This is a genomic window from Enterobacter sp. BIDMC109, from assembly GCF_001037885.1.
Classification (GTDB): domain Bacteria; phylum Pseudomonadota; class Gammaproteobacteria; order Enterobacterales; family Enterobacteriaceae; genus Enterobacter; species Enterobacter hormaechei_C.
Window position 1 is genome coordinate 374,255 of sequence record NZ_KQ090002.1, and the last position, 457,798, is coordinate 832,052.

At 55.7% G+C, this 457,798-nt stretch carries 422 protein-coding genes, 8 tRNA genes, 2 other RNA genes, 11 pseudogenes and 1 riboswitch (1 of these 444 only partly in view); of the genes and pseudogenes, 228 read left to right on the forward strand and 215 right to left on the reverse strand.

All coding sequences use genetic code 11. The features are described 5' to 3' along the window. Window positions 1-609 (forward strand): IS481 family transposase (locus tag SK62_RS01805; protein ID WP_048249264.1); only part of this gene is annotated, 609 nt, incomplete at its 5' end. Window positions 610-717: 108 nt separating this feature from the next. Here the strand turns inward: SK62_RS01805 and SK62_RS01810 are convergent. The 5 genes from SK62_RS01810 to pepA form a co-directional block, all read right to left on the reverse strand. Continuing rightward, complete coding sequence (locus SK62_RS01810) at window positions 718-1,737, reverse strand: NADPH-dependent aldehyde reductase Ahr (RefSeq protein ID WP_015571992.1); 1,020 nt, start codon at window positions 1,735-1,737, stop codon at window positions 718-720. Between the two features lie 83 nt (window positions 1,738-1,820). Beyond that, window positions 1,821-2,324 carry a GNAT family N-acetyltransferase gene (locus SK62_RS01815; protein ID WP_017693907.1) on the reverse strand — a complete coding sequence of 168 codons (504 nt, stop codon included), beginning with the start codon at window positions 2,322-2,324 and terminating at the stop codon, window positions 1,821-1,823. Between the two features lie 123 nt (window positions 2,325-2,447). After that, window positions 2,448-5,303 (reverse strand): valine--tRNA ligase, encoded by a 2,856-nt coding sequence (locus SK62_RS01820; RefSeq protein ID WP_015571990.1) that lies wholly within the window; start codon window positions 5,301-5,303, stop codon window positions 2,448-2,450. Beyond that, entirely contained in the window at window positions 5,303-5,746 is a 444-nt protein-coding gene (holC, locus tag SK62_RS01825; protein ID WP_003861884.1) for a DNA polymerase III subunit chi, read from the reverse strand. The genes SK62_RS01820 and holC overlap by 1 nt, the downstream gene beginning before the upstream one ends. Window positions 5,747-5,863: 117 nt before the next feature. After that, complete coding sequence (gene pepA, locus SK62_RS01830; protein ID WP_003861882.1) at window positions 5,864-7,375, reverse strand: leucyl aminopeptidase; 1,512 nt, start codon at window positions 7,373-7,375, stop codon at window positions 5,864-5,866. 265 nt (window positions 7,376-7,640) lie between these two features. On the opposite strand from pepA, the gene lptF reads away from it, so the two are divergent. The 5 genes from lptF (at window position 7,641) to mtgA (ending at window position 13,902) form a co-directional block, all read left to right on the forward strand. Further along, window positions 7,641-8,741 carry an LPS export ABC transporter permease LptF gene (lptF, locus tag SK62_RS01835; protein WP_003861881.1) on the forward strand — a complete coding sequence of 367 codons (1,101 nt, stop codon included), beginning with the start codon at window positions 7,641-7,643 and terminating at the stop codon, window positions 8,739-8,741. Continuing rightward, window positions 8,741-9,823: an LPS export ABC transporter permease LptG gene (lptG, locus tag SK62_RS01840; RefSeq protein WP_001147540.1), complete on the forward strand. Its 1,083-nt coding sequence runs from the start codon at window positions 8,741-8,743 to the stop codon at window positions 9,821-9,823. Before lptF ends, lptG begins: the two co-directional genes overlap by 1 nt. A 137-nt stretch (window positions 9,824-9,960) precedes the next feature. Further along, a complete protein-coding gene (gene arcB, locus SK62_RS01845) occupies window positions 9,961-12,294 on the forward strand; it encodes an aerobic respiration two-component sensor histidine kinase ArcB (RefSeq protein WP_017382727.1) in 2,334 nt (777 codons plus the stop codon). A gap of 232 nt (window positions 12,295-12,526) precedes the next feature. Further along, a complete protein-coding gene (gene elbB / locus SK62_RS01850) occupies window positions 12,527-13,180 on the forward strand; it encodes an isoprenoid biosynthesis glyoxalase ElbB (RefSeq protein WP_048249271.1) in 654 nt (217 codons plus the stop codon). Continuing rightward, a complete protein-coding gene (gene mtgA / locus SK62_RS01855; RefSeq protein WP_047719130.1) occupies window positions 13,177-13,902 on the forward strand; it encodes a monofunctional biosynthetic peptidoglycan transglycosylase in 726 nt (241 codons plus the stop codon). Before elbB ends, mtgA begins: the two co-directional genes overlap by 4 nt. A 39-nt stretch (window positions 13,903-13,941) precedes the next feature. Here the strand turns inward: mtgA and npr are convergent, their stop codons facing one another. The 11 genes from npr to SK62_RS01910 all read right to left on the reverse strand — a co-directional run bounded on the left by npr (window position 13,942) and on the right by SK62_RS01910 (window position 21,861). Beyond that, window positions 13,942-14,214 carry a PTS phosphocarrier protein NPr gene (npr, locus tag SK62_RS01860; RefSeq protein WP_003861872.1) on the reverse strand — a complete coding sequence of 91 codons (273 nt, stop codon included), beginning with the start codon at window positions 14,212-14,214 and terminating at the stop codon, window positions 13,942-13,944. Beyond that, window positions 14,211-15,065 carry an RNase adapter RapZ gene (gene rapZ, locus SK62_RS01865; protein ID WP_003861870.1) on the reverse strand — a complete coding sequence of 285 codons (855 nt, stop codon included), beginning with the start codon at window positions 15,063-15,065 and terminating at the stop codon, window positions 14,211-14,213. The genes npr and rapZ overlap by 4 nt, the downstream gene beginning before the upstream one ends. A 45-nt stretch (window positions 15,066-15,110) precedes the next feature. Further along, window positions 15,111-15,602: a PTS IIA-like nitrogen regulatory protein PtsN gene (ptsN, locus tag SK62_RS01870; RefSeq protein ID WP_003861869.1), complete on the reverse strand. Its 492-nt coding sequence runs from the start codon at window positions 15,600-15,602 to the stop codon at window positions 15,111-15,113. Between the two features lie 82 nt (window positions 15,603-15,684). Next, window positions 15,685-15,972, reverse strand: a complete 288-nt coding sequence (gene hpf / locus SK62_RS01875) for a ribosome hibernation promoting factor (RefSeq protein ID WP_003861866.1) — start codon at window positions 15,970-15,972, stop codon at window positions 15,685-15,687. A gap of 22 nt (window positions 15,973-15,994) precedes the next feature. After that, a complete protein-coding gene (rpoN, locus tag SK62_RS01880; protein WP_003861864.1) occupies window positions 15,995-17,428 on the reverse strand; it encodes an RNA polymerase factor sigma-54 in 1,434 nt (477 codons plus the stop codon). Between the two features lie 47 nt (window positions 17,429-17,475). After that, window positions 17,476-18,201 (reverse strand): LPS export ABC transporter ATP-binding protein, encoded by a 726-nt coding sequence (gene lptB / locus SK62_RS01885; protein ID WP_003861862.1) that lies wholly within the window; start codon window positions 18,199-18,201, stop codon window positions 17,476-17,478. Between the two features lie 6 nt (window positions 18,202-18,207). Continuing rightward, window positions 18,208-18,762: a lipopolysaccharide ABC transporter substrate-binding protein LptA gene (gene lptA, locus SK62_RS01890; protein WP_006812136.1), complete on the reverse strand. Its 555-nt coding sequence runs from the start codon at window positions 18,760-18,762 to the stop codon at window positions 18,208-18,210. Next, the gene (lptC, locus tag SK62_RS01895; protein ID WP_015571983.1) at window positions 18,731-19,306 is read right to left on the reverse strand and encodes an LPS export ABC transporter periplasmic protein LptC; all 576 of its coding nucleotides are present in this window, start codon (window positions 19,304-19,306) and stop codon (window positions 18,731-18,733) included. The genes lptA and lptC overlap by 32 nt, the downstream gene beginning before the upstream one ends. After that, window positions 19,303-19,869 carry a 3-deoxy-manno-octulosonate-8-phosphatase KdsC gene (gene kdsC / locus SK62_RS01900; RefSeq protein ID WP_017693909.1) on the reverse strand — a complete coding sequence of 189 codons (567 nt, stop codon included), beginning with the start codon at window positions 19,867-19,869 and terminating at the stop codon, window positions 19,303-19,305. Before kdsC ends, lptC begins: the two co-directional genes overlap by 4 nt. Window positions 19,870-19,883: 14 nt before the next feature. Then, the gene (kdsD, locus tag SK62_RS01905) at window positions 19,884-20,870 is read right to left on the reverse strand and encodes an arabinose-5-phosphate isomerase KdsD (protein ID WP_003861853.1); all 987 of its coding nucleotides are present in this window, start codon (window positions 20,868-20,870) and stop codon (window positions 19,884-19,886) included. 13 nt (window positions 20,871-20,883) lie between these two features. Beyond that, the gene (locus tag SK62_RS01910; RefSeq protein WP_003861852.1) at window positions 20,884-21,861 is read right to left on the reverse strand and encodes a calcium/sodium antiporter; all 978 of its coding nucleotides are present in this window, start codon (window positions 21,859-21,861) and stop codon (window positions 20,884-20,886) included. Between the two features lie 227 nt (window positions 21,862-22,088). On the opposite strand from SK62_RS01910, the gene mlaF reads away from it, so the two are divergent. The 7 genes from mlaF to murA all read left to right on the forward strand — a co-directional run bounded on the left by mlaF (window position 22,089) and on the right by murA (window position 26,882). Further along, the gene (mlaF, locus tag SK62_RS01915; RefSeq protein WP_017382730.1) at window positions 22,089-22,901 is read left to right on the forward strand and encodes a phospholipid ABC transporter ATP-binding protein MlaF; all 813 of its coding nucleotides are present in this window, start codon (window positions 22,089-22,091) and stop codon (window positions 22,899-22,901) included. Window positions 22,902-22,908: 7 nt separating this feature from the next. Then, window positions 22,909-23,691 (forward strand): lipid asymmetry maintenance ABC transporter permease subunit MlaE, encoded by a 783-nt coding sequence (mlaE, locus tag SK62_RS01920; protein ID WP_003861848.1) that lies wholly within the window; start codon window positions 22,909-22,911, stop codon window positions 23,689-23,691. A gap of 4 nt (window positions 23,692-23,695) precedes the next feature. Next, window positions 23,696-24,244, forward strand: coding sequence for an outer membrane lipid asymmetry maintenance protein MlaD (gene mlaD, locus SK62_RS01925; RefSeq protein ID WP_006812131.1), 549 nt, complete (start codon window positions 23,696-23,698; stop codon window positions 24,242-24,244). A gap of 18 nt (window positions 24,245-24,262) precedes the next feature. Beyond that, window positions 24,263-24,898, forward strand: a complete 636-nt coding sequence (gene mlaC, locus SK62_RS01930; protein ID WP_003861845.1) for a phospholipid-binding protein MlaC — start codon at window positions 24,263-24,265, stop codon at window positions 24,896-24,898. Beyond that, entirely contained in the window at window positions 24,898-25,191 is a 294-nt protein-coding gene (gene mlaB / locus SK62_RS01935; RefSeq protein ID WP_003861843.1) for a lipid asymmetry maintenance protein MlaB, read from the forward strand. Before mlaC ends, mlaB begins: the two co-directional genes overlap by 1 nt. 126 nt (window positions 25,192-25,317) lie before the next feature. After that, window positions 25,318-25,572: a BolA family iron metabolism protein IbaG gene (gene ibaG, locus SK62_RS01940; RefSeq protein WP_003861840.1), complete on the forward strand. Its 255-nt coding sequence runs from the start codon at window positions 25,318-25,320 to the stop codon at window positions 25,570-25,572. 50 nt (window positions 25,573-25,622) lie between these two features. After that, window positions 25,623-26,882 (forward strand): UDP-N-acetylglucosamine 1-carboxyvinyltransferase, encoded by a 1,260-nt coding sequence (murA, locus tag SK62_RS01945; RefSeq protein ID WP_006812128.1) that lies wholly within the window; start codon window positions 25,623-25,625, stop codon window positions 26,880-26,882. 63 nt (window positions 26,883-26,945) lie between these two features. Here murA and sfsB read toward each other — a convergent pair whose 3' ends face one another. Together sfsB and ispB are read right to left on the reverse strand one after the other, a co-directional pair. Beyond that, a complete protein-coding gene (gene sfsB, locus SK62_RS01950; protein WP_020480545.1) occupies window positions 26,946-27,233 on the reverse strand; it encodes a DNA-binding transcriptional regulator SfsB in 288 nt (95 codons plus the stop codon). 229 nt (window positions 27,234-27,462) lie between these two features. Then, window positions 27,463-28,434: an octaprenyl diphosphate synthase gene (ispB, locus tag SK62_RS01955; RefSeq protein WP_048249273.1), complete on the reverse strand. Its 972-nt coding sequence runs from the start codon at window positions 28,432-28,434 to the stop codon at window positions 27,463-27,465. 257 nt (window positions 28,435-28,691) lie between these two features. On the opposite strand from ispB, the gene rplU reads away from it, so the two are divergent. The 4 genes from rplU to cgtA all read left to right on the forward strand — a co-directional run bounded on the left by rplU (window position 28,692) and on the right by cgtA (window position 31,532). Then, window positions 28,692-29,003, forward strand: a complete 312-nt coding sequence (gene rplU / locus SK62_RS01960; RefSeq protein WP_003025032.1) for a 50S ribosomal protein L21 — start codon at window positions 28,692-28,694, stop codon at window positions 29,001-29,003. Between the two features lie 19 nt (window positions 29,004-29,022). Then, window positions 29,023-29,280: a 50S ribosomal protein L27 gene (gene rpmA / locus SK62_RS01965; RefSeq protein ID WP_003861831.1), complete on the forward strand. Its 258-nt coding sequence runs from the start codon at window positions 29,023-29,025 to the stop codon at window positions 29,278-29,280. Between the two features lie 95 nt (window positions 29,281-29,375). Beyond that, window positions 29,376-30,341, forward strand: a complete 966-nt coding sequence (locus SK62_RS01970) for a DMT family transporter (protein WP_003861826.1) — start codon at window positions 29,376-29,378, stop codon at window positions 30,339-30,341. Window positions 30,342-30,356: 15 nt separating this feature from the next. Beyond that, entirely contained in the window at window positions 30,357-31,532 is a 1,176-nt protein-coding gene (gene cgtA, locus SK62_RS01975) for an Obg family GTPase CgtA (protein ID WP_017693912.1), read from the forward strand. A 33-nt stretch (window positions 31,533-31,565) separates the two neighbouring features. Here the strand turns inward: cgtA and pmrB are convergent, their stop codons facing one another. The 3 genes from pmrB to dacB are packed head-to-tail and all read right to left on the reverse strand — an operon-like array spanning window position 31,566 to window position 34,704. After that, window positions 31,566-32,609 carry a two-component system sensor histidine kinase PmrB gene (pmrB, locus tag SK62_RS01980; protein WP_017693913.1) on the reverse strand — a complete coding sequence of 348 codons (1,044 nt, stop codon included), beginning with the start codon at window positions 32,607-32,609 and terminating at the stop codon, window positions 31,566-31,568. Next, a complete protein-coding gene (gene pmrA / locus SK62_RS01985; protein WP_015571977.1) occupies window positions 32,606-33,268 on the reverse strand; it encodes a two-component system response regulator PmrA in 663 nt (220 codons plus the stop codon). The genes pmrB and pmrA overlap by 4 nt, the downstream gene beginning before the upstream one ends. Before the next feature lie 2 nt (window positions 33,269-33,270). Further along, window positions 33,271-34,704: a serine-type D-Ala-D-Ala carboxypeptidase gene (gene dacB / locus SK62_RS01990; RefSeq protein WP_015571976.1), complete on the reverse strand. Its 1,434-nt coding sequence runs from the start codon at window positions 34,702-34,704 to the stop codon at window positions 33,271-33,273. A gap of 228 nt (window positions 34,705-34,932) precedes the next feature. Between dacB and greA the strand changes: the two genes are divergently transcribed. Continuing rightward, a complete protein-coding gene (gene greA / locus SK62_RS01995; RefSeq protein WP_006812122.1) occupies window positions 34,933-35,409 on the forward strand; it encodes a transcription elongation factor GreA in 477 nt (158 codons plus the stop codon). Between the two features lie 151 nt (window positions 35,410-35,560). On the opposite strand, the gene yhbY is transcribed toward greA, so the two are convergent. Then, the gene (yhbY, locus tag SK62_RS02000; RefSeq protein ID WP_003861814.1) at window positions 35,561-35,854 is read right to left on the reverse strand and encodes a ribosome assembly RNA-binding protein YhbY; all 294 of its coding nucleotides are present in this window, start codon (window positions 35,852-35,854) and stop codon (window positions 35,561-35,563) included. A gap of 127 nt (window positions 35,855-35,981) precedes the next feature. On the opposite strand from yhbY, the gene rlmE reads away from it, so the two are divergent. From rlmE to SK62_RS02030, 6 genes are all read left to right on the forward strand, one after another. After that, window positions 35,982-36,608, forward strand: coding sequence for a 23S rRNA (uridine(2552)-2'-O)-methyltransferase RlmE (gene rlmE, locus SK62_RS02005; RefSeq protein WP_003861812.1), 627 nt, complete (start codon window positions 35,982-35,984; stop codon window positions 36,606-36,608). A 102-nt stretch (window positions 36,609-36,710) separates the two neighbouring features. Continuing rightward, the gene (ftsH, locus tag SK62_RS02010) at window positions 36,711-38,645 is read left to right on the forward strand and encodes an ATP-dependent zinc metalloprotease FtsH (protein ID WP_003861810.1); all 1,935 of its coding nucleotides are present in this window, start codon (window positions 36,711-36,713) and stop codon (window positions 38,643-38,645) included. Window positions 38,646-38,743: 98 nt separating this feature from the next. Beyond that, entirely contained in the window at window positions 38,744-39,592 is an 849-nt protein-coding gene (gene folP / locus SK62_RS02015) for a dihydropteroate synthase (protein ID WP_032655232.1), read from the forward strand. Beyond that, on the forward strand, window positions 39,585-40,922 hold the full coding sequence (glmM, locus tag SK62_RS02020; protein ID WP_003861804.1) for a phosphoglucosamine mutase: 1,338 nt from the start codon (window positions 39,585-39,587) through the stop codon (window positions 40,920-40,922). Before folP ends, glmM begins: the two co-directional genes overlap by 8 nt. 222 nt (window positions 40,923-41,144) lie before the next feature. Beyond that, complete coding sequence (secG, locus tag SK62_RS02025) at window positions 41,145-41,477, forward strand: preprotein translocase subunit SecG (RefSeq protein WP_003861803.1); 333 nt, start codon at window positions 41,145-41,147, stop codon at window positions 41,475-41,477. 9 nt (window positions 41,478-41,486) lie between these two features. Next, window positions 41,487-41,573: transfer RNA gene (locus SK62_RS02030), tRNA-Leu, on the forward strand. Between the two features lie 187 nt (window positions 41,574-41,760). Here SK62_RS02030 and argG read toward each other — a convergent pair. Continuing rightward, window positions 41,761-43,107 (reverse strand): argininosuccinate synthase, encoded by a 1,347-nt coding sequence (argG, locus tag SK62_RS02035; protein WP_015571974.1) that lies wholly within the window; start codon window positions 43,105-43,107, stop codon window positions 41,761-41,763. A 286-nt stretch (window positions 43,108-43,393) separates the two neighbouring features. On the opposite strand from argG, the gene SK62_RS02040 reads away from it, so the two are divergent. From SK62_RS02040 to mtr, 12 genes are all read left to right on the forward strand, one after another. Beyond that, window positions 43,394-43,470 (forward strand) — tRNA-Met (locus SK62_RS02040). Window positions 43,471-43,677: 207 nt separating this feature from the next. Continuing rightward, window positions 43,678-44,130: a ribosome maturation factor RimP gene (gene rimP, locus SK62_RS02045; RefSeq protein ID WP_014833432.1), complete on the forward strand. Its 453-nt coding sequence runs from the start codon at window positions 43,678-43,680 to the stop codon at window positions 44,128-44,130. Window positions 44,131-44,158: 28 nt separating this feature from the next. Then, window positions 44,159-45,661: a transcription termination factor NusA gene (nusA, locus tag SK62_RS02050; RefSeq protein ID WP_003861798.1), complete on the forward strand. Its 1,503-nt coding sequence runs from the start codon at window positions 44,159-44,161 to the stop codon at window positions 45,659-45,661. A 24-nt stretch (window positions 45,662-45,685) separates the two neighbouring features. After that, window positions 45,686-48,373, forward strand: coding sequence for a translation initiation factor IF-2 (gene infB / locus SK62_RS02055; RefSeq protein WP_006812117.1), 2,688 nt, complete (start codon window positions 45,686-45,688; stop codon window positions 48,371-48,373). A 106-nt stretch (window positions 48,374-48,479) separates the two neighbouring features. Further along, window positions 48,480-48,884, forward strand: a complete 405-nt coding sequence (rbfA, locus tag SK62_RS02060; RefSeq protein ID WP_003861793.1) for a 30S ribosome-binding factor RbfA — start codon at window positions 48,480-48,482, stop codon at window positions 48,882-48,884. Further along, window positions 48,884-49,834, forward strand: coding sequence for a tRNA pseudouridine(55) synthase TruB (gene truB, locus SK62_RS02065; protein ID WP_017693918.1), 951 nt, complete (start codon window positions 48,884-48,886; stop codon window positions 49,832-49,834). The genes rbfA and truB overlap by 1 nt, the downstream gene beginning before the upstream one ends. A gap of 154 nt (window positions 49,835-49,988) precedes the next feature. Next, window positions 49,989-50,258 carry a 30S ribosomal protein S15 gene (rpsO, locus tag SK62_RS02070; RefSeq protein WP_003861789.1) on the forward strand — a complete coding sequence of 90 codons (270 nt, stop codon included), beginning with the start codon at window positions 49,989-49,991 and terminating at the stop codon, window positions 50,256-50,258. Window positions 50,259-50,500: 242 nt separating this feature from the next. After that, window positions 50,501-52,639, forward strand: a complete 2,139-nt coding sequence (pnp, locus tag SK62_RS02075; RefSeq protein ID WP_017693919.1) for a polyribonucleotide nucleotidyltransferase — start codon at window positions 50,501-50,503, stop codon at window positions 52,637-52,639. A 110-nt stretch (window positions 52,640-52,749) separates the two neighbouring features. Continuing rightward, the gene (nlpI, locus tag SK62_RS02080; RefSeq protein WP_003861782.1) at window positions 52,750-53,634 is read left to right on the forward strand and encodes a lipoprotein NlpI; all 885 of its coding nucleotides are present in this window, start codon (window positions 52,750-52,752) and stop codon (window positions 53,632-53,634) included. Window positions 53,635-53,741: 107 nt separating this feature from the next. Beyond that, window positions 53,742-53,822 carry a protein YrbN gene (gene yrbN / locus SK62_RS22760; RefSeq protein ID WP_097397692.1) on the forward strand — a complete coding sequence of 27 codons (81 nt, stop codon included), beginning with the start codon at window positions 53,742-53,744 and terminating at the stop codon, window positions 53,820-53,822. Continuing rightward, window positions 53,815-55,710 carry a DEAD/DEAH family ATP-dependent RNA helicase gene (locus SK62_RS02085; RefSeq protein WP_048249275.1) on the forward strand — a complete coding sequence of 632 codons (1,896 nt, stop codon included), beginning with the start codon at window positions 53,815-53,817 and terminating at the stop codon, window positions 55,708-55,710. The genes yrbN and SK62_RS02085 overlap by 8 nt, the downstream gene beginning before the upstream one ends. A 142-nt stretch (window positions 55,711-55,852) precedes the next feature. Next, window positions 55,853-57,097: a tryptophan permease gene (gene mtr, locus SK62_RS02090; RefSeq protein WP_048249277.1), complete on the forward strand. Its 1,245-nt coding sequence runs from the start codon at window positions 55,853-55,855 to the stop codon at window positions 57,095-57,097. Window positions 57,098-57,195: 98 nt separating this feature from the next. On the opposite strand, the gene SK62_RS02095 is transcribed toward mtr, so the two are convergent. The 3 genes from SK62_RS02095 to SK62_RS02105 form a co-directional block, all read right to left on the reverse strand. After that, complete coding sequence (locus tag SK62_RS02095; RefSeq protein ID WP_047719125.1) at window positions 57,196-58,203, reverse strand: luciferase-like monooxygenase; 1,008 nt, start codon at window positions 58,201-58,203, stop codon at window positions 57,196-57,198. A gap of 78 nt (window positions 58,204-58,281) precedes the next feature. Beyond that, window positions 58,282-59,160 (reverse strand): U32 family peptidase, encoded by an 879-nt coding sequence (locus SK62_RS02100; RefSeq protein ID WP_015571970.1) that lies wholly within the window; start codon window positions 59,158-59,160, stop codon window positions 58,282-58,284. Window positions 59,161-59,167: 7 nt separating this feature from the next. Continuing rightward, window positions 59,168-60,163 carry a ubiquinone anaerobic biosynthesis protein UbiU gene (locus SK62_RS02105; protein WP_003861773.1) on the reverse strand — a complete coding sequence of 332 codons (996 nt, stop codon included), beginning with the start codon at window positions 60,161-60,163 and terminating at the stop codon, window positions 59,168-59,170. A 221-nt stretch (window positions 60,164-60,384) separates the two neighbouring features. Between SK62_RS02105 and SK62_RS02110 the strand changes: the two genes are divergently transcribed. Beyond that, complete coding sequence (locus SK62_RS02110; RefSeq protein ID WP_003861771.1) at window positions 60,385-60,909, forward strand: ubiquinone anaerobic biosynthesis accessory factor UbiT; 525 nt, start codon at window positions 60,385-60,387, stop codon at window positions 60,907-60,909. Beyond that, window positions 60,903-61,406, forward strand: coding sequence for a GNAT family N-acetyltransferase (locus SK62_RS02115; protein ID WP_015571968.1), 504 nt, complete (start codon window positions 60,903-60,905; stop codon window positions 61,404-61,406). Before SK62_RS02110 ends, SK62_RS02115 begins: the two co-directional genes overlap by 7 nt. On the opposite strand, the gene SK62_RS02120 is transcribed toward SK62_RS02115, so the two are convergent. Next, entirely contained in the window at window positions 61,393-61,722 is a 330-nt protein-coding gene (locus SK62_RS02120; RefSeq protein ID WP_003861768.1) for a GIY-YIG nuclease family protein, read from the reverse strand. The genes SK62_RS02115 and SK62_RS02120 overlap by 14 nt on opposite strands. 14 nt (window positions 61,723-61,736) lie before the next feature. On the opposite strand from SK62_RS02120, the gene SK62_RS02125 reads away from it, so the two are divergent. Then, entirely contained in the window at window positions 61,737-62,171 is a 435-nt protein-coding gene (locus SK62_RS02125) for a YhbP family protein (protein ID WP_047365703.1), read from the forward strand. On the opposite strand, the gene SK62_RS02130 is transcribed toward SK62_RS02125, so the two are convergent. Continuing rightward, window positions 62,151-62,669: a type 1 glutamine amidotransferase domain-containing protein gene (locus SK62_RS02130; RefSeq protein ID WP_015571965.1), complete on the reverse strand. Its 519-nt coding sequence runs from the start codon at window positions 62,667-62,669 to the stop codon at window positions 62,151-62,153. The genes SK62_RS02125 and SK62_RS02130 overlap by 21 nt on opposite strands. 128 nt (window positions 62,670-62,797) lie before the next feature. Between SK62_RS02130 and SK62_RS02135 the strand changes: the two genes are divergently transcribed. Both SK62_RS02135 and SK62_RS02140 read left to right on the forward strand, forming a co-directional pair. Further along, window positions 62,798-63,442, forward strand: a complete 645-nt coding sequence (locus tag SK62_RS02135) for an NAD(P)H-binding protein (protein ID WP_023295493.1) — start codon at window positions 62,798-62,800, stop codon at window positions 63,440-63,442. Between the two features lie 40 nt (window positions 63,443-63,482). Then, complete coding sequence (locus SK62_RS02140; protein ID WP_032669103.1) at window positions 63,483-64,520, forward strand: permease; 1,038 nt, start codon at window positions 63,483-63,485, stop codon at window positions 64,518-64,520. A 50-nt stretch (window positions 64,521-64,570) separates the two neighbouring features. Here SK62_RS02140 and dolP read toward each other — a convergent pair whose 3' ends face one another. The 4 genes from dolP to SK62_RS02160 are packed head-to-tail and all read right to left on the reverse strand — an operon-like array spanning window position 64,571 to window position 68,259. Next, complete coding sequence (gene dolP / locus SK62_RS02145) at window positions 64,571-65,146, reverse strand: division/outer membrane stress-associated lipid-binding lipoprotein (protein ID WP_006812102.1); 576 nt, start codon at window positions 65,144-65,146, stop codon at window positions 64,571-64,573. A gap of 9 nt (window positions 65,147-65,155) precedes the next feature. Beyond that, entirely contained in the window at window positions 65,156-65,746 is a 591-nt protein-coding gene (gene diaA, locus SK62_RS22765) for a DnaA initiator-associating protein DiaA (RefSeq protein WP_003861754.1), read from the reverse strand. A gap of 21 nt (window positions 65,747-65,767) precedes the next feature. Beyond that, a complete protein-coding gene (locus SK62_RS22770; RefSeq protein WP_017382447.1) occupies window positions 65,768-66,163 on the reverse strand; it encodes a YraN family protein in 396 nt (131 codons plus the stop codon). Then, complete coding sequence (locus tag SK62_RS02160) at window positions 66,121-68,259, reverse strand: penicillin-binding protein activator (protein WP_047719124.1); 2,139 nt, start codon at window positions 68,257-68,259, stop codon at window positions 66,121-66,123. Before SK62_RS02160 ends, SK62_RS22770 begins: the two co-directional genes overlap by 43 nt. A gap of 61 nt (window positions 68,260-68,320) precedes the next feature. Between SK62_RS02160 and rsmI the strand changes: the two genes are divergently transcribed. Continuing rightward, a complete protein-coding gene (rsmI, locus tag SK62_RS02165) occupies window positions 68,321-69,184 on the forward strand; it encodes a 16S rRNA (cytidine(1402)-2'-O)-methyltransferase (RefSeq protein ID WP_047719122.1) in 864 nt (287 codons plus the stop codon). Between the two features lie 67 nt (window positions 69,185-69,251). Here the strand turns inward: rsmI and SK62_RS02170 are convergent, their stop codons facing one another. The 11 genes from SK62_RS02170 to kbaZ form a co-directional block, all read right to left on the reverse strand. Next, window positions 69,252-71,141: an alpha-galactosidase gene (locus tag SK62_RS02170; protein ID WP_047719120.1), complete on the reverse strand. Its 1,890-nt coding sequence runs from the start codon at window positions 71,139-71,141 to the stop codon at window positions 69,252-69,254. 16 nt (window positions 71,142-71,157) lie between these two features. After that, the gene (locus SK62_RS02175) at window positions 71,158-72,330 is read right to left on the reverse strand and encodes a MalY/PatB family protein (RefSeq protein ID WP_032104417.1); all 1,173 of its coding nucleotides are present in this window, start codon (window positions 72,328-72,330) and stop codon (window positions 71,158-71,160) included. 12 nt (window positions 72,331-72,342) lie between these two features. After that, a complete protein-coding gene (gene malX / locus SK62_RS02180) occupies window positions 72,343-73,914 on the reverse strand; it encodes a maltose/glucose-specific PTS transporter subunit IIBC (protein WP_039269676.1) in 1,572 nt (523 codons plus the stop codon). 117 nt (window positions 73,915-74,031) lie between these two features. Further along, window positions 74,032-74,904 carry a tagatose-bisphosphate aldolase subunit KbaY gene (gene kbaY, locus SK62_RS02185; RefSeq protein ID WP_032672044.1) on the reverse strand — a complete coding sequence of 291 codons (873 nt, stop codon included), beginning with the start codon at window positions 74,902-74,904 and terminating at the stop codon, window positions 74,032-74,034. Between the two features lie 12 nt (window positions 74,905-74,916). Further along, entirely contained in the window at window positions 74,917-76,062 is a 1,146-nt protein-coding gene (locus SK62_RS02190; protein ID WP_015571960.1) for an SIS domain-containing protein, read from the reverse strand. A 246-nt stretch (window positions 76,063-76,308) separates the two neighbouring features. After that, window positions 76,309-77,442 (reverse strand): N-acetylglucosamine-6-phosphate deacetylase, encoded by a 1,134-nt coding sequence (nagA, locus tag SK62_RS02195; protein WP_047719119.1) that lies wholly within the window; start codon window positions 77,440-77,442, stop codon window positions 76,309-76,311. Then, entirely contained in the window at window positions 77,439-77,873 is a 435-nt protein-coding gene (gene agaF / locus SK62_RS02200) for a PTS galactosamine/N-acetylgalactosamine transporter subunit IIA (protein WP_017382441.1), read from the reverse strand. Before agaF ends, nagA begins: the two co-directional genes overlap by 4 nt. A 17-nt stretch (window positions 77,874-77,890) precedes the next feature. Continuing rightward, window positions 77,891-78,769 carry a PTS N-acetylgalactosamine transporter subunit IID gene (agaE, locus tag SK62_RS02205; RefSeq protein WP_017693933.1) on the reverse strand — a complete coding sequence of 293 codons (879 nt, stop codon included), beginning with the start codon at window positions 78,767-78,769 and terminating at the stop codon, window positions 77,891-77,893. Continuing rightward, window positions 78,759-79,538: a PTS N-acetylgalactosamine transporter subunit IIC gene (gene agaW, locus SK62_RS02210; protein WP_003861730.1), complete on the reverse strand. Its 780-nt coding sequence runs from the start codon at window positions 79,536-79,538 to the stop codon at window positions 78,759-78,761. Before agaW ends, agaE begins: the two co-directional genes overlap by 11 nt. 10 nt (window positions 79,539-79,548) lie before the next feature. Next, the gene (gene agaV / locus SK62_RS02215) at window positions 79,549-80,022 is read right to left on the reverse strand and encodes a PTS N-acetylgalactosamine transporter subunit IIB (RefSeq protein WP_003861728.1); all 474 of its coding nucleotides are present in this window, start codon (window positions 80,020-80,022) and stop codon (window positions 79,549-79,551) included. A 19-nt stretch (window positions 80,023-80,041) separates the two neighbouring features. Beyond that, window positions 80,042-81,349, reverse strand: coding sequence for a tagatose-bisphosphate aldolase subunit KbaZ (kbaZ, locus tag SK62_RS02220; RefSeq protein WP_047719116.1), 1,308 nt, complete (start codon window positions 81,347-81,349; stop codon window positions 80,042-80,044). Between the two features lie 239 nt (window positions 81,350-81,588). Between kbaZ and SK62_RS02225 the strand changes: the two genes are divergently transcribed. Beyond that, window positions 81,589-82,392, forward strand: a complete 804-nt coding sequence (locus SK62_RS02225; protein WP_047719114.1) for a DeoR family transcriptional regulator — start codon at window positions 81,589-81,591, stop codon at window positions 82,390-82,392. Between the two features lie 438 nt (window positions 82,393-82,830). On the opposite strand, the gene garD is transcribed toward SK62_RS02225, so the two are convergent. Further along, window positions 82,831-84,402, reverse strand: a complete 1,572-nt coding sequence (gene garD, locus SK62_RS02230; RefSeq protein WP_047719112.1) for a galactarate dehydratase — start codon at window positions 84,400-84,402, stop codon at window positions 82,831-82,833. A 367-nt stretch (window positions 84,403-84,769) separates the two neighbouring features. Here garD and garL point away from each other — a divergent pair, with 367 nt between their 5' ends. The 11 genes from garL to SK62_RS02280 all read left to right on the forward strand — a co-directional run bounded on the left by garL (window position 84,770) and on the right by SK62_RS02280 (window position 98,564). Then, window positions 84,770-85,540, forward strand: coding sequence for a 2-dehydro-3-deoxyglucarate aldolase (gene garL / locus SK62_RS02235; RefSeq protein ID WP_003862676.1), 771 nt, complete (start codon window positions 84,770-84,772; stop codon window positions 85,538-85,540). A 21-nt stretch (window positions 85,541-85,561) separates the two neighbouring features. After that, a complete protein-coding gene (gene garR, locus SK62_RS02240; RefSeq protein ID WP_040118139.1) occupies window positions 85,562-86,452 on the forward strand; it encodes a 2-hydroxy-3-oxopropionate reductase in 891 nt (296 codons plus the stop codon). A 56-nt stretch (window positions 86,453-86,508) separates the two neighbouring features. Beyond that, entirely contained in the window at window positions 86,509-87,654 is a 1,146-nt protein-coding gene (gene garK, locus SK62_RS02245; RefSeq protein WP_047719111.1) for a glycerate 2-kinase, read from the forward strand. 32 nt (window positions 87,655-87,686) lie between these two features. After that, window positions 87,687-88,063: RNase P RNA component class A (gene rnpB, locus SK62_RS21835), an RNA gene on the forward strand. Between the two features lie 672 nt (window positions 88,064-88,735). Beyond that, window positions 88,736-89,656 carry a transcriptional regulator TdcA gene (gene tdcA, locus SK62_RS02250; RefSeq protein ID WP_006812085.1) on the forward strand — a complete coding sequence of 307 codons (921 nt, stop codon included), beginning with the start codon at window positions 88,736-88,738 and terminating at the stop codon, window positions 89,654-89,656. A gap of 96 nt (window positions 89,657-89,752) precedes the next feature. Further along, on the forward strand, window positions 89,753-90,742 hold the full coding sequence (gene tdcB, locus SK62_RS02255) for a bifunctional threonine ammonia-lyase/L-serine ammonia-lyase TdcB (protein WP_023304478.1): 990 nt from the start codon (window positions 89,753-89,755) through the stop codon (window positions 90,740-90,742). Between the two features lie 10 nt (window positions 90,743-90,752). After that, complete coding sequence (tdcC, locus tag SK62_RS02260) at window positions 90,753-92,084, forward strand: threonine/serine transporter TdcC (protein ID WP_006812083.1); 1,332 nt, start codon at window positions 90,753-90,755, stop codon at window positions 92,082-92,084. Window positions 92,085-92,114: 30 nt separating this feature from the next. Beyond that, entirely contained in the window at window positions 92,115-93,323 is a 1,209-nt protein-coding gene (gene tdcD / locus SK62_RS02265) for a propionate kinase (protein WP_045344033.1), read from the forward strand. A 15-nt stretch (window positions 93,324-93,338) separates the two neighbouring features. Then, entirely contained in the window at window positions 93,339-95,633 is a 2,295-nt protein-coding gene (pflB, locus tag SK62_RS02270; RefSeq protein ID WP_017382432.1) for a formate C-acetyltransferase, read from the forward strand. 274 nt (window positions 95,634-95,907) lie between these two features. Next, window positions 95,908-97,239 (forward strand): SLC5/6 family protein, encoded by a 1,332-nt coding sequence (locus tag SK62_RS02275; RefSeq protein ID WP_048249280.1) that lies wholly within the window; start codon window positions 95,908-95,910, stop codon window positions 97,237-97,239. Window positions 97,240-97,259: 20 nt separating this feature from the next. Next, window positions 97,260-98,564, forward strand: a complete 1,305-nt coding sequence (locus SK62_RS02280) for an L-cysteine desulfidase family protein (RefSeq protein WP_015571948.1) — start codon at window positions 97,260-97,262, stop codon at window positions 98,562-98,564. 80 nt (window positions 98,565-98,644) lie between these two features. Here SK62_RS02280 and SK62_RS02285 read toward each other — a convergent pair whose 3' ends face one another. Further along, on the reverse strand, window positions 98,645-99,346 hold the full coding sequence (locus SK62_RS02285) for a pirin family protein (protein WP_017382430.1): 702 nt from the start codon (window positions 99,344-99,346) through the stop codon (window positions 98,645-98,647). 104 nt (window positions 99,347-99,450) lie between these two features. Between SK62_RS02285 and yhaJ the strand changes: the two genes are divergently transcribed. Beyond that, window positions 99,451-100,353, forward strand: a complete 903-nt coding sequence (gene yhaJ, locus SK62_RS02290) for a DNA-binding transcriptional regulator YhaJ (RefSeq protein ID WP_003862655.1) — start codon at window positions 99,451-99,453, stop codon at window positions 100,351-100,353. A gap of 38 nt (window positions 100,354-100,391) precedes the next feature. Here yhaJ and SK62_RS02295 read toward each other — a convergent pair whose 3' ends face one another. The 11 genes from SK62_RS02295 to SK62_RS02345 all read right to left on the reverse strand — a co-directional run bounded on the left by SK62_RS02295 (window position 100,392) and on the right by SK62_RS02345 (window position 107,757). After that, a complete protein-coding gene (locus SK62_RS02295) occupies window positions 100,392-100,757 on the reverse strand; it encodes a DUF805 domain-containing protein (RefSeq protein ID WP_015571946.1) in 366 nt (121 codons plus the stop codon). Window positions 100,758-100,863: 106 nt separating this feature from the next. Beyond that, entirely contained in the window at window positions 100,864-101,850 is a 987-nt protein-coding gene (locus SK62_RS02300; RefSeq protein WP_047719110.1) for a glutathione S-transferase family protein, read from the reverse strand. A gap of 72 nt (window positions 101,851-101,922) precedes the next feature. Beyond that, window positions 101,923-102,315 carry a DoxX family protein gene (locus tag SK62_RS02305; protein ID WP_006812075.1) on the reverse strand — a complete coding sequence of 131 codons (393 nt, stop codon included), beginning with the start codon at window positions 102,313-102,315 and terminating at the stop codon, window positions 101,923-101,925. Window positions 102,316-102,562: 247 nt separating this feature from the next. Then, entirely contained in the window at window positions 102,563-102,859 is a 297-nt protein-coding gene (locus tag SK62_RS02310; protein ID WP_003862649.1) for a YqjK-like family protein, read from the reverse strand. Further along, window positions 102,856-103,254 (reverse strand): phage holin family protein, encoded by a 399-nt coding sequence (locus tag SK62_RS02315; RefSeq protein WP_003862647.1) that lies wholly within the window; start codon window positions 103,252-103,254, stop codon window positions 102,856-102,858. Before SK62_RS02315 ends, SK62_RS02310 begins: the two co-directional genes overlap by 4 nt. A 2-nt stretch (window positions 103,255-103,256) precedes the next feature. Next, window positions 103,257-103,562, reverse strand: coding sequence for an ElaB/YgaM/YqjD family protein (locus tag SK62_RS02320; protein WP_003862645.1), 306 nt, complete (start codon window positions 103,560-103,562; stop codon window positions 103,257-103,259). Window positions 103,563-103,591: 29 nt separating this feature from the next. After that, entirely contained in the window at window positions 103,592-103,960 is a 369-nt protein-coding gene (locus SK62_RS02325; RefSeq protein ID WP_017382428.1) for a DUF1090 domain-containing protein, read from the reverse strand. A 143-nt stretch (window positions 103,961-104,103) separates the two neighbouring features. Then, the gene (gene mzrA, locus SK62_RS02330) at window positions 104,104-104,487 is read right to left on the reverse strand and encodes an EnvZ/OmpR regulon moderator MzrA (RefSeq protein WP_003862640.1); all 384 of its coding nucleotides are present in this window, start codon (window positions 104,485-104,487) and stop codon (window positions 104,104-104,106) included. A 2-nt stretch (window positions 104,488-104,489) separates the two neighbouring features. Beyond that, the gene (yqjA, locus tag SK62_RS02335) at window positions 104,490-105,152 is read right to left on the reverse strand and encodes a DedA family general envelope maintenance protein YqjA (protein ID WP_003862638.1); all 663 of its coding nucleotides are present in this window, start codon (window positions 105,150-105,152) and stop codon (window positions 104,490-104,492) included. Between the two features lie 341 nt (window positions 105,153-105,493). Continuing rightward, on the reverse strand, window positions 105,494-106,270 hold the full coding sequence (gene exuR / locus SK62_RS02340) for a transcriptional regulator ExuR (protein ID WP_003862635.1): 777 nt from the start codon (window positions 106,268-106,270) through the stop codon (window positions 105,494-105,496). 188 nt (window positions 106,271-106,458) lie between these two features. Then, a complete protein-coding gene (locus SK62_RS02345; protein WP_015571942.1) occupies window positions 106,459-107,757 on the reverse strand; it encodes an MFS transporter in 1,299 nt (432 codons plus the stop codon). 475 nt (window positions 107,758-108,232) lie between these two features. On the opposite strand from SK62_RS02345, the gene uxaC reads away from it, so the two are divergent. Next, window positions 108,233-109,645 (forward strand): glucuronate isomerase, encoded by a 1,413-nt coding sequence (gene uxaC, locus SK62_RS02350; RefSeq protein ID WP_017382427.1) that lies wholly within the window; start codon window positions 108,233-108,235, stop codon window positions 109,643-109,645. 17 nt (window positions 109,646-109,662) lie between these two features. Next, window positions 109,663-111,150 carry a UxaA family hydrolase gene (locus tag SK62_RS02355; protein ID WP_047719109.1) on the forward strand — a complete coding sequence of 496 codons (1,488 nt, stop codon included), beginning with the start codon at window positions 109,663-109,665 and terminating at the stop codon, window positions 111,148-111,150. An 86-nt stretch (window positions 111,151-111,236) separates the two neighbouring features. On the opposite strand, the gene sstT is transcribed toward SK62_RS02355, so the two are convergent. The 4 genes from sstT to SK62_RS02375 all read right to left on the reverse strand — a co-directional run bounded on the left by sstT (window position 111,237) and on the right by SK62_RS02375 (window position 115,524). Then, on the reverse strand, window positions 111,237-112,478 hold the full coding sequence (gene sstT / locus SK62_RS02360; protein ID WP_017382425.1) for a serine/threonine transporter SstT: 1,242 nt from the start codon (window positions 112,476-112,478) through the stop codon (window positions 111,237-111,239). Window positions 112,479-112,734: 256 nt separating this feature from the next. Next, complete coding sequence (locus SK62_RS02365) at window positions 112,735-113,700, reverse strand: TerC family protein (RefSeq protein WP_017382424.1); 966 nt, start codon at window positions 113,698-113,700, stop codon at window positions 112,735-112,737. Between the two features lie 251 nt (window positions 113,701-113,951). Next, a complete protein-coding gene (locus SK62_RS02370; RefSeq protein ID WP_003862623.1) occupies window positions 113,952-114,950 on the reverse strand; it encodes a Gfo/Idh/MocA family protein in 999 nt (332 codons plus the stop codon). 70 nt (window positions 114,951-115,020) lie between these two features. Then, window positions 115,021-115,524, reverse strand: coding sequence for a YgjP-like metallopeptidase domain-containing protein (locus SK62_RS02375; RefSeq protein WP_003862622.1), 504 nt, complete (start codon window positions 115,522-115,524; stop codon window positions 115,021-115,023). Between the two features lie 83 nt (window positions 115,525-115,607). Between SK62_RS02375 and rlmG the strand changes: the two genes are divergently transcribed. Continuing rightward, a complete protein-coding gene (gene rlmG / locus SK62_RS02380) occupies window positions 115,608-116,744 on the forward strand; it encodes a 23S rRNA (guanine(1835)-N(2))-methyltransferase RlmG (protein WP_047719106.1) in 1,137 nt (378 codons plus the stop codon). A 103-nt stretch (window positions 116,745-116,847) separates the two neighbouring features. Here rlmG and SK62_RS02385 read toward each other — a convergent pair whose 3' ends face one another. From SK62_RS02385 to lsrR, 3 genes are all read right to left on the reverse strand, one after another. After that, window positions 116,848-118,869: an NADPH-dependent 2,4-dienoyl-CoA reductase gene (locus SK62_RS02385; protein WP_047719105.1), complete on the reverse strand. Its 2,022-nt coding sequence runs from the start codon at window positions 118,867-118,869 to the stop codon at window positions 116,848-116,850. A gap of 184 nt (window positions 118,870-119,053) precedes the next feature. Continuing rightward, on the reverse strand, window positions 119,054-120,634 hold the full coding sequence (gene lsrK, locus SK62_RS02390) for an autoinducer-2 kinase (protein ID WP_045348120.1): 1,581 nt from the start codon (window positions 120,632-120,634) through the stop codon (window positions 119,054-119,056). Between the two features lie 32 nt (window positions 120,635-120,666). Beyond that, entirely contained in the window at window positions 120,667-121,638 is a 972-nt protein-coding gene (gene lsrR / locus SK62_RS02395) for a transcriptional regulator LsrR (protein WP_015571933.1), read from the reverse strand. A 215-nt stretch (window positions 121,639-121,853) separates the two neighbouring features. Here lsrR and lsrA point away from each other — a divergent pair, with 215 nt between their 5' ends. From lsrA to lsrG, 6 genes are read left to right on the forward strand one after another with little or no spacing between them, the layout of a single operon-like run. Beyond that, window positions 121,854-123,341 carry an autoinducer 2 ABC transporter ATP-binding protein LsrA gene (gene lsrA, locus SK62_RS02400; protein ID WP_032655185.1) on the forward strand — a complete coding sequence of 496 codons (1,488 nt, stop codon included), beginning with the start codon at window positions 121,854-121,856 and terminating at the stop codon, window positions 123,339-123,341. Continuing rightward, window positions 123,338-124,369 carry an autoinducer 2 ABC transporter permease LsrC gene (gene lsrC / locus SK62_RS02405; protein WP_032655182.1) on the forward strand — a complete coding sequence of 344 codons (1,032 nt, stop codon included), beginning with the start codon at window positions 123,338-123,340 and terminating at the stop codon, window positions 124,367-124,369. The genes lsrA and lsrC overlap by 4 nt, the downstream gene beginning before the upstream one ends. Then, window positions 124,370-125,347 (forward strand): autoinducer 2 ABC transporter permease LsrD, encoded by a 978-nt coding sequence (gene lsrD, locus SK62_RS02410; RefSeq protein ID WP_032655179.1) that lies wholly within the window; start codon window positions 124,370-124,372, stop codon window positions 125,345-125,347. It abuts the gene before it with no gap. A gap of 1 nt (window position 125,348) precedes the next feature. Next, window positions 125,349-126,350 carry an autoinducer 2 ABC transporter substrate-binding protein LsrB gene (gene lsrB, locus SK62_RS02415; protein WP_015571929.1) on the forward strand — a complete coding sequence of 334 codons (1,002 nt, stop codon included), beginning with the start codon at window positions 125,349-125,351 and terminating at the stop codon, window positions 126,348-126,350. Between the two features lie 11 nt (window positions 126,351-126,361). Beyond that, window positions 126,362-127,249 (forward strand): 3-hydroxy-5-phosphonooxypentane-2,4-dione thiolase, encoded by an 888-nt coding sequence (gene lsrF / locus SK62_RS02420; RefSeq protein ID WP_017694299.1) that lies wholly within the window; start codon window positions 126,362-126,364, stop codon window positions 127,247-127,249. Beyond that, entirely contained in the window at window positions 127,246-127,539 is a 294-nt protein-coding gene (gene lsrG / locus SK62_RS02425; protein WP_023295476.1) for a (4S)-4-hydroxy-5-phosphonooxypentane-2,3-dione isomerase, read from the forward strand. Before lsrF ends, lsrG begins: the two co-directional genes overlap by 4 nt. A gap of 183 nt (window positions 127,540-127,722) precedes the next feature. Here lsrG and SK62_RS02430 read toward each other — a convergent pair whose 3' ends face one another. Then, window positions 127,723-128,412, reverse strand: coding sequence for a B3/B4 domain-containing protein (locus tag SK62_RS02430; RefSeq protein WP_017382414.1), 690 nt, complete (start codon window positions 128,410-128,412; stop codon window positions 127,723-127,725). Between the two features lie 42 nt (window positions 128,413-128,454). On the opposite strand from SK62_RS02430, the gene SK62_RS02435 reads away from it, so the two are divergent. Further along, window positions 128,455-129,057, forward strand: a complete 603-nt coding sequence (locus SK62_RS02435; protein ID WP_023295474.1) for a helix-turn-helix domain-containing protein — start codon at window positions 128,455-128,457, stop codon at window positions 129,055-129,057. 34 nt (window positions 129,058-129,091) lie between these two features. Here SK62_RS02435 and SK62_RS02440 read toward each other — a convergent pair whose 3' ends face one another. The 9 genes and pseudogenes from SK62_RS02440 to ygjG form a co-directional block, all read right to left on the reverse strand. Continuing rightward, window positions 129,092-129,808, reverse strand: a complete 717-nt coding sequence (locus SK62_RS02440; RefSeq protein WP_023295473.1) for a fimbria/pilus periplasmic chaperone — start codon at window positions 129,806-129,808, stop codon at window positions 129,092-129,094. Further along, window positions 129,801-130,322 carry a fimbrial protein gene (locus SK62_RS02445; RefSeq protein WP_017692635.1) on the reverse strand — a complete coding sequence of 174 codons (522 nt, stop codon included), beginning with the start codon at window positions 130,320-130,322 and terminating at the stop codon, window positions 129,801-129,803. The genes SK62_RS02440 and SK62_RS02445 overlap by 8 nt, the downstream gene beginning before the upstream one ends. Before the next feature lie 9 nt (window positions 130,323-130,331). Continuing rightward, window positions 130,332-130,877 (reverse strand): fimbrial protein, encoded by a 546-nt coding sequence (locus SK62_RS02450; RefSeq protein ID WP_015571924.1) that lies wholly within the window; start codon window positions 130,875-130,877, stop codon window positions 130,332-130,334. A 9-nt stretch (window positions 130,878-130,886) separates the two neighbouring features. After that, window positions 130,887-131,895: pseudogene (locus tag SK62_RS02455) on the reverse strand (fimbrial protein). Further along, the gene (locus tag SK62_RS02460) at window positions 131,896-134,520 is read right to left on the reverse strand and encodes a fimbrial biogenesis usher protein (protein WP_047719104.1); all 2,625 of its coding nucleotides are present in this window, start codon (window positions 134,518-134,520) and stop codon (window positions 131,896-131,898) included. It abuts the pseudogene before it with no gap. Between the two features lie 60 nt (window positions 134,521-134,580). Next, window positions 134,581-135,291, reverse strand: a complete 711-nt coding sequence (locus tag SK62_RS02465; protein WP_017382407.1) for a fimbria/pilus periplasmic chaperone — start codon at window positions 135,289-135,291, stop codon at window positions 134,581-134,583. 46 nt (window positions 135,292-135,337) lie between these two features. Then, the gene (locus tag SK62_RS02470; protein WP_017382406.1) at window positions 135,338-135,871 is read right to left on the reverse strand and encodes a fimbrial protein; all 534 of its coding nucleotides are present in this window, start codon (window positions 135,869-135,871) and stop codon (window positions 135,338-135,340) included. A gap of 71 nt (window positions 135,872-135,942) precedes the next feature. Beyond that, entirely contained in the window at window positions 135,943-136,485 is a 543-nt protein-coding gene (locus SK62_RS02475) for a fimbrial protein BcfA (protein WP_017382405.1), read from the reverse strand. A 602-nt stretch (window positions 136,486-137,087) separates the two neighbouring features. Next, window positions 137,088-138,467 (reverse strand): putrescine aminotransferase, encoded by a 1,380-nt coding sequence (ygjG, locus tag SK62_RS02480; protein WP_020480128.1) that lies wholly within the window; start codon window positions 138,465-138,467, stop codon window positions 137,088-137,090. A gap of 422 nt (window positions 138,468-138,889) precedes the next feature. Here ygjG and SK62_RS02485 point away from each other — a divergent pair, with 422 nt between their 5' ends. Together SK62_RS02485 and SK62_RS02490 are read left to right on the forward strand one after the other, a co-directional pair. Continuing rightward, a complete protein-coding gene (locus tag SK62_RS02485; protein WP_047719102.1) occupies window positions 138,890-140,410 on the forward strand; it encodes a methyl-accepting chemotaxis protein in 1,521 nt (506 codons plus the stop codon). Between the two features lie 239 nt (window positions 140,411-140,649). Then, window positions 140,650-142,209, forward strand: coding sequence for a methyl-accepting chemotaxis protein (locus SK62_RS02490; RefSeq protein WP_045141804.1), 1,560 nt, complete (start codon window positions 140,650-140,652; stop codon window positions 142,207-142,209). On the opposite strand, the gene SK62_RS02495 is transcribed toward SK62_RS02490, so the two are convergent. After that, window positions 142,206-142,700, reverse strand: coding sequence for a PadR family transcriptional regulator (locus SK62_RS02495; RefSeq protein ID WP_047719100.1), 495 nt, complete (start codon window positions 142,698-142,700; stop codon window positions 142,206-142,208). The genes SK62_RS02490 and SK62_RS02495 overlap by 4 nt on opposite strands. A gap of 145 nt (window positions 142,701-142,845) precedes the next feature. Between SK62_RS02495 and SK62_RS02500 the strand changes: the two genes are divergently transcribed. After that, on the forward strand, window positions 142,846-143,610 hold the full coding sequence (locus SK62_RS02500; RefSeq protein WP_015571916.1) for a siderophore-interacting protein: 765 nt from the start codon (window positions 142,846-142,848) through the stop codon (window positions 143,608-143,610). Here the strand turns inward: SK62_RS02500 and SK62_RS02505 are convergent, their stop codons facing one another. Further along, a complete protein-coding gene (locus tag SK62_RS02505; RefSeq protein ID WP_023295466.1) occupies window positions 143,611-144,780 on the reverse strand; it encodes a coiled-coil domain-containing protein in 1,170 nt (389 codons plus the stop codon). It lies immediately after the preceding gene. A gap of 218 nt (window positions 144,781-144,998) precedes the next feature. Continuing rightward, window positions 144,999-145,074 (reverse strand) — tRNA-Ile (locus tag SK62_RS02510). A 124-nt stretch (window positions 145,075-145,198) separates the two neighbouring features. On the opposite strand from SK62_RS02510, the gene mug reads away from it, so the two are divergent. Beyond that, a complete protein-coding gene (gene mug, locus SK62_RS02515; RefSeq protein ID WP_017384024.1) occupies window positions 145,199-145,705 on the forward strand; it encodes a G/U mismatch-specific DNA glycosylase in 507 nt (168 codons plus the stop codon). A gap of 102 nt (window positions 145,706-145,807) precedes the next feature. Here mug and rpoD read toward each other — a convergent pair whose 3' ends face one another. From rpoD to rpsU, 3 genes are all read right to left on the reverse strand, one after another. Continuing rightward, window positions 145,808-147,652, reverse strand: a complete 1,845-nt coding sequence (gene rpoD, locus SK62_RS02520; RefSeq protein ID WP_015571912.1) for an RNA polymerase sigma factor RpoD — start codon at window positions 147,650-147,652, stop codon at window positions 145,808-145,810. Between the two features lie 152 nt (window positions 147,653-147,804). Further along, window positions 147,805-149,550 carry a DNA primase gene (dnaG, locus tag SK62_RS02525; RefSeq protein ID WP_003862574.1) on the reverse strand — a complete coding sequence of 582 codons (1,746 nt, stop codon included), beginning with the start codon at window positions 149,548-149,550 and terminating at the stop codon, window positions 147,805-147,807. Window positions 149,551-149,665: 115 nt separating this feature from the next. After that, complete coding sequence (gene rpsU, locus SK62_RS02530; protein ID WP_001144069.1) at window positions 149,666-149,881, reverse strand: 30S ribosomal protein S21; 216 nt, start codon at window positions 149,879-149,881, stop codon at window positions 149,666-149,668. A 236-nt stretch (window positions 149,882-150,117) separates the two neighbouring features. Between rpsU and tsaD the strand changes: the two genes are divergently transcribed. Beyond that, window positions 150,118-151,131, forward strand: coding sequence for a tRNA (adenosine(37)-N6)-threonylcarbamoyltransferase complex transferase subunit TsaD (gene tsaD, locus SK62_RS02535; RefSeq protein WP_015571911.1), 1,014 nt, complete (start codon window positions 150,118-150,120; stop codon window positions 151,129-151,131). 72 nt (window positions 151,132-151,203) lie between these two features. Here tsaD and ureG read toward each other — a convergent pair whose 3' ends face one another. The 10 genes from ureG to plsY form a co-directional block, all read right to left on the reverse strand. After that, window positions 151,204-151,821, reverse strand: coding sequence for an urease accessory protein UreG (ureG, locus tag SK62_RS02540; protein WP_047719099.1), 618 nt, complete (start codon window positions 151,819-151,821; stop codon window positions 151,204-151,206). Between the two features lie 9 nt (window positions 151,822-151,830). Then, the gene (locus tag SK62_RS02545; RefSeq protein ID WP_017692647.1) at window positions 151,831-152,505 is read right to left on the reverse strand and encodes an urease accessory protein UreF; all 675 of its coding nucleotides are present in this window, start codon (window positions 152,503-152,505) and stop codon (window positions 151,831-151,833) included. After that, the gene (locus SK62_RS02550) at window positions 152,505-153,044 is read right to left on the reverse strand and encodes a HupE/UreJ family protein (RefSeq protein WP_015571909.1); all 540 of its coding nucleotides are present in this window, start codon (window positions 153,042-153,044) and stop codon (window positions 152,505-152,507) included. The genes SK62_RS02545 and SK62_RS02550 overlap by 1 nt, the downstream gene beginning before the upstream one ends. 9 nt (window positions 153,045-153,053) lie before the next feature. Next, window positions 153,054-153,518 carry an urease accessory protein UreE gene (ureE, locus tag SK62_RS02555; protein ID WP_017384028.1) on the reverse strand — a complete coding sequence of 155 codons (465 nt, stop codon included), beginning with the start codon at window positions 153,516-153,518 and terminating at the stop codon, window positions 153,054-153,056. 9 nt (window positions 153,519-153,527) lie between these two features. Beyond that, a complete protein-coding gene (gene ureC / locus SK62_RS02560; protein WP_045348134.1) occupies window positions 153,528-155,231 on the reverse strand; it encodes an urease subunit alpha in 1,704 nt (567 codons plus the stop codon). Then, entirely contained in the window at window positions 155,224-155,538 is a 315-nt protein-coding gene (locus SK62_RS02565; protein ID WP_015571906.1) for an urease subunit beta, read from the reverse strand. The genes ureC and SK62_RS02565 overlap by 8 nt, the downstream gene beginning before the upstream one ends. A 10-nt stretch (window positions 155,539-155,548) precedes the next feature. Further along, a complete protein-coding gene (locus SK62_RS02570) occupies window positions 155,549-155,851 on the reverse strand; it encodes an urease subunit gamma (RefSeq protein WP_003862556.1) in 303 nt (100 codons plus the stop codon). Between the two features lie 10 nt (window positions 155,852-155,861). After that, window positions 155,862-156,689 (reverse strand): urease accessory protein UreD, encoded by an 828-nt coding sequence (locus SK62_RS02575; RefSeq protein ID WP_015571905.1) that lies wholly within the window; start codon window positions 156,687-156,689, stop codon window positions 155,862-155,864. A gap of 155 nt (window positions 156,690-156,844) precedes the next feature. Further along, complete coding sequence (locus SK62_RS02580; protein WP_040118127.1) at window positions 156,845-158,311, reverse strand: MFS transporter; 1,467 nt, start codon at window positions 158,309-158,311, stop codon at window positions 156,845-156,847. Between the two features lie 92 nt (window positions 158,312-158,403). Beyond that, window positions 158,404-159,018, reverse strand: coding sequence for a glycerol-3-phosphate 1-O-acyltransferase PlsY (plsY, locus tag SK62_RS02585; protein WP_017384031.1), 615 nt, complete (start codon window positions 159,016-159,018; stop codon window positions 158,404-158,406). Between the two features lie 107 nt (window positions 159,019-159,125). Between plsY and folB the strand changes: the two genes are divergently transcribed. After that, the gene (gene folB / locus SK62_RS02590; protein WP_017384032.1) at window positions 159,126-159,494 is read left to right on the forward strand and encodes a bifunctional dihydroneopterin aldolase/7,8-dihydroneopterin epimerase; all 369 of its coding nucleotides are present in this window, start codon (window positions 159,126-159,128) and stop codon (window positions 159,492-159,494) included. A 106-nt stretch (window positions 159,495-159,600) separates the two neighbouring features. Next, entirely contained in the window at window positions 159,601-160,422 is an 822-nt protein-coding gene (bacA, locus tag SK62_RS02595) for an undecaprenyl-diphosphate phosphatase (RefSeq protein ID WP_003862545.1), read from the forward strand. A 13-nt stretch (window positions 160,423-160,435) separates the two neighbouring features. On the opposite strand, the gene SK62_RS02600 is transcribed toward bacA, so the two are convergent. Together SK62_RS02600 and SK62_RS02605 are read right to left on the reverse strand one after the other, a co-directional pair. Continuing rightward, entirely contained in the window at window positions 160,436-161,677 is a 1,242-nt protein-coding gene (locus tag SK62_RS02600; protein ID WP_023304444.1) for a multifunctional CCA addition/repair protein, read from the reverse strand. 60 nt (window positions 161,678-161,737) lie between these two features. Next, window positions 161,738-162,358 carry a TIGR04211 family SH3 domain-containing protein gene (locus SK62_RS02605; protein ID WP_001303390.1) on the reverse strand — a complete coding sequence of 207 codons (621 nt, stop codon included), beginning with the start codon at window positions 162,356-162,358 and terminating at the stop codon, window positions 161,738-161,740. A gap of 237 nt (window positions 162,359-162,595) precedes the next feature. Here SK62_RS02605 and SK62_RS02610 point away from each other — a divergent pair, with 237 nt between their 5' ends. The 3 genes from SK62_RS02610 to hldE are packed head-to-tail and all read left to right on the forward strand — an operon-like array spanning window position 162,596 to window position 168,245. Beyond that, window positions 162,596-163,897 carry a CYTH domain-containing protein gene (locus SK62_RS02610; RefSeq protein ID WP_017384034.1) on the forward strand — a complete coding sequence of 434 codons (1,302 nt, stop codon included), beginning with the start codon at window positions 162,596-162,598 and terminating at the stop codon, window positions 163,895-163,897. 21 nt (window positions 163,898-163,918) lie between these two features. Continuing rightward, window positions 163,919-166,774, forward strand: a complete 2,856-nt coding sequence (glnE, locus tag SK62_RS02615; protein ID WP_047719098.1) for a bifunctional [glutamate--ammonia ligase]-adenylyl-L-tyrosine phosphorylase/[glutamate--ammonia-ligase] adenylyltransferase — start codon at window positions 163,919-163,921, stop codon at window positions 166,772-166,774. A 40-nt stretch (window positions 166,775-166,814) separates the two neighbouring features. Further along, window positions 166,815-168,245, forward strand: a complete 1,431-nt coding sequence (hldE, locus tag SK62_RS02620; RefSeq protein ID WP_040118125.1) for a bifunctional D-glycero-beta-D-manno-heptose-7-phosphate kinase/D-glycero-beta-D-manno-heptose 1-phosphate adenylyltransferase HldE — start codon at window positions 166,815-166,817, stop codon at window positions 168,243-168,245. 77 nt (window positions 168,246-168,322) lie between these two features. On the opposite strand, the gene ubiK is transcribed toward hldE, so the two are convergent. Then, on the reverse strand, window positions 168,323-168,619 hold the full coding sequence (gene ubiK, locus SK62_RS02625; RefSeq protein ID WP_000566823.1) for a ubiquinone biosynthesis accessory factor UbiK: 297 nt from the start codon (window positions 168,617-168,619) through the stop codon (window positions 168,323-168,325). A gap of 120 nt (window positions 168,620-168,739) precedes the next feature. Beyond that, window positions 168,740-168,890, forward strand: a riboswitch (FMN riboswitch). 105 nt (window positions 168,891-168,995) lie between these two features. On the opposite strand from ubiK, the gene ribB reads away from it, so the two are divergent. Then, complete coding sequence (gene ribB / locus SK62_RS02630) at window positions 168,996-169,649, forward strand: 3,4-dihydroxy-2-butanone-4-phosphate synthase (protein ID WP_015571897.1); 654 nt, start codon at window positions 168,996-168,998, stop codon at window positions 169,647-169,649. A 44-nt stretch (window positions 169,650-169,693) separates the two neighbouring features. Here the strand turns inward: ribB and SK62_RS02635 are convergent, their stop codons facing one another. From SK62_RS02635 to zupT, 5 genes are all read right to left on the reverse strand, one after another. Continuing rightward, entirely contained in the window at window positions 169,694-170,755 is a 1,062-nt protein-coding gene (locus tag SK62_RS02635; RefSeq protein WP_045338189.1) for a fimbrial protein, read from the reverse strand. Further along, complete coding sequence (locus tag SK62_RS02640) at window positions 170,739-171,500, reverse strand: fimbrial biogenesis chaperone (RefSeq protein ID WP_047719097.1); 762 nt, start codon at window positions 171,498-171,500, stop codon at window positions 170,739-170,741. The genes SK62_RS02635 and SK62_RS02640 overlap by 17 nt, the downstream gene beginning before the upstream one ends. A gap of 9 nt (window positions 171,501-171,509) precedes the next feature. Next, window positions 171,510-173,954, reverse strand: coding sequence for a fimbria/pilus outer membrane usher protein (locus SK62_RS02645; RefSeq protein ID WP_039269741.1), 2,445 nt, complete (start codon window positions 173,952-173,954; stop codon window positions 171,510-171,512). 76 nt (window positions 173,955-174,030) lie between these two features. Continuing rightward, a complete protein-coding gene (locus SK62_RS02650) occupies window positions 174,031-174,591 on the reverse strand; it encodes a fimbrial protein (protein ID WP_047719094.1) in 561 nt (186 codons plus the stop codon). Window positions 174,592-174,856: 265 nt separating this feature from the next. Next, complete coding sequence (gene zupT / locus SK62_RS02655) at window positions 174,857-175,630, reverse strand: zinc transporter ZupT (RefSeq protein ID WP_032655057.1); 774 nt, start codon at window positions 175,628-175,630, stop codon at window positions 174,857-174,859. Between the two features lie 130 nt (window positions 175,631-175,760). Between zupT and ygiD the strand changes: the two genes are divergently transcribed. Further along, window positions 175,761-176,549: a 4,5-DOPA-extradiol-dioxygenase gene (gene ygiD / locus SK62_RS02660; RefSeq protein WP_017692656.1), complete on the forward strand. Its 789-nt coding sequence runs from the start codon at window positions 175,761-175,763 to the stop codon at window positions 176,547-176,549. 82 nt (window positions 176,550-176,631) lie between these two features. Here the strand turns inward: ygiD and SK62_RS02665 are convergent, their stop codons facing one another. The 3 genes from SK62_RS02665 to tolC form a co-directional block, all read right to left on the reverse strand. Continuing rightward, a complete protein-coding gene (locus SK62_RS02665; protein WP_045333624.1) occupies window positions 176,632-177,792 on the reverse strand; it encodes a glutathionylspermidine synthase family protein in 1,161 nt (386 codons plus the stop codon). Window positions 177,793-177,794: 2 nt separating this feature from the next. Continuing rightward, window positions 177,795-178,460, reverse strand: coding sequence for a DUF1190 family protein (locus SK62_RS02670; protein WP_047719093.1), 666 nt, complete (start codon window positions 178,458-178,460; stop codon window positions 177,795-177,797). A gap of 194 nt (window positions 178,461-178,654) precedes the next feature. After that, window positions 178,655-180,133: an outer membrane channel protein TolC gene (tolC, locus tag SK62_RS02675; RefSeq protein WP_017384041.1), complete on the reverse strand. Its 1,479-nt coding sequence runs from the start codon at window positions 180,131-180,133 to the stop codon at window positions 178,655-178,657. Window positions 180,134-180,336: 203 nt separating this feature from the next. Between tolC and nudF the strand changes: the two genes are divergently transcribed. The 5 genes and pseudogenes from nudF (at window position 180,337) to parE (ending at window position 184,746) form a co-directional block, all read left to right on the forward strand. Further along, entirely contained in the window at window positions 180,337-180,969 is a 633-nt protein-coding gene (gene nudF / locus SK62_RS02680; protein ID WP_017384042.1) for an ADP-ribose diphosphatase, read from the forward strand. After that, window positions 180,966-181,388: a DUF1249 family protein gene (locus SK62_RS02685; RefSeq protein ID WP_003862516.1), complete on the forward strand. Its 423-nt coding sequence runs from the start codon at window positions 180,966-180,968 to the stop codon at window positions 181,386-181,388. The genes nudF and SK62_RS02685 overlap by 4 nt, the downstream gene beginning before the upstream one ends. 27 nt (window positions 181,389-181,415) lie before the next feature. Further along, entirely contained in the window at window positions 181,416-182,243 is an 828-nt protein-coding gene (gene cpdA, locus SK62_RS02690; RefSeq protein ID WP_017384043.1) for a 3',5'-cyclic-AMP phosphodiesterase, read from the forward strand. Then, window positions 182,243-182,825: pseudogene (gene yqiA / locus SK62_RS02695) on the forward strand (esterase YqiA). Before cpdA ends, yqiA begins: the two are co-directional and overlap by 1 nt. A 28-nt stretch (window positions 182,826-182,853) precedes the next feature. Further along, complete coding sequence (parE, locus tag SK62_RS02700; protein ID WP_017384044.1) at window positions 182,854-184,746, forward strand: DNA topoisomerase IV subunit B; 1,893 nt, start codon at window positions 182,854-182,856, stop codon at window positions 184,744-184,746. An 85-nt stretch (window positions 184,747-184,831) separates the two neighbouring features. Here parE and SK62_RS02705 read toward each other — a convergent pair whose 3' ends face one another. Continuing rightward, window positions 184,832-186,961 (reverse strand): TonB-dependent siderophore receptor, encoded by a 2,130-nt coding sequence (locus tag SK62_RS02705; protein ID WP_015571887.1) that lies wholly within the window; start codon window positions 186,959-186,961, stop codon window positions 184,832-184,834. A gap of 384 nt (window positions 186,962-187,345) precedes the next feature. Between SK62_RS02705 and SK62_RS02710 the strand changes: the two genes are divergently transcribed. From SK62_RS02710 to SK62_RS02730, 5 genes are read left to right on the forward strand one after another with little or no spacing between them, the layout of a single operon-like run. Then, window positions 187,346-188,158, forward strand: coding sequence for an ABC transporter ATP-binding protein (locus SK62_RS02710; RefSeq protein WP_017384046.1), 813 nt, complete (start codon window positions 187,346-187,348; stop codon window positions 188,156-188,158). Beyond that, the gene (locus SK62_RS02715) at window positions 188,155-189,138 is read left to right on the forward strand and encodes a FecCD family ABC transporter permease (RefSeq protein WP_047719091.1); all 984 of its coding nucleotides are present in this window, start codon (window positions 188,155-188,157) and stop codon (window positions 189,136-189,138) included. The genes SK62_RS02710 and SK62_RS02715 overlap by 4 nt, the downstream gene beginning before the upstream one ends. Then, entirely contained in the window at window positions 189,135-190,175 is a 1,041-nt protein-coding gene (locus tag SK62_RS02720) for a FecCD family ABC transporter permease (RefSeq protein WP_017692658.1), read from the forward strand. The genes SK62_RS02715 and SK62_RS02720 overlap by 4 nt, the downstream gene beginning before the upstream one ends. Window positions 190,176-190,184: 9 nt before the next feature. After that, window positions 190,185-191,135: an iron-siderophore ABC transporter substrate-binding protein gene (locus SK62_RS02725; protein WP_039269747.1), complete on the forward strand. Its 951-nt coding sequence runs from the start codon at window positions 190,185-190,187 to the stop codon at window positions 191,133-191,135. Continuing rightward, a complete protein-coding gene (locus SK62_RS02730) occupies window positions 191,132-192,007 on the forward strand; it encodes a MurR/RpiR family transcriptional regulator (protein ID WP_039269749.1) in 876 nt (291 codons plus the stop codon). Before SK62_RS02725 ends, SK62_RS02730 begins: the two co-directional genes overlap by 4 nt. Window positions 192,008-192,048: 41 nt before the next feature. Here SK62_RS02730 and SK62_RS02735 read toward each other — a convergent pair whose 3' ends face one another. Then, on the reverse strand, window positions 192,049-192,888 hold the full coding sequence (locus tag SK62_RS02735) for an AraC family transcriptional regulator (protein WP_047719089.1): 840 nt from the start codon (window positions 192,886-192,888) through the stop codon (window positions 192,049-192,051). A gap of 166 nt (window positions 192,889-193,054) precedes the next feature. On the opposite strand from SK62_RS02735, the gene SK62_RS02740 reads away from it, so the two are divergent. Genes SK62_RS02740 through SK62_RS02750 form a run of 3 tightly spaced genes read left to right on the forward strand, consistent with a single transcriptional unit; the run spans window position 193,055 to window position 197,382 of the window. Next, entirely contained in the window at window positions 193,055-194,869 is a 1,815-nt protein-coding gene (locus SK62_RS02740; protein ID WP_047719087.1) for a DUF2264 domain-containing protein, read from the forward strand. A 31-nt stretch (window positions 194,870-194,900) separates the two neighbouring features. Next, the gene (locus tag SK62_RS02745; RefSeq protein WP_015571880.1) at window positions 194,901-196,166 is read left to right on the forward strand and encodes an oligosaccharide MFS transporter; all 1,266 of its coding nucleotides are present in this window, start codon (window positions 194,901-194,903) and stop codon (window positions 196,164-196,166) included. Window positions 196,167-196,194: 28 nt separating this feature from the next. Further along, window positions 196,195-197,382, forward strand: a complete 1,188-nt coding sequence (locus tag SK62_RS02750; RefSeq protein ID WP_015571879.1) for a glycoside hydrolase family 88 protein — start codon at window positions 196,195-196,197, stop codon at window positions 197,380-197,382. 32 nt (window positions 197,383-197,414) lie between these two features. Here the strand turns inward: SK62_RS02750 and lysM are convergent, their stop codons facing one another. From lysM to qseB, 5 genes are all read right to left on the reverse strand, one after another. Next, a complete protein-coding gene (gene lysM, locus SK62_RS02755; protein ID WP_014885249.1) occupies window positions 197,415-197,855 on the reverse strand; it encodes a peptidoglycan-binding protein LysM in 441 nt (146 codons plus the stop codon). Between the two features lie 153 nt (window positions 197,856-198,008). After that, the gene (locus tag SK62_RS02760) at window positions 198,009-198,323 is read right to left on the reverse strand and encodes a putative quinol monooxygenase (RefSeq protein WP_015571877.1); all 315 of its coding nucleotides are present in this window, start codon (window positions 198,321-198,323) and stop codon (window positions 198,009-198,011) included. Between the two features lie 30 nt (window positions 198,324-198,353). Beyond that, a complete protein-coding gene (locus SK62_RS02765; RefSeq protein WP_015571876.1) occupies window positions 198,354-198,935 on the reverse strand; it encodes an NAD(P)H-dependent oxidoreductase in 582 nt (193 codons plus the stop codon). A gap of 104 nt (window positions 198,936-199,039) precedes the next feature. Continuing rightward, window positions 199,040-200,389 (reverse strand): quorum sensing histidine kinase QseC, encoded by a 1,350-nt coding sequence (qseC, locus tag SK62_RS02770; protein ID WP_047719085.1) that lies wholly within the window; start codon window positions 200,387-200,389, stop codon window positions 199,040-199,042. After that, a complete protein-coding gene (gene qseB / locus SK62_RS02775; protein WP_017692662.1) occupies window positions 200,386-201,045 on the reverse strand; it encodes a quorum sensing response regulator transcription factor QseB in 660 nt (219 codons plus the stop codon). The genes qseC and qseB overlap by 4 nt, the downstream gene beginning before the upstream one ends. Window positions 201,046-201,184: 139 nt before the next feature. Between qseB and SK62_RS02780 the strand changes: the two genes are divergently transcribed. From SK62_RS02780 to ftsP, 4 genes are all read left to right on the forward strand, one after another. Beyond that, window positions 201,185-201,586, forward strand: coding sequence for a YgiW/YdeI family stress tolerance OB fold protein (locus SK62_RS02780; protein WP_023304432.1), 402 nt, complete (start codon window positions 201,185-201,187; stop codon window positions 201,584-201,586). 118 nt (window positions 201,587-201,704) lie between these two features. Beyond that, window positions 201,705-203,963: a DNA topoisomerase IV subunit A gene (parC, locus tag SK62_RS02785; protein WP_015571873.1), complete on the forward strand. Its 2,259-nt coding sequence runs from the start codon at window positions 201,705-201,707 to the stop codon at window positions 203,961-203,963. A 163-nt stretch (window positions 203,964-204,126) separates the two neighbouring features. Further along, window positions 204,127-204,864, forward strand: a complete 738-nt coding sequence (plsC, locus tag SK62_RS02790) for a 1-acylglycerol-3-phosphate O-acyltransferase (protein ID WP_003862497.1) — start codon at window positions 204,127-204,129, stop codon at window positions 204,862-204,864. A 61-nt stretch (window positions 204,865-204,925) separates the two neighbouring features. After that, window positions 204,926-206,338, forward strand: coding sequence for a cell division protein FtsP (gene ftsP / locus SK62_RS02795; protein ID WP_017384056.1), 1,413 nt, complete (start codon window positions 204,926-204,928; stop codon window positions 206,336-206,338). 78 nt (window positions 206,339-206,416) lie between these two features. Here the strand turns inward: ftsP and SK62_RS02800 are convergent, their stop codons facing one another. Then, a complete protein-coding gene (locus tag SK62_RS02800) occupies window positions 206,417-207,571 on the reverse strand; it encodes an IS481 family transposase (RefSeq protein ID WP_082139097.1) in 1,155 nt (384 codons plus the stop codon). Window positions 207,572-207,758: 187 nt separating this feature from the next. Here SK62_RS02800 and SK62_RS02805 point away from each other — a divergent pair. Further along, window positions 207,759-208,934 (forward strand): annotated as a pseudogene (locus SK62_RS02805) (YgiQ family radical SAM protein); the annotation flags it as partial. A 135-nt stretch (window positions 208,935-209,069) separates the two neighbouring features. On the opposite strand, the gene SK62_RS02810 reads toward SK62_RS02805, so the two are convergent. Next, entirely contained in the window at window positions 209,070-209,705 is a 636-nt protein-coding gene (locus SK62_RS02810) for a hypothetical protein (protein WP_023279901.1), read from the reverse strand. 613 nt (window positions 209,706-210,318) lie between these two features. Between SK62_RS02810 and SK62_RS02815 the strand changes: the two genes are divergently transcribed. The 5 genes and pseudogenes from SK62_RS02815 to SK62_RS22625 all read left to right on the forward strand — a co-directional run. Beyond that, the gene (locus SK62_RS02815) at window positions 210,319-211,566 is read left to right on the forward strand and encodes a tyrosine-type recombinase/integrase (protein WP_007897923.1); all 1,248 of its coding nucleotides are present in this window, start codon (window positions 210,319-210,321) and stop codon (window positions 211,564-211,566) included. Further along, a complete protein-coding gene (locus SK62_RS02820; protein WP_007897920.1) occupies window positions 211,553-213,319 on the forward strand; it encodes a hypothetical protein in 1,767 nt (588 codons plus the stop codon). Before SK62_RS02815 ends, SK62_RS02820 begins: the two co-directional genes overlap by 14 nt. Further along, on the forward strand, window positions 213,307-215,424 hold the full coding sequence (locus tag SK62_RS02825) for a hypothetical protein (protein WP_048249285.1): 2,118 nt from the start codon (window positions 213,307-213,309) through the stop codon (window positions 215,422-215,424). The genes SK62_RS02820 and SK62_RS02825 overlap by 13 nt, the downstream gene beginning before the upstream one ends. A 3-nt stretch (window positions 215,425-215,427) precedes the next feature. Continuing rightward, window positions 215,428-215,856, forward strand: coding sequence for a hypothetical protein (locus SK62_RS02830; protein WP_017384060.1), 429 nt, complete (start codon window positions 215,428-215,430; stop codon window positions 215,854-215,856). Between the two features lie 90 nt (window positions 215,857-215,946). Then, window positions 215,947-216,635, forward strand: a pseudogene (locus SK62_RS22625) (IS3 family transposase); the annotation flags it as partial. 546 nt (window positions 216,636-217,181) lie between these two features. On the opposite strand, the gene SK62_RS02845 reads toward SK62_RS22625, so the two are convergent. Both SK62_RS02845 and SK62_RS02850 read right to left on the reverse strand, forming a co-directional pair. Continuing rightward, window positions 217,182-217,490 carry an ArsR/SmtB family transcription factor gene (locus tag SK62_RS02845; protein WP_032415288.1) on the reverse strand — a complete coding sequence of 103 codons (309 nt, stop codon included), beginning with the start codon at window positions 217,488-217,490 and terminating at the stop codon, window positions 217,182-217,184. Window positions 217,491-217,585: 95 nt separating this feature from the next. Continuing rightward, on the reverse strand, window positions 217,586-218,710 hold the full coding sequence (locus tag SK62_RS02850) for an alkene reductase (protein WP_023279877.1): 1,125 nt from the start codon (window positions 218,708-218,710) through the stop codon (window positions 217,586-217,588). 260 nt (window positions 218,711-218,970) lie between these two features. Here SK62_RS02850 and SK62_RS02855 point away from each other — a divergent pair, with 260 nt between their 5' ends. The 5 genes from SK62_RS02855 to SK62_RS02875 all read left to right on the forward strand — a co-directional run bounded on the left by SK62_RS02855 (window position 218,971) and on the right by SK62_RS02875 (window position 223,685). Continuing rightward, the gene (locus SK62_RS02855) at window positions 218,971-219,903 is read left to right on the forward strand and encodes a LysR family transcriptional regulator (RefSeq protein ID WP_158002126.1); all 933 of its coding nucleotides are present in this window, start codon (window positions 218,971-218,973) and stop codon (window positions 219,901-219,903) included. Between the two features lie 82 nt (window positions 219,904-219,985). Then, entirely contained in the window at window positions 219,986-220,861 is an 876-nt protein-coding gene (locus SK62_RS02860; protein ID WP_017384065.1) for an MBL fold metallo-hydrolase, read from the forward strand. Window positions 220,862-220,967: 106 nt separating this feature from the next. Further along, on the forward strand, window positions 220,968-221,819 hold the full coding sequence (locus SK62_RS02865) for a DMT family transporter (protein ID WP_023279882.1): 852 nt from the start codon (window positions 220,968-220,970) through the stop codon (window positions 221,817-221,819). Between the two features lie 75 nt (window positions 221,820-221,894). Continuing rightward, on the forward strand, window positions 221,895-222,731 hold the full coding sequence (locus SK62_RS02870; RefSeq protein WP_023279881.1) for a helix-turn-helix transcriptional regulator: 837 nt from the start codon (window positions 221,895-221,897) through the stop codon (window positions 222,729-222,731). A 294-nt stretch (window positions 222,732-223,025) separates the two neighbouring features. After that, window positions 223,026-223,685, forward strand: a complete 660-nt coding sequence (locus SK62_RS02875) for an SDR family oxidoreductase (protein ID WP_007897903.1) — start codon at window positions 223,026-223,028, stop codon at window positions 223,683-223,685. A gap of 41 nt (window positions 223,686-223,726) precedes the next feature. On the opposite strand, the pseudogene SK62_RS02880 reads toward SK62_RS02875, so the two are convergent. Beyond that, a pseudogene (locus tag SK62_RS02880) lies at window positions 223,727-224,323 on the reverse strand (LysR substrate-binding domain-containing protein); the annotation flags it as partial. Window positions 224,324-224,770: 447 nt separating this feature from the next. Then, entirely contained in the window at window positions 224,771-225,097 is a 327-nt protein-coding gene (locus SK62_RS21930) for a four-helix bundle copper-binding protein (protein WP_022649401.1), read from the reverse strand. Between the two features lie 431 nt (window positions 225,098-225,528). On the opposite strand from SK62_RS21930, the gene SK62_RS02885 reads away from it, so the two are divergent. After that, window positions 225,529-226,662 carry a glutathione-independent formaldehyde dehydrogenase gene (locus SK62_RS02885; RefSeq protein WP_022651297.1) on the forward strand — a complete coding sequence of 378 codons (1,134 nt, stop codon included), beginning with the start codon at window positions 225,529-225,531 and terminating at the stop codon, window positions 226,660-226,662. A gap of 569 nt (window positions 226,663-227,231) precedes the next feature. After that, a pseudogene (locus tag SK62_RS02890) lies at window positions 227,232-227,531 on the forward strand (transposase); the annotation flags it as partial. 71 nt (window positions 227,532-227,602) lie between these two features. Here the strand turns inward: SK62_RS02890 and SK62_RS02895 are convergent. Beyond that, window positions 227,603-230,254 carry an excinuclease ABC subunit UvrA gene (locus tag SK62_RS02895; RefSeq protein WP_012561117.1) on the reverse strand — a complete coding sequence of 884 codons (2,652 nt, stop codon included), beginning with the start codon at window positions 230,252-230,254 and terminating at the stop codon, window positions 227,603-227,605. Between the two features lie 616 nt (window positions 230,255-230,870). Between SK62_RS02895 and SK62_RS02905 the strand changes: the two are divergent. Beyond that, a pseudogene (locus SK62_RS02905) lies at window positions 230,871-232,004 on the forward strand (IS3 family transposase). Between the two features lie 199 nt (window positions 232,005-232,203). Here the strand turns inward: SK62_RS02905 and fghA are convergent. From fghA to SK62_RS02930, 5 genes are all read right to left on the reverse strand, one after another. Next, window positions 232,204-233,040 (reverse strand): S-formylglutathione hydrolase, encoded by an 837-nt coding sequence (fghA, locus tag SK62_RS02910; protein ID WP_012561110.1) that lies wholly within the window; start codon window positions 233,038-233,040, stop codon window positions 232,204-232,206. A 64-nt stretch (window positions 233,041-233,104) separates the two neighbouring features. Continuing rightward, window positions 233,105-233,503, reverse strand: a complete 399-nt coding sequence (locus SK62_RS02915) for a VOC family protein (protein ID WP_012561111.1) — start codon at window positions 233,501-233,503, stop codon at window positions 233,105-233,107. A gap of 43 nt (window positions 233,504-233,546) precedes the next feature. Then, entirely contained in the window at window positions 233,547-234,656 is a 1,110-nt protein-coding gene (frmA, locus tag SK62_RS02920; protein ID WP_017384070.1) for an S-(hydroxymethyl)glutathione dehydrogenase, read from the reverse strand. 34 nt (window positions 234,657-234,690) lie between these two features. Next, window positions 234,691-234,966 (reverse strand): formaldehyde-responsive transcriptional repressor FrmR, encoded by a 276-nt coding sequence (gene frmR / locus SK62_RS02925; protein ID WP_017384071.1) that lies wholly within the window; start codon window positions 234,964-234,966, stop codon window positions 234,691-234,693. A gap of 113 nt (window positions 234,967-235,079) precedes the next feature. Beyond that, a protein-coding gene (locus SK62_RS02930) for an IS1 family transposase (protein ID WP_223195083.1) occupies window positions 235,080-235,777 on the reverse strand; the annotation gives its coding sequence in 2 pieces (ribosomal slippage) (window positions 235,080-235,528 and window positions 235,528-235,777; 699 coding nt in all). 400 nt (window positions 235,778-236,177) lie between these two features. Between SK62_RS02930 and SK62_RS02940 the strand changes: the two genes are divergently transcribed. Continuing rightward, a complete protein-coding gene (locus SK62_RS02940; RefSeq protein WP_023280857.1) occupies window positions 236,178-237,161 on the forward strand; it encodes an acrylyl-CoA reductase (NADPH) in 984 nt (327 codons plus the stop codon). 62 nt (window positions 237,162-237,223) lie between these two features. Here the strand turns inward: SK62_RS02940 and SK62_RS02945 are convergent, their stop codons facing one another. Together SK62_RS02945 and SK62_RS02950 are read right to left on the reverse strand one after the other, a co-directional pair. Then, on the reverse strand, window positions 237,224-237,880 hold the full coding sequence (locus SK62_RS02945) for an acrylate utilization transcriptional regulator AcuR (RefSeq protein ID WP_023280966.1): 657 nt from the start codon (window positions 237,878-237,880) through the stop codon (window positions 237,224-237,226). A 423-nt stretch (window positions 237,881-238,303) separates the two neighbouring features. After that, window positions 238,304-238,600 carry a helix-turn-helix transcriptional regulator gene (locus tag SK62_RS02950; protein ID WP_023314851.1) on the reverse strand — a complete coding sequence of 99 codons (297 nt, stop codon included), beginning with the start codon at window positions 238,598-238,600 and terminating at the stop codon, window positions 238,304-238,306. Between the two features lie 858 nt (window positions 238,601-239,458). On the opposite strand from SK62_RS02950, the gene SK62_RS02955 reads away from it, so the two are divergent. From SK62_RS02955 to SK62_RS02965, 3 genes and pseudogenes are all read left to right on the forward strand, one after another. Further along, window positions 239,459-242,734: a P-loop NTPase fold protein gene (locus SK62_RS02955; protein WP_023314849.1), complete on the forward strand. Its 3,276-nt coding sequence runs from the start codon at window positions 239,459-239,461 to the stop codon at window positions 242,732-242,734. A 204-nt stretch (window positions 242,735-242,938) separates the two neighbouring features. Beyond that, window positions 242,939-243,268 (forward strand): hypothetical protein, encoded by a 330-nt coding sequence (locus SK62_RS02960; RefSeq protein ID WP_000140246.1) that lies wholly within the window; start codon window positions 242,939-242,941, stop codon window positions 243,266-243,268. Between the two features lie 114 nt (window positions 243,269-243,382). Continuing rightward, window positions 243,383-244,393: pseudogene (locus tag SK62_RS02965) on the forward strand (radical SAM protein); the annotation flags it as partial. 86 nt (window positions 244,394-244,479) lie between these two features. Here the strand turns inward: SK62_RS02965 and dkgA are convergent. Then, window positions 244,480-245,307 carry a 2,5-didehydrogluconate reductase DkgA gene (gene dkgA, locus SK62_RS02970; RefSeq protein WP_003862493.1) on the reverse strand — a complete coding sequence of 276 codons (828 nt, stop codon included), beginning with the start codon at window positions 245,305-245,307 and terminating at the stop codon, window positions 244,480-244,482. A gap of 105 nt (window positions 245,308-245,412) precedes the next feature. Further along, complete coding sequence (yqhD, locus tag SK62_RS02975; protein ID WP_003862492.1) at window positions 245,413-246,576, reverse strand: alcohol dehydrogenase; 1,164 nt, start codon at window positions 246,574-246,576, stop codon at window positions 245,413-245,415. Between the two features lie 195 nt (window positions 246,577-246,771). Here yqhD and SK62_RS02980 point away from each other — a divergent pair, with 195 nt between their 5' ends. Next, the gene (locus SK62_RS02980) at window positions 246,772-247,671 is read left to right on the forward strand and encodes an AraC family transcriptional regulator (protein WP_017382749.1); all 900 of its coding nucleotides are present in this window, start codon (window positions 246,772-246,774) and stop codon (window positions 247,669-247,671) included. Between the two features lie 45 nt (window positions 247,672-247,716). Here SK62_RS02980 and yghB read toward each other — a convergent pair whose 3' ends face one another. Then, the gene (gene yghB, locus SK62_RS02985) at window positions 247,717-248,376 is read right to left on the reverse strand and encodes a DedA family general envelope maintenance protein YghB (protein ID WP_015571869.1); all 660 of its coding nucleotides are present in this window, start codon (window positions 248,374-248,376) and stop codon (window positions 247,717-247,719) included. Window positions 248,377-248,518: 142 nt separating this feature from the next. Continuing rightward, a complete protein-coding gene (gene metC, locus SK62_RS02990) occupies window positions 248,519-249,706 on the reverse strand; it encodes a cystathionine beta-lyase (RefSeq protein ID WP_015571868.1) in 1,188 nt (395 codons plus the stop codon). Between the two features lie 251 nt (window positions 249,707-249,957). Between metC and exbB the strand changes: the two genes are divergently transcribed. Further along, window positions 249,958-250,689 (forward strand): tol-pal system-associated acyl-CoA thioesterase, encoded by a 732-nt coding sequence (gene exbB, locus SK62_RS02995; RefSeq protein WP_048249287.1) that lies wholly within the window; start codon window positions 249,958-249,960, stop codon window positions 250,687-250,689. Between the two features lie 4 nt (window positions 250,690-250,693). Beyond that, the gene (gene exbD / locus SK62_RS03000; protein ID WP_001251472.1) at window positions 250,694-251,119 is read left to right on the forward strand and encodes a TonB system transport protein ExbD; all 426 of its coding nucleotides are present in this window, start codon (window positions 250,694-250,696) and stop codon (window positions 251,117-251,119) included. An 80-nt stretch (window positions 251,120-251,199) separates the two neighbouring features. Here the strand turns inward: exbD and SK62_RS03005 are convergent, their stop codons facing one another. Together SK62_RS03005 and SK62_RS03010 are read right to left on the reverse strand one after the other, a co-directional pair. After that, window positions 251,200-251,625 (reverse strand): hypothetical protein, encoded by a 426-nt coding sequence (locus SK62_RS03005; RefSeq protein ID WP_017382748.1) that lies wholly within the window; start codon window positions 251,623-251,625, stop codon window positions 251,200-251,202. Window position 251,626: 1 nt separating this feature from the next. Continuing rightward, entirely contained in the window at window positions 251,627-252,031 is a 405-nt protein-coding gene (locus SK62_RS03010; RefSeq protein WP_032649523.1) for a hypothetical protein, read from the reverse strand. 103 nt (window positions 252,032-252,134) lie between these two features. Here SK62_RS03010 and SK62_RS03015 point away from each other — a divergent pair, with 103 nt between their 5' ends. Both SK62_RS03015 and SK62_RS03020 read left to right on the forward strand, forming a co-directional pair. Continuing rightward, entirely contained in the window at window positions 252,135-252,638 is a 504-nt protein-coding gene (locus SK62_RS03015) for an ESA_00282 family adhesion-associated protein (protein WP_023295431.1), read from the forward strand. A 43-nt stretch (window positions 252,639-252,681) separates the two neighbouring features. Then, window positions 252,682-253,170 carry a TIGR00645 family protein gene (locus SK62_RS03020; protein ID WP_006811956.1) on the forward strand — a complete coding sequence of 163 codons (489 nt, stop codon included), beginning with the start codon at window positions 252,682-252,684 and terminating at the stop codon, window positions 253,168-253,170. Between the two features lie 79 nt (window positions 253,171-253,249). On the opposite strand, the gene SK62_RS03025 is transcribed toward SK62_RS03020, so the two are convergent. Beyond that, window positions 253,250-254,290, reverse strand: a complete 1,041-nt coding sequence (locus SK62_RS03025; RefSeq protein ID WP_047719180.1) for an aldo/keto reductase — start codon at window positions 254,288-254,290, stop codon at window positions 253,250-253,252. 151 nt (window positions 254,291-254,441) lie between these two features. Between SK62_RS03025 and SK62_RS03030 the strand changes: the two genes are divergently transcribed. Beyond that, window positions 254,442-255,989 carry a methyl-accepting chemotaxis protein gene (locus SK62_RS03030; RefSeq protein WP_047719181.1) on the forward strand — a complete coding sequence of 516 codons (1,548 nt, stop codon included), beginning with the start codon at window positions 254,442-254,444 and terminating at the stop codon, window positions 255,987-255,989. Here the strand turns inward: SK62_RS03030 and fucR are convergent. Further along, the gene (gene fucR / locus SK62_RS03035) at window positions 255,979-256,740 is read right to left on the reverse strand and encodes an L-fucose operon activator (RefSeq protein WP_015571863.1); all 762 of its coding nucleotides are present in this window, start codon (window positions 256,738-256,740) and stop codon (window positions 255,979-255,981) included. The two genes, SK62_RS03030 and fucR, sit on opposite strands and share 11 nt — an antisense overlap. A 76-nt stretch (window positions 256,741-256,816) precedes the next feature. Then, window positions 256,817-257,683: a glutathione-dependent disulfide-bond oxidoreductase gene (gene yghU, locus SK62_RS03040; protein ID WP_003862465.1), complete on the reverse strand. Its 867-nt coding sequence runs from the start codon at window positions 257,681-257,683 to the stop codon at window positions 256,817-256,819. A 183-nt stretch (window positions 257,684-257,866) separates the two neighbouring features. Between yghU and gss the strand changes: the two genes are divergently transcribed. Beyond that, on the forward strand, window positions 257,867-259,729 hold the full coding sequence (gss, locus tag SK62_RS03045; protein ID WP_015571862.1) for a bifunctional glutathionylspermidine amidase/synthase: 1,863 nt from the start codon (window positions 257,867-257,869) through the stop codon (window positions 259,727-259,729). Between the two features lie 52 nt (window positions 259,730-259,781). Here gss and pgaD read toward each other — a convergent pair whose 3' ends face one another. The 4 genes and pseudogenes from pgaD to pgaA all read right to left on the reverse strand — a co-directional run bounded on the left by pgaD (window position 259,782) and on the right by pgaA (window position 265,922). Further along, on the reverse strand, window positions 259,782-260,216 hold the full coding sequence (gene pgaD, locus SK62_RS03050; protein ID WP_015571861.1) for a poly-beta-1,6-N-acetyl-D-glucosamine biosynthesis protein PgaD: 435 nt from the start codon (window positions 260,214-260,216) through the stop codon (window positions 259,782-259,784). Beyond that, window positions 260,213-261,544: a poly-beta-1,6-N-acetyl-D-glucosamine synthase gene (gene pgaC, locus SK62_RS03055; protein ID WP_047719183.1), complete on the reverse strand. Its 1,332-nt coding sequence runs from the start codon at window positions 261,542-261,544 to the stop codon at window positions 260,213-260,215. Before pgaC ends, pgaD begins: the two co-directional genes overlap by 4 nt. Then, window positions 261,537-263,474 carry a poly-beta-1,6-N-acetyl-D-glucosamine N-deacetylase PgaB gene (pgaB, locus tag SK62_RS03060; protein ID WP_047719185.1) on the reverse strand — a complete coding sequence of 646 codons (1,938 nt, stop codon included), beginning with the start codon at window positions 263,472-263,474 and terminating at the stop codon, window positions 261,537-261,539. Before pgaB ends, pgaC begins: the two co-directional genes overlap by 8 nt. An 8-nt stretch (window positions 263,475-263,482) precedes the next feature. Beyond that, window positions 263,483-265,922: pseudogene (pgaA, locus tag SK62_RS03065) on the reverse strand (poly-beta-1,6 N-acetyl-D-glucosamine export porin PgaA). 668 nt (window positions 265,923-266,590) lie between these two features. On the opposite strand from pgaA, the gene SK62_RS03070 reads away from it, so the two are divergent. Beyond that, a complete protein-coding gene (locus SK62_RS03070; RefSeq protein ID WP_045324834.1) occupies window positions 266,591-267,118 on the forward strand; it encodes a helix-turn-helix transcriptional regulator in 528 nt (175 codons plus the stop codon). Between the two features lie 61 nt (window positions 267,119-267,179). Here the strand turns inward: SK62_RS03070 and SK62_RS03075 are convergent, their stop codons facing one another. Continuing rightward, a complete protein-coding gene (locus SK62_RS03075) occupies window positions 267,180-270,212 on the reverse strand; it encodes an autotransporter outer membrane beta-barrel domain-containing protein (RefSeq protein WP_047719191.1) in 3,033 nt (1,010 codons plus the stop codon). A 116-nt stretch (window positions 270,213-270,328) separates the two neighbouring features. After that, window positions 270,329-270,643: a lipoprotein gene (locus SK62_RS03080; protein ID WP_017382737.1), complete on the reverse strand. Its 315-nt coding sequence runs from the start codon at window positions 270,641-270,643 to the stop codon at window positions 270,329-270,331. A 175-nt stretch (window positions 270,644-270,818) separates the two neighbouring features. Here SK62_RS03080 and SK62_RS03085 point away from each other — a divergent pair, with 175 nt between their 5' ends. Together SK62_RS03085 and SK62_RS03090 are read left to right on the forward strand one after the other, a co-directional pair. Further along, window positions 270,819-271,451: a LuxR C-terminal-related transcriptional regulator gene (locus SK62_RS03085; RefSeq protein WP_017382736.1), complete on the forward strand. Its 633-nt coding sequence runs from the start codon at window positions 270,819-270,821 to the stop codon at window positions 271,449-271,451. Next, on the forward strand, window positions 271,448-273,232 hold the full coding sequence (locus tag SK62_RS03090) for a hybrid sensor histidine kinase/response regulator (RefSeq protein ID WP_045910777.1): 1,785 nt from the start codon (window positions 271,448-271,450) through the stop codon (window positions 273,230-273,232). The genes SK62_RS03085 and SK62_RS03090 overlap by 4 nt, the downstream gene beginning before the upstream one ends. A 77-nt stretch (window positions 273,233-273,309) precedes the next feature. Here the strand turns inward: SK62_RS03090 and SK62_RS03095 are convergent. Beyond that, window positions 273,310-273,385: transfer RNA gene (locus tag SK62_RS03095), tRNA-Phe, on the reverse strand. A 95-nt stretch (window positions 273,386-273,480) separates the two neighbouring features. After that, a complete protein-coding gene (locus tag SK62_RS03100) occupies window positions 273,481-274,194 on the reverse strand; it encodes a DUF554 domain-containing protein (protein WP_003862452.1) in 714 nt (237 codons plus the stop codon). A gap of 181 nt (window positions 274,195-274,375) precedes the next feature. On the opposite strand from SK62_RS03100, the gene SK62_RS03105 reads away from it, so the two are divergent. Next, window positions 274,376-276,514 (forward strand): ornithine decarboxylase, encoded by a 2,139-nt coding sequence (locus SK62_RS03105; RefSeq protein WP_047719251.1) that lies wholly within the window; start codon window positions 274,376-274,378, stop codon window positions 276,512-276,514. A 76-nt stretch (window positions 276,515-276,590) separates the two neighbouring features. Here the strand turns inward: SK62_RS03105 and SK62_RS03110 are convergent, their stop codons facing one another. Together SK62_RS03110 and SK62_RS03115 are read right to left on the reverse strand one after the other, a co-directional pair. Next, window positions 276,591-277,283: a response regulator gene (locus tag SK62_RS03110; protein WP_015571854.1), complete on the reverse strand. Its 693-nt coding sequence runs from the start codon at window positions 277,281-277,283 to the stop codon at window positions 276,591-276,593. Continuing rightward, on the reverse strand, window positions 277,273-278,910 hold the full coding sequence (locus SK62_RS03115; RefSeq protein WP_017692682.1) for an ATP-binding protein: 1,638 nt from the start codon (window positions 278,908-278,910) through the stop codon (window positions 277,273-277,275). Before SK62_RS03115 ends, SK62_RS03110 begins: the two co-directional genes overlap by 11 nt. Window positions 278,911-279,255: 345 nt before the next feature. On the opposite strand from SK62_RS03115, the gene SK62_RS03120 reads away from it, so the two are divergent. From SK62_RS03120 to citG, 8 genes are read left to right on the forward strand one after another with little or no spacing between them, the layout of a single operon-like run. Next, window positions 279,256-280,617, forward strand: coding sequence for a 2-hydroxycarboxylate transporter family protein (locus SK62_RS03120; protein ID WP_015571852.1), 1,362 nt, complete (start codon window positions 279,256-279,258; stop codon window positions 280,615-280,617). A gap of 17 nt (window positions 280,618-280,634) precedes the next feature. Further along, a complete protein-coding gene (locus tag SK62_RS03125) occupies window positions 280,635-281,498 on the forward strand; it encodes a fumarylacetoacetate hydrolase family protein (RefSeq protein WP_015571851.1) in 864 nt (287 codons plus the stop codon). A 13-nt stretch (window positions 281,499-281,511) separates the two neighbouring features. Next, on the forward strand, window positions 281,512-282,534 hold the full coding sequence (gene citC / locus SK62_RS03130; protein ID WP_047719193.1) for a [citrate (pro-3S)-lyase] ligase: 1,023 nt from the start codon (window positions 281,512-281,514) through the stop codon (window positions 282,532-282,534). A gap of 16 nt (window positions 282,535-282,550) precedes the next feature. Next, the gene (citD, locus tag SK62_RS03135; RefSeq protein WP_017382935.1) at window positions 282,551-282,844 is read left to right on the forward strand and encodes a citrate lyase acyl carrier protein; all 294 of its coding nucleotides are present in this window, start codon (window positions 282,551-282,553) and stop codon (window positions 282,842-282,844) included. Continuing rightward, a complete protein-coding gene (citE, locus tag SK62_RS03140) occupies window positions 282,841-283,716 on the forward strand; it encodes a citrate (pro-3S)-lyase subunit beta (protein ID WP_045349722.1) in 876 nt (291 codons plus the stop codon). The genes citD and citE overlap by 4 nt, the downstream gene beginning before the upstream one ends. A gap of 10 nt (window positions 283,717-283,726) precedes the next feature. Continuing rightward, window positions 283,727-285,250 carry a citrate lyase subunit alpha gene (gene citF / locus SK62_RS03145; RefSeq protein ID WP_047719195.1) on the forward strand — a complete coding sequence of 508 codons (1,524 nt, stop codon included), beginning with the start codon at window positions 283,727-283,729 and terminating at the stop codon, window positions 285,248-285,250. Next, a complete protein-coding gene (gene citX, locus SK62_RS03150) occupies window positions 285,247-285,786 on the forward strand; it encodes a citrate lyase holo-[acyl-carrier protein] synthase (protein WP_045347345.1) in 540 nt (179 codons plus the stop codon). The genes citF and citX overlap by 4 nt, the downstream gene beginning before the upstream one ends. Continuing rightward, window positions 285,764-286,567, forward strand: coding sequence for a triphosphoribosyl-dephospho-CoA synthase CitG (gene citG, locus SK62_RS03155; protein WP_039269791.1), 804 nt, complete (start codon window positions 285,764-285,766; stop codon window positions 286,565-286,567). Before citX ends, citG begins: the two co-directional genes overlap by 23 nt. Before the next feature lie 79 nt (window positions 286,568-286,646). On the opposite strand, the gene SK62_RS03160 is transcribed toward citG, so the two are convergent. The 4 genes from SK62_RS03160 to mutY form a co-directional block, all read right to left on the reverse strand. Then, complete coding sequence (locus tag SK62_RS03160; RefSeq protein WP_015571846.1) at window positions 286,647-287,903, reverse strand: nucleoside permease; 1,257 nt, start codon at window positions 287,901-287,903, stop codon at window positions 286,647-286,649. A 271-nt stretch (window positions 287,904-288,174) separates the two neighbouring features. After that, window positions 288,175-289,251: a membrane-bound lytic murein transglycosylase MltC gene (mltC, locus tag SK62_RS03165; RefSeq protein ID WP_017382930.1), complete on the reverse strand. Its 1,077-nt coding sequence runs from the start codon at window positions 289,249-289,251 to the stop codon at window positions 288,175-288,177. A gap of 124 nt (window positions 289,252-289,375) precedes the next feature. Further along, window positions 289,376-289,648 (reverse strand): oxidative damage protection protein, encoded by a 273-nt coding sequence (locus SK62_RS03170; protein WP_003862425.1) that lies wholly within the window; start codon window positions 289,646-289,648, stop codon window positions 289,376-289,378. A gap of 26 nt (window positions 289,649-289,674) precedes the next feature. Then, on the reverse strand, window positions 289,675-290,727 hold the full coding sequence (gene mutY / locus SK62_RS03175; protein WP_180255539.1) for an A/G-specific adenine glycosylase: 1,053 nt from the start codon (window positions 290,725-290,727) through the stop codon (window positions 289,675-289,677). A gap of 144 nt (window positions 290,728-290,871) precedes the next feature. Here mutY and trmB point away from each other — a divergent pair, with 144 nt between their 5' ends. From trmB to SK62_RS03190, 3 genes are read left to right on the forward strand one after another with little or no spacing between them, the layout of a single operon-like run. Next, window positions 290,872-291,591 carry a tRNA (guanosine(46)-N7)-methyltransferase TrmB gene (gene trmB / locus SK62_RS03180; protein WP_047719198.1) on the forward strand — a complete coding sequence of 240 codons (720 nt, stop codon included), beginning with the start codon at window positions 290,872-290,874 and terminating at the stop codon, window positions 291,589-291,591. After that, on the forward strand, window positions 291,591-291,917 hold the full coding sequence (locus SK62_RS03185) for a YggL family protein (RefSeq protein ID WP_003862421.1): 327 nt from the start codon (window positions 291,591-291,593) through the stop codon (window positions 291,915-291,917). The genes trmB and SK62_RS03185 overlap by 1 nt, the downstream gene beginning before the upstream one ends. Before the next feature lie 56 nt (window positions 291,918-291,973). After that, window positions 291,974-292,690 (forward strand): YggN family protein, encoded by a 717-nt coding sequence (locus SK62_RS03190; RefSeq protein ID WP_003862419.1) that lies wholly within the window; start codon window positions 291,974-291,976, stop codon window positions 292,688-292,690. Between the two features lie 159 nt (window positions 292,691-292,849). On the opposite strand, the gene SK62_RS03195 is transcribed toward SK62_RS03190, so the two are convergent. From SK62_RS03195 to SK62_RS03220, 6 genes are read right to left on the reverse strand one after another with little or no spacing between them, the layout of a single operon-like run. Further along, window positions 292,850-293,212, reverse strand: a complete 363-nt coding sequence (locus SK62_RS03195) for an endonuclease domain-containing protein (protein ID WP_023295414.1) — start codon at window positions 293,210-293,212, stop codon at window positions 292,850-292,852. A 56-nt stretch (window positions 293,213-293,268) separates the two neighbouring features. Further along, a complete protein-coding gene (gene hemW / locus SK62_RS03200; protein WP_032654990.1) occupies window positions 293,269-294,417 on the reverse strand; it encodes a radical SAM family heme chaperone HemW in 1,149 nt (382 codons plus the stop codon). Beyond that, a complete protein-coding gene (locus tag SK62_RS03205; protein WP_015571839.1) occupies window positions 294,410-295,003 on the reverse strand; it encodes an XTP/dITP diphosphatase in 594 nt (197 codons plus the stop codon). Before SK62_RS03205 ends, hemW begins: the two co-directional genes overlap by 8 nt. Before the next feature lie 3 nt (window positions 295,004-295,006). Beyond that, a complete protein-coding gene (gene yggU / locus SK62_RS03210) occupies window positions 295,007-295,303 on the reverse strand; it encodes a DUF167 family protein YggU (protein WP_023304404.1) in 297 nt (98 codons plus the stop codon). Continuing rightward, on the reverse strand, window positions 295,300-295,866 hold the full coding sequence (locus SK62_RS03215; protein WP_015571838.1) for a YggT family protein: 567 nt from the start codon (window positions 295,864-295,866) through the stop codon (window positions 295,300-295,302). Before SK62_RS03215 ends, yggU begins: the two co-directional genes overlap by 4 nt. A 21-nt stretch (window positions 295,867-295,887) precedes the next feature. Further along, entirely contained in the window at window positions 295,888-296,589 is a 702-nt protein-coding gene (locus tag SK62_RS03220; protein WP_017692690.1) for a YggS family pyridoxal phosphate-dependent enzyme, read from the reverse strand. Between the two features lie 17 nt (window positions 296,590-296,606). Here SK62_RS03220 and SK62_RS03225 point away from each other — a divergent pair, with 17 nt between their 5' ends. Next, entirely contained in the window at window positions 296,607-297,587 is a 981-nt protein-coding gene (locus SK62_RS03225) for a type IV pilus twitching motility protein PilT (RefSeq protein WP_017692691.1), read from the forward strand. 9 nt (window positions 297,588-297,596) lie between these two features. Here the strand turns inward: SK62_RS03225 and ruvX are convergent, their stop codons facing one another. From ruvX to metK, 8 genes are all read right to left on the reverse strand, one after another. Further along, window positions 297,597-298,013, reverse strand: coding sequence for a Holliday junction resolvase RuvX (gene ruvX / locus SK62_RS03230; protein WP_006811925.1), 417 nt, complete (start codon window positions 298,011-298,013; stop codon window positions 297,597-297,599). Continuing rightward, a complete protein-coding gene (locus SK62_RS03235) occupies window positions 298,013-298,573 on the reverse strand; it encodes a YqgE/AlgH family protein (protein ID WP_006811924.1) in 561 nt (186 codons plus the stop codon). Before SK62_RS03235 ends, ruvX begins: the two co-directional genes overlap by 1 nt. A 74-nt stretch (window positions 298,574-298,647) precedes the next feature. Further along, window positions 298,648-299,595 carry a glutathione synthase gene (gshB, locus tag SK62_RS03240; protein WP_015571835.1) on the reverse strand — a complete coding sequence of 316 codons (948 nt, stop codon included), beginning with the start codon at window positions 299,593-299,595 and terminating at the stop codon, window positions 298,648-298,650. 31 nt (window positions 299,596-299,626) lie between these two features. Next, window positions 299,627-300,358 (reverse strand): 16S rRNA (uracil(1498)-N(3))-methyltransferase, encoded by a 732-nt coding sequence (gene rsmE / locus SK62_RS03245; protein ID WP_017692692.1) that lies wholly within the window; start codon window positions 300,356-300,358, stop codon window positions 299,627-299,629. Between the two features lie 51 nt (window positions 300,359-300,409). Beyond that, window positions 300,410-301,117, reverse strand: coding sequence for a deoxyribonuclease I (gene endA, locus SK62_RS03250; RefSeq protein ID WP_003860034.1), 708 nt, complete (start codon window positions 301,115-301,117; stop codon window positions 300,410-300,412). Between the two features lie 94 nt (window positions 301,118-301,211). Next, window positions 301,212-301,709 (reverse strand): SprT family zinc-dependent metalloprotease, encoded by a 498-nt coding sequence (locus SK62_RS03255; RefSeq protein WP_017692693.1) that lies wholly within the window; start codon window positions 301,707-301,709, stop codon window positions 301,212-301,214. A gap of 58 nt (window positions 301,710-301,767) precedes the next feature. Then, window positions 301,768-303,165, reverse strand: coding sequence for a galactose/proton symporter (galP, locus tag SK62_RS03260; RefSeq protein WP_047719201.1), 1,398 nt, complete (start codon window positions 303,163-303,165; stop codon window positions 301,768-301,770). Between the two features lie 416 nt (window positions 303,166-303,581). Beyond that, a complete protein-coding gene (gene metK / locus SK62_RS03265) occupies window positions 303,582-304,736 on the reverse strand; it encodes a methionine adenosyltransferase (protein ID WP_003860037.1) in 1,155 nt (384 codons plus the stop codon). Window positions 304,737-305,396: 660 nt separating this feature from the next. Between metK and yqgB the strand changes: the two genes are divergently transcribed. The 3 genes from yqgB (at window position 305,397) to speB (ending at window position 308,721) form a co-directional block, all read left to right on the forward strand. After that, complete coding sequence (gene yqgB, locus SK62_RS21955; RefSeq protein ID WP_057979949.1) at window positions 305,397-305,528, forward strand: acid stress response protein YqgB; 132 nt, start codon at window positions 305,397-305,399, stop codon at window positions 305,526-305,528. An 8-nt stretch (window positions 305,529-305,536) separates the two neighbouring features. Beyond that, window positions 305,537-307,513 carry a biosynthetic arginine decarboxylase gene (speA, locus tag SK62_RS03275; protein ID WP_017382922.1) on the forward strand — a complete coding sequence of 659 codons (1,977 nt, stop codon included), beginning with the start codon at window positions 305,537-305,539 and terminating at the stop codon, window positions 307,511-307,513. A gap of 287 nt (window positions 307,514-307,800) precedes the next feature. After that, window positions 307,801-308,721: an agmatinase gene (gene speB, locus SK62_RS03280; RefSeq protein ID WP_017382921.1), complete on the forward strand. Its 921-nt coding sequence runs from the start codon at window positions 307,801-307,803 to the stop codon at window positions 308,719-308,721. Between the two features lie 3 nt (window positions 308,722-308,724). On the opposite strand, the gene SK62_RS03285 is transcribed toward speB, so the two are convergent. Continuing rightward, entirely contained in the window at window positions 308,725-309,936 is a 1,212-nt protein-coding gene (locus SK62_RS03285; RefSeq protein ID WP_047719252.1) for an MFS transporter, read from the reverse strand. 415 nt (window positions 309,937-310,351) lie between these two features. Between SK62_RS03285 and SK62_RS03290 the strand changes: the two genes are divergently transcribed. The 14 genes from SK62_RS03290 to SK62_RS03355 all read left to right on the forward strand — a co-directional run bounded on the left by SK62_RS03290 (window position 310,352) and on the right by SK62_RS03355 (window position 323,047). Next, entirely contained in the window at window positions 310,352-310,675 is a 324-nt protein-coding gene (locus SK62_RS03290; RefSeq protein ID WP_003860044.1) for a Rieske (2Fe-2S) protein, read from the forward strand. After that, the gene (locus SK62_RS03295) at window positions 310,672-310,980 is read left to right on the forward strand and encodes a recombinase-like helix-turn-helix domain-containing protein (protein WP_003860045.1); all 309 of its coding nucleotides are present in this window, start codon (window positions 310,672-310,674) and stop codon (window positions 310,978-310,980) included. Before SK62_RS03290 ends, SK62_RS03295 begins: the two co-directional genes overlap by 4 nt. 10 nt (window positions 310,981-310,990) lie before the next feature. Next, on the forward strand, window positions 310,991-312,013 hold the full coding sequence (locus SK62_RS03300) for an aromatic ring-hydroxylating oxygenase subunit alpha (RefSeq protein ID WP_048249289.1): 1,023 nt from the start codon (window positions 310,991-310,993) through the stop codon (window positions 312,011-312,013). After that, window positions 312,013-312,762, forward strand: a complete 750-nt coding sequence (locus SK62_RS03305; RefSeq protein WP_017382918.1) for an SDR family oxidoreductase — start codon at window positions 312,013-312,015, stop codon at window positions 312,760-312,762. Before SK62_RS03300 ends, SK62_RS03305 begins: the two co-directional genes overlap by 1 nt. A 12-nt stretch (window positions 312,763-312,774) precedes the next feature. Next, the gene (locus tag SK62_RS03310) at window positions 312,775-313,563 is read left to right on the forward strand and encodes an IclR family transcriptional regulator (protein WP_003860053.1); all 789 of its coding nucleotides are present in this window, start codon (window positions 312,775-312,777) and stop codon (window positions 313,561-313,563) included. 78 nt (window positions 313,564-313,641) lie between these two features. Next, window positions 313,642-314,568, forward strand: coding sequence for a VOC family protein (locus tag SK62_RS03315; protein WP_015571827.1), 927 nt, complete (start codon window positions 313,642-313,644; stop codon window positions 314,566-314,568). Further along, complete coding sequence (locus SK62_RS03320; RefSeq protein WP_015571826.1) at window positions 314,565-315,752, forward strand: NAD(P)/FAD-dependent oxidoreductase; 1,188 nt, start codon at window positions 314,565-314,567, stop codon at window positions 315,750-315,752. Before SK62_RS03315 ends, SK62_RS03320 begins: the two co-directional genes overlap by 4 nt. A 25-nt stretch (window positions 315,753-315,777) precedes the next feature. Next, window positions 315,778-317,034: an MFS transporter gene (locus tag SK62_RS03325; RefSeq protein ID WP_015571825.1), complete on the forward strand. Its 1,257-nt coding sequence runs from the start codon at window positions 315,778-315,780 to the stop codon at window positions 317,032-317,034. A 10-nt stretch (window positions 317,035-317,044) separates the two neighbouring features. Continuing rightward, complete coding sequence (locus tag SK62_RS03330; protein WP_015571824.1) at window positions 317,045-317,575, forward strand: cupin domain-containing protein; 531 nt, start codon at window positions 317,045-317,047, stop codon at window positions 317,573-317,575. Between the two features lie 10 nt (window positions 317,576-317,585). Next, entirely contained in the window at window positions 317,586-318,356 is a 771-nt protein-coding gene (locus SK62_RS03335; protein ID WP_047719208.1) for an alpha/beta fold hydrolase, read from the forward strand. Then, window positions 318,340-319,134, forward strand: coding sequence for an SDR family oxidoreductase (locus tag SK62_RS03340; RefSeq protein ID WP_015571822.1), 795 nt, complete (start codon window positions 318,340-318,342; stop codon window positions 319,132-319,134). The genes SK62_RS03335 and SK62_RS03340 overlap by 17 nt, the downstream gene beginning before the upstream one ends. Before the next feature lie 9 nt (window positions 319,135-319,143). Beyond that, window positions 319,144-319,914, forward strand: a complete 771-nt coding sequence (locus tag SK62_RS03345) for an aspartate dehydrogenase (RefSeq protein ID WP_015571821.1) — start codon at window positions 319,144-319,146, stop codon at window positions 319,912-319,914. Window positions 319,915-319,923: 9 nt separating this feature from the next. Then, window positions 319,924-321,393 carry an aldehyde dehydrogenase gene (locus SK62_RS03350; protein ID WP_047719210.1) on the forward strand — a complete coding sequence of 490 codons (1,470 nt, stop codon included), beginning with the start codon at window positions 319,924-319,926 and terminating at the stop codon, window positions 321,391-321,393. A gap of 13 nt (window positions 321,394-321,406) precedes the next feature. Beyond that, entirely contained in the window at window positions 321,407-323,047 is a 1,641-nt protein-coding gene (locus tag SK62_RS03355; RefSeq protein ID WP_039269817.1) for a thiamine pyrophosphate-binding protein, read from the forward strand. Between the two features lie 82 nt (window positions 323,048-323,129). Here SK62_RS03355 and SK62_RS03360 read toward each other — a convergent pair whose 3' ends face one another. After that, the gene (locus tag SK62_RS03360; RefSeq protein WP_017382910.1) at window positions 323,130-324,398 is read right to left on the reverse strand and encodes an OprD family outer membrane porin; all 1,269 of its coding nucleotides are present in this window, start codon (window positions 324,396-324,398) and stop codon (window positions 323,130-323,132) included. Between the two features lie 210 nt (window positions 324,399-324,608). After that, window positions 324,609-325,367 carry a metalloprotease LoiP gene (locus tag SK62_RS03365; protein WP_017382909.1) on the reverse strand — a complete coding sequence of 253 codons (759 nt, stop codon included), beginning with the start codon at window positions 325,365-325,367 and terminating at the stop codon, window positions 324,609-324,611. Between the two features lie 272 nt (window positions 325,368-325,639). Here SK62_RS03365 and tkt point away from each other — a divergent pair, with 272 nt between their 5' ends. The 5 genes from tkt to SK62_RS03390 all read left to right on the forward strand — a co-directional run bounded on the left by tkt (window position 325,640) and on the right by SK62_RS03390 (window position 332,434). Then, window positions 325,640-327,631 (forward strand): transketolase, encoded by a 1,992-nt coding sequence (gene tkt / locus SK62_RS03370; RefSeq protein ID WP_017382908.1) that lies wholly within the window; start codon window positions 325,640-325,642, stop codon window positions 327,629-327,631. Window positions 327,632-327,987: 356 nt separating this feature from the next. Continuing rightward, window positions 327,988-329,007, forward strand: coding sequence for an erythrose-4-phosphate dehydrogenase (gene epd / locus SK62_RS03375; protein WP_015571810.1), 1,020 nt, complete (start codon window positions 327,988-327,990; stop codon window positions 329,005-329,007). Window positions 329,008-329,056: 49 nt separating this feature from the next. After that, window positions 329,057-330,220 (forward strand): phosphoglycerate kinase, encoded by a 1,164-nt coding sequence (pgk, locus tag SK62_RS03380; protein ID WP_015571809.1) that lies wholly within the window; start codon window positions 329,057-329,059, stop codon window positions 330,218-330,220. Between the two features lie 92 nt (window positions 330,221-330,312). Next, window positions 330,313-331,392: a class II fructose-bisphosphate aldolase gene (fbaA, locus tag SK62_RS03385; protein ID WP_017692704.1), complete on the forward strand. Its 1,080-nt coding sequence runs from the start codon at window positions 330,313-330,315 to the stop codon at window positions 331,390-331,392. Window positions 331,393-331,579: 187 nt separating this feature from the next. After that, window positions 331,580-332,434, forward strand: coding sequence for a small-conductance mechanosensitive channel MscS (locus SK62_RS03390; protein WP_017382907.1), 855 nt, complete (start codon window positions 331,580-331,582; stop codon window positions 332,432-332,434). A 46-nt stretch (window positions 332,435-332,480) separates the two neighbouring features. On the opposite strand, the gene SK62_RS03395 is transcribed toward SK62_RS03390, so the two are convergent. Further along, entirely contained in the window at window positions 332,481-333,539 is a 1,059-nt protein-coding gene (locus SK62_RS03395; protein WP_017382906.1) for a type 2 periplasmic-binding domain-containing protein, read from the reverse strand. A gap of 200 nt (window positions 333,540-333,739) precedes the next feature. Between SK62_RS03395 and argO the strand changes: the two genes are divergently transcribed. Both argO and SK62_RS03405 read left to right on the forward strand, forming a co-directional pair. Then, the gene (gene argO / locus SK62_RS03400) at window positions 333,740-334,375 is read left to right on the forward strand and encodes an arginine exporter ArgO (protein WP_017382905.1); all 636 of its coding nucleotides are present in this window, start codon (window positions 333,740-333,742) and stop codon (window positions 334,373-334,375) included. A gap of 92 nt (window positions 334,376-334,467) precedes the next feature. Next, window positions 334,468-335,190: an oxidative stress defense protein gene (locus SK62_RS03405; RefSeq protein ID WP_017382904.1), complete on the forward strand. Its 723-nt coding sequence runs from the start codon at window positions 334,468-334,470 to the stop codon at window positions 335,188-335,190. A 42-nt stretch (window positions 335,191-335,232) separates the two neighbouring features. Here the strand turns inward: SK62_RS03405 and argP are convergent, their stop codons facing one another. Then, window positions 335,233-336,126 carry a DNA-binding transcriptional regulator ArgP gene (gene argP, locus SK62_RS03410; protein WP_003860089.1) on the reverse strand — a complete coding sequence of 298 codons (894 nt, stop codon included), beginning with the start codon at window positions 336,124-336,126 and terminating at the stop codon, window positions 335,233-335,235. A gap of 127 nt (window positions 336,127-336,253) precedes the next feature. Between argP and rpiA the strand changes: the two genes are divergently transcribed. Both rpiA and serA read left to right on the forward strand, forming a co-directional pair. Beyond that, window positions 336,254-336,913 (forward strand): ribose-5-phosphate isomerase RpiA, encoded by a 660-nt coding sequence (gene rpiA / locus SK62_RS03415; protein WP_003860091.1) that lies wholly within the window; start codon window positions 336,254-336,256, stop codon window positions 336,911-336,913. A 265-nt stretch (window positions 336,914-337,178) separates the two neighbouring features. Beyond that, window positions 337,179-338,411, forward strand: a complete 1,233-nt coding sequence (gene serA / locus SK62_RS03420; RefSeq protein WP_017692705.1) for a phosphoglycerate dehydrogenase — start codon at window positions 337,179-337,181, stop codon at window positions 338,409-338,411. A gap of 154 nt (window positions 338,412-338,565) precedes the next feature. Here the strand turns inward: serA and SK62_RS03425 are convergent, their stop codons facing one another. The 3 genes from SK62_RS03425 to zapA form a co-directional block, all read right to left on the reverse strand. Then, complete coding sequence (locus SK62_RS03425; RefSeq protein WP_017692706.1) at window positions 338,566-339,162, reverse strand: 5-formyltetrahydrofolate cyclo-ligase; 597 nt, start codon at window positions 339,160-339,162, stop codon at window positions 338,566-338,568. A 24-nt stretch (window positions 339,163-339,186) separates the two neighbouring features. Continuing rightward, window positions 339,187-339,370, reverse strand: a non-coding RNA gene (gene ssrS, locus SK62_RS21965) — 6S RNA. A gap of 41 nt (window positions 339,371-339,411) precedes the next feature. Continuing rightward, a complete protein-coding gene (gene zapA / locus SK62_RS03430; RefSeq protein ID WP_003860096.1) occupies window positions 339,412-339,741 on the reverse strand; it encodes a cell division protein ZapA in 330 nt (109 codons plus the stop codon). A gap of 167 nt (window positions 339,742-339,908) precedes the next feature. Here zapA and SK62_RS03435 point away from each other — a divergent pair, with 167 nt between their 5' ends. From SK62_RS03435 to SK62_RS03470, 8 genes are all read left to right on the forward strand, one after another. Next, the gene (locus SK62_RS03435) at window positions 339,909-340,487 is read left to right on the forward strand and encodes a YecA/YgfB family protein (protein ID WP_003860099.1); all 579 of its coding nucleotides are present in this window, start codon (window positions 339,909-339,911) and stop codon (window positions 340,485-340,487) included. Between the two features lie 31 nt (window positions 340,488-340,518). Further along, window positions 340,519-341,832 (forward strand): Xaa-Pro aminopeptidase, encoded by a 1,314-nt coding sequence (pepP, locus tag SK62_RS03440; protein ID WP_094089638.1) that lies wholly within the window; start codon window positions 340,519-340,521, stop codon window positions 341,830-341,832. Then, window positions 341,829-343,007: a 2-octaprenyl-6-methoxyphenyl hydroxylase gene (gene ubiH / locus SK62_RS03445; protein ID WP_047719211.1), complete on the forward strand. Its 1,179-nt coding sequence runs from the start codon at window positions 341,829-341,831 to the stop codon at window positions 343,005-343,007. Before pepP ends, ubiH begins: the two co-directional genes overlap by 4 nt. A 12-nt stretch (window positions 343,008-343,019) precedes the next feature. Then, window positions 343,020-344,222 carry an FAD-dependent 2-octaprenylphenol hydroxylase gene (ubiI, locus tag SK62_RS03450; RefSeq protein WP_023295388.1) on the forward strand — a complete coding sequence of 401 codons (1,203 nt, stop codon included), beginning with the start codon at window positions 343,020-343,022 and terminating at the stop codon, window positions 344,220-344,222. A 397-nt stretch (window positions 344,223-344,619) separates the two neighbouring features. Continuing rightward, window positions 344,620-345,714: a glycine cleavage system aminomethyltransferase GcvT gene (gcvT, locus tag SK62_RS03455; RefSeq protein ID WP_003860107.1), complete on the forward strand. Its 1,095-nt coding sequence runs from the start codon at window positions 344,620-344,622 to the stop codon at window positions 345,712-345,714. Window positions 345,715-345,737: 23 nt separating this feature from the next. Then, on the forward strand, window positions 345,738-346,127 hold the full coding sequence (gene gcvH, locus SK62_RS03460) for a glycine cleavage system protein GcvH (protein ID WP_006811885.1): 390 nt from the start codon (window positions 345,738-345,740) through the stop codon (window positions 346,125-346,127). A 124-nt stretch (window positions 346,128-346,251) separates the two neighbouring features. Beyond that, window positions 346,252-349,125, forward strand: a complete 2,874-nt coding sequence (gene gcvP / locus SK62_RS03465) for an aminomethyl-transferring glycine dehydrogenase (protein ID WP_017692709.1) — start codon at window positions 346,252-346,254, stop codon at window positions 349,123-349,125. Window positions 349,126-349,195: 70 nt separating this feature from the next. Next, window positions 349,196-349,939 carry an SDR family oxidoreductase gene (locus SK62_RS03470; RefSeq protein WP_045333593.1) on the forward strand — a complete coding sequence of 248 codons (744 nt, stop codon included), beginning with the start codon at window positions 349,196-349,198 and terminating at the stop codon, window positions 349,937-349,939. A gap of 2 nt (window positions 349,940-349,941) precedes the next feature. Here SK62_RS03470 and SK62_RS03475 read toward each other — a convergent pair whose 3' ends face one another. The 6 genes from SK62_RS03475 to SK62_RS03500 all read right to left on the reverse strand — a co-directional run bounded on the left by SK62_RS03475 (window position 349,942) and on the right by SK62_RS03500 (window position 355,859). After that, complete coding sequence (locus SK62_RS03475; protein ID WP_017692710.1) at window positions 349,942-350,442, reverse strand: protein disulfide oxidoreductase; 501 nt, start codon at window positions 350,440-350,442, stop codon at window positions 349,942-349,944. Beyond that, a complete protein-coding gene (locus SK62_RS03480; RefSeq protein ID WP_017692711.1) occupies window positions 350,432-351,034 on the reverse strand; it encodes a DsbA family protein in 603 nt (200 codons plus the stop codon). The genes SK62_RS03475 and SK62_RS03480 overlap by 11 nt, the downstream gene beginning before the upstream one ends. A 1-nt stretch (window position 351,035) precedes the next feature. Continuing rightward, window positions 351,036-353,045: a protein-disulfide reductase DsbD family protein gene (locus SK62_RS03485; protein ID WP_017692712.1), complete on the reverse strand. Its 2,010-nt coding sequence runs from the start codon at window positions 353,043-353,045 to the stop codon at window positions 351,036-351,038. A 48-nt stretch (window positions 353,046-353,093) separates the two neighbouring features. After that, on the reverse strand, window positions 353,094-353,453 hold the full coding sequence (locus SK62_RS03490) for a hypothetical protein (protein WP_003863427.1): 360 nt from the start codon (window positions 353,451-353,453) through the stop codon (window positions 353,094-353,096). Window positions 353,454-353,577: 124 nt separating this feature from the next. Beyond that, window positions 353,578-355,011: a 6-phospho-beta-glucosidase BglA gene (gene bglA / locus SK62_RS03495; RefSeq protein ID WP_017382891.1), complete on the reverse strand. Its 1,434-nt coding sequence runs from the start codon at window positions 355,009-355,011 to the stop codon at window positions 353,578-353,580. A 116-nt stretch (window positions 355,012-355,127) separates the two neighbouring features. Further along, the gene (locus tag SK62_RS03500) at window positions 355,128-355,859 is read right to left on the reverse strand and encodes a MurR/RpiR family transcriptional regulator (RefSeq protein ID WP_015571796.1); all 732 of its coding nucleotides are present in this window, start codon (window positions 355,857-355,859) and stop codon (window positions 355,128-355,130) included. A gap of 266 nt (window positions 355,860-356,125) precedes the next feature. Here SK62_RS03500 and SK62_RS03505 point away from each other — a divergent pair, with 266 nt between their 5' ends. Then, complete coding sequence (locus SK62_RS03505; RefSeq protein WP_003863433.1) at window positions 356,126-356,785, forward strand: PAQR family membrane homeostasis protein TrhA; 660 nt, start codon at window positions 356,126-356,128, stop codon at window positions 356,783-356,785. A gap of 111 nt (window positions 356,786-356,896) precedes the next feature. Here SK62_RS03505 and ygfZ read toward each other — a convergent pair whose 3' ends face one another. After that, the gene (gene ygfZ / locus SK62_RS03510; RefSeq protein WP_022649306.1) at window positions 356,897-357,877 is read right to left on the reverse strand and encodes a tRNA-modifying protein YgfZ; all 981 of its coding nucleotides are present in this window, start codon (window positions 357,875-357,877) and stop codon (window positions 356,897-356,899) included. A gap of 294 nt (window positions 357,878-358,171) precedes the next feature. Between ygfZ and sdhE the strand changes: the two genes are divergently transcribed. Together sdhE and SK62_RS03520 are read left to right on the forward strand one after the other, a co-directional pair. Continuing rightward, complete coding sequence (sdhE, locus tag SK62_RS03515; RefSeq protein ID WP_003863437.1) at window positions 358,172-358,438, forward strand: FAD assembly factor SdhE; 267 nt, start codon at window positions 358,172-358,174, stop codon at window positions 358,436-358,438. Continuing rightward, a complete protein-coding gene (locus tag SK62_RS03520) occupies window positions 358,419-358,829 on the forward strand; it encodes a protein YgfX (protein WP_017382887.1) in 411 nt (136 codons plus the stop codon). The genes sdhE and SK62_RS03520 overlap by 20 nt, the downstream gene beginning before the upstream one ends. A 1-nt stretch (window position 358,830) precedes the next feature. Here the strand turns inward: SK62_RS03520 and fldB are convergent, their stop codons facing one another. Further along, a complete protein-coding gene (gene fldB / locus SK62_RS03525; RefSeq protein ID WP_015571793.1) occupies window positions 358,831-359,352 on the reverse strand; it encodes a flavodoxin FldB in 522 nt (173 codons plus the stop codon). Between the two features lie 101 nt (window positions 359,353-359,453). Here fldB and xerD point away from each other — a divergent pair, with 101 nt between their 5' ends. From xerD to lysS, 5 genes are all read left to right on the forward strand, one after another. After that, complete coding sequence (gene xerD, locus SK62_RS03530) at window positions 359,454-360,350, forward strand: site-specific tyrosine recombinase XerD (RefSeq protein WP_003863442.1); 897 nt, start codon at window positions 359,454-359,456, stop codon at window positions 360,348-360,350. 28 nt (window positions 360,351-360,378) lie between these two features. Then, window positions 360,379-361,092, forward strand: a complete 714-nt coding sequence (gene dsbC / locus SK62_RS03535) for a bifunctional protein-disulfide isomerase/oxidoreductase DsbC (RefSeq protein ID WP_015571792.1) — start codon at window positions 360,379-360,381, stop codon at window positions 361,090-361,092. Between the two features lie 5 nt (window positions 361,093-361,097). Next, on the forward strand, window positions 361,098-362,831 hold the full coding sequence (gene recJ, locus SK62_RS03540; RefSeq protein ID WP_047719217.1) for a single-stranded-DNA-specific exonuclease RecJ: 1,734 nt from the start codon (window positions 361,098-361,100) through the stop codon (window positions 362,829-362,831). Window positions 362,832-362,921: 90 nt separating this feature from the next. Then, window positions 362,922-364,020, forward strand: a protein-coding gene (gene prfB, locus SK62_RS03550; RefSeq protein ID WP_096147815.1) for a peptide chain release factor 2 whose coding sequence is annotated in 2 segments (ribosomal slippage) — window positions 362,922-362,996 and window positions 362,998-364,020 — 1,098 coding nt in all. Because the reading frame shifts where the segments join, the coding sequence is not laid out codon by codon here. Between the two features lie 9 nt (window positions 364,021-364,029). Beyond that, complete coding sequence (gene lysS / locus SK62_RS03555; protein WP_047719219.1) at window positions 364,030-365,547, forward strand: lysine--tRNA ligase; 1,518 nt, start codon at window positions 364,030-364,032, stop codon at window positions 365,545-365,547. A 48-nt stretch (window positions 365,548-365,595) separates the two neighbouring features. Here the strand turns inward: lysS and idi are convergent, their stop codons facing one another. Further along, the gene (gene idi, locus SK62_RS03560) at window positions 365,596-366,138 is read right to left on the reverse strand and encodes an isopentenyl-diphosphate Delta-isomerase (RefSeq protein WP_003863454.1); all 543 of its coding nucleotides are present in this window, start codon (window positions 366,136-366,138) and stop codon (window positions 365,596-365,598) included. A 163-nt stretch (window positions 366,139-366,301) separates the two neighbouring features. Here idi and actS point away from each other — a divergent pair, with 163 nt between their 5' ends. The 3 genes from actS to SK62_RS03575 all read left to right on the forward strand — a co-directional run bounded on the left by actS (window position 366,302) and on the right by SK62_RS03575 (window position 368,568). Further along, complete coding sequence (gene actS, locus SK62_RS03565; RefSeq protein ID WP_022651807.1) at window positions 366,302-367,042, forward strand: amidase activator ActS; 741 nt, start codon at window positions 366,302-366,304, stop codon at window positions 367,040-367,042. 80 nt (window positions 367,043-367,122) lie between these two features. Continuing rightward, window positions 367,123-367,196 (forward strand) — tRNA-Gly (locus SK62_RS03570). Between the two features lie 532 nt (window positions 367,197-367,728). Next, a complete protein-coding gene (locus SK62_RS03575; RefSeq protein ID WP_047719220.1) occupies window positions 367,729-368,568 on the forward strand; it encodes a hypothetical protein in 840 nt (279 codons plus the stop codon). A 72-nt stretch (window positions 368,569-368,640) separates the two neighbouring features. Here the strand turns inward: SK62_RS03575 and SK62_RS03580 are convergent, their stop codons facing one another. The 3 genes from SK62_RS03580 to SK62_RS21980 all read right to left on the reverse strand — a co-directional run bounded on the left by SK62_RS03580 (window position 368,641) and on the right by SK62_RS21980 (window position 370,758). Beyond that, window positions 368,641-368,841: a hypothetical protein gene (locus tag SK62_RS03580; protein WP_047719221.1), complete on the reverse strand. Its 201-nt coding sequence runs from the start codon at window positions 368,839-368,841 to the stop codon at window positions 368,641-368,643. Window positions 368,842-368,900: 59 nt separating this feature from the next. Next, window positions 368,901-369,485 carry a hypothetical protein gene (locus tag SK62_RS03585; RefSeq protein ID WP_229690667.1) on the reverse strand — a complete coding sequence of 195 codons (585 nt, stop codon included), beginning with the start codon at window positions 369,483-369,485 and terminating at the stop codon, window positions 368,901-368,903. Window positions 369,486-370,509: 1,024 nt separating this feature from the next. Next, window positions 370,510-370,758 (reverse strand): hypothetical protein, encoded by a 249-nt coding sequence (locus tag SK62_RS21980; protein ID WP_072059180.1) that lies wholly within the window; start codon window positions 370,756-370,758, stop codon window positions 370,510-370,512. Window positions 370,759-370,993: 235 nt separating this feature from the next. On the opposite strand from SK62_RS21980, the gene SK62_RS03590 reads away from it, so the two are divergent. Next, entirely contained in the window at window positions 370,994-371,173 is a 180-nt protein-coding gene (locus tag SK62_RS03590) for a DUF3606 domain-containing protein (protein WP_047719222.1), read from the forward strand. A gap of 54 nt (window positions 371,174-371,227) precedes the next feature. Beyond that, entirely contained in the window at window positions 371,228-371,506 is a 279-nt protein-coding gene (locus SK62_RS03595; protein ID WP_047719254.1) for a hypothetical protein, read from the forward strand. A gap of 30 nt (window positions 371,507-371,536) precedes the next feature. On the opposite strand, the gene SK62_RS03600 is transcribed toward SK62_RS03595, so the two are convergent. From SK62_RS03600 to SK62_RS22775, 3 genes are all read right to left on the reverse strand, one after another. Continuing rightward, on the reverse strand, window positions 371,537-372,730 hold the full coding sequence (locus SK62_RS03600; RefSeq protein ID WP_047719223.1) for a tyrosine-type recombinase/integrase: 1,194 nt from the start codon (window positions 372,728-372,730) through the stop codon (window positions 371,537-371,539). A 366-nt stretch (window positions 372,731-373,096) separates the two neighbouring features. Continuing rightward, window positions 373,097-373,522 (reverse strand): hypothetical protein, encoded by a 426-nt coding sequence (locus SK62_RS03605; protein WP_017382883.1) that lies wholly within the window; start codon window positions 373,520-373,522, stop codon window positions 373,097-373,099. Continuing rightward, the gene (locus SK62_RS22775) at window positions 373,500-373,682 is read right to left on the reverse strand and encodes a hypothetical protein (protein WP_072134569.1); all 183 of its coding nucleotides are present in this window, start codon (window positions 373,680-373,682) and stop codon (window positions 373,500-373,502) included. Before SK62_RS22775 ends, SK62_RS03605 begins: the two co-directional genes overlap by 23 nt. A gap of 374 nt (window positions 373,683-374,056) precedes the next feature. Here SK62_RS22775 and SK62_RS23010 point away from each other — a divergent pair, with 374 nt between their 5' ends. The 5 genes and pseudogenes from SK62_RS23010 to SK62_RS03630 all read left to right on the forward strand — a co-directional run bounded on the left by SK62_RS23010 (window position 374,057) and on the right by SK62_RS03630 (window position 377,930). Next, window positions 374,057-374,200, forward strand: coding sequence for a hypothetical protein (locus tag SK62_RS23010; protein ID WP_015571788.1), 144 nt, complete (start codon window positions 374,057-374,059; stop codon window positions 374,198-374,200). Window positions 374,201-374,458: 258 nt separating this feature from the next. After that, window positions 374,459-375,127: pseudogene (locus tag SK62_RS03615) on the forward strand (isochorismatase family protein). A gap of 222 nt (window positions 375,128-375,349) precedes the next feature. Next, on the forward strand, window positions 375,350-376,525 hold the full coding sequence (locus SK62_RS03620; protein ID WP_045910758.1) for an OmpP1/FadL family transporter: 1,176 nt from the start codon (window positions 375,350-375,352) through the stop codon (window positions 376,523-376,525). 63 nt (window positions 376,526-376,588) lie between these two features. Then, entirely contained in the window at window positions 376,589-377,218 is a 630-nt protein-coding gene (locus SK62_RS03625) for a winged helix-turn-helix transcriptional regulator (protein WP_017692717.1), read from the forward strand. Window positions 377,219-377,318: 100 nt separating this feature from the next. Continuing rightward, window positions 377,319-377,930: an outer membrane beta-barrel protein gene (locus SK62_RS03630; protein WP_047719224.1), complete on the forward strand. Its 612-nt coding sequence runs from the start codon at window positions 377,319-377,321 to the stop codon at window positions 377,928-377,930. 59 nt (window positions 377,931-377,989) lie between these two features. Here the strand turns inward: SK62_RS03630 and SK62_RS03635 are convergent, their stop codons facing one another. After that, complete coding sequence (locus tag SK62_RS03635) at window positions 377,990-378,388, reverse strand: hypothetical protein (RefSeq protein ID WP_047719225.1); 399 nt, start codon at window positions 378,386-378,388, stop codon at window positions 377,990-377,992. A 171-nt stretch (window positions 378,389-378,559) separates the two neighbouring features. Here SK62_RS03635 and SK62_RS03640 point away from each other — a divergent pair, with 171 nt between their 5' ends. Further along, a complete protein-coding gene (locus SK62_RS03640; protein WP_047719226.1) occupies window positions 378,560-380,542 on the forward strand; it encodes an alkyl/aryl-sulfatase in 1,983 nt (660 codons plus the stop codon). A gap of 100 nt (window positions 380,543-380,642) precedes the next feature. Here SK62_RS03640 and SK62_RS03645 read toward each other — a convergent pair whose 3' ends face one another. After that, a complete protein-coding gene (locus SK62_RS03645; RefSeq protein ID WP_032649406.1) occupies window positions 380,643-381,527 on the reverse strand; it encodes an SDR family oxidoreductase in 885 nt (294 codons plus the stop codon). A 61-nt stretch (window positions 381,528-381,588) separates the two neighbouring features. Beyond that, entirely contained in the window at window positions 381,589-381,978 is a 390-nt protein-coding gene (locus SK62_RS03650) for a YdeI family stress tolerance OB fold protein (protein WP_003862868.1), read from the reverse strand. A 139-nt stretch (window positions 381,979-382,117) separates the two neighbouring features. On the opposite strand from SK62_RS03650, the gene SK62_RS03655 reads away from it, so the two are divergent. From SK62_RS03655 to SK62_RS03670, 4 genes are read left to right on the forward strand one after another with little or no spacing between them, the layout of a single operon-like run. Further along, entirely contained in the window at window positions 382,118-382,621 is a 504-nt protein-coding gene (locus SK62_RS03655) for a hypothetical protein (protein WP_015571782.1), read from the forward strand. Window positions 382,622-382,630: 9 nt separating this feature from the next. After that, the gene (locus SK62_RS03660; protein ID WP_006811854.1) at window positions 382,631-383,077 is read left to right on the forward strand and encodes a DUF421 domain-containing protein; all 447 of its coding nucleotides are present in this window, start codon (window positions 382,631-382,633) and stop codon (window positions 383,075-383,077) included. 11 nt (window positions 383,078-383,088) lie between these two features. Beyond that, a complete protein-coding gene (locus tag SK62_RS03665) occupies window positions 383,089-383,607 on the forward strand; it encodes a 2-oxo-tetronate isomerase (RefSeq protein ID WP_017382875.1) in 519 nt (172 codons plus the stop codon). 16 nt (window positions 383,608-383,623) lie between these two features. Next, window positions 383,624-384,610: an SDR family oxidoreductase gene (locus tag SK62_RS03670; protein ID WP_047719227.1), complete on the forward strand. Its 987-nt coding sequence runs from the start codon at window positions 383,624-383,626 to the stop codon at window positions 384,608-384,610. Here the strand turns inward: SK62_RS03670 and SK62_RS03675 are convergent, their stop codons facing one another. From SK62_RS03675 to SK62_RS03705, 7 genes are all read right to left on the reverse strand, one after another. Next, window positions 384,611-386,236, reverse strand: a complete 1,626-nt coding sequence (locus SK62_RS03675) for an alpha-amylase family protein (protein WP_017382873.1) — start codon at window positions 386,234-386,236, stop codon at window positions 384,611-384,613. An 8-nt stretch (window positions 386,237-386,244) separates the two neighbouring features. Then, a complete protein-coding gene (gene cydB, locus SK62_RS03680) occupies window positions 386,245-387,255 on the reverse strand; it encodes a cytochrome d ubiquinol oxidase subunit II (protein ID WP_015571779.1) in 1,011 nt (336 codons plus the stop codon). Beyond that, a complete protein-coding gene (locus SK62_RS03685) occupies window positions 387,255-388,658 on the reverse strand; it encodes a cytochrome ubiquinol oxidase subunit I (RefSeq protein WP_017382872.1) in 1,404 nt (467 codons plus the stop codon). The genes cydB and SK62_RS03685 overlap by 1 nt, the downstream gene beginning before the upstream one ends. Window positions 388,659-388,728: 70 nt before the next feature. Next, a complete protein-coding gene (locus tag SK62_RS03690; protein WP_015571777.1) occupies window positions 388,729-389,601 on the reverse strand; it encodes a manganese catalase family protein in 873 nt (290 codons plus the stop codon). Window positions 389,602-389,618: 17 nt separating this feature from the next. Continuing rightward, a complete protein-coding gene (locus tag SK62_RS03695; protein WP_047719228.1) occupies window positions 389,619-390,125 on the reverse strand; it encodes a ferritin-like domain-containing protein in 507 nt (168 codons plus the stop codon). Between the two features lie 60 nt (window positions 390,126-390,185). After that, window positions 390,186-390,683, reverse strand: coding sequence for a YciE/YciF ferroxidase family protein (locus SK62_RS03700; RefSeq protein WP_003862851.1), 498 nt, complete (start codon window positions 390,681-390,683; stop codon window positions 390,186-390,188). A 90-nt stretch (window positions 390,684-390,773) separates the two neighbouring features. After that, window positions 390,774-390,962: a con-10 family general stress protein gene (locus SK62_RS03705; protein WP_015571775.1), complete on the reverse strand. Its 189-nt coding sequence runs from the start codon at window positions 390,960-390,962 to the stop codon at window positions 390,774-390,776. 453 nt (window positions 390,963-391,415) lie between these two features. Between SK62_RS03705 and yjdI the strand changes: the two genes are divergently transcribed. Together yjdI and SK62_RS03715 are read left to right on the forward strand one after the other, a co-directional pair. Then, on the forward strand, window positions 391,416-391,646 hold the full coding sequence (gene yjdI, locus SK62_RS03710; protein ID WP_015571774.1) for a 4Fe-4S mono-cluster protein YjdI: 231 nt from the start codon (window positions 391,416-391,418) through the stop codon (window positions 391,644-391,646). A gap of 10 nt (window positions 391,647-391,656) precedes the next feature. Next, entirely contained in the window at window positions 391,657-391,929 is a 273-nt protein-coding gene (locus tag SK62_RS03715) for a GNAT family N-acetyltransferase (protein ID WP_003862848.1), read from the forward strand. 33 nt (window positions 391,930-391,962) lie between these two features. Here SK62_RS03715 and SK62_RS03720 read toward each other — a convergent pair whose 3' ends face one another. After that, a complete protein-coding gene (locus SK62_RS03720) occupies window positions 391,963-393,192 on the reverse strand; it encodes an amino acid permease (RefSeq protein ID WP_003862847.1) in 1,230 nt (409 codons plus the stop codon). A gap of 116 nt (window positions 393,193-393,308) precedes the next feature. After that, the gene (locus SK62_RS03725; protein WP_022651793.1) at window positions 393,309-393,773 is read right to left on the reverse strand and encodes a multidrug/biocide efflux PACE transporter; all 465 of its coding nucleotides are present in this window, start codon (window positions 393,771-393,773) and stop codon (window positions 393,309-393,311) included. Between the two features lie 101 nt (window positions 393,774-393,874). Here SK62_RS03725 and SK62_RS03730 point away from each other — a divergent pair, with 101 nt between their 5' ends. From SK62_RS03730 to SK62_RS03740, 3 genes are all read left to right on the forward strand, one after another. After that, window positions 393,875-394,741 carry a LysR family transcriptional regulator gene (locus SK62_RS03730; protein WP_048249292.1) on the forward strand — a complete coding sequence of 289 codons (867 nt, stop codon included), beginning with the start codon at window positions 393,875-393,877 and terminating at the stop codon, window positions 394,739-394,741. Between the two features lie 92 nt (window positions 394,742-394,833). Beyond that, window positions 394,834-396,012: an acetyl-CoA C-acetyltransferase gene (locus SK62_RS03735; protein WP_017692722.1), complete on the forward strand. Its 1,179-nt coding sequence runs from the start codon at window positions 394,834-394,836 to the stop codon at window positions 396,010-396,012. A gap of 317 nt (window positions 396,013-396,329) precedes the next feature. Then, window positions 396,330-397,013 carry an oligogalacturonate-specific porin KdgM family protein gene (locus SK62_RS03740; protein WP_003862842.1) on the forward strand — a complete coding sequence of 228 codons (684 nt, stop codon included), beginning with the start codon at window positions 396,330-396,332 and terminating at the stop codon, window positions 397,011-397,013. A gap of 153 nt (window positions 397,014-397,166) precedes the next feature. On the opposite strand, the gene SK62_RS03745 is transcribed toward SK62_RS03740, so the two are convergent. Continuing rightward, on the reverse strand, window positions 397,167-398,342 hold the full coding sequence (locus SK62_RS03745; protein WP_033487612.1) for an oligogalacturonate lyase family protein: 1,176 nt from the start codon (window positions 398,340-398,342) through the stop codon (window positions 397,167-397,169). Between the two features lie 300 nt (window positions 398,343-398,642). Between SK62_RS03745 and kduI the strand changes: the two genes are divergently transcribed. From kduI to SK62_RS03760, 3 genes are all read left to right on the forward strand, one after another. Further along, the gene (kduI, locus tag SK62_RS03750) at window positions 398,643-399,479 is read left to right on the forward strand and encodes a 5-dehydro-4-deoxy-D-glucuronate isomerase (RefSeq protein ID WP_047057554.1); all 837 of its coding nucleotides are present in this window, start codon (window positions 398,643-398,645) and stop codon (window positions 399,477-399,479) included. A gap of 63 nt (window positions 399,480-399,542) precedes the next feature. Next, window positions 399,543-400,304 carry a 2-dehydro-3-deoxy-D-gluconate 5-dehydrogenase KduD gene (kduD, locus tag SK62_RS03755; protein WP_003862835.1) on the forward strand — a complete coding sequence of 254 codons (762 nt, stop codon included), beginning with the start codon at window positions 399,543-399,545 and terminating at the stop codon, window positions 400,302-400,304. Window positions 400,305-400,616: 312 nt separating this feature from the next. Beyond that, window positions 400,617-402,032, forward strand: a complete 1,416-nt coding sequence (locus SK62_RS03760; RefSeq protein ID WP_023304357.1) for an arabinose-proton symporter AraE — start codon at window positions 400,617-400,619, stop codon at window positions 402,030-402,032. Window positions 402,033-402,116: 84 nt separating this feature from the next. Here the strand turns inward: SK62_RS03760 and SK62_RS03765 are convergent, their stop codons facing one another. Genes SK62_RS03765 through SK62_RS03780 form a run of 4 tightly spaced genes read right to left on the reverse strand, consistent with a single transcriptional unit; the run spans window position 402,117 to window position 406,342 of the window. Beyond that, window positions 402,117-403,403, reverse strand: coding sequence for an ABC transporter substrate-binding protein (locus SK62_RS03765; protein ID WP_032668596.1), 1,287 nt, complete (start codon window positions 403,401-403,403; stop codon window positions 402,117-402,119). A 13-nt stretch (window positions 403,404-403,416) separates the two neighbouring features. Next, the gene (locus tag SK62_RS03770; RefSeq protein ID WP_017382861.1) at window positions 403,417-404,544 is read right to left on the reverse strand and encodes an ABC transporter ATP-binding protein; all 1,128 of its coding nucleotides are present in this window, start codon (window positions 404,542-404,544) and stop codon (window positions 403,417-403,419) included. Between the two features lie 12 nt (window positions 404,545-404,556). Next, window positions 404,557-405,459: a carbohydrate ABC transporter permease gene (locus tag SK62_RS03775; RefSeq protein ID WP_003862827.1), complete on the reverse strand. Its 903-nt coding sequence runs from the start codon at window positions 405,457-405,459 to the stop codon at window positions 404,557-404,559. Further along, complete coding sequence (locus SK62_RS03780; RefSeq protein WP_003862825.1) at window positions 405,452-406,342, reverse strand: carbohydrate ABC transporter permease; 891 nt, start codon at window positions 406,340-406,342, stop codon at window positions 405,452-405,454. Before SK62_RS03780 ends, SK62_RS03775 begins: the two co-directional genes overlap by 8 nt. Before the next feature lie 544 nt (window positions 406,343-406,886). Between SK62_RS03780 and wzz(fepE) the strand changes: the two genes are divergently transcribed. Further along, a complete protein-coding gene (gene wzz(fepE) / locus SK62_RS03785) occupies window positions 406,887-408,023 on the forward strand; it encodes an LPS O-antigen length regulator Wzz(fepE) (RefSeq protein WP_023314779.1) in 1,137 nt (378 codons plus the stop codon). Between the two features lie 33 nt (window positions 408,024-408,056). Here wzz(fepE) and SK62_RS03790 read toward each other — a convergent pair whose 3' ends face one another. Beyond that, window positions 408,057-408,380 (reverse strand): cupin domain-containing protein, encoded by a 324-nt coding sequence (locus tag SK62_RS03790; protein ID WP_039269867.1) that lies wholly within the window; start codon window positions 408,378-408,380, stop codon window positions 408,057-408,059. Between the two features lie 135 nt (window positions 408,381-408,515). Between SK62_RS03790 and SK62_RS03795 the strand changes: the two genes are divergently transcribed. Then, a complete protein-coding gene (locus SK62_RS03795) occupies window positions 408,516-409,208 on the forward strand; it encodes an aspartate/glutamate racemase (protein ID WP_047719229.1) in 693 nt (230 codons plus the stop codon). Here SK62_RS03795 and SK62_RS03800 read toward each other — a convergent pair. Then, entirely contained in the window at window positions 409,203-410,129 is a 927-nt protein-coding gene (locus tag SK62_RS03800; RefSeq protein ID WP_047719230.1) for a LysR family transcriptional regulator, read from the reverse strand. The two genes, SK62_RS03795 and SK62_RS03800, sit on opposite strands and share 6 nt — an antisense overlap. A gap of 120 nt (window positions 410,130-410,249) precedes the next feature. On the opposite strand from SK62_RS03800, the gene lysA reads away from it, so the two are divergent. Then, complete coding sequence (lysA, locus tag SK62_RS03805) at window positions 410,250-411,512, forward strand: diaminopimelate decarboxylase (RefSeq protein WP_017692727.1); 1,263 nt, start codon at window positions 410,250-410,252, stop codon at window positions 411,510-411,512. Here the strand turns inward: lysA and SK62_RS03810 are convergent. Next, the gene (locus SK62_RS03810; RefSeq protein ID WP_003862814.1) at window positions 411,482-412,519 is read right to left on the reverse strand and encodes a LacI family DNA-binding transcriptional regulator; all 1,038 of its coding nucleotides are present in this window, start codon (window positions 412,517-412,519) and stop codon (window positions 411,482-411,484) included. The genes lysA and SK62_RS03810 overlap by 31 nt on opposite strands. A gap of 299 nt (window positions 412,520-412,818) precedes the next feature. Here SK62_RS03810 and SK62_RS03815 point away from each other — a divergent pair, with 299 nt between their 5' ends. From SK62_RS03815 to SK62_RS03830, 4 genes are all read left to right on the forward strand, one after another. Next, window positions 412,819-414,144, forward strand: coding sequence for a PTS sugar transporter subunit IIC (locus SK62_RS03815; protein WP_047719231.1), 1,326 nt, complete (start codon window positions 412,819-412,821; stop codon window positions 414,142-414,144). Window positions 414,145-414,151: 7 nt separating this feature from the next. Beyond that, window positions 414,152-415,579 carry a glycoside hydrolase family 1 protein gene (locus tag SK62_RS03820; RefSeq protein ID WP_047719232.1) on the forward strand — a complete coding sequence of 476 codons (1,428 nt, stop codon included), beginning with the start codon at window positions 414,152-414,154 and terminating at the stop codon, window positions 415,577-415,579. A gap of 78 nt (window positions 415,580-415,657) precedes the next feature. Further along, window positions 415,658-416,431, forward strand: coding sequence for a GntR family transcriptional regulator (locus tag SK62_RS03825; RefSeq protein ID WP_003862809.1), 774 nt, complete (start codon window positions 415,658-415,660; stop codon window positions 416,429-416,431). Continuing rightward, window positions 416,428-416,904, forward strand: a complete 477-nt coding sequence (locus SK62_RS03830; protein ID WP_048249294.1) for a GNAT family N-acetyltransferase — start codon at window positions 416,428-416,430, stop codon at window positions 416,902-416,904. Before SK62_RS03825 ends, SK62_RS03830 begins: the two co-directional genes overlap by 4 nt. On the opposite strand, the gene galR is transcribed toward SK62_RS03830, so the two are convergent. Beyond that, window positions 416,859-417,881, reverse strand: a complete 1,023-nt coding sequence (gene galR / locus SK62_RS03835; protein ID WP_003862806.1) for an HTH-type transcriptional regulator GalR — start codon at window positions 417,879-417,881, stop codon at window positions 416,859-416,861. The genes SK62_RS03830 and galR overlap by 46 nt on opposite strands. Window positions 417,882-418,498: 617 nt before the next feature. On the opposite strand from galR, the gene aas reads away from it, so the two are divergent. Next, window positions 418,499-420,658, forward strand: coding sequence for a bifunctional acyl-ACP--phospholipid O-acyltransferase/long-chain-fatty-acid--ACP ligase (aas, locus tag SK62_RS03840; protein ID WP_045340078.1), 2,160 nt, complete (start codon window positions 418,499-418,501; stop codon window positions 420,656-420,658). Then, the gene (lplT, locus tag SK62_RS03845) at window positions 420,651-421,844 is read left to right on the forward strand and encodes a lysophospholipid transporter LplT (RefSeq protein WP_003862801.1); all 1,194 of its coding nucleotides are present in this window, start codon (window positions 420,651-420,653) and stop codon (window positions 421,842-421,844) included. Before aas ends, lplT begins: the two co-directional genes overlap by 8 nt. Window positions 421,845-421,937: 93 nt before the next feature. Here the strand turns inward: lplT and SK62_RS03850 are convergent, their stop codons facing one another. The 3 genes from SK62_RS03850 to mutH all read right to left on the reverse strand — a co-directional run bounded on the left by SK62_RS03850 (window position 421,938) and on the right by mutH (window position 424,150). Then, on the reverse strand, window positions 421,938-422,978 hold the full coding sequence (locus tag SK62_RS03850; RefSeq protein WP_023295360.1) for an NADP(H)-dependent aldo-keto reductase: 1,041 nt from the start codon (window positions 422,976-422,978) through the stop codon (window positions 421,938-421,940). 132 nt (window positions 422,979-423,110) lie between these two features. Further along, the gene (locus tag SK62_RS03855; RefSeq protein ID WP_047719233.1) at window positions 423,111-423,329 is read right to left on the reverse strand and encodes a YgdI/YgdR family lipoprotein; all 219 of its coding nucleotides are present in this window, start codon (window positions 423,327-423,329) and stop codon (window positions 423,111-423,113) included. A 128-nt stretch (window positions 423,330-423,457) separates the two neighbouring features. After that, on the reverse strand, window positions 423,458-424,150 hold the full coding sequence (gene mutH, locus SK62_RS03860; protein ID WP_017692735.1) for a DNA mismatch repair endonuclease MutH: 693 nt from the start codon (window positions 424,148-424,150) through the stop codon (window positions 423,458-423,460). Between the two features lie 683 nt (window positions 424,151-424,833). Here mutH and rppH point away from each other — a divergent pair. The 12 genes and pseudogenes from rppH (at window position 424,834) to recD (ending at window position 443,195) form a co-directional block, all read left to right on the forward strand. Further along, window positions 424,834-425,364 carry an RNA pyrophosphohydrolase gene (rppH, locus tag SK62_RS03865; RefSeq protein ID WP_003862791.1) on the forward strand — a complete coding sequence of 177 codons (531 nt, stop codon included), beginning with the start codon at window positions 424,834-424,836 and terminating at the stop codon, window positions 425,362-425,364. Window positions 425,365-425,376: 12 nt separating this feature from the next. Further along, window positions 425,377-427,622 (forward strand): annotated as a pseudogene (gene ptsP / locus SK62_RS03870) (phosphoenolpyruvate--protein phosphotransferase). A gap of 228 nt (window positions 427,623-427,850) precedes the next feature. After that, window positions 427,851-428,726, forward strand: coding sequence for a prolipoprotein diacylglyceryl transferase (gene lgt / locus SK62_RS03875; RefSeq protein ID WP_003862787.1), 876 nt, complete (start codon window positions 427,851-427,853; stop codon window positions 428,724-428,726). 6 nt (window positions 428,727-428,732) lie between these two features. Next, on the forward strand, window positions 428,733-429,527 hold the full coding sequence (thyA, locus tag SK62_RS03880) for a thymidylate synthase (RefSeq protein ID WP_047719235.1): 795 nt from the start codon (window positions 428,733-428,735) through the stop codon (window positions 429,525-429,527). Window positions 429,528-429,711: 184 nt separating this feature from the next. Further along, on the forward strand, window positions 429,712-430,176 hold the full coding sequence (locus tag SK62_RS03885) for a prepilin peptidase-dependent protein (RefSeq protein WP_045344626.1): 465 nt from the start codon (window positions 429,712-429,714) through the stop codon (window positions 430,174-430,176). Next, the gene (locus SK62_RS03890) at window positions 430,167-430,727 is read left to right on the forward strand and encodes a prepilin peptidase-dependent protein (RefSeq protein WP_015571748.1); all 561 of its coding nucleotides are present in this window, start codon (window positions 430,167-430,169) and stop codon (window positions 430,725-430,727) included. Before SK62_RS03885 ends, SK62_RS03890 begins: the two co-directional genes overlap by 10 nt. Next, a complete protein-coding gene (locus tag SK62_RS03895) occupies window positions 430,724-431,122 on the forward strand; it encodes a DUF2509 family protein (RefSeq protein WP_047719236.1) in 399 nt (132 codons plus the stop codon). Before SK62_RS03890 ends, SK62_RS03895 begins: the two co-directional genes overlap by 4 nt. Next, on the forward strand, window positions 431,107-431,430 hold the full coding sequence (locus tag SK62_RS03900) for a prepilin-type N-terminal cleavage/methylation domain-containing protein (protein WP_045344625.1): 324 nt from the start codon (window positions 431,107-431,109) through the stop codon (window positions 431,428-431,430). Before SK62_RS03895 ends, SK62_RS03900 begins: the two co-directional genes overlap by 16 nt. A gap of 12 nt (window positions 431,431-431,442) precedes the next feature. After that, window positions 431,443-434,817, forward strand: coding sequence for an exodeoxyribonuclease V subunit gamma (gene recC, locus SK62_RS03905; RefSeq protein WP_047719237.1), 3,375 nt, complete (start codon window positions 431,443-431,445; stop codon window positions 434,815-434,817). A gap of 139 nt (window positions 434,818-434,956) precedes the next feature. Beyond that, complete coding sequence (gene ptrA, locus SK62_RS03910; RefSeq protein ID WP_047719238.1) at window positions 434,957-437,839, forward strand: pitrilysin; 2,883 nt, start codon at window positions 434,957-434,959, stop codon at window positions 437,837-437,839. Then, window positions 437,836-441,378, forward strand: coding sequence for an exodeoxyribonuclease V subunit beta (gene recB, locus SK62_RS03915; RefSeq protein ID WP_048249295.1), 3,543 nt, complete (start codon window positions 437,836-437,838; stop codon window positions 441,376-441,378). Before ptrA ends, recB begins: the two co-directional genes overlap by 4 nt. Then, complete coding sequence (gene recD / locus SK62_RS03920) at window positions 441,375-443,195, forward strand: exodeoxyribonuclease V subunit alpha (protein WP_047719240.1); 1,821 nt, start codon at window positions 441,375-441,377, stop codon at window positions 443,193-443,195. Before recB ends, recD begins: the two co-directional genes overlap by 4 nt. Window positions 443,196-443,228: 33 nt before the next feature. On the opposite strand, the gene argA is transcribed toward recD, so the two are convergent. Continuing rightward, window positions 443,229-444,560, reverse strand: a complete 1,332-nt coding sequence (argA, locus tag SK62_RS03925; protein WP_015571744.1) for an amino-acid N-acetyltransferase — start codon at window positions 444,558-444,560, stop codon at window positions 443,229-443,231. A gap of 227 nt (window positions 444,561-444,787) precedes the next feature. On the opposite strand from argA, the gene amiC reads away from it, so the two are divergent. Then, window positions 444,788-446,041, forward strand: a complete 1,254-nt coding sequence (amiC, locus tag SK62_RS03930) for an N-acetylmuramoyl-L-alanine amidase AmiC (protein ID WP_017382840.1) — start codon at window positions 444,788-444,790, stop codon at window positions 446,039-446,041. 89 nt (window positions 446,042-446,130) lie between these two features. On the opposite strand, the gene SK62_RS03935 is transcribed toward amiC, so the two are convergent. The 3 genes from SK62_RS03935 to SK62_RS03945 form a co-directional block, all read right to left on the reverse strand. Further along, window positions 446,131-446,207 (reverse strand) — tRNA-Met (locus SK62_RS03935). A gap of 44 nt (window positions 446,208-446,251) precedes the next feature. Further along, window positions 446,252-446,328, reverse strand: a tRNA-Met gene (locus SK62_RS03940). 171 nt (window positions 446,329-446,499) lie between these two features. Then, a tRNA-Met gene (locus tag SK62_RS03945) sits at window positions 446,500-446,576 on the reverse strand. 208 nt (window positions 446,577-446,784) lie between these two features. Between SK62_RS03945 and mltA the strand changes: the two genes are divergently transcribed. Beyond that, window positions 446,785-447,882 carry a murein transglycosylase A gene (gene mltA, locus SK62_RS03950; RefSeq protein WP_015571742.1) on the forward strand — a complete coding sequence of 366 codons (1,098 nt, stop codon included), beginning with the start codon at window positions 446,785-446,787 and terminating at the stop codon, window positions 447,880-447,882. A gap of 75 nt (window positions 447,883-447,957) precedes the next feature. Continuing rightward, complete coding sequence (tcdA, locus tag SK62_RS03955; RefSeq protein WP_047719241.1) at window positions 447,958-448,764, forward strand: tRNA cyclic N6-threonylcarbamoyladenosine(37) synthase TcdA; 807 nt, start codon at window positions 447,958-447,960, stop codon at window positions 448,762-448,764. On the opposite strand, the gene csdE is transcribed toward tcdA, so the two are convergent. Then, window positions 448,755-449,201 (reverse strand): cysteine desulfurase sulfur acceptor subunit CsdE, encoded by a 447-nt coding sequence (gene csdE / locus SK62_RS03960; RefSeq protein WP_047636585.1) that lies wholly within the window; start codon window positions 449,199-449,201, stop codon window positions 448,755-448,757. The genes tcdA and csdE overlap by 10 nt on opposite strands. Continuing rightward, window positions 449,201-450,406: a cysteine desulfurase CsdA gene (gene csdA / locus SK62_RS03965; protein WP_032619123.1), complete on the reverse strand. Its 1,206-nt coding sequence runs from the start codon at window positions 450,404-450,406 to the stop codon at window positions 449,201-449,203. The genes csdE and csdA overlap by 1 nt, the downstream gene beginning before the upstream one ends. A gap of 191 nt (window positions 450,407-450,597) precedes the next feature. Between csdA and SK62_RS03970 the strand changes: the two genes are divergently transcribed. The 4 genes from SK62_RS03970 (at window position 450,598) to rlmM (ending at window position 453,621) form a co-directional block, all read left to right on the forward strand. Further along, entirely contained in the window at window positions 450,598-450,825 is a 228-nt protein-coding gene (locus SK62_RS03970; protein WP_015571738.1) for a YgdI/YgdR family lipoprotein, read from the forward strand. Between the two features lie 350 nt (window positions 450,826-451,175). Further along, window positions 451,176-452,093: a glycine cleavage system transcriptional regulator GcvA gene (gene gcvA, locus SK62_RS03975; RefSeq protein ID WP_003862758.1), complete on the forward strand. Its 918-nt coding sequence runs from the start codon at window positions 451,176-451,178 to the stop codon at window positions 452,091-452,093. A gap of 39 nt (window positions 452,094-452,132) precedes the next feature. Next, a complete protein-coding gene (locus tag SK62_RS03980; RefSeq protein ID WP_003862756.1) occupies window positions 452,133-452,528 on the forward strand; it encodes a DUF423 domain-containing protein in 396 nt (131 codons plus the stop codon). Further along, window positions 452,521-453,621, forward strand: a complete 1,101-nt coding sequence (gene rlmM / locus SK62_RS03985; protein ID WP_003862754.1) for a 23S rRNA (cytidine(2498)-2'-O)-methyltransferase RlmM — start codon at window positions 452,521-452,523, stop codon at window positions 453,619-453,621. Before SK62_RS03980 ends, rlmM begins: the two co-directional genes overlap by 8 nt. A 57-nt stretch (window positions 453,622-453,678) precedes the next feature. Here rlmM and xni read toward each other — a convergent pair whose 3' ends face one another. The 4 genes from xni to ppnN form a co-directional block, all read right to left on the reverse strand. Further along, entirely contained in the window at window positions 453,679-454,434 is a 756-nt protein-coding gene (xni, locus tag SK62_RS03990; RefSeq protein WP_023295348.1) for a flap endonuclease Xni, read from the reverse strand. 112 nt (window positions 454,435-454,546) lie between these two features. Continuing rightward, window positions 454,547-455,914 (reverse strand): L-serine ammonia-lyase, encoded by a 1,368-nt coding sequence (locus tag SK62_RS03995; RefSeq protein ID WP_045911285.1) that lies wholly within the window; start codon window positions 455,912-455,914, stop codon window positions 454,547-454,549. A gap of 62 nt (window positions 455,915-455,976) precedes the next feature. Further along, window positions 455,977-457,266: an HAAAP family serine/threonine permease gene (locus SK62_RS04000; RefSeq protein ID WP_003862749.1), complete on the reverse strand. Its 1,290-nt coding sequence runs from the start codon at window positions 457,264-457,266 to the stop codon at window positions 455,977-455,979. Window positions 457,267-457,770: 504 nt separating this feature from the next. Next, on the reverse strand, window positions 457,771-457,798 hold the end of the coding sequence (gene ppnN, locus SK62_RS04005; RefSeq protein ID WP_003862748.1) for a nucleotide 5'-monophosphate nucleosidase PpnN. 1,337 nt of this gene lie beyond the right edge of the window; only the last 28 of its 1,365 coding nucleotides appear in the window; its start codon lies beyond the right edge, outside the window; it ends in the stop codon at window positions 457,771-457,773.

A 457,798-nucleotide genomic window follows, 5' to 3' on the forward strand; every position in this document is an offset into this window, starting at 1 on the left:
CGGCGCGAGACCGTGCAGCAGCAACTGGTCAGCGTGTTTGAGCGTTACGGCCTGCCGGACCGGATGACGATGGACAACGGCTCGCCGTGGGGTGACACCACCGGCACCTGGACGGCGCTGGAGCTGTGGCTGATGCGCCACGGTATCCGGGTGGGCCATTCCCGGCCTTACCATCCGCAGACGCAGGGCAAGCTGGAGCGTTTTCACCGCAGCCTGAAGGCGGAAGTGCTACAGGAGAGATGGTTCGCGGACAGCGGTGAGTTGCAGCGCGCTTTCGACCACTGGCGGACGGTGTACAACCTTGAACGGCCACATGAAGCGCTGGACATGGCAGTACCGGCCTCGAGATACCAGCCGTCTGCGCGGCAGTACCGCGCCGGCACACCCCCACCGGAGTACGATGAAGGCGTGGTGGTCAGGAAGGTGGATATCAGCGGGAAGCTGAGCATACAGGGTATCAGTCTGAACGCAGGGAAGGCCTTCAGGGGAGAGCGTGTGGGGCTGAGGGAGACACAGGAGGACGGCTGCTATGAAGTATGGTGGTACAGCACGAAAGTGGGGATGATCGACCTGAAGAAAAAGTCGATCATCATGGGTAAAGGATGTTAAAAAGTGTTCACCATGTCCCCGAACACCTGTCTACCATGTCCCCGGACTGTACAGTGGGAGAGGGTTGGGGTGAGGGCATCAGGCCGCACATTCCCCGGCAATCTCACATCAGAAATCCGCTTTCAACACCACGCGGTAGCGGGCTTTGCCGTCGCGCACGTGCTGGATCGCTTCGTTGATTTTTGACATCGGATACAGCTCGGTGGTTGGCGCCACTTTTGTGCGTCCGGCAAACTTCATCAGCTTGCGTAACTCATATGGTGTGCCGGTAGCAGAGCCGGATATGCTGCGATCGCCGCCGATCAGGGTAAACGCCGGAACCGGCAGCGGCTTCATCACCGCACCCACGGTGTGGAAGTTACCGCCGTAGGCCAGGGCTTCAAAGTACGGCTGCCAGTCGAGATCGACGTTGACGGTGTTGATGATCAGGTCAAACTGGCCTGCCAGAGCGGTGAGCGCCTGGGGATCGCGACTGTTCACCACTTTATCCGCACCCATGGCCAGCACTTCCTGCTCTTTCGCCGGGTTAGAGCTGAACGCCGTCACTTCACAGCCCATCGCGTGCAGCAGCTTGATGGCGATATGGCCCAGACCGCCAATCCCGATCACGCCCACGCGGCTGGTGGCGGTGACGTGATGCATCAGCAGCGGTTTAAAGACGGTGATACCGCCACACAGCAGCGGACCGGCGGATTCGATATCAATGCTGTCCGGCAGCGGGATAACCCATTGCCAGTCGGCGCGCAGCTTATCGGCGAAACCGCCCTTGTTCAGGATGGTCGGCGTAGCGCCCTCAAGGCAGTTGATCTGATTGCCGCTGATACAGGCGTCGCAGTGGCCGCAGCTGCGTGCCGTCCAGCCGATACCCACGCGCTGGCCCACTTTCAGCCCTTTGTCCTGCGCGGCGCTGCCGAGCGCCACGACGCGGCCAATGACTTCGTGCCCGGCCACCAGCGGATAGCTGGAGAAGCCCCATTCATTGTCGATCATCGAGAGATCTGAGTGGCAGATCCCGCAGTAATCAACCTGTACTTCGACGTCTTCCGCTTTTAGTTCGCCCGCATCGTACTCGTACAGCTCAAGTTCTGCACCCGCCTGCGGTGCGGCGTAGCTTTTTATCTTCGACATCGCATTTCCCCTGTTTTGGTGTGAATTGTGAGTGTAGAGCATTCAGTTTACAGACGCTTAACAGAAGACGGCAGGAACAAAACTTACAGATTTTTCAGCATCCTGACTTCGCAGTCCACGTGGCCCGTGCAGCCCAGTGGCGCATCGATATGCTCAAAGCCGAGATGTTCATACAGGCCAATGGCCTCTTTAAGGAAAGCGGTGGTTTCAAGGTAGCAACGTTTAAAGCCCTGTGAGCGTGCATGTTCAAGGGCGACCAGCGCTAGCTTTTTCGCCAGGCCTTGTCCGCGTATCGTTGGCAGGAAATACATTTTCTGGAGTTCACAGATATCCGGCTCGCTGCAAAGCAGTGGGGCAATGCCGCCGCCGCCCACTACCTGGCCGTCCTGCTCGATGACCCAGTAGGCATGGCCCGGCTGGCTGTACAGCTGAAAAAGTTCGTCCAGATTTGGGTCGGCCACGGTGTAGCCTTTGTCGGCGGTCAGGCCATATTCGGCAGAAACCGTGCGGATAACGGCGGCGATAGCCGGGTTGTCCTGCTCAGTGATCCGACGCATTGTCGTCGCGACGGGGGTAATCACGCTCATAGCATTACTCATGACAAAAATTGACACACAACTGCTGTTAATAGCACCGCAGAAAGGGGAGTGCAAGCGAGGAGTTTTCAGGAAGGATACCCCTTACGCCCTGAAGCGTAAGGGGTAAAAGCATTACAGCGCCGCGATAACCGCCTGCTGCTCGATCAGTTTGGTCTTCGCATCGGCGAAGGCAACCAGACGCTCACGCTCTTTGGCGATGACCGCTTCCGGCGCGCGGGCCACAAAGCCCTCGTTCGCCAGTTTGCTTTCGATTTTGCCAATTTCCACGTCGACTTTCGCCACTTCTTTCGCCAGACGCGCCAGCTCCGCATCTTTGTCGATCAGGCCCGCCATCGGGATCAGCAGCTCCGCGCCGTCGATGATTTTGGTCACGGAAACCGGACCTTTGTCATCGGCAGGCAGCACGGTGATGCTTTCCAGACGCGCCATGGTTTTCAGGAAGGTGTTGTTCTCGGTGACGCGACGAACGGCAGCTTCGCTGCAACCGCGCAGCAGCAGCTCCAGTGGTTTACCCGGAGCGATGTTCATTTCCGCGCGGATGTTACGTACCGCAACGATCGCCTGTTTCAGCCACTCGGTATCCGCAGATGCGGCTTCATCCACTTTCGCGGCGTCGAATGCCGGGAACGGCTGGAGCATGATGGTATCGGCATTAATACCGGCAATCACCTTCACGCGCTGCCAGATGGTTTCGGTGATGAATGGAATGATCGGGTGCGCAAGGCGCAGCAGACCTTCCAGAACGGTAATCAGCGTATTACGCGTGCCGCGCAGTTCCGCTTCAGAACCGCCGTTCATGACCGGCTTCGCCAGCTCCAGATACCAGTCACAGAACTGGTTCCAGGTGAATTCGTACAGGATGCCTGCCGCGATGTCGAAGCGGTAGCTGTCCAGCGCGTCGCGGAACGCTTTCACCGTCTGGTTAAATTCCGCCAGGATCCAGCGGTCTGCCAGAGACAGGGTCATTTCGCCGCCGTTAAAGCCGCAATCCTGATCTTCGGTGTTCATCAGCACGAAGCGGCTGGCGTTCCACAGCTTGTTACAGAAGTTACGGTAACCTTCCAGACGCTTCATATCCCAGTTGATGTCACGACCGGTGGAGGCCAGCGCCGCCAGGGTGAAGCGCAGGGCGTCGGTACCGTGAGATTCGATCCCGTTCGGGAACTGCTTCTCGGTACGCTTGCGGATTTTCTCCGCCAGCTGCGGCTGCATCATGTTGCCGGTACGTTTTTCCAGCAGCTCTTCCAGAGAGATACCGTCCACCATATCCAGCGGGTCGATAACGTTACCCTTGGATTTGGACATCTTCTGGCCTTCGTCGTCGCGGATCAGGCCGGTCATGTAGACGGTATGGAACGGAACCTGCGGCTTGCCGTCTTCGTCTTTGATGAAGTGCATGGTCATCATGATCATGCGGGCAATCCAGAAGAAGATAATGTCGAAGCCGGAGACCATCACGCTGGTTGGGTGGAACTGACGCAGCGCGTCGGTGTTTTCCGGCCAGCCGAGGGTGGAGAAGGTCCACAGCGCGGAGGAGAACCAGGTATCCAGCACGTCTTCGTCCTGGCGCAGGGCAACATCCGCGCCCAGGTTGTTTTCCTGACGCACTTCCTCTTCGGTGCGGCCAACGTAGACATTGCCTTCGTTGTCGTACCATGCCGGGATACGGTGACCCCACCACAGCTGACGGGAAATACACCAGTCCTGAATATCGCGCATCCAGGAGAAGTACATGTTTTCGTACTGCTTCGGCACGAACTGAATGCTGCCGTTCTCAACCGCTTCCACAGCCGGTTTCGCCAGCACGTCGGCACGCACGTACCACTGGTCGGTCAGCATTGGCTCGATAACCACGCCGCCACGGTCGCCGTACGGCACGGTCAGATCGTGAGGTTTAACCTCTTCCAGCAGGCCGAGTGCGTCAACGGCGGCTACGATGGCTTTACGCGCGGCAAAGCGCTCCAGCTTCTGGAACTCAGCCGGGATGTCGCTGGAATAAACGTCGGATTCGTTGCCTTTGGTGTCATACACTTCTGCGCTTTCGCGGATATCGCCGTCGAAGGTCAGAATGTTGATCATCGGAAGTTGATGACGACGACCGACTTCATAGTCGTTGAAGTCATGCGCCGGGGTGATTTTCACGCAGCCGGTGCCTTTTTCCATGTCGGCGTGTTCGTCGCCCACAATCGGAATACGGCGGTTCACCAGCGGCAGCACCACGAATTTGCCGATCAGATCTTTATAACGCGGATCTTCCGGGTTAACGGCCACGCCGGTATCGCCCAGCAGGGTTTCCGGACGGGTGGTCGCCACCACCAGGTAATCTTTACCGTCGGCGGTTTTTGCGCCGTCGGCCAGCGGATAGCGGATGTGCCACATGGAGCCTTTAGACTCGCGGTTTTCCACTTCCAGGTCAGAGATGGCGGTGCGCAGTTTCGGGTCCCAGTTGACCAGGCGCTTGCCACGATAAATCAGGTCTTCTTTGTACAGGCGCACAAAGACTTCTTTCACGGCGTTGGACAGACCTTCATCCATGGTGAAGCGCTCGCGCTCCCAGTCTACGGAGTTGCCGAGACGGCGCATCTGACGGGTAATGGTGCCGCCGGATTCTGCCTTCCACTGCCAGATTTTGTCGATGAACGCGTCGCGACCGTAGTCGTGGCGGGTTTTACCCTCTTCAGCGGCAATTTTACGCTCAACCACCATCTGGGTCGCGATACCCGCGTGGTCAGTCCCCGCCTGCCACAGGGTATTTTTGCCCTGCATGCGCTGGTAGCGGATCATGGTATCCATGATGGTCTGCTGGAAAGCATGCCCCATATGCAAACTGCCGGTGACGTTCGGCGGCGGGATCATGATGCAGAAGGACTCTTTGCTTTCGTCGCCGTTAGGCTTGAAATAGCCCTGCTGTTCCCAGTGCTCGTAAAGCGGCTGTTCGATATCGCGTGGGTTATATGTCTTTTCCATTATTTCCAGGTTGCCGTATTCAGGTTAAAACCGGCCAGGCGGTACGCTTTGTAGCGTTCGCGCGCCAGTTGTTTCAAGGATTCTTCGTAAGGGACAAAGTCTACCACTTCTGTGAAAGCGGTGGCAAAATCTGCAAAGTCTGTCCGCAGGCTAATGAGAATATCGCGCGCGCTGCTGTTGCGTTTTTGCGGCCAGGCAATCTCCACCGGTGCCCCGCCGCGTGGACCTTCGCCCGACAGGTTATGCGGAACAAAACTCTCCGGCGGGCGCGCCCATAGCGCTTCATCCAGGCGAATCGCCTGCTGCTCATCTTCACAGGCAATCAGGACGCGTTTACCTGCGCGCCAACGTTCTGCGGCAATTTCACACACCAGCTGTTCAACGGCGCTGAGGCCATCCTGATGGGTGTCATTGTCCAGAAGGTAGAACGTTGCATTCTTCATATATGGGGCTTCTTGTCGTGGATTTAAATGCAAAGCCGGGTGGCGCTTCGCTTACCCGGCCTACGGTTGAGTGGCGTGTAGGCCGGGTAAGGCGTAGCCGCCACCCGGCGTTTTACATCACTCGTCGCCGTTAAAACCCGCACGATTGAGCAGGAACTGCGACAGCAGCGCCACCGGACGTCCGGTCGCGCCTTTGGCTTTACCGGAGCGCCATGCAGTCCCCGCGATGTCCAGGTGCGCCCAGTTGTACTTGCGGGTAAAGCGCGCCAGGAAGCAGCCCGCGGTAATTGCTCCGCCAGGACGACCGCCGATGTTCGCCATGTCTGCGAAGTTAGACTCCAGCTGTTCCTGGAACTCGTCCCCCAGCGGCAGACGCCACGCGCGGTCGCCGGCCTGCTCGGACGCGCCGATCAGCTCATGCGCCAGCGGGTTGTGGTTCGACATCAGGCCGGTGATGTGATGGCCCAGCGCGATCACGCAGGCGCCGGTCAGGGTAGCCACGTCGATAACCGCTTCAGGTTCGAAACGCTCAACGTAGGTCAGCACGTCACACAGCACCAGACGGCCTTCGGCGTCGGTGTTCAGCACCTCAACGGTCTGGCCGGACATGGTGGTCAGCACATCACCCGGACGATAAGCGCGGCCGCCAGGCATGTTTTCGCAGCCCGCCAGCACGCCGATCACGTTGATGGGCAACTGAAGTTCCGCGACCATGCGCATGACGCCGTAAACCGCCGCCGCGCCGCACATGTCGTATTTCATCTCATCCATGCCTTCTGAAGGCTTGATGGAAATACCGCCGGAGTCGAAGGTCAGCCCTTTACCGACGAGCACGATGGGTCGCGCATCTTCTGACGGATTGCCCTTGTACTCAATGACCGACATCAGGGATTCGTTCTGGGAACCGTTACCGACCGCCAGATAAGAGTGCATCCCCAGCTCTTTCATCTGCTGTTCGCCGATAACGCGGGTGATGACGTTCTTGCTGTAGGCGTCAGCCAGCTGGCGCGCCTGAGACGCCAGGTACGCGGCGTTACAGATGTTTGGCGGCATATTGCCAAGATCTTTTGCCGCTTTAATACCGGCGGCAATGGCCAGACCGTGCTGAATAGCGCGCTCGCCGCTGGTCAGCTCGCGACGGGTTGGCACGTTAAAGACCATTTTACGCAGCGGGCGACGCGGCTCGCTTTTGGTGGTCTTCAGCTGATCAAAGCTGTAGAGGCTCTCTTTTGCGGTTTCGACGGCCTGACGCACTTTCCAGTACGTGTTGCGGCCCTTAACGTGCAGCTCCGTCAGGAAGCAGACGGCTTCCATCGAACCAGTATCATTCAGTGTATTAATGGTTTTCTGAATAACCTGCTTGTACTGGCGCTCATCAAGCTCACGTTCTTTACCACAGCCAATCAGCAGAATACGCTCGGACAGGACGTTCGGAACATGGTGCAGCAACAAGGTCTGCCCTGGTTTGCCTTCCAGTTCGCCACGGCGCAGCAGGGCGCTGATATAACCGTCGCTGATTTTATCGAGTTGCTCGGCGATCGGGGAGAGTCGGCGTGGTTCAAAGACGCCCACAACGATGCAGGCACTCCGCTGTTTCTCCGGGCTACCGCTTTTTACACTGAACTCCATGCACTACGCTCCTGAATCTTAAAGACAACGGCGGCGGCTACGGATAGAATTGAAACCTTTCGTAACTCATGTCCGCCGTTGTGGTGACTTCGTGTTAATCTTACGTTACTACGGTTTCGACACGTCAATAAATGTCATGAAGCGCGAATCCGCCGGGTTTTTTAATCTTAGCGATGATTTCGACGACTCAAGAGAATAAATGACGTTTAAGCCATGAAACAAGCTAAATTCCTGCATAAGACGAGTTTTAACGGGCGTATTTAAAGTGATAATCATAAGATATCTGGTTCGGGAGACGCTGAAGAGCCAACTGGCGATCCTCTTTATCCTCCTTCTGATCTTTTTCTGTCAGAAGCTGGTCAGGATCCTCGGCGCGGCGGTTGATGGCGAAATCCCAACGAATCTGGTGCTTTCCCTGCTCGGGCTTGGCGTGCCGGAAATGGCGCAGCTTATCCTGCCGTTAAGCCTGTTCCTTGGTCTGCTGATGACCCTGGGTAAGCTCTATACCGAAAGTGAAATCACCGTGATGCATGCCTGCGGCCTTAGTAAAGCCGTACTGGTAAAAGCAGCCATGGTGCTGGCGCTGTTTACGGGCATTGTTGCCGCGGTTAACGTCATGTGGGCGGGGCCGACCTCCTCTCGTCATCAGGATGAGGTGCTGGCGGAAGCAAAAGCTAACCCGGGGCTGGCGGCGCTGGCGCAGGGGCAGTTCCAGCAGGCTACCGACGGTAACTCCGTGCTGTTTATCGAAAGCGTCGATGGCAACCGCTTCAATGACGTGTTTCTTGCTCAACTGCGCCCGAAAGGTAACGCTCGGCCTTCTGTGGTGGTGGCGGACTCCGGTCAGCTGTCGCAGCGTAAAGACGGCTCTCAGGTTGTCACGCTGAACAAAGGAACGCGTTTCGAAGGCACGGCTATGCTGCGCGACTTCCGTATTACCGATTTTCAGAACTACCAGGCCATCATTGGCCATCAGGCCGTCGCGCTCGATCCCACGGATACTGAGCAGATGGATATGCGCACCTTAATGAATACCGATACCGATCGTGCGCGTGCTGAACTGCACTGGCGTATCACGCTGGTCTTCACCGTATTTATGATGGCGCTGATGGTGGTTCCGCTGAGCGTGGTAAACCCGCGCCAGGGCCGCGTGCTGTCGATGCTGCCAGCGATGCTGCTGTATCTGGTGTTCTTCCTGCTGCAAACCTCAATCAAGTCTAACGGCGGGAAAGGAAAAATTGACCCGATGATCTGGACCTGGGTCGTGAATGGTTTGTATCTGCTGCTGGCAGTCGGACTCAACTTGTGGGACACGGTGCCTGTGCGTCGTCTTCGTGCCCGGTTTACGCGTAAAGGAGCCATCTAATGCAGGCGTTTGGCGTACTTGACCGCTATATCGGTAAAACGATTTTCACCACCATCATGATGACCCTGTTCATGCTGGTGTCGCTCTCGGGCATTATCAAATTTGTCGACCAGCTGAAAAAAGCTGGGCAGGGGAGTTACGACGCGTTGGGCGCCGGGATGTATACCCTGCTCAGCGTACCAAAAGATGTGCAGATCTTCTTCCCGATGGCGGCCCTGTTGGGGGCGCTGCTGGGCCTGGGGATGCTGGCTCAGCGTAGCGAGCTGGTGGTGATGCAGGCATCGGGTTTTACCCGTATGCAGGTTGCGCTGTCGGTGATGAAAACCGCGATCCCGCTGGTGCTGTTGACCATGGCGATTGGCGAATGGGTCGCGCCGCAGGGCGAACAGATGGCGCGTAACTACCGTGCTCAGGCTATGTACGGCGGTTCACTGCTCTCCACGCAGCAGGGATTATGGGCGAAAGATGGTCAGAACTTTGTCTATATCGAACGCGTGAAAGGGGACGATGAACTGGGCGGCGTGAGTATCTATGCCTTCAATAACGATCGTCGTTTACAGTCGGTGCGTTATGCCGCCTCCGCTAAATTTGATGCGAACAACAAGCTGTGGCGGTTATCCCAGGTTGATGAATCTGACCTGACGAACCCGAAACAGATCACCGGTTCGCAGACCGTTAGCGGTACCTGGAAAACCAACCTGACGCCGGACAAGCTTGGGGTGGTAGCGCTCGATCCCGATGCGCTCTCCATCAGCGGTCTGCATAATTACGTGAAGTATCTGAAATCGAGCGGACAGGATGCGGGGCGTTACCAGCTCAACATGTGGAGCAAAATCTTCCAGCCGCTGTCCGTGGCCGTGATGATGCTGATGGCGCTATCGTTCATCTTTGGACCGCTGCGTAGCGTGCCGATGGGGGTTCGCGTGGTAACCGGTATCAGCTTTGGTTTTGTGTTCTACGTCCTCGATCAGATTTTCGGTCCGCTGACGCTGGTGTATGGCATTCCGCCAATTATCGGCGCACTGTTGCCGAGCGCCAGTTTCTTCCTGATCAGCCTCTGGATGCTGCTAAAACGCTCCTGATAAACCTTCTTCCTCGCTCCCGGTTGCCCGGGGGCGAGGCTAATCTCCTGTTTCACCCCGCACTTTTTCTCACAACCTTCAACGCCTCGCCGTGAATTTGAGTATTATTGAGCGATAAAGTCGTGAAGGGATCCTCTATGAAGCAAATTCGAATGCTGGCCCAGTACTACGTCGACCTGATGATGAAGCTCGGGCTGGTGCGTTTTTCCATGCTGCTGGCGCTGGCGCTGGTCGTTCTGGCCATCGTCGTGCAAATGGCCGTGACCATGGTTCTGCATGGTCAGGTCGAGAGCATCGACGTGATCCGCTCTATTTTCTTTGGCCTGCTGATTACCCCATGGGCGGTCTATTTTCTCTCCGTGGTGGTTGAGCAACTGGAAGAGTCCCGACAGCGTTTATCGAAACTGGTGGATAAGCTGGAAGAGATGCGCGAGCGCGATCTCAAACTCAACGTCCAGCTCAAGGACAACATTGCCCAGCTGAATCAGGAAATTTCAGACCGTGAGAAGGCGGAAGCCGAGCGTCAGACCACGCTTGAGCAGCTAAAAGTTGAGATGAAAGAGCGTGAAGTGACGCAGATCCAGCTTGAACAGCAATCCTCTTTCCTGCGCTCGTTCCTCGATGCGTCGCCGGATCTGGTGTTCTACCGTAATGAAGATAAAGAGTTCTCCGGCTGTAACCGGGCCATGGAACTGTTGACCGGGAAAAGCGAAAAGCAGCTGATCCACCTGAAACCTCAGGATGTCTATTCCGAAGAGGCGGCAGCAAAAGTGATGGAGACGGATGAAAAGGTCTTCCGCCATAACGTTTCGCTGACCTATGAGCAGTGGCTGGACTATCCTGACGGGCGCAAAGCCTGCTTTGAGATCCGCAAAGTGCCTTATTACGACCGGGTGGGGAAACGTCATGGTCTGATGGGCTTTGGCCGCGATATCACCGAGCGTAAGCGCTATCAGGATGCGCTGGAGCGCGCCAGCCGGGATAAAACCACCTTCATCTCCACCATCAGCCATGAACTGCGCACCCCGCTGAATGGCATTGTGGGGCTGAGCCGCATTCTGCTGGATACCGAGCTGACCAGCGAGCAGGAAAAATACCTGAAAACGATCCACGTCTCGGCGGTCACGCTGGGCAATATCTTCAATGATATTATCGACATGGATAAGATGGAACGCCGTAAAGTTCAGCTCGACAACCAGCCGGTTGATTTTACCGGTTTCCTCGCGGACCTGGAAAACCTGTCAGGTTTACAGGCTCAGCAAAAAGGGTTGAGCTTTGTGATGGAGCCAACGCTGCCGTTGCCGCATAAAGTGGTGACGGACGGCACACGTCTGCGGCAGATCCTGTGGAACCTCATCAGCAACGCCGTGAAGTTTACCCAGAAGGGGCAGGTTGCGGTGCGCATTCGCTATGACGAAGGCGACATGCTGCACTTTGAAGTTGAGGACTCGGGTATCGGCATTCCTCAGGAGGAGCAGGATAAGATCTTCGCCATGTATTATCAGGTTAAAGACAGCCACGGCGGTAAACCGGCGACCGGTACGGGCATTGGACTGGCGGTGTCGAAACGTCTGGCGAAAAGTATGGGCGGGGATATCACCGTTGCCAGCCAGCCGGGTAAAGGCTCCACCTTTACGCTTACCGTCCACGCGCCTGCCGTGGCGGAAGAGGTGGAAGATACGTTTGAGAACGACGATATGCCGCTGCCAGCCCTGCACGTCCTGCTGGTGGAAGATATTGAGCTGAACGTCATTGTCGCCCGGTCGGTACTGGAAAAACTCGGTAACAGCGTGGATGTGGCGATGACCGGGAAAGCCGCGCTGGAGATGTTCACGCCGGGCGAGTATGACCTGGTGCTGCTCGATATTCAGCTACCGGACATGACCGGGCTGGATATCTCCCGCGAGCTGACGCGCAAATATGCTCCTGACGAGCTGCCGCCGCTGGTGGCGTTGACCGCAAACGTGTTGAAAGATAAAAAAGAGTATCTCGAGGCCGGTATGGACGATGTGCTCAGCAAGCCGCTGGCGGTACCCGCCCTGACGGCGATGATCAAGAAGTTCTGGGATACCTGTGATGAAGAGGAGAGCACCATGACGTCTGTTGATAGCGCTAAAGCCCAAACGATACTGGATACCGCCATGCTGGAGCAGTATATCGATCTGGTGGGACCAAAACTGATCACCGATGGCCTCGCCGTGTTCGAAAAAATGATGCCGGGCTATCTGAACGTGCTCGAATCCAACCTGACGGCGCGTGACCAGAAGGGCATCGTCGAAGAGGGGCATAAAATCAAAGGCGCGGCAGGATCTGTCGGGTTACGCCATCTCCAGCAGCTGGGCCAACAGATTCAGTCTCCTGATTTACCTGCCTGGGAAGATAACGTAGGTGATTGGGTCGAAGAGATGAAACAAGAGTGGCAAAACGATGTGGCAGTGCTGAAAGCCTGGGTGGATGCCAGAAAAAAATGACCCCGGCTATACCGGGGTGCGCGAATACTGCGCCAACACCAGGGAAATCGTGGCTGCGCCTGATTTTTATGGGTTGTTTTCGCATGGACGCCGCCTGAAAATTGAGGCCGCACGCAGATAAGATAGCAAATCTTAAACAGTTTGTTACATGAATCAGTGAAATGTGTGAAGCATAGCGTTTTAATCAGAATTTTTAATGTGCTTCAGCGAGTTGCATAGAAGGATCGTCAGAATGAAAAAGATTGGTGTCGTGCTGAGCGGATGTGGTGTTTACGATGGTTCAGAGATACATGAAACCGTATTAACGCTGCTGGCATTATCGCGCCAGGGGGCAGACGTTATCTGCTTCGCCCCGGATAAAACCCAGGCAGACGTGATTAATCATCTCACCGGCGAGCCAATGGCGGAAAGCCGTAACGTGCTGATTGAAGCGGCGCGTATTGTGCGCGGCGATATTCACCCGCTGGCACAGGCCGATGCCGCTGAGCTTGATGCGCTCATCGTGCCGGGCGGTTTTGGCGCGGCGAAAAACCTGAGCACGTTTGCAACGGAAGGCACGGCGTGTCATGTCGATCCCGATTTGAAAGCGCTATCGCTGGCGATGCATGCGGCAGGTAAGCCGCAGGGCTTTATCTGCATTGCGCCGGCCATGCTGCCGAAAATTTTTGATTTCTCGCTGCGGCTCACGATCGGAACCGACATTGATACCGCTGAGATTGTCGAGGATATGGGCGGTGAACACGTGCCATGTCCGGTAGACGACATTGTGGTGGACGAGGACAACAAGATCATCACCACGCCAGCGTATATGCTGGCGCAGAACATCGCCGAGGCTGCCGCAGGCATTGAAAAGCTGGTGGACAGAGTGCTGGTCCTGACCGAATGAGTCGTAAATTCTCCCCCGGCGGGTGGTTAAAACGGATCCTGCTGCGTATTGTGCTGGTCCTGGCTGTGTTCTGGGGCGGCGGTATTGCGCTGTTCAGCATCCTGCCCGTCCCGTTCTCGGCCGTGATGGCAGAGCGGCAGATTAGCGCCTGGCTCTCTGGGGATTTTGGCTATGTTGCCCATTCTGACTGGGTCAGCATGGATGCCATCTCCCCGTGGATGGGGCTGGCGGTCATTGCGGCAGAAGATCAGAAATTCCCGGAGCACTGGGGTTTTGACGTGGCGGCTATCGAGAAGGCGCTGGATCATAATGAACGTCATGAAAACCGCGTCCGCGGCGCGTCAACGCTTTCTCAGCAGACGGTAAAAAACCTGTTCTTATGGGACGGTCGCAGCTGGGTGAGAAAAGGGCTGGAGGCCGGGCTGACGCTGGGGGTCGAGACGGTGTGGAGCAAAAAACGCATTTTAACCGTCTACCTGAATATCGCGAAATTTGGTGACGGCGTATTTGGTGTCGAAGCGGCATCGCAGCGCTATTTTGGCAAGCCCGCCAGCAGGCTGACTATGTCCGAAGCGGCACTGCTTGCCGCCGTGCTGCCGAACCCGCTGCGTTTTAAGGCCAGCGCCCCGTCAGGCTACGTGCGAAGCCGCCAGGCGTGGATTATGCGCCAGATGCGTCAGCTGGGTGGGGAAGGGTTTATGGAGCGAAATAATCTTAGGTAGGGCGGGTAAGCGCAGCGCTACCCGCCGACATGGCGAACGTTAGTCTTCGTCAAACCCGGCGTTGAACAGGGCAATCACTGCCGCCAGCGCTTCTTCTTCCTGCGGGCCGGTGGCTTCAACTTCAATCTGACGGCCTTTGGCAGAATCCAGCATCAGTAGCGCAATCACGCTGTTGGCTTCTGCCTCGGTTCCCTCGTCGTTGCGCAGCAGCACCTCAGCATCAAAACCCTGCATCAGTTCAAACAGCTTCATCGCCGGGCGCGCATGCATGCCCAGCTTGTTGGTGATTTCGACGGTCTGTTTTACGGTCATGTTTTGCGTTTTTCCAGCGTGCGATGGCGGGACTGAACGTTCTTCCCGCGTGAGCGGAAGTAATCGGCCAGCTGTTCGGCAATGTAGACCGAACGATGTTTACCGCCGGTACAGCCAATCGCCACCGTCAGGTAGCTGCGATTGTTTGTTTCCAGCATAGGTAACCATAGCTCAAGGTAGCTTCGCGTCTGGTAGATAAAATTGTGTACTTCTGTGTGTCTGTCGAGGAACGCCGCCACCGGCTTATCCAGACCGGTCATCGGACGCAGTTTCGGATCCCAGTGTGGGTTCGGCAGGAAACGCACATCAAAAACGTAATCCGCATCGATAGGTATGCCGTGCTTAAAGCCGAAGGATTCAAACACCATCGTCAGTTCGCGCTCGCGCTTGCCGAGTAAGCGCGTACGCAGCATTTCCGCCAGCTCGTGGACGGACATTTCGGAGGTGTCGACAATCAGGTCGGCCCGGGAACGCAGCGGCTCAAGCAGATCGCTCTCTTTATCGATGGCGCTTTCCAGCGAAAGATTTTTACTGGAGAGCGGATGCAAACGACGTGTATCGCTGTAGCGACGGATCAGCGTGTTGCGGTCAGCGTCCAGGAACAAGAGCTGAGGCGAGAAGCATTCCGGCAGGCTGTTCATTGCCTGCTCGAAGATTTCCGGCGATTCCGGCATGTTACGCACGTCGATACTGACGGCGGCAGAGATTTGCCTGTCCGCCAGCGTCCGCGCCAGATCGGGTAACAACACTACCGGCAGGTTATCTACACAGTAAAATCCCATGTCTTCCAGCGCGCGCAGGGCCACGGACTTCCCGGACCCCGAACGACCGCTGACGATCATCAGCACCATGTTCCGTTTCTCCTCAGGGCAGCCGTTCTGAAGGCCCTTTCCCGATTATGCCTCATCCTGATTGCCTTCTGCTTCAGTGATAATTTGATAAAGCTCTTCATCACTTTGGGCTGAGCGCAGTCGACGACAAATGGTTTTATCCGCCAGACGTTTGGCAACCAGCGACAGCGTGTGCAGGTGGGTTTTGGTCTGATCGGCAGGAACCAGCAGCGCGAAAAGCAGATCCACAGGCTGGTTATCGATGGCGTCAAAAGCGATAGGCGTTTCCAGTTGCACAAACACCCCCACGGCACGCAGCGTATCTTCTTCCAGCTTGCCATGCGGGATCGCAATGCCATTGCCGATGCCGGTACTGCCCATTTTTTCACGGGTCAGAATGGCTTCAAACACGATCTGCGGCGGCAGACCCAGCTGTTTTGCGGCCAGCTCACTGATGATTTCCAGCGCACGTTTTTTGCTCTGGCAGTGAACGCCACTGCGGGTACAATCCTGGTTAAGGACATTGCTCAGTTGAAGAGCGGAATCGTTGTTTATCATAATTTCACCTAAGCGCTAACTGTACAAATGGCCTGTTGTGTTTCACAACAGGCCGTCCTGCACCCGTTAACTGCCCGGACAATTAGTGTTGTTTCAGTTTATCTTTATGTTTATTGAGCTGTCTCGCAAGCTTATCAATCAAGCCGTCGATAGCCGCGTACATGTCTTGCCCTTCCGCACTGGCATGGAGTTCCCCTCCGTTGACGTGCAGGGTCGCATCCGAGATATGCGTCACTTTCTCCACTTTCAACACAACATAGACCTGGTTGATCCTCTCGAAATACTGCTCGAGTTTCGCAAACTTAGTGTTTACAAAATCGCGTAAAGCCTCAGTAATCTCGACGTTATGTCCGGTGATATTGAGCTGCATAGTGTCTTCCTTATCGGTTGTGTCAAACCAGTTGTTTACGCTGGTTAGACGGCGGAATGGATAAAGACTCTCGATACTTCGCGACAGTACGACGTGCCACCATAATACCCTGATCGGACAGCATGGTGGTTAACTTACTGTCACTGAGTGGCTTCGCGGGGTTCTCCGCGGCGATCAACTTCTTCACCAGTGCGCGAATAGCCGTTGACGAGGCCTCGCCGCCGCCTTCGGTGTTCACGTGGCTGGAGAAGAAATACTTAAGCTCAAAAATACCGCGTGGGCTGTGCAGATATTTCTGCGTGGTCACGCGGGAAATGGTTGATTCATGCATCTCGACGGCCTGGGCGATGTCCGCCAGCACCATCGGTTTCATAAACTCTTCGCCCTGCTCAAAGAACGCCTGCTGCTGTTCGACAATACAGCGGCTGACGCGCAGCAGCGTGTCATTACGGCTCTCCAGGCTCTTGATCAACCAGCGTGCTTCCTGAAGGTTGCTGCGAATGTATTGATTATCAGCGTCGTTACGGGCGCTGGTGCACATGGAGGCGTATTGCTGGTTGATTTGCAGGCGAGGAATGCTGTCGGCGTTCAGTTCAACGACCCACCGGCCATTGTGTTTTCTCACCAGCACATCGGGGATGACATATTCCGGTTCGCTGGTCTGGATCGACTGCCCCGGACGCGGATCGAGCGACTGGATCAGATTCACCGCTTCCTTCAGCACCTCTTCTTTCAGGCGTGTGACGCGCATCAGGGTGCGGAAGTCGTGATTCGCCAGGAGATCCAGATGATCGCTGATGATGAGCCGGGCTTCGTCAATCCACGGTGTCTCTTTGGCAAACTGCGAAAGCTGGATCAGAAGGCAGTCGCGCAGATCTTTCGCGGCGACGCCAATCGGGTCGAAACGCTGAACGCGTTTCAGGACGGCTTCGATCTCTTCCAGTTCAATCTCGTCATCGCCGATGCTTTCCAGAATCTCGTCCAGCGTCACGGTCAAATAGCCCGTGTCGTCAACGGCATCGACAATCGAGGTGGCAATGGCGCGATCGGTATCGGAGAAAGGGGTCAGCTCTACCTGCCACATCAGGTAGTCCTGAAGCGACTGGGTGGTTTCGCCCTGGTAGACCGGGAGTTCATCGTCCTGGTAGTCTGCGCGCGTCCCGGAAGGGGTACCCGCGGTGTAGATTTCGTCCCAGCTGGCATCCAGCGGCAGTTCGTCCGGCATCTCTTTCTGTTCAAGCGCATCTACGGAGTCGAGCGTTTCTGTGTCCTGCGTCTGCTGGGCGTCTACCTCGTCATGAAGATCGGTTTGCTCCAGCAGCGGATTGCTGTCCAGCGCCTGCTGGAGCTCCTGCTGGAGTTCTAACGTGGACAGCTGCAACAGACGGATTGCCTGCTGTAGCTGCGGCGTCATGGCCAGTTGCTGGCTGAGCCGTAATTGCAAACCTTGCTTCATGTTCAGAGCGTTTTTCTCCGGTTCGGCGTGACTTAACCTCTACCCTATCAGAGTCTGAAGTCTTCCCCAAGGTACACGCGCTTAACATGCTCATCTTCGAGGATTTGCTGCGGCGTACCGTGGGCAATCAGATGGCCCTGGCTCACTATGTAGGCGCGCTCACACACGGCCAGCGTTTCACGAACGTTGTGGTCCGTGATCAGTACGCCAAGCCCGCTGTCGCGCAGGTGCTCAATGATACGTTTGATATCGATAACGGAGATGGGGTCAACGCCCGCAAACGGTTCATCCAGCAGGATGAATTTTGGGTTTGCTGCCAGCGCGCGCGCAATCTCAACGCGGCGGCGTTCACCACCGGACAGCGCCTGGCCGAGGCTGTCACGCAGATGTTCGATATGAAACTCTTCCATCAGCTCGTTCGCACGGTCAGTGCGCTGCTCGCTGGTCAGATCGTCACGGATCTGGAGCACGGCCATCAGGTTGTCGAACACGCTTAAGCGGCGGAAAATAGACGCTTCCTGCGGCAAATAGCCGATGCCACGACGCGCGCGGGCATGAAGCGGCAGCAGGCTGATATCTTCATCATCGATGATGATGTTGCCGGCGTCACGCGGGACGATGCCCACCACCATGTAGAAGGTCGTGGTTTTACCCGCCCCGTTAGGGCCAAGCAAACCCACGATTTCGCCGGAGTTGACGGTCAGACTGACATCTTCGACGACGCGGCGGCCCTTATACGCTTTCGCGAGGTTTTTTGCAGTTAAAGTTGCCATAACGAATTAGTTACTCTTTTTCTGTGCCGGAGCCTGACCGTTGTTCTTGTCCTGCAACTGCGAAGGCACAAGCACGGTCGTGACGCGTTTGCCTTTTTCGCTGGAGGCCTGCATTTTCTGCTCTTTCACCAGATAGGTGATCTTGTCGCCTTTGATGTTGCTGTCCAGCTGTTCCAGGTAAGCATTACCGGTCAGGATGACCAGATCCTTCGCCAGTTCATAGTGCATATGCGAGGCATGGCCTTTCACCGGCTTGCCGTTGTCCTGCATCTGGTAGAAGGTGGCCGGGTTGCCATAACCATCGATAATCTCTTTGCCCTGCTCGCCGCCCGGACGGGTAACGACCACTTTGTCGGCGTTGATTTTAATGGTGCCCTGGGTCATGACGACGTTGCCGGTAAAGGTGACGACGTTACCCTGCATATCCAGAGACTGGGTATCGGATTCAATATGAATCGGCTGTTCGGTGTCGCCAGTCACAGCAAGCGCGGGAAGACTGGCCGCCAGCAGCGCGCTGGCGATAACAACTTTAAGGCTGAGTTTGTTTGTTTTGAATTTCATAGGAGGTTCTAACCTTTTCAATCAGCTCGGCGTTTTTGCTGCGTAAGTTCCCGCGCATTCTTAAACCGCTGGAATTAAATGTTGTGCCATACAGGGTGACTAAATCCTGCGACGTGACATCCTGGGTGACCAGGTTGATCTGGGCGTTATCCGTCGTAATTTTTCTCAGTTGCGCGTCAGCGGTCAGGGCGTTGACTTCAACGTGACCATACAGGTAAAGCATACGGTCATTTGTCAGTTTTGCCCGGTCAGACTTGATAGACCACGTCGGCACTTTGTCCGTATCAAAGGTGGTCATGACCGGTTGGGTAAACCACGAGGTACCGTCATCTGAAAAATATTCTACATGCTGAGCAACGAGGCGATAGTTCAGCGCGCCTTCCGGGCTATAGACCACGGTGTCGCTGTGATCGCTTTTATAGGTCGGGTCGCTCGTGTTAACCACTTCCGCTTGCGTATCATCGCGGTCAGCGAGGTTGACGCCAATCAGTACCAGGGCGACAAGCGCAAGCAGAATGATAACCCAACGTCTGGTTTTACTCATATCGATTGCCCTTTCGCCTCATCAAGCTTGCCCTGCGACAGCAGAAGCAGATCGCAGACTTCACGGACGGCGCCGCGGCCACCGTGAATATGGGTAACGTAATCAGCACGCGGGATCAGCAGCGGGTGCGCGTCAGCCACGGCGATGCTCAGACCCACCTCCGCCATCACTGGCCAGTCGATCAAATCATCCCCGACGTATGCCACATTCTCTGGTGCAATGGCCAGTTTTCCCAGCAGATCCCGGAAAGCTACCATCTTATCAGACTGCCCCTGATAGAGATGGGTAATGCCCAGCGTTTCACACCGATCTTCTACCAGTTTAGCTTTCCGCCCGGTGATGATTGCAACTTCAATTCCGGACGTGAGCGCACAGCGGATACCGTAACCGTCGCGAACGTTAAAGGCTTTCAGCTCTTCGCCGTTATTGCCCATATAAATCAGACCGTCGGAGAGCACACCATCCACATCGAGGATCAACAGGCGGATATTTTCCGCCTTTGCCATCATGTGGGCGCTCACCGGGCCATAACAGGTTGCAAGGGATGCACCCGCATTACTCATTGTCTTATCCTTCATTACACTACGCCAGCGCGCAGCAGATCATGCATATGTACCACACCCAGCAGTTGGTCGCCATCGGCAACCATCACTGAGGTAATATGACGGGACTGCATCAGGTTCAGCACATCTACCGCCAGCGTGCCCGGACGGACGCGGATCCCGCCTGGCGTCATCACATCAGCAATGCCCAGCGTTCGGACATCCACACCCATATCGAATACCCGGCGCAGGTCGCCGTCGGTGAAAATGCCCTGAATCTTCATCAGATCGTCGCAGATAACCGTCATGCCCAGGTTTTTACGGGTGATCTCCAGTAACGCGTCGCGCAAAGAGGCCTCTTTGCTCACGTGCGGGATCTCATCTCCGGTGTGCATAATATCGTTAACCCGCAGCAGCAGTTTGCGCCCGAGCGCGCCGCCGGGATGAGACAGGGCAAAATCTTCAGGCGTAAAACCGCGGGCTTCCAGCAGCGCAACGGCAAGGGCATCGCCCATCACCAGCGCGGCGGTTGTGCTGGAGGTCGGCGCCAGCCCCAGCGGACAGGCTTCTTTAGGCACTTTCACGCACAGGTGAATATCCGCCGCACGCGCCATGCTGCTTTCCGGTCGGCTGGTCATGCAAATCAGCGGTACGTGCAGACGCTTCAGTACCGGGATCAACGCCAGGATTTCATTCGATTCCCCGGAGTTGGACAGCGCAATAACCACGTCCTGCGGCGTAACCATGCCGAGGTCACCGTGCGCGGCTTCACCGGGATGAACGAAGAATGACGACGTGCCGGTACTGGCAAAGGTCGCCGCCATTTTGCGTCCGATATGGCCGGATTTGCCCATCCCCATCACCACGACTTTGCCGGCACAGTAGAACATCTTCTCACAGGCCAGACTAAAATCCTGATTAATGTACTGATCTAACTGCGCCAGACCTTCACGTTCAATCTCCAGAACGTCTTTGCCTGCTTTCTGAAAGTCAAAACCCGGCTGCAATTCTATTTGCGACATAATGCGTTTCCGTTTACCCAGAGAGAAGAGGCGAAAGCCAGTACAGCATCGCCAGCCATACGATAAATCCACCCGTCAGCAGCGCGCCTGCGCCTTTGCCGATCTGCTCTTTTCGCCGCCAGCAGAGCAGGGCGAAAATCACGCTGACCAGCAGCATCACACCGTAATCGCGCGTGAAAACCATAGGGTTAAACGGCCCCGGCGAGATTAGCGCCGGCAGCCCCGTCACGATTGCGATATTGAAAATATTCGAGCCGATGATATTGCCGATGGCGATATCATCTTCCCCTTTACGCGCCCCGGCGATGGCGGTGGCCAGCTCTGGCAGGCTGGTGCCGATGGCGATTACCGTCAGACCGATTGTCAGTTCGCTCATCGCAAACGCGTTCGCCAGCACCGTCGCGTTATCGACCACCATCCGCGTGGCCATTGGCATGATGATTAGCGCGACGCCCAACCACAGCAGGGCGACGGGTAAGGTTCCTTCCCGGGGCAGCTCGGCGAGATGCTCACGCGTGAGGCTATCGTTACCCTGTTTTTCCGCCAGACGTGCGATCTTCACGCTGTAAAGCAACCAGATCACGGCCAGGGCGAGCAGGAATATACCGTCACCGACGCTCAGCACCCCGTCATAAAGTACGTAGCCTGCCAGCAGACTGACGACTAACATTAACGGCAATTCCCGGCGCAAAACATCAGAATGCACGCGAAATGGATGCAGTAATGCGGCTAAGCCTAAAATCAGTAAGATATTGACGATGTTAGAGCCAATCGCGGTGCCGATAGCGAGGTCGACCTGCCCATGCAGCGAGGCTGAAACAGAAACGATGATTTCAGGAAGCGATGTGCCTACACTGACCACCGTCATGCCGATAATGATGGGCGGCATGCCAATGAGTCGACAGAGAATGGATGCGGCAAAGACCAAACGGTCAGCACTGTAGACCACCAACAGTAAACCAATTATTAACAGTGCTGTTGCTAAAAGCATCAAAAGTCCTTTCTTCAGGTATACTCGCTGGTCCACTGCGCACGAATGTTGGCGCCAGATGAAGTCTGAGACGTAACGAATTCCTAATTTTGACTTTATGCGCCGGAAAAGTAAAACAAATGCCAGCTTTCGCTAACCCCAATAGTGAATATTCTGTAAAAATGCGGGGTTTAGGGCTGATTTACGCTTCATGCCAGCCGTGAAGCAAGGTAAGTAAGGAACCATAAATGAGCCAAACGATGGCGAATATAGTCGATGTCCGGGGCGTCAGTTTTTCTCGCGGCAACCGGTTAATATTTGATGATATTTCGCTGACCGTGCCGCGCGGTAAAATCACCGCCATCATGGGGCCGTCAGGGATCGGTAAAACCACGTTGCTGCGTCTTATCGGCGGGCAAATCCCCCCTGACAGCGGCGAAATTCTCTTCGACGGCGAAAATGTCCCGGCGATGTCTCGCTCGCGCCTCTACACGGTTCGCAAACGGATGAGCATGCTCTTTCAGTCGGGCGCGCTGTTCACGGATATGAACGTTTTTGACAACGTGGCCTATCCGTTGCGTGAGCACACCCATCTTCCTCCTGAGCTGTTGCACAGTACGGTGATGATGAAGCTTGAAGCCGTGGGGCTGCGGGGGGCTGCGAAACTCATGCCGTCCGAACTCTCGGGTGGGATGGCGCGCCGCGCCGCGCTGGCGCGTGCTATTGCCCTGGAACCCGATTTAATCATGTTCGATGAACCGTTCGTCGGGCAGGACCCCATCACCATGGGCGTGCTGGTGAAGTTAATTTCGGAGCTGAACAGCGCCCTTGGCGTCACCTGCGTGGTGGTTTCCCACGACGTGCCGGAAGTGCTGAGTATCGCTGATTACGCCTATATTGTGGCTGACAAAAAGATCGTCGCCCACGGCAGCGCGCAGGCGTTGCAGGAGAATGGCGATCCGCGCGTGCGGCAGTTCCTGGACGGTATCGCAGATGGGCCGGTGCCTTTCCGCTATCCGGCGGGCGACTATCATGACGATTTACTCGGAATAGGGAGTTAAGCCACTCATGCTGTTAAATGCGTTGGCGGGTCTTGGACACCGTGGCCTAAAAACCATCAGTACGTTCGGGCGTGCCGGATTAATGTTGTTCAACGCGCTGGTCGGCAAACCGGAGTTCCGCAAGCATGCGCCGTTATTGGTACGGCAGCTTTATAACGTCGGCGTGCTGTCGATGCTTATCATCATCGTGTCGGGTCTGTTTATTGGCATGGTGCTGGGGTTGCAGGGGTATCTGGTGCTGACAACCTACAGCGCGGAAACCAGCCTTGGCATGCTGGTGGCGCTCTCGCTGCTGCGTGAACTCGGGCCGGTGGTTGCCGCGCTGCTGTTCGCCGGGCGTGCCGGGTCAGCGTTGACGGCGGAAATTGGCCTGATGCGCGCCACCGAGCAGCTCTCCAGTATGGAGATGATGGCAGTCGATCCGCTGCGCCGGGTAATCTCGCCGCGCTTCTGGGCCGGGGTTATCTCCTTGCCGTTACTGACTATCCTCTTTGTGGCGGTAGGTATCTGGGGAGGCGCGCTGGTTGGCGTTAACTGGAAAGGCATTGATGCCGGATTCTTCTGGTCTGCCATGCAGGACGCCATCGATCTGCGGATGGATCTGGTGAACTGTCTGATCAAGAGCGTGGTTTTCGCTGTGACGGTTACCTGGATTGCGTTGTTTAATGGTTACGATGCCATTCCGACGTCGGCGGGCATTAGCCGTGCAACGACGCGTACTGTCGTACATTCGTCGCTGGCCGTTTTAGGTCTGGATTTTGTGCTCACCGCACTGATGTTTGGGAATTGAGTTCATGCAAACGAGAAAAAATGAAATTTGGGTTGGCGTGTTTCTGCTTCTGGCGCTGCTGGCCGCGCTGTTCATCTGCCTGCGAGCGGCGGACATCACCTCTGTTCGCGCCGAGCCGACGTATCGTGTCTACGCGACTTTCGATAACATCGGCGGCCTGAAAGCGCGCTCACCGGTGCGTATTGGTGGCGTCGTTATCGGACGTGTCGCTGACATTACGCTTGATGAGAAAACCTATCTGCCGCGCGTCGCGATGGATATCGAAGAGCGCTATAACCACATTCCGGACACCAGCTCGCTTTCTATCCGCACCTCTGGCCTGCTGGGGGAGCAATATCTGGCCCTTAACGTTGGTTTTGAAGATCCTGAGCTGGGAACGACTATCCTTAAAGACGGTAGCGTAATCCAGGATACCAAGTCAGCGATGGTGCTGGAAGATATGATTGGTCAGTTCCTTTACAACAGTAAAGGGGATGATAAAAAGTCTGACGATGCCCCTGCGCAGAGTGAAGACCACACCAACGTCGAACCGACGCCAGGCGCGACGAATTAATTTCAGGAGAAGTTATTCATGTTTAAACGACTGTTAATGGTTGCCATGCTGGTCATTGCCCCTCTTACCGCGGCGCACGCTGCGGATCAGAGTAACCCGTACAAACTGATGAATGAGGCCGCGAAGAAAACCTTCGACCGTCTTAAAAACGAACAGCCAAAAATCCGTTCTAACCCGGATTATCTGCGTGATGTGGTGGATCAGGAACTGCTGCCGTATGTGCAGATCAAGTATGCGGGCGCACTGGTGCTGGGCCGTTACTACAAAGACGCGACCCCGGCGCAGCGCGAGGCTTACTTTGCGGCGTTCCGTGAATACCTGAAACAGGCTTACGGCCAGGCGCTGGCGATGTACCACGGGCAGACCTATCAGATTGCCCCTGAACAGCCGCTGGGCGATGCCACTATCATTCCTATTCGCGTGACGATTATCGATCCAAACGGTCGTCCACCGGTTCGTCTGGACTTCCAGTGGCGTAAAAACAGCCAGACCGGAAACTGGCAGGCGTACGACATGATCGCTGAAGGCGTCAGCATGATCACCACTAAACAGAACGAGTGGAGCGATCTGCTGCGCACTAAAGGCATCGATGGCCTGACGGCTCAGCTTCAGTCCATCTCTCGTCAGAAAATTACCCTGGACGAGAAGAAGTAATGTCACAGCAGCTTAGCTGGGCGCGTGACGGCGAGACGTTGACGCTGACGGGAGAGCTGGATCAGGATCTGCTTAACCCGCTGTGGGACGCTCGCCATAACGCGATGCAGGGCGTGACGCTGATTGATCTCCATGGCGTTACGCGGGTAGATACCGCCGGTATCGCCCTGCTGGCGCACCTGGTGGCCACGGGCAAAAAGCAGGGGAGCAGCGTTACCCTGACGGGGGTAAGCGATAACGTGATTACCCTTGCACAGCTTTACAATTTGCCCGAAGACGTATTACCTCGCTAATTTTTTCAGTACGTTACTTCTGAAAGCCCCGACAGTTTACGCGTCGGGGCTTTTTGCTTGTTTAAGACCGCGCCACTTTGCTCTAAGATGTTGAGCTTGTTTTCACTATCAGATGATGTAGACCCCATGGAAAATAATGAAATCCAGACTGTGCTGATGAATGCACTCTCCCTTCAGGAAGCCCACGTCTCTGGCGATGGCAGTCACTTCCAGGTTATTGCTGTGGGTGAGATGTTCGACGGAATGAGTCGCGTGAAGAAACAGCAGGCTGTGTACGCGCCGCTGATGGAATACATTGCGGATAACCGCATCCACGCCCTGTCGATTAAAGCGTTCACCCCACAGGAGTGGGCACGCGATCGCAAACTAAACGGTTTTTGAGCTGAGGGCGGAACGCCCGCAGCACGGTTGAATTTATAAGAGAGCAAACGATGGATAAATTTCGTGTACAGGGACCCACGCGTCTCCAGGGCGAAGTCACAATTTCTGGCGCTAAAAACGCCGCGCTGCCCATTCTTTTCGCTGCGCTGCTCGCAGAAGAGCCGGTAGAGATCCAGAACGTACCGAAGCTGAAAGATATCGACACGACCATGAAGTTGCTCGGCCAGTTGGGCACCAAAGTGGAGCGTAACGGTTCCGTCTGGATCGATGCCAGCAACGTGAACAACTTCTCAGCGCCGTATGAGCTGGTGAAAACCATGCGTGCTTCCATCTGGGCGCTTGGTCCGCTGGTGGCGCGTTTCGGTCAGGGACAGGTTTCACTGCCGGGCGGATGCGCTATCGGCGCGCGTCCCGTTGACCTGCATATCTTCGGCCTGGAAAAACTCGGCGCGGAGATCAAGCTGGAAGAGGGTTACGTTAAAGCGTCCGTCAATGGTCGTCTGAAAGGCGCGCACATTGTCATGGACAAAGTGAGCGTGGGCGCAACAGTCACCATCATGTCGGCTGCTACGCTGGCAGAAGGCACTACCATCATCGAAAACGCCGCCCGTGAGCCGGAGATCGTGGATACCGCGAACTTCCTGGTCGCGCTGGGGGCGAAGATCAGCGGGCAGGGCACAGACCGTATCACCATCGAAGGCGTTGAACGTCTGGGTGGCGGTGTGTACCGCGTTCTGCCGGACCGTATCGAAACCGGTACTTTCCTGGTGGCCGCAGCCATTTCTGGCGGTAAGATTGTCTGCCGTAACGCCCAGCCGGATACCCTGGATGCGGTGCTGGCGAAGCTGCGCGATGCGGGTGCGGACATTGAAATCGGTGAAGACTGGATCAGCCTCGATATGCACGGGCAGCGTCCTAAAGCCGTTAACGTGCGTACTGCGCCACATCCGGCATTCCCGACGGATATGCAGGCACAGTTCACGCTGTTGAACCTGGTGGCCGAAGGCACGGGCTTCATCACGGAAACTATCTTCGAAAACCGTTTCATGCACGTACCGGAACTGATCCGTATGGGTGCGCATGCTGAGATTGAAAGCAACACGGTAATTTGCCACGGCGTTGAAAAACTGTCCGGTGCGCAGGTGATGGCGACCGATCTGCGCGCGTCTGCGAGCCTCGTGCTGGCAGGTTGTATTGCGGAAGGGACTACCGTTGTCGATCGTATCTACCACATCGATCGTGGTTACGAGCGTATTGAGGACAAACTGCGCGCGCTGGGTGCAAATATCGAGCGTGTGAAGGGCGAGTAATCGTTCCGGCACCCCCCTGCCACAACAGGCCGGGGGATTGCTGTTCCTGTCAATCCTGGTGCATCAGTCCTGATGTGCTTTCTTCGTTTTGCCCTGGCGCATCATGCGCGTTCTGTCGATAAATTCATGGGTAATAGGATCGTGGTAGCGTGACGGCCATATCACCCACGGATGCGTATCCAGCGCCGTCGCGATAATCAGTTCCCCCTTCGGCCATGGGCGGGTCAGGGCGTTTGCCAGCGTCGACGAGCTTAGCCCATGACGACGTGATTCGGCAGCCAGCGATGTTCCTTTTTTACGCAGTGCCGCAATAATGTCAGCAGAATGCCAGTCGATGAATTTTGTATCCATAATGCTGTCCTTGTGTTCGTTATCGTCCACGTCGTTTCGTGTGAAAAGACAGCATTACTATACTCACTTCGAACATGTGTTCTAAAAAGTTCATGTTACGAGAAGCAATATTCAGAATAAGGCACGGCTTTATACATGCGGCCTGTAACCCGATGGGCTTACGCGGAAATGTAATTTATTGGTGTGTACTGGAATCTCCCTGCGTGGGCGCAGGGAGATGAGGAGGGGATTATCGGTCGCGCTGGACGGCGATGTGCGCGAGGCCGATTAGCGCATCACGCCATGGGCTGTCGGGAATGACCTGAATGGCGGCGATGGCTTTGTCCGCTTCTTCTTCAGCGCGCTGACGCGTCCATTCCAGGGAGCCGCAGATAGCCATTGTTTCCAGTACCGGTTCCAGAAGATGGCGTCCATTTTCCTGCTCGATAGCCTCCCGGATCATTTTCGCCTGCTCTGGTGTGCCATTGCGCATCGCGTGGAGCAGCGGCAGCGTTGGCTTGCCTTCGTTCAGGTCATCGCCGACGTTTTTACCGAGCGTTTCGCCATCCGCGCTGTAGTCCAGCAAATCATCAATCAGCTGGAACGCGGTGCCGAGGTAACGGCCATAGTCCTGAAGGCCCTTTTCCTGAGCTTCGCTACAGCCTGCCAGAATGCCGGAGCATTGCGCGGCGGCTTCGAACAGACGTGCGGTCTTGCTGTAAATCACCCGCATATAGTTTTCTTCGGTGATGTCCGGGTCGTTGACGTTCATCAGCTGTAGGACTTCACCTTCAGCGATAACGTTCACGGCTTCTGACATCACTTCCAGCACCTTCAGCGAGCCAAGGCTGGTCATCATCTGGAAGGCGCGGGTATAGATAAAATCGCCTACCAGAACGCTTGCCGCATTACCAAACGCGGCGTTGGCGGTGGCTTTACCACGACGCATGTCTGATTCATCCACAACATCGTCGTGAAGCAGGGTGGCGGTGTGGATAAATTCGATCAGCGCCGCGATCGTGACGTGGGCATTTCCCTGATAGCCAACCGCGCGTGCGGCCAGAATGGCAATCATCGGACGAATACGTTTACCGCCCCCGCTGACGATGTAATAGCCCAACTGATTGATCAGCTGAACGTCAGAGTTGAGTTGCTCCAGGATTGCTGCATTCACACCCGCCATATCTTGCGCGGTTAACTCATTGATTTTTTTTAAATTCATCGCAAAAGCCGGGCTTTTTATCCTGTTTATCCCACACGAGATGGGTACACAAAGGGTTTCGGTTTATAAATAGTATTGCTGATTGTACTGAAAAAACGGCTCAGATAAACGTTACCGTACGTGTTGTGTTTTTTTTCTTCATGTATTGATGGTAGCACTTGTCAAAGGCTCGCGTTTTGCGTAATATTCGCGCCCTATTGTGAATATTTATAGCGCACTCTGAATCATACGAGGATGTGCGCGGAAGCGGAGTTTATATGTACGCGGTTTTCCAAAGTGGTGGTAAACAACACCGAGTAAGCGAAGGTCAGACCGTTCGCCTGGAAAAGCTGGACATCGCAACTGGCGAATCTGTTGAGTTCGCTGAAGTTCTGATGATCGCAAACGGTGAAGAAGTCAAAATCGGCGTTCCTTTCGTTGATGGCGGCGTTATCAAAGCTGAAGTTGTTGCTCACGGTCGTGGCGAGAAAGTTAAAATCGTTAAGTTTCGTCGTCGTAAACACTATCGTAAGCAGCAGGGCCACCGTCAGTGGTTCACTGATGTGAAAATTACTGGCATCAGCGCCTAAGACCTGAGGAGAGATTTAAATGGCACATAAAAAGGCTGGCGGCTCCACACGTAACGGTCGCGATTCAGAAGCTAAACGCCTGGGCGTTAAGCGTTTCGGTGGCGAATCCGTTCTGGCGGGTAGCATCATCGTTCGTCAGCGTGGCACCAAGTTCCACGCGGGTACCAACGTAGGTTGCGGTCGTGACCACACTCTGTTTGCTAAAGCAGACGGTAAAGTGAAATTTGAAGTTAAAGGCCCGAACAACCGTAAATACATCAGCATCGTTGCTGAGTAAGGTTTTCTCGGTCCGGTAACGGATTAAAGCCCCGCAACGTGTTGCGGGGCTTTTTACATTGGAAACCCGGAAAATTTTCTGTAGGGAAAACGGGCATGAAGCAGCAGGCCGGCATTGGTATTCTTTTGGCGCTCACTACCGCAATGTGCTGGGGTGCGCTGCCAATTGCAATGAAGCAGGTACTGGAAGTCATGGAGCCACCGACGGTGGTGTTTTATCGCTTCCTGATGGCAAGCATAGGCCTGGGCGCCATTCTGGCCGTCAAAGGTAAGCTGCCACCGCTGCGCATCTTCCGAAAACCGCGTTGGCTGGTGTTACTGGCTATCGCGACGGGCGGTCTGTTCGGTAACTTCATTCTGTTCAGCTCTTCCCTGCAATATCTTAGCCCTACAGCGTCGCAGGTGATTGGTCAGCTTTCACCGGTCGGCATGATGGTCGCCAGCGTATTCATCCTCAAGGAGAAGATGCGCGGCACGCAGATCATCGGGGCAAGCATGCTGCTTTGCGGGCTGGTGATGTTCTTTAATACCAGCCTGATTGAGATTTTTACCCGCCTGACGGATTACACCTGGGGTGTCATTTTTGGGGTGGGTGCAGCAACGGTCTGGGTGAGTTATGGCGTCGCGCAAAAGGTGTTATTGCGCCGTCTTGCCTCACAGCAGATCCTCTTTTTGCTGTACACTTTGTGTACACTGGCATTATTGCCTTTAGCGAAGCCGGGTGTAATTACCCAGCTCAGCGACTGGCAACTGGCGTGCCTCATTTTTTGTGGGCTGAATACGCTGGTCGGTTATGGCGCTCTGGCTGAAGCCATGGCGCGCTGGCAGGCAGCACAGGTGAGCGCCTTAATCACGCTTACCCCGCTGTTTACGCTGTTATTTTCAGATTTGTTATCAATGGCCTGGCCCGATGTCTTCGTCAAGCCGATGCTCAACCTGTTGGGTTATCTCGGTGCGTTTGTCGTGGTTGCGGGCGCGATGTATTCCGCCATTGGTCATCGTCTCTGGGGGCGTTGGCGCAAAAATGAAGCGGTTGTAATAGTCCCCCGCTCAGGCGAATGAGTTACGGAGAGTAAAATGAAGTTTGTTGATGAAGCGACGATTCTGGTCGTGGCAGGTGATGGCGGTAACGGTTGTGTAAGCTTCCGCCGTGAAAAATATATTCCTCGTGGCGGTCCTGACGGCGGTGACGGTGGGGACGGTGGCGACGTGTGGCTGGAGGCGGATGAAAACCTCAACACGCTGATCGACTACCGTTTCGAAAAATCTTTCCGCGCCGAGCGTGGCCAGAACGGCCAGAGCCGCGACTGTACCGGTAAACGCGGTAAAGACGTGACGATCAAAGTGCCGGTGGGTACGCGTGTCATCGATCAGGGCACGGGCGAAACCATGGGTGATATGACCAAACACGGTCAGCGCCTGATGGTGGCGAAAGGCGGCTGGCATGGTCTGGGTAACAGCCGTTTCAAATCTTCCGTTAACCGTACCCCGCGTCAGAAAACCATGGGTACCCCGGGTGATAAGCGCGACCTGCAACTGGAACTGATGCTGCTGGCGGATGTGGGGATGCTGGGTATGCCAAACGCCGGTAAATCGACGTTTATCCGTGCGGTCTCTGCGGCGAAACCCAAAGTAGCGGATTATCCGTTTACGACGCTGGTGCCGAGCCTGGGCGTTGTCCGTATGGATAACGAGAAGAGCTTTGTGGTCGCTGACATCCCGGGTCTGATTGAAGGGGCAGCAGAAGGCGCCGGTCTGGGTATTCGCTTCCTGAAGCACCTTGAGCGTTGTCGCGTACTGTTGCACCTCATCGACATCGATCCAATCGACGGTTCCGATCCGGTTGAAAACGCCCGTATTATTATCGGCGAGCTGGAGAAATACAGTGAAAAACTGGCGCAAAAACCGCGCTGGCTGGTATTTAACAAGATCGACCTGATGAATAAAGCGGAAGCTGAAGCGAAAGCTAAAGCGATTGCCGACGCGATGGGTTGGGAAGATAAGTACTATCTGATCTCTGCCGCCAGCCAGGTTGGCGTGAAAGATCTCTGCTGGGATGTGATGACCTTTATCATCGAGAATCCGGTCGTTCAGGCAGAAGAGGCGAAACAGCCTGAAAAAGTCGAATTCATGTGGGATGACTACCACCGCCAGCAGCTCGAAGAGCTGGAAGCGGAAGAAGATGATGAAGACTGGGACGATGACTGGGATGAAGACGACGAAGAAGGCGTCGAGTTCATCTACAAGCACTAACCCCTGTATAAAGCCCCTTAACGGGGCTTTTTTTTATCCTATTTTCGCCGGTAACCAACAGCTGGCGATGAGGCCGCCCTCAGCGCCGTTCTCCAGCGTTAAATGGCCATGATGGAGCTGTACGATACGCTGTACGATGCTCAGCCCAAGGCCGCTGCCGCCGTAGCGCTGGTCGAGACGTCGGAAAGGTTCGGTGATCGACTGGCGGTGCGCCTCATCAATACCCGGCCCCTGATCGGTAACGCTCACCCGGGTACCGCCCTCCGTCGCTGTTAATGCCACTTCAATGGTTGTGCCTGCCGGGCTGTAGCGGGCGGCATTCTCCAGAAGGTTCCTTAGCATCAGACGTAACAGGACGGCGTCCCCCTGAACCGTCAGCACGCTGTGGGCCGGCCATATTACCGTATGCTCTTTGGCTTCATGCTCCAGGCTGAGCGGAGCAATGATCGTCTCTGTCCAGTTCACGGTATCGTAATGGCCGCTGGCCATCGCCTGCCCGGCACGCGCCAGCATCAGCAGCTGTTCCACCGTGTGCATCAACTGATCGATACGGCTTATCAGTGGCGTGGCCTGCGGGGAACCGGACTGAGCCATCAGTTCCAGATGGAGCCTGATCCCCGCAAGCGGCGTACGTAACTCGTGTGCCGCATCGGCGGTAAACAGGCGTTCCTGTTGAATAGTGTGGTCCAGCCGGGCGAGGAGTTGATTGAGCGACGTGGTCACAGCGCCTATCTCTTCCATATCGGAATACATCGGCAGGGGAGTCAGATTATCCGCCGAACGGTTCGCAAGGCTGGCGCGAAGTTTGTTGAGTGGTCGGGTGATCCAGGTGACTGCCCAGAATGAGAAGAGCAAGGTAAAACCGACCATCACCAGAGAAGGGACCAGCAGGGAGGCAATGGCTTCGCGGATCTCTTTTTCGACATGGTTGTTGCGCGCTTTGGCGGACAATGTTTCGTTCACCAGAAAACCGATTTGCTCGCGGCTCTCATGCCACAGCCAGACTACGCTAATGAGTTGAAAAAATAGCAGAATAACCGCCAGCAACACCATTAATCGCCGGCGCATACTGTTCATTTCTGGCTCTCCAGACGGTAACCCACGCCGCGTACGGTTTTGATGCGATCTTTACCGAGCTTGCGCCGCAGATTATGAATGTGAACTTCAAGCGTGTTTGATCCTGGATCGTCCTGCCAGGAGTAGATGTCCTGTTGCAGCGTTTCACGGTGCACGGTCTGCCCGCTGCGCATGATCAGGCGCGTCAGCAGAGCGAACTCTTTTGGCGTCACTTCCACAGGCTGAGACTGGCGCAGCACCTGCTGAGTTTGCAGATTGAGGGTGATATCTCCGTCCGTCAGCAGGTTGTCGCTGTGGCCCTGATAGCGGCGGATCAACGCCCGTACGCGAGCCTGTAGCTCGGCAAGGGCGAAGGGTTTTACCAGATAATCGTCAGCGCCAGAATCCAGCCCGTTAATTCTGTCTTCAATGGCATCGCGGGCGGTGAGAATCAAGACGGGATTCTCAACCCCGCGACGACGCCACTGGCAGAGCAGCGTCGCGCCGTCTTTATCCGGCAGCCCTAAATCCAGGATCACGAGGCTGTATTCACCGCTCTGGATCAGGGCATCTGCTTCAGCGGCCGTGGTGGCACAATCCAGGGCGTAGCCTTCATTCCCCAGCGCCAGCGCTAACCCTTCCTGCAATAACAGATCGTCTTCAACTATCAGTAGTTTCATCGCTAGTTATTCTGGTAGATGTCCTTATAGAGCCTGCTTTCGAAACGCACCAGTGGAATACGGCGATTGCGCTGGTCAGCCGGTTCGACGGCATAGCCGGAAAGATACTGCACAAATGCCATGCGTTGTCCGCTGGCGGTCGTGATAAAACCGGCAAGGTTGTAAACGCCTTGCAGGGAACCCGTTTTGGCTGACACTTTGCCATCCACGCCCGCAGCGTGAAGGCCCGCGCGGTACTGAAGAGAGCCGTCGTGTCCGGCAAGCGGCAGCATCGTAATAAAGTTTAGCTCAGCGTCATGCTGAGCAATGTACTGCAACACCTGCATCATGGTGGCCGGCGAGATCAGGTTATGACGCGATAAACCGGAACCATCAACGGCGATCGTATTGCCCAGATCGATACCCGCCTGCTGGCGCAGGATCTGACGTACGGCATCAGAACCGGCCCGCCAGGTGCCCGGCACACCAAATCGCGCGTGCCCAATCATGCGGAACACCGTGTCGGCAATCATGTTATCCGACTTTTTCAGCATAATCTTAAGCAAATCATGCAGTGGCGCGGACTGTTTGCTGGCGATCACCGTGCCTGGCTCATTCACCTGCGTCTGGCGCAGCAGCGTTCCGGTGTAGGTTATGCCCGCCTGCTTCAGTTCATCTTTAAAAATGGCACCGGCATAGCCCGCGCCATCCTGAATGGCGAAGGCCAGCGGGAGGGGATCGGACCGCTGGGTCAGGCAGCCGGTGAGCGTATAGCGATTGAGATCGCCCGGTACCACGTCCAGCTCGCAATACTGCGCCTCCGGGGAGCCTTTCGCCAGCGTCCGCACCTGGCTGAACATCGTGACCGGGTAGTATGAGGCCACGCGGATAAAAGCTAAGTCATTTGGTTTTGGCGCGCTGTAAAGCGATACGGAGAAGCAGTTACGGTCAACGATGGCGGCGGCTGGCGGGGCGCTAAAGCACTGCGTCATGTCGTTCCACGGCCAGCCAGGCGCTTTATCGTGGCTGGCGAAAATGGAGGTGTCGATCAGCACGTTGCCATCAATTTTTGTTACGCCGGATTTTTTCAGTACCGCCACCATATTGCGGACATCCTGGCGCTTAAAGGTGGGATCGCCACCAAAACGGGCGATAAGATCGCCTTTCAGTTCGCCACCCTCAACGTTACCTCTGGTTTCAAGGGTGGTAGTAAAACGGAAGTCAGGCCCGAGCTGGAGCAGGGCGGCGAGGGCAGTGATCACCTTCTGGGTACTGGCAGGCAGCGCCATCTGTTGACTGTGATAGTCAATCTCGGGAGCCTGCGCGCCAACCTTCTGCACCATCAGGGCAAGGTTCGCGCCGGCGGGCAGTTGATTAATGTACTCATCAACATTCGCGGCCTGAACGGTGAACGTTATACTGGTAGTCAATCCGATGATAAAACTGGAAAATCGCATAATCTCGCGCTAACAACCCGAAAACAAACCGTCATACTACGGTGCATGGCACTGTAAAGTAAACGATGACCCATAGTGAACTTCGCGGTAAAATGCGTATCAAATTGAAAAATTGCTGCTGACCTGGGGCGTTGCTCCCGGGTCGGTTTTCTTTTTGCTTCTGGCCTGTTCAGGTGGGCTGGAGCAGGGAACACTGCTCCCAACAGGAATGTTTAAGAGGTATAACAAATGCAAGCTATTCCGATGACCTTACGTGGTGCCGAAAAACTGCGCGAAGAGCTGGATTTTCTCAAATCCGTGCGTCGCCCTGAAATCATCGCCGCTATCGCGGAAGCGCGTGAGCATGGCGACCTGAAAGAGAATGCTGAATACCACGCGGCGCGTGAGCAGCAGGGTTTCTGTGAGGGGCGCATTAAAGATATCGAGGCGAAACTGTCTAACGCGCAGGTTATCGATATCACCAAAATGCCAAATAATGGCCGTGTGATCTTCGGCTCTACCGTCAGCGTCCTGAATCTGGACAACGACGAAGAGCAGACCTATCGCATCGTGGGTGATGATGAAGCGGACTTCAAACAGAACCTGATTTCGGTGAACTCGCCGATTGCTCGTGGCCTGATTGGCAAAGAGCAGGACGATGTGGTCACCATCCGCACCCCTGGTGGTGAAGTGGAATACGAAATTATTAAGGTTGAATACCTGTAATTCGCTTCTCTACTAAGATGTTGATACATTGTAAAGAAAAGAAAAAGGCCGCATAGCGGCCTTTTATCAACTCAAGGAGCATGGCATTTTGCTCGCCTGCTGAAAGAAATCCCTCGTTTCACACAGAAAATGTGTTCGATTCAGGATATCCTTAACGTGGCAGCGAGATTTTGCGCTCTTTAGATGGGCGATAGAGCACCAGCGTTTTACCGATGACCTGTACATTACAGGCGCCGGTTTCGCGCACGATGGCTTCCACGATCAGGTTTTTAGTGTCTCTGTCTTCAGAGGCGATTTTCACCTTGATCAGCTCGTGGTGTTCCAGCGCTTGTTCAATCTCGGCAAGCACCCCTTCGGTCAAACCATTGTTGCCAAGCATCACTACAGGCTTGAGCGGATGTGCCAGACCTTTAAGGTGCTGTTTTTGTTTAGTACTCAGATTCATCGTATATTTTTGCTTACGTTGGGATTGAAAACGGTTCATTCTACCGCCATCTCCCTAATATCGCCAAATAGCTGCGTAGAAATTTACGTCACAGGCAAGCAACGATGAACCAGGACGGAAATGTTAAATGACAGGTAAAAAGCGTTCTGCCAGCTCCAGCCGCTGGCTTCAGGAACACTTTAGCGATAAATATGTTCAACAGGCGCAGAAAAAGGGGTTGCGTTCCCGCGCCTGGTTTAAACTTGATGAAATACAGCAAAGTGACAAACTTTTTAAACCGGGAATGACGGTGGTCGACCTCGGTGCGGCACCTGGCGGATGGTCCCAGTATGCGGTTACGCAGATCGGCGGAACGGGCCGAATCATCGCATGCGATCTTTTACCAATGGATCCCATCGTCGGTGTCGACTTCCTTCAGGGCGACTTTCGTGATGAATTAGTGCTTAAAGCACTACTTGATCGTGTAGGTGACAGTAAGGTCCAGGTTGTCATGTCGGATATGGCGCCAAATATGTGTGGAACACCGGCGGTGGATATCCCCCGCGCCATGTATCTGGTGGAACTAGCGTTAGAAATGTGTCGTGATGTACTAGCGCCTGGTGGTAGTTTTGTTGTGAAGGTGTTTCAGGGCGAAGGTTTCGAGGAGTATCTTAAGGAAATTCGCTCCCTGTTTGCGAAGGTCAAAGTTCGTAAGCCGGACTCTTCCCGGGCCCGTTCCCGTGAAGTGTATATTGTAGCGACCGGGCGAAAATGATAACCGGTAGATTTCAGGCGAAAGTTTGAATGAAACTGGATATAGAGTATCCTGACGCTGTTTTTAACACAGTTGTAATATGAGGTTAATCCCTTGAGTGACATGGCGAAAAACCTAATACTCTGGCTGGTCATTGCCGTTGTGCTGATGTCAGTATTCCAGAGCTTTGGGCCCAGCGAGTCGAATGGCCGCAAGGTGGATTATTCTACCTTCCTGCAAGAGGTCAATCAGGACCAGGTTCGCGAAGCGCGTATCAACGGACGTGAGATCAACGTTACCAAGAAAGATAGTAACCGTTACACGACTTACATCCCGGTGAACGATCCTAAGCTGCTTGATAACCTTCTGACCAAAAACGTCAAAGTGGTAGGCGAGCCGCCGGAAGAACCAAGCCTGCTGGCTTCTATCTTCATTTCCTGGTTCCCGATGTTGCTTCTTATCGGCGTCTGGATCTTCTTTATGCGCCAGATGCAGGGCGGTGGTGGCAAAGGTGCCATGTCGTTCGGTAAGAGCAAGGCGCGTATGCTGACGGAAGACCAGATCAAGACCACGTTTGCTGACGTAGCAGGTTGTGACGAAGCAAAAGAAGAGGTGGGTGAACTGGTTGAATACCTGCGCGAGCCGAGCCGTTTCCAGAAACTGGGCGGTAAGATCCCGAAAGGTGTCCTGATGGTCGGCCCTCCGGGTACCGGTAAAACCCTGCTGGCAAAAGCCATCGCGGGTGAAGCGAAGGTGCCGTTCTTTACTATTTCAGGTTCTGACTTCGTTGAAATGTTCGTGGGTGTCGGTGCATCTCGTGTGCGTGACATGTTCGAGCAGGCTAAGAAGGCAGCACCGTGCATCATCTTCATCGATGAAATCGACGCCGTAGGCCGCCAGCGTGGCGCAGGCCTGGGTGGTGGTCACGATGAACGTGAGCAGACGCTGAACCAGATGCTGGTTGAGATGGACGGCTTCGAAGGTAACGAAGGTATCATCGTTATCGCGGCAACTAACCGTCCGGACGTACTCGACCCTGCGCTGCTGCGTCCAGGCCGTTTTGACCGTCAGGTTGTGGTCGGTCTGCCGGATGTTCGCGGTCGTGAACAGATTCTGAAAGTGCATATGCGACGCGTACCGCTGGCGCCAGATATCGACGCGGCAATCATCGCGCGTGGTACTCCAGGCTTCTCCGGTGCGGATCTGGCTAACCTGGTCAACGAAGCAGCACTGTTTGCCGCTCGCGGTAACAAGCGCGTGGTGTCCATGGTGGAATTCGAGAAAGCGAAAGACAAAATCATGATGGGTGCGGAACGTCGCTCCATGGTGATGACGGAAGCGCAGAAAGAGTCCACGGCATATCACGAAGCGGGCCACGCGATTATCGGTCGTCTGGTGCCGGAACACGATCCCGTACACAAGGTGACGATTATTCCGCGCGGTCGTGCGCTGGGTGTGACCTTCTTCCTGCCTGAAGGCGACGCGATCAGCGCCAGCCGTCAGAAGCTGGAAAGCCAGATTTCAACCCTGTACGGCGGTCGTCTGGCTGAAGAGATTATCTACGGTGCGGAACATGTTTCCACCGGTGCGTCGAACGATATTAAAGTGGCGACAAACCTGGCGCGTAACATGGTGACTCAGTGGGGCTTCTCCGACAAACTCGGTCCGCTGCTGTATGCAGAGGAAGAGGGCGAAGTATTCCTGGGCCGCTCCGTGGCAAAAGCGAAACATATGTCCGATGAAACGGCACGTATCATCGACCAGGAAGTGAAAGCGCTGATTGAACGTAACTACGCTCGCGCCCGTCAGATCCTGAACGACAATATGGACATCCTGCATTCGATGAAAGATGCGCTCATGAAATATGAGACCATCGATGCACCGCAGATTGACGACCTGATGGCGCGCCGCGAAGTGCGTCCGCCGGCAGGCTGGGAAGACCCAGGCGCGTCTAACAATTCTGACAACAATGGCACCCCGCGTGCGCCGCGTCCGGTCGATGAACCGCGTACGCCAAACCCGGGCAACACCATGTCAGAGCAGTTGGGCGACAAGTAAGTCACTGCTGTTGAAGCGTTTGTCTGTATCTCAAACCCTGGAGCTTGCTCCGGGGTTTTTCTTATCTGTTTAACCACATTAATTCCAGAGACTTCACCATGAAACTATTCGCCCAGGACTCGCATCTCGACCTTTCACATCCTCATGTGATGGGGATCCTGAATGTCACGCCTGATTCCTTCTCTGACGGCGGCACGCATAATTCGCTTATCGACGCGGTTAAACACGCGAATTTAATGATCAACGCGGGTGCCACCATCATTGACGTTGGAGGGGAGTCAACGCGGCCTGGTGCGGCGGAGGTTTCGGTGGAGGAAGAGCTGGCGCGCGTGGTGCCGGTGGTGGAGGCTATCGCCCGGCGCTTTGAAGTGTGGATCTCCGTTGATACCTCCAAACCCGAAGTGATCCGTGAAGTGGCGAGAGTTGGCGCTCACATTATCAATGATATCCGCTCGCTGACCGAGCCGGGCGCGATTGAAGCCGCCGCAGAAACCGGGCTACCGGTGTGTCTGATGCATATGCAGGGCCAGCCTAAGACAATGCAGGAGGCGCCAAAATATGACGATGTGTTTGCCGACGTCACCCGCTTCTTTATTGAGCATATCGAACGCTGTGAACGTGCGGGTATCGCAAAAGAGAAATTGCTGCTCGACCCGGGCTTCGGTTTCGGTAAAAATCTCTCACACAATTACGCGTTGCTTGCGCGCTTATCAGAGTTTCATCAGTTCGGCCTGCCACTGCTGGTGGGAATGTCGAGAAAATCGATGATTGGTCAGTTGTTGAATGTCGGGCCGAGCGAACGTCTGAGCGGCAGTCTGGCCTGCGCGGTGATTGCCGCGATGCAAGGTGCACACATCATTCGCGTCCATGACGTAAAAGAAACAGTAGAAGCCATGCGTGTGGTGGAAGCCACACTGGCAGCGAAGGAAAACAAACGCTATGAGTAATCGTAAATATTTTGGTACCGATGGCATCCGTGGGCGTGTAGGCGATGCGCCAATTACCCCTGACTTTGTCCTGAAGCTGGGCTGGGCGGCGGGTAAGGTACTGGCGCGTCATGGTTCCCGTAAGATCATTATTGGGAAAGATACCCGTATTTCGGGTTATATGCTGGAATCCGCGCTGGAAGCCGGGCTGGCGGCGGCGGGGCTTTCAGCTTCCTTTACGGGGCCAATGCCGACCCCTGCTGTTGCCTATCTGACCCGCACCTTCCGTGCGGAAGCGGGCATCGTCATTTCCGCTTCCCATAACCCGTTCTATGACAACGGTATCAAATTCTTCTCCATCGACGGCACCAAACTGCCGGATGACGTAGAAGAGGCGATTGAAGCGGAAATGGAAAAAGAGATCACCTGTGTTGACTCCGCTGAGCTGGGTAAAGCAAACCGTATTGTCGATGCCGCAGGCCGCTACATTGAATTCTGCAAAGGCACTTTCCCGAATGAGCTGAGCCTGGCACACCTCAAAATTGTGGTGGACTGTGCCAACGGTGCGACTTACCACATTGCGCCGAATGTGTTCCGCGAGCTGGGTGCGAAAGTGATCACTATCGGCTGCGAGCCGGACGGTCTGAACATCAACGAAGAAGTCGGCGCGACAGACGTGCGTGCCTTGCAGGCGCGTGTCCTGGCTGAAAAGGCCGATCTGGGTATTGCCCTGGATGGCGATGGTGACCGTGTGATCATGGTTGACCACGAAGGTAACAAGGTCGATGGCGATCAGATCCTTTACATCATTGCCCGTGAAGGCCTGCGTCAGGGGCAACTGCGCGGTGGCGCGGTGGGCACGCTGATGAGCAATATGGGCCTGGAACTGGCGTTGAAACAGCTGGGCATCCCGTTTGTTCGTGCGAAAGTGGGGGACCGCTACGTGCTGGAAAAACTCCAGGAGAAAGGCTGGCGTATTGGCGCGGAAAACTCCGGCCACGTGATCCTGCTCGATAAAACCACCACCGGTGACGGTATTGTGGCGGCGCTTCAGGTTGTTGCCGCGATGGCGCGTAACCATATGAGCCTGCACGATCTGTGCAGCGGCATGAAAATGTTCCCGCAGATTCTGGTCAATGTGCGTTTCACCGCGGGTAAAGGCGACCCGCTGGAAAATGATAACGTGAAAGCGGTGATGGCAGAGGTGGAAGCGACTCTTGGCAGCCGTGGGCGCGTCCTGCTGCGTAAGTCGGGTACCGAGCCGCTGATCCGCGTGATGGTGGAAGGCGAAGACGAAGCGCAGGTGACTGAATTTGCGCACCGCATTGCGGATGCAGTCAAAGCTGCATAATCTTTCAGAATAAGTGTTTAAAAAGGCGGCGTTTGCCGCCTTTGTTTTAAGCAATTAATGGCTTTTTGCTGTTTTTTTCCGCAGTTGATACAATGCCTCGAAAATGCCCTTGCGAAGGTGATTCGCTTTGGTTAGTATTCACACCCGCTTCAGTGGGAAACAAAATCCTGCTAATTGGTCGAAGCATTGGTATGCGGCAAATCCGCAAGGAACAGGTTGATTATGTACGAAGCTCTTTTAGTTATTTTCCTTATTGTAGCCATCGCTCTCGTAGCGCTGATTATGCTACAGCAAGGTAAAGGCGCTGATATGGGAGCCTCCTTCGGAGCAGGCGCTTCCGGTACGCTGTTCGGTTCAAGTGGTTCTGCGAACTTCATGACCCGTACGACGGCGATTCTGGCTACGCTGTTCTTCATCATCAGTCTGGTGCTGGGCAATATCAACAGCAACAAGACCAGTAAAGGAAGCGAGTGGGAAAATCTGAGCGCGCCAGCAAAAACTGAGCAAACTCAGCCAGCTGCACCGGCTAAGCCAACCAGCGATATCCCGCAGTAAGTATTCCGTACCGAGGTGGTGGAATTGGTAGACACGCTACCTTGAGGTGGTAGTGCCCTAACGGGCTTGTGGGTTCGAGTCCCATCCTCGGTACCAATATTCCAGAAGAAAGACGTCGCAAGACGTCTTTTTTTTCGTCTGTACATTCTGTGTATCCGATCTTTTGTAGGGCGGGTAAGCGCAGCGCCACCCGCCGTTTTGCCCGGTGGCGCTGCGCTTATCGGGCCTACGAAGACCACAAAAAAGGCGCCCAATGGGCGCCTTTTGCATGTCTTGCTGTCGATTATTTCTTATCGCTGTGTTCCAGGTTCTCAACCTGAGGGAGGCCATTACCGGAACTGGCGGAGAGCAGGCCATTCTCAACATAGTTGAACAGCTTCTCACGGGTATCGGTGATGTCCAGGTTACGCATGGTCAGCTGGCCAATACGATCGTCCGGAGAGAACACTGACTCACCTTTCTCCATGGTCAGACGCTCTGCTTTATAGGTCAGGTTGTCAGACACGGTATTGAGGATGGAGTAATCATTGCCGCGACGCAGTTCCAGCGTCACTTCGCCGGTGATTGCGCTTGCCACCCAACGTTGCAGGGCGTCACGCAGCATCAGCGCCTGTGGATCAAACCAGCGACCCTGATACAGCAGTTTGCCCAGCTGACGGCCATGAGAGTGATACTGCTCGATGGTGTCTTCGTTGTGAATACCGGTCAGCAGACGCTCGTAAGCGATGTGCAGCAGCGCCATCCCCGGCGCTTCGTAAATGCCACGGCTTTTCGCTTCGATGATACGGTTTTCGATCTGATCGCTCATACCCAGACCGTGACGACCGCCGATGCGGTTTGCTTCCAGCATCAGTTCAACATCGTCGGAGAAGGTTTTACCATTCAGGGCAACCGGATGACCACGTTCGAAACGCACGGTCACTTCTTCCGCCGGGATCTTCACGTTCTCATCCCAGAACTTCACGCCCATGATCGGGTTAACAATTTTTACGCTGGAGTTCAGGAATTCCAGGTCTTTCGCTTCGTGCGTCGCACCCAGCATGTTGGAGTCGGTTGAGTAGGCTTTCTCAACGGACATCTTGTAGTCAAAGCCGCAGGCAATCATAAACTCAGACATTTCATGACGGCCACCCAGCTCGTCGATGAAGTCGGTATCCAGCCACGGTTTGTAGATCTGCAACTCGGCGTTGGTCAGCAGGCCATAACGATAGAAACGTTCAATATCGTTGCCTTTATAGGTGCTACCGTCCCCCCAGATGTTCACACCATCTTCTTTCATGGCGGCAACCAGCATAGTGCCGGTGACGGCACGACCCAGCGGGGTGGTATTGAAATAGGTCAGGCCGCCGGTCGTATTATGGAAAGCACCGCACTGGATTGCGGCAATCCCTTCGGCAACCAGCTGCTTACGGCAGTCGATCAGACGTGCGTTCTCTGCGCCATATTCCATGGCACGACGAGGGATCGCGTCATAATCTTCCTCGTCCGGCTGACCCAGGTTCGCAGTATATGCATAAGGAACCGCTCCCTTCTGGCGCATCCACAGCAGTGCAGCGCTGGTATCCAGGCCGCCAGAAAAAGCGATGCCAATACGTTGTCCTACCGGGAGATGCTTGAGAATCGTCGTCATATAATAAAACCCTGCTTGATTGACTGATTAGAGACCGCTTTCGCTCTCGATGCATGTTTATGCAAAATAAGTGAGTATTCATTTAATCATCTTTTATCGACGACCGAAAGAGACGTGTGCGTTTTTTGTAAAAATTTCCCTTTTATTGCCCTGGCTGAAGTTGGGTTGACAGGTGGGGTCAACTATCAATATACTGAACGCCGATTTTACGTCCCGTCTTCGGTACCAAATCCCAGCATTATTTGCAAATTCTGTCCAAAACGCGTAGAATTTGCAACGTTTCAGGCGCGGGGTGGAGCAGCCTGGTAGCTCGTCGGGCTCATAACCCGAAGGTCGTCGGTTCAAATCCGGCCCCCGCAACCACTTTCCCATAAAGTTCTTTTTCAAATATACTGTGAAGACTTAGAGCCTTCGTAGCTGGATTTGAAAAAATGCTTTCGGAGAGTGCTCCAGGCCACAGTTGTGGCTATAGGGTTCAGTTATCTAAAGCCCCGATTTATCGGGGTTTTTTGTTATCTGACTACAGAATAACTGGGCTTTACGCCCTTTTTTTATGTCTTGGGGGTGGGCTTGTCCACATTAGAGCAAAAATTAACAGAGATGATTACTGCGCCGGTCGAAGCACTGGGCTACGAACTGGTCGGCATCGAATTCGTTCGCGGCCGTACATCCACACTGCGCATCTATATTGATAGTGAAGATGGCATCAATGTTGATGATTGTGCTGATGTCAGCCACCAGGTGAGTGCGGTTCTTGATGTTGAAGATCCGATTACCGTTGCGTACAACCTGGAAGTTTCCTCACCTGGCCTCGATCGTCCGATGTTCACGGCCGAGCACTACGTGCGCTTTACCGGTGAAGAAGTGGCTCTCGTTCTGCGTATGGCCGTACAGAACCGCCGTAAATGGCAGGGAATTATCAAAGCCGTTGATGGTGAAATGATTACGGTGACAGTCGAAGGCAAAGATGAAGTGTTCGCGCTGAGTAATATCCAGAAGGCGAACCTGGTTCCCCACTTTTAACAGTCTGGATTGAGGTGAAAAGCCCGCGATGAACAAAGAAATTTTGGCTGTTGTTGAAGCCGTCTCCAACGAGAAATCACTGCCGCGTGAGAAGATTTTCGAAGCGCTGGAAAGTGCACTGGCTACAGCAACCAAGAAAAAATACGAACAAGAGATCGATGTTCGCGTAGAAATCGATCGTAAAAGCGGTGACTTCGATACATTCCGTCGTTGGGTAATCGTAGAAGAAGTGACCCAACCGACCAAAGAGATCACGCTGGAAGCGGCACGTTTTGAAGACGAAAGTCTGAACGTGGGTGACTACGTTGAAGATCAGATTGAATCTGTTACCTTCGACCGTATCACCACCCAGACCGCGAAGCAGGTTATTGTGCAGAAAGTTCGCGAAGCCGAGCGCGCGCTGGTTGTCGATCAGTTCCGCGATCAGGAAGGCGAAATCATCACTGGTGTGGTGAAGAAAGTGAACCGCGACAACATCTCTCTGGAGATCAAATCCGAAGGGCTGCCGGGTAACGCTGAAGCCGTGATCCTGCGCGAAGACATGCTGCCGCGTGAAAACTTCCGCCCAGGCGACCGTATTCGTGGTGTGCTGTATGCCGTACGTCCTGAAGCGCGTGGTGCACAGCTGTTCGTGACGCGTTCTAAACCAGAAATGCTGGTTGAACTGTTCCGTATCGAAGTGCCGGAAATCGGCGAAGAAGTTATCGAAATCAAAGCGGCGGCCCGCGATCCGGGTTCCCGTGCGAAAATTGCGGTGAAAACCAACGACAAGCGTATCGACCCGGTCGGTGCTTGCGTCGGTATGCGTGGCGCACGTGTTCAGGCGGTTTCTACCGAACTGGGCGGCGAGCGCATTGATATCGTTCTGTGGGACGATAACCCGGCGCAGTTCGTGATCAACGCAATGGCACCGGCTGATGTGGCGTCTATCGTTGTTGACGAAGACAAACACACCATGGATATCGCTGTAGAAGCGGGCAACCTGGCGCAGGCGATTGGCCGTAACGGTCAGAACGTACGTCTGGCGTCACAGCTGAGCGGCTGGGAACTCAACGTGATGACCGTTGATGACCTTCAGGCCAAGCATCAGGCTGAAGCCCACGCGGCGATCGATACCTTCACCAAATACCTGGACATTGACGAAGACTTCGCCACTGTGCTGGTTGAAGAAGGTTTCTCTACGCTGGAAGAACTGGCCTACGTGCCAATGAAAGAGCTGCTGGAAATTGACGGTCTGGATGAACCAACCGTTGAAGCCCTGCGTGAACGCGCTAAAAACGCACTGACCACCCTGGCGCTGGCTCAGGAAGAAAGCCTTGGCGATAAGAAGCCGGCTGATGACCTGCTGAATCTGGAAGGTCTTGATCGTGCGATTGCGTTCAAGCTGGCTGCCCGTGGTGTTTGTACGCTGGAAGATCTCGCTGAGCAAGGCGTTGATGACCTGGCCGATATCGAAGGTTTAACCGACGAGAAAGCCGGCGAACTCATCATGGCCGCACGTAATATTTGCTGGTTCGGCGACGAAGCGTAATAAACTGTAGCAGGAAGGAACAGCATGACTGATGTAACTGTAAAATCGCTGGCTGCTGAGATTCAGACCTCCGTGGACCGCCTGGTACAGCAATTTGCTGATGCAGGGATCCCGAAGTCCGCTGATGACTCGGTGACCGCGCAAGAAAAACAAACCTTGTTAGCGCACCTGAACCGTGAACACGGCTCTACGCCTGACAAGTTAACGCTACAGCGTAAAACGCGTAGCACGTTGAACATCCCTGGTACCGGTGGCAAAAGCAAGTCGGTACAAATTGAAGTCCGCAAGACGCGCACCTTTGTAAAACGTGATCCGCAAGAGGCAGAACGCCTTGCCGCGGAAGAGCAGGCACAGCGTGAAGCGGAAGAACAAGCTCAGCGTGAGGCAGAAGCCACTGCCAAACGTGAAGCAGAATTAAAAGCTGAACGTGAGGCCGCAGAAAAAGCGAAACGCGACGCCGGTGAAAAAGCGAAGCGTGACGCTGCGGAAAAAGACAAAGTGAGCAATCAACAGACCGACGAAATGACCAAAACTGCCCAGGCTGAAAAAGCCCGCCGTGAAAATGAAGCTGCCGAGCTGAAGCGTAAAGCGGAAGAAGAAGCCCGCCGCAAGCTTGAAGAAGAAGCTCGCCGCGTCGCCGAAGAAGCGCGTCGCATGGCAGAAGAAAACGAGAAGAACGGTGTGAATACCGCTGAACCAACTGAAGATACCAGCGATTATCACGTCACCACGTCTCAGCATGCGCGTCAGGCAGAAGACGACAACGACCGCGAAGTTGAAGGTGGTCGTGGCCGTACTCGCAGTGCAAAAGCTGCGCGTCCTGCGAAAAAAGGTAACAAACACGCCGAATCAAAAGCTGACCGTGAAGAAGCGCGTGCAGCGGTTCGCGGCGGTAAAGGCGGCAAGCGTAAAGGTTCCGCTCTCCAGCAGGGCTTCCAGAAGCCTGCTCAGGCCGTTAACCGTGACGTTGTGATCGGCGAAACCATCACCGTTGGCGAACTGGCTAACAAGATGGCGGTGAAAGGCTCTCAGGTCATCAAAGCGATGATGAAACTGGGCGCAATGGCCACCATCAACCAGGTCATCGACCAGGAAACCGCACAGCTGGTTGCCGAAGAGATGGGCCACAAAGTTATCCTGCGTCGTGAAAACGAGCTGGAAGAAGCAGTCATGAGCGACCGTGATACGGGCGCAGCGGCTGAACCGCGCGCACCGGTTGTGACCATCATGGGTCACGTTGACCACGGTAAAACCTCTCTGCTTGACTACATTCGTTCTACTAAGGTTGCCTCCGGCGAAGCGGGTGGTATTACCCAGCACATCGGTGCTTACCACGTAGAAACCGAAAACGGCATGATCACCTTCCTGGATACCCCAGGCCACGCAGCGTTTACCTCAATGCGTGCTCGTGGTGCTCAGGCAACGGATATCGTTGTTCTGGTTGTTGCTGCCGACGATGGCGTGATGCCACAGACCATTGAAGCTATCCAGCACGCGAAAGCGGCGCAGGTGCCTCTGGTTGTCGCAGTTAACAAAATCGATAAGCCAGAAGCCGATATGGATCGCGTGAAGAACGAACTGTCCCAGTACGGCGTTATGCCGGAAGAGTGGGGCGGTGAAGCGCAGTTCATCCCTGTATCTGCAAAAGCAGGTACCGGTATCGACGACCTGCTGAACGCTATCCTGCTTCAGGCTGAAGTTCTGGAGCTGAAAGCGGTTCGTAAAGGTATGGCGAGCGGCGCGGTAATCGAATCCTTCCTGGATAAAGGTCGTGGTCCGGTTGCAACCGTTCTGGTTCGCGAAGGTACTCTGCACAAGGGCGACATCGTTCTGTGTGGTTTCGAATACGGTCGCGTTCGTGCGATGCGTAACGAACTGGGTCAGGAAGTGCTGGAAGCGGGGCCGTCCATTCCAGTGGAAATTCTCGGCCTGTCCGGTGTTCCGGCTGCCGGTGACGAAGTCACCGTGGTACGTGACGAGAAGAAAGCGCGTGAAGTCGCTCTGTATCGTCAGGGTAAATTCCGTGAAGTGAAGCTGGCTCGTCAGCAGAAATCCAAACTCGAGAACATGTTCGCCAACATGACCGAAGGCGAAGTTCACGAAGTGAACATCGTTCTGAAAGCGGACGTTCAGGGTTCTGTGGAAGCGATCTCCGACTCCTTGCTGAAACTGTCTACCGACGAAGTGAAAGTGAAGATCATCGGTTCTGGCGTAGGTGGTATCACCGAAACTGACGCAACCCTGGCAGCAGCGTCCAACGCGATCCTGGTTGGCTTCAACGTTCGTGCTGACGCATCTGCGCGTAAAGTGATTGATGCTGAAAGCCTGGATCTGCGTTACTACTCCGTCATCTATAACCTGATTGACGAAGTGAAAGCAGCGATGAGCGGCATGCTGTCTCCTGAGCTGAAACAGCAGATCATCGGTCTGGCTGAAGTACGTGACGTGTTCAAATCACCGAAATTCGGTGCGATCGCGGGCTGTATGGTTACCGAAGGGACCATCAAGCGTCACAACCCAATCCGCGTACTGCGTGACAACGTGGTTATCTACGAAGGTGAGCTGGAATCCCTGCGCCGCTTCAAAGATGACGTTAACGAAGTCCGTAACGGTATGGAATGTGGTATCGGCGTGAAGAACTACAACGACGTTCGCGTTGGCGATATGATCGAAGTGTTCGAGATCATCGAAATTCAGCGTACCATCGCGTAATCTTCGTCAACTGAAGATTAATTAGCGTAGGCCGGGTAAGCGAAGCGCCACCCGGCAGTAATTTTAAAAAGGGGCTTAAGCCCCTTTTTTGTCTGGAGAATTTATTATGGCGAAAGAATTTGGTCGCCCACAGCGCGTCGCGCAGGAGATGCAGAAAGAGATCGCTCTCATTCTGCAACGTGAAATCAAAGATCCACGCGTGGGTATGATGACCACCGTGTCTGGCGTGGAAATGTCCCGCGACCTGGCGTACGCCAAAGTGTTTGTTACTTTCCTGAATGACCAGGATGAAGACGCCGTGAAGAACGGCATTAAAGCGTTGCAGGAAGCCTCTGGTTTCATCCGCTCTCTGCTTGGCAAAGCAATGCGCCTGCGTATCGTGCCAGAGCTGACCTTCTTCTACGACAACTCGCTGGTTGAAGGTATGCGTATGTCCAACCTGGTGACCAGCGTGGTGAAACATGACGATGAGCGTCGTGTTAACCCGGCGGACGACAGCAAGGAGGACTGATGAGTCGTCCTCGTCGTCGCGGTCGTGACGTGCATGGCGTGCTGTTGCTGGATAAACCACAGGGCGCATCCAGCAACGACGTACTGCAAAAAGTGAAGCGTATTTATAACGCCAACCGTGCAGGGCACACTGGCGCGCTGGATCCGCTGGCAACCGGCATGCTGCCGATCTGCCTGGGGGAAGCGACAAAGTTTTCCCAGTACCTGCTGGATTCGGATAAGCGCTACCGCGTGATTGCCAAACTGGGCCAGCGCACGGATACCTCTGATGCAGATGGCCTGGTGGTGGAAGAGCGCCCGGTGACCTTCAGCGCGGAGCAACTTGATGCGGCGCTGGACAGCTTCCGTGGTGATACGCTACAGGTGCCGTCGATGTATTCGGCGCTGAAATATCAGGGCAAAAAGCTCTACGAATATGCGCGTCAGGGCATTGAGGTTCCGCGTGAAGCTCGTCCGATTACCGTGTATGAGTTGCTGTTCATTCGCCACGAAGGTGATGAACTCGAGCTGGAAGTACACTGTTCGAAAGGGACCTATATCCGCACCATCATTGATGACCTCGGTGAAAAGCTGGGCTGCGGCGCGCATGTGATTTATCTGCGTCGTCTGGCGGTCAGCAAATATCCGGTCGAACGCATGGTGACGCTTGAGCATCTGCACGCCCTGGTTGAGCAGGCGCAAGCGCAGGGCGTTGCGCCAGCCGATCTGCTGGACCCGCTGCTGATGCCAATGGACAGTCCGGCAGTGGACTTCCCGGTTGTTAATCTTCCTTTAACATCGTCCGTTTACTTTAAGAACGGAAACCCGGTTCGCACATCGGGGGCGCCGCTTGAGGGCCTGGTACGCGTGACGGAAGGTGACGAAGGGAAATTCATCGGTATGGGCGAAATGGACGGCGAAGGGCGTGTGGCGCCGCGTCGTCTGGTCGTCGAATATCCGGTCGAAGCGTGACGGTGATAACGCCTCACCTTGCGATAAGCAGGGGAGACGAGTAGAATATCGCCGCTTAACGCCTGGTAAATTGTTTAACAATCTGCGGGGCGTACATGGGATAGCTGAATTAGAGATCGGCATCCTTACATTCTTTATACTTTGGAGTTTGAAAATGTCTCTAAGCGTTGAAGCTAAAGCTAAAATCGTTTCTGAGTTTGGTCGTGGTACTAACGACAGCGGTTCTACCGAAGTTCAGGTTGCACTGCTGACTGCACAGATTAACCACCTGCAAGGTCACTTTGCAGAGCACAAAAAAGATCACCACAGCCGTCGTGGTCTGCTGCGTATGGTTTCTCAGCGTCGTAAACTGCTCGACTACCTGAAGCGTAAAGATGTTGCACGCTACACCGCGCTGATCGAGCGTCTGGGCCTGCGTCGCTAATTCTTGCGAGTTTCAGAAAAGGGGGCCTGATGGCCCCTTTTTTCAACCAGACGGCAGCAATTCAATGGAAACTATTGTATTGTTGCTATAAATGATCTTCATTGCAGAGGTTCGCGCGGCTAATGAGAGGCTTCACCCATGGGGGTGTCGGTTGTCATTAGTCGCGAGGATGCGAAGAAGGTCGGGTTAAATCGTCAGCACACCTGAGGTGTGCTTTCAAACATTTAAGAAAGGACAGAATTTTGCTGAATCCGATCGTTCGTAAATTCCAGTATGGTCAGCATACCGTCACGCTGGAAACCGGCATGATGGCGCGTCAGGCTACTGCTGCCGTTATGGTAAGCATGGATGACACTGCTGTATTCGTTACCGTAGTTGGCCAGAAAAAAGCTAAACCAGGTCAGGACTTCTTCCCACTGACCGTTAACTACCAGGAGCGTACCTACGCTGCCGGTAAAATCCCGGGTGGCTTCTTCCGTCGTGAAGGCCGTCCAAGCGAAGGCGAAACCCTGATCGCGCGTCTGATTGACCGCCCGGTTCGTCCGCTGTTCCCGGAAGGCTTCGTAAACGAAGTTCAGGTTATTGCGACCGTTGTTTCCGTTAACCCACAGGTTAACCCGGACATCGTTGCTATGATCGGCGCATCTGCGGCCCTGTCACTGTCTGGTATTCCATTCAATGGCCCAATCGGTTCCGCGCGCGTTGGCTACATCAACGACCAGTACGTACTGAACCCAACTCAGGAAGAGCTGAAAGAGAGTAAGCTGGACCTGGTTGTTGCCGGTACTGAAGCAGCGGTTCTGATGGTTGAATCCGAAGCTGAACTGCTGAGCGAAGATCAGATGCTGGGCGCTGTGGTATTTGGCCACGAGCAGCAGCAGATCGTTATTCAGAACATCAACGACCTGGTGAAAGAAGCCGGTAAACCACGTTGGGACTGGCAGCCAGAAGCGGTGAACGAGGCGCTGAACGCACGCGTTGCTGCACTGGCAGAATCTCGTCTGAGCGACGCATACCGCATCACCGACAAACAGGAGCGCTATGCTCAGGTTGATGTGATCAAATCTGAAGTGACCGCGACCCTGGTTGCCGAAGACGAAACGCTGGACGCTAACGAGATTGGCGAAATCCTGCACGCCATCGAGAAAAACGTTGTTCGTAGCCGCGTCCTGGCAGGCGAGCCGCGTATCGATGGCCGTGAAAAAGACATGATCCGTGGTCTGGACGTGCGTACTGGCGTACTGCCACGTACTCACGGTTCTGCGCTGTTCACCCGTGGTGAAACGCAGGCGCTGGTAACCGCGACCCTGGGTACCGCACGTGACGCACAGATCATCGACGAACTGATGGGCGAGCGTACTGACAGCTTCCTGTTCCACTACAACTTCCCTCCGTACTCTGTGGGCGAAACCGGTATGGTTGGCTCACCGAAGCGTCGTGAAATTGGTCACGGTCGTCTGGCGAAGCGCGGCGTGCTGGCAGTGATGCCAGAAGCAGACAAATTCCCGTACACCGTACGTGTGGTGTCTGAAATCACCGAATCCAACGGTTCCTCTTCTATGGCTTCCGTGTGTGGTGCCTCTCTGGCGCTGATGGATGCAGGCGTGCCAATTAAAGCCGCCGTTGCAGGTATCGCAATGGGTCTGGTGAAAGAGGGCGACAACTACGTTGTTCTGTCTGACATTCTGGGCGACGAAGACCACCTGGGCGATATGGACTTCAAAGTAGCGGGTTCCCGTGACGGTATCTCTGCCTTGCAGATGGATATCAAAATTGAAGGTATCACCAAAGAGATCATGCAGGTTGCTCTGAACCAGGCTAAAGGTGCGCGTCTGCACATCCTGGGCGTGATGGAACAGGCGATTAATGCGCCGCGTGGTGATATTTCTCAGTTCGCTCCACGTATCCACACCATCAAGATCAATCCAGACAAGATCAAAGATGTTATCGGTAAGGGCGGTTCTGTTATCCGTGCACTGACCGAAGAAACGGGCACCACCATCGAAATCGAAGATGACGGTACTGTGAAAATCGCAGCAACCGACGGCGAGAAAGCGAAATACGCTATCCGTCGTATCGAAGAGATCACGGCAGAAATCGAAGTGGGCCGTATCTACAATGGTAAAGTGACCCGTATCGTTGACTTTGGCGCATTCGTTGCCATCGGTGGCGGTAAAGAAGGTCTGGTACACATCTCTCAGATCGCTGACAAGCGCGTTGAGAAAGTGACCGATTACCTGCAAATGGGTCAGGAAGTACCGGTGAAAGTTCTGGAAGTTGACCGCCAGGGCCGTATCCGTCTGAGCATTAAAGAAGCAACCGAGCAGTCTCAGCCTGCTGCGGCGCCGGAAGCTCCGGCTGCTGAACAGCAAGGCGAGTAAGGTTGCCATTTGCCCTCCGCGCAGGTGGAGGGCTTATTATCAGGCAGGACGCCTTGTTAAGCCGCCGGGGGACAGGACGTTCATCCAATAGTTGTCTTCGGGAGTGGGAAATGAAGCCTTTTTTGCGCTGGTGTTTCGTTGCGACAGCTTTAACGCTGGCAGGATGCAGCAACTCTGCCTGGCGTAAGAGCGAAGTCCTCGCAGTGCCATTGCAACCGACTTTGCAGCAGGAAGTCATTCTGGCACGCATGGAACAAATACTTGCCAGTCGGGCTTTAACCGATGACGAACGCGCACAGCTTTTATATGAGCGCGGAGTGTTGTATGATAGTCTCGGTCTGAGGGCACTGGCGCGAAATGATTTTTCACAAGCGCTGGCGATTCGACCTGATATGCCTGAAGTATTCAATTACTTAGGCATTTATTTAACGCAGGCAGGCAATTTTGATGCTGCCTATGAAGCGTTTGATTCTGTACTTGAGCTTGATCCAACTTACAACTACGCGCACTTGAATCGCGGTATCGCATTGTATTACGGCGGTCGTGATAAGTTAGCGCAAGATGATCTGCTGGCGTTTTATCAAGACGATCCTAATGATCCTTTCCGCAGCCTGTGGCTTTACATCGTTGAGCAGAAGCTCGATGAGAAGCAGGCCAAAGAAGCACTGAAACAGCGCTTCGAGAAATCGGACAAGGAACAGTGGGGATGGAACATTGTCGAGTTCTACCTGGGCAACATTAGCGAAGCAACGCTGATGGAACGCCTCAAGGCGGACGCAACGGATAACACCTCGCTCGCTGAGCATCTCAGTGAAACCAACTTCTATTTAGGTAAGTACTACCTAAGTCTGGGGGATATGGACAGCGCTACGGCACTGTTCAAATTAGCGGTTGCTAACAACGTACATAACTTCGTTGAGCACCGTTATGCATTGTTGGAATTATCGCTCTTGGGCCAGGAGCAAGACGACCTGGCAGAATCGGACCAGCAATAGCTGACGACATAAACATCAGCCCGTAATCTTTTGATTGCCATCACCTTCACTGGTGAGGGCGTTGTTGTTCGTCAATACACCTAATTTGAGCCGGTTCACACTTTTCAATGAAAATTGCTAATCATTTTCACGATGAGCTAAGTAGACTGGCCGCCATTAATATCGAGGCACTTGTACTACATGGCTGAATTCGAAACCACTTTTGCAGATCTGGGCCTGAAGGCTCCTATCCTTGAAGCCCTTAACGATCTGGGTTACGAAAAACCATCTCCGATCCAGGCTGAGTGTATCCCACACCTGCTTTCTGGTCGTGACGTGCTGGGCATGGCCCAGACTGGTAGCGGTAAAACCGCAGCATTCTCGCTGCCGCTGCTGAACAACATTGATCCGGACCTGCGCGCGCCGCAGATCCTCGTCCTGGCTCCAACCCGTGAACTGGCTGTTCAGGTTGCTGAAGCCATGACGGAATTCTCTAAACATATGCGCGGCGTAAACGTGGTAGCCCTGTACGGCGGCCAGCGTTATGACGTGCAGTTACGCGCCCTGCGCCAGGGTCCACAGATTGTTGTCGGTACGCCGGGCCGTCTGCTGGATCACCTGAAGCGCGGTACCCTGGACCTCTCTAAACTGAGCGGTCTGGTACTGGACGAAGCCGATGAAATGCTGCGTATGGGCTTCATCGAAGACGTAGAAACCATCATGGCGCAGATCCCGGAAGGTCATCAGACCGCTCTGTTCTCTGCAACTATGCCAGAAGCGATCCGTCGCATTACCCGCCGCTTCATGAAAGAGCCGCAGGAAGTGCGTATTCAGTCCAGCGTGACCACTCGCCCGGACATCAGCCAGAGCTACTGGTCTGTATACGGCATGCGCAAAAACGAAGCGCTGGTGCGTTTCCTGGAAGCGGAAGATTTTGATGCGGCGATTATCTTCGTTCGTACCAAAAACGCGACCCTGGAAGTGGCTGAAGCCCTGGAGCGTAGCGGCTACAACAGCGCTGCGCTGAACGGCGACATGAACCAGGCCCTGCGTGAGCAGACTCTGGAGCGTCTGAAAGACGGTCGTCTGGATATCCTGATTGCAACCGACGTGGCAGCACGTGGCCTGGACGTTGAGCGTATCAGCCTGGTTGTAAACTACGATATCCCAATGGACTCCGAGTCTTACGTTCACCGTATCGGTCGTACCGGTCGTGCGGGTCGTGCAGGCCGTGCGCTGCTGTTCGTTGAGAACCGCGAGCGTCGTCTGCTGCGTAACATTGAACGCACCATGAAGCTGACCATTCCAGAAGCCGAGCTGCCAAATGCAGAACTGCTGGGCAAACGCCGTCTGGAAAAATTCGCCGCGAAAGTACAGCAACAGCTGGAAAGCAGCGATCTGGATCAGTACCGTGCGCTGCTGTCCCAGATCCAGCCTGTCGCTGAAGGCGAAGAGCTGGACATGGAAACCCTGGCCGCAGCACTGCTGAAAATGGCGCAGGGCGAACGTAGCCTGATCGTGCCACCTGATGCGCCGATGCGTCCTAAGCGTGAGTTCCGTGACCGTGACGATCGCTTCGAACGTCGTGGCGATCGTAACGACCGTGGTCCACGCGGTGACCGTCCAGAGCGTGGTGGTGAAGACCGTCCACATCGCGAGCGTCGTGACGCTGGCGAAATGGAACTGTATCGCATTGAAGTGGGCCGTGATGATGGTGTTGAAGTTCGTCACATCGTTGGCGCGATCGCTAACGAAGGCGACATCAGCAGCCGTTACATCGGTAACATCAAGCTGTTCGGTTCCCACTCCACCATCGAGCTGCCAAAAGGCATGCCGGGCGAAGTACTGCAACACTTTACTCGCACCCGCATCCTGAACAAGCCGATGAACATGCAGCTGCTGGGCGATGCACAGCCACGTCCTGACCGTGGCGGCGAACGTCGTGGCGGTGGTCGCGGTTTCGGTGGCGAGCGTCGTGAAGGCGGTCGCAGCGAAGGTCGCGGTGGTGAAGGCCGTCGTTTCTCCGGTGAGCGCCGCGAAAACCGTGGTCCACGCCGTGAAGAAGGCGCCAGCCGTCGTCGTTTCGGTGACGCGTAAGCCTTTCGCTTCTGACGTAAAGTAAAATATACAGCCCCGATAGTTGCTATCGGGGCTTTTTTTATTCCTTTTGTACTCTTGTACTGGTACAGTGCAACACACTAAAATGCAGAACCACATTTTTCACTGGAGATAAGGCCGCATGGCAACACTAACCACCACCCAAACGTCACCTTCGCTGCTTGGCGGCGTGGTGATCATCGGCGGAACCATCATTGGTGCAGGGATGTTTTCCCTGCCTGTGGTCATGTCCGGTGCGTGGTTCTTCTGGTCGCTGGCGGCGCTGGTTTTCACCTGGTTCTGCATGCTCCATTCCGGGCAGATGATCCTTGAAGCAAACCTGAACTACCGCATTGGCTCCAGCTTCGACACCATCACCCGGGATCTGTTGGGCAAAGGCTGGAACCTGGTGAACGGGCTGTCCATCGCGTTTGTACTCTATATCCTGACCTACGCGTACATTTCAGCGAGCGGGTCGATTCTGCATCACACCTTCTCAGAGATGTCGCTGAACGTTCCGGCGCGTCTGGCGGGTCTCTGCTTCGCGCTGGGCGTGGCGTTTATCGTCTGGATGAGCACCAAAGCGGTCAGCCGCATGACGGCAATCGTGCTGGGCGCAAAGGTCATCACCTTCTTCCTGACCTTCGGCAGCCTGCTGGGGCACGTCACGCCGGCCACGCTGTTTAACGTTGCCGAAGTGAACACCTCCTACACGCCGTACCTGCTGATGACGCTGCCATTCTGTCTGGCGTCGTTCGGCTACCACGGCAACGTACCGAGCCTGATGAAGTACTACGGCAAGGATCCGCGCACCATCGTGAAATGCCTGGTTTACGGCACGCTGCTGGCGCTGGGGCTGTATGTTATCTGGCTGCTGGGGACGATGGGTAACATCCCGCGTCCGGAATTTATCGGCATTGCGCAGAAGGGCGGTAACATTGATGTGCTGGTACAGGCGCTGAGCGGCGTGCTGAACAGCCGCAGTCTGGATCTGCTTCTGGTGGTCTTCTCGAACTTTGCGGTGGCGAGCTCATTCCTCGGCGTGACGCTGGGCCTGTTTGACTACCTGGCGGATCTGTTTGGTTTTGATGACTCTGCTATGGGGCGCTTCAAAACCGCGCTGTTGACCTTCCTGCCGCCGATTGTGGGCGGCCTGCTGTGGCCGAACGGTTTCCTGTACGCCATCGGCTATGCGGGACTGGCGGCCACCATCTGGGCGGCGATTGTACCGGCGCTGCTGGCGCGCAAATCACGTAAGCGCTTCGGCAGCCCGAAATTCCGCGTCTGGGGCGGAAAACCGATGATTGCGCTGATTCTGGTATTTGGTATCGGCAACGCGGTGGTCCACGTGCTGTCGAGTTTTAATCTGTTGCCTGTGTATCAGTAAAACGTGCGGTCTGAACCCCTCACCCCGGCCCTCTCCCCATGGGAGAGGGAGAAAAGAATGTAGGCCCGGTAAGCGAAGCCACCGGGCAAAGCAAAAAACTACCCCACCAACTCCTCTTTCACCTGCATCGCTAAATCAAACGAATGCAGACGCGCCTGGTGATCGAAAATCTGGCCGTTAACCATAATCTCATCCGCCTGCGTTTCACGCAGCACCACCTCCAGCCCGTGACGCACTTTCGCCTTATCACCCACCAGCGACATACTCAGAGCCTGCTGCACGCCATACTGCTCGGAGGCTGACCACAGCTGGTGCATATTCTCTACCGGCGGTGGAAGCTGGCCCGTCTCACCGCGACGCAGCTTCACAAACGCCTGCTGCATAGAGGTAAACAGGAATTCCGCGTCGCGGTTGCTGTCGGCGGCAATGATATTGATACACACCATCGCATACGGCTTCTCCAGACGTTCAGACGGTTTGAAGTGCGTACGATAAAGATGCAGTGCCTGATGCAGCATATCCGGTGCGAAGTGGGAAGCGAACGCGAACGGCAGCCCCAGCTGAGCGGCGAGCTGCGCGCTGTACAGGCTTGAGCCTAACAGCCATACCGGGATCTTTTCCCCGTACCCCGGCACAGGTCGCACGTGTGGGTTCGGATCCCGCGCGTCAAACCAGTCCACCAGCTCGGCCACATCGCGTGGGAAGTTATCGATATCGCCGCTCATATGGCGACGCAGGGCGCGCATGGTCGGCTGGTCGCTGCCCGGCGCGCGGCCAAGCCCTAGATCAATACGGCCCGGATAAAGGGTATTCAGCGTCCCGAACTGCTCGGCAATCACCAGCGGGGCGTGGTTCGGCAGCATCACACCGCCGGAGCCCAGGTGCAGAGTGGTGGTATTCGCCGCCAGATAGCCAATCAGCACCGAGGTGGCGGCGCTGGCGATGCCCACCATATTGTGGTGCTCCGCCAGCCAGTAGCGGTGATAGCCGCGCTTTTCGGCAAGCTGAGCAAGATCGAGAGAGTGCGTGAAGGCTTCTCTGGCCGAGGAGCCTTGTGGGATCGGCGCCAGATCCAGCACCGAAAACGGAATGGTTTTGTCAGTCATAACAGCTCACTTTGTCGACGGTCAATCTTTAATACTGCATTAAAAAATGATAACCGTTGTTAACAAAGTGAGCCTTTTTTACGCCTGCAATTCCAGCCCGGCGAGACGTCGCCAGTAACCGTTGCAGTCGCTGTTTGCGGTCAACGGTAGCGGCGAGGCGCCGTTTTCATTGGCGCGGAAGGCGTCCAGCATGGCGAAAACACCGGTATCAAGCGGCGAAAGACGCACCATATCCACCAGCCCGTGCATTGACGCCAGTTCGTTGCCGAGGTTATAGACGTAACCGCTCATGGTCTGAATGCCGTTAAGAACAAACACCTGCTGGTTCTCCTGCGACAGCATACTGCGGCCGTTCGGGTACTTAATGCAGCAGGTTTCGCACTCGTCTTTCGGGCGATCTTCGGAACGTGCGGTGAAGCAGCGGGCAGAGTAGGCCAGCGGCAGATGCCCATAGCTCAGGACTTCCACTTCAAACTTGTTGCGAATGCCCAGCTCTTCGCACTGATTCAGCAGGTTGGCCAGCCAGTCGCGGGAGAGCTCTACTGGCATGCACCAGCGGGTCATCCCCTGTTTGAGCAACAGGCGCAGGGTCACCGCGTTATAGCAGTTCAGCGCATGTCCGGCGACAAACGGCAGCTTACGCTCGGCACACAGGTTTACCACGCCCAGGTCGCTCGCCTCCAGCAGGAACTCACCGTTTTCGACGTAGCGCTTCAGCTCGCCCAGTTCAGAGGACGCCTGCACCAGCGCCAGCGTCGAGAGCACCACCTGCTTGCCGCTGCCGGCCAGGTTTTTCGCCATATCCAGCCAGTCGCCCACTTTGGTGGCGCGGCGCTTGCTGCACACCGCTTCGCCGAGGTAAATCACATCGGCGCTGCTGTTAGCCGCCTGCTGGTAAAAATCTTCCAGCGTCTCTTTTGGCCAGTAGTAAAGCACCGGCCCTAATGAATATTTCATGATTATCTCACTGCCATTTACGGTGGTACGCGCCGAGCGTAGTTTGGGTGCCTTCAGACATCGCGCCGAGCGTCTCCATCCAGGCCGCTTGTGGAGCATAGTTTTGCGGGTCCGCCATGCAGCGGTCGATGGCCTGACGCCACACCTTCGCCACCTGGCTCACGTAGGCCGGGCTGCGCTGGCGGCCTTCGATTTTCACCGAGGCAATATTGGCGGCCAGCAGTTCCGGCAGCAATTCCAGCGTGTTGAGGCTGGTGGGCTCCTCCAGCGCGTGGTAGCGCTCGCCGTCCACCAGATAGCGGCCCTTACACAGTGTCGGATACCCCGCGTTTTCACCGTCCTGATAGCGGTCAATTAACACGTCATTCAGGCGCGACTCCAGTCCCTGCGGCGTTTGCTGCCAGCGAACGAAGCGGGCAGGCGAGCAGGCGCCGACGGTATTTGGCGATTCCCCGGTGAGATAGGAAGAAAGATAGCAGCGGCCTTCGGCCATGATGCACAGGCTGCCGAAGGCAAAAACCTCCAGCGGCACTGGCGTGACGCGCGCCAGTTGCTTAACCTGATGAATAGAAAGCACGCGCGGCAGCACCACGCGGGCTACGTCAAAGTGTCGATGATAAAAACGCACGGCCTCTTCATTGGTGGCCGATGCCTGAACAGAGACGTGGCGCTCAATATGCGGATAACGTTCTGCCGCATACTCAAGCATGGCGAGGTCAGCCAGGATCAGCGCATCTGCGCCCAGCTGGGCCGCCATATCCACGGCGCGCTGCCAGCGGGCATAGCCATCAGGATGGGCAAAGGTATTGATGGCGATGTGCAGTTTGCGCCGGTGCTGGTGAACGAAGTTAACGGCTTCCTGAAGCTTTTTCTCCGTAAAGTTAAGACCCGCAAAATGGCGGGCGTTGGTATCATCTTTCAGCCCGATATAGACCGCATCGGCCCCATTTTCGATGGCCGCCTTAAGCGCCGGAAGGTTTCCGGCAGGGCAGAGCAGCTCCATAATTTATCCCGATGTTGTCGATCGCAGGGATCGTAAAAAATGTTAACGAGCTGGGATTTTAATTAACCCATACGCGACAATTTTTGATTTAAGGCAGCTAATGGCGTATTGATGGCACCAATAATGAGGTATACCGGACAACGGTTTGTTGATTTACGCCGCTATCTTCTTGTCGGGATATGGCAAAATAGCAGGACTATAGCTATCAGGGAGTAAAGCTCGTGCTGGATAAACTGCGTTCACGTCTCGTACAATTTGGTCCATCAATGCTGAGCGTGCCGGTAAAACTGGCGCCGTTCGCGCTTAAACGCCAGGTGCTGGAACAGGTACTGAGCTGGCAGTTCCGCCAGGCGCTACAGGACGGTGAGCTGGAGTTTCTGGAAGGCCGCTGGTTAAAGATTGAAGTGCGCGATATCGGGTTGCGCTGGTTTACTTCCGTTGAGAACGATCGGCTGATCGTCCGTGAAACCGCCGAGGCGGATGTCAGCTTTAGCGCGGATGCCAGCGATCTGCTGATGATCGCCGCGCGCAAACAGGATCCGGACACCCTCTTCTTCCAGCGTCGTCTGGTGATTGAAGGCGACACGGAGCTCGGTCTGTACGTCAAAAATTTAATGGATGCCATTGAGCTGGAGCAGATGCCGAAAGCGCTGCGTATGATGTTGATGCAAATGGCAGATTTCGTTGAGGCCGGGCTAAAAACCCCGCCGGACAGTAAACACACTTCAGTAGGTGAGCCATGCTGATTCGAGTCGAAATTGGGATTGATGCGCCGGGTATCGATGCGTTGTTACGCCGCTCTTTTGCAGGCGACGCCGAAGCCCAACTGGTTCACGATCTTCGCGAAGATGGCCTGATTACGCTGGGCCTGGTTGCCACCGACGATGAAGGGCAGGTGGTCGGCTACGTGGCCTTCAGCCCGGTGATTGTGCAGGGTGAAGAGTTACAGTGGGTCGGCATGGCGCCGCTGGCGGTGGATGAAAACTACCGTGGCCAGGGCCTGGCTCGCCAGCTGGTCTATGAAGGGCTGGATTCACTGAATGAATTTGGCTATGCCGCTGTCGTCGTTCTGGGCGATCCGGCGTTCTACGAACGTTTAGGTTTTAAGCCAGCGTCCAGATACGATCTGCGCTGCCACTGGCCGGGCACGGAAACATCTTTCCTGGTGCATCCTCTGGCGGATGATGCGCTCGACGGCGTTACCGGTCTGGTGGAGTACCACGATCATTTCAATCGTTTTTAAGCAGGCTTTCGCGTAGCGCCTCGAAAGAGCCGTCCCCGTTGACGAGACGCTCTTTCTGGCGCTTCGTCAGCTGCTTGATGCGGTATTCCAGCCTGAGCGCCAGGGATCTGTCGCCCACGGCGGCTGAAAACGCTAACTGAAGTTCACCTTTCCCCCGCAGCGCCTTCGCCCCTTTCCCCGTTTGATGTTGTAAAAAACGCCGTGCCACATCGGTAGTGATCCCGGTGTAGAGTGCGTTATCAGCGGTTCGGACAAGATAGAGAAACCAGCACACGGTAAACAGATTCAGTATGTTAAGGTGAACGCACCATAGCATGAGAGAGAGCGAAAATGGAAACACTGGCCGCCATTAACCGCTGGCTGGCAAAGCAGCATGTCGTGACCTGGTGCGTCTGTAAAGACGAGGAGATGTGGTGCGCAAATGCCTTTTATTACTACGATCCCGGGCGCGTGGCCTTTTACGTGATGAGCGAAGATAAAACGCGGCATGCGCAGATGACGGGCCAGCGGGCAAAAGTGGCGGGCACGGTAAACGGTCAGCCTAAAACCGTTGCGCTGATCCGCGGGGTCCAGTTTAAAGGCGAAATTCGTCGCCTGGAAGGTGAGGAGAGCGACGCGCAACGTAAACGCTATACGCGCCGCTTCCCGGTGGCTGCGGCGCTAAAAGCCCCGGTGTGGGAAATCCGCCTTGATGAGCTGAAATTTACCGACAACACCCTGGGCTTTGGCAAGAAGCTGCACTGGTTACGCGCCGAGCAGGCGTAGCGCTTCACGGTTAAACGCTGGCAGATCGTCCGGTGTACGGCTGGTGATCAGCTGATCGTTATCGTTCACCACTTCCTGATCGTAGAACTCGGCTCCCGCGTTTTTCAGATCGATAACGATCGGCTTCACCGCGGTGAGCTTACGCCCGCGTACCACCTCGGCGCTGATCAGCAGCTGCGGACCGTGGCAAATGGCAAATACCGGTTTACCGGTGCCGACGAAGTCACGGGTAAAGGTGACGAAACGCTCGTCTCCGCGCAGGGAATCCGGTGAATGACCGCCCGGTAACAGCAGGGCGTCGAAATCCGACGGGCTGACGTTATCAATGGATTCGTCAATGGTCACGCTGGCTTCGCCCTTATGGCCCTTCACGGTTTTACCCGCTTCTTTCTCGATGGTGACCACCTCGTGGCCCGCCTTGCGGAATGCCTCTGCTGGCGACGTAAATTCTGAATCTTCAAACTCGTCGGTAATCAAGACTGCGATTTTTTTACCCATGCTTCCTCCGTTGTTTTCGCTTCAGACTGTTTTTTTCCCGTTTGTGGTAAATACTTACCGGTAACAGACTTTTAAGTGTGGTAGAGCAGGCCCAGAACGCAAACGGACAATTCTGTAAAGGGGATAAGATGAGTCAGGTACTGATTACCGGCGCAACCGGGCTGGTGGGTGGACATCTGCTGCGGCTGCTGATCCAGGATCGGCATATCAATTATATCGCCGCCCCGACGCGTCGCCCGCTGTTGGATATCACCGGCGTCTATAACCCGCACGATCCACAGCTCACCGACGCGCTGGCGCAGGTGCAGGATCCCATTGATATCGCCTTTTGCTGCCTTGGCACCACCCGACGGGAAGCGGGCAGTAAAGAAGCCTTTGTCCATGCGGATTACACGCTGGTGGTGGATACCGCCCTGACGGCGAAAAAGCTGGGCGCAAAACATTTCCTGGTGGTCAGCGCGCACGGCGCGAACGCAGGCTCGCCGTTTTTTTACAATCAGGTGAAGGGCAAAATGGAAGAGGCGTTAATCGCTCAGAAATGGGAGCGCCTGACCATCGCGCGGCCTTCCATGCTGATGGGGCACCGTGACGAACGTCGTTTTAACGAGTCTATTTTCGCTCCGCTGTTTCGCATCCTGCCGGGTAACTGGAAGTCCATCGAGGCGCGGGATGTCGCGCTGGCGATGCTAAAAGAGGCGCTGGCTCCGTCGCAGGAGGGGGTTAATATTATCCCTTCGGCAAAACTGCGTGAAATCGCGCAGGGCGAGGCGTAAACTTCCCCGGCTTATTAAATAACACCTTCCGGGGAATGGTATGACTGGTCAGTCTTCATCTCAGGCGGCAACACCTGTTCAGTGGTGGAAGCCCGCACTCTTCTTTCTCGTGGTCATCATTGGCCTCTGGTATGTGAAATGGCTGCCGTACTACGGTAAAGCCTTCACCGCCGCCGACACCCACAGCATCGGTAAATCGATTCTCGCGCAGGCCGATTCCAGCCCGCTACGCGCGGCGTGGGATTACGCCATGGTCTATTTTCTTGCCGTCTGGAAAGCGGCGGTATTGGGCGTATTGCTGGGCTCGCTGATTCAGGTACTTATCCCGCGTAACTGGCTGGTGAAAACCCTGGGACAGCCGCGCTTGCAGGGCACGCTGCTGGGGACGATTTTCTCCCTGCCGGGCATGATGTGCTCCTGCTGCGCCGCACCGGTGGCGGCGGGTATGCGCCGACAGCGCGTGTCGATGGGCGGCGCGCTTGCCTTCTGGATGGGTAACCCCCTGCTGAACCCGGCAACGCTGGTGTTTATGGGCTTCGTTCTCGGCTGGCATTTCGCGTTTATCCGTCTGGCGGCTGGCCTGCTGACGGTGGTGCTTGTCGCTACGCTGGTGCAGCACCTGGTGAAAGACAACGAGGCCGGGCCTGCCTCCGTTGAGCTGGACGTCAGCGAGCCGCAGGGCAGTTTCTTTGCTCGCTGGGGCAAAGCGCTGTGGCAGCTTTTCTGGAGCACCATTCCGGTCTATATCCTGGCCGTACTGGTGCTGGGGGCGGCGCGCGTCTGGCTGTTCCCGCATGCGGATGGCGCTATCGACAACACGCTGATGTGGGTGATTGCGATGGCGGTGGCCGGGTGCCTGTTCGTGATCCCAACCGCGGCGGAGATCCCGATTATTCAGACCATGATGATGGCTGGTATGGGGACCGCACCGGCGCTGGCGCTGCTCATCACGCTGCCGGCGGTGAGCCTGCCGTCGCTTATCATGCTGCGTAAGTCATTCCCGGCGAAAGCGCTGTGGCTGACTGCGGGGCTGGTGGCGTTGAGCGGAGTGATTGTGGGGAGTATGGCGCTTGTGTGAAAAAAAGCCCGGTGGCGCTAGCGCTTACCGGGCCTGTAGTCAGGTGGTAATTACTTAATGTAAGTAAAGGCGGTGGTGACGTGTTTCACGCCGCTCACCCGGCTGGCGATATCCGCCGCCGCTTTCCCTTCACGTTCCGTCACCAGACCCAGCAGGAACACTTCGCCGTTCTCCGTGGTCACTTTCACGTTTGAGGATTTCACCTGGTCGGTACCCAGCAGCTGGGAACGCACTTTGGTGGTGATCCAGGTATCAGATGACGCGGTGCCGAGACCAATCGGCTGGCCCTGGCGGATCTCGTTAAACACTTCCGCCGTACCTTCCACACCCATCGCAATCTGTTTGGCGCGCGAGGCGAGTTCAGGATTTGGCGCCTGGCCTGCCAGCAGCACTTTGCCCTGATAAGCCGTCACGTTGATGCGTGCTTCCTTCTTGATCTGCTCGTCTTTCGACAGCGCACTGTTTACGCGCAGCTCAAGCGTACCATCATCCACCTGCGTCCCAACGGTACGCGGATCGGTCGCTGCTTTGGTGCCGACCGCTGCGGTGCCGACTACAGCGGCAGCGATGCATCCCTGAAGCAGTAATGCAGACATCACGACTGCAAGGGCCGATAAAACCTTCATGAGAACTCCTTAATCATCCTGGTGAGGGAAAAGCGTGTTATCGATCAGATCGCATAAGCAGTTCACCGTGAGCATATGCATCTCCTGGATGCGGGCGCTACGGTGCGAAGGAATGCGGATCTCCACATCCTGCGGCCCCAGCAGGCCAGCCAGCTCTCCGCCGTCGTAACCGGTCAGGGCGACAATCGTCATATCCCGGGTCACGGCCGCTTCAACCGCTTTAACGATATCCCGGCTGTTACCGCGCGTGGAGATCGCCAGCAGCACGTCTCCGGCATGGCCTAAGGCGCGCACCTGCTTGGCGTAGATTTCGTCATGCAGACGATCGTTGGCAATCGCAGTTAAGACCACGTTATCGGTGTTTAGTGCAATGGCAGGTAAACTCGGGCGCTCGGTTTCGAAGCGATTGATCATGCTGGCAGCAAAATGCTGTGCGTTGGCGGCGGACGTGCCATTGCCACAACAGAGGATTTTGTTGCCGTTGAGCAGCGACTGAACCAGCGTCATCGCTGCACGCGAGATCGCGTCCGGAAGGGCTTCCGCCGCGGCAATCTGCGTTTGAATGCTTTCTGTGAAGCACACTTTAATTCGTTCGAGCACGGTATCCCTTTAAAATCTTATTTATGCGTCTTCGCCAAACGCGTTTTTAAGCCAGTCGATCGCATTTCCGGTGAAGGCTACCACATCGAAACGGCAATCCACAGTATCAAAACTCCCATTATGGCGGGCAAGCCACAAGTGGGCAGTCTGTAATAATTTTTGTTGTTTGGCGAGCGTCACGCTGGCGGCAGCACCGCCAAAACGGGACGACTGTCGGAAGCGAACTTCAACAAACACGATGGTCTGACCGTCTTTCATGATCAGGTCAATCTCGCCGCCGCGCCCGCGAACGTTGGCGGCGACAAAGCGCAGTCCTTTGCCTTCAAGCCAGCGACGCGCCTTTAACTCCCACGCGTCGCCGGTCTGTTTACGGCTTAACTGGCCGGGACAATCTGCCCCTGCTGGTATTTGAGCCATGATAACTTCCTGTTAATCACACAATCCTGATCGGCGGTCAGATCGCCGGTATTCCCGTTAAGCTCGAAGCCCGGTACCTGACGCATCTGGGTGAAGTGGTTTGCCAGCGCCCAGGCATCGACGCCCATCGCGTACAGACGCGCCAGGGAATAGTCATTGCGCACCGCGCCCAGCGCCTGCTGCATCAACTGCGGGTTGCTGCCTGCCAGCATGGGGATCTCGCTGTATTGCAGTCCTTCCATTTCCAGACGGAAATCCGGGCCTGCGGTACCCTGTGCGCTGCGTGAGCTGGCGTAGAGCGTTGCACCGCTCTGGCTGCCGTTACGCATGGCGATCATCGGTTTGATAAAGGCGATCTCTTCCGGCGTAGCGACGATGTACGCCGAATCCACTTTACCGCCGCCGCTGATTTGCGCGTCGGTAGGTGGTGCCGGGATCGTCAGACCGCCGATGGTGACGCTCTGCTGCTGCGGCAGGCTGGCGGATACCGGGCTACCGTTGAGGGCAATACCTGCCCCGCCGTTCACGCCCGCTCTCAGTTCGGAAGCTGAGCCAAATTTCTGCTGCAACACCACGCCACCGCCAAGGGTCTGCCACTCTTGCGCAAACGCGTTGGCAACGCGATCGCCCAGCGTGCTGCGTGGGATCAGCAGCAGCGGCGCCTGCTTGCCCTGCTCGTGAATATGGCGGGCCGCATCGCGGGCTTCATCCTCCGGAGAGAGGGCGAAGTAACAGATATTGGCGCGGTTCTGAACCTGCTCAGGCTGGTTAAGCGCCAGCACGTTCAGCGTGGTGTTGCTCTTCATCAGCGCTTCCACGTTGTTTTTCAACAGCGGGCCGACAACGATGCTGGCCCCGTCCTGCTGAACCTGCGCCAGCACCTGGTCAAGCGGCTGGGCGCTGGTGTCGTAGATTTTCAACTCTGCACCAGGGTTAGCGCTGGTGGTGACCACAGCCTGCGGCTGGGCTGCTGGCTGCTGTTCCGGCTGCGCGGTTTGCGGCTGAGGTTGTTCTGCCGTCGCGGGCGCCGGTGTTTCAGCCGGGGCCTGTGTTGCCGCAGGCGCTGGGGTAGCAGGCTGCGTCGTTGGGGCAGTAACCGGATTCTGCATGGTGCCCTGCGCAGGGGTTTGCGCGGTGGTCAGGTCGCTGGTTTCGGCGGCGGACGGGCTGACAACGTCATTCACATTCGCCGCCTGTGCAGCCTGCGCCGGAACCGCGCTGCCGCTGACGGCGGTGGTGCCGTTTTTCGCGGCTTCAAAACCTTGCTGAATGGCGCGACCAAACACCGCAGCCTGACCGTTTAACGGCAGCAGCAGGGCAATTTTGCTGGTGGAGGCGGGCTTAAAGTTTTGCACGTTCACCAGCTGCGTTGGCAGCATTTTCGCTCCCGGGTTTTGCGGGTAACGCTTTTGCCAGTCGGTAATGCCGGCTTTCAGCATGTTCGGATCGCTGCGGTTGTTGAACCACATCTGTTGCAGATCCAGCCAGCCTTGCAGGACATTTTCATCGGCGTTGATTACCAGCGCCTTGGCCTGATCCTGGGTCATGGAGGCGAGCGCCTGCCAGGTTGCGTCAATATTTTTTTGCTTGTCCGCACCCGCGAGCAGAGGCTCCTGGGCAATCAGCGCGCGGAGTAGCGTCAGGGAAGGGCGACCCTGCTCAGCGGTGATACCGGCCTGCCAGAAACGGGCCTGCTGGTTTTTATCCAGCGTGCTGAGATCGATGGTGCCGAGGATCTTCTTCGCGCCGTCGTAATCTTTTTGCGCGACCTTCAGTTCTGCCGACAGCAGCGTCTGCTCATGGCGCTGAGTGTCGTTAAGATCCTGCGGCAGCTGGCTGAACAGCTCGGCGGCCTGCTGGTTTTTCCCTTCTTTCAGCAGTGCACGAATGGCGAGTAATTGCCAGTTGATCCTGGTATCATTTGTACTCTGCGACATTTGTTGCAGATAAAAGCCAGAATCAGCCTGAGCGGATCCCTGCATATGAGCAGTGCTCTGGTCAGGTGCCTGGGTGCCGCAGCCGGTAAAGATCAGGGCTGCCAGCAGGAGGGGCACGCTGTGCGCGGCTTTTTTTCGAAGAAACGTTAACGGTACCATACTGTATCCAGTGATTTTTTTACGCAATGCTCAATATTAAATCGGCAATACGGACGAAACAATGAAACAACACGAAACGGCAGATAATTCTCAAGGCCAGCTTTATATTGTACCTACTCCTATCGGGAATTTGTCTGATATTACCCAACGTGCGCTCACCGTATTGCAAGCTGTTGATTTAATTGCGGCTGAAGACACCCGTCATACCGGTTTACTGCTACAACACTTTGCCATCAACGCCCGTTTGTTTGCCCTGCACGATCACAATGAGCAACAAAAAGCCGAAACGCTGGTGGCGAAGCTTAAAGAAGGGCAGAACATCGCGCTGGTCTCCGATGCGGGAACGCCGCTGATCAACGATCCGGGCTACCATCTGGTACGCACCTGCCGGGAAGCAGGCATCCGCGTTGTGCCGCTGCCGGGGCCGTGCGCGGCGATTGCGGCGTTAAGCGCTGCGGGTCTGCCGTCCGATCGTTTCTGCTACGAAGGCTTCCTGCCTGCTAAATCCAAAGGCCGTCGCGATGTGTTAAAGGATCTGGAAGCTGAACCGCGTACGTTGATCTTCTACGAATCAACCCACCGTCTGCTGGAAAGCCTGGAAGATATGGTGACCGTCTGGGGCGAAGCCCGCTATGTGGTGCTGGCGCGCGAGCTGACCAAAACGTGGGAAACTATTCACGGTGCGCCGATTGGCGAACTGCTGGCGTGGGTGAAAGAGGATGAAAACCGCCGCAAGGGCGAAATGGTGCTGATTGTTGAAGGCCACAAAGCGCAGGAATACGCTCTGCCTGCCGATGCGCTGCGTACGCTGGTCCTGCTACAGGTTGAACTCCCCCTGAAAAAAGCGGCGGCGCTGGCGGCGGAGATCCACGGCGTGAAGAAAAATGCGCTGTATAAATATGCGCTGGAGCAGCAGGGGGAGTAAGACCCTGCCGCCTGTTTTGCCGGGTGGCGGCTTCGCCTTACCCGGCCTACACCGTGTCAAAGCCTCACTATTTCTCCGGCATCGCCTCAAACACCAGCGTTTCCAGCGGTTGCAGCGTAATCACCACAGCGTTTTTATACTCCTCTGGTACGGTCGAATTACTGCCGTACACGGCTTTCAGGGTAAACTGCGAACGCTCTCCTGCCGGGATCTCAAAATCTTTGGTTAAATCCAGGAAGTAACGTTGCGGCTTATCCGATGGGTTGCGTAAGCCAAAAATCGCTTTGTCTTTACTCCATGAGGCCCAGCCGTAAACCTCAAGCGAAGTTGGGTCACCGCCAATCCAGTGAGTATCCACCAGCACGCTGGCATTCTCACGCGACCATTTCGCCGCCTGCGCCAGGGTATCCCACTTCGCCTTATTCAGCATGGACGGCGTGATGTACAGCTCCTGAAGCTGAGTTCCGGTTGCGAAGTAGCTCCAGACCTGATCGGCAAAATCGCTGTCTGTTTGCACTTTCTCGAGTCCATAGTAAGCGTTCTCTGCGCTGACGATCCCGTGGTACATCAGTGAGTTAAGCGGGAACAGCGGACCTTTACGCACGATGGATCGCCAGGTTTCGGCATCGCGGTAGGTCATCCACTGCTGCACTGGCGTGCCGGGGCCGTACAGGTTGATATCATCGCCCTGACGCCAGATTGAATCAGCATAGAACAGCCAGGACGGGCTGGCGTCGGTGCCTGTGGTCAGGTTGATAAACAGGTTCGGATTTGCGCTACGCATGTTGTGCAGCAGGGCAATGGACGCGTCAAAATCCGATGCAAATGGGCTGCCCTTGATGTGCGAATTGGCGTTACCCATTCCGTCGAGTTTGAACGAGGTAATGTGCTCGTTTTTGATCAGCTTGATGATCTGATCGTTGAAGTTTTTAAAGTAGTTCGGCCCCGACAGCGCCAGCTTGCCGTCTACGGTTTCGAAACCATACTCTTTTGCATGCGAGACGCGAATATCGCGCGGCTTGTTGTATCCGCCCCACGGAGAAAGCCACAGCCCAACCGAGCTATGCAGGCTGTCGGCTTTTTCCCTGACTTTGCCAAAACCGTTGCTGAATGCCGGGCCAAACAGCCAGCGTCCGGTGCGATCGTCCCAGCCATCGTCCAGCAGGAACGCGTCCAGCGCCACCCCGCGTCCGGCAATAAATTCTTTATTCCATTCGTCCATCCGCCCAATGACATCCTGCTCGGAGTAAGGGGTAAAGAAGCCGATGTCCATCCAGCTGTTGTAGTGCAGGTAAGGCTTATAAGGCCGCGGACGCACGGCATCGATAAACTGGTTTACGCTGCGGCGCAGCTGATTAGTTTCCGGGAAAGTGCCGAACCAGGTGGTAAAACTAACCGGTGTCTCAGGCAGAATTGGCGTTTTCAGCTCCACGTTGAGGTTCGTGGTGGCTTCATAAGCGTAAGTATTCACAATCGGTTTGTCTGGCAGGATGAAGAACGAGTCGGCCACGATTGGCGAGCTGTTAATCGCCCCGTCAACGTAAGGTGCCTGAGACTGCTTCTTCGTCGGGAAGAAGGTAATTTTCGCTACGTCCCGCGGCTGCCCGACGGCGGCGATGGTGTAGCCGATGCTGGCGTATTTTCCCTTCACCAGGTTCAGTTTCACCGTTACGTTAAAATCCGGATGCGTAAAGTCGATGACTATCGCATTGTCCTGCTTTTCGACGTGCTTGATTTTGAAATCAGCGGTGTGGATTTTTGTTTCATCCGGTAGCGTCAGAAAGAACAACTCCTGGGGCGTGAGCGGATGGTTAGCTTTGCTGTCCGTTACCACTACCGTTGCGTTTGCATCATCAAACGAAAGGGCAATATTGTCGTTACTGAGCGCGTAGTTTGCTGCTGCCGCGCCATGAGAAACACAGAGAGTCAGCAGCGAGAGAGTGAGCATTTTTTTCATCGGGGTAAGATCCTTATCAGTAATGCTTCAGCATTCGGTTGATGGACTGTTCCAGCCAGTAGCGCTGGGTGCCGAAGTTAATACGCAGGTAGTTTTCGCCGTTTTGTACGTAGTGGCTGCCATCTTCAATGACCACGCCAGCCTGTTTTGCGAAATGTTGAGTTAGCGCCGTCGCACTGCGATCGTCCGCACTGACGTCTATCCAGGCGAGATACGACGACTCCGGGTTCATCATCTTCCATGCAGGGAAATGGGTCTGAATGGCATCCGCAAGGTAGCGGGCATTGCCGCGCAGATAACCATTCAGCGCGTCGAGCCATGGCAGACCTTGCTGATAAGCCAGAATAATTCCCCACACGCCGAAGATATTGGGCGAGGTAATGGAGTTCTTCTCCAGCTGCTGGCGGAAACGCTGGCGCAGCGAATCGTCTGGAATCATTGAGTAGGATGTTTTTAGCCCGCCAAGGTTGAAGGCTTTATTGGGGGAGGTCAGCACAATCAGGTTGTCCTGGGCGGCACAGCCCGAAGTCAGACAACTGACGAATGTACCGTCCAGAATGTGCTCGGCGTGAACCTCATCAACCACCAGAATCGTGCCGTAGCGCTTACAGAGATCGGACACCTGACGTATCTCATCCGCGCGCCAGATTCGGCCCGAGGGGTTATGCGGCGAGCAGAAGAACCACAGTTTTGGACGGTGAGTTTTGAGCTGAACTTCAATCAGATTAAAATCCAGCTGATAGCGGTTTTCCTTCACGCTCAGCGGATTTGCAAGCACCCGCACGCCCTGTCGCTGTGTCGCCATCGCAAACGGGTCATACACCGGGGTATTCATCATCACGCAGTCGCCGGGTTTGCAGAACGCCTGAACCGTATAGTGCAGCGTGGAAACGGTGCCGTAGGTCAGGGTGATCCATGACTTATGCACCTCAACCTGATGACGGCTACGCTGGAAGGCGATGACCGCATCGTAGAATTCGTCGAAGCACCAGGTGTAACCGAAGGTGCCATGCTCCACGATGCGCTGGAAGCCTTCAATCACGGCGGGTGGCGAGGTGAAATCCATATCTGCTATCCACAGCGGGATAAATCCCTCCGGGACATCACCGAAACGCGAGCACACAAACGTATGATCCCATTTACGGCATTTATCGCTTTTACGCTCAATGATTCTGTCGAAATCAAACACAACGTCCCCCTGTTAAATTAAGGCTTCAATGCCGGATTTGACGCTCTGCACCTGCGGACCGATGATCACCTGAACGCTGTGGGCATCAAGCACTACTACTGACAAGGCGCCCGCGGCCTTCAGCGCCTGCTGGTCGATAAGCCCCATCTCTTTTACCACAAGACGTAAGCGGGTGATGCAGTTGTCGAGCGACTCAATATTCTCTTTACCGCCAAGCGCGCGAAGAATAAGCCCATGATCGTATTTCGATTTTCCACGTGCCCGGGTATTGGCTTCCACCGCCTGGAGCGCGCCCTGCGCGTCAACCTCACGGCCCGGCGTTTTAATATCGTGCCTGAGGATGTACCAGCGGAAGACGAAGAAGTAGATAGCAAACCAGGCAATACCCACCGGGAACAGCAGATACCATTTGGTCGACATCCCCTGCATGACGCCGAAGATCAGCAGATCCAGAATGCCGCCGTCGGTGTTGCCGATGGTGACGCCGAGCAGCGCCATCACCATCAGCGCCAGGCCAGACATAACGATATGAAACGCGTAAAGCACAGGGGCAATAAACAGGAACAGGAACTCAATCGGCTCTGAAATACCCGTGACAACTGAAACCAGCACGCCTGAAAGCAGCAGCCCTTTAATCACCGGACGGTTTTCCGGGCGCGCGGTGCGGTAGATAGCGTAAGCCACGGCAGGCAGGCCGAAGATAAATGTCGGCATAAACCCTTGCGATAAAAATGCCGTAACGTGCGGGCTAAACGGCAGGCCAGCTTTCAGCTCGGCGTAGAAAATGTTCAGCGCACCGGCCACTTCCTGGCCGTTAACCATCTCAATGCCGCCCGCCGGGGTGAAGCGCACCATCGCCAGCAGGATGTGGTGCAGGCCAAAAGGTTTGAGCAGCAGTACGCCTACGCCATACAGGAACGGCCCAAAGACGCTGGTGCTCTGGATGATATGACCAATCCCGGCAATGCCCATTGCCACATATTCCCACAGCAGGGGGATAAACAAGCCGACCAGCGACAGGGTGAGGGCGGTAATGATGGGCACAAAACGAATGCCGCTAAAGAAGGCAAACGCGTCGTGCAGCACCGTGTCCTGGAAACGTTCGTGCAGGAAGTAGGTGATCACCCCTACCACAATGCCGCCGAGCACGCCCATCTCCAGCGTTTGAATGCCAAGCACAATGGATTGTCCCACCTGTCTCATGGTGGCGGCATCCGCAAGCTGGTGGGTGGCGGTCAGGTAGTAGTTGATGCTCATGTTCATCAGCATGTAGCCAACGAATCCGGCAAAAGCGCCAACCGCTTTATTACGTCTGGCAAGGCCCATCGGGATCGCCATGGCAAACATCAGCGGCAGATAGGTAAAAGCAAAGCCGCCGACCATGGCGATAAAACCAAAGGTGAGCTGCGTTAACTCGCCGCCCAGAAAGGGAAAACTTTTGATGGTGGAAGGGCTGGTGACAGAACTACCGATACCTAACAACAACCCCATAAAGGCCAACAGTGAGACCGGAAACATAAACGTCTTTCCCAGGCTCTGGAAAAACTCCCACGCTTTCGATTTAAACGACTTTTCCTGTGTCATGTAGGGACTCCTCGGATTTTTAGGATAATGGAAGGCGCTGTCCGGCTTAAGGACGCGCCTTCATATTTGCGAGGCTTATAGTTATTTTTTTAGGTACTAACGTTATGCGCGATGGGTTCAGGCTTCAGTCGCAAGCAGCAGCCGGTTCGCCGAGCCGCAAACGGTGATTTTGCTTCTGACCACCTCTTTCATGGCATCCATGCCGACGCGCATGTAGAAGCGCGGATCGTTGCCCTGTGGGTTCTCGGCAAACCAGGCTTTGACTGCGTCAGAGAAGGCGATTTTCAGCTCTGTTGCGACGTTAACTTTGCAGACGCCCAGCTCAATGGTGCGGCGCACATCCTCATCCGGCACATCACTCGCACCGTGCAGCACCAACGGCACTGTCACTACCTCGCGGATCTCGGCCAGCCGCTGGAAGTCGATTTTTGGGCGTTTGGTATAGAGACCGTGCGCGGTACCGATGGCAACGGCGAGGCTGTCCACGCCTGTTAGTTCGACAAAGCGTTTTGCTTCCTGCGGGTCGGTCAGGAACGCGCTTTCGGCGTCGACGCTCATGTCATCTTCCACTCCGCCCAGTCGGCCCAGTTCGGCCTCGACGCTACAGTCGTTGAGGTGGCAGAAATCGACGACCGATTTCACCAGCTTGACGTTTTGTTCGAAGGGGTAATGGCTACCGTCGATCATTGCGCTACGTACGCCGGCATGGACTTTGCGGCGAATGTCGTCCAGCGATTCGTGGTGATCGAGGTGTAGCGCCAGCGGCATGTCATAAGTCAGAGAATATGCGCTGCACAAGGCGTAGATCTCTTCCAGCGCAATATGTTTAAACGTCCCCGGCGTACCCGCGAGGATCACCGGCGATCGCATTTCGCTACAGACTTCGAGGATCGCCTGGATCGTCTCGGCGTTATGGATGTTAAAGGCCGGAACGGCATAGCCCTTCGCCTGTGCGTCCTGCAAAAGATATTTAGTAGAAATAATACTCATGAGCCTGTCCTCTTAAGCCTGCCACGGATGAATAACGACGCCCTGGACCACACGGTTAACCGTACCGCTGGCGGATGGCGTATCCGGCGTATTGCCAACGTGCAGAGACTGGGTCAGTGCGAAGACCTGGGCGTACATCAGGAAGCAGAACGCCTGCTCCATATCGTTAAATGAACGTGAAGGCGGCAGCAGGATATGCGGGCCAGCTTCAATGACCGGATCCGTTTCGGCTGCAATGGCTACCACGCGCATAGCCTGACGATCGCGTCGCAGCTCGGCGAGCAGATCCCGATCGTACTGACGCGTATACGGATGGCTGGAGACAAACACGACGACCAGCGTTTCGTTGTCTACCAGCGACTTAGGCCCGTGACGGAAACCCGTGGGCGAATCGTAGAATGCCGCCAGCTTGCCGGCGGTCAGCTCCAGCACCTTCAGCGCAGACTCCCGTGCGGCGCCCTGTAATCCACCGCTGCCCAGATAAACAATGCGTTTCCACGGTTCGTTACCAAAGACGCCGGGACTGAAATCGCCAAGCGATGTGAGGATCGCCTGACAGCGATCGGACACGTCGCGGAACGTTTTGCTGTTGATCGTTTCCGGTGCGAATACCGCCAGGCAGCTCGCCATCATGGTGGTGATGCTGCTTGTCATCGCGAACCCGCGATCGTGCGTTTCGGCTGGCATGAGCAGAGCGCAGGCGTTATCGCTGTCGACGGCATTCTGGTACAGGCTGCCTGCTTCATTACAGGTGATCGACAGGTGGTAGCACTCCGGTACAAACTGATTCGCCAGCTCAACGGCGGCGACGCTCTCCGGGCTATTGCCAGAACGGGCGAAAGAGACCAGCAGCAGCGGGTGCGAAGGGCTGAAATAATCCATCGGGTTGGTGACCAGATCGGTCGTAGGTATCGCGGTGATGTTTTTCCCCGTGTGGCTGGCAAGCCATGGCGCAATGATGTCGCCGATAAAAGCAGACGTACCCGCGCCGGTTAGAACGATCCGCAGATCGGGCTTGCGCAACAGTGGCGTCAGAAAACTGTCGATCGACGCGCGCAGATTATCAATATTGTTGAGCGAGCGAAGCCAGCTGGCTGGCTGCTGGCGGATCTCTTTTTCGGTCCAGGTGCCGGTGGTGGCGATAGTGGTTTGTGGCATAACTCAGTCCTTAGTCGTGTGAATTCCACATCAGACGCTGGCAAATGTGTCGCTATCTTTCGTTTCGTTTCACTTGTTCACTTTAGCAGTTAAATAAAATTTATAGAAAAGAAATCGAAAGTTCAATGGCGAAAAAGAAATAAAACGAAAATTGTCATCGCGAAAGGAAAGGCGAAAATCAAGGAAAGGAAAAGAAAGGCCTTACGATCGTCTTCCGTAAGGCCAACAGGGCACACTGTGAAGGGGCTACAGGGAAAGAGCCTGACCCTGGATCCAGATCTGCCGGAGGTGTAAACCCGCATCCAGCGCAAGAACATTGGCGCGTTTGCCTGGCGCTAACGTTCCCAGCAGGTGATCCATCCCGAGCAGACGGGCAGGATGCAGCGAGGCCATATGGATTGCGTTTTCTGGGGCGATCCCCGTATGCTCCACCATATTTCGCACGGCGGCATCCAGCGCGAGCGTGCTGCCCGCCAGCCCGCCTGAGGCCGTGCGGACAACGCCGCCCTGCATCTCGACATTTTCACCACACAACGTATAGCGCCCATCAGGCATACCCGCCGCCTGCATGGCATCGGTAATCAGCACCGTACGATCCTTCGCGCAGCAACAACATAGCCGCATGGCTCCAGGATGAACGTGATGCCCGTCGGCAATAAGCTCCAGCCACGCGCGTGGGTCTGTAAGCCCGGCGCCAACCATGCCGGGCTCCCGGTGGTGTAACCCCGTCATGCCGTTGTAGCAGTGCACCAGCCCGGCTGCGCCTGCATCAAATGCGGCCAGGGTTTGCGCGTATGTAGCGGCGCTGTGGCCCAGCATGACGCGTATCCCTTTTTGCTTGAAGTGATGGATCGCCTTCAGGGCATCCACTTTTTCCGGAGCAAGCGCCACCACCCGCAGCGTGTTCTGCGAAACCGCAATCAGCTCATCAAGTTCCGCGAGATCCAGTTCGCGAAACAGTTCTGGCGGGTGCGCCCCTTTGTTCTGCGGTGTAAAGTACGGGCCTTCCAGATAGCTGCCCAGGATCTGCGCGCCGGGGCCACCGGCATGACAGCGCCGGGCAATGCGCCGTAACGCGCCATGGATCGCCTCCAGCGGAGCGGTGACGGTGGTAGGCAGAAACGCCCCCACGCCTTCACGCGCTTTGTGCACGGCTAACCGGTCCAGCACGTCGGGCGCATCATCCATCACATCCACACCCGCGCCGCCGTGGACGTGGATATCAATGTATGCCGGGCAAAGCAGGTCTGCCTCGCGGGTATTAACCCCTGCCGGAATCGGCTCGATGGCGGTGATGACGCCTCTATCCATACGCAGCTGATGGTCATCCAGCCAGCCCTGCCCGGTCAGCAGACGACGCGCGCGCAGCAGCTGGCTCATATCCCTTCCTCGGCGGGCGCTTCCTCGCGACAGCGTGCAAGTTCATCCACAAGGCTGGTCAGGCCGCGATGGCCGCACTCCAGCGCCTGCAAACGAAAGGCTTCACTGCTTAACCCGTCGCGCTCCAGAACCATCTCCAGCAAAAGCTGGAGATTGGTGCCGGTGATCACTTCGCTGCCGGGGCGCTGCATCGCGAGGGTAGAGGCCACACGAAACGGCGTACCGCCGAGAAGATCGGTGAGAAACACAATATCGTGCTCTGCATCCAGTTCATTCACTGCCTGCTCAAGCTGCGCGGTCAGCCGCGCAGTGGTGGAGCTTTCCGGAAAATCGATGGCGATAAACTGCGGCTGTTCGCCGAGGATTTGCTTCATCGCCTGTTCCAGCCCGCTGGCAAAACCGCCGTGACCCGTCAAAATAATGCCTAACATCGCAACCTCTTTGCTTTTTACAGGAAGTGACAGAATTTACCGACAACGCCCAGCACCACGGTGATACCAATCAGGCGCAGCGGGCTCCAGCCACGGCGTACCAGCCAGAACATGGTCAGGGTATAGACCAGCGGCAGAAAGGCGGGCATCAGTTTGTCGATCACATCGGTTTGCAGTTTGACGACCGCATCCCCGGCTTTAATCTCGAGTGTGGTATTCAGGCGCACATAGGTTGCCACCAGCGCACCAATCACTGTCATCCCGACAATGGACGCAGCATGACCAACCTTTTTGGTGTTGGCCTTGATCAGCGGGATCGCGGCGACACCCATTCGGTAGGCATAGTGCGCCAGACCAAAACGCAGGCCGAGATGCACCACGTTAAACAGCACGATAAAGACCACCGCGCCAAGAATGGATCCCTGTAGCGCCAGGCTGGCGCCAATCCCCCCGCAGATGGGCAGCAGGGTCAGCCAGAACATGGCGTCACCAATGCCACCGAGCGGTGCGCCGACGGCAATTTTAGTGCTCTGGATGCTGTTCACATCCTGCTTGGAACGCTCCATTGCCAGAATAATGCCGATGACGAAGGTCACCAGGAACGGGTGGGTGTTGAAGAAGCCCATATGGCCTTTCATGGCGCGCGCCAGGTCCCGCTTATTGGTGTGGATCTTTTTCAGCGCGGGCAGTAGCCCATACAGCCAGCCGGAGGCCTGCATACGCTCGTAGTTAAACGAGGCCTGTAGCAGCATGGAACGCCAGGCGACACGGTTAATATCCTTTTTCGTTAGCTCAGCGCCAATACTCTGGTCTTCGTAGACGTTTTCATTCACGCCGGTCAGCAGTGTCTCTTCACTTTCAGACACGCCCGGCAGGGTGGTGTGATTAGATGCCATCTTCAAATTCCTCTTTCTGGGCCGCAGGCGCCGTGGGTTCAGGCGATTTGCGCAGCAGGTCGATCAGCGCCATCGCCAGCGCAGCCGCGGCAATCGCCAGCACCGGGAGTTTCAGCCAGGCCGCGGCGACAAAGCCGATAATGAAGTAAGGGATGTAAACGTTTTTCATCATGATCTTCAGCAGCACGGCGAAGCCGATCGCTGGCATGATGCCGCCCGCGACGCCGAGACCGTCGATCAGACGTTCCGGCAGCACGTCAATGGCGGTTTTCGCATGTTCAGCCCCGAAGTAGATGGGCAGAAACGCGCACAGGAAGTAGAAGACGCCGAGCGCCAGCAGTGCCAGATAGTTGACCCGTTCAATACCACGGGTGTCTGCGTTAGCCGCCATGCGATCGCAACGGGACATCACGCCGGACATCACCGAGAAGAGGAAGGTGATCCCCATCTGAACCGCCACGGCAAACGGCACGGCGACCCCAACGGCGACATCCGGCTTCACGCCTGTAGTAATGGCAAATGTGGTGCCAACGATGGTGCCGATAATCACGTTTGGCGGCTGCGCGCCCGCCAGCGGCGCGAGTCCCATCCAGACCAGTTCTAACGTACCGCCGGTCAGAATTCCGGTGTGCAAATCGCCCAGAATCAGGCCAACCAGTGGCCCGAGTACCACCGGACGGTGCATGTGTGTTAAGCCGTTAAACATATCCAGGCCCGCTATAAAGGCGAGAAGCCCCAGCGCGAAAGCCTGCAACAGACTGATTTCCATTGTGAATCCCTCAGAGCAGTTTAAAGAGATCCAAAGCAGTCTCTGTTGGAACGCCCTGAACGAAGCATTCCACTCCGGCCGCCTTCAGGCCGTTAAACGCGGCGATATCGTTCGCGTCTACAGATACCGTTTTGGCAATTTGCTGTTTGCCACTGGCGTAATGCATATTTCCGACGTTAATACGGGTGATGGGCACGCCGCCCTCGACCAGCGTTAAAAAATCAGCCGGTGTTTTACAGACCAGCAGAATTTTCTGCCGGTCGGCGGCGCGATGAATGTTGTCGATCACTTTTTGCAGGGACCAGAAACGCACGGCGATGCCTTCCGCCAGCACCATCTCCATCAGGTTTTGCTGAACCGGATCGTCTGCAACCTCGTCATTTGCCACCAGCACCAGGTTCGCCCCCGCAAACCCCACCCACTGTACGCCCACCTGACCGTGGATCAGGCGTTCATCAATGCGGCATAAGACAATGTTTGGCATAGCGTTTTCCTCTTTTTAATTATGCGTGTTGAGTCGTTACGCCTTCGCAGGCGGCATGGTACTGCTGGAGTATGTCCTGAATGTGGTCGAGGATGAGTTCCCGTGGTGTGGACCTGAGAGCTCCATCGCGAACTTTGCTGTACTGCAACGGCAGATACTGGCTGATCAGCGGCAGCGGAATCGGTTCATCCGCCAGGTTGCGTACCAGCCGCTCAAAGGCGTCGTCAATCTGGCTGTCTGGCCAGTAATAGCGCACGCGGTCGGAATAGCTGTAACCGCGCGCCAGGCGACGGGCATTGCCGTCGCCGTGATAGTGGCTTTGCCAGTATTCCGGGCGATCGAGCATCACGTTTTCCAGGACGTGACGCAGCCCTGAGCAGGCTTTTGCCGGCAGCAGCTCTTCTTCAATTGCTGCCAGTGAGAACAGCGCTTCGCGCAGCGCGAAGGTTAGCGCAGGGCCGACTTTCAGAATGGCGAAGTGATCTTTCACCAACTGGCGCAGCGCCTGCGGCGTCTGGTAATCGGTAGAGTGTGCTTCAAATACAAGCGTGTCGTAGGCTTCAACCATCTCGCTCAGCGCGACGGCTTTATGCGGTTGATAGTCACAAACCTGCGCATGGTCGAACTCAACGCCAGGCTGAACCACCAGGCCAATAATGCGCGGCCAGATGTCGCTTAACCCTTCCTTCTCGAATGCGTGGCGGTGTGCCTCAAGCGTGGCGCGTGCCGCCTCTGGCGTGGTGACCTCAAGCTCGGTCAGCGTCTCGTGTGCCCCACCGGGAACCGGAACTTCCGTGCCGATAACGTAGACCAGATCGGCTACGCCAAATTGCTCGAGACAGGTGGTTTCGGCAATTTTAGCCAGCCGAGCGGCACGCCCGGCAACGATTGCATCGGTTAACGGAACCGGGTCGTCTTCGCAGGACATGCTGCAATCGAGGTGAATTTTTTTAAATCCGGCCGCCACGTAGCTTCTGAGCAGATCGTCGGCGTTCGCCATCGCCTGCGAAGCCGGCAGGTTTTGCCAGCGGTTTGGACCTAAATGATCGCCGCCAAGGATCAGCTGCGAGGTGGGGAAACCAAGAGATCCCGCCAGCTTGCAGACAAACCCATAAAAATCGGCGGGCGTCATACCGGTATAACCGCCAAACTGATCCACCTGGTTTGAGGTGGCTTCTATCAGCAGGGGCGTCTGTTGTGAATGGGCGTAACGTAGTGCAGCTTCAAGTACCAGTGGATGTGCGGAACAGACGGCATAAATCCCGTTTGTATTCCCCCGTTTATGTTGTTCCACCATTTCTGTCAGATGTTTCACTTTCCTCTCCATTTCGGATGGTGTTGGTATTCATCTTTCGTTTTGTTTCATTTGATACTGCATTATGGTGAGGTAAAAATAAAACGAAAGATAATAGTTTTCCGATCTGTTTCACAAAAGAAACATAATGAAAGGTTTCAGCGGCGATTAAGCTTGCGTCCGCACACCATACAGGGCTTGCATTCCCTCAAAAGAAAGGCGTTAATAAGCAAAACGAAATGAAACGAAAGTGTATTTACTAAGGAGCTCGTATGAGCAGCACCGATTCATCCGCAGAGAAGCGCATCACCGGCACCAGTGAAAGGCGAGAGCAGATCATTCAGCGGTTGCGGGCGCAGGGAAGCGTGCAGGTTAACGATCTTTCTCTTTTATACGGCGTGTCGACGGTGACGATCCGTAACGATCTGGCCTTTCTGGAAAAGCAGGGGATTGCCGTTCGCGCTTACGGCGGCGCGCTGATTTGCGAAGGCAATGCCCCCGGCGTGGAGCCGTCCGTTGAGGACAAAAGTTCCCTTAATACGTCAGTGAAGCGCAGCATCGCGCAGGCGGCGGCTGAACTGGTGAAGCCGGGTCACCGCATTATTCTGGACTCCGGCACCACAACCTTTGAAATTGCCCGCATGCTGCGCCAGCACACCGATGTCATTGCCATGACCAACGGGATGAACGTGGCAAATGCACTACTGGAAGCGGAGGGCGTAGAGCTGCTGATGACCGGCGGGCACTTGCGCCGTCAGTCGCAGTCCTTCTACGGCGACCAGGCGGAGCAGTCCTTACAGAATTACCATTTTGACCTGCTGTTCCTGGGTGTCGATGCCATCGATCTCGACCGGGGGGTGAGTACGCATAACGAGGATGAAGCCCGTCTGAACCGCAAAATGTGCGAGGTGGCGGAGCGTATTATCGTTGTCACGGACTCCAGCAAGTTTAATCGTTCAAGCCTGCATAAAATCATTGATACTCAGCGGATCGACATGATTATCGTTGATGAAGGCATTCCGGCGGAAAGCCTTGAAGGATTACGCAAAAGCGGGATCGATGTGGTGCTGGTCTAAAGAGGCTTTTCCCCTCACCCTAACCCTCTCCCCATAGGGAGAGGGTTCCCCAGTAATTTGAAAGCAAAAGCGATAACGTTGCCTCAGAATAACTGAGGGCTTTCAGCGATGCCTCGGTCCGGCTGTAAATCGCTGAGGCGTTTCCTGTAGGCCGGGGCGAGGCGCAGGGATGCGCCGAGAGGGCGGGCTTTACAGGGATGTTACCTCCGCCCGTCCCCGATAAGCCGGAAGGAATAAGCCGAAGGCACCGCGAAGCGGCGATTTACCGCCGGAAGCCCGGGTCGCCAGGGTGGTGGCGACTGAGCCACCCTGGCACGTTCACCGGTCATGTCGTGACAGAGTAGCAAGGAACATAAAGTGAACGGAATGACCACCAGAGCCGTATGTTCCCCCTCACCCAGCCCTCTCCCTCAAGGGAGAGGGCTGGGTGAGGGGCCATCACGTCACCGGCGCCGGGTTAAACACCGCCAGCGAGTTATGCAATCCCCATTGATCGGAGAAGGTTTTCTTCCGCCCGCTTGCCACATCCAGAATGAAGTGGAACAGCTTCCAGCCCACCTCTTCAATACTCTCTTCCCCGGTGGCGATGGTGCCCGCGTTGATATCCATTAAGTCATACCAGCGGTTTGCCAGCTCGGTGCGGGTCGCCATTTTGATCACCGGTACCGCCATCAGGCCGTACGGCGTGCCGCGCCCGGTGGTAAAGACCTGTACCGTAATGCCGGACGCCACCTGTTGGGTGCCGCACACGAAATCACTGGCAGGCGTTGCCGCGTAGATCAGGCCGCGTTTGGTTGGGCGCTGGCCAGGTGAGAGCACTTCCACAATCGCGCTCTGGCCGGATTTGGCAATCGATCCGAGGGCCTTTTCCACCACGTTCGCCAGGCCGCCTTTCTTGTTACCCGGAGACGGGTTGGCGCTGCGGTCGGTTTTGCCCATGTCGAGATAGTTATCGTACCAGGCCATCTCCTCCAGCAGGCGTTTGCCCACCTCTTCGTTGACGGCGCGCGGCGTGAGCAGGTGGATAGCATCACGTACTTCGGTGACTTCGGAGAACATCACCGTGGCGCCGCAGCGCACGAACAGATCGGAGGCATAACCTACCGCCGGGTTAGCGGTGACGCCGGAAAACGCATCGCTGCCGCCACACTGTGTCCCAACGACCAGTTCAGAGGCCGGGCAGGTTTCACGCTGGCGTTTGTTCAGCTTCTCCAGATGGCGCTCTGCCACCTGTAAAATGTCGTCGACCATCGATCTGAAGCCGACATGGTGTTCATCCTGAAGTCGCACAACACTGGCATCGTCAACCGGAATGGCTTTCACATCCTCAGTACCCTGCAACAGGCGTTCTGGCTGCAATTTTTCACAGCCGAGACCAATCACCATGACCTCACCGCCAAAGTTTGGGTTAAGGGCGATATTGTGAATCGTGCGGATCGGCACGACCGCTGCGGGCGCGTTGATCGCCATGCCGCAGCCGTACAGGTGGTTAAGACCCACCACGCCGTCAACGTTGGGGTATTTCGGCAACAGATCGCGCTCAATAATTTTCACCACATAATCCACTACGCCCGCCACGCAATGCACGCTGGTGGTGATGCCAAGCAGGTTTTTGGTTCCCACGCTGCCATCCGCGTTGCGGTAACCCTCGAAGGTATAACCCTCCAGCGGAGGCAACGGCTCAGGGACGCGGGTAGCCAGCGGCAACGACTCCAGCGGCGGGGCGGTGGGCAGCTCAACCAGCGACTCCTCAATCCAGCTACCCTGCGGGATAGCGCGCACCGCATAGCCGATGACTTCGCCGTAGCGCACGATTTCGCCCTGCGCCGGGATATCGACCAGTGCGACTTTATGCCCCTGCGGAATGTGCTCAATCAGCTCCAGGCCATCCGGAAAGCGGGTGCCAGCTTTTAAGCCATTGTCGTTGACAATAATCGCCACGTTATCGGTATCGTGCACTTTTATATAGAACGCCGTCGGCGACGCCTGTCGAATTTCAATATCGGCCATTGTTCACTCTTCTCCAGCAAAATATCTGATACTAAATATAGCCAGATGGTTAATTGTTTCTTATTGAGGAAATAAAGAATGCCAGGAGAGGAAAGGTGAGAATGTGATCGCGATCGCTCCCGAACCACTAATCGTTGATTCTGTGCATCAGCGCCCACTGTGTTGGGCATATGCTCAAAATAGCGTGCCACTCCCGTTGGATAATTGAGCATTGAGACAATGTGCTGCCGGGTGGTGACGATTATACTGAATGACGATTTTATAACGCCAAAATTCAGTCAGGAAAATAAATATAACGCTGACGCTGAGTCGGAATAAATAAGAAAAGCTACTGGCTAAAACTGCGGAATTAAAAAAGGTATAAGTAATGAGTAACGACATCTTCCCGAATAAATTTAAAGCGGCCCTCGCGGCGCATCAGATTCAGATTGGCTGCTGGTCTGCGCTGGCCAACCCCATCAGCACCGAAGTGCTGGGCCTGGCCGGGTTCGACTGGCTGGTGCTGGACGGCGAACATGCGCCAAACGATATCAACACGTTTATTCCGCAGCTGATGGCGCTGAAAGGCAGCCACAGCGCGCCGGTGGTGCGTGTACCCACCAACGAGCCGGTGATCATCAAGCGTCTGCTGGATATCGGCTTCTACAACTTCCTGATCCCGTTTGTTGAAACGGAAGAAGAAGCGGTGCTGGCCGTGGCGGCGACCCGCTACCCACCGGAAGGGATCCGCGGCGTGTCCGTCTCGCACCGCGCCAACATGTTTGGCACCGTGCCGGACTATTTCGCCCAGTCCAACAAGAACATCACCATTCTGGTTCAGATCGAGAGCCAGCAGGGGGTCGATAACGTCGACGCCATTGCCGCGACGGAAGGGGTAGACGGCATTTTCGTCGGCCCGAGCGATCTGGCGGCCGCCTTTGGTCATCTGGGCAACGCCAGCCATCCGGACGTGCAGCGCGCAATTCAGCACATTTTTGCCCGTGCCAAAGCGCACGGTAAACCGTGCGGCATTCTGGCGCCAGTGGAAGCCGATGCCCGCCGCTACCTGGAGTGGGGCGCAACGTTTGTTGCCGTGGGCAGCGATCTCGGCGTATTCCGCGCCGCCACGCAGAAATTAGCGGACGCTTTTAAAAAATAACCATCATTGAGGAAACAGATTATGACGCTGAAAGTGGGTTTTATTGGCCTGGGTATCATGGGCAAACCAATGAGCAAAAACCTCATCAAAGCAGGTTACTCACTGGTGGTTTTAGATCGTAATTCAGACGCGGTGGCAGAGGTGATTGCGGCTGGCGCAGAAACGGCGACAACCGCAAAAGCGATTGCTGAGCAGTGCGACGTGATTATCACCATGCTGCCAAACTCCCCGCACGTGAAAGAGGTGGCGCTGGGTGAGAACGGCATTATCGACGGCGCGAAGCCGGGTCTGGTGGTGATCGACATGAGTTCTATCGCACCGCTGGCAAGCCGCGAAATCAGCGAGGCGCTGAAAGCGAAAGGCGTGGCAATGCTGGATGCGCCGGTCAGCGGCGGCGAACCGAAAGCCATCGACGGCACCCTGTCGGTGATGGTGGGGGGGGATAAAGCCGTGTTTGACAAATACTACGACCTGATGAAAGCCATGGCTGGCTCCGTGGTGCACACCGGTGAAATTGGCGCAGGCAACGTCACCAAGCTGGCAAACCAGGTGATTGTGGCGTTGAACATCGCGGCCATGTCCGAAGCGCTGACGCTGGCCACCAAAGCGGGCGTTAATCCGGATCTGGTTTATCAGGCCATTCGCGGTGGTCTGGCGGGCAGCACCGTGCTGGATGCCAAGGCGCCGATGGTGATGGATCGTAACTTCAGGCCGGGTTTCCGCATCGATCTGCACATTAAGGATCTGGCGAATGCGCTGGATACCTCCCACGGCGTGGGCGCGCAGCTGCCGCTGACTGCCGCCGTCATGGAGATGATGCAGGCGCTGCGTGCGGACGGTCTGGGCACCGCCGATCACAGCGCGTTAGCGTGCTATTACGAAAAACTGGCGAAGGTTGAAATTGCTCGCTAATGACGTCCTGCCCGGTGGCGTTACGCTTACCGGGCCTACGGCTCAGGCATACAACTATGAAAATCGTAATCGCGCCAGACTCTTATAAAGAAAGCCTGTCTGCCACCGAGGTGGCGCAGGCGATAGAAAAAGGATTTCGGGAAATTTTCCCCGATGCTCATTACGTGTCTGTTCCCGTTGCTGACGGCGGAGAAGGTACGGTTGAAGCGATGATCGCTGCGACGCAGGGCACCTGGCAGCAGGCTGTCGTCACCGGCCCGTTAGGGGAAAAGGTGAAGGCCAGTTGGGGGATCTCGGGCGACGGTACCACCGCGTTTATCGAGATGGCCGCCGCCAGCGGCCTGGTGCTTGTTCCTCCCGCGCAGCGTAACCCGCTGGTCACGACGTCGCGCGGGACGGGGGAGCTGATCCTCAGCGCGCTGGATAAAGGCGCGCGCAACATCATTATCGGTATCGGCGGGAGCGCAACCAACGATGGGGGCGCGGGTATGATGCAGGCGCTGGGCGCGAAGTTTACGGATGCGAACGGGACGGAGATCGGCTACGGCGGCGGCAGCCTGATGGCGCTTAACCGGATTGATATTTCCGATCTCGATCCGCGTCTTCAGGGATGCGCAATCCGCGTCGCCTGTGACGTGACGAATCCGCTGGTCGGTGAAAGCGGCGCGTCGCGTATCTTTGGCCCGCAAAAAGGCGCCACGGAGGAGATGATCCTCGAACTCGACGCCAATCTTAGCCACTACGCCGGGGTGATCAAAAAATCGCTGCGCATTGACGTCAACCGGGTTCCGGGGGCTGGCGCCGCGGGCGGCATGGGCGCAGCGCTGATGGCCTTCCTGGGCGCTGAGCTGAAAAGCGGCATCGAGATTGTCACTCAGGCGCTCAATCTTGAAGAACATATTCACGACTGCACGTGGGTGCTGACCGGGGAAGGGCGCATCGACAGCCAGAGCATTAATGGCAAAGTGCCCGTCGGTGTGGCGAGCGTCGCCAAAAAATACCATAAGCCGGTGATCGGGATTGCCGGAAGTCTGACGCAGGATGTGGGTGTGGTGCATCAGTACGGCATCGACGCGGTGTTCAGCGTACTGACCCGCATCGGTTCACTGGAAGAGGCGTTCCAGGAAGCGTATGACAACATTTACCGCGCCTCGCGGAATATCGCGGCCACATTGCAGGTAGGCATGCGTAGCCAGGGGTGACAGCGGCGGGCAAACCCTCTATACTGCGCGCCGAAGCTGACCAGACAGTCGCCGCTTCGTCGTCGTCCCTTTCGGGGGAGACGGGCGGAGGGGAGGAAAGTCCGGGCTCCACAGGGCAGGGTGCCAGGTAACGCCTGGGGGGGAAACCCACGACCAGTGCAACAGAGAGCAAACCGCCGATGGCCCGCGCAAGCGGGATCAGGTAAGGGTGAAAGGGTGCGGTAAGAGCGCACCGCGCGGCTGGTAACAGTCCGTGGCACGGTAAACTCCACCCGGAGCAAGGCCAAATAGGGGTTCACATGGTACGGCCCGTACTGAACCCGGGTAGGCTGCTTGAGCCAGTGAGCGATTGCTGGCCTAGATGAATGACTGTCCACGACAGAACCCGGCTTATCGGTCAGCTTCAACTTCTTACGAAACCCCGCTTCGGCGGGGTTTTTGCTTTCAGAAGGTTGCAGGCCGGGTAAGCGAAGCGCCAAACGACATCAATTCTCAATTTTGCGATGCGAAGCACATTTCACTATTTGCCTGACTGTGTGTTCCTCTCATCTGCTGCGCATGATCGTAATCACAAAATTTAACGCTATAAAATTAGAAAATTTTAGTGTTGATAAGATGTTGTAAATGTTTAGTCAGTGATGCCGAATGTTATTCATTTGATAATTTAATATTGAATCTAAAAACATTCTTCTGGTGAATGTGTGATATATCCCACTCTTTAACCGGAAAGTGAATAAATATTCCTGATAAAGTTGATAAACCACAAAAATGTTTTAAAGGAATAATGGTGTTTTATTAACCTTTAATTGCCTGAAAGATAGCCTTTATTAATATTTTTAAGGCAAAAAAATTCACGCTGGTTATTGCCATAAAATAAATTTATTACCGCGTTTTTTATTGATCGATATCAGCGTAAATGCGTATTTTTATTGTAATAAGCATTTGATTTATAAAGACATAAATAGATTTCTGGTGCGATTGAAAACAGAGCGTCCTGGCAAATTGTGAGTAACAGCACATACCCCCTGAAACAATATTGGGTAGAATCCGCTGCGTCATAGGGAAATAAGCGCAGAATATTATGAATACTATTATTCTACCGAAAACACAGCACCTCGTGGTATTTCAGGAAGTCATCAAAAGTGGCTCCATAGGTTCTGCTGCAAGACAACTGGGGCTGACGCAACCTGCCGTCAGCAAAATCATCAGCGACATCGAATCCTACTTTGGGGTGGAAGTGATGGTGCGTAAGAACACCGGCGTAAAACTCACTGCCGCCGGTCAGGTGCTGCTGTCCTACGCTGAGTCGATCACCCGCGAAATGAAAAACATGGTGAGCGAGATTAACAGCCTCAGTTTCAGTACCGTCATGGACGTCTCTTTTGGCTATCCGTCGCTGATTGGCTTCACCTTCCTGTCCGGGATGATCAAAAAATTCAAGGAAGTGTTCCCGAAAGCGCGTGTCTCAATGTATGAAGCGCAGCTCTCTTCATTCCTGCCCGCCATTCGCGATGGCCGGCTGGATTTCGCCATCGGCACGCTGAGCGACGGGATGCAGCTTCAGGATCTTCACGTTGAGCCACTGTTTGAATCCGAGTTTGTGCTGGTGGCGAGTAAATCACGAACGTGCACCGGCCCGACCAGACTGGCATCGCTCACGCACGAGCAGTGGGTGATGCCGCAAACCGATATGGGCTACTACAACGAACTCCTGACCACCCTGCAAGACAACCACATCAGCATTGAAAACATCGTCCAGACCGATTCCGTCGTCACCATCTATAACCTTGTCCTCAATGCCGATTACCTTACGGTGATCCCCCGTGACATGATTGCGCCATTCGGCTCGGACCAGTTTATTGTTCTGCCGGTGGAAGATGAATTACCCGTGGCGCGTTATGCCGCCGTGTGGTCAAAAAATTACAGTATTAAAAAATCGGCGTCAGTATTAGTTGAACTGGCAAAACAATATTCGTCGATGAATATCGAAAAACGACGATAGAAATAATGATGATTTAAAACACCCGGAGCGACGCTTTTTAACGCTCTGATACCCTGACTTTGCCTGAAAACAATGAATTATTATAACGAGGATATTATGCACATTACTTACGATCTCCCGGTGACCATTGAAGATATTCAGGACGCCAGAAAAAGACTGGCGGGAAAGATCTATAAAACCGGTATGCCGCGCTCGAATTATCTGAGCGAACGGTGTAAGGGTGAGATATTCCTGAAATTTGAAAATATGCAGCGTACCGGTTCGTTTAAAATACGTGGGGCGTTTAATAAATTAAGCTCGCTGACCGATGCGGAAAAACGCAAGGGCGTGGTGGCCTGTTCCGCAGGGAACCACGCGCAGGGGGTTTCTCTCTCCTGCGCCATGCTCGGCATCGACGGCAAAGTGGTCATGCCGATGGGCGCGCCGAAATCCAAGGTTGCCGCCACGCGTGACTACTCTGCCGAAGTGGTGCTGCACGGCGAGAACTTTAACGACACCATCGCCAAAGTGAGCGAAATCGTCGAGATGGAAGGGCGCATTTTTATCCCGCCTTACGACGATCCGAAAGTCATTGCCGGCCAGGGCACCATCGGCCTGGAAATCCTCGAAGATTTATATGACGTGGATAACGTGATTGTCCCCATCGGCGGCGGCGGTTTAATTGCCGGTATTGCGACAGCAATTAAATCCATCAACCCAACTATCAATATTATCGGCGTGCAGTCTGAAAATGTGCACGGAATGGCGGCATCGTATCAGGCCGGAGAAATAACCAGTCATCGTGTTACCGGCACATTAGCTGACGGCTGCGACGTGTCTCGCCCAGGTAATTTAACCTTCGAAATTGTTCGTGAATTAGTCGATGACATTGTGCTGGTCAGCGAAGACGAGATTCGCAACAGCATGATCGCGCTTATTCAGCGAAATAAGGTGGTCACGGAAGGTGCCGGTGCGCTGGCGTGCGCGGCGTTATTAAGCGGCAAGCTGGACCACTATATTCAGGGCCGAAAAACCGTCTGCATTATTTCCGGCGGCAATATCGATCTCTCGCGTGTTTCCCAAATTACCGGCTTCGTTGACGCATAAAGGATGACTTATGAGCAACACAGAAAGCATTATCGTTGGCCAGACTAAAACGTCCACCTGGCGTAAATCGGATACCACCTGGACGCTCGGCCTGTTTGGTACCGCCATTGGCGCAGGCGTGCTGTTCTTCCCTATCCGTGCAGGCTTTGGCGGCCTGATCCCTATCCTGCTGATGCTGGTACTCGCGTTCCCGATTGCGTTTTACTGCCACCGCGCGCTGGCGCGTCTGTGTTTGTCCGGCAGTAACGTCTCCGGCAACATCACCGAAACGGTGGAGGAGCATTTTGGTAAGACCGGCGGGGTGGTGATCACCTTCCTCTACTTCTTTGCCATTTGCCCGCTGCTGTGGATTTACGGCGTCACCATTACCAACACCTTTATGACCTTCTGGGAAAACCAGCTCCAGATGCCCGCCCTGAACCGCGGCGTGGTGGCGCTGTTCCTGCTGCTGCTGATGGCCTTTGTTATCTGGTTCGGTAAAGACCTGATGGTGAAAGTGATGAGCTACCTGGTGTTCCCGTTCATCGCCAGCCTGGTGTTAATTTCTCTCTCGCTGATCCCGTACTGGAACTCGGCGGTGATCGACCAGGTTAACCTGAGCGATATCGCCTTCACCGGTCATGACGGCATTCTGGTCACGGTGTGGCTGGGGATCTCCATCATGGTCTTCTCCTTCAACTTCTCGCCTATCGTCTCCTCGTTTGTGGTCTCCAAGCGCGAAGAGTACGAACCAGAGTTCGGGAAAGAGTTTACCGAGCAGAAATGTTCCAAAATCATTGGTCGCGCCAGCCTGCTGATGGTGGCGGTGGTGATGTTCTTCGCCTTTAGCTGCCTGTTTACGCTCTCTCCGCAGAACATGGCGGACGCCAAAGCGCAGAACATTCCGGTGCTCTCTTACCTGGCGAACCACTTCGCGTCGATGTCAGGCAGTAAATCCACGTTCGCCACGGTGCTGGAATACGGCGCCTCCATCATCGCGCTGGTCGCTATCTTTAAATCCTTCTTCGGCCATTATCTGGGCACGCTGGAGGGGCTGAACGGTCTGATCCTCAAGTTCGGTTACAAGGGCGACAAGAAGAAAGTCTCCGTGGGCAAGCTGAACACCATCAGCATGGTCTTCATCATGGGCTCCACCTGGATTGTGGCCTACGCCAACCCGAACATCCTGGACCTTATTGAAGCCATGGGTGCGCCAATTATCGCCTCTCTGCTGTGCCTGCTGCCGATGTACGCCATCCGCAAGGCGCCTGCGCTGGCGAAATACAAAGGCCGGACCGAGAACATCTTCGTAACCGTGGTCGGCCTGCTGACCATTCTGAACATCGTGTACAAACTGTTTTAAACCAAAGCTCAGGAAGAGCGGAGCCATACCATGATTGAGTTTCCGGTAGTACTGGTCATTAACTGCGGATCGTCCTCTGTTAAGTTCTCGGTGCTGGACGCCGCAGGCTGCGATGCCCTGATGACGGGCATTGCGGACGGCATCAACACAGAAAAAGCCTTTATTTCCGTGAATGGGGGGGAGCCGGTCAGACTGGCTCACCAGGACTACGAAGGGGCGCTGGCCGCCATCGCCCTGGAGCTGGAGAAACGCAACCTGATGGGCAGCGTGGCCTTGATTGGCCATCGCATTGCCCACGGCGGCGACCTCTTCAGCGAGTCGACCCTGATCACGGAAGAGGTGATGGCGCAGATCCGCGAGGTCTCCCCGCTGGCGCCGCTGCATAACTACGCCAACCTGAGCGGCGTGGAAGCCGCCGGGCGCCTGTTCCCCGGCGTGCAGCAGGTGGCGGTATTTGATACCAGCTTCCACCAGACCATGGCGCCGCAGGCGTATCTGTACGGCTTGCCGTACCGCTATTTTGAAGAGCTGGGCGTGCGCCGCTACGGTTTCCACGGCACCTCTCACCGCTACGTGTCGGCGCAGGCGCACGCGCTTCTCGGGCTCTCTCCCGATGACAGCGGCCTGGTAATTGCCCATCTCGGCAACGGAGCGTCCATCTGCGCGGTGCGTAACGGCGTAAGCGTGGACACGTCCATGGGGATGACGCCGCTTGAAGGACTGGTGATGGGCACACGCTGCGGCGACGTGGATTTTGGCGCGATGGCGTGGATTGCCCGGCAGACCGGCCAGTCGTTCGAGGATCTGGAGCGCGTGGTCAACAAAGAGTCCGGGCTGCTGGGGATCTCTGGCATCTCCTCCGATTTGCGCGCGCTGGAGAAAGCCTGGCATGACGGCAACGAGCGGGCGCGGCTGGCAATAAAGACCTTTGTCCACCGGATTGCGCGACATATCGCCGGTCATGCCGCGTCCCTGCACCGTCTGGATGGCGTGGTGTTTACCGGCGGGATCGGTGAGAACTCCGTGCTTATCCGCGCGCTGGTGGTGGAGCATCTTAAGGTGTTTGGCATCATCCTCGACGAGTCCAAAAATGCCCTGCCGGGCAGCGCGGGCGAGCGCGTGATCTCCACCGAGTCGTCCCGCGCGGCCTGCGCGGTGATCCCTACCAATGAAGAAAAAATGATCGCGCTGGACGCCCTCCGTCTTGGGAAGGTTACTCCGGCTGCGGCTTACGCCTGATAAAGCGAGAATCTGATGAAAGTAACAATCGATACGGGCGTCGCGCCTTACAGCGACGCATGGGCCGGGTTTCGCGGTGAAGAATGGAAAAACGCCATCAACGTGCGCGATTTTATTCAGCATAACTACACCCCTTATGAAGGCGATGAAGCTTTCCTCGCGCAGGCGACGCCAGCAACGACGGCGCTGTGGCAGAAGGTGATGGTCGGCATTCGTCAGGAGAATGCTACTCACGCTCCGGTGGATTTTGACACCAACATCGCCACTACCATTACCGCGCACGGGCCGGGCTATATTGATCAGGAGCTGGAGACGATCGTTGGCCTGCAAACCGACAAGCCGCTCAAGCGCGCCCTGCATCCGTACGGCGGGATCAACATGATCCGCAGCTCGTTCGAAGCCTACGGTCGCGAGATGGATCCGCAGTTTGAATATCTCTTCACAGACCTGCGCAAAACCCACAACCAGGGCGTGTTTGACGTTTACTCCCCGGAGATGATGCGCTGCCGCAAATCGGGGGTGCTGACCGGTCTGCCGGACGGCTACGGGCGCGGACGCATCATCGGCGACTACCGTCGCGTGGCGCTGTACGGCATCAGCTATCTGGTGCGCGAGCGTGAACTTCAGTTCGCCGATCTCCAGGGGAAACTGGAGCGCGGAGAAGATCTGGAGGCCACGATCCGCCTGCGCGAGGAGCTGGCGGAGCATAAACGTGCGTTGCTCCAGATCCAGCAGATGGCGGCGAACTATGGCTTTGATATTTCACGTCCGGCGATGAATGCGCAGGAAGCGGTGCAGTGGGTCTACTTTGCCTACCTTGCCGCAGTGAAATCCCAGAATGGCGGGGCGATGTCGCTGGGGCGCACGGCCTCGTTCCTTGATATCTACATTGAACGCGACATGCAGGCAGGACGGCTGAATGAGGTGCAGGCCCAGGAGCTGATCGACCACTTCATCATGAAGATCCGCATGGTACGCTTCCTGCGCACGCCGGAGTTCGACACGCTCTTCTCCGGCGATCCGATCTGGGCCACGGAAGTGATTGGCGGCATGGGGCTGGATGGCCGCACGCTGGTGACCAAAAACAGCTTCCGCTACCTGCATACCCTGCACACCATGGGGCCTGCGCCGGAGCCAAACCTGACGATCCTCTGGTCCGAACAACTGCCGATCGCGTTCAAGAAATACGCCGCGCAGGTGTCGATCGTCACCTCCTCGCTGCAATACGAGAACGACGATCTGATGCGCGCCGACTTCAACAGCGACGACTACGCCATTGCCTGCTGCGTCAGCCCGATGGTGATCGGCAAGCAGATGCAGTTCTTCGGCGCACGCGCCAACCTGGCGAAAACGCTGCTGTATGCAATCAACGGCGGGGTGGATGAGAAGCTGAAGATCCAGGTGGGGCCGAAAACCGAGCCGCTGCTGGAGGAGGTACTGGATTACGACACCGTAATGGCGAGCCTCGATCACTTCATGGACTGGCTGGCGGTGCAGTACATCAGCGCGCTGAATCTCATTCACTATATGCATGATAAATACAGCTACGAAGCCTCGCTGATGGCGCTGCACGACCGGGACGTCTACCGCACCATGGCCTGCGGCATTGCCGGGCTGTCGGTGGCGGCGGATTCCCTGTCGGCCATCAAATACGCCACGGTAAAACCGGTGCGCGACCACACCGGTCTGGCGGTGGATTTCGTCATCGAAGGCGACTATCCGCAGTACGGCAACAACGACGATCGCGTGGACAGTATCGCCTGCGATCTGGTTGAGCGCTTTATGAAGAAAATCCAGGCGCTGCCGACGTACCGCAACGCGGTACCGACGCAGTCGATCCTGACCATCACCTCCAACGTGGTTTACGGGCAGAAGACCGGCAACACGCCGGACGGACGTCGCGGCGGCACGCCGTTTGCGCCTGGCGCCAACCCGATGCACGGGCGCGACAGAAAAGGGGCGGTGGCGTCGTTAACCTCGGTCGCCAAGCTGCCGTTCACCTACGCCAAAGACGGGATCTCCTACACCTTCTCCATCGTGCCGCAGGCACTGGGCAAGGACGAGCCGGTGCGCAAAACCAACCTTGTCGGGCTGCTGGACGGATACTTCCACCACGAAGCGACCATTGAGGGCGGGCAACACCTGAACGTCAACGTGATGAACCGGGAGATGCTGCTGGATGCCGTCGCCCATCCGGAGAACTATCCGAACCTGACGATCCGCGTTTCAGGTTATGCGGTGCGGTTTAACGCCCTGACGCGCGAGCAGCAGCAGGACGTGATTTCGAGGACGTTTACGCAGGCGATGTAATACAGGCTTCATCTTCAGCCTCCTCAAATGGGGAGGCTTTTAATTTTGTGAACGTCGTCAATTTTAGAAAACTTACTCTCCTTTCTGCTATCCCGAAGTAATATTATTCTCTCGCTTTAGAAAATCCCTATAAAAGTTGTGACTTTTTTCTCCCGCGCTCCGGATATGATCTTCCCATATCAATAACTCACACCTGCACCCTCTGACTCGCAATCGCTGGCGATCGGAACCTTATAAAAACAACCAGTTACCCTACAAAATAAGCGAGTGCCCAATGAATATGGCAACAAACAGCAGTGTGATTGTGAGTGATTCCCCTGCGGCAAGGCGGGCGGGAATGAGCGAAAGCGAATGGCGAGAGGCGATCAAATTCGACAGCACCGATACGGGCTGGGTCATCATGAGTATCGGGATGGCTATCGGCGCGGGCATCGTTTTTCTTCCTGTGCAGGTCGGGTTAATGGGGCTGTGGGTGTTTTTACTCTCGTCGATAATTGGTTATCCGGCTATGTACCTGTTCCAGCGCCTGTTTATTAATACGCTGGCGGAATCACCGGAATGCAAAGATTACCCGAGCGTCATTAGCGGTTATTTAGGTAAAAACTGGGGCATCCTTTTGGGTGCGCTTTATTTCGTGATGCTGGTGATCTGGATGTTTGTCTATTCCACGGCTATCACCAACGACAGCGCATCCTACCTACACACCTTCGGCGTAACCGACGGTTTGCTGTCGGAAAATCCGTTCTACGGCTTATTCCTGATCTGCATTCTGGTCGCCATTTCGTCGCGCGGTGAAAAACTGCTGTTTAAAGTCTCCAGCCTGATGGTGCTGACCAAATTATTTGTGGTAGCGGCGCTGGGGCTTTCGATGATTGGCCTCTGGCATTTAGCCAACGTCGGTATGCTGCCGCCGATGGGCCTGCTGATTAAAAACGCCATTATTACGCTGCCTTTCACCTTAACCTCCATTCTGTTTATTCAGACATTAAGCCCGATGGTGATTTCCTATCGTTCACGGGAAAAATCCGTTGAGGTGGCGCGTCATAAAGCGCTGCGGGCAATGAATATCGCCTTTGGCGTGCTGTTTTTGACGGTCTTTTTCTACGCGGTCTCCTTTACGCTGGCGATGGGGCACGACGAGGCGGTAAAAGCCTACGAGCAGAATATTTCCGCCCTGGCAATCGCAGCACAGTTCATCAGCGGTGACGGTGCGGGCTGGGTCAAAATCGTCAGCGTGATCCTCAACATTTTTGCCGTGATGACCGCGTTCTTTGGCGTCTATCTCGGCTTTCGTGAGGCGACGCAGGGCATCGTGATGAACATCCTGCGCCGCAAAATGCCGGCGGAGAAAATCAATGAAAGCACCGTCCAGCGCGGGATTATGCTGTTCGCTATCCTGCTGGCCTGGAGCGCGATTGTGTTAAACGCGCCGGTGCTGAGCTTTACCTCCATCTGTAGCCCTATTTTCGGAATGGTGGGTTGCTTAATTCCGGCGTGGCTGGTCTACAAAGTGCCCGCACTTCATAAATATAAAGGCGTATCGCTGGTGATTATTGTGTTTACCGGGCTGCTGCTTTGTGTTTCTCCTTTCCTCGCCTTCTCATGAGGTTAAATAAGGTCGTAACGATGTCTGAGCAAATTAATCCTTTATGGAACCATTTTATTCGCGCTGTGCAGGAAGAGGTAAAGCCTGCGCTGGGCTGTACCGAACCCGTCTCGCTGGCGCTGGCGTGCGCGATGGCTGCCGGACAGCTTGACGGTGAGGTGACGCGTATCGAGGCGTGGGTATCGCCGAACCTGATGAAAAACGGGCTTGGCGTAACGGTGCCCGGCACCGGTATGGTCGGTTTACCCATCGCGGCCGCGCTGGGGGCGACAGGCGGTAATGCACACGCCGGGCTGGAGGTGTTGAAAGACGCGTCGGCCGAGGCGCTAACGCGCGCCAAAGCACTGCTGAACGCGGGTCTGGTGCAGGTGAAATTGCAGGAGCCGTGCGAGGAGATCCTCTATTCACGCGCCTGCGTTTACGTCGGTGAATCCTCGGCGATGGTGACCATCGCTGGCGGGCACACTCGCGTGGTGGAGGTAGTTTGTCAGGGCGAAACGCGCTTCAGGCTTGACGATCGTCAGAGCCAGAACAACGACGATCCGCTGGCGGTACTCTCGACCACCACGCTGTCGCAGATCCTTGAGTTTGTAGAGCAGGTGCCGTTCGACGCGATCCGCTTTATCCTCGATGCGGGGCGGCTGAACGATGCGCTCTCCCGCGAAGGTTTGCGTGGCAACTGGGGGCTGCATATTGGCGCGACGCTCAATAAACAGCGCGCACGCGGCTGGATGGCGCAGGATCTGGGTTCAGACATTATTATCCGCACCAGCGCAGCCTCGGATGCCCGCATGGGAGGCGCGACGCTGCCGGCGATGAGCAACTCGGGTTCCGGGAATCAGGGCATCACCGCCACCATGCCGGTAGTGGTGGTGGCTGAGCACGTTCAGGCCGATGACGAACGGCTGGCGCGGGCGCTGATGCTCTCGCATCTGTCGGCTATCTATATCCATTACCAGCTTCCGCGCTTGTCCGCGTTGTGCGCGGCGACAACGGCCGGAATGGGGGCAGCGGCGGGGATGGCGTGGCTGATGGGCGGATCTTACCAGACCATTGCCATGGCGATCGGCAGTATGATCGGCGACGTGAGCGGGATGATCTGCGATGGGGCCTCTAACAGCTGCGCAATGAAGGTCTCGACCAGCGTCACCAGCGCCTGGAAAGCCGTGATGATGGCGCTGGATGATACTGCGGTGACGGGTAACGAGGGGATTGTGGCGCACGACGTGGAACAGTCTATCTCTAACCTGTGCGCCCTGGCGTGCCGCTCAATGCAGGCGACGGACCGGCAGATCATTGAGATTATGGCGAGTAAGGTGTTGTGATTTAATCCAACCCGTTACCCCTGACCCTAACCCTCTCCCATAGGGAGAGGGAACCGATCGAGCGAGGGGGCGTGTTGATCTTAAACCGGCAAATCAATCAACAGCGCGCGCAGCGGCGTATCGGCAACCAGAGTGATATTCGCTTCGTCACGAATAAACGCCCCGTCACCGCAGGTGAGCGCTTCTTTCTCTTCCGTATGCGTGACCGCATGCACCGTTCCGTGAATGGACTGCAAATAGGCACGCGGGCCATGAAGCTGGAAGCTCGCCTGTTCACCTTTTTTCAGTTCGATATGGTGCAGCCACACCTGCTGGCGCAACTGCAAGCTGCCTTTGCTGCCGTCTGGCGAGGCAATCAGCTGCTGTTTACCGCCCTTCAGATCGATTTTTTGCACCAGCGGATTTTCCCGCTCCGGACAGGCATCCAGCCACAGCTGCATGCGGGTCAGCGTTTTATCTTTGCTGAGGTTATGCTCGCTGTAGCTAATACCTGGCTGCGTGGAAATTAACAGCGCCTCGCCAGCCTTTGCCTGGACATGATTGCCCTCGCTATCGCGGTATTCTGCCTCGCCTTCCAGGATCAGGTTCAGGATATCGACTTTAGGGTACGTGCGCGGCTGGAAGGACGCGCCCGGGGCGAGCACTTCCTGATTCAATACGCGCAGTGAAGCGTAACCGAGGAGTTTAGGGTCAAAGTAGTGTCCAAAGGAAAAGGTGTAGCGGGCCTGCAACCAACCGAAATCGGCTTGTCCGCACTGTTTCGCTGTTCTTGTCGTAATCATAAACTTGACCTCTCTTTACACTAAATCAATGGTAAAGGTATGGACGCTGCATTGTTAGCCAGATATTCTGCCTGGTATGTTCAAATTTCCTGAATGAGAACGAGATGGCTAAAGAGAGAGCATTGACGCTTGAGGCGCTTCGCGTCATGGACGCGATTGACAGGCGCGGCAGTTTTGCCGCGGCGGCAGATGAACTGGGGCGCGTTCCGTCTGCCCTGAGCTACACCATGCAAAAGCTGGAAGAGGAGCTGGATGTTGTGCTCTTTGACCGTTCCGGTCATCGAACAAAATTCACCAACGTTGGGCGGATGCTGCTGGAGCGCGGCCGCGTATTGCTGGAAGCGGCGGATAAGCTCACGACGGATGCCGAAGCGCTGGCCCGCGGCTGGGAAACCCATCTGACGCTGGTGACCGAAGCGCTGGTGCCCACCGAGGCGCTGTTCCCGCTGGTGGACAGACTGGCCGCGAAAGCCAATACCCAGCTGTCGATCATCACTGAGGTGCTGGCCGGGGCGTGGGAGCGTCTTGAGACGGGCAGGGCGGATATCGTGATTGCGCCGGACATGCATTTCCGCTCATCGTCAGAAATCAATTCGCGCAAACTGTACAGCGTGATGAACGTCTACGTCGCCGCCCCGGATCACCCGATCCATCAGGAGCCGGAGCCGCTCTCTGAGGTCACGCGCGTGAAATACCGCGGCGTGGCGGTCGCGGATACCGCCCGAGAGCGCCCGGTGTTAACGGTACAGTTGCTGGATAAACAGCCGCGACTGACGGTAACGTCGCTGGAAGATAAGCGACAGGCGCTCCTGGCGGGGCTGGGCGTGGCGACTATGCCGTATCCGTTTGTCGAAAAGGACATTGCAGAAGGGCGGCTGCGCGTCGTCAGCCCGGAATACACCAGCGAAGTGGATATCATTATGGCGTGGCGTCGCGACAGCATGGGCGAAGCCAAATCGTGGTGTTTGCGTGAAATTCCCAAGCTCTTTGCCCACCACAACAAATAAGCGTAGGCCCGGTAAGCGTATGCGCCACCGGGCAGAATTTACGCGCTTGCCTTAGGATCCGGACCAAAGCGGTTTTCGCCCGGCGTTCCGCTCTGACAGTTGAAAATCAAAATCACGATCCAGCCGATAAGCGGGATCAACAGCAACAGCAGCCACCACGCCGAACGATCTGTGTCGTGGAGACGACGAAACAGTACGGCCCATGAAGGCAGCAGAACTAACACACCATAAATGGTGGTGAGAATGCCTTCACCCCCCTCGCGTTCCCAGCCGAGGATCTTGTCCACAATGCCCAGCACCATAATCAGGACGAAGTTCACCAGAACGAACATCCAGTACTCTTTACGGCGGGCACGGCCACCAAATCCAACGTAGTTGCGCAGTACTTTTAAATACCAGTCCATTTTTCCTTGCCTCTTAATCAGTCAATCACTTGTTTTCTAAGCGATCGAGGTAAGGATAGATGTATGCTGTGAATTAAAAAAGGGAATCAATTGATTCCCTAAATAATTATCCGAAACGCACGTCGCGCCCGTGCGGTTCATCCAGGTCCTGCCACGGGCCAATGGAGATAATGCCCGTTGGGTTGATGGTCTTATGACTGCGGAAATAGTGGGTGCGAATATGGTCAAAATTGACCGTCTCCGCAATCCCCGGCATCTGATAGATGTCGCGCAGGAAACCGTGCAGGTTCAGGTAATCACTGATGCGATGCTTGTCGCACTTGAAGTGGGTGACATATACCGGATCAAAGCGGATCAGCGTCGTCCACAGGCGGATGTCTGCTTCGGTGAGGCGATCGCCCGCTAAATAACGATGCTGGCCGAGGATCTGCTCCAGGCGCTCCAGGGATCCAAACACGTTGCCGACCGCTTCGTCGTACGCTTCCTGACTGGTGGCAAAGCCCGCTTTGTAGACGCCGTTGTTAACGTTGTCGTAGATCCAGCCGTTCAGCTCGTCAATTTTCTCGCGCAGCTCAACCGGGTAGTAATCCCCGGCGCGGGCACCGTGCGCGTCAAACGCGGTATTGAACATGCGAATGATTTCAGCGGATTCATTGCTGACGATCGTCTGGTTTTTCTTGTCCCACAGCACAGGCACCGTTACGCGTCCGGTGTAGTGCGGATCGGCGCGCAGATAGAGCTGATACAGGAAATCGTGATGATAAAGCTCATCACCCGTCGCGGCCGGGAAGCCACTGTCGAACGTCCAGCCGTTTTCCAGCATCAGCGGGTTGACCACCGAAACCGGAATTAACGATTCGAGACCTTTAAGTTTGCGCACAATCAGCGTGCGGTGCGCCCACGGACAGGCGAGAGAAACATACAGATGATAACGATCTTTTTCCGCCGCAAAGCCCCCTTCGCCACTCGGGCCGGGTGCGCCGCCGGCGGTCAGCCAGTTACGGAAGGCCGAAACAGAGCGCTTAAAGCGTCCACCGGTGGATTTGGTGTCATACCAGACATCCTGCCAGACGCCGTCTACGAGTTGTCCCATTTTTTACTCCTCCGTCAGATAGCAAAAGCGAGGAGATGTCTCCTCGCTTTGAATGTAATCAGTATAGCCTGCTTACCACTTCTTATTCAGAAGACGGTCGATGCTGTAGGCGCCCGGACCCGTGATAGCCAGCAGCAGGAAGCCGCCCGCGATGGTCAGGTTTTTCATGAACATCAGGGAGTTCACGCCTTCCGCAAAGTTGCTGTGGAAGATGAACGCGGTCAGCAGGGTAAAGCCTGCGGTGAACAGCGCCGTAGTGCGGGTCAGGAAACCGAACAGCACTGCCAGGCCGCCGCCGAACTCAAGCAGAATGGTCAGTGGCAGCAGGAACCCCGGCACGCCCATCGCTTCCATATACTGCTGAGTGCCCGCATAGCCGGTAATTTTGCCCCAGCCTGCGGTGATGAACAGAACAGGCATCAGAATACGCGCTACCAGTACACCAACATCTTCTAATTTTTTCATTTTACTCTCCAGGAAACCACATCAGCGGCTAAACGTTATTTGCTTGCAAATTCGGGTAGATACCGCGTCTTTGCTGTCGATGGAGAGGAGTGTAAACGGGGCGGATGGCAAATGTTAGCAAGGAAAACTGTTAATCTTCTTCAAAGATATTGAGTAAGGGAGGGGGTTTTGCCGGGTAGCGGCTACGCCTTACCCGGCCTACACGCAATCGTAGGCCGGGTAAGCGCAGCGTCACCCGGCAAGAAGGCTAGCGCAACTGCTGTTGTCGCAGCGTGGTTTTCACCAGACGCCAGGCGCTCCAGGCGCCAAAGCCGCGGCGTGCCCAGCGGATCAGCATGTTAGGATGCCGAACCGACCAGATCGCCATCACGCTGCTGCCGACCAGCGCCCATGAGCGCAGGCTCAGGACCGTGTTCCAGCCGCGGTCAAACCGATGCGTGGCTTCAACCCAGTCTCGACGGCTGGCAGACAAATCCAGCCGCTGCTGCTGGATTTGGCTCAACAGATACGCTTTCCGCTTTTGACGTTCGGCTTTGTCGCTCACGACTTATCATCCTCCAGCAGGGCGCGGTCGTTGGCCAGCTCCTGGCGCGTATGGCGCAGGAAGGTCGACGTGCGCGCTTTATGCAGGGTCCAGATACCGCCTATCAGCGCCGCCACCAGCAGAACCACGGTAGTCGCAATCATCGCGTTCAGACGATACTGTGGGTCGATAGCCCAGATGATTAACACCATCAGGCTCATCAGACCAAACGCGGCAAAGAGCATCGTAAGCCCAAGCATGAGCAGCATCTGGAAGAGGTTGGCTTTCTCCTCTTCCAGCTCCACTACCGCAAGCCGGACGCGCGTTTCGGCAATCCCGACCAGCGTCGTAAGAATACGCTGGCCGATGCCGAGGACGTTTTTAGCAGGCCCTTGTGCGTGACGTGGATCTTCCATAATCAACGACGCGTCAGCAGGACACCCAGCACCACACCCACTGCGGCGCCAATACCTACACCCGTCCATGGATTATCACGTACATATTCGTCTGCGCGCGCTGCCGCTTCGCGGGTCTGTTTCGCCAGCGCATCACCGGTTTCACCCAGACGGTAACGGCTCTCTTTCAGTGCCTGCTCCGCTTTGCTGCGCAGTTTACTTACTTCTTCTTTCGATTTATCCGCAGAAGAGTTCAGCACCTCTTCCAGGGTGTCCGCCAGGGATTTCAGTTCAGCGCGCAGATTTTCTGAAGTTGTATCTTTTGACATGATTCTCTCCTGTTGAGATTTCCGTTAACTCAATAATCGCGAGCTTCCAGCGCTTTCAGTTCGTCCTGCGCCTCTTGCAACTTCCTCTCGCGCTTGGCAATTTTTTCCGCATCACCTTTCTCTTTTGCTTCCTGTAGGTCTTGACGGCGCTCGGCTATCTCGTCCTTCTGTTCAGCGATTTTTTCCTGATGATCGGCACGCAGCTTGCTGTCCGTACAGTTGTCTTTCACTTCGCTCAACGCTTTTTTCAGCCCGTCGATCCGGTGCTGATTGTTATGCTTTTCGGCATAACTGATTTCGCGTTGGATATCCTGTTCTTTCTCCTGACAAAGAGACATAGCGAAGGAAGCTGTGCTTAAAGAAAAAAGGGCCAGAGCCAGAGTGATGCGGTATTTCATTATAGAAACCTTCCATTGTGTTACGGCGTAAGCCGTGTTCCAGAACTATGCAGAGAACATCTGAGGGGTGCTCCGCGTACTTAAGCATAGTAAGTAAACGGGAGTTTCACCAAAGTAGGTGAAAATATTCGGAATCTTAGTCGTTAACCAAATCGATGCGACGTGTCGCGTAACCGTGACATCCAGGAGGCTACGTGGCTGTCATCATCCTGTTGCGCAATGATGTAACCCTGCGGCAGCGTGCGGTCCAGCACGGCTTTCGCCGCGGCGCTTTGCGCACTGGAGTCAAATTTTATCAGCAGCACATCGTCTTGCGGCGTGATGCTCTTAAAGCGGATCCCGTTTGCGTCCAGATGATGCCAGATGGAAAAACCATCCGGCACGCTGGTTCCCTGGCTCACAGGACGGATAGCCAGCGTCGACTCCTGATGCTGTAGCGCAGACCACAGCAGGATAAGAGCGCTGAACATCATCAGCGCGACGATAGCGTAAGAGAAGCGGCGCAGCGCGAGCGGGGAGATAACCATCGTTAACCCCTGGCTCCGTATTTCTTCTTCCACAGTACGACCAGGGACCCGACCAGGCCAAACACCAGCAGAACGACGGGCAGTAGCATCAGGCAAGACATCAGCTGATCTTCATATTTCATAAAGACCGGCGTTTTACCCAGCGCGTAGCCGAGCGTGGTCAGGATCAGCACCCACAGCAAGCCGCTCATCCAGTTAAAGAACTGGAAGCGCGTACTGCTCAGGCCGGACAAGCCCGCAATGGTGGGCAGCAGGGTGCGTACGAATGCGATAAAGCGGCCGATCAGTAAGGCGGAAAGCCCATGCTTATGGAAAAGGTGGTGCGCTCGCTGGTGGTAATGGGCCGGAAGGTGCGAAAGCCAGTTCTGAACGATTCGCGTGTTACCCAGCCATCGCCCCTGAATGTAACTCACCCAGCAGCCCAGGCTGGCGGCAATGGTCAAAAGCAGGACCGTTTGCGGGAAAGCCATCGCCCCTTTTGCACAGAGCACCCCGACCAACACCAGCAGGCTGTCGCCGGGTAAAAAGGCAGCAGGCAGCAGACCGTTCTCAAGGAACAGGATCATAAATAACACAAAGTAGAGCATGCCAATCATGGACGGGTTGGCCAGCGTTTCGAAATCCTGAGCCCAGAGGGCGTTCAGTAGTTGGGTCAAAAGTTCCATTCAGTGTTCCTGGAAATCGGTTAACGTCACGCCTGTCATTCGGGAAAACAGCACGGCGACATTGTTATGATTTCATTATGGTCGCTCGCGGACACATTGATGTGTGGCCAACACTGTTCCCTGTTAATTGGCTGGTTAGCAAGCACTAACTTACAAAATAACGAAGTGAATCCAATTGTAACAAAGCCCGACGTTCTGCGTCACAGAATTTGAGGGGAAACACGATTTTGGCGTAAGCCACGGAGGGGAGCGAGAAATTTTACAAAGGCTGACACTATAGAGGTTTTCTTACCCTGTCTGGCCGGAAGGCGCGGCGGTGCGCCTGCCAGCCGTTCGGGGGATTATTTTGCGAGATTGGTCGCGGTATCGAGGTGAACGACCGGATTATCGGCAAAAAGATAGCGGTCAGCGTTAAATTCAAAGTCATCACTTGTTTCATTAAACAGCATCTGTTTGGTGTTCTCCAGGTGCTGCCACATTGCCAGTTTCGCCGCATGCGGATCTTTACGAATCAGAGCCTTAAGAATCTGGTCGTGGTCGTCACACCAGTTGTCTACCGTGCGGGAATCAATGTGATCGTGTAATTTCTTCCAGTACGGGTTGTGAACGCGCTGAGTCCACATTTTTTCAACGATTGCCGCCAGCGCCGTATTCTGAGTCGCAAGGGCGACCTGGACGTGGAATTGCAGGTCCCATTCGGAATCGCGGAAACATTTTTCTTTACGCGCATGATCCTGGATTTCCATCAGCTTCATGATGTCCTGCTTGGTCACCTGAGTCGCAGCAAATTCCGCAATGTTGCTTTCAATCAGCTGGCGAGCCTGGAGAAGCTCAAACGGACCGTAGCTGGCAAACTCCAGACTTTCGTCCGGGGTGGGGGAGTGTTTCGCCTGGCTGGAAATCACATGAATGCCGGAACCTTTGCGTACCTCAACATACCCTTCCACTTCCAGCATGATGATGGCTTCGCGGACCACCGTACGGCTGACGCTTTTTTCATCCGCAATGAAACGCTCAGCGGGAAGTTTATCACCGACAAGATAGACCCCTTGCTCGATGCGATCTTTCAGCTCGGCGGCAAGTTGTTGATATAAACGACGTGATTCGGTGATTTCCATATGCGCTCCAGGCAGGGTACGGCGAATGATTTGTTATACCACTTTTGCGTGCCACTCTCCAGATTTCGCCATGAAAAAAGCCGCCCGTAGGCGGCTTTTGAGAAGATTTTGCCGGGTGCGCTTCGCTTGCGCGGGCCTATGGGTTTTGTAGGCCGGGTAAGGCGTAGCCGCCACCCGGCACAACAACGCTAACTCTGCGTCGCCGGTCCCCCAAGGGACTCTTTCGCCAGTTCATCGGCGGATTTGCTCTTCAGCACCGTCCAGATAACCACCGCACCCATCAGGTCGAAGATAGCCAGTACCGCGAACAGCGGGCTGAAACCAATCGTATCTGCCAGCGCGCCGACCACCAGCGCAAACAGGGTACTTGCGGTCCAGGCGGCCATACCGGTCAGGCCGTTGGCGGTAGCGACTTCGTTACGACCAAACACGTCGGACGAGAGCGTAATCAGCGCACCGGACAGAGACTGGTGAGCAAAGCCCCCGATACACAGCAGGGCGATAGCCACGTAAGGGCTGGTGAACAGGCCGATCATGCCCGGGCCGATCATCAGCAGGGCGCCCATGGTGACCACCATCTTACGGGACACAATCAGGTTCACGCCAAACCAGCGCTGGAACAGCGGTGGCAGGTAGCCGCCGACGATACAGCCCAGGTCTGCAAACAGCATTGGCATCCAGGCGAACATCGCGATCTCTTTCAGGTTAAAGCCGTAAACTTTAAACATGAACAGCGGGATCCAGGCGTTAAACGTACCCCAGGCCGGTTCTGCCAGGAAGCGTGGCAGGGCGATACCCCAGAACTGACGGGTGCCCAGGATCTGCCAGACGGACATCTTTTTGCCGTTGTCGGTCTGATGCTGAGATTCCTGACCATTGATAATGTAGTCACGTTCTTCGTCAGACAGCTTTTTCTGATCGCGTGGGTGTTTATAGAAGATCAGCCACGCCATGGCCCAGGCAAAGCTCAGCACACCGGAGATGATGAACGCCATCTGCCAGCTGTGCATCACAATCGCCCACACCACCAGTGGCGGAGCAATCATCGCCCCGATGGAGGAGCCCACGTTGAAGTAACCGACAGCGATTGAACGCTCTTTTGCCGGGAACCATTCAGAGCTGGCTTTCAGACCCGCGGGGATCATCGCTGCTTCGGCAGCACCTACCGCACCACGCGCCAGCGCCAGTCCGCCCCAGCTGCCGGCCAGCGCGGTCGCCCCACAGAAGACGGCCCAGGCTACAGCGAAGAAGGCATAACCAATTTTTGTACCCAGAATATCAAGAACATAACCTGCAACAGGCTGCATTACGGTGTAAGCGGCAGAGTAAGCCGCAATGATGTAAGAGTATTGCTGCGTGGAGATATGTAACTCTTCCATCAACGTTGGCGCCGCTGCTGCCACGGTGTTACGTGTCAGGTAGCCCAGCACGGTGCCGAGCGTCACCAGTGCGATCATGTACCAACGTAACCCTTTAATTTTACGCATGTAAAACCTCATCGTTATGTTATTTCCGTGTCGGGACACGGCAACAACTCAACCGTTGTCGGGAGCTGTTCTGTAACGGGAGGGGCGTAACCGGGAACCTGTCCCGGAACGGCCCGAACCTTGCCATAAGTAATCGTGCTAAGTCGGCTTCCGTACCGTTAAATCCGATGTATCAAACACCGGTAATGCATTCCGTCGGCTTATAGTTTGCGACGGCGAAAAGATAACTTGTCATACAACTTTAAAAGGTGAGTGACATCACAAAAGTGTGAATCTTTGTAGGGACATTATGCGGCGCGCGTAAAGCCAGAACTGGCGCGGCCTGCGAGAGGGTTTACCCCTTTGAGGGTAATTTATTTGTCGACGTTTATTGATCTAACTCACGAAAAAAACGTCGGACTCTGGAAATTGGTGTGATAACTTTGCAGCATCTGAACATAAGCTTTCTGACGCTCCCGTAATGAGGAAGACGATAATGACACCGTTTATGACCGACGATTTTCTGCTAGATACCGAATTTGCTCGCCGCCTGTACCACGACTACGCAAAAGACCAGCCAATTTTCGACTACCACTGCCATTTACCGCCGCAGCAGGTTGCCGAAAATTACCGTTTCAAAAACCTGTATGATATCTGGCTGAAGGGTGACCACTATAAGTGGCGCGCAATGCGCACCAACGGCGTGGCCGAGCGCCTGTGTACCGGCGACGCGACCGATCGCGAGAAGTTTGACGCCTGGGCCGCTACCGTTCCTCACACCATCGGTAACCCGTTATACCACTGGACGCACCTCGAACTGCGTCGTCCGTTTGGTATCACCGGCAAGCTGCTCTCTCCCGCCACGGCGGATGAAATCTGGGATCAGTGCAACGAACTGCTGGCGCAGGATAGCTTCTCGGCGCGCGGCATCATGCAGCAGATGAACGTGAAGATGGTGGGCACCACCGACGATCCGGTCGACTCTCTGGAGCATCACGCTGTTGTCGCCAAGGACAGCACGTTTGACATCAAAGTGCTGCCAAGCTGGCGCCCGGATAAAGCCTTCAACATCGAGCTGCCGACCTTTAACGACTACATGGCGAAGCTGGCGGAAGTTTCGGATACCGATATCCGTCGTTTTGGCGATCTGCAAACCGCGCTGACCAAACGTCTGGATCACTTTGCCGCACACGGCTGTAAAGTGTCTGACCACGCGCTGGACGTAGTGCTGTTCGCGGAATCCAGTGAAGCTGAGCTGGACAGTATTCTGGCGCGTCGTCTCTCCGGCGAAGCCCTGAGCGAGCACGAAGTGGCGCAGTTTAAAACCGCGGTGCTGGTGTTCCTCGGTGCGGAATATGCCCGTCGCGGCTGGGTTCAGCAGTATCACATCGGCGCGCTGCGTAATAACAACCAGCGTCAGTTCAAACTGCTGGGCGCGGACGTAGGCTTTGACTCCATCAACGACCGTCCGATGGCGGAAGAGCTGTCAAAACTGCTGAGCAAACAGAACGAGCAAAACCTGCTGCCAAAAACCATTCTGTACTGCCTGAACCCGCGCGATAACGAAGTGCTGGGCACTATGATCGGCAACTTCCAGGGCGAAGGGATGCCGGGCAAGATGCAGTTCGGTTCCGGCTGGTGGTTTAACGATCAGAAAGACGGCATGGAGCGTCAGATGACGCAGCTGGCGCAGCTCGGCCTGCTGAGCCGCTTCGTTGGCATGCTGACCGACAGCCGCAGTTTCCTCTCCTATACCCGCCATGAATATTTCCGCCGCATTCTGTGCCAGATGATTGGCCGCTGGGTGCACGCGGGCGAAGCGCCAGCGGATATCCAGCTGCTGGGCGAAATGGTGAGAAACATCTGCTTTAACAATGCGCGTGACTACTTCGCCATTGAACTGAACTAAGGCCGTTTGAGGTTGATATGCAATACATCAAAATCCATTCGCTGGATAACGTTGCCGTCGCGCTGGCCGATTTAGCCGAAGGGACGGAAGTGACCTTCGACAACCAGTCGGTGACGTTACGCCAGGCCATTGGACGTGGACATAAGTTTGCCCTGATCCCCATCGCGAAAGGGGAGAACGTGGTGAAGTACGGTTTGCCCATCGGTCATGCGCTGGCGGATATTGCGCCGGGTGAATACATTCATTCCCACAATACCCGCACCAATCTCAGCGATCTGGACGAGTACAGCTATCAACCTGACTTCCAGGCAGAAGAAGGACAGGCGGCCGATCGTGAGGTGCAGATCTACCGCCGCGCCAGCGGGGAGGTGGGGATCCGCAATGAACTGTGGATCCTCCCGACCGTCGGCTGCGTGAACGGGATCGCGCGTCAAATTCAGACGCGTTTCCTGAAAGAGACCAACAATGCTGAAAGCACCGACGGCGTGCATCTGTTCAGCCATACCTACGGTTGTTCCCAGCTGGGCGACGACCACATCAATACCCGCACCATGCTGCAAAATATGGTGCGCCACCCGAACGCGGGGGCGGTGCTGGTGATTGGCCTCGGCTGTGAAAACAATCAGGTCGACGCCTTCCGCGACACGCTGGGCGAGTTCGATCCTGAGCGCGTGCACTTTATGGTGTGTCAGCACCAGGACGACGAAGTGGAAGCGGGCGTTGAACAGCTGCACCAGCTGTATGAGGTGATGCGTCACGACAAGCGCGAGCCGGGCAAGCTGAGTGAACTGAAGTTTGGCCTGGAGTGCGGCGGATCTGACGGGCTTTCCGGCATTACCGCTAACCCGATGCTGGGCCGCTTCTCAGATTACGTGATTGCCAACGGCGGCACCACGGTGCTGACCGAAGTGCCGGAGATGTTCGGCGCAGAGCGCATTCTGATGAGCCACTGCCGCGACGAAGAGACCTTTGAGAAGACCGTCACCATGGTCAACGATTTCAAACAGTACTTCATCGCCCATAACCAGCCGATTTATGAGAACCCGTCGCCGGGTAACAAGGCGGGTGGGATCACCACGCTGGAAGAGAAATCCCTGGGCTGCACCCAGAAAGCGGGCGCCAGCCAGGTAGTGGACGTGCTGCGTTACGGTGAACGGCTGAAAACGCACGGTCTGAACCTGCTGAGCGCACCGGGCAACGATGCGGTCGCCACCAGTGCGCTGGCGGGAGCGGGCTGTCACATGGTGCTGTTCAGTACCGGGCGCGGCACGCCGTACGGCGGATTTGTGCCAACGGTGAAAATCGCCACTAACAGCGAGCTGGCGGCGAAGAAAAAACACTGGATCGACTTTGATGCCGGCCAGCTGATTCACGGCAAAGCGATGCCGCAGCTGCTGAGCGAATTCGTGGACACGATTGTGGAATTTGCCAGCGGCAGGCAGACCTGCAACGAGAAGAACGACTTCCGCGAGCTGGCGATCTTTAAGAGTGGTGTGACGCTATAAGTGCTTTGTCGGGTGGCGCTAGCGCTTACCCGACCTACTAAACCCTGTAGGCCCGGTAAGGCGTAGCCGCCACCGGGCTTTTCTTTTTAACTGCGCAGGGCGTTCTTCGCTAAACGCGCGTCTTCCGCCTGACAGGCCGCTGCGGTAAACAGCACGTCGGTAGAGGAATTCAGCGCGGTTTCGCAGGAATCCTGCAATACGCCGATAATGAAGCCGACCGCGACAACCTGCATGGCAATCTCGTTCGGAATACCGAACATGTTACAGGCCAGCGGGATCAGCAGCAGCGAGCCGCCCGCCACGCCGGATGCGCCACAGGCACACAGTGATGCAACGACGCTCAGCAGCAGCGCGGTTGGCAGATCCACCGGAATGCCCAGCGTATGCACCGCCGCCAGCGTCAGCACGGTGATGGTGATCGCCGCACCTGCCATGTTCACGGTTGCACCCAGAGGAATCGACACCGAATAGGTATCGCGATCCAGATTCAGCTTCTCCGCCAGCGCCATGTTGACCGGAATGTTTGCCGCCGAGCTGCGGGTGAAGAAGGCATACACGCCGCTTTCACGCAGGCAGGTCAGCACCAGCGGATACGGGTTGCGGCGGATCTGCCAGAACACCAGCAGCGGGTTGATCACCAGCGCCACCAGCAGCATACAGCCGACCAGGACGACCAGCAGCTGCGCGTAGCCCCACAGTGCATCGAAACCGGTGGTTGCCAGCGTGGAGGAGACCAGACCAAAGATCCCGACTGGCGCAAAGCGAATCACCAGCTTCACCATAAAGGTGACAGCGTTGGACATATCGTTCACCAGGTTTTTCGTGGTCTCGTTACCATGACGCAGCGCGAAGCCCAGACCGATCGCCCAGACCAGGATGCCGATGTAGTTCGCGTTCATCAGCGCGGTGACGGGGTTAGAGACCATGCTCATCAGCAGACCGCGAAGCACTTCCACAATCCCGGACGGCGGGGTGATATCACCGGCCGCGCTGGTCAGGTGCAGCGTGGACGGGAACAGGAAGCTAAACACCACGGCCGTTAAGGCAGCAGAGAAGGTTCCCAGCAGATACAGGAACAGAATAGGGCGAATGTTGGTTTTTTGTCCGTGCTGGTGGTTGGCAATCGACGCCATCACCAGCATCAGCACCAGTACCGGGGCGACGGCCTTAAGTGCGCCAACGAAAAGGGTGCCGAGCAGCCCCGTCGCTTCCGCGGCAGGTTTTGACACCATCGCCAGCAGAATACCCAGTACCAACCCGACCAGAATTTGTTTTACAAGACTGCCCTGCGCCAGGCGCGCGAACAGACCGCGTGATTGTGTGCTCATACGTTATTCCTGAGTGAAATTGCGTTCCATCCTGGATGTGCTCTAAGTCACATTTGTGTCCGGATGTAAGTATTTGTTTGCCTGGTTGAGTATCAGGGAAAGCAGCGAAAGGCGGAAGCGTAAAATGCTGGATTTTACGTGTTGCGTCATGTTTTTTAACTATTGGTTAACGAAAGTGCCGGGTGGCGCTGCGCTTACCCGGCCTACGGGGTGACGTTGTAGGCCCGGTAAGCGTAGCGCCACCGGGCAAAACGCACTAAGCCTGCTGCTTCTTATCGTGCTGGCGGTTAACCCAGGTATTGATAATCAGCGTCACCAGCAGAATGCCAAACACCACGCCGAGCGAAATGGCGATCGGAATATGGTAGAAATCGACGATCAGCATCTTGATACCGATAAACACCAGAATCACCGACAGACCGTACTTCAGCATTGAGAAGCGCTCTGCCGCACCCGCCAGCAGGAAATACATCGCACGCAGGCCGAGGATGGCGAACAGGTTTGAGGTCAGCACGATGAACGGGTCGGTAGTGACCGCGAAGATAGCGGGGATACTGTCCACCGCGAAAATCACGTCGCTCAGTTCGACCAGAATCAGCACCAGCAGCAGCGGGGTGGCGAACAGCAGGCCGTTCTTACGCACGAAGAAATGCTCGCTCTCGATCTTGTCCGTCATGCGCAGATGACCCCGGATCCACTTCACCAGCGGCTTATCACCGATACCGGTATCGTCTTCTTTCGCCAGCGCCATTTTTACCCCGGTGAACAGCAGGAACGCGCCAAACACATACAGCAGCCATTCGAACTGGGTAATCAGCCAGCTACCGGCGAAGATCATGATGGTACGCAGGACAATAGCGCCCAGCACGCCGTACACCAGCACGCGACGTTGCAGAGCCGCAGGCACGGCGAAGTAGCTGAACAGCATCAGCCAGACGAAGACGTTATCAACCGCCAGCGCTTTTTCAATCAGATAGCCGGTGAGGAAGGCGAGTGCCTGAGGATCGGCCACCGCGCGGCCTTCGGTTGAGGCCAGATACCACCAGAAGGCGGCGCAGAAGAGGAGTGAGAGGGTAACCCATACCAGCGACCAGACGGCGGCTTGCTTGACGCTCATGCCGTGCTCGCCGCGACGACCCTGCAAAAAGAGGTCGATTGCCAGCATGATGAGCACGACAACCGCGAATCCGCCCCACAGCATTGGAGTGCCGACAGAATGCATACTATTTTCCTTACACATAAAAAACAAAAACGGCCATGGTCAGAAGACGATAGCCGTTAGCTTTTTATGCATAGACCTCGCCTTCCGGCAAGGTCTCACTTACAACCACGAAGGTTGCCCGGCGACCGGATGCGGTTTTGCACGCATCGTAATGACGATCCACCGGCGAAGAAGTTACTCCCCTTTGCAGGTAACAAATTATGTCAGACCATCGGTTTCGTCAATGGTCTGCACGATTTCATTACACAGTTTTACGCGACGGCTTCCACATTCACGCCGTCTGCGGGGAAGATCACGCCAGTCTGTCGGCGGATCTCCGTTTGCAGCTTCGCCGTGGTGCGGCTGATCGCCAGCCCCGGGTGGTTCACTTCGTTGTCTTCTACCAGACGGGCGAAGACCTCTGCCTCATAGAGCATAGTGTTAATATGCTGAGGCTGCGTCAGCTCCTGCGCTTTGCCGCCGCGGGGAACGATGCTTAGCTTCTGACATTCGGAGATTTTTTCGATCACCAGCGAGCCGTCTTCGCCCTGAATTTCGCTTGGCAGTACGGAGTCACTGACCTTCGAGTGCTGCAACGTCACGCTAAAATCACCGTAGTCCAGCACCACAACGCCGTGTGCATCCACGCCGCTTTCCAGCAGGCTGGCGGTGGCGGTTACGCCGTGCGGTTCACCCCACAGGGCGACCGCAGAGGCCAGGCAGTAAAAACCGATATCCATAATCGAGCCATTCGAGAAGGCCGGGTTAAAGGTGTTCGGGTTTTCGCCGTCCAGGTAGCGCTGGTAGCGCGAGGAATACTGGCAGTAGTTGATAAAGGCTTTACGCACTTTGCCAATTTTCGGCAGCGATTGCTGCAACAGCAGGAAGTTCGGCAGACTGGCGGTTTTGAACGCTTCAAACAGTACCACCTGGTTTTCGCGGGCAAGCGCAATGGCGGCTTCCACTTCCTCAATATTCGAGGCGAGCGGCTTCTCGCAGATCACATGCTTTTTGTGGCTGAGGAACAGCTTCGTTTGCGGGAAGTGCAGAGAATTCGGGCTGGCGATATAGACCGCGTCAATGGCGTCGCTTTGCGCCATCTCATCGAGCGAGGTGAACAGATGTTCAACCAGGTAGTCATTCGCAAAACTCTGCGCCTGCTCAAGGCTGCGGGAATAGACTGCGGTGAGCTTATATTTGCCGGTTTCGTGGGCGGCGTCGACGAACTGGCGCGTGATCCAGTTCGTACCGATGACTGCGAAACGTATCATAAACGTTTACGTACTCCGTAGCAGGGAACCTAAAGCCACTGTAGCACGTCATCATGACATTTCGCGTGCGCTACTGCGCATTACTCTTTAACGATAAATGCGTCAGCCACAAACGGGTATCAAACTCCAGCTGGTGGTACTGCGGCTCCATATGGCAGCACAGTGAGTAGAACGCTTTGTCGTGCTCTTTCTCTTTCAGGTGCGCCAGCTCGTGCACCACGATCATCCGCAGAAAGGCTTCCGGCGCATTGCGAAAGACGGTCGCGACGCGGATCTCCGCTTTGGCCTTCAGCTTGCCGCCCTGTACGCGGGAGATGGCGGTATGCAGGCCGAGCGCGTTTTTCAGCACGTGGATCTTATTGTCGTACATCACCTTGTTGATCGGCGGAGCGCTCTTAAGATACTGGTTTTTCAGATCCTGCGTATACTGCCAGAGGGCTTTGTCAGTCGCGAAATCATGCGTGCCCGGGTAGCGTTTCTCCAGCACCGCACCGAGCTTTCCCGCGGCAATCAGGTCACGAACCTGGGAAAGTAAATGCTCCGGATAGCCCTGGAGATAAGTCAGCTGGTTCATCAAAACCCCAAAATAGTGTGAAAACGGGTATACTCACGCACCCTTTTCAGGGATACGCCAAATTTTACCATTCAGGAGGGCCGATGAGCCACTTAGACAACGGTTTCCGTTCACTCAACCTTAAACGTTTCCCGGAAACGGACGACGTTAACCCGCTTCAGGCGTGGGAAGCGGCGGATGAATATCTGCTGCAACAGTTGGATGGGACTGAAATCAGCGGCCCGGTTCTGATCCTGAATGACGCGTTTGGCGCGCTGGCCTGCGCGCTGGCGGAACATGCGCCTTACAGTATCGGCGATTCTTACTTAAGCGAGCTGGCGACGCGTGAAAACCTGCGTCACAACGATATCGAAGAATCCAGCGTGAAGTTCCTCGACAGCACCGCGGACTACCCGCAGGCGCCGGGCGTGGTGCTGATTAAAGTGCCCAAAACCATGGCGCTGCTGGAGCAGCAGCTTCGCGCGCTGCGTAAGGTCGTGATGCCGGATACGCGTATTATCGCGGGTGCCAAAGCGCGCGATATTCACACCTCGACGCTGGAATTGTTCGAGAAAGTGCTCGGCCCGACCACCACGACGCTTGCCTGGAAAAAAGCGCGCCTGATCAACTGTACCTTCAGCGCACCGGCGCTGGCCGACGCGCCGGAGACGCTGAGCTGGAAGCTGGAAGGCACCGACTGGACCATCCACAACCACGCGAACGTTTTCTCCCGCACCGGTCTGGATATCGGCGCACGCTTCTTTATGGAACACCTGCCGGAAAACCTGGAAGGGGAAATCGTTGATCTCGGCTGCGGTAACGGCGTGATTGGCCTGACGCTGCTGGCGAAGAACCCGGAGGCCAGCGTGGTGTTCAGCGACGAATCGCCAATGGCGGTGGCGTCCAGCCGTCTGAACGTGGAAACCAACCTGCCGGAGGCACTGGATCGCTGCGAGTTTATGATCAATAACGCGCTGTCGGGCGTAGAGCCTTTCCGCTTCAACGCGGTATTCTGTAACCCGCCGTTCCACCAGAAGCACGCCCTGACGGATAACGTCGCGTGGGAGATGTTCCACCACGCGCGCCGCTGCCTGAAAATCAACGGCGAGCTGTATATCGTGGCCAACCGCCACCTGGACTACTTCCACAAGCTGAAGAAGATTTTCGGCAACTGCGTCACCATTGCCACCAATAACAAATTCGTGGTGCTGAAATCGGTGAAGCTGGGGCGTCGTCGGTAAGATTGGGTATGTGCGGCCTGATGCCCGGTGGCGCTTCGCTTACCGGGCCTACAATGGCCTCGAACCCGTAGGCCGGGCAAGCGAAGCGCCGCCCGGCAATGCCCTAGATCGCCAGAGCTAACTTCGTCCCCTGCGCAATTGCCCGCCGCGCATCCAGCTCCATCGCCACATCGCACCCGCCGATCAAATGCACCGTTTTCCCCGCCTCACGCAGCGGATCCGCCAGATCCCGCTTCGGCTCCTGCCCGGCGCACAAAATCACATGATCCACGCGCAGCAGTTGCGGTTCGCCGCCGATCAGCACGTGCAGCCCGTCGTCGTCGATCTTCTGGTAGCTCACCCCCGGGATCATCTTTACCCCGCGCGAGAGCAGGGTGGCGCGGTGGATCCAGCCCGTGGTTTTTCCCAGACCTTCACCCGGCTTGCTGGCTTTACGCTGGAGCATCACAATCTGACGCGGGCTTTTCGGCAGCTGCGGACCTTCCGGGCGTAAACCACCGGACTGACTGAGGCTGGTATCAATGCCCCATTCCACGCAGAACTCAGCGATGTTCTGGCTGGTGGCTTCGCCCGGCTGGCTTAAATACATCGCGGTATCAAAACCGATCCCGCCGCAGCCGATGATCGCCACCTTCTCGCCAACCGGCGCTTTGTCCCTTAATACATCCAGATAGCTCAATACCTTCGGATGATCGATGCCTTCGATCGCAGGCGTGCGCGGGGCGATCCCACTCGCGAGGATCACCTCGTCGAAACCGATCAGATCCGCCGCGCTGACAAACTGTTTAAGCCGCAGATCGACGCCCGTCACCTCGATCATCCGGCGGTAATAGCGCAGCGTTTCGTAGAACTCCTCTTTGCCGGGGATCTGTCTGGCGATAGTAAACTGCCCGCCGATTTCCGCCAGCGCATCAAACAGCGTCACGCTGTGCCCGCGCGAGGCGGCATTGACTGCAAACGCCAGGCCCGCCGGCCCTGCACCCACCACGGCCAGACGCTTCTTGTTGACCGCAGGAACGATCGGCATTTTGGTTTCATGGCAGGCGCGGGGGTTAACGAGGCAGGAGGTGACCTTGCCGACGAAGATCTGATCCAGACACGCCTGGTTGCAGCCGATGCAGGTATTAATCTCGTCCGCACGGCCGCTTTGCGCTTTGGAGAGCAGTTCGGCATCCGCGAGGAACGGGCGCGACATCGATACCATATCGGCATCGCCGCGTGAGATCACATCCTCCGCCACCTGCGGATCGTTAATGCGGTTGGTGGTGACCAGTGGAACGGAGACTATGCCTTTCAGCTTGCGCGTTACCCAGCTGAACGCCGCGCGCGGCACCGGCGTAGCGATGGTCGGGATGCGCGCTTCGTGCCAGCCAATCCCGGTGTTGATGATGGTGGCGCCAGCGGCTTCAATCGCCTGCGCCAGCTGCACGGTTTCGTCGAACGTGCCGCCGCCCTCCACCAGGTCGAGCATCGACAGGCGGAAGATGATAATAAAATCCGCACCCGCACGTTCACGCACCGCGCGCACCACCTCCACGGCAAAACGCATCCGGCGGGCATAGTCGCCACCCCATTCGTCGTCGCGCTGGTTGGTGCGTGCGGCGAGGAATTCGTTGATCAGATAGCCTTCCGAGCCCATCACCTCAACGCCGTCGTAGCCCGCTTCCCGCGCCAGCGCCGCGCAGCGGGCAAAATCGTCTATCAGCGCCAGGATCTCGTCGTGGCTGAGGGCATGGGGAGTAAAGCGGTTAATCGGCGCCTGAATAGCCGAGGGTGCAACCAGGTTCGGCTGATAGCTGTAGCGTCCGGTATGCAGAATTTGCAGGGCGATTTTGCCGCCCTCGCTATGGACCGCGTCGGTCACAATGCGGTGATGCGGCAGCTGTGACGCATCGTTCAACACTGCGCCGCCCTCCATCGTCACCCCGGAAGGGGCAGGGGCTACGCCGCCGGTGACAATCAGCGCCACCCCGTGGCGCGCGCGCTCGGCATAGAAGGCTGCCAGACGTTCAGCCCCGTCCGGACGCTCCTCCAGCCCGGTGTGCATCGAGCCCATCAGCACGCGGTTTTTGAGGGCGGTGAACCCCAGATCGAGAGGGGCGAATAACGACGGGTAGCGGCTCATAGTTTCTTCCAGTGTAAAATTATTGTTATGTGGTCGGATGAGTTACTAATTTAGCCAGCGGCAGCGGAAAGGTAAAAGCGGGATCGAATGATTGTGATAGATCTCAAAGAACTTCCCCGGTGGCGCTGCGCTTACCGGGGCTACAAACCGTAGGCCGGATAAGCGCAGCGCCATCCGGCGTATTTTACGGCGCCGCTGCCCGCACCAGCCCCGGTGCCTGCCACATCGACGTCGTCAGCCCGCTGTCCACCAGCCCAAGCTGGTCGGCATACACCGCCTGCCATTTCTGCATCATGCCGTCGTACAGCTCGCGGTGCTGCGGGTTCGGCGTGAACTCGCGGCTCCACTTCACCAGCCGCTCGCCCGTCGAGGCCATATCCGCAAACAACCCCGCGCCAGCACCTGCCGCAATCGCGCAACCCAGCGCCGTTGCTTCCTTCACTTCCGGCACGCGCACCGGCAGCCCGGTAACGTCGCTTAAAATCTGGCTCCACAGGGCGCCTTTGGCCCCGCCACCCGCAAACACCAGGCTCTCAAACGTCACGCCGGAGAAGCGGGAAATCTGCGCCAGGTTGCAGGCCGAGACGATGGCCGCGTTCTCTTCCAGCGCGCGGAACAGCGTCGCTTTGTTGCACTTTTCCGGGTCGATGGAGAGGTTAATAAACGACGGCGCTGCGTGATACCACTGCTTAAAATGCATCGCGTCGGAGAAGATCGGCATCACGCCGTGGGAGCCCGCCGGGACGCGGCTCGCCATCTCTTCGAGCAGGGAGTAGGTGTCCATTCCCATTCGTTCGGCAATCAGCTTCTCTTCGGCGCAGAAGGCGTCGCGGAACCAGCGCATGGTTAGCCCGGTAAAGAAGCTGATCGACTCCGCCTGCGCCATGCCGGGGATGACGTGCGGGTTTACGCGGATGTTCATCTCAGGGTCGGTGCGCACCTGCGGCAGATTCACCACCTGCTGCCAGAAGGTGCCGCCGAGAACCGCCGTTTGTCCGGCGCGGACCACGCCCAGCCCCAGACAGCCCAGCTGCACGTCGCCGCCGCCCATCACCACCGGTGTGCCTTCGCGCAGGCCGCTCTGCTGCGCGGCCTCTTTGGTGACAGCGCCCAGCACGGTGCCGGTCTCTTTCACCGGGGAGAGGATATCGGCGCGCAGCCCGGCCATGTCGAGCAGCGCCGGACGCCAGTCGCGGGAGAAGAGATCCAGCATGCCGGTGGTGCCCGCATTGGACGGATCGACCGCCAGCTCACCGGAGAGCTTCGCCGCCAGCCAGTCGCTGATCATGGTGATGGTGGCGGCTTTACGATAAATATCCGGACGATGGTGCGCCAGCCACAGCAGGCGCGGCATGGCGCTGAGGGCAAGCGTCTGGCCGGAAACATCATACACTTCGGATTCAAACCGGTAGTCGTGGATCTCTTTGAGTTCAGCCACCTCGCGGCTGGCGCGGGCGTCGACGTTGGCGCAGGCCCAGATAGCCTCGCCGTTGCGGTCGTACAGCACAATCCCTTCGCGCATCGAGCAGCAGGCGACGGACTGAATATCCGCCGCGCTCAGGCGTGCGTGCTCCAGCGCCTGATGAATACACCGGCAGGCCAGCCGCCAGTTGGTGTCGAGGTCGAACTCCATCGAGCCCGGCACGTTCTCCACGCTCAGGTGCTTCCACTCGGCCTGGCCAACGGCAATCTGGTTGCCCTGTAAATCAAAAATCACGGCGCGAACGCTGCCTGTCCCTGCATCTAACGCTAAAAGGTAACTCATGAGCTTGCCTCGTGTCAGGCGCAGGGCTGCTCTTATCCGGCCAGAGCCAGCACCGCGCGGGCTGTCGTCTCTTCCGTCACCAGGCCATTAATACGGCGACCTTTCAGTGCGGCATAAATCGCATCGGCTTTCTCTTCCCCTCCGGCCACGCCTACGATGGTGGGCAGCTGCGCCAGTTCATCGAGCGTGACGCCCAGTAATTCTTTGTGGATCTCCAGCTCCTCAACGCATTCCCCTTCGGCATTAAGGAAATAGCCAAGGATATCGCCCACCGCGCCTTTACGGGCGTACATCAGCTGTTCACCTTCGCTGATATAGCCGGAGCGCAGTATCGTCGCGTCACGGCGCTGGTTTACCGAGCCAATCCCGACCACCGCCACGTCAGCCGCGGTGGCGGCGAGGATCACGTCCCGCACGCTGGTTTCGCGCTTTAAGATCCCGGCGACTTCAGCGGATGACACGCGAAGCGGGGCGGGGATCATGCTGACGCTACAGGCTGCATCCAGCTGGCCGATACCGGTCATATACGGCCCGACGCCGCCGGAGAGCGTCACCAGGCGGATCTGCTGCGAGCTGATAAAACCGCTTAAGTGTTGCAGACTGCTCATGGTGGTTTCACCGAAGCCCACCGCTAACAGCTGGCCGGGTTGCAGTACGCCCATCAGCGACTGTGCCGCGCCAATGCCCAGCCGCACGTTCATCGGCGGCGTATTCAGGGCGGGCATCACGCGCACCAGCTTCAGGCCAAATCGTTGTTGCAGCTCGGTTTCCAGCGCCAGGCAGCCCTCGTAGCGGGAGTTGATCTGCACGCGGATCACCCCGGACTGACGGCCTTTCTCCAGCAGGCGGGAGATCTTCAGACGCGGCAGCCCGAGCCGTTCGCCGATGTCGTTCTGGGTCAGCCCGTCGTGGTAGTAGCACCAGGCCACGCGCGCCACCAGCTCCTCTTCCGCCAGTGCCAGCCCGGCAAACCGTCCTTCTTCCGCAGTGCGTTTATCGCTCATAATTGAACTCTTATAAAAATTTAGATCATATGTTCGTGATGGTGCGACGTGAAAATGTGAGCCACGCGACAAAACGGATCTTTTCGATCGTTTCCGCTTTATCTGAATCTCAATCGATAAAACTGTGATCCCTGCACGGTTGTAAATATAGTTCACCGTCTACGCTTTTGAACATTATTAAATCTAAAAATCATTTGTTCAATAGCGGAGCGATGATGACACCACTTCTCGACGCGCGTGATATCAGCAAGCAGTTTTCAGGCGTACCGGTCTTAAAAGGCATTGATTTCACGCTGCTTGCGGGGCAGGTGCATGCGCTGATGGGCGGTAACGGCGCGGGAAAATCGACGCTGATGAAGATCATCGCCGGGGTAGAAACCCCGGATAGCGGTGAACTTTCGGTGGCGGGTGAGTCTTTTGCACGGCTTACCCCGGCGCAGGCGCACAGGTTAGGCATTTATCTGGTGCCGCAGGAGCCGCTGCTATTTCCCAACCTGACGGTGCGGGAAAACATCCTGTTTCGTCTGCCGCGAGAGCGCGATCGGGAAAAACGCCTGGCGGAAAAACTCCGGCAGCTGCAATGCCAGCTTAACCTCGACGCTACCGCCAGCACCCTCGAGGTGGCGGACCAGCAGATGGTGGAGATCCTGCGCGGGCTGATGCGCAACGCCAGAATTCTGATCCTTGATGAACCCACGGCCTCGCTGACGCCCGGTGAAACCGAACGGCTGTTTCGCCAGATCCGCGCCTTGCAGGATCTTGGCGTCGGGATTGTTTTTATCTCGCATAAGCTGCCGGAGATTCGACAGCTGGCGAGTCACGTCTCAGTGATGCGCGACGGCGCGGTGGTGCTCAGCGGCGAAACTGCGCATTTTGACGATAACGCCCTGATCGCCGCCATGACGCCTGTAAGCCGGGAAGCATCCCTGAGCGATACGCAAAAGCTGTGGCTGGCGCTGCCGGGCAACCGCCGCACCCAGGCGCAGGATTTTCCCGTGCTGCGCGTGGAAGCGCTCACCGGGGAGGGCTTTATCGATCTCAGCCTTGAGATTTACGCCGGGGAGATTGTCGGTCTGGCCGGGCTGGTGGGGTCCGGGCGCACCGAGTTTGCCGAAACGCTCTACGGCCTGCGTCCGGTTCGCGGCGGGCGGGTGTGGCTGGAGAGCCAGGAGATCACCGCCGATCCGGTCAGTTCACGCCTGCAAAAAGGGCTGGTCTATCTGCCGGAAGACAGGCAGGTGTCCGGCCTGTTTCTCGACGCGCCGATCCGCTGGAACACCGTGGCGCTGAACGAGCCGTCGCTCTGGCAGCAGCGAAAGCGGGAGTCTGCGGTAGTGGAACGCTATCACCGGGCGCTGGGGATCAAGCTCAACCATGCGGATCAAACCGTGCGCACGCTCTCCGGTGGTAATCAGCAGAAGGTGCTGCTGGCGCGCTGTCTTGAGGCCAATCCGCTGCTGCTGATCGTCGATGAACCGACGCGCGGCGTGGACGTATCGGCGCGCGCTGATATTTATCAGCTGCTGAAAAGCGTGGCGGCGCAGAACGTGGCGGTGCTGATGATCTCAAGCGATCTCGATGAGTTTCCCGGCCTCGCGGATCGGGTGCTGGTAATGCACCAGGGCGTACTCAGCGGCGAGCTGCCGCGCCAGGCCGTCAGCCTCGACCGGATGATGGCGCTGGCGTTTGGAGGGCAATCATGAAGATCTTACTGAAAAACCGCGAGCTGAGCGCATTTCTCGCCATTCTGGCGCTCTTTGCCGTGCTGGTGGCGCTGAACCCGTCCTACCTGAGCTTACAGACGCTGGGGATGATATTCGCCAGCTCGCAGATCTTGATCCTGCTGGCTATCGGCGCGGCGCTGGTGATGCTGACCCGCAATATTGACGTCTCCGTCGGCTCCACCGTCGGGCTTTCCGCTATTGCCGTCGGCGTGGCGCTGAACGGCGGCTACAGCCTGCCCGTTTCCATTCTCTTCGCGCTGTCGCTCGGCGCGCTGGCGGGGGCGTTCAACGGTTTTCTGGTGGTGGGCCTGCGCATTCCGGCGATTGTCGCCACCCTCGGCACGCTGGGGCTGTATCGTGGGGCGATGCTGCTGTGGACCGGCGGGAAGTGGATAGAAGGGCTGCCGCCGGGGCTGAAATCTCTCTCTGAGCCCGCCGCCGTCGGCATTTCGCCGCTCGGCATACTGGTGTTGATTATCGCGGCCATCGGCGCGTGGACGCTGTCGCGCACCGCCTTTGGACGTGATTTTTACGCCGTGGGGGATAACCTCGCCGCCGCGCGCCAGCTGGGCGTGGCGGTGAACCGCACCCGCATGATCGCCTTTACCCTCAACGGCATGCTGGCGGCCTGCGCCGGGATTGTGTTTGCCTCACAGATTGGCTTCGTGCCGAACCAGACCGGCAGCGGGCTGGAGATGAAGGCCATCGCCGCCTGCGTGCTCGGTGGCATCTCGCTGCTGGGCGGCACCGGCACGCTGGTCGGCGCCTTACTCGGCGCGTTCTTCCTCACCCAAATCGATACCGTGCTGGTGCTGTTCAGGCTCCCGGCGTGGTGGAACGACTTTATCGCCGGGCTGGTGCTGCTGGGTGTGCTGGTGCTCGACGGGCGGCTGCGTCAGGCGCTCTCACGGCATCAGCGGGCGCTGAAATACAGCCGTTTCCAGCCGGGTAACAAAGGGGGAAAGCACGTTACCCCGTTTCCGAAACGCAAAAAAGAGGTGGCGTAAATGAGGCTTAACTGGGAAAGCGCGCTGCTGATTTTACTGGTGCTGGAGATCCTGCTCTTCGGCGCCATCAACCCGCGCATGCTTGATATCAACATGCTGCTGTTCAGCACCAGCGACTTTATCTGCATTGGCATCGTGGCGCTGCCGCTTACGCTTGTGATTATCAGCGGCGGGATCGATATTTCCCTCGGCTCAACCATCGGCCTGTGCGCCATCGCGCTGGGGGTGATGATGCAGGCAGGGTGGCCGATGGCGGTTGCCATCCCTCTGACGCTGCTGCTCGGCCTGCTGTGCGGGCTGGTGAATGCGGCGCTGATCCACTACACCGGCATCAGCCCGTTGGTCATTACCCTCGGCACGCTCTACCTCTACGGCGGCGGGGCGCTGCTGCTCTCCGGCATGGCGGGGGCGACGGGCTACGAGGGGATCGGCGGCTTCCCGGATGGCTTCACGGCGTTCGCTAACCTCACGGTGGTGGGCCTGCCGATCCCGCTGGTGCTGTTCGCGGTGATTACCGCTTTCTTCTGGCTGATTACCCACCGCGGGCGCTTTGGTCGGCATCTGTTTTTGATTGGGCAGAACCCGCGCGCGGCGCGCTATGCGGCGCTGTCGGTGAACGGCATGCCGTATGCGCTGTACGGCCTGGTGGGGGTAGCCTCGGCGGTTGCCGCCCTGGTGATGGTTTCCTATTTCGGTTCCGCGCGCTCGGATCTGGGGCGCGATTTACTCATGCCCGCGCTCACCGCCGCCGTACTCGGCGGGGCCAATATCTACGGCGGGTCAGGTTCGGTTGTCGGTACGGCGCTGGCGGCGTTGCTGGTGGGGTACCTGCAACAGGGTTTACAGATGGTCGGCATCCCCAACCAGGTGTCGAGCGCGCTGTCAGGGGCGCTGCTGGTTGTGGTGGTGATGGGACGTTCGCTGAGTCTGCACCGCGAATGGGTGCGTTCTCTCTTCAGAAAACTATCCGGAGCGTAAGATGAAAACAAAACTATTCGTCCTGGCAATGGCCCTCAGCTTCGCTTCGGCGCAGGCGGCGGACCGCATTGCCTTTATCCCGAAACTGGTAGGCGTGGGATTCTTCACCAGCGGCGGCAACGGCGCGAAAGAGGCGGGGAAAGATCTTGGCGTGGACGTCACCTACGACGGCCCGACCGAGCCGAGCGTCTCCGGCCAGGTGCAGCTCATCAATAACTTCGTCAACCAGGGTTATAACGCCATCATCGTCTCTGCCGTGTCGCCGGACGGTCTCTGCCCGGCGCTGAAGCGCGCGATGCAGCGTGGCGTGAAGGTCCTGACCTGGGACTCCGACACCAAACCGGAATGCCGCAGCATCTATATCAACCAGGGCACGCCGGAACAGCTCGGCGGCCTGCTGGTGGAGATGGCAGGCAAGCAGGTCACCAAACCGAACGCGAAAGTGGCGTTCTTCTACTCCAGCCCGACCGTTACCGACCAGAACCAGTGGGTGAAAGAGGCGAAGGCAAAAATCGAGAAAGATCATCCCCAATGGCAGATCGTCACCACCCAGTTTGGTTATAACGACGCCACCAAATCCCTGCAAACCGCCGAAGGGATCTTAAAAGCCTATCCGGATCTGGATGCGATCATCGCCCCGGACGCCAACGCCCTGCCAGCCGCGGCACAGGCGGCGGAAAACCTGAAACGGGAAGGGGTGGCGATTGTCGGCTTCAGCACGCCGAACGTGATGCGCCCGTACGTTGAGCGCGGCACGGTGAAAGCCTTCGGCCTGTGGGATGTGGTGCAACAGGGCAAAATTGCGGTCAATGTCGCCGATCGTTTACTGAAAAAAGGCGATCTTAACCCTGGCGACAGCGTCGACGTGAAAGATATCGGGACGCTGAAGGTCGAGCCGAACAGCGTGCAGGGCTACCAGTATGAGGCGAAGGGCAACGGCATCGTGCTGCTGCCGGAGCGGGTGGTGTTCACCAAAGAGAACATCAACAAATACGATTTCTGACGGGGGAGCAAATGGCTGATTTAGATGACATCAAAGACGGCAAGGATTTTGGCATCGGCACGCCGCAGCAGAATGTGCCGTACACCCTGAAGGGCTGCGGCTCGCTGGACTGGGGAATGCAGTCGAGGCTTGCGCGCATCTTCAACCCACAGAGCAACCGCACGGTGATGCTGGCCTTTGACCACGGCTACTTTCAGGGGCCGACCACCGGCCTTGAGCGTATCGATCTCTCCATCGCGCCGCTGTTTGGTGAAACCGACGTGCTGATGTGCACCCGCGGCATCCTCAGGAGCCAGGTGCCAGCCGCCACGAACAAACCGGTGGTGCTGCGCGCCTCCGGCGGTAACTCGATTCTGGGCGAGCTGTCCAACGAGTGCGTGGCGGTGGCGATGGAGGACGCGCTGCGCCTGAACGTCTGCGCGGTGGCGGCGCAGGTGTATATCGGAAGCCCGTTTGAGCATCAGTCGATCAACAACATCATCAAGCTGGTGGATGCGGGGGCGCGCTACGGCATGCCGACGCTGGCGGTGACGGGCGTGGGGAAAGAGATGGCGCGTGACGCGCGCTATTTCTCGCTTGCCAGCCGCATCGCCGCCGAAATGGGAGCGCAGTTCGTCAAAACCTACTACGTGGACGAGGGCTTTGAAAAAGTGACCGCCAGCTGCCCGGTGCCGATCGTCATCGCCGGGGGCAAAAAACTGCCAGAGCACGAGGCGCTGGAGATGTGCTGGCGGGCGATTGACCAGGGCGCGTCCGGCGTGGACATGGGACGGAATATCTTCCAGTCCAGCGCGCCACTCGCCATGCTGAAGGCGGTGAAGAAAGTCGTTCACGAGAACATGAGCGCCCGGGAGGCGTTCCAGTTCTGGCAGGAAGAGAAACAGGGAGAAGCAAAATGAACGTGACGCTGGTGGAGATTAATATTAAACCCGAGCGGGTGGACGAGTTTCTGGAGGTATTTCGCGCCAACCACGAGGGGGCCATCAAGGAGCCGGGAAACCTGCGCTTTGATGTCTTGCAGGACCCGCGGGTGAAAACCCGCTTCTTTATCTACGAAGCCTATAAGGACGAAGCGGCGGTGCTGGCGCATAAGCAAACGCCACACTATCTGGCGTGCGTGGATAAGCTTGAAGAGCTGATGTCAGAGCCGCGCAAAAAACGCTGTTTTGTGGGGTTGTTGCCGGAGTAGCGGCTTTGCCCGGTGGCGCTGCGCTTACCGGGCCTACGGGGGATGGTGCGGTGTTTGCCCGGTGGCGCTGCGCTTACCGGGCCTACGGGGGATGGTGCGATGTTTGCCCGGTGGCGCTGCGCTTACCGGGCCTACATATGCAGTATTTGTAGGCCGGGTAAGCGAAGCGCCACCCGGCGTTGTTCACGCCAGCTCCAGCAACTGAATACGCGCCGTCGCGCCCGGCATCAGCTTTTGCAGATTGCTCACCAGCTCATCGCCAGCTTCCTGTAATGCCGCCAGCGGCATCGACGGCAGGCTTTCGAGAATAAACCACATGGATTGCGCCTGGCTGTCCAGACGCGTGCGTACCCCCTGTCGCCAGTTCCAGCGGCGGCAGGTGACGCCGAGATCGTCACGCCAGATAACTTCGCCTGGCTCCGGATTTTCTACAACCGGCTCACCTTCTTTAAAGGTATCAAACGGCTCGCTGCCGTCGGCCAGCGTCAGGCGCGGCGCTCCCGAGTAAGCCGCCAGATTTTCTCCCCCTACCGGAATAGCGTAGCGGATACTGATGGCATTATAGACATCCACCACCGGGTCGAGCGGCGGCAGCGAACCGTCTCTCATCACGCGCTTGCGCAGGGCCGAGGCCGAGCAGGGCGTACGTTTGGGTTTTGCACCAAAGGCTTTAAACACCTCATCCCAGGCGGCGAGATGATTTTCTGCCCAGGGCACATCATCATTGAGCATCTGCTGGCAGGCCTGCGCCAGCGCAGCGGGCGCAACCTCCGGTTGGGTAATCGGGGCAGCTTCAACCAGAATGCTCAGTGCCCGAAAGCCGGGCGCGATCCCGACAAGTCGCGAATCTATTGACGGTGTTAGAAGAGACATAAATAATCCTGTATTGACTGTTTTATACCATGGTAGTGACCAATGACTGATAAAGTCAATATAATGACCGATGCGGGCGCCGATGTTGCCCAGGTAAGCCTGGCCGTGGCGAACCGTATCCGCAGCTGGCGGAAAGAGAAAAAGCTGTCGCTGGACGAGCTTTCCCGCCGCGCCAGCGTCAGCAAAGGCATGCTGGTGGAGATCGAAAAAGGGGCTGCCAACCCCAGCATTGCCATTCTGTGCAAACTGGCCGCCGCGCTTGGCGTCTCGGTGGCAGACATCGTTAACGTCTCCAGCGAGCCGCAGATACACATTATTCAGGAAGAGGCGATCCCGGTTCTGTGGCAGGGCGCACAGGGCGGTTATGCCAGATTGCTGGCAGGCACCGCAGGCCCCGACATGATTGAGCTGTGGCAGTGGGAGATGCATCCGGGAGAGACTTTCACCTCTCCGGGACATCCGGCGGGAACGTTTGAGCTGCTGCACGTGAACGAAGGCGTATTAACCCTGACGGTGGACGAGACGGTGGTACAGGTTAATGCTGGCGCGTCGGCGGTAGCGAAAACGGAAGCGGCGCACGGCTATGCCAATGAGGGAGAAAAAGTGCTGCGCTTTACCATGACGGTAGCGGAGTTTCACCGCTAGTGTCGGTCCGCTGCCAGGATACCCCCGCGAGCAATTATTTCACCGTGCGGGCGATCGAGGGCAATATCCGCCCCTCGTCGCTCAGCGACTGCCAGGTGAGCTGGCACCTGGCAGTCCCTTTACACCAGTCCGTTTGTCGCTGGCTCAGAGGGGCGACAACGCCGGCGTTATCCACCCGCGTTCCGTTAACGGAAAGCTGATACAGCGTGACGTAATAAGGCGACGGGTTTTCAACCGTCAGCCCGTCGGCGGTCAGCTGCCAGCGTAGCTGACGATAGGCCAGCGCCGGTTCGCCCTGAAGCCCCTCCGGGCGATAGATAAACTTCATGCTGGAACGTACCGCCATCTGAACGTTATCGCTGTGACGCTGGCTGGCCGGAATGGAGGCAATGCTTAGCGTGAAAAGCGTTTCGCGATCGGCAGGAAGCGGCGCATCGGCGCGAAACAGACGGATCTTATTCTCACGTCCGGGCTGGAGTGCAAAAAGTGGCGGCGTCGCGGTAAACCACGCGGTGGCCGCTTCGGGGGGCTGCTGCGCCCCCGGCCATCGGCCGCCGCGATAAATTTTTGTGCCAATCAGATACGGCAGCGAGGACTTATTGCGCACGGTGACGCTGATAGCGCGCTGATCCTGAGGATAAACAAACCGCGTGCCGCCAATCACCACCCCGGCCTGAGCAGGCAAGAGCCAGAAAGACGCGGCGGTCAGCAGGGCTATCCCCGCTTTTTTCAGCAGGCTGGCCTCACGCATAGGTCAGCACAAAGGTGGCGGCAGCGTTAGCCACCCCCGGCGTAACGGCGTTCGTCACGGCGAGGTAGCGGGCGTAAAAATGCAGCGCCAGGGTGGTCTGGTCATTGCTTAGCGCGAACGGCAGGCTTTCATCCCCCATGGCGATCAGCGATTTATCAGGATTATAGAGGCCGATAGCCACGCCGGTTGCATAGTCCGGCCCGCCGGTCAGGGCCAGCAGATCGCTATTGTTACCGTCCGGCGTGCCTTCAAAATGGGTGCTGACGGCGGATAACCCGGCGCCGCAGGCTTCAAGGTTAATAGTGAACGGCTCATAGGGCGTTTCGTTTTTTTGCCCGGCCAGCTGGCGGGCCGCCACATCATGCATCTCCACTACCAGCTGTTCCGAGCCGGGGGAGACAATACAGGTTTTGCCTTTCACCACGCCGGTAATATAGACCGTGCCGTCATGGGCGAGCGTCTTGCCTGACAACAGCAGCGCGCAACAGATAAATAACCTGTTCAGGATCGTCATTCTGTCTCCTTACTGGTAAAGCAGATCGAAATACATCACGGCGGTGGCGTTGCCGGTGGTGACCGTCGGCAGCGTAGATTTATAGCGCAGGAAGAAGGTCAGCGTGTTATCGCCCGGCAGCAGGGGATATAGCGGCGACTCGGTATTATTGATCGGGACAGACGCCCGCGCGCTGTCGAGCAGCTCGACTGCCAGTCCGGTCGCCATCATGTGCTGCGTCCCTTTTCCCGTATCTGATAAGGCAAGCAGCGTGGGATCGTTGGCGTCCGCGTCGCCGGTAAACCAGACGGTCGTGCCGCCGATTGCGCGGGTGCAGTTTTTGAGCGTGATGGCAAACTGCTTTTCCGGTGTCGTGGCGCCCACGCGCGGAAATTCCTCTGTCGTAAATTCACCCAGGTCGATCGTTTGCTCTGCGCTGTTAGTATCGACGTTACAGGATTCCCCAACGATGGTGCCGATAAACTGCACGTTAAAGCTTGTGTCGTCAGCCTTCACCAGCGGCGGGTTTAACAGGGCCACGCTCAGCCATACGGTGTTTTTCCATGAAATGGTCATTACGCTTCCTCAGGCGAAATCAATGCGTAACAGCGCCAGCGCCCTGAAGACGCCCAGCTCTGGCGACTGCCCGGTGGTGCTGATGGGGTAGGCTTGCAGCGTCACGTCCGCGCGTCCTGACGTATCCGTGGTAAAGGGGACGCTGCTTGAGAACACGTTTGGCCGCAGGATCTCGCCCTGCGGGCTGGTCACGATGACGGCCACGTCCGGGTTATCCGTCGCCAGCGCGTTGGCGAAACGAGCGTCTGCCGTCCCCTGTACCCGCAGGGTAAGCTGCGCCGGTGAGTTGACATCAGCGTTGCATTCGATCGGCACGGTAAAGGTTTTTGGCGCTACGCTGTCGGGTCGCTGTCCGGCCTGGGTGAAATCGCCGTGGTAGAGTGCCCCAAAATCGACGGTGACGGTTTGCCCGGCGTTAATCACGCAGTTTTGCGGGACGGTTATTACGCCGCTGTAGGTGATCTGATAAACGATTACGGTGGGCCGGTCATTTTCCGTCGTGGTGACATAGACGTTAAACATCAGTTTCGGCGGGATCACGACCGAGCCGATGAACGGCCTGACAATCTGTATTTTGAAGGTCAGATTGCTGTCGTTCACCGGGAAGACGCCGCCCGTATCCACCTCTTCGTGCCCCCCCCATGTGGACATACTCCACCGGCGGATAAAAATCGCCGATGGTGGCATCATGGATTTTCATCGCACCGATAATATAATCCGGATCAAGCTGTAAATATTTCCACTCGCCTTCCGTTTTGACCACGGGGAAAGGTGAGATATAGGTACGATAGGTGCGCTTCTCCCAGTTGCCTGGGGGACAGGTGGCGTTGACGTGGATATCCTGGGTTCGGTTCAGCTCTGTACCGTTGCCCTTGATGTTTTGATCCGTGGTGAGCGTGGTGGTCAGATCGTAATTCACCATGGAAATTCCGCCGTTAGCGTTTTTGCACGTTGCGGCCAGGCTGCTCAGCGAAAAAAGTAGCCCAGCGGCAGAGAGAAGCATCATCCTTAATTTCATTTATGAACACTCCATGGTGATCCGCAGCAGCGGCTGTTTGCTTTCAGGTAAGTGGTAGTTGGCCGTACAGCGCTTATCCGCCCCTTCTCCCCATTGCGCTTTCAACACTCCCTTTTGGCTCAGGCCGGAGAGGTAGGTTTCGCCTTCTTCGCCTACGATGGTGTCGCTGCCGTTATCGTCGCGGGAAACCATGGCGCCAAACGGCACCGGCTTGCCGTGGTAGCGCAGCGTTACCAGCGCGCGTGCGCCCAGGCGGGCGTTAAACGTGGCGCGCACGATGGCGCCGTGGGTCGGCACCACGCTGGTGACGGCATCATCGATATCCATGGCGTCTGAGAGGGAGTTAATGTCCAGCGCCATCCTGTTCAGATGGTAGGCCGAGGCGTAAGGCACCACCGCATAGCCGCGTCCGTCGGTATGGATACCGGGTTCATTCTCGACGCTGACGTCCGCTGCGCCCGGTACGGCAATCAGCACGTTGGTATCACCCAGTGGCTGGCTTAAGGTGATGCCGTTGCGGTGGGCTACCACGCCTCCGCTCAGGCCGTAGGTCACTTCCCGATAATCGCCGTTATCGCTGTAGTTGTAGCCCAGGCTGGCGTTGCCGTAGGCGGCATCGTATTCCAGACTGGCGGAACCTTGCGAGCCAGCCCCCTGGCTGGCATAACCTTCCTGCACGCTGTAGTTAAGGTTGTTCTCCGCCAGCAGCGTGCCGTTAATCCCCGCGTTCTGAGATGTTTCTCCATGTTTATTGGCGCTCATGCCGTAGGTGGCATAGGCGTAGTTCCGCTTCTGACTGACGTCATTGGCAGGTGAAAGCCACTGGCTAAGCGGGAAGGAAAGGTTAATCGCATAAATCTCATCGCTATCCGACATGCCCGGCGATTTGTTGTAGTTGTAGGTCAGGCTGTATGAGATCCCGGCCCAGGTACCGCTGTATCCCACCTGGACGAGCGTGTTTTTGTCGTCCGTGTGCCAGTAGCTCTGCTGGCTTCCGGTCACGAACAGCGAGCCGAGCCCGCCTAGCTGCTGCGAAATATTGAATTGAAGCTTGCCGCGTTTAGTCCAGTTGAGGTTGTAGTAGTCCAGCCAGTTCGTGGCCTCATTCGCGTCATCCTGCTCCGCATCGCCCGTATAGCCCTGCATATGTGTGTAGGTTGTCTCATCCAGGTTATAGAACCCGGACGTGGAGTAGCGGTAGCCCAGCAGCTGGAAGTTCGTACCCATCTTGTTGAGGGATTTGGCATACAGGAAACGAAGAGACTGCCCCGTATGGCTGGTGTCGTCGGCCAGCGTACTGCGCGCGTGGGTAACGTCGAGAGAGATGGCGCCAAAGTTGCCCATATTGAGGCCAGCGCCAAGAGCCAGCGCGTGATAATCGCCGGAAAGCTGTGAGCCGCCATAGACGGTTACGCCCTGCGGTAGCCCCCAAATCAGCGTGCCCTGGGCAAAATTCACCTCGTCCTGCTGACCGTTATTGCTGCGGTACTGTGCCGCCGTCAGGGCATACTTCACCCGCCCTTCGCGCTGGAGGAGCGGTACGGCGGAGTAAGGAACGGAATAGCGGGAGATACTGCCGTCCGTCTCCTTCACTTCTACCGTGAGGTCGCCGCTGGAGGAGGTTGGGAAGAGATCGTTAATGGCGAAGGCGCCGGGCGGAACGTAGCTCTGGTAAAGACTATAGCCGTTCTGCTTGATGGTGACCTGCGCGTTGCTTTTGGCAATTCCGCGAATGGTGGGCGCAAAGCCTTTCATGCTGTCTGGCAGCATGTTGTCGTCCGAGGCGATCTGCGCGCCGCGAAAGGGAAGGCTGTCGAAAATTTCCGACGAGGTATAGCTATCGCCCACCGTCAGTCTGCCCTTTAGCGGAATCACCGTCCGCTCAAGATAGGTGTTGATATGTTCCCATTCGCTATGGCGGTTCTCGTCGCTGTTATAGTAGTTCCACGTCGAGTAGTCCCGCAGACGCCACGCACCAAGATTCACCCCGCTGTTCAGGCCGAGGAAATAGCTTTTGTGGGTTGTGCCGTTTTCGCTGCGATCGCGGCTGTATGAGCCGCTAAAGTTATAGTTCAGCAGCAGAGCGTTAATACCTTCATCCCACTGCTCTGGCGGGATATAGCCGCGCGCGTTGTTGCGTAATGCGGCCTGCGGAATGCTGATTTCCAGACGCTGCTGTTCGAAATTAAAGAGAGTGGCAGCGGCCGGAATAATGGCGGCAATGTCCACGCAACTGTCGGCTTTCGCGGCGGCCAGCGCCGGGAATGCCTGAACGTTGACGCCCAGGTTTTCATACGCTTTGGGCGTCAGGCAGGCCATTAGCCCCGTGTCGTCGCCCTGTACGGCTCCGTCCGTTACGGTTCTGGCGATAAAGTTGATATCGCGGGTGGTGACAAATGTCCCATTCAGCCAGAGATCCACGCGATAGACGCCCGGCGCCTGGCCATTTGTTGAAAAACGGGAGAGATCCGCCACGGCGGAAGGATCGCTCGACAAAAATGCCGGGTTAAAAAAATACTCCGCGCGCACGGTGATGGACGAAAGGAGTCCCGCAATCGTCAACGCCAGCGGCGTTAGCGACGCTCTGACGAGCGCGTTAAATCTTCGTGGCTGAACACGCTTCATGTCTTCCCTTACCTGCGAGGCTTTTAATGACAAAACGTCATACGTAACGCCGTATACGACTTATTTCGCGCATGACTGAACGGGCGTGTTGGCACCAAAGTCATTAACGGTCTGAAACCTCACGCTGCCAGTGCCGCCACCGGGGATCTCCACCACCAGGTTATTTTTGGGCGCTACCATGTTATTTGCCAGTTGCGTGTTGCCGACGAAAAACTGAACCAACGAAACGTAATAAGGCGATGGATTGGTAATAGTGACTTTTCCATTGGTGACTGAGCAGGTTAATGTTTTGGGCGCATCAATAGAGAGCGACGGCAATTTTTTCGGCCGGATAAAAAGTTTAATAACGCTCTGGGTGGCAATTTGTAGCGTATTACCGGAAAGCTTATTTTTCTCGACGGAAGGAATGGCTTTGCTGTTCAGATAAAAAACGCTTTCACGATCGACAGGCAGATCGGGGCCCACGTACATAATACGCAGGGTATTCTCTTTTTTAGGATGGATAACGAACAGCGGCGGCGTAATGACAAAATCCGCTGATTTTGCCCCTTCGGCGTTGGACACCCAGCTCTGAATTAAAAAAGTGGTATTCGTTGAAGAGTTAATAATGGCTAATGAAGCCTGCTTATCACCCTGGGGATAAATCACCCGGGTTCCCCCGAGCGCGATACCGCCTGCGCTGGCAGAACCGGCCATCCCCATCGCGAACAGAGCCGTTAGCGCGCCAGCTATCAGACGAGTCAGTTTACAGCGTGATGTAATGATACGCATTGTTCCCTCAGTTTCTCATGTGTCAGGCTTCTTGCCTGTGAGTCAGTTATTGGTAAAAAACGATGAACCAGACCTGCGCGTTCGCGGTACCAGCGTTGACGCTATCTTCGGTAGCGCGATACCTGGCGATATAGCTCAGCCGGTTTTCACCGTCCTGCAAAGGTCTGTACCAGGGGGGCGCGGTGTCTGGCTTTACCAGGTTCCCCATCGCATCGAATAGACCGATACCAATCCCGGTGGCGGCGCCAGGCCCATAGCCCGCGCGAAAAACCTGGGGATCGTTGCCGTCAGACTCGCCGCTAAACAGCACCCCGGCGCGCTGGCTTACGCTGGTGTCGCATGCTTCCAGCGTGATGAAGAAGGGTACCGGTTTGGCCCAGTCACCGGCGGCGATGAACTGGCTATTGCGTACCTGTCCCATATGCACGATTTGATCCTGGGAATCCATGCTGACGGAACAGGCCGCATTGACGACCTGACCCTGAAAGGTCACGCTTCCATCGTCCTTTGCCGCGGCTGGCAATACGGCAAAAAGCGCAGTGCCGGCTATCAGCAGCGCCCGATTTATGGATTGCTGCATTGCGAACTCTCTAACGCTTGCCGGACAACGCTTCTCCGCCCGCAGGCGAAGAAGCGAGATCGGCTAACGAATCAGGAATAAACCATCTGGAACGTTGCGACGGAGGAGACGTTGCCCGGCTCGGCCGCGCCTGTGGCCACGTAATCCACGCTCAGCGGGATGATGTTTTCGCCGTTGATCAGCTTTACGTTGGAGGAGGTATCGCCAATGTTCAGCGCCTGGCCGTCCGGCCCGAACAGTTGCAGCGCAACGTTTTTGGCCGAGCCTGCGCCAGCGGTGTTCGCCAGGCTGCCTTCTACAGCAGGGTCCTGCTGGCCGTTAAAGATCACGGCGGCATTCTGGCTAACGGTGGCGTCGCAATCTTCCAGAACGATTTTAAAATCTTCTTTCTGGTTGGCCTGCATGCCGACCGTTGTCAGCTTGACGGTACGCACCTGGCTCAGGGTAACTGTCTGGTCTACGGAGTCAGCCGCGACGGAACAGGCGGCGTTTACCACCTGGCCGACAAAGTTGACGGTCCCGCCGGAAACGGTAACGGTATCGGCCTGCGCATTAATTGCCATGCCACCAGCCAGCGCGCCGGCAACAGCCATTGCTATAACTTGCTTTTTCATACAAATCCTTTTTAGATAAACATCATGCTGTCAATTGAAATAATATATTCACAATGTCACGTGAATCTTTTTTCGAGGCGGTGGTATAGGATATGTTTTTAGATTAATATATTATTTTTACCCAGGGCGTTGTTACTGGTTTTATATCATCCGCCACTGCGCTGATGAATGAGGGGATTCTACGGATTAAATAATATTATATTAATGTGATAATGGGTTGATGTTTTATTAGTTTTACTAAATATAAAATTAACTCATAATTTATTTGTTTGAATGATATTGCACGCCGTCAGAACCGCATTTCTATTCGCTGGTCGGTTTTATTAATGTCTGCGATGAATGTCATCGTGGTTTTGTTAATAATGCAAGACGTTACGGCTGTCATTATTCGGACATGCGTTGGGAATGCGGTGGTGTTATTATCCGGCTGCTTTTACAATCTGATATTACATAAAGAAATATTTTAAATTTATATGATGAACCGTGTTTGCACTTATGCACATTATTCCTCAGTCTGACTGCATAAAGAAATCCCTGGCGTATCCCAGGGATTTCTTTGCATATCGCCCTGATACTGCTAAAAGGGCAGGAAAAATAAATGTTCAGGCGGATGTTACGGCAATACGTAATGCCGCCAGCGCTTTACGCGCCGCCTTCAGCACTTGCTCACACTGCTCAATGGTAAGCGTCAACGGTGGCTCAATGCGGATGGTTTTCGAGTTGTTAAGCGTTCCCGCCACCAGTACCCGCTGGCGGAACATCTCGCTTGCGAAGCTATAACCGGTTTCGTTATCAACGAACTCAATCGCCATCAGCATCCCTTTCCCGCGCGCATCCTGTACCAGATCCGGATATTCCCGGCCCAACTGACGGAAGCCGTCCAGCAGCATGTCGCCTTTCTGCTCCGCTTGCGCGGGCAGGTTTTGCTCCAGCAGCACGTTGATGGTGGCCAGCGCCGCCGCACAGGCCAGCGGGTTACCGCCAAAGGTGGTGGTATGTAAGAACGGGTTATCGAACAGCACCGAGAAGACCTCCTCAGTGGCGACCGTTGCGCCAATCGGCATCACGCCGCCACCGAGCGCTTTCGCCAGGCACAGAATGTCCGGCTGAACGTTCTCGTGCTCGCAGGCGAACATCTTGCCGGTGCGCCCCATCCCGGTCTGCACTTCGTCGAAGATCAGCAGCGCGCCAAACTCATCGCACAGCTGACGCACGGCGGGCAGATAGCCCTGCGGCGGGAGGATCACGCCGCCTTCACCCTGAATCGGCTCCAGGATCACCGCCGCCACGTCGTCGCCGGTTTTACGGCATTCACTCAGCACGATGCGCATGGCGTTGATGTCGCCAAACGGCACGTGGCGGAAGCCCGGCAGCAGCGGCATAAACGGCTTGCGGAAGGTAGATTTAGCGGTCGCCGACAGAGCGCCCAGGGATTTCCCGTGGAACGCGCCGCTGGTGGCGATAAAGGTAAATTTCCCGCGCGGCGACTGGTACGCTTTGGCGAGTTTAATCGCCGCTTCGACCGATTCGGTGCCGCTGTTGCTGAAGAAGCTGTATTTCAGCTTACCGGGCGTTAAGGCTGCCAGCGTTTTCGCGAGCATGGCGCGAAGCGGATCGAGCAGTTCCTGGCTATGGAGAGGTTGTTTCGCAAGTTGATTCTGTACGGCGGAAACCACAACTGGATTACGGTGCCCCACGTTGAAAATACCAAAACCACCCAGGCAATCGATAAACTCCTGTCCCTGGGTGTCGACAAGCGTATTCAGACTGCCCGCTTGCCACTCTACGGCTCCGTAATCCCCGCCGGCGGTAACAGATTTGCGATACTCCAGAAAACCTGGATTCACATGCTCCTTAAAGTAATCAATGACCTCACGGTTAAGTTGTTTCATCTCCTCATGATCAAGCGTTCGCTTCTCAATGAGATTCAGTGCGTGCGCGGTACAGGCAAGAGCCGAGGCGCTGGAAGGTAACCTGTTCAAAATATGCTCCCGGGGATCGCGTATCACATGATACTGAGTTAATTATTGCAGGGATTACGCCACCTCAGATGCCTTAACAAAAATCGGGATAAACGCCAGGTGAAATCAAATTTGCACAATATTTAATCATGCCATTGCGCGCCGCACGGGATAAGGGATAACGAGCCGGGGATGGGGTGTCGTCAATTGCACTGCTCCAGGGCAGGGAATGCGCCTTAAGTGTGCACCGGGGTATCATGCTTTGTAGGTAGTTTCATGCAGAAAGTATTTTAAATCAATTAATTAGAAAAACGTACGAAAAGTGCGGTTTAACCGAGATTTGCGATCTCAATCATATTTAACAACTAAAGATAAATTTTTTATCGCCGAAAAAACATAAGCCACAAAATTAACATTCAAATAACCTGCAAGGGATGCTCACTATGTCCTCTCCTGACTATGTCACCCAGAATGAATATCCGCTGGACGATGACACCACGCTTATGTCGACCACCGACCTCCACAGCTACATGACCCACACTAACGACACTTTTGTGCAAGTGAGCGGCTTTACGCTCCAGGAGCTGCTCGGGCAACCGCACAACATTGTGCGTCATCCGGATATGCCGAAAGCGGCTTTTGCCGACATGTGGTACACGCTGCAAAAGGGCGAACCCTGGAGCGGGATTGTCAAAAACCGACGTAAAAATGGCGATCACTATTGGGTACGTGCCAATGCGGTACCAATGGTGCGTAACGGCCAGATGACGGGCTATATGTCCATTCGTACCCGCGCCACGCAGAACGAGGTCGCCGCGGTGGAGCCGCTTTATAAGGCGCTCAACGAAGGACGCTGCAAAAAACGCATTCATAAAGGGCTGGTGGTGCGCAAAGGCTGGCTCGGCAAATTACCGGCGATGCCGCTGCGCTGGCGCGTGCGTAGCGTAATGGCGGTACTTTTCGCGGTGATGGCCGCAACGCTGGTTGCCAGTGCCGCGGGCTGGGCTTCGCTGGCGGCGGCGGCCGTGGTGATGCTGCTTGGCACCCTGGTGTTTGAGCAACAGATTGTCCGCCCGGTGGAAAACGTCGCACGGCAGGCGCTCAGGGTCGCTACCGGAGAGCGTAACAGCGTGCAGCATCTTAACCGCAGCGATGAACTGGGGCTGACGCTGCGGGCCGTCGGACAGCTGGGGCTGATGTGCCGCTGGCTGATCAACGACGTCTCCAGCCAGGTGGTGAGCGTGCGCGACGGTAGCGACAGGCTGGCGCAGGGCAATGAAGATCTCAACGACCGCACGCGCCAGACCGTGGCTAACGTGCAGCAGACCGTGGCAACAATGAACCAGATGGCGGCGTCGGTGCAGAGTAACTCTGAGACCGCAGCCGAAGTCGACAAGCTATCGATGGCCGCCAGCAGCGCGGCCACGCAGGGGGGCACCGTGATGCAGACCGTGGTGAAAACCATGGATGACATTGCCGACAGTACCCAGCGCATTGGCTCTATTACCTCGCTTATCAATGACATCGCCTTCCAGACCAATATTCTGGCGCTGAACGCCGCGGTTGAGGCGGCACGCGCGGGCGAGCAGGGGAAAGGTTTTGCGGTGGTGGCGGGCGAAGTGCGTCATCTTGCCAGCCGCAGCGCGAACGCGGCTAACGATATTCGCAAGCTGATCGACGCCAGCGCCAGCAAAGTGCAGTCGGGCGCCGAGCAGGTCCACGCCGCGGGACGTACCATGGATGATATTGTCGAGCAGGTGAAAAACGTCACGCAGCTCATCGCGCAGATCAGTCACGCCACCTCAGAGCAGGCGACAGGCCTGACAGAGCTGACCCGTGCTGTGGCAGAGCTGGACAGCATTACGCAGAAAAATGCTGACCTGGTCGAAGAGAGCGCGCAGATTTCCGCGATGGTTAAGCACCGGGCCGGACGCCTTGAAGATGCGGTTACCGTGCTGCATTAAGAAATGCATGCTTCGATAAAGCCGTTTATTCCTACTGGGTAAACGGCTTTTTTGTTTTTCAGAATAAGTTATGTTGTTAATGAAATATTAAGTAACTAAAAAAAGCGCCCGGTTTTTAATTGTTATGATCCAGATTCATTGAGAGTGAAAAATAAAAAAACGATCAAAGTCATAAAGTTAGCGTGTTTTCTGTCGATAACAGCGATCGTCTGAGAAATAATCACATCGATGGGGTAAATATGTTCATACATGACGTAAAGATCGGCACGAAATTATTTCTGGCGTTTGGATTATTTATTGTCCTGATGGTCGTCAGCGCAAGCTTGTCTCTGATGAGCCTGAATCGGGCAAACAATGGAATGCAAACCATCCTTACCAGCGACTATCCAACGACGGTAAAAGCGAACCAGTTAATCGACAACTTCCAGGAATTTATAAGCACGCAGCAGCTCATGCTGCTGGACGAACAGGGAACGTACACGGCGCAATCAGAGCAGCGTCTGAAGGCGATCAGCGAGCACATCTCCGCAATCCTGAGCGAGCTGGACAACGCTCTCAAGGATAAAAAATCCCAACAGGTGCTGGCCGATATCCACGGCGTACGCCAGCAATATCTTGACTCGCGCTACCGCATTTTGCAGGCCGTGCAGAATAACGACCGTGCGGGCGCGATAAACGAAATGATGACCAACACCCTGAATCTGCAACAGTCCTACAAAGCGAAAGTGCAGGCGCTGATTGCGATCCAGGACCATGAAATGCAGAGTGCGGGCGAGCAGGTGGAAGGCGATTTCCGCACCAATCGTCTCCTGCTGGTCCTGATTACGCTTTTCAGCGTCGCGGCAGCCAGCCTGACTGGCTGGTTCATTGTGCGATCCATTACCCGACCGCTGAACGACGCGGTGAATTTTGCGGAGGCCATTGCCGATGGCGATCTCACCGGCAGCATTACCTCGCACGGTAAAGATGAAACCGGACTGCTACTCACCGCACTGATGGAGATGAAAACGCGCCTGCTGGAGATTGTGCAGCAGGTGCAAACCGGATCGGAAAACATCTCCAGCGCCGCCGCGCAAATTGTCGCGGGCAACCAGGATCTGGCTGCCCGCACGGAGGAGCAGGCCAGTTCCGTTGAACAAACGGCCGCCTCGATGGAGCAGATCACCGCTACGGTGAAGAACACCGCGTCCCACACCGGAGAAGCGACGAACCTGTCTGCCGATGCGGCTGCCGTGGTCAAAAACAACGGCGAGATGATGAAGCAGGTCACCAGCAAGATGCGCCTGATTAACGAAACATCGAACAGGATGTCCGACATTATCGACCTGATCGACGCCATTGCCTTCCAGACTAATATTCTGGCGCTGAATGCGGCGGTCGAAGCGGCGCGCGCGGGTGAGCATGGTCGTGGCTTTGCGGTGGTGGCGGGCGAGGTACGCCAGCTCGCGCAGAAAAGTGCAACATCTGCGAGTGAGATCCGCCAGCTGATTGAAAGCTCCACAAGCCAGACGCAGGACGGCATGAACCTTGTGGAGAAGGCCAGCGGGCTTATCAACGGCATGGTCGGCAACGTAGAGGAGATGGACGTAATCCTGCGTGAGATTCGCCAGGCCAGCCACGAACAGACGGAAGGCATCTCGCAGATCAACAGCGCGATTGGCCTGATAGACGCCACCACCCAGCAGAACTCCGCGCTGGTGGAGGAGTCCGTTGCGGCGGCGGCATCCCTTAACGAACAGGCCATGCACCTGAAAGAGCTGGTCCGCGTGTTCCGCGTGAGCGACGGCGTGCTGGCTTAATCCAGCTGGGAGATCTCCAGCGCCGCGCGGTCAATCACGCCGATAATCTGTTTCAACTGCGCGTCGCTGAGCTCTCCCTGATTAACCTTCAGATCCAGTACCGCTTTGAAGTTATCCAGCGCCCGCTTCATCTGCGGGTTTTTGCGCAGCTGGAAACCGACGGAGCGCGCCTTGATACGCGTCTGGATCTGCTCCAGCTGTTCCCGGTTGTCATCCAGCCACTGTTCTCCGGCGGCGTTAATCGCAATCCGCTTACGGCCGTTCTCTTCTTCGGTAATGGTGATAAACGCCTGATCCTGCAAGTAATCCAGCGTCGGATAGATCACGCCAGGGCTTGGCGTGTAATGTCCCTGCGTCAGGTTTTCGATCTCTTTGATCAGTTCGTAACCATGGCTCGCGTTGCGGGTCAGGATATCCAGGATCACCAGCCGCAAATCGCCATGACCAAAAAATCGTGGCCGGCGTCCGCCGCCGTCGTGTTCGTGTCGCATGTTTTTCCCTCAATTTGATATATCTAAACTATATCTAAGATATATTCAGATGCAATCTAAAAAATCTTGATTTCTTAGTTAATAGCAATCATTATCATTAAGAATTCATTCCGATATATCGTATTCACCTGAGAAGGGCATCAACATGGCATCTACCCGTTACCCTCAACGTGTCCGCAATGACCTGCGTTTTCGTGAGCTGAACGTGCTGCGCACTGAGCGAGTCAGCGCAGGATTTCAGCGCATTGTGCTAGGCGGCGAGGCGCTGGAGGGCTTTAGCTCTCGCGGCTTTGACGACCATACCAAAGTCTTTTTCCCGGCACCGGGCACCACTTTCGTGCCGCCTGTGGTGACCGATGAAGGCATCGACTGGGGCGACGGCGCGCGTCCGCAGGCACGTGACTATACCCCGCTGTACGATGACGAAAAACATGAGCTGGCGCTCGATTTCTTCGTTCATGATGGCGGCATTGCCAGCAACTGGGCGGTAGAGGCTAAGGTGGGCGACAAGCTGACCATCGGCGGGCCGCGCGGTTCGCTGGTGGTGCCGGAAGATTACGCCTGGCAGCTGTACGTGTGCGACGAGTCGGGGATGCCCGCGCTGCGCCGCCGTTTAGAAGGCATCGCAAAACTGCCTGTTCGCCCGGCGATCCACGCCATTGTCACCGTGGGCGATGCGGCGTATGAGGACTATCTGGCGCACCTGAGCGGGTTCAACATCACCTGGGTTATCGGCCACAACGAGCAGGCGGTGGCCGACCATCTTGCCGCGCTGGCCGTGCCGGAAGAGGATTACTTTATCTGGCTGACCGGGGAGGGGAAGGTGGTGAAACGCCTGAGCCGTCAGTTTGAAAACGACGCAATTGACCCGCAGCTGGTGCGTGCCAGCGCGTACTGGCACGCCAAATAATCAGGCAGCGGGATCCAGCTGCGCTTCGCTCACCTGATGTTCGAGCGAGGCGCATACCTCTTTCAGCGCTTTCTCCTGCTGGGCAAAGTAGGCTTCCATATTGCTGAGCGACGAGACGAGCAGCCAGGACTCTTCCTTCTCCAGCTCTGCCAGCTCGTTCACCAGGGTGTCGATTTGCTCACGCACCTGCGCCATCTTTTTACGAATACGTTCCAGGTCGTTCAGTCTGTCGCTTGCCATCATCGGTTCGAATCCTTGTTGCAGACGGGCGACCAGCGAGCGAATGGCCTTCACGTCGCCGCGCTGTTTGGCCTGGTTGAGTTGCACCATCATCCTGTTGGCTTCCTCTTTTAAATCATCGGCAACCAGATCCGGGTGGCATAGCTTGCTCGCCTGACGCCAGAGCCGCTTCAGCTCGTTCCGATCCTCTTCTGAGAGATCCTTGCCTTTACGCAGGCGAACTTCGGCATCATGATGCTGTTCGCGATACTTCTTGTACTCTTCGTTGGCCTCATCGCGCGCCTGACGTGCCGGCTCTTCTTCACGCGTTAAACCGGTCTCCAGCTCCATTGCTTCGGCCAGCAGGTTGGCAATCAGATTGCTTTGCTGCTGAAGATGTTTGCGCGCCTCTGCCGCCTGAACGGAATCCGCAGGCAGATCTCGCCAGCGCCGGGTGAGCGTTGTCAGAACCTCTACGGCCTGCGCCATATAGTCCTGGCAGCGGCGGTAATCCTCTTCCCGACGACGCGTCTCCGCCTGCTGACGACGCAGGTTAAGCTCCGCCAGCGTTTTACGCAGGGCGAGGATCTGCTGCATCAACGGCCCGAGGCGGGAGAAATAGAGATCGTTGAACTCATCTAGCTGCTGTACCCGGGCGTTACGGCGATCAATCAGATCGCGCAGACGCTCTTCCAGGGCTTTCAGCTCCAGCTTGCTGGCCGCCAGCTGTGGGTCACGCCACGGGGTAACGGCGCGCTGGCTTTGCAGCCAGGCGGTGATAGCGCGAAGGGCTGCGGTGTAGTTTTTCTGCTCAAGCGCCGCGACGATGGACAGGAGATCATCGTCAAAGGCTTCCTCTTTGAGACGTTTCAGCTGGCTCCGGATGATGTCGTCATCTTCCAGCTCAATGGCATTTTTAATGATTTCTAGCCGTTTGATCGGTGTGCTCATGATGCCTTTCGCTCTGGCGCTTAAGTATTTGAGTTAAGGTTAGTTGTTGTAAAAGCTACAGGAAATAATACACACGGATGATGATCGGCGCGATGGGGGATTTCTTTAGTTTTTAGGGTTTGTGAGGGGAAGCGACAGGCCGGGCTACGTGTGGTGGATTACTTACAAAAAAGCCACTCAATTGAGTGGCTTAACTGGATGATTCTAAAGCTAAAATTTGGTGGCCCCTGCTGGACTTGAACCAGCGACCAAGCGATTATGAGTCGCCTGCTCTAACCACTGAGCTAAGGGGCCGTGGCGGTGAATTATAAAGTAACTCCCCTCAGCAATCCAGCCATTCACACCTGCCTGCTGTTTTTATAAACAACGCATAATCAATCCTTTATACTTACCTTAAGATGCATAGACAGGAGTAGAGATGATCAACGATATTCTGGCCCCTGGCCTGCGGGTGGTGTTCTGCGGTATCAATCCGGGTAAGTCATCGGCGCACACCGGTTTTCACTTTGCTCATCCGGGAAATCGCTTCTGGAAGGTGATCCACCAGGCCGGTTTTACCGACAAACAGCTTAAGCCGGAAGAAGAGCAGCAGCTGCTGGATACGCGCTGTGGCATCACCATGCTGGTCGAGCGACCCACGGTACAGGCAAGCGAAGTGAATCTGCATGAGCTGCGCGCTGGCGGGCGTGAGCTGATCGCGAAAATTGAAGACTATCAGCCCGCGGCGCTGGCGATCCTCGGCAAGCAGGCCTACGAGCAGGCGTTCAGCCAGCGCGGCGCCAGCTGGGGTAAGCAGAACATTACCATTGGCGTAACGCAGGTGTGGGTGCTGCCAAACCCGAGCGGGCTGAACAGGGCGACGCTGGACAAGCTGGTGGAGGCGTATCGGGAACTGGATGAGGCGCTGGTGGTGAGGGGGCTTTAGCTCCTCTGCGGCTTGATGCCCTCATCCTGACCCTCTCCCACAGGGAGAGGGAATAAACAAAAAAAAAGCTCCCGATTGGGAGCTTTTTCATTTCAGGACCGATTAATCGTCCAGGAAGCTACGCAGCACTTCAGAGCGGCTCGGATGGCGCAGCTTACGCAGCGCCTTCGCTTCGATCTGACGGATACGTTCGCGGGTAACGTCAAACTGTTTACCCACTTCTTCCAGCGTGTGGTCGGTGTTCATGTCGATACCGAAACGCATACGCAGCACTTTGGCTTCACGGGCGGTCAGGCCAGCCAGCACGTCGTGCGTAGCGGCACGCAGGCTCTCGGTGGTGGCAGAGTCCAGCGGCAGCTCGAGGGTGGTATCCTCGATGAAATCACCCAGATGCGAATCTTCATCATCACCGATTGGCGTTTCCATGGAGATTGGCTCTTTAGCGATTTTCAGCACTTTACGGATCTTGTCTTCCGGCATCAGCATGCGTTCAGCCAGCTCTTCCGGCGTCGGCTCGCGGCCCATCTCCTGCAACATCTGGCGAGAGATACGGTTGAGTTTGTTGATGGTCTCAATCATATGCACCGGAATACGGATGGTGCGCGCCTGGTCTGCGATAGAGCGGGTGATCGCCTGACGGATCCACCAGGTAGCATAGGTGGAGAACTTGTAACCACGACGGTATTCAAACTTATCTACCGCTTTCATCAGACCGATGTTGCCTTCCTGAATCAGATCCAGGAATTGCAGGCCACGGTTGGTGTATTTCTTGGCGATAGAGATAACCAGACGTAAGTTCGCTTCAACCATCTCTTTCTTCGCACGGCGGGCTTTCGCTTCACCGATGGACATACGACGGTTGATGTCTTTCACCTGCTCGATGGTCAGGCCGGTCTCTTCTTCAATCTGATGCAGTTTTTGCAGGCCGCGCTGTACGTCTTCTTTCACGTCGTGCAGCTTTTCAGACCACGGCTTGTTCATCGCGATAGCGGCGTTGAACCAGGTTTCGCTGGTTTCATTGCCGGTGAAGAGGGTAATGAAGTTCTTCTTCGGCATTTTGCACTGTTCAACGCACAGCTTCATGATGATACGTTCCTGGGTACGTACGCGATCCATCATCACGCGCATGCTGTTCACCAGGTAGTCGAACTGTTTTGGCACCAGGCGGAACTGTTTGAACACTTCAGACAGCTTCAGGATCTCTTCCTGAGCGGCGGCATGGCTGCGGCCTTTCGCTTTGATGGTGTCACGCGTCACTTCGTACTGGGTACGCAGCTCGGCAAACTTCTCACGCGCCAGTTCAGGGTCGATGCTGTTGTCATCGTCGCTGCTGTCGTCCTCTTCTTCTTCATCTTCGTCTTCGTCGTCATCCATCTCTTCCTGAGACAGCTCAGAACCGACGTGAGTGGCGGTTGGCGCCATATCTTCTTCAGCGTTCGGGTCGACAAAGCCAGTGATCAGATCGGACAGACGCGCTTCTTCCGCTTCAACGCGATCGTACTGCTCCAGCAGATAGGTAATCGCTTCCGGGTATTCGGCAACAGAGCACTGAACCTGGTTGATCCCGTCTTCGATGCGTTTTGCGATGTCAATTTCGCCTTCGCGGGTCAACAGTTCAACGGTACCCATTTCGCGCATGTACATGCGGACCGGGTCAGTGGTACGCCCGATTTCAGATTCCACGCTGGACAGGACCTGTGCAGCAGCTTCTTCCGCATCTTCGTCAGTGTTGTTGGAGGTTTCAGCCAGCAACAGATCATCGGCATCCGGTGCTTCTTCCATCACCTGAATGCCCATGTCATTGATCATTTGGATGATATCTTCGATCTGATCTGAATCGACGATATCTTCCGGCAGATGGTCATTGACCTCGGCATAGGTCAGATAGCCTTGCTCCTTACCGCGTTGGACAAGAAGTTTCAGCTGTGACTGCGGGTTTTGCTCCATAAGACGGTATCCACACTTAATTCGTTTGATTGGTGTCGGCGATGGGCTGCCAACCTTTAAAGCGAGGGCGTACTTATATTTTTGCCGCTGCCTCTCAGTGCGGCTGCCGGGGGCTTCCCGATCGATATTCGGCACTTAAGCCGTTAAATTTTTTATTTCTTCGCCAGTTCCTGGTTAATCATCCAGAGCTCCCGGCGTTCTTCGCTGCTCAGGCCATGGGTGCGCTCGCGAGCTATCAACTCTTCCTGGCGCAACTCAAGCATCGAATCAAACATATGGTTGAGCGAGTCGGTGAACGTTTTTTCTGCGATATCCTTATCTGCTATATCGTCCCACATCGACAGTTTTTCAAGGGTAGCGGCCTCTTTTGTGCCGCGATAATGCTCTAAAAGTTGTCCGGTGGTCAGACCTGGCTGAGACAAACAAGTGTTAACCAATTCTGAAAATAAGCCAAGCCCGGGCAATTTTTCGTGGTTCAAACCCGCCAGCGACGGCACTTGCGGAGCAAGTTCGGGGTTTTGCACCAGCAACCCTATCAGTATACGCATGGTTGTGCGTTTTAGCTGAGGCGCGGGGCGTACCGTGCCGTTTTCAGCCTGTTTCGGCATTAAACGTTCAAGCTGGCTGTCATCCAGAATGCCGAGCTTGTTGCCTAACTCCTGACGCAGATAGATGCGCAGCGTTTCGCCGGGCACCTGGCTGATTAACGGCAGCGCCAGCGTGCTGAGCTGCGCGCGCCCGTCAGGGGTACTCAAATCAACCTGCGGCATCAGGCTGTTAAACAGAAACGTGGAGAGCGGCTGAGCCTGCTCCATCCGCGCTTCAAACGCCGCTTTGCCCTCTTTACGCACCAGCGTATCCGGGTCTTCACCGTCGGGCAGGAACATAAAGCGTAGCTGACGCCCGTCGGTCATATACGGCAACGCGGTTTCCAGCGCTCGCCAGGCGGCGTCGCGTCCTGCGCGGTCACCGTCGTAACAGCAAATCACGTTGTTGGTGACGCGGAACAGCAGCTGGATATGGTCCGCCGTGGTGGATGTTCCCAGCGACGCAACGGCATAGTTAATGTCGTACTGCGCCAGCGCAACAACATCCATATAGCCTTCGACGACCAGAAGACGCGGAGGTTCCGCATTATCCTGCTGTGCCTCATAAAGACCGTAAAGCTGGCGGCCCTTATGGAAAATATCGGTTTCCGGGGAGTTAAGGTATTTCGGCAGGGCATCACCCAGCACGCGACCACCAAAACCTATCACCCGGCCACGCTTGTCGCGGATCGGGAACATCACCCGTTCACGGAAGCGGTCGTAGCTTCGTCCCTGGTCGTTGGTGACCAGCATGCCTGCGTCGATGAGGGATTTACGATCTTCGCTATTGCCGCCAAAACGCTTTAACACGTTGTCCCAGCCGGGCGGGGCGTAACCAATAGCGAAACGCGCAATCACATCGTCACTCAGTCCGCGCTTGTTCAGATACTGACGCGCAGGCTCAGCCGCAGAGTGCTTAAGAGACTGTTGGTAAAACGAATTCAGGCCATCCATCAGTTGGTACAGCGTTTGCCGCTGATGGCGCTCGATCTGACTTGGCCCACTGCCCGCTTCATACGGCACTTCAAGGTTATGCATCGCCGCCAGCTCTTCGACGGTTTCAACGAACTCGAGCTTGTCGTAGTTCATCAAAAAATCGACGGCATTACCGTGTGCGCCACAGCCGAAGCAATGGTAGAACTGCTTTTCACCGTTTACGGTGAAAGAGGGGGTTTTTTCGTTATGGAACGGACAGCACGCATGGTAGTTCTTGCCCTGCTTTTTTAGCTTCACCCGCGCGTCGATGAGATCGACGATGTCGGTTCTGGCAAGCAGGTCATTGATGAAAACGCGTGGGATTCTTCCGGCCATATGCCCCAAAAATTTAAGCGACTTATAAACGAAAACAAGCCGCGCATTCCTTCCGGAAGCACGGCCTTACGACTACAACTCTGTCTGTCAATTGAGGGCTGTGGCCCTCAACAGATTAGTACAGACGAGTACGGCGTGCGTTTTCGCGAGCCAGTTTCTTCGCGTGACGTTTCACAGCGGAAGCTTTAGCGCGCTTACGTTCGGTCGTTGGTTTTTCATAAAACTCACGACGACGAACTTCAGCCAGAACACCTGCTTTCTCGCATGAACGTTTGAAGCGACGCAGTGCTACGTCGAACGGCTCGTTTTCACGTACTTTAATTACCGGCATGTAACTCTCACCTTTAATAAATTCGGTTTGCCGCTGGCATCAACGCCAGCTTATTTCAAAATGGTGCGGAATTTTACTGCAAATGCTGCTGCTTTGTAAAGCACCGATGCGATTTTGAAAGGGACTTTAATAAGGGTGAGGAGTATACACGAGGCTTCTTCCTGGGGCGAACAAAGTTTTACAACAATCCGCCCAGGCTCTACACTGCGCGGTATTGAAACGAGGTAAAACAAGTCATGCGTGTACTGGGTATTGAAACATCCTGCGATGAAACCGGCATCGCGATTTACGACGACGAAAAAGGGCTTCTGGCCAACCAGCTGTATAGTCAGGTGAAATTGCACGCTGATTACGGCGGCGTCGTGCCTGAACTGGCCTCTCGTGACCACGTGCGTAAAACGGTTCCCCTGATTCAGGCGGCGCTTAAAGAGGCCGGGTTGAGTGCAAAAGATATTGATGCCGTGGCCTATACCGCAGGGCCGGGCCTGGTCGGCGCGCTGCTGGTCGGCGCAACGGTAGGGCGTTCGCTGGCCTTCGCGTGGGATGTTCCGGCCATTCCGGTTCACCATATGGAAGGGCACCTTCTGGCGCCGATGCTGGAAGACAATCCGCCAGAGTTCCCGTTTGTGGCGCTGCTGGTTTCCGGTGGGCATACCCAGCTGATTAGCGTAACGGGCATTGGCAAGTACGCGCTGCTGGGCGAGTCGATCGACGATGCTGCCGGTGAAGCCTTCGATAAAACCGCCAAGCTGCTGGGGCTGGATTACCCGGGCGGCCCGATGCTGTCGAAAATGGCGTCGCAGGGAACGGAAGGGCGCTTTGTCTTCCCGCGACCGATGACCGACCGTCCGGGGCTGGATTTCAGCTTCTCTGGCCTGAAAACTTTCGCGGCCAATACTATCCGCAATAATGACGACAGTGAGCAGACCCGTGCCGATATCGCCCGTGCGTTCGAAGACGCGGTGGTGGATACGCTGATGATCAAGTGCAAGCGCGCGCTGGATCAGACCGGCTTTAAGCGCCTGGTGATGGCCGGTGGCGTCAGCGCTAACCGCACGCTGCGCGCGAAGCTTGCCGAAATGATGCAAAAACGTCGCGGGGAAGTGTTCTATGCGCGTCCGGAGTTCTGTACCGATAACGGGGCGATGATCGCTTACGCCGGAATGGTTCGTCTGAACGCCGGCGCAACGGCTGACCTGAGCGTGTCTGTGCGTCCGCGCTGGCCGCTGGCGGAACTGCCTGAGGCGTGAGTTTCTTTGCCCGGTGGCGCTGCGCTTACCGGGCCTACAAGATCCACGTGTGCTAACGTGCAATAAACCACCCTACACCCGCAACATTCCTTTCTCTTCCAGAAACGCAATGATCGTCGCCAGCCCGTCACCCGCTTTCAGGTTGGTAAACGTCCACGGACGCTTGCCGCGCATGCGATTAGTGTCGCGCTCCATTACCTCCAGCGACGCCCCCACGTACGGCGCGAGGTCGGTTTTGTTGATCACCAGAAAATCGGATTTGGTGATCCCCGGCCCGCCCTTGCGCGGGATTTTTTCCCCTTCGGCCACGTCGATGACGTAGATGGTGAGGTCCGCCAGCTCCGGGCTGAAGGTCGCGCTCAGGTTATCCCCGCCGCTTTCCACGAAGATCAGATCCAGATTGCCGAACTTCTCGCTCAACGCTTCCACCGCCGCCAGGTTCATTGAGGCATCTTCGCGGATGGCGGTATGCGGGCAGCCGCCCGTTTCCACGCCCACGATGCGCTCTGGCTCCAGCGCACCCGCCTCGGTCAGGATGCGCTGATCCTCTTTGGTGTAGATATCGTTGGTCACCACCGCCAGGTGATAGGTGTCGCGCATCGCCTTGCAGAGCGCTTCCAGCAGGGCGGTTTTGCCCGACCCTACCGGGCCGCCCACGCCCACGCGCAGGGGATGTTTGTAATCAGCCATGTTGACTCCTCAGGAACGGAATAGTCGTGAATATTGGGTTTCATGGCGCGCGGAGGCGATGGCCGACAGCGGCGTAGCGGCCCCCAGCGCGTCGTCGCCACGTAAAAATGCCTGTTCAAACCCGGCGGCAAAATGGTCGCTCAGGTCGATAATCAGCTGTTGTGCTGCCTGCTGCCCAAACGGCACCAGCTTGACGCCCGCCATCACCGCGCTCTCAATCCAGCTGTAGCCGAGGCTCAGCGCCAGCTCGCGCGCGCTAATGCCCCAGCGCACGCCGAGCCACGCCATGCCGCCGAGCTGGCTTCGCATCAACAGCGGCAGCCATTCTGGCGGGCAGGCGGGTTCCCAGCTTTTAATCAAGCGCGTAAAGGCCGCCCCACGGTTGCGTTCTTCATCGCGCAGCTCGCGCGTTTCCCGGCAGGCGAGCAGGTATGCCGTCCAGCGTTTTGCTGTCGCGACGTCCTGCTTCTCGCAGGCACGATACAGGCGGATAAACAGCGGCAGGTCGACGCAGAAAAAGCTCTGCTCCATCTGCTGGATCTGCCAGCGCCTGAAGGCCTCAGCGTCCGTGACCCACCCGGCCTCAACGGCCCACTCCAGCCCCTGCGACCAGGTAAACGATCCGACCGGCAGGCTACTGCTGGAGAGCTGCATCAGGCGCAGCCGCTGGCGGGCGTGCTCCATCAGCTCATCAGCGCCAACAGGGCGGAGACGATCAGCCCGCCACCGAAGGTTTTACGCAGGCCGTCGTGACGGCGCAGCAGCAGCCCTGCCGCGAAGCTGGCACACAGCACCGTGGCGCTGGCTAACATAAACCCGCTGGTGAAGAGCCAGAAGCTGTGGCCGGACATCTCCACGCCGTGCGCCCAGCCGTGGAACATCGCCAGGGCTGGCACCGCCAGCAGCAGGCGATTTTCAGTCTTAAACATCATCACGCCGCAGACCGCCAGCGAGGCGATAATCAGCATCTCCATGCCGCTAAAGCCGCCGAGCAGGCTGCCCGCAACGGCACCAGCAAGCATCATGCCGAGCGTCGCTAACGGCAACAGCAGCTTGCGGCCGCTCAGGGCGGAGAGCACGCCAGCCCCCGTCAGCATCAGCAGGTGATCCAGCCCGGTCAGCGGATGGAGAAATCCGGCCTGGAAGCTGTCGGTCCCGTGGCCGGGATGTGCGAGCGCGGGAACGGAAAAAGCCAGCAGTAACAGCGGTAAGTACTTGCGCATGATGAGTCCTTAATGTGAATGAGCGTGAGAGTGGCTATGGCTGTGGGCATCACTGGTGTAAGCGCCCGCTTCCGGTTCAAACGGCAGGCTGGCGAAGGTCACCTCCAGCCCGAACTGACGCAGCATATCGTCGAGGACGTGGTCGTGGTGGTAGCGCAGTTCGCCAGGCATTATTTGCAGCGGTACGTGACGATTGCCCAGGTGATAACAGGCGCGGGCGAGCAGGAACGGGTCGGCGCAGCGCACCACGGAAACCGACTCCGGGGCGGCGATCACTTCGATCACCTCGCTGCCATCGTCGGTAGTCAGCAGGTCGCCCCCGCGCAGTAGCAGGCCGCGCGGCAGCATTAGCCCGGCTTCGCGGCCGTCGTTCAGCGCCACGCGGGCGCGGCTTTTTACCCTCACATCAATCGGTAGCGTGACGCTGGCGGTAATCGGATGCGCATGGTCCAGGCGTTGGGTTAAATAGATCATCATGACTCCTCAAAACAGAAAATAGCGTTGCGCCATCGGCAAAACCTCTGCCGGTTCGCTGGTGATCAATTCGCCGTCGACGCGTACCTCATAGGTTTGCGCGTCAACGGTGATATTCGGCTGTAAATCGTTGTGGATCATGTCGGCCTTTTTCACCGACCGGCAGCCTCTCACCACCGCGGTGGCACTTTGCAGTCCGAGCCGTTGCGGAATGCCGCTGGCATCAGCAGCCTGAGAGACAAACGTCAGCCGCGTGGCGTGGCGTGCGGCACCAAGGGCACCAAACATCGGGCGGTAATGTACCGGCTGCGGCGTGGGGATCGAGGCGTTGATGTCGCCCATCGGCGCGCAGGCGATCATCCCGCCTTTGACGATGGTGGCGGGTTTGACGCCAAAGAAGGCGGGGGACCAGACCACCAGATCCGCCAGCTTGCCCGCCTCAATAGAACCGACCTCATGGGCGATGCCGTGGGTCAGCGCCGGGTTGATGGTGTATTTGGCGACATAGCGCTTCACGCGGAAGTTATCGTTATCGCCGGTCTCTTCCGGCAGTGCGCCGCGCTGCACCTTCATGCGGTGCGCCACCTGCCAGGTGCGGATAATCACTTCCCCCACGCGGCCCATTGCCTGTGAATCTGACGAGGTGAGCGAGAACGCGCCGATATCGTGCAGCACGTCTTCGGCGGCGATGGTCTCCCGGCGAATGCGGGATTCGGCAAACGCCACGTCCTCGGCGATATCCGGGTCGAGGTGATGGCAAACCATCAGCATGTCCAGGTGCTCGTCGATGGTGTTGACCGTGTAGGGCAGCGTCGGGTTGGTGGAGGAGGGCAGAATATTCGGGTGCGCGCAGGCGGTGATGATATCCGGCGCATGGCCGCCGCCCGCCCCTTCGGTGTGGAAGGTGTGGATGGTGCGCCCGGCGATGGCGGCCAGCGTGTCTTCGACAAAACCGGACTCGTTCAGCGTGTCGCTGTGCAGCGCCACCTGAATATCCATCTCTTCAGCGACCTCCAGCGAACAGTTGATGGCCGCAGGCGTCGCGCCCCAGTCTTCGTGGATCTTAAGCCCGATGGCACCTGCCGCGATCTGCTCGCGCAGCGCGTCCGGGTTGGAGCCGTTCCCTTTACCCAGCAGGCCAATATTCACCGGTAGCGTATCGGCTGCCTGCAACATGCGGGCGATATACCACGGCCCCGGCGTGCAGGTGGTGGCGTTTGTGCCTGCCGCAGGCCCGGTGCCGCCGCCGATCATGGTGGTGACGCCAGACACCAGCGCCTCTTCCGCCTGCTGCGGACAGATCCAGTGGATGTGGGTGTCGATCCCGCCTGCGGTGACAATCTTCCCTTCGGCGGCGATCACCTCCGTTGCCGCGCCAATCGGGATTGTCACGCCGGGCTGAATGTCCGGGTTTCCGGCTTTGCCGATGGCGAAGATCCGCCCATCTTTTACGCCGATATCCGCTTTCACGATCCCCCAGTGATCGACGATCAGCGCGTTGGTGAGCACCAGATCCACGCAGTCGTCGGCGGTCATCTGCCCCTGTCCCATACCGTCGCGGATCACTTTTCCGCCGCCGAATTTAACCTCTTCGCCGTAGATCGTGAGATCGTCTTCCACTTCGATCCACAGCTCGCTGTCGGCCAGCCGCACTTTATCCCCGGTAGTGGGGCCGAACATATCGGCATACGCCTGGCGTGAAATCTCAGCCATGTTTCACCTCGCCCATGACCTCGCCGCGAAAGCCGAAAATGCGCTGTGCGCCCGTCACCTGCACCAGCGTCACTTCCCGCTTCTGGCCGGGCTCGAAGCGCACGGCAGTGCCGGCCGGGATGTTCAGCCGGTAACCTCGGGTGGCTTCGCGATCGAACTTCAGCGCCGGGTTGACCTCGTAAAAGTGGTAGTGCGATCCGACCTGGATCGGCCTGTCGCCGTGGTTTTCCACGATCACACTTCGGGTTTCGCGCCCGACGTTGAGAGCAATGTTTCCGGACTGGATCCGGTATTCGCCTGGGATCATCACGCGCTCCTTACACGATCGGGTTGTGGACGGTGACGAGCTTGGATCCGTCCGGAAAGGTGGCTTCCACCTGGATATCCGGGATCATCTCCGGCACGCCTTCCATCACCTGATCGCGCGTCAGGACGTGGCGGCCGGCTTCCATCAGCGAGGCGACGGTTTCGCCATCGCGCGCGCCTTCCATAATAAAGGCGCTGATCAGCGCGACCGATTCCGGGTAGTTGAGCTTTACCCCGCGCGCGAGGCGGCGTTCGGCAACCAGCGCGGCGGTGAACAGCAACAGCTTGTCTTTTTCTCTGGGAGTCAGTTCCATAGCGTTTCTCTTATGTTTGCCAGATGCGCGGCGAACAGGCGGTTTTGGAAGTTAAAAGCGGGCGAAGCGACTGCCAGATATCGCGCATCACCCGCTGACAAATCAGGTTGTCGTGGGAGAGAAAACGCACCGACAGCAGATCGTCGGTGAGCGTCGCCCCGCCAACGTTTTCCAGCGGGGCGAGAAGCGCACGCACCGCGTCGAGAAGTGCTTCCCGGGCCGGATAGAACAGCAGCGTGCCGACCCACGGATGGTCCGCGACGGGCGTCAGATCGCCACCGCTGAGATGCAGTCGCTCAATCAGACGCGGCTCGCCATCCACCCACACCTCAAGGCGGTTCTCCAGCGTGCCGTGGCTGAAGGTTTCGTTTATCACCGGACGGCCCAGACAGTACAGCTCCCACGCCAGCAGCGTGCTGGTGGCGTGCAGGTGAAAGACGGAACGCAGCGCGGCGTTAGCGCCGGGGAAAATAATGGTGTCCTGCGGCAGCCACTCCAGCGTGGCCTCTTCGTCGAGGTAAAAATGCTGACTGAGGCAGGCCAGCGGGCCGTTGCTGCGATAGAACTTGCTGGCGCCGGGCATGGTAATGAGGGCATGGCTTTTGGCGTCGAGCCGCACGGAAATATCCAGCGTATCTCCGCCCACAATTCCGCCTGGCGGGTGCAGCAGGTAAAGGTGGCAGGTTTCCCCTTCGGGATAAAACGGACGCTGAACGGTGAGCGGCCCGCTGTGACGCGCGGAATGGAGGAGGGTTTTCTCAGGGGTATGACAAAACTGGAGGGCAAGCGAGGCCTGCCAGCCTTTGTATGAATTATCAGTGACCTGAGTTGCTAACATGGTGCTTCCATTTCCACACTATCGGGGTACGTTTCAGTATGCCCTGGCGGAAATGAAGGCTGTCATATGAGTCGCTTATGGATAAAAAAACGGCTCATGTGAGCCGGTTTCAGTAATGTAGGCCGGGTAAGCGCAGCGCCACCCGGCAAGAAAGGCTAGCGATAATCCTCTGCATCCACATCATACCCCGACGGCTCCCAGCGGATCGCCAGCAGCGACGCCAGACCGATAAACGGCGCCAGCGCAATCACCCAGAACACGGCGGTATCCAGCGAGGCGACCAGCAGCGGGAACAGAAACAGTGACAGCGTTGAACTGCTGCGCATCAGCGTCTGGTTAAGCCCCACGCCCACGCCGCGCAGCGAGGTCGGGTAGCTCAGGGAGGCAAACGTCATGGTGTGCGCACCTGGACCAAAACCCTGACCAAACAGGAACAGCGCCAGCATCGCGACGGCGACCACGCCTTCCGTAGCCCCGTCAGGGCGGCCAATCAGCGCCAGGCCGAGCAGTGCCGCAAGCTGGCACGCATAACCCGCCAGTGACATCCGCCATGCGCCGAAGCGCGGAACATAGCGCACCGCCAGCAGCCCGCCGACAAATGCGAACAGCAGGTTAAGCGCCAGCGAGATCAGAATGGTGGTCAGCATCGACTGCACAAAGAAGCTGGAGATGATCACCGGCAGGCCAAAGGCTACGGCGTTATAGGCGAACGAGGAGACCACTGACAGCAGCGTGGCGAGCGTGGTACGCCGCAGATAGATACCGCGGAACAGGTTCAGGTAGTTCGACCATTTTGCCTTGTTCACGACAGGCGCGGGCTGGTCGAGCGCATCCTGCGGTACGTGGGCATTAATATTGTAAGACTGCCGCAGGATGGACGCCGCCTCCTTCAGATTGCCCTGATTCGCCGCCCAGACCGGGGATTCGCTCATATAGCGGCTGCGGATGGCGATAATCACCAGCGCGGGCACCGCGCCAAAGCCAAGGATCAGACGCCAGAGCCAGTCGCTGTGGCTTTCCGGCAGCACGGCGTAAAAGAAGAGCACCAGAAGATAAGAGATGCTGATGGCCGCGTACCAGGTGGGGCACCACATTGCGACGCTGGAGGCTTTATTCCCCGGGCCTTTCAGCCTGGCGAACTCGCTGAGAAACGCCATCGCGACGGGAAGGTCGATCCCAACGCCAAGACCCATCACAAAGCGCGCGCCCGCCAGCACATATTCGTTAGGGGCCAGCGCACAGGCGATAGCGGCAACGACAAAGAACACCATGTCGGCCATAAAGACGCGGTAGCGCCCGATTTTATCCGTAAGATAGCCGCCGAGCAGCGCCCCGACAATCGCGCCAAAGGTAATCGCCGAGGCCACCATGCCGGTACCGGCGGGCGTCAGGTTAAATTCGCGGGTGATGTCTTTGATGCCGAATGCCAGCGCGCCGAGATCGTAGGCATCGAGGAAAATTCCCCCGAGCGCGATACCGACCACGATGCGGGCATTGGCCCGGCCCTGAGAGCCGTCATTAACGAGACGTGAAACGTCCGATGCGCTACGTACCCACTTGATGTCGCCATCCGGGGTATTTCCTGCCGTTGGAAGGGGAGTTGAATCTGTGATTTCTGCCATTTTCTTTTTGTGTGGTTGTGTTGTGTCTCTAACAGTTACCACAGGCAGAAGGTGACAAAAATCACATTTGGTTATAAGGCATAACGAACGGTTTACTGAGCGTCTTTCTTTTTACGCCTGAGCTTCGTCCAGATCTTCGTTTCCTTACGCCGCCACAGGCGCTGAATGTTGTCGTGGTGGCGCAACAGGATCAGACACGAGAGCATCGACACCGGGAAGGTAAACTGCGGTTTAAACCACCAGACATAAAACGGGGCGATCAGTGCGCTGACGATGGCGCCCAGCGACGAATAACCGCTCAGCAGGATGGTCAGCAGCCAGGTGCCCGCCATCACGCCGGTGAGATCCCAGCCGATCGGCGCAATCGCGCCAAACGCGGTGGCAACGCCTTTACCGCCTTTAAAACCAAAGAAAACGGGCCAGATGTGGCCGACGCAGGCGGCGATGGCAATCAGCCCCAGCCAGAAGGGTGTGACGCCGAGCGCATACGCGCCCCAGACGGGAAGCATTCCTTTCAGAACATCAAAAATCAAAACCGCTACGGCTGCTCCCTTGCCGCCAATTCGTAGTACATTGGTCGCCCCCGGATTCCCGGAACCACTTTCACGCGGGTCAGGCAACCCGGCGATGCGGCAGACCAGAATGGCGCTGGAGATTGAGCCGCAAAGGTAGGCGAGGATAATCATTCCAGGCGCGATTGCACTCATAACGCTGTTCCGTTTTGAAAATGTATCTGTATTCTCAGCATCTGTGGATAATACGCATAATTCGCCGGAAGTGGTATCCGGTTTAGCCAAAAAGCAGGCAGGTCGTGATGGATATTGTATTTATAGAGCAACTTTCGGTAATCACCACAATTGGTGTTTACGACTGGGAACAGACCATCGAGCAGAAACTGGTGTTCGATATCGAAATGGGCTGGGACAACCGCAAGTCAGCAAAAAGCGATGATGTGAATGACTGTCTGAGCTACGCCGACATCAGTGAAACGGTCATCGCCCATGTGGAAGGGCAACGTTTTGCGCTGGTAGAACGCGTGGCGGAAGAGGTAGCAGACCTGCTGCTGAGCAGATTTAACTCCCCATGGGTGCGCATTAAGCTAAGCAAGCCGGGAGCGGTGGCGCGCGCCGCCAATGTAGGCGTGATCATCGAGCGTGGCACAAATCTGAAAGGAAAGATTTAACGTCATAATAGCTAAACCATTTTAGGTTATATCGGTCTTAAAGCTGTATCTTTCACGGTTGTCCGCGTGGGACACCGTTTTTTTATATCTTTTTAGGGGTTTATAGATGAGCGATATGCACTCGCTGCTGGTGGCGGCAATACTGGGTGTGGTCGAAGGATTGACGGAGTTTTTGCCGGTGTCCAGTACGGGCCATATGATTATCGTTGGCCATCTCCTGGGCTTTGAAGGCGATACCGCAAAGACGTTTGAGGTGGTTATTCAGCTGGGCTCTATCCTGGCGGTGGTCGTGATGTTCTGGCGACGTCTGTTTGGTCTGATCGGTATCCACTTCGGGCGTTTGCCGCAGCGTGAAGGAGAGGGCAAAGGGCGCCTGACGCTGATTCATATTCTGCTCGGGATGATCCCGGCGGTGGTGCTGGGGCTGGTGTTCCACGACACCATTAAATCGCTCTTCAACCCGATTAACGTGATGTACGCGCTGGTTGTCGGCGGCTTCCTGCTGATTGCCGCCGAAGTGCTGAAGCCAAAAACCCCGCGTGCGGAAGGTCTGGACGATATGACGTATCGCCAGGCGTTTATGATTGGCTGCTTCCAGTGTCTGGCGCTGTGGCCGGGCTTCTCCCGTTCAGGGGCAACCATTTCCGGCGGGATGCTGATGGGCGTGAGCCGTTACGCGGCGTCTGAGTTCTCGTTCCTGCTGGCGGTGCCGATGATGATGGGCGCCACCGCGCTGGATCTCTACAAAAGCATCGGCTTCCTGACCGTGGGCGACATTCCGATGTTCGCCGTGGGCTTTATCACCGCCTTTATCGTGGCGCTGATCGCCATCAAAACCTTCCTGCAACTGATTAAGCGTATTTCGTTTATTCCGTTCGCGATCTACCGCTTTATCGTCGCGGCTGCCGTGTACGTGGTCTTCTTCTGATGACCGACCGCCCTCAGTCTTTCGGCTGAGGGCAACGTTTTTCCTTCCACGCTGCAACCGCATCAATCCGCCGCTTCGTCAGCTCTTCGCGGATCGCCGGGCCTTTAAATCCTGCCTCCACCACCTCTTTTGTTGGCACCGCTTTCGCCACGTCCCACGCCTCACGCAGCAAACGACCTTGTGGATAATCGGACGCTTCAAACCCGGTGCGGCCGCGCACGTCGGCTTCGCTGGTCAGCGCAATTTGCTCCACGCGCTGCGGTTTGCGCCAGGCGTCGATGTTATCAAACAGCCTGACGATGGTGGCGGGTTTCAGGATCGGGAAGGTGTGGATCAGGTCGTGAAACTCGGCCACCAGTTTTGCCAGATCGCGAATGTCATTCGGCACGCGCAGGCGCTGGCAAAGCCCTTCAACCAGCTTCACGCCAGCCGGACCGTGCCCGTGGTGGCGTGGCCACAACTCCTTTGGCGTTAACCCTTTGCCGAGGTCATGGCAGAGGGTGGAAAAGCGCACGTCCACCTCCGGGCTGAGCATGGCGGCCATGCTCAGCGTCATCAGGGTGTGAATGCCGGTATCAATTTCCGGGTGCCATTTCGCCGGGGCGGGCACGCCAAACAGCGCGTCTATTTCCGGGAACAGCACTTTCAGCGCCCCGCAGTCGCGCAGAACCTGGAAAAAGACCTGTGGATTGCGGGTAGTCAGGGCGTTTTCGGTCTCTTTCCAGACGCGTTCTGGCGTCAGATGTTCCAGCTCGCCCGCGTCGGTCATGGCCGTCATCAGCGCCATCGTCTCGTCGGCGATGCGGAAGCTGAGATGGGCATAACGAGCGGCAAAACGCGCCACGCGCAGTACGCGTAATGGATCTTCAGAAAAGGCGGGGGAGATATGGCGTAAAAGACGGTCGCGCAGATCGTTCTGGCCGCCGTAGACGTCGATAATATGGCCGTTTTCGTCCTGCGCCAGGGCATTAATGGTGAGATCGCGGCGCAGTAAGTCCTGCTCCAGCGTCACATCCGGCGCGGCATAGCAGGTGAAGCCGGTATAACCGGAACCGGATTTCCGTTCGGTACGCGCCAGGGCGTACTCTTCCCGGCTTTTCGGATGGAGGAACACAGGAAAATCGCGGCCTACCTGCTGGTAGCCCGCGTCAATCATCGCTTCGGGCGTGGCACCGACCACGACCCAGTCTTTATCTTTGACCGGCAGACCTAATAACGCATCACGTACCGCACCACCGACCAGATAACTCTTCACGCCAACACTCCCGTTTTCTCTTTTCGCAAGATGATACGTAAGTGTGGCAGAGAAGACGAGTTAGTTCATCCAGCGGTCTTTACGTTTACGGCTTGGGATAAGGTGAGGAAGCACCAGACCCAGCACCAGACCGACGCCCAGCACTCCGCCGCCATACATAAACCACTGCATGATGATGGTGCGTTGTTTGTCATCCAGCTGTAGATTCGCGGCGTTCACTTTCTTCTGCGCGACGATGAGCTCATTTTTCAGCTTCTGATTTTCGTCTTTCAGACCGGCGATCACGCTGTCGCTTTGCGCCACTTTCTGCTGCATCTCTGCGGTGCGCTGGTTCCAGGTGCCGTCAATGTTGTTCAGCTTATCGGTCAGGGTTTTCACCTGATTTTCCAGATCCGGCACGCGGGTGCGCAGGCTTGGCACCGTGCTCAGCTCTTTCAGCGGGATCCATGAGGTGCGGCCAGAGCTGTCACGAACCTGACCGTAATTGGTGTCTGCATTGGTTTGCAGCAGAGTCACTTCCTCGCCAGCATTTACCGTACCAACGAGGCGATAATTGTCTCCAGGGCCGCTGCGTACCCAGGTATTCAGTTCATCAGAAACGTAACGTTTCTCTTCAGCGTGGACCGCGGTTGCGGCGCTAAAAGCGAGTAAAGTAAGTCCAATCAGGCGTAATTTAAGCATATCAGTCGTTATTTTCATAAAAAGTGGAACGATAGTAGTGGTATCAGTGTCGCTACGCAAAGGATTCATCATCAATCGGAATCATCTGTGTCATGATTTCCACCGCTTTAAACTTTTACGCCCGTCAAATTGCTCATTGCGTGGCAATTTGGCGCAAAATACTATGTACTGACAAACAAATGGCGAGGAAGTTCGCCTTCATCGACGCGTCTGTGACGCACGCAAAAGTACAAGGCTATGGCACAAGAGATCGAATTAAAGTTTATCGTCGAAAAAGACAGCGCTGACGCGCTCCGCCAGCATCTGAATACGCTGTCCGGCGAGCACCATGAACCCGTACAGCTGCTCAACATCTATTACGAAACGCCGGACAACTGGCTGCGCAACCACGATATGGGCCTGCGCATCCGGGGTGCGAACGGGCGCTACGAGATGACGATGAAAATCGCCGGTCGCGTGGTGGGCGGTTTGCACCAGCGTCCGGAATACAATATCGACATCAGTAAGCCAGAACTTGAGCTGGATCGTTTTCCGGCGGAAGTGTGGCCGGAAGGAACGCTGCCCGCAACGCTGTCGGCAGAGGCGCAACCGCTGTTCAGCACCGATTTCTGGCGCGAAAAATGGCTGGTGACGGAAGGCAAGAGCCGCATTGAGATCGCGTTTGATCGGGGTGAAATTAAGGCGGGTGAAGAGCAGGAGCCGATCTGCGAATTGGAACTCGAACTGCTGGAAGGCGAGGCGAGCGACGTGCTGAAGCTGGCGCACAAGCTGGTGAACCAGCCTGGCCTGCGTCAGGGCAGCCTGAGTAAAGCGGCACGCGGCTATCACCTGGCCGCCGGGAATGCGCCGCGCGTGCTGCGAGAAACCCCGATTCTGCGCGTTGTGCCGAAAGCCTCCGTTGAGCAGGGCATGGAAGCGGCGCTGGAGCTGGCGCTCTCTCAGTGGCAGTACCACGAGGAGCTGTGGGCGCGTAACGTGAAAAATGCCAAAAAACAGGTGCTGGCCGCTATGGGGCTGGTGCGTCATACCCTGACGCTCTTTGGCGGCATTGTACCGCGTAAAGCCAGCACTCACTTACGTGATTTGCTCACTCAAACCGAAACGCTGATGCTTTCCGACGTGTCGGCACAAACGGCGATCTACAGCCCGCAAAACGCCGGCGCGAAACTGGCGCTGACCGAGTTTCTGGTGACGCGCGGCTGGCGCACGTTCCTCGATGCGAAAGGGCAGACCAAAATCGCGGAAAACTTCAAACGTTTTGCGGATATCCACCTCTCCCGTCACGCGGCCGAGCTGAGAACCACCTTTGCGCATCCGCTGGGCGACCAGTATGGCGATCAGCTTCCCCGCCTGGCGCGTAACATCGACAGCATGTTGCTGCTGTCAGGTGCGTATGAGGGCGTGAAGGCGCAGGCCTGGCTGGAGAACTGGCAGGGGCTGAAGCATGCCATAGAGACCCGTCAGCAGATCGAAATCGAGCATTTCCGCAACGAGGCCATTTCGCAGGATCCGTACTGGCTGCACAGCGGAAAACGTTAATTCTGGCAAGGAACCCCTGATATGCCGCTTTCTTCGCAGTTACAGCAGCACTGGCAGACCGTTTGCGAACGCCTGCCTGAGTCGTTACCCGCGTCATCGTTAAGCGAGCAGGCGAAAAGCGTGCTCACGTTCAGTGATTTTGTGCAGGAGAGCGTCAGCGCCAACCCGGACTGGCTGGCAGAGCTGGAAAGCGCGCCGCCGCAGGCTGACGAGTGGCGGCATTATGCTGGCTGGCTGCAAACCGCGCTGGCAGAGGTGGCAGACGAAGCCACGCTGATGCGCGTACTGCGTCAGTTCCGCCGCCGGGTGATGGTACGCATTGCCTGGGCGCAGGCGCTGGAGCTGGTGAGCGAAGAGAGTGCCTTGCAGCAGTTGAGCGAGCTGGCGCAGACGTTGATTGTCGCCGCGCGGGACTGGCTCTACGCCGCCTGCTGTAAAGAGTGGGGCACGCCGTGCAGCGAAGACGGGGTTCCGCAACCGCTGTTGATTCTGGGGATGGGCAAGCTGGGCGGCTGCGAGCTTAATTTCTCCTCAGACATCGACCTGATTTTTGCCTGGCCGGAGAACGGCTCCACGCGCGGCGGTCGTCGCGAGCTGGACAACGCCCAGTTCTTTACTCGCCTGGGGCAGCGGCTGATTAAGGCACTGGATCAGCCCACCCAGGATGGTTTTGTCTACCGCGTGGATATGCGTTTGCGTCCGTTTGGCGACAGCGGTCCGCTGGTGCTGAGCTTTGCCGCGCTGGAAGATTATTACCAGGAGCAGGGTCGCGACTGGGAGCGTTACGCGATGGTCAAAGCGCGGATCATGGGTGACAGCGACGATGCCTGGGCCAACGAGCTGCGCGCCATGCTGCGCCCGTTTGTGTTCCGCCGCTACATCGACTTCAGCGTGATCCAGTCCCTGCGAAATATGAAAGGGATGATTGCCCGCGAGGTGCGTCGCCGTGGCCTGAAGGACAACATCAAGCTCGGCGCGGGCGGTATTCGTGAGATCGAATTTATCGTCCAGGTCTTCCAGCTGATACGCGGCGGGCGTGAACCTTCTCTGCAATCCCGCTCGCTGCTGCCGACGCTGAGCGCTATCGAGCAGCTGCATCTGCTGCCGGAAGGCGATGCGCAAACGCTGCGTGACTCTTATCTTTTCCTGCGTCGTCTGGAAAATTTGCTGCAAAGTATCAACGACGAACAGACCCAGACGTTACCGGGCGACGAGCTGAACCGGGCGCGTCTGGCCTGGGGGATGCGGGTGGATGACTGGGCGGCGCTGACGCAACGGCTGGAAGCGCATATGGCGGGCGTGCGCCGCATCTTTAACGATCTGATCGGCGACGACGAAAGCGAATCGCAGGACGATGCGCTCTCCGAGCACTGGCGCGAGCTGTGGCAGGACGCGCTCCAGGAAGATGACACCACGCCGGTGCTGGCGCACTTAAGCGACGATGCCCGCCATCGCGTGGTGGCGCTGATTGCCGATTTCCGCTTCGAACTGAACAAACGCGCCATTGGCCCACGCGGTCGTCAGGTGCTGGATCATCTGATGCCGCATCTGCTGAGCGATGTCTGCTCCCGCGAGGATGCGCCGGTGCCGCTGTCGCGCATGATGCCGCTGCTGAGCGGGATCGTCACGCGTACCACTTACCTCGAACTGTTAAGCGAGTTTCCCGGCGCGCTGAAGCACCTGATTTCCCTCTGTGCCGCCTCGCCGATGGTGGCGAACAAGCTGGCGCGTTATCCGCTGCTGCTGGACGAACTGCTCGACCCGAATACGCTGTATCAGCCGACGGCGACGGATGCCTACCGCGACGAGCTGCGTCAGTATCTGCTGCGCGTACCGGAAGAGGACGAAGAGCAACAGCTTGAGGCGCTTCGTCAGTTTAAGCAGGCGCAGATGCTGCGCGTGGCGGCGGCAGATATCGCCGGCACCCTGCCGGTAATGAAAGTGAGCGATCACTTAACCTGGCTGGCGGAAGCGATCATCGACGCGGTTGTCCATCAGGCGTGGGTGCAGATGGTGGCCCGCTACGGGCAGCCGAAACACCTTGCAGAGCGCGAAGGCCGCGGTTTTGCGGTGGTGGGTTACGGCAAGCTGGGCGGCTGGGAGCTGGGCTACAGCTCCGATCTGGATCTGATTTTCCTCCACGACTGTCCGGCAGACGTCATGACCGACGGCGAACGTGAGATTGACGGGCGGCAGTTCTACCTGCGTCTGGCCCAGCGCATCATGCACCTGTTCAGCACCCGCACCTCATCCGGCATTCTGTATGAAGTGGATGCGCGTCTGCGCCCGTCCGGCGCGGCAGGCATGCTGGTCACCTCGACGGAGGCTTTCGCCGACTATCAGAAGAACGAAGCCTGGACGTGGGAGCATCAGGCGCTGGTGCGCGCCCGCGTGGTATACGGCGATCCGCAGCTCAAAACGCAGTTCGATGCGATCCGCAAGGCGGTCATGGCGACCCCGCGCGAGGGCAGTACGCTGCAAACCGAAGTGCGGGAAATGCGGGAGAAGATGCGCGCGCACCTTGGCAACAAACATCGCGATCGCTTTGATATCAAAGCCGATGAAGGCGGCATTACCGATATCGAGTTTATCACTCAGTACCTGGTGCTGCTGCACGCGCACGATAAGCCGAAGCTGACCCGCTGGTCGGATAACGTGCGCATACTGGAACTGCTGGCGCAGAACGACATTATGGATGAGCAGGAGGCGCAGGCATTAACCCGCGCCTACACCACGCTGCGTGATGAGTTGCACCATCTGGCCTTACAGGAACAGCCGGGCCATGTGGCGCTGGACTGTTTCGCCGATGAACGCGCGCAGGTGACCACAAGCTGGCAGAAGTGGCTGGTGGAACCGTGCGTAACAAAACAAGTGTGATATTATCGCGCGCAAATTGTGAATCTTTCTGGAGTCAGGAATGAAAGTAACACTGCCAGAGTTTGAACGTGCTGGAGTTATGGTTGTCGGTGATGTGATGCTGGATCGCTACTGGTATGGGCCGACCAGCCGTATCTCTCCGGAAGCGCCGGTGCCGGTAGTTAAGGTCGACACCATTGAAGAGCGTCCAGGCGGCGCGGCAAACGTGGCGATGAACATAGCCTCGCTGGGCGCGCATTCGCGTCTGGTGGGCCTGACCGGCATTGACGATGCGGCGCGTGCCCTGAGTCAGTCGCTGGCGGACGTGAACGTGAAGTGCGACTTCGTTTCTGTTCCGACCCACCCAACCATCACCAAGCTTCGCGTCCTGTCGCGTAATCAGCAGCTGATCCGCCTCGATTTCGAAGAAGGATTCGAAGGCGTTGATCCTGAGCCGCTACACGAGCGTATTAGCCAGGCGCTGGGTAATATCGGCGCGCTGGTGCTGTCTGATTATGCCAAAGGCGCGCTGGCGAGCGTGCAGACCATGATCCAGCTGGCGCGTAAAGCCAGCGTACCGGTGCTGATCGATCCGAAAGGCACCGATTTCGAGCGCTATCGCGGCGCAACCCTGCTGACGCCAAACCTCTCTGAATTCGAAGCGGTGGCGGGCAAGTGCAAAACTGAAGAAGAGCTGGTTGAGCGCGGCATGAAAATCATCGCTGATTTCGAGCTGTCTGCGCTGCTGGTGACCCGTTCCGAGCAGGGCATGACGCTGCTGCAACCGGGCAAGGCGCCGCTGCATATGCCAACCCAGGCGCAGGAAGTGTACGACGTGACCGGTGCCGGTGATACGGTGATTGGCGTGCTGGCGGCGACGCTGGCGGCGGGTAACTCCCTGGAAGAAGCATGCTACTTCGCGAACGCCGCGGCGGGCGTGGTCGTTGGTAAACTCGGGACCTCCACCGTTTCGCCAGTCGAGCTGGAAAACGCGGTGCGTGGGCGTGCGGATACCGGCTTTGGCGTCATGACCGAAGACGAGCTGAAAGTGGCCGTTGCTGCCGCGCGCAAACGCGGTGAAAAAGTGGTGATGACCAACGGCGTGTTCGACATCCTGCATGCGGGTCATGTCTCGTATCTGGCGAATGCGCGTAAGCTGGGCGATCGCCTGATTGTGGCGGTCAACAGCGATGCTTCAACCAAACGTCTGAAGGGTGAAACGCGTCCGGTGAACCCGCTGGAGCAGCGCATGATAGTGCTCGGCGCGCTGGAAGCGGTGGACTGGGTGGTCTCATTTGAAGAAGACACCCCGCAGCGCCTGATTGCCGGGATCCTGCCTGACCTGCTGGTGAAGGGCGGTGATTACAAACCAGAGCAAATCGCAGGTAGCGAAGAGGTCTGGGCAAATGGTGGTGAAGTGATGGTGCTCAACTTTGAGGACGGGTGTTCAACCACCAACATCATTAAGAAGATCCAGAAAGACAGTCAGTAAAAAACGGGCCTGTTGGCCCGTTCGTTTTTCACCCTCTCCCTGTGGGAGAGGGCTGGGGTGAGGGCATCAGGCCGCACTTATGCCTGGTCATCCACCGGTGGAATAGCTGGCGCTGGCTTCACTTCTTCCGGCGCATTGCGGCTCTCCAGCTCGCTCAGACGCTGTTCCAGCAGCGCCAGCTTCTCGCGGGTGCGCAGCAGCACCTGCGTCTGCACGTCAAACTCTTCGCGACTGACTAAATCAAGGCGAACCAACTGTGCCTGCAACGTCTGGCGGATTTTCTTCTCAACGTCATCACCAAACTCACGAATACCTTTCGGCATGGACTCATGAACCTGACGCGCGATCTGCTCAATTTTCTTTGGGTCAATCATTGTCGTTTCCCTTGATGAAAAGGTGTTAGTGCCTATTGTAGCGCGTCATGCCGTGGGTTAAACAAAATTGTTTGAAGCTTATGCATTGCCCAGGGTAATCAATAGCGTTATAGTTATCTCGCTTATTCTCAGGGCGGGGCGAAATTCCCCACCGGCGGTAAATCAGCTTAACGCTGAAAGCCCGCGAGCGCTTTGGGTGAATTCTCAAAGGTCAGCAGATCCGGTGTAATTCCGGGGCCGACGGTTAGAGTCCGGATGGGAGAGAGTAACGATCCAGTCGGGCATGGCCCGCTCACGTTATTTTTTTGCCGCTAGTACGGCGCTCCTAAGACTGCCCTGATTCTGGTAACCATAAAGTTAATGAGGTTTTTTTACCATGAATCAGACGCTACTTTCCTCTTTTGGCACTTCAACTCAACGTGTTGAGCATGCACTGGATGCACTGCGCGAAGGCCGCGGTGTGATGGTGCTTGACGATGAAAACCGTGAAAACGAAGGCGACATGATTTTTGCCGCCGAGAACATGACCGTTGAGCAGATGGCGCTGACCATCCGTCACGGTAGCGGCATCGTATGCCTGTGCATCACCGAAGACCGTCGCAAGCAGCTTGATCTGCCGATGATGGTTGAAAACAACACCAGCGCCTTTGGTACCGGCTTCACCGTGACCATTGAAGCAGCGCATGGCGTAACCACCGGTGTGTCGGCGGCTGACCGCCTGACTACCGTGCGTGCAGCGATTGCTGATGGTGCGAAACCATCCGATCTGCACCGCCCTGGTCACGTCTTCCCGCTGCGCGCGCAGCCGGGCGGCGTGCTGACCCGTGGTGGTCATACCGAAGCGACCATCGATCTGGTTACGCTGGCTGGCTTCAAACCCGCAGGCGTGCTGTGCGAACTGACCAACGATGATGGCACCATGGCGCGCGCGCCGGAGTGCATCACCTTTGCGCGACTGCACAATATGCCAGTGGTGACGATTGAAGATCTGGTTGAGTACCGCCGGGCGCACGAGCGCAAAGCCAGCTAAACATGCTGATGTGAAAAAGCCGGGGAAACCCGGCTTTTTTGTTTCTAGTGGTAGTTAATTTTGAAGAGTACCACGGTTTCAAACGGCCCGGACTGAATCGCTTTCCCTTCTTCCCGTGAAAGTTCAGCCGTGTAGTTTTGCTCAACATTCATCGTATCGCCCGTAAAATCGGCGTACTCCTTGTACTGGTTGAAGGTGTAAGGCTCCGTTCCGTTAAGAATACGCAGCTTTAACCCATTCCCTATCAGTACCGCGGTGTCGTCTGCGCTAAGCGTTTCGGTTGTGTAAAACGACGAGTCCATCTTAAATCCGTCCGAGCATTGGGCATCCTGCACTTTGGTGGTTCGTATTGAAAACGTGCGCATACGCGTCTGCTGATTCACAATGTCGCGCGCGCTGAAGGCGCCGAAGTCGATCTCCTGATTTTCAGGGAAAATGCTAAACGTCGCTCCGCAATCAAGCACCGTAATGTTTTGCAGTCCGTTGATGTGATACTTGAGGTTCTTCGCGTCGGCCATCTGATTCACGCCACCCTTACCGTCAAACTGCACAACGATGTAATCGCTGAGCGAACTGACATAACCATGTGGCGGCATAGTCTTAATTCTCACGAAAAGCCGTAATCGGGCGACGAACGTGCGTGAAATATGGATATCATCCGGATTGCCGGAGCAGATGCGATTCTCCCAACCCATCTGGCGGATTTGATCCGCGGTGTAAATGGTGATGTTATCGTTGTCCAGACACTGGCGGGTATCCACGCCGTTGGGCTGGCCCGTGGCATCGTAATCTATGCCTTCATAGGTGACGCCCAGTTCATAATAGGGATCGGTTGCGGCAGGATAAGGGTTCACCCATGCAAAGACATCTTCCGGCTCAAAATTGCTCGTGACGTTGTTATCACACGTCACCGGAATTTTAATGTCATCAGACTCCCATATTTTTTGGCCAACCTGTGCGTTGCTGGGTATGGCAAAAGGGGTGATCGTTTTTGTCTCCTCGACGGGGCCGCCAGATCCACCCAGATAGCAGTTAAGCGCCAGCGCGTCTTTCAAAGGCAGCGCTGAAAGCAGCAGGGTAACCAGCAAACTAGCGAGCTTTCGCATCTTTATCGATTTTCCGTTCGGTAAGTTTACATTGCGCCGTTCCGGTGCACTGCACGTCGACTTTTTTTAGGGCGCCGTAATCGTCGATATAGCCGATGCTGTAATAACTACCGTGGTAATCGCCGGTAGAGGCGGTTGCCGTGGCGAAAGGCGCAATCATCAGACTGTCAAAACCCGGCAGCATGGTTTTGGCATTTTTGCTCAGCCACGCCAGCGTGATGTAGTACGGCGTAGGGTTGTGGATCGTGAGTCCTTTCGCGCTGGCGGTAATTTCCATGCGCATTTCAGTCAGTTCGCCAGATTTTTTGCGAATCGCTTCCGGACGCCAGAACAGCTTAATTCGGCTCTGCATGGCAACCTGCATCACGCTGCGCTCCTCGCTGGCGCTGGTGCTTTTTGGCGGTACTTCACGCAGGTTGAAATAAAACAGCGATTCCCTGTCTTTTGGCAGCTGGCGGGTAGCGGCTTGTTTAACAATTCTTACCAGCGACGAGGCGCCTGCTTCGATACGTTGAATAGGGGGAAGCGCCATAAAGTGCGTATCTTCTTTTTGCCCCTTTTCATCTTCAATCCAGGAGAGCGCCAGATAAGGCAGCGCCTTGCTCTGGTTGTCCAATTTCAGGCTGCTGGCTTTGTCGCTTTCTGGAAAAACAATGCGCGTGCGGTCCAGGTTAATGGCCGCATGGGTGGTAAATGCTGTGCTGATTAGCATCAGGCACAGGCTTTTAATCGGCGTTAATTTCATGATGATTTCTTACTGACACGGCAGTATCAACTGCATACTGTTTTCTAAGTGAGAAGGTAACGAGAAGCGACACTGTTGGTTGTCGCCCCATGTCACGCGAAACTGCTGTTCTGGCTCAACGGCGCCCAGCCAGACGTGGCCTTCATCGGCCACCATCCCAACCTGCAAATCGCTTTCTTCCAGGCGAACAATCGCCCCGAGCGGTGGCGTTCCTGATGACATCCGCAGAACGCCTGCCACGTCCTGACCTGCACGCGTGGCAATCTGACGAAAACCAATGGCCCCCTCAGTCCAGGTTGAGGTCACGACGCGGCTGTCCACGTCCACGCCATCCGGAAGGTTGTTCATATTGACCTGCACGCTGGAGGGGGAATAGCTGGAAAATGACGGTAAAACGCCGATGCCAAAACGGTTGGTTTCATCTCGCGACATATTCAGCGGGATATTGCCTACCCCGTCGGTGCTGACCATTACGCGGGGTTCATTACCGTAGCTGCGCCGGTGCAGCGCGGCGCCTTTCGCTGTTGAGGTGAAGGAACCGCTCCAGCTTGCGCTGAGGGAGTTATATTCGTCAGCTTTATAACTGCCGGAGAGATTGAGATCGCCGTACGCAGAATAATGCTGATAATTCCCGCTGACCTGCGCGCCGGAGTCTGGCTTCCCGCTCTCCGCGCCCGCGGAAACGCCCCAGGTGTTATTGCGATCCGACGTGTCATACCACGACACGTTATGGCTCAGCGTATCGCGGTTACGCAGGTCATAGTTAAGGCGATGATCGGGATCGAGCGGTACGCTGAGCGAGAGATAGAACTGAGTATCGTCACTTTCGTCTTTCTCATCGTAATGCGTTTTACTCCAGGACAGGGTTACGCCAAGGTTCTTCCAGCGGCCCATATCAAAGTTGTAGCCCGCCGTGATACTGCCGGTCGTGGAGGGTGAATCATTCCACCATGTCTGACGCAGCATATTGACGTACAGGTTCAGGGATAACGCCGAAATGTACTGGCTTGCCGTCACGCTCAGGGTTTGTTTTTCCGACTGGCGGTCACCGTCGTCATAATCAAGGTAGCGGGCGTAGCTCAAAAACTGTGGATCTGAGTAGCGGTAGCTGGCGAGCGTAAGCTGACTGCCGGTGGTATCGAAACGCTTGCTGTAGTTAATGCGATAGCTGTATCCCGTCTGGCTGCGCTGGTGTGGCAGCTGGCTGGTGGCCTGCGTGACGTCAAAAGAGAGCGCCCCCAGCCAGGCCATATTCTGGCCGATCCCGGCAGCGAGGGAACGATAGCGGTCGCCATCGGCCAGCGTACCGCCATACAGGGAGGTGTGCGACAGCATGCCCCAGGAAAATTCGCCGCTCATGAAGGCGTTATCTTCAACGTCATGGGAGGCGCCCTGGCGCGCTTTACCCGCCGCGAGCTTGTAGCGCACCTGACCCTTGCGCGTTAAAAATGGTACGGATTCGGCCGAGACCTGGAAGGTGCTGACGCGTCCATCCTCTTCCGTGACTTTGACGTCCAGCGTGCCCTGAACCGACTGGTTAAGATCCTGAATAACAAAAGGGCCTGGCGGCACTTTACTCTGGTAAATCACGCGATCGGCAAGGCTTACGGTTACCGTGGCGTTGGTTTGCGCTATCCCGGTAATCTGCGGGGCATAGCCGCGCAGCGACCATGGCAGCATACGTTCATCGCTGATTAGCGATGCGCCGGTGTAGGTAAAGGCGTCAAAAATTGCGGACTGGAAATCCGTTTCACCCAACGTCAGTTTCGCACCGATCGAGGGCAGAGGGCGGAACATATACACGCGTGAAAAACGTCCATTATGCTCCGAGCCTGCGTCAGTATGGCTTTGCGTGTACTGGTAATCGCTGCGTAGCCGCCACGCGCCCATGTTCGCACCGGCGGTGCCATAGGTATTGGCGTTGTCATTGTTGCTGCCGCTATTGGGCTGATAATGGCTGGCAAAAAGATTGTAATCCAGCAGTACGCCCGGCACGCCGATGTCCCAGGTGGATGGCGGCATCCAGTCAACCGCACGGTATTGCAGCCACGCCTGGGGGATGGTCACTTTCAGGGTCTGGCTGCCTTGCTCAAAAGTAAATCGGATGTCGGGTCTGGCGGAGAAATCAACGCATCCCTCTTTCTCAGGCAAAGCGTGGCGAACGTCATCCTGCAACGCAAAGGTATCGACCAGCTCGGGGGGAATACAGACCTGAACGGCGTTATTTATTTCTCGCCAGCGAAGCTGCCAGCCATTTGCCAGCGGAATATCATTGACGGCAACCGTAACGAAATAGCTTCCCGGCGTAACCGATATTTGATCTTTAAACAGTGATAAATCGACGCTGCCGCGCTGATCTTTATCGATGGCGTTTATATTAAACTCGGTGGCAGAGGCAACTTTCGTCATTAACAGGGACGCAATGATGATTATCCATTGTAATTTGTATGTCATCATCCTGTTACTCGAGTAAATAGAGAGTGCCGACCGGTATGAATTACCAGTCGGCTGGTGCCGTGACGTAACAGAATTATTTGTACATCAGGACGTAGTTAGCCGTGGCTTCAACCTGGCCTGCCGTCGCAGTTTTACCTGTAGGGACTTCCATAACCGCTTTGAAATGCAGCGTCTGGGTGGTTGAACCCGCCAGCAACTCAACCTCGTTGGCCTCTCCCAGCGTGATAGCAGACTCCGCGTTATCCAGCAGACGCACCCCCACGTTCTGCGCACCGCTTGCATAGGTGTTGCTCATCAGGCTGGTATTCGCCGCGTCTGTCGCTGCGCTGGTAAAGGTCACATCCACTTTGGTAATTGGCGTGTCGGTCTCGTCTGCCGGATCGTCAAGCTGGCAGTTTTCCAGATTGATATCGACCGGTACCGGGGTAGATTTTTTGTTGGCGTTGATAACAGCCGTGGTCACTTCACCCAGATCGACTTCTTTATCAACGCTGTCTGGTGCGATACTGCACGGTGCGTCAATAACAATACCTTTGAATTTGATTTTTCCTGAGCCTTGATCATCTGCAAAAGCAGCACCCGATACAATGACTGCCATAGCCGTCGCTAACAGTAGTTTTTTACCCATATACATGAAAATATCCTTTTTCAGAGTGATTCATAATGTGAATATTAATTTCAGAATACTCGCGAAGTATACAAATTGGGGTGGGGAGACGCGATTAACATGACTTAAATATATTTTTAGATGGTTTTAATTAATATTTGCAGGCTATCTTAAGAGGCGTGGTTTTCGGAATTTTAACAGGTCTATATTTTTCAGGTTATTATAGGTGAAATATATAGGATTGTTTTTTTGAATAATATATAGCCTCCGTATAAAACGGAGGCATAAATTCTTAGCCAATACCGGCCGTTTGCAGCAGTACCAGACTCATCCCCATCACTGACATTCCACACAGTACGCCGTAGCTGGGGTTATTGTTGGGATCGATCTCTTTCGCCAGCGGCATCAGCTCATCGACAGAGAGCGCGACCATAATCCCGGCCACGGCAGCCATAATTGCAGCCATCACAATCGGGGAGACGAGACTACCGAGGATCAGCCACGCCAACACGCCGCCGAGAATTTCAGCCATCCCGGAGATACCCGCCCAAAAGACCGCCGTACGTTTTGAGCTCGTGGCGGCATAAACGGGCCCGGCAACGGCAAGTCCTTCAGGAATATTGTGCAAAGCCACGGCCAGCGCCACACCAAAACCCATTTCCAGGTTGCTGCTGGCCGTGACATAGGTGGCGATACCTTCCGGAAAGTTATGCAGGCTGATACCCAGCGTCAGCAGAATGGCCGTGCGTTTGATATTGCCCGGGATGGGGGTAACGCTTTTTTGCATTAAATCCTGCGGGTGCGCGTGAGGAAGAATACGGTCGAGCGCAAAATAACCCAGCAGTCCAATGATAAACATGCCATAGCCCAGAACAGGCGACATACCTTCGGTGTGAAGCGCGGCGGGCAGCATCTCCATCAGCGAGATAAGCAGCATGATCCCGGCGGCGAAACCCAGCGAGAAGGCCAGAAGGCGATTAGAGGGTTTTTGCCCGAGTACCCCGAGGAACGCACCGATAAAGGTTGCGGCGCCCGCGAGTAAGGTCAAAATCAACGGTACTGACATGCATTCTCCTTAAGCGATATCTGACATTCAAATTTCCTGATGATGATCTTCACGGTTATCTGCGTTCATCTTCACCTGAATGCGCGTAATGTAGGCCCATCACATTGACACCTTCTCTAAGGATATCACCATGTCTTCTTCTCGTATGCCAGCACTGTTTTTAGGCCATGGCAGCCCAATGAACGTCCTGGAAGATAATGTCTATACCCGTGCCTGGCGTCAACTGGGTGAGACGTTACCGCGTCCGAAGGCAATTGTGGTGGTCTCTGCGCACTGGTTTACCCGGGGTACCGGTGTGACGGCTATGGAAGCGCCAAAAACGATTCATGATTTTGGCGGCTTTCCGCAGGCGCTGTATGACACGCATTATCCTGCTCCGGGCTCCCCCGAGCTGGCGCAGCGGCTCGTTGATCTGCTCGCCCCTGTTCCGGTTGCGCTGGACAAAGAAGCCTGGGGCTTTGACCACGGCTCATGGGGGGTGTTGATCAAAATGTATCCGGATGCCGATATCCCGATGGTGCAACTGAGTATCGACAGCACCAAACCGGCTGCCTGGCACATGGAGATGGGGCGTAAGCTGGCTTCGCTTCGTGATGAGGGCATCATGCTGATTGCCAGTGGCAACGTGGTACACAATCTGCGTACGGTACGCTGGCACGGTGAAAATACGCCGTACCCCTGGGCAACAGCCTTTAATGACTATGTAAAAGACAACCTGACCTGGCAAGGGCCGGCCGAACGACACCCTTTGGTGAACTATCTGGATCATGACGGCGGTTCGCTCTCTAACCCGACGCCGGAACACTTCTTGCCATTGCTGTATGTATTAGGCGCGTGGGATGGTCAGGAGGTTATTACAATCCCGGTCGACGGTATTGAGATGGGGAGCTTGAGTATGCTGTCGGTGCAGGTGGGGTAAAAACATATCGGGTGGCGGCTTTGCCTTACCCGACCTACATATTGAGCGTAGGCCCGGTAAGCGTAGCGCCACCGGGCAAGTCTTACTCGACGAAAATATGCGGGTAGAAACGCGACAGATCCTGCGTAATCAGCGCGCGATCTTCGCGAATGCCAATCCCGGCAGGCTGATCGTTAATAAGCCAGCTGCCGATCAACGTATAGCTGTCGCCAAACTTCGGCAGTTGATAAAACGCCTGGACGATCATCCCTTCTTCACCGTACGGCCCTTCAACCGCTTCCAGCGTTTTACCGTTTTCGATAATCGAGACGTTTGCCCCTTCTCGGGAGAAGATTGGCTTAACGACGTATTTCTCCATCGGTGGGAAATCATCTTCAGCAAAGTAAGTAGGCAGCAGGTTCGGGTGATTCGGGAACATCTCCCACAGCATCGGCAGCAGGGCTTTATTGGAGATAATGCTCTTCCAGGCCGGTTCCAGCCAGCGCACGCCGGCGTCTTCCAGTTTGGTAGAGAACATTTCCCGCAGCATGTATTCCCACGGATAGAGCTTGAACAGGTTGCTGATGACCTGATCCTGCATGTCCGTAAACTGACCTTTTTCACCTAAACCGATATCTTCGATATAGAGGAATTCCGTCGCCACTTCCGCTTCGGCTGCGCAGTCCTGCAAATACTGAACCGTACCGCGATCTTCTTCGGTATCGCGGCAGCAGGCGAGGTGCAACAGGTTGAAACCGTGCTGTTCACGCAGTTCGACGAAACGCTCAATCAACTTTTCCTGAAGGCTGTTGAACTGGTCGCTGCCTTCGGGCAAGTTTCCGGCATTCGCCTGATCTTCCAGCCAGATCCACTGGAAGAACGCGGCTTCGTACAGAGAGGTTGGTGTATCCGCGTTGTTTTCTAAAAGCTTCGGTTCACCCACGCCATCCCATGCCAGATCGAGGCGAGAATAGAGCGAAGGCTGGTTCGTTTTCCAGGACTGACGAACAAAACTCCAGGTGTGCTTCGGAATGCGGAATTTGGTCATCAGCTCATCGCTGTCGATGACTTTTTCTACTACCTTCAGGCACATCTGGTGCAGCTCTGCGGTTACCTCTTCAAGCTTTTCGACCTGAGCGAGCGTGAGCTTATAGTAAGCATCTTCACACCAGTACGGCTCGCCGTACATGGTGTGAAAGTTGAAACCGTATTCGGTGGCTTTTTCGCGCCAGTCCGGGCGCTCAACAATACTGACTCGTTCCATGATCACCCGCCCATTGAGCGAGTTGAGGAGCCGGTCGCACTACGCTGCATGGTGGTTTGTTTGGCAACAGACTCACCAAAGCCGCCACGGGTAATGGTGCTGGTGGTGGCTGGTTTCGGCGCCATTGCGGTTTTCGGTACGGTCATCGTACGGCCTGGCGTTGCAGCACCGTAACCCTTGCCGGAGGCATCGGTGTATTTACCGTAGGCCGGGCTGTTCGGGTTTTTGGAGCTAAACAGCGGCTGCTGCTGGTAGCCCGCACCGCCGCTCATCAAACGGCCCATCATATAACCCGCCATCAGCGGCATCCAGAAGCTGCCGCTGGACTGTGCCTGCGCCTGGTTTTCCGGTGCCATACCCGCCTGAGCAGGTGCCTGCTGGCACTGGCCTTCACCGAATTCGGCTACACAGTCTTCGCGAGAGGCATATTTCGGCGCGGTACGTTCCGCTTCTTTGAGGGCGTTGTTATAGGCCGTCGTACACTCAGCGGCTTTACCGGTTGCGCTCGCGCAGTCGTCGGCGTTTTGATACAGCGAAACCGTTTCGTCGTTTTGCTCACAGCCTGCCAGCATAAAGACGGCGGTGACCGCCAGCGCGACAGGTGTCAGGTGGCGTGCGTTCCAGCTTTTGCGGAACGACGCGTGATTCATCGTTTTTGTCCGTTTCATATTTGTCTTCCAGGACCCAGTGGTAATAACGCTCAGGATAGAGGATGAGTGGTTGAAAATGAAGCGAAGAGGGGCGAAATGCGGGGGATCTTTACGTTGGCTTACGTTCAGGTGTGATTTTGCGCCGGGTGGCGCTGTGCTTACCCGGCCTACGATTAAGTAGGCCCGATAAGCTCAGCGCCATCGGGCAAGGCCTAATGACGGAACGGATTCGTACCGCTGCTGGCAGGTGCGGTGCTACGCGCTGCCGCTGGCTGCGCAAGCGGGGCGCTGCTGTTAGGGGTGAAATTATCAACGGCGGCATCCTGCTGTGGATTTTCCGGCGCGACGCTGTCAGGCGACGTAGGGACCGGTTTGCCCAGCGTGCTGTTCAGCATTTGCAGATCCTGCTCGTTCAGCGTACCCAGCGCCTGCTTGATGTTCAGCTGGTTAATCAGATACTGATAACGTGCGCTGGAGAGCTGCTGTTTCGCGTTATACAGCGTGGTCGTTGCGTCTAACACGTCCACGATGGTACGCGTACCTACGGAGTAACCCGCTTCGTTCGCATCCAGTGAGCTCTGGGCAGAGACGACGGCCTGTTTATAGGCGTTGATGCTGCTGATAGAGGCATTTACGTTGTTGTAGGAAGAACGCACGGTCTGCACCACGTTGCGGTGTGCGCTTTCCAGCTGCTCGCTGGCACCCACAAAGTTGTACTGCGCCTGTTTAACCTGAGAGTTAACCATCCCGCCCTGGTACAGCGGCAGAGAGAAGCTGAGACCCACTTTGTTCTGGCCAACGTTGCTGTCGTCATAGGCCTGAGAGGTCGTTTTAGACCCGCTGTAGCTGGTGTCCGATACGCCGGTAGAGGCGCTCAGGCTCAGAGTTGGCAGGTGACCATCCTGTGCAAGACGGATCTGTTCGCGCGCCAGATCCTGGCTCAGGCGTGCCTGCAACAAGGTCAGGTTGCGGTTTTCCGCTTCTTTCAGCAGGGCGTTAACCGCCTGCGGTTTGTCCGTTTTGAAACTGTCCACGTTCAGAGAGGCCAGCTCAGGATAGTAGTTACCGGTGACCTGACGCAGTGCTTCCAGGGCGTTGTCGAGGTTGTTACGTGCGGTCACTTCGTTAGCCAGTACGGTATCGTACTGTGAACGGGCGTTCTGCACGTCAGTAATGGCGACCAGGCCCACGTTAAAACGCTGGGTGGTTTGATCTAACTGACGGTAAACCGCCTGTTTCTGCGCTTCGGTGTAGGAGAGGGCGTCAATCGCGCTCAGAACCTGGAAATAGGCGGTCGCGGTATTCAGGATCAGCGTCTGCTGATCGGTCTGATAGGTGACATCCTGAATGCCGGCGCTCTTTTCCTGCAAGCTCAGTTCCCGCCATTTGGACATGTCGAACAGGGTTTGTGTAAGCTGTAAAGAGGCGCTGGTGGCATTCGAATCGATGCCATTGTTATCGCGAAAACCGTTAGTGTAGGTATAATCTGCACCTAAGCCTAACTGCGGCAGCAGTGGACTACGTGCTTCGTTAATCTTTTCAAACGCAGCATCACGATCGGCCGCTGATTTACGTAAATCAGGGTTGCCCAGACGTGCCTGCTGGTAGACCTGTAACAGGTTTTCTGCCTGGCTCATTGCACTGAAGCCCGTCAGGCTCAGGCCGATAAGGATGGGGAGCAATTTCTTCATTTGCATTCCTTGTTGTGAAGCAGTATTAGCGCTGATCTAATTAAAAATAATTGCCGATTCTAACAGAATCATCCACACCAAAAGGTTGGCGTAACGTGCCATCTGGCGGTAATTTGCTCCAATCTACCATATAGCCATACAAACGGCAGCCAAACAGCCTTGAAATTCACAATTTCATCACCATTGCTACCAGGACTCGACCGATGCAAAAACCAGAAAACGTGCCTGTCACCTTCGCCAAAAACGATGTAGAAATTATTGCACGAGAAACGCTTTATAGCGGTTTTTTTTCAATGGAACTTTACCGTTTCAGGCATCGTCTGTTTAACGGTGAGATGAGCGGTGAAATCAAACGCGAAATTTTTGAGCGCGGGCATGCGGCTGTGTTGCTACCCTATGACCCTGTGCGTGATGAAGTGGTGCTGGTCGAACAGGTGCGTATTGCGGCTTATGATACCAGCGATACGCCATGGTTGCTGGAGATGGTGGCAGGGATGATCGAAGAAGGTGAGTCGGTCGAAGACGTCGCTCGCCGTGAGGCGCTGGAAGAGGCGGGCCTGGCGATCGGCCGGACGAAACCGGTGTTGAGCTACCTGGCAAGCCCGGGTGGGACAACGGAACGTTCATCTATTATGGTGGGCGAAGTGGACGCCAAGACAGCGGAAGGGATCCACGGTCTGGCAGATGAAAACGAAGATATTCGGGTTCATGTGGTGAGTCGGGAGCAGGCTTACCAGTGGGTAGAAGAGGGGAAAATCGACAACGCAGCGTCTGTCATCGCCCTGCAATGGCTACAGCTGCATTATCAGACATTACGACACGAGTGGAAAAAATGAAGCGTTATACACCTGACTTCCCAGAAATGATGCGCCTGTGCGAAACCAATTTCGCCCAGCTGCGCCGCCTGCTGCCGCGAAACGACGCGCCCGGCGAAACGGTGAGCTATCAGGTGAGCAACGCGCAGTATCGGTTAACGATAACAGAATCAACGCGCTACACTACGCTGGTGGAGATTGAGCAAACGGCGCCGAGCATCAGCTACTGGAGCCTGCCGTCGATGACGGTACGTCTTTATCATGACGCGATGGTCGCTGAAGTGTGTTCAAGCCAGCAGATCTTTCGCTTTAAAGCGCGGTATGATTACCCGAATAAAAAGTTGCATCAACGCGACGAAAAGCATCAAATTAACCAGTTTTTAGCCGACTGGCTAAGATATTGTTTAGCACATGGAGCAATGGCGATTCCGGTTTGTTAGCGTCATAAACCTACCTAAGGACACCATTTGGAAAGCCTGTTGAACCTGACTGTTGCTGGTGGGGCGCCAGTCAGGATATTACAAATCACCGACACCCACCTTTTTGCCGAAAAGCATGAGACGCTTCTGGGCGTGAACACCTGGGAGAGTTATCAGGCGGTTCTTGACGCGATCCATGCTGAAAAGCGGCCATGCGATCTGATCGTCGCGACGGGCGATCTGGCGCAGGATCAATCCTCCGCAGCCTATCAGCATTTTGCTGAAGGGATTGCGAGCTTTAGCGTGCCTTGCGTCTGGCTACCGGGCAATCACGATTTTCAACCCGCTATGTACAGTTCGCTTCAGGATGCGGGGATTTCACCGGCAAAATGTGTCTTTGCGGGGGACCAGTGGCAAATTCTGCTCCTCGACAGTCAGGTGTTTGGCGTTCCGCACGGTGAGTTGAGCGACTATCAGCTTGACTGGCTGGAGACAAAACTGGCCGCCGAACCGAATCGCAATACGCTGCTGTTGCTGCATCATCACCCGCTGCCGGCGGGCTGTAGCTGGCTCGATCAGCACAGCTTACGCAACTCTGCGGCGCTGGACGGCGTACTGGCGAAATTTCCGCGCGTGAAAAATTTGCTGTGCGGGCACATTCACCAGGAACAGGATCTCGACTGGAATGGTCGCCGCCTGCTCGCGACGCCCTCTACCTGCGTGCAGTTTAAGCCGCACTGCGCCAACTTTACGCTGGATACCATCGCACCGGGCTGGCGCTGGCTGGAACTGCATGCCGATGGCTCGCTGACCACCGAAGTTTGCCGTCTGACCGGGGCTCAATTCCGCCCGGATACCGCTTCGGAAGGCTATTGATGTCGACGCTTCTCTATCTGCATGGGTTTAACAGCTCACCACGATCGGCGAAAGCGACGCAGCTTCGCCAGTGGCTGAGCGCGAATCATCCCCACGTGGAGATGATTATTCCGCAGTTGCCCCCCTTATCCGGCGGATGCGGCAGAGATGCTGGAATCGATCGTGCTTGAACACGGCGGCGAATCGTTTGGCGTTGTCGGGTCGTCGCTCGGCGGCTACTACGCCACCTGGCTGTCGCAGTGCTTTATGTTACCCGCTGTCGTCGTCAACCCGGCGGTCCGGCCATTTGAGCTGTTAAGGGACTTTCTTGGCGAAAACGAGAACCCCTACACCGGCCAACAATATGTGCTAGAGTCACGCCATATTTACGATCTCAAAGTTATGCAGGTCGACCCGCTTGAAGCGCCCGATCTTATCTGGCTGCTGCAACAGACGGGAGATGAAGTGCTGGATTACCGCCAGGCAGTGGCGTATTACGCATCCTGCCGCCAGACTGTAGAAGAGGGCGGTAACCATGCTTTCACGGGCTTTGAAGATCATTTCACCCAGATTGTCGATTTTCTTGGACTGCACAGCCACTGACAATCAATGCGAATTGCTAGCTTAAATCATGACGCAAACCTATAACGCTGATGCCATTGAGGTACTCACCGGGCTTGAGCCGGTTCGCCGCCGCCCGGGGATGTACACCGATACGACGCGCCCAAACCACCTGGGCCAGGAAGTAATTGATAACAGTGTGGACGAAGCGCTGGCAGGCCATGCCAGACGCGTGGACGTTATCCTGCACGCCGATCAGTCGCTGGAAGTTATCGACGACGGCCGCGGCATGCCGGTAGATATCCACCCGGAAGAGGGTGTTCCAGCCGTTGAGCTGATCCTCTGTCGTCTGCACGCGGGCGGTAAGTTCTCCAACAAAAACTACCAGTTCTCCGGCGGCTTGCACGGCGTGGGGATCTCCGTGGTTAACGCCCTGTCAAAGCGCGTGGAAGTGAACGTTCGTCGCGATGGCCAGGTGTATAACATCGCGTTTGAAAACGGCGAAAAAGTGCAGGATTTGCAGGTCGTCGGGACGTGCGGTAAACGCAACACCGGCACCAGCGTCCATTTCTGGCCTGACGAAAGCTTCTTCGACAGCCCACGCTTTTCCGTTTCTCGCCTGACGCACCTGCTGAAAGCCAAAGCGGTGCTGTGCCCGGGCGTGGAAATCACCTTTAAAGATCACGTAAACAACACCGAACAGAGCTGGCGCTACGAAAAGGGTCTGAACGACTACCTGTGCGAAGCGGTTAACGGCCTGCCGACCCTGCCGGAAAAACCGTTCGTCGGGAATTTCGAAGGTGACACCGAAGCGGTGGACTGGGCGCTGCTGTGGCTGCCGGAAGGCGGTGAGCTGCTGACGGAAAGCTACGTCAACCTGATCCCAACGCTGCTCGGCGGGACGCACGTCAACGGCCTGCGTCAGGGGCTGCTGGATGCGATGCGCGAGTTCTGCGAATACCGCAACATTCTGCCGCGCGGCGTGAAGCTTTCCGCAGAAGATATCTGGGACCGCTGCGCCTACGTGCTCTCCGTGAAGATGCAGGATCCGCAGTTTGCCGGTCAGACTAAAGAGCGCCTGTCGTCACGCCAGTGTGCGGCGTTCGTCTCAGGCGTGGTGAAAGATGCGTTTACCCTGTGGCTGAACCAGAACGTTCAGGCCGCAGAAATGCTGGCTGAAATGGCCATCTCCAGCGCCCAGCGTCGCCTGCGCGCGGCGAAGAAAGTGGTGCGTAAAAAGCTGACCAGCGGCCCCGCGCTGCCGGGCAAGCTGGCGGACTGTACCGCCCAGGATCTCAACCGCACCGAGCTGTTCCTGGTGGAAGGGGACTCGGCAGGCGGATCGGCCAAGCAGGCGCGCGATCGTGAATATCAGGCGATCATGCCGCTCAAGGGTAAGATCCTCAACACCTGGGAGGTCTCGTCTGATGAAGTGCTGGCCTCGCAGGAAGTACACGACATCTCCGTGGCGATCGGCATCGATCCGGACAGCGACGATCTGAGCCAGCTGCGCTACGGCAAGATCTGTATCCTCGCGGATGCGGACTCCGATGGTCTGCACATCGCCACGCTGCTCTGTGCGCTGTTCGTGAAGCACTTCCGCACGCTGGTGAAAAACGGTCACGTCCACGTGGCGCTGCCGCCGCTGTACCGTATCGACCTTGGCAAAGAAGTCTACTATGCGCTGACGGAAGAAGAGAAAGCGGGCGTGCTGGAGCAGCTCAAACGCAAGAAGGGCAAACCGAACGTTCAGCGCTTTAAAGGGCTGGGCGAGATGAACCCGATGCAGCTGCGTGAAACCACGCTGGATCCGAACACCCGCCGTCTGGTGCAGCTGACCATCAGCGATGAAGACGAACAGCAAACCAACGCCGTGATGGACATGCTGCTGGCCAAGAAACGTTCTGAAGACCGACGTAACTGGCTACAGGAGAAAGGCGATATGGCGGATATAGAGGCCTGATGTCCCCTCACCCTAACCCTCTCCCACAGGGAGAGGGTTAGGATCGTAGGCCCGGTAAGCGTTAGCGCCACCGGGCTTTTTTACGTCAAAACTCCATCTTCACCGTAAACTGCACTTCACGCGGGTCGCCAATCTGGTTGCCCAGGTTGTTGGTCGCAATCGACGACGTGTAGTAGGTCTTATCGAACAGATTCTTCACGTTCACCTGTAGCGTCACCGGATATTGCAGCTTCATTTTGTACGCCGCAAATGCATCCGCCACGAAATAGCCCGGCAGATAATAATCCGCACCGTTAGTCGCTGAGCGGCGGCTTACGCCGTGCCCGCCGCCGCCAATTGTCAGCGTATTCCCGGCAAACGCATTGTGAATATCGTACGTCAGGAACAGGGAGCCGGTATGGCGCGGTACGTTCGGCAGCGGTTTGCCCGCGTAGTCCGGGTCTTCCAGCACCTTCGCATCGGTATAGCCGTAGCTGGCGATAATGTTGGTGTTCTCGGTCAGCGATCCGGCGAGATCCACTTCGACACCCTGCGAGCGCACGCGGCCCGCGGTTTTGGCGACGGTTTCATCACCGACGCTTTCGGTGTACAGCACGTTGCGCTTGTGGATATCAAACAGCGCGATGTTGGCGGTAATGCCGTCGAACAGGTCGAATTTAGCGCCTATTTCATACGCGTTCGACGTTTCCGGCGGCAGGTCGCCGATGTAGCTCGCAATGGACGACTGCGGCATAAACGTCTGGGAATAGTTGGCAAACAGGGAGACTGCCGGCGTGAGCTTGTATACCAGGCCCAGCTTCGGCGTCCACTGGTCGTCGCGGCTGTCGGTGTTGACGTTAAACGGACGGCCTTTGCCCGCGTACTGGGTGTAATACTGGTAGCGCAGTCCGGCAACGGCGATCCATTTATCGGTCAGGTACAGCGCGTCCTGCGCGTAGGCGGAGTAGCTCTCCTGCTTGATGGTTTGATCGCTGTCGGCTGCCGAGACGGTGGTGCACTTGCCGAGGCTGCCGTAGCTCGGGTTGTAAATATTGAAATCCTTAACGTTCTTACAACGGATCATGTCCGTGCGCAGCAGATCGTAATTCTCATACGACACGCCGGTCAGGATCTCATTGTAAAAGCCCGCGATGTCCACGTTCCCCTGCAAATCTGCCCGCGTTGTGTGCATACGCTGGGTCGAACCCTGGGTCGCATCCACGCGGCGGGTCAGGTTGCCGGTTTTTGAATCGTAGGCCATCACGCGAGCCTGGTTATCGCTGTACTTATCCTGGCTGTAGCTGTAGTCGAACTTCGCGGTCCACTGGCTGTTGAGCCGATACTCCGCGTTAAGCTGAGCGAGGTCGGACTGACCGTCGGTCACGTTAAATGGCTCATCAAAGCGGGTTTTGCGATCGACGTCGACGGCCTTTTTGGTGTTGAGATCGAAGATCGTTCCGCGATCGAACGGCGTTTTATAGTCGCGATGCGAATAGAGCACGGTCACGGTGGCATCATCGCCGAACCAGGTCAAAGACGGGGCGATAAAGGTGCTGCGTTCGGTGCCGAAATTACGCCAGTAATCCTCGTCCTGATACTCCCCCGTCAGGCGATAGGCCAGACGCGTACCTTCAATTGGACCGGTGACGTCAAACTGTCCGCTACCGCCGCCAAAGCTGGTTGATGTGGCAGAAATCGAGCCGCCGAAGGTTTTCTCCGGGCGTTTGGTCACCACGTTAATCAGGCCGCCGGGGTCGAGAATACCGTAAAGGGTCGAGGCCGGGCCTTTTAGCACCTCCACGCGCTCGGTTGCGGCATTGAAGCTGCGCGGCAGCACGGTGCGCAGGCCGTTGGTCATGATCGAGCCATCGCGGTTTGCGCCGAAGCCACGGCGCACGAAGGCATCCTGCGTGCCGCCCAGGGTGTTGGTCTGCACCACGTTGCTGACGTTATACAGCGCCTCGTCTAGCGTGGTCGCGTTTTGGTCTTCCAGCACTTTATCGCTGACGGTATTGACCACCTGCGGGATGTCCAGCATCGGCATGTTGGTCAGCGTGGCGGTGGAGGTGTTCAGGGGCTGATAGCCGCTGGTGGCGTCGGTGGAAGCGTAAGGATCGGCAGTGACGGTAAGCGTCTCACCGTCTTTTGCTGCTGCGTGCACCAGAGGCGCCATGAACAGGAGTGAAAAGAGCGCGCGCCCTTTTACCCCGGCGAATGAAGGTGTGAACTTAGCCATTACATCTGTTTTCCCAAAATATCCTGCGATGAAATGCTCGCGGAAGAATGTGTGAGTCATTGCCCTTACGGTCTGTCCGTTAGCCTCTACGGCATCGGACTTGTAATTGAGAATCATTCAAGCATGAGGGCATGTAGTAGTAAATGGAATAAATAAAAATTTCGCTACAGAGGTTTTTCTCTGGCTAACACGCTTCGATTTCTTGTTTAAAGTATTGAAAATAATTAATAAAAATGAATTTCAATTTGTGCGGTGACGCTCAATTATCCCTGGGATTTACAGGGTGTATCTTCGCTTGACTACTACATGGAGCGGCGGCAAACTCACAAAAGAGAATGAGTTTTATTTTTATTTGTTGGTTTTTTTTCTTACGTTGGCGTTCACGTGGCTCACTACATCAAAAAGCCGGGACTGGTTCTTGAGAACCTCTCCGCGGGTTACCAGAAAAAAATCATCGTTGATGATATCTCCCTTGCGATCCCCCAGCAGAAAATGACTGTTCTGGTGGGCGCAAACGGCTGCGGAAAATCGACGCTGTTAAGTACCCTCGCACGGCTGCTTCAGCCGCTCGGCGGCAGCGCGGTGCTGGACGGCAAAGCCATCCACTCGCAACCAACCAAAGCGGTCGCCCGCCAGCTCGGGATCCTGCCGCAGTCTCCGCTGCTTCCAGAAGGGTTAACCGTATTTGAGCTGGTCTCGCGCGGACGTTTCCCCTGGCAGAACGTGATGCGCCAGTGGAGCGAGGAAGACGAGCGGGCCGTGGAAGAGGCGTTACGCCTGACCGGAACGGCAGAGTTTGCCCATCATCTGGTTGAAAGCCTGTCCGGCGGCCAGCGCCAGCGCTGCTGGATCGCTATGGTGCTGGCGCAGCAAACGCCCTATATCCTGCTGGATGAACCCACGACGTACCTCGATCTTCGCTACCAGGTGGAGATCCTCGAACTGCTGCACACGCTGACGCGCCGGCACGGGCGCACCGTGGTGGTGGTTCTGCACGATCTCAACTTCGCCGTGAATTACGGTGATTCGCTGGTCTTTTTACGTCAGGGAAAGGTTGAGGGGGTACTGCATGAGGGCGACGCCTGCACGCCGGAGCTGATCAAAGCGGTGTTTGACGTCGACGTGCATATGTCGGTTAACCCGCTGACCGGCAAGCCGTTCTTTATGCCGTTCCGTCAGGCTGACGACAAACCATGATGCGCACATCTGTGGCCTTTATTCTCTTTACGCTGCTGCTTCTGGCAGGCGCGATTGCGCACCTGAGCATCGGGGCGCGCGTTATCGCCCCCCGGACGGTAGTAGACGCATTTTTCCATTTCGACCCGCGCAATTTTGAGCATAGCGTGATCGTCAGGCTGCGCTTGATGCGGCTGTGCGCCGCCCTGGTGGCGGGCGCGGCGCTCGGCGTCGCGGGCGTGCTGCTGCAATCAGTGATCCGCAACCCGCTCGGCGAGCCGCATATCCTGGGGCTGAATGCAGGGGCGGCGCTGGCGGTGGTGCTGACGAGTGCCCTCGGGCTGTCGCTGCCGTTTGGCCGCCCTCTGATAGCCGCAGCTGGCGCCGCCGCGCTCTTTTTGCTGGTGCTAACGTTCTCCTCATCCGGGCGTACCGGTCTCACGCCGATGAAGGTCACGCTGTGCGGCGTGGCAATGTCGGCATTTGTCTCATCGATAACCGCCACGGTGTTGATTCTGGATGAACAGACGCTGCTGGCCATGCGGACCTGGCTTGCGGGGGATGTGGCGGGAGTCATCGGCGAGACGATCGCTAGCGCCGCGGGGGCCGCTGCCGTGGGTTTTGCGCTGGCGCTCTGGCTGTCGCCGTCGCTGAACATGCTGGCGCTGGGCGAGAGAATGGCGCAGGGGCTTGGCGTGTCGCTGCTGAAAACGCGCCTGCTCGCGCTGCTGGCCATCGCCCTGCTGTGCGGCGCGGCGGTTTCAGTTGCCGGACCGATCGGGTTTATCGGACTCGTGGTGCCGCAGCTGATTCGCCGTCTGGTATCGGTGGACCTGCGCGTGATGGTGCCGCTTTCAGCCCTCTGCGGAGCGCTGGTTCTGCTGATGGCTGATATCGCCGCCCGTACGCTGTTAACGCCGTATGAGCTGGCGACCGGCGTGATGACTGCGCTGGTCGGCGCGCCGGTCTTTATCCTTATGGCGTCAAGGATGTTCAAATGAACCGGGCTGGATTGAGGGCAGTACGATTTTTCTCCTTCTCGGCGCTGGTTCGCCCGAGGGCGCTGCTGTATCTGGCCGTATTATCGCTTGCCGCTCTCCTGCTGCTAAGTTTTGGCCTGACGCACGGTTCGCTGCCCATTCCTGCTTCCGCCATCGGACGTGCGCTGTTTTATCCTGAACGTCTGACGGCGGATGCGCATTACATTGTGATGGATATCCGCCTGCCGCGCCTGCTGATGGCGGTGCTGTGCGGCGCGATGCTCGGCATGGCGGGGGCGGCCATGCAGTCCATTACCCGCAACGGCCTTGCTGACCCCGGTCTTATCGGCGTGAAAGAGGGCTGTAGCGCGGCGGTGCTGCTGCTGATTTTTCAGTTTCCGGGATTGGGGCCGTACTGGCGTCCACTTATCGGCATGGCCGGTGGGCTGCTGACCGCGCTGCTGGTAGTGGCGCTGGCGCGTGATATCTCGCGCCCGCGATTCATCCTGATCGGCATCGGCGTGTCATGGGCGTTTGCCGCCGCGATGGGGGTCTTTATGACGACCGCCGACGTGCGCGACGTCCAGACGGCGATGCTGTGGCTGGCGGGGAGCCTGCATGCGGCAAGCTGGACGCTGGTCAGCATCGCTGCTGCCTGGACAGTGCCAGCGTTTGCGCTGCTGCTCTTTACCGCACGCGCCGCAGACGTAGCCTTGCTCGGCAACCACACTGCGACGGGGCTGGGCGTGAGGACTTCACGCCTCGCTCTGCTGCGCGTGTTTGCCCCCGTGGTGCTCACCGCGGCCTGCGTCTCCTGCGTGGGGAGTATCGGCTTTGTCGGGCTGATTGCCCCGCACATGGCGCGCCTGCTGCTGCGCGGAGGGCAAACGGCACTGCTGACGGGAAGTGCCGTACTGGGCGCGCTGCTGGTGCTGCTGGCGGATAACGTCGGGCGGCTGGCATTTCTCCCGTTGCAGCTGCCGGCGGGAATTGTCATTTCACTGATTGGCGGACCGTTTTTCCTGCTGCTGCTCTGGCAGCGTCGGGATCGATTTTAGGGGATAAAAATGCGCGTATTTTTTGCAATGCTGGTGCTGGTGGGTTTTGCTGTAGGAGCCGCAGAGCCAACGCAGACGTTTACTGACGACCTGAACCGCAACGTGGTGGTGCCGGTTAACCCGAAGCGGATTGTGTCCCTGCACGACCTGGATATCACCATTCCGCTGATCGAGCTTGGCGTACCGCCGGTTGCCAGCCATGGCCGCACCCGACCGGACGGCAGCCATTTTCTGCGTTCCAGCGGTATGCTGACGGGCATCGATTTTGATAATTCCGACATCACATTCATCGGCACCGCGGATATCGATATTGAAGCCATCGCCGCGGCGAAGCCGGATCTTATCATCACCGAGCCGACCCGCAACACGCCGGTCGAGCAGCTGGAAAAAATTGCCCCGACGGTGAGTATCGATCACCTCGACGGCGGCGCGCCGGAGATCTACCGCAAGCTGGCGCAGCTTACCGGGACAGAGGCGCGGCTGAAGATTCTGGAGCGTCGCTATCAGGAGCAGATCGAGGCGCTAAAGGCGACCATCGATACGAGCAAACTGACCGTCTCGGTGATTCAGGCCAATCAGGGCAAAATCAACGCCATGCACAGCTACCACTCGCTTGGGCGCGTGCTGCGCGACGCAGGGTTCAGGTTCCCGCCGCTGATTGAGAGCATCCCGGAGGGCGGGCGCATCGACGTCAGCGCCGAGCGCCTGCCGGAGCTGGATGCTGATTTTGTCTTTGCCACCTGGCGCGGGGACACCGGCGGAAAACCGCAGGACGAGCTGGCGGCGATGGATGCGGTGATGCCGGGCTGGTGTCAGTTTCTCAACGCCTGCCGAACCGGGCATTACGTGCTCATCTCCCGCGAGGAAGCGATCTCAAATTCATTTGCCTCGCTGGGGCTGATGGCCGCGCAGGTGCAGTCGCAGATAGCGGGCCGTCCGCTGCCGGAGGCCGCACAATGATCCGAAAAATTGATGTCTACGGCGACCGCCTCCGCTCGCGGGCGCACCTGCTGACGCCGCGTCTGCTGCAGGTGGCGAGCTATATCAATGAAAATCGTGAAGCGGTTATGGAGCAGACGGCAATGGAGATTGCCGCTGTGCTACACACCTCGGACGCCACCGTGGTGCGTGCCATTCAGGCGCTTGGGTTTGGCGGGCTGCGGGATCTCAAGCAGACCCTGGAGCAGTGGTTTGGCCCGGTGGTCACCTCCAGCGAGAAGATGTCCACCACGGTAAACACGCTTACCAGCGACGTCGACGCGAGCATCGATTTTGTGCTGGAAGGCCATCAGCACACCTGCGCGGTGTTGTCCGAACCGGGCAACCGCTACGCGATGGCGCAGGCCGTGTCGCTGCTGGCGCAGGCGAGACAGGTCGCTATTTTTGGCATTGGCGCATCCGGCATTCTGGCTGAGTACACCTCGCGACTGTTTAGCCGTATAGGCCTGCCTGCGATCCCGCTCAACCGCACCGGTATTGGCCTCGCCGAACAGCTGATTGCCCTACAGCGCGGTGACGTGCTGGTAATGATGGCGCAAAAATCCGCGCACCGGGAGGGGCAGACCACGCTGCGCGAAGCGAAGCGCCTGGGTATTCCCACCATTTTGCTGACCAACGCCACGGACTCGCGCTTTAGCAAAGAGGCAAGCGTAGTGATCCACGTCCCGCGCGGCGGCGAGAAGGGCAAAATCCCGCTGCACGGCACGGTACTGCTGTGCCTGGAGATGATTATTCTGTCCGTCGCCTCCACCGAGCCGCAGCGCACCATCAAGTCGATGAAGCGCATCAACGAGTTACACCGCGGATTAAAGCCGGGGAAAAAGAGCGGTTGATCTTCCCCCTCTCCCCGTGGGAGAGGGCTGGGGTGAGGGCGTCAAACCGCACGATGGTTCTTCCTGTACTGCAACGGCGTCTCGCCAATCCCCTTTTTAAATGCGCTGATAAACCACGTCACGTCGGAAAATCCCGCCTGTGCGGCAATGTCACGCACGCTCGAGTCCGTGTGGAGTAAACACTCGCACGCCTTACGCAACCTTAGCGTGTTCAGGTAGTCGTGAATTTTTTCGCCCGTTTCCGCATGGAATCTTCGCGATACATAACTGCGTGATTTACCCAGCTCTTCGGCCAGCGCATCCAGACGAAATTTCTCCTGATAATGCTCGTCGAGCCAGAACATTACCTGGCTGGCGATCCCCTGGCTGTTGCCCGGCTCACCGTCGCGATCGTCGGGGAGCATCGCGAACAGGCCGATCAGCAGGCTGGCGATGCTCTCGCCGTTCATCGGCGGTTTATAGCAGCTAAACAGATGGTCGATATGGTGGTGACAGTGGGCTAAATCGGCGACCCACGCTTCGCCGCCACGGCGTGACAGCCGCTCCAGGCGCTGCCGGGTCTGGGGAAAATCCCGCAGGATCTTCAGCACCGCGTGCTGGTCGAGATGAATAATGGTGCGGCGGTAAATTGCCTCCGCCTGTTCGTCCACCATGACCTTGTGCAGCGTAAAAGGCGGGAAGAAAAACAGTCGTCCGGGGCGCATGGTGTAGTGACGATTATCGATAATCGCCACGCCAAAGCCCTCTTCCACATAGAGGATCTCCAGACACTGATGCCAGTGATGGTAGCGCACCGTATTGGCAAACAGGCGGCTGAACGAGGCCACGGTATCATTCAGGGCGATCAGTTCCAGAAGGTCGGATGTCGGCGTGTCGCGCATAGTGCAATAAAACTCAACTTTTTCCTGTCTGATCGTCTTTATAAACCACCTTTTTAAATTTTCTCAACTGGAGGTTTATTCATCGTTCATGCCTGTGACATGGCTAACATTTCTGCCCCTTGCGGATTCACTATGCTTTGCCGCAGTTGATTACGAGGGCGAACCGATGTGGGCGGCAAACAAAGAAAAATCAAATCCGTTGTCTTCACGCCAGGAGGTAGTGGCGTCGTTGAATGCACTTTTACAGGCGCTGGACACGCAATTTCCGGCGAACCGTTCACGATTCCCGCTGGGCGACACCTGCGCCCATTACACAGCGGATATTGCGCAGATGGAGGGACTTTCTCGCGCGCTCTGGGGGCTGTTTCCGCTGATGGCATCTGGCGAAAGCACGCCGTTCAGCGAGAAGTACCTTACTGCCATTAAGCTTGGTACCGACCCGCAAAGCAGCGGCTACTGGGGTGAAACCGGCCCGTACGATCAACGTCTGGTGGAGATGGCGGCCTACGGTCTGGGGCTCGCTCTGCTGGGGGATAAACTCACCGCGCACTTTACCGGGCGCGAGGTGATGAACCTGCACGCGTGGCTCAACCAAATCACCGACGCGCAGATGCCGGACAGCAACTGGAACTATTTTGCCATTATGGTCCAGCTCGGCTTTAAGCGCGCCGGCCTGCCGTACGATCGGGCCGCCATTGACCACCGCTTTGCGCTGATGGACGCCTACTACCTCGGCGACGGCTGGTATTCCGACGGTCCCGGCCGCCCGAAAGATTACTACATCTCCATGGCTTTCCATTTCTACGGCCTGATTTACGCCACCCTGAGTGACGACGAGGCGAGGGCGAAGGTGCTGCGCGAGCGCTCGCGTCTGTTCGCGGAAGACTTTATCTACTGGTCCGCCGCCGATGGCGCCTCGGTGCCGTTTGGCCGCAGCCTGACCTACCGCTTTGCCATGGTTGCCTTCTGGAGCGCGGTGGCCTTTTCTCAACTGGACGTCTTCACCCCGGGGATCGTGAAGGGCATTGTGCTGCGGCATCTGCGCTGGTGGCAGCAGCAGTCGATTGTCGATCGCGACGGTATTCTTACCCTGGGGTTTGCGTATCCGAACCTGGCGATGTGCGAGGATTACAACTCCCCCGGTTCACCGTACTGGGCGCTGAAAACCTATCTGATCCTGGCGTTGCCGGAAGCACACCCGTTCTGGCAGGCGGAAGAACAACCGCTGCCCGCGCTTGCTGAAAAACATGTGATTCCGCATGCGCAGCAGATCCTGATGCATTCGAAAGATTCGCAGCACGTCGTCATGCTCACCGCCGGTCAGCTGGAGCTGAACAACTACGTCAACACCGAAGCGAAATACACCAAATTTGCCTACTCCAGCCGCTTCGGATTCACCCTTGAGCGCGGGCGTTTTGGCCTGAAGCATGCCGCCTGCGATTCCATGCTGCTGCTGGCGGACGGAGATGACTATTTCCGCGGTCGTCGCGAGTGCGACGAGGTTCGGGTGGATGAAAATTACATTTTCTCGCGCTGGTCGCCGTGGCGCGACGTGCAGATTGCGACCTGGCAGATCCCGTTCGGGGAGTGGCACCTGCGCCTGCACCGTATCAACAGCGCGCGCACTCTGCAAACCGTCGAGGGCGGCTTTGCGGTGATGAAAACCGCCCACCAGGTGCGCGAACGCGGTTGTTATCTGTTGGCTGAAAACGGCAGCAGCGTCATTGTCGATCTTTCGCCGATCATTCAGCGCCAGCCAGACAGCATCGTCACGCCGCCGAACAGCAGCATTATGTTTGCGGAGTGCGCCTCCATTCCGCTGTTGAAAGCTGACCTCCCGCAAGGGGAAAGCTGGCTCTGTTGCGCCATTCTGGCTGGCGGAAAACAGCCCGCTGCGGCGACGCCGCAGCTGAATATAACCCATAACCAGGTCGTGATTAGCGAACCCGGAAGCGAACGTAAGCTGTCGTTCACATTATAAAAATCTGGCCCTACACCCCGGCGAGGATGATATGAAAAGCACATCGACAACCAACAGAACTGAATATTACAAAATCAGCAGCTTTATCTTTCTCTATTTCTTTACCTGGTCTGCCAGTATTGGTCTGCTGGCAATCTGGCTCGGTCAGAAAGCCAACCTGAGCGGATCGGTGATTGGAACCGTCTTTGCGGTGAACGGGATATTCTCCGTTATTCTCAAGCCGATCTACGGCTATATTCTCGATAAGATCGGCATGAGCAAATATCTGCTCTATTTTGTGGTGATCATGTCGGCCCTGATGGCGCCATTCTTTATTTATGTTTACCAGCCGCTGTTAATGTCTAATACCCTGCTGGGGATTATTATCGGCGCGCTCTATTTAAGCTTTGCCTGGTACGCGGGCGTGGCGGCGTGTGAATCCTATTCCGACCGCTTTAGCCGTTTGAATGGCATGGAGTTCGGGCAGATCCGTATGTGGGGATCGCTCGGCTGGGCGGTGGCGTCATCTTTCTCCGGCCTGCTGTTCAACCTCTCACCGGCGTATAACTTTATTCTCGGCAGCGTGGCGTCGGTGGTGATGCTGATTGTCCTGCTGAGCCTGAAAGTGAACACTAACTCCGCTCACGCAGGCGAGGTGCTGACGAAAGAGAAAATAGCCCCGTCTGACGTTTACGCCCTGCTGCGTAACCGCAAATTCTGGGCCTTCTGCCTGTACGTGGCGGGCGTGGCATGGATGATGTTTATCGCCGAGCAGCAATTCTCGCGCTATTTCGTCACCTTCTTCGATGATATTCATGAGGGCAACGCCGTATTCGGCTATCTCGGGACCGTACAGTCGGGCATGGAATTTGTCATGTATATGGTGGTCCCGCTGTTTGTGAACTTTATTGGCGCCAAACGCGGGCTGTTAATTGTCGGGCTGGTGGTTGGGGCGCGTCTAATTATTTCCGGCATGTGTGATTCACACCTGTTAATTTCAGTGCTTAAGCCGCTGTACGGTCTGGAAATTTGTCTCCTGCTGGTGTCGGTATTTAAATATATCGCCGAGCATTTCGACAAGCGCGTCAATGCCACCATGTATTTACTCGGCTATCAGGCGATGCTCTACGTTGGCAACGTGGTGGTCTCTTCCCCTGCCGGCTATATGTATGACCGTATTGGCTTTGAGCACACCTATATCATCATGGGCGCAACGGCGCTGACCTTTACCCTTATTTCTGCTTTTACGTTATCCGCCTGTCAGAGCAAATGGCGCGGGGCTCGTGCGCTGAACGTAGCAGAAACGTCAACACGATAAATTACGCCGTCAAAGAAGGAACCGAAATATGTTAAGTCGTATCAAAGAAGAACGTCTGCCTGTTATCGCTGCGCCCGTTGACTCCCGCGCATTCAGCGATGAACTGAATTCGGCGCGCAGCCACGTTCTCGACCTGATTAGCCGTCATTTAACGGAGTTCGGCGACAAATTCCCGGCGGAAACCTGCCAGAACGGTTTTTATCCGCTGACTGACAACGTGGAGTGGACCACCAGCTTCTGGACCGGGCAGCTGTGGCTGGCATGGGAGATGAGCGGCGAGGAAAAATTCCGCGCGATGGCGGAAAAACACGTGCGCTCGTTTGGCCTGCGCATCGCCGGGCGCAACGACACCAACACCCACGATTTAGGCTTCCTCTACACGCTCTCCTGCGTAGCCGCGTGGCGGCTGACCGGAAGCCGCGAGGCGCGCGGCTTCTCGCTGCTGGCGGCGGAAGCCCTGCTGGAACGCTTCCACGAGAAGGCGAAAATCATCCAGGCGTGGGGCGATCTCTCCGATCCGGAGCAGGCCGGGCGGATGATCATCGACTGCAACATGAACCTGCCGCTGCTCTACTGGGCAACGGAGCAGACGGGCGATCCGCGCTTTGCCGACGCCGCAAAAGCGCACGTCATGCAGGCCGCGACATACCTCATTCGTGACGATGCCTCCACCTTCCACACCTACTATATGGATGTGGCAACCGGCGCACCGCGCTACGGCAACACCCAGCAGGGCTACGCCGACGACTCCTGCTGGTCGCGCGGGCAGGCTTGGGGCATTTACGGTTTCCTGCTGAGCTATATCTATACCGGCGACGAAACGATGATCGCCCTGTCAAAACGGCTGGCGAACTACTTCCTCAATCGCCTGCCGGAAGACTACGTCTGCCACTGGGATCTGGCGCTGGTGGGCACCGACGCACTGCGTGATTCTTCCTCGGCGGCAATTGCGGTGTGTGGACTGCTGGAGCTGGTGAAACATCTGCCGGTCACAGATCCGGATCGCGAACGTTACCTCGAATGGGCGAAAGGGATTATGTCCTCGCTGACAAAGCACTATCTGATGGGCAAAGAAGAGAAGGGCAACGGGCTGCTTAAGCACTCGGTGTATCACCTGGCGAGCAATAAAGGCGTGGATGAGTGCGCGAGCTGGGGCGATTACTTCTACGTTGAGGCACTGGTGCGTTTTACGCAGAGCTGGAAACTGTACTGGTAAAAACAGTCGGGGGGTAACCCCCGACTTATCGATCACGCTTTCGGAATACGCAGCGTCTGACCGGGATAGATCTTATCCGGGCTGGAGAGCATTGGGCGGTTAGCCTCAAAAATCTTATTGTACTGGTTGGCATCGCCGTACACGGTTTTAGAGATTGCGCTCAGGGTATCGCCGGATTTCACCGTATAGTAGGTGGCTTCATCTTTGGCATCTGTTGCGGTGATATTGTTCTCCACTTCGCTGACGCCCGCGATGTTGCCGACGGCGACCTGGATTTTTTCTTTCTGCTCCTGCGTCAGCCCGTCGCCCGTCACGCTGGCCTTGCCGTCAGTGACGTTAACCTGAACCTTATCGGAACCGGGAATGTTGAGTTTCTTGAGGTGCTCGGTGATTTTGTCGCCCTGACCTTTATGATCGGTCAGGTTATCCCACAGCTTTTCGCCTGCTTCTTTTACGAAGTTAAAAAGTCCCATTCCATCCTCCTGTTAACAATGAAGTCAGAATAAGCATAGCAGTTGAGTATTAAGATGATACAAAAAGCCCGGTGGCGCTAGCGCTTACCGGGCCTACGAGTCAGGTTTTGTAGGCCGGGTAAACGCAGTGCCACCCGGCAAATTTCACGGAACTTAAACCCCTTGCTCCAGAATACGGATATGGGTATCCAGCACGTCACCTTTTACCGCCTCACTCCACGCTTTCATGTGCGGAGTCTGCAAATGCGCTTCAAGGTGCGCGACGGTTTCCCACTGCTCAACCATGATGATTGAGTCTGGCGCGGTCGCCTGAAAGCTTGCGCTGGTGGCGGCGTCCACCATCGGCGCGTAGCCGTGGCAGCCTTCTTCTTTCAGTACGGTCGGGATGATCTTCGCGAACTCATCCAGTACCGCCTGGCGGTGATGTTGGCCAGGACGCGTACGGATTTCAGCAATAACGGTAAGCATAATTAACTCCTTCTAATTCCAGGCTACCAGTTAAGCAAAAATTTCCGCGAGATGCTTGCGATATTCTGCGATATAGCGCGGGACGTCCGGCATTTTAATTACGTCGTTGACGATAAAGGTCGGCAGCGGCTCCATACCCAGGAACTGATTCGCCTTGTGGAACGGCAGATACGCGCCGTCTACGCCCACGCCTTCGAAGAACTGATCTTGCTCAGTGAACGCTTCTAGCGGGGCATTCCAGGTCAGGGAGAGCATGTATTTCTTGCCCTGAATCAGGCCGCCGGAACCGTATTTTTTAGACGCGTCTGAGCGGGTGCGGCCGTCGCTGGCATACAGTGAACCGTGACCTTCGGTAAACACATCGTCCATGTATTTTTTCACGGTCCACGGTGCGCCCATCCACCAGCCCGGCATCTGCCAGATAACCACGTCGGCCCACAGGAAGTTCTGCACTTCGGCTTTAACGTCGTAATCGCTGTCCGCGCGCACGACCTTAACATCATGTCCGGCGTCGCGCAGGAAACCATCCGCGACCTCGGTCAGGGTGTCATTGAGCTGGCCTTTAGAGTGCGCAAATTCTTTCGCGCCGTTGATAATCAGAATGTTGCTCATTATTTGTCCTCGATGCTGAGAGTATACCGGGTATTCTACGCGCGAGGACGGAGCGGAAAAATAAGCAGAATGTGCAAAGTCTTTTGCGCTCAGCGCAATAATGGCTACCAGCTGACGGTCACCTCAAAGCCCCCTTCCGGCGCATTGCCCAGCGAGACGCTCATCCCATGTAACGTCGCGATACGCTTGACGATAGACAACCCCAGACCGCTGCCGGTGGCGTCCTGGCCCGGTGGACGATAAAAGCGCTCGCCGAGACGCGCCAGCGCATCGGATGAAATGCCCGGGCCGTTGTCGCGCACGGTAAAGCTTTGGGTATTCAGCGTCACGTCCACCACGCTGCCGCGGGGGCTGTAACGAACGGCGTTGTCCAGCAGGTTACGCGCCAGAAGGCTCAGCAGTAGCGGCTGTCCGTGACGCATCACCTCGGGCGCGTTGACGTTGAGCCGAATATCAATGCCCGCCTGCTGCGCCGGATGCCAGATATCCAGCACCGCGGATTGCAGCAAATCGGCCATCATCACGGGTTCGACGTCATTAAGATTATCCAGTGAATCCAGGCGCGACAGGGTGAGAAGCTGGTCCACCAGCCGGGAGGCGCGGTCGATGCCCGCATGCAGCTGCCCCAGCGCTTTAGACTGCGCCCCGGGATCGTCAAAGGAAAGCTGCGCCACGTCGGTTTGCACCTTCAGCGCGGCCAGCGGGCTGCGCAACTCATGGGCGGCATCCGAGGTGAAGCGGCGCTCGCGGGCCATCATCTCCTGCGTACGGGCGAAAAGATGGTTAAGCGCATCAAGCAGCGGGCGAACCTCCGTCGGCACGCCGTGGGTGGGCAGCGTATCGGTCGCATCCGGCGAGCGCGAGCGCAGGGTCTGCGCCAGTTTTTTCAGCGGTTTCAGTTCCCGGCTCAGCAGAACAATCAGCAACAGTAGCATTACGGGCAGCGCCACCAGCCACGGCGTCAGCTGCGAGCTGACCACGTCCAGCGCCATATCCTGTCGGTACTCCCACTCCTGGCCAACCACCACGCGGTATTTCCCGTCCGGAGAAGTCAGCCACAGGAAACGCCATTCGTCGTTGTCATCCTGCAAGCGACCGTCATCAAACCCGTCCCGGCGGTAGAGGTAAGGTATGTCGCGCCCGTTTTCGCCGTCGTTAAGCACCATGCTGCCGTCGGCGGTGAAGATTGCGAAGGCCAGCGCATCGTCGTCCAGATGGCCGTGTTTGGCTTTTTTCGGTACCTCGCGCATGCGTTCCGGGGCGCGGAGTTCGTCCACGTCCATCGTCAGCAGCCGTTTGGCAAACAGCATCTGCTGGGTATCGAACAGCTTATCGAGCTTGTCGGTCGTCTGGTGCCAGGCCACCACGCTTGCGGCAAACCAGGCCGCCAGGGACAGCAACAAAAAGAGGAGCGTCAGGCGCAGCTTCAGGCTCAGGCGTAGGGTCAGTTTCATGCGTCACCCAGGGTATAACCGATGCCGTGCACGGTGCGGATAAATTCGCTGCCGAGCTTGCGGCGTAAATGATGAACGTGGACTTCGACGGCGTTGCTGGAGACGTCATCATCCCAGTTGTAGAGTTTCTCCTCGATGGTCTTGCGCGGCAGCACGCGGCCCGCGTTGCGCATCAGCAGCTCCAGCAGGGCGAACTCTTTGGGTTTGAGCACCAGCGTTTCGCCCTCCAGCGTGGCGACAAGGCTTGCCGGATCGAGCGTGACCTTGCCGTGACGCAGCTCGCTGCGCGCCTGCCCGTGACTGCGGCGCACCAGCGCTTCAAGGCGGGCCGCCACTTCAATCAGCGCGAACGGCTTACACAGGTAATCATCCGCCCCCAGGCGTAACCCTTCGACGCGCTGATTCAGCGCATCCCGCGCGGTCAGGATCAGCACCGGTTCGCTCTTACCGCTTTCGCGCCAGGCGCGCAGGATCTCAAGCCCGTCGATTTCTGGCAGCGTCAGGTCCAGCACCACGGCATCATACGGCGCGGTGTACAGGGCCGCCTGCCCGGTTTTACCGTCGGTAAACCAGTCCACGTTAAAGCCCATTTTGCTTAAGCCCGCTTTGATGCCGTCGCCGATGAGCCTGTCGTCTTCTACCAGTAAAATGCGCATATTTCCTCCTTGATGCCGTCAGTAAACCTTCTGCAAGCGCCTGCTGTACAGTAAAAATAAATAAATTTTCCCCTTAAGAAGTTGTTAAGGTTTACCCTGTTTAATGGATTGTGAAACGACATTAAAGGGAGAGATAAAGATGAAAAAATTCGCTGCAATTGCTGCCATCATGATGATGACCACGGCCCCTGTCTTTGCTGCACAGGGTGGCTTCTCTGGCCCATCTGTGACACAGAACCAGACGCAAACCCAGCAGGGTGGCTTTGTCGATAACAACGCCAACCTCACCACCGCGGCTAAAGTGAAAGACCTGAAGGACGATGCCTGGGTGAAGCTGCGCGGGAACATTACCGAGCGCCTGTCCGATGACCGTTACACCTTCCGCGATGAGAGCGGCACGGTGGTGGTGGAGATCGACCACAAGCGCTGGAACGGCGTGACGGTGACGCCCCAGGATAAAGTCGAACTCCAGGGTAAAATCGATAAAGACTGGAACGAGTTTGAAATCGACGTGAAGCAGGTTATCAAGCTGAACAAATAACCCGGAAAGGGCCGCTTATGCGGCCCTTTTTCTTTGTGACTCAACTCGCCAGATGAGGTAGTATCTGCGGCAATATTGCCTGAAACCCATCGGTTTCTGAGTTGAGGAATCACACGTAATGAGCGATATGGCAGAGCGCCTCGCGCTACATGAATTCACGGAAAACGCCTACCTGAACTACTCCATGTACGTCATCATGGACAGGGCGTTGCCGTTTATCGGGGATGGCCTGAAGCCCGTTCAGCGCCGCATCGTCTATGCGATGTCCGAACTGGGGCTGAATGCTACCGCCAAGTTTAAGAAATCCGCCCGTACCGTCGGCGACGTGCTGGGTAAATACCATCCGCACGGCGACAGCGCCTGCTATGAAGCGATGGTGCTGATGGCCCAGCCGTTCTCTTATCGCTATCCGCTGGTGGATGGCCAGGGGAACTGGGGGGCACCGGACGATCCGAAATCCTTCGCGGCAATGCGTTATACCGAATCCCGCCTGTCTAAATATGCCGAAGTGCTGTTGGGCGAGCTGGGGCAGGGGACGGTCGACTGGGTGCCAAACTTCGACGGTACGATGCAGGAGCCGAAGATGCTGCCTGCGCGTCTGCCGAACATCCTGCTGAACGGCACGACCGGTATCGCCGTGGGCATGGCGACGGACATTCCGCCGCACAACCTGCGTGAAGTGGCAAAAGCCGCCATCACCCTGATTGAGCAGCCGAAAACCTCGCTGGACGATCTGCTGGATATTGTGCAGGGGCCGGACTATCCGACCGAAGCCGAGATCATCACCTCGCGTGCGGAAATCCGCAAAATTTACCAGAACGGCCGTGGCTCCGTGCGCATGCGCGCGGTGTGGACCAAAGAAGACGGGGCCGTGGTGATCACCGCGCTGCCGCACCAGGTGTCCGGTGCGAAGGTGCTGGAGCAGATCGCCTCCCAGATGCGCAATAAAAAGCTGCCGATGGTGGACGACCTGCGCGACGAATCGGACCACGAAAACCCGACCCGTCTGGTGATCGTGCCGCGCTCTAACCGCGTGGACATGGAGCAGGTGATGAACCACCTGTTCGCCACTACCGATCTGGAAAAAAGCTACCGCATCAACCTGAACATGATTGGTCTGGACGGTCGTCCGGCGGTGAAAAACCTGCTGGAGATCCTCACCGAATGGCTGGCCTTCCGCCGCGATACGGTGCGCCGTCGTCTGAACCATCGTCTGGAAAAAGTGCTTAAGCGCCTGCATATCCTCGAAGGTTTGCTGGTGGCGTTCCTCAACATTGACGAAGTGATCGAGATCATTCGTACCGAGGATGAACCTAAGCCTGCCCTGATGTCGCGCTTTGGCATCAGCGAAACCCAGGCCGAAGCGATCCTCGAACTGAAATTGCGCCATCTCGCCAGACTGGAAGAGATGAAGATCCGCGGCGAGCAGAACGAGCTGGAAAAAGAGCGCGATCAGCTTCAGGCGATTCTGGCGTCCGAGCGCAAGATGAACACCCTGCTGAAGAAAGAGTTGCAGGCCGATGCCGACGCCTTTGGCGACGACCGTCGTTCTCCGCTGCACGAGCGCGAAGAGGCGAAGGCGATGAACGAGCACGACATGCTGCCGTCCGAGCCGGTGACCATTGTGCTTTCCCAGAGCGGCTGGGTACGTAGCGCCAAAGGCCACGATATCGACGCGCCGGGTCTGAGCTACAAATCCGGTGACAGCTTCAAGGCGGCGGTGAAGGGCAAGAGTAACCAGCCGGTGGCGTTCATCGACTCCACGGGCCGCAGCTACGCTATCGACCCGATCACGCTGCCGTCTGCGCGCGGCCAGGGCGAACCGCTAACCGGCAAGCTGACGCTGCCGCCGGGCGCCACGGTGGACCATATGCTGATGGAGGCCGACGATCAAAAACTGCTGATGGCGTCTGATGCGGGCTACGGCTTTATCTGTACCTTCAACGATCTGGTGTCGCGTAACCGTGCTGGTAAGGCGCTGATTAGCCTGCCGGATAACGCACACGTCATGCCGCCGCTGATCATCGAGAACGAAAGCGACATGCTGCTGGCGATCACCGCTGCCGGACGCATGCTGATGTTCCCGGTCAGCGATCTGCCGGAGCTGTCGAAAGGGAAGGGCAACAAGATCATCAGTATCCCGTCAGCGGAAGCGGCAAAAGGCGTCGATGGCCTCGCGCATCTCTTCCTGCTGCCGCCGCAGAGCACCCTGACCATTCATGTCGGCAAGCGTAAAATCAAACTGCGTCCGGAAGAGTTGCAGAAGGTGGTGGGTGAGCGTGGACGTCGCGGCTCACTGATGCGCGGCCTCCAGCGAATTGACCGCGTGGAGATCGACTCGCCGGCGCGCAGCAAAGCGGACGACAGCGAAGAGTAACCTGTTTCATCCCCCCTCTTTCCGGAGGGGGAATTACCATAAAATTTCCCGTAAAAACGTTGTTAATTCGTGCGTTGCGATTAACAATACGCGCTCGTAATAAAGTCCTTACCTGGCCACAGGTGAAGTATAATTGTCAGCTGTCAGGGCTTCAGAGGTCGCTATGCTATACATTGTTCGTCTCATTCTTACCGTTATTTATTGCATTCTGGTCTGTATTTTCGGATCGATTTATTGCCTGTTCAGCCCGCGTAACCCAAAGCATGTCGCGACGTTTGGCCACATGTTTGGTCGTCTTGCGCCGCTGTTTGGCCTGAAGGTTGAAAAGCGTCTGCCTGAAGGGGCGGAGAATTTCGGTAACGCCATCTATATCGCTAACCATCAGAACAACTACGATATGGTGACGGCCTCAAATATTGTTCTTCCGCCGACCGTAACCGTGGGTAAAAAAAGCCTGCTGTGGATCCCGTTTTTCGGTCAGCTGTACTGGCTCACCGGTAACTTACTGATTGACCGTAACAACCGTGCCAAAGCGCATGGCACCATTGCGGAAGTGGTGGATCAGTTTAAAAAGCGCCGGATTTCCATCTGGATGTTCCCGGAAGGGACGCGCAGCCGTGGTCGCGGCCTGCTGCCGTTTAAGACCGGCGCGTTTCATGCTGCAATTGCGGCAGGCGTTCCAATTATTCCCGTGTGTGTTTCCAATACATCGAATAAGATTAATCTTAACCGTCTGAATAACGGACTGGTCATTGTCGAAATGCTGCCGCCGGTAGATACCTCAAAATACGGTAAAGACCAGGTGCGCGAGCTGGCCACGCACTGCCGCGAGCTGATGGCTCAGCATATTGCGCAGCTCGATAAAGAAGTTGCAGAGCGAGAAGCCGCCGGTAAGATTTGACCCGGTGTCGTGTAAGGGAAAACGAATTCCCGCGTTGTTAGTCGTTTCAGATGGAGCTTATATGTCACTCAGTCGGCGTCAGTTTATTCAGGCTTCGGGTATCGCCCTTTGTGCGGGTGCGATGCCGCGGACAGCCAGCGCCGCCGGGCAGCAACAGCCGCTGCCTATTCCGCCGTTGATTGAATCCCGTCGCGGGCAGCCGCTATTCCTCACGCTTCAGCGTAGCCACTGGTCCTTTACCCAGGGAACGCGCGCGCAGGTATGGGGCATTAACGGACGCTACCTCGGGCCGACCATTCGCGTGTGGAATGGCGATGACGTTAAGCTCATCTACAGTAACCGTACGACGGAAAATGTCGCGATGACCGTCAGTGGTTTGCAGGTGCCGGGGCCGCTGATTGGCGGCGCGGCACGCATGATGTCGCCGAATGCCGACTGGGCGCCCGTCCTCCCGATTCGTCAGAGCGCGGCGACATTGTGGTATCACGCCAACACCCCGAACCGCACCGCCCAGCAGGTCTACAACGGCCTGGCCGGAATGTGGCTGATTGAAGATGAGGTCAGCAAAACGCTGCCGATCCCGAATCACTACGGCGTCGATGATTTCCCGATCATTATTCAGGACAAGCGGCTGGATAACTTCGGCACGCCGGAGTACAGCGAGCCGGGCAGCGGTGGTTTTGTGGGCGATACGCTGCTGGTTAACGGCGCGCAAAGCCCGTATGTCGAAGTGTCTCGTGGCTGGGTGCGCCTGCGTCTGCTGAATGCCTCTAACTCGCGCCGCTACCAGTTGCAGATGAGCGACGGCCGCGCGCTGCACGTGATTTCAGGCGATCAGGGGTTATTACCTGCGCCGGTGTCGGTAAAACAGCTGGCGCTGGCACCGGGCGAACGTCGTGAGATCCTCGTGGATATGACCAACGGGGATGAAGTGTCCGTGACCTGCGGCGAAGCGGCAAGCATTGTTGACCGTATTCGCGGCTTCTTTGAACCGTCGAGCGTTCTGGTCTCCACGCTGGTGCTGACGCTGCGCCCGACCGGCCTGTTGCCGCTGGTGACCGACAGCCTGCCGATGCGCCTGCTGCCGCAGGAGATTGTGACCGGCCCGGCAGTACGCAGTCGCGATATCAGCCTTGGCGACGATCCGGGCATCAACGGTGCGCTGTGGGACGTAAACCGCATTGATATCACCGCCCAACAGGGAACATGGGAGCGCTGGACCGTCCGCTCGGAGATGCCGCAGTCGTTCCATATTGAAGGGGTGTCATTCCTGATCCGCAACGTCAACGGGGCGATGCCGTTCCCGGAAGACAGGGGCTGGAAAGATACCGTCTGGGTGGATGGCCAGGTCGAACTGCTCGTCTACTACGGCCAGCCTTCCTGGCCGCACTTCCCGTTCCTGTTCCACAGCCAGACGCTGGAGATGATGGACAGGGGATCGGTAGGGCAGATGCTGGTGAATCCGGCACCATAAAACGCTTTCTCCCTCTCCCTGTGGGTGTACAGTCCGGGGACATGGTAGACAGGTGTTCGGGGACATGGTGAACACTTTTTAACATCCTTTACCCATGATGATCGACTTTTTCTTCAGGTCGATCATCCCCACTTTCGTGCTGTACCACCATACTTCATAGCAGCCGTCCTCCTGTGTCTCCCTCAGCCCCACACGCTCTCCCCTGAAGGCCTTCCCTGCGTTCAGACTGATACCCTGTATGCTCAGCTTCCCGCTGATATCCACCTTCCTGACCACCACGCCTTCATCGTACTCCGGTGGGGGTGTGCCGGCGCGGTACTGCCGCGCAGACGGCTGGTATCTCGAGGCCGGTACTGCCATGTCCAGCGCTTCATGTGGCCGTTCAAGGTTGTACACCGTCCGCCAGTGGTCGAAAGCGCGCTGCAACTCACCGCTGTCCGCGAACCATCTCTCCTGTAGCACTTCCGCCTTCAGGCTGCGGTGAAAACGCTCCAGCTTGCCCTGCGTCTGCGGATGGTAAGGCCGGGAATGGCCCACCCGGATACCGTGGCGCATCAGCCACAGCTCCAGCGCCGTCCAGGTGCCGGTGGTGTCACCCCACGGCGAGCCGTTGTCCATCGTCATCCGGTCCGGCAGGCCGTAACGCTCAAACACGCTGACCAGTTGCTGCTGCACGGTCTCGCGCCGTTCATCGGTACAGTGCGCCAGGCACAGGGAAAAACGGGAGTGGTCATCCAGCAGGGTGAGCGGATGGCAGCGGCCACCGCCAAAGGGAAAGTGGCCCTTAAAATCCATCTGCCAGAGCCTGTTCGGCGCATCGTGTTCGAAGCGGCCCGTAGCCGGAATACCGGGCGCCGTTCCCGGCAGCAGGCCATGGCGGGCCATCAGGTTATGGGCGGTGCTGAAGGCAGGCATGGTGTGTCCCTGGTCTTCGAGCCAGCGCTTAATCTTGCGGGCTCCCCAGCGTTCATGACGGGCATGTGCCATGCGCAGCAGGGCAGTGATGTCGTCTGACGAGCGGTTCGGGGAATGGTGCGGTATGCGCGGGCGGTCCTGAAGGCCGGCGGCGCCTTCCTGAACCCAGCGCTGAAGCCACTTGTAGCCGGTGGCAGGGGAAATGCCGTAGTGACGGCAGAGGGAACGGATGTTCGCCCCGTCCTGCGAGGCGAACAAAACAAACTCGGTACGTAATGACATGGTATCTCTCGCATCCCAGGGCATAAGCGACTCCATAAACGGGTTCTTATGCCTTAGTTGTAAGTGTCTACCATGTCCCCGAACAAGTGTTCACTATGTCCCCGGACCGTACAGTGGGAGAGGGTTGGGGTGAGGGCAACAGCCCGCACAATACCCCTTCATTTCCCCCGGTAAACCAGCGTATAATCCCGCTCCTTTTGTCTATTTTTTCTTCGGAAGCATTATGAGCGCTATTTCCCTGATCCAGCCGGATCGCGACCTCTTCTCCTGGCCCCAGTACTGGGCAGCCTGCTTTGGACCGGCGCCGTTCCTGCCGATGTCCCGGGAAGAGATGGATCAACTGGGCTGGGACAGCTGCGATATCATTCTGGTGACGGGCGATGCGTATGTCGATCACCCGAGCTTTGGCATGGCGATCTGTGGCCGTATGCTTGAAGCCCAGGGCTTCCGCGTGGGGATCATCTCCCAGCCTGACTGGAACAGCAAAGACGACTTTATGCGTCTGGGCAAGCCTAACCTGTTCTTCGGCGTGACCGCGGGCAACATGGACTCGATGATCAACCGCTATACCGCCGACCGTAAGCTGCGCCATGACGACGCTTACACGGCTGACAACGTGGCGGGTAAACGTCCCGATCGCGCGACCCTCGTCTACACCCAGCGATGCAAAGAAGCATGGAAAGACGTGCCGGTGATCCTGGGCGGCATCGAGGCGAGCCTGCGCCGCACCGCACACTACGACTACTGGTCTGATACCGTGCGCCGTTCGGTGCTGGTGGATTCGAAAGCCGACATGCTGATCTTCGGCAACGGCGAGCGTCCGCTGGTGGAGGTGGCGCATCGCCTGGCGCAGGGTGAACCGGTCAGCGAGATCCGCGACGTGCGCAACACCGCGATCATGGTGAAAGAGGCGCTGCCGGGCTGGAGCGGGGTGGATTCCCGCATTATCGATATGCCGGGCAAAATCGACCCTATCCCACATCCGTACGGTGACGATCTGCCGTGCGCGGATAACAAACCGGTTGAGCCGAAGAAAGCGGAAGCAAAGGCCGTGGTGGTGCAGCCGCCGCGTCCGAAGCCGTGGGAAAAAACCTATGTGCTGCTGCCGTCTTACGAAAAAGTAAAAAGCGATAAAGTACTCTACGCCCACGCATCGCGCATCTTACACCATGAAACCAACCCCGGCTGCGCGCGAGCGCTGATGCAAAAGCACGGCGAGCGCTATATCTGGGTTAACCCACCGGCGATCCCGCTCTCTACCGAAGAGATGGACAGCGTCTTTGCTCTGCCGTACAAGCGTGTGCCGCATCCGTCATATGGCAACAGCCGTATTCCGGCTTACGAGATGATCCGTTTCTCAATCAACATCATGCGCGGCTGCTTCGGCGGGTGCTCATTTACTCTTGTTTTTATGTATTTAGAGTTAAACTCTACTTTTCTATTTTTAGAATTCAAGCTATTCATCGTAATTGAGAGATATCCTTTTAATGTTCAGCAAGCCTGTTAAAAGCACTTTATCTGAACCGCGTTTTGCCTAAATCCTGCTCAATATATACTCTCCCTGAGTTCTGAAATCCTCAAATTCCCCAATCTTAAAGCATTGATACATAGATGATGTCAGATAATGCGCAATCATCTCACCGCCAATATGGATCCGTTCCGGGTGTGAGTATGTCGCCTGTATAGCCCTTTGTTCATTCATCATTACAGGAATTGTCTGCAACAAATCCCCATCCAGGATTTGGCACTCAGGTTTTACTCCTGTTCCGTATTGTAATTGCTCTGATTCGAAATCATGGACTGAGCGATAGGCGAACGAAACGATATTTCCTGTTTCCTCGCAAATTGCGAACTGATAAACACTGGTTGTCACCGTTGAAGAAGAGGGAATTGCATGGTCATGCTTGTATTGTTTCCACAGCCTCCTTAGACAGGCCGATGTATGATAATTGAGATTTTGTATACCTGATACGACCATTCTGGTTGATGCTTCAAGCAACCAGGTGTTAGAAAATCCACCTGCCCCCGTACCTGCTATGATGGTTCTTAGCTGGGGGATGTAACCTGCTTTGGAAACAAAAGATAACGGCTCCCCATTATCGGTGACGGCAAGGGTATCTGTTACAATCAGTGCTTGTGCTTCGTCTGTATAAAATATCAGTGATGACATATTTTCCTCATCCAGAAAAGACATTACATGAATCACAGAACAGGTCACTACAACCACGTGAAAGGGAGTCAGACCATTTTCCAGAGGTAAATATATTCTTGTGTTTGGACGCGTTGCGGTTCTCTGTAAAAAATATATAGCACAAACAAAAGTCCCCGCAGGGATAAATATAGTTATATGCGCTTTTTCTGCTGGCTTTTACAATTGAAAGTGACAGGTAAACGAAATGTGTTACAGGTTTCTTTTGCTTTTCGTTGGGTTCTGTATATGCGAATTTACCCTGTGTGTTATTTTTGCAATGGACTCAGGCTGTATTCAATCAATTAAGGTTTACTTCTGGCATTAAGATGTATCCGTTGCCTGTTTTTTAAGGGCACGGTTTGTGCCGGGAAATGAAAATCACATCTTAAGTTCTTCACTCAAAGGATTTGTGATGTTTATCACGTATGGTCCGGGTAACGTGTTGAGGTCAATGTATTGCATCGTGATGGTGTCGTTACATCTTTTACTTTCCTCCTGATTTGCATATTCACTCCCGGCAACCTGGTTGTTTGTTTTTTCTTCTTCCGGATTTATAGTGTAGGCATGAGGTGGCGTTTCAGGGCGACAGACTGTGAGGATAATCACTAACATTCATGCGCGTTATGGGCGTGTCAGCAAACTGGATGCAACAGAGCCGAAACTGAAATTTGAACCCGGATTTCTGTATGCTGAAATACCTTATATTAGCGGCATCCAGAATCGAAAACTGAGCCGATATGTACACTTTTATCTTATGGATAAAGCTATCCTGCAGGCCAGGGATTTAAAGCCTTTAGCCCGGGCATTTTTACGCTGGATAAGGTGGCTGGAGGATAACGGACTTGACCCTTTCACCCCGGGAACGTTGAAATACCAAAGCCCTACATATGGCTTCAGGGAGTATCTTCTGGGGGCCGTAAGGCAGGGGCGCATCGCCTCATCCACCGCGGCGGTGTACATCAGCGTTATCCGACGGTTTTACGTATTTCTGGGCAAGTGTGGTGAGCTGGCTGCCAGCTCATTTTTTACGTTGGTCGAAAAAGTCGTTGACGGGCGACGCAAGGTGATAAGTTCGGATCTTGCCATCAGGATAACCAGCACAACAAAAAGGACAATCAACCCACTGAATGATGCAGAGGTTCATATCCTGGATGAGGCACTGAAATCTGAGTCCGGGTTGTTCAGTTTAATGATTGTGCTGATGAAAAATTGTGGGTTACGGCTGGATGAAATGCTGACCCTGCCGTCGTCACTCTTTACTGAAGAGTACCTTGCCAGTGTCCCTGTATCTGAGTTGACCATCAGGGGGCTTCATATTGGTCCGAGATGCGGAGTTCATACGAAGTTTGGGATGACGCGAGAACTCTTCATCACCAGACGATTGTACGAGCAGGTTCTGGATTATCTGGCGGATGAGGAGTATGAAAAGAAGATCCAAAAATGGCGTGCACGACAGGGTGGGGAAGGGCGGCACGAGCCTTTATTTTTAATGGCAAACGGGAAACGGATGTCTGAAAAAGCCTTTTACTCCCGCTGGTACAGTTTTCGCCATCGCCTGGCCCGGTCTGCTCCGGGAAATGTGTTCAGACATAAACCCCATGATTTGCGGGCAACGTTTGCGACCCATTTTTTACGCTCGGCACTGAGTTGCTATCCCGATCAGGCCGCAAATGCGCTGGGTACAGTAAAATACTGGATGGGCCATAAAAGCGAAAATACGACGATGAAATACATCGTCTTTCTTCAGCAAAACCAGATTTCTGATGCAGTCGCCGGGGTCATGGACGCATTGATTGACGGTGCTGCAGGTCGCGATGGAGCCATATATGAGCCGGAGTGAAACGCAGATAACGTGGATGGCCGAAAATGTGCTGTCATGGGAGACGGTCAGCGGACACATCACTCAGCGGGATCTGAACCGATATTATTTACTTGACGTTTATCTTCAGGCTCATTTTTCAGATTATGTGTTGCTCCCCGGATGGTTTAGTGAACATTCGCATCTTGCCCGCCCTGAAAAACGCGATTTTATTGCCTCTCTGAAACGATTTCTTCTGTCTTACCGTCCCGCCGGAAGGTTAACCATTTTCCGTTATCTCAATATGTTTTTTATATGGCAGTCAGTCAATCAGTATGACTATGGCACGGCTGAAGGCGTTGAAATGTATATTAAACATCTCATGAACGATATTCGTCGGCGAAAAATTTCAGTCAGGATGGCAAGACACTACTTGTCCGTGGTCAACCGGTTTTTGCTTACGGGCGGGCAGATTCAGAGGCGGTATGAATATGAATTCTTACCGAAAGGAACGTATCAGCAGCAGGGAAGGGATAGCTATACCAGGAATGAACTTTCCGAGATCCTGAGGCAGTTGTCATCCATGAATGAGTTCCTTGCGGGATGTATCCGGGAGCATATCGCTAAATCGGAAAAAGGGGTGCGGCATTTCTCACCGTCTTTGCTGGCACCTGTTTATGAAGCGTATTTCCGGTATCCGGGAGAGAACGGGGTCAGCAGGGCAGAGATCATCATCAGGGACGTTCTGGAAAATTACTTTCTTACTTCTTTTTTTCTGTTCTGTTACCACACATGGGGAAACACCTCTCAGGTTCTGGGTCTGACGCGGGATGATATACATCTGGATGAAAAGGGTATCAGCACTGATTATGTTTATAAGGGGAGAGCGAATAAGTATATACGTCTGACGATAGGTAAATCGGAGTATGTGACCAAACGTGCGGGCTATTACTGGTTTCTGTCTTTTATCAGGCTCAGGGACGACATCGTTAACTATCTGGTTTCCGCAGATAACTTCCCTCCGGTACAGGCGCTGTTTCTGAGTGAGCCGCAGGTGAAATTCCGTAAGCTTTATTCTCTTAATCCCAGTCATCTGACTAAATTTTCTAACTCTGAGGGGGCGTGGGCCACGATGCGGCAGCTTAATCCCTCGCTTCCATCAATTACCGTTTCTGGCTTGCGCAAAACGTCTGAGCAGTATACGGACAGAACATTAAAGAATGGTCTGATTACGGCGGAAAAAGCACAGCATAACTGGGGCACTTACAGGCGGAATTATGCTGCAGGTAACCCACAGGGGGCGAAGGAAAACTTCAGTGCTGCACTTGATACGCTTATGAATCAGGGGATTGCGACACGTGCGTTATCCGAGCGGGTAAAAGTTGCTGATGAGCTGGGGATCGATCTGCGTGGAAGCGATGAGGGTGTGGATCTTTTATTGAATGGCCTGGGATGTCGATCGCAGGAGCCGCCTACAGATATTGAATTGCGCTTTATAAAAAAGCAAAAACGATTTGGCCGGACACCAAAGGCTTGTGCGGATTTTTCTCATTGTGTCGAATGTTCAAAAAGTTGCGTTGTGGAAACGCTGGAGTCTGTATGGCTCCTGCTGTCATTCAGGCATGCTATCGAGTATGGAAAACCGTTGTACATCGGTTCGGTCAATGCTGTGGAGCGTTATGAAACGTTACTCCTGAAGATTGATTTACGGCTTGGGCTGGTAGATGAGGCGACCCTGAAAAAAGCGCGCGTTAAACTTCAGCGAGAAGGTGTGGCTCCGGTATGGCAGATTTGAAGAAAAAAGAGGTAAGCCGTAGTCGAATGGCGGAGTTTCCTGTCGGAACGCCGCTTCGTTCAGGGGATGAGTTTCCGACTGAGGATATCATCTGTGAGGCACTAGAAAACAAAAGCTTTGAACGTCTGAATAACTGCCTGGTTATCGCCAGCTCAGATGAACATGATATGCGTTTTATCAATGAGGAGACGCTGAATATTTATTTCAGGGATGATGTCTGGACCAATCGCTATGTCAGAACCCATATTGGTGAAACGTTAAGAACCGTTAATTTTTCAGGCATACGGGATCCTGAACTGCGTCTTGAAGCCAAAATCATCTCAGCCAGCCTGCTCTGGATTGTCGGCAGGACCGCGAAGACGCAGTCCCTGATCCGGAAATGTGCAAACATTGTGGCGGGAGCCCGTATTATTGAGTCTATGGGGTATCGCAGTCTGTTTCAGCTTCGTTTTCCGCTTGTCCGGAATGCTTTCATTGTAAAGATGAAGGAGGAGGATGAGCACGGCAGGAAGCGTTCTGAAAGAACATTACGTAATTACTTTATGGACCTGGCGGATATCTCGCTGACAGGTCATACCCGTCTTCGAAAATACGGTTACTTTCCTGATATTAGCTTCGACAGTTACAACAGTGTGGATGATTCAAACCAGACATATTGTATGCCTTTCAGTCTTATGATGTCTGTCTGGGAAGGGCTGATTACTGAACTGGATGCTGAAATCAGTGATTTCGATTTTGACGGGTTTTCCCGGCTGTGCGCTATCATAAACGGTTTTTATGATTCGCCTTACTATACGTCGATGCTGGAAGCCCGTAAAAGAGGGACAGCAAAAAGCATACCGGATTACCGGGCCGCGTATTACTACAATATTGTTGCCGGGGAAATTCGGGCGCTTTTCGCGACACTTGGCCCCGGGATGCAGGGCTGGTTCTCGGTACATAAAAATAAGCGCTGGAGATCTGATTTTATTGGCGTTGATCACATAAAGCTGAACACCTGGCATTTTGAGCTGACGTTAAAAGTCATGAATGTGATACAGGCCATGTCGGGGATGAGACACAGCGAAGTGCTTGGCGTGATGCACGGTTCACTGATTTATGATGGTGATATCCTGGGACTTCGTTCGGTGTTGCATAAGTTCGCCCCGGAAGGTGGAAGTCACGAAGACTGGGTTGTTTGTCGCTATGTGGAAAAGCCTTTTCAGCATTTACGCAGAATTAATCAAATCATGACAGGCCTGGACGGGAAGACGCTGGACAATGTTCCATTGTCTTTAAATATCAGGTCGTGGTTCTCGGAGCAAAAACTCTCTTTTATGGGGACGCAGCGCCAGACTGAGTGGGCAAAGAAATTTGTGAAAAGACACCATCTGTTCATCCGACGTGACCATATTGATGAGTTCAGGCTTTTAAATCCAAACATACGTGATGATGAACGCGTTGCGATGGAGATTCGGGAGGGGGCTTTCTGGCCATTGCGAACCCATCAGTTTCGCCGTTCACTTGCTGTACACCTCAGGCGTCTTGATCTGATTTCTACTAATGATCTTATCCGGCAGTTTAAGCACTTAATCAGAGGCATGACGGAGTGGTATATGTCCGGTGCACTCAACGCTTCGCATTTTAGCCGGGCGATCCCTCAGGCATTCGCTGCCGAGATTGAGAGGGTTGATACCGAACTCTCAGCTTCCAGGGCTGTTTCTTATCAGCATGAAGGCCTGCTTTATGGCGAAGGCGGGAAGTTACTGATGTCCCAGAGAGGTGGGCACTTACATCAGATGACGTTTCCTACACTGAAAAAAGCGATGAGCATGGCTAAACGAGGCGGGCAAAAACTGGTATCTCTTGGAAACGGTTTTTATTGCATGAATGGCCATGACTGCGAGTTTAAGGCGGTTGTTCAGTCAGCGTCCTGCAATCCGGGATGTGAGAACATGCTGGCCGGAGCTGATTCTGTTCCCGTGTGGAAACGCAGGATGGCTCATTATGACAACCTTCTGGAGATTGCCGTGCGAAATAATGCTCCTCAGGCTGACAGGGATTTTCTGATGCTTGAGAGAGATTTTTATGCAGATGCTGTCCGTTTTTTTGAAAAGGATGAATAGAGCATGACGAACGAACAGTCGGGGGTTAAAAAAACACAGGCAAGAGCAGAGCAGGCCCTGAGGGAACTGATGTTATCAGGGGAGCGTATCAGCCAGTATGCTGTGGAAAAACGAGCGGGGCTGGCAAACGGCACCCTGAATTATAACTGTCCTGAGTACAGGCAGGTCAGGGAGGCTATCCGCAGTCTGAAAAAAACGTGCCAGGGCACCGCGCCGGTTGATGAGCAGGGCATTGAGCAGCAGATCAAGCTGAAAGAAAAGTATCGCCGTCAGAGAAATGAGCTGAGGGAAGAAATCAAAAAGATGATGGCTGAAAATGTAGAGCTGTTACATAACCTTATACTTTTACAGCAGTATGTCAGGGAGCTTGAACGCAACACCGGGAGGGAGAAAGGGGACGTCATTCCGTTCTCGGGTGGTGTCAGGGACTGAGGCTATACTGAACGGAAGGACGCGAGGTGAATCGCCACAGGTTTAACAGACACCTCAGAGTCATTTAAGATGACTTAAAGAGAGGTGCCCATGAGCGGTAAGCGTTATCCTGAAGAGTTTAAAATTGAAGCAGTCAAACAGGTTGTTGATCGCGGTTATTCTGTTGCCAGCGTTGCAACGCGTCTCGATATCACCACCCACAGCCTTTACGCCTGGATAAAGAACTACGGTCCGGATTCTTCCACTAATAAAGAACAGTCAGATGCTCAGGCCGAGATCCGCCGTCTTCAGAAAGAGCTGAAGCGGGTTACCGACGAACGGGACATATTAAAAAAAGCCGCGGCGTACTTCGCAAAGCTGTCCGACTGAGGTACGCCTTTATTCGTGACAACACCTATTGCTGGCCTGTTCGCCTGCTCTGTCGGGTGCTGGATGAACATCCCAGTGGTTTTTACGCCTGGCTTCAGCAGCCGCATTCACAACGCCATCAGGCAGACCTGAGACTGACAGGACAGATTAAACAGTTCTGGCTGGAATCGGGATGCGTCTATGGTTATCGCAAAATCCATCTGGATCTGCGGGACAGCGGGCAACAGTGCGGAGTGAACAGAGTCTGGCGACTGATGAAACGTGTCGGGATAAAGGCTCAGGTCGGATACCGGAGCCCGAGGGCATGTAAAGGCGAGGCCAGTATCGTGTCGCCCAACAAGCTCCAGCGACAGTTCAATCCGGATGCTCCGGATGAGCGTTGGGTAATCACAGCGTGGTTTCCTCAAACCCTCGCTGTGAATTAACTGAAATACTTCATTGAAGCTGTAACCAAACAGTTAACTGAAAGAATGAGCCCGCAGAGCATTGCACAGCGATGACACCATTTGTTGAGCTTCACCGTTTTCGCATACAACCGTCCGGAATTTGGAAAAGCACTGTCTTTTTGTACTGACCGATCATGATTAAGTGACACCTCTTCGAAAAAGAGAGCGCGATGAGCGATTAATATATGGCTCGAAAGACAATTATGTTGGGCTTTTATGACCGCTGTCAGAGGTATTATCTTACCCGGACGGCAACAGGGTCGGAATGTCATCAGCGGCACTGTAACAAGCTATCCGCCATCTTAAATATCTGCAGGTCCTTGCACCGAGTATGCACACCAACCGACAGAGTGATTTGACCCAAACTGGTGGATATTTTGCAAAACTATTAGCCTCTTATGACCGGTCTGCAGCCTGATATTGAGGAATTAGTGCGCTTTCATGGAATGCCTGCCGGGATCGCAAGTACGAACCCCCGGTACTGTTACACTGAATGTGCTCAGTCCTGTATCAGATTGTATTTTTCAGCAACTCAAGAACAACCCTTATTTTATCATTGTCACGTTTGTAGTACGTCCAGGGACCGATGCGCTGAGAAGTAACAAGTTGTGCCCGTTGAAGAGCTGAGAGGTAAAGAGAAACGGTAGACTGTGAGAGCCCGACCTTTTCCTGAATGATACTGACACACACACCGAACTCGTCCGCATCAGCATAAGGCTGATGGAAGTGTATTTTCGGTTCCTTGAGCATATGCAGAATTTTTCTTCTAACAGGGTTTCCCAGCGCCTTAATCACGTCATTCAAATCAATATCAGGCATAAACTCTGTCACTTGTCGCATTGAGGAATTGCAATGTTACGATACTTCTCTACGTTAAGCATCAGCTTTTGAAAAGCTGATGCTCATAAGAATGGTTAGCCAAAGGCGGGATAATCTGTGTAGCCTTTTGCCGTTCCACCATACATGGTTGTTGGATCGACCGGATTCAGTGGCCATTCATGATAAAGGCGCTGCGGTAAATCCGGATTAGCTATGAACGGGCGGCCAAATCCGATAATGTCTCCCCAGCCAGCACCGATAATCCGTTCGGCTTTTTCTTGCGTATATCGCCCGGCATACATAATTACACCGCTGAATAACTTACGGACTTCAGCTCTGAATGCTTCAGGCAATTCGGGAGCATCATCCCAGTCGGCTTCAGCAAGAGAAATATAGGCTATTCCGATTTCTTCAAGAATTTTAACGGCTTCGGTATAGGTTTCATGGGGATCATCTTCCACCAGGCCAAGATAGACCCTTACTTCATCCGTGGTCTGAAAGAGCGGAGCAAAACGGACTCCCACACGGTCTTTACCGACCACATCAGCGACAGCCTGCGTCACTTCGCGCAGAAACCGCAGCCGGTTATGTAATGAGCCACCATATTCATCCTCTCTTTTGTTGCTATGGGATGACATGAACTGGTTAACCAGGTATCCATTTGCACAGTGAATTTCCACACCGTCAAAACCGGCATCAAGGGCGTTCTGAGCTGCCCCGGCGTACATCCTGACAATCTCACTAATTTCCTCTTTTTCCAGTGCGCGGGGGCAGGAAGCGGTAGCCAGCGCACCCTCTCCCGGCCCGGTTTCGATGAATACCTTAACGTTTTCCCCTGCCGGTATCGCCGACGGAGCGACAGGCGAGGCGTTACATGGCTGCAGGGAGTTATGGGATACTCTTCCGACATGCCAGAGCTGGGCAAAAATGATGCCTTCTTTTTCATGCACTGCCCGCGTCACTTTCTTCCAGCCTTCCACTTGCCGTGAGCTGTAGATCCCCGGGGTCCACGCATAACCCTGCCCACGAGGTTCGATTTGTGTTCCTTCGGTCACCATAAACCCGGCACTGCTGCGCTGTGCGTAATATTCAGCCATCAGTTCGTTCGGAATATCACCCGGTTGTGAGCTCCGTGAGCGGGTTAAAGGCGGAAGTACAACACGATTCTTCAGGGTGTAGGGACCTAGTCTGGTGGGAGAGAACAGGTTTTTCGTCTTCATTACATATCCTGATATAGCGAATTTTCAATATCACTGAAACGCCATGTCTCAGCATTTACGACCTGGCATGTCGTCGTTCGGCCGATGTAGCCGCAGAACCACGACACTTTATTCCACATATTGAGATTTACCAATATCTAGATTTATAAAAATTATGATCGGATGAGCGGAACGGGGGGGTTGCCTGATGGCTCACAGAATCGGCATCATGAACCTAAATGGTTCTGATAATGTTATCGGAGATCCTGAACGGGAACGGTATGCGTCACGATTTTAATGACTATGTTGCATTCATGGCAGTAGCACAGGAGTGCAGTTTTTCACGGGCTGCTGTCCGCCTCGGGATCTCGGCATCCACGCTTTCACACACGATACGTCGTCTCGAGGAGCGCGTTGGCATGCCGTTACTTATGCGTACAACCAGGCGGGTGGCTGTCACCGAAGCCGGTAAACAATTATTACTGACGCTTGAACCCGGTCTTGCGCGCATTGAAGCGGGCGTGACAGCTCTTCAGAGACTGCGCCATACACCGGCTGGGCTGGTCAGACTTACGGTATCAGATCACATGATTCATGAATGTCTCTGGCCACGATTGTCACCGTTACTAAAAAAATATTCGGATATCAAGGTGGAAATGTCGCAGCAGAACGGTTTTGTCGACATTGTTGAGGGCAATTTTGATGCCGGAGTCCGAATTGGTGATGACATATTAAAGGATATGGTGGCCGTCCGAATCGCACCGGACATACGGTTTGTCGTCATTGGATCGTCCACCTATCTTGCAGAAAGAGGTCTGCCGCTACATCCCTCTCAGCTGGAAAAACATGACTGCATCAATATACGTCTGTCACCCACAGGCCCGCTGTATGGCTGGGAATTTGTCAGGCAGGGGGAGATTGTGAAAAAAGTGGACGGGCAGCTTACTTTTTCAAGCATTTATCCAATGCTTCAGGCAGTAAAAGATGGCTACGGCCTGGCCTACCTGCCGGAGTCTTCTGCCCTGGCGGGGATTGAGGCGGGACACTATTGTCGGGTGCTTGAGGACTGGTCAGAGGCTTTTCCCGCCGACATGATAATTCCAATAATGTCCATTACAGGCTCCGGTAAAGATAATACCGACACCTTACATGAGAAAGGCAAAAGCAATATAACCTGCTGTGCTCCGGATTTTAAGAATGAGCGGTTTACGTAGCAGGATGAGCAGTTCGAACCAGAAATTTCGTTACTATTGCTAAAGTAAAACCTGATGACCTCTAATCGTAACGGAGACCAATATGACTTCACAACTGAACTGGCAGGCCCCGGCTATCAATCGCAAAAAAGTAGGTGACATGACTGTGACCATGCTGAGTGATGGCTATCTGGACGTATCTTTTGAGCTGCTGTCTGGTATTGACGGCTCACGTGCCGAGGATTTACTGCAGAAGCGCGGTGTGCCAGCAGTACCCCGTATTAATATCAACGTCTACGTTATCCAGACGCCTGAGCGAACCATCCTGATTGACAGTGGTGCCGGAGGTATCAATGGCTGGGGCGGTCGGCTTCAGGTAGCCCTGGCCGCGGCAGGCATTGACCCGCTTCAGATTGATACCCTTCTCCTGACTCACGCGCATCCTGACCATATCGGCGGGCTTGCAGGCCCCCTGCAGACTCCCGTTTTCCGCAATGTTCAGCAGTTGTTTGTGCATGAGAAAGAACTCGCTTTCTGGCGTGATGAAACCATTTCCGCTGGCGCGCCTGACGCATTCAAGCCGTTCTTTGAAGTAGCAAGGAACGCCTTCAGCGCTTATGACGACAAACTGGTGCCATTCCGCGAGGAAGCGATTTTACCAGGTATTCAGACTGTACCGCTGTTCGGCCATACACCAGGACATACCGGTTATCTGCTGGGTGATGAAAAAGAGTCGCTGCTCATCTGGGGTGATATTGTTCACTTCCCGCACATTCAGGTTGCTCAGCCTGACGTTACTATCGCGTTCGACAGCGATCCTGCGGCGGCGGCGGCCATCCGTAGCAAAGTGCTTGACCGCGCAGCGAGCGATAACCTGGCTGTCAGTGGTATGCACTTCAACCTGCCTACTACCGGTAAGGTTATCCGTGAAGGTAACAGCTTCGCACTGAATTACGACCTGTGGTCACCCGCAGTCTGATCACCTTCCTTCCCGGTGCACACAATAGTGACCGGGAAGATCCCCTTTCATATCGCCCGACAAGAACCCACCTGCAATACTATGAATATCACTGCCTCACAAAAAAATGGCTCATTACTCTTGCGCCCTGGCTTTTTGTATTCCTCTGGAGTCAGGGTTTGTCGCAGCCAAATTTACCGTGCAGTACAGCGCGCCGTTTCATCTTTTATTCCTGCGTGGCGCATTTTCCTGTCTGGTCCTTCTGCTGCTTACACTGGGGTTCAGGGCCCGTTTTCCGTCCGGCAGAGGAATGGTTCGCAACCTGATTGTCGGACTTTTCCTGCAGAGCTTCTTTCTGGGCGGATGCTTTTATGCCATCCATCGTGGCATGCCGTCAGGCATTGTGGCGCTCATCACCGGCCTGCAGCCGGTACTGACTGCAATACTGGTTTCACTCATGCACCGTCAGTCCCTGCATCCCCGGAAATGGCTGGGTATTGCGATTGGCTTTGCGGGCGTTTTCCTGGTGCTCTCGCCAGGCCAGCATAGTTTTGCACTGGATCCTGTGGCTTTTGGGTCGGTCATGCTGGGGTTATTTGGCGTAACGATCGGAGCGCTTTATCAGCGCCGTGCTCAGGGAGATGGACATATCTTTGCGAACACGTTTTTACAGTACGTCACTTTGACAATATCGATGGGTGCAATTAGCCTGATGTTCGAATCTGCTCCGACGCAGTGGAGCTTATCATTTGCGCTGGGTCTGGGCTGGCTGGTTATTGGCGTATCGGTTCTGGCGATTATGTTGCTGATTTTTATGATACGAAGCGGTGAAGCAACCAAAGTCGCTACTTACTTTTACCTGGTTCCCATTCTCACGGCAGCTGAAGCGTGGTTGCTGTTTGGAGAGGCCATTACATTGCCCATGCTTGTGGGTATGGCAATAACTATAATCGGCCTGATTTTTGTCATCCGGGAATAGACAACCGCACGCGTCGCTGTATGCTTTTGTATATGGCGACGTATAATAGCGGTCAAAGTCAAATTCCGGATGAATATGCAAACAGTCAGCTTTTCCGATTCTCCCGTTGATGATCTCCTCGCTGAGCTTCTTACCCTGGCACGCTCCCGTTTTCCACTTCCCTGCGATTGCCTTCGCGCAGAACAGACGCATCAGGTAAAGAAGTTCGAGGTGGAAGGTGCGACCCTTTCCTTCCCGCTGGAAGGAGAATTCCGGTATCGTGAAAATGAGAAATGGCACCGGGTGATCCCGGGCGAGATTATGGTCGTCCCGAATGCCCGTAGCATCGATATAGAATATGCCCCTTCAGAACAAAGTGGTGAGTTTGTTGCCCTGAGCGTGGTGCTCGCGGAGGAACAGCTTGAAGCAGCCAGGCTGTTACTTGCCGCACCACCACCACAGGACACCGGCAGCATCGCAGCCATTTCCGTATCAGCTCTTCTTTCACCCCTTAACCGCTGGACAGCCGCAATGCGGGAAGGGAAGCGTCCGCTTTCCCTGCACGCCATGGTTGAAGTGGTGCTCTGGCTTTATGGCATGGGATACCATGCTTTGCTGCGAGCCCGGCAGCCAAGTCTGGCCATGAAAATCCGTCAGATGGTAGCGGACAAACCGGCTCATCCCTGGAGTGCTGCTGAAATTGAAGATCTGACGGGACTCAGTGGCCCCACGCTTCGGCGCCACCTGGCCAGTGAGTCAACCAGCTTACGCTCAGTTATCGCCGATGCACGTATCGCGGAGGCTCTCCGCCTGCTGATGACATCGACGCTGCCGGTAAAAACGGTCGCGGGGCGGGTGGGTTACAATTCACTATCGAGCTTCAGCAAGCAGTTTTCTGAACGCTATGGAATCGAACCTTCAGGGTTCCGCTGACTTCAGTTCGTTCAAGGTACACATTGCGTCCCTCGCACTTCAGTAACTTGCGTGGATCTTTCGAATATAACGGAAGATATTGGCCGGCATTGCGTGTAACCGGTTCAGGAGTTCTCATCGTGACGGGAGAGCTAAATCGGTACGGCTGTTGTTCTCAGCTATAAGAACAACTGAGTATCTGACCAGCTGTCTGGTGCTGGCAGCAGCATGCAGTGCAATCGGTCAGGCTCAAAGGAACTGACCTGATGTCAGGTTATAATTTCGGACACATCATAACCCCAGAAGGAGACAACTGTGGTTCATGTTTTCATTATCGGTGGTGCAGGCAAAATCGGCCAGCGTCTGTGCAGGATCCTTTCAGGTAGGGGGCATGCTGTTCGTGCCCTCTACCGTAAGCCAGAGCAGCAGGCATTGCTAGGCGAGCTGGGTGCTGAGCCCGTCAGTGGGAGCCTGACAGAGCTGGATGCAGCTGCGCTGGCGATGCACTTTGCAGGTAGTGATACAGTGGTGTTTACTGCCGGTGCCGGCGGTAAGGGGGGACAGGAGATGACCAATGCGGTCGACGGCGAAGGGCTGAAAAAGTCGGTAGCTGCCGCCCTCAGTGCCGGTGTGTCTCGCTTTCTGCTCGTTTCTGCATTCCCGGAGTCCGCACGGGGAGAAACCACTTCTGAATCATTCGAAAATTATATGCGTGTTAAAAAAATGGCCGATGTGGAACTAGCACAAAGCGAGCTTGACTGGGTGATCCTGCGCCCCGGCGCGCTGCAGGATAAGACTGGTACGGGTTATGTACGTGCCGGCCTGGCCATCCCGTATGGTAACGTGCCCCGTGATGACGTGGCGGCTACGCTGGCTGAACTCATTGAGCAACCTGCCGTCAGCCGCGTCATCATTGAGCTGACGTCTGGCGATGCTCCTGTCCGTGAAGCCATACAGAAGCTGGCGGGCCGATAAAAGGCAGCGCACGTACCAGCAGGCTGCAGGCCCCCAGGCGTTTACAATAAACTTTCCAGCCAGTCGGTAAACGCCCGTACTTTTCGGGAGAGATGGCGGTGCGGATACAGAAGTTACAGTTTGCGATTCGGGGACGTATTATCTGGCAGAACCTCTACCAACAGCCCGCGATCGAGATAAGGCTGCAAAAAAATATTCATGCCCTGTAGTATTCCCAGCCCCGCCAGGCCTGCTGCAATGTAGGCTTCTGAGTTATCCACGACAAGCCTGCCTGGAAGTTCAATTTCGGTGGAGCCCTCTGACGTCCCGAATGTCCAGGGCATAACTTGTCTGTTGCTGCTGTTAATCCAGTTGACGGCCTGATGCTGCTGCAACTCGTCCATTGTTTCCGGGGTGCCGTGTTGATCAAGATACGCAGGACTGGCGCAGGTCGTCATTTTAACGGTTCCCACCTCCTTTGCGATATAGTCGCCATCGTCCAGCTCCCCCACCCTCAGTATGCAGTCCAGGCCATCATGCAGCATATTCCGTCGGCGGTCTGAGCTGCTCAGGATAATTTCAATTCCGGGATGCTGGCGATAAAAATCAGGCAGGTTGGGTATAACAAGTAAAGCCGCAAACGCGACAGGCATATCTATGAGCGAATAGCGGGCGTCAAAATGATAGCGACAGGAAAGTTCTGCCATATTAAACATAACAACCCTTGGGCGCACCGCCGCAGGCGCCCTCAGCACGTTTCTGCGGCCTCCCGCCTGTTTCCGGCACCTTTCAAACGCCCCTGATGATTTCTGCGCGTCTGCATGGCTATGCAGTGAGATCTGCTCTCCACCGATTAGTGCATGCAGATTTTGGAAACGTCCAATTCTGGCACGAAGCGGTCACCCCGGCGGGGTGCAGTCCGCTGTCAGCGAAAACGGACATTGAGCCAATCAAATAATCTGTGCCAGAATTTGTCATTGAGGCTAGTACTTTCGAGTAGATCTATTTCCCGCCCGTACTCTTAAACTCATCTATCTCATCCTTCTACGACTTATTACCGGGAATATAAAACCCCGCCGAAGCGGGTTTGGTAATTTGAGTTTTTCTCAGGCGGCCATCTTTCTGCATTGTTCGGCGCAGTGATGACAAGCGCTTGAGCAATCCTGACAATGGTCATGTTCATGCTTTCCACACTCGTCACCGCACTTCTGACAAACATCAGCGCAAAGACGGCAAAGATCCTGGGCAGACCCGCTATTTAGTGTCATGAATTGAGCTGCAAGACGGCAGATATTTGCACACTGCATATCCAGTTTTATGCACTCGCGCATCATCTCCAGATTCTCTTCGTCGAGACACGAAGCCGCACAGTTATCACATGCCGTTGCACATAGATAACAGGCTTCGATGCATTTTTTGTATTCGTCTAACATAATTTCTCCTTAGCTAAGGTTACGTATTAAGCATGGAAGAGATAACTGATTATTCAAATTTTGAATTAGTTAATTACCTTTTCAGCATTTCATATCATTGATTCAAAGTGCATCTCTAGGGTTACCTAATTCACCTATGTCTACTTCTGGCACAATGCAGAAATGAGATAGATTTACTTTATCCGCTTCTCGCTCAAAGCTGTCCGTAATCCCTTGCCTGCTTAAAAAAACCGGATTAACGTGTGATGTTTTTACGTTTTCCAGGCAGCCTTCATCGGTAAGTACCTGTCTTACAGACTTCAATGCACTTAGTTAAGAAACATCCTAATCGTCCTTTCGCCGATCGCGAGATCTGTTATGGCAGCTAAACTCGATTGATACCCCAATCCGCGGGGCAGCATTTCCTTTCCGCACGCAAGAAGGAGAAGATCATGAAAGCAGTAATTTACAACGGTCCTTATGATGTAAAAGTAAAAGACGTACCGGATGCGAAAATTGTCCGCCCCACGGATGTACTCGTCCGCATCACCACCACCAACATTTGTGGGTCGGACTTGCACATGTATGAGGGCCGGACCAGCTTTGAACAGGGACGGATTCTGGGTCACGAAAACCTGGGTGAAGTGGTCGAAATTGGCTCAGGCGTTGAACGTATTAAGGTGGGCGACTATGTTTGTCTGCCGTTTAACGTGGGATGTGGTTTTTGCGAAAACTGTGAAAAAGGTCTGACCGGCTTTTGTCTCACTACCAATCCGGGTACGGCAGGCGCAGCTTATGGTTTTGCTGAAATGGGTCCCTGGGAGGGAGGTCAGGCGGAACTGCTTCGGGTGCCATTTGCCGACTTTAACTGCCTTGTTCTTCCCCCTGATGCGGCAGAAAAAGAAGATGATTATGTGATGCTCTCTGACATTTTTCCTACCGGCTGGCATGCAACAGAACTTGCCGGATTGAAGCCTGGTGAAAGCGTGGCCATTTATGGCGCGGGGCCGGTCGGTTTGATGGCAGCTCATTCGGCGATCATTAAAGGTGCTTCACAGGTGTTTGTGGTTGATACGCACACAGACCGGTTGGCTCTGGCTGAAAAAATGGGGGCGACGGGCATCAATGCTACTGGCGATGAAGCTGTACAAAAAATTCTCGACCTGACGGATGGACGCGGTACGGATTGTGGCTGCGAATGTGTTGGCTATCAGTGCTGTAACAAACATGGCCATGAAGATAACTCTGTTACCATGAACAGTCTTGTTGCGTCGACGAAAGCAACCGGGGGAATTGGTGTGGTTGGCGTCTTTATTCCTCAGGATCCGGGGGCTGAATCGGAGCTTGCCAGAGAGGGTAAGATGCCATTTGATTTTGGGAGTTTCTGGTTTAAAGGACAGGCAATCCGTACCGGCCAGGCGAACGTTAAGGCCTATAACCGTCAGCTGTCTCGCCTCATCCATCACGATAAAGCCAGTCCGGGCAAAATAATTTCTCATCGTCTTTCGCTTGAAGAGGCTCCTGCCGGATATAAGCACTTCGATGAGCGGGATGAAGGATGGACGAAGGTTATCCTTAAGCCTTAAATAGAGTTATCCGGTATGAGAAAGCAAAAACCGGGAAAGAATGTATGACTTTTGACAGGGTGCAATAAAATATCCTGTCAGGGCGTTATTATTCATACTTTCAGCTGCCAGGCGCTTCCATATCCAGACTTGTTCCCTGATTTTGCCGACGAGATAGCAAAATTAATACATTCAGGAGGAGGCATCTGCGGTTGATCTGTTCCGTATTTATTAACGCCCTGTGCTGTAAGTATTGTCTGCCTCTACCACATAGCAGACATGTGCGCAGGAACGGTCCGCTATGAGCGAAAAGCGGACTTCCGGTCCTTGCGCAAACTCCCGTTCCGAGAAGTTGCAGTTCACAAATCACCTGTTAAAGAAGGTATGGTAGCCCACAGCATTAATTTTGCTTCCATCTTCAGTCAGACTGGCCGGTACCGGCTTCCGATAAGTTTCGTCGGCTGAGGCCCGCTAAAGTAGAGAGGTCAAAAAATAACCTTGACGTACAATAATTTTCGATATCCAAACTGACCCCTAATTAGGTGGACACCTGATGACTGACTTAAAATTTCTATCACGCCAGCGTTACACATCCGCAGTCGCATCTTGCGGGGTTCAGCGGGGTGTTGCAGGCGGACGTGCACGTGCGGACGCCCTCTGACACCACGACCGAAGCGCTGTGCCGTATCGGCGAGCTGTATGGCATCGAGGCGGGCATCCGGGGCAAAAGCGCGGCGGAACGGCTGGCCATTCGGCAGGAAAAAGCGGTACCGCTGCTGACCGCGCTGGAGGGCTGGCTGCGTGAAAAGCAGAAAACGCTGTCACGGCACTCGGAGCTGTCGAAGGCGTTCGCGTACGCGCTGAACCAGTGGGATGCGCTGAAATTATACCTGCGGGAGATTACTGATACAGAACACGCCGGGAATGTGCCGCCATTGACGCAATGACGACACAGCCCTTTTTAACCGTTCCGTGAGAGTTCCCTGGCAATATACTGTGCGGTACGGCTTTCTTTGACCTGCGATACCTGTTCGGGAGTTCCTGCGGCAACCAGGCGTCCTCCCTCATGTCCCGCTCCAGGACCGATGTCGATAACCTGGTCTGCCTGAGTAACCGCCCGCATATCGTGTTCAATCATTATCACCGTATTTTCTGCATCAACAAGCCGCTGCAGCTGCACAAGGAGGCGGTCGGCGTCTGAAGCATGCAGGCCGGTTGTCGGTTCATCTAGGATATACAACGTGTGGCCACGTTGGCTACGTTGTAGTTCGGTTGCCAGCTTGATCCTTTGCGCCTCCCCTCCGGATAACTCGGTTGCTGGTTGTCCCAGACGCAGGTAGCCCAGACCAATTTCACTCAGCAGACGGAGGGGACGAGCCACTGGTTCTTCAGTCGCAAAGAACTGACTGGCTTCATCCACCGTCATATGCAGGACCTCCGCGATATTTTTGTCCTGCCAGCAGATCCTGAGAGTATCCCGGTTATACCGCGCGCCATGGCAGGTCGGGCACGGTGCATACACGCTCGGCATAAACAACAGCTCCACGCTGACGAATCCTTCACCTTCACAGGTTGCACAGCGGCCTTTTGCCACATTGAAAGAGAATTGACCCGCATCGTAATGATGGAGTTTGGCGTCAGTCGTTCCGGCAAAGAGCTTACGAACAGGATCAAACAACCCGGTATATGTCGCCAGGTTTGAACGGGGGGTCCTGCCTATCGGTTTCTGGTCAACCTGAACCAGACGCTTTACCAGTCCGGTATCACCGGTCAGGGTACCGTACGTTTTCTCCGTTACGGATGGCCCCTCAGCGTCGCTGGCTTCGGAAAGCACGTCTTCTGGCTCACCGCCAAGTGAAGAAAGCACCAGTTCCGGTAAGGCCTGGGCAATCAGACTGGATTTACCGGAGCCAGAGACTCCCGTCACGGCTGTCAGCACACCCAGAGGAATATCAACATCGATCCACTTAAGATTGTGGCGATGGATCCCCTGCAGTTTCAGCCACCCGGATGGGATACGGGCAAAAGATTGTGGTGGCCGGACTTCATCAAATAAATAACGCGCGGTACGAGATTGGGTGACGGCTTTCAGATCTTCAGGAATACCACTGTAGAGAACATGTCCTCCCTGTTCACCAGCCGACGGTCCCACATCAACAAGCCATTGCGCCCGTCGCATCAGGTTAAGATCATGTTCAACGACAAACACCGAGTTGCCGGCATCACGAAGGTTCTCAAGCGCATCGTAAAGCGCTTTACTGTCTGAGGGGTGCAGACCCGCAGACGGTTCATCAAGAACATAGACCACACCAAACAGCATCGAACTGAGTTGCGTGGCAAGACGCAGTCGCTGAAGCTCTCCTGCAGATAGAGTTGGGGTTGCTCTGTCCAGCGTAAGATAACCCAGCCCCAGCTTCTGCAACTGATACAACCGGGCCATGACACCACCGGTCAGCCGTTGTGCCGCCAGTCGTTTCTCTTCCGATAACGCCGATGTCCGGCAGACATCGGCGTTATCGGAATGGACCGCTTTTCCGGATGCAGCACGCTCTGTCAGATCCCGACGGGTGATATCCCTGTCGGCATCTGCGCCGGCGTGGTGGGCACTGAAATCCCCCCGGGAGATTGGAAGGAGCAATTCCGCCAGCTGGTCTAAGGGCATCTGCATAAATTCACCAATGTCCACACCGGCAAAGGTGACGGACAATGATTCTGACTTCAGTCTTTTCCCGTGACAGACCGGACACAGCTTGCCTTCCATAAAACGGGAGACTCGTTTTCTCATCAACGCGCTTTGCGTGCTGGCGAAGGTATGTAGCACATAACGACGTGCCCCGGTGAAGGTCCCCATATAACCCGGCGTCATTTTTTTCCTGACGGCTTCGCGCGTATCTTCCGGACTCAGTCCCGGGAAAACCGGTACAGTGGGGGTGTCTTCGGTAAAAAGGATCCACTGACGGTCTTCCGCTGGCAGATTTTTCCAGGGAGTGTCGATGTCATACCCCAGCGTCACCAGAATATCCCGCAGATTCTGTCCGTGCCAGGCCGGGGGCCAGGAAGCAATAGCCTTTTCACGGATACTAAGTGAGGGATCGGGCACCATCAGTGTTTCAGTTACCTCATAGATATGGCCCAGACCATGGCAAGAAGGGCATGCCCCCTGCGGCGTGTTGGGAGAAAAATCCTCGGCATACAGCATCGGTTGTCCGGCAGGATAAGCGCCCGCCCGTGAGTACATCATTCGCACCAGACTGGATAAGGTGGTCACGCTGCCGACAGAGGAGCGCGCGTTACTGGCACCGCGTTGTTGCTGAAGCGCAACGGCTGGCGGCAGTCCGTCAATGGCATCCACATCCGGAACCCCGACCTGATCAATGAGGCGACGAGCGTAGGGGGCAACCGATTCAAAGTAGCGCCGTTGCGCCTCAGCATAAATGGTGCCAAAGGCCAGTGAAGACTTACCCGAGCCTGACACACCCGAAAAAACAACCAATGCGTTGCGCGGAATGGAAACATCCACCTCTTTAAGGTTGTTCTCGCGAGCACCGCGAATCACAACTGAATTGTTGTCGTCAGTCAGGATGGGATGATAACCGAAAAGTTTCTTTGCCATAGAATTTCCTGTGCTAGGTGTGTCCGCTCTTAATAAGGCCACCTCTTGTGACGGTATCTGGTGTGCCGGACCGCTCGATCAGAAAGCCCGTCGAAAAAAGCGTTTGTGTGACTGGAAACAGATTGCTGAAGCTGGGCCCGGTGGTACCATGTGGGACACCGCTGAAGTTTCAGCGGTACCCTGCGGATCCGCCTTCTGTATGAGAACTGGCTGGCGGCGTACCCGGGACCGGAGATTTGGCTCCCGTGATAATGCGGGCTCCCCGGTACGCGACGCTGTGGTTCCAGACCCAGCTGATGGCGACACTCAGGCGGTTTCGGGTACCAATTAAAAAATACAGATGAATAATGCACGTGATTTCATATGTCATTTCCTTTCATTACAGTTTTAGACCCCATCAGACATCTGCCTGGCAGAGTTAACGGAGATAGGAGCGGACTATCGAAATGGTGTCGTCGATTGACCTCTTCTGCGACTCATTTCGTTTGCCCGTATCGGGGAATTCCTCCCGAAGATAGCTTTCCAGAACAACCGCCATCAGGTCGTTAACGGCTCCCTGGACTGACCCCGCCCCGGTAGACGATCCTGCCCTATAGTTTGAGTATAGGAGGAGCGTATGGGCACACCACGATTTACACCTGAATTTAAGGAAGAAGCCGTCCGTCAGATAACGGAACGCGGTTATTCCGTCGCCTAAGTATCTGAGCGTCTGGGCGTCTCTGCACACCGCCTCTACAAGTGGCTACGGGCTATCAAACCTGATAACAGCGAGCAGCATGCCCGGGATTTACTGGAAGCTAAAAGCGAGATCCTGAAACTCCGGGCGCAGCTAAAACGCACCGAAGAAGAACGGGATATCCTGAAAAAGGCCGCGCGGTACTTTGCAAAGGAGCCCGACTGAAGTACCGCTTTATCAATGAGCACCGAACTGTATGGGGTGTGATGACGATGTGTCGGGTACTGAATGTCGCCCGGGCCGGGTTCTATGCGTGGCTGCATAACCCTGTCTCGGCGCGTGATAAAGATAACCAGCGCCTGCTGATGCTTATCCGCGACTCATATTCCCTGAGCGGAGGCGTATACGGTTACCGGCGGGTTCATGGCGATCTGAACGAAATCGGGGAAACCTGTGGTAGAAACCGGGTGGGTCGGATCATGCAACTGGACCGGATTAAAGCTGTGCGCGGCTATAAAGCGCCACGTCGTATCGCTGGCAGGCCTTCAGTCGTTGCTCCTAATCTCGTGCAGCGGCAGTTCACCGTTGTCCGGGCCACCCAGGTCTGGGTCACCGATATTACTTATATCCGCACCTGGCAGGGCTGGCTGTATCTGGCGGTGGTTATCGATCTCTTCGCCCGTAATGTGGTCGGCTGGTCGATGAAACCCACTCTCTCACGCGAACTGGCGCTCGACGCGCTGATGATGGCGGTCTGGCGCCGAAAACCAGACAGCGAGGTTATCGTACATAGCGATCAGGGCAGCCAGTACGGCAGTGACGACTGGCAGCGCTTCTACCGGGCCAATAACCTGGCGCCGAGCATGAGCCGGCGTGGCAACTGCTGGGATAATGCGGTGGCCGAATCGTTCTTCAGTTCGCTGAAAAAAGAACGGATCAGAAAACGCATATATAAAACCAGGGATCTGGCCCGGGCGGATCTTCGATTACATTGAAGTCTTCTATAACCGGTCCCGGCGCCACAGCCACCTCGGCGACGTCAGTCCGGAGGCCTTCGAACAGGCCTCGTCGTGAGGACAGGATTTGTCTACAGGCGTGGGGTCAGTCCAAACTATAGGGCAGGATCGTCTACCGGGGCGGGGTCAGTCCATCAACGGCTCGGAAGTGTCTAGATTATCCGTGGCGATTCAGTTACAGTACATCTCAGGTCTGCAGGGTTCAGGCCCTGTTCAGGCCTGAAAATTAAGCACATTTTCTGAGGCTGGAAATCAACTCATGCTGACAGCCTGAGCCTGTTGGCATGGTAAGCAATGTGCTCACCAATAAAGCTGGAAATGAAATAATAGCTGTGGTCGTATCCAGTATGATATCGGAACGACGCATTGAGGTTCATCTCATTGCATACTCTCTCAAGGATTTTGGTGCGCAGTTGCTCTTCATAAAAGGCGTCACTCAGCCCCTGATCAATGAAGATTTCTGGTAATTTTTCACCCTGTAAAATGAGGCTGACTGGATCGTAGGCTTCCCACGTTTTTCTGTTTTCACCCAGGTAAGCGCTAAATGCCTGTTGCCCCCATGGCACCTGAGAAGGCGATACTATCGGGGAAAATGCTGATACGCTCACATATTCACCAGGATTTCGCAGAGCCAGCACCAGAGCACCCAGCCCTCCCATAGAATGACCGGATATAGATTTTCTTGCCGTTGCAGGAAAATGATTCATGACGACATCCGGAAGCTCTCTGAGAATATAGTCATACATCCTGTAATGAACATTCCACGGCTGTTCCGTCGCGTTCAGATAAAAACCGGCCCCCTGGCCAAGATCGTAACTGTCGGCATCCGGGACATTATTACCCCGGGGACTGGTATCCGGGACAACAACGATGACGTTATGCCGGGCTGCATAATGCTGCATACCTGATTTGGTGATGAAATTCTGCTCAGTACAGGTCAGGCCCGACAACCAGTATAGTACCGGCAGTTTTTCTGTTACTGCTTTGGGAGGAAGATACACACCGAAATTCATTTCACAATTAAGGGATTGTGAATAATGCCGGTACACGTTTTGCCAGCCGCCAGAGCTGGCATGCTGCTCAATGAGTTCCATCAGCCGTTATCTCATGGTTATTTCCCCTGACCGAAGCCAGGGGAAGTATCTTTAAATCCGGACGTCAGATAAACGTATACGCCGTGATTTTGTTACCCGCCGGATCCCGCAGGTAGGCAGCATAGGCCCCGGGAAGGTGACCACGCGGGCCAGGTTGACCTTCATCAGCTCCACCGGCGGCAAGGCCGGCAGCATGGAAAGCATCAACCTCTTCCGGGGTGGCAGCAGCGAAGCCGACAGTCACCCCGTTAGCGGAAGGTGCTTCACCGTTGCCCGGACGGGCAATGATAAATGCCGGCTTTTCGCGGCCATAGAGTACCCAGCCGTTGCCAAACGGGCCGAGGTTATTGATACCAAGCGTGCCCAGGACGACATCGTAAAATGCGGAGGATTTCTCGACATCGGCTGCGCCAATGAACACATGAGAAAAGATGCCGTCACCAGAAATTACCGGAGTTGTCATTTTCCACTTCCTTCAGTTTGAGTTGATTAAAATTCTGATGGGATCAGTAATGAATCACTGTCCGGATAGATTTGCCTTCATGCATAAGCTCGAAGGCGTCATTGATTTCATCCAGTGTCATCGTATGGGTTACAAATGGCTCAAGGTCAATATCCCCCTTCATGGCATCCTCGACCATACCGGGGAGCTGAGTGCGGCCTTTTACTCCGCCAAACGCGGAACCTTTCCATACGCGCCCGGTGACCAGCTGGAAAGGACGGGTGGAAATCTCCTGTCCGGCCCCTGCGACACCAATGACAACGGACTGCCCCCACCCACGGTGAGCACTTTCCAGCGCTGCACGCATGACGTTAACGTTACCGATACATTCAAAGGTATGGTCAATACCCCACTTGTTGATATCCAGCAGAACATCTTTAATCGGTTTGTCATAATCATTCGGGTTAATGCAGTCAGTGGCCCCGAACTGACGGGCCAGGTCAAATTTTGTCGGATTAGTATCGATAGCGATAATACGTCCCGCTTTTGCCTGACGGGCCCCCTGTACCGCAGCCAGACCAATTGCCCCCAGACCAAAAATGGCAACTGAATCGCCCGGCTGCACTTTAGCCGTGTTATGGACGGCGCCAATACCGGTAGTCACGCCACAACCCAACAGGCAGACGTGTTCATGGTTCGCCTCCGGGTTAATTTTTGCCAGAGAAACCTCGGCCACAACGGTGTATTCACTGAATGTGGAACATCCCATGTAGTGGTAAAGAGGCTGACCGTTGTATGAAAAGCGAGTGGTCCCGTCAGGCATCAGTCCTTTGCCCTGAGTCTCGCGAACCGATACACAGAGGTTCGTTTTACCGGACTGGCAGAATTCACACTCCCCGCATTCAGCGGTGTAGAGCGGAATAACATGGTCACCCGGCTTCACACTGGTGACGCCTTCACCAACTTCAACGACGATACCGGCTCCCTCGTGGCCGAGAACCACCGGGAAAACGCCCTCAGGGTCATTCCCTGAGAGGGTAAAGGCATCGGTATGGCAGACACCTGTGTGGGTGTTTTTAATCAGCACCTCGCCTTTTTTAGGCGGAGCAACATCAATTTCAACAATCTCCAGGGGCTTCCCTGGTGCAAATGCAACAGCGGCACGTGATTTCATACGTAATATATCCTCAATGTAATAATGGCCTCACCTATTTAAGATAGGCACGAACCAGCTCAATCGTATCGTCAACTGATTTACTGACTTCATGACTGTAGCTGTCATTCTGGTCAAAGGTTTCCCGTATGTGGCTCTCCAGCACCTCTGCCATCAGTCCGTTAGCGGCGCCCCGGACGGCGGCGATTTGCTGGAGAACGGAACGGCATTCAGCGCCACTTTCAAGTGCTCTTTCCAGAGCATCAATCTGACCCCGGATACGGCGAACCCGGGTTAGGACCTTTTTTTTCTCTTCAGGAGTACTGGGCATTGCTTACCTCACTGCTCTGTATTTCTTATACTATAGGGGAGTATTACATTAAGATCAACACATACCCCACTATAGTATAATAAATATATCAGAGCACCGGTAATGACTCCAACTTACTGATAGTGTTTTATGTTCAGATAATGCCCGATGACTTTGTCATGCAGCTCCACCGATTTTGAGAACGACAGTGACTTCCTGCCCAGCCTTGCCAGATGCTGCCTCAGATTCAGGTTATGCCGCTCAATGCGCTGCGTATATCGCTTGCTGATAACGTGCAGTTCTCCCTTCAGGCGTGATTCATAAAGCGGCCAGCCATCCGTCATCCATACCACGACCTCAAAGGCCGACAGCAGGCCCAGAAGACGCTCCAGCGTGACCAACGTGCGTTCACCGAATACGTGCGCCACAACCGTCCTCCGTATCCTGTCATACGCGTAAAACAACCAGCGCTGGCGTGATTTAGCGCCGACGTAACCCCACTGTTCGTCCATTTCCGCGCAAACAATGACGTCACTGCCCGGTTGTATGCGTGAGTTTACCGACTGCGGCCTGAGTTTTTTAAGTGTCGTAAAATCGTGTTGAGGCCAACGCCCATAATGCGTGCACTGGCGCGACATCCGACGCCATTCATGGCCATATCAATAATTTTCTGGTGTGTACCGGGCTGAGAGACGGTGTAAGTGAACTGTAGCTGCCATGTTTTACGGCAGTGAGAGCAGAGATAGCGCTGATGTCCGGCAGTACTTTTACCGTTACGCACCACGCCTTCAGTAGCTGAACAGGAGGGACAGCTGATAGAAACAGAAGCCACTGGAGCACCTCAAAAACACCATCATACACTAAATCAGTAAGTTGGCACCATTACCCGAATTACCAGCGTCTGCTCTTGGCACGGAGCGGACCTATTTACTGAGCCGAAGGTCCGCTCAGACTAACTCATTAAAGCCTGGTTGTTTTATCGCATCATCAGCCGTGTTCTGAAGCATTAGCTATGTATCTTCAGGGATGCTGATTTTCCCTCTGCACCAGATAAACCAGAATACAGTTTGATGTCGGTCAAAAAAGACAGCTTTAAGTGCATGAAATGAATAATGTTTCTTGAATGCTGGCAAAGCACTGGGATCGTAGTGTTGATTATTAGACGATCGGTCAATATTATTTATTGACGACTTAATGACTGAACGGTAAACGCCCGGACAAACGAGGTGAACGTGTTTAAATCTTTATTAATCAACAAAACAGATGGACGCTATAGTGCGCAACTTGCTGAAATCGCTGAAAGTGAACTACCGCAGGGGGATGTGGAGGTCAATGTTGACTATTCATCCATCAACTACAAAGACGCACTGGCCATTACGGGCCGGGGCCCAATCGTCCGACGCTTTCCCATGGTGCCCGGCATTGATTTTACCGGTACAGTGTCCGCCAGTTCACATCCCGAATATCAGGCCGGAGATAAGGTTCTCCTGACCGGCTGGGGTGTTGGGGAAAAACACTGGGGCGGACTATCCGAAAAAGCACGGGTAAATGGAGACTGGCTGACGCCGCTCCCGGCTGGCGCTAACGGCAAACACGTAATGGCAATCGGAACAGCTGGGTTTACCGCGATGCTGTGCGTAGACGCACTTCTGAATCATGGTATTAAGCCTGAAGATGGTCCGGTACTTGTTACCGGTGCCAGCGGCGGCGTCGGGAGCATTGCGGCCATGATCCTTGCATCAATGGGGTACCGCGTTACGGCGTCTACTGGACGCCCGGAAGAGGCTGCCTGGCTCTATAAAACGGTCGGTGTGGACGAGATTATTAACCGTTCCGAGCTCTCCTGTCCCGGAAAACCGTTACAGAAAGAACGCTGGGCTGCCGCCATTGATACAGTCGGTAGCCATACGCTCTGCAATGTATGCGCCGGGGTGCGTTATGGCAGTATTGTTGCAGCCTGCGGCATGGCACAGGGGATGGAACTAATGGGGAATGTGGCTCCGTTTATCCTGCGTGGCGTCACGCTGAAAGGGATTGACAGTGTCATGTTCGCGAAGGAAAAAAGAGCGGCGATCTGGCAGCAGGCGGTACAGTATTTACCGGAGTCCAGACTGGATAGCCTGACCACCGTTTATCCGCTGAGTGATGCCATCAATGTGGCCGAAAAACTTCTGAGTGGCGGAATTCGTGGCCGGGCAGTAATTCAGTGTAGCTAATGAAGTGGAAGCCAGGCTCAGCCTGGGTTTGATAATTATTATCAGGGGCTGCGGCCCCTTTTTTACTTTTCAACAGCCGTGTCCTTAGAGGGCTGATAGCGTACTGACTTTTTGAAATAGCTCCAGAAGTCGTACACAGGCTGGGTTGAGCAATAAAGTTTGGCACGCATTACGGCACCCTCCCAACTGCTCCAGAAAATGGCCGCCAGTTGCGTATTATTCATATCGGAACGGATTTCGCCCGAAGATAACGCGTCGGACAGACAGCACGCCACAAGCGCCTGCCAGCGCTCAAGTATTTCGTGGAGCTGTTTGATAAAGGACAGTGGAAGACCCGGACTCTCCTGCATCATATTGCCAACCAGACAGCCCCGGGTGAAATTGTACTTTTTAATGCCGTCGCAGGCATCGTCGATGAAATTTTCCAGACGCATCATTGGTGTGAAGGATGATTCATACAGATGTTTTTGGAGTTTATGCACAAAGAAACTGTCATAGGCGCTCAGAACAGTCTGGGCATACTCTTCTTTGCTCTTGAAATAGTAATAAAATGAGCCTTTAGGAACACTGGCATTTTTGACAATGGCATCGACTCCCGTTGAAAGAAAACCATTCTGCGTGAGCAGTTCAAGCCCGCTTCGGATCAGGTCATTACGGGTATCTGTATAGGTACTCTCTGTTTTTCGTGGCCTGCCTCGCCCACGAATTTCGCCAGTCATGACTTTGCTCCTGCATTTTATTAACGGAAAAGAATAAGTGATTTTGCGCGGAGGCTTCAATCAGTTTATCCCCGGCGGTGACGAGGTGGCCACCTATGCCGACTGGACAGGGGACTGACTATTGCCATAACGCCATCGCAGGTTGCTTCAGTAAACCTGCTAATCCCGTACAATGGCGAATTCGCTATATCCGCTTCTCGCACTTAGCTGCCATAAATCGGCCAGGCAATCACAGGTCATTTCTGTCTCGCAAAGAAGGTGCCGTTTCTGCTTTGCGTTGACACCCCTAAATATTAGAATTAAAAGGAGAGAGTTACTGGAAAAAGGCAGCGGAGGCAGTGACAATCGTGGCTTGAAGCCACTACTCGATGGATGCGGACATGTAGTTGGCGTCATTCGACAAAACTAGCAAACTTCTAATAGTCACCATTTCTCCCGTCTGGCGGGAGTGCTGTCAAATGCCCCCCTCATCTCTGTGTGGGAAATGAAGGGTGAAGGGGAAATAGATGACAGCGTTATTTCTACGCCCAGAATACTGAATACCTTGTACAGACGATCAATACTGGCGCTAGCAGGGTTTGCTTCCAGGCGGGCATAGGTTTGCTGCGTTACGGCAAGCCTCTCAGACACATCTTTTTGCGTGAAGCCCTTGATTTTGCGAAACCCGATTAGCACAGGTCTGAGCTGGTTCAGCGTTTTTATCGGGAACTGATTATTCATAAGTGACCTGCCTCGCAGACTGAGTAGGGAGTACCGCCCTGTAATACAGCAGGTAAGGTGTATTTTGTGTTATACAGACTATAGGCTGTAAAACCTTTATTGAAAAGATGCTGATGTTCCAGGGGCATGCCGAGCATGGACGATTTTCTGCGGGGCGGTATTTCGCTACGGGGGAGATTGCGTTCGGGCAATGTACCGGTGTAAAAAACGTCAATTTTTCAAAACCGCTGTTATCGGGATAAGCTGAAAACTCCGAAGGCAGACACAGCCACGAATAATGTCAGACTTAAACTCTGTAGCTGTCTTCTTTTGCCTGTAAATAACGTCTAGTTTGACTCTGATGAAGGCTGTACCAGGCAGAGAACATGTCACTCTCGGGGCCGGATGATAAAATGTGTTCAACTGGCTGGGCAGGGTAATAGCGAAGAACGTTCTCTGAAATTCGATTCAGCTCAGCGTAACGTGCGCTGTAGGTATGTATAATCCATTGCATCAATTTTGCATCCGTATTATTCGCAGATTACACACAAGAAGCTTAACAATGGCTGAAAGAGTGAGCAGGGATATGTAACAAAAACAAGGGCTTCAAGATGAACTGGATAAAACCGGAGCAGAGCAAGCCCTGTTCCGGTTTGTCAGGCTTTGGAATTTCTTCCAGGCCCCTGCAGCTAGTCACAACAAACACATTAATGTTTTCATTGCTTCAATTCAATATTATTGTGTGAAAGGGATTCCATCGAAATCGGCTTATGCATGCTTAAAACTAAACTGCCCCGGCTGCAGTCATTTGGTTGCTGTGGGCTCTGTACTGTGTCTAATAGTGAAAGAATCTTACGTTATAACGAAGGAAATTGCTGAATGACTCTACGATTGCAGACGGAATCACCCGCTGACCAGGATATGTTTAGAGGCAGCAGTCATGAAAAAGTTGCAGAGAATGTGGCTCAGATCATCAGGACACCTGATGTCAATATTATTGGTCTGGAAGGTGAGCTGGGTTCAGGTAAGTCAACAATATTGAAGTTCCTGCAGAAAAAGCTTAAAGATGATTTTACGTTCATTAACTTTGATGCAGAACGTTACCATCATGGCTCAACTAAAAAAGCGCTTATCGATGTCATCCACCACGGGGTCAGCCTACAATGTCCGGGCTCCCGGGATGTGTTGGATAAGTATAAAAATCTGGCTCTGGGTAACATCGTTGAATACGACAAGAGGGTCAGCAGCAGGCTAAGCTGGTTGACCGTCGTTTTTATTTTACTGTCATTGCTTTCCGTGCAGATGCTTCGTTATGTGCTAACAGACCTTAATCAATATTTTACTAACAAGGAGTCATTATTAGGGTGGCTTTTTTATGTTGAGGTGGCCGCGTTTCTTTCTCCTGCCATTATGGTCGCAGGACTGGCATGCCTGCAGAACATGGAATGGTACAGAAAGAAAGGGTATTCGAGTATTGGTGATTTGTTCAAACGCAACAGTACTGACAGGATTGAAGAGACTTGGCTAGTTAATAAGGAGGTCGGAGCTATTGAGCTGGCTGAAGCTCTGCAGGGATTTACCTCCAAAGAGGTCATTTCCCATGGAGATCGCTTCATCCTTATCATTGATAATCTGGACCGAATCAGTGCAGACAAAGTGAAAGAGCTCTGGAGTGATATGGAGCTTATTGCCGGAGCCACTCATGAACACTTCAGGATAGTGGTGCCCTATTCGGCAAGACAGGTTTCAGCCTCACTTTCTGTGGCGGGTTTCAGCGGGCGTGAGTTTATTGCAAAGCGGATTCCTGTAAGTTTTCAGGTTCCTCCTCTTATTTCGGCAGGATGGCAGGAAGCGTTAAGGCAGTACTGGAAAGAAACAGTAAATGAGGATGCAGGGATAGCGTGCCGGGAAGCAACGGTGTTGCTTGAGCGCTGGAAACCCTCTGAGTATCCTCGTATCACACCGCGATTAATGAAGAAGTTTGTTAATGATATTCATATTCTGAACCTTACCGTTCCTGCAACAGAAGATCATCGCCATATTCTTATTGCTCTCTACTTACTGGTGGTCAGATACGGGGAGCGAGATATTAAAGTATTACTTCGCGATCCCAAAGCTAGTCAGACCGAACCCGGTATTGCTCCGGATGATTTTGACGAGATGCTCTCGCTAACTTATCAACAAATATCCCGAATTTTTAATAACGATACAGAAAGATGGAGCGAATTTCTGATGAGCATCCACTATCAGTCCACGGTGGAGCTTGCCAGGAGCGAGTTGCTTGATACGCCTCTTAAAGACGCGATTGGTGCTATAAATATCCCACGGCTTGAAGAACTGACGGCCTTGTGGGGTTTCGCTGAAGCATGGCAGCGAGTGGCACCACATATTCAGATGCGAGACTGGCTGGTTTCTTATAGCCGGATGGATGAGAAGTGTCAGGCTCTCGCCGAACCGCAACTCAAAGTCGCAGTGCAAATGCTGAATCAGAGTTATGCTGTTTCACTCAGAGAAAAGAATGATGAAGGTTTCGTATTGAGTCTGCAGAAACTGATGGCTGACGGGCGGATAAGCCTAGAGCCTTTCGTCGAAAGGCAAATATCGTTTATTGTGAGTAAACTTGATGAAATTCAGGATTCAGAAAAATTGGAGGCTGAATCCACGCAGACGTTGCTGCAGGAAGCTGATTCATACTCTGTTCTGGCCGGTGAATCACTACTGAATAAAATGGAGAATTTTGTAGATGGCGTATTTTATGTGGAATACCTTGTCAATAATGAAGAGACCTTGTCAAACCTGAAAATTGGCACACTAGATATCGGAAATCACGGTCGGGAGGAGATGTTACGCTATGGAGCTGAGCAACCTCAGATAGACCTTTTTAATCCGGGAATTATCCGGCATATCAATATTGCATCGAAGGCGGTACAGAACGTAATTGGAAAGAATGATGGTACAGGTGGGGCTCAGGTTAGCTCTGCAATAATGACGCTTAAAAATCGTCAGGTTGTTGAGGACGTTATCCATTTCAGAAAAATTGTTCTGAGCCCGGACTGGAATAATAATGTTTTAAATCAATATTATCTTAATAATACGGCGACGAGGAATCTCTTCCCTGCGGAATTTGCTGCACAGGCTGTTGCTCACATGGTGCTCCATGGTAACTATGCCGGTATCGAGTCGTACAGTGAACATATTGGTGAGGAACGGTTTGACCTGGCTTTGGCTGCATATCTTCGTTATCTACGTACTGCCGAGAGTATCTTTATAGCACTTAAGGATAAAAATGTTCTGCCGTACATCAAAAATGCTGTTGGCAGGATTGTTGATTTAGGTCTTCTGGTGAATATACCTGTCCTGAGCTTTGTTAAAGGTCAGTATGACGTCATCAAAGAAGCTACAAATGCAACCTCTCTTTTAATATTTGTGCGAGAGCGTCAAAAAGCACTGTCAGAGAAAATAATTGAGTCTGATGTGAATGCTATGGGTCCAGTATTTCTCCATGACGTATATCAGTCAGGTGAGCAGTTTGATATTTTGAAGAAAAAGCTGAACGCCCTGGCATGTGGAGTATTTAGTTCTTCTGAAAGGCTTATTGAGTGTTTTACGGTTCTTCCTGTGAACATGCGCTTTATCCTTGAACAAATGCAACTTCAGGGGCAGCATATCCGGATGGAAGGTAGTGTGGGTATCTTTGCATCATGGTTCCGTGATGCAGAGCCAGACGTTGTCACAAATGCCGAGAACATTCATTTCCTGTGGTCTTGCCTCGACGATACCCAGAGAGAGACTGTACTTGATGAGTTGCACGATGTCTTACTTGAAAGACATATTCGTATTGACAGCCGTATTGCGATTATTACCCGTTTTCATAATGAGTTGTCGTTTATTGAACCTGAGAAGGCCGTTGAACGCAGGGCTATTGCGGCGCTGTTTAGCGCTTCTGTTGATAATGTATTATTGTCTCAATGGCTTGACCGTCAGACGTTTTCATTTTCATCATGGTCTCCGGAGGACGCCCGTACGGCAACGAGTTGTATAATGAATAACTCGGAGATTTTTCCTCTCATCTGCAGGAATTCACAGTATATTAAAAACAGAATGTTACCAGAGAAAGCGGACGTTACAGAAGATAGTGATACGTTTCCGGACTGAGTTCGTTCTTTAAATCCTATACCTGAAGACCACAGCGGTGGTCTTTGGGAGTTTTTTTATTGCCTGATATACATTAAGCATGTTATATCTTGCTAAGAAATAATCATTCAGGGATTAATCATAACTACTGAAGTTATGTTGTGTTCTTTTCTTTTAAAAATAAATTATTCAGATTTATTTTCTATTGATTTAATGAGGTAGGGAATGACAGAAAGTGCTTTGCTTTTGCGAGAGGCATTTAATGAATCGGTTAACTATATGACATGGTCTTTTTATTCACTGATAACTGCTTACGTTTCGATGGCTTTTTATGATAGAGTTGAGGTTAAGACCCGAATAAATAATTATCTGAATAAGTTACTTTTCGTGATTGCTATGTCCGTTTTTATCCCAAATATGTACTTTGTTTCAATGGTGTTCAGTCAGAAGTTAGGCACCGCAGCTGGCGTTGCGTCATTCATTATTGGGCTACTTTTCATGATGTTAAACTCGGCGCCTGTAATTACTGGTATCGTACAGCAGCGCAAAGATTGAGTTTTATGAGTATAGTCAGTTGGGTTTTCATCTGTTTTATCAGACTTAGAAAAATGAAATCTTTCAATTCATTGATTTTAAACGCAAAAAAATTTCTAAATGATCAGAATTATAGGGTGCTCGCTCTGTTCGATCACCGAACACGAAGGCCGTATTATTCAGAGCCGTTCCGAAGAGTCGATTGTTAACGAGATCGAAGCGATTCGCGACACGGTGCCGGGCTTTACCGGCGTGATCTCCGATCTGGGTGGTCCAACGGCCAACATGTACATGCTGCGCTGTAAATCGCCGCGCGCCGAGCAGACCTGCCGTCGTCTCTCCTGCGTCTATCCGAGCATTTGCGAGCATATGGACACCAACCACGAGCCGACTATCAATCTTTACCGTCGCGCCCGTGACCTGAAAGGCATCAAGAAGATCCTGATCGCCTCCGGCGTGCGTTACGACATTGCGGTGGAAGATCCGCGCTACATCAAAGAGCTGGCGACGCACCACGTTGGCGGTTATCTGAAGATCGCCCCGGAGCACACTGAAGAAGGCCCGCTGTCCAAAATGATGAAGCCAGGCATGGGCAGCTATGACCGCTTTAAACAGCTGTTTGATACCTATTCAAAACAGGCGGGGAAAGAGCAGTATCTGATCCCATACTTCATCTCCGCACACCCCGGCACCCGTGATGAAGACATGGTGAATCTGGCGCTGTGGCTGAAGCAGCGTCGATTCCGTCTGGATCAGGTGCAGAACTTCTACCCGTCGCCGCTCGCCAACTCGACGACCATGTATTACACCGGCAAAAACCCGCTGAGTAAGATTGGTTATAAGAGCGAAGACGTGGTGGTGCCGAAAGGGGATAAACAGCGCCGTCTGCATAAAGCGCTGCTGCGCTATCACGATCCGAAAAACTGGCCGCTGATCCGTCAGGCGCTGGAAGAGATGGGGAAAAAGCACCTGATCGGCTCGCGTCGTGATTGCCTGGTGCCAGCGCCAACGCTGGAAGAGATGCGCGAAGCGCGCCGCCAGAACCGCAACACGCGCCCGGCGCTGACCAAGCACACGCCTATTGCGCATCAGCGTTCGAACGGTGTTGCGGGAACGAAGAAGAACGTAAAACGTAAGACCGGTTAAACCTGTAACAATGCCCGGTGGCGCTGCGCTTACCGGGCCTACAGGTCTAACCCTCTCCCCTCCGGGGAGAGGGCAGGGTGAGGGGATCACCCGCCAAACTGATCCGGGTCCGGCCCAAGCCGTTTGCCCTGATCCAGCTTCGCAATTTCACCCAGCTCGTCTTTATCCAGGCGGAAATCCCAGACGTCGAAGTTCTCGGCGATACGCGATGGCGTGACCGATTTCGGGATCACCACCAGACCGCTATCCAGATGCCAGCGAATGACGATCTGCGCCGGGGTTTTACCGTACTTATCCGCCAGTTCACGGATGATTTTCTGGTCAAACACCCCTTCGCCGCCCTGGGCCAACGGGCTCCAGGATTCGGTCTGGATCTTGTGCGTGGCGTTCCATGAATGAAGCTGGCGCTGCTGCATCAGCGGGTGCAGCTCAATCTGGTTAATCACCGGCGCGACGCCCGTTTCATCAATCAGGCGTTGCAGATGATGAACCTGGAAATTACAGACGCCGATGCTTTTTATCAGCCCCTCTTTTTGCAGTTCAATCATCCCTTTCCAGGCATCAACGTAATGGTCGATAGCCGGTACCGGCCAGTGCATGAGATAAAGATCGACGAAATCGAGCTGGAGTTTCTCCAGACTCTCCTGCAACGCTTCGCGGGGACGCTTTTGATCGTCGTTCCACAGCTTGGTGGTGATGAAAAGCTCATCCCGGGGAACGCCGGCGCTGGCAAGCGCTTTTCCCACGCCGTCCTCGTTTTTATAGGCGGCGGCGGTATCGATGGACCGATAGCCGACTTCAAGGGCTTTATGAATGGCGGAGACGACCTCGTCGTTACCGGCTTTCCATACACCTAGCCCCAGCTGGGGCATCACGTTGCCGTCCTGTAGCTTGATTACGGTTTGGTTTGCCATTTTTCCTCCTTCAGGTGCTCATCGCCGGAGGGAACCTCCGACGATGTGATGTGCATTAAGTCTGGACGAAATGTCAAAAAACGAAAGTCAGGATCCTAAAAACGCTTAGCGTGCCGCTTCGTAAATACGACGGCTGACGTCCAGGGTGATGTCGCCATGCTCGCCGATCTGCGTCATACCGTGTGCTTCCAGTTTCGCCAGCAGGGCAGGGATGGAGCTGCCGTCCAGGCCGTAGCCAGAGAGACGCGTTGGCACGCCCAGGCTTTCAAAGAAGTGACGGGTGGCTTCAATCGCGGCATCGATACGCGCATCGTCGGAACCGTCGGTGATGTTCCACACGCGTTCGGCGTACTGGAGCAGTTTGGCGCGTTTAGCGTCACGTTTTTCGTTCCACAGCGCAGGCAGAACCACCGCCAGCGTCTGGGCGTGATCCAGGCCGTGCATCGCCGTTAGCTCGTGACCGAGCATATGAGTAGCCCAGTCCTGCGGCACGCCTGCGCCGATCAGGCCGTTCAGCGCCTGGGTGGCAGCCCACATCACGTTGGCACGCACGTCGTAATTTTCAGGCTCTTTCAGCGCTTTTGGACCTTCTTCAATCAGCGTCAGCAGAATGCCTTCCGCGAAACGATCCTGAATTTTGGCGTTTACCGGGTAAGTAACGTACTGCTCAACGGTGTGAACAAAGGCGTCGACCACGCCGTTCGCCACCTGACGCGCAGGCAGGGTATAGGTGTAAACCGGATCGAGGATCGCGAACACGGGCTGAACGTGTTCGTTCATAAAGGCCTGCTTGTCACCGGTGGTTTTACGGGAGATGACCGCGCCTTTGTTGGACTCTGATCCGGTGGCCGGCAGCGTCAGCACGGAGCCCATCGGGATCGCACTACTGATGTCGCTGCCGCCCGTTTCCAGAATATGCCACGGGTCGATGCCGTCAGCGTAATGGGCCGCCGCCGCGATGAATTTGGTGCCGTCCAGCACGGAACCGCCGCCCACCGCCAGCAGGAAGGTGATTTGCTCCTCACGGGCGATTTTTACCGCGTTCATCAGCGTTTCATAAGATGGGTTAGGCTCGATACCGCCGAACTCGCGCACGTCCAGACCTTCCAGAGCGCTGTACACCTGATCCAGTACGCCGGTTTTTTTCACGCTGCCGCCGCCGTAGGTAATCAGGACGCGGGCGTCCGTCGGGATTTGCGCGCGCAGGTCAGCGATAGCGTTTTTACCAAACAGAATGCGGGTTGGGGTATGAAGATTAAAGTTGTTCATGGCTTGTTCCCTGTAGTGGGTAAAAAATCGTGGTGGCGCAGAAGGCAACCTGATGCTGCTCATTGTGGCGGGCAGGCGCTATCCTCTCAATGCACATTCCTGCCGATGTCTTGCCCATTTCTACAGCGCGCTGGAGAAACGGTAAGAAAATGCGCACACTGTCAGCGTCGGAAACCGTACCCGGAGTAACTGAAAATGAACCGTGATGCCATCTGCCGCCAGCTAACGTCGCAGATTAAGAGACTGATAGATAACGGAAATGATTCGGCTGAGCTGTTGCCGGATATTCGATTGCTGTACGGTACCCAGCCCGGGACGCGCACCCCGGTGATGTATCAGCCCGGCATCGTGTTTCTCTTTTCTGGCCATAAGATTGGCTATATCAATGAGCGCGTGTTCCGTTACGACACCAATGAATATCTGCTTCTGACAGTACCTTTACCCTTCGAATGTGAAACTTTCGCGACAGAGGAGGTACCGCTGGCCGGGATCCGCGTCAACGTCGACATCCTCCAGTTGCAGGAGCTGCTGATGGAGATTGGGGAGGACGAACTTTTCCGGCCGTCAATGGCGGCAAGCGGTATCAACTCTGCGACCCTGTCGGAGGAAATTCTCTGCGCGATTGAACGCCTGTTAGACGTGATGGAAAGGCCGCTGGATGCGCGTATTCTCGGAAAACAGATTATCCGCGAAATTCTTTACCATGTGCTGCTGGGACCGGGCGGCGGGGCGCTGCTGGCGCTGGTAAGCCGGCAAACGCACTTCAGCCTGATTAGCCGCGTGCTGAAGCGCATCGAGAGCCAGTACACGGAAAACCTCAGCGTTGACCAGCTGGCGGCGGAAGCCAATATGAGCGTCTCGGCGTTTCACCATAACTTTAAATCCGTCACCAGCACGTCGCCGTTGCAGTACCTCAAAACCTACCGTCTGCATAAGGCGCGGATGCTGATGATCCACGATGGCATGAAGGCCAGCGCCGCGGCGATGCGGGTCGGGTATGAAAGCGCGTCGCAGTTTAGTCGGGAGTTTAAGCGCTACTTCGGCGTCACGCCGGGGGAAGATGCGTCACGTATAAGAACCATGCAGGGAGCCTGAGGGGAAACGGAGGCCGGGTAAGCGGTAGCGCCACCCGGCTTTTATTTATGCGCTGCAATACTTTTTCTTAATCACTACCGCAATGGTACCCACCAGCCCTGCAACCAGCAGGAAAATCGGCAGGATCATCAGGAAGGTCATCACCTGGTCTTCATGGCGCTTAACAAAGGGGATCATATTCAGCGCGTAGCCGAGCGTGGTGACCACGCCTACCCAGAGCAGGGCGCTCAGCCAGTTGAAGAACTGGAAGCGGCGGTTAGAGAGGCCTGAAATACCCGCCATGGTAGGCAACAGGGTACGAACAAACGCCAGAAAACGCCCGGCAAGTAACGCCAGCAGGCCGTGACGGTCAAACATGCAGGTCGCGCGCTGGTGATATTTATGCGGCAGCTGCGCCAGCCAGCCTTTCACCACGCGAGTGTTTCCAAGCCAGCGCCCTTGCAGGTAGCTCAGCCAACAGCCGAGACTGGCCGCAGAGGTGAGGATCACCATTGTCGGTGCGAAGTCCATCACGCCCTTGCCGATTAACGCCCCTGCGAGCAGGAGCAGGCTGTCACCGGGTAAAAATGAGGCTGGCAGTAATCCATTTTCCAGAAACAGCGTCGCGAACATCACGAAATAGACAATCCCGACGACATGCGGGTCCGCCAGCGCGGCAAAATCGTGTTGCCAGAGCGCCGTGATGATATTTTGAATAACAGCCATGGACTTTCCTGTGGAACAGCAGATATAACGCTATTGTACTCCCAATTTTGCCTGTCGGGGTTGATCGCAGGCGCATCTCATACAGACTTTTCTGCTTGCGGTGTTCAGAATAGCGTCCGGGGAGTACATTTCAGCCAGCACTTTACACGATGCGCTCAAATCCTGCCGATAAATCCGCAATTAAATCGTCCACATTTTCCAGCCCAATATGCAGGCGGATTAAGGTCCCCTCGAAGTCCACCTCGCCGCCCGGGCGCAGGGCCGCAATCTGCTCCGGCTGGTTGGGCAGGATCAGCGATTCAAACCCACCCCATGAATAGGCCATGCTGAAGAGGGTAAAGTTATCCAGATAGCTTGCCAGTTCGGCGTCATTCAGGCGCTTTTTAAGAACAAATGAGAACAACCCGCTGCTGCCCGTAAAGTCACGTTGCCAGTATTCGTGGCCCTTGCTGCCCGGCAGCGCCGGATGGTTAACGCGCTCCACCTGCGGATGCAGCGCCAGCCACTGTGCAATTTGCAGGCTGCTTTCGTGATGCTGACGCAAACGCACGCCGAGCGTACGGATGCCCCGGCTGGTCATGTAGGCGGTATCGGCATCCACCATCTGGCCCATCAGGTAGGCGTTTTCACGCAATTGATCCCAGCAGCGGGCGTTAGACACCGCCGTACCGATCATGCCGTCGGAATGGCCAATCAGGTATTTGGTTGCCGCCTGAATGGAGATATCGATGTCAAATTCCAGGGCTTTAAACAGCACACCTGCCGCCCAGGTGTTGTCGATCATGATGATCGCTTCCGGCGCTATGCTGCGCACCGCCTTCACGATGGCCGGGACGTCATGCACTTCCATGGTGATGGAGCCGGGAGATTCCAGGAACACAACGCGCGTGTTGGGCTGAATAAGCGCGGCAATACCGGCCCCAATCAGCGGATCGAACCAGCTGGTGGTGACGCCGAGCTTGCTGAGTATTTTGGTGCAGAAGTCCTGGCTTGGCTCGTAGGCGGTATTGGTCATCAGGACGTGGTCACCCTGTTCCACAAACGCCAGAATGGTATTGGCGACCGCCGCCGCGCCGCACGGGAACAGCGCGCAGCCCGCGCCGCCCTCCAGTTCGCACATGGCTTCCTGCAACGAGAAATGGGTTAACGTGCCACGACGACCGTAAAACAGCCCGCCCTTCGCGCGATTACGCGTAGCGATTTTTTTATCTTCAACGGTATCAAACACCAGCGAGGAGGCGCGCTGGATCACGCTGTTGACCGAGCCCTGCGTGTATTTCTTACTGCGTCCTGCCTGCACCAGCGTGGTCTCAAGCTGCTTTTTAGTCATGTTCGCTAACCCTATTTTTATACGTCTGGACGTCCAGACTACCACGATTGTCAGAATGTGCATCCGGATGCTTATCGAATAAGCAGAAAATATTATCAAAAATTCGCATAAGAAATTTTTACTGCGTAAGCGCAAGGAAAGTGAGCGAAAATTACGGCACTATGTAAATACTAATGAGAACTACTATCAATTCGACGACGTTTTGATATTATTACGTTCAGATTTTGTGATTTGCGTCCTGGAGATACAGAGTGGGTAATAATTTGATGCAGACGGATCTCTCCGTTTGGGGCATGTATCAACATGCTGACATCGTAGTTAAGATTGTGATGATCGGCCTGATTCTGGCGTCCGTGATCACCTGGGCTATCTTCTTCAGCAAGAGCGCCGAACTTCTTTCACAAAAACGCCGCCTCAAGCGTGAGCAGAAGCAGCTGGCGGAAGCCCGCTCTCTGGATCAGGCTTCTGATATCACCTCATCCTTCCATGCGAAAAGCCTGACTACCCTGTTAGTGAACGAAGCGCAGAACGAGCTGGAACTCTCCGCAGGCAGTGAAGATAACGAAGGCATTAAAGAGCGTACCGGCTTCCGTCTGGAGCGTCGCGTTGCGGCCGTGGGTCGTCATATGGGCCTCGGTAACGGCTACCTGGCGACTATCGGCGCCATCTCCCCGTTTGTCGGCCTGTTCGGTACCGTCTGGGGCATCATGAACAGCTTTATCGGTATCGCCCAGACGCAGACCACTAACCTTGCGGTCGTCGCGCCGGGTATCGCAGAAGCGCTGCTGGCCACGGCTATCGGTCTGGTTGCCGCTATCCCGGCGGTTGTTATCTATAACATCTTCGCGCGCATGATTGGCAGTTATAAAGCCACACTGGGTGACGTTGCCGCGCAGGTTCTGCTGCTGCAAAGCCGCGATCTGGACCTGAACGCCAGCGCCGTTAAACCGGTTCATGCGGCGTCCAAACTGCGCGTAGGTTGATTGTATGGCAATGCGTCTTAATGAAAATCTGGACGATAACGGTGAAATGCATGAGATTAACGTGACGCCGTTTATCGACGTCATGCTGGTTCTGCTGATTATCTTTATGGTTGCCGCACCGCTGGCGACGGTGGACGTGAAGGTGAATCTGCCTGCGTCCTCCAGCCAGCCGCAGCCGCGTCCGGAAAAACCCATTTACCTGTCCGTGAAGGCCGATAAGTCCATGTTCCTGGGCAACGATCCGGTAACGGATGCCTCGGTTATTCCGGCGCTGGACCAGCTGACCGGCGGCAAGAAAGACACCACCGTCTTCTTCCGCGCGGATAAAACCGTCGATTATGAAACCATGATGAAGGTAATGGACACGCTGCATCAGGCGGGATACCTGAAGATTGGTCTGGTCGGCGAAGAGAAAGCGGCCGCGAAGTAAAACGAAGGCTTTTGCAGCCTTCCCTGCCGGGCGGCGGCGTCGCCTTACCCGGCCTGCATTCCGCAACAATCATTGTTGACTCACACTGAAGGCGCCGTCGGCGCCTCTTCATCAAGCGCTACACAGGTCACGTTTGAAGTTCGGTAATGACCTTCCGAGAGTTTACGGGTCAGGCGCAGGGTGGCTGTCTCGCGTGCCAGCAGGTACTGATAGTTCGCCTCCAGTCGCCCGAGGATCTTCTCTTTAAGCTCAGGGCGCTGTTCAATAATGGCGTTCATCACCGCGCCGTAAATCTCCTCCTTGGCCTGCAAGGCGTAAATCTCCCGACGATTCTGCCATTTCAGGCGCACCAGCGTGGCCGGAATCGAAACCAAATCCTGCGTAATTCGCGTCATCTCGTCATTTTTTATCTTTTTCAGGGCGTCGAGATTCTGCTTTAAGATAAATTCATCGCTTTTCTTATCATCTAAAGTCAAATAAACGTTATTACCGCTGTCATCATTCACGTTAATCTTCCCCCAGGTTATAAAAAATGGGATTGTTTTTTTCACGCGTAATTAAATTAAGCCAAATTTCATTGCCGGCCTCATTTATTTGCTGCGTTTTCTCGGTCATTATTTGACTTAGCGTCTGGGCATCTATTTCCCCTTCGGCCTGTAAATCATTTAGTAGATGAACTAAGGCTTCAATCTTGATGGCGCGAAATAAACGCTCTTTTAAATGGCGATCGTGCTCTTCCAGCACCATATTACGGGATTTGCCGGTGCGTGAAACACCAATTAATATGTCGGCTTCATAGTCGGAGAGTTTTCTTTTTCCTTGAGTGAAATTCGCCTCTTTATCTGCTTCCGTCGAAGGCTGTTCCACAGGCGTAATGTGGTACTTTGCCGGGACAAGATTGTCGGGCAGCATTTTAATTTCCTTTAATTTCAAAAAAGGTGGGGGTGGAAAAAGGGTGAGATTCGTTGACAATAACATGAGGCAATTTTAAAATCAAAAAAAATGGAGCCTACCCATGAACAGCATTTTCTTTACGGTCATAACGTTACTATTACTGACCGCTGGCGTGCTTTTATTGATGCAAGAGTTAAATAAAACGAAAGCGTCAAAAGACGTCAGTGAACCGCCGCAGCCTGAATTGATGTCGAAAGAGGAGGGGGAAGATCATTTCTCCGTATTGATGAACGCCGTGACGCCGGTCTGGTACTGGCGGGTAAATCACGAATATATCGATTTTCTCCATGCGACAATTAAGCGAATGAAAATGGCTGAAATTAATGATACGCCCGGCCTGTTCGACGCGCAGCGCCGTTGTAGCGACCTTAATTCGGCGGTTTATAAATATTACGACAATATCAAAAAACGCTGTCTGAATGGCGAGAAGGTGTCGTACTCCGATTTAGACGTATTAAATCTGCGCCAGTGTTTTCGCGAGTTTAGCCTGGAAGCCTACCCGGAACTGGTCGCGCTGGTCTGGCCGGAGTATGCGCGTCCGGATGTGGATCCCAACGAGGTATAGTTGAGATATACTGAGCGCTGGTTTCGTTTGCAGACAGGATTTTATGGAACGCTTCTTTGAAAACGCAATGTATGCCTCTCGCTGGCTGCTCGCACCCGTCTATTTTGGTCTCTCCCTGGCGTTGGTCGCCCTGACGATCAAGTTCTTCCAGGAGATATTTCACGTCCTGCCAAACATTTTCTCCGTGGCAGAAGCCGATTTGATTCTGGTTCTGCTGTCGCTGGTGGATATGACGCTGGTGGGGGGGTTACTGGTGATGGTGATGTTCTCCGGTTATGAGAATTTCGTCTCTCAGCTTGATATCGCCGAGCACAAAGAAAAGCTCAACTGGCTGGGGAAAATGGATGCCTCATCGCTGAAGAATAAAGTCGCGGCGTCGATTGTGGCGATTTCGTCTATACACCTGTTACGCGTCTTTATGGACGCGAAAAACGTCCCGGATAATAAGCTGATGTGGTATGTGATTATCCACCTGACGTTTGTGCTGTCGGCGTTTGTGATGGGGTATCTGGATAAGATCAGTAAGAAATAATTTTACAGCGCCCCTCACCCTGCCCTCTCCCCAGAGGGGAGAGGGCAGGGTGAGGGGCGAAAGCAGCAGGCCGCACTATTTATTTATCCGACGACGCCTGCCACAAATTCAGCTCACCATCCGCAACGTGCTGGTCAATCCGCGTCAGTTCATCTTCGCTAAAGCGCAGGTTATTCAGCGCCTGAACGTTCTCTTCCAGCTGCTCCGGGCGGCTCGCGCCAATCAGCACCGACGTTACACGCTCATCTTTCAACAGCCAGCTTAGCGCCATCTGCGCCATCGTCTGCCCGCGCGCGTGCGCCATCTCGTTCAGCAAACGAAGGCTGCTCAGGTTGGCTTCCGTCAGCATTTTCTCCGTCAGGCCGCGCACTTTTTTCCCTTCGCGTTGCATACGTGAACCGTCCGGAATACCGTTCAGGTATTTTCCGGTGAGCAGGCCCTGTGCCAGCGGGGTAAAGGCGATACAGCCCGTTCCGTTTTTCTCCAGCGCGTCCAGCAGGCCGGTCTTGTCGACCCAGCGGTTAAGCAGGTTGTAAGACGGCTGGTGGATCAAAAGCGGGATCTTCCACTCGCGCAGCAATTTGGCCATTACCGCCGTGCGTTCCGTGGAGTAGGACGAAATGCCGACGTACAGCGCTTTTCCGCTCTGCACCGCGTGCGCCAGCGCGGCGGCGGTCTCTTCCATCGGCGTGTTTTCGTCTACGCGGTGAGAATAGAAAATATCCACATACTCCACACCCATGCGTTTCAGGCTCTGGTCGAGGCTGGCGAGCAGGTATTTACGTGAACCGCCCGAACCATACGGCCCTGGCCACATGTCGTAGCCCGCTTTGGTGGAGATGATCAGCTCGTCACGATACCCGGCAAAATCCTCCCGCAGCAGACGGCCAAAATTCTCTTCAGCGCTGCCTGGTGGGGGGCCGTAGTTATTGGCAAGGTCAAAGTGGGTAATACCGAGATCGAAGGCCTTACGCAGCAGCGCGCGCTGGGAATCGAGCGGCTGAACGTGACCGAAGCTGTGCCACAGGCCCAGCGACAGTGCCGGTAAGCGCAGGCCGCTTTTGCCGCAGTATCGGTACTGCATGTTTTCGTATCGGCCGGTGTAAGGGTGCCAGGACATGATGTCTCCTTTCTTGTCGGTGAATTTTCGAAACAACGTTTTCATTCTATGCCGACTCGATAACAAAAAAGTATATTTTCTGCGGTATCTGCCGATAAAGAGGGTAGTACTCGCCTCTGGGCGAATTCACCCTCACGGCAAGGAATACTCAATGAAGATGCTTCGTAATTTCACCATCCGTTTCGTCATGCTGACGATACTGGGGATCTTTTGTGTCATGTGGGCAGGCGTGGGGCTTTACAGCACCTGGTCTCTGTCTCGTGTTTCTGATGGTAATGATGTTGACCGCCAGCTGGTCCGGCAAATGACGGTGCTGAGCCAGGGCAACGATCAGTATTTCCGTTTCGTCACCCGCCTGAGCCGGGCGATGGAAGTCAAAGCGGCGGGCGGCACGCCGGACCTGGCTCCTGCTCAGCAGGCGCTGGATAACATGAGTAAAAAGCTGGCAGAGATGAAAGCTATCTCCCCGGGCCCGATGGATGAAAAGGTGTCTGCGCAGGTGATTTCCACCTGGCAGGCGCTGCTCGATCGTGGCGTGACGCCGCAGATGGCGCAGGCGAAGCAGGCGACGCTCGAAGGCTATCGTCAGCATGCCAACAACGTCACGCCGCCGCTAAGCCGTGCATTCGGGTCAGCGGCTGAGAACTTTAACAACACCGCGGCGAAGGCGCTCGACAGCACGCGCGTGGTGGTCGACGGCCTCACCAGTATGACCCGGACGGTGATTATCACCGCCACGATCGTGGGTCTGTTGATCCTGCTGTTCACCGACCGCTACCTGGTGGCGATACTGGTAAAACCGCTGGATCGTATCCGTCAGCAGTTCCGCCAGATTGCGCAGGGCGATCTCAGCCAGCCGATTGAATCCTTTGGCCGCAACTGCGTGGGGCAACTGGTGCCGCTGCTGAGCGCCATGCAGGACAGCCTGCGGGAAGCGGTCAGCACGATTCGTTCCGGCAGCGAGAATATCTGGCGCGGGGCAACGGAGATCTCCAGCGGGAATAACGATCTCTCTTCGCGTACCGAAGAGCAGGCCGCCGCGCTGGAAGAGACCGCGGCCAGCATGGAGCAGCTAACCGCAACGGTGAAGCTGAACGCCGAAAGCGCGCGCCAGGCCAGCCAGCTTGCGGATGTCGCCTCCAGTACGGCCAGCCGCGGCGGCTCGCTGGTGGAAGATGTGGTCACAACCATGAGCGGCATTTCGGACAGCTCGAAAAAAATCGCTGAAATCACTACCGTCATCAACAGCATCGCCTTCCAGACCAATATTCTGGCGCTGAACGCCGCGGTGGAAGCGGCCCGGGCCGGGGAGCAGGGGCGGGGCTTTGCGGTCGTGGCGGGTGAGGTGCGTAATCTGGCCAGCCGCAGCGCGAATGCGGCAAAAGAGATCGAAGGGCTGATTGCAAATTCCGTTGCCCGCGTGGAGCAGGGGGCGCAGCTGGTGAACGATACCGGCACCACGATGGAAGCGATCCTGCGCGACGTGACGGAAGTGACCGTCATTATGAAGCAGATCGCCACCGCGTCAGAGGAGCAGAGCAAAGGTATTTCTCAGGTCGGCGTTGCCATCACGCAGATGGACGGCGTGACCCAGCAGAACGCCTCGCTGGTGGAGCAGGTTTCCGCCGCCGCCGCCGCACTTGAACGGCAGACCGAAGAACTCCAGCGCTCAGTGCAGAAATTCCGTCTCACCGCGTAACCTCTCGTGTCAGGCCGTCTCTGGCGGCCTGACGTTTATCGCTCTGAATAATCTGTGTCACCTGCGACAGCTGACCAATTTTCACTTCACTTGCCCGCATAAATTTACTTTTGTCGATCAGCAGCAGCGACTGGCTGGCGCGGTTTAACAGCAGCGCCTTAAAGCCCGCGTTGTGCTCGGACGGATCCCAAAGGACGCCATGCTCATCGACCCCTTCACACGAGAAGATGAACAGATCGATCTCCAGCCCTTTTAGCTGCGTCACCAGCGCCGGGTTAACATAGCAGCGATACTTACGCTCAAGCGTTCCGCCGGAGCAGATAAGCGTGATCCGCTCGCGCTTTGCCATCTCGTGGCAGATAGGCAGACTGTTGGTAAATACGGTGAGGTCGATGTCCGGCAACTGGCGCGCCAGATGAAAGCAGGTTGAGCTGGCGTCGAGGGCGATGGTCATCCCTTCGCTGATCCAGCCCAGCGCGTGGCGGGCAATATCGGCTTTGTCGGCATAATGGCTTTTCAGGCGTGCGCCAAAGGGTTCACCGCTGTCGCGGCTGTCCGGATGAATCAGACGCGCGCGCCCGTGCTGGCGCAGAAGCTTCCCCTGCTGCTGCAACGACTTCAGATCCCGGCGGATGGTCTCTTTGCTGACGGAGAGCTTTTCAGCCAGCACATCGGTAGTCAGCCAGTCGCTTTTACTCAGCAAGGTGATAAGACTCTGCTGTCGGGTCGCTTTTAGCGTCTGGTCTGACATACGAGGCTCCTTGCGCACGCGTGCTGACGCATTTTTCTCATCGCGGAAGAAGGGCGGCGAACCGCCCGGTCATGGATCAACCCTGACGTTTATCTTCCGTCTGGGTATCGAAGTCGCTTGCTGAATGACGCTCATGTAACTGCTCGTTCAGCTCGCCGTTGGTACGGTTAACAATGCGCCCGCGTTTAACGGCCGGACGATTCGCCACATCTTTTGCCCAGCGCTGCACGTTGGTGTACTTCCCGGCATCCAGGAACTCGGCGGCGTTATACACGCTGCCCAGCGCCACGCAGCCAAACCATGGCCAGACTGCCATATCCGCAATGGTATATTCCTCACCCGCTACGTAACGACCGCGCGCCAGCTGTTTGTCCAGCACGTCGAACAGGCGTTTAGCTTCCATGGTGAAGCGATCGATAGCGTACTCAATCTTCACTGGTGCGTAGTTATAGAAGTGGCCAAAACCGCCGCCGAGGAACGGGGCCGCGCCCTGTAACCAGAACAGCCAGTTCAGGGTTTCCGTTCGTCCTGCCGGATCTTTTGGCAGGAAGTGACCAAATTTCTCGGCCAGGTAGAGCAGGATATTGCCGGATTCAAAGACGCGCGTCGGCGGGGTGGTGGAGTGGTCACGCAGGGCCGGGATCTTCGAGTTCGGGTTCACGTCGACAAAACCGCTGGAGAACTGATCGCCCTCACCAATGCGGATCAACCATGCGTCGTATTCCGCGCCCGTCACGCCCAGCGCCAGCAGCTCTTCCAGCATGATGGTAACTTTCTGTCCATTCGGCGTACCGAGAGAGTACAGCTGGAGCGGGTGCGCGCCCACAGGTAGCTCTTTCTCGTGCGTCGCGCCCGAGACGGGACGGTTGATGTTGGCGAACGCACCGCCGTTATTCTGTTTCCATTCCCACACTTTCGGTGGCTGATAGGTGTTATCTGACATGTTGGCCTGCCTTTTTGGTGTTGTGTTGAGGCAGTGTAGCAGGAGATGCAGGAACCGTTTAACGATGCGAGCGTAATGGGCAGGGCGGGTGTATGATAACGCCACCTCTGTCAGTTAATTACAACGTGCAGACGACGACAACCCCACAAAAAAATTGCCGCCTGCCTGTTTTAGGTTGGACACATGCGTAAAGGAACGTTAAGCAGTGACGCACCCTTCGGGACGTTATTAGGTTATGCGCCGGGTGGCGTGGCGATTTACTCTTCAAATTACGGCAGTCTCGATCCGCGTCACTACCCGGAAGACGCGGAATTCCGCAGCTATATCGGCAACGAATACATGGGCCATAAATGGCAGTGCGTTGAGTTTGCGCGCCGTTTCCTGTTTCTCAATCACGGGTTTGTTTTTACCGACGTCGGGATGGCGTGGGAGATCTTCTCCCTGCGTTTTTTGCGCCAGGTGGTAAACGACAATATTTTGCCGCTACAGGCCTTTGCTAATGGCTCAAAACGCGCGCCGCAGGCCGGTGCGCTGCTCATCTGGCAAAAGGGCGGTGAGTTTCATGAAACCGGCCACGTCGCCGTCATTACCCAGCTGCTGGATGACAGAGTGCGCATTGCCGAGCAGAACGTTATTCACTCCCCGCTGCCGATGGGGCAGCAGTGGACGCGCGAGCTGCGTCTGAGCGTGGAGGACGGTTGCTATACGCTTCATGACACGTTCAACGATACCGAGATCCTCGGCTGGATGATCCAGACGGAGGAGACGGAACACAGTATTCCTCAGCCGGAGATCGACGGTGAACTGCTGAAAATCAGCGGCGCGCGATTGAAGAACAACCGTCAGTTCGACGGAAAATGGCTCAATGAAAACGACGCCCTGCAACAGGCGTACGTTCGCGCCAACGGCCACGTTATCAACAACGATCCCTGCCAGTACTTCACCATTACCGAAAGCGCCGAGCAGGAGCTGATCAAAGCCACCAACGAACTGCATCTGATGTACCTTCATGCCACCGACAAGGTGCTGAAAGACGACAGCTTACTCGCGCTTTTCGACATCCCGAAAATTCTCTGGCCGCGTCTGCGCCTTTCCTGGCAGTGGCGTCGTCACCATATGATCACCGGTCGTATGGATTTCTGCATGGATGAACGCGGCATCAAGGTTTACGAGTACAACGCGGATTCCGCCTCCTGCCATACCGAGGGCGGGCTCATTCTTGAAGAGTGGGTGAAAAACGGCTATCGCGGCACCGGCCACAATCCGGCGGAAGGGCTGCTGGAGGAGCTGACCGGCGCATGGAAGCACAGCCACGCGCGGCCGTTCGTCCATATCATGCAGGACAACGATATCGAAGAGGATTACCACGCGCTCTTTATTCAGCGCTCGCTGATCCAGGCCGGGTTTGAAACCAAAATCCTGCATGGACTGGGGGCGCTGAGCTGGGATGCAGCCGGGCAATTGATTGATGATGAAGGCCGTCACGTCAACTGCGTATGGAAAACCTGGGCGTGGGAAACGGCGATTGAGCAGATCCGCGAGGTGAGCGAAACCGAGTACGCCGCCGTGCCTATCCGCACTGGTCACCCCCAAGGTGAAGTGCGCCTGATTGATGTCCTGCTGCGCCCGGAAGTGCTGGTCTTTGAACCGCTGTGGACGGTGATCCCTGGTAACAAGGCGATCCTGCCGGTGCTGTGGCAACTGTTCCCGAACCACCGTTACCTGCTGGATACCGATTTTGAGGTCAACGATCTGCTCAAACGGACCGGTTATGCCGTTAAACCGATCGCCGGACGCTGCGGGAGCAATATCGATCTGATCGGCGCCCAGGACGAACTGCTGGACCAGTCCAGCGGCAAGTTTGTTGACCGCAAAAATATCTACCAGCAGCTATGGTGCCTGCCGAAGGTTGACGGCAGATACATTCAGGTCTGCACTTTTACCGTGGGCGGGAACTATGGCGGAACCTGTCTGCGCGGGGATGACTCGCTGGTGGTGAAGAAAGAGAGCGATATTGAACCGCTGATTGTGGTGAAAGATAAATAACGTCTCCCTGTTATAAAAACGCCCCCGCAGGGCATGTTGCGGGGGCGTTTCATTACTGCTCTTCCTCTTCCTGCTGCTCGCTGATCTTCAAATCAATGATCCGGCCAATCTGGTCATGGTAAACCGTCAGCAGGTTGTACTGGCTCATCTCGGACATAATTTGCGGCGTGACGTTAAAACTTTGGGCAAGCTCGTCATGGCGCAACATTTCCGGATGACGCCGCCTCACATGCGCGCGGCGGCGATTGTACTGATACCACAGGATCAGCAGCCAGCCGTTGAACGCCGCAATCAGCAGATAGACCAGCACCGTATTAAAGGAGGCGATAATCACGCTCCAGCGGTGATCGCCCTCCTCGGTTAACTGCATCCACAGCCTGGCGTACAGAAAAAACAGGAATCCTCCCCAGGCTATCAGCGTTAATGCGGCATCGAAAAGACGCGGCGCCAGCCGATGTTCAGTCAAAATTAACGTATTCTCGTTCATTGGATGCTCCCTTTACCCCGGTCCGGACTGATCCAGCGCGCGCGGGCGCGTTTACGTTTAAGCATGACTTTCGGAAATGCCATGAGGGTGGTAAACAGGCCAATCATCCAGTACACCATCGGGAACCAGATTACCCAGAACAGCGAGCCTGCCACTTTCCGCTCGTAGCGCCGCTCGATATACAAACTGACGAGGAATTGCAGCAGGCACATCACGCCCAGCAGCAGCCCGGTAAACGCCGGGGGAAACAGGCTCGCAACGGCCAGGTTCGCGGGAAGAGGGATAATATGGCTGAGAATGAACAACACCACGGTCGCCCCATAGGCAAACGCCCACAGCGTTGATAGCGCGTACTCAAGAAACAGGGGCCACATGCGATGATGCTCCCAGCGGGCCATCTTGCGCAGGTTAACCAGAAACACCTCTGCACCCCCCTGCGCCCAGCGCAGACGCTGTTTCCACAGCCCCTTTAGCGTCTCCGGCATCAGGATCCAGCACAGCGCCCGCGGCTCGAAAAAGATATCCCAGTGGCGAAGCTGAAGCTTCCAGCTTATGTCGATATCCTCTGTGATCATGTCCGGGCTCCAGTACCCGACATCCGCCAGCGCCTGTCGGCGAAAGGCGGCGATGACGCCGGAGACGGTAAAGACCCGGCCATAGATCCGCTGCGTTCGCTTGATAAGGCCAATAATGGAAGAAAACTCGCCCACCTGAATGCGGCCAATCAGCGTTGAGCGCGTGCGAATACGCGGATTCCCGGTGACGGCCCCAACGTGGGGATACTGAATCAGCGGTGCCACCAGATACGCCGCGGTGTCGCGGTCGAGCAGGGCGTCGCCGTCAATGCAGACCAGCAAATCGCCCCGGGCCGCCGCAGCGCCGGCCTTGAGCGCCACGGCTTTCCCCTGGTTCTCCGCGAGATTAATCACCCGCAGGCGCGGTTGCTCTCGCGCCAGCTGTTGCAGTACCTCCGCCGTGTTATCAGAAGAACCGTCGTTGATGGCGATAACTTCCACATTCCAGTACCGCTGACCCAGCGCGGCGCTAATGGTCTCCCGTGCGTTGCGTTCCTCATTGAAGCAGGGAATAAGAATCGAGATTAACGGCTCACCGGCTAAGGCGGGGGCGGGTGTTGCGTTATCCCACGACCAGTGCCGTTCAAGCTGAAACCAGAAATAGAGGCCGCCGGTTACCCAGAGCACGGACATAAAAAGCGGCCAGAAAAAGACAAAGTCCAGAATCAGTTCGCCGGTAAACAGCGCGGCTACGCCTAACGGCAACCCGAATACCAGACACAAAATAGAGAAGGCGATAATGCGATCAGTCATTGTCAGGATACCAGTACGAAGAAAATTCAGGTCTGATACGTGAAATATCAGGTTGGTTGTTGAGGAAGTCGTCGGGGTAATAACCGTAATTTTTGATGCCGTTCAGCTGGAGCACCCGCATCCACTCCACCAGACGTTCATCGGCTACGGCACGCTGCGGTTTCTGTGCCCAGTTCCTGGCCTGTAGCTCAAAAATCGTTTTATTCAGCGCGCCGGGGCGTGCGGCGACGGCTTTGACTAAACGCGTCAGCCAGGCATTGCTCTCTTCTGCCGGGACGGACTCCATCAGCGGCATTGCCATCGGCACCGTCCAGTCGTAGGCCGCCAGAAAATCATCGAGATTTTGCGCAAACCATGCCTCGCTTTCCGGCTCGAGAATGGGCAACGCGAACATGTTCCGCGCGGTTTTGATCTGCGGGCCACGGATGTTTTTCACCGCCTGGCTCAGGGTGCGGGTAAAGCCGATAAGCCGCTGACTCTTCTGTCGGGTCGTGTCCTGCCCGGCATCGTCAACGTCCGTCAGCACCGCATCGTCATGAAATAAGATCCCATTGAAGCTGGCATAGCGGGCCAGATCTTCATAGATCTCCGTCACCTGCTGGCGAACCTGCGGACTCCACGGGGAGAGCCTGATATAGGGCTCGGCGGCCACGGTCAACGCTCCCGTTTGACGATCCCGGCGCTGCACGCGCGGCAAGGCTGGACTGAGATCGAAAGAGAGAACCGGCATCCACGCGAAGACTTTCACTCCCGCGCGGGTTTGTAGCTGCCAGGCGACAAAATTAAAGAGATCGGCCCGGACCGGGAGCCGACGGTTGGGGAAATAGAGCGCATCGATCCTGCCGTCGCCCCGCGGATCCGAAAACGCCTGGAGAAACACATGGCTGATTTTCATGTCGTAGACCCGCTGGACGAGTTTGTTGATGTTTTTCGTCTGCTGGGCCGGATCGGGATCGTAGACGTAATCGAGATCGACATGCATGACGCGCACCGGGTCAAACTCCTGAACGCGGCTAACCGTGTTGGAAAAGGTTTTTATCGACGGATTTCCAGCGATCAGCAGGCGCGGGATGTTGCCGAGGTCGCGCACGTTTCCCAGCCCGTCCTCCAGGGTAAAGGCCAACTGATAGCCCTGTTTCTGGGCGATAGCGAGCGACGTACCGTTGGCAGCCCCATAGGGCCACACCCAGGCACGCGGCGCTTTTCCCGTCACCTGGGTGATTTTATCGGTGACTTTCCGTACGTCTGCGGCGATCCGCTGGTTGAAGTGTTCATCGGTTTCGTAATGCCCCGTCGCGTTATCGAAAAAACGGTTGGCGATGGCGGGTTCACGGCTTCCCTGCGGGTTGGCCGGAATGCCGTAATGCGAGGCCCAGGTATGCGAGCCAATCTCAACCAGCGGGGACTGGCTGAGCTCGCGAACCATATCCCAGGTGGCAAAGCGATCGCGGGGCGTCATCAGGCCGCCGAAGTTAACTTTTTGATTTGCTGGCGTATCCACCCAGCTGCCCACCGGCGCCCACAGCGCAGGAACGTTCCAGGCCTGAAGCAGGGGCCAGACCCGGGTATAAAAGCTGCTGTAGCCGTCATCAAAGCTGAGCAAAACGGCTTTCGGCGGCAGCGCTTTTTTCCCTTCATGCGCATCCAGAATGTCCTGCACGCTGATGGCGTGATAGCCGTTGTGCAAAAGCCAGCTTATCTGCTCGTTTAAGGCGCTGGTGCGAACGGAGAGGTAGCGCTGATCGGCGGCATCATCTTCGACGTCGTGGTAGGCCAGAACCAGAAACTGATTCTCCGGCCAGGGTTTGCTGGCCTCCAGCTGCGGCCTCTCTTCAGGGGCCATAAAGGAGAGCGGCTGCGCGCAGAGGCTCGCGCTGAGGCAGAGCCAGCCGATGACGATCAGGCTTACAGAAAAACGTGTGTTCAGCATATTCATCCTTAAAAGCGTAAAGTCGCATCTAACGTGACGGAGAGATTGCTCTCGCGTTTGCCGTCGTAAGGGCGCTTATCCCAGTTCAGCATCACGCCAGTATCGACAACGTTGTTCCACTGGATGCGTTGCCCGTAACCCATCAGGGTAATGGCGCCAGGTGACTGATTTTTCTGCCAGTAGCTGCCGCCGCCTGCCTCGAACTGCTGGCTCCAGAGGGTGTCGTAGTGGCGGTACATCTCATGGTCAACGGACAGGGCGGCCGTCACGGACAGATCCCGTGCCGGGTTGTAATAGAGCGTATTCCGCAGGCTGTTTTTACTGGCGGCGATCCCCGGTTCGAGATCCAGCGTCAGGGTCGGGGTCTGCCAGAGACGCTCTTTCCCGGAGAGGGTGTATTCCTGACGGCGGTTGTGGTCTGAGAAGCGGCTGACGGCGGCGTTGAACTGGTATTCACGTCGCTCGTTTTGATACCAGCGCACCCCCCCCTTCACCCCGGTTGGCGCTGATCCCATTGCGTAATGCCCGTAAGGGTGTCGCGCGTGACAAGCGTTCGAGGTTACCGCTGACCTGCCAGTTATCACTCAGGCTGTAGGTTGTTGAGAGCCGTGCGCCCGGCCTGTTTGTGCCGTGATAGCGGTTGCTGGAGAGCTCGGCTTCGAGCGTGAGGTCACGGGGGCGCCACTCAACGCCGCCCAACAGGTGGCGGCTGATGCCTTTACCTTCGTCGAAATTCCCCTGGGCATAGCGGGCGCCGGCAAACAGCCGCCAGTTATCCGCCACGGGCGGGCCATAGAGCGTGGCGTCCCAGCTCATGTCGTGGCTACCGCTGACGGGGTTATCTGAGTGCAATCCTTTACCCGCGTTCAGACGCAGCTCAGACATGTGGTGGACCGCTCTGAGCCTGTCCAGGCGACGGGCGCTGCGATCGGCGGGGGCGCGAGCAATCACGTCATCAGCCAGTAAATCCATCTGACGCCACTCCTGAAGGTCCATTGCGACGTAAGCCTGCTGTTTTTCAAGCTCCAGATTCGCGGGTTCAAGCGCCTCTGCTCGTTTAAGCTTTTGCTCGGCCGCGCGCGGCAGGCCTCTGGCCTGAAGCAGGGCGGCATAATCAATCTGTAACCCCTGATTTCCCGGCGCCGTTGATGCCAGACGATACGACAGCTTTTCGGCCTCCGGCAGGGCGTTGGTCGCCAGCAAATAGTTAAGTTTGAGAGACTGTCCGGTGAGCCACCGATCGTTCGGCTGAGCGGTCGGGGATCCGAAATCGTAGCGGGTCCAGGGAACGCTGCGGGTCTCGCGCTCAACGTAGCGGCGGGCGGTCTGATACTGCCCCGTATCCAGCCAGGCGTAGAAAAGCGCATGCTCCTCATCCTGCGGATCGGAGGCGTAGTGTGGATAGCGTTGCACAAGCGAGAAGGCGGCGACGGTGTTTTTCTCCTGCAAATATGCCGAGATCACCCAGCCGATGGCCCAGTCCGGTACCGGATGCTGTGCGGCCGTCAACGCCTCATATTCGCTAATGACCTGCCGGTAATTACCCTGCGCATACAGGGCGCCAAGCCGATCGATACGGGCAAGGACGACGTCTTCAGCCGCCTGCGGTTCGTTTTGCCAGCGGGAAAGCAGGGTGTGATAGCGATCTAACGCGTTTTGTGCCAGCCGCAGGCGCTCTTTCTCCGTTCTGCCAGGCACATCCGCCAGGCGTACCCTTTCAGCCGCGGCGTTACGCTCAAGGCGGCGGCGCTCCGCGGGAGACATCGCCGCGCTTTGCGACAGCCAGAGTGCAGGCGTGCTTACCCGGTTTTCCGTTAACGCATCGATCGTCTCGCGAAGAAGGGCATTATTCTCGGGAGCGGCGTTCAGTGCACGCATGTCCGCCAGCAGCCGGTCCCCGTTTTTTCCCTGGCGCATCCAGACATAGGAGAGCGTCTCAAGGTGCGCGGGAGAAGGATCGTCCTTAACCAGCTGCCGGGCTTCCGAAAGCGCGAGGCGATCTCTGCGGGCATCGGCCAGGGTCTTAACATAGCCGATGCGGTAATCGTCGTTATCTGGCGCAAGGCTGAGCGCCTCTTTCCACAGCGATAAGGCGGATGGCCAGGCTTTTTGGTTTCTTCTGGACTGGGCGACAGCAGCGATGGCGCGAGCGGGCAGCGGCATATAAATACCATAACGCTGCCAGACCCGGATAACCTCATCATCGCGTCCTGCCCAGGAGGCTACCTGTAACCAGTCCGCAACCTGTCCGGGTGTTAAAGCATGCTGTTGCTCATAGCGCTGTAGGTAATCAAGAAACAGAGCGTAATTACCGTTACGTGCCTGTTGTATCTGATGCTCATAAACGGATTCATCAGCCTGAACCAGAACAGGAAAGAGTAAAAGCAGGAGCAATAATATTGTGGTGCGATAAAAGAATAACGTAGTGAAGCTAAGCGATCTTTCCATATCTATTTGCCATTTGTTTATCGTGAATCCATTGCATAACACGGCCGCCTTTTAACTCTGTGTTAAAGGGCATAAAGGAGAACATTAAATCTGAATGATGCTACGTTATGGGGTACTTACTTAAAGGTAATTATGAGCCCTCATCTCAGTGGTCTGATTGGGCTTAATGTACACCCGATATGTTGGGGGATAAATAAGTTGAAAAGCGGCTGGGAGGTTTTGAGATAATTCTGGAAGAAGTAAGTTTTTTAGATAATTCAGTGCAGGATTGTTCTTTTTAACTGATTGATGTTAAATGTTTTTTCTTTTGCTGCTTCCTGTTTTTTTATATTAGAAATGAAGTTCTGCTGAGTTAATTAAAGTACTTTCTGGTGCATGTTTGGGAAGTTTCATGACAAAAATTCTTAATGTTCAGAGAAGTGACTTTTCTGAAATTCTTTTTTATTTATAATTAACGCCAGGCATTGAGTGATAGTCTACAAAAAGTCTAGCTCACCAATGTCATATTGAGGGATGATCAAAGCCAGAAAACATTTGCCGTTAATGTAAAACGCTATAAACGAAAGCGTTCTTGTTTCTTAAGAGGCGGGCTTGCTTTAATCTAAAAGGGATGGTTAGTGGCGACTTCAATAGTGTTAGTGACTCAGGATTGTTTCCTTGTCAGGGGGATGCGGCTATTTTTCCCGGATATAATTTGCCTCAGTTCGATAGACAGAAACATATTTGATACCGACGCAAATGAATATACTGTACTGATTGATAGCCGTACGCCGCTCCGTTTATATGATTACCTGATACGCCATCCGGCCAGAACGAGAAAAACGATCTGCTGCGTTATGCTGGATATGCGTCCTCGAGAGGAGGATCTTCTCAGTATGAAGCTGTTTATGAACACGTCGCTTACGGCTCCGGATATGGCGTCGTTATTCAATCTGGTGCTTGATATGAAAGGCAGGCGTCTGACAACCAAATGGCTGCTTAACTTACGGCTGAGTCGACACGAAGCGATAATGATCAGGTTGCTGAAGGCAGGGAGGTCAATGGAAGAGATTGCAGATAAGCTGAATATGTCGGTTAAAAGCCTCTATCGCAAGCGAACGGTGCTGTCGGAGCGGTTAGGAGCAGGTAACTTCAACGAGGCGTGTTTGTTTATCTTTAAAAACAAACTGCTGGACGTGGTTGGGAACGATCCCTAGCTTCGTCAGAAGCCAAAAGCAGAAACCCGCCACGAGGGCGGGTTCTTTTAATGGAAATAATTCAGAACGACCAGCGCAGATTGGCGTTAACAGAGTTGACGCGGGTATCCGCACCATATTGTCCCTGGTAACCCACATCCAGCGTCGCAGCACGCGACAGCTGTACGCTCACGCCGATATCACCGACCATCACATCCTCATCCACGGCCTGTCCCTGAGTAATGAACGCGTCGCTGCCCGCAAACGCCATGCGCGAAGAGGTATTCTTATCGCCATAGGCGTGCTGCCAGCCCAACGAACCGTAGAGGTTAACGTGCTTCGGCAACTCGGTCACACCGCGCAACCCGAGTGTCGTATAGAAGGTGTTCATCGTTTCGTTACGGACGCTCAGCGCAGCGGCACCGCCGTCTTCCCTGAAGCTGTCGGTATGCAGCCGGATGTACGATAAATTGACGAACGGCTCAATATTCCTGTCTGGCTGGCCGAAACGGTAGCCCGCTTCGGTGAACGCCAGCAGGGAGTTCGCGTCGTAATCTGACTTCAGCCGATCCGAGAAGCCGCTGAAATCAACATTGCGCTCGCCTTCGATCTTGTGCCAGGTGTAACCCAGCGCGCCGCGAAGGGAGAACGCATCCTGTTGACCCGCCGCATACAGACCAAGGTGATAGTTGTCGGTATCCGTTGAGGAGCGACGGCTGTCGACGTCATAATCACCCCGGCTGTAGCCGAAGTAGCCGCCGACACGCACGTTATGGTCCGCCAGTTTGCGATCTGCCCCCAGCAGGAAGCCGGTGGTGTTGCCGTCCAGCTTGCCCACGTTACCGTCGCCGCTGTTTCGGCTCCAGGAGCTGAAGGTCTGGCCCCAGACGCCATTGTTTTGCGGCTCCGGCTGCTGCACCAGCGACATGGCTAACGGTGGTATCGGCAGGCTGTCGTTATCAAACGCGCGCTGCATCCGCTGGTTTAACACGTTAAACACCTGCGTGCTGCCAGCGATCAGGTTGGACTGCATTGACGGATAAACTTCACCAGAAAGCTGGTTGAACGCCTCGCGCGCTTCCGGTGCGCTCAGCAGAAGCAGCGAGTTATACAGCGCCAGCGACGGGCCGCTTTGCGTCAGCGTGGAGAGCGCGCCTGCGGTATTCCACTGGTTGCTGCTTTGGGCCACGGTCTGGAAAATGCCCGGCTTGCCGCTGCCCGGGTTTTCACCGCCAGGATTCTCACCGCCCGGGTTTTCACCACCAGGATTTTCGCCTCCGGGGTTTTCACCGCCAGGATTCTCACCGCCAGGGTTTTCGCCTCCGGGGTTTTCTCCTCCAGGATTCTCGCCACCGGTCTCTTTCTGCGCGATGGTCAGATCGACGGCGTTGGTACTTTGCTTAAGCGCCACGTCGAGGAATGCGGATTTGGAGATCGCTCCGGCGAACTCACCGTCGATTCCCCCGTCGGAGGTCAAAATGCGGTAGCTTTGGCCCGTTTTATAGCTGGTTTGCGGATCCAGCGCGGTGACCTGTACCTTAGCCTGATTGCTGATGGTGGTTTTGCCCGATACCAGTAGCTGGTCGCTGCGGCCATCTGCTGCGATATCGACGTCATAGAAGGATTCGCCGATAAAGTTCAGATAGCGTTTCAGCGTCAACGTACCGATATTGCCGTCGCCGGGCGAGATATGTCCGCCGGACAGGATCTCGGTCTGGCCCAGCGTCCCGTTGCCGCCCAGCGTTCCGCCGGACTTGATTGACGCGGCACTGCTGTAACCCACCCCGTTGCTGACGTCTGAACCCGCCGTCGCGTTGAGGATCAACGTGCCGCCGTTCTCCGCGCTAAGGGTCTGGACGTCAAAGATATCGTCTTCTGGCTGGGTATTAATATTGCTGGCAATGATGACTTTACCGCCCCGCGCGGTTACGTTCGCCTTGAGTGCGGAAAGATCGCCGTTCAGCGTCGTCTGCCCGGAGGTGTTGATCACATCACCTTCACCGCTCATCGTGTTGCTGAAGAGGTAATTTCCGTCGGTATGGTTGAAGTAGACATAGCTGCCGAACAGTCCGCCACGAAGGCTGATTGCCGTCTTCGCATCGAGGGTACCTGCGCCGCCCGCCGTGCCAAGCGTTGGCTCAGTTAAACCCGTGCCGGTGTCCATATTGCCGCGGCTGCCGATGATGAGCGCACCCCGGTTCGAGCCGGAACCCGATGTCCCCACGATCAGCGCATTGCTGCCAGCGGAAAATGAACCGCCGTCAATCACAGACAGCACGCCATTGCCGTAATCGCCCACGCTCACGCTGCTGCCGCTGGTAAAGCGCGAGTCCTTGCCTGCAATAACCAGTTCGGCAGTTTTCCCTGCGCCGGAGACGCCCGCCACCTGCACGCCGCCAACGTTAACCGTTCCGCCGTTCAGCACATCCAGGTCGCCATATAGCGTCAACGTACGGCCAACGTTCCACTGTGACCCGCTCCCCGTGACGGTGGCTTTCGGGCTCAGCGTGTCGGTTTCACCCGGCCCGGTACCGTTGCCGATGCGCGCATCGTAAGCGGTGCTGAGCGACGCGCCGTCTTCAATCGCAAGCGTGGAGCGTGCGCCCAGATCGGTGCCTACACTGAGAAAATTACTGGTCACACGAGAGCCGGCACCCGTGGCGATTAGGTGGCTGTCGTAGCCGCGGGTGGTGCCGACAACGATCTCCTTTGCGCTCGCCAGCGCGCCCTCTTCGACTCGCAGGGTGCCGAGGCCAAGATTCAGGTCGCCGCGAAGGACGTACCGATCGTTCACCGCGTTAAGCTCAGCGTCTGGCCCACGGACCGTGACCACGCTTTCATAAATTTTGCCGTCGAACAGCCGACCGATATTGATGTTATAGGCGGTGATTTTGCCATTATCGATCAGCAGGTTTCCGCGTTGGTTACGTCCAACATAAACATCTCCGGTGTAACCCAGCGTTTCGGTAATACGCGACTCGCCATCAAAAAAGGCATCGGCTGCACGCGCGACATCGGCAGGTAAAAAAAGTAACAGCGGCGCGGAAAATAGAGCGAGGTAAAGTCTGGAAAGCGGTGTCTTAACCGCTAAAGAATGTGATGTAGAGTTATTCACGGGCTATCTCCGTACTCATTAGCATGATGTCAGGAACATCGTTTTTATATGAAAACTCAGATACGTCAGATAACGTAAAAGGCGTTATTTCAGTACGCCTTTTAATGCGGTGCTAATTATTTATGTGTGACAACTGGTGTACAGGTTGGCGCGCTCAGCGTCGGTGCAGATCCTAAAATTCCCGGCATCATCATCGATGAACAATCGAAAATACGCCCTTTTTCTGTCGTGGCGCGATAAGAGAGTTTTTGTCCTCCCAGTGCGTCCGGCTGGGCGCCATTAACGTTGGATACGGTTATTTCATCCGATGAGCCCAGTCCCAGCATTTTAGCGGTCTCCGCCTGTAGGAGTGGAATAGCCTGATCGGTTTTCAACGTGGAACAACCGGCTAGCATCAACGTAACGGTTAAAACGATGAGTGGTTTTTTCATAAATTATCCTTGATATCCAACCAGTTAATTTCACTGATTGTATTTATGTTTTCTTTTACCCAAATCAGCGAATAATATATTTCTCTTTCCTAATCGAAAAAACCCTCCTAAAGTAGGGTGGGTAGATAATAATTCATCTGTACTCTAAGATATGCGAAGGTAAAAGGAGGCTCCTTTGGGACAGAATTATGCGTTAGTCGTTGATGACCATCCATTGGTAGCAAGCGGCATCGCCAATTTTCTGATTACACATTGCCATTTTAAGCAGGCGTGTGTGGTGACGAATGAGGATGATTGCTACCGCCAAATTAGGGATCATGGCCCGCCACGTTTGCTGGTAATCGATTTTTGGCTCTCTTCCGGAACGGCCCTGAAATTACTCAAAGAAGTAAAGCAACTTTACCCACAGGTACGACTCCTGGTGGTCAGCGGGGATGACAATAATGATATCTGGCGCAAAGTTAATGCCGCCGGGGGACACGGTTTTGTATTGAAAAGCGAGCCACCTGAGATGTTTTCGCGGGCCGTTTTCGCACTCACTGATAATCAGACATGGTTTCCTGAGGGAAACGAAATTTCCGTTAAGACGAATAATGAGAAGTTAAGTAAATTTAACTTAACGCCGCGACAAATAGACGTGTTAAATATGATTATGCGCGGCCTGCCAAATAAACGCATCGCCGCCCAGCTTTCAATTTCTGAGCCCACGGTCAAAGAACACATCAGCAATATATTGAAAAAGATAGGCGTTAACAGCCGGGTCGAAGCCATCACGCTTCTGCATGGCAAGCAGGAACCGTCGGAATGAGGTTTTTTCAGAGCTTACAAAATGATGGTATCTCTGCTCCGGCGCAGATCCGTTTGCTAAACAACACCTTTCTGCGGCTGGTATTCAGCTTTAGTGCGGTACCCTTTGTTGGTATTCCTTTCGCCATCTGGATTTATATGCTTGGGGATGAACTCGGCCCGACGATTATCTGGATAATTATTTATCTGCTATGTGCCGTGGCGATACGAATATTGCACCGACGCTATCAGCGTGAAGCGAAAGAAAACGGTGAAAGGGACGTTCTGCGACGCTGGCTTCCGCGTATTAATAATATTGCCTTTATTCACGGGCTGGGAATTTCATCACTCTATTTAATTACGCCACAGACGCAGAATTTTGACTTTTTCCTGTTACTTAATATCAGCATTGCCGCCATCGTCGCCGCCAATGCGACGCATCTGACGCCTGTCATCAGTACCTTTACGCGTTTTTTCTTCGCCTCCTGGGGGGTGCTGAACCTCGGTATTATCTGGCGGCTGGATGAGTTGATGTTCATCGTGCTCATGCTGAATCTGCTTTACGGCTTCGCGATTTACCGCCATGCGTTAACTTCCCATGCGTTCTTTATTCAGCAAGCGCTGCTTGAGGAAAAAAGCTCACGCCTTGCGGAACAGTTTCGTCAGGCCAAAGAGGACGCGGAGCAGGCATTGCTGGATAAAAATCAGTTTCTGACCACCGCCAGCCACGATCTGCGCCAGCCCGTACACGCAATGGGCTTTCTGATCGAAGCCATCCTCCACCGAAACCGGGACGACAGCCTGACGCCGCAGCTTCTTGACCTTCAGCAGAGCGTTCGCTCGGTGCATTTAATGCTCAATTCTCTGCTCGATCTGAGCAAAATAGAATCCGGGAATGTCCTCTCTGCCCCGACCAAAGTGGATATCGGTGCTCTGCTCGACTCGGTCATCACGCTGTTTCGTGAAGAGGCCAACAGCCGCGCGCTTAGGCTGTGTATCCGGCGGCCTAAACGCCGTATCGACGTGATGGGCGATCCGCTGCTGGTGCGACAGTCCCTGATTAACCTGATTCAAAACGCCCTTCGCTACACGCTCCAGGGCGGGGTGCTGGTCGCCATCCGACCGCGCGGTGACGAGTGTATGGTGGAGGTGTGGGACACGGGAGTCGGTATCGCCGATGAAGAGAAGGGCAAAATCTTCTCACCTTACTACCGCCCCGAGCTGGCATGGAAGATCGACAGCGCCGGACACGGGCTGGGGCTGGCCGTCGTTGCCCGTTGTGCCAAGCTCATGAAGGTAAAATACGGGATGCAATCCATTGAAGGTAAAGGCTCACGCTTCTGGATGCGCTTTATCCAATATGCTGGCGAAGATAGCGTGCTGGACACCCCGCCCGCCGCTGACAACACCGCCACGCCGGTACGCTATGCGCCGCTGCACGGTTCCTGCCTGGTCGTCGATGACGACCCGCTGGTGACGTCTGCCTGGGAGAGCCTGATGAGCGTCTGGGGAATCGACGTACGCTGTGCGGCCTCGGCTGAAGAAGCGTTTGCCATCATCGACGACGGCTTTACGCCGTTCGCCGTGCTGTGCGACCAGCGCCTGCGATCCGGCGAAAGCGGCTTCGATATCCTGAAGGCGCTTTTTGAACGTCTGCCGGATATGAGCGGCGCGATAGTCAGCGGCGAATTTAATTCACCGGTTCTGCTGGAGGCGGAGCAGGAGGGTTACCTGGTGCTCCGCAAGCCTCTGGAGCCGGCTAAACTGCATGCGCTGCTGACGCAGTGGTCGGGGTGTCGTTAAGGGAATGCAGAAGTGTCGATTCTGGCGGGTTCAGAATGCAAAAACGGACCTCCGTGGAGGTCCGTTAATATAAATTTTGGTGCCCGGACTCGGAATCGAACCAAGGACACGGGGATTTTCAATCCCCTGCTCTACCGACTGAGCTATCCGGGCAACGGGGCGCATTAAACCCGATCCTCCCTCCGGCGTCAACGAAATTTGTTGCTTTCGGAGCAGACTGCACACTCTCTCACCATTTCGTCGCAAACTTAAGCGAAAAAGTGCGTCCAGAGCGCGGAAAGCGGCATCGCGAGCAGCAGGGCAGGGAGCATGTTCACCACTGCAAACATCTTAATGCCACAGATGCGCAGCCCTGTCGCCAGCAGCAACAGGCCGCCGACGGCGGTAAAGTCTGCCATCATCGCTGGCGTTGTCAGCGGCAGGATCAGCGTGGCGCAGGTGGCCAGCGCCAGCTGAATAAGCAACATAGGCACACAAATCGCGGCGACGGCGATGCCGAGGGTGGTGGCAAAAATGGTGGCAGTAAAGAAATCCAGAAACGCTTTCGCAATCAATATGCTGGGATCGCCGGTCATCCCTTCCTGCATCGAACCGAATATCCCCGTGCCGCTGGCGCAGAACAGAATAATGATCGCAACGTAGTTCTGAATAAACGACTCGTGCGTGCCGTGCTTTGCCTTGCCCGGTCGGGCAATCAGATTTTTGGCTTTGCCTACCGCGTGATTAATACCTTTTTCCAGATAGCAAAACTCGCCGATGAGCGCGCCGAGCAGCGTCGCCAGTACCATCACCGGCAGGTTGGCGCATTTCACCACTAAAAGGATACCAATCCCTAACGACGCCAGGCCAAAAATAGAAGGCATGGAGACGCGAATACGCTCCGGCAGGCGCTGACTTAATACTGCCCCAAGTACACCGCCCAGCAATACGGCTCCCGCATTGATAAAGGGTCCAATTACCACGTTTAACTCCTGTTATTTAAGCACTGGCATTGCATGATTATGGCACGTTCGTCCCTGATTACGCTTAGCTTTGGGAGGCGTAACGCATACTGATTCCTTCTTGCACCTGAAAATAAAAGGTGACATGATTGCGCGAATTTTCTCCTTCCTGTCTCACCGTTCGGTGAGGGTGTTTGCGCTTATGAAAACCATGAAAATTGCCGTCAGCCGTGAGCTGGTATCCAAAGTTTCTACGCATCGCGAAAAAGTTATGCTGGATAACACTGATTTCACCGATGTGGCGGCAGTCGTCATTACGGTTGTTGAAAGCTACAGCGGCATTCTCGCATTGCTGAAGCGTACGGGCTTTCAGCTACCGGTATTTATGTTCTCAACAGAGCCAGGAGAGATGCCAGAGGGTGTCACGGCGATCATCTCAGGTAAAGCACAGGAATTGCTGGAACTGGAATCTGCCGCCTGCCGGTATGAAGAGAACCTGCTGCCACCCTTTTTTGACACCCTGAGCCAGTATGTGGCGATGGGAAACAGCACCTTTGCCTGTCCGGGTCACCAGCACGGTGCCTTTTTCAAAAAACACCCGGCGGGGCGGCAGTTCTATGATTTCTTCGGTGAGAACGTTTTTCGCGCCGACATGTGCAACGCCGACGTTAAGCTGGGCGATCTGCTGATCCACGAAGGCTCCGCCAAGCACGCGCAAAAGTTCGCGGCGAAAGTATTCAACGCGGACAAAACCTACTTTGTGCTGAACGGCACGTCGGCGGCCAACAAGGTGGTGACCAACGCGCTGCTGACCCGCGGCGACCTGGTACTGTTCGACCGCAACAACCACAAGTCCAACCATCATGGGGCGCTGATCCAGGCCGGGGCAACGCCTGTCTATCTTGAGGCAGCCCGTAATCCGTTTGGTTTTATCGGCGGGATTGATGAGCACTGCTTTGATGAGGCCTGGCTGCGGGAACTGATCCGTGACGTCGCGCCGCAGAAAGCCGCCGAGGCGCGCCCGTTCCGTCTGGCGATCATTCAGCTCGGCACCTACGATGGCACGATCTACAACGCCCGTCAGGTGATCGACAAGATCGGTCACCTTTGCGACTACATCCTCTTTGACTCCGCCTGGGTCGGCTACGAGCAGTTTATCCCGATGATGGCGGAAACGTCTCCGCTTCTGCTGGAACTGAACGAGAACGATCCGGGAATTTTCGTGACCCAGTCGGTGCACAAGCAGCAGGCCGGGTTCTCGCAAACGTCGCAGATCCATAAAAAGGATAACCATATTCGCGGTCAGTCGCGCTTCTGCCCGCACAAGCGGTTGAACAATGCGTTCATGCTGCATGCCTCCACCAGCCCGTTTTACCCGCTGTTTGCTGCGCTGGACGTGAACGCCAAGATCCACGAGGGCGAGAGCGGACGCAGGCTGTGGGCGGAGTGCGTCGAGCTGGGCATTGAAGCGCGCAAGGCCATCATCGCCAACTGCAATATGATCAAACCGTTTATCCCGCCGGTGGTGGCGGGGCGGCCATGGCAGGATCACCCCACGAAGGCTATCGCCAGCGAGCGTCGCTTCTTTAGTTTTGAACCGGGTGCAAAATGGCACGGTTTTGAAGGCTATGCCCGCGAGCAGTATTTCGTCGATCCGTGCAAGCTGCTGCTGACCACGCCGGGCATTGATGCTGAAACAGGGCACTATACCGATTTCGGCATTCCGGCGACCATTCTCGCCCACTACCTGCGCGAGAACGGCATTGTGCCGGAGAAGTGCGATCTCAACTCCATCCTGTTCCTGCTGACGCCAGCCGAGAGCGCGGAGAAGCTAATGCAGCTCGTGGCAATGCTGGGGCAGTTTGAACAGCATATTGAAGACGACACACCGCTCGCGGATGTGCTTCCGACTATCTATCAGAAATACCCGGTGCGTTACCGCGACTACACGATCCGTCAGCTGTGCCAGGAGATGCACGATCTCTACGTCAGCTTTAACGTGAAGGATTTACAGAAGGCGATGTTCCGTCAGGAGAGCCTGCCGGCCGTGGTGATGAACCCGCAGGATGCCAACCAGGAGTACATTCGCGGGAACGTCGAACTGGTGCGTATTCGTGACGCTGAAGGACGCATTGCCGCCGAAGGTGCGCTGCCATACCCGCCGGGCGTGCTGTGTGTGGTGCCCGGGGAAGTCTGGGGTGGAGCAGTACAGCGCTATTTCCTGGCGCTGGAAGAGGGCATTAATATGCTGCCGGGTTTCTCCCCAGAGTTGCAGGGCGTTTACAGCGAGAAAGATGCGGACGGGATTAAGCGGCTGTATGGATACGTATTGAATGTCTGAACGTAGGCCGGGTAAGCGTTAGCGCCACCCGGCGAGTTGCCCGGTGGCGCAAGCTTACCGGGCCTACAATACTGCGTCAGGCTTCTGCGCGGCGGTACATCCTTCTCGGATGCCCAATCTTCCCGTACAGCATCTCCACTGTCAGAAAACCCACCTCCACGCAGTGTTCCAGATAGCGCCGGGTGGTGGTTTTACTCAGGCCCGTCTCGCTCACCACCTCATCCACCGTAAAACAGTGCGCCGCCTTGTTGTTAAACAGCATTTGCACCCGCGCCAGCGTGTTCTCCTCTATCCCTTTGCTGCCGTTGTCCAGGCGATAGTTTTTCGCCTGCAATTGATAGAGTGAATCTACGTTCTGCTGGTCGACAATCTTCCAGACGCGCTGCTGTTCGGCAAACTGCACAAAACGTTCCAGCGACTGGCTCAGGCGCTTCCAGGAAACCGGCTTGAGGATGTAGTCGAACGCGCCGTTACGAATTGCCTGGCTACAGGTGTCCATATCGCTGGCGGCGGTGATGAAAATCACCGAGCAGTTGGCGCGGGTGAGCATCGGGTTGCTGATAAGGGTGATGCCTTTGCCGTCCGGCAGGTAGTTATCCAGCAGCATCAGCTTCGGCTGTTTGCTCTCCAGTTGTACCTGCGCGTCGGCCAGCGACGCGGCAATCCCCACCAGCCTCAGGCGCGGATGTTTACCGATAAGCTCCGCGTGCAGTTGCGCCAGTTCGTTCTCGTCTTCAACAATCAGTACGTCGATAAGTTCATGTTGCATAGTCGGTATCTTCCAGTTCCTGTACGGGGTGCCGGGCCGTTCCCGTGGCGGGAATAAACAGTGAGAAAATGGCACCGCGTGGGGTGTTATCGGCAACTTCAATTGCACCGCCAGCCTGTGTGACATAGCTTTCAATCAGATACAGGCCAATACCATGATCGCCGCGCGTTTTGGTGGTGATGCCGCGCTCAAAGATCCGGTCGCGGATCTCCGGTGTGATGCCGACGCCCTGGTCGGCGACTTCAATAATCAGTTCCTGCTCGTTCAGCTTTATCAGCACGTCCACCGGGGCATGCGGGAGCGGTGCACGCTGGGTCGCTTCAATGGCGTTATCCAGCAAGTTCCCGATGATCGAGATAAGTTCCGATTCGAGCAGCGGCAGGAACGGTTTATCCACCCGGCAGGCCGGGTCGAAACTCAGCTCAACGCCTTTTTCACGCGCGCGGGCGGCCTTTCCAAGCAGCAAACCACACAGCGTCGGAGAGCTAAAGCGGGACGAGATAAAGTCCAGCAGCTCCTGAGCGTGTTCCGACTGCGCCTGTATGTAGCGAATCGCTTCGTCATAACGGCCCATATGCAGCAGGCCGGACAGCGTAGTCATGCGGTTCAGCTGTTCATGGCGCATGATGCGCAGGTTATCAACGTAGCGCTTCACCTGGCTGAGCTGGGCGCTGAGCGAGTCGATCTCGTTGCGATCGCGAAAGGTGATCACCCAGCCCTGCAACGCATCTTCCAGCATGATCCGCACCCGGCTGGCAATGACCGTGAGATCGTTAAAGCGACAGATCTCATCGTGGGTGTCTTTCGCAAGCATGGTTTGCGCGTTGAAGAACGGGACGGGCGCGATCACCTGGCTGATGAGTTGACCTCGCAGTTCGCGGGCGGGCTGGCGTAAGTCTAATAATTTACGCGCCGCCTGGTTGATCACCTCAATGCGGAGATCGTCGTCGATGGCAATCACCCCTTCATAAATGGATTCCATCATCGCCTTTTGCTGGCGCACCAGCAGGCCGATTTCGCGCGGCTCCAGAGAGAATATCTGCTTCTTGATGCTGCGGGTGAAGAACCAGGAGAAAATAAACAGGGCGATAAGCAGCAGCACGGCGGCAATCAGGATATTAACCACCTTGTTGACGGTGATGGTGTCCAGATAGCTCGTGAGATAGCCTACCGAAACAATCCCCACCACCTGCCCGGCATCATTAAAAATGGGCGCTTTGCTGCGCAGCGAAATGCCTAACCCGCCCTTGCGGATGGTGATGGTGCTTTTGCCGTGTAATACCTCGTCGTTATCTCCGCCAACCAGCGTTTTGCCTACCCGGTCGGCAAACACGGAGTGGAAAAGATGCAGCCCCTTATTGTCACCAATCACAATAAAACTGGCGTCGCTGCGGGCGGCTATTTTCTGCATAAAGTCATGGATACCCAGGATATCCTTTTGTTCGACTTCTTTTCGCAGGGTAGGAATAAGCGCAATTTCTTCGGCCTGTATTTTTGCGCGCGCGCTCATTTCCTGATAAAGCTGCCTGCCGACATCGACATAATAATATCCGCCCAGTAATGCGAACAGCACTGAGAAAAAGGCGACCAGCGAAATAAACAGCTTGATCTGAAACGATACTTTCATAACTATCACGCGAGATATCAACAGGTCGGCTGAATATATCATCTTTTAAGGCCAGGATGCCCGCTTTGCCGAAAACTTGTGATCCCTTGCACAGCGCAGCCTGTAAAAGATTTTTCCGAAAGTCTCATCCTCTTAAGGTTAAATGAATAAATGTTATTTCTTTGTTCAGTTAAGAAAAGAAACCATAAAAACCACGGCAATAAATAAGGCGTAAATCACATTAAATAAAAGAAACCATTAAAACCATAGCGTCCATTAAAACTTCGCTTTTAATATGCCATCCCTCACATAAAGTAAGCCTTTGTGACTCTAAGCTGAACGCACAAAATAACTAAGGGGCTTATTATGAGCACAACTGACGATTCATTCTCTGTTACCCACGACCCGATTGATATTCAGCGGCCATCGCTCAAAGAGCGCTGGTGGCATATTATGGATACCTGGAAAATCGGCATTATTCCTCTGCCGCTGTTCGTTCTGGCGGGCGCGCTGATTGCGATTGATTGCCTGGGCGGAAAACTGCCGAGCGACATTGTGGTCATGGTGGCCACGCTGGCCTTCTTCGGCTTTGCCTGCGGTGAGTTCGGCAAACGCCTGCCGATTGTCGGCAAGCTCGGTGCGGCGGCAATTTGCGCCACCTTTATCCCTTCCGCGCTGGTCTATTACGGCCTGCTGCCGGACGTGGTGGTTGAGTCCACGACCAAATTCTATAAATCCACCAATATTCTCTACCTCTATATCTGCTGCATTATCGTCGGCAGCATCATGAGTATGAACCGCACCGTGCTGATCCAGGGCTTCCTGCGCATCTTCTTCCCGATGCTGTGCGGTGAAATCGTCGGCATGATTGTCGGCATGGGTGTTGGGCTGGCGCTGGGCCTCGAGCCGTTCCAGATCTTCTTCTTTATCATTCTGCCGATCATGGCGGGCGGCGTCGGGGAAGGGGCGATCCCGCTCTCTATCGGCTATGCCACCCTGCTGCATATGGATCAGGGCGTGGCGCTCGGCCGCGTGCTGCCGATGGTGATGCTCGGCGGCCTGACGGCGATCATTATCTCCGGTTGCCTCAACCAGCTCGGTAAACGCTACCCGCACCTGACCGGTGAAGGCCAGCTGATGCCGAATCGCGCCAACGCTGATGCCACTGTTTCCCAACCTGCGTTCTCCGGCAAAGCGGACGTGACGACCATCGCCTCGGGCGCGCTGCTGGCGGTGCTGCTGTACATGCTGGGCATGCTCGGTCACAAGCTGATTGGTCTGCCAGCGCCGGTGGGCATGTTGTTTATGGCGGTGCTGGTGAAGCTCTGCAACGGCGCCTCTCCGCGTCTGCTGGAGGGTTCCCAGGTGGTGTACAAATTCTTCCAGACCTCCGTGACCTACCCAATCCTCTTCGCTGTCGGCGTGGCGATTACCCCATGGCATGAACTGGTGGCGGCGTTCACCGTCAGCAACCTGCTGGTGATTGTCAGCACCGTTTCCGCGCTGGTGGCGACCGGATTCTTCGTTGGCAAAAAGATTGGTATGCACCCGATTGATGTCGCCATCGTCTCCTGCTGTCAGAGCGGGCAGGGTGGCACCGGTGACGTGGCGATCCTGACCGCAGGCAACCGCATGAGCCTGATGCCATTCGCCCAGATTGCTACCCGTATCGGCGGTGCGATTAACGTCTCTGTCTCACTGCTGATTCTGGGCAACTTCCTCGTTTAAGTTTTCAGGAAAGAACAATGAAACTCGCAAGCTTTTTATACCAGGGAAAACGCAGCTACGGCATCGTACAGGCCGAAGGCGTGATTGATTTGGGCCGCCGCCTGGGCGACCGCTATGGCGACCTTAAAGCGCTGTTGCAGGGGAACGGGCTGGCGCAGGCCACCCGTTTTCTGAACGACGCGGTGGATGTACCGCTGAACGCCATCACCTTCTTACCGGTGATTGTCCAGCCGGAAAAAATCCTCTGCGTGGGCATGAACTATGCCGACAAGCGCAAGGAGTTTGACCAGCACAACCCGGCCCCGACGCTGTTTGTCCGCTTCCCGGATTCACAGACCGGCCACAACGAGCCGGTGCTGAAGCCGCGCCACTCCAGCGAGTTCGACTACGAAGGCGAGCTGGCGGTGATCATCGGCAAAGGCGGGGAGAACATCAGCCGCGACGACGCCCTGCGCCACGTGGCGGGCTACAGCTGTTACATGGACGGCTCCGCCCGCGACTGGCAGCACACCTGGTTCACCGCCGGGAAAAACTGGCGGCAGACCGGGGCGTTCGGCCCGTGGATGGCGACGGCGGATGAGATCCCGGACCCGCACAGCCTGGCGATCCGCACCTGGCTGAACGGCCGCATGGTGCAGGAGGACAACACCAGCAGCATGATCCACAAGGTGGCGGAACTGATCGAGTACATCAGCACCTTCACCCGTCTCAGCCCGGGCGACGTGATCATCACCGGCTCGCCTGGCGGCGTGGGTAAAAAGCGCAACCCGCCGCTGTTTATGAAGGAGGGGGATCGCATTGAGGTGGAGATCGAGCATATCGGTCATCTGAGCAACGTGATCGTGGAAGCGCCAGCCGTCGGGCTCGCGGCAGCGCACTGAGTAAGGCGGCAGCATGCAATCGCAACCCATTGATTTTCGGCACACCGTTGTGGCGAAACACCCAGAACGCTTAAGCCAGATCCGCTACCTGCTGGCAGACAGCGGCCTTGGCCTGGACAACGACATCACGCTGTTTGTCGAAGCCTGGTCCGGCGCGCAGCTGGTGGGTTGCGCCGGGCTGGCTGCCAACGTCATCAAATGCGTGGCGGTCAACGAGCAGCTTCGTGGGGAAAACCTCAGCGCGCGTCTGCTGGCAGAGGTGGAAAACGCGGCGCTGGAGCGCGGCCATTTTCACCTCTTCCTCTGCACCCGTCCGTGCAATAAGGAGCGCTTTGGCCGCAGCGGTTTCTGGCCGATTGCCCAGAGCGGGAACAACGCGGTGCTAATGGAGAACACTCCGCAGGGGATCGCGCGCTACTGCCGCTCCCTGCGCGCGAAGCGCAGGTGTGGGGAAAAAACGGGCGCGATCGTGATGAACGCCAATCCCTTCACCCTCGGCCATCGTCATCTGGTGGAGCAGGCGGCGACGCAGTGCGATGCCCTGCATCTGTTTGTGGTGCGTGAAGACGCCTCGTTCTTCCCGTTCAGCGCGCGCCTCGAGATGGTGCGTGCGGGCGTGGCGCATCTGCCGAACGTGGTGGTGCATGAAGGCTCGCAGTACATCATCTCCCGCGCCACCTTCCCGGCCTACTTCCTGAAGGAGACCGGCAAAGTGCAGCAGGCGTGGAGCGAGATCGACGTGCTGATCTTCCGGGACTTTATCGCCCCGGCGCTGGGCATCACGCACCGCTTCATCGGCTCGGAGCCGTTCTGCGACATCACCCGGCAGTACAACCAGACGCTGCACGACCTGCTGGCCTCGCACATCGACGTGGTGGAGATGCCGCGCATCAAGGCCACCGGCAACGCCATTTCGGCCTCGGAAGTGCGCCGTTTACTCAAGACACAGCAGTTTTCCCGGATCCGGGAGATTGTCCCGGACTCCACCTTCGCGCACCTCGAAGCACATTATCGTGCGAGTGCGGAAGTCGCATAACTATCAGGAATTTATCATGAATATTGTAAGGGAGGCGCTGGCCGGAACGCAGGAGTCCAGCGACCTGATGGTGAAAATCGCCCCCGCTCACGGTGAGCTGGAGATTGTCATCCACAGTGAAGTGATTAAGCAGTTTGGCGAGCAAATACGCCAGGTGGTCAACGACACATTGCGCGCCATGAACGTGCACCAGGGATTAATCATTATTGAAGACAAAGGGGCGCTGGACTGTGTGATCCGCGCTCGCCTGCAAAGCGCGCTTCTGCGTGCCGCCGATGAACAGGCCATCAACTGGGGGGCGCTGAAATGAGCAAACTCCGCCGCAGTATGCTGTTCCTGCCAGGCGCCAATGCCGCCATGCTCTCTACCGCCTTTATCTACCGCCCCGACTCCATCATGTTTGACCTTGAGGACGCCGTGGCCCTGCGCGAGAAAGACACCGCACGCATGCTGGTGTTCCACGCGTTGCAGCACCCGATGTATCAGGATATCGAAACCGTGGTGCGCATTAACCCGCTGAGCACGCCGTTTGGCCTGCTGGATCTGGAGGCCGCCGTGCGCGCGGGCGTGGACGTTATTCGTCTGCCGAAAACCGACACGCCGGACGACATCTACGAGCTGGAAGGCCACCTCGAGCGCATTGAGCAGGCGTGCGGGCGTGAGGTGGGTTCTACCCGCGTGATGGCGGCGATTGAATCGGCCATTGGCGTTATCAACGCCGTGGCGATTGCCCGCAGCTCCCCGCGCCTGATCGGCATCGCGCTGGCCGCCTTTGACTACGTGATGGACATGCAGACCGAGCGCGGCGACGGCACCGAGCTGTTCTATGCCCGCTGCGCCGTGCTGCACGCCGCACGCGCCGCCGGTATCGACGCCTTCGACGTGGTGTGGTCCGACGTTAACGACGAAGCCGGGTTCCTGCGCGAGGTCGACCTGATCCGCAAGATGGGCTTCAACGGCAAATCGCTGATTAACCCGCGCCAGATAGACCTGCTGCACAACGCCTACGCCCCGACTCAGGAAGAGGTGGATCACGCCAAAAGGGTGATTGAGGCGGCAGAAGAGGGCGAGCGTAACGGCCTGGGCGTGGTGTCGCTCAACGGCAAAATGGTGGATGCACCGATTATTAACCACGCGCAGGTGGTGCTGGAGCGCGCGGCGGCCTCTGGCGTGCGTCGGTAAGGATGACATAATGAATCAGACAGAACTTCTCCATGTAAATTTCCCCCATCTGCGGGATCTGAAACCCTTTGATACCGCCCACAGCGCGACGCCGTGGCTGGCGGACAGCGAGGCGAAGCACAGCCGCAAGCTCTGCGCCTCAATTGAAGAGGCGGTTAAGCGCAGCGGCTTGCAGGACGGGATGACCATCTCCTTCCACCATGCCTTTCGCGAAGGCGACCGGGTGATCAACACCGTCGTGGCGCTGCTGGCGCGGATGGGCTTCAAAAATCTGACCCTGGCTTCCAGCTCGCTGATGACCTGCAATGACGCGCTGATCGAGCATATCGAGAGTGGCGTCATCACCCGGATTTACACCTCCGGCATGCGCGGCAGGCTGGCGGATGCCATCTCCCACGGGCTAATGGACGAGCCGGTACAAATTCACTCCCACGGCGGGCGCGTGAAGCTGCTCCAGGACGGCGAACTGAGCATCGACGTGGCATTTCTTGGCGTGCCGTGCAGCGATGAGTTTGGCAACGCCAACGGCACGCACGGAAAATCGTGCTGCGGTTCGCTGGGCTACGCCATGGTGGACGCGCACTTTGCCCGTAAGGTGGTGCTGCTGACGGAAGAACTGGTGCCGTTCCCCAATATGCCCGCCAGCCTGGTGCAGGATCAGGTGGACTACATCGTGCAGGTGGAGAGCGTGGGCGACCCGGCGAAAATCAGCGTCGGCGCGGCGCGCGTCACCAGCAACCCGCGCGAGCTGATGATCGCCCGCTATGCGGCGGACGTGATTGAACACTCTGGCTATTTCAAACCAGGCTTCTCGATGCAGACCGGCTCCGGCGCGGCGGCCACCGCCTGCACCCGTTTTATGGAAGAGAAGATGGAGCGCAGCGGCGTGAAGGCGCGCTTCGCCCTTGGCGGCATCACCGGCAGCCTGGTGGATCTGCACGAGAAGGGGCTCATCGAAAAGCTGCTCGACACCCAGTGCTTTGACGGCCAGGCTGCGGCCTCGCTGGCGCGCAATCCGAACCACGTGGAGATCTCCACCAACGTCTACGCCAACCCCGGCAGCAAGGCGGCAAGCTGCGACCAGCTCGACGTGGTGATCCTCAGCGCCCTGGAAATCGACGTCGACTTTAACGTTAATGTCATCACCGGCTCCGATGGCGTGATGCGTGGCGCATCCGGCGGACACTGCGACGTGGCGGCGGCAGCCAACCTGACCATTGTGGTCGCGCCGCTGCTGCGAAGCCGCATCCCGACGGTCGTGAAGCGCGTTACCACCCGCCTCACGCCGGGGGAGAGCATTGACGTGCTGGTCACCGACCACGGTATTGCGGTCAACCCGGCGCGCCCGGAGATCCGCGAGCGACTCATGGAAGCAGGGCTGAAGGTTGTAGATATCAACGCGCTGTATGAGCGAGCGATTTCGTTGACAGGCGTACCGAAACCGATTGAGTTCACCGACAAAATCGTCGGGGTGATCCGCTACCGCGACGGCAGCGTGATCGACACCGTTCGACAGGTAAAGGAGGAAGTGTGACTATTGCGACACCCGTGCGGACGGTTGTCAGCCTGGACGAACTGCTGGCGGCGAAAGAGCGCCGCGCAGCGCGCCAGGCTGACATGCTTGCGCACTATCAACAACCGGTGATCTCCCTCACGCTGGTTACGCCCGGGGAAATCAAAGACAGCCTTCGCTATCGCAACACCATGGGCGTGGCGCTGCAAATGTGCGACCAGCTGCTGTGGGAAAACCGCTGGCAGGTGCTGGACCGTAAGGTGCTGTGGCTACCCACCGGACCTGAAGCCTTGTGGTGCATCGCGCATCCGGCGGCGGAAATTAAGGCGCACTGTGCAGAACTGGAGCAGACGCACCCACTCGGCAGGCTGTGGGATCTGGATGTGATCTGCCCTGAAAACGGCCACGTCGGGCGTCAGTCGCTGGGGGCGAATCTCAGACGCTGCCTGATCTGTGACGAGCCCGCCCACGCCTGTTCCCGTTCGCGCAATCACCCCGCTGAGCAGGTGGTTTCCCGCGTGGAGAAGATGATCGATGACTGGTTTGCTCGCGACTGAACCGCGCCCGGTTGATCTCCCTGCGCTTGCCGCAGAGGCGCTGTGGCAGGAGCTGGAGCTGACGCCAAAACCGGGGCTGGTGGACAGGCTCAATAACGGCTCCCATCGCGATATGGACCATGCCTTGTTTGTCCGCAGCATTATGGCGATTACGCCGTGGTTTGCCCGGTTTGCGGAACTGGGTGAAGCACATGCGGCCAAACCTGCCGATCGGCAGTTGCGGATTCTTCGCCCAATGGGAATGGCCTGCGAGCAGGCAATGTACGCCGCCACGGGCGGGGTAAATACCCACAAGGGCGGGATTTTTGCCCTCGGTTTGCTCTGCTTCGCCGCCGGGCGTGTGAAAAATATCTCTGCGGATAGCCTCTGTTGTGAGGTAAGTAACATCTGTCATGGGCTGGTGGCGAGGGAGCTGGCCGGGCGCAGTGGGCAGGCAACGGCGGGGGAGCGGCAGTTTCAGCTGTACGGTTTAACCGGCGCGCGTGGCGAGGCGGAAAGCGGCTTTGCCACGGTGCGTAAGGCTTTGGATGCGTGGAACGGTCAGTCGCTTCACGGCCTGCTGTTGCGCCTGATGGCGGTAAATCAGGACAGCAATCTCGTTTCGCGCGGCGGCATTGAGGGGCTGCGCTACGTTCAGGGCTACGCGCGGGAATTACTGGCTAACGGCTGGGACTGCGAGGCGTTGCTGAAGATGGATAAGGCATTGATTGAACGCAACCTGAGCCCGGGCGGCAGCGCGGATTTGCTGTCGGTGGGGTGGGTGCTTTCTGGAATAAAATAGCCGGGTGGCGGCTACGCCTTACCCGGCCTACGGTCTGGTTTTCCAGGCCCGGTAAGCGCAGCGCCACCGGGCACAACAATCAATGCGCGATCGGCTGTGCACCGTGCGGCTCGCGCACGTGCTTGTACTTGAACAGCGCGATGAACGCGAAGAACAGCACCAGCGAGTACCCGGCGAAGATCAGCCACACTGGTTGCCAGTTGGTGATGCCGTTAGTGGTATACATCTCAACCACTTTGCCGCTCACCACGCCGCCCAGAATACAGCCGAAGCCGTTGGTCATCATCAGGAACATGCCCTGCGCACTGGCGCGGATTTCAGGCTTCACCTCTTTTTCCACAAACACCGAGCCGGAGATGTTGAAGAAGTCGAAGGCACAGCCGTAAACAATCATCGACAGAACCAGCAGCACGGTGCCGAACGCGCTCGGGTCGCCATAGGCGAACAGACCGAAGCGCAACATCCAGGCGGCGATACTGATCAGCATGACGTTCTTGATACCGTAGCGGCTCAGGAAGAACGGGATGGTCAGGATGAACAGCGTCTCGGAGATCTGCGAGATGGACATCATCACCGACGCGTGTTCGACGATAAAGCTCCCGGCAAACAGCGGATCGTTATCGAAGCTGTGCAGGAAGGTATTACCGAACATGTTGGTGATTTGCAGTTCCGCGCCCAGCAGCATGGAGAAGATAAAGAAGATCGCCATGCGCTTGTTTTTAAACAGTGCGAAGGCGTCCAGGCCAAGCATGGTGCTCCAGCTCTGGTTTTTCTGCTGATTAGATACCGGAATGGTGGGCAGTGTCAGGGTGAACAGCGCCAGCAGTACGGAGAGCGCTGCGCCGATGTAGAGCTGCATATGGCTCAGCTCGAAGCCCGCGAAGCTCACGCCCCACATCGCCATGATAAAGCCGATGGTGCCCCAGATACGGATTGGCGGGAAGTCGGTGACGATATCCAGACCGGCAGATTTCAGGCGATAGTAGGAGATGGTGTTGATCAGGCCAAGCGTTGGCATATAGGCCAGCGAGTTAAGCAGGATCACCATGAACATCGCCCCCGGCGTGGTCACTTCGGCCGCCATAAACAGCGTCCCCGCACCCACCAGGTGGCAAAGCATATACAGCCATTTCGCGCTTAGCCATTTATCCGCCACGATACCGAGCAGCGTTGGCATGAAGACAGCCGCAATACCCAGCGAGCTGTAAACGGCACCGATCGACGCACCATCGAACTTGAGCGTCACAAACATATAGGAGCCGAGTGTAGTCAGCCAGCTACCCCACAGGCAGAACTGCAGAAACGACAAGATTTTAAGCTGCAGCTTAAGGTTCATGTTACTTTCCTCACAAGTGAGCGGGAGATATGTTGTTTTGGGAACATTCAGGGTTGTTATTTGATGCAATTCTATCAGTTGGCAACGATATGTTTTGTTACCTCCCGCAAAAAAATGCAATCCACATTAATTTGCAGTCTGGATTGTGATGCAAATAGCATTTTCGTATGGGTGGGATGAGATGGGTGCGGTCTGATGCCCTCACCCTGGCCCTCTCCCACAGGGAGAGGGGAAGCAGAACACCTTCTCATTGCAGGAGAAGGTGTGTTGACTAGCGGCGACGGTAGTTCTTCTGCGCCGTATTCACCTTATACAGATAGCGGCGTGATTCCGCAGACGGGTGGCGGGTGGTGAGGGTTGAGTAGACATCCCCCGGCGCCATGCTGTTGATGATGTTCGCGGCCTGCACTTTGTCATTTGAGAAGACGCGCAGCACGCTGCCCGCGCCACCGTTATAGGCGGTGATCACCGCATAGCGGCGTGAGGTTGGGTTATCAATCCCGCCCAGGTAGACATTGTTCAGCATCGCCAGGTAGGCCGTACCGGTATCAATGTTGCTTTGCGGATCGAACAGGTAGCTGCGGCTCGGCGTGCCGGATTTCCCCTGTGCGCGGAACACGTCTTTACCGGCGCTGTGCTGTACAACCTGCATCAGCCCCAGCGCGTCGGAACGGCTTACCGCGTAGGGGTTGAACGAGGACTCGGTCTGCATAATCGCCAGGATCAGCGACTCATCCACGCCATACTTACGCGACGCCTGACGCACCATGCCCAGATACTTATGCGCACGCTTGTCGAGGTGGTTCGGCACCAGGTTGATCGTGACGCTGTAGATCACTTTCAGGCCGTTGGTGCGGCTTTTCAGGCGCGTTTGCAGCAGGTAGTCGGCAAATTTCGTGGCGCGGCCTTCCCAGCGGATCGGCTGACCGGTCTGGTCAACGACCTGGCCATACAGAAACGGCTCTTTGGAGATGGTGATGTCATCGGCATCAGAGTAGAGGTCGATAGACCCCGGATCGTCGCCCATCAGCAGGGTTTTGATGATGGCCTGACGTAAATGCGCCGCAGGTTCAGTCCCTGCGATGGTTTCAACCGTAATCGTACCGTCATCGAAGTTGATGTGGCTACGGGTCTGATAGGCGTCGGTGTACTTAACGTAGTCCTTCGGTCCGGCAATAAGAACTTCGTTAAATCCCCATATGTTCTCGATGTTGTGGGCAAACTGCCCCATCAAAATGTCAAAACCGTTGGTGTCCTTGACCCAGGCTTCGTTGTATTCATCGCCTTTTTTGGAAGAACAAGACACAAGCAACGGCGCAACAAGGGCTAGCGCTAAAAGTTTTTTCATCATTCCGGGAGTGCGTGTTGTGTTTGCTTTGGGGTTGCTGTTGCCGGGTGGCGCTGCGCTTTCCCGGCCTACAAAACCGTAGGCCCGTGCAAGCGCAGCGCCGCCGGGCAGCAGCCGCAGAGTATTATTTTTCCGGTGGCGTATAGCCTTCGATATGGACGTCTTTACCTTCGAACAGGAAGTTCACCATCTCCTGCTCCAGCAGTTTGCGGTGTTCCGGGTTCATCATGCTGAGCTTTTTCTCGTTGATCAGCATGGTCTGCTTCTTCTGCCACTGTCCCCAGGCTTCTTTGGAGATCTCGTTGTAAATGCGCTTACCCAGGTCGCCCGGGTAGAGCTGGAAATCCTGGCCTTCAGCGTCGCGCTGTAGGAAAGTACAAAAAATGGTTCTGGCCATACTCATTCCTCTTTGTCTTGCCGATGCTAAACCATTGCACCGACACGTAATTGCTGTAACAGGCGCTCCACGGGAGCCGCCAGCCCGACTGATGGCGGTTGCGCTAAGTTATACCAGAGAGCGGTGCCTTCATCCATGCACGACGTGAATGAGGACACGGGAAGCCACATCGGCACAATATCCAGATGGAAATGGCTGAAGGTATGACGGAACGCGTTGAGTTGCGTCAGGGTATCGGCCGCAATGCCGCGCTGTTCAAGCCATGCCCGAAGCGAGGCTTCATCCTCAAACTGTGGGAAGCAGTATAGACCACCCCACAGGCCACTCGGCGGGCGCTGAGCGAGAAACACCTCATCGCCATGCTGCATCAGCAGCATGTACCCGGTGCGTTCAGGCAGCGTCTGCTTCGGTTTTTTCCCCGGATACTGCGCCCAGTTGTGGTTCGCATACGCCACGCAGAGGTTGTTTACCGGGCAGAGTTCGCACTTCGGTTTTGAACGGGTGCAGACCATCGCGCCCAGATCCATCATCGCCTGGTTAAAACGCTCCACCCCTTTCGCCGGAGTGACCGCTTCACTGATCTCCCACAGGCGTTTCTCAACCTCTTTCTTGCCCGGCCAGCCATCTACGGCGTAGCAGCGTGCGAGCACGCGCTTGACGTTGCCGTCGAGAATAGGGAAATGTTTGCCTAAAGAGAGGGAGAGGATTGCGCCTGCGGTTGAACGCCCGACGCCGGGCAAATCCGCCACCTCGTCAAAGGTCTCCGGGAATTTACCGTTGTGGCGGGTGGCGACCTGCTGTGCGGCTTTGTGCAGGTTGCGCGCGCGGGCGTAATAGCCGAGGCCTGTCCACAGGTGCAGTACCTCGTCCAGCGGCGCGTTGGCCAGATCGGTGATTGTCGGGAAGCGCGCCATAAAACGCTCGAAGTAAGGAATGACCGTCGCGACCTGCGTTTGTTGCAACATCACCTCGGAGAGCCATACTTTGTACGGCGTTTTTTCAATTTGCCAGGGCAGGGTTTTACGCCCGTATTTGTCGTACCAGTCCAGCACCTGGGCTGAAAATTGAGAGGCTTGCATGGTCATCGATTCGCTTAATCAGGGACGCAGATTGCAGCACAGCGTCAATCTGCTGTAAACCGGATCTTTCCCATGCTTGCATAGAAGCCTTAACTTTGGATAATGCCCGTTTCCCGAACATTCTCACAAGCAGACAACTCTTTTATGAAAAACGACGTCATTTCACCGGAATTTGATGAAAACGGTCGCCCGCTGCGCCGTATTCGCAGCTTTGTCCGCCGTCAGGGGCGCCTGACAAAAGGGCAGCAACACGCGCTGGACAACTACTGGCCGGTGATGGGCGTTGAGTTCAGCGAGCAACCGCTCGACTTCGCCGACCTGTTTGGCCGCGACGCGCCAGTGACGCTGGAGATTGGTTTTGGCATGGGCACCTCGCTGGTGACCATGGCAAAAGCGCGCCCGGAGCAGAACTTCCTCGGTATCGAAGTACACTCGCCGGGCGTCGGCGCGTGCCTGGCAACGGCCCACGAAGAGGGCGTTGAGAACCTGCGCGTCATGTGTCACGACGCGGTGGAAGTGCTGCACAAAATGATTCCTGACAATTCTTTGGACATGGTTCAGCTCTTTTTCCCTGACCCATGGCACAAAGCGCGTCATAATAAACGCCGTATCGTTCAGGCGCCGTTTGCCGAGCTGGTGAAAAGTAAGCTCAAGCTGGGCGGCGTTTTCCACATGGCAACCGACTGGGAACCTTATGCGGAACATATGCTGGAAGTGATGTCGTCCCTGGACGGGTATAAAAATCAGTCTGAAAGCAACGACTACGTACCGCGTCCGGATTCACGTCCGGTGACAAAATTTGAACAGCGTGGCCATCGTCTTGGTCACGGCGTATGGGACTTAATGTTCGAGAGGGTGAAATAATGGCAAAGAATCGTAGCCGTCGTCTGCGTAAAAAGATGCACATCGAAGAATTCCAGGAAGTGGGTTTCTCCGTTGCCTGGCGTTTCCCGGAAGGCACCAGCGTTGAGCAGATCGATCAAGACGTTGATGCATTCATCAACGAGGTGATCGAGCCAAACAAGCTGGCCTTCGACGGTAGCGGCTATCTGGCGTGGGAAGGTCTGATTTGCACCCAGGAAGTGGGGAAATGCACCGAAGAGCATCAGGCGCTGGTACGCAAATGGCTTGAAGACCACAAACTGGAAGATGTCCGCGTTAGCGAACTTTTCGACGTTTGGTGGGACTAATAAAGCAAGAACGGGCCAGCATTAGCTGGCCCATTTTGTCTGAGGGAGTGTTAAAGATGCGCAAAACGTTGCTGGCTGTTGCATTACTGGCAATCGGATCCACCGCCCATGCGGAGTATAAATGTAGCGTCACCCCGCGTGATGACGTGGTGCTGAGTCCGCAAACCGTGCAGGTTAAGGGCGAGAATGGCAATCTGGTGATTACGCCGGATGGCAACGTGACCTTTAACGGCAAACCGCAAAACCTGACGGCCGCTCAGCGCGAGCAGGCGATGGACTACCAGGCCGAGTTGCGTACCGCGCTGCCCTGGATCAACGATGGCGCGCTGACCCGCGTCGAGAAAAGCCGCGTGGCGCTGGATAAAATCATCACCAAAGAGGTGGGGGAGAGCAGCAATATGCGCACCCGCCTGACGAAGCTGGATAAACAGCTGAAAGAGCAGATGAACCGTATTATCGAGACGCGCTCTGATGGCCTGACGTTCCACTATAAGGCGATCGATCAGGTGCGTGCCGACGGTCAGCAGCTGGTGAACCAGGCGATGGGCGGCATTCTCCAGGACAGCATCAACGAGATGGGCGCCAAAGCGGTGCTGAAGGGTGGCGGTAATCCGTTGCAGGGTGTACTGGGTAGCCTGGGCGGACTGCAAACCTCGATTCAGAACGAGTGGAAGAATCAGGAAGCCGATTTCCAGCAGTTCGGCAAAGACGTGTGTAAACGCGTGGTGTCGCTGGAAGACAGCCGGAAGGCGCTGGTGGGGACGCTGAAGTAATTCACTTAGCCCCTCACCCTAACCCTCTCCCCAAAGGGGCGAGGGAATAGTTTGCTCCCTCACTTTAACCCTTTCCCTAAAGGGGCGAGGGAATAGTTTGCGCCCTCACATTAACCCTTTTCCTAAAGGGGCGAGGGGATGGTTTGCCCCCTCTCCCTTTCAGGGAGAGGGCCGGGGTGAGGGTTGCAGCGCTTGCAGCGTTTCAAGGATCCTTTCTAACACCGCCTCTTCGTTATTCCAGAGTTCGTTGTTCCAGAATCGAATAACGTGCCAGCCCTTATGGTTTAACCACAATGTCCTTTGTCGATCGTATTCCAGCTTTTCATCATGTTGTCCGCCATCTAGCTCAACGGCCAGCCGAGCCGCGCAACAGGCGAAATCCAGAATGTAGTGACCTACCGGGTGCTGTCGGCGAAATTTATAATTTTCGAAACGGCGGCTGCGCAGTAAATACCAAAGCCGCCTTTCTTCCTGTGTCAGCTCGCGTCTGAGCTGTTTTGCATAAGAACGAGTAATTTCCATCCCCACACTCTGCCAGCCTTTCCCTCAGCCAGCAGAACGGGATGTAAAATTCTGAATCAGCCTTCAGGATTTTCAGCGAGGAACAGCTCAAGAAGGGAGTTTAAGAACAGCTTGCCGTGCTCGGTGATCTGCCAGGACTCATCACACTCGGTCAGATACCCCTGCGCCAGCGCCTCGTCAATCTGCGGACGAATCACCGACTCCGGCAGCCCGGTGTAGAGCGCAAACTCCGCGCGCGGTGCGGCTTCCAGCAGACGGAAGCGGTTCATAAAGAACTCAAACGGTTTATCCGCCGCCTCGACGTCGTGCTGACGCTCCAGGTAGCGACCTTCCATATACCCGCGCGGATGACGGGTTTTAGCGGTACGCAGAATGCGTCCGTCCGGGAAGGTCACTTTGCCATGTGCGCCGCAGCCAATTCCCAGATAATCACCAAAACGCCAGTAGTTCAGATTGTGCTGACACTGATAGCCCGGCTTCGCATACGCCGACGTTTCGTATTGCTGATACCCCGCCGCGGTCAAAAGCTGGTGGCCCTGCTCGAAGATATCCCACAGCGCGTCGTCGTCCGGCAGCACCGGAGGACGGGAACCAAACAGGGTGTTCGGCTCAATGGTCAGCTGATACCACGACAGATGCGGCGGATTCAGTTCAATCGCCTGACGCAGGTCGTCCAGCGCTTCTTCGAGAGACTGATCCGGCAGGCCGTGCATCAGGTCGAGGTTAAAGCTGCGCAGCCCAAGCCCTGTTGCCAGGTTTGCCGCGCGCTTTGCCTCTTCCGGACCGTGGATACGCCCCAGACGCTTCAGCTTTGGCTCGCTAAAGCTCTGCACGCCGATAGAGATACGGTTCACGCCCGCGCGTTGATACTCGACAAAACGATCGGCCTCAACGGTACCGGGGTTGGCTTCCATCGTAATTTCAGCATCCACTGCCAGGTTCAGGCGTGCGCGCACGCCATCCAGCAGCGTCTGCATCGCCGGGCCTGAAAGAAGGCTCGGTGTACCGCCACCAATAAAAATGGTCTTCACTTCACGTCCCTGTGCGTACGGTACATCAGCATCCAGATCGGCCAGCAGATGCGCGACGTAATCATCGTGCGGCACTTCGCCCTTCAGCGCGTGCGAGTTGAAATCGCAGTACGGGCATTTCTGCACGCACCATGGGATGTGAATATAAAGACTCAGAGGCGGCAAATTAGCCATTACGCAGTGCTTCCAGTAACAGTTTCAGGGCGCGTCCACGATGGGAGATCGCGCTTTTCTCTTCGCGGGTGAGTTCCGCAGCGGTTTTGCCCTCGGTCGGGACAAAGAAAATCGGGTCGTAACCAAAGCCGCCGTTGCCCGCCGCTTCACGGGTGATCACGCCCGGCCAGCTGCCGTGACAGACAATCGGCGTGGGATCTTCCGCGTGACGCATGTAGACCAGCACGCAGTGGAACTGCGCGGTACGCTGTTCGTCAGGGACGTCTTTCAGGGCCACAAGCAGCTTTTCCAGATTCTGCTGGTCGGTGGCGTCCACCCCGGAATAGCGGGCGGAGTAAATCCCCGGCGCACCGCCCAGAAAATCCACGGCCAGACCGGAGTCATCGGCTATCGCGGGCAGTCCGGTGATCTGCGCGGCGTGGCGCGCTTTCAGAATGGCGTTTTCGATAAACGTCAGGCCGGTCTCTTCGGCGGAGTCCACGCCCAGCTCGGTCTGGGCCACCACGTCCAGCCCAAAATCATTTAATAGCGAGGCCAGCTCGCGCACTTTACCGGCGTTACCGGTGGCGAGAACAACTTTCTGCATGGTTTAGTCCTGTTCTTTCAGAGCCGCGACTTCCGTCGGGATAGATTGCGGGTTAAGGATTTTTACCTGTTTATGCCGGCCAAGTTCACCTTTCTCAATGATGACCTGACTTTTAGCGACGCGAAACTGTTTAGCCAGATATTTGGTCAGATGCGCATTCGCCTGGCCGTCAACCGGCGGGGCAGTGATGGCGACTTTTAGCTCGTCGCCATGCAGCCCAACAATACTGTCGCGGCTGGCTTTCGGCTGAATGTACAGCCGCAAAACCAGCCCGTCGGCGCAGGGGCTAACTGCACTCATAACGCCATCCACAGCCCCGGCAGCAGCATATTACCCGTCGCCTGTAACAGTTCCGCGATACCCATATTCAGCACGTACAGCAGCAGAACGAGAAGCATCGGGGAGAAGTCGATTCCGCCCATTGCAGGCAGCAGGCTACGAATCGGGCGCAGCAACGGTTCAGTCAGCTGAATCAACGCGTACTCCACCGGGCTACGGCCCCGGCTTACCCAGCTCATGATCGCCATCACCAGCAGGACCCAGAAGATCAGCGAGCCGACGGTTTTAACCAGGATCAGAACGGCTGAAATCCAGATAATCGGCTGGAAAGTGATGACCATAAACAGCACGATCGCTTTGATAACGCTCAGAATAAACGCCATCAGCAGAGATGAACTGTCAATTGGCCCCATTGCCGGAATGACGCGGCGAAGCGGCCCCACAACGGGCTGCGTGATTTTCACGATAAATTGTGAGAATGGATTGTAAAAATCACAACGGGCCCACTGCATCCAGACGCGCAACAGCAGCGCCATCGTATACAGTTCAATGACCGTTGAAAGCAGGAAAGTCAACGTCTTCATGGCGTTCCTCAGGTTTCCTTATTATTGGGGGTAATCGCGCGCACCGAAAATTGCCGTGCCGATGCGCACCATGGTGCTGCCTGCCGCGATGGCGGCTTCCATATCGTCCGACATGCCCAGAGAAAGCGTGTCTACCGTGTCATAGCGCGCCTTAAGCGCCTCAAATGCTACAGCCATTTGCTGTGCCACGGCAAACTGCCTTTCATAACTTGACTCTGGCGCCGGGATAGCCATCAGCCCGCGCAGGGTTAAGCGCGGCAGCGCCGCCACGTCTGCCGCCAGCGCCTCCAGTTCGCCCAGCGTAATGCCGGACTTGCTGTTTTCATCGCTGATGTTGATTTGAATCAGCACGTTAAGCGCTGGCATCTCCATAGGGCGCTGGTCGCTCAGACGGGTAGCGATGCGCAGACGATCGATGGTGTGGCACCAGTCAAAGTGCTCTGCTACCAGACGGCTTTTGTTCGACTGTAGCGGACCGATAAAGTGCCATTGCAGGTCTGTATTTCCCCGTTCCCGGAAAGCGCGAATTTTATCCACGCCTTCCTGCACATAGTTTTCACCGAAGGCACGATGACCGGCGGCTATCGCTTCTGCGATGGCGCTCGCAGGCTTAGTTTTGCTGACTGCAAGCAACGTAATTTCTTCTGGAGCACGGCCGCAACGCGTTGCCGCGGCTGAGATTTTGTCCCGGACCTGTGCCAGGTTATGCGCAATGTCGTTCATTTTCCGAGGAGTAGTCTATGGATGTGGAAGAAATTGTGGCCCTTAGTGTAAAGCATAACGTCTCCGATCTACACCTGTGCAGTGATTCGCCACCGCGCTGGCGCAGGTCAGGCCGTCTTGAACCTGCGCCGTTTCCGCCCCCGGATGTGGAGGCGTTATTAAAAGCGTGGCTCAACGACGAACAGCAGGGCGCATGGTGGGCAAACGGGCAAGTGGATTTTGCCGTTACCCTCGCAGGCCGTCAGCGGCTGCGCGGCAGTGCGTTTAAGCATATGCTCGGCGTTTCGATTGCGCTGCGGCTGTTGCCGCTGACGTGCCCGCAGCTCTCTGCGCTAGGTGTGCCGCGAGCGATCCCGGAACTACTGTCCAATGACAATGGCCTGATTCTGGTCACCGGCGCCACCGGCAGTGGGAAATCGACCACCCTGGCCGCTATGGTCGATTTCCTCAATCACCAGACGGACGGGCATATTCTGACCCTGGAAGATCCGGTGGAGTTTATGTACCAGAGCGAACGTTGCCTGATCCAGCAGCGGGAGATAGGCCAGCACAGCCCGTCCTTTGCCGAGGCGCTGCGCAGCGCGCTGCGTGAAGATCCGGATGTGATTCTGCTTGGTGAGCTGCGCGACAGCGAGACGATACGCCTGGCGCTGACGGCGGCGGAAACCGGCCATCTGGTGTTAGCCACGCTGCATACGCGCGGCGCGGCGCAGGCGATCGAGCGCCTGGTCGACACCTTTCCAGCGCAGGAGAAAGATCCGGTGCGTAATCAGCTGGCGGGAAGCCTGCGTGCGGTCCTGGCGCAGAAGCTACGTCAGGATGTCCAGGGCGGGCGCGTGGCGCTGTATGAGCTACTGGTGAATACCTCGGCGGCGGCAAACCTGATCCGCGAAGGCAAAACCTGGCAACTGCCGGGCATTATTCAAACGGGGCAGCAGGCGGGAATGCAGAACTTTGAGCAGAGTCTGGCGGAGCGACGGGCGCAGGGGCGGCTGTAGCCCCGGCGCTCAGTAACCCTGTTCGAAATAGCTTTCGAGGATAATGACGGCTGAAGCTGAATCCACGCTGCCTTTGTTCAGCGCCCGGAAGCCACCGTGCTCGAACAGGCCAGCGCGTGCCTCGACGGTGCTCAAACGTTCATCGTGCAGCTTAACGGAGACGCCAAAGCGGCCATGGATTTTGTTCGCGAATTTGCGCGCGCGGGCGGTAAGCGGTTGCTCGGTGCCGTCCATGTTTAGCGGCAGGCCGACAATCACGTCGTCCGGCTGCCACTCTTTGAGCAAGCGCTCAATAAGGTTCCAGTCCGGCGTGCCGTCGTTAGCTTTCAGCGCCGTGAGCGGGCGAGCGGTGCCGGTGATCCGTTGACCCACAGCGACGCCGATGCTTTTGGTGCCGAAGTCGAAGGCGAGAAGGGTGCCGCTCATTACGCGTGCCCCGCAACGCCAGGCATGGTCAGAATATCAATGCCAATCAGTTTTGCCGCGTCACGCCAGCGATCGGCGATAGGGGTCTTAAACAGGATATTCATATCCGCAGGGGCTGTCAGCCAGGCGTTGTCCAGAATTTCTTGTTCCAGCTGCCCTTTTTCCCAGGAGGCGTAGCCGAGCGCAACCAGCACCTCAGAAGGCTGACTGGCAGTGCCCAGCGTTTCAAGCACGTCGCGAGAGGTGGTGACGACGGTGTTATCGGAGATACGAATGCTGGACGAGAAAACCGGCGGGGTATGCAGGATAAAGCCACGATCTTCTGCAAGCGGGCCGCCGAGCATCACCGGTTTATCGAGACGGATTTCCGGCAGCCGCGCTTCAGCAGGGATTTTCAGCTTGTCCAGAATGCCTTCCACCTGGAGGTTTTCCAGCGGCTTATTGATGATAATCCCCATCGCGCCGTCTTCGTTGTATTCGCAAATATAGACCACGGAGCGGCGGAAAATCGGATCCTGGAGAGCAGGCATGGCAATAAGAAAGTGATGCTGTAAATTCATTGTCAGAGGTACTGTTTCCTGGTTTAAAAAGCGACAGCGCCCAGTATGGGGATAAACACAGGCGCTGTCACAGGTTATTTCTGTAAACGTTTTTCGATAGCGTCCATCAGCATTCCGGTGATCGAGATCGGGAATTCCGCTTCGATTTCACGAATGCAGGTCGGGCTGGTGACGTTCACTTCGGTCAGGCGATCGCCGATGATATCGAGACCGACGAAGATCAGGCCTTTGGCTTTCAGCGTAGGGCCGACGCGGCGGGCAATTTCCCAGTCGCTTTCGCTTAACGGACGCGGTTCGCCACGGCCGCCAGCCGCCAGGTTGCCACGGGTTTCCCCTCCCTGCGGGATACGCGCCAGGCAGTAAGGCACCGGCTCGCCGTCTACGACCAGCACACGCTTGTCGCCGTCTTTAATGGCTGGCAGATAGTTCTGCGCCATGCAGTAGCGGGTTCCCAGCTCGGTCAGCGTTTCGGCAATCACGCCAATGTTCGGATCGCCCTCTTTCACGCGGAAGATCGACGCGCCGCCCATGCCGTCCAGCGGCTTCATGATGATGTCGCCGTGCTTCTGCCAGAATTCTTTCAGCTGCGTTTTGCTGCGGGTGACGAGCGTTTCCGGCGTCAGGTCAGAGAACCATGCGGTATAGAGCTTCTCGTTGCAGTCGCGCAGGCTCTGCGGCTTGTTGACGATCAGCGTTCCTTTCTCTTCGGCACGCTCAAGGATATAGGTGGCGTAAATGTATTCGGTGTCGAACGGCGGATCTTTACGCATCAGGATCACGTTAAGGTCGGCCAGGGCAATATCCTGCTCGGTACCGAATTCGTACCATTTTTCGTAGTTCTGCTCGACGTTAACGATGCGGGTGCGTGCGCGGGCTTCACCGTTGATCAGGTAAAGATCGTTCATCTCCATATAGTGGAGTTCATAGCCGCGACGCTGCGCTTCCAGCAGCATAGCGAAGCTGGAGTCTTTCTTGATGTTAATGTTTGCGATGGGGTCCATCACGATGCCGAGCTTAATCATCTTCTTCTCCGGTTATGGGTCAGGCTTTGCTTCAACCCAGATCGCCAAATCGCACCTGTAGCGCGGTAATGGCGGTGAGTGCCGTTGTCTCAGTGCGCAGAACGCGAGGTCCCAACAGAATATCAGTAAACTGGTAACGCGCCGTCATGGCAATTTCGTCAGCCGACAGGCCGCCTTCCGGGCCAATCAGCAGGCGTACACGCTCAACGGGCAGCGGCAGCGTATTGATGCTGGCGCTGGCGCGCGGATGAAGATTGAGCTTAAGCCCGCTCTCCTCTTCTGCACACCAGTCCTCCAGATCCATCGCCGGGCGGATCTCCGGGATACGGTTGCGGCCGCTCTGTTCGCAGGCCGCAATGGCAATTTTTTGCCACTGCTGGATCTTTTTGTTCAGACGTTCCGCATCCAGTTTAACGCCGCAGCGCTCAGAAAAAAGTGGCGTAATGAGGCTTACACCCAGTTCAATGGATTTCTGAATGGTGAACTCCATCTTTTCCCCACGCGACATCACCTGGCCCAGGTGAATGTGCAGCGGGGATTCCCGGTCATCCACCTCGCCACGCAGCACCTTCACGTGCACGCTTTTTTTATCGGCGCGCGTAATTTCAGCGTCGAAAACCTGATTAGAGCCGTCAAAGAGCTGAATCGCCTGGCCTGCACCCATGCGCAGCACGCGGCCTACATGGTTTGCGGCATCATCAGACAGGGCGATTTCGCCGCCTGGGGTAATCAGTTCAGGGTGATAGATGCGAGGGATGCGCATAGTCAGAAATTCCATGTGTCATGCGATATAAGCGAATTGCCGTAGTGTAGGTTAGCTCTTTTGCGCCTGGCAAGCCCGCTGGACGTAAGGGTTATGATTCCCCTGGACTTTGGCGATACGTTCGTCGCGCTGGCATTCCCAGTCCGTTACCGGGTAGAGCTTGTCCCAGGCATTGAAGAGCTGCGTCTGCTGGCGGGAAAGATTGAGATCGTAGCGGTCGCGCATATAGAAATAAGTGCGGGCGATGCTGCCGCGCGCGCGGGCAGGCGGTTCGGCGACTTTCTCTTTGAAATCGACCTTCATGGCGCACTGACCGTACTGGCCTTCGCCACCGTTCCACTGGCTGTACATGAAGTTTCCGCGGTCGCCATTGACCTCACCCACGGCGGGTTGCAGGTTGTGCATATCGCTTTCCATCTGGCGGTAGACCGGATCTTTGGCGCAATTTTTACGTCCACCGTCCTGCCAGCACTGGCGCTGGTGGCCAAACTGCCAGGCCGGAACAACGTGTTCCCATTCGATTCGGCTGGCGCGATTCTCGTTCTTGCGCACCTTATAGCCGCAGGATCCCAGATCCACGACCCCTTTCTTACCCTGCCAGTTAATTTTACAGCCGCAGTAGAAATCACCCGGTACGTCGGCGTTAATCTTTACGCCCGCGGTTTTTGCCTGAGAGAAACTGTGAATACCGTCGGCCAGAGCATGGCCGGAGAGCGCTGTCGCCAGAAAAGCGACCGCGAGAGAAACATTACGGGACATCTTACACTCCGTGTCAAAACGAGCCCGCAACGTAACGAATGTTGTTCCCGTATGCAATCAGTCAGATCAGGAAAGTTCCTGAAAGTTCAGTTGATTATTCCGCGACCAGCGGTTCGCCGCACTTTACGCAGCGGTAGGTCGCCTCGCCGCGCACCACGCGGTTATGGCGGCGGACGGTAAGCTGGTGCTGTTGACACTGGCAGCGGTAGGGGAAGGTATTGCGGCGTACCGATTCCAGCTCGAACTGATGGGTGCGGCGGGCCGGAACCCCGAGCACCGCCTCCATCATCCATTTCCACTCTTTGCCGTGCGGCGCGACGCGGCCAAAGTGCTTCCACACCAGAAGGTGCGCCAGTTCGTGCGGGACGACTTCGTCGATAAACGCCTGCTGGTTTTCCATCATCAGTACCGGATTCAGGCGGATCTCGTAGGCTTCCAGCCAGGCGGTGCCTGCCGCGGTGCCACGCTGCTGATAGACCAACTTCGGTTCAGGATAATTGCGGCCGAGCTTCAGGTTGGCCTGGGCGAGTTTTTCCCGCAGGCTGCGCATGACGGCTTGCTGAATGGCGATGGGGAGACGGGGAGCTTTCATAGGGGCAGAGCATAAAGCGGGAAGCGGGGAGGCGCAAGAGGCGCCTCCCGCAGGAGGATCAGTCGTGTGCGCCGATTTCGCGCAGAGGACGACCTTTCATCAGGTTACGTTCAATGTGTTCCAGTGAAACATGTTTGGTTTCAGGAACCAGCCAGATAGTGAGAACGATAAAGAACAGGTTCAGACCGGCGTAGACCCAGAAGGTATTGGCGTTACCCAGGGTATTGAGCATGGTCAGGAACGTTGCGCCGACGATCATGTTGGCAATCCAGTTGGTTGCGGTAGAACAGGTGATACCAAAATCACGCCCTTTCAGCGGCTGGATCTCAGAGCACAGCACCCAAATCAGCGGACCGGCGCTCATCGCAAACCCAATGATAAACATCAGCAGCATCGCCACGGCGAAGTACTGTGCCGTTGGGGAATGAATGCCCATGTGCATCATGGTACCCAGCACGCCCATCCCGACGGCCATCACCAGGAAGCCCAGCGTCAGGGTTGGCTTACGTCCCCAGCGGTCCACCAGACCGATAGCGATAAAGGTCGCCAGCACGTTGGTCAGGCCGACGATCACGGTGCCCCACATCTGCTCGGTGGTGTTGGTGTAGCCCGCCAGTTCGAAGATTTTCGGCGCGTAATACATGATGACGTTCATCCCGGTGAACTGTTGCATGATCTGTAACAGCACACCGAGGAACACCGCGCGGCGGAAGTTGCTGTTCTCTTTGAACAGCGCCCAGCCGGACTGTTTGACCTTCAGGCTTTCGCGGATCTCTTCCAGCTCGTTTTTGGCTTCGGCGCTGGTATCACGCAGGCGTAAGAGCACGCGTTCGGCATCATGGAAGCGGCGTTTGGCGGCGAACCAGCGCGGACTGTCCGGCAGGAAGAAGACGCCAATCAGCAGCAGGATGGCTGGAATGATGATTACGCCCAGCATCCAGCGCCATGCGCCGCTGTAGCTGAATGCGGTATCCGAGAGATAAGCCCCCAGAATACCGATGGTGATCATCAGCTGATACATGGAAATCATGCTGCCGCGGATTTTTTCCGGAGCGATTTCAGACAGGTATAGCGGGGCAGTATAAGACGCCACGCCCACTGCCAGACCGAGCAGCACGCGGGAGATGATCAGCACTTCAACGTTAGGTGCAGCGGCAGAGAACAGTGAGCCGGCAACGAACAGGATCGCGCCGATCATCAGGCTCTTTTTACGCCCGAGCTTAAAGGAGAGCCAGCCGCTGCCGACCGCGCCGACGGCGGCACCGAACATCATGGAGCTAACCACCCATTCCTGAGTGTGTGCGCTAATCTGGAACTCATCGGTGATGAAAGGTAATGCACCGGCAATTACGCCAATATCCAGGCCAAAGAGTAATCCTGCCAGAGCGGCGAGGAAGCAGACGAAGAACGTCATTACCTTATTGGACGTACGCCCCTGTTTATTATTGTCAGGCATTATGCCCTCCAGTTGGGTTATCAGTTTTTACGATATTAAGAGTAGGTGAGCGGCTCATAAAAATATGTGAGTCAAATCACAACGGTGTAATCGGTTACACTGGCTTGTAACCGTAAAAATAATTAAAGCTTTGAAAATATAGAGGTAAATTAATTGATGTGCATCGCGTTTGCACAAATTTCAGACTTAACTGAAAGGGAATGTAACAGCAGAAGAAATGCGATCATGCAAAGAGAATATTCTGAAAGCGGGGTATAGAGAGTGAGGTGTAAACGGTTCCAAACATTGCCGGGTGGCGGCTGCGCCTTACCCGGCCTACAAAAACTCACTACCCGTAGGTCGGGTAAGGCATAGCCGCCACCCGACATAAAAAAGGCCAGCACAAAGGCTGGCCTGTTTAAGCTACTGGCAGTCGATTATTTCAGACCGGCAGCATCACGCAGCAGGGCGGCTTTGTCGGTTTTTTCCCATGGGAAATGTTCGCGGCCAAAGTGACCGTACGCTGCGGTTTCCTGGTAGATTGGGTGCAGCAGATCCAGCATCTGAATCAGACCGTATGGACGCAGGTCGAAGAACTCACGCACCAGCAGGGTCAGCTGTTCAGAAGGCACTTTTTCAGTACCGAAGGTTTCCACCATGATGGAGGTTGGCTCAGCCACGCCGATAGCGTAGGAAACCTGGATCTCACAGCGGTCAGCCAGACCGGCAGCAACGATGTTTTTCGCCACATAACGTGCAGCGTACGCCGCAGAACGGTCAACTTTAGACGGATCTTTACCTGAGAATGCGCCGCCGCCGTGACGTGCCATGCCGCCGTAGGTATCTACGATGATTTTACGACCGGTCAGACCGCAGTCACCCATTGGGCCGCCGATAACAAAGCGTCCGGTTGGGTTGATGAAGAATTTGGTCGCAGAGCTCAGCCATTCAGTTGGCAGAACCGGCTTGATGATCTCTTCCATCACCGCTTCTTGCAGGGATTTCTGGTCAATCTCTTCCGCATGCTGCGTGGAAAGAACCACTGCATCGATACCGACGATTTTCCCGTCGTCATACTGGAAGGTCACCTGGCTTTTCGCATCCGGACGCAGCCACGGCAGGGTGCCGTTTTTACGCACTTCAGCCTGACGCTGCACCAGACGATGGGCGTAGGTTACCGGCGCTGGCATCAGCACGTCGGTTTCGTTGGTTGCGTAGCCGAACATCAGGCCCTGGTCACCCGCGCCCTGTTCCAGCGGATCGGCACGGTCAACGCCCTGGTTGATATCCGGAGACTGTTTGCCAATCGCGCTCAGTACGGCGCAGGAGTTGGCATCAAAGCCCATATCAGAATGTACATAGCCAATCTCACGCACCGTGTTACGGGTGATCTCTTCGATATCAACCCATGCGCTGGTGGTGATCTCACCGCCAACCAGAACCATGCCGGTTTTGACATAGGTTTCACACGCTACGCGCGCCTTTGGATCCTGCGCGAGGATCGCATCCAGCACCGCATCGGAGATTTGGTCAGCAATTTTATCAGGATGTCCTTCTGATACGGACTCGGACGTAAACAGGTGTTTTGCCATGTTTTATTTCACCTAAGAGGAATTTGGTTAGCTCAAGCTGCTGTGTGGAATAGCCATAGGAGATAATTCTACCAAGGCCTACAGGATTTTGACACTGGCAGTCTGAGTGTTAATCGGTATGGATGGATTAACATCTGGACGTCTATTTTAGGTCACTTCTTCACCCGATTTCCAGTTTTTTTTGACTCACCTCTCACTGTGTTGAAAACACGGCTGGAAATTTTTCCTGACGACGCTGGCAACCTGCGCATTTTTGTTTTGCTTTTTAGCGACCTTCTCGGTATAAAACGCGGCGCGCGGCTCATATAAAATAAGCGCTCGATGAACACATCGTGTCGCCACTTCCAGCCGGGTTAAGCAGTGAACTGTTAGCTTTGGCTTGTGGTCCGTTTCAGCAGAGGCGGCCGTGGAGGTGATACGAGATAATGAACCATCGTTTTCCGCTCATTCAGCGCAGCCGTTCTGGCGCGCATTTGATTCCCACCCGCACTTCTGGTCTAAACACCTGCCGATGTTATACCCATCTCGGTGCTTCTCAGGATTCCAGAGCCGGTCACGCTTTGTGAAAACTGAACAAGGGCGCTCTTGTTAATACAGGAGTTTTCTCGTGGTTTCGCCGAACCTTGTCATACAGAGTTCGGATACGTGTTTTACAATGATATGAATAAGAAACCGGTCGCACGGTCTGGATTTCAGCATACTCTGCTGGGAAATGGAGCCGTTAATGGGTTGTTATCGCCGTATAACGCTGCGATAGTAGTCAACTGTTTTACACTTAATACAAAGAGTTGAGGTTCGCTATGTCTGACGACATGTCTTCGCTTTCGCCTTCGTCAGCAGGCGAACAGGGTGTACTACGTTCTATGCAGGAGGTTGCGATGAGCTCCCAGGAAGCCAGCAAGATGCTGCGCACTTACAATATTGCCTGGTGGGGCAATAACTACTACGACGTTAACGAGCTGGGCCACATCAGTGTCTGCCCGGATCCGGACGTCCCGGAAGCGCGCGTGGATCTCGCTAAACTGGTGAAAACCCGTGAAGCGCAGGGTCAGCGCTTGCCTGCACTGTTCTGCTTCCCGCAGATCCTGCAACATCGCCTGCGTTCTATTAACGCCGCGTTCAAACGCGCGCGGGAATCGTATGGTTATAACGGCGACTATTTCCTCGTTTACCCGATCAAGGTCAACCAGCACCGTCGCGTGATTGAGTCCCTGATCCACTCCGGCGAGCCGCTGGGCCTGGAAGCCGGCTCTAAAGCGGAGCTGATGGCGGTTCTGGCGCACGCGGGCATGACCCGGTCGGTGATCGTCTGTAACGGCTATAAAGACCGCGAATACATTCGTCTGGCGCTGATTGGCGAGAAGATGGGCCACAAGGTCTATCTGGTGATCGAGAAGATGACCGAAATCGCGATCGTGCTGGAAGAGGCCGAGCGTCTGAACGTGATCCCACGCCTTGGCGTGCGTGCGCGACTGGCGTCGCAGGGTTCCGGTAAATGGCAATCTTCCGGCGGTGAAAAATCCAAGTTCGGCCTCGCGGCGAACCAGGTGCTTCAGCTGGTGGAAATTCTGCGCGAGCGCGGTCGTCTGGACAGCATTCAGCTGCTGCACTTCCACCTCGGCTCGCAGATGGCCAACATTCGCGACATCGCCACCGGCGTGCGTGAATCTGCGCGTTTCTACGTTGAGCTGCATAAGCTTGGCGTGAATATTCAGTGCTTTGACGTGGGCGGCGGCCTGGGCGTGGACTACGAAGGGACCCGCTCGCAGTCTGACTGCTCGGTAAACTATGGCCTGAACGAATATGCCAACAACATCATCTGGGCGATTGGCGATGCCTGCGAAGAGCACGGCCTGCCGCACCCGACGGTGATCACCGAATCCGGCCGCGCGGTCACTGCACACCATACGGTGCTGGTCTCTAACATCATCGGCGTTGAGCGTAGCGAAATCACCGAAGCCACGCCTCCGGCAGACGATGCTCCACGTTCCCTGCAAAGCATGTGGGAAACCTGGCAGGAGATGCACGAGCCGGGCACGCGTCGTTCCCTGCGCGAATGGCTGCACGACAGCCAGATGGACCTGCACGATATTCACGTCGGCTACTCGTCAGGCACCTTCAGCCTGCAAGAGCGCGCGTGGGCGGAGCAGCTCTATCTGAATATGTGCCACGAAGTGCAGAAACAGCTCGATCCGAGCAACCGCGCGCACCGTCCAATTATCGACGAGTTGCAGGAGCGTATGGCGGACAAAATGTACGTCAACTTTTCTCTGTTCCAGTCGATGCCGGATGCCTGGGGTATCGACCAGCTGTTCCCGGTTCTGCCGCTGGAAGGGCTGAACCACGCCCCGGAACGCCGCGCCGTGCTGCTGGACATCACCTGTGACTCCGACGGCGCAATCGACCACTACGTCGACGGCGACGGTATCGCAACGACGATGCCAATGCCGGAGTACGATCCGGAGAACCCGCCAATGCTGGGCTTCTTTATGGTGGGTGCGTATCAGGAGATCCTCGGCAACATGCACAACCTGTTCGGTGATACCGAAGCGGTTGACGTGTTTGTCTTCCCTGACGGCAGCGTGGAGGTTGAGCTGTCCGACGAAGGGGATACCGTGGCGGACATGCTCGAATACGTTCAGCTGGATCCGAAAAAACTGCTCACCCAGTTCCGCGATCAGGTGAAAAACACCGGTCTGGACGATGCCTTGCAGCAGCAGTTCCTGGAAGAGTTTGAAGCGGGTCTGTACGGGTATACGTATCTGGAAGACGAGTAAGAAAACCTCCCTCTCCCTGTGGGAGAGGGGCGGGGTGAGGGCATCAGGCCGCTGTGCCGCCGATGCCCGGTGGCGCTGCGCTTACCGGGCCTACGAATGTAGGCCGGAGAAGGCGAAGCCGCCATCCGGCAGAATGCTATACTCACTTGAACCCGTATGAATTAACGGCGATAATTCGCCCCAATATGCGATTTACGAATCAATCCCTTCCTCGTCGGGTTTAACGACGCGGAGGGGATTTTTTTTTCATCTGTTTTTAATGTATCGACTTTATAAGAGGTCAGGACATGAGCACTTTAGGTCATCAGTACGATAACTCTCTGGTATCTAACGCGTTTGGTTTTTTACGCCTTCCGATGAACTTCCAGCCGTACGACAGCGATGCGGACTGGGTGATCACCGGCGTACCGTTCGACATGGCAACGTCCGGTCGCGCGGGTGGACGTCATGGCCCGGCGGCGATCCGTCAGGTTTCCACCAACCTGGCCTGGGAGCACAACCGCTTCCCGTGGAACTTCGACATGCGCGAGCGGCTGAACGTGGTGGACTGCGGCGATCTGGTGTACGCCTTCGGTGACGCGCGTGAAATGAGCGAAAAATTGCAGGCGCACGCCGAGAAGCTGCTGGCGGCCGGTAAACGCATGCTCTCCTTCGGCGGTGACCACTTCGTGACCCTGCCGCTGCTGCGCGCCCACGCGAAGCACTTCGGCAAAATGGCGCTGGTGCACTTCGATGCGCACACCGACACCTACGCGAACGGCTGTGAATTCGACCACGGCACCATGTTCTATACCGCGCCGAAAGAAGGCCTGATCGATCCAAACCACTCCGTGCAGATCGGCATCCGCACCGAGTTCGACAAAGACAACGGCTTCACCGTACTCGACGCGGGCCAGGTGAACGATCGCGGCGTGGACGATATTCTGGCTCAGGTTAAGCAGATCGTCGGCGACATGCCTGTCTATCTGACCTTCGATATCGACTGCCTGGATCCGGCATTCGCACCGGGTACCGGTACGCCGGTGATCGGCGGCCTGACATCAGACCGCGCCATCAAGCTGGTGCGCGGCCTGAAGGATCTGAACATCGTCGGGATGGACGTGGTGGAAGTAGCTCCGGCCTATGACCAGTCCGAGATCACCGCGCTGGCCGCGGCGACCCTGGCGCTGGAAATGCTCTACATCCAGGCGGCGAAAAAAGGCGAATAAGCCTTACGCGCTGATTGCTGCTGCGCGCCGCATGCGCAGCAGCAACATTCCCCCGGCAAGCAGGGTGACAACCTGCGAGACGACCAGCACCGAAAAGCCTGAACTGACCGACCCCACCGATCTCATCACCATCCCCATCAGCAGCGGAATAAACGCCGCGCAGATATTGCCGATCCCATTAATAATGCCGTACGCGCTGCCCACGGCGTCCCGGGCGGCGTGATGCTGGATTACCGCAGGAATAGCCGCTCCCTGAAGTCCCCAGAACACGTTGGCAGACAGCATAAAGAGCGCCAGCCATGCGGGTTGATGGCTGAGCATCAGTGCGATCACGGAGAGTGCCGTCAACGTACCGCCCACCACAAACAGTACCGGCGCCTGTTCCGGACGCATTTTGTCGAGCAGCACGCCGCCCAGAAACTTTGACCCCAGGCTCAGCAGGAAGGGGACCGCCGCAAGCATGCCCGTCGCGTGCAGCGAGAAGTGGTGCTCGTCACGCAGCCACGCGGGTAACCAGGCGCTGCTCCCCCAGAGATAGCTCAGGGTGGCGATTTCAACCAGCAGGATCCAGCCCAGCAGCGGCGTCTGCCAGGCCAGCGTGAAGGTGTGAACAAACCCCGGCTTTTTCGCGGTCGGGAGCTTGCGCGGCGCGGGCAGAAAACGCCAGATTAAGCCGCCGCCGAGGAGAAGGTTGATTGCCGCCAGCGCGTAAAACGATCCGGCCCAGCCCAGATGCGACATCAGCCAGGTCACCAGCGGAAAGCCCACGGCCAGCCCGAGAGAGACGCCCAGCGCGGTCACGGCGTTGGGTTTGCCGATCTCTTGCGCGCTAAAGTTATCGCTGATAAAGCGCGTTTTCAGTGAAAAAAGCGGTCCCTCCGCGATCCCCAGAATCACGCGGGCGAAGAGCATTCCCGTCAGCGAGCCGAGCAAAGGTGAAGCCGCGCAGACCGCGGCCCAAATCGCAATGCTGCTTAATAATCCCTGCCGATAATGAAGTTTGCTTTCAATAACCGGCGTTAATAATAAAGCGGAAAAGCCATAACCCAGCAGAAAGCAGGTCATCAGCATTCCCTGTAACATTCTGTTTTCATCTAACTGAAAATGTTCGGCAAATTCCGGGTTTAAAATCATTACCGAGATATTTACCCGATCGACGTAGGAAATAATAATGAGTAATAAAAGCGCAATCGTGCCTTGCCATCTTGCCGTCATCATGTCCGCCTTACGTTTTTTGTAACTTATATTTTTCATCAATGTGATTGTCACGGAGCTAAAATGGTTCACCTGTGAAACTCTTTGTTTATTAAGGATAAATTAAAAATTCGTTTCACAGGTGAAACGCGAAAGAGGTGACGTTCATTTATTTTTAGAGAGTAAAAAGAAAAGAAGTCAATATCTTTTATTGAAAATAAGAGACCATTAAAAAAACGTATTTCTCACGCTGCAATAATGAAAATTTCATATCGCTGCATTTTTTCGTGATCCCTTGCACACTTAGTTAATTAATTGCCGATCGATTAACAAATTCGTCACATTGTCGCTTGACGAAACATTCATCGCTTTTATATTGACCGTATTAAATAAGAAACAGAGTTTCATATATGAAACAAAAGCCTGGAGGATCGTGATGAGCTGGATAGGCGTATGTGACGCAGAACAAGTACAGGAAGATTTCCCTTTTAGCGGCAACGTCGACGGTAAAGAGATCGGCGTTTACCTGATCGACGGTGAATATTACGCGCTGGAGGACGTATGCCCGCACGCCTATGCCCTGCTGAGCCAGGGCTTCGTGGAAGACGGCAAGGTGGAATGCCCGCTGCACGAGGCGGTGTTCGACGTCAAAACCGGCCAGTGTCTGCACGGCCCCGGAGGACGCAACCTCAACCGATACCCGGTTCGGGTCTTTGAAAACCAGATTCAGATTACCTTCGTTGAGGAGACCGTGGCATGAGCGACACGCTGAACTACAACCCGGCGCTGCCGGAAAGCCGCCAGTTTACCCCGCCGGCAGAGGGCGGTAATGGCGCCATTCACAAGCCGGGCGAGTACCAGAACCTGATCTGGCAGACCCGCAGCCGCGAGCCGGAAAGCTGGGAAGTGAAGCTGATTGCGACGCTGGAAGATCTCTTCGAGCAGGGCGTTGAAACCCTGCCGGAGCTGGTAAGCGGGCTGAACGCGGTGCGTATGCACGACCAGCAGGGCGAGCCGTGGAGCGACGCCAGTTTCCAGGCATTCTTACAGGTTAACGGCTACTGAGGGCAACGTGATGACGACGACCGTACAAAACTATCTTGATAAAGGCCTGCGCGGCCTCTGGTATCCGGTGCTGGCGAGCTGGGAAGTGCAGTCTGCGCCGGTGGGCATCACCCGCCTGGGCGAGCAGATTGTGGTCTGGCGCAATAAAGATGGCCAGGTGCAGGCGCTGGAGGACCGCTGCCCACACCGCGGCGCGCGCCTGTCGATGGGCTGGAACCTCGGGGACCGCATTGCCTGCTGGTATCACGGCGTAGAGGTGGCGGGCAACGGCGAGGTGAAAGACGTGCCCGCCGTGGATAAATGTCCGCTGGTCGGCCAGCAGTGCGTGCGCAGCTATAACGTGCAGGAGGCGCACGGCGCCATCTTCCTGTGGTTTGGCGTCACCGCGGACCAGCAGCCGGACGAACTGACCTTCCCGGATGAACTCGCCGACACGGAAAACTTCAGCAACTTCCTCTGCACCGCCGCGTGGAAATGCAATTACCAGTACGCGCTGGAAAACGTGATGGACCCGATGCACGGCACCTATCTGCACTCCTCGTCGCACTCGATGGCGGAAGGGGATCGCAAGGCCGACATGGTGCTCCAGCCGACCAAAACCGGTTTTATTTTCGAGAAGAAAGGGCAGAGCGGCGTCAATTTTGACTGGGTGGAGCTGGGCAACAGCGGCACCTGCTGGATGCGCCTCTCCATTCCGTACAAGAAGCGCTTCGGACCGGGCGGCCACTTCTTTATCGTCGGCATGGTGGTGCCGGAAGATAACGACAACTGCCGCGTCTTCTTCTGGCGCATCCGCCGCGTGCAGGGCTGGCAGCGCGATATGTGGCGCTTCATGTACCGCAACCGTCTGGAAAAACTGCACAGGGACGTGCTGGAGCAGGACCGCGTGGTGCTGGAGAGCCTGGCGCCAAACGCGCGCGATCATGAATACCTGTATCAGCACGACGTTGGCCTCTCGCGCCTGCGCCGCATGATGCAAAAGGCCGCCAAAGAGCAGCTGGCGATGCGTGAAGCACAGCAGGGAGCCGCCTGATGAATGGGCTGCTGAGCGGCAAGCGCATCGTGGTGACCGGCGCCGCGCGCGGGCTGGGCTACCACTTTGCCCAGGCCTGCGCGGAGCAGGGCGCGGCGGTGGTGATGTGCGACATCCTCAAAGGCGAGCTGGCCGAGAGTGCCCACCGGCTGCGCGAGCAGGGCTATGCGATCGAATCGCACGTTATCGATCTGGCCGATCAGCACTCTATCGACCAGGTGTTCAGCGCCATTGGCGAGCAAGGGCAGATTGACGGCCTGGTGAACAACGCGGCGATGGCGACGGGCGTGGGCGGCAAAAACATGCTTGATTACGATCCGGATCTCTGGGATCGGGTGATGAGCGTCAACGTCAAAGGCACCTGGCTGGTGACGCGCGCCGCCGTGCCGCTGCTGCGCGAAGGGGCAGGCATTGTGAACGTGGCGTCCGACACCGCGCTGTGGGGCGCGCCGCGCCTGATGGCCTACGTTGCCAGCAAGGGGGCCGTGATTGCCATGACCCGTTCAATGGCGCGCGAACTGGGGGAAAAACGTATCCGGATCAACGCCATCGCACCGGGGCTAACCCGCGTCGAGGCGACGGAATATGTCCCCGCCGAACGGCATCAGCTCTACGAAAACGGACGCGCGTTAACCGGCGCGCAGCAGCCGGAAGATGTCACCGGCAGCGTGGTCTGGCTGTTAAGCGATCTGTCGAGGTTTATCACCGGACAGCTGATCCCGGTCAACGGCGGTTTTGTCTTTAACTAAGGTAGGGCGATGATGGCAAACGATCAGGAAGTGAAGTATCTGGTGCCGGGGCTGGAGCGCGGTTTACAGCTGCTGTTGGCCTTTGGCGAGCAGCATCGCGATCTGACCTTTGCCGAACTGCACCGGCTGGTGGATATGCCGAAGGCCACCGCCTACCGCGTGGTACAGACGCTGGAGTACATGGGATTTCTGGAGCGCAACACGCGCACCAATACCTTTTCGCTGGGCATGAACGTGCTGCGTCTTGGCTTTGAGTACATCGCCTCGCTGGACGTGGCGCAGGTCGGCCAGCCGGTGATCGAGCAACTGCGCGACGTGAGCCAGTGCAGCAGCCATCTGGCGATCCGCGACGGGCGCGACATTATCTACATCGCCCGCGTCAGCGCCGCCGGGTCGCGCATCAACCAGGTCAGCATTGGTACCCGCCTGCCGGTGCACTGCACCTCGCTGGGCCGCATGCTGTTGACCGATATTTCCCGCGCTGATTTCGAACAGCTGTTCCCGCATGAGCGTCTGCCGGGCAACACGCCGGGGCAGCTTCACGACCGCGAAGCCCTGTGGCAGATGGTGCAGCAGGACAAAGCCCGCGGGTATGTCATCGGCGAATCCTTCTTCCGCCACGGCATCTCTTCCATCGTCTACCCGGTGTATGACCGAAGCGGCCGCGTGGCGGCGGTGGTCAGCATTCTGGTGCCGTCGGAGGAGATCCCGCAGAGCGACCGCGAGCGCCTGCAAAACGAGGTTCGCCTCGCGGCGGATAAAATTTCTGGCTTCTTAGGGTATTTGTCACAGGCCAGTTAAATCAGTGAGTTAACGTCAGGCGCTTGACTGCGTCGGGCATGTTTTACGCCCAATCTGGGCCAGATGAGGCAACGAACGATGAGTGTAACCGGAATTGAAAAGCTGGAATTTGGTGTGGAAGACCTGACGCACTGCGCCAAATTTATGCGTGATTTTGGCCTGACGGGCGATGCCAGCGGCCAGCGTTTCACCACCCTGAGCGGCGCGCGCGTGGAGCTTAACCCGATCGACAGCCCCGACCTGCCGCCCGCGTTTGAAGCGGGCAACACCCTGCGCCGCATGACCTGGGCGGTTGCCAGCCAGTCAGATCTGGACGCGCTGCGCCCGAAGCTGGCGCAACAGCCAGGTTTTCGTGAAGTGGGCGACGCGCTGGAGTGCCTGGACCCGAACGGCATGACGCTGCGCGTGCAGGTGACCCAGCAAACTGACGTGGAGCTGAACGTCGAGCCGATTAACCAGTGGGGCGATGCCCGCCGTATCGACACCCCCAGCCCGGTTTACGATCGCGCCCAGCCGATCAACGTGGGGCATGTGGTGTTCTTCGTGGAAGAGCTGGCGGCAGTGGAGAAATTCTACCGCGAGGTGCTCGGCTTCCAGGTCTCGGACCGCTATATCAACCGCGCCGTGTTCCTGCGCTGCGGCGTGCGCGGCGGCCATCACAACCTGTTCCTGCTGCAACTGCCGAACCGCAAGCGCGGCCTCAACCACGTGGCCTTCACCGTGCGCGACATCCACGAGGTGATCGGCGGCGGTATCGCGATGAATAAACATGACTGGAGCACCTTTATCGGGCCGGGCCGTCATCCGGTGTCGTCGGCGTACTTCTGGTACGTCAACAGCCCGACCGGCGGGGCGTTTGAGTATTACACCAACGATGATTATCTGACGGAAAACTGGCAGCCGCGTGAGCTGGAGCATTCGCTGGTCTCCTTTACCGAGTGGGCGGTGGAAGGCGGGATTGACCACGACACGCGCCGTCAGCAGAAAAAGCCGGAGGCGGTATGACATCGCGCATTGTCATTATCGGCGGCGGTCAGGCGGGCGGCTGGGCGGCGAAAACCCTGCGCGATGAGGGTTTCGACGGCGAGATTTGCGTGGTAGCGGAAGAAGAATGGGATTTCTACGAGCGCCCGCCGCTGTCGAAAGCGTCTTTGCTGGAGCCGAACGCGGCGCTCCCAAGGCTGTTTACCGACGAGGTGCAGCAGGCGCTGAACCTGGCCTGGTACCGGCCGCTGCGCGCTGAATCTGTCGATCGCGATGAGAAAAAAGTTGTTCTTAGCAACGGCGAGCGGCTTAGTTACAACATCCTTTTAATCGCTACCGGCGGTCGGGCGCGCCTGCCTTCGCAGGCGTGGGCCAGCCATCCGCAGGTCTATACCCTGCGCCACTGGCAGGACGCGCAGCGCCTGAAAAGTCGTCTGGCGGAAAGTAAAAAACTGGCGATCGTCGGCGGCGGCTGGATCGGACTGGAGATTGCTGCCTCGGCGCGGAAAAGCGGCGTGGCGGTCACCCTGTTCGAGCAGCAGCCCGCGCTGTGCATGCGCTCGGTGAGCGGCGAGGTGTCGCAGCGCCTGGAGGCCATCCACCGCGAGCAGGGGGTGGAGATCCGTACCGGCTGCGGTGCGCTGGAGCTGGAGGACGACGGCGGCCTGCCGGTCATCCACTGCGACGGCCAGCGTGAAACCTTTGATGCGGTCGTGGTTGGGATCGGCGTCGATCTCAATCTGGAGCTGGCGCGCGATGCGGGGCTGAAAACCGGGCGCGGGATCGTGGTGGATGCCCAGGGACGCACCTCGGATCCATTCATCTTTGCCGCAGGAGATGTCGCCCAGCACCATCACTACGGCTTGTGCATCCAGTCCTGGGCCTTCGCCCAGAATCAGGCGGTGGCGACGGCGAAAGCGATGCTCAACCCGGATGCGCCAGGCTACGACGACGCGCCGTGGCTGTGGTCGGATCAATACCAGCACAATATTCAGATCCTCGGTATTCCGCAGCCAGGCAGCAGAACGGTCGTGCGTAAAGAGGCGCTGTACTTCTCGCTGGACGACAACGGGAGGCTGACGCAGCTGGTGGCGTTCGACGATGCGCGTACCGTCAAGCTGGCGAAGCGCTGGATGGCGGCGGGGCGGGATCTGTCCGACGTGCCGCTCGCCGACCCGACCTTTTCACTGATGTCACTGCGATAGCTAACCCGCACCCGTAGGGGGAGAGATGACCACACTCGAGACTAACACCGCACCGGTTGAGGCGAGCGGTGAGGGGACCCGCACGCCCGAAAAAGCGGTGCGCTGGGCCATCCCGCTGTCGCTGCTGGCCTGCGTGCTGCTGGCGTTTTTCGACAAAATCAGCATCGCGGCGCTCTTTTCGGATACCCATTTCCAGCAGGCGATGGGCATTGATTTCGACACCACGCGTCTCGGCATTTTGATGAGCGCTTTCCTGCTGAGCTATGGCTTCTCATCGGTGTTTTTAAGCGGTTTAGGCGACAAAATCGCGCCGCTGCGCCTGCTCACCGGGATGATGGCGGTGTGGTGCGTGCTGATGGTGGCGATGGGCTTTACCCATAACTACACGCTGATGATCGTCCTGCGTATTCTGCTGGGCGTGGCGGAAGGACCGCTGTTCCCGCTGGCCTTCGCCATCGTACGTCACAACTTCCCGCAGCATTTACAGGCACGCGCCACCATGCTGTGGCTGCTGGGGACCCCGGTGGGCGCGGCGATTGGTTTCCCGCTTTCCCTCTGGCTGCTGAACACCTTTGGCTGGCAGAGCACTTTCTTTGTGATGGCCATGCTTACCGTGCCGGTGCTTATCTTTGTGCGCATTGGTCTGCGCGGGATCCGCCTGGAGGCAAAACCCGGCACCTCGCAGGCGTCCCGGGACGAGCGGCGCGCGGCGCGGCGTGAGCTGTTCGTCAGCCCGCACTTCTGGATCATCTGCATCTTTAACATCGCTTTCCTGACCTATCTGTGGGGCATCAACGGCTGGCTGCCGGGCTACCTGATCAAAGGCAAAGGCATTCATCTGGAGCACGCGGGCTGGCTGTCGTCGATGCCGTTCATCGCCATGCTGGCAGGGGAAGTGATTGGCGCGTGGCTCTCGGACAGGGTCGATAAGCGCGCGGCGGCATGCTTTATCTCCATGGCGGGGGCGGCCGTCGGGCTGGCGGCGGTGATGCACCTTGATACCCCGCTGGCCGTCATCGCGGCGATGAGCTTCAGCACCTTTATGTGGGGCACCGGCGCACCCAACATTTTCGCCCTGCTGGCGAAGGCCACCCATCCCCGGGTGAGCGCCACGGCGGGCGGTATCTTCAACGGGCTGGGAAACTTTGCGGGCGCGCTGTCGCCGGCGGTGATGGGTGCGCTTATCGCCTTCACCCACAGCATGGATTCCGGGCTGATTTTTCTGGCGGTGATGGCGGCGGTGGGCTGCGTCCTGTTACTGCCGCTGCTGAGACGTTACTGAGGAGAGTGTCATGACTGATTCAACCGTAACCAACACAACAGGCATCAAACCTGACCACCTGACGATGGAAGAGTGGGTCGAGTCGCGCATCGCGCGCTTCGAAGGGCGTAAATACGACTGGAACGCGCTGAAGTTCCAGGCCGATTTTGACCCGAAATACCGCCGGGCGCAGATGCGCTACATCGGCACCGGCGCAACGGGCGTCGCGAACGACACCAACACCGTGCAGGCGGACCATTTTACCTTCTCCACCATGGTGCTGCCGTCGAAGTGCGAAGGACCGCTGCACCTGCACGACGACGTGGAAGAGGTGTTCTTCATGCTCAAGGGGCAGATCACGCTGATGATCCAGGACGGCGACAACTACACCGAAACCGTGCTGCGTGAGCGTGATCTGATCTCCGTTCCGCCGGGTATCTATCGCGGGCTGTTTAACCACGGCGAAGAAGAAGCGCTGATGTGCGTCATGCTGGGGACCAACAAGCCGGAAATCCCAACCTATCCGTCCGACCATCCGCTTTCCAAAGTGAAGCGGAACTAAGGGGGGCATGATGACGGGTTTTCGTGAACAGGGAAGCGGCATACCGCTGGTGCTGCTGCACGGGATCAGCTCCGGCGCCGCCTCCTGGCACAAGCAGATGGCGCTGAACGGTTTTCGCGTACTGGCGTGGGACATGCCCGGTTACGGCGAAAGCCCGATGCTGGCCGTAGCGCGGGCGAACGCGGGGGATTACGCCGACGCGCTGGCGGCCATGCTGGATCGCGCCGGTGTCTGGCAGACAGTGCTGGTCGGCCATTCCCTGGGGGCGCTGGTGGCCAGCGCCTTTGCCGCGAAGTTCCCTGAGCGCGTCATCCATCTGGTGCTGGCCGACGCCGCGCAGGGGTACGGCAATGCCGCGCCGGAGCAGCGGGAGCAGGTCTGGCGCAACCGCGAGCAGCAGATGGCGCTGGGGGGCGACATCCTCGCCCAGACCCGCGCCGCGAAGCTGCTGCGCCCCGGCGCGCGCGCGGAAGATATCGCCACCGTCGCGGCGGGCATGCGGGCGCTGCGCCCGGAAGGCTACCTCGCTGCCGCATGGATGCTGGCACATGACGACATTCACGGCTGGCTTAAACGCTACTCCGGCACGTTTGAAGTCTGGTGCGGCGAGCAGGATGCCATCACCCAGCCGGAACTTGTTCAGGGTCTGGCGCTGCGCTACGGCATGCCGTTTATCGCCATTCCGCAGGCCGGGCACGCCAGCTATCTCGATAACGACGCGTTTTTCAACCAACAGCTTTTACGCATTAACGAAGAGGTGCGCGATGAATGCACAAATTGACGGGCGCGTAGCGGTCGTTACCGGCGGTTCTTCCGGCATTGGCTTTGAAACGCTGCGCCTGCTGCTGGGTGAAGGGGCGAAAGTCGCCTTCTGCGGCCGTGACCCGGACCGGCTCGCCAGCGCCCATGCGACGCTGCAAAACGAATTTCCCCACGGGGAGATTTTTGCTTACCGCTGCGACGTGCTGAACGCCGACGAAGTTCAGGCCTTCGCGGATGCGGTGCAGGCGCGTTTTGGCGCGGCGGATATGCTGATCAACAACGCCGGGCAGGGCTACGTGGCGCACTTCCATGACACCCCGCGCGAGGCGTGGCTGCACGAAGCCGAACTCAAACTGTTCGGGGTGATTAACCCGGTGCAGGCGTTTCAGCCTCTGCTGGAGCAGTCCGACATTGCCTCTGTTACCTGCGTGAACTCCCTGCTGGCGCTACAGCCGGAGGAGCACATGATCGCCACCTCCGCCGCTCGTGCCGCGCTGCTGAACATGACGCTGACACTGTCGAAAGAGCTGGTGGGCAAAGGTATTCGCGTCAATTCCATTCTGCTCGGCATGGTGGAATCCGGCCAGTGGCAGCGCCGCTTTGAAAACCGGGCGGACAAAAGCCAGAGCTGGCCGGAATGGACGGCGGATATCGCGCGCAAGCGCGGCATTCCGATGGCGCGCCTCGGCAAGCCGCAGGAGCCCGCGCAGGCGCTGCTGTTCCTCGCTTCGCCGCTGGCCTCGTTTACCACCGGCGCGGCGCTGGACGTTTCCGGCGGCTTCTGCCGCCATCTGTAAGGACACATCATGAAAAAGGTAATGTTGATTGGTTTTGGCGCCATGGCGCAGGCGGTGATTGAGCGCCTGCCCGCCGGCGTGGCTATCGGCTGGATCGTGGCGCGCGCGTCTCACCATGCCGCCATTCACGACCAGTTTGGCAATGCGGTCGAGGCGCTGACGTCGCCGATGGCGTGCGCACAAACGCCGGATCTGGTGCTGGAATGCGCCAGCCAGCAGGCGGTGGCCCAGTACGGGGAAGAGATCCTGCGTCGCGGCTGGCATCTGGCCGTCATTTCCACCGGCGCGCTGGCGGACAGCGCGCTGGAGCAGCGTCTGCTCGCTGCGGGCGGAAAACTGACCCTGCTTTCCGGTGCGGTGGCCGGTATCGACGGGCTGGCGGCGGCGAAAGAGGGCGGCCTTGAGCGCGTTACCTATCAGTCGCGCAAAAGCCCGGCCAGCTGGCGCGGCAGCTATGCCGAGCAGCTTATCGATCTGAATGCGGTGTCAGAGGCAAAGGTTTTCTTCGAGGGCAGCGCCCGCGAGGCGGCGCGCCTGTTCCCGGCGAACGCCAACGTGGCGGCGACCGTGGCGCTCGGCGGCGTCGGGATGGACGACACCCGCGTGCAGCTGATGGTTGACCCGGCAACGAAACGTAACACCCACACGCTCCACGTGGAAGGATTGTTCGGCGAGTTTCATCTGGAGCTGAGCGGACTGCCGCTGGCTTCTAATCCTAAAACCTCCACCCTGGCGGCACTGAGCGCGGTGCGCGCCTGCCGCGAGCTGGCCCTGAGCTGAGGAGAGACGATGGACGATCTGAAGATTTTTATCGGCGGCCAGTGGCGACACGGCGGCGGCAACCCGATGCAGAGCCACTTCCCGGCAGACGGGTCGATCAACGCGACGCTGAACGCCGCCAGTCTGGATGACCTGGAGGAGGCGGTAGACGCCGGAGAGCGCGCCTGGCGCGATCCCGCATGGCGTAACAGCCTGCCGCATATGCGCGCGAAGATCCTGTATAAGGTTGCCGATCTCATTGAATCCCGCGTCGACGCGCTGGCGCAGATGCAGAGCCGTGATAACGGCAAGCCGCTGGCGGAAGCGCGCGGGCTGGTGTTGAGCGCGGCGGGAACGGCGCGCTACTTTGCCGCCGCCTGCGAGCTGCTGGAAGGGGAACTGCCCACGCCGCGCCAGCCGGATCTGCTGACGCTGAGCCGCTACGAGCCCCTTGGCGTGGTGGCGGCCATCACGCCGTGGAACTCGCCGATTGCCAGCGAAATGCAGAAGGTCGCACCGGCGATTGCCGCCGGAAACGCGGTGATCCTCAAGCCGGCCGAAGCCACGCCGCTGATGGCGCTGGAGCTGGCGCGGATTTTTGAACAGGCCGGGCTGCCCGCCGGGCTGCTGAGCGTGCTGCCGGGCAAAGGCTCGGTGATTGGCGATGCGCTGGCGCGCCATCCTCGCGTGCGCAAAATCTCCTTTACCGGTGGAACCACCACGGGCCGCCATCTGGCGCACGTGGCGGCGGAAAAACTGATCCCGGCCTCGCTGGAGCTGGGCGGCAAATCGCCGACCATCGTGCTGGAGGATGCTGATATCGAACAGGCCGCGCGCGGGATCTGCTATGGCATTTTCAGCTCGGCGGGGCAGGCGTGTATCGCCGGATCGCGGCTGTTTATCCACGAGAGCATTTACGCCCCGCTGATGGCGAGGCTGCTGGAATTAACTCGCGGGCTGCGTGTCGGACACCCGTTTACCGACGGCGTGCATGTCGGACCGCTGATCGGCGAAAAACATCGCCAGAGCGTGATCGAGTACGTCGAACTGGCGAAGCGTGAAGGGGGCCGCGTGCTGTGCGGCGGCGAGATCCCCGCCGATCCCGCTCTGGCAAACGGCAGCTTTTTCCTGCCCACGATTATCGAAGGGTTGAGCAACAGCGCCCGCGCCTGTCAGGAAGAGATCTTCGGCCCGGTACTGGTGGCGATGCCGTTTGCCGATGAAGCCACGCTTATCCGCGAGGCGAACGACTCGGTTTACGGCCTGGCAGCGGGGATCTGGACACGCGATACCGGTCGCGCCCTGCGTCTCAGCGAGCAGCTGGAGGCAGGCACGGTGTGGATCAACACCTACAAAGTCTTTGCGATTTCGACCCCGTTCGGGGGCTTTAAAGAGAGCGGTCTGGGCCGCGAGAAGGGTATCCAGGGGCTGAAAGCCTGGATGCAACAAAAGAGCATTTATCTGGCGACGGGTAACAGCGTCAACCACTGGTGCGACTGAGAAAGGGTGAGCAATGAGCGAAATGATAACCGTCGGCGACGCCATCGCCAGAACGCTGGAGCAGTATCAGGTTGAGGCCATCTACGGCGTCATCTCCATTCACAACCTGCCGATCGCGGATGCGGTTGGGCAGCGGGGCAATATCCGCTTTGTGCCCGCCCGCGGTGAAGCCGGTTCCGTCACCATGGCCGACGCCCACGGGCGCTTTTCCGGCCTCGGCGTGGCGCTGACCAGCACCGGCGCGGGGGCGGGTAATGCGGTAGGCGCGCTGGTGGAAGCCATGAATGCCTGCACGCCGCTGCTGCATTTAACCGGGCAGGTTGAGAAAGCCTGGCTGGACGCCGACACCGGGTTTATCCATGAAACCCGTGACCAGCTGACCTTCCTGAAGGCCAGCTCAAAACGGGCGTACCGCATCAGCAATGCGAATCAGGCGATAGCGATTCTGCATAAAGCTATCCAGGACGCGCAGACCCCGCCGTGCGGACCGGTCTCGGTGGAAATCCCGATTGATATTCAGGGCGCCAAAATTCCGCTGTCGCTGGTGACTAAACCGGTTAAACCGGCATCGGTTCCAGCCGTGGATACCGGAATGGTTGACGCGCTGTGGGCGCAGCTCAAACAGGCGAAACAGCCGCTGCTGTGGCTGGGGGGCGGGGCGCTGGGCAGCGCAGACGCGGTTAAAACGCTGGCGGATGCGGGCATCACCGTGATTTCCAGCACCCATGCGCGCGGCGTGCTGCCGGACAGCCACCGCGCCAGCCTTCGCGCGTTCCACAACTCGCCGTCGGTGGAGGCGCTGATTGCGCAGTGTGATTTTACGCTGGTGGCCGGTTCTCGCCTGCGCAGCAACGAAACCCGATCCTGGACGCTTGAGCTGCCTTCCCCGCGGGTGCAGATCGATATCGACCCGGCGGCGGCGAGCCGTAACTACCTGATGGATAGCACGTTGATAGCCGATTGTTCAGCGGTGCTTGGCGCGCTGGCTGAAAAAGTACAGGGCCGCGAGTGGGGCAGTCCCCAGTGGGATATGCAGGTGCAGCAGGCGGTCGGGCAAGCTGAGCAGGGGCTGCGCGAGCAGTGCGGCGCCTATGCGAAGCTTAACGACGCCATAGCAAAAGCCCTGCCGAAAGACGGCCTGCTTGTGCGCGATATCACCGTGTCCGGCAGCCTGTGGGGTAGCCGCCTGTTCAGGGCTAACGGTCCGATGATGAACATTCACTCCCTCGCCGGGGCGATTGGTATGGGGCTGCCGATGGCCATCGGCACCGCGATTGCCAACCCGCAGCGCAAGGTGGTGGGGCTGGTGGGCGACGGCGGCCTGAGCCTCAATTTAGGCGAGCTGGCGACGCTGGCGCAGGAGAAAGCCAACGTGACGCTGCTGGTCATGAACGACGGCGGCTACGGGGTGATGCGCGGTATTCAGGATAAGTATTTCGGCGGGCGTCAGTATTATAACGCGCTGCATACGCCGGACTTTACCCTGCTGGCGCAGGCGATTGGCCTTCAGGCGTGGAGCGTTGAGCGGGCAGAGGATTTTGATGCGGTGATGACGGAGGCGCTGGCGATGCCGGGGCCGTCGGTAGTGGAAGTGCGGATGGGGCAGATTGGCGCCCTGAAGTTTGCCGGGCCGCCGCAGAAGACGCTTTACTAGCTGTTTCCCCTCATCCTAACCCTCTCCCACAGGGAGAAAACGGTAGGCCGGGTAAGGCGAAGCCGCCACCCGGCTTTTTTCATCAGAACACGTTAAACGGGTATTCCACGTAAGCGCGGATCTCGTCCCCGCCCACGTTGTACTCGCTGGCGTTGCTGGAGACGCGCAGTACGGAGTAGCGCAGCTTCAGCTTCAGATCTTTCGCCGGGCCATCCTGCACCTGGTACTGGATCTGGTTAAACCACTCGTGCTCTTTGCCATTGCTGGTTTCAGAGGTTTTGATGTTATCGCCGCGCACGTAGGCGGTGGTCCAGCTCAGGCCCGGTAAACCAAGGCCGCCAAAGTCCAGACCGTAGGATGCCTGCCAGGAACGTTCATCTTCGCCGTTGAAATCAGACCAGTAGGAGTTCGCCAGCCAGATGGTGTTACCGCCGTCACCCACGCCGCCTTTGTCGCGATAGCCGCCGTAGTTGTAGCCGGTACTGCCGCTGCTCTGCTGGTACGCCACTTTGAACGTGTGAATGTCCCAGATATAGCTCGCTGCCAGGCTCCAGATGGTGTTGCTGCGGCCCGTGTTGAGGCTGTCCGCGTAATGCTGGTCGAGACGGGAGTTATAGCCGTTGAAGTCGAGCACCAGCTGCTGCCCGGTACTGAACGGCTGTTTGAAGTTCATGCCCAGGTACTGCTTGTTCATCACCTCTTCGTTATGAGAGGCGTACAGCGCGCCGCTGAACTGGTCGTTAAACTGATAGCTCGCACCGCCGAAGGAGAGGCTCTTCAGTCCGCTGTCGTGGCGGTCATCGCTTTTACGCTGCTCGTCGGTGAAGTAACCGGCGTTGACTTCCAGACCGTCGATCTCTTTCGAGGTCAGCAGGGTGCCGGTGTAGCTTTCAAACAGCAGGCGGGAGCTGTCGGATGTAATGATTGGCAGCTCAGGACGCTGGTTCCCGTAGCTCAGCACGGTATTGGAGATGCGCATTTTGGCCGTCGCGCCAAACTTTGCCAGATCGGATTTTGCCCGGCCGTCGTCTTCCTGCTTAAAGAAGTCGATGCCGCCCGCGCCGCTCTTGCCGCGGCCACCGTCCAGACGCACGCCATACTGCGCGATACCGTCCACGCCGAAGCCCACCAGCCCTTCGGTATAGCCGGATGCAAACGTGGCGATGATCCCCTGACCCCATTCGGCTTTGTCCTGCTGGCCCTGATGGTAGTCGCGGCTGATATACGCATTGCGTAAAAACAGATCCAGATGGCTGTCGTCAATAAAACCCTTGCTGTCGGATTGCTGGCTTGCGGCGGCAGGTAATGCGGCAAATAAACTTAAAGCAATTAATGATAATTCTTTTTTCACGGAGGGAACGTCTCTGTCTGGATATATTAATTTGAATAACTGCGGAAGAGATAATTACCGGAAAAAGTAACCTTTGCAATAATTATGTGACTAGGCATTTCAGAGTGGCAGGGTAGATTTGGCGGGGCTTTCAGGGGGGTTATCGATACGTGCTTTTAAGTTAACAATTCATGCGAAATAAAAAGGAGGCAAAACTGCCTCCTTCTGAAATTATTTAATTCCGTCTGCCGCCATACGGTCGCGAATATGCTGTGCACGCTCTTCCGAAGCCGGGTGATCGTCAAACATGGAGCTTTGACGGCCCTCCTCCAGTTTCGCCAGTTTTTCGAAGCTGGTAGCTAAACCCGATGGATTGATGCCGCGTTTGCGCAACAGATCGTAAGAGTAGTCATCCGCTTCCGACTCCTGACGCTGGGAGAACTGCGAGTTCACCAGTTTTTCGCCCACGTCGCCCAGCTGCGACTGGGACAGGCTGCCGACGATGCCGCCCGCAGAGGCCGCCGCTGCGCGCACGGCATTGGTGCCCAGCGCAACCTGCATCCCTTTCTTCACGTGACCCAGTGCAACGTGACCCATTTCATGGCCGATCACCGCTTCCACTTCGTTGTCGGTCATCATGTCCATCAGGCCGCTGTAAACGCGGATACAGCCGTTCGCCATCGCAAAGGCGTTGACGTCTTTCGCCATATACACCTTGTAGTTCACCGGCTGACCGTTAATGTTGTCGCCCAGCGCGGAAGCAATCTTGTTCAGACGCTGCGTGTAGGTGCTGTTTGCCGGGGCAAGCGTAGCTTTTCCATCCATATCCTTACAGGCCTCGTCGCTCAACGCTTTCACCTGCGCATCGCTCAATGAGTAGGCCTGAAAAGCTTCTGCGCCTGAGGTCATCAGGCCGTTAGAATCCATATTCTGACAGCCGCTTAGCAGGAGCGTTGTTCCCACAGCCAGCCCGATTGCACGCATTTTCATGATGTTGCTTCCGTACTCGTTAATCTGAATTAATTCCGAAAAATGCACCGTCAACGAAGCCGGTGTCGGGCTAAGTATAAGGAATATCGACAGAGGCGGGCGAGCAGATTGCGCAACATGCGAGCATGATCCAGAGATTTCTTAAGCTGCAAAAGAATGGTCCATGTACATGCCCTGCGGCTTGGGTTACATTGTTGGCACTTTTTTCCGGCGTAGCCCAAAACGCGCTGTCGTCAAGGGCATGGCCTTTAACAGTCCGATCTGGAGTTAAAATGTCCTCACGTAAAGAGCTTGCTAATGCTATTCGTGCGCTGAGCATGGACGCAGTACAGAAAGCCAAATCCGGCCACCCGGGCGCCCCTATGGGCATGGCTGACATCGCCGAAGTCCTGTGGCGTGATTTCCTTAACCACAACCCGCAGAACCCGGCATGGGCAGACCGCGACCGTTTCGTGCTGTCTAACGGCCACGGCTCTATGCTGATCTACAGCCTGCTGCACCTCACTGGCTACGATCTGCCAATCGAAGAGCTGAAAAACTTCCGTCAGCTGCACTCCAAAACTCCAGGTCACCCGGAAGTGGGCTACACCGCTGGCGTTGAAACCACTACCGGTCCGCTGGGTCAGGGCATCGCTAACGCCGTAGGGATGGCGATTGCAGAGAAGACCCTGGCGGCGCAGTTTAACCGTCCTGGCCACGACATCGTTGACCACTTCACCTACGCCTTCCTGGGCGACGGCTGCATGATGGAGGGCATTTCTCACGAAGTGTGCTCCCTGGCAGGCACCCTGAAGCTGGGTAAACTGGTTGCGTTCTACGACGACAACGGCATCTCCATCGACGGTCATGTTGAAGGCTGGTTCACTGACGACACCGCCGCACGTTTCGAAGCCTACGGCTGGCACGTTGTGCGCGGCGTTGATGGCCACGATGCTGACTCGATTAAACGTGCCGTAGAAGAAGCGCGCGCCGTGACCGACAAACCGTCCCTGCTGATGTGCAAAACCATCATCGGCTTCGGTTCTCCGAACAAAGCGGGCACTCACGACTCCCACGGCGCACCGCTGGGCGACGCGGAAATTGCACTGACCCGTGAAGCACTTGGCTGGAAACACCCTGCCTTCGAAATCCCGTCTGAAATCTACGCTCAGTGGGATGCGAAAGAAGTGGGCCAGGCGAAAGAAGCGGCCTGGAACGAGAAGTTCGCGGCATACGCGAAAGCCTTCCCTCAGGAAGCGGCTGAATTCACCCGTCGTATGAAAGGCGACATGCCGTCTGACTTCGACGCGAAAGCGAACGAGTTCATCGCGAAGTTGCAGGCGAACCCAGCCAAGATCGCCAGCCGTAAAGCATCTCAGAATGCGATCGAAGCGTTTGGCCCTCTGCTTCCAGAATTCCTCGGCGGCTCCGCTGACCTGGCGCCATCAAACCTGACCCTGTGGTCCGGATCTAAGCCAATCAACGAAGATACTGCCGGTAACTACATCCATTACGGTGTACGTGAATTCGGGATGACCGCGATTGCCAACGGTATCGCTCTGCACGGTGGTTTCCTGCCGTACACCTCTACCTTCCTGATGTTTGTGGAATATGCACGTAACGCCGTGCGTATGGCTGCGCTGATGAAACAGCGTCAGGTGATGGTCTACACCCACGACTCTATCGGTCTGGGCGAAGACGGTCCTACCCACCAGCCAGTAGAGCAGGTGGCTTCCCTGCGCGTGACCCCGAACATGAGCACATGGCGTCCATGTGACCAGGTTGAATCTGCGGTGGCGTGGAAATACGGCGTTGAGCGTCATGATGGCCCGACCGCACTGATCCTCTCCCGTCAGAACCTGGCGCAGCAGGAGCGTACCCCAGAGCAGCTGGCAAACATCGCGCGCGGTGGTTACGTGCTGAAAGATTGCGCAGGCCAGCCTGAGCTGATCTTCATCGCGACCGGTTCTGAAGTTGAACTGGCCGTTGCCGCATGGGAAAAACTGACTGCTGAAGGCGTGAAAGCGCGTGTGGTTTCTATGCCATCTACCGATGCGTTCGACAAGCAGGATGCCGCGTACCGCGAATCCGTACTGCCTAAAGCGGTCTCCGCTCGCGTGGCAGTGGAAGCGGGTATCGCTGACTACTGGTTCAAATACGTTGGCCTGAACGGCGCTATCGTCGGTATGACCACGTTCGGTGAGTCTGCGCCAGCTGAACAGCTGTTTGAAGAGTTCGGCTTCACCGTTGAGAACGTTGTCGCTAAGGCGAAAGAACTGCTGTAATTGCCGTTTTGCCCGGTGGCGCTAACGCTTACCGGGCCTACAAATGGCATAAAATGTAGGCCGGGTAAGCGTTAGCGCCACCCGGCTTTTTTGTATGCACGATTCCTCAGACATGTAACTGCTCTGTAAATTATTCCACCGAAAATGTGATGCAAGTCATATAGCTCGCTTATTCATCTGGACAGAGATTCCTTTTATTCCCCGATTCGCTTATTCTTGCTGAAGCGTTTCAGTCGATTAAATGTTCGACAATTGACCAATCAATCGCAGTTTGTGACAGCAAGGATTCCCCTTCGGGCGTCGCTGGATTACTCTTTCAGCCACCTCAAACTCAGGGATAGCTTTGCAGGAGATCTATGACCGTACGCGTAGCGATTAATGGCTTCGGTCGCATCGGGCGCAACGTGGTTCGTGCTTTATATGAATCCGGGCGTCGTGCGGAAATCACCGTGGTGGCAATCAATGAACTGGCTGATGCTGCGGGCATGGCGCATTTGTTGAAATATGACACCAGCCACGGTCGCTTTGCCTGGGACGTTCGCCAGGAAAGGGAACAGCTGTTCGTCGGTGACGATGCCATCCGCGTGCTGCATGAGAACAGTATTGAAGGGCTGCCCTGGCGCGAACTGGGTGTGGATGTGGTGCTGGACTGTACCGGCGTGTACGGTAACCGTGAACATGGCGAAGCGCATCTGAATGCTGGCGCGAAAAAAGTGCTGTTCTCCCATCCCGGCAGTAACGACCTCGACGCCACCGTCGTGTTTGGCGTCAACCAGCACGAGCTGCAAGCTGAACACCGCATTGTCTCCAACGCCTCCTGCACCACCAACTGCATTATTCCGGTCATTAAACTGTTAGACGATGCGTATGGCATTGAATCCGGCACCGTGACCACGATTCACTCCGCCATGCACGATCAGCAGGTCATCGACGCCTACCATCCGGATTTACGACGCACTCGCGCGGCGAGCCAGTCCATCATTCCGGTGGATACGAAACTGGCTGCCGGGATCACCCGTATTTTCCCGCAGTTTAACGACCGTTTCGAAGCGATTGCCGTGCGCGTGCCGACGATAAACGTCACCGCAATCGATCTTAGCGTGACGGTGAAAAAACCGGTAAAAGCCTGTGAAGTCAACCTGTTGCTGCAAAAAGCGGCACAGGGAGCATTTCATGGTATAGTTGACTATACGGAATTACCGTTGGTCTCAGTAGATTTTAACCACGACCCGCACAGCGCCATCGTGGATGGCACGCAGACGCGAGTCAGTGGTGCGCACCTCATCAAGACGCTGGTCTGGTGTGATAACGAATGGGGCTTTGCTAACCGAATGCTCGACACCACGTTAGCCATGGCCGCAAAAGGTTTCAGGTAGAGCGCACCTTGCGCTTGCAAAACTTTAAGAATCAACGAGAGGATTCACCATGTCTGTAATTAAGATGACCGATCTGGATCTGGCAGGTAAACGCGTTTTCATCCGTGCCGATCTGAACGTACCGGTTAAAGATGGCAAAGTGACCAGCGACGCGCGTATCCGTGCATCTCTGCCAACCATTGAACTGGCTCTGAAGCAGGGCGCTAAAGTGATGGTCACCTCCCACCTGGGCCGTCCAACTGAAGGCGAGTACAACGAAGAGTTCTCTCTGCTGCCGGTTGTTAATTACCTGAAAGACAAACTGTCCAGCCCGGTTCGCCTGGTGAAAGATTACCTGGACGGCGTGGAAGTTGCCGAAGGTGAGCTGGTTGTTCTGGAAAACGTTCGCTTCAACAAAGGCGAAAAGAAAGACGACGAAACCCTGTCCAAAAAATACGCTGCGCTGTGCGACGTATTCGTGATGGATGCATTCGGTACGGCTCACCGTGCGCAGGCATCTACCCACGGTATCGGTAAATTCGCAGACGTCGCCTGTGCAGGTCCGCTGCTGGCTGACGAACTGGAAGCGCTGGGTAAAGCTCTGAAAGAACCTGCTCGTCCAATGGTCGCTATCGTTGGTGGTTCTAAAGTTTCTACCAAACTGACCGTACTGGATTCCCTGTCCAAAATCGCTGACCAGCTGATCGTTGGTGGTGGTATCGCGAATACCTTCGTTGCTGCGCAAGGCCACAACGTGGGTAAATCCCTGTACGAAGCGGATCTGGTTGACGAAGCCAAACGTCTGCTGAGCACCTGTGATATCCCGGTTCCAACTGACGTTCGTGTAGCTACCGAGTTCTCCGAAACCGCTACCGCAACCCTGAAATCTGTTAACGACATCAAAGATGAAGAGCAGATTCTGGACCTGGGCGACGTTTCTGCACAGAAACTGGCTGAAATCCTGAAAAACGCAAAAACTATCCTGTGGAACGGTCCTGTCGGCGTGTTCGAATTCCCGAACTTCCGCAAAGGGACTGAGATCGTGGCTAACGCTATCGCAGACAGCGAAGCGTTCTCTATCGCAGGCGGTGGTGACACCCTGGCAGCTATCGATCTGTTCGGTATCGCTGACAAGATCTCCTACATCTCCACTGGTGGCGGCGCATTCCTCGAATTCGTGGAAGGTAAAGTCCTGCCAGCAGTAGCAATGCTCGAAGAGCGCGCTAAGAAGTAAGCCATTCAGGGGCAGGGAAACCTGCCCAATTTTCAGCGCGCTTATCAGAGCTCGCACCTTTTCTAACGGCCGAAGATACAGGACTAAGCAACATGTCTAAAATTTTTGATTTCGTAAAACCTGGCGTTATCACTGGTGATGACGTACAGAAAGTGTTCCAGGTAGCTAAAGAAAACAACTTCGCTCTGCCAGCAGTTAACTGCGTAGGTACCGACTCCATCAACGCCGTACTGGAAACCGCTGCAAAAGTTAAAGCACCGGTTATCGTTCAGTTCTCTAACGGCGGCGCTGCGTTCATCGCAGGTAAAGGCGTGAAAACTGACGTTCCTCAGGGCGCTGCTATCCTGGGTGCTATCTCTGGCGCACATCACGTTCACCAGATGGCTGAGCACTACGGTGTTCCGGTTATCCTGCACACTGACCACTGCGCGAAAAAACTGCTGCCATGGATCGACGGTCTGCTGGACGCAGGTGAAAAACACTTCGCAGCAACCGGTAAGCCACTGTTCTCTTCTCACATGATCGACCTGTCCGAAGAGTCTCTGGAAGAAAACATCGAGATCTGCTCTAAGTACCTGGCGCGTATGTCCAAAATGGGCATGACCCTGGAAATCGAACTGGGTTGCACCGGCGGTGAAGAAGACGGTGTGGACAACAGCCACATGGACGCTTCTGCTCTGTACACTCAGCCAGAAGACGTTGATTACGCTTACACCGAGCTGAGCAAAATCAGCCCACGCTTCACCATCGCAGCGTCCTTCGGTAACGTACACGGCGTATACAAACCAGGTAACGTGGTTCTGACCCCGACCATCCTGCGTGATTCTCAGGAATACGTGTCTAAGAAACACAACCTGCCGCACAACAGCCTGAACTTCGTCTTCCACGGCGGTTCCGGTTCTTCTGCTCAGGAAATCAAAGACTCCGTAAGCTACGGCGTAGTGAAAATGAACATCGATACCGACACCCAGTGGGCAACCTGGGACGGTATCCTGCAATACTACAAAACCAACGAAGCTTACCTGCAAGGTCAGCTGGGCAACCCGAAAGGCGAAGACCAGCCGAACAAGAAATACTACGATCCACGCGTATGGCTGCGCGCTGCCCAGACTTCTATGATTACTCGTCTGGAGCAGGCATTCAAAGAACTGAACGCGGTTGACGTTCTGTAATTTGAGCTGTTCATAGCGTCAAGAAGGTCCGCATATGCGGGCCTTTTTTTATGCCTTTTCAATAGCCTGATGCCTCTGTTTTTGTGATCTGTTTGGCAATATCATGGCTTTTTGTTTACCCTTTACTGACCTGCCTGTCTCCGTGTGGGATAGATTTTGTGGTTTTTATGAGCATAAGGAAAGATAAATGGAAGATCTCGGTGTTGTAGATAGCATCAATAACGCTGGCTCCTGGCTGGTGCGCAACCAGGCGCTCCTGATTAGTTACGCTGTGAATATTGCGGCGGCAATCGCCATTATTATTGTGGGGATGATCGTTGCCCGCACGGTTTCCCGGGGCGTTAATCGCGTAATGCTATCCCGTCATATCGATGCAACCGTTGCTGATTTCCTTTCTGCGCTGGTGCGTTACGGGATTATTGCGTTTACCCTCATTGCGGCAATGGGGCGGGTCGGTGTACAGACCGCTTCGGTCATTGCCGTACTTGGTGCCGCTGGTCTGGCCGTAGGTCTCGCTCTTCAGGGCTCGCTGGCTAACCTTGCAGCTGGCGTACTGTTAGTGACGTTCCGTCCTTTCCGTGCCGGAGAGTATGTTGATCTCGGTGGCACTGCGGGCACCGTGCTGAACGTGCAGATTTTTTCTACCACGCTGCGTTCGGCAGACGGCAAAATCGTCATTGTGCCAAACAAGAAAGTGATTGATGGCAACATTACTAACTTCTCTCGTGAGCCGGTTCGCCGTAATGAACTCATTATCGGGGTTGGCTATGATTCAGATACTGAGTTGGTGAAAAAGCTGATTACCGATATCATCGAATCAGATGACCGCATTCTTAAAGATCGCGAAATGACCGTTCGCCTGAACGAGTTGGGCGCGTCATCCATTAATTTTGTGGTGCGCATCTGGAGTAAAAGCGGCGATCTGCAAAACGTTTACTGGGACGTGCTGGAGCGCATTAAGCGTGATTTCGATGCCAACGGCATCAGCTTCCCTTATCCGCAGATGGATGTGAACTTCAAAAAAGTGAAAGAAGCTGACTAACGCTCGTCAGTTCAGACAACGCCCGCATTGTATGCGGGCGTTGAGCCTATCGCTTTTGCCGGGCGTTAGCCTCCAGCAATAGGCGTAGCTCGTGCATCAATTTGCCTGCGTCCGTATTACCCTTACTTTCCTGTTGCCGTACCCATTCCTCCTGAACCTCTTGATATCGCGTTGCTTTCTGCCATTCCAATTGCTCATCACGGCTCAGAAGATGAAGCTTAGCGCCTTCGTTTTCCAGACGCGTGGTGAGAGAAGCCAGCCCGCTGTCCAACGCAGCACCGAGTTGTTTCTCCGTGGTTTCGGCTGCACGACGAATAGCAAGACGATCCCGCTCGTCCAGTGCGTTTAAGGTGTCCTTATTTATAACCAGAAGGTAGACATGCCCCAGCCAGAGCGCAGGAGAATAATGAATGTAGGGCGCCGCGCGCTGCGCATGTATGTCATCTCCGCTGTCGAGATTCACCATAAGGCCATTCAACTGTCCCGTGCGCAACGCGTCGGTAATCTTGTCATTCCAGGGCATTACCAGGGTAGCTCCGCCAGCATTGCGCAAAAATGACTGGTGCCAGAAGCTGGCGGTTCGCCATTTTGTTCCCTCTAGCTGCTTCAGCTTAACGTCTGGCTGACGGGTAAAGAACCCGACCGGATAACCCAGGAAGAACTGCAAATTCACCAGGTTATTCTGCCCAAGCTCGCGGGCAAACTGTGGGTATTGCTGGAACACGCGATGAAAGAAGCGCACCTGGGCCTCGCCGTTTGCAGGCCCCAGGGGAAAGCTTTTGAATATTTGATGAAGCGGCAGTTGCTCAGCCGTATATTCAGGGACAACGATGCCAATATCAGCTCTGGTTCCCTGGCCAAGCGTACTTAGCGCATTGTAACTACTTGATATATCACCTTTCCAGTGGGCTTCAATTTTCAGGCGGCCTTGCGATTCTTTTTCAATCTCACTAAAGAAAACGTTTTTGATAAATTGCGTACGCATATTGCCGTACGGTTCATGGTCCGTGTAGCGAAGTATCTTTCCTGCACTCGCTATGGCCGGAAATGCAGTTAAGAGCGCAAATATGGCGGAGATGACCATTGCAACGCCTTGATGTTTCATATGATTTCCTGTGAGAATTTTTCGGCCTGGGGCATTACAGCATACGCCGGGTCGCGAGAGGGCAGGTTTTATAAAATCTTAATATTGTATACAGCAGGGTTTTATTAGTGATTCTAATTAACCATTAAAATTTTAAATTTTATCTAATGATGGTCACGCAGTATAGTCTGCACGTAGAGAAAACTGCCTGAGAGTTATCAATGTTAACTTACTATTTTCAAGGGCTTGCATTAGGTGCGGCCATGATCCTTCCCCTTGGTCCACAAAATGCGTTTGTGATGAACCAGGGCATTCGCCGCCAGTATCATCTGATGATTGCCCTGCTGTGCGCGGTGAGCGATTTGCTACTGATTTGCGCCGGGATTTTTGGCGGCAGCGCCTTGCTGATGCAGTCGCCGTGGCTGCTGGCGCTGGTTACCTGGGGCGGCGTAGCGTTTCTGCTGTGGTACGGGTTTGGCGCCCTGAAAACGGCCATGAGCAGCAATCTTGAGCTGGCGAGCGCCGAAGTGATGAAGCAGGGGCGCTGGAAGATTATCGTCACCATGCTCGCCGTGACGTGGCTTAACCCGCACGTCTACCTTGATACCTTTGTGGTGCTCGGCAGCCTGGGTGGACAGCTGGACGTTGAGCCCAAGCGCTGGTTTGCGCTCGGTACGGTCAGCGCCTCCTTCCTCTGGTTCTTTGGTCTTGCGATCCTGGCGGCATGGCTGGCGCCCCGTCTGCGTACCGCTAAAGCGCAGCGCATTATCAATACCCTGGTTGGGCTGGTGATGTGGTTTATTGCCTTCCAGCTGGCGAAAGAGGGGATTCATCACGTACAGGGACTGTTCAACTAAGCGTTGTCTTATGGACATCTGAACAAGACCCGCTAAGCTTGCTGGCATGAGCCCTGTTGATGGGGCACTCTTCGCAACATGGAGGAATGACAGTGAAGTTTAAGGTGATGGCCCTGGCGGCATTAGTAAGTTTAGGTGCGGTGTCGGTGCAGGCGAATGAACTGCCAAACGGCCCGCACATTGTCACTTCAGGCACGGCAAGCGTGGATGCGGTACCGGATGTTGCAACCCTGGCAATTGAAGTGAACGTGGCGGCGAAAGATGCTGCTTCCGCCAAGAAACAGGCAGACGATCGTGTTGCGCAATACCTCTCTTTCCTGGAACAGAACGGTGTCGCGAAAAAAGACATCAGCTCTGCGAACCTGCGTACCCAACCGGATTACGACTACCAGAACGGCAAAAGCATCCTGAAAGGCTATCGCGCCGTGCGTACTGTGGAAGTGACTGTACGCCAGCTTGATAAGCTCAACGGATTGCTGGATGGTGCGCTGAAGGCTGGGCTGAACGAAATTCGTTCCGTCTCGCTGGGCGTTGCGCAACCGGAGAAATATAAAGACGAAGCGCGTAAAGCGGCGATTGATGATGCCATTCATCAGGCGCAGCAGCTGGCATCCGGCTTCAAGACCAAGCTCGGTCCGGTTTACAGCGTGCGCTACCACGTTTCAAACTACCAGCCAAGCCCGATGGTTCGGATGATGAAGGCGGACGCCGCGCCGGTTTCTGCTCAGGAAACCTATGAGCAGCCAACCATTCAGTTCGACGATCAGGTTGATGTGGTGTTCCAGCTGGAGCCGACTGAAAAGCCCGCTCAGTAACCCGTAGGCCGGGTAAGGCGAAGCCGCCACCCGGCTAGTTTTTCAATCCTGTCTTAACACCTTATGCCCAAACGCCAGCAGCGCGTCAGTGACGTTGCGCATCATGCGGCTTTCCGGCGCAAAACGGTGCCAGTACAGCATCCGGCGCTGATACAGCCCCGGGGTTAAATCAATCAGCTCACCGCTTTTCAACTCTTTCTCAATCTGCAAATGCGGGATCATGCAGCAGGTGGTTCCCTGACGCGCGAGCTGTACGAAGGCTTCGGACGAGTTAACGATATGACACGGTACGCTGCCCGGCGGCAGATCGAAGTTTTGTTGCAGGAAGGCCTGATGCATATCGTCCAGATGGTCGAAAGCGACGGCAGGCGCTTTCAGCAGCGCGGCGCGGGTCACACCGTTCGGGAAGTAACGCTCGGCAAAGGCTTTTGAACCGACAAACAGGTAATCCAGCGCGCCCAGCTGATCCACCAGACAGCTTGGCAGCGCCTGAGGCTGAATACTGACCGCCCCAACCACTTCGCCACGGCGCAGGCGCTCCTGGGTGCGGGTCTCGTCTTCAACCTGGAGATTCAGGCGGATAGGGGAGTCGGCCAGCACCGGCGCAAGGGCCGGCAGCAGCCAGGTCGCCAGACTGTCGGCGTTCACCGCCAGCGACAGCAGCAGCGGCGTGGAGCCGGTCTGTTCATCGCCCAGCCATTCATCTTCCAGCAGTTCAACCTGACGCAGCAGCGCGAGGAGCTTTTGTCCTTGCTCCGTCGGACGCGGCGGCACGGTACGCACCAGCAGCGGCTGCCCGAACATGTTTTCAAGCTGTTTGATACGCTGTGATACGGCGGACTGGGTGATGCACAGCTTTTGCGCCGCGCGCTCAAAACCGCGTTCACGAATAACTGCATCAAGTGCCTGTAGTGTTCTGTAGTCCGGACGTTTCATTGCTCTGGCTGACTCCTTAATTTTGCTTAATCTGCACTATGACACAATTTTCCCTTCGTGGCAGACGAAATCCATTCGACGTGTTCTATAATGCGCCCTGAGTTTTCACACCACAGGCAAAACGATCATGACGCAGGATGAACTGAAAAAAGCAGTAGGATGGGCCGCTCTCCAGTACGTACAGCCGGGTACCATTGTCGGTGTTGGTACGGGGTCGACGGCGGCGCACTTTATCGATGCGCTGGGCACGATGAAGGGGCAGATCGAGGGCGCGGTTTCCAGCTCCGATGCTTCCACGGAAAAGCTGAAAAGTCTCGGCATCACCGTTTTCGACCTCAACGAAGTGGACCGTCTGGGCATTTACGTTGATGGCGCGGATGAAATCAACGGCCACATGCAGATGATCAAAGGCGGTGGCGCGGCGCTGACGCGCGAGAAGATCATTGCCTCCGTTGCGGATAAGTTCATCTGCATCGCGGACGCCTCCAAGCAGGTCGACATTCTGGGGAATTTCCCGCTGCCGGTCGAAGTGATCCCGATGGCGCGCAGCGCCGTGGCACGTCAACTGGTGAAGCTGGGTGGTCGTCCGGAATACCGTCAGGGTGTGGTGACCGACAACGGCAACGTGATCCTTGATGTTCACGGCCTTGAGATCCTCGATGCCATTGCGCTGGAAAATGCGATCAACGGCATTCCAGGCGTCGTTACCGTAGGGTTATTTGCCAACCGTGGCGCGGATGTGGCGCTGATCGGCACGGCTGACGGTGTAAAAACCATCGTAAAATGATCTGACGGGGGGAACGCTCCCCCCGCTAAAAAAATTTGAAAAGCTAAATTCGGTGACTTGTGTCACGTTTTTCCGCCTCTTTTGCCGATCCTGCCACGTTCGTAATTTTCCGCAGCATTTTCCTCTGCCATTTTGCTCTGTATGACTTTTCTTCAGAGTGCCGACGCAAACGTTCATATTGCTGCAATAGTTTTTTTTGATATGTTGGCTGCACGGGATTTATATCCAGCACAACATCAGTTCAGATAAAAACAGGGTCGGGTAAATGGCAAAGGTATCACTGGAGAAAGACAAGATTAAATTCCTGCTGGTTGAAGGCGTGCACCAGAAAGCGCTCGATAGCCTTCGCGCAGCAGGCTACACCAACATCGAATTTCACAAAGGCGCGCTGGACACTGAAGAGCTGAAAGCGTCCATCCGTGATGCCCATTTCATTGGCCTGCGATCCCGTACCCAACTGACTGAAGACGTTATTGCTGCGGCGGAAAAGCTGGTGGCGATTGGCTGTTTCTGCATCGGCACCAACCAGGTTGATCTGAATGCCGCCGCAAAACGCGGTATCCCGGTCTTTAACGCGCCGTTCTCTAACACCCGTTCCGTGGCGGAGCTGGTGATTGGCGAGCTGCTGCTGCTCCTTCGCGGCATTCCGGAAGCTAACGCCAAAGCGCACCGCGGCGTGTGGAATAAGCTGGCTGCGGGCTCCTACGAAGCGCGTGGTAAAAAGCTCGGGATTATCGGTTACGGCCACATCGGTACGCAGCTCGGTATTCTGGCGGAATCCCTCGGCATGCACGTGTTTTTCTACGATATCGAAAGCAAGCTGCCGCTGGGTAACGCAACGCAGGTACAGCATCTTTCAGACCTGCTGAACATGAGCGACGTGGTCAGCCTGCACGTGCCGGAAAATGCGTCCACCAAAAACATGATGGGGGCGGAAGAGCTGGCGCTGATGAAGCCGGGCTCTCTGCTGATCAACGCCGCGCGCGGTACGGTGGTCGATATTCCTGCACTGTGCGACGCGCTGAAGCGTAAGCATCTGGCGGGTGCGGCGATTGACGTATTCCCGACGGAACCGGCCACCAACAGCGATCCGTTCACCTCTCCGTTGTGCGAGTTCGACAACGTGATCCTGACGCCGCACATCGGCGGTTCTACTCAGGAAGCGCAGGAGAATATCGGCCTGGAAGTGGCGGGTAAACTGAGCAAATATTCCGACAACGGTTCAACGCTCTCTGCGGTGAACTTCCCGGAGGTGTCTCTGCCGCTGCACGGTGGGCGTCGTCTGCTGCACATCCACGAAAACCGTCCTGGCGTGCTGACCGCCATCAACCAGATCTTTGCCGAGCAGGGCGTTAACATTGCCGCGCAGTATCTGCAAACTAACTCGCAGATGGGTTATGTGGTGATTGATATCGAAGCGGATGAAGACATCGCCGAGAAAGCATTGCAGAGCATGAAGGCCATTCCGGGGACGATTCGCGCGCGCCTGTTGTACTGATGGTGCAGTTTGTGGCGTCGGGTGGCGGCTGCGCCTTACCCGACCTACAGTTGTCGTGCGGTTTGTGTGTCGGGTGGCGCTTACGCTTACCCGACCTGTAATGTTCGAGGATTTATGTAGGCCGGGTAAGGCGTAGCCGCCACCCGGCTTTGTTCTACCAGGTCCAGGTTTTACTGGGCGTCACCACCGCCGGCAACGGCACATCCCATTTCTCTACGGGTAATGCCTCCACGCCCTGGCAATCATGCGCATACCCCACCGGCTGCAATCCGTACTGCTGCCAGTTTTGTAGCGTCCTGTCATAGAATCCCCCGCCCATGCCCAATCGCTGGCCCTGCTCGTCAAACGCCACCAGCGGTGTAATCAGCACATCCAGCCCGGAAAGCGGGAGCACGTCGCGCACGTCGAGTTTGGGTTCGGTGATTTTCAGACGATTTACCACCAGCTCGCTGTGCGGATGGTAGTGCAGAAACAGCAGATTGCCCGGGCTAAAGGGATGCAGAACCGGCAGGTAAACTTTTTTCCCGGCGCGCCAGAGCTGGTCGATAAGCGGTTGGGTATCCAGCTCACCATCAAACGAGAGAAACAGGGCGACGGTGTTTGCCATCACCACAGGCGGATAGGCCATCATGCGGGCGGCGGCCTGCTGGGCAAACTGTGCCTGTTGCTCGGCGCTTAGAGCGCGACGACGCTGGCGAATAAGCTGACGGATGTCCTGGCGTGAAGCAGAAACTTCAGGGAGTTGAGTCATGGTAGTCGGTAGAAGAAAAGAGAGGGAATCTCCGAGATGCCGCCGCAGGCTGTAACCCTTGAACCCTTGGTTCAAGGTGAATGTGTCGTCATAGTTTTAAGGCTTCTCGGACGAACCGAGCATGCTCACCAACCATGGAGCGCCACATTCTTGTGGTATGAAATATCGGCTCAGGGGACTGGCCCGCTTGCGAACATCTCAGAGAAATTTTGTCTTCACAGTTACTCTACCATAGTCAACTGAGAAGTGTTATTCAAACTTTGGTCCCGGTCTTTCGGGACTGCGACCTTGATCAAGCAATGCCTGTTCTATGGTCTGCTGGAGCATTTTAATGCGCTGCTCCATGCTTGCCGCGTAATCGCGGGTCTTCGCTTTTTCCTGAGTCAGTTCATAGCTGATGTTCAACGCGGCGATGAAAACCAGCTGCTCAGTATTTGTGACTCTAGTGCGTTCTTTTAGATCTTGCAACCGCTGATTCAAATCGTCCGCAGCCTGATTCAAGGCATCCCTTTGTTCAGGCGGACAATTCACTCGCAGTGAACGGCCAAAAATCTGGAGATCGACGGGTTGTGCAGACATGCCACCTTCCTGCTGATTGACTGCGCTGCCTTCGCATACTGCCCCGGGGGCTGCGAAGGGGCGACACTATAGCTACCCTGATGTGAAGATACAAGCCCTTTTCTGGTATCACCAGGGTCCAAAGTGGTAGCATATCATGAATATCCTCCCTTTGATGACGAATGCGTATGTCTATACAGAACGAAATGCCTGGTTACAAGGATTTAAACCAGTTACTGAACCAGCAGGGAGTCGGTCTGACCCCTGCCGAAATGCACGGTCTGATCAGCGGCATACTGTGCGGCGGAAACAGCGACAGCTCATGGCAGCCGCTGATCCACGACCTCACCAACGAAGGGCTGGCGTTTGGCCACGAACTGGCGGAAGCGCTGCGTAAAATGCACGCCGCAACCAGCGATTCCCTGGAAGACGATGGCTTTCTTTTTCAGCTTTATCTGCCTGAAGGCGACGATGTAAGCGTCTTCGATCGCGCTGATGCGCTCGCGGGTTGGGTAAACCACTATCTTCTTGGCCTGGGCGTAACCCAGCCTAAACTGGATAAAGTGACCGGCGAAGCGGGTGAAGCGATCGACGATCTGCGCAACATCGCCCAGCTCGGCTACGATGAAGACGAAGACCAGGAAGAGCTGGAGATGTCTCTCGAAGAGATTATCGAGTACGTACGCGTGGCGTCTCTGCTGTGCCACGACAACTTTACGCGCTCGCAGCCGACCGCGCCGGAAGTTCGCAAGCCAACATTACACTAAGAAAAATAACGCACAGGAGGGTGTCATGGTTATCTCCAGTCAAGAGTATTCTCGCCGTCGTCAGGCGCTGCTGGCAAAAATGCAGCCGGGAAGCGCTGCCCTGATTTTCGCCGCGCCGGAAGTGACGCGCAGCGCCGACAGCGAATACCCCTATCGCCAGAGCAGTGATTTCTGGTACTTCACCGGGTTTAACGAGCCGGAAGCGGTACTGGTGCTGATTAAAAGCAATGACACCCACAACCACAGCGTGATTTTTAACCGCGTGCGCGATCTGACCGCGGAAATCTGGTTTGGCCGCCGCTTAGGACAGGAGGCGGCGCCGGAAAAACTGGGCGTGGACCGCGCGCTGGCCTACAGCGAAATCAACCAGCAGCTCTACCAACTGCTGAACGGTCTGGACGTGCTCTATCACGCCCAGGGCGAATACGCGTATGCGGATGACATTGTTTTCACCGCGCTGGATAAGCTGCGTAAAGGCTCACGTCAGAATTTGTCTGCACCCGCCACCCTGACGGACTGGCGACCGATGGTGCATGAGATGCGCCTGTTCAAGTCTGAAGAAGAGCTGAACGTGATGCGCCGCGCGGGCGAAATCAGCGCCCTGGCGCATACCCGCGCCATGGAAAAGTGCCATCCCGGTATGTTCGAGTACCAGCTTGAAGGCGAAATTCACCATGAATTTAACCGTCACGGTGCGCGCTTCCCGTCCTATAACACCATCGTAGGCGGCGGGGAAAATGGCTGCATTCTGCACTACACCGAAAACGAAAGTGAACTGCGCGACGGCGATCTGGTGCTGATTGACGCCGGCTGTGAATATCAGGGTTACGCGGGCGACATCACCCGTACCTTCCCGGTGAACGGTAAATTCACCTCCGCGCAGCGTGAAATCTATGACATCGTGCTTGAGTCTCTGGAGACCGCGCTGACGCTGTTCCGTCCTGGCACCTCCATCCAGGAGGTTACGGGCGAGGTGGTGCGCATCATGATTACCGGGCTGGTGAAGCTCGGCATTCTGAAAGGCGATGTGGACACCCTTATAACCGAAAACGCCCATCGTCCGTACTTTATGCACGGCCTGAGCCACTGGCTGGGGCTGGATGTGCATGACGTCGGGGCATACGGTCCGGAACGTTCGCGCGTGCTGGAGCCTGGCATGGTGCTGACCGTTGAGCCGGGGCTGTACATCGCGCCGGATGCCGACGTGCCGGAACAGTACCGCGGGATCGGCATTCGTATTGAAGATGACATCGTCATCACGGAAACCGGTAACGAAAACCTGACCGCGACCGTGGTGAAAAAAGCCGACGACATCGAGGCGCTGATGGCGGCGGCACGCGGATGAGCGTAATCATTGTTGGCGGAGGCATGACCGGCGCTACTCTGGCGCTGGCTATTTCGCAGTTAACCCAGGGCCAGCTTCCGGTGCATCTCGTCGAGGCGGTCGCGCCGCAGGCGGCCGATCATCCCGGTTTCGACGCCCGCGCTATCGCGCTGGCGCAGGGAACCTGTCAGCAGCTTGCGCGTATTGGGATCTGGCAGGCGATAGCGGATTGTGCAACGGCGATCGGCACCGTTCACGTCAGCGATCGCGGGCATGCCGGGTTTGTGACGCTGGATGCCCACGATTATCGGATCGAGGCGCTGGGGCAGGTTGTCGAGCTACATGACGTAGGGCTGCGGCTGTTCCGTCTGTTACAGGACGCGCCTGGCGTCACGCTGCACTGTCCGGCGCGCGTCGCCAGCTTCAGCCGCTGTGACGAGGCCGTCAGCGTGACGCTGGACAACGGCACCACGCTGGAGGGGCAACTGCTGGTGGCGGCGGATGGTTCACGCTCCGCGATCGCCACGCAGTGCGGCGTAGAGTGGCGCGCTCAACCCTATGGTCAGGTGGCGGTTATCGCTAACGTTTCCACGGCAGGCGCGCATAACGGCAGGGCCTTTGAGCGCTTCACGGAGCACGGCCCGCTGGCCATGCTGCCGATGTCGAACGGGCGCTGCTCGCTGGTATGGTGCCATGCGCAGGATCGGGCCGATGAGGTTCTCTCCTGGTCCGACGAACGTTTTTGTTCCGAGCTGCAAAAAGCCTTCGGCTGGCGGCTTGGGCGCATCACCCATGCCGGAAAACGCGTGGCCTATCCGCTCGCGCTGACGACCGCATCGCAGACTGTCTCCCATCGCGTCGCCCTGGTCGGCAACGCCGCGCAGACGCTGCACCCCATCGCCGGGCAAGGCTTCAACCTTGGCCTCCGTGACGTGATAAGCCTGGCAGAGCTCCTGGCCCGGACGTGGAGCGAACAACAGGATTTTGGCGCATACTCGGTGCTGAGCCATTACCAGAAACGACGCCAGGCGGACAAAGCGGCGACCATTGGCGTCACCGACGGTTTAGTCCACCTGTTTGCCAATCGCTGGGCACCGCTGGTTGCGGGTCGCAACCTTGGGCTGATGGCGATGGAACTGTTCATTCCGGCACGTGACGTGCTGGCGCAGCGGACCCTGGGTTGGGTCGCGCGTTAAGGAGTATTGACCGTGCAAAATGTTGATGTCGCCATTGTGGGTGGCGGAATGGTAGGACTGGCGCTGGCCTGTGGTTTACAGGGCAGCGGCCTGCGCGTGGCCGTGCTTGAGCAAAAAGCGCCGCAGCCTGTGGCGCAGGATGCACCGCCGGAGCTGCGCGTCTCGGCGATCAATGCCGCCAGCGAAAAGCTACTGACGCACCTTGGCGTCTGGTCTGAAATCGTGGCGCTGCGTGCCAGCTGTTACCATGGCATGGAAGTGTGGGACAAAGACAGCTTCGGCCATATCGCGTTTGACGATGAAAGCATGGGCTACAGCCACCTTGGACACATCGTTGAAAACGCGGTGATCCACCACGCGCTGTGGCAGAAAGCACAGCAGTGCAGCGACGTCACGCTGATCGCACCGGCGAAACTCCAGCAGGTGGCGTGGGGCGAAAACGACGCGTTTATCACTCTTGAAAGTGGCGACATGCTGACCGCGCGTCTGGTGGTGGGTGCCGACGGCGCCAATTCCTGGCTGCGTAACAAAGCGGATATTCCGCTGACCTTCTGGGATTACCGCCATCACGCGTTGGTGGCCACAATCCGCACCGAAGAGCCGCACGGCGGCGTGGCGCGCCAGATTTTCCATAATGACGGCATTCTGGCCTTCCTGCCGCTTGCCGATCCGCATCTCTGCTCCATCGTCTGGTCCTTAGAGCCGGAGAAAGCGCAGCAGATGCAGGAGGCGACGCCGGATGCCTTCAGTCAGGCGCTATGCGTGGCGTTTGATAACCGTCTGGGCCTGTGCATGCTTGAAAGCGAACGCCAGACGTTTCCGTTAACCGGTCGCTACGCGCGTCAGTTTGCCGCGCACCGTCTGGCGCTGGTGGGGGATGCGGCGCATACCATTCATCCGCTGGCCGGGCAGGGGGTGAACCTTGGCTTTATGGACGCGGCTGAGCTGGTTGAAGAGCTGCGTCGCCTGCATCGGGAAGGTAAAGATATTGGTCAGCATCTGTATCTGCGTCGCTACGAGCGCAGCCGCAAACACAGTGCGGCGATGATGCTGGCGGGTATGCAGGGCTTCCGCGAGCTGTTTGCCGGAGCGAATCCGGCGAAAAAACTGCTGCGCGATATTGGCCTCAAGCTGGCCGACACCCTTCCCGGCGTAAAACCGCAGCTTCTTCGTCAGGCAATGGGCCTCAACGATCTTCCCGACTGGTTACGTTAATCTCGATCCCCGTCACACTTTATTTTCCCGGCCTCCGCGCCGGGGAAATTTCCTCGTTTGAAATAATCTAATTTCACGTCATTTTTCGCATTAGAAAATCTAATCTAACTATTTTTATGTTACGGAAATTCGGCCCGTTTTTCCGCATGAAATATCACCATCTGCTAAACCCTGTTAGATCATTGTTAATTTTATGCGGGTTTAATCGCATTTTCCCAGTGAATAACTCTGTAGGCTTTTCAGCGATTTTTGGTCATAAGCTAATGTGATGACCCGTTTTACCTTATGGTTAACCGCCGGTTTCGGTGGTAAGTTCAGGTAAAAGAGAACGTTTGCGTCGGCCCCCGATCGCGAGGCCGACACCGGGTTTCACGGTGAATTTTTCAACGAGGAAAAGATGGCTCAACAGACTCCTTTGTACGAACAGCACGTGTTGTGCGGCGCCCGCATGGTGGACTTCCACGGCTGGATGATGCCGCTGCACTACGGCTCGCAGATTGATGAGCACCACGCGGTGCGCACCGATGCCGGTATGTTCGACGTGTCTCATATGACGATTGTCGACCTGCGCGGTAGCCGCACCCGGGAGTTTTTGCGTTATCTGCTGGCAAATGACGTCGCCAAACTGAAGACGCCGGGCAAAGCGCTCTATACCGGCATGCTCAATGCCTCTGGCGGCGTGATTGACGACCTCATCGTCTACTACTTCACCGAAGATTTCTTCCGCCTCGTTGTAAACTCCGCCACCCGCGAAAAAGACCTCTCCTGGATTTCCCAACACGCTGAACCTTACGCCATAGACATCACCGTCCGTGACGATCTGTCGCTGATTGCGGTGCAGGGGCCAAACGCCCAGGCGAAAGCCGCCTCTCTGTTCAGCGACGAGCAGCGCAAAGCCACCGAAGGCATGAAGCCATTCTTCGGCGTGCAGGCGGGCGATCTGTTTATCGCCACCACCGGCTACACCGGTGAAGCGGGCTACGAAATTGCGATGCCAAACGAGAAGGCCGCTGATTTCTGGCGTGCGCTGGTGGAGGCGGGCGTGAAGCCTGCGGGCCTGGGCGCGCGCGATACGCTGCGTCTGGAAGCGGGGATGAACCTCTACGGTCAGGAGATGGACGAAGGCGTCTCTCCGCTGGCGGCCAACATGGGCTGGACCATTGCGTGGGAACCGGCTGACCGTGATTTTATTGGCCGTGAAGCGCTGGAGATGCAGCGCGAGAAGGGCACTGAACAGCTGGTCGGCCTGGTGATGAAAGAAAAAGGCGTTCTGCGCGGCGAGCTGCCTGTACGCTTCACCGATGCCGATGGCAATCATCGCGAAGGCGTGATCACCAGCGGAACGTTCTCCCCGACGCTCGGCTACAGTATTGCCCTGGCACGCGTGCCGGCGGGGATTGGCGAAACGGCGGTGGTGCAGATCCGCAACCGCGAAATGCCGGTCAACGTGACCAAACCGATTTTTGTTCGCGCCGGTAAGCCGGTCGCCTAACTATTTTTATCAGGAGAACTTCAATGAGCAATGTGCCAGCGGAACTGAAATACAGCAAAGAACACGAGTGGCTGCGCAAAGAGGCGGACGGCACTTACACCGTTGGGATCACCGAGCACGCGCAGGAGCTGCTGGGCGACATGGTGTTTGTTGACCTGCCGGAAGTGGGCGCAACCGTGAGCGCAGGCGACGACTGTGCGGTGGCGGAATCCGTTAAAGCGGCCTCTGACATCTACGCCCCGGTGAGCGGTGAAATTGTTGCCGTGAACGACGCGCTGAGCGACTCCCCGGAGCTGGTCAACAGCGAACCGTATGAAGGCGGCTGGATCTTCAAGATCAAAGCCAGCGACGAAGCGCAGGTTGCCGCGCTGCTGGATGCGACCGCGTACGAAGCACTGTTAGAAGACGAGTAATCAGTAATCCCCCTCTCCCTTTGGGAGAGGGCAGGGGTGAGGGTGCCAATCTTCCCCTCACCCTAACCCTCTCCCAAAGGGAGAGGGAACTTAAATTCACTGCATGTTTCAGGAACCATCGCTCATGACACAGACTTTAAGCCAGCTTGAAAACCGTGGCGCCTTCATTGAACGTCACATTGGGCCGGATGCTCAGCAACAGCAGGAGATGCTGAAGACAGTTGGCGCGGATTCATTAAACGCACTGATCGGCCAGATCGTGCCAAAAGACATCCAGCTTGCTACGCCGCCGCAGGTAGGCGAGTCCACGACGGAGTTCGCCGCGCTGGCGGAGCTGAAGGCCATCGCCGGCCTTAACAAGCGCTATAAGTCTTACATTGGCATGGGCTACACCAACGTGCAGTTACCGCCCGTGATCCTGCGTAACATGCTGGAAAACCCGGGCTGGTATACCGCTTATACCCCGTATCAGCCAGAAGTCTCCCAGGGCCGTCTGGAAGCGCTGCTGAACTTCCAGCAGGTGACGCTGGATCTGACCGGTATGGATATCGCCTCTGCCTCGCTGCTGGATGAAGCGACCGCCGCCGCCGAAGCGATGGCGATGGCGAAGCGCGTGAGCAAGCTGAAAAACGCCAACCGCTTCTTCGTGGCGGCGGACGTGCATCCCCAGACGCTGGACGTGGTGCGCACCCGTGCGGAAACCTTCGGCTTTGAGGTGATTGTCGACGACGCTGAAAAAGTGCTGGATCACCAGGACGTCTTCGGCGTGCTGTTGCAGCAGGTGGGCACCACCGGGGAAGTGCACGACTACGGCGCACTGATCGCCGAGCTGAAATCCCGTAAGGTTATTGTTAGCGTCGCCGCTGATTTTATGGCGCTGGTGCTGCTGACCGCGCCAGGCAAACAGGGCGCGGATATTGTCTTCGGCTCAGCCCAGCGTTTCGGCGTGCCGATGGGCTACGGCGGCCCGCACGCGGCGTTCTTTGGCGCGAAAGATGAATTTAAACGTTCCATGCCAGGCCGTATTATCGGCGTATCGAAAGATGCCGCCGGTAACACCGCGCTGCGCATGGCGATGCAGACCCGCGAGCAGCATATCCGCCGCGAGAAAGCGAACTCCAACATCTGTACCTCGCAGGTGCTGCTGGCTAACATTGCCAGCCTGTACGCGGTGTTCCACGGTCCGGCTGGCTTGAAACGCATTGCCAGCCGCATCCACCGTCTGGCCGATATCCTGGCCTGCGGTCTGCAACAGAAAGGTCTCAGACTGCGTCATGAGCACTACTTCGACACCCTGTGCGTCGAGGTAGCAGACAAAGCGGCCGTGCTGGCGCGCGCCGAGGCAGCGCAAATCAACCTGCGCAGCGACATTCACAATGCGGTCGGCATTACGCTGGACGAAAGCACCACCCGTGACGATATCCTGACCCTGTTCAACGTATTGCTGGGTGACGCACACGGTCTGGACGTTGATACGCTCGACAAAGAGGTTGCGCTCGACAGCCGCTCCATTCAGGAAAGCATGCTGCGCGACGACGCGATCCTGACTCACCCGGTGTTCAACCGCTATCACAGCGAAACCGAGATGATGCGTTACATGCACTCTCTGGAACGTAAAGATCTGGCGCTGAACCAGGCGATGATCCCGCTGGGCTCCTGCACCATGAAGCTGAACGCCGCGGCTGAGATGATCCCAATTACCTGGCCTGAATTCTCTGAGCTGCACCCGTTCTGCCCGGCTGAGCAGGCGGAAGGTTATCACATGATGATCAACCAGCTCTCCGACTGGCTGGTGAAGCTGACCGGGTACGACGCGCTCTGCATGCAGCCGAACTCCGGTGCGCAGGGTGAATACGCTGGTCTGCTGGCGATCCGTCACTATCACGAAAGCCGCAATGAAGGCCACCGTGATATCTGCCTGATCCCAAGCTCTGCCCACGGTACCAACCCGGCTTCTGCCCAGATGGCAGGAATGGAAGTGGTGGTTGTGGCGTGCGACAAAAACGGCAACATCGATCTGGCCGACCTGCGCGCCAAAGCCGAGCAGGCGGGCGACAAACTCTCCTGCATCATGGTGACCTACCCATCCACCCACGGCGTGTACGAAGAAACTATCCGTGAAGTGTGTGAAGTGGTGCATCAGTTCGGCGGCCAGGTTTACCTCGACGGCGCAAACATGAACGCCCAGGTGGGCATCACCTCTCCGGGCTTTATTGGCGCGGATGTGTCGCACCTGAACCTGCATAAAACGTTCTGCATTCCGCACGGCGGTGGCGGCCCGGGGATGGGCCCAATCGGCGTGAAAGCGCACCTGGCACCGTTTGTGCCGGGCCACAGCGTGGTGCAGATTGAAGGCATGCTGACCCGTCAGGGCGCGGTCTCCGCGGCACCGTTCGGCAGCGCCTCTATCCTGCCAATCAGCTGGATGTACATCCGCATGATGGGCGCGGAAGGGCTGAAGCAAGCCAGCCAGGTGGCGATCCTCAACGCCAACTACATCGCAACGCGTCTGAAGGACGCCTATCCGGTGCTCTATACCGGTCGCGACGGTCGCGTGGCGCACGAATGCATCCTCGATATTCGTCCTCTGAAAGAAGAGACGGGCATCAGCGAGCTGGATATTGCCAAGCGCCTGATCGACTACGGCTTCCACGCGCCAACCATGTCGTTCCCGGTAGCGGGTACGCTGATGGTTGAGCCGACTGAATCTGAAAGCAAGGTGGAGCTGGATCGCTTTATCGACGCCATGCTGGCGATCCGCAGCGAAATCGACCGCGTGAAAGGCGGGGAGTGGACGCTGGAAGATAACCCGCTGGTGAACGCGCCGCATACACAGAACGAACTGGTGGCAGAGTGGAACCACGGTTATACCCGCGAGCTGGCTGTCTTCCCGGCAGGTGTGGCAAACAAATACTGGCCAACCGTGAAACGTCTTGATGATGTTTACGGCGACCGTAACCTGTTCTGCTCCTGCGTGCCGATGAGCGAATACCAGTAACGTTGTTCCTGTAGTAACGTAGGCCGGGTAAGGCGAAGCCGCCACCCGGCTTTTTTATTGGGAGAAAAGAATGGCAATTGCACTGGTCACCGGCGCCAGCCGGGGTATTGGTAAAGCCACCGCGCTACAGCTGGCAAGCGAAGGCTACACCGTTGCGGTGAATTTTCATCACAACATCAAAGCCGCGACGGACGTCATTAATCAGATCGTGGACGCGGGCGGTAAAGCCTTTGCCGTACGCGCGGACATCAGCGATGAAGCGCAGGTGATGGCGATGTTCGACAGCATCGATCGCGAAGGTGAGCCGCTCGCCGCGCTGGTGAACAACGCCGGGATTTTGTTTGAACAATCCACCATCGAAAATCTCTCCGCTGAACGTATTAACCGTGTGCTGGCTACCAACGTCACCGGCTATTTTCTCTGCTGCCGTGAAGCGGTTAAGCGCATGTCGCATAAACACGGCGGCAAGGGCGGCGCGATTGTGAATGTCTCCTCGGCGGCATCACGGCTGGGCGCGCCGGGGGAATATGTGGATTATGCCGCCTCAAAAGGGGCGGTGGATTCCCTGACCACCGGCCTCGCGCTGGAGGTGGCGGCGCAGGGCATTCGCGTTAACTGCGTGCGGCCAGGCCTGATTTATACCGATATTCACGCCTCCGGCGGCGAGCCGGGGCGTGTGGATCGGGTGAAGTCGATGTTACCGATGCAGCGTGGCGGTCAGCCGGAGGAGGTCGCCCAGGCCATTGCCTGGCTGCTGAGCGACAAAGCCTCCTATGTCACCGGTAGCTTCCTGGAGCTGGCTGGCGGGAAGTAACGCTACGACGCCAGCCACAGCCGCAGGCGCATTCCCCAGCCGCTGGTCCAGCCGGTGGTGATCGACTTCACCTCGCCGTGAGAGATCACTACCAGCGTTGGCGTCACCTTAACGTCCCACTCACGCGCCAGTTCTCCACTGGCGTCGTTGACCGTGGGCATCATCGCCTTCTTCTTCCTCATCCATGTTTCGAGCGTCGCGTTATCGCCCGAGCGCAGCGCAACCGACATCACGTTACCCCCGTCCGCGGCAAGCGTCGCCACCGACGGCGTGGTATAGCGGCAGACGCCGCACCATGTCGCCCAGACGTAGACCAGCAGCGGTCGCTCCTTACTCATGGCGATAAGATCGACGGGCTGACCGTCGAGGGTGTGCAGTGCCGTCGCGGAGAAATTCTGCGGCAGCGCGGGCTGGCGGAAATAGTCCACCGCCAGGCTCACGGCTACGCCAATCAGCAGCCACACGCCCAGCTCGCGCAGCAGGCGCGGAAGCTTACTTGCCACGGGCGTTTGCCAGCTGTTCTTTGACCAGCCCCTCCAGGTCGTCATACGGAATTGCGCCCGCCACCATCTGGTCGCCGATAATGGTCGCCGGGGTACCCTGAATATTCAGCACCTGCGCCAGGATGAGGTTCATCTTTAGGCTGTCCATGGTTTTATCATCCGTTTTAATGCTGTCCGTTCCGGTCTTTGCCTTCGCGGCGGCGATGCTGGCGTCATCGTGATAGCCCTTTTTCATCATCAGCCGCTGGTGGAGCGCCCAGAATTTATCCGGCGCCTGCTGCCACGTTGAGAGTGCCGCTTTCGCGGCATTTACCGAGCTTTGTCCCTTGAACGGCAGCAGTTTGACGATGAGCTGCACGTCGGGATTTTCCTGCACGATTTTCTCAAGCATTGGGTCGAACTGCTTGCAATACGGGCAGTTGTAGTCAGTGAAGGAGACGATGGTCAGCTTCGGCGATGTCGCGCCGGTTCGCGGGCTGTTGGGGTCGTTAAACAGCAGTTTTGCCAGCTGGTCGCTGGAAGCGTCATCAGAAGGTGCGGCGAAACCGAACGTTGATAACGACAGCAGAAGTAAGGCAACGAAGGCTCTCATGCTATTTTCCTTTTGCATCGGACAGGGTGCTCAGCACCGCTTCGCGGCTTAACAACGCAGGCAGCACGTGGCCCTGCGGTAATCCCGGTCCGTAGATCTGGTTAAACGGTACGGCGGCGCTGCCGCGCGTGGTTAAGAACTGGCTGATGGTATCTGAGGGGCGGCTCCAGTCGCCGCGCAGGGCGACAACGTCCGGGGAGGAGAGCGCATCCTGCACGTCGTCGCGCAGCAGCACGTTGTATTTATTGGCTTTACAGGTCACGCACCAGTCGGCGGTCACGTCGACGAACACCCGTTTGTTCTCCGCCAGCGCGCGGGCAATGGCCTGCTCGCTGAGCGGCTGCCAGTGAATACGATCGCGGCGGGAACCCTCGCCGCCGGAACCGGATACAAACGCGACCGCCCCGGCCACCACTACAGCTAATACCCCGGCGCGCAGTGCCGTTTGCCAGCGGTAGCGCCAGGCGGTGACCAGCAGCAGCGTAAGGATCAGGAACACGCCCAGCGTGATGACGGGCAGGCTGCCAATGTGCACCGTCAGCAGGCTCAGCAGCCACAGCGATGAGCCGAGCATCATCATCCCCAGCACTACGCGTACGACGTTCATCCAGCGTCCCGGACGCGGCAACCGCTGGGCCAGCCCCGGCCAGGCCGCCACCAGCAGCCACGGCAGGCTCATGCCGATACCCATCGCCAGGAAGATCCCCCACAGCAGGGGAAGCGGCGCCGCCAGCGCGACCGAGACCGCCGTACCCAGGAACGGCGCGGTGCAGGGTGTCGCCAGCAGCGTGGCAAACGCGCCTTGCCAGAAATGACCCGCAAGCCCGTTGCCGCCGCGCGTGGCGAGGAAGGTGCTGGCGCCGGAAGGGAGACGGATTTCAAACAACCCCAGCAGGCTGGCGCTGAAAAGCACCATCACCAGCGCCATCGCGCCAATAAACCACGGATTCTGGAACTGGATCCCCCAGCCGAGCGCCTGATTGCCTAAGCGTAAAACCGTCATCATCAGCGCCAGCGCGAGGAACGAGATCACGATCCCGGCTACCGACGCAAGAAACTGTCGGCGTACCTGACCCCGCGCCTGCCGTTCGGTTTGCATCAGCGTGCCCAGCTTCATGGCCAGCACGGGCAGTACGCAGGGCATGACGTTAAGGATCAGACCGCCCGCCAGCGCCATCAGCAGCACCCAGCCTAACGAGAGCGTCGGCGCGGCGTTCCCCGGCTGAATGCTCAGGCTGGACTCCTGCGCCTGCCCGCTATCGGCCAGAACCAGCGACAGGGTTTTGCCGCTGAGGTTGGGCGCGGCCTCGCCCCAGTTGTCCGTCACGGGCACGGTGGCGACCAGCGAGTCACCGCGCACGGTGAGGGCCGGTTTGCCGAAATCAACATCATCCATACCGTCGATAAACAGGGACGGTGCCTGCCAGCCTGCGTCACGCTGCGCCGTTACGGTCAGCTTGCCGGGGGCATAGGTGGCGTTAAGCGTTGAGGTCAACCCGCCGCTGAGCGGAAGGGTGCCCATGGCCCGACTGAAATCGTAATCAAAACCGGCGCCTGCGGATGCGGTCATGTTCAGCGAAAACGGGTAGTCGGTAAGAATACAGACGTTGCTACAGGTGGAGAGCGTCAGTACGCCGCTCAGGATCTTCGGGACGTCGCCCCGCAGAGTGATGGGAAAGCTGACATCGCCGTGGTAGCCCTGCGTGGTGATGCCCGCGACGTCGAAACGCTGCGGCACAGGCCAGCGCCAGATCGCCTCGACGGGCTGATGCCATTTAATCGCGGGTGCGACGCCGCCTTCGCCCGGCGAGCGCCAGTAGGTTTTCCAGCCTTTTTGCAGGGCGACGTCCAGCAGCAGGCGGGTTTCGCCAGTGCTTTCGGGTTGTGCACGCAGCCTGACGCTGGCGTGCTGATTATCGGCGGCGCGCAGCCAGCCGCTGTCGGCAGCCTGGCTGAGGGGCAGCCATAGCCAAAGCAGGCAGACCAGCAGTCGCCTGAATACAGTAAACATAAATTTTCTCCGTAAATAATGAATTAACCTGAAGTAACAGGCGAAGGCTCATTCACGGAAGACGCATAATCGCAGATGCACCCTTAACCGGGGCGGGGAGATAACGCGGGGAGGCCACTGCCGTTCGCGGCGCGGTGGACTGGCTGCCAGCAACGCCAGCAGCAGGGTGACGGCAATCAGGGCGCCTTCAAACAAAACAGGCGGGACCGACATCAGCGACTTGGCGCTAAGCTCACACGGGGTTACCGGTGCGTCGGTACTCTCCTGCCCCTGCTGGACAGACTGGCTCGTGGCGGTGACGTTCATGACAAGCGCGTGCATCCCGGCCATCCGCTGGGCGGTGCATATCAGCACCACCAGGCAGGCCAGGGCTACAAGCAGGATAGCGTTGCGTTGTCGCTTGATCATGTTCGCCTCAAATATTCAGGACGCCTATATTATCGGGCGAACATATTTTGGCAACGCAAAAGCTGTAAAGAAGTGTCTGGAAGATAAGCGGTTTGCCCTCTCCGCTTGCAGAGAGGGCGAGCCATTACAGCGTTTCGCCGTTGCTGGCAATGACGGTTTTATACCACTCAAAGCTCTTCTTACGGGAGCGGGACATGTCACCGGTACCGTCGTCGTGCTTGTTGACGTAGATAAAGCCGTAGCGCTTACTGTACTGGCCGGTGGTGAAGGAGACGCAGTCGATGCAGCCCCACGGCGTGTAGCCCATCAGATCCACGCCATCCCAGGTCACCGCCTTCATCATCTCTTCCACGTGGGCGCGCAGGTAGTCGATGCGATAGTCATCGTTGATGCTGCCGTCCTCTTCCACGGTGTCGTAGGCGCCGAAACCATTTTCCACGATAAACAGCGGCTTCTGATAACGTTCGTACAGTTCACACAGCGAATAGCGCAGGCCTACCGGATCAATCTGCCAGCCCCAGTCGGACGCCTTGACGTGTGGGTTCGGCACGCTGCCCTCGAAGCCGGAAATGGCGTCACCGGTACCGCCTTCCGCTTTGACCGCGTTGGTCATGTAGTAGCTGAAACCTAAGTAATCGCAGGTGCCTTCACGCAGGATCTGCTCGTCGCCCGCTTCCATTTTGATGGAGAAGCCACGGCGCTCCCACTCGTTCAGCACGTAAGACGGGTAGTAGCCGCGCAGCTGTACGTCGGTAAAGACGTAGCGCTCGCGCATGGATTCCTGAGCGAACATGACATCTTCTGGCTTGCAGGAGTACGGATAGAGCGCCACCATCGCCAGCATGCAGCCGACTTTCATTTCCGGGTTAATGCGGCGTGCGGCTTTCACCGCCAGCGCGCTGGCCACGAACTGGTGGTGCAGCACCTGGTACATGGTCTCTTCCGGGTTGTCGTGCTCGGTATAGACCACGCCAGAGCAGCAGTAGCCGAACAGCGGCGCACGCCAGTTGCGCTGGTTGTTGATTTCGTTGAAGGTCATCCAGTATTTGACCTTATTTTTGTAGCGCTCAAATACCACTTCCGAGAAGCGCACAAAGAAATCGACCACTTTACGGTTGGTCCATCCGCCATATTCCTGAACGAGGTGCAGCGGCATTTCAAAGTGGGAGAGGGTGATCACCGGCTCGATGTTGTACTTCAGCAGTTCATCGAACATGTCGTCGTAAAACTTCAGCCCCTCTTCGTTTGGCTGAGTTTCGTCGCCTTTCGGGAAGATGCGCGTCCAGGCGATGGAGGTACGGAAACATTTGAAGCCCATCTCGGCAAACAGCCTGATGTCTTCTTTGTAATGGCCGTAGAAGTCGACGGCTTCGTGGTTGGGGTAATATTTGCCTTCAATCACTTCCTGCGTGATTTCTCGCGGAACGCCGTGTGCGCCGCCGGTGAGCACGTCGCAGATGCTTGGCCCTTTGCCGCCTTTGTTCCAGCCGCCTTCAACCTGGTGCGCCGCTACCGCGCCGCCCCATAAAAAATCTTTCGGTAAGGTGAGTTTTTTCATCTTTGCTATTCTCAATTCAGGACTTATTGATTTCGAGTCTAGCAAAGCGGAATTAAATGTCACGATATAACATTTTGCGGAAATTGTAATTTGTCACATCAAAAAAACAGGATGTTTTATTCTGTTAATTTCTTCGCCAGTTTCCGGCCTAATGATTCCAGAATATAGATGACGGGAATTTGCGTGGTGATATCGTAAACGCCGCCAATGCGCGTTTGCGGGACATGCCAGGAGAGGTTAAAGTCCGCCAGCTTTGCGAGACGTGAATGTTCGTGGCTGGTGACTGAGAGCACCTTGCAGTGGTGCAGGCTGAACTGGCTGGCGAAGCGCAGGATCTCCTCGGTTTCGCCGGAGACGGAGAGTACAATAGCCAGCGCATTTTTAGCCATGTCGTTAGTGACCGGGAAATAAGGATCGTCGATATGGTTGCTGAATTTCCCGATATTTGAAAAGAAACGTGCGCCATATTTTGCCAGCGATCCGGAGGTGCCCGCACCGACAAAAATAATTCGTTCAGATGATAAAATAATATCGACGGCGTTATCTAATAGCGCATCAAACTCTTCGTTATTTACGCTTTTAAAGAAGCTGATGATTTCACTGGCACCAAAATTCGCCTGCTGCGGCTCGTTCTGCTCCAGATAGAGTTTAAAGCGCACCCGAAATTCCGAGTAGCCATCGCAGTTAAGCTTGCGGCAGAAGCGCAGGATGGTAGTAGTGGAAACGCCCGCCGCATCCGCCAGCTCGCGGATGGTCATGTACATCACTTTATCGCGGTTCTTAATGACATAGTTGTAGACCATCATTTCCAGATTGTTGAGGCTGGCAATGGCGGAATGGCTGAACATACTCACAATGGCTAAACTCGCTGTCGGACACTATTCCTGAAGCATACCATGATGACGAAGGACGGGAGACGGATTTATCTCCTTGATTACTTAGATGTTAATGAAATCATTTACACCTGTGCGGTGGATTGTTTTTACATTATGCTGATTTATAAGGATAAATCTTGAATGTGGATTTATTTTAGCTAACAGGTGTTCACTGGAATCATTCTCAGTTAGCATAGACTGGCGATGAATAATCATCTTTTGTTTTCCCGGAGTTAAGTATGGTGAGCAGACCATTAATCGCACAGGGATATTCGCTGGCTGAGGAAGTAGCCAACAGTATAAGCCACGGCATTGGCCTGGTTTTTGGGATTGTCGGCTTAGTGTTATTGCTGGTACAGGCAGTGGATACCAACGCCAGCGCGATGGCCATTACCAGCTACAGTCTGTATGGCGGGAGTATGATCCTGCTTTTCCTGGCCTCAACGCTGTATCACGCTATTCCGCATCAACGGGCGAAGATATGGCTCAAGAAATTTGACCACTGCGCTATCTATCTTCTTATTGCGGGTACCTATACGCCGTTTTTGCTGGTGGGGCTCAACTCACCGCTGTCGCGTGGCCTGATGATTGTGATCTGGAGCCTGGCGCTGCTGGGGATCCTGTTTAAGCTGACCATTGCGCACCGGTTTAAAGTGTTGTCGCTGGTTACCTATCTGACAATGGGCTGGCTGTCGCTGATTGTGGTGTATCAGTTAGCCATTAAGCTGGCGGTGGGGGGCGTGACGCTTCTGGCGGTGGGCGGGGTAGTCTACTCGCTGGGCGTGATTTTCTACGTCTGCAAGCGTATTCCGTACAACCATGCCATCTGGCACGGCTTTGTGCTGGGCGGCAGCGTGTGCCACTTCCTGGCAATTTATCTGTATGTTGGGCAGGTGTAGTTTTTTTGTAAGGTGCGGTCTGATGCCCTCACCCCGACCCTCTCCCACAGGGAGAGGGAGAATATCAACACCGTAGGCCCGGTAAACGCAGCGCCACCGGGCGATACAGCATCAATCTTCCAGAGAATACGGTAGCGGCTCAATGCTGAGCGTGTTTGCATCATCCCGCACGCGGAACACGCTGTCGGGCTCCATATCATTATTCATGACAACCTGCACCAGCAGGCGGCCATCATCGAGCTGGACGGCGGCTAACACGGTGCCGGTACGGCGCCAGTTTTCGCCCATCTTCATCTCAAGATCTTCACCCGCTTCCGGCACACGGCTGGCGTGACCAGCCAGTGTCCACAGGGCGCGTTTGTTCGCGCCGCGGAATTTCGCACGCGCCACCATTTCCTGACCAGTGTAGCAGCCCTTCTTAAAGCTGATACCACCCAGCGCCTGGATGTTTGTCGCCTGCGGGATAAACTGCGCGCTGTTTGCCGCGTCAATCACCGGCAGGCCCGCTTCGATGTTCAGCGCCAGCCACTGCTGGCTGTTGTTGAGCTGTGCTTCACCGCGCAGGGCGTCAGTGACGCGTTCCGCCGTTGCTTCGTCGGTTACCAGCAGGAAGCGCTCCGCCGGGTGTTCGAACCACAGAATGGAGGTCGCTCCCTCGCTGACCAGCTGTTTTTCAGCATCCGGCAGCTCGGCAAACAGGTTTTTCAGCGCTGCACGCGCCTGGAAACCCGCGACCCCCAGCAGAACGTGTTCATCGTCCGGGGCGATGGTGACTTTAGAAAAGACCGCGTATTTTTTCAGCTCTTTAAGCTGGGCGTCACGCAGGCTGCGGCGCTCAATAAAGGCGAATCCGTCCTGACGGCGGAACAGACGCAGGTTGCTCCACATTTTGCCTTTTGGATCGCAATGCGCGGCCAGCAGATGCTGGTGCTCAGTCAACTGCGCCACGTCCGCCGTGACCTGGCCTTGCAGGTATTTTTCACTGTCCGCACCAGTCAGTGTCGCCAGTGCCCAGTCATCAAGAGTAATCAGCGTCAGCGGCAGACGCGCAGAGGCGGCGGGCTGGCGAGGAGAAAATGGTGTAAATGCCATAGTGATGTCCTGAATTGCTTAACGCTTTGATAATACCTAATGGTAAAAGAGACTGTATTCAATGCAAGCGCTTTCAGCAGGCCATTCGTGCCATTACGCGGTTATGCGTGGCGCTACGCAAAATAGTGTAATCCGCTGTCTTTATAAGGATTATTCAGGGAGCCTGCTCGAGGTTCGCAATATTCCAGTAAAGAAACGGTCAAAAACACGTTACACTAGCAGGTGTTCCCGGAGAGCAATAATGAATACCAAACGGGATACCGACTGTGCCAAACGTAATGCAGGAAACAGAACATGGATATTAACAACAAGGCCCGTATTCACTGGGCGTGCCGTCGCGGCATGCGTGAACTTGATATCTCCATCATGCCTTTCTTCGAGTATGAGTACGACAGCTTAAGCGATGACGATAAGCGCCTGTTTGTCCGTCTGCTTGAGTCTGACGATCCGGATTTATTCAACTGGCTGATGAATCACGGCAAGCCCGCCGACACCGAGTTGCAACGGATGGTGCAATTAATTCAAACACGGAATCAGGAACGTGGTCCTGTGGCAATCTGATCTTCGCGTCTCGTGGCGCTCACAGTGGATGTCCTTACTGCTCCACGGGCTGGTGGCGGCACTGGTGTTATTGGTGCCGTGGCCGCTTAGCTATACCCCTCTGTGGTTGCTATTGCTGTCGTTTGTGGTGTTTGACAGCGTGCGCAGCCAGCGTCGAATCAACGCCCGTCAGGGTGAAATTAAGCTGCTGATGGATTCTCGCCTGCGCTGGCAGGGAAAAGAGTGGGAGATGATGGGGACGCCGTGGATGCTTAATACCGGGATGATGCTACGGCTGCGTCGGGTCGAGGATAACCGTCGCCAGCACCTGTGGCTGGCCGCAGACAGTATGGATCCCGCGGAGTGGCGAGATCTGCGCCGGTTGATCGTGCAACAGCCGACGCAGGAGTAAATCAGCTGAACTGCTCGGCCATCTCACCCAGAATCTGCTCGCACCAGCTCTGGAGGCGCTCGTCGCTAAGATCGTACTGGTTGGTTTCATCCAGCGCGAGCCCGACAAACAGCTGACCGTCGGCAATAATCGGTTTTTGACTGGTGAACTCATAGCCTTCCGTAGGCCAGTAGCCGATAAAGGTCGCGCCCTTTGGCGCCAGTTTGTCGTGCAGCATGCCGAGTGCGTCAAGGAACCACTCCCCGTAGCCCAACTGGTCGCCCATGCCGTACATCGCAATGATTTTGCCTTCAAAATTGACTGAATCGAGCTGATCCCAGATGGCTTCCCAGTCTTCCTGAATCTCACCAAAGTCCCAGGTAGGGATACCCAGAATCAGCACATCGTACTGCTCCATCAAGGCAACCGCGTCATCTTTCAGGTTATGCAGCGTCACCAGTTCCGGGCCAATGATGTCACGAATTTTCTCCGCCGCCATTTCGGTGTAGCAGGTGCTGGAACCATAGAACAGACCAATATTCATCGCGTAACTATCTCAATTCTTGCTATGACTTTGCGCGTAGTGTACCAGAAACCGATGGCATTCAGGCATAATGGCCAGATTGCAGAACCAAAGGGGCTGATGTGGAAAAGGATCTCGCACTCATCGAACAGTTTCTCGACGCGCTGTGGCTGGAGAAAAACCTCGCTGAAAATACGCTCAGCGCCTATCGTCGGGATCTCACGCTGCTGGTCGAGTGGCTGGCACATCGTGGGCTGACGCTTGAAAGCGCGCAAAGCGATGACCTGCAAGGGTTACTGGCTGAGCGGATGGAAGGGGGGTACAAAGCCACCAGCTCTGCACGTCTGCTGAGCGCCATGCGCCGCCTGTTCCAGCACCTGTACCGCGAGAAGATCCGCGCGGATGACCCCAGCGCACTGCTGGCATCGCCTAAACTGCCTCAGCGGCTGCCAAAAGATCTCAGTGAAGCACAAGTTGAGAGATTATTACAGTCGCCCGCAGTTGACCTTCCGCTGGAGTTACGCGATAAAGCCATGCTTGAACTATTGTATGCCACGGGCTTGCGCGTTTCCGAGCTGGTGGGCCTGACGATGAGCGATATCAGCCTGCGTCAGGGCGTGGTGCGCGTTATCGGTAAAGGGAACAAAGAACGGCTGGTGCCGCTGGGTGAAGAGGCGGTCTACTGGCTGGAGACGTATCTGGAACACGGGCGTCCGTGGCTGCTGAACGGCGTCTCCATAGATGTATTGTTCCCGAGCCAGCGCGCGCAGCAGATGACGCGACAAACGTTCTGGCATCGCATTAAACATTACGCCACACTGGCGGGTATTGACAGTGAGAAGCTGTCGCCGCACGTTTTGCGTCACGCCTTCGCGACGCATCTGTTAAACCACGGCGCTGATTTACGCGTGGTGCAGATGTTGCTTGGACACAGCGATCTTTCAACGACGCAAATATACACCCATGTCGCGACGGAACGCCTGCGGCAGCTACACCAACAGCACCACCCTCGCGCGTGAGTGCCGACGAATTGTTACAGGAACAAATATGAAAAAGTCTTTAGCGCTGCTCACCCTGCTGGCAGCTTCGGTTTCCGGTATTGCCCATGCGGACGATGCCGCCATTAAACAGTCTCTGACGAAACTCGGCGTCGCCAGCAGCGAGATCCAGCCAGCGCCGGTGGCTGGCATGAAAACGGTGCTGACCAACAGCGGCGTGCTGTACGTGACCGAAGACGGCAAACACATCATTCAGGGGCCTATGTACGACGTGAGCGGCGCGCAGCCGGTGAACGTCACTAACCAGCTGCTGATGAAAAACCTGAACGCGCTCGAAAAAGAGATGATTGTCTACAAGGCGGCGCAGGAAAAGCACGTTATTACTGTCTTCACCGACATCACCTGCGGCTACTGCCACAAGCTGCATGAAGAGATGAAAGACTACAACGCGCTGGGCATTACCGTGCGTTACCTGGCTTTCCCACGCGCCGGCGTGCAGAGCCAGCCTGAGCAGGATATGAAAGCGATCTGGTGTGCGAAAGACCGCAACAAGGCCTTTGATGATGCGATGAACGGCAAAGGCGTGAAGCCCGCGTCCTGCGATATCGACATCGCTAACCACTACGCGCTGGGCGTACAGTTTGGCGTGAGCGGTACGCCAGCCATTGTGCTGAGTAACGGCTACGTGGTACCGGGCTACCAGGGTCCAAAAGAGATGAAAGCGTTCCTCGACGAGCACCAGAAACAGATGGGTGGTAAATAATTCGCGTGAAAGCCCCGATAAAACTGCGCCGCCGCGATGCGGGTGAAACCGCGGATTTACCAGACACGCTTCCGCTGCTGTTAAAGCGGCTGTACGCCAGCCGTGGCGTGCGTACGGCAAGCGATCTTGAGCGCAGCGTCAAAGGCATGCTGCCCTGGCAGGCGCTGAATGGCATCGAAAAAGCGACTGAAATGCTCTACGACGCGTTCCGGGAAGGCACGCGGATTGTCGTGGTGGGCGATTTCGATGCCGACGGCGCAACCAGTACCGCGCTGAGCGTGCTCAGCCTGCGTGCGCTGGGCTGTGATAACGTGACTTACCTGGTGCCGAACCGGTTTGAAGACGGCTACGGCCTCAGCCCGGAAGTGGTCGATCAGGCCCACGCCCGTGGCGCACAGATGATCATGACCGTGGATAACGGGATCTCTTCTCATGCGGGGGTCGATCATGCCCATGCGCTGGGGATCCCGGTACTGGTCACCGATCACCACCTGCCAGGCGAAACTCTGCCTGCCGCCGAAGCCATCATTAACCCGAACCTGCGCGACTGCGATTTCCCGTCGAAATCGCTGGCCGGAGTAGGGGTGGCGTTTTATCTGATGCTGGCGTTACGCACGTTGCTGCGAGATAAGGGCTGGTTCGAATCGCGCGGGATTGCCGTGCCGAACCTCGCGGAGTATCTCGATCTGGTGGCGCTGGGAACCGTGGCGGACGTGGTGCCGCTCGATACCAATAACCGTATTCTCACCTGGCAGGGCTTAAGCCGCATTCGGGCAGGTAAATGCCGTCCGGGGATTAAGGCGCTGCTGGAAATTGCCAACCGCGATCCGCTGAAGCTTGCGGCAAGCGATTTAGGCTTTGCCCTCGGCCCGCGCCTGAACGCGGCGGGGCGGCTGGATGATATGTCGGTTGGCGTTGCGCTGCTGCTGTGCGACAACATCGGCGAAGCGCGCGTGCTGGCCAGTGAGCTGGACGCACTCAACCAGACCCGTAAAGAGATTGAGCAGGGCATGCAGGCCGAAGCGCTGACCCTGTGCGAAAAGCTGGAGCGCAGCGGCGATACCCTGCCGGGCGGGCTGGCGATGTATCACCCCGAATGGCACCAGGGCGTGGTGGGCATTCTGGCGTCGCGCATTAAAGAGCGTTTCCACCGCCCGGTGATCGCGTTCGCCCCCGCCGGGGACGGCACGCTGAAAGGCTCCGGTCGTTCCATTCAGGGTCTGCATATGCGCGATGCGCTGGAGCGTCTGGATACGCTGCATCCAAACTTGATGATTAAGTTCGGCGGTCACGCGATGGCGGCAGGCCTGTCGCTGGAAGAGGCGAAGTTCGACGAATTCCAGCGTCTGTTTGGCGAACTGGTCACCGAGTGGATCGATCCGGCTCTGTTGCAGGGTGAAGTGGTTTCTGACGGTGAGCTTTCACCGGCTGAAATGACCATGGAGGTGGCGCAGATGCTGCGCGATGCCGGCCCGTGGGGGCAGATGTTCCCGGAGCCGCTTTTCGACGGACGTTTTCGTTTGCTGCAACAGCGCATCGTGGGCGAACGCCATCTCAAAGTGATGGTGGAACTGGTCGGCGGCGGACCGCTGCTCGACGGCATCGCCTTTAACGTTGATACCTCCATCTGGCCGGACAACGGCGTGCGCGAGGTTGAGCTGGCCTATAAGCTGGATATTAACGAGTTCCGCGGTAACCGCTCCCTTCAGATCATCATCGACAATATCTGGCCAATTTAGCGTCAGTAATCTCTATAAAAAAGGGCGTGGATTCGGTACAATCCCGCTCTTATCACCGCATTTTGACAAGCTCATAAAAGAAAACAGACCATGTTTGAAATTAATCCGGTAAAAAACCGCATTCAGGACCTCACGGAGCGCTCTGACGTTCTTAGGGGGTATCTTTGACTACGATGCCAAGAAAGAGCGTCTCGAAGAAGTAAACGCCGAGCTGGAACAGCCGGACGTCTGGAACGAACCTGAGCGCGCTCAGGCGCTGGGTAAAGAGCGTTCCTCCCTCGAAGCCATCGTAGATACGCTGGATCAAATGGCGCAGGGTCTGGAAGATGTTTCTGGGCTGCTGGAGCTGGCTGTCGAAGCCGACGACGAAGAAACCTTTAACGAAGCCGTGGCAGAGCTCGACGTGCTGGAAGAGAAGCTGGCGCAGCTGGAATTCCGTCGCATGTTCTCCGGCGAATACGATAGCGCTGACTGCTATCTCGATATTCAGGCAGGTTCTGGCGGTACCGAAGCGCAGGACTGGGCGAGCATGCTGATGCGCATGTACCTGCGCTGGGCGGAAGCGCGCGGTTTCAAAACCGAGATTATCGAAGAGTCCGAAGGTGAAGTGGCGGGTATCAAATCCGTCACCATCAAGATTATTGGCGATTACGCTTACGGCTGGCTGCGTACCGAGACCGGCGTTCACCGCCTGGTGCGTAAGAGCCCGTTCGATTCCGGCGGCCGTCGTCACACCTCCTTCAGCTCCGCGTTTGTCTACCCGGAAGTCGATGAAGATATCGATATCGACATCAACCCGGCGGATCTGCGTATCGACGTTTACCGCGCATCCGGCGCGGGTGGTCAGCACGTTAACCGTACGGAATCTGCGGTGCGTATTACCCACATTCCAACCGGGCTGGTAACACAGTGCCAGAACGACCGTTCCCAGCATAAGAACAAAGACCAGGCCATGAAGCAGATGAAAGCGAAGCTTTATGAGCTGGAGATGCAGAAGAAAAATGCTGAGAAGCAGGCGATGGAAGACAACAAGTCCGATATCGGCTGGGGCAGCCAGATCCGTTCTTACGTCCTTGATGACTCCCGCATCAAAGACCTGCGTACCGGGGTTGAAACCCGCAACACGCAGGCGGTGCTGGACGGCAGCCTGGACCAATTTATCGAAGCAAGTTTGAAAGCAGGGTTATGAGGAACCAACATGTCTGAACAACAAGCACAGGGCGCTGACGCGGTAGTCGATCTTAACAACGAACTGAAAACCCGCCGCGAGAAGCTGGCAGCGCTGCGCAAGCAGGGCGTGCCGTTCCCGAACGATTTTCGTCGTGACCACACCTCAGACCAACTGCACGCAGACTTCGACGGTAAAGAGAACGAAGAGCTGGAAGCGCTGAACGTTGAAGTGTCCGTGGCGGGCCGCATGATGACCCGTCGTATCATGGGTAAAGCGTCCTTCGTGACCTTACAGGACGTTGGCGGCCGCATTCAGCTGTACGTCTCTCGTGACGACCTGCCGGAAGGCATCTACAACGAGCAGTTCAAAAAGTGGGACCTCGGCGATATCCTGGGCGCTAAAGGTAAACTGTTCAAAACCAAGACCGGTGAACTGTCTATCCACTGCACCGAACTGCGTCTGCTGACCAAAGCCCTGCGCCCGCTGCCGGACAAGTTCCACGGTTTGCAGGATCAGGAAGCGCGCTATCGTCAGCGTTACCTGGATCTCATCTCTAACGATGAATCCCGTAAGACCTTCAAAATTCGCTCCCAGATCATGGCCGGTATTCGCCAGTTCATGGTTAACCGCGACTTTATGGAAGTAGAAACCCCGATGATGCAGGTGATCCCAGGCGGTGCCTCTGCCCGTCCGTTCATCACCCATCACAACGCCCTGGACCTGGACATGTACCTGCGTATCGCGCCGGAACTGTACCTGAAGCGTCTGGTGGTCGGCGGTTTCGACCGCGTGTTTGAGATCAACCGTAACTTCCGTAACGAAGGTATCTCCGTACGTCATAACCCAGAGTTCACCATGATGGAACTCTATATGGCGTATGCGGATTACAAAGATCTGATCGAGCTGACCGAATCCCTGTTCCGCACCCTGGCGCAGGACATTCTGGGCACCACCCAGGTGCCTTACGGTGAAGAGGTGTTCGACTTCGGCAAGCCGTTCGAAAAACTGACCATGCGCGAAGCGATCAAGAAATACCGTCCGGAAACCAACATGGCGGATCTGGATAACTTCGACTCTGCGAAAGCGATCGCTGAAAGCATCGGTATCAAGGTTGAGAAGAGCTGGGGCTTGGGTCGTATCGTGACCGAAATCTTCGAAGAAGTGGCCGAAGCGCACCTGATTCAGCCGACCTTCATCACCGAATACCCGGCGGAGGTGTCTCCCCTGGCGCGTCGTAATGACGAGAACCCGGAAATCACCGATCGCTTCGAATTCTTCATCGGTGGCCGCGAAATCGGTAACGGCTTTAGCGAGCTGAACGATGCAGAAGATCAGGCGCAGCGCTTCCAGGATCAGGTTAACGCGAAAGCGGCAGGCGACGACGAAGCGATGTTCTTCGACGAAGACTACGTGACCGCGCTGGAGCACGGCCTGCCGCCGACGGCTGGCCTGGGTATTGGTATCGACCGTATGGTGATGCTGTTCACTAACAGCCACACCATCCGCGACGTGATCCTGTTCCCGGCGATGCGTCCGGTGAAATAAGCCGTTAAGACGTAAAAAAAGCCCCGTGCGTTTATCACCGGGGCTTTTTTATTGCGCCGCGAAGGCGCTGAGTTTTTCACGCGCGGTGTTCGCTTCCTGCACCATCCACGGGCTAAATGCCCACGGTGTGGCGTCCAGCGCGCGGAATAGCGCGTCCAGCTCCACCCACTGATACTCCATCACTTCATCGTCATTGATTGCGAGGGTATTCGTTACGCGGGCGGCATAGACCGGGCAGATTTCGTTTTCAACGATCCCTGACGGGTCGGCTTCACGGTAGCGGAACTCCGGGGCAATGGGGGTGATGTCTGTGATTTCGGCGCCGACTTCAAAGCGACAGCGGCGGATAATCGCCTGCTCTGTCGCTTCGTCGGCCTGTGGATGACCGCAAACGGAGTTGGTCCATACGCCGGGCCAGGCTTTTTTACTTAAGGCGCGCCGGGTGATCAGACATTCTCCGTTAGCGTTAAACAGCCATGAAGAGAAGGCCAGGTGTAGCGGGGTGTGTGACGTGTGCGCGGCGTACTTCTCCTGAGTGCCAATCACCTTTCCCTGGTCATTTACCAAAATAACGTGTTCTTGAATACTCATTGATGCTCCAGTGCCAAAATGCTTAATGGTTCAGCACCACCAGCGGAATTATTATACTGCATTCTTATGCGAACGGTTTGGCCCACAGAGCGGAAAAGGGCATGACCCGCATCAGTTTGGGCTGCTATCATAGTGCGCCATTCACGCTGACCGAGGAGCTGTTTTGTTTGCAGGAAGCCTGACGAGAAACCCGATCATTGCCGTTTTCTGCCTGACGCTGACGCTACTTGTAGCAGGATGCTCGGGGAGTAAATCTTCGGATATGGGCAGTTATTCCGGTGCAGTCTATACCGTTAAGCGCGGGGACACGCTCTACCGCATCTCACGCGCCACGGGAACCAGCGTGAAGGAGCTGGCGCGCCTGAATAATATTTCTCCACCGTATACTATTGAGGTAGGGCAGAAGCTCAAGGTTAACGGCGGTTCCTCCTCAGGGAAAAAGTCCTCAACGCGTAAAACAGCCAAAGTCACGCCATCCTATCAGGTGCCTAAATCATCCTGGCCGCCGGTCGGTCAGCGCTGCTGGATCTGGCCTGCAAGCGGAAAAGTGGTTGCGCCGTACTCGCTCTCGGAAGGTGGCAATAAAGGTATTGATATCGCTGCCGCACGCGGCACACCGGTTTACGCTTCAGGGGCCGGGAAGGTGGTCTATGTCGGTAACCAGCTTCGTGGATACGGTAACCTGATCATGATTAAGCATGGTGAGGACTACATTACGGCGTATGCGCATAACGACACGATGCTGGTCAATAACGGCCAGAACGTGAAGGCGGGGCAGAAGATTGCGACCATGGGCAGTACCGGGACGGATACGGTTAAGCTGCACTTCCAGATCCGCTATAAGGCCACGGCCATCGATCCGCAGCGTTATCTTCCGGCGCAGGGCAGTAAGCCGAAGTGCTAAGTGATTATTTAATCGCCACTTAGTGGGGGAAAGGCTTGTATGAAGAGGCGTAAGGTCTATAATGCCTTACGCACCTCAAAGCGGGCGTAGTTCAATGGTAGAACGAGAGCTTCCCAAGCTCTATACGAGGGTTCGATTCCCTTCGCCCGCTCCAGTCTCCTGATAAATCAAGAAGTTACGATTTATCAGTTAGTTACGTTGCCCCGCTAAAGCAGGTACAACTTAAACTACCCATTGTTCTACGCCCGCACCTGTCGCGTGATTGGTCTGTGGTACAAGGGAGCATATCATCACGCTGGCGGTGGTTCCACGTTCTTACCGCGACAGCACAACAACGAACAAAAAGCCGCATACCTGGCATAACTCCCAAACAGATTGATCACACGCATTTAAGCCCGATGTGTGGCCCTGTGAGCCACGTAAACAGGTGAATAGTGGTAATGCCCCGGTAGCTACAGATCCGGCTCTGCCAGCGCTTCGCTCACGCTCCTAACGGTACACGAGCACCCTGATAAGGTGTGATCTCTCTGACAATCTGATGAAGTCCCTACGCTCCGCTTGTTGCTTGTACCACTAACGGGGCTTATTGGTATCTATTGTCCTAAATCGGGGCATTGTGTCTACCACACACACCATATAACCTAGGACTATTCCTGGTGTTGGTTCTGCTAAGAAGGGTCCACTCAATGTCATATACAGAATTTCAGCCTGTTACATTCCAAGAATTAGTGGGTGAAGAGGTTGTAGATCTAATTTTCAATAAAGCCCCTACAAAAGTCTTATCTCGTGTCGTAAATGCAATCATGCACGTAGAGAGGGCAAAAAAACTTAAAGATATTGACGCTGAAATGGCCTCAATCAGGCTTATTGCAGCAGAAGAGGAACTAGTTGTTGCAATATTTGAATGGTTGAAAATCAATAAAGAGAAAATGCCTCAGCATACTGAACTAGTCAAAAGTTATAAGAATCATCAAGTGAAACTGATGTTTGTTCCAGTGCTTCTCCTGATGAAGAATATTCTTTGGCATTGTGTGCCACCAATTCCTAACCTAAATGAAAGAAATCTAAAAATTTATCCTAAGCATGATGACGGGAAAATTGTTATCATGTTACAACTACCATTCTCAGATGTACAATTCCCTTTGAATCCACTATCTGTTTTTATCACAATGGGCGAGGATGTGGATGAAAATCAAGTGGTTGATTCATTGTATTCAGAGCTGGAAGATACTGTAAAAATAAAATATGGCATGACATTAAAACAATTCATAAAACAACGTGCCGAATTTAGAAATACTCTTCTTTATGCTGGGGATGCCATACCTGTTAACTATGTAGTTGATTATGACGAGATGACATCTATCTGTTATAGTGCGTATGAAGCCCTTTTGTGGTCTTTGGCTGCGCTCCTAACGAACGACCCATTATCACCACACCTTGGGGCTGTGAGTCAATTCATTGCTATTTATAAAAAGGTTTTATTAGATTCTAAAGTTATAAAGTTGAAAGAAACGTCGGGCCAATAATTCAGTGAGTATTGCCAATTTCAGAAGGTAATAAAAAAGGCCAGCCCTCACAGGCTAGCCTTTTGAATATTTTCAGTTTTTCATGCACTGCCGGAGTTTTTTCTTTTCCAACATTATTTTTAATGCTCGCTCAAACCCATGTTGCTTTTCGTAACGGCTAAAAGCCACCTGATCGATCCCCAACTTACGAGCCAGCGCCGAACGGTTGATAATATCGGCATTGGTGGCGGTGTACACCTCACCCATCCCCGGAATGTTGATCGCTAATTTCATTACTCACCTCAAATAGTAAAAAGCCCCAGCAATGCCAGGGCTAAAATTTGCTTGCTGTCTTACTTCAGCGTGATGGTAGTCAGCCACTGAGGACGCAACAGGAGAGGCAACAGAGAAAATTCACTTTGCATCTTAATCATCCCGTCATCGTCAACACTGGTCCAACCGTAGCGATCCTTAACGCCACCTTTCACAGCCAGGCTCTGATTGCGGCTACATGGTCCTGAAATTCGGCGCAAAAACGAAACGTCAGGGTTAGTCATACGTGGGACAACCAAACCGCTGTTTTCTTCAACTGGGTAGGTAGGGTCACCAGCCAGATCGATAAAGGTTACAGGACCCAGCGACATGGTATTAAAACCACTTAATGCGTTAGGAATGACAGCACCGGAGATCTGCGCCTGCTGTACGCTGTGCAGGATAAACGCTTGAATCTCTTTGTTGGTGGCGATAACGTCATACAGGCCACTGTCACACATCACATAGAGACGGTCGCTATAGTTGCGGGCACCGCCCAGCGCTTGGGCCACCTGGCGGCGCAGTTTGGCTAGTTGCTGATACAGGGAATCGGCGGAAGCATCCAGGGTAAAGGAACCCGGAGACCGGGACGGTCTCCCTTTTCTTTGTGTTGCAAACACCCCCATTTAAATGGCGTTAAATAGGGATTAAATACCCGGTAAATGAAGCACAGGCCCCAATAAAGGCTTGTAAAGATGAGGTGAGTTGGTTGAATTATGTACAGTCGAGACCCCCTAACCTCTAATATCTAATTGATTTTGCTGATGTAATTTTCTATTCATATGGGGTATGCGTAGCATAATTCACTCTAACCCCAAAAAATTTTTTTCTCAGAAAGTCAAAACCCCGAAAATCTGCAATTGAGAGCTATTCTCATCTGTGGGTAATACTGATAATTACTCTCAACAACCCCGGGCGGTAGCCACCGCCCTAAACCCAAAATGTGTTTTTGCTCAAAGGTAAAGCCTGAAGAGGCGGACGCCTCGAAAGGGTAGAAAATAGGGTTAGTGCGTGGGAGTTATCCACAGGTGAACGGCGTTACTCACAGGAGGAATGGAAATACAGGAATGTAAGCCTGAAGAGGCGGATCAGATGGGAAAAGAGTTCCCCCGGAGGGCGTTACAGGAGGTTAAGAGGTTGAAACGTTCAAAAGCGTACAGGTCTAACCTGTTGCGGGATTGTTAAAAAGGTACGTGTAAGAGTCATTATGTTAAATTGCTGTGCAAATAGCGACCAAATCATAATTTAATGCCCATCCAAAATTACAATAATCACCTGCAAGACTCTGTAAGCCTCCCTGAGGTGTCGAAAGGGTTTAGCTGTGGGGTTGTATAGGAGGAGGGGAAATAACGCCACAGGGGAGCGCACAGGAGGCCAACCGGGAAGGGTGCCCTGATATTTCCAGAAAATGACATAGGCCCCCGGGGGGCGGGGTGTTTGGGTGCCTGGCAGATCTGCCCAAACTCCAAGATATTTTCCACCTTAACAGGGCAGGGTCCCACTGGTTTAGCCATCGTAAAAATATAGCGGTGATACTTACATGATCTGCGTACAGGCGATCAGCGCCATTTGATGCACATGTATAGGATTGGCTGGGTGAGGCTTACCTGAGGGAATAAAAAGCCGGGGATTGCCCGGCTTTTCTCTCAACTAACGTTTTTTATTTGATTGCGAAACCACTGAACCGGCTAAGGTTTTAGTAACTTCGCTTGAGCGCGGGTTTTTCAATGCTGCTGATGCTTTGGCTTCCATACCTGCACCAGTCTGGTTTTTTGTCCCGGCCTGGGAAAGTACCGAACCCGCTAAACTTTTCTGAATCGCCGAGGCGTTCGGATTGTTAAGGGTCTCTGCTGCCAAATGAGACACGCTTTGTGAAGATTGCTTACTATTCGCTGCCATTCAAACGCCTATTCACAGTATGGATGATTGTATATATTGTATTTTTTATATAAATAAACACAATATGTAGTGTTTATGATAATAACGAAGCGGCAAAGTTAGCAAGCTCGGAAAAAAAGTTTTTACTGGTTTTATGACCAGTGTCAATTGTTTGATAACTGACCATTTACGAAGCGGCAGAGGAGTCATATAAGTAGTGTGCAGGCATAAGCCTGTATCACGAGGAATCAGTAAAATGGCTGATGACAAGACAAAAATCGGTACACCTGACAATGATTTAATAAGTATCAAACAGGATTACGAGAGACGTGATTGGGCTAAAAAGTTTGGAGTTAGTGAGGCCAGGCTTATTCAAGCCGTACAGGCCGTAGGTCATTCGGCTAAGAAAGTACAGGCATGGCTTAAAGACCATTGATATATGGGCACCTTACGGGGCGCTTTATTTTTATTGTCCTTTGGGAGAAAGTTAATGGCTAATAATTTATTTATTACTTACGACCTGATCAAGACCAAAGACTATCCGGCAGTACATAAAGCCATCCAATCATTAGGGGCGTGGGCTAAAGTTACGGAATCCAATTGGTATGTGAACTCGACATGCACCGCAACAGAAGCCGCCAAAAAAGTAAGAGCTGCTATGGATGGCGATGACAAGTTAATTGTTGTTGATGCAACAAATAATACTTTTGCTGCTTATAATTTGAGTGATGCAGTTGTTAATCAGTTAAAAACTGAATGGTCGAAATAACTTTAAGGGGGATATCTCCCCCTTAAAATATTAAATATCGTAATTCACTAACTCAACATACTCCGATAGTTCCTTCATCCTCGCGCCTTTGCTGTAGGTTCTGAATGCTTCGGTTTTCGCTTTCTGTTCGGTGTGTCCGGTGATGGCTCCGATCCGTTGTTCGGGGACTCCCGCGCGGTCCAGGCTGGTAATGAACATTCCCCGCAAACTGTGAAAACACTGCCGATCTGTAGCTGTGGGCAATGTGCTGTCACGTAGTCGGGTGAACTTTTGGCTGTACCACGGTCCCCGTTTACCATCCTTCCGAATGATATTGTTTGACTGTGCCAGCAGATATTCTCCGCTGTGATTTGCCAGATGTTTATCAATAATGCCGATCAGAAGAGAGTGGATCGGAACGTACCGCACCCCTGCTACAGTCTTGGACTTGCTGACAAAGAAACATCTGACACCCTCCAACATTACAATTTCATCCCGTTTGATGCTGGCGATCTCATCAAGTCGCATTCCTGAATACAGCCCAATCAATATGACATCGCGTAGAACGTCATCCGCTTCTCTGATAAGGGTTACCAGTTGATCGGCTTCAAACGGTTGATAACTTTCAATTGTGCGCCGTGCTTCGAGGTTGTGACCGTGAAACGGGTTGCTGTCTGGGATTGCGTCATATCGACGTTTGGCGAACTCGTACAGGCTTCCTAAAGAGGTTAGCCAGTTCTGGATAGTCTGAGGCGCTACCTTCGATTGTTGGCACTCGATGAAGTCTGTGACGGCCCTACGTCCGATCTTGTTCAAACCAATATCAACTTTCCCAATACTCTGGAGAAACACTTCTACGGCCCTCGCTGATTTGCTTAGGGTAGAGAATGCCCGGCGTTCACTATAAACAGTCATGTATTCATCACGGACAGTTGCCAGCGTTGGAACGGGGCCAATTGCCGTTGGTACACTCTTTGCCTGTTTTACAGTGGAGTGGAGGACGGAGAGAGCATTCTGAATGCGGATATCTTCCCGATCAGGGTTCAACATCGCTTTCAGGTTGTTGAACTCAATCAGCATGTGATTTCTGAAGTGTCGCGCCTTGTCGATATCCTTCGTCCCGGTGGACTTTCTCCAGGCTCGTTTGTTGTCGAATATGTGGCGCATGTACTTTGGTACGAAGATTTGGAAAACCCAGATCCCGCAATGACTTTGAAAAAGATACTGATTGTTCTTGATAGCCATGATTACGATCCTATAGGATCACGCTATCAGGTACGAAAATATGTACAATGTTGAGATGGACTAACGAGAGCTTCCCAAGCTCTATACGAGGGTTCGATTCCCTTCGCCCGCTCCAGAATTTCCCCAAGAAGAACCGTTCAAAAACTCTCTTTATTTCAGTAGGTTGCTCAGTAGCGCTGACTAACTTGTTTAGGCGTTATGTCCTGTAGAGCATTGACGTCCTCCCTGCACACGAAATGCAGGTAACCCTCTGACAGTCTTATGAAATCGCTGTGCTACGCTTGTCTTCTAACCTCTAAGGGGCTTAATGGTTTCTGTTGTCTAAAACCAGAAGAGAAAGAGCCAGCGTGGCAGCTGGCTATGTTTTTAGTATGGTGATGCGGTTAAATAGACAGGGACGGAGTAGATCGAGCCACCTGCCAGATAATCCGCAGGGCTGTGAAAGGTGTAAATGGTTCCCTTCACGGAAAGGTAGATCGCATTATTCTCGACCTTCTTCAATGCATCTTTGTCCGTGGTGATCATGAAAGGCTGGTGATCGTTCTCCAGACTCGCCATAAACGCTTTATCATCTTTGGTTACATCATAGAGATAGAAACGGTAGGAAAAGCCTGTGGTGGCTCCTGCACTCGCTTCTGTGATGTAAAGATTAGCCAGATTGTTAACTTTCGCCTTCTTAATAATCACTTGCTCAAGTGGTGAAAAGTGCAGCAAGTTGTATATCCCATAGGCGACAACAGCCAACAGGATCAGAAGTAGATACCGCTTCTTAAAAACCTGTGCGTTTTGCATAGTCGATACCCGCTCTTATCCAGTACTGGTCGTTAGGATCATCACCGTAAGGCGTTGAGCCAAACCAATCACCAAAAGCCGGATCCGTTGTTCCTGCGCGGCTTTGCGCCCATCCTGCGCCACCGTCATCTTTAAGCCATAGGTAAGCTGGAATAGCCATTTTCACTTTTTCCTCATGCTGTTATAAAAAAAACCATAGAGAAAGTGTACCTATATGTGAGAGAGCAATAAACGATTAAATCTAACAAAATCATTAATTTAAATGTGATTAAATTTGAGTTAAGTTAAATTAAAGGGAAGGTAGGCATTGCACCCTCTCGATTATTGCAAAGCCCGTATGTAATCTGGCAAGGCTTTCAATTGGCTATCTTTCATCGCCGGAACAGGAATACCCCTATCAGTCTTTCCTGTACTGGCGTACCTGCTTCCCCCTTTCGTTCATTGTTATGATCGGTTGTCGGCATAACACGCTAAGTTGCACATTTCCTGCACCCTGGATACCCTGAGATTAATCCTAATAACTCAAGGGTGAGTATGGCTACCGGGAAGAGAAAGAACCAAAAGGAATCACCTGAAGAAGAGTTAGATCGCTTGCTGGATGAGCTTGAACTCACAGAGGAGCAACGGGAGTTTATCGAATCCATGCGGGAGGATAAGGGCGATCCCAGTAGTGAGTAACGCTTGCCTTCAGCCGAACGAATACGAATGGCCGCGTAACGGCATTGTAAAGATTTCTTCTCCTCACGAGGGCTTCCGTCAGCGTCGATGGCTCAGCGTACCGTGCCAGAAATTGTCCTGAAATGATGCGGTATTCAGACCGGATCGGACTACTATTCATTATGATTTATCAATGCATTATACCCTGACCATGTGCATGTAAAATCGCGGAGCCGGGAGAGTTGACGGCAATGTAAAAGAAATCATGAGGAAAGAAATATGGCTGCTACAAACGGTATGATTGATACTGATGACGCTGTAATTTTACTCATCGACCATCAGAGTGGCTTATTCAACACGGTACGTGATGTGCCTGTACCAGACCTTCGTAATTATGTGACAGCGATAGCCAAAGTTGCCACGCTTTTAAATATCCCGGTGATCACCACGGCCTCTGTTCCTGACGGTCCCAATGGCCCGCTCATCCCGGAAATTCACAAATATGCACCCCATGCCGTGTATGTTCCACGCACCGGGCAGATTAATACCTGGGATAATCCGGCGTTTGTGAAGTAAGTGGAAAAGACGGGCAGAAAGACCCTGATTATTGCCGGCACGCTCACCAGCGTCTGCATGGCGTTCCCTGCGGTTAGCGCTGTCCAGGAGGGGTATAAGGTTTACTGTGTTGTGGATGCCTCGGGGAACTGGTCCAAAATCGCGACCGATACCACCATCGCGCGCGTGGCTCAGGCGGGAGCGATCCCTACCGATACGTTTGCCATTGTCGCTGAATTAATGAGAACCTGGAACCGCGCGGAAGGTTCTCGCTTTGCTGAGATCCTGGCAGAGCATGTCTGTCCGGAATATAAGTGCCTGATTGAAAGTTTCGGCAAAGCTCAGGAAATTGCCAGAACAGGCCCGGAAACCAATCTGGAGCATTATAAGTAAGTCCGGATAAACCTGAACATAATTCCTGGATTTTATCGTCCTGTACCTGAACGTATTACAGGTGCAGGACGTAGCGGCGTCGTATTCCGGACGTCGCTGAATTGTCAGAGATATTAAGAGGGGCTGAACCGCGCATAATTTAAAATTAAACCCTCTTCCTTTTTACGTCATCAGGCGCCCCTGTTATATCTGTCGGCAAATTTTTTATTTCCCGGATCGCAGATGAAAACACGACTCCTCCTGTGCGCGGGCTTATTTGCCGCCTCCAGTGCCCATGCCAGCGCCCTCTATTTTTATGAAGCCGGCACCGAAGATACCGCGCTTGCCGGAGCAGGGCAGGCGGCTCGTGCGCAGGACGCCTCGACAATCATGACCAACCCTGCTGGCATGACGCGCCTGCCGGATCATATGGTCACCGGTGGGTTACAGGTTATGGATGGCTCCATCGACAACCAGCTGGATAACCATGCCCATCAAAGCCCCGGCGACGTGATGAAAACCATCCCGAATGCCAGCGCCTTTTATAGCCAGAAGATAAACGATGATCTTTATGCCGGGATCGGGCTTTACGGTAATTACGGTCTGGGGATCGATTACGGTAGCTGGGCGGGCGACAGGCTGATTAAAAAGAGTACCCTGGTTGCAATGACGCTCAGTCCGTCACTGGCATACAAGCTCAACGACCGACTCTCAATAGGGGCGTCCGCCAACGTTAATTACGGTTATTTCTCGCTGACCCGCAACGTTAATGATAATGACTATCGGCAGCATGATGAGGACTGGGCCATGAGCTATCGGCTTGGGCTACTCATGCAACTGACCGACCAGACGCGAGCCGGTATTACATGGAACAGCGAGACGAACTATCGCTACTCTGTTAACGGCAAAGCTCGAGTACAGAATGGTGCCTACGACCTCCCGGTGTCGGCACAAATCAGCGCGCCGCAGCAAATCATGCTCAGTCTTGTGCATGATATTAACCCTCGGTGGTCGGTTATGGGCGATCTCGGCTGGCAGGACTGGAGCCAGTTCGGTGCCCCGCAAATCGTCGTTGGGGATCGGCAACTGAACAACGTCAGCCGCCTGAAGGATACGTGGCACGGCGCGGTGGGCGTGCAGTATCGTCCAACACCTCAGTGGCGACTGAATATCGGTGTGGCGTTCGACAGCTCGCCGTATGAGAGTCAGAGTGATGTGGCCTTAACTTTACCCACCGGGGATGAGTGGCGATTTGGCACGGGAGCCCAGTATCAGATCACCCCGGCCAGCAATATTGGTATTGCCGTGTCGTATCTTCATATGCAGTCGTCTCATGTGAAATCCCCGACGGCGTTTGCCGGAAGTTACGATCATCCTTATCTTTGGTTTGCCAGCGTCAACTACAGCTATCAGTTTTGATCGGCTAACCGCTTAAAATATATGGTCTATAATGGCAGATATTCAATGTCAGAAGGTTGTACCATGCATATTTTACCGCCTGTTCGACCCGAAAGATCCATCGAACGACTGACCGCCATCCTTGAGCCGATAGCGGAGAAAGTGCACGTTGTTCCGCGTAAGCGACTCACCTGGTTACGGAAGGGGAAACAGCAGATGTACCTCTTTCTGGAAGGAGAGCTGTCCCTGCTGCGGGCTTCGGATGGACTGGTGGTAGTGACCGTTTACGAGCCGCATTTGTTTGGTATTGCAGAGATGATCCAGCCTACGCAGGGGCACCTTCTCCGTGCTGAAAGAGAGTCGACTATTTTACGTCTCGATGCGGACAAGGCGGCTGAGTTGTTTCGTGCCGAGGGCGTCTGGGAGGATGTCGCCGCGCTGCTCTCATACCATACGGCCTATTTAATATTCCGTGATGCTCAGGTACTCCAGCAGCGTACCTATTCCGTTATTCGTAACCACCTTCAGGAAATGATTTTGCTCCCGGAAGAGACGCGTTTGCGTACCACGATTCTGGAATATATCCAGGATCGTACGCTGCTCTCTCGCAGCAGTATACTCAATGTATTATCTGCCCTTAAGCAGGGGGAATATATCGCCTTTAAGCGCGGTGGATATCTGCTTGAGGTCAGACATTTACCCGAGTCATTCTAGCGGAAGTTTAAAATTAAACAGAAATGCAATTAACGCTACCGTTAATTTTCTATATCGTTTGCTTTCTCAGATTTAACATTATCAAGTAAACGGTATATTTATGAAAAAGACAGTTATCGCATTGATTATGGCTAATGCATTTACCGCCACTTCCGCGTTCGCCGCCGCTGATGCGGGCACCTGGTATAGCGGGGCTAAATTCGGCTGGTCTCACTATTTTGATACCAATATGGGTTCAAAAGCGTTTGAGAACACGTATTCCGATCACTTTTATTTTAACCATGATAATGTCGGCGGGGGTGTTTATACGGGTTATCAGATTACCCCATGGCTTGCGGTAGAAGGTGGTTATGATTATTTAGGTAACATGCAGATTAAAGGTCAGCATGGCGCCGGGGCGCAAATGAAGACGCAGGGGCTGCAAATGTCTCTGAAGGCCAGTTATGCCCTGACCAGTGACTGGGATATTTACGGCCGTGCCGGCGCAATGGGCTATCGCGCTGAATCCGATGTAAGTGGTCACAATCGTTTTGAAACCGGTGTGCGCCCGCTTGCAGCCGTGGGTACTGAATACGCTTTCAATAAAAACTGGGCGGGCCGCCTGGAGTATCAGTGGGTAAGCAACGTGGGCAATGTTAACCAGATCGGCGTGAGCAGCGACCTGAGTTCCGTCACCGCAGGGCTTAGCTATCGCTTTGGTCAGTACGACTGATGCCCGTGATATGCCCATTAATAAAAACCCGGCTGCTTATGTTGCCGGGTTTTTTATTTTCAGCTGGTGAATAACGGTTCAAGAATGATATGAATATTTTGCAGGCCCGTGACATTATTATCTTTCAGGTATTGCTGATTAACCATATCTAGCTGTTCCAGTTTGGTCAGCGAGGCATAAACGCGTTGAACGGCACTGTCCGCAACAAAAATTTCTTTTGCGGTGGTGTCCTGTAGATACTGCGATTTTACGCTGCGCGTTAAGGTCTCGATCTGCTGTTTATTTTCCTGATAAAGAGACGCGATATGCGATATCTGTACCTGCGGCGGTTTTTCCCCCGGCAACACCAGTGGAATTTGCAGATGATTAATTTTTTCAACATTGTCTGGTTGGGGAGAACTACAGGATGTTAATGTGCTGAGGGTAAATACAGCGAAAAAGAACGGCAGGCTCTTCATCGAATCACTCCGGGAAAATAACTGGACTCAGCATTATCCCTTAAGGATGCAGCGACGAAAGAATAAACTAATTTATTTATAAACGTTATTTCCATAGGTTAAAGATAAGCCTGGTGATAGCCTCCTTTCCCCCCATGTACCGCCAGCGTGAATATAACTCCTCGAGGAAGTATGAAATTTAAAACTCTCGTTAGTGCGATGGCCGTTGCTGGTCTGCTATTAGTGTCGTTGACCTCATTGCCTGTCCTGGCACAAAAGGAAGGGAAGGGAGCCACTGCCCATACGAAAGAGATGAATGATGCACTTTATGGTCAACTGCCCTTCTTTGATAAGACGGATTTCCGCAATGCGCACAAAGGCTTTATTGCCCCGCTGCCACCCGCGGTGATTAAAGGCGAAAAAGGCGCCGTTATCTGGAACCCCCGGAAATACGCTTTTATCAAAGAAGGGCAAAAAGCGCCGGATACCGTCAACCCGAGCCTGTGGCGTCAGGCGCAGCTGAATACTATTGGCGGTCTGTTTGAGGTCACGGAAGGCGTCTACCAGATCCGTAACCTCGATCTGTCGAATATGACGATTATAGAGGGCAAAGAGGGGATCACGGTTATCGATCCGCTGGTGTCTGCGGAAACGGCCAAAGCGGGCATGGATCTTTACGTTCAACATCGTGGCAAACGCCCGGTTGTTGCCGTTATTTATACCCATAGTCATGTCGATCATTATGGCGGCGTGCGTGGCGTAGTCGATGAAGCGGGAGTGATAACCGGCAAAGTGAAAGTCTATGCTCCAGCAGGTTTTATGGAAGAGGCGGTATCGGAAAATATCATGGCCGGAAATGCCATGAGCCGCCGTGCCAGTTATATCTACGGAAACCTGTTAAAGGCCAATGTAAAAGGTCAGGTAGGGGCGGGTCTGGGGACGACCACCTCAGCCGGGACGGTCACGCTTATCGCGCCCACTCACGCCATTACCGAAGACGGGCAGAAAGAGATCATCGACGGTCTCACCTATGATTTTATGCTGGCGCCGGGGTCGGAAGCGCCGTCTGAAATGCTCTGGTATGTGGAAGAGAAAAAGCTGATTGAAGCAGCAGAGAATGTCACTCACACCCTGCACAATACTTACTCGCTGCGCGGGGCGAAGATACACGATCCGCTGGCATGGTCAAAATACATCAATAACGCCCTCGATCGTTGGGGGGATAAAGCGGAAATTATTATCGCGCAGCACCACTGGCCTACATGGGGTAATAAGAAAGTGGTGAAGCTGATGAAAAGCCAGCGTGATATCTACCGCTATATCAATGACCAGACGCTGAGGCTGGCGAATAAAGGGCTGACGAGGGATGAGATAGCCGCTAATTTCGCCCTGCCTTACGGGCTGGCGAAATCCTGGGCAGGCCGTGGCTATTACGGCTCGGTAAGCAACAATGTCAAAGCCACCTATGTCTACTATCTTGGCTGGTTCGACGGCAATCCGGCGACGCTCAATGAACTGCCTCCGGTCGAGGCGGCGAAAAAATATGTCGATTACATGGGCGGAGCCCGCGCGATCCTTGAAAAAGCCCGGGTTGATTATGCCCGGGGAAATTACCGCTGGGTGGCGCAGGTGATGAATAAAGTCGTTTTTGCCGATCCCAATAATAAGGCGGCGCGCGAACTGGAAGCGGACGCGTTTGAACAGCTGGGATACCAGGCTGAGTCAGGACCCTGGCGTAACGCCTACCTCACCGGTGCGCAGGCGTTGCGTAACGGCGTGAAGAGGATGCCGACGCCCAATACCGCCAGCCCGGATGCGGTCCGTGCCATGTCGACTGAGATGATTTTTGACTACTTCGGCGTTCACCTTAACGGCGTCAGAGCCGCGAATGCCAGAGGGATTTTTAACGTTGATCTGGGCCGCGAGGGCGGCAGGTACAAGCTGGAGCTGGAGAATGGCGTGCTGAACCATAGCGCCAACGCTCAGGCACAAGATCCGGATGCAACCATCACGCTCAGCCGCGAAACGCTGAATAAAATCATCCTCAAAGACACCACGTTGAAAAAGGCGCAACAGGCAGGAGAGGTGACGATCGTCGGCAATGCCGCGAAGGTAAACGAAATGCTGCGCTGCATGGAGAGCTTCAGCTTCTGGTTTCCTGTCGTCACCCCTTAAACGTAAAAAAGGCTGCTTTCGCAGCCCTTTAGCATTCGCCTGCAACAATTTGCCGGGTGGCGGCTTCGCCTTACCCGGCCTACTCTGCGCGCCTTGAGCGCTAGATGACGCCATCCCCGCCGTCTGAACACCACACCTGCCCGGAGGTGTATGAACACTCATCCGAGGCCAGGGTGACATACAGCGGTGCGATCTCCACGGGCTGTCCCGGGCGTCCCAGAGGGGTACTCTCGCCAAAGTGTTTCACTTTTTCCTGTGGCTGCCCACCGCTGGGCTGAAGCACGGTCCAGTAAGGTCCCGGCGCTACCGCGTTCACGCGTATCCCTTTCGGTCCCAGCTGTTTCGCCAGCGCTTTGGTAAACACCGCGAGACAGGCTTTGGTCTGCGCATAGTCAAGCAGTACGGCGCTCGGTTTCACCGCCTGTACAGATGAGGTGTTAATGATGGAGGCGGGGGCTTTCATGTGGCGCAACGCCGCCTTTGTGATCCAGAAAGGCGCATAGACGTTGGTCTTAAAGGTCGCGTCAAAATCTTCCGTGGTCAGTTCTTCCAGCGATTCACGGTACTGCTGGCGGCCTGCGTTATTCACCAGGATATCCAGCCCGCCCAGTTTTGAGACGGCCTGCTCCACCAGGTTCTGACAAAAAGTTTCGTCCCGCACATCGCCCGGAAGCGCGACGGCATTCCGTCCTTCCGCTTTAATCAGGGCGATGACTTCCGCTGCGTCTTCTTCCTCTTCCGGCAAATAGTTAATCGCGACATCTGCCCCTTCGCGGGCATAGGCAATGGCTACCGCGCGTCCTATGCCGGAATCGCCCCCGGTAATTAGCGCCTTCTTACCGGCAAGACGACCATGCCCTTTGTAGCTCTTCTCGCCGTGGTCGGGTACGGGTTCCATCTCTGAGGCCAGGCCCGGTGGCGTCTGAGGCTGCTCCGGGAAAGGTGGCGTTGGGTAAGCGTTCGTACGTTGTTCATTATCACTCATAGCTAACTCCTTGTTAGGGGTGAGATTTGATGGATAGTTACAGCGTTAACGCTTCGCTGAATTATTTTTGCAAGTGGCTGACCCGCACTACGGGTGGGGATGATTTTTTATCGAGCGAGCCGCTAATACTGATCATGTTGTCAGGTTCCACGGTTCTGTCGTCAAATACGGCTTTCGGGATAATAACGTCGATTTTCCCGGTTTTATCCTGGAAAACGTATTTATCGCCATTGCCATCAATAAGATTGCCGCGCAATGAAATAGAGGCACCATCATGCATCTCTTTGGCCTGAGTAATGGTCATAATGCGCGCATCATCGGTACCACGATAACCGCTGTCCAGCGCATGCGGCGGTGGCGGCGCGTCACCCTTTTGTAACCCGCCGTTATTATCTGCCCATGCAGTAGGGATAATTAATATTAACAAGGCTGAAATCACTGATAATTTCATCTGATATCCTTCATTTTGGATGTCTTGACTTATTAAGTATTGTTGCTATTCCTTTATGTGGCAAATGTGATAAGTCTTAAAAGCATTTGCACAGGAAAATCATAAATTTCGGCAATTAAGCGAAACGGTGACCACAGCCATGGAACCAAAAAATGAAAAAGTGCCTGGGATAAAAGAGAGTAGCCGTTTACTGACGTTTGAGTATGCATTTCGCCAGGTGGGTTTTATTGTGCTGTTAGCTATTATCGTGGCCGCGATAGCCGGCCTGTTTTCCAGCGGCGCGGTCAGCGACGTGGAGAAAACAAACGAAGCAAAATCCCTGACCCTGAGCTATGAGCGCTTCGGTCGCCGCCAGACCGAATCGCGGATGGCACTGACGTTTCCGGTGACGTCTGAGGGGAAATATACCCTCAGCATGACCAGCGAAAGCAGCGACGCATATGAGCCCGGCAGCGTCTGGCCACAGCCGGACAGCATGTACAGCCGGGGGAATACCCTGTTTCTCGTCTACGATCGTTTACAACAGACCGATAAATTTACCGTTTTGTTATTCATCACGCCGTCAAAAGCAGGGAAGTGGACAAACAGTATCCGCGTAAACAACGAGCCAGATATCCATTTCTGGCAGTTTATTTACCCCTAGGAGTCGAATATGGACATGGTTTTTCGTGCCCTGGCAATTTACCTGTTTCTGGTCATTGTGTTTAAAGTTGCCGGGCGACGCGCTCTGCTACAAATGACCAGTTTTGACCTTATTTTGCTCTTAATTATCAGCGAGGCGACACAACAGGCGCTGCTTGGCGAAGATTTCTCCGTCACCGGAGCAATGATTACAATAACGACGCTGGTGGTTGTGGATATTATTTTTGGCCTACTGAAAAAATATTTTTCCACTGTTGAGAATATTCTTGATGGCACGCCGGTGATATTGGTGGAGAACGGTGTTCCCCTTGCCGATAAACTGAAAAAGGTCGATGTATCCTGTGATGACATATTGGTATCAGCCCGTCAGAATCACGGTATTACAGAATTGAAGGAGATTAAATACGCTATTCTTGAGCGTAATGGTCATATTTCTATTATTCCTGACGAAAATTAAGGGGCAACGCGATGAGCAACCTTATTCACGACAGCAACAGCACCATCAGCGAGCTGACGAAAAAGCTCGCCACTCAGCTTACGGACAGAGGTTTGCGGTTAACCACCGCAGAGTCCTGTACCGGCGGCAATCTCGCGGTTGCGCTTTGTGCCGAAGAGAACACGGCGGAATTTTATGACGTTGGCATGGTGGTGTTCAGCGATGCGGCGAAGGAGAGGATCCTCGGCGTGCGGCACGAAACCATTGAGCGCTTCACCGCCGTCAGTGAACAAACGGTGACCGAGATGGCCGCTAAAATTCGCGAAATTGCCGAGGCGGATATCGGCCTTGCCATCAGCGGCTATGCGGGACCGGAAGGCGGAGACGATGGCACCGCAGCCGGTACGGTCTGCTTCGGCTGGAATATTCGCGGAAAGACGGAAACCCGCACCGTGCTGTTTTCCGGTGAATGTCAGGATGTGGTGGATAAAGCGGTGCGTTATTCCCTGTCTGAACTGATCGAAATACTCTCCGGCTGGGATAACGTCTGAAACAAGGGGAAAGGCTATGGCTGTGATCGTTATTACCGGCGGTACGGCGGGCGTGGGGAAAGCCACGGCGCTGCACTTTGCCAAAGCGGGCTACGATGTGGGCATCATTGCCCGCGACGAGCAGAGCCTGCGCTCCACAGAAGAGGAGTTGCGCCGTTTTGGGATCAACGCCCGTGCCGTTCAGGCCGACGTGGCCGACAGCAAGGCGGTGACCGATGCTGCTAACGAGATTGAATACCGGCTTGGGGCCATCGATGTCTGGGTGAATAACGCTATGGGCGGGATGCTGGCGCCGTTTCGCACCATGTCCCCGGAGGAGTTTCGCCGCGTCACCGAGGTGACCTATCTGGGCTATGTTAACGGCACCCGCGCCGCGCTGGAGTTAATGACCCCACGCGATCGCGGAACGATTATTCAGGTTGGCTCCGCGCTGGCCTACCGTTCCATTCCCTTGCAGTCAGCCTACTGCGGGGCGAAAGCCGCGATCCGCGGATTTACCGATGCCGTGCGCACCGAACTGATGCATGAAAACAGCCGGGTGCAGATCGCAATGGTACAGATGCCAGGCCTCAATACGCCGCAGTTCGAGTGGGCGAGGAATAAATTTGCCTTGGCGATGCGCCCGGTTCCTCCCGTTTTTCAGCCGGAAGTAGCTGCCAGCGCTATTTTTAAGGTGGCGCAGAAACCGGTGCGGGAACTGTGGGTGGGCAGCAGCACCGTCCAGTCGATTGTCGGGCAATTTCTTTTCCCCGGCTTTCTGGATCGGCTGATGGTTAAAAAGGCCTGGGAAGGGCAGATGACCGATACGTTAAATGCGGATGACCGTCAGGACTATCTGGATCAGCCGGTCAACGACCTGCATAAAATCCACGGGCACTTCACCGACGAAGCAAAAGAGCGCGCTATCAGCGTCACCTCCGGCATGCCGGGGAAAGTGCTGCTCGGCTCCCTTGCCGTCACGGGCGCGATCGTGGCCCGTCTGCTGCTCTCGCGGAGACGATAATCAGCGCAGTGCGGTACGATCGGTCCAGAACCAGCGGTAGCCATAGCCGCTGAGGTTAAGCGCGACGGTTTTGCCGCACACCAGCGCGTCGTCGTAGCGTTTGTCCGCCAGGCAGGCGGTCCAGGTCGCATGCCGGATCCCTCTGGCGGTAAAATTAACGGGCTTATCGCTGAAGTTAACGAAGGTCAGAATGCTGCGCGTGTCGGTTTCGTAATAGATCCCCAGTACCGCATCGCTGTCGATATTAATAAGACGAAACGGCGCGACGCCGATCTCAGGGAACTCCGAGCGCGTATTGGCGATATCGATAATGCAGTGCAGGAGTGAGTTGCGGTGCAACAGCGAATCCGCCACGTTGATTTTTTGATAGCGGTACGGGCCGTGGTCAATCATCGGGGCGACAAAAGTTTCCGGGTCGGCATCTGAGAAACCGCCGCCTTGCGATCCGGCCCACTGCATCGGGGTGCGTACGGCGTAACGCTCCTCAAGATCCAAATCATCCCCCATGCCAATCTCATCCCCGTAGCGCATGACCGGTACGCCCGGTAGCGAAAACAAGACCGCATGGCAAAAGGCCAGCCGCTTTCGATCGCCATTAAGCATCGGCGCCAGACGGCGGCGGATACCTCGCTGATACACACTCATCTCTTCGTCAGGGGCAAAGGTATCGATGACGGTCTGCTTCGCTTTTTTTCCTATCCCTTCCAGATCCAGCTCATCATGATTGCGCAGCCAGTTGGCGAAGCAGCAGGAGTCCGGCGGCACAATCATCTTCTTCACCGCGTTGCGCAGCGGTCGTGCGCTCTTCTCTGCCAGGCTGACGTAAAAGTACTTATTGAGCCAGAAATTCAGCACCAGGTTGAGCCGGTCGTTCTGACCAAAATAATCTTTGTAGGCCTCGACCTCCACGTCGACTTCGCCGAGCAGGATCGCGTCCGGGTTACGCTGCCCGATAAGACGGCGCAGATGCTCCAGGATCCACAGGCCGCGTTTTTCATCCCCACGTCCGGCCTGTTTTGTCAGGTGCGATGCCGCATCCAGGCGAAAGCCCGACACCCCGAGCTTTAGCCAGAAGATGATGATGTTCTCAATCTCCTTTAGCACCGCAGGGGAGGCCAGATTGAGATCCGGCTCGTGGTGATAAAACATATGCCGGTAGTATTGCCCCGCCTCGTCGTCCCATGTCCAGATGCTCTTCTCCACGCCGGGGAACATCGGTGGCGTATCGTCGTCGTCCGTGTCGGACCACAGGTAATAGTCACGGTAGGGTGACTGGGGGTTGCGGCGGGCCTGTTGAAACCAGGGATGCGCATCCGAGGTATGCTGGATCAGCAGCTCAATAATGACCTGCATCCCCAGCTCCCGCGCCTGTTCAATAAAGGCGATGATATCGTTGAGCTTGCCGAAGCGGGGATCGACCTGCAAATGGTCGCTCACGTCATAGCCTTCATCGAGAAAAGGCGTGAGGTAAAACGGGGTGATCCAGATAACCGTCGCGCCCATCCGACGGATGTAGCGCAGCTTCGCGGTGATTCCGGCGATGTCGCCACAGCCATCGCCGTTAAGATCGTAAAACAGGGCGGTATCAATCTGGTAAATAATGGCGCGTGTATGCCAGCCTGCCATAGCAATCCTTAATGATAACCTTCGGTATCAGACACTTTGCCCCGGAAGACGTAGTAGCTCCAGGCGGTATAAACCAGGATCACCGGGATGATTAACAGCGTGCCGATTAGCATAAACAGCTGGCTGGCAGGCGGCGCGGCAGCTTCCCACAGGGTGATGTGCGGCGGAATAATGTGTGGCCACAGGCTGATGCCCAGGCCGCTAAAGCCGAGGAAGATCAGGCCCAGCGTTAACAGGAACGGACGGGCATGGCTGTCGGGATTGCGCGTCAGCCGCCAGATCCACAGGCTGAATACCGCCACCAGAACCGGAACCGGCAGGAACCAGAAAAAGTTGGGCAGAGTAAACCAGCGCTCGGCGACAAACTGCCAGCCGAGCGGGGTCCAGATACTTACCACCGCAATAACGGCGATCAGCGCCAGCAGCACGTGGCGGGTCAGCTCGCGCATCCGGTTTTGCAGCGCGCCTTCGCTTTTCATGATCAGCCACGTGGTAGCCAGCAGGGTATAGGCGACAATTAAGCCCAGCCCGCAGAACAGATTAAACGGGGTGAACCAGTCCAGCGAGGAGCCCACAAAGCGACGCCCTTCCACGTCAAAGCCGTTGATCATCGCGCCAACCACAATCCCCTGGCTGAAGGTTGCCAGCAGGGAACCGCCGGCAAAGGAGTAGTCCCAGAATTTGCGGTGTGAAGGGGTCGCCTTAAAGCGAAACTCAAACGCCACCCCGCGGAAAATAAGCCCGATCAGCATGGCCGTCAGCGGGATGGTCAGGGCATCAATTATCACCGCGTAAGCCAGCGGAAACGCGCCGAACAATCCTGCACCGCCGAGAACCAGCCAGGTTTCATTTCCGTCCCAGACCGGGGCGACGCTGTTCACCATCACGTCGCGCTCTTTGGCATCGCCCACAAAGCTGAACAGCATGCCGATACCGAGATCGAAACCGTCCATGATGATGTACATCAGCGTGGCGAAGACAATAATGGCAAACCAGATGACCGGGATATCGACGCCCATCAGATCTTCTCCTCTTCCGGAACGGACTCGGCGGCGGACAGCGGACGGGCAGGGGTGCCCGACGTATTAGACGTTAGCGTGCCCACAGGCTGCGGACCTTTCTTAATCAACCGGGCGAGATACACATAACCCACGCCAAACACCGAACAGTAGACCACGATAAAGGCCAGCAGGCTGATGCTCATCTGCAACGTGCTGTGCAGAGACACCGCATCTATCGTGCGCAGATAGCCGTAAACGACCCACGGCTGGCGGCCCACTTCGGTGGTGACCCACCCGGCGAGCAGCGCGAGCAGTCCGGCAGGCCCCATACAGAGGGCAAACCAGTGGAATGGCCGCGAGTGATAGAGTCGACGGCGATAGCGCAGCCAGACGCTCAGCACGCCAAGGGTAATCATCAGCAGCCCCATGCCGACCATAATGCGGAAGGACCAGAAGACGATGAGCGAGTTAGGGCGGTCCTCTTTCGGGAAATCCTTCAGCGCCGGGACCTGTTTATCCAGGCTGTGCGTCAGGATCAGGCTGCCGAGCGCGGGAATTTCAAGCCCGTATTTGGTGCGCTCCTCTTCCATATCCGGTACGCCAAACAACAGCAGCGGGGTGGCCTCGCCGGGCGGGTTTTCCCAGTGGCCTTCAATCGCGGCGATTTTGGCAGGCTGGTGCTCAAGCGTATTCAGGCCGTGCATATCCCCAACCACAGCCTGAATGGGCGCGACCAGCAGCGCCATCCACATGGCCATGGAGAACATTGTGCGAATAGCGGGCGTATCGTTACCGCGCAGCAGATGCCATGCCCCGGATGCGCCCACAAACAAGGCGCTGCACAGGAAGGCGGCGATGGACATATGGATCAGGCGGTAAGGGAATGAGGGGTTAAAGATAATGGCCAGCCAGTCTTCGGGAATGACCTGACCGTTCTGAATACTGAAGCCCTGCGGGGTGTGCATCCAGCTGTTGGAGGCGAGGATCCAGAAGGTGGACATCAGCGTGCCCAGCGCCACCATGCAGGTGGCAAAGAAGTGCAGGCCGGGGCCGACCTTGTTCCAGCCGAACAGCATCACGCCTAAGAAACCAGCTTCCAGGAAGAAGGCGGTTAAGACTTCATAGGTGAGCAGAGGGCCGGTTATGCTGCCTGCGAACTGGGAAAAGCCGCTCCAGTTAGTCCCAAACTGGTAAGCCATGACCAGCCCGGAAACCACTCCCATACCAAAGTTGACGGCGAAAATTTTCAGCCAGAAATGGTATAGCGAGCGCCAGACATCATTTTTGGTGCGAAGCCACATGCCTTCGAGAACCACCAGATAGCTCGCAAGCCCGATGGTGATCGCCGGGAAGAGAATATGAAAAGAGACGGTAAAGGCGAACTGTATCCTGGCCAGATGAAACGCATCAAGCTCGAACATGCTCCGTACCTCTGGAACTGATAGCGCACAAGGCATTGCCAGACAGCCTCAGGCTGCCTGGCAAAACCGGTTACGGTTTTTTCTTACCTGCACCAAGCTCGGCACCGGTAAGCGGATCGGCATTGGGGTCGGATTTCGTGCGTGCGCACATCGCTTTGACCAGCGTTTCCTGCTCTGTAGTGAGCGTTACGCTTGCGCCGCCGTCACCGCCATCGACCGCTGGCTGAGGAGATTCCACGTAGTCGAAGTGCTTATCGCTGTTCCAGCTGCCGCGAACTTCTCCCCCCTCAGACATATTGTAGTACTTGTTGGTGTACTCTTCGATTGGCGGCAGTTTACCCGGTGGGAAATTGTTACGGATCGACTGGAGCGCCTTCTCAAACGAGAGCTGGTGTGCTGCCTCACGCGTCATTAAAAACGCCAGCGCATCTTTAACACCCGGATCGTCCGTTACGTTAATAAGCCGTTCGTAGATAATTTTGGCGCGCGCCTCGGCCGCTATGTTAGAGCGCAGATCCGCGGTCGGTTCGCCAATGGTATCCACGTACGCCGCCGTCCACGGTACGCCTGCGGAGTTAGTAAGCGGAGTACCGCCGCCGTAGAGCAGGGAGGTGATATGACTGTCGTTGCCGTTCTCGGTCATGGAGCGGTACAGTTCCGCTTCATTTTCAACGCCTTCCGCCAGTTCGCCTTTCGCACCCTTATTGAGCATACCCACCAGGGTGCCGATAATTTCCAGGTGACTTAACTCCTCGGTCGCGATATCCATCAGCATATCTTTACGACCGGGATCGTCGTCGCTCAATCCTTGCGTAAAGTAACGACATGCCGCGGCAAGTTCGCCCTGTGGCCCGCCAAACTGCTCAAGCAGAAGATTGGCCAGGCCCGGATTCGGTTCGGCTACGCGTACCGTGTATTGCAGCTGTTTTACGTGTCGAAACATACATTCTCCCTCTTTTGTTATTTTTTCGCTTCAACGCCATCCGCGTCGGAGCGCAGCAGGAACTGTTCCGTCGTCTGTGGAATATGCTGGAGCAGCCAGTCTGCCATCTGGCGCTCTTCTTCCAGAATGGATTCAAGGGCTGAAATGGAGGCGGTATCGCCCGCTTGTTTGGCCGCAGCCAGCAGAGAGGTGTAGCAGGCAATTTCAAACTGCTCAAAAACGTAGCCGCTGATAGAGCCTTTAACAATTTCGTCGGAAGGGAACATGCCGCCAATGGACTGGCCGAGCGCCGCCATTTTACTCATGGAATCTTTTATGACCGAACGGGAAATATCATTGCGGTCGAGAATTTCTTCCAGCACGGTAATTTGGTGTTTAGTTTCATTAACGTGTTGTTCAATTCGTGCACGTAAGTCGGGATAATTATCAATACGGCTGGCCATTGATTCCAGCATGGATTCGGCTTGCTTTTCCATCGCATGGGCATCGCGTAGCCAATCATGGTAGTGTTCTACATGATTCATAATTAACTCCTGTGATTTATTTTTGGTTAATTTTTGGTGCTGATGCTCATCAGATATTAATTATCCTTTCTGGGCTTTTTGATTAATATTACCGACAGCCAGATCGGTTAATTTGAGATCGGTTTCTTTTTCTTCTTCCAGCGTTTCGGCAAGAAGTTTAACGGCTTTTTTATAGCCTAATTGTTCAGCCAGGGTGGCCAGGGTGCCGTAGCTGGCAATTTCGTAATGTTCAACTTTCTGAGCTGCGGCAATTAATGCAGCGTCACGCACTTCATTTTTCTCAGTGCTCTCAATAACTTCGTTGGCTTCTTCAATTAAGCCTTCCATCGCAACGCATTTCATGCGCTTCAGTTTGAGACCGGATTCCTGCTCAATAATCTGATCGATACGTTCGATCTGTCCCTGCGTCTCTTCGAGGTGAGCCGTGAACGCGGCACTCAGCTTCTCGCTGGATGCGGCGCGAGCTAATTTGCTTAGCGCGCGGGTCAGCTGCTTCTCAGCGCTGTAGGTGTCGGATAACAGGTGAATAAATACATCTTCAACAGTTTTCATATTCATATTTTCGCTCCAGTGAAATAAAGGGAAGGTACTGCGAGCCGACGGGCCCGCAGCATGCTCTCGGTATATTTATAAGAGCTTTAAATAAGATCAGGAGTTATCAGATTTACGGCCTCCGCCGTGACTGCTCTGTCCCCCTTTCTTACCCGCTTCAGATGCGCGTTGCGGATCGTTTTTGAAATTACCGCCGCTGTGCTGGCCGCCTTTACGTCCAGCTTCTGATGCCTTTTCACGGTCTTCAGCGAAATTACCGGAACCACCACGATGTTGCTCTGCCATATATCAACCCTCATGTTGCGTTTATGTCAGGAGATACGATAAGTAATTCGTATCAGTTGTCGTTCAGAAATTAACATTAGTCGTTATGTGAGAAGAGTCAAATTTCTTGTCTGGGTTGTTTTGCGGTAATTTTGCAGGGAGTGAAGAAATACCGCTTCGTTACGAGTTTTAAAAACGGATGGGAAATCCATCAGTTAGATGAAAATAAATCCGGAGGTTAAGATTGCGCTTAGCTAATAATCCTAATGTGAACGTGGCGTGAATTATTACAAGAATTGACACAGCGCAAAAATATATCTTCGCAACGGGTGTTCTTGTATTCGGAATAATCCTATGAACGTGAAGAAGTCATGCGCTGAAAAGAGTGTGGCTAAACCTCGTTTTTGACGTGGTCAGGCGGATCGGGTGAGGGTATGCTTCTTTTGTCACCACAATAATTACAGAGGCAATGTCATGGATCAGGAGCTACTGGATGCGGGGTACCGGGCCTATACCGGTGAGAAAATCGATGTCTACTTCAACACCGGGATCTGCAAACACTCGGGCAACTGCGTGCGCGGCAGCGCGAAGCTGTTCGATCTGAAGCGTAAACCATGGATCGCGCCGGATGAAGTAGATGCAGAAACGGTTATGCGCGTAATTGATACCTGCCCGAGCGGTGCGCTGAAGTACCGCCAAAAATAAGCGAGGAACCATGGAAATTCTTGAAGGCCATAACAAGTTTTACGTCAACGACGCCGAAGGCAATCAGGTAGCGGAGATCGTCTTTGTCCCGACCGGCGAGCATCTGAGCATCATTGAGCACACCGATGTGGATCCGAGCCTGAAAGGGCAGGGTGTGGGTAAACAGCTGGTGGCGAAGGTGGTAGAGAAGATGCGCGGTGAGAATCGTAAAATTATCCCGCTGTGTCCATTTGCGAAGCATGAGTTTGATAATACGCGGGAGTATGACGATATTCGGGCGTAAAACAGATGCCCGGCATTGCGCCGGGCAGCATGCTCAACCCACAAACATCACCGACACACACAGCACACCCACAATCAGCGTCAGCAGGTTACCGATGGAGCGGTACGGTTTTAATGACGGGATCAGGTACGTCGACAGCGTCGGCATGATGAACAGGATCATGGCGATAAGCGGACCGCTGATGGCATAAATCATTGAGATCGCATTCGGGTTGATGCAGCAGACCGCAAAGGTAATCAGCGACACGCCGAGAATCGAAACCGCGCGGTTAAAGGCGCGGCTTTTCTTCACACCCACCTGATTCAGCGACGATTTCACAATTTCCGTTGCCCCTTCAATCACGCCAAAATAGGTGCCGAGGAACGATTTCGACATCGCAATAATCGCCACGATAATGCCGGAAATGCCCAGCCATGCCGGGGACGAAGGCATCATTGACAGCGCGGACAGGATCGTCACCCCTTCCTCTTTTGCCGCCACGATATACGACGGTGGAATCGAAAGCAGGCAGCTGAACACAAAGAACAGCACGCTGAGGCAGATGATCAGGTACGCCACTTTCATGATTTTTTTGCATTTACCCATCGCCTCTTCACCGTATTTCTCGCGACGGTCTACGGCGAAGGTCGAGATGATCGGAGTATGGCTAAAAGCGAAAACCATCACCGGGATCGAAATCCACACCTGGTGCAGCGTATGCTGGTCGAAGGCCATCTGGCTGGTCAGCAGCGACGGCTGCCAGCTGCCCGTCAGATACAGCGAGACAAACAGGAAATAGGCGATCAGCGGAAAGACAAGGAAACCCATCACCTTAATGGTGATGTGCCGCCCCATCAGGAAGATCAGATTCAAAATCAGCACTACGCCAAAGCTCACCAGCATCCGCATGCCGGTATCCACCGTCATCCGTTTCGCCAGCTGTTCAGTGAGTGAGTTGGTTATCGCCACCGCGTAAATCAGAACTACCACAAAGAAGGCCACAAAATAGAGTGTGGTGATCAGGTTGCCGATCTTTTTGCCGTAGTAATGCGAAACGGCACCGGTGATCCCTTCGTTGCCTTTCGTCTTCGACGACAGAATAAATTGCGCCAGCGCTTTATGCGGCCAGTAGGTTAAGGGATACGCCACAAGGGCGGTAATCAGCAGGACAATCGCGCCAGCAGAGCCGAGCTGAATGGGCAAGAACAGGGTTCCTGCGCCCACGGCAGTGCCGTAGAGGGCGAAACTCCAGAGAGTCTCTTCTTTTGACCAAATTTTCGACATTAGAGCAACGTATCAACTATAAAACGAACAAAAAGGAGTGCAATTTACCATAATTATGCGTTGAGGTCGCCGTTGCTTCGCAGGGGGTGGGCCGGAGCAGGTCTCCGGCCGGAAGGTTATTCGCTTGCCAGGGCGCGTCGTTGCTGGCGGCGCTTGATGATTTTCTCCCGCAGGGTGTCGTACGCCCAGTTGTAGAGCATGGTGTACGGCAGGAAGAACAGAAAGAAACCAATTTCCAGGGTAAAAGCCTGGAGCAGCGTCACGCCCAGCACGGCGGCAACGATGGTTACGCCAATCACAATAAAGCCGCATTCAAAACCCAGGGCATGCAGGGCGCGCACTTTCGCCGTGCGCTTCACCCGCTGGACGGGCCAGAAACGGTCGAAGCCAAAGTTATAGATAATGTTCCAGAGCATTGCCGTGGTCGCCAGAATAATGGTGAGACCCCCCATTTCAACCACCGAGCGCTGCATTAGCCACGCGGCCGTCGGGGCGAGGATCGCCGTAGCAATGCCTTCAAAACAGACGGCATGGAAGATCCGCTCCGGCAATTTACGTTGGAGTGCATCCTGATGTTGCATATTTACCTCATATAGACGCCAGTATGGGCGTTGATGCGGCCTATTCTTATCGCTTAAGGTGATATATAAAAGATGGTATCCATCGATAAAGTAGATACATCATGCGTTACTCTCCCGAAGCACTGACCGCGTTTGTTGAAACTGTCGCCGCAGGTTCGTTTTCTGCTGCGGCACGGCGGCTGCGTAAAAGCCAGTCCACCATCAGCACCTCCATTGCCAACCTTGAAGCTGACCTTGGCTTTGAGCTGTTCGAACGCTCGGCGCGTCATCCGGTATTAACCGCCCAGGGTGAACAGGTGCTGGGCTATGTCCAGTCGATACTCGCCGCCAGCGCGCGCCTGGATGAGCTGGCCGTATCGTTAACCGCGCAAACGGAGGCGCGTTTTACCTTTGTTCTCTCCGATACGCTTAACCCGGCCGTGCTGGAACAGATGATGAGCCAGTTCGACCAGCGTTTTCCGCACACGGAATTTGAGTGCCTGATTGGAGAAGAGGAGGACGTGATCGATCTGCTGCAAAAGGAGCGGGCGCAAATTGGCCTGACGGAAGCGCGCGACAGCTACCCGACCGATATTGGCGCGACCCGTCTGCCCATGCAGACGCGGATGGCCATCTACGTTTCTGCCGGACATCCTCTGGCAGGGCAACATGAGACGCAGGCGGACGAGCTGCATGGCTGGCGCGAGCTGCGGTTGAGCACCTATCTTGAACGGGAAGCGCCCCTTTCGCGCGGGCCGGTCTGGTCTGCGCCGAATTATCTGTTACTGCTGAGCATGGCGGTACAGGGCTTTGGCTGGTGCGCGTTACCCTGCGCGCTGGTCGACGAATTTGCCGCGTCGAAATCGCTGGTGCAGCTGAACGTGCCGGGCTGGCCGAGGTCGATTGCCATCGATCTGGTATGGAACAAACGAACCCCGCCCGGCGTCGCCGGAAGCTGGCTGCGCCAGTACTTGCAGGACGCACGATAATCCTGTGACTAAACTCACTAATTTTAAACATTTGCGTCAATTGTTGATAACAATCCTCTACTATCGTCATGTCATTTTGCACAGAGGTCGTGATGAAAGATGTCGTTATAGTGGGTGCGTTACGTACGGCTATCGGCTGTTTTCAGGGAGCGCTTGCGCGTCACTCTGCGGTTGATCTTGGCAGCGTGGTGGTAAGAGCGCTGGTGGAACGCAGCGGGGTTGCCGCACATGAAATTGATGAGGTGATCCTGGGCCAGGTGCTGACCGCTGGCGCGGGACAAAACCCTGCGCGCCAGGCGGCGCTGAAGGGCGGCCTGCCTAATACCGTTTCGGCAATTACCATTAACGACGTCTGTGGTTCAGGTTTGAAAGCGCTCCATCTTGCAACGCAGGCCATCCAGTGTGGTGAAGCGGATGTGGTCATTGCCGGCGGGCAGGAGAATATGAGCCGTGCCCCGCATGTCCTGACCGACAGCCGGACCGGCGCGCAGCTCGGAAACAGCCAGCTGCTTGACAGCCTGGTTCACGACGGGCTGTGGGACGCCTTCAACGACTACCATATGGGCGTAACGGCGGAAAACCTGGCGCGGGAATACGGTATCAGCCGCGAGCTTCAGGATGCATATGCCCTCAGCTCACAGCAAAAAGCGCGTGCAGCGATCGACTCCGGGCGTTTTCGCGATGAAATTGTCCCGGTCAGTACCCAGCGCCAGAACGGCGAAGCGCTCATCGTCGATACCGACGAGCAGCCGCGCACCGATGCCAGCGCAGAAGGGCTGGCAAAACTCGATCCGGCCTTTGAAACGCTCGGTTCCGTAACGGCAGGCAACGCCTCATCCATCAACGACGGTGCGGCGGCGGTGATGATGATGAGTGAAAGCAAAGCCCAGGAGCTGGCGCTGCCGGTGCTGGCGCGGATTAAAGCGTTTGCCAGCGTGGGCGTTGATCCCGCGTTAATGGGGATCGCCCCGGTCTATGCCACGCGCCGCTGCCTGGAGCGGGCGGGCTGGGAGTTGAACGATGTGGATCTGATTGAGGTCAACGAAGCTTTTGCTGCACAGGCGATCTCGGTCGGGAAAATGCTGGAATGGGATCCGCTGCGGGTCAACGTCAACGGCGGAGCCATCGCGCTGGGCCATCCCATTGGCGCCTCCGGCTGCCGCATTCTGGTGTCGCTGGTCCACGAAATGAAAAAGCGTAACGCCCGAAAAGGGATCGCAACGCTCTGTATTGGCGGGGGGCAGGGGGTGGCCCTGGCTATCGAACGGTAATTTCTCCCTCTGCGCACAGAAAACCTCCCACGGGAGGTTTTTTTGTGTCCGCAGAATCCTTTTTTAACACTTATGCGTTCTTTCTGAAGCCCGCAATAATTATTGCGCGGTTAATTATTGGCTTTGTGAAGTGCTTAATGTGATCTCACGCCTGAAATTTACGGTTAATACCCTTTTTTTGTTGATGGGGTTCACGTCAATCTTTGCCAAAAAAAATGAAACAAATAATTTCGATCCTTGTCACTAAAATAACGGTGCATAAAAAATAAACTCAAGTTTCATAAAAACGAAACGTTATTTTAATTGAGGGTTTTTTCATGTTTAAGAAATCTCTGCTCCTTGCTTCCCTTATTAGTGCCTCTTTTGCGGCTAGCGCCGTTACCGTCGATCTGCGTCACGAATATATTGACAGCGGCTCGAATGCCGACCGTGTTGCCGTCTCGCACCGCTTTGATAATGGCTTTGGTTTTTCAGTCGAGGCGAAGTGGAAATCAGGCGGGGACAAGGCAGATCAGCCATTCGCGGATGTAGTGGGGAACGGTCACGAAGATCAGATTAGCTGGCGCTGGAAAGCGACAGACAATATCGCCCTGACCCCTGCGTTTACGATTGAAAGCACAGACAGTCGCACCATTTATAAACCGAATCTGCATGTGCAATATAGCTTCGATAATGGCTTCTACGTGGCTGCGCGTTACCGTTACGAATATACCCGCTACCCGTCAAGCTCAAATAAGGACGATGATAAAGTTAACCGTGGCGATGCGTGGGTCGGTTGGGTATTAGGTGACTGGCGTACCGAGCTGAACTATGTTTACGCGAAAAGTTCTGAAGGCGTGGCCCGAAATAACAATAAAGATTATTCCAACGAATATAATGCCAAGCTGGCCTACAAATGGGATAAAAACTGGGCGCCGTATGTGGAGGTGGGCAACGTGGGGGTTAAAGACACGGACGAACGGCAGACCCGGTTCCGTTTAGGCGTGGCGTACTCCTTCTGATAATTTATCTTCTTCGCTAAAACCGCCGGGTGGCGCTTCGCTTACCCGGCCTACACCTTCCTTCCACTCCGTCGTTTCGTATGTCGCGTAATCACTCAAAAAAAAGCCCTCCGAATCGGAGGGCAAGGCCAGTTACAGAAACACTAACTCAAGTCAGGCATGCAACATTTCAGGTTGCTCAGGGAGTTTCGCGATATAGAGGGCCGGTTTGCCGTCTTTATCGGAACTGTACAGCACCGCTTTTTCGTCCGGCGTGAAGGACGGATGCGGGTGGGTTACCTGGCGGCTGTTCGCCACCGTAGCCCATGAGGTGTCATGACGGGCGATGCGGTAACAGGCTTTCTTCGCCACGTCAAAGGCATACAGATAAGGATCGTTATCAATGGTGTAGCCGCCGGTGTCTTTCACATCGACAGGCGTACCGGAGCCGTCGCCAACCAGCAGGGTGCCGTCAACGTTGCTCATCAGATGCGAACAGGCGGGCATATTCATTACCGCTTCATTCACGCCGGTGTCCGGGTTGAAGCGGGAGATGGTGCGCCCTTGCTGACCTTTCAGGTAAGAAACGTAGATCAGCGCGGACCCGTCCGGCACCCAAAATTCATGTGTACAGCTTTCACCTTCCGCGTGCGTTTTCACTTTCCGCACGTTGCTGCCATCTTCGTTCACCAGCCACATGCGGGCGTCGACCAGGTCGTGCGGCCCTTCATGACAGAAGGCCACGGTATTGTCATCGAACGGGCGATAAATCGGATGTCCCAGCCAGATCTTCTCGTCATGAATGGTGGTGCTTTCACCCGTTTTCAGATCAACGCGCAGCAGGCGGCAGTGCGGCCCTTTGTGGAAGAAGTCGTGGAAAATTTTCCAGTCGTTGAGTGGCGTCCAGTCACGTCTGGCAATCTCAATACCCACCAGTTTGGTGCAGTCGCTGTTCGCGACCCAGGTGCCGTAGCCGACCCACTCTTCCGGTACGCGGTACACTTCGCGCTCTGCCAGCGTCTGTAAATCCACCTCCAGCAGGGTGCGATCGTTCTTCACATAGTAGAGGGATTTATCGTCCGGAGAGAGAAACCCGCCAAAGGTGTTATCGCCCGCGCCTTCGGTCAACTGTACCGCTTCGGCGTTTTTCAGATCCAACAGGTAATAGTTCCAGTGACCGTCGAACTCCCCGGCGAACAGCAGGTGGCTGCCATCGTTAAAGAAGCACTTCTGATAAAAGTAGTTGCGATGACAGGTTACTTCCGGTGGGGTCAGGCGGGTGACTTCCACGCCTGTATCCGGATCGCGGCTGACCTCATAGTTCAGCTTGACCCGCATACCTTTAGCCATAATGCACTCCTTTGAACGCGTAATGTAGGTTGAAAACTAGGTGATAAATTATCAAAACGTTGTTTCATTATGTGTGACTGACAGCGCACTTTCTCAGTTTCATTAACCAGATTGAGGGTCTTAAAGATTTATCGTGATCGAAACACCATTTCTGGCATAAACAAGCAGAAAAAATGAAACGTTGTTTTAAATTCAATTGAAAACCCCGTGGTCAGGGGATAATATGTGTTCATCACGAAAACGGAACGTTGTTTCGTTAATTATCTTTGCCTTCGGGCACGATCAATTCTGGAGGTTTACGTGGACGTCAGACAAAGCATCCACAGTGCGCACGCTAAAACGCTGGATACTCAGGGGCTGCGCAGTGAGTTTTTAGTTGAGCAAGTGTTCGAAGCCGACAAGTACACCATGCTCTACAGCCATATTGACCGCATTATTGTGGGCGGGATTATGCCGGTGGCGAAAACCGTCTCCGTGGGCGGTGAAGTGGGCAAACAGCTGGGCGTGAGCTACTTCCTCGAACGCCGTGAACTGGGCGTGATTAACATCGGCGGGCCGGGCACCATTACCGTTGATGGCCAGTGCTACGAAATTGGTCACCGCGACGCGCTGTACGTCGGCAAAGGGGCGAAAGAAGTGGTGTTCGCCAGCATTGATGCCAGTAAACCGGCGAAGTTTTACTACAACTGCGCCCCGGCTCATACGACTTACCCCACCAAAAAAGTCACGCCAGCGGACGTTGCCCCGGTGACCCTTGGCGATAACCTCACCAGCAACCGTCGCACCATCAACAAATACTTTGTTCCGGATGTGCTGGAAACCTGCCAGCTCAGCATGGGGCTGACCGAGCTTGCGCCGGGCAACCTGTGGAACACCATGCCGTGCCATACCCACGAGCGCCGCATGGAGGTCTACTTCTATTTCAACATGGATGAAGACGCCTGCGTGTTCCACATGATGGGGCAGCCGCAGGAGACGCGCCATATCGTTATGCACAACGAGCAGGCGGTCATTTCGCCGAGCTGGTCTATCCACTCTGGCGTGGGAACGAAAGCCTATACCTTTATCTGGGGTATGGTCGGTGAAAACCAGGTCTTCGATGACATGGACCACGTCGCTGTTAAGGATCTGCGCTAGTCGCAGGCAGTTAAGCATACATCTGCCTGTTGGTGACAGGCGCTGAACGATTAAGGAACAAACATGATTCTGGATGCATTTTCTCTGCAAGGTAAAGTGGCTGTGGTTTCCGGTTGTGACACCGGGCTGGGGCAGGGTATGGCGTTAGGTCTGGCTGAAGCGGGCTGCGATATCGTCGGGATTAACATCGTTGAGCCAACGGAAACCATCGAGCGCGTTACCGCACTGGGCCGCCGTTTCCTGAGCCTGACCGCGGACCTGCGCAAAATCGATGCGATCCCTGAGCTGCTGGATCGCGCGGTGGCGGAGTTTGGGCATATCGATATTCTGGTCAACAACGCCGGCCTGATCCGTCGTGAAGACGCGATTAACTTCAGCGAAACGGACTGGGACGACGTGATGAATCTGAACATCAAGAGCGTGTTCTTTATGTCCCAGGCGGCTGCGAAGCACTTCATCGCCCAGGGGAAAGGGGGCAAGATCATCAATATTGCCTCCATGCTCTCTTTCCAGGGCGGCATCCGCGTGCCGTCTTACACCGCATCGAAGAGTGCCGTGATGGGCGTGACCCGTCTGCTGGCGAACGAGTGGGCGCAGCACAACATCAACGTCAACGCGATTGCGCCGGGCTACATGGCCACCAACAATACCCAGCAGCTGCGTGCGGATGAAGAGCGCAGCGCGGCAATCCTGGAGCGTATTCCAGCGGGTCGCTGGGGTCTGCCGAGCGATCTGATGGGCCCGGTTGTGTTCCTGGCGTCCCCGGCTTCGGATTATATTAACGGCTACACCGTTGCCGTTGACGGCGGCTGGCTGGCACGATAATTCACCCCGAATAAAGAACCTCTGCCCTCGGGTGGAGGTTTTTTTTGCGCCAAAATTGGCTTTATCCATATCCTTAAAGATGAAAAATCCATACTGAAAAGGAATGAATGACGGGTGTCACACATTTATTGCTTAAATATTAACTAATTAATAAAAAATAAGGTTAAACCACCCTGATTTGAAATTGTAATGTCCATCACAGATCGGTATGTCGTAGCGAAATAATCCATATCTTCACCAGTTCCGGCCTGACACTTTCTTCCGGTATCTCGTAATTTCACTTAACGAATTTCGCTGTTGAGGCAGGAAACTATGACATCTGTAAATGACTCTACCCTTATGCCCGCTGCGCTGCGCGATACCCGACGCATGAACCAGTTTGTTTCTGTTGCGGCCGCCGTAGCCGGTTTACTGTTTGGTCTGGATATCGGCGTTATCGCTGGCGCACTGCCCTTTATTACCGACCACTTTACGTTAAGCAACCGCCTGCAAGAGTGGGTGGTGAGCAGCATGATGCTCGGCGCGGCCATCGGCGCGCTCTTTAACGGCTGGCTGTCGTTCCGTCTCGGGCGCAAATACAGCCTGATGGTCGGGGCGATCCTGTTTGTTGCCGGCTCTCTTGGTTCAGCGTTTGCAACCAACGTTGAAGTGCTGCTGCTCTCCCGCGTGCTGCTGGGCGTGGCGGTGGGTATCGCGTCCTACACCGCGCCGCTTTACCTCTCCGAAATGGCGAGTGAAAACGTGCGCGGGAAGATGATCAGCATGTACCAGCTGATGGTGACGCTCGGTATCGTGCTGGCGTTCCTGTCGGATACATACTTCAGCTACAGCGGCAACTGGCGGGCAATGCTTGGCGTGTTGGCGCTGCCTGCGGTGCTGCTGATTGTGTTAGTCATTTTCCTGCCGAACAGCCCGCGCTGGCTGGCGCAAAAAGGGCGTCACGTGGAGGCGGAAGAGGTGCTGCGCATGCTGCGCGACACGTCTGAAAAAGCGCGTGAAGAGCTGAACGAAATCCGCGAGAGCCTGAAGCTGAAGCAGGGCGGCTGGTCGCTGTTTAAGGCAAACCGCAACGTGCGCCGCGCGGTGTTCCTCGGCATGCTGTTACAGGCGATGCAGCAGTTCACGGGGATGAACATCATCATGTATTACGCCCCACGCATCTTTAAAATGGCCGGTTTTACCACCACCGAACAGCAGATGATCGCCACGCTGGTGGTAGGGCTGACCTTTATGTTCGCCACCTTTATCGCGGTGTTCACCGTTGATAAGGCCGGACGTAAACCCGCCCTGAAAATTGGCTTTAGCGTGATGGCGCTCGGCACCTTAATACTCGGCTACTGCCTGATGCAGTTCGATAACGGCACGGCGTCCAGCGGCCTCTCCTGGCTCTCCGTCGGCATGACCATGATGTGCATCGCCGGTTACGCGATGAGCGCCGCGCCGGTGGTGTGGATCCTGTGCTCTGAAATTCAGCCGCTGAAATGCCGTGACTTTGGTATCACCTGTTCCACCACCACCAACTGGGTGTCGAACATGATCATTGGCGCGACCTTCCTGACGCTGCTGGATGCGATTGGCGCGGCAGGCACCTTCTGGCTCTATACAGTGCTGAACGTGGCATTTATCGGCGTGACCTTCTGGCTGATTCCGGAAACCAAAGGCGTGACCCTGGAGCATATTGAACGCAAGCTGATGAGAGGGGAGAAACTACGTAATATCGGCGTGTAATGTCATTGCCCGGTGGCGCTTCGCTTACCGGGCCTACGATAGCCTGTAGGCCGGGTAAGGCGTAGCCGCCACCCGGCTTTGTGTTTACCGCATCGCACGTCTCAAAATACGCTCCGCCTGACGCTGGAAGTCAGCGGCCGTCTCTTCCACGGTTTTCTGCCCGTAGTCGATATACTGCAAAGAGGTACCGAACTGCGCCACAATCTGTGGGTCGTCAAAGTATGGTGAGACGGTGAGTTTCGCCGGCAGCGACTGCGCCAGGCGCAGGCCCGCCACGGATGGATCGTCCTCTTTAATGGTGCCGTCTTCGGTCAGATACTGCACCGCCACTTTGCTCAACGGCACGCCGCGCTCAAGACCCAGCGTATCAACCCCTTCTTTGCTGTTGAGCAGGAAGTTAATCAGCTTCGCTGCCGCTTCCGGGTTTTTGGTCGTCTTACCAATCGACAGCATCTGCGCCGGTTTGAAGAACAGACCCGCGTCGGTGGCGCCCGGTAGCATTGGGTAGCTGCCCAGCTCCAGTTTCGCCGGTGGCTTCAGGTTGTCGGAATATTTGTTGATGGTGGAGTTCCACATGTAGGTGCCGCCCCATTCACCCTGGATCCACGGCTTCATCTCATACATGTTGCTCTTACCGAACGAGGCATAGTATTTGGTGTCCGGCATGACGTGGCTGTCGATCAGCTTTTTGTAGGTCTGGAAAAACTCCACCCACTGTTCCTTTGTGTAGCTGAACTTTTTGGTTTTCTCATCCACCGCAGGAATGTTGTACTTCTGGATCATGTACGAATTCAGCAGCGCCAGCGTATCCTGGTGCTCCAGGATCACCGGGTAGTATTGCTTGCCGAGCTTGCTCTCGAAGGTTTTACCGGCCGCCATCAGCTCGTCCCAGGTTTTCGGGTACGCAATACCCGCTTTTTTCCAGGTTTCGTCATTGAAGTAGAACACGCGCGCCGTCACCGAGATCGGAATGCCGTTCAGCTTGCCGTTCACGGTGGTGGTTTGTAGCTCTTTGGGATCGAACTGCGACAGGTCGATCACGTCCTTCATCTTGTTCAGATCGTAGAAGCCATCACCGGTTTTGGAGAAGATCGGCAGCCAGTTCCAGTTCGTCTGCATTACGTCCGGCTCGGTGCCGCCCGCAATCTGGGTGGTCAGACGGGAAAGGTGACCGTCCCAGCCGGTGTATTCCGCTTTCACGTTGATGTCCGGGTTCTGCTTATGGAACTCTTCCAGCGCTTTCAGGGTGACCTGGTGACGGCCGTTGCCGCCCCACCAGGACATCCGTAAATCCACATTCTGCGCCATCGATGGCAAAGCGGTAAGGCCGAGGGTCGCGGAGATTGCTGCGCTTAAAAGCACTTTTTTCATTTTTATCACTCCATCAGAGAGAGAGGTTCTGTTCAGTTTTTGCGTCAAAAATATGACACTTGTTCATCTCAAACGTGAAATACACCTTACGATGAAGCCCCTTATCAATCATTGGCTTAGCCTCATCGGACGGGATTCGGGCGGTCAGTTCGTAGTCCGCGACCTTCAGGTACACAAAGAATTCGTGGCCCATGTTCTCAACGCGCACCATCTCCCCGCTACAGCCGCCGTCCGGGAAGGGCTCATCAGAGAGCGATACAAATTCCGGGCGCACGCCGTAGAAGATCTCCTGACCCGCGTAAGCCGCGACTTTCTCCTGCTTCTCCGCGTTCAGCGGCATGGTTTCATCGCCAATGGCGATGTGCAGCTGACCCGCTTTTTCGACCAGCACGCTTTTGCGTATATTCATCTCCGGCGCGCCGATAAAGCCCGCCACGAACATGTTCTTCGGCTTGTGGTAGAGGTTGTCCGGCGTGTCCACCTGCATGATATGGCCGAGCTTCATCACGCAGATGCGGTCGCCCATGGTCATCGCTTCGGTCTGGTCGTGGGTCACGTAAACGGTAGTTGCTGGTTTACCCGATTTCTTCAGCTGCTTGTGCAGGTCAGAAATACGGATACGCATCGAAGCGCGCAGTTTGGCGTCGAGGTTTGAAAGCGGCTCATCGAACAGGAACACATCCGGCTTTTTCACAATCGCACGGCCTACCGCCACGCGCTGCGCCTGGCCGCCGGAAAGCTGGCGCGGCAGGCGGTCGAGCAGCTCTTCCAGCTCAAGAATTTTGGCGGCTTCATTCACCTGAGACTCAATCTGATCTTTCGGCAGTTTGCTCAGCTTGAGACCAAAGGCCAGATTCTCGCGCACCGTCATGTGCGGATAGAGGGCGTAGTTCTGGAACACCATTGCAATACCGCGCTCTTTCGGCGCGAGGTTGTTCACGATCTTGTCGCCGATGCGCACCTCGCCGCCGCTGATGGTTTCCAGCCCCGCCAGCATGCGCAGGGTCGTGGATTTGGCGCAGCCGGATGGGCCGACGATCACCATGAATTCCCCTTCAGCAATTTTAAGATCGATAGCGTGTACCGCTTTAAAGCCGTTGGAGTAGACCTTTTCCAGCTTGTTGAAAATAACTTCAGCCATGGTATTTCCCTCTTAACCTTTAATTCCGCTGCTGGTGACGCCCTGTACGAAGTAGCGCTGTGCCAGGAAGAAGACAATGATGGATGGCAGAATGGAGATGCTCGCCATTGCCAGAATTTCGTTCCACGGCGCGCCTTCGGTGACGTCGATGGACATTTTCAGCGCCAGTGCGATGGGGTATTTATCCACGCTGTAGACGTAAATCAGCGGCCCGATAAAGTCGTTCATGGACCACATGAACTGGAACAGGGCGACGGAGATAATGGCCGGTTTCAGGATCGGCACCACCACGTACCACAGCACCTGAATGGAGTTACAGCCGTCTATCTGCGCCGCCTCTTCCATGTCACGCGGGACGCCGCGCAGGAACTGGATCAGCATGAAGACGAAGAACCCCTGAGTGGCGAAGGCCAGCGGCAGGTACAGCGGCATATAGCTGTTGAGCATGCCCATTTCACGGAACATCAGGTACTGCGGGATCAGCAGCACGGTGCTGGGCAGCAGCATGGTGGTGATGAGCGTGGCGAACCAGAACTTTTTCCACGGGATCTCGAAGCGGGCAAAGCCGTACGCCACGATGGTGGAGGAGATAATGGTCAGGATCACTTTCGGGATCACATACTTAAAGGTATTCAGCATGTAATGGCCGAAGTTGTACTCGGTGCCGGTTTTCCAGCCGTTTACGAAACCATCCCAGGTGGCGTGGGCTGGCCACAGGCTCAGGGTGGTGAAGATCTCGTGGTTCGGTTTGAACGACGCGGAGAACATCCACACCAGCGGGTAAAGCATCAGCAGGCCGACAACCAGCAGGATCACATAGCGAACGGAGGCGTTGATTTTCTCTCTGCGCAGCGTGCGGGCCACTTCGCGTTCGGCGACGCTTCTTGCCGTGGAGAGTTGTTGAATATCAGCCATTTTTGCCTCCTTTATCGGCGGAGTAAAACACCCAGTATTTCGACGACTTAAAGGCGATACCGGCGAAGACGGCCACCACCAGGAACAGGATCCACGCCAGCGCCGCGCCATAGCCCATATCGAAATACTTGAACGCGGTGTCGTAGATGTAGAGCGAGAACAGATAGGTCGAATAGGTTGGCCCGCCGCCGGTAATGACGTACGGCCCGGTAAATTCCTGGAACGCCTGCGTGGTCTGCATGATGAAGTTGAAGAAGATCACCGGCGTAATCAGCGGCACGGTCACCTTCATGAACATCTGCCATTTCGATGCGCCATCGATCATTGCCGCTTCATACTGGGACTGCGGTACGTTTTGCAGCGCGGCCAGGAAGATGACCATCGCGGAACCGAACTGCCAGACGCGCAGCAGGGTAACGGACATCAGCGCCAGCGACGGCTCGCCCAGCCAGTTCACCGGATCAAAGCCAAATACGCCGATAAAGCTGTTCAGCAGACCATCAATGGCAAATAAGGCGCGCCACAATACGGCAATGGCGACGGAGCTGCCGAGGATCGACGGAATATAGTAGGCCGTTCGGAAAAAGCCGATGCCGCGTAATTTAAAGTTCAGGACAAAGGCAATTCCTAATGCAAAGGCGAGCTTTAACGGGATGGTTAAAAATACATAGGCAAAGGTCACGCCCATGGATTTCCAGAAGAGCGTGTCTTCGGTAAACATGTAGCGATAGTTTTCAATGCCGTTAAACACCGGCGGACTCATCAAATCGTAATCCGTAAAGCTGAGGAAAAACGATGAGACGAAGGGGAATGCCGTAAAGAGTATCAGCCCGATGATGTAGGGTGATATCCATGCGAGCCCCAGCAGCTTGTTTTCATTCATACATACCTACCTGGCAATCAATGGTTTAATACGAAATCTGCTTTGTTACATTTTCCCAGGCCTGCGATGCGCGGCATGAGAGCTGAAATTCAGGGTGCAACGTCTGGAAAAGGCGAAATCTACGTTTGTTTTTTAACGCTTTTTTGTCTTTCTTTGTGCTGTAAGTGCTTCTGGTTTCAAAAGAGCTGAACCGGTGTTCTTGGATACTAAAACATCGTTTTATTTTATATTATTGCGATTTATTTCTGCGTCATTCGCTTAATGGTGGAAATGTGATCGGCGTCGAAACGCTGTTTCAATATAGTGAGGGAGGTGGCATTTTTGACTTTTCACGAAGCTTTGCCGCCGGCCATGAGGAAGAGATAACGAAGCAAAAAGGGAGCGGGAATAAGAATAGTCACGCAGCGTGGCTAACTACCAGATCTGATAGCAGGTCTACAGATGTACCAATTCGTCATTCAGATAATTCTTACATTCTTGTATGATTTGTTACACCGGAACCAGTCAGGCAGAATTTCACTGCATCCTTAAAAGAAGAACAGTTATGTCAGCGATGGATTTCAAAAAACATACGGATCTCAACTTTCCTCACTATGCTCCCCCGGCGGTCAGCGCTAAAGAAATAGATCTTCTGGGTCTGCTGGACGTCCTGCTGGCAGCAAAAAAACGCATCATCACCATTGTCTTTGCATTTGCACTGGTCGGCCTGGCTATCGCCTTTCTGATACCGCAAAAATGGACCAGTAAAGCGGTCATTACGCCCGCGGAACAGACGCAGTGGAGTTCGCTGCGCCAGATGATGGTGGCGCTCCAGGTGCTTGATGTCGACGTGAAAATTACCCGTGCGGATGTGTTTAATCTGTTTATCAAAAAGTTTCAGTCCCAGTCTCTGCTTGAAGAGTACATGAAGAGCTCACCCTACGTGATGGCTCAGCTCGATGGCGCTGAGGTTGATCCGCTGGAGCTGCACCGCGCGGTGGTCAATATTGCCGAAAAGATGAAGGCTGTTGATAACACGCAGGAAAAAAACGCTGATAAAGCACCGTACCTCTCCTGGACGTTAAGCTTCACTGCCCCAACGGCAGAGGACGCGCAGAAAGTGTTGAATGGTTACATTCAGTACATCTCCCGCATCGTCGAGCAGGAGACCATGCAAAACATTCGCGATCAGCTGATCCTGAGAACCAAAACGGTTCAGCAGCAGCTGGAACTGGATCGGGTCCGTCTGACAAATATCCATAATACCAACCTGCAACGCCTGAACTACTCGCTGGAAGTGGCGAACGCGGCAGGGATCAAAAAGCCGGTCTACAGCAATGGACAGGCGGTGAAAGACGATCCGGATTATTCCGTCGCCCTCGGTGCGGACGGGATTGCGCAGAAATTGCAGATTGAAAAAAATCTGAAGGACGTTTCTGAGCTGAACGCCGATTTCCAGAACCGCGAATACTATCTGGCACAGCTGCAAAAACTCTCCTTCGAAGATGTGAGCCTGGAGCCGTTCAAATACCAGCTCTCTCCTTCTATGCCGGTGAAAAAAGATGGCCCGGGCAAAGCCCTGATTGTGCTGCTGGCGTGTATTCTGGGTGGACTGTTCGCCTGTGGCAGCGTGCTGTTGCGCGAGGCAATGAGCACCCGCAACCCGCTGCCGGAACAACTTCCTGAGCCGGTTACGGAATAACATTAAAAAAGGCGCTCAACTGAGCGCCTTTTTTTATTTCAGGAAATCTTCGCGTACCGGCGTAAAGGTATCCAGCAGGGTGCCGGGTTTCAGGCAAACGCAGCCGTGCATCACGTGCGGCGCTTTATAGAGGGTGTCGCCCGCGGTCACCACATGCTTCTCCTCGCCGATGGTGAACTCAAACTCCCCCGAGAGAACGTAGGTGAGCTGCTCATGCGGGTGGTTATGCATCGGGCCAATCGCGCCTTGTTCGAAATTCACTTCCACCGCCATCATCCTGCCGTCGTGCGCCAGAATACGACGCGTCACGCCGTTGCCCAGATCCTCAAGCGTGGTCTCTTTATGGAAAATAAACATATTTTCGCCCTGTTATGTAATGAAACATTGTTTCAATTAACTTATCGCACCCGCAGAGAAAAGGAAACGTTTAGCCAAATAACTGGAAAGGCGATCACAAGTTTGCTTCACTGGGTGAAATGCACAGGAGGAAAGATGAAAACGATCGGTCTGTTAGGGGGCATGAGCTGGGAATCAACGATCCCGTACTACCGCCTGATTAATGAAGGCGTCAAACAGCGTCTGGGCGGTCTGCATTCGGCCAGCCTGCTGCTGCACAGCGTGGATTTCCATGAGATAGAAGCCTGCCAGTCGAGCGGGGAGTGGGACAAAGCGGGGCAGATGCTGGCGGACGCCGCGCTCGGGCTGGAGCGTGCGGGCGCGCAGGCTATTCTGCTGTGTACCAACACCATGCATAAGGTGGCGTCGCACATTGAAGAGCGCTGTTCGCTGCCGTTCTTACATATCGCGGATGCCACCGGGCGAGCCATACGTGCCGCCGGCATGACGCGCGTGGCGCTGCTGGGGACGCGCTACACCATGGAGCAGGATTTTTACCGCGGGCGGCTGAGCAGCCAGTTCGGGATTGAAAGCCTGATCCCGGAAGAGGCTGACAGGGCGCGCATTAACCAGATTATTTTTGATGAGCTGTGTCTGGGCACCTTCAGCGAAACGTCGCGCGCCTTGTATGTCAGCGTGATTGAGAAACTGGCGCAGCAGGGGGCGGAAGGGGTCATCTTCGGCTGTACCGAAATTGGCCTGCTGGTGCCGGCAGACCAAAGCCCGATACCGGTCTTCGATACCGCCGCCATCCATGCCGCCGATGCGGTGGAGTTTATGCTGTCATAAAGGTTTTTGCAGGTCAGGTAAGCGAAGCGCCACCCGACGCGCGTGCGCAATCAGGTGTTCACTAAACGCATCAACCAGCGCTGAGGCGGGCCGGTGCAGCGGGCGGATCAGGCTCACGGTAAAGGGAACGGAAACGCTAAAACGGCGCAGAACCACGCCGCTGCTGGCGTAGTCCATGGCCGTGAGCGGGTTCACCACCGAAATACCCACGCCCGCGCGCACCATCGCGCAAATAGACGCCGCACTGTGCGTTTCCATCACCATCCGCCGCTTCACCTGATGCTCGGCAAACAGGCCATCCAGAAGCTGCCGGTAGCTGTCGGTCTGCGACAGGCTGATATAGTTCTCACCGTGAAAATCCGCCGGGGTCAGCACCGTTTTGTGGGCAAGCGTGTGGCTGGCAGGCAGCACGCAGACCTCATCCAGCGACAGCAGCTCCGTGCGTTCCGTTCCCGCTGGCGTGACGAGGGTTTCGGTCAGACCCAGATCGTGGCGCTGGGCCGAAAGCCACTCCTCCAGCAGCGGCGACTCCTGCGGCACGATGGTCAGGCTGACCTCCGGATAGCGGGCCAGAAACGGCTGTAACAGTACCGGCAGGAATGACTGGGAAAAGACCGGCAGGCAGACGATGGACAGCTCGCCCTGGCGGAACTCCCTCAGGCTCTCTGCCGCGCTCACGATCCTGTCCAGCCCGTACCAGGAGCGCTGAACCTCCTCAAACAGACGTAAACCCTGCACCGTTGGATGCAGCCTGCCGCGGGTGCGTTCAAACAGCTTCAGCCCCAGCACTTTCTCAAAACGCGCCAGCTCGCGGCTGACCGTCGGCTGCGAAGTGTGCAGCATGTGCGCGGCTTCAGTGAGATTGCCGGTGGTCATTACCGCATGAAAAATCTCGATATGGCGTAGGTTAACGGCGGGCATAGGGCACCTGATGGCTGAGCGTAGTCCATATCATTTTTGCATAGACTCACGATAAAACGATATTTTTTATTCTCTTCAGGCTATGGCGTAATGATAAAAAACAGATTTCCGGAGACGACCATGCCACGCCCACTCAACCAGACCGAGACCGATTTAAACGCCGATAACCTGCTGCGCCTGCCTGCCGAATTCGGCTGCCCGGTGTGGGTCTACGATGCGCAGATTGTCCGCGAGAAGATCGCCGCGCTGCATCAGTTTGACGTGGTGCGTTTTGCGCAGAAGGCCTGCTCCAATATTCATATTCTGCGCCTGATGCGCGAGCAGGGCGTGAAGGTTGACTCCGTATCGCTGGGTGAAATCGAACGTGCGCTAGCGGCTGGGTTTGATCCGAAAGCCGACAGCGACGCGATCGTCTTCACCGCTGACCTGATTGACGACGCCACGCTGGCGCGCGTGCACGAGCTGCAAATCCCGGTCAATGCCGGTTCGGTGGATATGCTGGAACAGCTTGGGCAGGTCTCTCCTGGCCATCGCGTCTGGCTGCGCATCAACCCGGGCTTTGGGCACGGCCACAGTCAGAAAACCAACACCGGGGGCGAAAACAGCAAGCACGGGATCTGGTATGCCGATATGCCTGCGGCGCTGGAGGTTTTACAACGCTACAACCTCAAGCTGGTGGGCATTCACATGCATATCGGGTCCGGCGTGGATTACGGCCATCTTGAGCAGGTCTGTGGCGCCATGGTGCGTCAGGTTATCGATTTTGGTCAGGATCTGGAGGCGATCTCCGCCGGGGGAGGGCTTTCGATTCCTTACCGCGAAGGGGAAGAGGCGATCGACACGGATCACTATTACGGCCTGTGGAGCGCCGCGCGTGACAGCATCGCCGCCCATCTGGGCCATGCGGTGAAGCTGGAGATTGAGCCGGGTCGTTTCCTGGTTGCCGAGGCCGGCGTGCTGGTGGCGCAGGTGCGGAGCGTGAAGGAGATGGGAAGCCGTCACTTTGTGCTGATTGATGCTGGCTTCAACGATCTGATGCGCCCGTCCATGTACGGCAGCTATCATCACATCACCGCACTTGCCGCCGATGGCCGCGATCTGGTTAACGCCCCGCGCATCGAGACCGTTGTTGCCGGCCCGCTGTGTGAATCCGGTGACGTCTTTACTCAGCAGGAAGGCGGGAAAGTCGAAACCCGTTCGCTGCCAGAGGTAAAACCGGGAGATTATCTGGTGCTGCATGATACCGGTGCGTACGGGGCGTCTATGTCTTCCAACTACAATAGCCGCCCGCTGCTGCCGGAAGTGCTGTTTGATAACGGCGTGGCGCGGCTGATTCGCCGTCGCCAGACCATTCAGGAGCTGCTGGCGTTAGAGCTGGTCTGATTAAACCAGGGCCCTGTTGTCACCGAATCGCGTAACACCAGGGTGCCGGTGAACGGCGGGATCGCTTCAACCGGCTGGTTTTTTGCCAGCCGGATCGCCTGGTCGATCGCCGTGACGATCATGTTGTCGATCGGCAGATACACCGACGACAGGGCAGGCTCCAGCCACTTTGCGCTGGGGGCATCGTCAAAACCAAACAGCGAAATATCCTGCGGGATCTTCAGCCCGGCCTGGTGTAATGCTTTGGAGGCGCCCAGGGCCATATCATCGTTACAGGCAAACAGGGCGCTGAACGATGTCTTTTCCGCAATCAGCTCCTTGCACAGCTCGTAACCCCGCGTCATGCCTGCATCGCCGTATTTAATCCGCCGCTCGTCGAGACGAATACCGTGCTTCTCCAGCGCCTTACGGTAGCCCATCAGTCGCGCTTTACCCGTTGGCGTGTGGATCGGGACGGTGATACAGGCGATCTCCCGGTGGCCCTGGCTTATCAGGTAATCCACCGCTTTGAAGGCTGCGTCCTGCTGTTCAAAGAAGACGCAGCGATCCGCCGCCTGGCTCACTTCACGGTTAATGATCACCAGCGGCGTCTGCACGCTGTTGATCAGCTTCAGGATCGTCTTTTCGCTCATGTAACGCGTATACAGCACGATGGCGTCGCACTTGCGATCGGCGAGCATCTGGACCGCCTGTTCTTCCTGCTCAGGGGCGTCGTGACCGTCGGTAACAATCAGCTGTTTTCCGTGCTTTTCGGTCTGCCGTGACGCCTGCTGTAGCAAACGACCAAAGTAAAAACCGTCGAACGTCGAGACGACCAGACCAATGCTGTTGCTGGTCTGGTTAGCCAGCGAACGCGCGAGAAAGTTCGGACGATAGCCCAGCTCCTCCATCGCGCGAAATACCTGCTGACGCGTGCTCTCTTTAACCTGACCTGTGCCGTTCAGCACGCGCGAAACGGTGGCCTTCGACACGCCCGCACGCAGTGAGACATCCAGCATTGTTGCCATTCGAAATTCCTGTTTCCACGTAATGGTTTGCAGTTTAACACAGACCATCCGGCGCATAAGCGACGTGGGAAGGGCAAAACCCCATAACGATCACGCTTTTCGGTAACGATCCTCGCCCGCGGGATAAACGCCTGTCATTGGCATGCCAAAATGGTGATAAATCGCAATCTGGAATACCTCTTACCTCATTGAGAGCTTAATCACAGAACAAAGCGCCTGTGGACGCTATTTTTGGCATACCAATAGTATCCGGCTGTCCATCTTATTCAATAAAAGCCCTTTTACTGAGGTATTACCCTATGGCATTTCAGGAAAAACTGATCGACGCTCTGGGCAGTTTTGCCACCACCTTCAACAGCTATCGCTATATCCAGGCGATCAAGTCTGCGTTTATTACCTTAATGCCGGTCATCATTGTGGGGGCGTTCTCGGTACTGATCTCCAATATGGTGCTGGATCCGAAAAACGGCCTGGCGAGCTTTCAGTCGCTGTCGTTTCTGGCGGAGTTAAAGCCGATCACCAGTGCGCTGAACTATGCCACGCTCAACTTTCTCAACATCGGCGCGGTGTTTTTAATCGGCATTGAGCTGGGGCGTATTAACGGCATTAAGTCCCTGTTCCCCGGCCTGCTGGCGGTGATCTGCTTTATCTGCGTGACGCCGACCACGGTGGAAATGCTGGTGGACGGCGAGATGCACGTGGTGAAAGACGTGCTGCTGCGCCAGTTCTCGGATACCCGCAGCCTGTTCCTCGGCATGTTTATCGCCATCCTGTCAGTGGAGATTTACTGCTGGCTGGAAAACCGCAAGGGACTGAAAATCAGGATGCCAGACACGGTGCCGCCGAACGTCGCCGCGTCGTTCTCTGCGCTGATCCCGGCCATTATCACCACCACCGCCATCGCCACCTTTGGCTTCGTGTTTCATCGGGTTACCGGAATGTATCTCTACGACGCGGTTTACCAGGTGGTGCAACAGCCGCTGGAGCGCGTGGTGCAAAGCCTGCCGGGGATCCTGCTGCTGATGTTTGTCGCCCAGCTGTTCTGGGTGATTGGTATTCACGGCAACCAGATGATCAAGCCGATCCGCGAGCCGCTGCTGCTGGGGGCAATCACCGTTAACATGAGCGCGTTCGAGCAGGGCAAAGAGGTGCCAAACATCATCACCATGCCGTTCTGGGACGTCTATATGAGCATCGGCGGCTCCGGCCTGACCATCGGCCTGCTGATCGCGGTGATGATTGCCACCAAACGCAAAGAGATGAAGGAGATCGCTAAGCTCTCCATCGGGCCGGGTATTTTTAACATCAACGAGCCGGTGATCTTCGGGATGCCAGTCATGCTCAACCCGATCCTGGCTATCCCGTTCATCATCACGCCGCTGGTGACGGGCTCGATTGGCTACTTTGCCACCGTGACCGGATTTGCCGGGAAAGCCGTGGTGATGGTGCCCTGGACCACGCCGCCGCTGATCAACGCCTGGCTGTCAACCGCGGGCTCCATGGGGGCGGTGATCACCCAGTTTATCTGCATCGTGACCGCGGTGATTATCTATCTGCCGTTTGTGAAAATTGCCTCACGCCGCGCAGATCAGGCCGCACTGCAACAAGCCACCGATAACGCATGAGGACAGGATGAGCATAAAACAGATAACCATACCGCCAGATTTTATGCTGGGCGCGGCGGCATCGGCCTGGCAGACCGAGGGCTGGAGCGGCAAAAAGCCGGGGCAGGATTCGTGGATCGATCTCTGGTACAAGAACGATCGTCACGTCTGGCACAACGGCTACGGCCCGGCGGTGGCAACCGACTTTATCAATCGCTTTCGCGAAGACGTGGCGCTGATGAAGCAGGCGGGACTGACGCACTATCGCACCTCGATCAACTGGTCGCGCTTTTTGACCGACTATGAAAACGCCACCGTAGATGAAGAGTACGCCGCCTATTACGACGCGCTGTTCGATGAAATGCACCGTCAGGGCATTGAGCCGATGATCTGCCTGGAACACTACGAATTGCCGGGCGTGCTGCTGGAGACCTACGGCGGCTGGGCGTCGAAGCACGTCGTCGAGCTGTTCGTTCGCTATGCGGAAAAGGTGTTTGAGCGCTTTCACGGCAAAGTCACCCGCTGGTTTACCTTCAACGAGCCGATTGTGGTCCAGACGCGCGTCTACCTTGACGCACTGCGCTGGCCCTATGAGCAGAACACCAGCACCTGGATGCAGTGGAACCACCATAAGGTGCTGGCGACGGCGAAAGTGGTGAAGCTGTTTCGCGAGAAAGGGTATGACGGCACGGTGGGTTGTATTCTCAACCCGGAGGTGACCTACCCGCGCTCGCGCGCGTCGCATGACGTGCGGGCGGCAGAGATGTACGATCTGTTCTATAACCGCGTCTTTCTTGACCCGCTGGTGCACGGGCGCTATCCGCAGGCGCTTTTTACCCTGCTGGCGCAGCATCAGGTGCAGTGGCATTACACGGCTGACGAGCTGGCGCTGATTGCCGACAACACCGTCGACGAGCTGGGCATTAACCTCTATTACCCGCATCGCGTCAAAGCCCCGTCCCGCGCCTGGCACCCGGAGACGCCGTTCCACCCGGCGTACTACTACGAGCCGTTCGAGCTGCCGGGGCGGAGGATGAACACCTCCCGCGGCTGGGAGATCTTCCCGCGCATTATTTACGACATGGCGATGCGGATTAAAAATGACTATCGCAACATTGACTGGTTTGTAGCGGAAAGCGGGATGGGCGTGGAGAACGAAGCGCAATTTCGCAATCGCGACGGCATTATCGATGACGCGTACCGCATTGCGTTTCTCAGCGAACATCTTTATTACACGCTGCTGGCGCGGGAGGCGGGGGCTAACTGCCACGGCTATATGCTGTGGGCCTTCACCGACAACGTCTCCCCGATGAACGCGTTTAAAAACCGCTACGGGCTTATTGAGATCGACCTTGAAAACCATCGCGCACGGCGGGCAAAGAAATCGGCATCCTGGTTTCGCCAGCTGCGCGATGAGCGTGTGCTGACGCTCAGGGTTGACGATGAATGGAAGTAAGCCTTCTGGTAAAATAGCGCACAAACTGGCCGGGAGGACGTCCGGCCCGCGCATTAACTGAAAAACACAGGTGAAAACGTGGATAAGGCTGTCATCCTGCCGGAAAAAAAACAGTACCAGGAGATTGGCGAGGATTTACGGGCGCAGATTATCCAGGGGCATTATCCCGTGGGATCGCGTCTGCCGCCGGAGCGCAACATCGCCGAGACGTATGGCGTGAGCCGCACTATCGTGCGCGAGGCGCTGCTGATGCTTGAGCTACAGGGGACGGTGGATATTCGCCAGGGGTCTGGCGTGTACGTGATGCGCATTCCGGAGGAGCATGAAAACGAGGAAGAACGTTTTCTGAACAGTGACGTGGGTCCGTTTGAAATTCTTCAGGCGCGCCAGCTGCTTGAAAGCAACATTGCCGCCTTTGCCGCAAAAATGGCGACGCGGGCGGATATTGACAACCTGCGCCGCATCATCGAGCAGGAGCAACGGGCAATTGCCGCCGACGATCGCAGCCAGGACAACAACAAAATGTTCCACCTGGTGCTGGCGGGGGCCACACAAAACCAGATGCTGCTGGCGACCGTTGAAAGCGTCTGGCATCACATGGACAGCAGCCCGCTGTGGCAGCAATTCAACGGCCACATCGCCAGCCGCGCATGGCGGCTGAAATGGCTCGGCGACAGGCAAACCATTCTCGCTGCGCTCCGCCGCCGCGACGTGATGGGGGCGTGGCAGGCGATGTTCCAGCATCTTGAAAACGTCAAAAAGAGCCTGCTTGAGCTGTCAGACGAAGACGCGCCCGATTTTGACGGCTATCTCTTTGAATCGGTCCCCCTTTTCCAGGGGAAACTGGTGTGAATATACTGCCGCTTCACGCTGCGCCGCAGTTTACACAGTGGGTGATCGACTGGATCTGGAACGCGTTTGGTGAAGGTATGCCGCGTGCCTTTTTCCAGAGCATTGTTGAGCACAGCCTGACGCCGGGCGAGTTACCGCTCACCTTTATTGCCGTTGAGGATGACCAGCTGCTGGGCACCGTTGGGTTGTGGCGTTGCGATTTAATTTCCCGGCAGGATCTCTACCCCTGGCTGGCTGCGCTGTATGTCGATGAAGCCGCCCGGGGAAACGGGCTGGCGGGAAAACTTCAGCAGCATGTTATCGGCTACGCGCGACGCGCCGGGTATCACGAGCTTCATCTCTGGTCTGCCTGCCGCGACTTCTACGAACGTTACGGCTGGCACTACATTGGCGATGCGCTGGAATACCCGGATAAAACCGTCCATCTCTATCGCTGTTCGCTCACGGCTTCCGCGGGCGATACCACCGAGTGACGGCGCACTAAGGTTGGGCTGAACAGGTGGGTAATTTCCGGTGGCGGGCGATGCTCGGCCAGCGCTAACGCCAGTTCTGCCGCCTGCGTTGCCATGGTCACAATCGGGTAGCGCACGGTGGTCAGGCGAGGGCGCACGTAGCGCGACACCAGCACATCATCAAAGCCAATCAGCGAAATTTCTGCCGGGACGTCAATCCCGTTATCATTCAGCACGCCCATTGCGCCGGCGGCCATGGAGTCGTTATAGCTGGCCACGGCGGTGAAATTCCGCCCGCGGCCCAGCAGCTCCGTCATCGCCTGCTCGCCGCCACTCTCATCCGGTTCTCCGTACGCCACAAGACGATCGTTGCACGGCAGACCGGCTTCGCGCAGCGCGTCGTAATAGCCCTGAAGGCGATCTTCCGCATCGGAAATTGGGTGGTTGGAGCACAGATAACCAATTCGGGTATGGCCCTGCTGGATCAGATGACGGGTTGCGAGCCATGCGCCGTAACGGTCGTCGAGCGCCACGCAGCGGGTTTCAAAACCGGGAATAATACGGTTGATAATCACCATCCCCGGCATCTGTTTCATCAGATGGATCAGCTCGGCGTCGGGGATCATTTTGGCATGGACCACCAGCGCCGCACAGCGATGACGGATCAGTTGCTCAATGGCCTGGCGCTCTTTCTGTTCATTGTGGTAGCCATTACCAATCAGCAGGAAATTACCGGTGTGATAAGAGACTTGTTCTACGGCTTTGACCATTGCACCGAAAAACGGATCGGATACATCCCCGACCACCAGCCCGATGGTTTCTGTCGACTGCTGGGCAAGGGCGCGCGCGTTGGCGTTAGGGTGATAATTCAGGTTTTCCATGGCGTCCTGCACGGCCTGGCGCGATGCATCACTCGCTTTAGGGGAGTTGTTGATCACGCGGGAGACGGTCGCGACGGAAACACCGGCCAGACGAGCCACATCCTTAATTGTCGCCATTCAATACCTTCTTATTGGGGTAAGCGTTTACACACTAACTAGTGTTGCGGAAAAGCGGCGCGCATTCAAGGGGAGCGGGTGAGCGTCCTCTGCAAACGTGAAGCAGAACATCCCTCGCGGTGTAATCGTTACACAGCCAGTCATGTCTGAATAATGTCAATCTGAACCTTTAGTTACACTTTGCCTCAGGCTGTTGCGATTGTCCGTTAGCAACGATGCGTAGTGAATTGCTAGAGTCGAGATCCCAGAGGTATTGATAGGTGGAATCAACTTCGGTTGATTAACACGATTTACACCAACCTGCGTTTTACGCAGGTTTTTTTTTGCCTGTAAGTTCAACCTGTAACAGCAAAAGAGAATATTCACACCTGGTTGCACTTCGGCTCATTCCCTTGCGTTTTCCCGCTGGCGAAGCCTGTCGCCGGAGGCCACAATCAAGATCCCAGAGGTATTGATTGGTGAGAATTCCTGGTACGTTTTCGTACTCTTCTCTTGCACCAACCTGCGCGGATGCGCAGGTTTTTTTTCGCCTCTGTTTTTGCTATCGCTCCCTCACTACTTCTCGTGTAATCTGCCACCATTTATACCTTTCACACTGGCTGGCAAAGGGAGTTGAAATGCTTTTTGGGTTCTTCCGCACACTGTTTCGTGTCCTGTTTCGCATCCGCGTGACTGGCGATACGCAGGCACTCTATGGCGAGCGTGTGCTTATCACACCGAATCACGTCTCTTTTCTTGATGGCGTATTGCTGGCGCTGTTTTTGCCCGTGCGGCCCGTCTTCGCGGTTTACAGCTCCATCAGTGAAAAATGGTACATGCGCTGGCTCAAACCGCTGATTGATTTTGTCCCGCTCGACCCAACCAAACCGATGATGATTAAACATCTGGTGCGTCTGATTGGGCAGGGGCGCCCGGTGGTTATCTTCCCGGAAGGGCGTATTTCAGTGACGGGCTCCCTGATGAAAATTTACGACGGGGCTGGTTTTGTCGCGGCGAAGTCTCAGGCCACCGTCGTGCCGCTACGCATCGACGGGGCTGAGCTAACCTTTTTCAGCCGTCTGAAAGGGCTGGTGAAGCAGCGTCTGTTCCCGAAAATTACCCTGCATATATTACCGCCGACGTCACTGCCGATGCCCGAGGCGCCGCGCGCGCGTGACCGCCGTAAAATCGCCGGGGAAATGCTGCACCAGATTATGATGGAAGCGCGCATGGCCGTTCGCCCGCGCGAAACGCTGTATGAATCGTTGCTGTCGGCGCAGTATCGCTACGGTGCGAAGAAAAACTGCATCGAAGACATCAGTTTTACGCCAGATACCTACCGTAAGCTGTTGACCAAAACGCTGTTTGTCGGGCGTATCCTGGAAAAGTACAGTAAACAGGGCGAAAAGATCGGCCTGATGCTGCCAAACGCGGGTATCAGCGCGGCGGTAATCTTTGGTGCCGTCTCCCGGGGCCGCATTCCGGCGATGATGAATTACACGGCGGGCGTGAAAGGGCTCTCCAGCGCGATTACCGCAGCACAAATCAACACCATCTTTACCTCCCGCCAGTTCCTGGATAAAGGCAAGCTGTGGCACCTGCCGGAACAGCTGACGCAGGTGCGCTGGGTGTTCCTGGAAGATCTGAAAGCAGACGTCACGACCGCCGACAAGCTGTGGATTTTCGCGCACCTGCTGATGCCGCGTCTGGCGCAGGTTAAGCAGCAGCCGGAAGATGATGCCATTATCCTCTTTACCTCCGGCTCTGAAGGCAACCCGAAAGGTGTGGTTCACAGCCACAAAAGCATTCTGGCGAACGTCGAACAGATTAAAACCATTGCTGACTTTACCGCCAACGATCGCTTTATGTCAGCGCTGCCGCTGTTCCACTCATTTGGTCTGACCGTGGGTCTCTTTACGCCGCTGCTGACCGGTGCTGAGGTGTTCCTCTACCCAAGCCCGCTGCACTACCGCATTGTGCCGGAACTGGTTTATGACCGTAACTGCACGGTGCTGTTCGGGACGTCCACCTTCCTCGGTAACTACGCGCGCTTCGCCAACCCGTATGATTTCTTCCGCGTACGCTACGTGGTGGCGGGCGCGGAAAAACTCCAGGACAGCACGCGCCAGATCTGGCAGGACAAGTTTGGCCTGCGCATTCTGGAAGGCTATGGCGTGACGGAGTGCGCGCCGGTGGTCTCCATCAACGTTCCGATGGCGGCAAAACCGGGAACGGTTGGCCGCATTCTGCCGGGGCTGGATGCGCGTCTGCTGGCGGTGCCGGGTATTGAAGACGGCGGACGTCTTCAGCTGAAAGGGCCGAACGTCATGAACGGCTATCTGCGTATGGAAAACCCGGGCGTGCTTGAGGCGCCGACGGCCGAGAACGTCAATGGCGAGGTTGAAACGGGCTGGTACGACACGGGCGATATCGTGCGCTTCGACGATCAGGGCTTCGTGCAGATCCAGGGACGAGCAAAACGCTTCGCCAAAATCGCCGGGGAGATGGTCTCTCTTGAAATGGTCGAAACGCTGGCGACCGCCGTCTCGGCGGAGAAAATGCATGCGACCGTGGTGAAAAGTGATGCCAGTAAAGGCGAGGCGCTGGTGCTCTTCACGACAGACGGTGAACTGAAGCGTGACGCACTGCTCAGGTATGCACGCGAACACGGTATCCCCGAGCTGGCGGTCCCCCGCGATATTCGTTACCTCAAACAGTTACCGGTGCTGGGCAGCGGTAAACCCGATTTCGTGACCCTGAAGGGCATGGTTGAAGAGGCAGAACAGCAAAATGCGTGAGTCAGTGCACACTAACACTTCAATCTGGTCGAAAGGCATGATGGCGGTTATCGCCGCCCAGTTTCTTTCCGCGTTCGGCGATAACGCGTTGCTGTTTGCCACGCTGGCATTGCTGAAAGCTGAGTTTTATCCCGACTGGAGCCAGCCGATCCTACAGATGGTGTTTGTGGGTGCTTACATCGTATTTGCGCCGTTTGTCGGCCAGGTGGCGGACAGCTTCCCGAAAGGTCGGGTCATGATGTTTGCCAACAGCCTTAAGCTTCTGGGCGCGGCAAGTATCTGCTTTGGTATCAACCCGTTTGTCGGCTACACGCTGGTGGGCATTGGTGCGGCAGCCTACTCCCCGGCGAAGTACGGTATTCTGGGTGAGCTCACCACCGGTGATAAGCTGGTGAAGGCCAACGGCCTGATGGAGTCCTCCACCATTGCGGCTATTCTGCTGGGTTCGGTGGCGGGTGGCGTACTGGCAGACTGGCATGTGCTCGCCGCGCTTGGCATCTGCGCCCTGATGTACGGTGGCGCGGTGATCGCCAACCTGTTTATCCCCAAACTGGCCGTGGCGCGTCCGGGGCAATCCTGGCGCTTCGGGCCCATGACCGGCAGCTTCTTCAACGCCTGCCGCGTACTGTGGCGTAACGGTGAAACACGCTTCTCGCTGATGGGCACCAGCATGTTCTGGGGGGCCGGCGTTACGCTGCGTTTCCTGCTGGTGCTGTGGGTGCCGGTGGCGCTGGGCATTACTGACAACGCCACGCCGACTTATCTGAATGCCATGGTCGCCGTCGGGATTGTTGTCGGGGCCGGGGCTGCGGCAAAACTGGTGACGCTGGAAACCGTCGCGCGCTGCATGCCTGCGGGGATCCTGATTGGCGTCGGCGTTCTGTTCTTCTCCCTGCAACATGCCCTATTGCCTGCCTATGCCCTGCTGTTGCTGATCGGCATGTTAGGCGGTTTCTTTGTGGTGCCGCTAAACGCGCTGTTGCAGGAGCGCGGCAAGCAGACCGTTGGGGCGGGTAACGCCATTGCGGTGCAAAACCTTGGTGAAAACATGGCGATGTTACTGATGCTGGGGATTTACTCGCTGGCGGTAAAAGCAGGTGCGCCGGTCGTGGCAATCGGGGTAGGATTCGGCGCGCTGTTCGCGCTGGCGATTAGCGGGCTGTGGGTCTGGCAGCGTCGTCGTTGAATTGTGCGGCCTGATGCCCTCACCCCGGCCCTCTCCCACGGGGAGAGGGTGAAAACCCTAAAAACGGCAACGCACGTTGCCGTTTTGCTTTTATTACGGTGCCGGGTAGGTATAAACCTGATGCACCGCTTCAATCTCCGCTAATACCTCTTCACTCAGGTTCAGATGGAAACTCTCAATATTGGTTTTCAACTGATCCATCGTCGTTGCGCCGAGCAGGGTACTCGCCACAAACGGCTGACGACGCACGAAGGCCAGCGCCATCTGCGCCGGATCGAGTCCGTAGCGTTTCGCGATATCCACGTAGGCCGCAACGGCTTTTTGCGTCTGCTCGCCGCTATAGCGGGTGAAGCGGCTGAAAAGCGTGTTACGCGCACCAGCCGGTTTCGCGCCGTTCAGGTATTTGCCCGTCAGGGTACCGAAGCCCAGACAGGAGTAGGCGAGCAGTTCCACCTCTTCGTACTGCGTCACCTCCGCCAGACCCACTTCATAACTGCGGTTCAGCAGGCTGTACGGGTTCTGAATGGTCACGATGCGCGGCAGATCGTGTTTATCGGCCAGATGCAGATAGCGCATCACGCCAAACGCCGTCTCGTTGGAAACGCCAATGTAGCGGATCTTACCCGCCCGCTGGCACTCCGTGAGCGCTTCCAGCGTTTCCAGTAGGGTAACTGCCGGAGCACTTTCGTTCCAGGTGTAGCCAAGCTTACCGAAGCAGTTCGTCGGACGCTGCGGCCAGTGCACCTGATAAAGATCGAGATAGTCGGTTTGCAGGCGCTTGAGGCTGGCATCCAGCGCGGCACGGATATTCTTCCGATCGAGGATCTGGTTGGGGCGGATCCCGGCATCGTTATTACGGGAAGGGCCGCTGACTTTGGAGGCGATGACCAGCTTTTCGCGATTGCCGCGTTTCGCCAGCCAGTTGCCGACATACGTTTCAGTAAGACCTTGTGTTTCCGGGCGGGGAGGAACGGGGTACATCTCCGCAACGTCAATCAGGTTAATGCCCTGGCTGACGGCGTAATCGAGTTGTGCATGGGCATCGGCTTCGCTGTTTTGTTCACCAAATGTCATGGTGCCCAACCCCAGTTGGCTGATCTCCAGAGCGCTGTGGGGGATACGGTGATAATGCATAGCCGGTTTCCTTTTTTTGACATACAGACTGCGTCAGGAACCTCCCGACAAAGGAATATAAACATGGCAGAGGGAAGGCAAAAGGGGAAGGAAAAAATCAAAAAGGCCAGCAAGCTACTGACCTTTATCTGTTTAACGCTCGATGATCTGGGAGACTTCGTGGCGATTAATCTGCATTTGATTGCCTTCGCGATCGCGGTAACTCACCAGACCGGTATCGTCGTCGACTTCGGGTTTGCCATCGGTCAGGATCATACGACCATCTTTCGTTGACATGACATAGTCGCTGCTGCAACCCGATACCGCAAACGCTAAACCGACTGCTGAGATAATTACTGCCCATTTTTTCATCGTTCTCATCCTCACCTGGCTCGTATCAAATCATAGTGTAGTAATAACCTGATATTACGACAGGTGAAAGGGGGGAAATCTTAAAAAGGAGGAGATTATGTTAGCCGGAGCGCAAAATTGGTAAAAAACTATGTTTTCAACAGGAAGTGGCGTGCCAGCAGCGCCCCGGTGAAATTCTTTTTAAGATAGAAACCGCGCGGCAGCGTCAGGATCGGTTCGCCCTGTGCGCCTACCGCTTCAGTGAGCGCTTTGCTGTTGGCGGCTTTGGGACGAAGTTGCAGCACTTCGCCATGCCGGGCGGTGATACGCTCAACCTGTCCCAGCACAATCATGTCCATCAGCTCTTCCCAGTCCTGGGAAAGCTGTCTCTCCTCTTCTTCATTCGGGCTCCAGAGCAGCGGGGCGCCAACGCGACGCTCAGCCAGCGGGATCTGCCTGTCGCCCTCAACGGGTACCCACAACACCCGCTTCAGCTTATGCCTGACGTGGCTGGTTTCCCATGTCACTCCGCTGTTACCCGTGAGCGGCGCAACGCAGACAAAGGTGGTTTCCAGCGGCCGTCCCTGGCTATCGATGGGGATCGTCTTCAGTTCCACCCCCAGCGCCGCAAAATCTTGCTCGGGTTTACTGCCCGCGCTTGCGCCCAGCCAGCGTTCCAGCAACACGCCGATCCAGCCCTTATCACGCTTTAGATCGTTAGGTATCGTCAACCCCGCCATCACGGCCAGCTCGCCCAGTGAATAGCCTGCCAGGCGTTGTGCCTGCTGGAGCAACTGGGCTTCACTGACGGGAGGAGAGAGCAGTGGGGCGAGAGAATGCATGCTAACGACCTTTTGATTAAAAAATGAGCTGATATTTTATCCCTTGTGGACAGAGTTTACCTTTTTCTTTGCACCTATTCCATGTGGATGATTTATATCATCTTTTTTAGAATATAATCCGTCCCGCGGCGACTAAAAAACAGGTTGTGCAATTCTGGTCACTGACAATAAACAGGATCTTACACCATGTTATCCACAGAAAAATGGGATAACTGGGAATAACTGCCACTACTGTTTCAATTTACAGCCTTGACGTGCGATGAAAATCGAATTTTCACACAAATTGTGCCTAACTTATTGGCACAAACTGTGGATAAAACCGACGCTGTTCGATCTTTCATCAGCAGGAGGATCTTTGATGTGATGATCGTCACGTTTATCGCCCTGGATACCCTTAATTTCAATATAATAATATGAATTTAAATGATTTATTATAAGCGGGGTAAATTGGCGGCTCGTCGGGCTACAAGGTTGTTCATCGGTAATTCCGCACTTCTTCACAACTATATCCACAGAAAAGGTGAATAAAAATGGTCTCTGTCGCCCGCATCTGTTTATAACTCCGCACTAAATTGTGAGTTATTCAAATGTTATTAGGTTGCAGGCCTGTAAGAGAGTGGTTTACCGCCTCCCTGTAGTGTGAAACAATCATTCATATATCAGATTTAGTTTGGGGTAGTCCGGTGATTGATGACGATGGCTACCGCCCAAACGTAGGAATAGTAATTTGTAATCGTCAGGGCCAGGTGATGTGGGCCCGGCGATATGGTCAGCACTCCTGGCAGTTCCCGCAAGGCGGGATCAATCCCGGAGAGTCCCCAGAACAAGCGATGTACCGGGAGCTGTTTGAAGAGGTTGGTTTAAGCCGAAAAGATGTTCGCATCCTGGCTTCGACCCGCAACTGGTTGCGTTACAAGTTACCGAAACGTTTGGTGCGTTGGGACACAAAGCCGGTTTGTATCGGCCAGAAACAGAAGTGGTTTCTTTTGCAGTTGGTGGGCAACGATTCAGATATCAATATGCAAACCAGCAGCACGCCAGAGTTTGATGGCTGGCGCTGGGTAAGCTACTGGTATCCGGTTCGTCAGGTCGTGTCATTTAAGCGCGATGTATATCGTAGGGTGATGAAAGAGTTCGCAAGTGTCGTGATGCAGCTTCAGGAGACGCCTCCGAAGCCACAGAGCGCACCTGCCTGGCGACGTAAAAGAGGTTAAGCTACGCAAATCATGCTCACCCGCTTGCGAGAAATAGTTGAAAAGGTTGCCAGTGCGCCTCGCCTCAACGAGGCGCTGAATATTCTGGTGACGGACATCTGTCTTGCGATGGAAACCGAGGTCTGTTCGGTCTACCTGGCCGACCATGACCGACGTTGCTACTACCTGATGGCAACCCGCGGTTTAAAAAAACACGGGGACGCACCGTCACGCTCGCGTTTGATGAAGGGATTGTTGGCCTGGTCGGGCGACTGGCGGAGCCAATCAACCTTGCCGATGCGCAAAAACACCCCAGCTTCAAATATATCCCTTCCGTCAAAGAGGAGCGGTTCCGCGCTTTCCTTGGCGTGCCGATTATTCAGCGCCGTCAACTGCTTGGCGTGCTTGTTGTCCAGCAACGAGAGTTGCGGCAGTACGACGAAAGCGAGGAGTCTTTCCTCGTCACGCTGGCAACGCAGATGGCTGCGATCCTCTCCCAGTCTCAGCTGGCAGCCCTTTTTGGGCAGTATCGTCATACCCGCATCCGCGCGCTTCCGGCCTCGCCGGGCGTCGCGATTGCCGAAGGCTGGATGGATGCCACGCTCCCCCTGATGGAGCAGGTCTATGAAGCCTCGACGCTGGATGAAGCGCTTGAGCGCGAACGGCTTACCGCTGCGCTGGAAGAGGCGGCGAATGAGTTTCGTCGCTACAGCAAACGCTTTGCCGCTGGCGCGCAAAAAGAGACGGCGGCCATTTTCGACCTCTACTCACACCTGCTTTCCGATGCGCGTTTGCGTCGTGAGTTATTTGCCGAGGTCGATAAAGGTTCGGTGGCAGAGTGGGCGGTTAAAAAGGTCATTGAAAAATTTGCCGAGCAGTTTGCGGTGCTGACTGACGGTTATCTGAAAGAGCGCGCCGGCGATTTACGCGCGCTTGGGCAACGTCTGCTGTTCCACCTTGATGATACTATTCAGGGGGCGAATGCCTGGCCGAGCCGGTTTGTACTGGTGGCCGATGAACTCTCGGCGACGACGCTGGCGGAATTACCGCAGGACAGGCTGGCGGGCGTAGTGGTGCGCGATGGCGCAGCTAACTCCCATGCCGCCATTATGGTGCGCGCGCTCGGTATTCCGACCGTGATGGGGGCGGATATTCAGCCCTCCGTACTGCACCGCCGTACGCTTGTAGTGGACGGATACCGCGGTGAGTTGCTGGTGGATCCTGAGCCGGTTCTCCTTCAGGAGTACCAGCGTCTTATCAGCGAAGAGAATGAATTAAGCAAGCTGGCGGAAGATGACGTCAACCTGCCCGCGCAGCTCAAGAGCGGTGAGCGGGTGAAGGTGATGCTCAATGCTGGCTTAAGCCCCGAGCATGAAGAGAAGCTCGGCAGCCGCATCGATGGCATCGGCCTCTACCGCACCGAAATACCGTTTATGCTGCAAAGCGGCTTCCCGTCAGAAGAGGAGCAGGTGGCGCAGTATCAGGGCATGTTGCAGATGTTTAACGACAAACCCGTCACGTTGCGCACCCTGGACGTCGGCGCGGATAAGCAACTGCCCTATATGCCTATCAGTGAAGAGAATCCCTGCCTCGGCTGGCGTGGGATCCGCATAACCCTCGATCAGCCGGAAATCTTCCTTATCCAGGTTCGTGCGATGCTGCGTGCCAACGCGGCCACGGGGAATCTCAGCATTTTGCTGCCGATGGTCACCAGTATTGACGAGATCGACGAAGCGCGGCGGTTGATAGAACGTGCAGGGCGCGAAGTGGAAGAGATGATCGGCTATGCGATCCCTAAACCCCGTATCGGCGTGATGCTTGAAGTGCCTTCGATGGTCTTTATGTTGCCGCAGCTGGCGACCCGCGTTGATTTTATCTCCGTTGGCACCAACGACTTAACGCAATACATTCTGGCGGTCGATCGCAACAATACGCGCGTTGCCAGCATCTACGACAGCCTGCATCCGGCGATGCTTCGTGCCCTGGCGATGATCGCCCGTGAAGCCGAGCAGCATAATATCGACCTGCGCCTGTGCGGTGAAATGGCCGGCGATCCAATGTGCGTGGCGATCCTGATTGGTCTCGGTTTCCGTCACCTGTCAATGAACGGACGTTCCGTTGCGCGTGTGAAATACCTGTTACGTCACATCGAACAAGATGAGGCGCGCGAACTGGCCGCGCGTAGCCTGGAAGCACAGCTGGCAGCCGAAGTGCGCCATCAGGTGGCTGCGTTTATGGAGCGACGCGGCATGGGCGGTTTGATCCGCGGCGGCCGCTGATCCCCACAAAATAATGACGGCTCGGACGACCCCCTCTCCCTTGAGGGAGAGGAATAGGGTGAGGGGGAACAGCGCGCATGAAACCCTATACACATCTTTTACATCTCAGGCGCATCCTCCGCGCCTGCCTTATGCTATGATTCGCAACTTTGGAGCACCTGCCAACGGCGGGAATGCAATTCACCCGCTGTCCACTTTCAGCGGAATAACAACATCTTGTGGTGACAGATGAACAGTGGTTATCTGCATTTTCCGGAATTCGATCCGGTTATTTTCTCAATAGGACCTGTAGCGCTGCACTGGTACGGTCTGATGTACCTGGTGGGCTTCGTCTTTGCCATGTGGCTTGCTGGCCGTCGCGCCAGTCGTCCAGGCAGCGGCTGGACGAAGAACGAAGTGGAAAACCTGCTTTATGCCGGCTTCCTCGGCGTGTTCCTGGGCGGTCGCATCGGTTATGTCCTGTTCTATAATTTCCCGGTATTCCTGAACGACCCGCTCTATCTGTTCCGCGTCTGGGACGGCGGCATGTCTTTCCACGGCGGGTTGATTGGTGTGATCCTGGTCATGGTGATCTTCGCCAGACGGACCAAACGGAACTTCTTCCAGGTGGCTGATTTTATTGCGCCGTTAATCCCGTTTGGGCTGGGCGCAGGGCGTCTGGGCAACTTCATCAACGGTGAACTGTGGGGGCGTGTCGATCCGAGCGTGCCGTTTACCATGCTGTTCCCGGGCTCCCGCGCGGAGGATATCGCGCTGCTGCCTTCACATCCTGAGTGGCAGTCCATTTTCGATACCTACGGCGTTCTGCCGCGCCATATGTCACAGCTCTATGAGCTGGCGCTGGAAGGCGTGGTGCTGTTCATCATCCTGAATCTGTATATCCGCAAACCGCGCCCAATGGGGGCTGTCTCTGGTCTGTTCCTGATTGGCTACGGCGCGTTTCGTATCATCGTCGAGTTCTTCCGCCAGCCGGATGCGCAGTTTACCGGGGAATGGGTACAGTACATCAGCATGGGGCAGATCCTCTCCATCCCGATGATTGTCGCGGGTGCCATTATGATGATTTGGGCGTATCGTCGTCGTCCACAGCAACAACTTTCCTGAGGAATCATGAAACAGTATCTTGAATTGATGAAAAAAGTGCTCGACGAGGGCACGCCGAAAAACGACCGCACCGGCACCGGTACGCTCTCCATTTTTGGCCAACAGATGCGCTTCAATCTGCAAGAAGGCTTTCCTCTGGTGACAACGAAGCGCTGCCATCTGCGCTCGATCATTCATGAACTGCTCTGGTTCCTGCAAGGCGATACCAACGTTGCTTATCTGCATGAAAACAATGTCTCCATCTGGGACGAGTGGGCAGATGAGAACGGCGACCTGGGCCCGGTATACGGCAAGCAATGGCGCGCGTGGCCTACCCCGGACGGCCGCCATATCGACCAGATCACGACCGTCATGAACCAGCTGAAAAATGACCCGGACTCGCGCCGTATTATTGTTTCTGCCTGGAACGTGGGGGAACTGGATAAAATGGCGCTGGCGCCTTGCCACGCGTTTTTCCAGTTCTACGTGGCGGACGGCAAGCTCTCCTGCCAGCTCTATCAACGCTCCTGCGACGTATTCCTCGGCCTGCCGTTTAACATCGCCAGCTACGCGCTGTTGGTGCACATGATGGCGCAGCAGTGCGATCTTGAAGTGGGCGATTTTGTCTGGACGGGCGGTGATACCCACCTCTACAGCAATCATATGGAACAGACGCATCTCCAGCTGACGCGCGAACCGCGTGCATTGCCGAAGCTGGTGATCAAACGTAAACCGGAATCGATCTTCGATTACCGTTTTGATGATTTCGAGATTGAGGGTTACGACCCGCATCCCGGCATTAAAGCTCCTGTCGCCATCTGATACGGCAAATCCTGACACAACCGGTGCTCTTTAGCGCCGGTTTTTTTTCACGCCCGTTTTGTTTTTCGAGCCTGTTTCCAGAGATGATGCAACGCGTTGCAACGGGTGAAAATCTCCGGAAAGCGGCTCGTAAAGTTCTGCTTTGACGCTCGCACCGTTTTTGCTATTCCGCCACACTCCCGCCATGAAAAACGAACAAGGCTTTACGCTTATCGAAACCCTTATCGCCGTTTCGCTGACAGTGATCCTCAGCGCCACAGGGCTCTATGGCTGGGACAGCTGGCAGCAGCGGCAGCGGCTTTGGCAAACCGCCTGCCAGGTGCGGGATTACCTGGTGTTTTTGCGCAATGACGCCAACCGTCACAACAGCGAGCACAGGATCGCGCTGCATAACGACGGTGAAAAGGAGTGTCTGGCCAGTTTAGCGGTGACCGGTTGTGACAGCGGCGGACCGTTCGTGATGAAGCCGATGTGGCCCGAGGTCACGATAAGCGACATAACCCCTGCGCTGGGATTTTACGGTTTAAGGGATACCGCATGGGCCGGACATATCCGCGTGCAGAGCCGCGCTGGTGGGTGGTGGGTTATTGTCTCAAATGGCGGACGTATCAGGCTGTGTAATGCCGCAGGAGAAGGTGCATGCCAGTAAATCGAAAAGGGTTTTCCCTGCTGGAAGTGCTTATTGCGATGACGATAAGCAGCATTCTGTTACTCAGCACGTCACGTTTTTTACCGGGGCTACAGCGGGGTGTTTTACTGCAATCCGGACAGCAGGAGCTGGAGGATGAGGTCTGGCAACGTCTGTTCGCGATCGGTAAACAGTTTCAGAGGGCAGGATATTGTGCAGGGCATTGCCAGGGGCAGGGGATGATCATCGGCAGGCAAGGACGATGTGCGATTGTGCTATGGGATGCGAACAGCAACGGCCAGTGGGATAGCACCGCGTCAGAAAACGACAGTACGGGATTCCGGCTTGAGTCCGGATCGCTTGAAACGCTGCGGGGCGCCACATCCTGTGACGGTAAGGGATGGGATAAGCTCACCGACCCGGATCGGGTCCTGATAGAGCAATTTATGGTCACTAAAACCGATCATGATGGCTTTGCGCCGGTCATCAGTATCGAGCTGCGTGCCCGCCGCAAAGGTGAACTGGCCGCACCCTTTTCGGCTCGCCATACCGTAACGGGGTTTAATCTGTGAATCGTCAGCGGGGCATGTCATCGCTGGCGCTGGTCCTGCTATTACTGGTGCTCGGCACGCTGATCCTCACCGGATTAAATCAGCAGCTGCAAACCTTTAGTACGCTGGTGAGTGGCGAGAGTTTGTCTGTTCGCCAGCAGGCTGCCGTGCAATCTGCACTGGAGTGGGGGCGCGTTCAGGAATGGGCTTTACAGCCAGAGGTTCAGTGCAAACAGACACAACGTTTGCGGGTCTGTATAAGGCTGTTTGGGGCGCGTGTGTTGCTTATTGCCGGCAATGACAATCTATTGCTATGGCGAGGCGGGGACATCTCGGAGGGGCAGATACGCTTTTCCGCCCACGGCTGGAGCGATTTCTGCACCCTTAAGGAAAGTACGCTATGTCAGTTACCCTGAGCAGACAAAAAGGATTTAGCATCGTTGAGGTTTTGCTGGCAATGATGTTGCTGGTTGTGGTTGTGATGGCGTTATCCGGCTATCATCGCGCGCTGGCAGCCCGGTATGCGGCGCTTAGCCAGTATCGTCAGCTATGGCATCATGCGTGGAATCAGTCGCAGATCTCAACATTAACGCTCCCGCCGGGCTGGCAGGTCAGTCGGGGGCAGACAACACAGTCCGGATGTGTCAGCATCACGGTCACACTTATTTCTCCTATGGGGCGGCAGGGCGCGTTGACGCGTCTGCATTGCCCGGTTAGCCGCTAGTCGGGAGCGTTTATGCTAAGGGTTTACCACTCAAATCGTCTGGATGTGCTGGAAGCACTGATGGAGTATATCGTTGAGCAAGAGCGTCTTGACGATCCGTTTGAGCCAGAAATGGTGCTGGTGCAGAGCACCGGTATGGCGCAGTGGCTGCAAATGTCCCTTTCGCAGAAATTTGGCATTGCGGCGAACATCGATTTTCCGCTGCCCGCGAGCTTTATCTGGGAGATGTTTGTTCGCGTCCTGCCGGATATTCCTGAGCAGAGCGCCTTCAACAAACAAAGCATGGCCTGGAAACTGATGACGCTGCTGCCGGACATGCTGGCGCATGATGAGTTTGCCATGCTGCGGCACTATCTGAATGACGACACCGACAAGCGTAAACTTTTCCAGCTGGCCTCACGTACTGCCGACCTTTATGACCAGTATCTGGTTTACCGTGCAGACTGGCTGATTCGCTGGGAAGCGGGAGAATTAGTCGATGGGTTACCGGAAGCGCAAATCTGGCAGGCGCCGCTCTGGAAAGCGCTGGTCGAGCATACCGGGAAACTCGGTCAGCCTAAGTGGCACCGTGCTAACCTGTACGATCGCTTTATCTCAATACTTGAGAACAGCGCAGAACGGCCAGCCCGTTTGCCGTCACGCGTGTTCATTTGCGGTATCTCCGCGCTGCCGCCTGTCTACCTGAACGCGCTAAAAGCGCTCGGTAAGCATACTGATATCCATATCCTCTTTACCAACCCGTGTCGGCACTATTGGGGGGATATTCAGGATCCGCGCTGGCTTTCACGGCTGGTCACCCGCCAGAGAAAACGCCTCTTTGAGGAACGCGCCGTGCCGCTGTTTAAAGACAGTGAAAATGCGGCGCAGCTTTTTGATGAAGAGGGGATTCAGAACCTGCCGAACCCGCTGCTTGCCTCGTGGGGCAAGCTCGGACGCGACTATATTTATCTGCTTTCTGAAATCACCTCCTCGGGAGAAGGGGATGTGGATGCGTTTGCGGATATTACGCCGGACAGCCTGCTGCACAATATTCAGCTTGATATTCTGGATTTGGAAAACCGTGCCGTTGCCGGGATCACTGCCGAAGAGTTTGCGCGAAGCGATAAGAAGCGAAAACTGGATCCTGACGATCGCAGTATCGCGATCCACGTTTGCCACAGCCCACAGCGTGAAGTTGAAATTCTTCATGACCGCCTGCTGGCCATGTTACAGGACGATCCAACCCTGACACCGCGCGATATCGTGGTGATGGTGGCGGATATCGACAGCTACAGCCCGTTTATTCAGGCGGTATTTGGCAGCGCAACGGGCGACCGCTATCTGCCCTACGCAATCTCTGACCGTCGCGCTCGTCAGTCACACCCGGCGCTACAGGCCTTTCTCAGCCTGCTTTCGCTGCCTGATAGCCGGTTTATCTCTGAGGATGTGCTGGCACTGCTGGATGTGCCAGTTCTGGCCGCACGTTTCAACATTAACGAAGAGGGGTTGCGCTATCTGCGCCAGTGGGTCAACGAATCTGGTGTCCGCTGGGGTATCGACGATGATAACGTCCAGGAGTTCGAACTCCCTGCGACCGGCCAGCATACCTGGCAGTTTGGCCTGACGCGCATGCTGCTGGGGTATGCGATGGAGAGCATCCACGGCGAATGGAATGACGTGCTGCCGTACGATGAATCCAGTGGGTTGATCGCGGAACTGGTTGGTCACTTAGCCTCGCTGCTTATGCAGCTCAACCGCTGGCGCCGTGCGTTGATGCAGCCCCGCCCGCTCGAAGAGTGGCTGCCGATTTGCCGCGAAATGCTGAATGATTTCTTTCTGCCGGACAGCGAAACTGAAGCCGCCATGGCGCTTATCGAGAAGCAGTGGCAGGCCATCGTTGATGAGGGGGTTAATTCGCACTATCACGAGGCGGTTCCTCTTTCGCTTCTGCGTGATGAGCTGACGCAACGTCTCGATCAGGAGCGCATCAGCCAGCGCTTCCTTGCGGGGCCGGTGAATATTTGTACCCTGATGCCAATGCGTTCAATCCCGTTCAAAGTGGTCTGTCTGCTTGGCATGAACGACGGTATTTATCCGCGTGCGCTTCCACCTCTGGGTTTTGATCTCATGAGCGCACAACCGAAGCGGGGCGACCGCAGCCGCCGCGATGATGACCGTTATCTCTTTCTTGAGGCGCTGATGTCTGCGCAAAGCAGGCTGTATATCAGCTATATCGGTCGTTCAATTCAGGACAACAGCGAGCGTTTCCCGTCTGTGCTGGTGCAGGAGCTGGTGGATTACATCGGACAGAGTCACTATCTGCCGGGCGATGAAGCCTGCAACTGCGACGAAAGCGAACGTCGGGTGATAGCGCATATCACCTGTCACCATAGCCGTATGCCGTTTGATCCTGTCAATTACGTTCCTGATGAACTGCAAAGCTACGCCCGCGAGTGGCTTCCCGCCGCGAAGAAAGCGGGGACGCCGCAAACCGATTTTATTCAGACGCTCGAACCGCGCGTCATAGATACCCTCTCGTTTGAGCAGCTACAGCGTTTTTGGGCGCACCCGGTCCGGGCTTTTTTCCAGCAACGCTTGCAGGTGAATTTCCGCTCTGAAGAGAGCGAAATCCCCGATGCGGAACCGTTTATTCTTGATGGGCTGGAGCGTTTTAAGCTTAATTCCCAGCTTCTGAATGCGCTGGTTGACGAAGAAGACGCCAGTAAACTGTTCCGACGTTACAGGGCGTCGGGATTACTTCCGTATGGTGCATTCGGCGAAATCGTCTGGGATGCCCAGTGCGAGGAGATGCGAGCGCTTGCTGACCGCGTTATCGCGTGTCGGCAGCCGGCGAGCAGCATTGAAATCGATCTCGATTGTAACGGTATGCACCTCAGCGGCTGGCTCACGCACGTGCAGTCTGACGGGCTGCTGCGCTGGCGGCCATCCATGCTCAGCGTTTCACATGGCCTGCAACTCTGGCTAGAACATCTTGTCTACAGTGCGAGTGGTCACGAAGGTGAAAGCCGGTTGTTTGTACGTAAGGACGGCGAATGGCGTTTCCCGCCGATGGAGCCTGAGCAGGCGTTGACGTATCTGTCGCTTTATATTGAAGGTTACCGTCAGGGCATGAACAAACCTCTGCTTTTGCTGCCTGAAAGTGGGGGGGCGTGGATAAAAGCCTGTTACGACGCGCAGAATGATGCCATGTTAACGGATGAGGCTTCGCTCCAGAAAGCGCGCAGCAAGTTTTTGCAGGCCTACGAAGGGAACATGATGGTACGTGGCGAAGGTGACGATGTCTGGTATCAACGTTTATGGCGAACGCTGGAGCCAGACTATTTCGACATTATCACCCAGGAGGCGCAACGCTACCTGTTACCGTTGTTCAAATTTAATCAGTCCTGAGTGCTGTATAAAAATTGCGCAGTATGAGGTGTTCATTTATGATGCACCACTTATCACGGACTGATGTACCCAAAGAAAGAGATGCTGGCGTGTCCAGCACGCACGTTGTTAATGATGTAGCCGTGATAAAGAGGTCGTAATGCCAGGCAGCACCTTGTTCAAAGCGTTTGTTTTGTTTATCGCCCTTTGGGCTCCCGTCACTCAGGCCGATTCCGGTTGGCAACCTGTCAAGGAAACAATCCGTAAGAGCGATAAGGACACCCGTGAGTATCAGGCGATTCGTCTTGATAACGGGATGACCGTGCTGCTGGTTTCCGATCCTCAGGCGGTGAAATCGCTCTCCGCGCTGGTTGTGCCGGTGGGTTCGCTGGAAGATCCTGACGCCCATCCTGGACTGGCTCACTACCTTGAGCACATGACGCTGATGGGCTCTAAAAAATACCCACAGCCTGACAGCCTGTCCGAATTTCTGAAAATGCATGGCGGCAGCCACAACGCCAGTACCGCGCCGTATCGCACCGCGTTTTACCTGGAAGTGGAAAATGATGCGCTTGATGGGGCGGTGGACCGTCTGGCGGATGCCATCGCCGCACCGCTGCTGGATAAAAAATACGCTGACCGGGAACGTAATGCCGTGAACGCCGAACTGACGATGGCGCGCACGCGAGACGGTATGCGCATGGCGCAGGTTAGCGCTGAAACCATCAATCCGGCGCACCCGGGTTCGCGCTTCTCAGGCGGCAACCTTGAAACGCTGAGCGACAAGCCAGGTAGCCCGGTGCTCGATGCGCTGCATGCGTTTCGTGAAAAATACTATTCCGCCAATCTGATGAAAGCGGTTATCTACAGCAATAAACCGTTGCCGACGCTGGCAAACATGGCCGCGCAGACCTACGGCAGGGTGCCAAATAAAAATATCGATCTGCCGCAGATTAACGTGCCGGTTGTCACGGACGCGCAAAAAGGCATTGTTATTCACTATGTGCCGGCCTTGCCGCGCAAGGTGTTACGCGTTGAATTCCGTATTGATAACAACACGGCGCAGTTCCGCAGCAAAACCGACGAGCTGGTGACGTATCTTATCGGCAACCGCAGCCCGGGTACGCTCTCCGACTGGCTGCAAAAGCAGGGGCTGGTGGAAGGTATTCGCGCTGACTCCGATCCCGTTGTAAATGGGAATAGCGGCGTGCTGGCCATCTCCGCGACGCTGACCGATAAAGGGCTGGCTCACCGGGACGACGTCGTTGCGGCCATTTTCAGTTACCTCTCTCTGCTGCGCGACAAAGGGGTCGATAAACGCTACTTTGACGAGCTGGCGCACGTGCTGGATCTCGATTTCCGCTATCCCTCTATCACGCGTGATATGGACTACGTTGAGTGGCTGGCAGATACCATGATCCGCGTGCCGGTGGAACATACGCTGGATGCGGTAAATATTGCCGACCAGTATGACGCCGGAGCGCTCAAAGCGCGTCTGGCGATGATGACTCCGCAGAATGCTCGGGTCTGGTATATCAGCCCGAACGAACCGCATAACAAAATGGCCTACTTCGTTGATGCCCCGTATCAGGTTGAAAAAATCAGCGAACAGACCTTCGCGGGCTGGCAGGAAAAGGCGGGGGAAATTGCGCTGACGTTACCGGAACTTAACCCCTACATCCCGGACGATTTCTCGCTGATCAAACCCGCAAAGGCGTATCCGCACCCGGAGCTGATTGTTGATGAGCCGACGCTGCGCGTGGTCTACACCCCAAGCCGCTATTTCGCCGACGAGCCAAAAGCGGATGTTAGCGTGGTGCTGCGTAACCCCAAAGCAATGGACAGCGCCAGAAACCAGGTGCTGTTTGCGCTTAACGATTATCTGGCCGGTATTGCTCTCGATCAGCTCAGCAACCAGGCTGCCGTTGGTGGTATCAGTTTCTCCACCAATGCCAATAACGGCCTGATGGTGAATGCCAACGGCTATACCCAGCGTTTGCCGCAGCTGTTCCAGGCGCTGCTGGACGGTTATTTCAGCTATACGCCTACGGAAGAACAGCTCGAGCAGGCTAAGTCCTGGTATGCCCAGATGATGGATTCTGCCGAGAAGGGTAAAGCCTACGATCAGGCGATTATGCCAGCACAGATGCTGTCGCAAATTCCGTACTTCCAGCGCGAAGATCGCCGCGCGTTATTGCCCTCAGTCACCTTAAAAGAGGTGCTGGCTTACCGTGATGCGCTGAAAACCAATACCCGTCCGGAGTTCCTGGTTGTAGGGAATATGAGCGAAGATCAGGCTAAAACGCTGGCGCAAAACGTCCGTGCGCAACTGGGTTCAAAAGGCGATGAGTGGTGCCGTAATCAGGATGTGCTGGTAGAGAAAAAGCAGAACGTGATCTTCGAAAAAGCGGGAAGCAGCACGGATTCCGCGCTGGCCGCGGTGTTTGTCCCTGTCGGTTATGACGAATTTACCAGCTCTGCCCAGAGTGCGGTTCTCGGTCAAATTATTCAGCCGTGGTTTTACAACCAGCTGCGCACCGAAGAGCAACTGGGCTATGCGGTATTCGCTTTCTCTATGAATGTGGGCCGTCAGTGGGGGCTGGGCTTCCTTCTGCAAAGCAGCGACAAGCAACCCGCTTACCTGTGGCAGCGTTATCAGGCGTTCTTCCCGCAGGCGGAAGCAAAACTGCGCGCCATGAAGCCGGAAGAGTTTGCCCAGATCCAGCAGGCGGTTATCGCCCAGGTGATGCAGCCGCCGCAGACGCTGGGTGAAGAGGCCTCGCAGCTGAGCAAAGATTTTGATCGCGGTAATATGAAATTTGATTCGCGTGATAAAATAGTGGCCGAAATAAAACAGCTGACGCCACAAAAGGTTGCCGATTTCTTCCATCAGGCGGTAGTAAAACCGCAGGGTATGGCCATCCTGTCTCAGGTTTCTGGCAGCCAGAACGGGAAAACGGACTACGTAAAATCAAAAGAGTGGACCGTCTGGAAGAGCGTCAGCGCGCTGCAACAAACTATGCCCTGGAGTAAGAAAGAATGACCCATACCGCTGAGCCGCTTGATCCCCTAAGTTTACCTCTACAGGGTGAGCGACTGATTGAAGCCTCAGCGGGAACGGGAAAAACCTATACCATCGCCGCGCTCTATCTGCGTCTGCTGTTGGGGCTCGGCGGCAACGCCGCTTTTTCGCGCCCGTTAAGCGTGGAAGAGCTGCTGGTGGTAACCTTCACCGAAGCGGCCACTGCCGAGCTGCGTGGCCGTATTCGCAGCAACATTCATGAGCTGCGCATCGCCTGTTTGCGTCAGACGACGGATAACCCCCTCTACGCGAGCCTGCTGGACGAGATTGCGGATAAGCAACAGGCTGCGCAATGGCTGCTGTTGGCCGAGCGGCAAATGGATGAAGCGTCCGTCTTCACCATTCACGGTTTTTGTCAGCGCATGTTAAGCCTGAATGCGTTTGAATCCGGCATGCTCTTTGAGCAGCAGCTTATTGAAGATGAATCCGAGCTTCGCTATCAGGCCTGTGCGGATTTCTGGCGTCGTCACTGTTATCCATTGCAGCGCGACATTGCCGAAGCGGTTCACGCCCTGTGGAAAGGTCCGGAAGAGCTTCTTCGCGCCATCGACCGTTACCTGCAAGGCGAAGCGCCGGTCATTAAATCTCCGCCGCCTGCCGATGAAACGCTGGCCTCGCGCCATGAAAAGATCGTCGCCAAAATTGCGACGCTTAAGCAGAAGTGGAATGAGTCGGTTGGTGAAATTGATGCAATCATCGAAAACTCAGGCATCGACAGACGCAAGTTCAACCGTGGGAACCAGGGGAAGTGGATCGAAAAGATCAGTGTCTGGGCCCAGGAGGAGACGCGGGGCTACCAGCTTCCGGACGCACTGGAAAAATTTTCGCAGCGCTTTTTGACCGAGCGAACCAAAGCCGACGGCATTGTGCCTGAGCATTCCCTGTTTGTGGCGATTGATGCGCTGCTTGCGGAGCCATTAACGCTCAATGACCTGATGATCACACGCGCCATGACGGAGATCCGCCAGGCCGTCGCGCGCGAAAAACGTCGCCGGGGCGAGCTGGGGTTTGATGACATGCTGAGCCGCCTGGACGAGGCGCTGTCCAGCGAGAATGGTGAAGCGCTCGCCAGCGCGATCCGTACCCGTTTTCCGGTGGCGATGATTGACGAATTTCAGGACACCGACCCTCAGCAGTACCGCATTTTTCGCCGCATCTGGCGACAGCAGCCCGACACTGCCCTGTTGTTGATAGGCGACCCTAAACAGGCGATTTACGCCTTCCGTGGGGCAGATATCTTCACCTATATGAAAGCCCGTAGTGAGGTTGTCGCGCATTACACGTTAGACACTAACTGGCGTTCCGCTCCGGGGATGGTTGAGAGCGTCAATGCGCTGTTCAGCCGTATGGAGACGGCGTTCATGTTCAATGAAATCCCTTTCCTGCCGGTGAAATCCGCCCCAAAAAACGCATCCCTGCGCTTCGAAGTCAGTAGCGCGGTGCAACCCGCCATGACCTTCTGGCTGCTGGGAGGGGAAGGCTATGGGGTTGCCGACTATCAGGCGGCGATGGCCCAGCACTGCGCCGCGCAAATCCGTGACTGGCTGAGCGCAGGCGCGCGCGGCGAGGCGCTGCTTTGGCAGGGGGAACAGGCAAATCCTGTTAAAGCCTCTGATATTACCGTGCTGGTGCGCAGTCGTCAGGAAGCGGCGCTAATCCGCGATGCGCTAACGTTGCTGGATATTCCGTCAGTGTATCTTTCTAACCGCGACAGCGTGTTCGACACGCTGGAAGCCCAGGAAATGCTCTGGCTGCTTCAGGCGGTGCTGGCCCCGGAGCGCGAAAATACGCTTCGAAGCGCGCTGGCCAGCTCTATGCTGGGGTTGAACGCGCGCGATATAGATGAGCTCAACCATGACGAAAACGCATGGGATGCGGTGGTGGAAGAGTTTGTCCATTACCGTGAACGCTGGCAAAAACGCGGCGTCATGGCGATGCTGCGCGAATTGATGACGCGGCGTCAGATTGCCGAAAATATGCTGGCGTCATCCGGCGGTGAAAGGCGTCTTACCGATATTTTACACATCAGCGAACTGTTGCAGGAAGCCGGCACCCAGCTTGAAAGTGAACATGCCCTCGTGCGCTGGCTGGCGCAGCAAATCGCGGATCCAAACAGTAACGCCTCAAGCCAGCAGATGCGTCTTGAGAGCGATAAGCATCTGGTGCAAATCGTCACCATTCACAAATCGAAAGGTCTCGAGTATCCGCTGGTCTGGCTGCCCTTTATCGCTAACTACCGCGTTCAGGATCAGGCCTATTATCATGATCGCGAGACTTTCGATGCGGTGCTCGATCTCAGCAAGGCGGAAACCAGCGTTGAGCTGGCGGAAGCGGAGCGTCTGGCGGAGGATTTGCGCCTGCTTTACGTGGCGCTGACCCGTTCTGTCTGGCATTGCAGCCTGGGCGTCGCGCCGGTTTTCCGCCGTCGCGGGGAGAAAACAGGGGAGAGCGATTTCCATTTAAGCGCCTTAGGGCGGCTTATTCAGCGTGGTGAGCCTAAAGATGCGGCGGGGTTGCGCCTCTGTATTGAGTCGCTTTGCGGAGACGATATCGCCCTGCATATCCCTTCTCTGCCAGACAACAGCCGCTGGGAAATGGCGCAAGAGCCCGCGACCGATCTTAACGCGCGCCAGATCACACGGGTGCTTGCCGACGACTGGCGCGTCACCAGCTACTCTGGCCTGCAACAGCACGGGCAAAGTATTGCGCAGGATCTCATGCCGAAGCTGGACGTGGATGCCGCAGGGGTGGGCGATGTTCCGGTTGAACCGACGTTAACTCCACATCAGTTCCCACGCGGCGCGTCGCCGGGCACCTTTTTGCACAGCCTCTTTGAAGAGCTTGATTTCAGCCAGCCTGTCAGTGAGGAGTGGGTGCTGAAGATGTTGCAGAGCGGAGGCTATGACGCGCATTGGCAGCCCGTTCTCACTGACTGGATCAACGCCATTTTGCAGGCGCCGCTGACGACGCAGGGCTTCTCTCTTCGCCAGTTAACGGCTAAAAATAAGCAGGTTGAGATGGAGTTTTATCTGCCCGTCGCAGGCCCGCTTAAGGCCGACGCGCTCGATGCGCTCATCCGTCAGTACGATCCGCTGTCAGCCGGTTGCCCGCCGCTGAACTTCCGTCAGGTGCAGGGCATGCTGAAAGGGTTTATCGACCTGGTCTTCCGTCACGAAGGACGGTACTACCTGCTGGATTACAAATCGAACTGGCTGGGCGAGAACAGCGAAGCCTATACCCAGCAGGCGATGGCGGCAGCCATGCAAATGCATCGCTACGATCTGCAATATCAGCTCTATACCCTGGCGCTGCACCGCTATTTGCGCCACCGTATTGCGGATTATCGCTACGACGATCATTTTGGCGGTGTCATCTATCTGTTCCTGCGCGGGGTTGATGCTGCCGATCCGCGCTCCGGGATCTTCAGCACTCGTCCGGATGCGGAATTGATTAATAAAATGGATAACCTGTTTGCAGCAAACACGGAGGAGATGGCATGACGATGCAGGACTTATTGCTGGATGCGGTAGAGCAACGCGTGCTGCGTCAGCTGGACGTGCAGTTTGCCATGATGATTGCCGCTGACCAGCCCGCCGTGATGCTTGCCGCTGCCCTGTTGAGTAAAGACGCCGGAGAGGGGCATGTGTGTCTGCCGCTCTCGCGTCTGGTGGTTGACGAGAAAATGCCGCCTGTCCTCCAGTCCTGCTTTGCGCTGCTGGGAGATAAGGTGGACTGGCAGAAAATCTTGCGTGAATCGTCAGCCGTCGGGCCGGGAGACAACCAGGCACCGCTGATCCTTACGGGGGAGCGCTTATACCTGAACCGCCTGTGGCGAAACGAACTGACGGTAGCGCGTTTCTTTAGTGAGACCAATGCGCCGCTTCCCTGCGACGAAGCACAGCTTCGCCAGACGCTGGACAGGCTGTTTGACTCCGGTGAGGCCACAGACTGGCAGAAAGTGGCGGCAGCCGTCGCCCTGACGCGGCGGATCTCGGTGATATCCGGCGGCCCGGGAACCGGGAAAACAACGACCGTCGCAAAGCTGCTGGCAGCCCTGATACAGCTTTCAGGCGAGCAGCGATGCCGTATTCGTCTGGCGGCGCCCACCGGGAAGGCCGCGGCGCGTCTGACCGAATCACTGGGCGGTGCGATGCAACGGCTGCCGCTCACCCAGGAGCAGCTTGCGCTTTTCCCGGGTGAAGCAAGTACTCTGCACCGTCTGCTCGGCGCGCAGCCGGGTAGCCAGCGGCTGCGCTACCATGCGGGCAATCCGCTGCATCTGGACGTGCTGGTGGTGGATGAAGCCTCCATGATCGACCTGACCATGATGTCGCGCCTGATCGATGCGCTACCACCCCATGCGCGCGTGGTTTTCCTGGGCGATCGCGACCAGCTCGCCTCTGTAGAAGCCGGGGCGGTGCTGGGAGATATCTGTACCTACGCCAGTTACGGTTATACCGCCGCGCGGGCGCAGGAGCTCGCCCGTCTGACCGGTTGCTCGCTTGAACCCGATCACACGCCGATCGCGGGCGCACTGCGTGACAGCCTGTGCCTGCTGCAAAAAAGCTACCGTTTCGGTAGCGACTCCGGCATCGGCCAACTGGCTGCGGCGGTCAACCGTGGCGACAGGCACGCCACGCGCACGGTGTTTGACGGTTCCTTCACTGACATTGAAAAGAAATCGCTGCAAAGCGGGGAAGAGTATCAGGCTATGCTTGCGGAGGCTCTCCAGGGATACCAGCATTTTCTGAGCTGCGTGCAGCAGCGCAGTCAGCCCGGGCAGGTCATCGCCGCATTTGGCGAATACCAGCTTCTGTGCGCATTGCGGGAAGGGCCGTTTGGCGTCGCGGGCCTGAATGACAGGCTGGAGCAGCTGCTGGTGCAGAAACGCAAAATTAACCGTCAGCTGCATTCGCGATGGTATGAGGGCCGGCCAGTGATGATCTCCCGCAACGACAGTGCGCTGGGGCTGTTCAACGGGGATATCGGCATTGCGCTCGATCGCGGTAACGGTCTGCGCGTCTGGTTCCAGCTACCGGACGGTAGCGTGAAGTCCGTCCAGCCCAGCCGCCTGCCAGAGCATGAAACGGCATGGGCGATGACGGTACATAAATCTCAGGGCTCCGAGTTCAACCATGCGGCGCTGATCCTGCCGACACAGCTGTCGCCGGTTGTGACCCGCGAGCTGGTCTACACCGCCATTACCCGTGCGCGCCAGCGTCTTTCACTGTATGCGGATGAGCGCGTGTTGAGTCAGGCGATTGCCACTCGTACCGAGCGCAGAAGCGGATTAAGCGCGATATTTGAATCTGTCTGAGTGAACGCCCTCTCCAGCAGGAGAGGGTGACTGTTATCCCAGGTCCGCCATTAACACCTTCGAGCGGCGCTGGTAGTTGTACATCTCTTTCTTACTTTCCGGCAGGGAATCAATATCCACCGGCGTGAAGCCGCGCTCCTGGAACCAGTGAATGCTGCGCGTGGTAAGCACGAACAGCTTGCTCAGACCCATCTGGCGCGCCTGTGCCGCCACGCGTTCAAGCAGCAGTTCCCCCCGTGAGGAGCTACGGTAATCAGGATGCACGGCGACGCACGCCATTTCGCCAATCTGCTCTTCCGGGAACGGATAAAGCGCCGCACAGGCAATGGTCAGGTTATCCCGCTGAATGATGGTGAACTTGTCGATCTCCATCTCCAGCTGCTCGCGGGATCGGCGAACCAGAATGCCCTGTTGTTCCAGCGGACGGATCAGCTCCAGAATGCCGCCGATATCGTTGATGGTGGCACGGCGGATCTGCTCGGCGCTCTCCATGACGATCTGCGTACCGATCCCGTCACGGGAGAACAGCTCCTGCAACAGCGCGCCGTCTTCCTGATAGCTGATCAGGTGGCTGCGGCGCACCCCGCTACGGCACGCTTTAACGGCGCCGCGCAGAAAACGCACGGTACCGGAATAGTAATCGCCTTCTGCTTCCAGCGCTTCGACGCGCGCCTGGGCTTCATTCGGAAAAAGTTCTGGCACAATCACGCCCTCATCGTTCACGACACCCTGTGAGGAGCAAAAGCCGATCATTTTTTCCGCTTTCAGCTTGATGGCCAACTGGGTGGCAATCTCTTCTGAGGTCAGATTAAAACTTTCACCCGTTACGGAGACGGCAACAGGGCCCATCAGAACGATCGCGCCATTGTCTAACTGGCGGTGAATGGCTTCTTCATCAATACGGCGGATGCGGCCGCTGTGGCAGTAATCCACGCCATCGTCCACGCCGAGCGGCTGAGCGATGATAAAGTTGCCGCTCACCACGTTGATGTGCGCGCCCTGCAACGGCGTATTATTCAGGCTCATCGACAGGCGGGCGGTGATATCGAGCTGCAACAGACCCGCCGCCTGTTTGACCAGCTCGAGGGTTTTCGCATCCGTCACGCGCGTGTGTTTGTGGTAGATCGGCTCATGGTGATGGGCGGCCAGGTTGGCTTCAATTTGCGGACGTGCGCCATACACCACCACCAGACGGATGCCGAGGCTGTGCAGCAGGCCGATATCATTGACGATGCTGGAAAAGTTTTCATGCTCAATGGCTTCGCCGCCAAGCATGATGACAAACGTTTTTCCCCGATGGGTGTTGATATAGGGAACAGAATGGCGGAATCCCTGGACCAGTTCGGTTCTACGTTCCTTAACCATGACACAACCCTTAGTGAATGTTTATTCGTAATTTCTGTATTTTTATTCGATTGTGGCCGCGTGTGCAAGCCTAAATTTTCTGCGACCCACAGAAAATAATAAGTAATCCGTGCGTTAACGTATGATTGTTTACCCTTTTATAGATGACAGTTTATGCGTCATTCGTTAAAGTTTTCGGTCAATTTGGGCGTTTTGTTCATCAATCAGATTTCTTGCTCGGGAGAAGCATGTCGGGATCCAATTCAGCAATAAGCCGCCGCCGCCTGTTAAAAGGGGCCGGGGCGATGTGGTTGCTTAGCGTCAGCCAGGTGGGTCTTGCCGCCACAAGCCAGGTAGTCGCGGTGCGCGTCTGGCCGTCGTCGACCTATACGCGCGTGACGGTCGAGTCCAATCGCGTGCTGAAATACAAGCAATTTGCCCTCAGCAATCCTGAACGTGTGGTGGTTGATCTCGAAGGTGTGAACCTCAACTCCGTGCTTAAAGGCATGGCAGCTCAGATCCGTGGCGACGATCCGTTTATCAAATCGGCGCGCGTCGGGCAGTTCGATCCGCAAACCGTGCGCATGGTGTTTGAGCTGAAGCAGAACGTGAAACCTCAGCTCTTTGCCCTTGCGCCTGTAGCCGCCTTTAAGGAGCGTCTGGTGATGGATCTCTATCCGGCGAATGCGACGGATATTCAGGATCCGCTCCTGGCATTACTTGAGGATTACAACAAAGGCGATCTCGACAGCCAGGTTCCGCCAGCGCAAAGTGGCCCACAGCCGGGCAAGGCGGGGCGCGATCGCCCGATTGTGATCATGCTCGATCCTGGCCACGGCGGAGAAGATTCCGGCGCCGTCGGGAAATATCGCACCCGCGAAAAAGATGTGGTGCTGCAAATTGCCCGTCGTCTGAAGGCCTTGATCGACAAAGAGGGCAATATGCGCGCCTACATGACGCGTAACGAAGATGTCTTTATCCCGCTGAAGGTCCGCGTGGCAAAAGCGCAAAAGCAGCGCGCGGATCTGTTTGTCTCTATTCACGCGGATGCCTTCACCAGCCGCCAGCCGAGTGGATCTTCAGTGTTTGCCCTGTCAACGAAAGGGGCGACCAGTACCGCCGCGAGATACCTGGCGGACACGCAGAACGCCTCGGATTTAATTGGTGGCGTGAGCAAAAGTGGCGACCGTTACGTCGACCATACGATGTTTGATATGGTGCAGTCGCTGACCATTACCGACAGCCTGAAGTTTGGTAAAGCGGTGCTGGGCAAGCTGGGCCGGGTCAACAAGCTGCACAAAAACAGCGTCGAGCAGGCCGGATTTGCGGTACTGAAAGCGCCAGATATTCCATCCATTCTGGTCGAAACCGCGTTTATCAGTAACGTGGAAGAGGAACGTAAGCTCAAGACGGCTAAATTCCAGCAGGAAGTGGCGGAGTCGATTCTGGCGGGGATCCGGGCCTACTTCTCAGACGGGGAAACGCTGGCGCGGCGGGGGTAGGGCATTAAGCCGGGTATCATGCCCGGCATTTTCACAAACGCCAGATACAAAAAAACACCCTTCAGGGTGTTTATTGTTTTAAGAAGTGTTGGTTGCGGGGGCCGGATTTGAACCGACGACCTTCGGGTTATGAGCCCGACGAGCTACCAGGCTGCTCCACCCCGCGTCCGTCTTTCTACACTTGTAGAAACTTACTTCTTCAAATTTGATTGGTTGCGGGGGCCGGATTTGAACCGACGACCTTCGGGTTATGAGCCCGACGAGCTACCAGGCTGCTCCACCCCGCGTCCGTCTTTTTGCTTCGTATTTCAAACCACATCTGCGTTGACTTTCCTCGTTCACCTCAGTCACTTACTGGAGTAAGTTCCTAAGGATTCACTGCGTCGTCGCCTTGCTGTGATTCGAACTACTTCGCAAAAACTTCTACTGTCGTAGAAGATACTTCATCAAATTTTAATTGGTTGCGGGGGCCGGATTTGAACCGACGACCTTCGGGTTATGAGCCCGACGAGCTACCAGGCTGCTCCACCCCGCGTCCGTGGAAGCGCACTATACTCGGATAGGTTTGTGATGCAACCCCTTTTTCACATAATTCATTATTTTGTATGCAAAATGAACGGCAAAAGCCACTTTGGACTATTTTTTGTGCAGAATTTGCCAAAGGGAAGGTGATTGCATTTCATTAACACGGTGGGTTTGTTATCTTCATCTCGCGGAATTGGGCAACTAAAAGACGAGATATAATGAAAGGACGTTGGGCGAAGTATCTGATGACAGGCGCAATGGTGGCGATTCTTGCGGCCTGCTCTTCCAAACCGACCGATCGCGGTCAACAGTATAAAGACGGGAAGTTATCCCAGCCTTTCTCTTTAGTTAACCAGCCAGACGCCGTGGGCGCTCCGATCAATGCCGGAGACTTCTCCGAGCAGGTCTACCAGATCCGCACTGCTTCTCCGCGTTTATACGGTTCGCAGAACAATGTCTATAGCGCCGTCCAGGACTGGCTGCGTGCAGGCGGTGATACCCGCAATATGCGCCAGTTTGGTATCGATGCCTGGCAGATGGAGGGGGCGGATAACTACGGTAACGTCCAGTTCACCGGTTACTACACCCCGGTTGTCCAGGCGCGACACACACGCCAGGGCGAGTTCCAGTATCCCATTTACCGTATGCCGCCGAAACGCGGTCGTCTGCCGTCCCGCGCCGAGATCTACGCTGGCGCGCTGAGCGAAAATTACGTGCTGGCCTACAGCAACTCCCTGATGGACAACTTCATTATGGACGTGCAGGGCAGCGGCTATATTGATTTTGGCGACGGCTCGCCGCTGAACTTCTTTAGCTACGCCGGGAAAAATGGCCATGCCTATCGCAGCATCGGTAAGGTGCTCATCGACCGTGGCGAAGTGAAACGAGAAGATATGTCGATGCAGGCGATCCGCGAGTGGGGCGAAAAACACAGCGAAGCGGAAGTGCGTGAGCTGCTTGAGCAGAACCCATCGTTTGTATTCTTCAAACCGCAGAACTTTGCGCCGGTGAAAGGGGCGAGCGCCGTCCCGCTGATTGGCCGCGCTTCTGTGGCATCGGATCGTTCGATTATCCCGGCAGGTACTACGCTGCTGGCGGAAGTTCCACTCCTCGACAACAACGGCAAATTCAACGGCAAGTATGAATTACGCCTGATGGTGGCGCTGGACGTGGGTGGGGCGATCAAAGGCCAGCACTTCGACATTTATCAGGGCATCGGCCCGGATGCCGGCCATCGTGCAGGCTGGTATAACCACTACGGACGCGTGTGGGTGCTGAAGGCAGCGCCGGGTACCGGAAACGTATTCAGCGGCTGATTGTGTTATTCTGAGGGCAAGACGGATTACGGTTCAGGGTGAGGAATACCTCACCCTTTTTACATCTGAGGTTTTATGTCTGTGGTAATCAGCGATGCCTGGCGCCAGCGTTTCGGCGGCACGGCACGGTTATATGGTGAAAAAGCCCTGCAACTGTTCGCGGATGCGCATGTCTGCGTGGTGGGCATTGGTGGCGTGGGGTCGTGGGCGGCAGAAGCGCTGGCGAGAACCGGCATTGGCGCAATTACGTTGATTGATATGGATGACGTCTGCGTCACTAACACTAACCGTCAGATCCACGCCCTGCGTGATAACGTCGGTCTGGCGAAGTCCGAGGTGATGGCGGAGCGTATTCGTCTCATCAACCCGGAGTGTAGGGTGACGGTGATCGACGACTTTGTGATGGCAGATAACGTCGCGGAGTACATGAGCAAAGGCTACAGCTATGTGATTGACGCCATCGACAGCGTGCGGCCAAAAGCGGCGCTGATCGCTTACTGTCGTCGTTACAAGGTGCCGCTGGTGACAACGGGCGGTGCGGGTGGACAAATTGATCCGACGCAGATCCAGGTGGCGGATCTGGCGAAAACCATTCAGGATCCGCTGGCCGCTAAGCTGCGCGAGCGCTTAAAAAGCGACTTCAACGTGGTGAAAAACAGCAAAGGCAAGCTGGGCGTGGACTGTGTGTTCTCGACAGAAGCGCTGGTTTATCCGCAGGCGGATGGTTCGGTCTGTGCAATGAAAAGCACGGCGGAAGGGCCAAAGCGGATGGATTGTGCCTCAGGGTTTGGAGCGGCCACCATGGTGACCGCCTCCTTCGGCTTTGTGGCGGTCTCTCACGCCCTGAAGAAGATGATGGCGAAGGCGGAACGTCAGGCCTGAGCCTGACGGGCGGCATCCAGTACCGCGTCGTTTAGCGCAATCAGTCCCTGACCGCGCGAGGCGCTAAGCTGCGCGCGAAGTCCCAGCTCATCAAACAGCGCCAGCGGAGAATGCGCCAGCAGCTCTGCGGCTGTTTTCCCTTCGATTGCGGTCAACAGCACCGCCAGCAGACCGCGAACAATGCGTCCCTCGCTGTCGCCGAAGAAATGCAGTTTCTCTCCGGATACGCTAAACCCAAGCCAGACGCGGTTCTCGCAGCCTGCGATCTCCTTCGCCTGTGATTTCAGCTCGTCTGACAGCGTGGGCAACTGTTTACCCAGCAGAATCAGCTGACGATATTTATCTTCCCACTGCGTGAGCGGGACGAAGGTCTGTTTTAACGTCTCTTCAGTAATAACGGTGCCGAACGGGTGCCCGGCTAAAGCTGAACTTGTCATTAATCCACCAGTAATTCCAGGGCGCGGTCGACGGCGGAAACCAGCGCCTCGACGTCGCTTTTTGTATTATACGGTGCAAACGAGGCGCGCAGGGTACCGCTTACGCCAATGGCCGCCAGCAGCGGCTGGGCGCAGTGCTGTCCGGCACGCAGGGCAATGCCATATCCGGCAAGCAACGTCACCATGTCGCTATGGTGCACGCCCGCGAAATCAAAGGCGAGCAGGCTGGAGTCCTGGACGCGGAACGAGCGAAAACCCGGACGTTTTTTCAGTTCTTCTTCCGCCAGCGTCGCCAGACCCCGGCTCCAGCTTTCAGCCTGAACCACGTCCGTTTCTGCCAACCATTCGAGCGCTGCGCTCAGACCGATAACCCCGGCCACGTTTGGGGTACCGGCTTCCAGGCGGTAGGGTACATCCTGCGTTTTAAAACCGTCGAAGGTGACTTCGGTAATCATCTTGCCGCCGCCGAGCCACGGCGTCATCCGGGCCAGCAGTTCAGCTTTGCCGTACAGCGCGCCGATACCGGTTGGCCCGTACAATTTGTGTCCTGAGAAGGCATAGAAGTCGATATCCAGCGCCTGAACGTCAGCCGGAAAATGCACCACACCCTGCGCACCGTCGACCATCACCACCACGCCGCTGGCATGGGCAATCTCAATGGCACGCGCCAGATCCGGGCAGCCGCCGGTGACGTTGGACATCTGCCCCAGCGCCAGAATACGGCTGCGCGGCGTAATCAGCTCAGGCAGACGCGCCACGTCAGGCAGGAAGTCCGCACCCAACGGGAGCTTTACAACCTGTGCCCCGGTTTGTTCGGCCACCATCAGCCAGGGTACCAGGTTGGCGTGGTGTTCCGCCTCGCTGACGATGATCTCATCCCCGGGCTGCAATAGCGGACGCGCGTAACATTGCGCCACCATGTTAATGGCCTCTGTGGTGCCCCGCGTCCAGACGATGTTCTTACCGCTGTCAGCATTGATCAGGCGCGCGACCTGATCCCGTGCGGCTTCGTATTGCGCCGTTAAGCGCTGCGCGTCGGCATACTGGCTGCGGTGCACGTTCCCGGCGCTCAGGCTGTAAAACTGGCGGGTTGCCTCAATCACCGCCTGCGGTTTAAGGGCCGTGGCGGCGCTATCAAGATAAATGCCGGCATCGGCCAGCGCAGGAAACTGTGCGCGAAACTGCGCAGGACTGAAAGCGTTCATGGAATTCCTCATATCGATTCTACGATCGTCGCGCAAATTCATCGGCAGGGCAAGGAAGTTGATATCTATCAGATTTGTCTGCTTATCCTGGCGAGTCTGAAAAAGCAGGTTATGCTAAATAGTGTTAGGCGGATGTTTTAGCCTGTTATAAATCGAGGTTTGAATAGCATTAATTGCTAAAGGAGATAATCATGAAAAAGACAGCTGCAATCATTTCTGCCTGTGCGTTGACCTTTGCCCTGAGCGCCTGTTCTGGTAATAACTACGTAATGCATACCAACGATGGTCGATCTATCGTCTCTGAAGGGAAACCGACAACCGATAATGATACCGGGATGATTTCATACAAAGATGCTAACGGGAACAAACAGCAGATCAACCGCAGTGATGTGAAAGAGATGAAAGAAATCGAGCATTAACAGTTAGATAAGCGAAAAAAAAGCACCGCAAGTTGGCGGTGCTACATTAATCACTATGGACAGACAGGGTAAATGTACAGGAAGTGAAAAATTGGTAGCGTTGCTACCGTGGTCTGAATCGCAGACCAATTGCAAACACAACAACACAACATCACAACCGTAAGCCAAAAGCCCTTCAGAACACGCATTCCAAAAAAAGCTTTTCGTTCCGGCTCAGGAAGTGCCGCCACTATAGGTATTTGCTGGTAGTTCCTCAACGGACAAATTATAATGGCTCAGATAAAAAAAACTAATAGGTTAAACGTTGTTTCCTATATGTTAAATTTCGTTAACATCTAAGCCAGATAACCATGTCCAAGCGATTGCCACCCCTAAATGCATTACGTGTTTTTGATGCAGCAGCACGCCACCTCAGCTTCACCCGCGCAGCCGATGAGCTTTTTGTGACACAGGCCGCAGTAAGTCATCAAATCAAGTCTCTGGAGGATTTTCTGGGGCTTAAGCTGTTCCGTCGACGCAACCGTTCGTTGCTGTTGACCGAAGAGGGGCAGAGCTATTTTCAGGATATTAAAGAGATTTTTTCCCAGCTGACGGAAGCCACTCGCAAGCTTCAGGCCCGGAGCGCAAAAGGCGCTCTGACTGTGAGTTTATTGCCCAGTTTTGCCATTCAGTGGCTGGTGCCGCGACTCTCAAGCTTTAACTCAACTTATCCGGGAATCGATGTCCGAATCCAGGCGGTGGACCGTCAGGAAGACAAGCTGGCAGATGATGTGGACGTGGCGATTTTTTACGGTCGAGGTAACTGGCCGGGCTTGCGTGTGGAAAAATTATACGCAGAATATCTGTTGCCGGTCTGTTCACCGCTGCTGCTGACGGGGGATAAAGCGCTCAAAACGCCCGCCGATCTGGCGCAACATACGCTTTTGCACGATGCTTCGCGTCGCGACTGGCAAACTTATACCCGCCAGTTAGGTCTTAATCATATAAACGTGCAGCAGGGGCCCATTTTTAGCCACAGCGCGATGGTGCTACAGGCTGCCATTCACGGGCAGGGCGTGGCGTTGGCAAACAACGTTATGGCGCAGTCCGAAATTGAGGCAGGCCGTCTGGTTTGCCCATTTAACGATGTACTGGTCAGCAAGAATGCATTTTATCTGGTTTGTCATGACAGTCAGGCAGAACTGGGTAAAATAGCCGCTTTCCGGCAGTGGATACTGGCGAAAGCGGCAAGCGAGCAAGAAAAATTCCGCTTCAGGTATGAACAATAACGTTTGTGTGCCGGGCACGCATCAATTCAGGACTTAAACATGACCAGCCGATTCATGCTGATTTTCGCCGCGGTGAGTGGCTTTATTTTTGTAGCTCTGGGCGCGTTTGGCGCGCATGTCTTAAGCAAATCTCTGGGCGTTGTGGAGATGGGTTGGATCCAGACCGGCCTTGAATATCAGGCGTTCCACACGCTGGCAATTTTTGGGCTGGCGGTGGCGATGCAGCGCCGCATCAGCATCTGGTTTTACTGGAGCAGCGTCTTTCTGGCGCTGGGTACCGTACTGTTCAGCGGCAGTCTTTACTGTCTGGCGCTGTCGCATTTACGCCTGTGGGCGTTTGTTACACCTGTCGGCGGCGTCAGCTTCCTGGCGGGTTGGGTGTTAATGTTTATCGGAGCTATCCGTCTGAAACGCAAGGGCGTTGTTCATGAATAAGGTTGTTTTATATTGTCGCCCGGGGTTTGAGAAAGAGTGCGCCGCGGAAATCACCGATAAAGCGGCGAAGCGTGAAGTCTTCGGATTCGCTCGCGTCAAAGAGAACGCGGGCTATGTGGTATTTGAATGCTATCAGCCTGATGATGCCGACAAGCTGGCGCGCGAACTGCCGTTCAGCTCATTGATTTTCGCCCGTCAGATGTTTGTAGCGGGCGAACTGCTGAAAGATCTTCCGCCGGAAGATCGCATCACGCCGATTGTTGGCCTGTTGCAGGGCGTGGTGGAGAAGGGCGGCGATTTGCGCGTGGAAGTGGCCGACACCAACGAAAGCAAAGAGCTGATGAAGTTCTGCCGTAAGTTCACCGTGCCGCTGCGCGCGGCGCTGCGTGATGCGGGTGTGCTGACAAACTACGAAACGCCAAAGCGCCCGGTCGTGCATATCTTCTTTATTGCGCCAGGATGTTGCTACGCTGGCTACTCGTATACCACCAATAACTCGCCGTTCTTTATGGGGATCCCGCGTCTGCGCTTCCCGGCAGACGCGCCGAGCCGTTCAACCCTCAAGCTGGAAGAGGCGTTTCACGTCTTTATCCCGGCGGACGAGTGGGACGAACGGCTGGCAAACGGCATGTATGCCGTCGACCTTGGCGCGTGCCCGGGCGGCTGGACCTATCAGCTGGTGAAACGCAACATGTGGGTTTCGTCTGTGGATAACGGTCCGATGGCGCAAAGCCTGATGGATACCGGGCAGGTCACCTGGCTGCGAGAGGACGGCTTCCGCTATCGCCCGAACCGCAACAACATCTCCTGGATGGTGTGCGACATGGTAGAAAAACCGGCGAAAGTCGCGGCGCTGATGGCCTCCTGGCTGGTGAACGGCTGGTGTCGTGAGACGATTTTCAACCTCAAGCTGCCGATGAAAAAGCGCTACGAAGAGGTGTCGCAGAACCTGGCCTATATTCAGCAGCAGCTGGACGAACACGGGATTAACGCGGAAATCCAGGCGCGTCAGCTTTATCACGACCGCGAAGAAGTGACGGTCCATATCCGTCGCTGGTGGGCGGCAGTGGGTGGGCGTCGCGACGAGCGATAACGTTTGTAACGCCCGGTGGCGCTGCGCTTACCGGGCCTACAAAATCGTGTAGTTGTTTTAACGTTCTAACCTTAACTGCTGTAAATTCCCGTCCAGCTGTAAATCCGTCTGTAGCGTCGCCACCTCCCGGCAGATAAACGCCATCTCTTTATGCGCCTCAAGCTTTTTGCGCCATTTTTCCGGCACTTCATCAAGCCTGGCGTAAATTCCTTCCAGACTCTGAAACTCCGTCAGCAGCTGTGCGGCGCTTTTGGGTCCAATACCGGCGACACCCGGCACTTTAGAGCTGCTGATCCCCGCCAGCCCCCAGTAATCCGGCAGTTGCTCAGGCGATACCCCAAACTCGCTGGCAATGAATGGCGCGTCCAGCCAGCGTTTTTGAAAGTAGTCCCGGATGCGGATCGTTGGTGAGAGCAGCTGGCAGTAGCCTTTGTCGGTTGAAACGATAGTTGCCTGATGCCCGGCGCTCGCGACTTTAACCGCCAGCGTTGCGGCTAAATCGTCAGCCTCATTACCGTGGGCGCCCCAGCACGGAACGCCGCGCTGCTCAAAGGCCGCGCGGATAGCGGGCATTTCTGCGTGCAGATCGTCCGGCATTGGCGCACGTCCGGCTTTGTAGTCCGGCAGGCGCTGGTGCCGCCAGCCGGTATTGCGTGCTTCATCGTCGAATACGGCAACAGCGTGGGTGGGTTCGCTATGGCGAATGAGCTGCTCCAGCGCGTGTAAACAGGTGTCCTTGCAGGGGGTGCCCTGTACCGCATGAATACGGCGAATCAGGTTAAGTGCATCGACGATAAGCAAATGAACGGCCACAGATAATCTCCCTTCTGTCTAATGGGTGAAGGGTAACACTGAGCGCAGCATGAAACTATGAATGGTGGGGAAAACAGGAAGAAGCCTCGCAAAACGAGGCTTCCTGAGAGGCTTAATCGCAGGTGACGATCTTCATCGCCAGGCCACCGCGGGAGGTTTCGCGGTATTTGGCGTTCATATCTTTACCGGTTTCGTACATGGTTTCGATAACCTTGTCGAGGCAGACGCGCGGTTCGCTGGTACGACGCAGCGCCATACGGGCCGCGTTCACCGCTTTCACAGAGGCGATGGCGTTACGCTCGATGCATGGCACCTGGACCTGTCCGCCGACCGGATCGCAGGTCAGCCCCAGGTTATGTTCCATGCCGATTTCCGCCGCAATACAAACCTGCGCAGGACTTGCGCCCAGTAATTCGGCCAGACCCGCCGCCGCCATAGAGCAGGCGACGCCCACTTCACCCTGACAGCCCACTTCCGCGCCGGAAATCGAGGCGTTCATCTTGTACAGTGAGCCAATCGCACTGGCGACCAGCATATACCGCGCGAGTGAGTTTGCATTCACTTCACGGATAAACTTGTCGTAATACGCCAGAACCGCCGGAACAATTCCGCACGCCCCGTTGGTTGGCGCGGTGACGACGCGGCCACCCGCGGCGTTCTCTTCGTTCACCGCTAGCGCGAACATGTTGATCCAGTCGACGACGGCCATCGGGTCGGTGGTGGTTTTGTCGGTGCTGACCAGCATGCGGCGCAGCGCAGCCGCACGACGCGGAACACGCAGTTTACCCGGCAGCACGCCTTCGGTAGTGATCCCGCGCTCAATGCCGCTGCGCATCACTTCCCAGACGTTAGCGAAGTGCTGTTCCAGCTCCTCTTTGCTGTGCAGGGCCAGCTCGTTTTTCATCATCAGGCCGGAGAGAGAAAGCCCTGTCTCCTGGCAGTGACGCTGTAAGTCGGCCGCGTTTTTGTAAGGGTACGGCACATCAACGGCAGAATTGGTGCTTTGACCAAAATGCTCCTCGTCGACGATAAACCCGCCGCCGATGGAGTAATACGTCTGGCTGTAAACCGCTTTGTCGCCGGCCAGCGCGGTAATGCGCATGCCATTCTCGTGCAGCGACAGGTTATCCGCATGGAAATTCATGCAGTGATCAACCGGGAATTCAACCTCATGCTCGCCGTTCGCCAGCAGCAAACGACCGTGGGTGTTCACGTCCTGGATAAAGCCAGGTATTGCATCAATATCAACGGTATCCGGCAGATTACCCGCCAGCCCCATGATAATGGCAATATCGGTATGGTGGCCTTTACCGGTCAGGGAAAGGGAACCATATACATCGACAACCACGCGGGTGATGTCGTGCAAAATGCCGCGTGCAATCAAGTCATCCGTGAATTGTTTACCGGCTTTCATTGGTCCGACGGTGTGAGAGCTGGAAGGACCAATACCGATTTTGAAGATATCGAATACGCTAATCATGATGCGTCCATTGCTTCAGTCAGAGGGGAGAAGTGCGCCGTCCGCAGACGGCGCAGGAGGTATTAGCTGAACAGCGAGTAGAAAATAGCGGAGATGGCAATCAGGCCCATCACAACAACGAACACGTTGCTGATATGGCCGCTGTATTTACGCATCGCAGGCACTTTCTGAATCGCGTACATCGGCATCAGGAACAGGATCATCGCGATAATCGGGCCGCCCAGGGTTTCAATCATGCCCAGAATGCTTGGGTTCAGGGTGGCTACTGCCCAGGTGGTCACCAGCATGAACAGCGCAGTGATTTTGTTCAGACGGTTGATTTCAATGGTCTTGCCTTTACCACGCAGAGATTTAATCACCATGCCGTTGAAGCCTTCACGTGCGCCCAGGTAGTGGCCCAGGAAGGATTTGGTGATGGCGATAATTGCGATGATCGGCGCCATCCACGCAATCAGCGGTGCGTTAAAGTGGTTTGCCAGGTAAGACAGAATAGAGATGTTCTGCTCTTTCGCCGCCGCCAGATCCGCCGGGGAGAGGCTCAGCACGCAGCTGAACACGAAGAACATGACGGTCAGTACCATCATGATGTGCGCGCGAGCCAGGATGCTGGAGCACTTCTTCTCTGCGCCATTGCCGTACTCTTCACGCTTCGCTACTGCGAAGGAAGAGATGATTGGCGAGTGGTTGAAGGAGAACACCATCACCGGGATCGCCAGCCACAGGGTCAGCAGCAGACCGTTGCCGGTCGTGGATGCGCTGCTCAGAGACAGGGTTTCCAGCGCAGCGCCGTTCCACTGTGGGATCAGGTACAGAGCCAGCACCATCAGAGCCGCAACAAACGGGAACACCAGCACGCTCATCGCTTTCACAATCATCTGCTCGCCGAAGCGCACGATGGTCATCATACCGACGATCAGGATCAGGGACAGAATCGCACGCGGCGGCGGGGTCATCTGAAGCTGGTGCATCATAAAGCTTTCTACGGTGTTGGTGATAGCAACGCTGTACACCAGCAGAATCGGGTAAATCGCGAAGAAGTAGAGCAGGGTAATCAGCTTACCTGCGCCGACGCCGAAGTGTTCTTCAACGACTTCAGTGATGTCTTCGCCCGGGTTTTTACCGGACAGCACGAAGCGGGTCAGGCCTCGGTGCGCAAAGAAGGTCATCGGGAAGGCGATGAGGGCCATGATGATCAGCGGGATCATACCGCCGACACCTGCGTTGATAGGAAGGAACAGTACACCAGCGCCGATTGCTGTGCCGTACAGGCCAAGCATCCACATGGTATCCGTTTTGCGCCAACCGCTTCGGGATTCAATCGAAGCAACGGTGCTGGTTTGAGTGGTTTCCATCTGTATCTCCTGGAGGAAGCAAATTGTCAGGGTTTTAGTCAAATCCGATGAAAAAGCGCCTGACGGTAATATGAAATTCGTTCAGTGACGGTTTTTTAATAATTTTTGCCCGTAACTATTGGCGGGCGGAAAGATACATTCTAGTTATGAATCTATCAGTGATCGCGATCCCAAATGCAATAATCCACTTGTGATGTGGGTATCTTTAGACCATTTATCTGTTAAAAAAACATCAAAGAGAATTTACGGGCGCGAAGGCTACCATTAACGACATGTTTTCGAAAAGGTCGACCCGCGATATAGGTGTCTTTCGCTGTAAAGAAATGGGATTTTAGGATTTTCTGGCGGGTAATTTCGATTAAGGCTGATTATTTACGGTTTCAAAAACGAGGTAATCGTTTGCGCTGGCGTCAGATTTGTTAATAACATTGAAGATCGCTATGAATTGCAACACTAATAAAAAAGCCGGATGACGATCCGGCTTGAGAGGAGAGAAATGTCGCTTTACTTGATGATTTCGTAACACGGAATA

Bases quoted from the DNA above. Each gene is read 5' to 3' on its own strand.
- mlaE (WP_003861848.1), top strand. From the start codon at position 22,909: ATGCTGTTAAATGCGTTGGCGGGTCTTGGACACCGTGGCCTAAAAACC.
- SK62_RS02120 (WP_003861768.1), bottom strand. From the start codon at position 61,722: ATGCTATGGTGCGTTCACCTTAACATACTGAATCTGTTTACCGTGTGC.
- SK62_RS02500 (WP_015571916.1), top strand. From the start codon at position 142,846: ATGGCATCTACCCGTTACCCTCAACGTGTCCGCAATGACCTGCGTTTT.
- SK62_RS02450 (WP_015571924.1), bottom strand. From the start codon at position 130,877: ATGACCATTTCATGGAAAAACACCGTATGGCTGAGCGTGGCCCTGTTA.
- galP (WP_047719201.1), bottom strand. From the start codon at position 303,165: ATGCCTGACAATAATAAACAGGGGCGTACGTCCAATAAGGTAATGACG.
- SK62_RS02715 (WP_047719091.1), top strand. From the start codon at position 188,155: ATGATGCGCACATCTGTGGCCTTTATTCTCTTTACGCTGCTGCTTCTG.
- SK62_RS03160 (WP_015571846.1), bottom strand. From the start codon at position 287,903: ATGAACCTTAAGCTGCAGCTTAAAATCTTGTCGTTTCTGCAGTTCTGC.
- mltA (WP_015571742.1), top strand. From the start codon at position 446,785: ATGAAAGGACGTTGGGCGAAGTATCTGATGACAGGCGCAATGGTGGCG.
- SK62_RS03225 (WP_017692691.1), top strand. From the start codon at position 296,607: ATGGATGTGGAAGAAATTGTGGCCCTTAGTGTAAAGCATAACGTCTCC.
- rpsU (WP_001144069.1), bottom strand. From the start codon at position 149,881: ATGCCGGTAATTAAAGTACGTGAAAACGAGCCGTTCGACGTAGCACTG.
- kdsC (WP_017693909.1), bottom strand. From the start codon at position 19,869: ATGAGTAATGCGGGTGCATCCCTTGCAACCTGTTATGGCCCGGTGAGC.
- SK62_RS03285 (WP_047719252.1), bottom strand. From the start codon at position 309,936: ATGACGGCAAGATGGCAAGGCACGATTGCGCTTTTATTACTCATTATT.
- frmR (WP_017384071.1), bottom strand. From the start codon at position 234,966: ATGCCCAGTACTCCTGAAGAGAAAAAAAAGGTCCTAACCCGGGTTCGC.
- gcvP (WP_017692709.1), top strand. From the start codon at position 346,252: ATGACACAGACTTTAAGCCAGCTTGAAAACCGTGGCGCCTTCATTGAA.
- lsrD (WP_032655179.1), top strand. From the start codon at position 124,370: ATGAGGCTTAACTGGGAAAGCGCGCTGCTGATTTTACTGGTGCTGGAG.
- SK62_RS03815 (WP_047719231.1), top strand. From the start codon at position 412,819: ATGGCATTTCAGGAAAAACTGATCGACGCTCTGGGCAGTTTTGCCACC.
- SK62_RS03355 (WP_039269817.1), top strand. From the start codon at position 321,407: ATGAGCGAAATGATAACCGTCGGCGACGCCATCGCCAGAACGCTGGAG.
- hldE (WP_040118125.1), top strand. From the start codon at position 166,815: ATGAAAGTAACACTGCCAGAGTTTGAACGTGCTGGAGTTATGGTTGTC.
- rapZ (WP_003861870.1), bottom strand. From the start codon at position 15,065: ATGGTGCTGATGATCGTCAGCGGTCGTTCGGGGTCCGGGAAGTCCGTG.
- recD (WP_047719240.1), top strand. From the start codon at position 441,375: ATGACGATGCAGGACTTATTGCTGGATGCGGTAGAGCAACGCGTGCTG.
- SK62_RS02325 (WP_017382428.1), bottom strand. From the start codon at position 103,960: ATGAAATACCGCATCACTCTGGCTCTGGCCCTTTTTTCTTTAAGCACA.
- SK62_RS03330 (WP_015571824.1), top strand. From the start codon at position 317,045: ATGACTGATTCAACCGTAACCAACACAACAGGCATCAAACCTGACCAC.
- bacA (WP_003862545.1), top strand. From the start codon at position 159,601: ATGAGCGATATGCACTCGCTGCTGGTGGCGGCAATACTGGGTGTGGTC.
- rplU (WP_003025032.1), top strand. From the start codon at position 28,692: ATGTACGCGGTTTTCCAAAGTGGTGGTAAACAACACCGAGTAAGCGAA.
- tdcD (WP_045344033.1), top strand. From the start codon at position 92,115: ATGATTGAGTTTCCGGTAGTACTGGTCATTAACTGCGGATCGTCCTCT.
- elbB (WP_048249271.1), top strand. From the start codon at position 12,527: ATGAAAAAGATTGGTGTCGTGCTGAGCGGATGTGGTGTTTACGATGGT.
- sstT (WP_017382425.1), bottom strand. From the start codon at position 112,478: ATGAGCACACAATCACGCGGTCTGTTCGCGCGCCTGGCGCAGGGCAGT.
- rlmG (WP_047719106.1), top strand. From the start codon at position 115,608: ATGAGCCACTTAGACAACGGTTTCCGTTCACTCAACCTTAAACGTTTC.
- SK62_RS03995 (WP_045911285.1), bottom strand. From the start codon at position 455,914: ATGATTAGCGTATTCGATATCTTCAAAATCGGTATTGGTCCTTCCAGC.
- SK62_RS03295 (WP_003860045.1), top strand. From the start codon at position 310,672: ATGAGCGACACGCTGAACTACAACCCGGCGCTGCCGGAAAGCCGCCAG.
- lptC (WP_015571983.1), bottom strand. From the start codon at position 19,306: ATGAGTAAAACCAGACGTTGGGTTATCATTCTGCTTGCGCTTGTCGCC.
- SK62_RS01810 (WP_015571992.1), bottom strand. From the start codon at position 1,737: ATGTCGAAGATAAAAAGCTACGCCGCACCGCAGGCGGGTGCAGAACTT.
- dkgA (WP_003862493.1), bottom strand. From the start codon at position 245,307: ATGGCAAACCAAACCGTAATCAAGCTACAGGACGGCAACGTGATGCCC.
- SK62_RS03090 (WP_045910777.1), top strand. From the start codon at position 271,448: ATGAGGTTTTTTCAGAGCTTACAAAATGATGGTATCTCTGCTCCGGCG.
- nudF (WP_017384042.1), top strand. From the start codon at position 180,337: ATGCAAAAACCAGAAAACGTGCCTGTCACCTTCGCCAAAAACGATGTA.
- speA (WP_017382922.1), top strand. From the start codon at position 305,537: ATGTCTGACGACATGTCTTCGCTTTCGCCTTCGTCAGCAGGCGAACAG.
- murA (WP_006812128.1), top strand. From the start codon at position 25,623: ATGGATAAATTTCGTGTACAGGGACCCACGCGTCTCCAGGGCGAAGTC.
- SK62_RS02580 (WP_040118127.1), bottom strand. From the start codon at position 158,311: ATGGCAGAAATCACAGATTCAACTCCCCTTCCAACGGCAGGAAATACC.
- kbaY (WP_032672044.1), bottom strand. From the start codon at position 74,904: ATGAGTATTATTTCTACTAAATATCTTTTGCAGGACGCACAGGCGAAG.
- SK62_RS02135 (WP_023295493.1), top strand. From the start codon at position 62,798: ATGAGTCAGGTACTGATTACCGGCGCAACCGGGCTGGTGGGTGGACAT.
- yrbN (WP_097397692.1), top strand. From the start codon at position 53,742: ATGAAAATTGCTAATCATTTTCACGATGAGCTAAGTAGACTGGCCGCC.
- holC (WP_003861884.1), bottom strand. From the start codon at position 5,746: ATGAAGAATGCAACGTTCTACCTTCTGGACAATGACACCCATCAGGAT.
- SK62_RS02865 (WP_023279882.1), top strand. From the start codon at position 220,968: ATGGCTCATTACTCTTGCGCCCTGGCTTTTTGTATTCCTCTGGAGTCA.
- SK62_RS03590 (WP_047719222.1), top strand. From the start codon at position 370,994: ATGGCTGATGACAAGACAAAAATCGGTACACCTGACAATGATTTAATA.
- SK62_RS03770 (WP_017382861.1), bottom strand. From the start codon at position 404,544: ATGGCTGAAGTTATTTTCAACAAGCTGGAAAAGGTCTACTCCAACGGC.
- SK62_RS02895 (WP_012561117.1), bottom strand. From the start codon at position 230,254: ATGGCAAAGAAACTTTTCGGTTATCATCCCATCCTGACTGACGACAAC.
- idi (WP_003863454.1), bottom strand. From the start codon at position 366,138: ATGAGTATTCAAGAACACGTTATTTTGGTAAATGACCAGGGAAAGGTG.
- agaW (WP_003861730.1), bottom strand. From the start codon at position 79,538: ATGGAAATCAGTCTGTTGCAGGCTTTCGCGCTGGGGCTTCTCGCCTTT.
- SK62_RS03485 (WP_017692712.1), bottom strand. From the start codon at position 353,045: ATGTTTACTGTATTCAGGCGACTGCTGGTCTGCCTGCTTTGGCTATGG.
- rbfA (WP_003861793.1), top strand. From the start codon at position 48,480: ATGGCGAAAGAATTTGGTCGCCCACAGCGCGTCGCGCAGGAGATGCAG.
- amiC (WP_017382840.1), top strand. From the start codon at position 444,788: ATGTCGGGATCCAATTCAGCAATAAGCCGCCGCCGCCTGTTAAAAGGG.
- SK62_RS02605 (WP_001303390.1), bottom strand. From the start codon at position 162,358: ATGCTTAAATTACGCCTGATTGGACTTACTTTACTCGCTTTTAGCGCC.
- truB (WP_017693918.1), top strand. From the start codon at position 48,884: ATGAGTCGTCCTCGTCGTCGCGGTCGTGACGTGCATGGCGTGCTGTTG.
- SK62_RS02115 (WP_015571968.1), top strand. From the start codon at position 60,903: ATGCTGATTCGAGTCGAAATTGGGATTGATGCGCCGGGTATCGATGCG.
- nagA (WP_047719119.1), bottom strand. From the start codon at position 77,442: ATGAGCCAGCTGCTGCGCGCGCGTCGTCTGCTGACCGGGCAGGGCTGG.
- SK62_RS03365 (WP_017382909.1), bottom strand. From the start codon at position 325,367: ATGAAAATGCGTGCAATCGGGCTGGCTGTGGGAACAACGCTCCTGCTA.
- glmM (WP_003861804.1), top strand. From the start codon at position 39,585: ATGAGTAATCGTAAATATTTTGGTACCGATGGCATCCGTGGGCGTGTA.
- yqgB (WP_057979949.1), top strand. From the start codon at position 305,397: ATGAATAAGAAACCGGTCGCACGGTCTGGATTTCAGCATACTCTGCTG.
- SK62_RS01970 (WP_003861826.1), top strand. From the start codon at position 29,376: ATGAAGCAGCAGGCCGGCATTGGTATTCTTTTGGCGCTCACTACCGCA.
- SK62_RS02645 (WP_039269741.1), bottom strand. From the start codon at position 173,954: ATGACATACAAATTACAATGGATAATCATCATTGCGTCCCTGTTAATG.
- SK62_RS03120 (WP_015571852.1), top strand. From the start codon at position 279,256: ATGAGCACAACTGACGATTCATTCTCTGTTACCCACGACCCGATTGAT.
- SK62_RS02565 (WP_015571906.1), bottom strand. From the start codon at position 155,538: ATGATCCCAGGCGAATACCGGATCCAGTCCGGAAACATTGCTCTCAAC.
- SK62_RS03070 (WP_045324834.1), top strand. From the start codon at position 266,591: ATGCGGCTATTTTTCCCGGATATAATTTGCCTCAGTTCGATAGACAGA.
- zapA (WP_003860096.1), bottom strand. From the start codon at position 339,741: ATGTCTGCACAACCCGTCGATCTCCAGATTTTTGGCCGTTCACTGCGA.
- SK62_RS03810 (WP_003862814.1), bottom strand. From the start codon at position 412,519: ATGGCAACAATGCTGGATGTCTCACTGCGTGCGGGCGTGTCGAAGGCC.
- SK62_RS02575 (WP_015571905.1), bottom strand. From the start codon at position 156,689: ATGTTAGCAACTCAGGTCACTGATAATTCATACAAAGGCTGGCAGGCC.
- SK62_RS03205 (WP_015571839.1), bottom strand. From the start codon at position 295,003: ATGCAGAAAGTTGTTCTCGCCACCGGTAACGCCGGTAAAGTGCGCGAG.
- SK62_RS02740 (WP_047719087.1), top strand. From the start codon at position 193,055: ATGTGGGCGGCAAACAAAGAAAAATCAAATCCGTTGTCTTCACGCCAG.
- SK62_RS04000 (WP_003862749.1), bottom strand. From the start codon at position 457,266: ATGGAAACCACTCAAACCAGCACCGTTGCTTCGATTGAATCCCGAAGC.
- malX (WP_039269676.1), bottom strand. From the start codon at position 73,914: ATGACACAGGAAAAGTCGTTTAAATCGAAAGCGTGGGAGTTTTTCCAG.
- SK62_RS02780 (WP_023304432.1), top strand. From the start codon at position 201,185: ATGAAAAAATTCGCTGCAATTGCTGCCATCATGATGATGACCACGGCC.
- SK62_RS03885 (WP_045344626.1), top strand. From the start codon at position 429,712: ATGAAAAACGAACAAGGCTTTACGCTTATCGAAACCCTTATCGCCGTT.
- dolP (WP_006812102.1), bottom strand. From the start codon at position 65,146: ATGAAGGTTTTATCGGCCCTTGCAGTCGTGATGTCTGCATTACTGCTT.
- lsrA (WP_032655185.1), top strand. From the start codon at position 121,854: ATGACACCACTTCTCGACGCGCGTGATATCAGCAAGCAGTTTTCAGGC.
- gcvA (WP_003862758.1), top strand. From the start codon at position 451,176: ATGTCCAAGCGATTGCCACCCCTAAATGCATTACGTGTTTTTGATGCA.
- metC (WP_015571868.1), bottom strand. From the start codon at position 249,706: ATGACTAAAAAGCAGCTTGAGACCACGCTGGTGCAGGCAGGACGCAGT.
- garK (WP_047719111.1), top strand. From the start codon at position 86,509: ATGAAAATCGTAATCGCGCCAGACTCTTATAAAGAAAGCCTGTCTGCC.
- gcvT (WP_003860107.1), top strand. From the start codon at position 344,620: ATGGCTCAACAGACTCCTTTGTACGAACAGCACGTGTTGTGCGGCGCC.
- argP (WP_003860089.1), bottom strand. From the start codon at position 336,126: ATGAAACGTCCGGACTACAGAACACTACAGGCACTTGATGCAGTTATT.
- SK62_RS03395 (WP_017382906.1), bottom strand. From the start codon at position 333,539: ATGAAACATCAAGGCGTTGCAATGGTCATCTCCGCCATATTTGCGCTC.
- SK62_RS02365 (WP_017382424.1), bottom strand. From the start codon at position 113,700: ATGCATTCTGTCGGCACTCCAATGCTGTGGGGCGGATTCGCGGTTGTC.
- SK62_RS02855 (WP_158002126.1), top strand. From the start codon at position 218,971: ATGCGTCACGATTTTAATGACTATGTTGCATTCATGGCAGTAGCACAG.
- SK62_RS02845 (WP_032415288.1), bottom strand. From the start codon at position 217,490: ATGCCTGATATTGATTTGAATGACGTGATTAAGGCGCTGGGAAACCCT.
- arcB (WP_017382727.1), top strand. From the start codon at position 9,961: ATGAAGCAAATTCGAATGCTGGCCCAGTACTACGTCGACCTGATGATG.
- mltC (WP_017382930.1), bottom strand. From the start codon at position 289,251: ATGAAAAAACTTTTAGCGCTAGCCCTTGTTGCGCCGTTGCTTGTGTCT.
- SK62_RS02960 (WP_000140246.1), top strand. From the start codon at position 242,939: ATGACAGAAAGTGCTTTGCTTTTGCGAGAGGCATTTAATGAATCGGTT.
- SK62_RS22775 (WP_072134569.1), bottom strand. From the start codon at position 373,682: ATGGCTATTCCAGCTTACCTATGGCTTAAAGATGACGGTGGCGCAGGA.
- SK62_RS03720 (WP_003862847.1), bottom strand. From the start codon at position 393,192: ATGTCGAAAATTTGGTCAAAAGAAGAGACTCTCTGGAGTTTCGCCCTC.
- SK62_RS03685 (WP_017382872.1), bottom strand. From the start codon at position 388,658: ATGTTCGAGCTTGATGCGTTTCATCTGGCCAGGATACAGTTCGCCTTT.
- lptA (WP_006812136.1), bottom strand. From the start codon at position 18,762: ATGAAATTCAAAACAAACAAACTCAGCCTTAAAGTTGTTATCGCCAGC.
- csdE (WP_047636585.1), bottom strand. From the start codon at position 449,201: ATGACAAGTTCAGCTTTAGCCGGGCACCCGTTCGGCACCGTTATTACT.
- rpsO (WP_003861789.1), top strand. From the start codon at position 49,989: ATGTCTCTAAGCGTTGAAGCTAAAGCTAAAATCGTTTCTGAGTTTGGT.
- rpoN (WP_003861864.1), bottom strand. From the start codon at position 17,428: ATGAAGCAAGGTTTGCAATTACGGCTCAGCCAGCAACTGGCCATGACG.
- SK62_RS03325 (WP_015571825.1), top strand. From the start codon at position 315,778: ATGACCACACTCGAGACTAACACCGCACCGGTTGAGGCGAGCGGTGAG.
- SK62_RS03235 (WP_006811924.1), bottom strand. From the start codon at position 298,573: ATGAATTTACAGCATCACTTTCTTATTGCCATGCCTGCTCTCCAGGAT.
- garD (WP_047719112.1), bottom strand. From the start codon at position 84,402: ATGGCCGATATTGAAATTCGACAGGCGTCGCCGACGGCGTTCTATATA.
- SK62_RS02475 (WP_017382405.1), bottom strand. From the start codon at position 136,485: ATGAAAAAGCAAGTTATAGCAATGGCTGTTGCCGGCGCGCTGGCTGGT.
- fbaA (WP_017692704.1), top strand. From the start codon at position 330,313: ATGTCTAAAATTTTTGATTTCGTAAAACCTGGCGTTATCACTGGTGAT.
- lsrG (WP_023295476.1), top strand. From the start codon at position 127,246: ATGAACGTGACGCTGGTGGAGATTAATATTAAACCCGAGCGGGTGGAC.
- ftsP (WP_017384056.1), top strand. From the start codon at position 204,926: ATGTCACTCAGTCGGCGTCAGTTTATTCAGGCTTCGGGTATCGCCCTT.
- SK62_RS02345 (WP_015571942.1), bottom strand. From the start codon at position 107,757: ATGCGTAAAATTAAAGGGTTACGTTGGTACATGATCGCACTGGTGACG.
- SK62_RS03675 (WP_017382873.1), bottom strand. From the start codon at position 386,236: ATGGCAGGCTGGCATACACGCGCCATTATTTACCAGATTGATACCGCC.
- SK62_RS02495 (WP_047719100.1), bottom strand. From the start codon at position 142,700: ATGCGACACGAACACGACGGCGGCGGACGCCGGCCACGATTTTTTGGT.
- SK62_RS03800 (WP_047719230.1), bottom strand. From the start codon at position 410,129: ATGCCCGCCGTTAACCTACGCCATATCGAGATTTTTCATGCGGTAATG.
- SK62_RS03855 (WP_047719233.1), bottom strand. From the start codon at position 423,329: ATGAAAAAATGGGCAGTAATTATCTCAGCAGTCGGTTTAGCGTTTGCG.
- agaV (WP_003861728.1), bottom strand. From the start codon at position 80,022: ATGCCAAACATTGTCTTATGCCGCATTGATGAACGCCTGATCCACGGT.
- SK62_RS02705 (WP_015571887.1), bottom strand. From the start codon at position 186,961: ATGGCTAAGTTCACACCTTCATTCGCCGGGGTAAAAGGGCGCGCGCTC.
- SK62_RS02685 (WP_003862516.1), top strand. From the start codon at position 180,966: ATGAAGCGTTATACACCTGACTTCCCAGAAATGATGCGCCTGTGCGAA.
- epd (WP_015571810.1), top strand. From the start codon at position 327,988: ATGACCGTACGCGTAGCGATTAATGGCTTCGGTCGCATCGGGCGCAAC.
- SK62_RS03505 (WP_003863433.1), top strand. From the start codon at position 356,126: ATGGTGAGCAGACCATTAATCGCACAGGGATATTCGCTGGCTGAGGAA.
- nusA (WP_003861798.1), top strand. From the start codon at position 44,159: ATGAACAAAGAAATTTTGGCTGTTGTTGAAGCCGTCTCCAACGAGAAA.
- ruvX (WP_006811925.1), bottom strand. From the start codon at position 298,013: ATGAGCGGCACCCTTCTCGCCTTCGACTTCGGCACCAAAAGCATCGGC.
- argO (WP_017382905.1), top strand. From the start codon at position 333,740: ATGTTAACTTACTATTTTCAAGGGCTTGCATTAGGTGCGGCCATGATC.
- tsaD (WP_015571911.1), top strand. From the start codon at position 150,118: ATGCGTGTACTGGGTATTGAAACATCCTGCGATGAAACCGGCATCGCG.
- rlmM (WP_003862754.1), top strand. From the start codon at position 452,521: ATGAATAAGGTTGTTTTATATTGTCGCCCGGGGTTTGAGAAAGAGTGC.
- trmB (WP_047719198.1), top strand. From the start codon at position 290,872: ATGAAAAACGACGTCATTTCACCGGAATTTGATGAAAACGGTCGCCCG.
- SK62_RS03660 (WP_006811854.1), top strand. From the start codon at position 382,631: ATGGACATGGTTTTTCGTGCCCTGGCAATTTACCTGTTTCTGGTCATT.
- citE (WP_045349722.1), top strand. From the start codon at position 282,841: ATGAGCAAACTCCGCCGCAGTATGCTGTTCCTGCCAGGCGCCAATGCC.
- gshB (WP_015571835.1), bottom strand. From the start codon at position 299,595: ATGATTAAGCTCGGCATCGTGATGGACCCCATCGCAAACATTAACATC.
- tkt (WP_017382908.1), top strand. From the start codon at position 325,640: ATGTCCTCACGTAAAGAGCTTGCTAATGCTATTCGTGCGCTGAGCATG.
- ygfZ (WP_022649306.1), bottom strand. From the start codon at position 357,877: ATGGCATTTACACCATTTTCTCCTCGCCAGCCCGCCGCCTCTGCGCGT.
- serA (WP_017692705.1), top strand. From the start codon at position 337,179: ATGGCAAAGGTATCACTGGAGAAAGACAAGATTAAATTCCTGCTGGTT.
- gcvH (WP_006811885.1), top strand. From the start codon at position 345,738: ATGAGCAATGTGCCAGCGGAACTGAAATACAGCAAAGAACACGAGTGG.
- lptG (WP_001147540.1), top strand. From the start codon at position 8,741: ATGCAGGCGTTTGGCGTACTTGACCGCTATATCGGTAAAACGATTTTC.
- SK62_RS03820 (WP_047719232.1), top strand. From the start codon at position 414,152: ATGAGCATAAAACAGATAACCATACCGCCAGATTTTATGCTGGGCGCG.
- lsrC (WP_032655182.1), top strand. From the start codon at position 123,338: ATGAAGATCTTACTGAAAAACCGCGAGCTGAGCGCATTTCTCGCCATT.
- SK62_RS03705 (WP_015571775.1), bottom strand. From the start codon at position 390,962: ATGGCAGAGCAACATCGTGGTGGTTCCGGTAATTTCGCTGAAGACCGT.
- SK62_RS02725 (WP_039269747.1), top strand. From the start codon at position 190,185: ATGCGCGTATTTTTTGCAATGCTGGTGCTGGTGGGTTTTGCTGTAGGA.
- SK62_RS02870 (WP_023279881.1), top strand. From the start codon at position 221,895: ATGCAAACAGTCAGCTTTTCCGATTCTCCCGTTGATGATCTCCTCGCT.
- lsrK (WP_045348120.1), bottom strand. From the start codon at position 120,634: ATGAGTTACCTTTTAGCGTTAGATGCAGGGACAGGCAGCGTTCGCGCC.
- citG (WP_039269791.1), top strand. From the start codon at position 285,764: ATGACTGGTTTGCTCGCGACTGAACCGCGCCCGGTTGATCTCCCTGCG.
- rpiA (WP_003860091.1), top strand. From the start codon at position 336,254: ATGACGCAGGATGAACTGAAAAAAGCAGTAGGATGGGCCGCTCTCCAG.
- lplT (WP_003862801.1), top strand. From the start codon at position 420,651: ATGCGTGAGTCAGTGCACACTAACACTTCAATCTGGTCGAAAGGCATG.
- kduD (WP_003862835.1), top strand. From the start codon at position 399,543: ATGATTCTGGATGCATTTTCTCTGCAAGGTAAAGTGGCTGTGGTTTCC.
- fucR (WP_015571863.1), bottom strand. From the start codon at position 256,740: ATGTCAGACCAGACGCTAAAAGCGACCCGACAGCAGAGTCTTATCACC.
- SK62_RS02720 (WP_017692658.1), top strand. From the start codon at position 189,135: ATGAACCGGGCTGGATTGAGGGCAGTACGATTTTTCTCCTTCTCGGCG.
- SK62_RS03780 (WP_003862825.1), bottom strand. From the start codon at position 406,342: ATGAATGAAAACAAGCTGCTGGGGCTCGCATGGATATCACCCTACATC.
- SK62_RS03605 (WP_017382883.1), bottom strand. From the start codon at position 373,522: ATGCAAAACGCACAGGTTTTTAAGAAGCGGTATCTACTTCTGATCCTG.
- lgt (WP_003862787.1), top strand. From the start codon at position 427,851: ATGAACAGTGGTTATCTGCATTTTCCGGAATTCGATCCGGTTATTTTC.
- plsC (WP_003862497.1), top strand. From the start codon at position 204,127: ATGCTATACATTGTTCGTCTCATTCTTACCGTTATTTATTGCATTCTG.
- SK62_RS02385 (WP_047719105.1), bottom strand. From the start codon at position 118,869: ATGAGCCGCTACCCGTCGTTATTCGCCCCTCTCGATCTGGGGTTCACC.
- SK62_RS03500 (WP_015571796.1), bottom strand. From the start codon at position 355,859: ATGTTCAGCCATTCCGCCATTGCCAGCCTCAACAATCTGGAAATGATG.
- SK62_RS01815 (WP_017693907.1), bottom strand. From the start codon at position 2,324: ATGAGCGTGATTACCCCCGTCGCGACGACAATGCGTCGGATCACTGAG.
- SK62_RS02465 (WP_017382407.1), bottom strand. From the start codon at position 135,291: ATGCGTATCATTACATCACGCTGTAAACTGACTCGTCTGATAGCTGGC.
- SK62_RS03700 (WP_003862851.1), bottom strand. From the start codon at position 390,683: ATGAATATGAAAACTGTTGAAGATGTATTTATTCACCTGTTATCCGAC.
- metK (WP_003860037.1), bottom strand. From the start codon at position 304,736: ATGGCAAAACACCTGTTTACGTCCGAGTCCGTATCAGAAGGACATCCT.
- mzrA (WP_003862640.1), bottom strand. From the start codon at position 104,487: ATGGTTATCTCCCCGCTCGCGCTGCGCCGCTTCTCTTACGCTATCGTC.
- SK62_RS03290 (WP_003860044.1), top strand. From the start codon at position 310,352: ATGAGCTGGATAGGCGTATGTGACGCAGAACAAGTACAGGAAGATTTC.
- mug (WP_017384024.1), top strand. From the start codon at position 145,199: ATGATCAACGATATTCTGGCCCCTGGCCTGCGGGTGGTGTTCTGCGGT.
- SK62_RS03195 (WP_023295414.1), bottom strand. From the start codon at position 293,212: ATGGAAATTACTCGTTCTTATGCAAAACAGCTCAGACGCGAGCTGACA.
- ubiK (WP_000566823.1), bottom strand. From the start codon at position 168,619: ATGATTGACCCAAAGAAAATTGAGCAGATCGCGCGTCAGGTTCATGAG.
- frmA (WP_017384070.1), bottom strand. From the start codon at position 234,656: ATGAAATCACGTGCCGCTGTTGCATTTGCACCAGGGAAGCCCCTGGAG.
- dacB (WP_015571976.1), bottom strand. From the start codon at position 34,704: ATGCGATTTTCCAGTTTTATCATCGGATTGACTACCAGTATAACGTTC.
- SK62_RS02085 (WP_048249275.1), top strand. From the start codon at position 53,815: ATGGCTGAATTCGAAACCACTTTTGCAGATCTGGGCCTGAAGGCTCCT.
- SK62_RS03190 (WP_003862419.1), top strand. From the start codon at position 291,974: ATGCGCAAAACGTTGCTGGCTGTTGCATTACTGGCAATCGGATCCACC.
- SK62_RS02505 (WP_023295466.1), bottom strand. From the start codon at position 144,780: ATGAGCACACCGATCAAACGGCTAGAAATCATTAAAAATGCCATTGAG.
- citD (WP_017382935.1), top strand. From the start codon at position 282,551: ATGAATATTGTAAGGGAGGCGCTGGCCGGAACGCAGGAGTCCAGCGAC.
- SK62_RS03125 (WP_015571851.1), top strand. From the start codon at position 280,635: ATGAAACTCGCAAGCTTTTTATACCAGGGAAAACGCAGCTACGGCATC.
- argA (WP_015571744.1), bottom strand. From the start codon at position 444,560: ATGGTTAAGGAACGTAGAACCGAACTGGTCCAGGGATTCCGCCATTCT.
- SK62_RS03665 (WP_017382875.1), top strand. From the start codon at position 383,089: ATGAGCAACCTTATTCACGACAGCAACAGCACCATCAGCGAGCTGACG.
- SK62_RS02375 (WP_003862622.1), bottom strand. From the start codon at position 115,524: ATGAACCAGCTGACTTATCTCCAGGGCTATCCGGAGCATTTACTTTCC.
- infB (WP_006812117.1), top strand. From the start codon at position 45,686: ATGACTGATGTAACTGTAAAATCGCTGGCTGCTGAGATTCAGACCTCC.
- SK62_RS02275 (WP_048249280.1), top strand. From the start codon at position 95,908: ATGAATATGGCAACAAACAGCAGTGTGATTGTGAGTGATTCCCCTGCG.
- yqjA (WP_003862638.1), bottom strand. From the start codon at position 105,152: ATGGAACTTTTGACCCAACTACTGAACGCCCTCTGGGCTCAGGATTTC.
- agaF (WP_017382441.1), bottom strand. From the start codon at position 77,873: ATGTTAGGCATTATTTTGACGGGTCACGGCGGTTTTGCCAGCGGGCTG.
- SK62_RS02440 (WP_023295473.1), bottom strand. From the start codon at position 129,808: ATGCGTGAGGCCAGCCTGCTGAAAAAAGCGGGGATAGCCCTGCTGACC.
- SK62_RS03255 (WP_017692693.1), bottom strand. From the start codon at position 301,709: ATGAAAGCTCCCCGTCTCCCCATCGCCATTCAGCAAGCCGTCATGCGC.
- SK62_RS03640 (WP_047719226.1), top strand. From the start codon at position 378,560: ATGAAATTTAAAACTCTCGTTAGTGCGATGGCCGTTGCTGGTCTGCTA.
- rpmA (WP_003861831.1), top strand. From the start codon at position 29,023: ATGGCACATAAAAAGGCTGGCGGCTCCACACGTAACGGTCGCGATTCA.
- parC (WP_015571873.1), top strand. From the start codon at position 201,705: ATGAGCGATATGGCAGAGCGCCTCGCGCTACATGAATTCACGGAAAAC.
- tdcB (WP_023304478.1), top strand. From the start codon at position 89,753: ATGCACATTACTTACGATCTCCCGGTGACCATTGAAGATATTCAGGAC.
- hemW (WP_032654990.1), bottom strand. From the start codon at position 294,417: ATGGCTAATTTGCCGCCTCTGAGTCTTTATATTCACATCCCATGGTGC.
- SK62_RS03775 (WP_003862827.1), bottom strand. From the start codon at position 405,459: ATGGCTGATATTCAACAACTCTCCACGGCAAGAAGCGTCGCCGAACGC.
- SK62_RS02885 (WP_022651297.1), top strand. From the start codon at position 225,529: ATGAAAGCAGTAATTTACAACGGTCCTTATGATGTAAAAGTAAAAGAC.
- sfsB (WP_020480545.1), bottom strand. From the start codon at position 27,233: ATGGATACAAAATTCATCGACTGGCATTCTGCTGACATTATTGCGGCA.
- SK62_RS02545 (WP_017692647.1), bottom strand. From the start codon at position 152,505: ATGGAGCACGCCCGCCAGCGGCTGCGCCTGATGCAGCTCTCCAGCAGT.
- citF (WP_047719195.1), top strand. From the start codon at position 283,727: ATGAATCAGACAGAACTTCTCCATGTAAATTTCCCCCATCTGCGGGAT.
- aas (WP_045340078.1), top strand. From the start codon at position 418,499: ATGCTTTTTGGGTTCTTCCGCACACTGTTTCGTGTCCTGTTTCGCATC.
- ureE (WP_017384028.1), bottom strand. From the start codon at position 153,518: ATGATCTATTTAACCCAACGCCTGGACCATGCGCATCCGATTACCGCC.
- gss (WP_015571862.1), top strand. From the start codon at position 257,867: ATGCGTAAAGGAACGTTAAGCAGTGACGCACCCTTCGGGACGTTATTA.
- pgaB (WP_047719185.1), bottom strand. From the start codon at position 263,474: ATGCTGAACACACGTTTTTCTGTAAGCCTGATCGTCATCGGCTGGCTC.
- SK62_RS02825 (WP_048249285.1), top strand. From the start codon at position 213,307: ATGGCAGATTTGAAGAAAAAAGAGGTAAGCCGTAGTCGAATGGCGGAG.
- SK62_RS03220 (WP_017692690.1), bottom strand. From the start codon at position 296,589: ATGAACGACATTGCGCATAACCTGGCACAGGTCCGGGACAAAATCTCA.
- tdcC (WP_006812083.1), top strand. From the start codon at position 90,753: ATGAGCAACACAGAAAGCATTATCGTTGGCCAGACTAAAACGTCCACC.
- glnE (WP_047719098.1), top strand. From the start codon at position 163,919: ATGCCGCTTTCTTCGCAGTTACAGCAGCACTGGCAGACCGTTTGCGAA.
- pgaD (WP_015571861.1), bottom strand. From the start codon at position 260,216: ATGAACGAGAATACGTTAATTTTGACTGAACATCGGCTGGCGCCGCGT.
- SK62_RS03350 (WP_047719210.1), top strand. From the start codon at position 319,924: ATGGACGATCTGAAGATTTTTATCGGCGGCCAGTGGCGACACGGCGGC.
- SK62_RS02320 (WP_003862645.1), bottom strand. From the start codon at position 103,562: ATGTCAAAAGATACAACTTCAGAAAATCTGCGCGCTGAACTGAAATCC.
- SK62_RS03215 (WP_015571838.1), bottom strand. From the start codon at position 295,866: ATGAAGACGTTGACTTTCCTGCTTTCAACGGTCATTGAACTGTATACG.
- yggU (WP_023304404.1), bottom strand. From the start codon at position 295,303: ATGAGTGCAGTTAGCCCCTGCGCCGACGGGCTGGTTTTGCGGCTGTAC.
- SK62_RS02860 (WP_017384065.1), top strand. From the start codon at position 219,986: ATGACTTCACAACTGAACTGGCAGGCCCCGGCTATCAATCGCAAAAAA.
- folP (WP_032655232.1), top strand. From the start codon at position 38,744: ATGAAACTATTCGCCCAGGACTCGCATCTCGACCTTTCACATCCTCAT.
- tolC (WP_017384041.1), bottom strand. From the start codon at position 180,133: ATGAAGAAATTGCTCCCCATCCTTATCGGCCTGAGCCTGACGGGCTTC.
- qseC (WP_047719085.1), bottom strand. From the start codon at position 200,389: ATGAAACTGACCCTACGCCTGAGCCTGAAGCTGCGCCTGACGCTCCTC.
- SK62_RS03595 (WP_047719254.1), top strand. From the start codon at position 371,228: ATGGCTAATAATTTATTTATTACTTACGACCTGATCAAGACCAAAGAC.
- SK62_RS02485 (WP_047719102.1), top strand. From the start codon at position 138,890: ATGTCCTCTCCTGACTATGTCACCCAGAATGAATATCCGCTGGACGAT.
- SK62_RS03110 (WP_015571854.1), bottom strand. From the start codon at position 277,283: ATGCAACATGAACTTATCGACGTACTGATTGTTGAAGACGAGAACGAA.
- pgk (WP_015571809.1), top strand. From the start codon at position 329,057: ATGTCTGTAATTAAGATGACCGATCTGGATCTGGCAGGTAAACGCGTT.
- SK62_RS02800 (WP_082139097.1), bottom strand. From the start codon at position 207,571: ATGGAGTCGCTTATGCCCTGGGATGCGAGAGATACCATGTCATTACGT.
- rlmE (WP_003861812.1), top strand. From the start codon at position 35,982: ATGACAGGTAAAAAGCGTTCTGCCAGCTCCAGCCGCTGGCTTCAGGAA.
- SK62_RS02470 (WP_017382406.1), bottom strand. From the start codon at position 135,871: ATGCAGCAATCCATAAATCGGGCGCTGCTGATAGCCGGCACTGCGCTT.
- SK62_RS02095 (WP_047719125.1), bottom strand. From the start codon at position 58,203: ATGACTGACAAAACCATTCCGTTTTCGGTGCTGGATCTGGCGCCGATC.
- rpoD (WP_015571912.1), bottom strand. From the start codon at position 147,652: ATGGAGCAAAACCCGCAGTCACAGCTGAAACTTCTTGTCCAACGCGGT.
- yhaJ (WP_003862655.1), top strand. From the start codon at position 99,451: ATGGCTAAAGAGAGAGCATTGACGCTTGAGGCGCTTCGCGTCATGGAC.
- SK62_RS03795 (WP_047719229.1), top strand. From the start codon at position 408,516: ATGAAAACGATCGGTCTGTTAGGGGGCATGAGCTGGGAATCAACGATC.
- endA (WP_003860034.1), bottom strand. From the start codon at position 301,117: ATGTCCCGTAATGTTTCTCTCGCGGTCGCTTTTCTGGCGACAGCGCTC.
- SK62_RS02370 (WP_003862623.1), bottom strand. From the start codon at position 114,950: ATGATACGTTTCGCAGTCATCGGTACGAACTGGATCACGCGCCAGTTC.
- SK62_RS02915 (WP_012561111.1), bottom strand. From the start codon at position 233,503: ATGACAACTCCGGTAATTTCTGGTGACGGCATCTTTTCTCATGTGTTC.
- agaE (WP_017693933.1), bottom strand. From the start codon at position 78,769: ATGGCATCTAATCACACCACCCTGCCGGGCGTGTCTGAAAGTGAAGAG.
- SK62_RS03725 (WP_022651793.1), bottom strand. From the start codon at position 393,773: ATGCAACATCAGGATGCACTCCAACGTAAATTGCCGGAGCGGATCTTC.
- lysM (WP_014885249.1), bottom strand. From the start codon at position 197,855: ATGGGACTTTTTAACTTCGTAAAAGAAGCAGGCGAAAAGCTGTGGGAT.
- SK62_RS02650 (WP_047719094.1), bottom strand. From the start codon at position 174,591: ATGTATATGGGTAAAAAACTACTGTTAGCGACGGCTATGGCAGTCATT.
- SK62_RS02280 (WP_015571948.1), top strand. From the start codon at position 97,260: ATGTCTGAGCAAATTAATCCTTTATGGAACCATTTTATTCGCGCTGTG.
- ygiD (WP_017692656.1), top strand. From the start codon at position 175,761: ATGTCTTCTTCTCGTATGCCAGCACTGTTTTTAGGCCATGGCAGCCCA.
- mutH (WP_017692735.1), bottom strand. From the start codon at position 424,150: ATGCATTCTCTCGCCCCACTGCTCTCTCCTCCCGTCAGTGAAGCCCAG.
- SK62_RS03185 (WP_003862421.1), top strand. From the start codon at position 291,591: ATGGCAAAGAATCGTAGCCGTCGTCTGCGTAAAAAGATGCACATCGAA.
- SK62_RS03170 (WP_003862425.1), bottom strand. From the start codon at position 289,648: ATGGCCAGAACCATTTTTTGTACTTTCCTACAGCGCGACGCTGAAGGC.
- SK62_RS03620 (WP_045910758.1), top strand. From the start codon at position 375,350: ATGAAAACACGACTCCTCCTGTGCGCGGGCTTATTTGCCGCCTCCAGT.
- npr (WP_003861872.1), bottom strand. From the start codon at position 14,214: ATGACCGTAAAACAGACCGTCGAAATCACCAACAAGCTGGGCATGCAT.
- SK62_RS03335 (WP_047719208.1), top strand. From the start codon at position 317,586: ATGACGGGTTTTCGTGAACAGGGAAGCGGCATACCGCTGGTGCTGCTG.
- fldB (WP_015571793.1), bottom strand. From the start codon at position 359,352: ATGAATATTGGTCTGTTCTATGGTTCCAGCACCTGCTACACCGAAATG.
- SK62_RS03760 (WP_023304357.1), top strand. From the start codon at position 400,617: ATGACATCTGTAAATGACTCTACCCTTATGCCCGCTGCGCTGCGCGAT.
- ribB (WP_015571897.1), top strand. From the start codon at position 168,996: ATGAATCAGACGCTACTTTCCTCTTTTGGCACTTCAACTCAACGTGTT.
- SK62_RS03425 (WP_017692706.1), bottom strand. From the start codon at position 339,162: ATGACTCAACTCCCTGAAGTTTCTGCTTCACGCCAGGACATCCGTCAG.
- SK62_RS02430 (WP_017382414.1), bottom strand. From the start codon at position 128,412: ATGTCTCTTCTAACACCGTCAATAGATTCGCGACTTGTCGGGATCGCG.
- tcdA (WP_047719241.1), top strand. From the start codon at position 447,958: ATGTCTGTGGTAATCAGCGATGCCTGGCGCCAGCGTTTCGGCGGCACG.
- thyA (WP_047719235.1), top strand. From the start codon at position 428,733: ATGAAACAGTATCTTGAATTGATGAAAAAAGTGCTCGACGAGGGCACG.
- SK62_RS03435 (WP_003860099.1), top strand. From the start codon at position 339,909: ATGTCTATACAGAACGAAATGCCTGGTTACAAGGATTTAAACCAGTTA.
- SK62_RS01910 (WP_003861852.1), bottom strand. From the start codon at position 21,861: ATGCTTTTAGCAACAGCACTGTTAATAATTGGTTTACTGTTGGTGGTC.
- SK62_RS21930 (WP_022649401.1), bottom strand. From the start codon at position 225,097: ATGTTAGACGAATACAAAAAATGCATCGAAGCCTGTTATCTATGTGCA.
- SK62_RS02355 (WP_047719109.1), top strand. From the start codon at position 109,663: ATGCAATACATCAAAATCCATTCGCTGGATAACGTTGCCGTCGCGCTG.
- SK62_RS02950 (WP_023314851.1), bottom strand. From the start codon at position 238,600: ATGAATAATCAGTTCCCGATAAAAACGCTGAACCAGCTCAGACCTGTG.
- parE (WP_017384044.1), top strand. From the start codon at position 182,854: ATGACGCAAACCTATAACGCTGATGCCATTGAGGTACTCACCGGGCTT.
- SK62_RS03970 (WP_015571738.1), top strand. From the start codon at position 450,598: ATGAAAAAGACAGCTGCAATCATTTCTGCCTGTGCGTTGACCTTTGCC.
- lsrB (WP_015571929.1), top strand. From the start codon at position 125,349: ATGAAAACAAAACTATTCGTCCTGGCAATGGCCCTCAGCTTCGCTTCG.
- SK62_RS02665 (WP_045333624.1), bottom strand. From the start codon at position 177,792: ATGGAACGAGTCAGTATTGTTGAGCGCCCGGACTGGCGCGAAAAAGCC.
- cgtA (WP_017693912.1), top strand. From the start codon at position 30,357: ATGAAGTTTGTTGATGAAGCGACGATTCTGGTCGTGGCAGGTGATGGC.
- SK62_RS02810 (WP_023279901.1), bottom strand. From the start codon at position 209,705: ATGTCATCACTGATATTTTATACAGACGAAGCACAAGCACTGATTGTA.
- SK62_RS03010 (WP_032649523.1), bottom strand. From the start codon at position 252,031: ATGCTGCCCGACAATCTTGTCCCGGCAAAGTACCACATTACGCCTGTG.
- lsrF (WP_017694299.1), top strand. From the start codon at position 126,362: ATGGCTGATTTAGATGACATCAAAGACGGCAAGGATTTTGGCATCGGC.
- SK62_RS03715 (WP_003862848.1), top strand. From the start codon at position 391,657: ATGGAAATTCTTGAAGGCCATAACAAGTTTTACGTCAACGACGCCGAA.
- SK62_RS02635 (WP_045338189.1), bottom strand. From the start codon at position 170,755: ATGCGAAAGCTCGCTAGTTTGCTGGTTACCCTGCTGCTTTCAGCGCTG.
- SK62_RS02190 (WP_015571960.1), bottom strand. From the start codon at position 76,062: ATGCCACAAACCACTATCGCCACCACCGGCACCTGGACCGAAAAAGAG.
- mutY (WP_180255539.1), bottom strand. From the start codon at position 290,727: ATGCAAGCCTCTCAATTTTCAGCCCAGGTGCTGGACTGGTACGACAAA.
- SK62_RS03080 (WP_017382737.1), bottom strand. From the start codon at position 270,643: ATGAAAAAACCACTCATCGTTTTAACCGTTACGTTGATGCTAGCCGGT.
- mtgA (WP_047719130.1), top strand. From the start codon at position 13,177: ATGAGTCGTAAATTCTCCCCCGGCGGGTGGTTAAAACGGATCCTGCTG.
- plsY (WP_017384031.1), bottom strand. From the start codon at position 159,018: ATGAGTGCAATCGCGCCTGGAATGATTATCCTCGCCTACCTTTGCGGC.
- lysS (WP_047719219.1), top strand. From the start codon at position 364,030: ATGTCTGAACAACAAGCACAGGGCGCTGACGCGGTAGTCGATCTTAAC.
- pepA (WP_003861882.1), bottom strand. From the start codon at position 7,375: ATGGAGTTCAGTGTAAAAAGCGGTAGCCCGGAGAAACAGCGGAGTGCC.
- sdhE (WP_003863437.1), top strand. From the start codon at position 358,172: ATGGATATTAACAACAAGGCCCGTATTCACTGGGCGTGCCGTCGCGGC.
- garL (WP_003862676.1), top strand. From the start codon at position 84,770: ATGAGTAACGACATCTTCCCGAATAAATTTAAAGCGGCCCTCGCGGCG.
- SK62_RS03345 (WP_015571821.1), top strand. From the start codon at position 319,144: ATGAAAAAGGTAATGTTGATTGGTTTTGGCGCCATGGCGCAGGCGGTG.
- SK62_RS03320 (WP_015571826.1), top strand. From the start codon at position 314,565: ATGACATCGCGCATTGTCATTATCGGCGGCGGTCAGGCGGGCGGCTGG.
- yhbY (WP_003861814.1), bottom strand. From the start codon at position 35,854: ATGAATCTGAGTACTAAACAAAAACAGCACCTTAAAGGTCTGGCACAT.
- zupT (WP_032655057.1), bottom strand. From the start codon at position 175,630: ATGTCAGTACCGTTGATTTTGACCTTACTCGCGGGCGCCGCAACCTTT.
- kdsD (WP_003861853.1), bottom strand. From the start codon at position 20,870: ATGTCGCAAATAGAATTGCAGCCGGGTTTTGACTTTCAGAAAGCAGGC.
- mlaC (WP_003861845.1), top strand. From the start codon at position 24,263: ATGTTTAAACGACTGTTAATGGTTGCCATGCTGGTCATTGCCCCTCTT.
- SK62_RS03305 (WP_017382918.1), top strand. From the start codon at position 312,013: ATGAATGGGCTGCTGAGCGGCAAGCGCATCGTGGTGACCGGCGCCGCG.
- SK62_RS02460 (WP_047719104.1), bottom strand. From the start codon at position 134,520: ATGAAGCGTGTTCAGCCACGAAGATTTAACGCGCTCGTCAGAGCGTCG.
- SK62_RS02640 (WP_047719097.1), bottom strand. From the start codon at position 171,500: ATGAAATTAACGCCGATTAAAAGCCTGTGCCTGATGCTAATCAGCACA.
- pflB (WP_017382432.1), top strand. From the start codon at position 93,339: ATGAAAGTAACAATCGATACGGGCGTCGCGCCTTACAGCGACGCATGG.
- SK62_RS03490 (WP_003863427.1), bottom strand. From the start codon at position 353,453: ATGATCAAGCGACAACGCAACGCTATCCTGCTTGTAGCCCTGGCCTGC.
- SK62_RS03900 (WP_045344625.1), top strand. From the start codon at position 431,107: ATGTCAGTTACCCTGAGCAGACAAAAAGGATTTAGCATCGTTGAGGTT.
- SK62_RS01820 (WP_015571990.1), bottom strand. From the start codon at position 5,303: ATGGAAAAGACATATAACCCACGCGATATCGAACAGCCGCTTTACGAG.
- SK62_RS02830 (WP_017384060.1), top strand. From the start codon at position 215,428: ATGACGAACGAACAGTCGGGGGTTAAAAAAACACAGGCAAGAGCAGAG.
- SK62_RS02765 (WP_015571876.1), bottom strand. From the start codon at position 198,935: ATGAGCAACATTCTGATTATCAACGGCGCGAAAGAATTTGCGCACTCT.
- SK62_RS02760 (WP_015571877.1), bottom strand. From the start codon at position 198,323: ATGCTTACCGTTATTGCTGAAATCCGTACGCGTCCTGGCCAACATCAC.
- mlaD (WP_006812131.1), top strand. From the start codon at position 23,696: ATGCAAACGAGAAAAAATGAAATTTGGGTTGGCGTGTTTCTGCTTCTG.
- ubiH (WP_047719211.1), top strand. From the start codon at position 341,829: ATGAGCGTAATCATTGTTGGCGGAGGCATGACCGGCGCTACTCTGGCG.
- SK62_RS03670 (WP_047719227.1), top strand. From the start codon at position 383,624: ATGGCTGTGATCGTTATTACCGGCGGTACGGCGGGCGTGGGGAAAGCC.
- SK62_RS02140 (WP_032669103.1), top strand. From the start codon at position 63,483: ATGACTGGTCAGTCTTCATCTCAGGCGGCAACACCTGTTCAGTGGTGG.
- SK62_RS03600 (WP_047719223.1), bottom strand. From the start codon at position 372,730: ATGGCTATCAAGAACAATCAGTATCTTTTTCAAAGTCATTGCGGGATC.
- tdcA (WP_006812085.1), top strand. From the start codon at position 88,736: ATGAATACTATTATTCTACCGAAAACACAGCACCTCGTGGTATTTCAG.
- SK62_RS03690 (WP_015571777.1), bottom strand. From the start codon at position 389,601: ATGTTTCGACACGTAAAACAGCTGCAATACACGGTACGCGTAGCCGAA.
- SK62_RS02750 (WP_015571879.1), top strand. From the start codon at position 196,195: ATGTTAAGTCGTATCAAAGAAGAACGTCTGCCTGTTATCGCTGCGCCC.
- SK62_RS03745 (WP_033487612.1), bottom strand. From the start codon at position 398,342: ATGGCTAAAGGTATGCGGGTCAAGCTGAACTATGAGGTCAGCCGCGAT.
- SK62_RS03585 (WP_229690667.1), bottom strand. From the start codon at position 369,485: ATGGGGGTGTTTGCAACACAAAGAAAAGGGAGACCGTCCCGGTCTCCG.
- SK62_RS02550 (WP_015571909.1), bottom strand. From the start codon at position 153,044: ATGCGCAAGTACTTACCGCTGTTACTGCTGGCTTTTTCCGTTCCCGCG.
- SK62_RS02105 (WP_003861773.1), bottom strand. From the start codon at position 60,163: ATGGAGCTGCTCTGCCCTGCCGGAAACCTTCCGGCGCTTAAGGCGGCC.
- mlaB (WP_003861843.1), top strand. From the start codon at position 24,898: ATGTCACAGCAGCTTAGCTGGGCGCGTGACGGCGAGACGTTGACGCTG.
- SK62_RS03850 (WP_023295360.1), bottom strand. From the start codon at position 422,978: ATGCATTATCACCGTATCCCCCACAGCGCTCTGGAGATCAGCCAACTG.
- ftsH (WP_003861810.1), top strand. From the start codon at position 36,711: ATGGCGAAAAACCTAATACTCTGGCTGGTCATTGCCGTTGTGCTGATG.
- exuR (WP_003862635.1), bottom strand. From the start codon at position 106,270: ATGGAAATCACCGAATCACGTCGTTTATATCAACAACTTGCCGCCGAG.
- SK62_RS02980 (WP_017382749.1), top strand. From the start codon at position 246,772: ATGAACCGTGATGCCATCTGCCGCCAGCTAACGTCGCAGATTAAGAGA.
- SK62_RS03630 (WP_047719224.1), top strand. From the start codon at position 377,319: ATGAAAAAGACAGTTATCGCATTGATTATGGCTAATGCATTTACCGCC.
- SK62_RS02305 (WP_006812075.1), bottom strand. From the start codon at position 102,315: ATGAAAAAATTAGAAGATGTTGGTGTACTGGTAGCGCGTATTCTGATG.
- mlaF (WP_017382730.1), top strand. From the start codon at position 22,089: ATGAGCCAAACGATGGCGAATATAGTCGATGTCCGGGGCGTCAGTTTT.
- SK62_RS03635 (WP_047719225.1), bottom strand. From the start codon at position 378,388: ATGAAGAGCCTGCCGTTCTTTTTCGCTGTATTTACCCTCAGCACATTA.
- SK62_RS03340 (WP_015571822.1), top strand. From the start codon at position 318,340: ATGAATGCACAAATTGACGGGCGCGTAGCGGTCGTTACCGGCGGTTCT.
- SK62_RS02610 (WP_017384034.1), top strand. From the start codon at position 162,596: ATGGCACAAGAGATCGAATTAAAGTTTATCGTCGAAAAAGACAGCGCT.
- nlpI (WP_003861782.1), top strand. From the start codon at position 52,750: ATGAAGCCTTTTTTGCGCTGGTGTTTCGTTGCGACAGCTTTAACGCTG.
- garR (WP_040118139.1), top strand. From the start codon at position 85,562: ATGACGCTGAAAGTGGGTTTTATTGGCCTGGGTATCATGGGCAAACCA.
- SK62_RS03730 (WP_048249292.1), top strand. From the start codon at position 393,875: ATGCGTTACTCTCCCGAAGCACTGACCGCGTTTGTTGAAACTGTCGCC.
- SK62_RS02125 (WP_047365703.1), top strand. From the start codon at position 61,737: ATGGAAACACTGGCCGCCATTAACCGCTGGCTGGCAAAGCAGCATGTC.
- SK62_RS03625 (WP_017692717.1), top strand. From the start codon at position 376,589: ATGCATATTTTACCGCCTGTTCGACCCGAAAGATCCATCGAACGACTG.
- SK62_RS02945 (WP_023280966.1), bottom strand. From the start codon at position 237,880: ATGACTGGCGAAATTCGTGGGCGAGGCAGGCCACGAAAAACAGAGAGT.
- SK62_RS03115 (WP_017692682.1), bottom strand. From the start codon at position 278,910: ATGAAAGTATCGTTTCAGATCAAGCTGTTTATTTCGCTGGTCGCCTTT.
- SK62_RS03310 (WP_003860053.1), top strand. From the start codon at position 312,775: ATGGCAAACGATCAGGAAGTGAAGTATCTGGTGCCGGGGCTGGAGCGC.
- SK62_RS02315 (WP_003862647.1), bottom strand. From the start codon at position 103,254: ATGGAAGATCCACGTCACGCACAAGGGCCTGCTAAAAACGTCCTCGGC.
- SK62_RS02300 (WP_047719110.1), bottom strand. From the start codon at position 101,850: ATGGGACAACTCGTAGACGGCGTCTGGCAGGATGTCTGGTATGACACC.
- SK62_RS21980 (WP_072059180.1), bottom strand. From the start codon at position 370,758: ATGGCAGCGAATAGTAAGCAATCTTCACAAAGCGTGTCTCATTTGGCA.
- mtr (WP_048249277.1), top strand. From the start codon at position 55,853: ATGGCAACACTAACCACCACCCAAACGTCACCTTCGCTGCTTGGCGGC.
- SK62_RS03740 (WP_003862842.1), top strand. From the start codon at position 396,330: ATGTTTAAGAAATCTCTGCTCCTTGCTTCCCTTATTAGTGCCTCTTTT.
- qseB (WP_017692662.1), bottom strand. From the start codon at position 201,045: ATGCGCATTTTACTGGTAGAAGACGACAGGCTCATCGGCGACGGCATC.
- cydB (WP_015571779.1), bottom strand. From the start codon at position 387,255: ATGGGCGTCGATATCCCGGTCATCTGGTTTGCCATTATTGTCTTCGCC.
- SK62_RS02100 (WP_015571970.1), bottom strand. From the start codon at position 59,160: ATGAAATATTCATTAGGGCCGGTGCTTTACTACTGGCCAAAAGAGACG.
- yqhD (WP_003862492.1), bottom strand. From the start codon at position 246,576: ATGAACAACTTTAATCTTCATACCCCAACCCGCATTCTGTTTGGTAAA.
- csdA (WP_032619123.1), bottom strand. From the start codon at position 450,406: ATGAACGCTTTCAGTCCTGCGCAGTTTCGCGCACAGTTTCCTGCGCTG.
- SK62_RS03695 (WP_047719228.1), bottom strand. From the start codon at position 390,125: ATGAATCATGTAGAACACTACCATGATTGGCTACGCGATGCCCATGCG.
- lsrR (WP_015571933.1), bottom strand. From the start codon at position 121,638: ATGAGCGATAAACGCACTGCGGAAGAAGGACGGTTTGCCGGGCTGGCA.
- SK62_RS03790 (WP_039269867.1), bottom strand. From the start codon at position 408,380: ATGTTTATTTTCCATAAAGAGACCACGCTTGAGGATCTGGGCAACGGC.
- SK62_RS03765 (WP_032668596.1), bottom strand. From the start codon at position 403,403: ATGAAAAAAGTGCTTTTAAGCGCAGCAATCTCCGCGACCCTCGGCCTT.
- yjdI (WP_015571774.1), top strand. From the start codon at position 391,416: ATGGATCAGGAGCTACTGGATGCGGGGTACCGGGCCTATACCGGTGAG.
- secG (WP_003861803.1), top strand. From the start codon at position 41,145: ATGTACGAAGCTCTTTTAGTTATTTTCCTTATTGTAGCCATCGCTCTC.
- SK62_RS02445 (WP_017692635.1), bottom strand. From the start codon at position 130,322: ATGACGATCCTGAACAGGTTATTTATCTGTTGCGCGCTGCTGTTGTCA.
- SK62_RS02170 (WP_047719120.1), bottom strand. From the start codon at position 71,141: ATGAAAAAAATGCTCACTCTCTCGCTGCTGACTCTCTGTGTTTCTCAT.
- SK62_RS03315 (WP_015571827.1), top strand. From the start codon at position 313,642: ATGAGTGTAACCGGAATTGAAAAGCTGGAATTTGGTGTGGAAGACCTG.
- SK62_RS02160 (WP_047719124.1), bottom strand. From the start codon at position 68,259: ATGGTACCGTTAACGTTTCTTCGAAAAAAAGCCGCGCACAGCGTGCCC.
- SK62_RS03480 (WP_017692711.1), bottom strand. From the start codon at position 351,034: ATGAGAGCCTTCGTTGCCTTACTTCTGCTGTCGTTATCAACGTTCGGT.
- SK62_RS02435 (WP_023295474.1), top strand. From the start codon at position 128,455: ATGACTGATAAAGTCAATATAATGACCGATGCGGGCGCCGATGTTGCC.
- SK62_RS03105 (WP_047719251.1), top strand. From the start codon at position 274,376: ATGAAAACCATGAAAATTGCCGTCAGCCGTGAGCTGGTATCCAAAGTT.
- SK62_RS02955 (WP_023314849.1), top strand. From the start codon at position 239,459: ATGACTCTACGATTGCAGACGGAATCACCCGCTGACCAGGATATGTTT.
- SK62_RS02295 (WP_015571946.1), bottom strand. From the start codon at position 100,757: ATGGACTGGTATTTAAAAGTACTGCGCAACTACGTTGGATTTGGTGGC.
- folB (WP_017384032.1), top strand. From the start codon at position 159,126: ATGGATATTGTATTTATAGAGCAACTTTCGGTAATCACCACAATTGGT.
- SK62_RS03020 (WP_006811956.1), top strand. From the start codon at position 252,682: ATGGAACGCTTCTTTGAAAACGCAATGTATGCCTCTCGCTGGCTGCTC.
- ptrA (WP_047719238.1), top strand. From the start codon at position 434,957: ATGCCAGGCAGCACCTTGTTCAAAGCGTTTGTTTTGTTTATCGCCCTT.
- ispB (WP_048249273.1), bottom strand. From the start codon at position 28,434: ATGAATTTAAAAAAAATCAATGAGTTAACCGCGCAAGATATGGCGGGT.
- SK62_RS03575 (WP_047719220.1), top strand. From the start codon at position 367,729: ATGTCATATACAGAATTTCAGCCTGTTACATTCCAAGAATTAGTGGGT.
- SK62_RS03030 (WP_047719181.1), top strand. From the start codon at position 254,442: ATGAAGATGCTTCGTAATTTCACCATCCGTTTCGTCATGCTGACGATA.
- SK62_RS03390 (WP_017382907.1), top strand. From the start codon at position 331,580: ATGGAAGATCTCGGTGTTGTAGATAGCATCAATAACGCTGGCTCCTGG.
- SK62_RS02490 (WP_045141804.1), top strand. From the start codon at position 140,650: ATGTTCATACATGACGTAAAGATCGGCACGAAATTATTTCTGGCGTTT.
- SK62_RS03735 (WP_017692722.1), top strand. From the start codon at position 394,834: ATGAAAGATGTCGTTATAGTGGGTGCGTTACGTACGGCTATCGGCTGT.
- exbD (WP_001251472.1), top strand. From the start codon at position 250,694: ATGGCAATGCGTCTTAATGAAAATCTGGACGATAACGGTGAAATGCAT.
- SK62_RS02670 (WP_047719093.1), bottom strand. From the start codon at position 178,460: ATGAAACGGACAAAAACGATGAATCACGCGTCGTTCCGCAAAAGCTGG.
- SK62_RS02735 (WP_047719089.1), bottom strand. From the start codon at position 192,888: ATGCGCGACACGCCGACATCCGACCTTCTGGAACTGATCGCCCTGAAT.
- SK62_RS23010 (WP_015571788.1), top strand. From the start codon at position 374,057: ATGGCTACCGGGAAGAGAAAGAACCAAAAGGAATCACCTGAAGAAGAG.
- SK62_RS22770 (WP_017382447.1), bottom strand. From the start codon at position 66,163: ATGGCTCAAATACCAGCAGGGGCAGATTGTCCCGGCCAGTTAAGCCGT.
- SK62_RS03025 (WP_047719180.1), bottom strand. From the start codon at position 254,290: ATGTCCTGGCACCCTTACACCGGCCGATACGAAAACATGCAGTACCGA.
- recB (WP_048249295.1), top strand. From the start codon at position 437,836: ATGACCCATACCGCTGAGCCGCTTGATCCCCTAAGTTTACCTCTACAG.
- dnaG (WP_003862574.1), bottom strand. From the start codon at position 149,550: ATGGCCGGAAGAATCCCACGCGTTTTCATCAATGACCTGCTTGCCAGA.
- ureC (WP_045348134.1), bottom strand. From the start codon at position 155,231: ATGGCTGAGATTTCACGCCAGGCGTATGCCGATATGTTCGGCCCCACT.
- SK62_RS02130 (WP_015571965.1), bottom strand. From the start codon at position 62,669: ATGGGTAAAAAAATCGCAGTCTTGATTACCGACGAGTTTGAAGATTCA.
- pgaC (WP_047719183.1), bottom strand. From the start codon at position 261,544: ATGACTGATCGCATTATCGCCTTCTCTATTTTGTGTCTGGTATTCGGG.
- SK62_RS03470 (WP_045333593.1), top strand. From the start codon at position 349,196: ATGGCAATTGCACTGGTCACCGGCGCCAGCCGGGGTATTGGTAAAGCC.
- SK62_RS03980 (WP_003862756.1), top strand. From the start codon at position 452,133: ATGACCAGCCGATTCATGCTGATTTTCGCCGCGGTGAGTGGCTTTATT.
- SK62_RS02225 (WP_047719114.1), top strand. From the start codon at position 81,589: ATGAGCAGCACCGATTCATCCGCAGAGAAGCGCATCACCGGCACCAGT.
- SK62_RS03300 (WP_048249289.1), top strand. From the start codon at position 310,991: ATGACGACGACCGTACAAAACTATCTTGATAAAGGCCTGCGCGGCCTC.
- pmrB (WP_017693913.1), bottom strand. From the start codon at position 32,609: ATGAACAGTATGCGCCGGCGATTAATGGTGTTGCTGGCGGTTATTCTG.
- SK62_RS02850 (WP_023279877.1), bottom strand. From the start codon at position 218,710: ATGAAGACGAAAAACCTGTTCTCTCCCACCAGACTAGGTCCCTACACC.
- SK62_RS02285 (WP_017382430.1), bottom strand. From the start codon at position 99,346: ATGATTACGACAAGAACAGCGAAACAGTGCGGACAAGCCGATTTCGGT.
- uxaC (WP_017382427.1), top strand. From the start codon at position 108,233: ATGACACCGTTTATGACCGACGATTTTCTGCTAGATACCGAATTTGCT.
- greA (WP_006812122.1), top strand. From the start codon at position 34,933: ATGCAAGCTATTCCGATGACCTTACGTGGTGCCGAAAAACTGCGCGAA.
- galR (WP_003862806.1), bottom strand. From the start codon at position 417,881: ATGGCGACAATTAAGGATGTGGCTCGTCTGGCCGGTGTTTCCGTCGCG.
- rsmI (WP_047719122.1), top strand. From the start codon at position 68,321: ATGAAACAACACGAAACGGCAGATAATTCTCAAGGCCAGCTTTATATT.
- fghA (WP_012561110.1), bottom strand. From the start codon at position 233,040: ATGGAACTCATTGAGCAGCATGCCAGCTCTGGCGGCTGGCAAAACGTG.
- lptB (WP_003861862.1), bottom strand. From the start codon at position 18,201: ATGGCAACTTTAACTGCAAAAAACCTCGCGAAAGCGTATAAGGGCCGC.
- dsbC (WP_015571792.1), top strand. From the start codon at position 360,379: ATGAAAAAGTCTTTAGCGCTGCTCACCCTGCTGGCAGCTTCGGTTTCC.
- ureG (WP_047719099.1), bottom strand. From the start codon at position 151,821: ATGGCTGATTACAAACATCCCCTGCGCGTGGGCGTGGGCGGCCCGGTA.
- rsmE (WP_017692692.1), bottom strand. From the start codon at position 300,358: ATGCGCATCCCTCGCATCTATCACCCTGAACTGATTACCCCAGGCGGC.
- SK62_RS03890 (WP_015571748.1), top strand. From the start codon at position 430,167: ATGCCAGTAAATCGAAAAGGGTTTTCCCTGCTGGAAGTGCTTATTGCG.
- ibaG (WP_003861840.1), top strand. From the start codon at position 25,318: ATGGAAAATAATGAAATCCAGACTGTGCTGATGAATGCACTCTCCCTT.
- recC (WP_047719237.1), top strand. From the start codon at position 431,443: ATGCTAAGGGTTTACCACTCAAATCGTCTGGATGTGCTGGAAGCACTG.
- argG (WP_015571974.1), bottom strand. From the start codon at position 43,107: ATGACGACGATTCTCAAGCATCTCCCGGTAGGACAACGTATTGGCATC.
- pmrA (WP_015571977.1), bottom strand. From the start codon at position 33,268: ATGAAACTACTGATAGTTGAAGACGATCTGTTATTGCAGGAAGGGTTA.
- SK62_RS02570 (WP_003862556.1), bottom strand. From the start codon at position 155,851: ATGGAACTGACTCCCAGAGAAAAAGACAAGCTGTTGCTGTTCACCGCC.
- SK62_RS03580 (WP_047719221.1), bottom strand. From the start codon at position 368,841: ATGAAATTAGCGATCAACATTCCGGGGATGGGTGAGGTGTACACCGCC.
- bglA (WP_017382891.1), bottom strand. From the start codon at position 355,011: ATGAAAAAACTCACCTTACCGAAAGATTTTTTATGGGGCGGCGCGGTA.
- SK62_RS02730 (WP_039269749.1), top strand. From the start codon at position 191,132: ATGATCCGAAAAATTGATGTCTACGGCGACCGCCTCCGCTCGCGGGCG.
- ptsN (WP_003861869.1), bottom strand. From the start codon at position 15,602: ATGATAAACAACGATTCCGCTCTTCAACTGAGCAATGTCCTTAACCAG.
- yghB (WP_015571869.1), bottom strand. From the start codon at position 248,376: ATGGCTGTTATTCAAAATATCATCACGGCGCTCTGGCAACACGATTTT.
- hpf (WP_003861866.1), bottom strand. From the start codon at position 15,972: ATGCAGCTCAATATCACCGGACATAACGTCGAGATTACTGAGGCTTTA.
- SK62_RS03645 (WP_032649406.1), bottom strand. From the start codon at position 381,527: ATGAGTGATAATGAACAACGTACGAACGCTTACCCAACGCCACCTTTC.
- citC (WP_047719193.1), top strand. From the start codon at position 281,512: ATGCAATCGCAACCCATTGATTTTCGGCACACCGTTGTGGCGAAACAC.
- SK62_RS02820 (WP_007897920.1), top strand. From the start codon at position 211,553: ATGAGCCGGAGTGAAACGCAGATAACGTGGATGGCCGAAAATGTGCTG.
- kbaZ (WP_047719116.1), bottom strand. From the start codon at position 81,349: ATGGAGAGGAAAGTGAAACATCTGACAGAAATGGTGGAACAACATAAA.
- SK62_RS03655 (WP_015571782.1), top strand. From the start codon at position 382,118: ATGGAACCAAAAAATGAAAAAGTGCCTGGGATAAAAGAGAGTAGCCGT.
- lysA (WP_017692727.1), top strand. From the start codon at position 410,250: ATGCCACGCCCACTCAACCAGACCGAGACCGATTTAAACGCCGATAAC.
- yghU (WP_003862465.1), bottom strand. From the start codon at position 257,683: ATGTCAGATAACACCTATCAGCCACCGAAAGTGTGGGAATGGAAACAG.
- SK62_RS03650 (WP_003862868.1), bottom strand. From the start codon at position 381,978: ATGAAATTATCAGTGATTTCAGCCTTGTTAATATTAATTATCCCTACT.
- speB (WP_017382921.1), top strand. From the start codon at position 307,801: ATGAGCACTTTAGGTCATCAGTACGATAACTCTCTGGTATCTAACGCG.
- SK62_RS03015 (WP_023295431.1), top strand. From the start codon at position 252,135: ATGAACAGCATTTTCTTTACGGTCATAACGTTACTATTACTGACCGCT.
- SK62_RS02745 (WP_015571880.1), top strand. From the start codon at position 194,901: ATGAAAAGCACATCGACAACCAACAGAACTGAATATTACAAAATCAGC.